Genomic DNA, 461373 nt, shown 5'->3' with positions numbered 1-461373 from the left:
CCCGCATATCCAGATGCTCCGACAACACTTGCCTTCATTTCATCCCCTCCGTTTCAGTCCCGAAAAGTTTTTATAATTATACATCCTTTATGTATAATTTTTCAAGTATTATTTCAAAAAAATTTGCCGGTCTTACAGTCATTCAAAAAATGATCTGTAAAACCGGCAAAAATCATCGTTTTGCATTCATATCTCTGCGGTGCAGAACGCGTGCGCCCTTCGTATCAAGTCGCAGGTGTAGGGGACGCGCCTCAATTTCATGGGTACGGAAGGCCTCCTGCATGGCCGCTGCAACCGCCTCCGTACACTTGCGGTGTTCAGGAACAAAAGCAATTAGGCATGGACCTGCACCACTGAGCGCTGCACCATAAGCCCCCGCTTTTTTTGCTGCGGCAAAGACATCAAACATCCCCGGGATCAGCGAAGCGCGATAGTTCTGGTGAAGCGCATCGGTAAACGCATTTTTGAGATGCTTCTCCGAGCCGCGTGCGAGAGCCGCAACCATCATCGCCGCATGGCTGATATTGAACACGGCATCTCTCATCGACACTTCGGTGGGCAGCACCTCCCGCGCGGATTTCGTCGAGAGATAGAAGTCCGGAACCATAACGACAAAGCGCATGAAAATACGCGGCAAAAACGAAAAGCACTCCACATGACCGTTTGTCACCGTATTGACGGTAAATCCACCGTAGATGGCAGGCGCAACATTGTCGGGATGCCCCTCAATATCCGTCGCAAGCTGCAGCAGATCGTCACGGTGAAACGGGGTGCCCACAAGCGCATTTGCCGCCGTAAGCCCCGCAACGATTGCTGTCGCACTGCTGCCAAGCCCCCGTGAAAGAGGGATACGGTTACTCATCCGAATCCGTGCGCCCCGAAACTCATCCAAACGACCCGCACGCTGCAGAAGATACTGTATCGACTTCCAGACAATATTGCGCTCATCCGAGGGGATATATGCCGCACCTTCACCGCGTGCGGAAATGTGCAGCCCGGGCTTGTGCGTGAGCGTCAGCGTCATCTCGTTGTAGAGCGTGCAGGCAATCCCGAGCGCATCAAAACCGGGACCGAGGTTCGCACTCGTTGCGGGAACACGAACGCGCACAGACGGCTCACTCATAACCGATCCTCCTGTCCATCCGCGACACGGATCAGGCTTCTCACCTCGTGCACAACGGGAAGTGCCTTGAGTGCCTCGACAGCTGAAGAAGCTGCTGCATGTGTTACAACGTGGGTCACGGCAACGATCTCCGCATTGCCCTCCTCCGTCCAACGCGCCTGGATCACCGACTTAAGACTGACCCCCGCTCGTCCGAACGTCGTCGCGATCTCTCCAAGAACTCCCGATTCATCGGCGACAACAAGACGCAGGTAGTAAGAGGATTTCGTTTTTTCCACAGGGCAGAGTTTCTTCCGCTCCCCGACCTTGTACTTCATCCGCCCCGTCGTACCGGAGACAATATCACGCGCAATCTCGATAATGTCCGCAACAACCGCCGACGCGGTCGGCAGAGAACCTGCACCACGCCCGTAGAACATCGCGTCGCCGAGCACGTTGCCGCGTACAAAGATCGCATTGAACACGCCATTCACCGAGGCGAGCGGATGCGTCTTCGGCAGAAATACGGGATGTACGCGGACATCAATCCCCTCCTCCGTATTGCGCCCGACCGCAAGGAGTTTGATGACATAGCCGAGATTCAGCCCGTATTCAATGTCGTCCTCAGTAATATGTGAGATTCCTTCCACGGAAACATCCTCAAATCCAATGACTGTATCAAAGGCGAGCGAGGCGAGGATTGCCGCCTTGCGTGCCGCATCGAGCCCATCCACATCCGCCGATGGATTTGCCTCGGCATAGCCCTTTTCCTGCGCACGACGCAGAACGGCATCATAGCTGATATGCTTTTCCGTCATCTTCGTCAGCATATAGTTCGTCGTCCCGTTGACAACGCCCATGATCTCCGTGATGCTGTTCGCCGTTAGGCATTCCTTGAGCGGTTTTATGATCGGGATACCGCCGCCGACACTCGCCTCATAGAGGAAATCCACACCGCTTGCATCTGCTGCTGCATAGAGTTCGGAGAGATGCTCGGCGATAACATCCTTGTTTGCCGTAACGACGTGCTTGCCCGCTGCCATTGCACGCATCATATAGTCCTTCGCAGGAGTAAGCCCCCCCATGACCTCGACGACAACAGAGATCTCCGCATCATTCAGAATTTCGTCAAAGTTGTCTGTCAGCGGAATCCCCTCGGCTTCCGGACGATGTTTTTTCGCATCGCGCACGAGAATCTTCTTGATCTCAATGCGTGCACCACAGCGCTCCGTAATCGTATCCGCATTCATCGAGAGTGTATGTACTACCCCCGAGCCGACCGTTCCTGCGCCTAGGAGTGCAATTTTGATTGTATTCACTCATATCCTCCTGTCAAGCCTGCCCGACCACTTCGAGCCGTTCCACGCCATCGACCACATCCACCTTTTCCAGAAGTGTCTGCAATCCATCGCGCAGCTTTGTCGTTTCAAGGGAGATATTAACTGTCGCTGCGCCGCGTGCGGGAAGCCCTTGATTGATCGTCATGACGTTCCCGCCCTCCTCGGCAATGACCTGAAGAACAGACTGCAGCGTGCCGCTCCGATGACGGAGCAGAATGGAAAGTGTGACAATCTTATCACGCGTCGCCTCAAAGAACGAATATACATAATCCTTGTACTTGTAATAGGCGCTGCGGCTGAGATTTGCCTTGACAACAGCCTCGTTTACCGTACGCACTTCTCCACTGTGAAGGAGTTCCTTTGCTAGGATCGTCTTTTTGATCGCCTTTGGCAGAATCTCCTCACGAACGAGATAGACACCCGTCATATCAATTTTCATAAATGATTCCTCCGATGGATGGAAAGACTTTTATAACAGTCTGAGTATACCATACCCAAGCAAAATCAACAAATAAAATACGTACTAAACCTTATTCTCTGTCCCATTCATCAGTCGCTTGATGTTCTCACGGTGGCGAACAATGACGAGGAAAGCCGCAATCACCGTAAACACAATGTACTCCATTGGATAGGAAAAGAACGCAGCAAGAACGGGGGTAAGAAACCCCGCCACTACCGAGCCGAGCGAGACATAGCGCGTTATATAGACAATCGTAAACCAGAGGACAAAGACTACTATGGTCACATTCCCCATCAGCATCGTCAGAACACCGAGCGAAGTGGCAACGCCTTTTCCCCCATGAAAACGCAGGAAAATCGAGAAGCTGTGCCCAATGATCGCAAGCAGCCCCCCAACGACCGCAGCAAGCGGTGTGCCGACGAGAGAAAGCCCCAGTAAAACACCTGCCTGTCCCTTGAGGCTGTCCGCAACAAAAACGATAATTCCGGGAACTTTCCCGAGCGTCCGCCACGCATTCGTCGCACCGATGTTATGGCTTCCGTGCTCCCGCAGATCCGTATGCCAGAAGAGTTTTCCAAGAATCAGTCCGCTCGGAACGGATCCGACCAGATAAGCAAGAACACATGTCAGAAGATAGTCTGCCATCACTCTTCCTCCTTGCGGGCACGCACGACAAGGCGGAGCGGTGTCCCCTCAAAGCCAAAGCTCTCGCGCAGGCGGTTCTCAATGAAGCGAAGATAGGAAAAGTGCATAAGTTCGGGATCGTTCACAAATATGATGAACGTCGGCGGGGTGATTCCCACCTGCGTGACAAAGAGAATCTTGAGCTGCTTCCCTTTCTTTGTCGGCGGCGGATTGACCGAGACCGCATCACGAATCAGCTCGTTAAGCACGCTCGTCTTGATGCGCATGGACTGCTGCTCCGCAACGTATTTGACAAGCTCTGTCACGCGCTCGACACGCTGCCCTGTGAGCGCCGATGTGTAGAGCACAGGCGCATATTGAAGAAAGCCCAATTTTTTGCGCAGATCATCCGTGAAACGCAGCGTCGATTTATCGTTCTTCGCGGGGAAGATATCCCACTTGTTCACAACAATGATAACGCCCTTGCCGGATTCGTGGACATAGCCCGCGATCTTTGTATCCTGCTCCAGAATGCCCTCGGCAGCGTTGATGACCATGAGAACGACGCCTGCGCGGTCAATGGCACGCAGGGAGCGCATCACGCTGTACCGCTCCACGGGCAGGCTGATCTTCCCCTTGCGGCGCATCCCCGCTGTATCGATGAGAAGATACTTTGCTCCATCCCGCATAAAGTGTGTATCAATTGCGTCACGGGTCGTCCCGGGTACATCGCTGACAATGACGCGCTCCTCGCCGAGCAGACGATTCACGAGTGAGGATTTACCGACGTTCGGCCGTCCGACCACGGCGATCGCAATCTCATCGGGCTCTATATTCTCCTCTGCCTCTTTGGGAAATACTGCAACAACAGCATCCAGAAGGTCGCCAAGATTCATCGCATTGGATGCTGAAATGGGAATCGGATCACCAAGACCGAGCGAATAGAAATCGTAGATCAACGCCTCGCGCTCGAAGCTGTCAATTTTGTTAACAGCAAGAATCACTGGTTTTTTCGTACGCCGCAGAATACGCCCGACCTCTTCATCGGAGGCGGTCAGCCCCGCACGTCCATCGACGAGGAAGAGAATGACATCCGCCTCCTCCATCGCGAGTTCCGCCTGACTGCGCATCGAGCGGAGGATATGGTCGCTCTCGTCGAACTCGATGCCGCCTGTATCAATAATCGTAAATTCATGATTTAGCCATTCCGCGTCCATATAGATGCGGTCACGTGTCACGCCGGGCATATCATCGACAATCGACACGCGTTTCTTTCCAATCTGATTGAACAGGGTCGATTTACCGACATTCGGTCGCCCGACCACTGCCACAATTGGTTTACTCATCGTTTTTCACTCCTCTCATGAATCCTTCAACGTACAGCGGCAGGTTTTGTATACCCCGCATTGCTCTGCCACGTATAACCTCCGGTTGGGCGTTCACGATGATAGCCGCTCCATGCAGCAAGTGCCTCACGATAATCGCGCCCTGTCGCCACCGGCTCAATGCGGAATTTAGGGAACTCCCGACGCATGGTATCAAGAGAAATATCATCCAAAAAGACATCCTCCCCCTCGCGCAGGGAGGATGCAGGAATCAGAACGCCATCCACACAATGAGGAAGGTTACGAAGTGCTGTCGCTATATCGCCTCCCGTGAGAAGCCCGGATACATTGACTGTTGCTCCAAAATGTTCATTGATGACGGGCAGGACATGAATACGCTGCTCATCGGGATCAAGCTCACGCGCCAACCGTTCCATTACAGGCGCAACTGCCGTACCGCTAATGACTGCAAGTCTGGAATCGCAGTCTACCGTGTTTGTGAATTCACCTGCAGCCGTCCATTCTTCAATGAAATTACGTGTCAGTCCGATCCCGTTGTCGAGCTGGGGAAAGCCATCGTACATTTCGGCGGGCGGAACCTCACGTCCTGCAAGGAAGTAGAACTCATCGCCAAGATAGATGAACGTGCGCCCCTCTTCCGCACGCATCCGATCCTGCCACTGCTCTACCTGCTCGATCACACGCGCAGCTCCGACTCGGTCGAATTGAATAAGGGGAAAGGGGTCTGTGCGGTATTTTGTCAGCCCCACCGGCACGATTGCAAGTGAGAGCGCATGAGGACGACGTGCCGTAATATCGCGGATCGTACGTTCCAGTTCTTCCCCATCGTTCAACCCATAACAGAGCACCACCTGCGTATGATAATCCGCTCCTGCCCTCTCCAGCTTCGCCAACTGTCCGAGGATATCCGCTGCCCCCCTGCAGCGCAGGATCTCAGCACGCAGTACGGGATTTGTACACTGCACGGACACGTAGAGCGGCGAGAGATGATAACGTTCGATCCGTGAAAAATCCGTCGCCCCCATATTTGTAAGCGTTACAAAATTTCCATAGAGGAAGGAAAGGCGATAGTCGTCATCCTTGACCGATAGACTGTGGCGCATATCCGGCGCAATCATATCGACAAAACAAAAATAACAGTGATTCGCACAGGAACGTATCCCATCAAAAACGGCTCGCTCAAACTCCACGCCGAAGTCCTCGTCGTAGTACTTATCAAAGGCGATGAGTTCCTGCTCTCCATCCTCATGTTCAACAAGCAGCTCAATTTCCTCGTCTGCCATCGCAAAACTGAAGTCGATAATATCACGCAATGGCATATTGTTGACCGCGAGAATCTTATCCCCCGGTACAAGCTCCAATTCCTCGGCAATACTCCCTGGAAGGACACGCAAAATAATTCCAGGATATGTTTTCGCCATTATCCCCCTCCTTTCTTCATGAAAAAGGAGTGATATACATCACTCCTTTTTTTCATATAGAATTATTTGTATCCGCACTTACTTCAGCCAGTCCGGATGCGCCTCGACCTAACCTTCGGGATGTTCACTCGCCTCAGCCTGTTCCGACTGATGTTCGTCCACATATTTCTTGACCTCAGCCGCATCCGCATCGCGCTTCGCCTTGGTGATCGAAAGCGAAATACGCTTGCGCTTCGTGTCGATGCGAAGCACCTTGACACGTACGACATCCCCCGTATGAACTGCCTCATCCGCACGCTCAATACGCTTTTCGGCAAGCTCACCCATCGGGATAAGACCATCAAACCCCGGCTCGATCTCCATGAACGCACCGAAGTCCGTCAACTTGATGATCTTGCCCTCGATGAGGTCTCCCTCAGCATACTGTTCTGCTTTCTCGATCCAAGGATCCGGAAGGGTATCCTTGACCGAAAGAGAAATACGCTTTGCATCGCGGTCAACATTCTTGACAAAAACATCAAGTTCCTGACCGACCTCAAGCACCTCCGACGGATGCTTCACACGATGCCATGCGAGATCGGAGATATGTGCCAGACCATCCACGCCGCCAATATCAATGAATGCACCATAATCGACCAGACGCTTGACTGTGCCGCGCACAATCTGCTCCGGCTCAATCGCCGAGAACACAGCTTCTTCCTTCTCCGCACGATCACGCTCAAGGAGCTTGCGGCGTGAGAGCACAAGGCGACGCTTCTGGACATCGATCTCAATGATCTCCGCCTCTACCGTCTTATCCACATAGACCGCGAGATCCTTCACAAAGTGAAGTTCCATCTGGGAGGCCGGGATAAATCCGCGCAGCCCCATGACGTAAGCAACGAGACCACCCTTGACCTCTTTTGCAATCTTCGCCTCGACGGTTTCACCCTTCTCGCGGATCTCCTCGATAACCTTCCATGCCGCCATCTTGTCTGCCTCAACCTTGGACAAGCTGCCGCCATTATCACCGCCAAGCGACTTGATGTAGACCTCGATCTCATCGCCGACCTTCACAACATCGCGTGCATCGTCCGGCGCAGGAACGGCAAGATCCCTCTTAGAAACAGGAATTTCCTGCTTGTAGCCAATATCAACATACGCTTCATCACGGGATACCTGAACGACAACCCCTGTGACAACCGTACGCTCCTGGATATCAGGCATATCTTCCTGTTCCAAAAGTTCCTTCATGCTCTGTTCTGACACTGTTTATAAACCTCCTTGATAATCCAGTCCGGCGTAGAAGCCCCGGCTGTAATACCAATTTTATTAACACCCTTCATCCAGTCGTCCTGCAGCTCCGCTACAGTCTCGATGTGGTATGTTTTACACTTAGTGGCACAGATCTGTGCAAGACGCGATGTATTTGCACTGTTCTTTCCGCCTATGACGAGCATCATATCCACCTTTTCGGCAAGCTCCAATGCTGCTGTCTGGCGCAAATCCGTCGCCGTACATATGGTACGCAGAATCTTGATCTCACGCGACTTTTCCAAAAGGCGGGACACAATGCGCTGAAATCGTTCGGCTGAGAACGTCGTCTGCGAAACAATTCCAAGTTTTCCGATGCGCGGAAGTTTCTCCGCCTCCGCCTCCGTTTCGATAATATAAGCACCACGCGCCGTCCATTCGAAGATACTCTTGACCTCCGGATGGTTTTTTTCACCGATAATGACGACCGTATAACCTTCCTCGGATAACAGTTTTGCCGAAAGCTGTGCCTTCTTGACGTGCGGACAAGTCGCATCCACGAGTTCTAAACCGCGTGATTCTGCATCCTCATACACCTTGGGTCCCACCCCATGCGAGCGGATGATGACAAGACCATCCTTCATCTCATCGAGTGACCCGACAGTGCCAACGCCCTCATTCTTCAAGCGCTCCACCATCTGCGGATTATGAATGATCGGTCCGAGCGTACTGGACGTACCATTCGGCGAGGCATTTTCTCTGGCGATTTCGATGGCGCGTTTCACACCATAACAGAACCCCAGATGTTCAGCTAAAATAACCTCCATAGACCTCACCACGTTGTGTAATGATTCTCAATGAATCTGCACATACATAATCCATCCACACAATCTGAGTAACAGTATAACACGCGAATCCTTCACACGCAAATAAAATTTTTCTCTTTCTCACATATATCAACCGCTGACAATGTGTTTTGCTGCAAACAGCGTAAAAAGACCGAGTACAATGCTCAAAACGATGTAGAGAACTGCGACCGTGTACCGCCCCTCCTCAAGAAGGGTAAACGTCTCAAGTGAGAATGTGGAGAATGTTGTAAATCCGCCACATACGCCCGTCTGTAAAAAGAGCACAAGACGCGGGTCAAGGTTTCCATGCTTTCCAATGATGCCGACAATCAAACCGATGGAAAAGCAGCCGATGATGTTGACCACAAAGGTGCCAAGCGGGAATCCACTGACAAATTTTGGGACTGCCTGCCCGAGGAGATAGCGGCAGACCGCACCAAACGCACCGCCCAACCCGACAGCAAGCAGATTCACAGCACATTCTCCGCGCACAGATGAGATGTATCATTCATCAATGTCACAACGGCAAAGCCGTCATCCTCGAAGCGGATCTTATTGACCGCTGTATTGAGCTGGGATATATGCCATATCGAACGAATCGGCATGACAAGAATATCGGCAAGCAGGATTCGGATGGATGCTCCATGTGAGACAATGACAACACGTTTTCCTCGCTGCTGTTCTGCAATTGCACGTACGCGCCCTGCCACACGTTTTTGAAAATCCGGAAATGGTTCGCTGTCCGGAATTTCAACGCGTTCGGGATCGTTGTAAAAGCGTTTCATTGCATTGGGACTCTCTGCATTAACATCACTGAATGTCCGCCCCTCCCATGCGCCAAAATGAAGCTCACGCAACAACGGGTCGGGCGTTATGGACAATCCGAACCGCGCAGCAAGCGGCGCTGCAGTATCCATTGCACGTATGAGATCACTCGCATAGATCGCATCCACATGATCGAGCATGAGATTCCGCCCAAGAGCCTCTGCCTGTGCACGTCCCATCTCCGAAAGCGGCACATCCGAATGTCCCTGAAAGCGTCCCGTTTGATTCCACTCCGTCTCCCCGTGACGAATAATAACAATTTCTGTCATAGTCCCCTTCCCTTTCCTTGCTTTATGGTTTGATCTCGCAAATAACACCGCCTGAAATTAGGCGTACCGTCTGCATATAATGATAGGTTGCCCCAAATTCCGCTGCGAGGTTCGAAGTCTGCCGTGCCACATCATCCGCACTGAGATCCGATGCCCAAAGCGCACCGACCACAGTTCCACTGTGTGCCACAAGTGTTCCAAGAGCTCCCTGCCTCTGTGCAGCAGTAACAAATTCCTCCAACTTCGGTTTTTCCAAATGTACCTGATTGAGACGTGCACTTTCCGTCGCCGCCTGACCGAGCAGGATTTCCCTCCGATCCCCGTCCGTTCGGAAGGCATGATCTACGGTATTCAGCAGCTGCCGGTACACCGCATCCTGATTGTCGCTGTTTCCCTTACTTTGATAGTATGCAATCGTATCAACGGTTCCGCCCACGTCGAAAATGGAGACGGCAAGAAGCGGCACATTGAAATACTGTCCAAAGAGTTCCCCCGTCGTATGGCTGACATGCGAAAGCCCCGCAAATGCAATGCCATCGCTCGGCTCAATGGCAATGGCAATATCCATGAGTTCACGCCCTGTGAGTTCCCGTCCAAAGGCACGCGCCGTAGCATAGGAAACGGCTGCAATGTCGGCACTGGAAGACGCCATGCCCTTCCCCTGCGGAATCTGAGAATCCAGACGAATGCCGAATGGCAGTGTTTCCTTCCCGATATGGGAGAGTGTTCGCTTCACAGCCTCTTCCGCCTTCGCTCCCAGCTCGTGCATCCCCGTAAACGCATCCGAAACCGTCGCCACGGCATACATACTGATCGGTGCGGTCACAAGAAACGGTGTCCCGTCGAGGACACCTTCCACGAGCTCGCCGCAGGACGCCGGTGCTTTTGCAATTATCTCCATAAAATCCCCCAGAAAAGTCCCCACACATTCGGATGTGTGGATGCAAGTGAAAATACTGCGAGCACAAGCGTCTCCGTAAGCACGGTCACAGCACCGTATACATCCCCTGTCACGCCGCCGAGTGTCTTTGTCATTGTACGACAGAAAAGGAATGCAAAGAGAACGCCGAGCACAAGTGCGACCGATGCAAGCAGCCCGCACGGCAATACAAGTACGGCTGTTGTAACGGCGGCAATCGCAACGGTCTTACGATCCGCCATATCTGCAAACGTCTTCCCCATCCCATCCGCACGCGCATAGGGAAAACGTGCGACCGCGAGCACCATCGCAAACCTTCCAATGATCGGCATGACGAAGAGCGCGGGCAGGAGGAGAAATGGGTGCATATCGAGAAGCAGTGCGAACTGGAGAAACATCAAGAGGACAAAGGAGACAACGCCGAACGAGCCAACGCGGCTGTCCTTCATGATCTCAAGCTTGCGCTCGCGTTCACGTCCCGAGAACACGCCGTCCGCCGTATCCATAAAACCATCTGCATGAAGCCCGCCCGTCAATAAGATGGGTAGGATCAGCAACAGCACCGCATTCAGTGTCCGCATTCCAAAGGCAGTACCGACAATGTAGGTAAGAACACACGCAGCAAGCGCGTAGCAGCTCCCAAGGACAAGCCCGACCAACGGAAAAAAACGCGTACTGCGTCCGAAATCCTCCGCCGTCCACGCCGTCTGCCGCACAATATGAATCCGTGTGAGAAATTGAAGCCCGACCAGAAAAGAGTTCATGAAACGCCTCTATAATAGAGAGAAAACAGATAGTAAAAGAGCAGAAAAAGTACCGTCACCGTATACATCAGACGAATCGCTCCAAGGATGTGTTTCGCCGAAATTTCCATATGGGCATCGCCCATATAGGCACGGAAATGCCGCTCCCCAAAATAATAGTTCACACCGCCAAGGCGGATGTGCAGAGCGCCTGCAACGGGAGCCTCTGCATAACCTCCGTTCGGGCTCGGATGCCCCGCCGCATCGCGCACGAGGATGTTCAGAGCATTGCGCCCGTCGTAGCCGAGAAGAAACGCTGCCATCACAAAGAGCATCCCAGTGATGCGTGCAGGAACGAAGTTCAGCACATCGTCCACACGTGCCGCCATGCGCCCAAAGTAGAGGTAGCGTTCATTCTTGTAGCCGAGCATGGAGTCCATCGTATTCGCCGCACGGTAGAGTACAGCGAGCGGTGCACCGCCGAATGCAAAGAAGAAAAGGGGAGCAATCACACCGTCCACCGTATTCTCCGCCACCGTTTCAATCGCCGCACGCGCTGCGTCCGCCTCATTGAGTTGCGCCGTATCGCGCCCGACAATGTAGCCGACGTGCTCCCGCGCCGCCGCAAGATCTCCCTTTACCAGCAGCGCATGGATGTCCTGCCCCGCCTTTGCGAGCATACGCGGCGAAATACAGAAGTAGAGCAGGATCACGCTGACAAGATCCGCCCCCCACGCTACAGGTAGTTCGCGAGCCGCAAGCAGCAAGCCCTCTGCAAATGCGTAAGCGATGCAAAGAACAAGAAGTGTGAGAAATGCTCCCATCGCAAATTTCCGCTGATTACTTCCTGTTGTGGGATAAAGCAGTCGATCCAACCATCCGATCAGCCGACCAAGCACCGCAACCGGATGCCAACGCGACTGTGGATCGCCGAGCACGGTATCGAGAAAGAACGCCGCCATGGCGATGAGCGAGGCAGGGATCATCGAGTGCCCTCCACAATCGCCCGCAGCTTCTCCATGTCAAGGCTTGCACGCACCGTTTCCGCAAGGCGGTTGTAGGCACGTTCCTTCTCCTCACGATAGCGGTACTGCACAGGCATTTCCGACCAGCCGCGCCGCACGCGCAATCGGTTCAGCAGACTGCGCCGAAAATCGTCGTCGTCGAAGATGCCGTGAATGTATGTGCCAATGACAAGCCCGTCTGCCGAAACCGCACCGTCGGACACAACTCCATCCGCTTGAATGATATGAAACGGACGAAGAGTCTTCTCCAAGAAATCCGTCTGCCCCATATGAATCTCATAGCCAAGCAGATTTTTCCCGGAAATACGAGCCCCAAGAAAATTAAACTCAGCGGATGCTGTGACCTGACGCAGACGCTTCTGCGCCGCAAACGTCGTCTCGCTCGGCAGGTAGCCAAATCCCACCGTTTCGTCGTGCTCCGACTCCGTATGCAGCGGGTCACGCACCACCCTGCCGAGCATCTGATAGCCGCCGCAGATACCAAAGAGCGGCGTCCCTGCCGTCACACGCGCCCGAATCGCCGTTTCAAGCCCCGTTTCGCGGATGTAGAGCAGATCCTCCGTTGTATTCTTCGAACCGGGCAGAAGGATAAGATCGGGCGAGCCAAGTTCATCCGGGTTTGTGACATAGTAAAGAGCAACATCCGGCTCACCTGCAAGCGCATCAAAATCCGTAAAATTCGAGAGCTTCGGCGTGCGGATCACGGCAATTTTCAGTTGATCGCCATGCGCGGAAGCATCCCCGTAACGCTTCTCATCCAGAGATACGGAATCCTCCTCGTCGATGCCGAGCTGCTCAATATGCGGTACAACACCGAGCACCGGCTTTCCCGTCTTTTCCTCAAGGAAGTCAAGTGCAGGTGTCAGCAGTGTCACGTCTCCACGGAATTTATTGATGACAAGCCCCTTGATGAGAGCGCGTTCCTCCTCATCGAGCAGTTCGAGTGTTCCCACGAGAGAGGCAAGTGCTCCCCCACGGTCAATGTCCGCGATGAGGAGGACGGGTGCCTGCAGATGCTTTGCCACGCGCATATTCACAATGTCATTTGCCTTGAGGTTGATCTCGGCGGGGCTGCCCGCCCCCTCGATCACGAGCAGGTCATACTCCTCTTGAAGGCGGTCAAGAGCCTCCTCAACCGCCCCCCACGCCTTGAGTGAGTAGCCCTTATGGTATTCACGTGCACTCATGTTTCCGACCGGTTCGCCCATAATGACGACCTGTGACTGGGAGTTTCCCGTCGGTTTCAGAAGCACAGGGTTCATATCGACCATGGGGGCAAGCCCTGCGGCCTCCGCCTGTGCGACCTGCGCGCGCCCCATTTCACGTCCGTCAAGCGTGACGTAGGAGTTCAGTGCCATATTCTGTGCTTTGAACGGAACAACACGCCGCCCCTCCTGTCGAAAGATGCGGCAAAGTGCCGTCGTGAGTATGCTCTTTCCCACATGGGAGCTCGTCCCCATCAGCATGATGCTCTTTGCCATCAGATCACCTCCGCAAGTTTCTTGATATTCACGGGAATCCCGCAGGTGACGAGATAGACCTCTGCCGCACTCCGCGCAATCTGTTGATTTGCAAGCCCTGCCATATCTCGATAGAGCCGCCCGAGGCGATGCTCCGGCACGATGCCCGCCCCCACCTCATTGGTCACGAAGATCGTGGTTGCATCGACCTCCTCAGCCGCCTGAACGAGCGCATGAATCCGCTCCTCCACATGGAGTGCAAAAGAATCTCGTTCCTGCTCCTCCTCGGAATATTGGAGCATATCGTTGCTCAGGAACATTGTAATACAGTCGAAGAGAATCACGCCATGCTCCGCTCCTGCGGCACGAATGGCATTCTCTGTATCAAACGGAGCCTCATAGGTCGCCCAGCCCGAAGGACGGCGTGCCTGATGAAGATCGACGCGTTGGCGCATCTCCTCATCGTAGACTTGAGCGGTCGCAATGTAGGCAACCTGCGCCCCATGCGTTGCGGCACAATGTGTGGCGTATTGCTCGGCAAATGCAGATTTGCCCGAGCGCACACCGCCCGTGACCAAAACTATCTGTCCCATCCGCGACACGCCTCCACAAAGTGCTTCGCAGCCGTCTGCGCACCCGCGAAATGCAGATGCAGATAGCTGCCAAGTGCGTTCTTATAGATACAGCCCGCTGCATACTGCGCCCCATTGCGCAGCTTCGTGAAGCGAAATGGACGCACGATCTCAGCTGTCACATCCGTCTCCTCGACGGAGAAGTGGAACTCATGCCCATGCAGAAGAAGCCCTGCAGTGCCGAGCACGGTATCTGCTTTCTGCGCAGCCTCTACATAGCCGACCATCTGCAGTTTCTCCGTCATGCGTGCACGTACGGGAAAGATCCCCGCCATCTCATGTTCGGCACCCGTAAAATCAGCAAGGAACTCCATCAGATACATATAGCCGCCGCACTCTGCATAGATGGGCATTCCCGCCTCAGCCGCTCGACGGATAGAGGTGCGCATGGAGGCGTTTGCAGAAAGCTCTCCCGCAAACATCTCGGGGAAGCCCCCACCGATGATGATGCCGTTCACGTCGGGCAGTATTTCATCATGCAAAGGGCTGAACTCTACAATCTCCGCACCGTGCATCTCAAGTTCTGCAAGACTTGCCGCATAGTAAAACGAGAACGCCTCGTCGCGTGCCACACCGATGCGTACGGGATCGGATTTCTCCACACGCCTGCCCTCTGCAATCGTCAGGGGCCCAACACTGCGGGAAAGTTCCAGAATGCCGGTGAGATCCAGCCCTTCCTCCACGCGTTCTCCAACGGCGCGAACGGTCGCCGCTGCGGCGTGCTCCTCTACGGGAGTCAGTCCGAGATGCCGCTCGGGAAGAGCCAGCGCAGCATCGCGCCGCAACGCGCCATAGACAGGAAGATCAATGCCAGCCATTGCCTCGCGAATCATCTCCTCATGCGTCTCACTGCCAAGACGGTTGAGGAGAATACCCGCGAGATTCACTGCACCGTCATATTCGCGGAAACCGAGAGCCGTCGCCGCCGCAGATGCGCCGACCGACTTTGCGTCGATGACGAGGAGCACGGGTGCACCCAGTGCCTTTGCAATCGCAGCGGTCGAGCTGATGCCGTGCCGCCCGCCGTCGTAGAGCCCCATAACCCCCTCGATGACGGCGATGTCCGCGCCCGCACACTCACGTGCAAAGATCTCCGTCAGTCGCTCCTCAGGAACGAGCCACGTATCCAGATTATGCCCTGTCCGACCGCCTGCCAGCTGGTGATAGCCGAGGTCAATGTAGTCCGGTCCCACCTTGAACGACTGCACGCAAAGACCACGCGTGCGCAGAGCCGCAAGAAGTCCTGTCACAAGCGTTGTCTTGCCGCCGCCCGACTGCGTCGCCGCAATGACAATGCGCGGAATATTCCACTGCATGAGTTTTCTCCTTAGGGACGCGTGTTGTCAATGGTATACATGAGCGCATTGATCGCCGCCGCCGCAATCGGACTGCCGCCCTTCGTCCCCTCAACCGTGATGTACGGGACAATGCCGTTCTCTGCAAGCTCCGCCTTGGACTCCGCCGCACCCACGAATCCAACGGGAATCCCCACGATGCACGCGGGACGAATCCCCTCCTCGCGCACAAGGCGAAGCACCTCGAAAAGTGCCGTGGGCGCATTGCCGATGGCGACAATACTGCCGTCGAGATCCTTGCCGAATCGGCGCATGGCGACCATCGAACGCGTAATTCCAAGCTCCTTTGCCTGAGCGGCAACATCGGGATCAGCAACCAGACAATGTACCTCGCCGCCAAACGATGCGAGCTTTTTCTTGTTGATGCCCGTACGCACCATTTCAACATCCGTGTAGATGTGAGCGCCCGCCTTCAGAGCCTCAATGGCACGATCAATCGCCTCGGGATGCACACGCGTGATCGGCGCATAGCCGACATCACCGGAGGCATGAATCAAACGCGAATAGAGCTTCGTTGCACGCTCATCCAGATGCAGTCCCTCCAGATGGGGGGCAATCAGCTCCATGCTGCGGCTTTCAATCGCCATTGGTTCCTTGATAAAGTCCATAAAAAACTCCGATTTCTACGATCCCATCACCGAATCGACAAAATGTTTTACTTCCTCAAAACTGTGTGCCATACGCGGGTAATCGAGCACAGGGCGATCAATCACAACGACAGGCAGTCCCAAATCTTCCGCCGCTTGAAACTTGGCATCCGTGCCGCCAATGGTTCCACTGTTCTTCGTGACAATGACGTCCGCCTTGTACTTCTCATACATAGTTCGGTTGAGTTCGCGCGAAAACGGCCCCTGCATTGCAATGATCTGCGCCGGTGCCAGACCAAGCCCCTCACAGAGGGCAATCACATCTGCCGTCGGCAGGACACGCGCAATCAGCGTACAGTCTGCAAGCGGCTTCGCCTTCACAAAGCGTTCCAGATTGCGGCTGCCCGTCGTTAGAAATACATTTTTCCCAAAACGTGCCGCAGTCTCTGCCGCCTCCTCGTAGGAGTGTACAAGATGCACATTCTCATATGAAATATCCGTCAGATCGCGTTCAAAACGGATGTAGGGAATTCCCTCGGCCGCACATGCGGTCATGGCGTTGCGTGAAACATTGACCGCATAGGGATGGGTTGCGTCCACAAAGACGCGAATGCCGTACTCTTTAAAAAAGGTTCGCAGGCCCTCCTCATCGAGCGGCGTATCATTCACGACCAGACGTCCACTGCCTTTTTCCCGCTGCTCCATGAGAAGCTGTTGTCCGTACGAGCTGACCACTGATGCCGCGACATCATAGCCCACCGCACAAAGGCGGCGTACGATTTCGCGCCCGTCCTGCGTTCCCGCCGCCGTGAATATCACAGCCCCGGTTCCCGTTTCTGATAGCCGCGCGGCGTAATCATCCAGTTGCCCACCTGACGCGTCTTTGAGTTACCGATGATGACAAGCGAGAACATGTTTATGTCCTCGTTTGTAAATTTCCCAAGCGTTGAGATCTGCACAGCCTCATTTGTGCGGCTCGCTCCCGTCACAATACCGACCGGAGTCTCTGGAGTGCGGTGGCGCAAGAAAATATCCTGCACTGCATTGATCTGCCCCACACGTTTATTGCTGCGCGGATTGTAGAGTGCCGTGACAAAATCCCCCTGTGCCGCCAGCTCCGCACGTTCCTGAATGATCTCCCACGGCGTGAGCAGATCGGAGAGACTGATAACGACAAAATCGTGCATAATGGGCGCACCGAGAAGTCCTGCCGCCGCACTCATCGCAGAAACCCCGGGAATGACCCCGCCGAACTCAGGTTTCTCCTTCTCATCCATCTTTACAAGCAGTTCGAGAACAAGCCCCGCCATTCCGTAGATACCGGCATCGCCGCTCGATATGACGACGACCGTCTCTCCCTCCGACGCAGCCTTGAGTGCCGCGCGACAGCGATCAATCTCCTGTGTCATGCCTGTATCGAGCACCTTTTTCCCGTCGACCAATTCCGCGATCAGCTCCACATAGCGCTTATAGCCGACCACCGTCGTCGCCTCTTCGATCGTGCGCCGCGCACGGTAGGTCATATCATCCAGACTGCCGGGACCAATGCCCACAACACTTATTTTTCCCATAGGAGTGCCACCGTCACTTTCCCAAATGTTGTTTTGCCGAGCGCCATGCGCCCGCCTGCTTCTCCGGCGGCGCAGAGTGCCGCCGCCTCGGATACGTTGCCGACACCAATCGTCTGTCGGACAAAATCGGACTCCATGAGCCCGTATCGTTCAATCATCGCCGCCAATCTCTCCTTCGGGTAGAAATGAATCTCCCGCCCGAGGGTCGCAGCCGCCGCAAGAAGCCCCTGCTCCTCGCGCTTGACCGTCGTACTCGCGAAAAGATCAATCATTGACGGTTCACGCCCGATCATACCGCACGCCTCCGTCAGCGCACGCAGGATCTTCGCCTCGGACACACCTGCACGGCAGCCGACCCCCGCAATCAATCGGCGCGGCACAAGGTACAGTGTGCGCGGCTCAGATTCACTCGGAACATCTTCTGCCCTCGTGATGATAACACGGTATTCATCCGCCCCCACGGGGGGTATTTCTCCACGAAAGAGACGTGCCTGTATCTCCTCTGCACGCAGCTGCGCCTCATAGAACGCAGCATGAGGGAGGTTGCTCGCAATATAATACGCGATTTCCTTCCTCTCAAGCAGAGCCGTATTGAGCACCTGTATCGCGGACTTGGGTACGGGGCGCAGGGCAAGACGCGCGGCAATCGCATCCGGGGCAAACACGCCTGTCACATCCGTCGCCGTCGTGATGACGGGATCAGCCCCCACCGCCGCACAGAACTTGCGTGTGAGTTCGTTCGCACCGCCGATATGCCCCGAGAGGAGACTGATGCCGTGCCGTCCTGCCTCGTCAAAGACAAGTACGGCGGGGTCATACAGCTTACTCTCCACATACGGCGCGAGCATACGCACGACAATCCCCGTCGCCATCACGCATATCAGGGCGTCATAGCGCGAAAATGCCGTCTTTATGACATCTGCAAGACGCGAAAAGTATACTACATCATATTCTGACGGAATATGGCCGTGCAGACGCTCGGGCAGATGAATTGTCCCGCCGCCCTCGACCGCGTCTGCGAGGCGACGTGCAAGCTGCACCCCGCTCTCTGTCAGTGCAAAGAGCGCTGTTCTCACGACTTCGCTTCCCGGAACATGTGCGAAAACTCGGGCGCATAAAGCCGTGAGAGATCATACTCCGTATTGAGGCAGTCTCCAACCACAATCATCGCTGTGCGGTCAACCTCCTCTGACTTCACTTGTTCCGCAATCGACTTGAGCGTACCGCGCAGAATCTTCTGCTCCGGCCACGTCGCACGCTGGACAATGGCAATCGGCGTAGTATCCTCATAGCCGCCTGCGATGAGCTCCGCCACAACCTCCTCAATCATCGCAATTGAGAGGAAGATGCACATGGTCGCGTGATGTGCGGCGAGACTGCGCAGCTTCTCACGCTCCGGGACGGGTGTCCGCCCCTCGTTGCGCGTGATGATGACCGTCTGTGAGATGCCCGGCAGGGTGTACTCCTGCCGGAGTGCCGCCGCCGTCCCGAGGAAGGAACTGACCCCCGGCACAACATCGTAGTCAAATCCGCGCTTCTCCCATGCATCCATCTGCTCCTGAATCGCACCATAAATTGCGGGATCGCCCGTATGCAGACGGACGGTCATCTTGCCGTCCGCCTCTGCACGTGTGATGACCTCCACAACCTCGTCGAGGGTCATATGCGCCGAGTTGTGAATCTCCGCCCCCGCCTTGCACATATCGAGGAGAGCAGGATTGACAAGCGAACCGGCATAGATGATGACATCCGCCTCGGAGAGATAGCGTGCCCCCTTCACCGTAATGAGTTCGGGATCACCGGGACCTGCGCCGACAATATGGATCATGTAGATTCCTCACTTTCTCTGAGCTGTGATAATATAGATGGGGTTGAGTGCCTTTGCCATATCGTATGGACCGACACGCTCCAACCGGCTGATCTGTACCTGTATCGCTTCGTATGTATAGCTGTCTGCGTGTGCATGAAAATAATCCAGACAGGCGGCGACCGTCTGCACCGTGATCGCATTCGTCACGATACGCCCGTGAGAACGCAGACGCTCTCCGATAATATCCAGAATGTCCGAGAGTTTTCGCCCGCTGCCGCCAATCAAAGCCACATCAAGTTCAGGAAGCCCCTCCAGTGCCGCAGGGGCGGCCCCCTCGACGACGGTAATATTCTCCACCCCGAAATGTCTTGCGTTCTCCGCAATCAGACCAATGCCCTCGGGATTCTTCTCAATCGCATACACATGCCCCGCAGGAGCAAGTCGCGCCGCCTCGATCGAAAGCGATCCGGTGCCCGCACCGACATCATAGACGACGGAATCGCGCTCGATCTGTGCCTTGGCGAGTGTGAGGATGCGAATCTCCTCCTTCGTCATGGGTACCTTGCCGCGTACAAACGCCTCGTCCTTTATTCCAAGATTCATACATTCTCCTCATGTGCGCAGACAATAATAACACCGTGACCGATGCCTGTACCAGCCTTTGCCGCACCCAATGTCATCTCAATAATTTCCTCATCTTCATACGAAAGCCGCGTACACACGTACATACGGTCATTCTCCCGCCAACCACAGGAAAGCAGACGTGTGGCAATCGTCTGTGAATTGTTGCGCCCATCCGTCAGCATCCCGAGCACAGCCTCGGGTGCACGAAAGAGTTCCGTCTCCATGGGCTCCCGCCCGTGAAAGCTGAGGAGGCGTGCCGAGTGCCACGGCAGAGCCATCCGTGCGAACGCGAGCTGCAACGAGCTGATGCCGGGCACAACATCGATCTGCCCGATGGGAAACGTACGGCGCAGAGCGTCAAGCAAAGAGTAGTAACCGGGGTCGCCAGAGACCATGACCACCACATCATCCTCTGCAAGAGACTCCCGAATAAAGGAAAGCACCGAAGGAATATCCGCACCGATGGCGCACTCCCGCGCTCCGCTGCGTGAATAATCTGCAAGTGCACGTCGTCCCCCGACAAGAATACGGGCATTGTCAATTATTTTCTGTGCTTTTGGCAACAGATAGGCAGAATCTCCCGGGCCTATTCCAACAACGATGATTTTATGCGTCACTTCTCAAGTCTCCATCCGTATGCACGGGCGAAGCAACGCGCCCGTGCATCTGTACCGAGAATATCCCCCGCAAAGTTCACCATCAGCGCACCGACCTGAACCCTGCCGAAGAGATAGCGTTCTGCGCGAATATGGACGCGCTCTGCAATCACGGCACAGACCTGCTCCATCAGACCTGCAGCGGAGATGATCTCCATCGCATCCTCCGTCGTATTCGCTGCAAGAACGGCACGCACAGCATCCTGCGCCAGCCCCTCTGCCGCAGCATAAGCGGCAAGCGTTTCAAGGCGTGCATCTGCAATGCGGTTGTGCGTGTGAAACACCCCCGCCGCCATTTTCACAAGTTTCCCCGTATGACCGAGGATGAGGATTTTCTCCGCCCCACGCTCTGCGGCACGATCCAACATAAACCCGATGAAATTGCTCGTCTCGATCAGTGCTGTCTGCGGTACACCAAGCGAACGTGCGATTTTCTCCCCGATCTTTCCGGGTACGAATACGAGCACCGGCTCGCCCGCCGCAAGTGCCACATCGATCTGTGGCACAAGGGAATCCTTGAACGCCTCCTCCGACATCGGACGGAGGACTCCCGTCGTCCCGATCACGGAGATTCCACCCTCGATGCCAAGTACGGGGTTCAAGGTTTTCTTCGCCAGTTCCACGCCTGCGGGAATGGCGATCGTCACGCGTGCACCTGTATCGGTACGCCCCGTCATCTCCTCAATGACGTTGCGAATCAACTTTCGTGGGCCTTCATTGATCGACGGCTCACCGACGGGGAGACTCATGCCGCGCTTCGTCACCGTACCGACACCCTCGCCCGCACAGAACTCAATACCTGCCTCATCGCGCAGCGCGACCGTGGTGAACACGGAGGCACCGTTCGTGATGTCGGGATCATCCCCCGAAAACTTCACCACCTCGGCTCGAATCCCCTCTGTCGTCTCCGTGACAGACTTCACCGGAATCGTCAGAGGCGTTCCGTCGAGCGCAATCAGGTCAACCGTACTCCAATCCGCCCCCGCCATAAAGAGAAACGCAGCTTTGACTCCCGCCGCCGCACACGCGCCCGTCGTGTAGCCACTGCGTAAATTCTTTGCCATAATCACCTCTCAAATGACAGAAAAACAAAATTATTATATCATTGTTCCGGGCAAATGAAAAGAGAGCACCATCCTTTTCGCACAGTGCTCTGTGTAGGATTACAATAGATATGTTACACAAGTAAATAAAAAGAGAAAGCCCATTTGTGTTATGCTCTATCTAGCAAAACAAACCACACACAAAGGAGGCTTTCTCATGAAAAGCATAACACAGGACATCAAGTATTATCAAGCGATTCTTTCCTATGCAGATCAGCATGGCGTCACAAAGGCTGCCATTAAGTACCGCACTTATCGCCAGTTCATCTATCGACTGCGTAATCGCTACGATGGTACACCCAAATCCCTCGCACCAAAGTCGCGACGCCCCCATCATCACCCCAACGAACACTCCGATCAAGAGATTGCCCTCATTCGGCGGATGCGCAAACGTCGTCCCAATACGGGTCTTGTCCGCTTCTGGGTGCGCCTGCGTAAAAAGGGGTATACACGCTCCATTGCCGGTCTTTACCGCTGCATGAAACGTCTGGGGCTTAAAACAAGCAAGCCCAAGAAACCTGTATATCAGCCAAAACCATATCAGCAGGCAACCTTCCCCGGAGAAAAAGTTCAGATTGATGTCAAAGTCGTTCCCTCCGCCTGCATTGTCGGACAGGCAAAAGAGCAGGGCGAGAAGATGTACCAATACACAGCGATTGACGAATGTACACGCTTTCGCTTTATTGCGGCATTTAAGGAGCAATCAACATATTCATCCATGCTTTTCCTGCAGCAGCTCATCCGTCGTTTCCCGTTCAAGATACATAAAGTACAGACAGATAACGGGGCGGAGTTTACCAAGCGTTTCCAAGCGGCGGATGAAGAAAATCTGACGCTGTTTGAAAAGGAGTTAAAGCGTCTTGGCATTGCACACCAGAAGATTCGCCCCTATACGCCGAGGCATAACGGTAAGGTAGAGCGTTCCCACCGAAAGGACAACGAGGAGTTTTACGCCACGCATACGTTTTACTCGTTTGAGGATTTCAAGGTGCAGCTTGCACGGAGAAACAGGGAGTATAACAATTTTCCGATGCGTCCCCTCGGATGGAAGTCTCCTCGTGAGACTCTTTCTCTGCTTCTCTCTTGTGTAACATATGATTGACAAACCTACAGCACCATCCTTTTCGCACAGTGCTCCCACAAAAGGTCTTTCAAATATGGCGATAGAGGCCGATGACCTTGCCGAGGATTCGGACATCCGTCTCGTAGAACGGCTCCATCGAGTCGTTTTCCGGCTGGAGGCGAATGCAGTTCTTCTCACGGAAGAAACGCTTCACCGTTGCCGACTCACCGTCAACAAGCGCGACAACAATCTCACCATTGTTCGCTGTCGGCTGCTGCCGCACGAGCACAAAGTCTCCGTCGAATATCCCGACGTTAATCATGCTGTCGCCCTGAATGCGCAGCATGAACACATCCTCTGCCGTGCCAATAAGTCCGCGCGGAAAGGAGAATACTTCCTCCACATTCTGCTCCGCAAGGATCGGCTCTCCCGCCGTCACCGTCCCGACGAGCGGCACCGGGATCGTACGTCCCCACGGATTCTCCCCCATGATGTCGATGGCGCGCGGCTTTGTCGCATCTCGACGGATTGCCCCGTTTTCCTCAAGCATGGAAAGATAACGATGCACGGTTGAACTGGACTTCAGTCCGACCGCCGACCCAATCTCACGCACCGAGGGCGGATAGCCCTTTTCGACGAGAAAGTCCTTGATATACTGCAAAATTTCGGATTGACGCCGTGTGGAGATTCTGGTTTTCTTCACGGTAATACCCCCTGACAGGTTTTCGTACACACATAGCCGCTTTTATCATAGCATATATACGTTCTAAAAAAAAGAGGGTTTTTTTAAAAACTTCAATTTGTATCAAATTTCTGTTCTGCGTCGTGCAGAATACTGTCACGGCGCCACTTTGACGCGCTGAAATAATCGTACACCGCCTGTCGATCCCCTGCTTCCACGGCAGTAATAACTTCACCGAGAATCGCCTGCAGCTGGCGCATGGAGTCCGCGATCGACCTCCCATTCGTCATGCAGATGTCCGCCCACATATCCGCATTGGACGAAGCAATGCGCGTCGTATCCTTGAACCCTCCGCCGATGAGCTTTAGACACGAGTCCAGATCATCACCGCTCCGGTTGAGCAGTGTGACGAGCGCTGCTGCCGCCAGATGGGGAACGTGGCTGATAACTGCTGCACAGCGGTCATGCTGTGCAAGGTCGAGCGTGGTAAATTTCGCACCTGTGAGCCTTAAAATCGCCATCAGACGATCCTTCACCGCCTGCGGTATCTGCGGATCATCAATGATGACATACGCCTTGTGGACAAAGAGATCCTTTGTCGCTGCCTCGACCCCGCTCTTTTCGCGTCCCGTCATCGGATGCCCGGGTACATAATACACATACGGAGGCAGTATTTCATGCAGTGCATCGTAAACATAGCCCTTTGTACTGCCCGCGTCGGTCAGGATTGCACCATCTTTCAGATAGGGAAGGATTTTTTTCACCATCGGTACGATCTGCAAAACAGGCGGGCTGAGATAAACAATATCCGCAGCTCCGACCACCGTCGCAAGATCAGACGAGGCGCAGTCCACCGCACCACATTCCATCGCTGCACGCATGGACTTCTCGGAGCGGCAGAGTCCCGTGATATAGATCTCCTCACCGAGCGCATCCTTCAAACAAAGTCCGAGCGAGCCGCCGATGAGCCCGACACCGATGATGGCGAGCTTCGTTCCGCTCATACGCGCCGACCGACTGCGGGTGCAATCTGACGTACCTCATCCATCAGCTGCTCGAAATTACGCGGAACAAGACTCTGATCTCCATCCGAAAGAGCGCACTCCGGATGGCAATGAACCTCGATGATGAGACCATCCGCCCCGACGGCAACGGAGGCGCGCGCCAGCGGGCGCACCATCTGCCAACGCCCCGTTCCGTGACTGGGGTCGGCAATGACGGGGAAATGCGTGAGCTCCTTGAGTGCCGCAACGGCATTGAGATCCATCGTATTGCGCGTGTAGGTTTCATACGTACGGATGCCGCGCTCACAGAAGATGATGTTCTCGTTCCCACCCGAGGCAATGTATTCGGCTGCATTCAGCCACTCGCTGATCGTCGCTGAGAGTCCACGCTTAAAAAGAATGGGCATCTTCGTTTTGCCGAGTGCCTTGAGCATTTGGAAGTTCTGCATATTGCGTGCACCAACCTGAAGAAGATCGGCATACTCCGACACAACCTCAATATCATCCTTGTCAACGATCTCGGTAACGACGCGCAGCCCCGTCTTATCTCCGACATCGCGGAGAATTTTCAGCCCCTCAAGCCCGAGCCCCTGAAAGTCATACGGGCTCGTACGCGGCTTAAACGCACCGCCGCGCAGAAACTCTGCCCCCGCAGCCTTGACCTTGACCGCAACCTCATAGAGTTGGTCGTAACTCTCGACCGAGCATGGCCCCGCCATAACAGCAAGCTGCTCACCCCCGATAGGAAAGCCTGCCACATCCACAATCGTATCCGCCGGATGGAAATCACGGCTGACCAGCTTATACTTCTCCGTAATGCGAACTGTTTTTTCAACACCATCCATCATATTCATCTCGAGCCCCGCAATGAGCTTTTTATCTCCGATCACCCCGATGATGAAACGATCTTCACCTTGGGACAAATGTGTGCGAAGTCCCGCCTGCTCTATCTTCGCCGTGACATGATCGATATTTTCCTGTGTCGCTCTCGAATTCATCACAACAATCATAATGCCCCTCCATCATACCTTTACCATAGCGATCTCATCACAGTTCGGATACTTCGGACAGTCGATGCACTCTTTCCACACCTTCTGCGGCAGTTCCTCTCGACTGATGCGGATAAAACCGAGTTTGCGAAAAAATTCCGGCTTGTAGGTGAGCGTGAACACCTTCTCTATCCCGAGTGCGTCTCCCTCTGTGAGCAGATACCCGACAATCTCCGCACCGATGCCCTGCCGCGTACGCGCAGGAGCAATCGCCATCATGCGTACCTCGGCGAGCCGATCCCACATGATATGCAGTGCGCCGACACCGACAACAGTCCCGTCATCCTCTGCAACAATCATGTCACGCAAATTTTCATAGAGAGTGTTGCGCGAACGTGGGAGCATCTCCCCCCGTGCGGCATAGATATGCACGAGCCCATATATGGACTCGACATCGCCAAACCGCGCCTTTCGGTAAATCATGCTCTCACGCCCCTTTCATCGGGATTTTATGCGGCACTGCTCGGACAAACTTGAGCGAGCGGACATTCGCTGCAGAGCGGTTTGCGTGCCTTGCAGAGCTGTCGTCCATGCAGGATCAGCCAGTGATGTGCGTCGCTCCAATCCGTGCGCGGGATTGCCTTTTGCAGCCCTTTCTCCACCTCAAGCGGGGTCTTGCCGACCGCAAGGCGCAAACGGTTCGCCACGCGGAACACATGGGTATCAACCGCAATCGCAGGCGCATGAAACGCAACGCTCATCACGACATTCGCCGTCTTGCGCCCGACCCCGGGGAGTTTTTGCAGTGCCTCGAAATCGGCGGGAACCTCCCCGCTGTATTCCTGTAAGAGGATATGGCAGATCTCCAGAATATGCTTTGCCTTCATACGAAAGAATCCACAGTCATGAATCGCCGTTTCGAGCTTCACCTGCCCAAGTGCGGCAATCGCCTCCGGCGTATTCGCATATTGAAACAGCCGTCCCGTTACCACATTCACGCGCACATCCGTACACTGTGCCGACAAAATCACCGCAATCAGCAGCTCGAACGGTGTCTTGAACGTGAGGGCGGGCTTTGCATTCGGATAGAGTTCCTTCAGGATACGCAGCTGCTCCGCCTTAATGGCTTTCGTTACTCTCATATCAGTTCGTCAGCGACCGCGTCGGCGCAGGAATTCGCCCACCGCGTGCAATGAACGCCGCCGAGCTGAATCCGCTGCGCACGGGTACAATCGGCGAATAACCAAGGAGACCGCCGAACGATACGCCCTCGCCGACCTTCTTGCCCGGTACAGGGATCACACGCACCGCCGTCGTCTTATTGTTCACCATGCCGATGGCCGCCTCGTCCGCGATGATGGCAGAGATCGTTGCCGCAGACGTATCGCCCTCAATCGCGATCATATCGAGACCGACCGAGCAGACACAAGTCATCGCCTCAAGTTTCTCAATCGAAAGGCTGCCGCGCTCTACCGCATCAATCATGCCCTCATCCTCGCTCACAGGAATGAATGCACCCGAGAGCCCTCCGACATGGGAGCTCGCCATCAGGCCGCCCTTCTTCACCGCGTCATTGAGGAGTGCGAGCGCAGCCGTCGTCCCCGGCGCACCGCACGCCTCCAACCCCATCTCCTCAAGAATACGTGCCACACTGTCGCCGACCTCCGAAGTCGGCGCAAGCGAGAGATCAATAATGCCGAACGGCACGCCCAGACGGCGCGACGCCTCGCGTGCGACGAGCTGTCCCACACGCGTAATCTTGAACGCCGTACGCTTGATCGTCTCGGCGATCTCGGTGAAATCCGCGCCCTTGAGATCCTCAAGCGCGTGCTTCACAACACCGGGTCCGCTGACCCCCACATTGATAACGCGGTCGCCCTCGGCAACCCCGTGAAACGCCCCTGCCATAAAGGGATTGTCTCCCGGTGCGTTGCAAAACACAACGATCTTTGCACAGCCGATTGCCTCCTGCTCACGCGTCAGTTCCGCCGTACGCTTGATCACCTCCCCCATCTCGCGCACCGCATCCATATTGATGCCCGCTTTGGTCGAGCCAATGTTCACCGACGAACAGACAATATCCGTCGCTGCCATTGCCTGAGGAATTGAGTTGATAAGCACACGATCGCCGTGCGTCATCCCCTTTTCAACGAGCGCGGAAAAACCGCCGATGAAGTTGACCCCGACCGCCTTTGCCGCACGATCAAGCGCCTCCGCCACGGGCACAAACGAATCCGTTTGACACGCGTCCGCCGCAATCGCAATCGGCGTAACGGAGATACGCTTGTTGATGATGGGGATGCCATACTCCCTCTCGATATCCTCGCCCGTGCGAACGAGATACTCTGCCGAGCGTGTGATCTTCTCATACACATTCTGGCAGAACTTGTCAATGTTCGGATGCGCACAGTCACGCAGAGAAATGCCCATCGTGATCGTACGCACATCCAGGCGGTTCTCCGTAATCATCCGATTGGTTTCACGGATGTCGTCAAATGTAATCACTCTGCCGCTCCTCGCTCAAATACTGTGCATAACCTGAAAAATCTCCTGATGCTGGAGTTTGATCTCCAGACCGCGCTCCTCGCCCTTCTTACGCAAGAGTTCCTGCAAATCCTTCAAGCGGATCTCCGCATCGTCCGGCATCTCGGCAATCATGACCATGTTGAAGAACCCATCCATGATATTCTGATTCACATTCATGATATTCACGCGCTGCTCCGCGAGAATTCCGCTCACCATCGCCACAATACCGACTTGATCTCGTCCGACAATCGTCACAACCAGCTTCATCGCCGTCACTCCTCACAGAAAATATGTACTCCCCCAACGCAAATTGAGATAGAGATATACACTAAGTTATAGCAGAGAACATCAAAATATGCAAGGAGGCGATACAGCAATTCAGAAAGGTAGATTGTAAAATCAAGAGATTATTTTCATAGCACAAAACTACATGTTTTGAAGACATACTGCAGATCTATGCTCATCTATATCCGCAGGAGCGAGATATGATCATTGACACCATCGAAAGCGATCCTGCAACAAAATAAGGGGTCAAACGGGGATCACGAAAAATAAATAAGCGCAGGGAACCTTAATATGTAAGGATCTCTGCGCTATTTTCGTTTATTCGAGTTCGATCGTTGCCGGCGGCTTTCCTGTACAGTCATAGAGGACGCGGTTAACACCATGTACCTCGTTGACAATGCGCGTGGTCACCTTTGACAGGACTTCCCACGGGAGCTGTGCTGCCTCTGCGGTCATGAAGTCACTGGTTTCAACGGCACGCAGGACAACGGCATAGTCATAGGTGCGTCCATCGCCCATGACACCGACGGAGCGCATATTGGTAAGCGCAGCAAAATACTGCCCGAGATTTTTTTGGATGCCCGCCTTCGCAATCTCCTCACGGTAGATGGCATCCGCGTCCTGCACAATCTGAACCTTCTCTGCCGTCACCTCGCCAATGATGCGGATGCCAAGACCGGGTCCCGGGAACGGTTGCCGGTCGACGAGATAGTCCGGAATGCCCAGCTCACGCCCGGCTGCACGCACCTCGTCCTTAAAGAGCAGACGGAGCGGCTCGACAATCTCCTTAAAATCTACATGGTTGGGTAGTCCACCGACGTTGTGGTGCGATTTGATGACCGCAGATTTACCAAGTCCGCTCTCAATGACATCGGGGTAGATCGTTCCCTGCACAAGGAAGTCCACTGCACCGATCTCATGTGCAGCCTCCTCGAATACGCGGATAAATTCCTCACCGATGATCTTGCGCTTTGCCTCCGGCTCGGTTACCCCCTTGAGCTTTGCATAGAAACGATCACGCGCATTGATGCGGATGAAGTTGACATCGTAGGTGCCGGATGTTCCGAAAACGGCTTCGACCTCATCCCCCTCATTCTTGCGCAGGAGTCCGTGATCGACAAAGACGCAGGTGAGCTGGCTGCCAATTGCCTTGGAGAGCAGGACTGCTGCAACGGAGGAGTCAACGCCGCCTGAGAGCGCACAGAGTGCACGCCCCGTACCGATCTTTTCACGCAGTTCCTCAATGGTTTTCTGTACGAAGGAATCCATGCGCCATGTACCCGTGCATTTGCAGACGTGATAGACAAAATTTCTCAGGATCTCAGTTCCATGCTCCGTGTGCATGACCTCGGGATGGAACTGCACAGCATAAAGCCCTTGACGCGGATTCTCCATCGCCGCAATCGGACAGACGGGAGTGTCTGCCGTTGTATGGAAGCCTGCGGGAAGCTCGCTGATATAGTCCGTGTGGCTCATCCAGCAGATGTTTTTGGCCGGAATCCCGTCAAACAGACGGGACGCTTTGTCCGTGATGTCGACTTCTGTCCGCCCGTATTCACTCGTGGGAGCAGTTTCAACGCGCCCGCCGCAGAGATGTGCCATCAGCTGGGCGCCGTAACAGATGCCGAGGACAGGAATCCCCAGTGCAAAGAGTTCTTTCGGTGCCGTTATGGCTTCCGCCCCGTAGACGCTGTTCGGACCGCCTGTCAGAATGATGCCGCGCGGTGCGAGTTCCCGAATGCGATCCAAGGACAACGTATGAGGATGTACCTCGCAATAGACGTGGTTTTCCCGTACGCGGCGTGCAATGAGCTGATTGTACTGTCCACCAAAATCCAGTACCAAAATCATTTCCGAGGTCTCGGGTCTGTTCATCATGGATATCCCTTTCTCTCTAATCTTCTGCATTTTCCGTAAAATTTCGCACGGCTGCGTGTGATACATCGACGGAAAACCCCTTCTGATAGAGATTTGCCATCATCTTTTGATACTTGTCTGTTGGCTTGAACTTCATTGCAAGCACGCGCTCGGCGGCGGCTGTTTCCCGCTCGTAGGTATCCTCGGGGACAACGCTCCATACAAGGTCGTGATCGAAGCCGCGCTGCATGAGTTTCGCACAGATCTGACGAACGGAATTCCGACTTTCGTTGTAGAGATACATAAACTGCTGCGTGCAGAGATCCGTATCGTCAAGATAGTGACGCTCGATGAGACGCGCGATGGCAGCATCGATCTCCTCTGCGGGAAAGCCCTTGCGCGTGAGTTTTTCGCGCAGCTTCTGTTCGCTGTGCGCCTGCCGCGCAAGGTAGTCGACCGCCGTTATCAGTGCAGTCTTGTCCGTCGCCTTTCGGGAACGCTTCGCCCCTGTATCACTCATTCCTCCGTCTCCGGCATTGCCTCTTCCTCCGGGAGATCAGTTGTTTCTTGATCTGCGTCTGCAGCGGCTTTTTTTGACCCGCCCTTCTTCTTCGGGGTTACCCCTTCGACAAGAATTTTTGTGCGGATCTTTTCTTCAATCTCGGCAATGAGTTCCGGTTTTTCCTCCAAGGTCGCCTTTGCGTTTTCCTTTCCTTGACCAAGCCGCGTCCCCTCATAGGCATACCATGCACCGCTTTTGTTTACGATGTCCAGATCGACACCCATGTCGATGATGCTGCCCAGACGTGAAACTCCCTCACCATATATGATGTCAAATTCCGCTGTCTTAAAGGGCGGTGCGACCTTATTCTTGACAATCTTCGCGCGCGTACGGTTTCCGAGGGACTCCGTTCCCTGTTTGATGGAATCGGCGCGACGTACATCAATACGCACAGAGGAGTAGAACTTCAGTGCACGACCGCCTGTTGTCGTCTCCGGATTGCCGTAGGTGACACCGATCTTTTCGCGCAGCTGGTTGATAAAGACGGCAACGGTGCGGGTTTTGCTGATGATGCCCGTGAGTTTGCGCATCGCCTGGCTCATCAGACGCGCTTGGAGACCGACGACGGACGATCCCATGTCGCCCTCGATCTCCGACTTTGGAACGAGTGCCGCCACAGAATCCACCACGATAATATCTATGGCACCACTGTGCACGAGCGCATCTACGATCTCAAGTGCCTGTTCACCTGTATCGGGCTGGGAAATCAGGAGATCATCGGTGTTTACCCCAAGTTTGCGTGCATACTCCGGATCAAGCGCGTGTTCCGCGTCGATAAATGCAGCAAGTCCCCCTGCCTTTTGTGCCTCGGCAATCATGTGCAAAGTAACAGTTGTCTTTCCTGAGGATTCCGGCCCATATACCTCGATAATCCTTCCGCGTGGAATACCGCCAACGCCAAGGGCAATGTCGAGCGGGAGAATCCCCGTCGAGATGACCTCGATGTTCATGTTTGCCTTGGCTTCGCCAAGGCGCATGATTGCCCCCTTTCCATGATTTTTCTCAATCTGCTTGAGCGCGTTTTCCAGTGCCTCTTCGCGTGTCATGGGTTTATCGCGTTTGCTGTCTTTTTTTTCCTTCTCCGCCATATCATCCGCTCCTTTGATGATTTATTTTCTTTTCAATTATACGAAAATCCCCGCACTTTTGTCAAAAGGAATGTGCGGGGATTTTAACATAAGAGAAACATTTACTTCAAAAGTGAGCGAACAATTTCATTGACGAGTTTTCCGTCGGCACGCCCTTTGACACGCGGCATGAGCACGCCCATGACCTTGCCCATATCCTTTGCTGTCGTTGCGCCGACCTCGGAAACCGCTGCCTCTACAATTCGCCTCACCTCATCGGCGCTGAGCTGTTCGGGGAGATACGGCATCAGAATCGCGATTTCTGCCTGCGTTTTCTCTACGAGATCAGCACGGTTCCCACGTTCGAATTCCTCAATGGAGTCCCGCCGCATCTTCACTTCCTTGGTAATAACACCGATGATTTCATCATCGCTCAGTGTCTTCTTCCCGTCGATCTCAGCCTGACGAACGGCACCGCGCACCAAACGGATCACAGAGAGACGCTCTTTCTCTCCGTGCTTCATGGCCTCCTTCATATCCGCAGTCAGTTTTTCCATCAATGACATAGGTTTTCATCCTTTCATACAGACATAATACAGACATAATACAGACATAAATAGAAAAACATCCGTGGCACAGCGTCCACGGATGCCTCTTTGCAATCAGCCCCTGTATTTGCGTTTACGCGCTGCCTCAGACTTCTTCTTGCGGCGTACGCTCGGTTTCTCGTAATGTTCACGCTTACGAACTTCGGCAAGCGTGCCGGCCTTCTGTGACATACGCTTAAAGCGGCGGAGAGCACTATCGATCGACTCATTTTTGCCGACCTTGATTTCATTTGCCATGCATTTCCCCTCCCTCCACGCGCGGAGTAATGTTGCACCGATAAATGATGCAAACACATTATACCCCATGGGGATAATCCATGTCAATCGTGTTATGAAAATTTCACAAGACAGAGGATGATATAATCATCTATTCTCTTGAACACTTATTTATACATAGTATGCAACGATAAAAAAATTTTATATTTTATATTGACATTATCTCTCAGTGTGCGTTATTATTTTATCCGTGAAATTTCACCTAATTCACACAACGTTCAGCTGTATTAAGGAGATCTGATACCCATGCGTACAACAACAAAGATTCTATCTCTCCTGCTCCTTGTCCTTTCCGTTGCCCTTGTCGGCTGCGGCACTACAGACAAGGCTGCAGAAAAGAAAACGGCAGAGCCGTTCCGTATTGTGACCTCGTTCTATCCCATGTATGTTGCGACCATCAACATCACGGATGGTGTGGACGGCGTCGAGGTGTACAATATGACGAAGCCGCAGACGGGCTGCCTACATGACTATCAGCTCATGACGGAGGATATGAAAACGCTCGAAAAGGCGGATGCCTTCGTTATCAATGGAGCCGGTATGGAGGACTTCATGGACAAGGTGACGGAGCAGCAGAAAAAGCTGAAAGTCATTGATGCCTCACGCGGTATTGCATTGATTCACGATGAGGAGGGTGACAACCCCCATGTTTGGCTGAGTGTTACGGACGCGATCACGCAGGTACGCAACATTGCCGACCAACTCAAGGAGGCAGATCCTTCTCATGCGGCACAGTATGAAAAAAATGCTGCGGCATACATCGAAAAACTCACAGCACTCAAGACAGAGATGCACGCAGCACTTGACAATGTACCACATAAGGACGTTGTCACATTCCATGAGGCATTCCCCTACTTTGCAAAGGAGTTCCATCTGAATATCATCGGTGTAGTGGAACGTGAGCCGGGAACGGAGCCGACCCCGACGGAACTGCAGGAAACCATCGAGCAGGTCAATTCCCTCCCCTCGAAGGTTCTCTTTACCGAACCGCAGTACTCCCCTGCTGCTGCTGAGACCATCGCTCGTGAAACGGGCGCTAAGATTTATACACTCGATCCCGTTGTGACCGGCGAGGCAACCCCTGCGGCGAAGAATGCCTATATCGACACAATGAAAAATAATATGAAGACTTTGCAGGAAGCACTCAAGTAAATTCTTCCCATGTAAAAGCCGTCCACGGCAAAACGCTGTGGACGGCTTTTGAAGTGCAAGTAAGTGAGGAACGGTTTGTCTATGATGGCGCGCCTTTGCTTTTTCGCCGTGCGCGAAAAAAACGCTTGATGAGCTCTGAACACTCTTCTGCCAATACGCCGGAACGCATTTCGGGCTGATGGTTCAGCGCAGGGCATTCCGTGATGTTAAAGAGTGACTCGCAGGCTCCCGCCTTTGTATCCGTACTTCCATAGACCACGCGGCTAATGCGGCTCATGACAATTGCGCCGGCACACATTGGACATGGCTCGATCGTCACATAGAGGGTCATCCCCGTGAGCCGCCAACGTCCGAGACGCTGACAGGCACGCCGGATCGCAATCAGTTCGGCATGTGCTGTTGCATCATGTTGTGTTTCACGCAGATTGTATCCACCGGCAATGACCTCTCCGGAATCGTTCAAAATGACGGCTCCAATCGGAACTTCACCAAGTACATAGGCACGTTCCGCCTCCGCGAGAGCCAACCGCATTCCATGCACATCATCCGGCATGAGGCAGCTTACCCTTCACCACTGAAATATCAGCTTTTCCCTGATAAAAAAGGGACTGTGTCGGGCGGCCAACCTCAAGATGATATGCTCTGTCATGGGATGCAGTGTGTTCGTTCTGCTGATTTTTTTTCTTTTCCATTTCATCGTTGAAAATGGATGCAAAGGACTCGTCCTGTTCCCGCTCCTCAAAACCTTTTTTCCGCTCGAACAACTCATCGTTGTTGAACCTGAGACGCTTTATGCGCATAACTCGCTCAATACGTTCCACCATTGCTGACACCTCCCATAGTATTGACACACTATTCTCTCTTATACTCTTTATATCGTTTTCTTTGAAAGGAACTTAAGGGAAGACTGAAAAGCCTCTGAGGGAAAGTATTCAGAGGCTTTTCAGCGTTTCCTCCTATAATTTCCGTAATGTTGAGGAATTGCTGATAAAACAGCCCCTCGGATTGGCACAGATTTTTCGTCCGAACAGGGAGGCGAACTTGACGCATATCCAAAGTATGCGAAGGATTTGCAGGCATTGAGCGGACAAGAGGTGCGCCAAGATGATGGTTCTGTATTGATCCGTACTTCCTTAAATGTCCCTATTGTGAATATTTTGGGCAAAGGAGATGTGAACCATGATTCGCTATGGAAAACGAATGACAGGGCTTGTGCTGGGGGCTGCTCTCATCGGCAGTGTGGCAGAGGCTTCTGTGCCGCAGGAGGCGCTCGTCGTCGGCGGCATCGAATACGGTGCATCTGACTCCTATGTCCGCAGTGTCTATGGGGCACCGCGCGAGGTGGAGACGAAATACAACCCCGCGTATGCCGACGGGCAGGCAATTGAATGGGAATACGGCAATGATTTCGACATTCTCTTTGTAGATGGAACTGTTCGTCAGGTTGAGGTCGGCAAGCCAAACGGCATGAAAACGGCAGCAAACATTACAGTCGGTACGGACGTAAATACTTTAATTGCAGCGTATGGACAGCCGGATGCCATACACGACGATAAATACATTTACTTTGTGGATGGAGATTCGTCGATTGGATTTACCTTTGAAATAGCAGGAAGTCATGTCAAGGAGATCAAAATGGGCATAATCCACTAGCCAACAACATATCCACTGTTAGAAAAACAACAGCGGAATCTTGTTGGCAGATGATGTGAAAGCTGCTTCCGAGGGAGAGAGAACCTTTGAATATGCGGATGTGTGCCGCCTTTGTTGGGATTGCGGTCATTGCCGGTGCTGCAGTGAGTGTCACTGTGGATATGTATCGCTCTGCGGGGACAACACCGCAGAGCACAGATGTTGGAAAGAGAATCACCATTGCACGGGATTCTGTAGAAAAGACACTTTCTGCAGATGATGCAGCGAGACGTGAGGCGGGGCTGCTGCGGCAGCACCGTGCAGAGGAGCAGAAGTCTGCCGTACGCATCGCCCGTGAGGCATTGCTGCTGGCTGATATTGCCTACGGTGCCACTGAGGCCGATGTACGTGCACGCTACGGTACTCCTTTTGAGATGGAGTCGGAGCATTCCATGCGTTATGCGGGAAAAGAAGTTGTCAAATATGAGTATACGGACAACTTGTCATTGGACTTTGTTGACGGGCTCGTCCGTCTTGTCAAAATTTCTGAGCACAGTGCTCTCGCATCGGGCAAGGGGGTTCGCATCGGAACACCTGTTGAGGAACTGCGTCGTGTCTATGGTGAGCCGAGCATGGTCTACGGCGAGGACTATATCTACTTCTCCGAGGAGGATCCAACCATCGGTTTTGCCTTCGAAATAAAGCATGGACAGGTAGAAGAAATCAGGATGGGCGATTTGGGTCTCTGATGATTTTGAGCATCATCAAAACGTGTGAGGGAACATGATGTTCAGATCGCTCTATATTCCCATGGCAGTGCTGCGTATCAGTGCTTCTTCAAACACCAATATCAAAAAGCTGTACGAAGAATACCTTCGTACAGCTTTTTTCTTTTCCCTATTGCACCGCTTTGCGGCTTCTCTCCCCCACATGCGGAGAAAAATGGTTATCGGGGTGACAGGAAAGAACGCTTCACGCCTTGCCTGCGAGTTTCTTGTAGTTGTTATAGCGCGTCTCGGCATCCTTCTGCGTCTTCTCGAAGAGCGCTTCCGCTACCTCGGGGAAGTTGCTCTTGAGACTGATGTAGCGGTTCTCGCCGAGCAGGAATTCCCGGAACTTCGAAAAGTCCGGCTCCTTGGAGTCGAGCGTGAACGGATTCTTGCCCGCCTCGATGAGCTGCGGATTGTAGCGATAGTTCGCCCAGTAACCGCACGCGACGGCGAGTTTGCCCTCAAGCTGGGCACAGCCCATGCCCTTGCGGATACCATGGTTGATACACGGCGAGTAGGCAATGATAAGGGACGGTCCCGGATATGCCTCCGCCTCGCTGATCGCCTTCAAGACCTGATTCTGGTCAGAGCCCATGTCGATCTGCGCAACGTAGACGTAGCCGTAGGACATCGCCATCATGCCGAGATCCTTCTTCTTCGTCTTCTTGCCCGTTGCGGCAAACTCGGCAATTGCCGCCGCAGGGGTTGACTTCGATGCCTGTCCGCCCGTATTCGAGTAGACCTCGGTATCAAAGACCATGATGTTGACATCTTCACCCGACGCAAGGACATGATCGACACCGCCGTAGCCGATGTCATACGCCCAGCCGTCGCCGCCGAACACCCACTGCGAACGCTTGACGAAGTAATCGTTGTCCTTATAGATGCGGCAGAGGAGTTCGTCCGTTCCTTTCTCCTTTTCGAGCAGCTCACGCAGGAGGTCGGCACGGTCACGCGTACCCTCGCCGCTGTCGCGCTTTTCGAGCCAGAGCTGCATCGCTGCCTGAAGCTCGGCAGACCCCTTCTTTTCCTCGATTGCCTGTGTCACCGCAGCAGCGATGGACTCCCGCACTGCCTTCGTACCAAGCAGCATACCAAGACCGTACTCAGCATTATCCTCAAACAGAGAGTTCGCCCATGCGGGACCGTAGCCCTTCGGGTTTTTCGTGTATGGGATGGCAGGTGCGCTCGCGCCCCAGATGGAGGAGCAGCCCGTCGCATTGGCGATCATCATGCGGTCGCCAAAGAGCTGCGTGACGAGCTTCGCATATGGGGTTTCGCCGCAGCCTGCGCACGCGCCCGAGAACTCAAAGAGCGGCTGCTCGAACTGCGAGCCGATGACCGTCGTCTTCTTCATCGGGACGTTCTTGACCGAAACTTTCTCCGTGTCTACGCCATAGTCAAAATACTTCTGCGCATCGCGGAGGTTGTCGTCGAGCAGGGTCATATCGAGAGCCTTGCCAGGGCAGACCTGCGCACAGTTTCCGCAGCCGAGACAGTCGAGCGTCGAGACGGCAATCGTGAGGTTCATCCCCTTCGCCGGACGCGACTTCACGGACTGCATTCCCTCAGGTGCCGCCGCAAGCTCCTCATCCGTCGTCAACACAGGACGGATCGTTGCGTGGGGGCAGACAAAGGAGCACTGATTGCACTGGATACACTTCTCCGGACGCCATACGGGAACAGAGATCGCCGTTCCGCGCTTCTCGAACGCCGTACCGCCGACGGGGAATGTGCCGTCCTCCATACTGAGAATTTCAGAGATCTTGAGCTTGTCGCCCTCCTGACGGTTCATGACGTTCTGGATCTTCGTAATGAATTCCGGTGTCTTTGCGTTGACCGGCACTTCCTCATCGACAGCATCCTTCCACTCAGCGGGAACATTCACGCGATGGAGGGCTTCGATCCCCTTGTCAATCGCACCGTTGTTCATGTTGACGACCTTTTCGCCCTTGCTGCCGTAGGATGTGACGACCGCATCCTTGAGGTACTTGACCGCATCGTCGATGGGAATAATGTTCGCGAGCTTGAAGAAGCCCGACTGCATGACCATGTTAAAGCGTCCGCCAAGTCCGAGGTCACGCGCAATCTGCACCGCATTGACCGTGTAGAACTCAATCTCGTTCTGTGCAATGTAGCGTTTCATGGATGCAGGGAGATGCGTCGAGAGCTCCTCGTCCGTCCAGAACGTGTTGAGAAGGAACTTGCCGCCCTTCTTAAGACCTGCGAGCAGATCATACTGACGGACATAGGACTGCTGCGAGCAGGAGATGAAGTCCGCCTTGTTGATGAGATACGGGCTGATGATGGGCGACTTGCCGAAGCGCAGGTGGCTCATCGTGATACCGCCCGACTTCTTCGAGTCATAGGCAAAGTACGCCTGTGCGTACATATCCGTCTTATCGCCAATGATCTTGATCGCGCTCTTGTTCGCGCCGACCGTGCCGTCCGAGCCGAGCCCCCAGAACTTGCACGCCGTCGTCCCCGGCTTCGTGAGGTTGACATCACCGTGGATCGGCGTGAGGCTGCAATGAGTGACATCATCGACAATGCCGAGCGTAAAGCCGTGCATCGGCTCGTCCTTCTTCAGCTCCTCGTAGACCGCAAAGACCTGATCCGGCGTAGTGTCCTTGCCGCCGAGACCGTAGCGACCGCCGACAATGACGGGGGTCATCCCCGAGCTGTAGTATGCCGCCTTGACATCGAGGTAAAGCGGCTCGCCGAGCGCTCCCGGCTCCTTCGTGCGGTCGAGAACAGCGACCTTCTGCACCGTCTTCGGAAGATACTTGAAGAAATGTTCGATGGAGAACGGACGATAGAGGTGAACGGAGAGCAGACCTACCTTTTCGCCCTGCGCATTGAGGTATTCGGCAACCTCCTCCGCCGTCTGGCAGATCGAACCCATCGCGATGATGATGCGATCCGCATCGGGTGCGCCGTAGTAGTCAAAGAGATGATGCTCGCGCCCCGTGATCTTCGCCATCTCAGCCATAGCCTCTTCGACAAGCTCCGGAATGGCATCGTAGTAGCGGTTGACCGCCTCGCGCCCTTGGAAGTAGATGTCGGGGTTCTGCGCCGTACCGCGCACTGCCGGATGATCCGGGTTGAGCGCACGGCGGCGGAATGCGTTGACCGCATCCCAGTCGAGAATCTTCGCGAGATCGGCATAGTCCACAACCTCGATCTTCTGAATCTCATGCGAAGTACGGAAGCCGTCAAAGAAATTGATGAACGGAATGCGCCCCTTAATCGCAACGAGATGCGCTACCGCAGCGAGATCCATGACCTCCTGTACGCTCGACTCTGCGAGCATGGCGACACCCGTCTGGCGCGCCGCCATGACATCCTGATGATCGCCGAAGATATTCAGCGAGGATGCCGCAATTGCGCGTGCGCTGACATGGAACACGCCCGGCAGAAGTTCACCCGCGATCTTATACATATTCGGAATCATGAGCAGAAGTCCCTGCGATGCCGTATAGGTCGTCGTGAGAGCTCCCGCCTGAAGTGAACCGTGCACCGCTCCTGCAGCGCCTGCCTCCGACTGCATTTCGATGAGGCGTACCTTCTGTCCGAAGATATTCTTCATTCCCTTTGCAGCAAGGCTGTCGACGTGCTCCGCCATCGGCGAGGACGGTGTGATCGGATAGATCGCCGCCACGTCCGTGAAGGCATAGGAGATATAGCCCGCAGCAGTGTTACCGTCCATTGTCTTCATTTTCTTGGCCATGTTACTGCTCCCCTCTCAATGGAAATGCGTCTGCATCCCAAAAATATTAAAATATAACCACATGAGCAAAGAATTTGTCCCCTCGTGATTCTTTGATAAAAAGAATCAAAAAGAATATCTATGGAGGAATACCGATTCAATACTTTCTGTTTATTATACAACGTAACATAGGGGTTGTAAACAGGATAGGTCTTCTCAGTGGTCTAAAAGCCGGTGTTTTCTCATTGTTTTTTATGATAAAAATATCTAATCATCCTATCAAAAAACGAGCCGCACGCTAGCAGCTCGTTCGTCCCAAAAGGGGGTGTTCCGTTGGCCTGAGGTCACGCACCCGTATGAGATGAAGTGCATCGGCGAGCTCGACGTCATGGCGGCAGCTGCCCTCCTCGTACACATAGACGGGCGGGTCGGCACCAATCTCACTCGCGGGCATATAGACATACTCATCCGTATTTCGGTCACCAAAGATGATGCCGCGCAAGAGCTGCGCTTCGCGTATCAAAACATATCCCTCCGCCAGAGCATATAGACCACGGTCGTAGACACACAGGCTGCGATGATGACCACGCGCATAAAGCCGAGCGGATCACCTTCATACGGCACAGGCACATTCATGCCGAAGAAACTTGAAATCACTGTTGGAATCGCAAGGATAATCGTGATTGCCGTCAGGAATTTCATCACGAGGTTCAGATTGTTCGAAACAATCGAGGAGAAGGTATCCGCGAGCCGTGCAAGGATCGTGCTGTACATCTCCACCATCTCACGTGCCTGCTTGTTCTCGATGATGACATCCTCAAGGAGATCCTCATCCTCCTCGTACATTTTGAAGATATGATGCATTGAGGTATTCGTCCGCAGCCGCATTAGCCGATCGAGAACCGCACCGTTCGAACGCAGTGCGGCATTGAAGTACGTCAAACCCTTTTGCAGCTGCAAAAGGCGCAGGATCTCGCTGTTTTTCATATCGTGGCGCAGACGATCCTCGATCTCCTCGGAGAGCTTGCTGATCTGGCGCAGGTAACGCAGATAGAACACGTCCGACTTATAGAGGATCTGAAAGAGGAAGCGCGTCCGCTTGTACGTGCGGAAGAGCTTCGCCGTGCGCTCGTTAAACTCCGCCATGACCGGCGTTTCCTCAAGGCAGACCGTGATGATGTGCTCATCCGTAAGGATGATCGCGAGAGGCAGCGTGTCGTAACTGTCCTCACCGCGATAGACAGGGACGTTCGTCAGGATCATGACCGAGTCGTCCTCGACATCCGTATGCGACCGTTCCTCATCGTCGAGCGCGGAACGCAGGAAGTCGGGATCGACCTCGGTCAGCGTACTCACGACCTTCAGCTCGTACGGGGTCGGGTTGACAATGTTGATCCACGCCCCCTTCGTGAGCGTCTTGAGGGACAGCTCCTGCAAAGGGCCGGATTCCATGGATTTATAGATTTGCAGCAAGGGATGGCACTCCTTTCCGTGCGCCCTCCCCTATCCGGACAATGTGTCGAAACAAAGAGAGGACGCGATACATAAGTGAGGATCGGGCTGCAAAGGTGTATCGTCCATGCTCTTCACTTCCTTTCAAAATATCTCCCGTAAAATGACCGAATGAATTGTAACGCATAATGTGCTGCTTGTCCAGAGCCACAGAAAAAAATCATACATTAAAGCGGAAATTCACCACATCGCCGTCGCGCATGACATAATCCTTTCCCTCAAGGCGCACCAACCCCTTGTCCCGCGCTGCTGCAACGCTGCCGAGGGCGACGAGATCATCGTAGTTCACAATCTCGGCACGGATGAAGCCGCGCTCAAAGTCCGTGTGAATTTTCCCCGCAGCCTTCGGCGCCGTCGTCCCGCGCGTAATCGTCCATGCACGGCACTCATCCTCGCCCGCTGTAAGGAAGGTCTGCAGCCCGAGCAGGGCAAACGCCCCATGGATGAGCCGATCAAGCCCACTCTCGGACAGACCCAAATCTTCAAGGAATACCGCAGCTTCCTCCGCATCGAGCTCCGCGATCTCCTCCTCAAGCCGCGCCGAAACCGTCACCACCTGTGCCCCCGTGCGTGCGGCATACTCCTTGACCGTCTGCACGTGCGGATTCTCCGCATCCGCCGTTGCCGCCTCATCCTCACCGACATTCGCGATGTAGAGAATCGGCTTGCGCGTGAGGAGGTTCAAATCACGCAGCATCACCTGCTCCTCATCCGAGAGTTCCACCTCACGCGCGGGTTTTCCCGCGTCAAGTGCAGATTTCAGACGTTCAAGCGCAGCGTGTTCCGCCTTTGCGTCCTTGCTGCCCGATTTGAGCAGCTTCGTCACCTTCACCATACGCTTATCGACTGCCTCAAGATCGGCAAGACAGAGCTCCGTCTCGATGATGTCGATGTCGCGCAGCGGATCGACCGCGCCCTCGACGTGCGTGATGTCCGTGCTCTCAAAGCAGCGGACAACATGCGCCACGGCATCCACCTGCCGGATGTGCTCCAGGAATTTATTGCCGAGCCCCTCGCCCTTCGACGCTCCCTTTACCAGCCCGGCGATGTCCACAAAGCGGACACTTGCCGGCGTTGTTTTTTTCGAATGGTAGAGATCGGTCAACACCTTGAGACGCACATCCGGCACCGCCACCACACCCACATTCGGCTCAATCGTACAGAATGGATAGTTCGCCGCCTCTGCACCCGCCTTCGTAATCGCATTAAAAAGCGTACTTTTGCCCACATTCGGCAAACCAACGATTCCAACCTCAAGATTGCTCACAATGATTACCTCTTTCACAGACTGAAGTCACGCGATATTCCTTCGATAAAACAGCTGCACTCGTTATGTTATAGCAAAAAAAAGGGAGAAGGTCAATCATTGTGCGCCGCTCGCGGCAGGAGAAGCATATATCTTTTCTTATGAGCATACCTGCAAATGTCACAAATGCTACTTCCATTTTTGAAATCTTGTGTTATAATTTGAAGCAATTAGGGGAATTCCCCCTTTATTGTCAATTATCTTCATCATATAGGAGGTCTATCATGGCAATTACAAAAGATATGAGCATCGTCGAGATCGTTCAGACGTATCCTGACACCGTCGAGGTTCTGATGAATGCGGGCATGGGCTGCCTCGGCTGCGCGGCATCGCATTTTGAGAACATCGAGCAAGGAGCGTTGGCACACGGCATCGACATCGACGCTCTGATCGAAGCACTCAACGCAACGATCGGCGAGAAATCTGCTGCGGCGCAGTAATACAGACATACACAGCAAAAGCTCCTCTTCCACGTGAAGAGGAGCTTTTGCTTGCGCTCAATACTAAACACATTACGGAACAAGATCTCTCTTGTCCCACCATATAACTGCCGATCTCGTCGCAACCGTGCACATTCCATTCTTCGCTTCTGCCTGTACTTCATCACGAATTCTTTGCATCACCTGTGGTGTTATATCCCCTTCGTACTGCTCAAAGGCGATTGAGCGATACTGTGCCTCGTCCTCCACAGAGCGCTCGCAGCGATAGTCAATCACGCGGACATTGGCAAAGCGCCCTTGAGCCACAAGCATATTGTAAAGGATTTGAAACTCTTCCACATCACCACAGCTCGACGCTCTCGGATTCTTTTTGTCCGGGATTTCCGCCACAATTGCACAATAACGGTTGGAATATGACTCCATCTGTAAGATCAGCGGCCATACATCCTCGTACATCCAAAAGACAAGCGAAACCGTTACGAGATCGAAGGCATCATTCAACGCACTATCCGACGGAAAGTCTTGCAGCATTTTCTCGATCACAGCATAGTTCCCGATCCCTGCTTCATCGGCATTCTCTCTGAGAAGTGCTGCCATTTCCCGCGAGGGCTCGATAGCCGTGACAAATTTCACGTGCTTTGCAAAGGGAACCACAAACGACCCCGGTCCCGCCCCAATGTCCAGCACCGTGGTATCTGCATTCAAAACAGACTGTAGCGCCGCATAAACCCGCTTTCCATAGTCATAGTCATTGCTCTTGCGCATCGCAGAAAAATCCCTGGCACGCTTGTCCCAGTAATCCACTTGAGGATTTGCACGTATGCGCTGTATGCGTGCATGAAACTTCTCCTGCCAGAGCCCATTCCAAAAAGAAAATTCACTTCCTTGAACATCTCCCATGTAAACATCTCCCTTGGGGAATCACAGATATATTCCTCAAATCTCAATGATGCCGTTCCACCGTAAATCGCGCGAGCGCAATCGGCTCCTTCGGCTGAATGCGCGCCTTCTCACGTGCAATGGCAATCTGATCCTCTGCTGTATCAATGCCTGCGAGATCGGGCAGCAGCAGCCCCCGCCGCTGATCCGTCAGGCTCTTGACAATCACGCCATAAATCTTCGGATCGAGTTGTGCCGCCGATTCAATCGGCTCCGGCACACTCAGCACGTCCACGGAGTAGACGAGACGGTTCAGCTCCCCCTCCTCAATCGGTTCAAAACGCCCGTCATGCACTGCTGCCGAGACAGCGTTGTAAAAGATCTCCTCTCCAAGCGTTTTCTGAGCGGGCGCAAACGTTCCGATGCAGCCGCGCAGCTTGCCGTATTTCTTGATGGATACAAACGCGCCCGCACGCCGCTCCATCAGCACACGTGGCAAGTCGCTCGGCATCACCGCAAATCGGTGTGTCCGCACAAAATGCTCGATGCTCATGCGTGCAAGCCGTACATAATCGTCCTCCGCCGCACGCAGTTCGGCAATCGCCCGATCCTCCGCACGCACGAGCTGCGCTGCGAAGTCATTCGCCTCGTTCCGCCCTGTCACGGTAAAGGAAGCAACGGCATACCCCACACCAAATGGAGCTTCGTAGCTGTGCAGAACTGCATCCATCGCCGCACGGTCGAGCGCACCCGCGAGCACCCACAGCCCATTCAATCCGCAGTGACCCGCCGCTTCGGCAAAACTGCCCGGAATCTGCAAGAGCGAGAGGAAATCCCCTGTTTTTAGAAACGCTGTGCAGAGCTCGTCAAACTCCGCGCCCTCGGGCGCAAACCCATTTGCTCCGCCCTCCGTCAGACGATGTGAGAGATCGCCGCTCGCAATGCAGACAGTGCGCCGTCCAAGCTGCTCCGCCGTCGCCGCAATCAACTGCCCGAGCAAGGCATGTGTATGCGCAGGTAACCCCGCGATACCGATGCGGACAAATTTGGTCGGCGCATCTCCCAGATATTCACTCAAAAAGAAGAGCGGTATCATCGTCCCGTGGTCAAGCGACGGATGCTTCTCCCCGAGTGTTCCCGCCGGAAGCTCCTTCTCCCCCGCAAAAGCAGAGAGGACACGCACAAAATCCTCGTCATACGGAATGTCGACGGAGATCTCGGGATGCCCGAACGCGGCAAAGTTTCCCTCCGCTCCCGCGCCCGGTGAGATGTGAAAGAAATCATCGTATGCCGTCGCGTGCGGGCTGATGATGACGACGGTATCGGGACGCAGCGCCGCCGCCGCGCGCATCACCTCATGATATGCCCGAACAGTCGCAGCGATCTCCCGCTCCCGTCCCGCGCCAATCGCAGGGATGATGAGCGGCGGATGCGGTACGGCATAGGCGGCAAGGATGGACATTACGATCACTCCCCATAGAAAAAAAGCCGACTGCAAAACAGTCGGTTAATGGAACTGCACCAAATGTGCAAAAGAAATACGAAGCTGGTGCGGATGAAGGGGGTCGAACCCATACGCCTTGCGGCACCGGATCCTAAGTCCGGCGCGTCTGCCAGTTCCGCCACATCCGCATATGCAGGAAACGCTGATAAACTCAGCAAACGTATTCTATCATGACCGTGCGGGGCTGTCAATCCGTGCGTTTGACCACGAGAGCACAGCCGCACGCATCTCCTCCACATCCAAAACACCATAAGCAAAGCCTCGACGCACAAGCTCCGTCGGGAGAAATTCATCGTATTTGTCAAAGATCGGCACCTCATCGGGATAGAGGAGTTCCATCGGATCAAATTCCTCAGCCGCTTCCTCCGCGAGAATGCAAAAGAACTCCGAGGGCATAACTCTCATCGTAAACTGTATAAAGTACGGACGCATCGACTCAAACCCACGCAGTCCGAGCCGTGTCCCGCAGCGAATCCGCAGGAACCGTTCAAGAGCAAGAAACGCATAGCTGCCGAGCCACGGCAGGAGTGCGTACATCTCGCCGCCGAGCGGGATGAGCACATCCTCCGCTGCACGCGAATGTCGCGCCGTATCACGCGCCTGCGAAAGACGCGCTATGGCGTTTTTCAACAGATATGGCGGAATCAGCTCCTCGCGCAAGACCTGCCGCATCCGCTCAAGGATGCGCGTGTGGATGTCGCCGGGACACTCACCGAAATAGGCGGGCACATTCCCCCGCACCATCTCGCAGTAGACGAGATGTCGCTTGCGGTCAACCTCAAGCACGCGCCAGACGTGCCCTGCGATCGCGATCTTCTCCCCAACGGGCGGCGGCGTGACAATCGTTCCAATCTCCTGTGACTCACTGCGAACAGTGTACTCCTCGTTCTCCTGAAAGACACCATAAAAACGGTAGGACTGTACAACGCGCTCCCCCGAAAGTCCCACGATCAGCCCGCCGCGCTCCGTCTGCTGCAAATGTTCCTGTGCAATCAGATGCCGCAGGAGCGTGCGGTAATCCTCCTGCGTGATGCGATGAAAGATATGCAGGGAGAGCACGCGATCCGCGAGCGCACGCGGGGAGAGCTCCCCACAGGATGCCGCGACGCTCATCGTCTGATGATAGAGCAGACTGAACGGCAGACGATCCAAACGCGGCGGCTCGACCCAACGCTCCTCAAGGTAAAGCTGGATGAGAGCAATCCCCTGTAAGAGTTTCCATGGAATCGTTGCGGGCAGGAGCGCACGCGCCTCGCACTGCTCCTCGCGCACAACGAAGTGCATCTCCTGCGGTTGTCCACGCCGCCCCGTGCGCCCCATGCGCTGAAGAAAGGACGAAACCGTCCACGGTGCATCGATTTGAAAGGCGCGCTCAAGCCGTCCGATGTCAATACCGAGTTCGAGGGTTGCCGTCGTACACGTTGTAAAGAGGCTGTCCTCATCCTTCATACGCGCCTCCGCCGTTTCGCGGAACGCAGCGGAGAGATTGCCGTGATGGATGAGAAAGCGATCCGGCTCATGCTGTTTCTCACAGTAAGCACGCAGAGTTGTCGTTACCGCCTCGCACTCCTCACGCGAGTTCACAAAGACGAGACACTTCTTTCCACGCGTATGGGCAAAGATATAACCAAGCCCGGGATCGGCGGCCTCGGGCGGGGTATCCGTCGGTGCGCCGAGAACATCCGTCACAACGATGTCCTCGCGCCCCTCCCCCGCCTGTGTGTCACGCACATAGAAGTGTTCGAGCGAAAGCCGCCATTTATTCCCCCGTGCCTCGATCTGCGGAACAAACGTCTCGCGACCCGTCCCCGCCGCAAGGAAGTCCCCCGCACGCCGCGCATCGCCAATGGTCGCCGACAGTCCAATACGACGCGGCTGCACGCCCGCGATGCGTGAGAGGCGTTCGATCAGGCAGAGTGTCTGCCCGCCGCGGTCGCCGCGCAAGAGTGAATGCAGCTCGTCGATCACAACAAAGCGCAGGTCGCCGAAGAGCTTCGAGATCGCCGCATGGCGATGTAGGAGCAGTGCTTCCAGCGACTCGGGTATGATTTGCAGAATGCCCGACGGATGCTTCATCAGCCGTGCCTTATGCGTCTGCCCGACATCCCCATGCCAGTGCCATACGGGAATATCCGCCCTGCGGCAAAGATCCGTCAGACGCTCGAACTGATCGTTGATGAGTGCCTTGAGAGGGCCGATATAGATACATCCGACAGAGCTCGGCGGATTCTCGTGAAAAAGTGTGATGATCGGAAAAAACGCCGCCTCCGTCTTGCCCGCCGCCGTGGATGCCGTGAGCAGCACATGACCGTCCGTTCCGAAGATCGCATCCGCCGCCGCGATCTGGATGCCGCGCAGATGCTTCCACTCCTGCGCATAGATATAGTCACGTACAAAGGGCGCATAGCGGTCGAACACGTTCACAACTCGAACTCCGCAAACTGTGCACTGATTTCCGCGCCCTCCACCTCATTCTGCGCATAGGAAAACGCATCCGAACCAAGCAGATCGGCAAGTTTCAATGCAGGATTTTGGTAGATAATATCGAGCACCTGAATGAAGTCGCGGATCACCTCGCGCGGCGTGATATGCGTGTCCGCACCGATGCGCCCAAACTCGATGCGGATAAAGTCCGCAAGATCCTCCTGCGTCACAATCTGCACGTAGTCGTAGAGCCCCGCGTGGATGGCGGCAAGTTTTTCGATGAGGACGAGCATTTCCTCATGCGTGAGCGGAGAGAGCCGTATCACAGGCGAGAGCAGGTCGCGATGCTCCCCTGCAAAGCGTCCCTCGGCAAGCCGTGAGCGCAGTGCCTCATAGCTGTATACCCCACGCCGCGTATCCTCCATGCACGCGGGCGTGCCGCAGAGGATCATGCCGAGGTACTGCGCGCGCCCCTGCATCGCATCGTTATACATCGTGAGAATCTTCTCGTAGTTGTACTGGCGCGTGACCGCGTGCGGAATCTTGTAGATGTTCACGAGTTCGTCGATGAGGATGAGCATTCCCGCATAGCCCGCTTGCCGCAGGAATGCGGCAAAGAGTTTCAGATACTCATACCAGTCGTCGTCCGTGATGATGATGTTCACACCGAGATCGTGCCGCGCCTCGGTCTTCGTCGTATACTCCCCGCGAAACCAGCGTGCAACCTGCGCCCGCTTCTCATCGTCGCCGTCCCGATAGGCATGATAGTAGAGCGTCAGAAGCCGCGTAAAGTCAAACCCGTGCACGAGATCGTTCAGCCCATAGATGATCGCCGCGATACGGCGATCAACAGCAGCGGAAAAATCGGGGTGCTCGGGGGCGATACCATCCTCCGTCACGATTTCCTGCTGTACGCGGCTGATCCAGCGGTCGAGGATGAGCGTGAGCGCCCCGCCCTCGGGCATCGTCTTCGTCGCCATATTGCGGATGAGCTCACGGTACGTCGCGAGCCCCTGCCCGCGCGTTCCCTGCAAGCGGCGTTCGGGCGAGAGGTCGGCATCCACCACGACGAAATTCTTTGCCATAACATAGCTGCGGATCGTCTGCAAGAGAAAGCTCTTGCCGCTGCCGTAGCGCCCAACGATAAAGCGGAAGGAAGCCCCGCCGCCCTCGATCATCTCCACATCCGAGAGCAGTGCCTCGATCTCGCTGCGCCGCCCGACCGTGATGTATGGGAGACCGATGCGCGGCACAACGCCGCCCTTGAGTGCATTCACGAGTGTTTGAGCAATGCGGCGCGGAATTTTCTTCGGTTCATTCACAGCCATGCAGATACCTCTCTATTAGTTCGTTCTGATAGTCGGAAACGATGGCGGGTGGGTCGCCCTCGATCACCGTATCCGCAAAATCATCGTACAGTTTTTCATTGATCCCATCGACGAGCACGGAGAGCATCAGCCCCTCTGTGCGCACCCACGAGAGATCGCCATCACCAAGAAGTGCGCGGAGCAGCCGAAGCTCCACCGCATCCAGACCATTGATAGCCCCTGCCCCCTCTGTCGTCACAGAATCGACGGGCAGCGTATCCTCAGAGGATGACGGAGGAACGACAGGCGAAGGCTCACAAACGGACATCATCGGAGGCTCTTCCTCCTCCACGATCAGCCGCTCCTGCGTCACATCGGCATCCGCACGAATGCGCGCCAGCTGTGAAAAGTCGAGCCGGACACGCCGCGCCTCTGCCGCCCTCTGCTCCGCAAGAAAGTCGGTGATCTCCTCATCAATTATTTTTGCCTGCCATTTTTTCAGCTTTGGCGGCTGAATCGCCGTGATTCCAAAATGTGCACGCAGCCCTGCATCCACACCGCGCAAAAACACACCCAAACGCTGTGCCGCACGCGCGGGACGCTCATACGAGTGCAGCGTCCAGTATCCGCTCACGCATTCATAGCGGCGCAGAGGATGCACCTCATAGACGCGATCCGGTTCCTCCTTGGGCGGCTGAAATACTGCAGAGGAAAAGAGGCGGACGGGCGCAGTCTGCTCCACGGCAATCAAATCGTCAAAGAAACTGATCTGACGATGCTTCTCATAGTACGCCGCAACGCGATCCAGCACGCGGAGCGCGACTGTATTCACCTCTGCCGTATGAGCACGGTATAGCTTCGAGCGTTCCAGACGATAGGAGGAGAGAACGCAGACTGCCGCCATCGTCTCCTCTGTTGTATGCTCCGTGCGATGAAGCACCGTACAGATTGCATCGTCCTGTTCCCGATACGAGAGGGCATTCCCACGCCATGTAATCAGCTTTGGATCAAGCCCATAGTAAATAACGAAATCAGCTTCCCAATGCACAATATAATGACAGATCTGTAGGTCAAGCGCGCGATATGCCTCACAGAAGGAATGCAGCTTCTCATAGCCGTCCTGTGCGTCCCTGCACCCGATGAGATGCAGCAGCTCATACACGTAGAGAGACGCATAGGACATCCCCCGCTTCTCTACTCTTCCCTTCCGCACCGCCGTTCGCCATGTGAAGTAGCCGCGCAGCTGTGCATCCGAGAGCGAATCGTATGTCGGGAAATACTGATTCACTGTGCCGTTGTAAGCGTAGTCGTCCTCATAGTTCACCATCAGACGCGCCTGTTTCAGAAAGAGTTCCGCCCGCGACTGCCAATAATCGCGTGTCGTCGTGACAAGCGAACGCATTGCGCACAGGAGCTTCGGCATTGGCGGCTTGGGCGTAGGTACGGGCGTAGGGATCGCTTCATCGCGATAGATCATCCGCAGCGCACGCTGTACCGCTCCCAGTTTTTTTCCACCCATCACACACCTCCGTCCGTCTGTTCGATTCCTCCTCCCTATTTTACTACGAATCTGAAAAATAGCAAGAAAATACGCCTCCCGCCGGGCAGCAGGAGACGTGTTTTCGATAGAGAGAAAGAAATGTAGGGAATGTATGTGAATTCTGCGGAAGGGAAGACCGCAAAATGCGCACCGAAAGTCAGAGAAGATGAAAGCACATCTGCATTCTTAGTATCTCTTGCTTTCATGGATAATATAACGGAATCGACTTAGAACGCATTGTGAAGGGCGTTAATGTTCGATTAGCTTAACAGTAAACTGTCATTTGCAAGCTCGCTGCCCGCCGCCTGTTCAAACATCGAAAGAAGGTCACGCGTCGTGAGCCCTTGTTTTTTCTCTTGCGGCACGTCAAAGAGAATACGCCCCTCGTGCAGCATGATGAGGCGGTTGCCGTAGCGCAGCGCGTCCTTCATGTTATGGGTGATCATGAGGGTTGTGAGTTGATCCTCCGAAACAATCTGCTGCGTGAGCTCAAGCACCTTCGCCGCTGTCTTCGGGTCGAGTGCCGCCGTGTGCTCATCAAGCAGCAGTAAATTTGGCTTTACGAGTGTCGCCATAAGAAGGGTCAGTGCCTGCCGCTGTCCGCCCGAAAGCAGTCCGACGCGCGAGAAGAGGCGATCCTCAAGCCCAAGTTTCAGACGTGCAAGCTTCTCGCGGAACACGTCGCGCATCTCATCCGTCGAACCCCATCGCAGCGTCGGTATCTGCCCGCGTCGTGCCGCAATCGCAAGATTCTCCTCGATCATCATACGCGCTGCCGTCCCCATCATCGGATCTTGAAAGACACGACCGATAAATTTCGCACGACGGTGCTCCGGCCACTTTGTAATGTCCTCGCCCGCAATCGAGATCTTGCCCGCGTCCACAGAGATTGCGCCCGCAATCGCGTTCATCAGCGTGGACTTGCCTGCACCGTTGCCGCCGATCACGGTGACGAAATCGCCCGGTTTTAGGTGAAGTGTAATACCCGAAAGAGCCTTCTTCTCCGTGATCGTCCCCGGATTAAATGTTTTCTTAATATCCTCGATATGCAGCATCACTCCGCCCCCTTCTTCATCGCATGGTATTTCGACTGGATGAGGGGCAGCGAGAGTGCAATCGCGACAAGAATCGCTGTGAAGAGCTTGAGATCATTCGGCGGCATACCAAGCTGCAGAACAATCGCAATAACCGCACGATAGACAATCGAGCCGAGGACAACGGAGATCAGCCAGTTCTTGAAGCTGCGCGTGCCAAAAAGCACTTCACCAATGATAACGGATGCGAGCCCGATGACGATCGTGCCCGTTCCCATACCGACATCGGCAAATCCGTTGCTCTGTGCCACGAGTGCGCCGCAGATCGCAACCATCCCATTCGAGAGAAGCAGTCCGAGAACGATCATCACATCTGTATTGACACCGTTCGCACGGATCATATGCGGATTCGCCCCCGTCGCACGGATCGCTGTCCCCAACTCTGTTCCGAAGAACCAATATGTCAGCAGAACCGCAAGTACAACGACAACCGTCCCAATGAGGAGAATGTTCGCCGCCGTATCGAGATGCCAGATATTCCACTCAGTAAACAGTGTTTCCTGCTGCAGGAGCGGCAGATTTGCCTTGCCCATCACACGCAGATTGATGGAGTAAAGCCCGATCATCGTCAAAATGCCCGCGAGCAATGCGGGGATCTTGAGCTTCGTACAGAAGAATCCCGTGACAACGCCCGCGATGCACCCCGCCGCACACGCGGCGAGAATCGCCGTCAGCGGCGTATAGCCCGCCACAAGCATAGAGGCGGCAACAGCAGCCCCCAGCGGAAAACTCCCCTCAACCGTCAGATCGGCAATATCCAAAACACGATAAGTCAGATAGACGCCAAGCGCATAGAGTCCCCATAGGACACCCTGCGCCGTCGTCGCAATGACGAGATCCATAACGTCACTCCCTCATATCAGTAAAAAAGCGGACACGCCGCGTGCCCGCTCCGCTGTGTGTGTCTTACTTACGGCACAATCGTCGCGCCGCTCAGTACATCGGCAGGAATCGTCAGACCGATTTTCTCTGCATTCTTCTTATTGATGACAACCACGAGATCGTGCGCGGTCTCAATCTTCATCTCCGACGGCTTTGCCTTCCCCGCAAGAATATCCGCCGCCATATGACCCGTCTGGACGCCGAGCTTGTAGTAGTCAATCCCCTTGGTCGCGAGAGCTCCGGCGGTAACGCCGCCGACATAGCCGCAGATCACACCTTTGCCCGCAGGATCGGTAACGCTCGTAAGCGTCGGCATCGCCGATGCAATCACATTGTCCGTCGGCTCATAGAATACATCCACATCGTTGATGATGCTTTGCGCCGCCTGCTGAATATCGTTGACCGTCGAGATCGTCGCGACACGCACCGTCAATCCCTTCGACTCGGCATATTCCTTCATCGCCTTGACCTGAATCTCGGAGTTGACCTCACTGGACGAGTAAATCGTGCCAATGGTCTTTGCGTTTGGATAGAGTTTCATAAGGAGGTCGATCTGCTCGGCAATCGGCGTGAGGTCACTTGTCCCCGTGACATTTCCGCCCGGCGCATCGTTCGACTTTACAACCTTCGCACTCACATAGTCCGTCACCGCCGTACCAACAACGGGGATCTCCTTCGTCGCATTTGCCGCCGACTGCACCGCAGGAGTTGCAATCGCGCAGATGAGATCCACCTTGTCGCTGATGAAACGCTGGACAATATTCTGGAGATTTGACTGATCCGCCTGCGCGTTCTGGCGATCAATCGTGAGGTTCTTGCCCTCCTCGTAGCCGCGTTCCTTGAGTCCGTCCACGAACCCGCGATTCGCGTCATCGAGCGAGCTGTGCTCCACGAGCTGGACAATGCCGACTTTGTAGGTCTTGTCCCCCTTCGCCGTCTGCTCTCCGCATCCTGCCGACACCAGAATCCCGAGGGCAGCGATGCCGAGCGCAGCGCATTTTGCGAGTTTTTTCATCCGCATCGAATCCCCACCTTTTCTATATTAGTCCACCAGAGTGGCATCCTTCAGCACATCCTCCGGAATCGTAAGTCCCAGCTTCTCCGCGCTCCCCTTACTGATGATGAGCGAGAGATCGCGTGCCGTCTCAATCGGCATATCCGCAGGTTTCTTCTTTCCCTCAAGGATGTCCGCCGCCATGTCGCCCGTCTGCACGCCGAGCTTGTAGTAGTCGATGCCGTAGGTCGCGAGACATCCACCCGTCACCATGAACGGCTCGGCACAGATCACCGCCTTGCCTGCCGCATCCGTCACGCCGACGAGCGTCGGGATCGAGGAGGAAATGACATTGTCCGTCGGCTCATAGAACACGTCCACATCCCCCACAAGGCTCTGTGCCGCCTGTGGAATATCGTTGACCGTTGAAACCGTCGCTGCACGTACCTTGAGCCCCTTCGACTCGGCATACTCCTTCATCGCCTTGATCTGGATCTCGGAGTTGATCTCGCTTGAGGAGTAGATCGTGCCGATGGTCTTTGCATTCGGATAGAGCTTGATGAGCAGGTCAATCTGTTCCTTGATCGGGTTGAGGTCGCTCGTCCCCGTGATGTTTGCACCCGGCTTCTCGTTTGTCTGCGCGAGCTTCGCACTCACATAGTCCGTAATCGCCGTGCCGACGATGGGGATCTCCTTCGTCGCATTCGCCACAGTCTGCGCCGCAGGGGTCGCAATGGCACAGATGAGATCCACCTTGTCGCTGACGAAACGCTGTGCAATGTTCTGGAGGTTCGACTGATCCGCCTGTGCATTCTGGCGGTCAATCGTGAGGTTCTTGCCCTCCTCGTAGCCGCGCGCCTTGAGTCCGTCCACGAACCCGCGATTCGCCGCATCGAGAGCATTGTGCTCGACCAGCTGGACAATGCCGATCTTATACGACTTCTCACCGCTCGCCTTCTGATCGCCGCCGCAGCCCGCCATCATACCGAGCCCAAGCACTGCGATGCCAAGAGCGAGTGCTTTCACTGCCGTTGTCATCCGCATCGAATTCCCACCTTTTCTATCGTTCTAATTTTGCAATACTTTTCTATTATACATGGCGCGTCGAAAAAAAGCTAGTAGCCGCACGACGAAAAATGACAAAGGACTGCTCCGAGAAGCAAAAACTTCCCCAAGCAGTCCCCCATGTTATGACGTTTGTCCTTCATTCAACACATCTTCAAGCGTATGCCATGCAAGCACCGCGCATTTCACGCGCGCGGGCATGTTCGAGATATTCTTGAGCGCGATGGCTTCATCCAGCTCCGCAAGAGCACTGTCATCCGTCACCTCGCGCTTGATCATCGCAGTGAAGAGCTGCGCAAGCCTGTGCGCCTCCTCGACCGTCTTGCCGCGCATGAGGTCGATCATGATGTCCGTGCTTGCCTGCGAAATCGCACAGCCGACACCTGTAAAGCCGCCGTCCTTGATGATGCCGTCCGCAATCTCAAGCTCAAGCGTGATCTCATCGCCGCAGCTTGGGTTGTGTCCACGCTCACGCACCGTTGCGGAGGCGAGTGCGCCCTTGTTCTCGGGCGAGCGGCTGTGCTCGCCAATGACCTCCGTATAGAGATCGCTGATCGCCGCTCCCTCAGTCGCCATAGCCGAGCACCCCCCGTACATTTTTCAGTGCCTCAATGAACCGGTCGATGTCCTCGTGCGTGTTGTAGAGGTAGAAACTCGCACGGCAGGTTGCATTCTGCCCGAGATAGCGCATCAGTGGCTGCGCACAGTGATGCCCCGCACGGATCGCAACACCGTAGCTGTCGAGAATCGACGCAACGTCATGCGGGTGTACGTCCTTCACGTTGAACGTGATAATGCCCGTCTTGTTGCCCTGTGTACTGTCACAGCCGTAGAGCTCCACAAAGGGCAATTCGCGCAGCTTCGGCAGCGCGTAGGAAATGAGATCGCGCTCGATCGTTTCGATGCGGTCAAATCCAACCTTTTCAAGATAATCAATCGCAGCGATCAGCCCCGATGCACCGCTGACATTCTGCGTTCCCGCCTCGAACTTCGCCGGCAGTTCTGCGAATGTTGTTTCCTGCTCGCCAACATAGTCGATCATATCGCCGCCAAAGAGGAACGGCGGCATCGCGTCGAGGATGTCATACTTCCCGTAGAGCACGCCGATGCCCATTGGGGAGAGCATCTTATGCCCCGAGAATGCGAAGAAATCCGCGTCCATCGCCTGTACATCCACCGCGATATGCGGAACGCTCTGCGATCCGTCTACGACGATCACCGCCCCGACTGTATGAGCGCGGTCGGCAATCGTACGCACATCGTTGACAAGCCCGAGCACGTTCGACACATGGGTCACAGCGACGATTTTCGTCTTTTCCGTAATCTGTTCCGCAATATCCTCTGCCGATAGGTTGCCGTCCTCCGCAAGATAGATGTACTTGAGCGTCGCCCCGCGCGCCTTTGCAACGAACTGCCACGGAACAATATTGCTATGATGCTCCAAGATCGTGATAACAATCTCATCGCCCTCGCGGATATTCGCACGCCCATAGCTGTATGCGACGAGATTCAGCGCCTCCGTCGCGTTCTTCGTAAAGACGATCTCCTCGGGGCGTGCCGCGCCGATGAATTTCTGCGTCCGCACACGCGCCGTTTCGTAGATGTCCGTTGCCTTCACCGACAGCTCGTATGCGCCCCGATGCGGATTCGCGTTGCAGTAGGTGCAGTAGTCGGCGACCGCCTTGATGACCGCCTCCGGCTTCTGCGTCGTCGCACCGTTGTCGAGGTAGACAATGGGGCGACCGTTCATCTTCGTCTGCAGGATCGGGAAATCCCGCAAATACTCATTATTCCTGCGTTCCACCCAAAAGTCTCCTCTCAAGGTAGCTGCCGATCTCCGTGCGCAGTTCATCACTCTCAATACGCATCAATACCGGCTCAAAGGACGCTTCAACCATCAACTGCTGCGCCGCACGCTCGTCAAGCCCTCGGCTCATCAGATAGAAGAGTTTGTCCTCGTCCATCCGCCCGATACTGACTGCGTGATGCCCGTCCACATCACCCTCATGTGAGAGCATGAGCGGAACGCTGCGGTTGCGTGCATGGGGCGAGAGGATCATGACCTCCTCGTCCTCCTTGCCGACCGAGCCACGCGCCCCCTGAATGAAGTCCAGTGTCCCGCGGAACGTCTTGACACTATGATCCAACAGAGCACCGCGCACCTGCATATTCGCATCCGTACGGCGGCCTTCCTGACGGATGATATAGTTGAGGTCGATCTTGCGCTCCTCATCCCCAAAGTACAGCCCCCAGACATCCGCGCGCGCCTCATCGCCCACGAGCGTCACGCGCAGTTCCGATGCCGTATGTGCCGCCCCCACCTCGACAAGCGTACAGGAGAACAGACCCCCACGCGCTACGTTTGCGTGAATGCGGCTCGCCGCAGGCGCGTCCGTCGGTACAAACTGGATGTAGGCGAGCGATAACTCTGCTCCCTCGGCGACATCCACATAGATCTCCTGCGCCCCATTTTCGCGCAGCTCCACAATATGTTTTGAACGCTCTCCCGCAGCGACGGAGAGCCTGATTTCATCTTTGGTATCCGCAAGCCCCGCAGGCACGGGGAGATCATTGACCCCGAGCCAACGCCATGTCGGCATGGGGATACGGCTGAATACATCCTGCATTGCCATCACCCCATCGTTCCTTCCAATTCAATATTGACCAAGTTGTTCATCTCAACCGCATACTCAAGCGGCAGTTCTTTCGCAATCGGCTCGACAAAGCCGCGCACAATCATCGCACGCGCCTCCTCCTCGTCGATCCCGCGACTCATCAGATAGAAAATCGCCTCGTCGCTGATCCGCCCGATCTTCGCCTCATGCCCGATGTCCACCGCATCGCACGCGACATCCATCACGGGCAGCGTATCACTGCGCGACTCCGAGTCCAACATGAGCGACTCGCAGTTGACCGAGCACTTTGCCCCCACTGCACGCGGCGTCACCTTGACCCCGCTGCGGTAGATCGCGACACCGCCCGACTTCGAGATCGAGCGCGTACTGATATTCGCCGACGTATGCGGCGCGTCAAAGATCACCGTCGCGCCCGTGTCCAGCTCCTGCCCCTTCGAGGCAAACGTAATCCCCGTGAACTCACAGGTCGCATTCTCACCGTGCAGAATGCTCGTCGGGTAGAGCATGGAGACGTGGGAACCGAACGAGCCGGAGACCCACTCGACCGCGCCGTCCTTCTCCACCTTCACACGCTTCGTATTGAGATTCATCATATTGCGCGACCAGTTCTCAATCGTCGAGTAGCGCAGCCGCGCCCCCTCCTTGACGAACAGCTCGACACAGCCCGCATGGAGGTTCGTCACATTGTATTTCGGCGCAGAGCACCCCTCAATGAAATGCAGGCTCGCACCCTTCTCCACGATGATGAGCGTATGCTCAAACTGTCCTGCCCCCGCCGCATTCAGACGGAAGTAGGACTGCAATGGAATGTCCACCTTGATCCCCTCGGGCACGTAGACGAACGAGCCGCCCGACCAGACTGCACCGTGCAGCGCGGCAAACTTATGCGCCTTCGGCGGCACAAGCGTCATGAAATACTGCTGCACAATGTCACCGTATTCCTGAAGCGCCGTCTCCATATCCGTATACACAACGCCCTGAGCCACGAGCGACTCTTGAATCGAGTGGTAGACCACCTCGGAGTCATACTGTGCGCCGACGCCCGCGAGCGACGTTTTCTCCGCCTCGGGAATGCCCAAACGGTCGAACGTATCCTTGATGTCCTCGGGCACCTCGTTCCAGTCCCCGACCATCTTCGCATCGGGGCGCACATAGGTCACGATCTCATCCATATTCAGCTCGGAGAGATCAGGCCCCCATGCAGGCATCGGCATCGCGTGGTAAACATCCAATGATTTCAGACGAAAATCGAGCATCCACTTCGGATCATTCTTCTTTACCGAAATGTCACAGATAATCTCCTCCGTCAGACCCGACTGCGACTTATACGCCGAGCGATCCTCATTCGTAATATCGTAGATCGTCCGCTCGATGTCGGCGACCTGCGTCTTTTTCTTCGGTACGAAATCCCCCATTCGGCTCACCCCACTTGCCCCTGCGACGCAAGGATATTGGCAAAGCCTTCCTTGTTGATCTGCTGAATAATCTCTGCACCGCCCTCACGCACAATTTTCCCCTGCGCGACGACGTGCACACGATCCACCTTCAGCTTGTCGAGGATACGCGCGTTATGTGTAATGATGAGACAGGAATTCTCCGCTGTATGGAATTTTGACACACCCTCGGACACAATCTGTACAGCATCCACATCGAGCCCCGAATCGGTCTCGTCAAGCAGTGCCAACTTCGGCTGAAGCATGAGCAGCTGCAAGACCTCACTGCGCTTCTTCTCGCCGCCCGAAAAGCCAACGTTCAGATAACGCTGTGCATAGCTCGGGTCGATCTTCAGCTCTGCCATCATTTCGCTCAGTTCCTTGCGGAACGGCATGAGCTTCACCTTTTCGCCCGTCATCATCTGACGTGCCGTGCGGATCATATTCTCCACCGTGATGCCGGGGATCTCCTCGGGGGTCTGGAACGCGAGGAACAGCCCGCGCCGTGCGCGCTCGAACGCACGCAGCCCGCCGATGTCCTCCCCCTCAAGCACGAGGCTGCCCCCCGTCATCTCATACTTCGGATGCCCCATGATGACATTCATCAGCGTCGACTTGCCGGAACCGTTCGGACCGAGGATCACGTGCACCTCACCCTTGCGAACGGTGAGATCAAGTCCCTTGAGAATCTCCTTGCCCTCCACGCCCGCGTGAAGATCCTTTATTTGCAGCAATACATCTGCCATAGCAAACTCTCCTTAAATACTCGTGTTTTAATCCTTACAAAAATACTCGGGATTGCATTTTCATCATTGTATGTGCTTTCATATAAAAAGTCAATAACTTAAGACACGATCTATAAACAAAATAAATAATTGAGATTGTTTTTCATAAAAAGGAGGGACGATTGGTCGCCGGCTATTATGCCGTAAACGAAAAGCCTCCCCTGTCGCTGCAGGGGAGGGGAACCGCGCCAGCGGTGGAAGGGACGCCTGTGACTAATACAAATCTCTCACATAATGGCGTTCCTTAACTCAATTCCTTAAAATGCTTCTTCAAAATCCTCTTTCCGATATAGACGCCGATAAAGCCACCCATGAACGCAATCCCCATGCCCGCCGCGAGAAATACACCCGTACTGTGCTCGACAAAGTGCTGAATCGTCTGCATATCCATCCCCATCTCCTGCCACCGTTGGATATTCTGCTCAAGGAAGAACAGCATCGGGATCGCTCCGCCAAACACATAGGATGCCTGTATCAATCCATAGCCCGCTGCGAGTATAGGAATCCGCTGACCGAGCGCACGCACCGCGAGATCCACCGCGAGTGCGACCGCCGTCACCGAGCCGACAAACGGCACATACATCATCCCCGAGAATCCCGCAAAGAGCGCCGTACTGATCGCCGCAAACAGCGTGATTGCGCCGAACTTCGGGATCTTCTTCACCACAAAGAGGAACACCGTACCGAGCAGCACGCCGATGAGCGCAGGACTCAGCGCGTGCATCGCGGGCGAGAGCAGCACCGTCAGCGCACCGATGCCGAGCACGAGCACGCCGTACAGCGCCGAGAGTATACCGATCAGGACAAAGTCGCTGATTTTCCAAGCATTCATTATGTTTTTCCTCCAAATATCTACCCGATACGCTCACGGAACAGTCGCTCAAGCACAGCTGCATCGCGCAGTTCAAAGTCCTCCGCAATGCGCCCGTCCTCAAGCAAAATGACGCGATTGCATGAGTGCATGATAAACTCGTAATCGTGCGTAATGATAACGGCGGCGTTCTCCATCCCCGTGAATGCGTCGATCAGTGTGCAGACCGTCCGCATATTGGCATAGTCCAGTCCACTCGTCGGCTCGTCGAAGATGCCGATACGCTTGTGCAGGAGACAGGCGGCGGCAATCACAAGCCGCTGCTTCTGCCCCATCGACAGCCGCATCGGGTGCTCGTCGATCAGCGGCAGCAGACGGAACGCATCGAGCACCGTGCGAATCCGCGCATCAATGTCCTCCGCACCTTCGTTGCCAAGCAGGAGATCATTGTATAGGCTTGAGCCGAAGATCTGAAAATCCACATTCTGCATCACATAGCTGACCGCCGTATAGCGTTTGGGGACGGCGAGCGGTGTTCCGCCGACACGGACACAGCCGCCGCGTTCCTTCAGCAGCCCGCAGATCACCTTTGCAAGCGTACTCTTGCCGCAGCCGTTACGCCCGAGGAGTGCGATGCGGTCGCCCGCGCGCATGGAGAACGTGACATCGCGCAAGACATCCTGCCCGCGCACATAGCCAAACGAAATATGATCGAGTGACAGCAGCTCTGCACCGCCCATTGCAGGAGCAGCGTGCTCACACGCCGCACGCGTATGGAAAAGCTCGAAGCCGCGTATGCCGAACGCGTTCAATGCCTTGTTGTCAAGCACGTCCATCTCCGCACCGCAATAGCGGCGCACAATCGTCCCCTGCTCCATAATGATGAGTTGGTCGCATACGCCGTGCAGATAGTAGAGGCGGTGCTCCGCCACCACGATGGTATATCCTCGCTCCTTCAGTTCCTCAATCGTACGGCGAAGAAGCGCGATCGATGAATAGTCCAGATTTGCCGACGGCTCGTCCAGCAGCAGAATCTTGCACTCCAGCATCAGTGCCGAGCCAATCGCAATCTTCTGCTTCTCCCCGCCCGACAGCTCCGAGAACTTCCGTCCAAGAAAGCGCTCAAGCGAAAGTGTTTCCACCACCGAGCGCAGCCGACGCTCGATCTCATAGTGCGGTACACCGAAGTTTTCACAGCCAAACACGAGGTCGGACAGCACATCGAGCGTAAAGAACTGATTGTCGGGATTCTGGAACACCGTCGCTGCAATCCGTGAAATATCTCCGATGCGGAGGTTCTGCACATCCTGTCCGGCGAGGAGAACCTGCCCCTCCGCCGTACCCTCGTAAAACTGCGGGCAGAGACCGTTGATGCAGCGCAGGAGCGTTGACTTCCCGCAGCCGCTCTCCCCCGCAATCACAAGCACCTCGCCCGCCCCTGCCGTGCAGGAGTTCCCGCCGATGCTACGCTGCGCTCTGTCCTGATATTGAAAGCCTACATTCAGTAACTCAATCATAGCGCACGCCCTCAAACAACAGTAAGACAGAGCGCAAAGGCAAACGGCGCAAGGAAGATCATCGCCCAATCCTTGCCACCCATGCGGACATCGAAATAGGACGTGCGCGTCCCACTGTATTCATAGCCCTTGACGAGTGCCGCGCCCGAGAACTCCTCCGTGATCTTCTCACTGCGGAACAGCATCGGCACAACGAAATACTCGATTGCCTTCATCGGATGACGCACGACGTAGCCGAGCGAGACGGGAATCCCCTTGAGACGCATGGCATCCACAATCACGCGAAAATCGTCCTTCAGCGCAGGCAGATAGCGGATCATCACCACAATGCTGAGGACGATGCCCCGATGAAGATGCAGACGCGAGAGTGCCGTCGTGATCTCCGCGATATTCGTGCTCTTCTTGAGCGCAATGCCGAGCACGACGAACGGATAGATGCGCAGTGCGATAAAGGCAATCAGCTGCGGCACGAAAATCAATCCGCGCGGCAAATCCGTGCCGCGCAGCAGCTCCGCCCCATATTGGAGCACAAGCAGCACGAGAAAGCCGAGGATAAACTTCACCGTCTGCGCCGCCCTGCCAACCGTTGCAAAGACAAGAATCGAGAGTAGAAAGGACAGAATCAACACCTCCTGCCGCCCTGAAGAGATCAGAACGCACATGAGCAGCAGATTCAAATATAACATCGTCCGAAAATCGAACGGCTTTGATGATATTGTCAGTATGGTCACCTTCCTATTTTTGTCCGTGAATAATAAAACAAGATCGTTCATAAACGACCTCATTTTATCAGTATTCTTCTTCAATAGCAACTATGATTTTCATTTTGAGTAAAAGAAAAAGCCCGTGAATCATCACGAGCTTATCTTTTGCGGCAACTACCTACTCTCCCACGTCGTTTCCAACGAAGTACCCTCGGCCTTTGAACGCTTAACTACTGTGTTCGGAATGGGAACAGGTGGTACCGTTCAGGCATCATCACCGCATACTTGAGTGCTTGTCCACTCAAAACTTCACAGAAGAAACTGTAAGCAAATTGTATTGATAGGCTTGTACCTCTTCGCACTTACGTTATTGTAATGTGTTGAGCGCGGTCAACGTCATCCAATCACACGTCGCTCTCGCTCGTGTTCTTGGGACGTTTTCGCGTACGACCTGTTACCCGTTCAGCTTCATCCTACGGATTCGCTTCTCGGACAGGTCAGTAAGTCAAGCCCTCGACCGATTAGTGCTGGTCAGCTCCACACATTGCTGTGCTTCCACACCCAGCCTATCTACCTCGTCTTCTTCAAGGGGTCTTACTTCCTTTTAGGAATGAGATACTTCATCTCGGGACGGGCTTCACGCTTAGATGCTTTCAGCGTTTATCCCTTCCGGACGCAGCTACCCGGCCGTGCCCTTGGCAGGACAACCGGTACACCGTTGGTCCGTCCACTCCGGTCCTCTCGTACTAGGAGCAGCCTCCCTCATGTATCTTGCGCCCGCGATGGATATGGACCGAACTGTCTCACGACGTTCTGAACCCAGCTCACGTACCACTTTAATGGGCGAACAGCCCAACCCTTGGGACCTGCTTCAGCCCCAGGATGTGATGAGCCGACATCGAGGTGCCAAACCTCCCCGTCGATATGGACTCTTGGGAGAGATTAGCCTGTTATCCCCAGGGTAGCTTTTATCCGTTGAGCGATGGCAATTCCACTCTCTTTCCACCGGATCACTAAGCCCTACTTTCGTACCTGCTCGACCCGTCAGTCTCGCAGTCAAGCTCCCTTCTGCCTTTATGCTCTTCGCGCGATTTCTGTCCGCGCTGAGGGAACCTTTGGACGCCTCCGTTGCTCTTTCGGAGGCGACCGCCCCAGTCAAACTGCCCGCCTGGTACTGTCCCGAACACTGTTAATGTTCCGGTTAGATCCTTAGCATATAAAGGCCGGTATCCCAACGGTGACTCCTTCTACTCTAGCGAGTAGATCTCCCAGTCTCCCGGCTATCCTGTACGTTATATGCCAAAGACCAATGCCAAGCTGCAGTAAAGCTCCATGGGGTCTTTCTGTCCAGTCGCGGGTAACCTGCATCTTCACAGGTATTTCAATTTCACCGGGTCCCTCGTTGAGACAGTGCCCAAATCGTTACGCCTTTCGTGCGGGTCGGAACTTACCCGACAAGGAATTTCGCTACCTTAGGACCGTTATAGTTACGGCCGCCGTTTACAGGGGCTTCAGTTCGCTGCTTCATCTCAAGGACTAACAACTCTCCTTAACCTTCCTGCACCGGGCAGGCGTCAGCACCTATACTTCAGCTTGCGCTTTCGCAGGCACCTGTGTTTGTGGTAAACAGTCGCTTGGGCCTCTTTTCTGCCGCCGCCCAAAGCTCCGAGAGCAAGTCTCTTCACCTCAAGCGGCCATCCTTTTCCCGAAGTTACGGATGCATTTTGCCGAGTTCCTTAACGAGGGTTTTCCCGCGCACCTTAGGATTCTCTCCCCGCCTACCTGTGTCGGTTTTGGTACGGGCGGACGTCTTCTCGTTAGAAGCTTTTCTTGGCAGTGTAGTGCAGCTGAATTCAGATTGACCGTAGTCTTTCCTATCTATCGGTTCTCGGCCTTATGATACGGGGATTTGCCTCCATATCAGCCTACCGCCTTCGACGCGCCCAACCATTCGCGCGCTCAGCTTCCTTCCTGCGTCACTCCATCCTCAAACGAAGACGCCCGGTACTGGAATTTTCGCCAGTTGTCCATCGCCTATGCTTTTCGCCTCGGCTTAGGTCCCGACTTACCCCGGGACGACGAGCGTTGCCCGGGATACCTTAGGCTTTCGGTGGACAGGATTCTCACCTGTCGTTTCGCTACTCATACCGGCATTCTCACTTCTTATCCGTCCAGCAGTCCTTCCGGTCTGCCTTCGTCCAGATAAGAACGCTCCCCTACCCATCGTACCTAGTACGATGCCGCGGCTTCGGTTCTGTGCTTTAGCCCCGGATATTTTCGGCGCAGGGCCTCTCGACCAGTGAGCTATTACGCACTCTTTTAATGGTGGCTGCTTCTGAGCCAACATCCTGGTTGTTTTCGAAGTCCTACATCCTTCTCCACTTAGCACAGCATTTGGGACCTTAGCCGGCGGTCTGGGCTGTTTCCCTCTTAAATACGGGTCTTATCACTCGCATTCTGACTCCCAGGCTGCCCATATGAGCCATTCGTAGTTTGACTGGGGTCGGTAGGCTTTACGCCCCCTTGCCCGATCAGTGCTCTACCGTCTCTATGGTGATTCGCCTGAGGCTAGCCCTAAAGCTATTTCGGGGAGAACCAGCTATCTCCACGTTCGATTGGCATTTCACCCCTATACACATCTCATCCCAACGTTTTTCAACACGCACGGGTTCGGTCCTCCACTCATTTTTACCTGAGCTTCAACCTGGACATGTATAGATCACTGTGGTTTCGGGTCTGATCCATGCTACTGCTCGCCCTCTTAAGACTCGCTTTCGCTTCGGCTCCGCGTCTCCCGCTTAACCTCGCAGCATAAATCAACTCGCCGGTTCATTCTTCAATAGGCACGCCGTCGCACATGTAAAGTGCTCCGACTGTTTGTAGACATACGGTTTCAGGTTCTATTGCACTCCCCTCCCGGGGTTCTTTTCACCTTTCCCTCACGGTACTTTTCGCTATCGGTCGTTTTGATGTATTTAGCCTTGGATGGTGGTCCACCCTGCTTCCCACCGGGTTCCTCGTGCCCTGTGGTACTCTGGATTCCTGCCCGCTTTTCACTCTTTCGTGTACGAGGGTCTCACTCTCTTTGCCGCACCTTCCCAGATGCTTCCACTAAAGTGTCCGGTTTGTTGCAGGTCCGCAACCCCAAGAAACCGAAGTCTCTTGGTTTGGGCTCCTCCCGTTTCGCTCGCCGCTACTCAGGGAATCTCGGTGCTCCACTCATGAATACTCTGGCGCATCTGCTTGTCTGATTCCTCAGCTGCTTTGTCATCGTCGCTTGCCATAGCCACCGCTATGACGCGCTCCTCTTCCTCGCATCTGAGAAAATCATCCTGCGCATCTGCAATCCAGCTTATTCATGAGCGAAACACAGTTGATTTCTTTTCCTCCGACTACTTAGATGTTTCAGTTCATCGGGTGTTTTCTCCTTATCTCGTAGATAAGGTGACAAGACGTTACTCTTGCCGGGTTGCCCCATTCGGAAATCCATGAGTCAAGGCTTACTTGCAGCTCGTCATGGCTTATCGCAGCTTATCGCGTCCTTCTTCGTTTCAAAACGCCTAGGCATCCGCCGTATGCCCTTGTTCGCTTGACTTAACGTCTCACGACTTCAAGGTATTTTCGCTTTATCCTAATTTGCTATTCGGAAGCACTGATTCATTCAGCCCTCCATCTTGGGCATCTTTTCCGCTCTGCCGTTGTCGACAAATCCTCCACATAGCTCTGCTATGCGTCCGGTTTGTCTCCGCGGCAGACCATAAAATCTGCGCCAAGCTGAATGACTTCATTTCATCAGCGATTCCTCGGGAAAATCTATTCTGTTACTTTCTACCTTGCGGTAGAAGACCTCAGTGAGGAAAACTTTATGCATGAGTACACAAAGTCTCCCTTGTTTTAGATTTTCTTGTTTCTTCTGTGCAGTTTTCAGTGAACAAAAGGACTACCGCAGAGATATTCATCTCTTCGATGCGCCCTCAAAACTAGACAATGCAAAACTAAGCCTGATGACCGACCTAAGATTGTGAACCGTTGGTTCATCCTAATCCTTAGAAAGGAGGTGATCCAGCCGCACCTTCCGATACGGCTACCTTGTTACGACTTCACCCCAGTCACCTTCCCCACCTTAGACGGCTGCGCCGGCTTCGGGTGTGAACGACTTCCGTGGTGTGACGGGCGGTGTGTACAAGACCCGGGAACGTATTCACCGCAGTATGCTGACCTGCGATTACTAGCGATTCCGACTTCATGCAGGCGAGTTGCAGCCTGCAATCCGAACTGGGAAACGGTTTTTGAGGTTCGCTTGCCCTCGCGGGTTCGCTGCTCTCTGTCCGTTCCATTGTAGTACGTGTGTAGCCCAGACCATAAGGGGCATGATGACTTGACGTCATCCCCGCCTTCCTCCGCGTTCTCCGCGGCAGTCTCCTTTGAGTGCCCACCATAACGTGATGGCAACAAAGAACAGGGGTTGCGCTCGTTGCGGGACTTAACCCAACATCTCACGACACGAGCTGACGACAGCCATGCACCACCTGTTTTCCTGTCTCCGAAGAGAGGATGCTATCTCTAGCACTTTCAGTCAATGTCAAGGCCTGGTAAGGTTCTTCGCGTTGCTTCGAATTAAACCACATACTCCACCGCTTGTGCGGGTCCCCGTCAATTCCTTTGAGTTTCAGTCTTGCGACCGTACTCCCCAGGCGGGATACTTATTGCGTTAACTCCGGCACGGTAGGGGTCGATACCTCCCACACCTAGTATCCATCGTTTACGGCCAGGACTACCGGGGTATCTAATCCCGTTCGCTCCCCTGGCTTTCGAGCCTCAGCGTCAGTTGCAGTCCAGAAAGCCGCCTTCGCCACTGGTGTTCCTCCCAATATCTACGCATTTCACCGCTACACTGGGAATTCCGCTTTCCTCTCCTGTACTCAAGACATATAGTTTCTTTCCCATCACGGGGTTGAGCCCCGAACTTTTAAGAAAGACTTATATGCCCGCCTGCGCTCCCTTTACGCCCAATGATTCCGGACAACGCTCGCCACCTACGTATTACCGCGGCTGCTGGCACGTAGTTAGCCGTGGCTTCCTCGACAGGTACCGTCATTGCAAGAGTTTATTCACCTCTGGCACGTTCGTCCCCGTCAACAGAGCTTTACGATCCGAAGACCTTCTTCACTCACGCGGCGTTGCTCCGTCAGGCTTGCGCCCATTGCGGAAGATTCCCCACTGCTGCCTCCCGTAGGAGTCTGGGCCGTGTCTCAGTCCCAATGTGGCCGTTCATCCTCTCAGACCGGCTACTGATCGTCGCCTTGGTGAGCCGTTACCTCACCAACCAGCTAATCAGACGCAGACCCATCGACAGGTGATAGCATAAAAAGAGGCCATCTTTCACGGAAGAGAGATGCCTCTCCTCCGCTTCATTCGGTATTAGCATTCCTTTCGGAATGTTGTCCCCATCCTGTCGGCAGGTTGTCTACGTGTTACTCACCCGTTTGCCACTAGATTCTCTAAAAGCAAGCTTTAAGATCATCCCGTTCGACTTGCATGTGTTAAGCACGCCGCCAGCGTTCGTCCTGAGCCAGGATCAAACTCTCCGCTAATGTGAAGAGCCTGTTGGCTCAAAATGTCATTCTTGTAAAAGAATTGTTGTTTCGTTGACCGAAGGTGTTTCCACCTTCACAACGATGTTGCATCTGGCTTGTTGGATTCGAAAATCCAACTGTTTTGCATTGTGTAGTTTTCAGGGTACATCCTGCGCCGCTGTTGGTTTCATCGGCTTTCGCCGCTCTTCGTTTGCCGCATCGGCGCGACTGTCATAATATAACACAGGTGATTGACCTTCGTCAACCCCCTTTTTTATCTTTTTTGCTTTTCGTCAAAAATAACGTGTGATATAATTATTTTACCACATAAATACGACAAAGGAAATATTGCCATGCATGAATACAAGCACACTCTCATCCTCCCAAACCTCCATGCAACGCTGCCATGCGTACCGTCGCAGGAGATTATCTGCATTGGCGGAGGACGAACACCGGCAAAAGATTGGCTGACACAGTTCGTTCAGCAATCCGAAAAGGGCAGTACCGATCGCCCCATCTTGGCGATTGACCGGGGTGTAAATATCTGTCATGCACTAAAGCTTCCACCCGTCCATCTGATCGGCGATGGGGACAGCGCAAGCAGCAAGGCATGGACGTGGGCAGAAGAACGCGGTACACATGTACATGCCTTCCCACCAGAAAAGGATTTTACGGACACGGAGCTTGCGCTTCAAATTGCCGCAGAGCAGTATGCCCACCCACTCGCCATTTTGACGGCAGCATTTGGCGGGCGGCTCGACCATCTCATGAGTACCGCCTCTGTCGCCGCACACGCCCCCATCCCCTGCGTACTTGTGGACGAGCGCGAAACACTTTTCTATCTCCATGCGGGCGAATCGCTGACGGTGACGTGCGACGCTTCTCCGCATACCATATCGCTCCTCCCCTTTACGGAGAAATGTACGGGCGTAACAACGCGTGGTCTGTATTGGGAACTGCGGGATGCGTGCATCACAAATCGTGCATCACTTGCAATCAGCAACGTGCTCGCACACGAAAACACAAAAAACACGTTTACCGTCTCCATCAAGAACGGCGTTCTCGGCGTTTATCTCTGCCATAAAGAATAAAGGAAGTTTTCATTGAATATCAATATCCCACAATCCTATTTCAGCAAACTCATGCGCGCCGTCGTGGAGTTCGAACTGATCGAGCAGGGCGACCGCATCTTGATCGGTGTATCGGGCGGCAAGGACAGCATTTTTCTCACCTACGCCCTCGCCATCCTGCGCGAACGTCTGAAAAGAGATTTTACCATCGCGGCATTCACCGTCAATCCGCACTTTGACGATCCGTTTGATACCGATGCGATTGCAGCATTCTGCAAGCAGCTTAATGTCCCCTACGAGGTTGTGGATGTCGATATCGCAGGCGCGATTGCGGAGCAGGACGACAAAAGCCCCTGCTTTACCTGCGCGTTCTTTCGGCGCGGCGCAGTCAACCGCTATGCCGCAGCACACCATATGAATAAGGTCGCCTACGCGCATCACCATGACGATGCCGTGGAGACCTTTCTCATGAGTCTATTCTACTCGGGGCAGTTGAACACGTTCCGTCCCAAAACCTATCTCGATAAGACGGACATTACCGTCATCCGCCCCCTCGTCTACTTCCGCGAGCAGGAAATCATCGACGCGATCCAATACCACGGCTTCACGCCGATCCCCTCGCCCTGCCCCCACAACGGCAACACCACACGCCAGACCGTCAAAGAACTGATTGAAACGCTCGGCAGGGATAATCCGAACCTCTACAAACACCTCGCCGCAGGGATGCGTGAGGGTGCACTCGGCGAGCTTTGGCCCGCAAGCAAGACGCGCAAGGAGATGGAGCGCACCTACCGCACCTTTATGGCAAAGGGGAATCGGTAGAATAGATTGTAGACATATTCGATTATATGCGTAGATGGGATTGATTTTCACCTGTAAGGCAAGAATTTTCAAGTCGTGACATATGTTTTTATGTGTGAAGGTTGAGTCATTCGATATTCAGTCCAACATCAGAGCGCAACTGGATTGCCTCTGCAATATGTGCTGGCGTGATAACGGGACTTTGCCCGAGATCGGCAATCGTCCGTGCTACCTTGATGATGCGGTCGTGAGAACGCGCCGATAGGTTGATGCGGTGAAATGCCGCCTCAAGCAACCCCTCAGCCTCCTGCTCAAGCCGACAATATTTCTTTATCATGCTGTGATTCATCTGTGCATTACAAAAGAGGCCGTGTCTCTGCAATCGCTCGCGCTGAATGATGCGAGCTGCCACAACACGCTGACGAATGGATTCAGAGGATTCCGCCTTACGCGTAGCATGAAGATCCGCATAGGTTACACGCGACACACGGATATGAAGATCGATACGGTCAAGCAACGGTCCTGATAATTTTCGTGTATATCGCTTGATCTCGCCCGCAGAACACTCACATATATGATCCTTATCTCCGTGAAATCCACAGGGGCACGGATTCATCGCGGCTACCAAAATGATACTAGAGGGAAAGGTCAGTGTTGCGTTCGCACGCGACACGGTAATCTGACGATCCTCGATCGGCTCGCGCAGCACCTCAAGTGTCTTCTTGCTGAACTCCGGCAGCTCATCCAGAAAGAGCACGCCGTGATGGGCAAGCGTCACCTCCCCCGGACGCGGGATACTGCCTCCGCCGATCATCGCCACCGTCGAGGACGTATGATGCGGACTGCGAAAGGGGCGCGTCGTCACAAGCCCCGTATCCTTGCCGAGCAGCCCCGAGATGCTGTAAATCTTTGTGATCTCGATGGCTTCTTCCTTCGTCAGCTCCGGCAGAATCGAAGGCATCCGACGTGCCAGCATCGTCTTGCCAGAACCGGGCACGCCGACCATGAGGACATTATGCCCTCCTGCCGCTGCAATCTCAAGCGCACGTTTCGCCTGATACTGCCCCTGCACATCCGCAAAGTCATCGGTGAAAGCGGCGTCTTTTTGTGTTTCGATATGATTTGGTGTGGCAGGAGTCAGCGTCTCCGTGCCTGTCAGATGACGCACAAGCTGCGCCAGATTCTCAACCGCATAGACCTTCAGTCCGTCAATGAGGAGTGCCTCATCTGCATTGGAGGGAGCAACGTAGAATTCCGTCAGACCGTGCTCACGCGCCGTAATCGCCATCGGAAGGATGCCGCTGATCGGACGGCAGTTTCCATCGAGAGAGAGTTCCGCCGAAAAGAGTGCATTCTGCACCGCCGCCTCCGGAACCATGCCGTAGGAAGCAAGGAGTCCGACGGCTATCGGCAGATCAAGCCCCGAGCTGTCCTTTCGCACATCGGCGGGCGCAAGATTCACCGTCACCCGTTCCTGCCGCAACTGAATGCCGGAGTTACGAATCGCCGTCCGTACCCGCTCCTTCGACTCCTTCACCGACGTATCGGGAAGCCCCACCAGCTCAAAGCCCGGCAGCCCGGGCGATACATCCACCTCAACGTCGATAATCCGTCCGTCTATCCCGAGGGTCGTCGCACCATAAGTCTTTGCAAACAACGGCCTTCCCTCCTATTGTAGTCTCGTATTTTTCTTCACGATCTCTGGACTCCGTCCTCAGATACAGTTCACTCCCCTTTGTTCTCCTTTGTTGCCGAGACTTCAGGAAAGAAGTGCACCTCTACACGGTTCTTTGCTTTGTCTGAAATCCATTTGGTCAAGCGAGCACGCGACGCTTCGTCCATATCCGATTGCAGATATATGAACGCAATTTGCGTTTCACTCAGAGCAGCCGATTTATCCCCAGTGCCGGCAGGTGCGCGTACACTCCCGACGGCGATGCGGGAGATTTGCGGAAATACGATGTGTGCCTCTCGATTCCAGTCCAATATGTAGGTTCCCTGCTTCTCGCTTTCCTCGCGGGCAGACTTGAGTGCAGTCACGGTCTGCTGCTCCTGCACAGAGGGGATGGCACTTTTCCTAACCTCGCTGAGTCTCTGATCGATCATTGCCTCCATCTCTTCGCGATCTTCCGCAGAAAAAACCTCTAGCCGGAACGCTCTGAGATGTGCCTTTTCATGCAGTTTCTCCGTCAATCCCGTCAAATCATCCTCCGATATTCCCGTGATCGTAAACACCGTCAATGTTTTCTTCTGGCTGTCCAAGGTATAAGAGATCGCAAGGTGAGGCAGTGCTTTGAAATTCTCCTCGATATAGATCTTCGCCTGCTCGTTCTCCAGATTTTCCTGCACGCTTTGATACGCAAAGAAACAGCTGGGCAGCGTGACAAGTATGGCAACGGCCATCAGATAGCGTTTCTGTCTTGAGAATTCCACGGAGTTCCGCTCTATCTTGGAGGGAATGTCTATGATTTTCAAGACGATGAATGCCGTCAGACAGATAAAGAAGCTGTTGATAAAGAACAGGTAGAGTGCGCCCACAGTGTACGCCATAACGCCCGTGGCAATGCCATATCCTGCGGTGCAGAGAGGAGGCATAAGAGCTGTCGCAATCGCAACACCGGGGATGACATTCCCGCCCTCTTTGCGTGTTACGCCGATGATTCCTGCCAATCCGCCAAAGACAGCAATCAAAACGTCCCAGATGGTCGGCGATGTCCGTGCAAGCAGTTCGGACGAGGGGGCATCGATCGGTGTGAGGGAAAAATAAAGCGTCGATGTGGCAACCGAAATGACGACTTGGGCGAGCAGGCTTCCTGCGCTGGAACGGATGTATGTGCTGTCATAACGGGCAAGCCCATAGCCAATGCCAAGGATCGACCCCATCAGCGGGGAGATCAGCATCGCGCCAATGATGACCGCCGTGCTGTTCATATTGAGCCCGATGGAGGCGATAAAGATCGCCAGCATCAGGACACTGAGATTCGTCCCCCGAAATCGCACGCCGGCATTGATCCGCTCTGTAATCTCCTGTATTGACGCAATGTCGCCATGCAAGTCAAAAAAATCGTTTAGCTTATTCCAAATCAAACAATCCCTCTCCTTCGGTCTCTATATTAGGATATTGGCCATTTATAGAAATAATACCACGATTTTACGAGTATCTTCGACTCCTTCACCGACGTATCGGGAAGCCCCACCAGTTCAAAGCCCGGCGGCCCGGGCGACACATCCACCTCAACGTCGATAATCCGTCCATCAATCCCGAGGGTCGTCGCACCATAAGTCTTTGCAAACAACGGCCTTCCCTCCTACGTTTCAAATATAAGAAAATTATAACACAAGAGAGGGGAAGATGCCTAATGATTCTTTGCAAAAGAAAAGAGATTCCAAACGCTGGGTAGGGCGAATGGAATCTGTGTTGTGTGTGGGAGCATCACCAATCTCAAGTCGTTCAACCTGTATGTCCAGAGGCATTTTTGTTTTTTACGGCACACTGCTCTTCGCCCCTGTAAAAATGCAATTTTTCTGCACAGAAGCCGATGTGGATGTAGGCATCAATAGAAATATGAGGCTGATTATCGCGAAGACAATTCCACCGAACATGATCGCTGCCATACCGTATGTGGCAATGATCGCGCCGCCGAACATCGCCCCCGCCATTGTTCCGGCATTCGTTGCCGTCAAAAAGAGTCCATTTGCGAATGTCGGTGCGTCGAGTGCAGCGCGTGTGATCCAGAACTGATTCATATTTGCGTTGACACCGCCGACAAGTCCCCAGAGAAGGATATGCTATTCTTCATTTGTGGTTGTCAGGACACTTCTAGTTTAGCATAGGAGGCGCATCCCTTTTCTATAAGAATTTTTTCTCTACCCCCAGTTGAACTTGGGGGTTTATCATGCCTATTCGGCGACCACATATGAAAAACATCGAGCTATGTTATATAATAGCCCGATGTTTCTTAGAAGCATGATAAAATGAGATTAGCAAACGATACTGAACTTATCAACGCTTCCTTTATTCTAGTGCAATCCTCACAGACACGCCGACCTCGTCCGCTACAGCACGCAGCTGCATCCAATAAGTCTCAGAGATACGCTCATCCCCTGCAATCGGATAGGGGATGCCGAGGCGCTGATACTTTCCCTTGCCGAGGGTATGGTAGGGCAGGATGTCCACGCGTTCGACCGCATCTCCGAGTTTTTTCACAAACGCCATGCGCTTTTGCACATCGGCGAGATCATCGTTGTACCCCGGCACAATCACCATGCGGATGATGAGACGCTGCCCCTTTGCCGCAAGTTTTTCAAGATTTGCAAGGATGCGTGCGTTGCCCCTGCCCGTGCACGCCCGATGAAGTTCCCCATCGAACGCCTTGACATCGTAGAGCACATACGCCATGTGATCGGAGAGGCGGTCAAGCGTCTCCCACGGAACATCGCCCGCCGTGTCAAGCGCGGAGGATATGCCCATCGCCGCGAGACGCGCCGCCGTATCCGCCACAAAGTCCGCCTGCAGCGCTGCCTCTCCGCCGGAGAAGGTGATGCCGCCGCCCGACTCCTCATAAAAGGTGCGGTCACGCGCAAGCCATGCTGCGAGCTGTGCGCTGTCCCACTCCTCCCCGACCTCCTGCGTGCGCTCCTCGCCGCCGAGCGTGAAATGCATCGTCTTCTTCCCCGGCAGCATTAGCTCGGGATTCGAGCACCACTTACAGCGCAGATTGCAATTCACGCAGAACACCGTCGTACGGATGCCGGGACCGTCCTTTGTGGAGTAGCCCTGCAGAAACCCGACGAGACCTTTCACACTCACCACTCGTTCTCCGTACGCGCAATGATGGCATCCTGCGTCTCTGGCATGAGCGAAACAAACTGCGCGCAGTAGCCCGCCACACGCACGATGAGATCCGTGTACTGCTCGGGATTCTTCTGCGCGTCGCGCAGCGTCGTGGAGTCAATGACGTTGAACTGATTGTGATAGATGCCCATGCGCTGACTCGCGCGCAGGAATCCCACGAATTTTTGCAGATTCTCCTCACCCGCGAGCGTGCCCGGTGCAAAGCGCATGTTGAGCAGCTGTCCCGCCGCAACCTTCCAGTTCGGCAATTTCGACACGGAGCGGATGACGGCCGTCGGGCCGTTCACATCCGTCCCCTGCGTCGGCGAGCATCCCTCGTTGAGCGGCGAGCGTGCCATACGCCCGTCCGGCGTCGCCCCCACGTCCAGACCGTTTGGCACATAGGATGTGATATTGCTCGTGGACATTGTATAGCAGCTGACCTCGGGGCCTCTGCCCGTCCGATCGGTCTTATATGCGGGCAGGAGTTCCAGATAAGACTCGAAGATGTCGCGCACGATACCGTCCACCTCGTCCTCATCGTTGCCAAACTTCGGCGCGGACTTGACAAGATCGTGGACACGCTTGCCCTCCTCTCCCATCCAGTTGACCTCCATCGCGTGTTTCAGTTCGTCCCATGTCAGCTTTTTCTCGTCAAAGATCAGCTTCTTGATCGCCTCGAACGAGTTGCCGAGCACGGCGGGACCGATGTTCGACTGCGAGATCACGTCGTACTGACAGCCGCCGTTCTTGAGCAGCTTGCCGACCTCCATGCAGTTGTCGATAAAGCAGGAGGCAAACGGGTCGGCATCGTACACGGCGAGCGCCTTGTCGCAGATCACATCGCATTCGACGGCGATGTCCGAGTAGAATTTCAGCAGCTTCTTCCATGCCGCCCACATCTCATCATAGGACTTGTACGTGATGTCCTTACCGGGCTGCCCGTTCACACTCATCATCTGGATGCCGCTGTCGGGATCGGTGCCGTTGTAGATGACAAGCTCCAAAATCTTGCCCCAGTTGACGTAGGTCATGCCCGTCGCACGGTGTCCGTATTTGCCGGGCACGCCCGTCTCCACGCAGCCGATCGCGCAGTAGTCGAGCGCATCCTCGCGTTTGATGCCGAGGCTCTCCAGCCCGCGCACTGCCGCGTCGTCGTTGAACATGGACGGCATACCGCAGCCCGTGCGGATGAGACGCCCCGCGAGGCGCAGCAGACTCTCGGGCGTGTCGGCGTTGTAGCGCATGGAGAAGTTCGGCTCCGCCATCGCCGTGAGGTTCATCGCCTCGATGCAGAGCGCGGACAGTTCGTTCGAGCCGTCCGTACCGTCGGGGCGGTAGCCGCCGACCATGAGGTTCGAGTAGAGCGGATGGCCCTGCGAGAAGCGCGTGTGCCCGTAGGGGCGCACCTTGTTGTTGCCGCTGTTCATGAGGAACATATGGGTCGTGATCTCAAGCGCCTTTTCCACCGACAAAATCCCATGGTCGATATCGTGCCGATAGAGATCGTACATATATTGGTCGAAGCGACCGTAGCAGAAGGAATGCCCGTTGCTCTCGATCATCTGGAGCATGTGCACGAGGTAGACCGTCTCGCAGCCCTCCCAGTAGCTCTGCGCGGGGCGCTCCATCAGCGTCTCTGCCATCTCGCCCATCGCCAGCAGTTCCTCACGCCGCTTCGGATTCTGCTCCTTCTCCGCCAGTTCCCGTGCGAGCGCGGCATAGCGTTTGATAAAGTCAAGTGCCCCTTCGAGCGCGATCACGACCGCCTCATAGAAGACGCGGTTCTCCTCGGTAAGCCCCGCCCCTTTTAACTTTTCCTTTGCCTCCTCGCTGATGGCGCGGAAGCCCTTTTCGAGAATCAGCTCGTGCTTCGGGACAATGTGCCCGTCGCCCGACATGGAGATGCCGCCACGATGGATGACCTTCTGCTTTTCCGCCATGCGGACGCTCTCCGTTGTCGTCCGCTGTACCTCGTCCTCGTGCGTGTGCCCGTGCCAGTACGGCGCGATGCGGCGGATATCCTCCTTGACCTCCTCTGTGATGTAGAACACGTCGCCCGAACGCTTGTCGAACTCGTCGAGTTCCTTCACCACCCAGTCAATAGAAAACTCGGGGAAAATCGGTGCGGCAAAGTTGCGGCTTGCCTGATTGCCGAAGATCAGGCTGTCCTCCTCGATGTAGATTGTCATGTGGCGCAGGGTATGCGCGAACGCCTTCGCCTTGCGGATCGTATAATCCTCGCCCTCGGTCTCACGGAACGACTCCGTATAGAGCACGGCGCGCTCGCTACAGATGCTCGCGCGGCGCTCCTGCATATAGTTGTGAAAGCGCTCGATGCGCTCCATGTCGATGTCGTCCGTCTGCGGGACAAATTCCAAAAACTTCATGGTCAGCCCTCCATTCAACGCGCAGCATAACACTCTAACTCATTGTGCAGCACTTCATCTGCCGCCGCCACATCGACAGGGATGTCAACATGTGGAATAAATCCGCAGCCCTTCGGTCCATACCCGTTCTCATCATCACGGAGACGGCGAATCTCCCCCATCAACAGGGAGTAAAAGCGCTCGCGCGGCCAAAGTCCCTTGATCTGTTCGGTAAATTCCAACTCCGCATTCATCTGCGGCACAAACGGGGCATAGCTGATCAGTATATCCCCTTTCGTGACAAGATCTGCCATAGATACATAGCTGCGATACTGCATCGTCGGATCCTGCAGGAGAATCATCACCTGATGAGGAATGCCATACTCCCTCAGTATACGGAGTGCATTCCGCCCATTCTCCGAGCAGTTGCGAGAGGCGTTCTCCACGAGGATATCCTGCTCCGGAATATCAAACTTCTTACGCGCAATTTCTGCATAGATATCCGCCTCTGCACCAGACAGATCACAGGCGCGGTATTCCGGCATTGCCTTCATCTTGTCCTTTAAGATCTGCGTGGAATGCCCGACTCCTCCAGCAAACAAGATCTTTTTGCATATGCCGGAGAGATAGGCTCTGCACGCAGCCTCCGCCACCTCCGGCAAATCGTTGCCAAACGCAAGCAAAACATCGGCTTGTCCTGCTCCACAATGTACCTCCAAGCTCTCAGGCGTCAGTTCCTCGATCTGTCGCAGTGCCAGAAAACAACTGATCGTATTGATGGCATCCTCCAGCTTCATCTATTACCTCCATTTATTTTATATGTATCATACATTTGTTATGTATAATTTACACTAATAAGGAACTTCTGTCAATAGTGAAATACACTCATGTCTCTAAGGATCTGAGATCGAGCGAATCAAAACCATCCAGCAGGGATTTCACGCGAGCGGCAATCACTGCGCAGCCTCCCTCCGAGCGACTTTCTATGTTGAGCGGCATGTTCGGATCGTGGAGCGACATGCGCAGGAGTGCCCATCCCTCGGCGAAGACGAGACGGACGCCCTCATAGGACGGCTCTGCGATGGAGATACCCGCCGCCCGCGCGCGCTCACCGAATGCGGAAAGCACCTTGTCCCCGTAGACGCGGTACGCCTCCTGCCCGACGATGCGCAAACGGTATTCGCGGCTCTCTGCAGGCTGCCCGAGGCGCGCAATGCGCGATGCGAGGGGATGTCCCTCCTTTCGCCCCAGTGCTGCGGCGATCAGCAGGCGGACGGCGAGGTACGCCCCGTCGTCGAGATAGTAGTTCTCGCGCAGCGCGCCGTGCCCCGAAGTCTCGATCGCGAGCGGTGAACTGATGCCCTCTCTGTTCAGGCGGATGCACTCGTTGATGACGTTCTTATAGCCACGCATATAGCGGTGGTGCTTCAGCCCCAGTTTCTGCTCCAAGAACACGCTCAGCTCGTCCGACGTGACGGAATCCGTCACAATCGTACTGCCAGGATACTCCTCCGCAAGAATCGATGCCATCATCGCAATCAGGCTGTTGCGGCTGATTTCCTCCCCATTGGCGAGGACGGCACCCATGCGGTCGACATCCGTATCAAAGATAAGTCCGAGATCTGCCTTGCTCGCAAGAACGGCATTTCGTAGGGACTCCATTGCCGTCTTGTCCTCCGGATTCGGCATATGGTTTGGGAACATCCCGTCGGGTTCGAGGAACTGACTGCCTTCCGTATTTGCCCCCAGTGGTTTCAATATGCGATTGACAAAGAATCCACCATCCCCGTTGCCCGCATCCACAACGACGTGCATTCCACGCAGAGGCTTTCCTCCACGCGGGAAACTGAGTTTCGTGCAGATCAGTCCGCGTAGATGTAGGGCATAGCGCGCGATCAGGTCATATTCCACAACCCCCGTGATGTCTGCTGTGCCCTCCTCAATCGTCGCTGCCATCTCAAGAATCGCATGGATGTCCTCGTGTTCCAATCCACCACTCGCCGTAAAGAACTTCATACCGTTCCGATTGTAGGGCAGATGACTCGCCGTCAGCATAACGGCACCGTCGGCAGCGGTCTCCGGAAAGATGATGGACATAAACATTGCCGGTGTCGAGGCAAGCCCACAGTCGAGCACTGCCGCGCCCTTTGCCCGCAGCCCTTTCACTGCTGCCTCCATCAGCATGGGGGCTGAGATGCGTGCATCATGCCCGATTGTGATCTTCAACTCGCCGGGCTTCTTGCCGCTGCGCCGCGCAAGAAACTCCACAAACGCACCCGCGATGCGGTTTACAGCTTCGACAGTAAGCGTTACCGGCTCGTCCGCAACACCCTCGACGGCAACACCGCGCACGTCGCTGCCATTCGCAAGCTTCATGATTGCATCCTTTGTCAGCATGGTAATTCTCCTTTGTGTTCGTTTACGAAAAGAAGCTGTCACATCGCCATGCAACAGCTTCGTCCAATACATTATGCCAGCAGCCCAATTGCATAGCCGATAATGCCGATCGCGAAGAGTCCGACAATGATGAGCAGCGGATTCACGCTCTTCTTGAGCAGATACATGCAGGCGAACGTCATGAGGAGCGGAACCATGCTCGGCATGAGGCTGTCGAGAATTGTCTGCACTGTCGTAACGACAAGTTCGCCCTGACTGTTCGTGTACTCCGAGAGAACAAGCGGCATATTGACGCTCGTCCACTTTGCGACAAGTGCCCCCATGACGAGGAGTCCGAGGACGGATGAACCCTCCGTGAGGTAGCGCATCTTGTTCCCGCCGACCTCTTCCACGAGCTCCGTCCCCTTCGCGTAGCCATACATGACGCCGTACCAGTGCGTCAAGAGACGCAGCACATTGAACGCGACGAAGAAGAGGATCGGTCCGATGATGCTGCCCGTCAGTGCAATTCCTGCACCAAGGGCGGCGAGAACGGGACGCAGCGTCCCCCAGAAGATCGGGTCCCCAACGCCCGCCAAGGGGCCAATAAGACCGACCTTGACACCCGAGAGCGTCTGCGGACTGATCGCCGCACCGTTCGCACGCTTTTCCTCCATCGCCGCAATGATGCCCATGATGGAGGCGGCAAGAAACGGCTGTGTATTGAAGAACTCGAGGTGACGTTTCAGTGCCGCCTTGAGTTCATCGCCCTGATAGAGCTTCTTGAGCGCGGGGATCAGCGAAACGCAGAATCCCATCGCCTGCATACGCTCGAAATTATAGGACGCGAGCAGGAAATTGGAGCGGATAAAGATCCAGACGAGCTCTCTCTTGGTCAGTTGCTTTTCCATGGCATTCCCTCCTCACATGAGATCCGAATCATCGATGTCATCCACTGCTTTGCTGCTCGTTCTGCCCGCGCCCGCCACACTCAGCTCGACCTCGAGGCTGCGGATGTGGAAGTAGGCGCAGATGAGACCAATCGCACCGAATGCGACGAGGTTCATCGGCGTGAAGACGGCGAGTAGGAAACCGAGGAAGAAGTATGGCATGAGGGACTTCGCATCCATCATGTTGATGACCATGGCGTATCCGACGACGACAATGAAACCACCCGAGACCTGGAGTCCACGTGTGACAACCTCGGGAATGGAGTTCAGCATCGCGCTGACCGTATCCGTCCCCGCGATAATTGCGACAAGACCTGCGGGTACGGCAACGCGGAGTGCCTGCAGGAGAAGTCCGCCGATGTGGCACATCTCAATGCCGAAGGTGCTGCCCTCCGCTGCGTATTTGTCCGCAAGATGTTGGAAAAAGACCGTGATCGTGCGGACGAAGATCGTAAGCACCTGCCCTGCCGCAGCGAGCGGAACGGCAAGCGCGATGCCCGCACCGATGCTCTGATGCCCGAGGATGACGAGGATGGTCGCGACCACCGAGGCAAGTGCCGAATCCGGTGCCATCGCCGCCCCGACGTTCATCCAACCGAGTGCGATCATTTCAAGCGTACCGCCAAGTATAATTCCGGTTGTGACATCGCCGAGCACAAGTCCGACTAATGTGCAGGCGACGAGAGGACGATGGAACTGCGCCTCGTCGAGCACACTCCCCATGCCGGCGATTGCCGCTACGAGAAGGAGCAGTGTAAATTCCATAGTGGATAACATAATGCTGAATCACGCTTCCTTTCTAAAATTACGTTCAACACAAACAATCAGACAAGTCCCTTGGCGCGCAGTGCCGTCATGAGATCCCCCTTCGTATCGCTTGCGAGCTTGCGAATCTCGACCTCCACGCCCATCTCCACAAGCTCGAGCAGCGCCTTGACATCCTGCGGACTCACGGAGACCGCACTGGAGATCATTGTGTCGCCCTCCTGATAGCACTTTCCTCCGAGGTTCACGGACGTGAACGGAATACCGCCCTTTATCGCGCGCACGACATCCGTCGGATTTGTGAACAGGAAAAGAGTCTTGAAGCTGTCATACTTTGGGTTCTTGTACGCCTCGATCGCCTTGTCCACAGGCACGACATACCCCTTCAGCCCCGGAGGTACGACCTGCAGCAGGAGCTTTTTGCGCATCTCATCCTTGGCGACCTCGTCGCTGCAGCACATAATGCGGTTGCAGCCTGTGACCTTCGACCATACAGTTGCGATCTGCCCATGAATGAGCCGATCGTCAATACGGCAAAATGCAATTTCCACGTTGTTTGTCTCCTTTCATTTGCCTGATGACACAAATATCAGCACATGTTACCTTACTTCCTTTTCACCTCCTTATTATGTTTTATATGTATCATACATTTGCTTTGTTTAATATATTATTTTCTATTTCTCTTGTCAATCTATTTTTTTATTTTTCACAATAAAATTTCCCTTGCAGTTTTTCGATGAATAGATATAGTTGTATTATACAAATATGCAGAAGGACGGTAGGCAATGGAAAAAGAGGATTTCACGAGCGCGATCAATATGCAGCTCTCGTCGAGCATTCCGATCTACGAGCAGCTGGCGAACTTCATCCGGCTCAAGGTGCGCACAAACATTTTCAAACCAGGGGACAAGATGATCCCCGAGAACGATCTGTGCGATCTGCTCGGCATCAGTCGAACAACGGTGCGGCAGGCGATGGAGCTGCTTGTGGACGAGGGGCTGATCATCCGCTATCGGCGCAAGGGCTCATTCATTGCGGAGCCGAAAATGAAGCGTCCGATCAACAACCTCTATAATTTCAGTGCGAATATGCGCGAACTGCATGCCGTTCCCTCCTCCCTCATTCTGAATCAGGAGATTACGGCGGCGGACGCACGGCTTGTGGAAATATTGCAGCTGCCCTCCTCGAATCCCGAGATCTTTCAGCTCGATCGTTTGCGCTGTGCAGACGGCAAGCCCGTCCTCATCGAGCGCACGACAATCCCCTACTATCTCTGTCCCGGCATCGAGCAGCACGACTTCACAATGACCTCCCTCTATCAGGTGCTCAGTCAGAACTATGCGCTGAACCTCTATCACGCAACGGAAACGATTGCCGCCGTCCTTCTGCGCGAGGACGAAGCGAAGCTGCTGCGCTGCCGTGCGCGCGATGCAGGCTACAAGATCACTCGCATCTCCCACCTCGACACAGGCTTTGTCTACGAGTACACACACTCCATCACGCGCGCGGATATGTGCGAGTTTCAGATGGAGCTCTACCGCACCGTGCCGGGCAAGGCGAATATTCCAGATAACATCCAACGTAATATCACATTGTAATCCCCATATAAATCAAGGATTTTCTTGGCTCATTCAAGTCTGAATATAATACAAAAATATCATTACATAGCAAAAGCGCAGGAAATCGATTTCCTGCGCTTTCCTGCCTAAGGATATAACAGCATTTTCTCTGCCTATGGAGTATTCTCAGAGATCGTCGTCCTTATCCACTTCCATTTTCGAGACGTGGAAGCCTTGAATTCCGTTTTTGCCCGCCTCGCAAGCCTGCTCCATAAGTGCGAGAATGTCATATTTCCCGCTAACGCACTGGGTACTGACCATCTCGATGAGCATGGGCAGATTGACCCCTGTGACGATGCCGTACGCCTCGTTCTCCGCTACAAGACGACATGCGGCGTTATAGGGACTACCACCGAAGAGATCGTTGAGGAAGAGCAAACCATCCGTACAATCAAGCTCTGCAATAGCCGCCTCGTATTTTTTTACCACATCGTCCAGTCCCTCACCCGGCACAAGCGTCACAGATTGTACGTTCTTCTGTTCACCGCAGATCATCTCACAAGATTTCAGAATCTCTTCGGCAAAGATTCCATGAGTTCCTACAATAATTCCAAACATCCCAGATACTCCTTTCTTTTACAGATGTCCACAGTTCGCTCGATAGTTCTTCGCAATAACGTCCTTCATGACGCGTGCAACATTCTCCACCGTGAATCCGTATTTCCTGAAAAGCACATCGGCGGGTGCAGAGGCACCGAAGCCCTCCATCGTGACCGCAGCACCGTCAAGTCCGACATATCTGCCCCAGCCGAGGCCCGATGCTGCCTCTACGGCGACACGCGCCCGCACGGCACGCGGCAGAACACGCTCGCGATAGTCTTCATTCTGTGCCGAAAAGAGCTCCATGCAGGGCATGGAGACGACGCGCACATGCACGCCCTCGGCGGCAAGTGCTTCCTGCGCCGCGACGGCGAGGCTGACCTCCGAGCCGGAGGCGATCAGGATGCCCTGCATTTCCCCCGCTGCCTCGGAGACAACATAACCTCCTCGCAGTGCTTCCTTGCTTGAGCCCCTGAGCTGCGGCAAATTCTGGCGCGTGAGCACGAGTGCGGTCGGTGTCTCGGTGCTCGTCACGGCAAGATACCATCCTGCGGCAGTCTCTATCGCATCCGCCGGACGGAAGACGTTGATGTTCGGCTGCGCGCGCAGCATCGCCAGCTGTTCGATTGGCTCATGGGTCGGGCCGTCCTCGCCGACGCCGATACTGTCATGCGTGAGCACATAGGTCACGGGAATCCGCATAAGCGAGGCAAGGCGCGCCATCGGCTTGATGTAGTCGCTGAACACGAAGAACGTGCCGATGTAGGAACGCAGCCCTCCGTGGAGCGTAATGCCGTTTGCAATCGCCGCCATCGCAAGCTCGCGCACGCCAAAATGAACGTTGCGCCCTGCATAGTTTTTCTTGCTGAAGTCCCCCAAGCCCTTCATCTCCGTCTTGTTCGACGGGGCGAGATCGGCACTGCCGCCGAAAAGCTGCGGCAGGATGTCCTTCAGGCGGTTGAGCATCGTCCCCGAGATGGCACGCGTTGCCTGCGGCTCCTCTCCATGTGCCCAAAAGTCCGCATTTTCCATAAGTGCCGCCGCGTCCACGGGCGCGCGATAGCTGTCCCAGTGCCGCCGCGCCTCGGGAAACGCAGTGCTATATGCGTCAAATAGTTCGTTCCATGCAGCCTCGTCCGCTGCTGCCGCGCGCGCAGCCTCCTCATAATGACGATAGATTTCATCGGGGACATAGAAACTCTCCTCGAGCTTCTGCCATCCGAGCCGTTCCTTGAGTGCCTTGACGTTCTCCACGCCGAGCGGCTCTCCATGTGCACTTGCCTTGCCCTGCTTCGCGGGGCAGCCGTAGCCGATCTCCGTATGAATCGTAATGAAGGACGGACGCATCTTGTCCGCCTTTGCCGCCTCAATCGCCCTACCAATGGCAGCGAGGTCGTTGCCGTCAGGCACGTCGAGTGTCTGGAAACCGAACGCCGCCATGCGCTCCGCGACATTCTCCGTAAAGGCGATGTCTGTGCTCCCCTCGATGGAAATGCGGTTGCTGTCATAGAGCACAATGAGCTTCGATAGCCCAAGCGTGCCTGCAAGCGAAAACGCCTCGGAGGAGATGCCCTCCATCAGGCAGCCGTCGCCGCCGAGGACAAAGGTATAATGATCGACAATGTTGTAGTTCGGCTGATTCAAGATTGCTGCAAGATGCGCCTCCGCCATCGCCATGCCGACCGCCATCGCCATACCCGCGCCCAAGGGCCCCGTCGTCGCCTCGACACCGACCGTATGCCCATACTCGGGATGCCCCGACGTCAGCGAGCCGTCCTGTCGGAACGATTTCAGATCGTCCATGGTCAACCCGTAACCGAAGAGGTGGAGCAGCGCATAGAGCATGGAAGAGCCATGCCCGCCCGAGAGGATGAAGCGATCGCGGTTCGCCCACTGCGGATTTTTTGCATTGTGCTTCATGTGGTGCGCCCAAAGTTCGTATGCCATCGGCGCACACCCGAGCGGCAGCCCGGGATGCCCGGAGTTTGCCTTTTGTACGGCATCCGCCGCAAGCACACGAAGCGCATTCACGCATTTTGTATCCATCGAATCCAATTCCTTTTCCCCCTTTGCATAAAAAGAGAGGAGACGCAGCATGAGCCACATTCTCCTCCCCTCAATTCGTTATGGAATCGCTGATAAAATGAAGTCTGTCAGATTGGTGCAGATTTTTTGTCCTGTCAAGGAGACAAACCGGATGCATAGCAAGGGCTATGTGGAGGATTTGTCGACGATGGCAGGGCGAAAAAGATGTGCCAAGATGGCAGTACTGAATTTATCAGTGCTTCCTATGTACTTACTTTTTCAGAACGTCCGGCGTGGAGCGATAGCCGACGCCCATACGATCGATGCCCATGTCGATGAGCTTGAAGAAGTGCTCCTGCGTGCGGATGCAGCCCGAGCCCTTGACCTTGATCTTCCCCTCACCCGCGTCCATCATGATCTGAACGACCTCGGGTGTTGCACCGACGCACTCACCGCCCGTGTAGAAGCCCGTGGAGGACTTGATGTAGTCCGCGCCCGCCGCGACGGCGCACTTCGTACCGTCGATAATCTGCTGCTTTGTGAGCGAGTCGGTCTCGATGATGACCTTGACCTCGGTGCCGTACTTGTGGCAGACATCGACGACCGCCTTGATGTCCGCCGTCACGTAGTCGAGGTTGCCGCTGCGAAGCTGACCGTAGTTCGCAACAATGTCGAGATCCATAATCTTGTACTTGCTGCAGTACTCCTCCGCCTGCTTCGCCTTGGACTCCGTCGTGGAGAGCCCGAAGGGGAAGTCGCAGACGACGCAGATGCCGGTGTCCGTACCCTCGACCATCTTCGAAACGAGTTCGAGCGATGCGGGGTTGATGCAGATCGTCGCACAGCCGAAGTCGATTCCCTCCTGCGTGTACTTCTTGATCTCCTCCTGCGTGAACTCCGGCTTCAGGACAGACTGGTCAATGTAGCGTGCCAGTTCCTTCGCGGTCATCTCTGCAGCTTTCTTCGTCTGTTTCATAATACATCGTCTCCTTTTTGTTTTATATGTATCATACATTTGATGTGTTTAATATAATGCAAAAGGCACACGATGTCAATAGTTTTTTTGAAAAAATATGGTACTACTTAAGGAATCACTGATAAAATGAAGTTTGTCACATCTGTCTGGTATGGATATTCCCACTCATATTGTTATGCAGTTTCACTATGGAGATTGGGATAAAACTTATACATTATTCTCCAATTGCAATCTCAATCCCACCCTTAAAAACAACAACCAACGTACCGTCCTCCTTCACTACAATGTGATCGAGTAGCCCGCCCCATAACGCCTCATCGAACTCAATCTGCTCCCCGTTGATGCCACATAGCGTATGAATCATGCCCTCCAAGATATTTCTCTTGCTCTCCCTCTCGGCAAGTTGCTCGTCCAACTTCTCCAAAGCCCCCTGCTTGTCCAGATAGCGTGCGCGAATCTCGTTTTCCTGTTTCAGATACACCGCCTGATCCTGTGCCACCCGCGCATTCTCACGAATCAGCGTTTCAAGACGTTCTGCCAAAACGCCGAGTTCCTGCTCTACTCTATTATGTTCCTCCACCAACTCTCCCGTTTGGCAAACGCCGTCAATCAGAGATCGCAGTTCTGCAATCACGTTCTCTTTGACTTCCACCAAGGAATTCAGAGCCTTGACGAAAATTTGCTTGATCTCATCCTCTGTCAGATGCCGTGTGCTGCACGGCTTGCCCTTGTGGGCATATTTCTTGTTGCAGCGGTAGATGACTCTGCGGTACTTGTCCGTGGAGTGCCATACCTTCGCCCCGTACCAACCTCCGCAGCATCCGCATTTGATTTTGTTCGCGAAGATGCTCACACCGCTGTGCTTGCCATTCTGCTCTCTACGTTTTATCTCCGACTGGACGAAATCAAATAAGTCCGGCGGGATAATTGTTTGCCTTGCTGTTGAGCCGTGCGATGGAATCCGAGACGGTCTTTCCTGCCGTGTCGAAATCCAGCTGCAGCTGTGCGATGTTGAGACCGATGTCGAGATAGAGTTCATCAATCTTCTGTCCGCGCTTTGCCACTCTATCTCCCTCCCTACATCACGTCATCAATAAATCGCTCGGATTGCTGCTGCTCACAAAAAGCGGTCACAACAAGCTGATCGAGCAGAAACCCAATCTCGTGTCCGTCGATTTCCTGCATTGTCCACCCATAAGCGGACTGCAGTCGCTCGTAGTAGCGCAGTAAGTTCTGGTACGGAGAAAGAACTACGCCTCTTTCTCCGTCTCCCCGTTTGGGAGGTTCACCAGTTTGGAGAAGGTCAGCGACTGAATCCAACGGAAAAGGGAGCGCGTCAACGGTACGATGTCCGCAACATCGACATTCTCTTCCACAGATTCCCGCGTCACTTCCTCCCGTCCGAATCCGAGAACGATCAGACGAACGTGCGCGTCCAGAAAATCTTCAAGGCTCAGACCTTCTTTGTCGGCATCAAAAAAGGCAAGGAACTCGCGCCACACCTTCATCTTCGGAGGATGCGGCGTGATCTCCCTGCCCGCAATATGCAACGTTGGTGTTTCCATCATGTCCTCCCTCAGACCTGCTCGTACCACTTCGAGCCTGTCTCTGCGGCAAAGCCCGCCGCCTCCTCATCTGCCTTGGCGTAGGACAGCCCGTCCGAGAGACGGTAGATTGCCTTTGCCGTAAGCGTCGGCGTGTCGAACTGAATGCTCTCCTGCTTCGAGTTGCCGGATTCCGAGGGTTCCGTGAATTGGACTTTGTAGAACTTGGTGAACCTCTTCTTCCCATTGCGCTTGTCCGACTGGAAGAGGACGGCGAAATACGGTGCGACATCGTCCTTGCCCGCCTTCATCACGCCGTTCTCTATACTGTGTCCCAAAAGATACGCGACATACTCAAGCGGCAAAGCAGCAGTATCAAAGGTCAGATCGTAGGATGCGGTATTGGATGCCGTATCCACGGACTGTCCGTCGGCGAAAAGCTCCGCCTGATTCGTCTGCGGCTTGATGTCCACCTTGCGGAGCAGCTTCCCAAGCGGAATCGGAGTCTCGTAGGTTGCTACCCCTCCTGCCACATCGGTGAGCATCTTGGCGATATGAAGTTTCTGGATGTTGATGAACTGCCCGCTCGTAAGATTCCCTGCGGGCTTTGCTGCCGGTGTTGGACTTGGCATTTTATTCTCCCTCCATTGCTGTTCTGTAATCTGTGATTTCAACGAATATATCTTTCTCGACAAACTCCTGCGTCTGTGCACGGACAAAGCCGAGCGGCAGGAGCGCACTTTTTACGGCTTTATGAATCTCTCGAAACCGTCCATCCTTCGTCAGAATATGGATACGCACCGTGATTCGGCGTTCCAGTTCCGTGCCGTCTGCCGATAGTGCGGGAACATCCGAAATGACGGAATAGACGATGATAGGATATGTTCCCGCGTCAGGGCTGCGCCCGTGGTAGATGCCCTTCTTCCCGTGAGCGAGAAGCTGCGTCAGCTCCTTTGAGCGCACAAGTGCCTGATACACGATCTTGGCAGCACTCATTTCCCCCTCCTCCGAATTGCAGTCCGCACGGCATCGACGATGGCAGAACGAATGCCGTCTTTCTTGGCATCGAGCGCGGGATAGAGAAACGGGCGGTTGATCCTCGGGCTGAACTCAACGAGTACGCCATAGAATACGCCATCCTGTGACTCTGCATCTGCCGCGATGCGCCAAACAGAGCCGTCCTTTCGGCGCAGACGCTTATGGATAGAGTCGCGAAGCGCACCTTTGACCACACGCTTATCTGTTCCCGTATAGACGGGACAGCGGTTCTTTGCCTCTGCGACCACATCGTCCGCACCATGTGCGAGTGCTTCCTTTGCCGCAGCCGTCGCCTCTGCACCAAGCTCCGAGAAGATCTTCTCGGCAGAGACAAAACCTCGGTATCTAGCCATCTTCCACCAACTCCCTGCATTCCAGAACAAGCCACCGTTTCTTTCCGCCAAGCGGGTACGGCGGCGCAATCAGTGTGAGCGTTTTGTCACCCCAACGGATACGATCCGTCACTCGGACATCTGTGCGGTAGCGGATGACAATGCGGTAATCTACCTCCTGTACCTTTTCGGCGTACCCGTCGGAGATTTTTGCGGCAAAGGGCAAAACGAGCGCCCACGCTTTACCGACTTCCTGCACAGATGATGAGAGGATATTTCCCTCATCGTCCGTATCCGTCACGGGACGCAGGACAGAAATGCGATGACGCAGTTCGCTCATGGACGCGTCCATCTAAAAGCCCTCCTTCCGCACACCGAAGAGAAGCGACCGCAGTGTCAGCGCAAGCCCTCGATGATCCGCTTCTTCCCGGTGTTCATAGAGATAGGACACGGCGTAGAGTATTGCGACACGCACGATTGCTTGGTCTTCAACCTCCGAAAGATCCTTGACACGCAGTAATGCAGTGCAAATCTGTTCTGCTGTCTCCGTAAAGTGCGTGAGGAGATCATCCTCCTCATCCCCGTCAATCCGCAGATATTGCCTCACTGCTGCAAGCGGCACAAGCATAAAACCACCTCCCCTCTCTGCCGCAGATTTCATCAGCCCTTCATCTTGAGTGTCTGCACGGCTTCCTCAAGAACGAGCTTTCCGTCTACCCGCTCCTTCATGACATAGCCGACCATGCCGTTGTCCGCGAACAGCTCCTTGAGTTCCTGTAGGGCGCGGGTACCACGATCTCCGATGTTGTAGTAGGAGTAGTCGCCGAACGCAATGACGGTCTTGCCCGCCGCGACAGCGGGCATATATGCCGAGGAGTACACGGGATAGCCGAGCAGACGGTCAGGCTCACCCATCTGATACGACGGCTGCCAGAAATACGCGCCGTTGGCATCCTTGAGTTTGCGGATGCTTGCAAGTGTCTGGTCGTTGACGATGAACGCTGCATTCTTGCGGTAGGGACGTTTGAGGCTGTAAACGAGCGTTACGAGTTCATCCGCCTTGAGGTCTGCCGCCGCCGTGGTGACGGATGTCTTTGCCGAGATGAGAAGCCCCTTCGGCTTGTGCGTTCCGTCGCCGCTCAGGAATGCGTCCTCCTCTGCGTTGCCGAGTGCCTTACCGAACTGCTCGATAAGGTAATTCTCAAGGTTGAAGGCATTGTCATAGAGAAGTTCCTCCGTGACTTTGACCGCGACGTGCAGCTTGTGCGCGTCGAGGACGATCTGGTCAAACGTCGCCTCGCCAAAGGTGAGCTGCGCCCCCTCCTCAATCCACGATGCCGCAGGCTTTGTGGCGGCAATGTTGATCTTGTGCTCCCCGCTCGTGGTGATTACCGTCGCAAGCGGACGCAGGACATTCTCTTCGCTGAGCACGTCGATCAGACGCTGATCGTATTCCTCGGGAACGAGGTAGCCGCCGTTTGCATCCACGCCTTCCTGCAGGACGTTCTCCACCTGACGGAAATTCGTGCGGAGTGCCTTGAGCATTGCCGAGCGATAGCCTTCACTTGCACGTCCTGTCTTTTCTGCATTGAGCGCAGCCCCCGGCATATTGGTAATCGCTGCCGTCACGGGCTTTGCGAGCTGCGCGTCGAGAATCGCCTGACGCTCCATGCGCTCGATATCCTTGCCGAGTGCAAGCACCTCATTCTCCATCTGCTCGTACGCTTTGGCATCTTCGGCTGTGAGATGCCCGTCCTTTTCGTGAGAATCCAGAAACTGCTTTGCCTGTTCCCACATTTCTGCACGCTTCTCGCGCATTGCCATGATCTTATCCATGATCTTTTTCCCTCCGTTAGTGTGAAATAGAAAAGAGCCGTCTTTTGAGCGGCTCTGCATCGACATTGTGTGTTCCCTGCCCGAATTTCGAGAGCAGGGAGTTCGTGACGGCGGCACGGGAGAAGATCAGCCCGTCTGCCGCATCGGTCACAGGACGCTGAACGTCTGCATAGAGAACGGAATCCGCAAATCCAAGCTCCACCGCCTTCTTTGCGTTCATCCATGTCTCGGCATCCATCAGCCGTGAAATCTTCGCACGGGACAGCCCCGTCTTGATCTCGTAGGCGTTGATGATACTCTCCTTGATTTCGGAGAGGAACGTGATCGTCCGCTCCATCTCGTGCGTATCTCCGATGGAAACAGTCATCGGATTATGGATCATAATGGTGGCCACGGGTGACATCTCAACCGTTGATCCTGCCATAGCGACAACGGATGCAGCAGAAGCCGCAATCCCGTCAATTTTGACATTGACGTTTCCCTTATACTCCATGAGCATATTGTAGATCTGTGCCGCCGCATAGCAGTCACCGCCTGGTGAGTTGATCCAGAGGTCAACATCTCCCTCGGCGGCATTCAGTTCAGAGCGAAAGATTGCAGGTGTGACTTCATCGCCCCACCACGTCTCATCCGAAATCTCACCGTCCAGAAGCAAGACACGCTTCTCTCCCTCGTTCCGTACCCAGTTCCAAAATTTACGTTTCATCACTTACTCCCTTCTGCCTTCCGGCAAACAGCCCTGCGTCCCTCAGTTTTGTCATATTCCCGTTGATGAGGTACAAATCACCACCCTCGGTAGATTCAATCGGATTCATGTCCTCAAGACTTCGGATGTCGTTCGCCGACAGCCATCCGTTCTGCCGACCAATGGCATATCCCTCCATACGGCTCTTGTAATCCCCGCGCAGCAGCCCGTCCACGTTGAAGCGGATGAAATAAGCCTTCCGCTCCTTCTCTGTCAGAAATGCTTTCTGCAGCGACTGCTCCCATCGCATTACCCATGGATTCAAAGTGTATTTGACGAACTCCAAGGACTGTTGCTCGATGTTCGAAAACGAGGATTTCTCCAAATCCCCGACCATATGCGGCGGCACACGGTAGAGCCGTGCAATCTCGTCGATCTGGAACTTTCGTGTCTCAAGGAACTGCGCCTCCTCGGGCGGTATGGCAATCTGCTGATACTTTACACCTTCCTCGAGGACGGCGATCCTGCCCGTGTTCATCGTACCACCGTAGACAGCGTGCCAGCTCTCACGGAGCTTCGACGGGTCTTTGAGGACACCGGGATGCTCCAAGACACCACCCGGACGTGCACCGTTTTTGAAGAACGCCGCGCCATATTCTTCCGTCGCAAGAGCAATGCCGATGGCGTTCTTCGCCATGGCGATAGGTGAATATCCCACAAGTCCGTCAAATCCAAGCCCCGGAATATGCAGCACATCCTCACGGCGCAAACGAATCTGTCCCTTGTCCGCAAAGTTCGGATTCTCCTCCGTGCTTCTCGTGTAGGTGTAGTAAAGCTCACCCGTGCGGCTGTCACGGCTGACTTCCATCTTGTCCGGGAGGAGCGGATAGAGTCCGAGAACCTTACCCCTGCCATCGCGCAAAATTTGTGCGTAGGCATTCCCCCACAAAAGAAGGTGACTCATCATTGTTTCGCGAAATATAAAGGAGGTCATCTCGGGATTCGGCGCATCGTGAAGCAGGAAATACAGCGGATGCTCCGGCACGCGCTCTTTGCCTTGCCCTTGGTAGGCGTAGACATGGAGCGGCAGCCCTGCGATTGATTCGGCAAGAATACGGACACAGGCATAGACCGCCGTTGTCTGCATTGCCGTTCGCTCGTTGACCGCCTTACCCGCTGCCGTCTGCCCAAACAAAAAGGACAAGCCACCAAGATGATTCTGGGGCTTGTCCCGCGAACGGAAGATTTTGCTAAATAGATTCATAGCATCATACTCCTTAGATGTTTATCTCTTTATATTAAAGAGAACCTATTTTTAATGAGGTGATTACTGTGGGAACAAAAGCGCAACATTATGTTTGGCGTGGATATTTAAAACGCTGGGATCAAAAAAATGACAGTAACGGTAGAATATTCGTCTATCGGAAAAAACCTATAGGAACACAACCGCAATTGCCAGATAAGCCAGTACTCCTAGCAAATGTCGGGTTCGAAAAGTATTACTATGACATAACGGGATTCACCCAAGAAGATGTATCACTTCTTACACAATTCATCGACCATATGGAAAAAGACATGCCCGTGAAAATGACACTAAATCCAAATATTTTCTCAGATGCCAACTCTAAACGCGATTTTGTTGAAACTATTATGTGCAATTATGAAGATATTGATAATGAAAATAAGTTTCTTGACTCTATTGTTAGGAATGAGGTATCTTTTTATCAAGATAGTGTCATGCAAATTGCAATGAATACAATGCTCGATGAAATAAAGTTTAGAATTATTGCAGGAGAAGGCCAAAAGAGTGATGATGACTTAATGGATATATGCCTTAATGCTATGATACACGGGGATAACATTGATCTCAAGCATGAATTTCACAGGTTCTTTTTTATGCAATACTTACGTTCTCCTGTAAGGATAGAGGCGCAGAAGAAAGGTTTTGAGAAATTCAAAGCTGATAATCTAGATAAAATGGGAAATAAAAACACGAATTTTCATGCTAACCTTGTAACAATTTTTTTTGCTGAGAAAATGGCACTTAACGTATCACGTAATTGGCATACTTGGATTGAACGCATAGAAAACCGAACAAGCACTCCTTTTGTTACATCTGATACTCCGCTGATAAACTTAACAGGTAGAGATTTAAAGGATAAATCTGAGTTTTACTATCCTTTATCACCATTTGTAGCAATGAAACTATGTATAGCCCATAAGCATGGATGTTCTAAAGGAAACTCAAACACAAATATTATAATCGCTGACACGGATAAAATAGATTCTTTTAACCAACAAATCGTAGATCACTGTAAAAATGAAGTTTTTTCAAATCGCAGAGATATTCTCGAACAAATTTCGAATAAGTGCCGTGATATCTAGAAAAATATATGTTGCCTGTCTCTCATGTTTTCATAATCCGAAACGATTCGCAGGCTTGTCCCGTGATCGAGAAAATTTGCTGAAAAAGTTCATAAACATCATCTCACTACTTAGAACACCCACACACCACGATTTTCATACACCGATTCCGACGTATCATTCCCGCAACGGATCGCACGGTCGAGCGCCATGATGAGCGCGATCACGCCGTCAATCCGCTCGGTGGACTTCTCCTTATCCGCCTTGATGTTCCCCGCAGGGTCGGTGCGAATGAAGATGTTGTCTGCCATCCAGCGCATGACGGGATGCCCGCCGTGCGCTATTTTCTTTTCCAGAGTCAGCTTCATCAACTCCTTGGTTGGTGGACTCATATCCTTGAAGCCCTGCCCGAACGGAACAACGGTAAAGCCCATCCCTTCGAGATTCTGCACCATCTGAACCGCGCCCCATCGGTCAAAGGCAATCTCGCGGATGTTGTACTTCTCACCAAGCCGCTCGATGAACGCCTCGATAAATCCGTAATGCACCACATTTCCCTCGGTGGTCATAAGGAATCCCTGCCTCTCCCACACGTCATACGACACATGGTCACGCCGTACACGCAGGTCAATATTCTCCTCGGGAATCCAGAAGTACGGAAGCACGGCAAACGGCTCATCCTCCTCGATTGGTGGGAATACGAGTACGAATGCCGTAATATCCATCGTCGAGGAAAGATCAAGTCCTCCATAGCAGACGCGCCCCTCTAATTCTTCTGCATCCACGGGCATGGAGCACGCATCCCACTTGTCCATTGGCATCCACCGTACGGACTGCTTCACCCACTGATTCAGGCGAAGCTGACGAAAGCTGTTCTCCTCGGCGGGATTCTGCCGTGCGGAATCGCACGCCGCCTGTACCTTGTCGATGCCGACCGTGATGCCGAGGGACGGATTCGACCGTTTCCATACCTCGGGGTCTGTCCAGTCCTCATCTTCCTTCGCTCCGTAGATGACAGGATAGAAGGTCGAATCAATCTTTCTCCCTTCCAGAATGTCTTTTGCCTTCTGATGCGTCTCGTAGCAGATGGACTGTGTATCTGTCCCCGCCGTAGTGATGAGAAAGTAAAGCGGCTGCATTCGCGCATCGCCCGAGCCTTTTGTCATAACGTCAAAGAGTTTGCGATTCGGCTGCGTGTGAAGCTCATCAAATACAACACCGTGAATGTTGAAGCCGTGCTTTGAATACGCCTCTGCCGAAAGCACCTGATAGAAGCTGTTTGTCGGCAGATACACCATCCGCTTCTGGGAGGCAAGGATCTTCACCCGCTTGCTGAGTGCGGGACACATCCGCACCATATCTGCTGCGACCTCGAACACGATGCTCGCTTGCTGACGGTCGGCGGCGCAGCCGTAGACCTCGGCGCGTTCCTCTCCATCGCCGCAACAAAGGAGGAGTGCAACGGCGGCGGCAAGTTCACTGTTATGGGTTGGGACGAAGGATTCCCCTACCAGATAACAATGGCTTTTGCTGTCCACTTGAATGCACTGCATGGGGACGCGCTCTTTGAGTGGCACGATGTCTGCCAGATAATGAAAACAGGAGCGAGCAACGGGCAGGTTTCTTTCCTCGATCTGCAGCGTCTTTGCCGCAGGGATACGGATAATGGAACGGTGTGCCTCTTTATCGTTGTCCGCATACCGCGCCCGATGCTTCACGGTTCGGCGATAAATCTCACCCGTTGTCCAAAGGACGGATCGTGGCTCTCCGATGATGTAATCCACATTCCAGAGATGCCGCTCCCCTGCCACGATGGATGAACCGTCGCGGAAGGTCAGCCGATAGGCTTGCTCCGTATCGTCCACATCGCTCTTGGCGACAACACGGCAGGGCTGTCCGTTTTCATCAAAAACGGTATCTCCGACGCGAATATCGCCCATCATGGTAAATCCACTCGGGGTAGGAATTTTCGTATCGAGTGCAAGCTGTTTTCCCTGTTTCTTGGGAATCTCCACATACGCCGTATTGAACTGCCGATAACCGTTCGGCTTCAATATTCCGAAAAGGTCTCGGATAATGCGCTCCTGCCAGTCGATCAGCTCGAAGGGCTTTCCTGCCCACGTTCCCTTTGTATGGCACAGACACTCAATAAATCCCACGGCATAATCCGCAGCGGCTTTGTCATAGTGTGCGTCCTCTGCCATAAACTTCGTCGGTGTGTAGTCCGTCAGTTTCCGCAAGCAATCACCCCCATCAAAAAAGCCGCTCAATAGCGGCAATACGAGAAGCAGCCCCGAAGGGCTGTTTTGTTGTTTGGCATAGCTTAGATGCGCTTCATGCACCAAGCCATCGCGTGTCCGCCGTCCTCGAAAAGCTCCGTGGCGGCTTCGACGAGGTTCAGGCGGCATTCGATGTCTGCGAAGCCCGTCTCCTCCGGCGTTTCGACCATCTCGTAGACGGCTGCGTGGAAGCCCCAACACTCCATCCCGACCACAAGGATCTGCTCGCCGTAGCGAAGGATTGCGCCGCTCGTCCCGAACCGCATTTCATCGAGGTGCTCCATCGTGGTGGTCTGCGGCCATCTTGCTTCTGCGTTTCTCATTTTGTGTTCCTCGCTTTCTGTGTGTAGGTTGTCCCCTTTGTCATTTACATATTTGCTCTAAACGAGGAATATAGCAAGTCGTATTTCGGATAAACTACACTTATTTTTCGAGAGAAACACAGCCCCGAAAGGCTGTGCGGAATCGCTGAGATCGTAGGCTATTTTTCACCCGTGAGTATAAACCGCACATACGCCGCACGGTCTTCCTCGATGAAGCAGACCAGTTCGTAGAATCCCATCTCAAATGCCATGCACTGAACACCGGGAACGTCAAACATATTCACTCGCCCCGAATCGCGGATGTCCATGATCTGTGCGAAAACCTTCTCGTTCATGATCTGCCGCCTTTCTGCACGATGCGGAAGGAATCCACGCCTGGGATCAGGCTGAGTGACGATCCTGTCTCCCATCGGACAAGAAGCTGCCCCGCGTCATCAACGCCCAGAACCTCGCCCCTCGTTCCCATCGGTGGGGCTTGCGGATCATCCATTCCGAGGAGTTCCACCTTTGCCCCGTGCGGGTACCGCTTACGAAGTGCGGCGATCTGTTCCTTACTCGGAAACCGCATGATCCTCAGCCTCCTTCCGATGTCCGCTCTTGAACGCGCTGCTGCCGATGAGGTTCTGCAGGAGAATCTTACGCGACTGCTTGTAGGCGCTCCCGATCATGCCGAGGCGCAGGAGGAAGCAGCGGAATGCGTATTTCTCGTTGTCCACAATCTTCTCCTTTGCCGTAACGCGCTTTTGCGCTCGTGCCATCAGGCAGAGTTTACTGATGAACTCAGCGTATGCCTTTGCCGTCTCGTCGGTGATCGTGCCGTGCAGCCATGCGAAGGTGATGCGGTCATCGGTCAGCGTGTAGGTTGCCTCCCGAATGTCGAAGGCGTGGCGAATGAGCCGCCCTTTGCTCAGAAGGAGTGCGTCGAGATTGTTCAGTGCAGTTTCCGAAAAGAGGCTGCGCGGGAGACTGATGGAAAGGCTGTCCTCGCCGGATTCCGCGACGGCTTCCTCAGTCAGAGCAACTTCTTCCACCGTCGATTCTTTCAGGATCGGCTTGTCTTCCCCTGTGTCCCCACAGGAAGCCTCATTCTCCCCGTCCTCGGACGTGAAGCCCGCCTCACGCAGTGCCGTGCGCACACGCGCAACAGTCGCTTCGTCTGCGTCATCGTCGAAGCAAAGGATGCCGTCCTTCGTGATCTCGAATGCGCCGACCTTGTAGGAAAAGCTCGGTGCGCCGCAGTAGGCGGGCTTGATGTCCAGCACCTTGCCGACGATCCCGACCATCGCCTTGCGCTCTTCCTTCTGGATGTTGTAATTGACCTTCATTTTGAAAACCTCCTTTATGAACTTTGGTCATTACATTCATCACTCTAGCCGGGATAATTAGCAAGCAAATTGTGTTGTATACACCCATAGCCTCAGTGAGATAAACCACAGCGTGTCATCATTTCACAGAATGTGGAGCGGCCATACGCTCAAGCATCTTGCCCGTCATCCAGATCGCCCCGTCAATGACAAGCGGCAGGAAGATGCGGTCGCGGAATCTGCACCATCCCGTCTCCTTCTCGGCGCTCTCACGAAGTGCCGCCGTATACGCCGCCGATACTTCACGCGCCGCAGGAAGCCCCTTCTCATGCAGCCAGAGGACGGTCGCTTCCTTTGCCTCCGTCCGCACGAAATCTCCCACATGATTCTTCAGTTCGTTTTGAATGTGTTCCAGTTTCATCTTCAACACGCTCCTTCATAGTCCGTTCCCCCACGCGCAATGGCGCGGGCAAATTCATCCTGCTGCGACCGCAGAAGCTCTGCGTCACTCGCATGGTCAATAAACGCAAGTTCCACGAGCGCGGCAACCGCATCCGTGTTGCTCAGGACATACAAGCCGTTGACACCATGCTTTGCAGATTTGATTCCACGATCCACAGTTCCGAGTGCATCCACAATCTGATTCTGGATGCACTGTGCCAGCTTCTCCCCTTCGCCGCTGCCGTAGTAATGCCAGACCTCCGTCCCGTTCGCGCTGCCGTTACAGGCGTTGCAGTGGATGGAGATAAACACATCGGTATCCGCAGAGTTGGAAGCTGAGACAACTTCATGCAGACTGTCGGATTGGAGACTCCCAACGACTTCTACACCTGCGGCGGTAAGGTAGCCCGCAAGAAGATCAGTGACGTTCTTCGCCACATCACATTCCCGCAACCCATATCCGCACGCGCCGGGGTCTGGATTCCCATCTGGGCATGACCTGCGTTTAGAAAAACTTTCATTGTGATACCTCCTCTACTCTCGGAACGTCCGCATACGGAATGCGCTCACCATCACGTTCCAAAAACACATCTTCGGTATTGCCATCCTTACTCTGGATGTAGCGTTCGACCGCCACATCCACAAACTTCGGCTCAAGCTCCACGCTGTAGCAGATGCGTCCCAACTGGTCGCAAGCGATGAGCGTTGATGCCGAGCCGAGGAAGCCGTCAAGAACGATACCGTTCGTCTGCGTACACTGTTTGACAAGGTAGGCGATGAGCGGCACGGGCTTCGAGGATAGATGTCCGCAGCCGTCCTTCTTCGAGTCTTTGATGCGGTCGAAAGCAAAGACGGTGGTCTGCTTCTGATCGCCATACCATCTGTGCCGTCCATCCTTCCTCCATCCCCAGATGATCGGCTCGTGAATGTACTTCCAATCCGTCCGTGTAAGAACGAGACGATCTTTCTTCCACACCAGACCTGCGCCAACTTTAAAGCCCGCATCCTCATAAGCGTCATGAAAGATGCGGGCTTTTGCCGTTGCGTAGAAAACGTAGATGGAGGCGTCTGTCGCCATTGCCGAGTGGAAGGCGGTAAAGGCAGATTTGAGGAACTCGTAGGCGTCCTTGTCATTCAGATCATCGTTCTTGATCTTCCCGGAGGAACTTTCCAGAGCCACAAAATACGGCGGGTCCGTACAGACAAGGTTGACTTTCTCACTGCCGAGCAGCCGCTCGTATGTCTCCGGGAGAGTGGAATCTCCGCAGATAACACGGTGCTTGCCGAGATGCCAGACATCCCCTGTTTTGGCGACGCTGGGTTTTGCGAGTTCCGCATCCACGTCGAAGTCGTCTTCCTGCGCTTCGCCGTCATCCGGAGAGAGCAGGTCTGCAATTTCCGCTTCGTCGAAGCCCATGAGCGAGATGTCGAAGTCCATGCCTTGCAGGGCTTCCATCTCAACGCGCAGCATATCTTCATCCCATCCTGCGTCGAGTGCGAAACGGTTGTCCGCGAGGATGTACGCTTTCTTCTGCGCCTCCGTCAGATGATCGACGAATACGCATGGAACTTGCTCGATGTTCTCTGCCCGCGCAGCCATAACGCGCCCGTGTCCTGCGAGGATGCCGTAGTCCTTGTCGATAATGACGGGACTGACGAATCCAAACTCACGCAGACTGCCGCGCAGCTTGTTGATCTGCTCAGTCGAATGCGTCCGTGCATTGTTGGCATACGGGACGAGCTTGCTGATCGGAACGAGCTTCATCTCCGATGTTGTTTTGTTCAAATGACTTCCCCCTTACTTCCTCGAGCGCAGCAACTGCTCCATCCGATCTTCCTGCGGAGAGCCGACGAATGTGGTGGTGCAGTTCTGCTTTACGATGTCGAATATCTCATACCAGAGCAGATTGGACTGCTTCTGAAACGCCTGCCCCATCTGGACGAAGGGGCTTGCAATCGCACCGCCTGTGGTTGGATGCTTGCCGATGAGCCCGTATTGACTCATTGCCTCCTCGCACTGGATGAAGCGGGCAAATGCCTGCGCGTAGCTTTCAATGAGACGAGGATTCACGAGACGCTCACAGCCGCGCTCTTTCAGCCACAGCCAAGTCTCGCGGAAAATCTCATCCGCACCGAGCGGCTTGCCGTTCCTCTGACGTGCCGACAGGAACTCGCTCGGCGTTGGCATCTCCTCGCCGTAGAGATCGGCGGCATCCACAAGGTCTGTGCCGTCCAGTTCTGTCATGGGGAACTCCATGATGTGCGCCGTTCGCCCGCCCGCAATCCTATCTGCCAGTGGTTCGGGCTTATCTCCCGCGCGGATGCGCCGTCCTCCACGATTTGTTCCGTCACGCGCCATCTTCTCGCCCCCTCCCCGGTCAAGGATTGGCGCGGTTTTAGAGATTTGACCGCCCCTAGGGAGCAAGAACGTATTGCATTTGCTTCACTTTCGCGTTACAATAATCAAAAGGAGGTTATCCATCATGTCCAAGACTGCAACAATTAATATGCGCATTGAGCCGACAATCAAAGCGCAAGCTGAAACCGTTTTTTCTAGTTTCGGTATCTCCGTGACCGACGCCATCAACATCTTTCTGCACGCATCCATCATGGAGGGCGGCTTTCCCTTCCAACCGAAACAGCCCCGTTATAACAGGGAAACGCTTCTTGCCATGCAGGAAGCACGCGACATCATGGATGGCAAAATTGAGCCGAAGCGTTATCCGTCGCTGTCCGCACTGATGGATGATCTGGATGCGGAGGACGCTCATGCTTGATCTCGTCACCACCACGCAGTTCCGCAAGGATTTAAAGAAGCTGCGTAAACGTGGAGCAGATATGCAAAAGCTGGATAATGTCCTGCAAATGCTCTGCGCGGAAAAACAACTCCCCGAAAGGTATCGGGATCATGCTCTGGTTGGCGATTACATTGGTTTTCGTGAATGCCACATCATGCCGGACTGGTTACTTGTGTACGCCATCGACAAAGGGAAACTGATTCTGACCGCTTCTCGCATGGGCTCGCATAGCGATCTCTTCTAGCCGATTCATTGAAGTCAGCTTTTTATTTTGGTACTTTCCGTTGATGAATCCGCTCATGACACGATACGCAGAGTGACATCAAATTGTCTTCATCATGTGTGCCGCCCTCCGAAATCGGTCGGATGTGATGCACAAGCGTTGCGCGAACGTATCTCCCCCGCTCTTTGCATTTCTCGCAGAGTGGATGCCCTGCCAAGTGACGGTCACGAATCCTGCGCCATGCGCTGCCATATCTCGCGTGCTGATCATACCCGCGCGTGAAGTGGTCATAGTGCCGCTGCATCATTTTCTCGTGCTCCTCACAGTAGCAGCTTTTTCGGTCTGTAAGGTTCGGACATCCCATCATGCGGCAGGGACGTTTTGGTTTTCTCGGCATCACGTTTCTCCATCAAAAAAGCCCTCACGGAGAATTGCTTCTCCGAGAAGGCTGATTCCATATCCTATTTTTGCTGAGTCTAGCATATCACTGTCAAGGTAGTGACATCAAGACGACATCGACTGCCATTTAGTGACATTTAGTGACATCGGAGAAATATTTTTCAGTCCAACGCCATGCAGACGGTAGATTTGACGAAGACCAAGTTTCATCTCCGTCGCAATCTCTGCCCACGAGCGGTAACCCATATAACGGAGATACAGGACACGCCGTGCCTCTTTGTCCTCCACCTGCTGTATCGTTTCGTAGATTTCGGAGCGCAGATCGACAAGCCGATCAATCTCAGCGTCGATCTTCTCTTCACGCTCGATGATTTTTGCAATGGTGTCGGAAAGCTGGGACGTGTTCCTCGTTGCATTGCTCGGCATTCCCGTAATGACGGCAGTAGTCTTTTCTGCCATGCTGCGGAGAACAGCGACCTCCTCCAACATACTCTGGATTTCATTGTCAATGTTCCGTGCCTGACTGAGATATTCCTTTGCCGTCACACAAATTCCCCCTCTAACTGTTGGAGAAGCCACTCTCCGTTTATACTCGTCAACTGACCAAACCATGCGGAATGAAAGAACCGCTCCGTCTCAGAACGCATCGCTGTCGCCGCAACATTCTCTGCCGCCTTGCGAAGAACCGTCCGCGCCCAGCGATAATCCTTTGCCGCCTGTTCGATGATTGCATTGGCAAGAACCTCACAATTCATCATGGGATGTCACCTCCAGATTTGCTTTGACGGCATCAATCAGAGCCGTCTGGGTCTTGTCCTTTCGTTCAAGTGTCTGCATAACATTCTCATCCATCGTCCCTGCCGTAATGATGTGGTGGATAACCACAGTGCCCGTCTGTCCCTGCCGATAGAGACGCGCATTGGTCTGTTGGTAGAGTTCCAAACTCCATGTAAGACCGAACCAGATGAGCGTCGAACCGCCGAACTGAAGATTGAGTCCATGTCCCGCACTCGCGGGATGAATCACGGCAATCGGGATTTTACCCATATTCCAGTCCGCAATATCTGCACTCGACCGAATCTCTCGAACTGGCAATCTGTCCTTGATTCGCTCAAGGTCATGTCGATACCAGTACGCAACGAGTACGGGCTTTCCGTTCGCACTCTCGACAAGATCTTCGAGTGCATCCAGTTTGCGGTCATGCAGGTGGACGGATTTTCCGCCCTCCGTATAGACGGCTCCGTTTGCCATCTGGAGGAGTTTCCCGGAAAGTGCCGCCGCACTGACAGCATCAATCTCCGCAGGACCAAGGGAAACCACCATGTCCCGCTTCATCTGGTCATAGAGTTCCCGCTCATGCTCATCCATAGCGACACGCAAGCTATTCGAGATGAGCTGCGGCATTTTGAGATAATCCTTGGAACGCATGGAAATCGTAATGTCCTCAATCCGGCGGTAGATTTCATCCTCCGCGCCCTCACGGGGCTTGTAACTGAATACCATCTGCTGATTCCGTTTGCCGACGGTGTTCCCGTCAGCCCCACAATCCGCTTGACCGAGGGACGCAGCTTCAAGAGTGCACGGAACCTTTTTGCCTGATGAGATTTGAACGATGAGAGTTCATCAATGACGATCATATCAAAATCCATTGCTACACCGCTTTCTTCGATGAGCCACTTTACATTTTCCCGATTGATAATATACACATCCGCATGCTGCATGAGTGCCGCCGTCCGTTCCCTCGGTGTTCCCATAGCCACAGAGGCGCGGATGTTTTTCGTATGCTCCCACTTTATGATCTCCGACGGCCACGTGTCCCGCGCCACACGCAGCGGAGCGATAACGAGTACCTTGCTGATCTCAAAGAAGTCGTGCAGGAGTTCTTCGATTGCCGTAAGAGTGACGACGGTCTTGCCAAGCCCACAATCCAAGAAAATCGCGGCTTCCTTGTGCTGAAGGATAAACTCTTTGGCGTATGTCTGGTAGAAATGCGGTTCATAGCGCATTGATAATTCCTCCGATCTCTTCTTTCCCATCAACCACATAGACCTTGAATCCGAGCGCACGCAGCTGCTCGATGCGCCGCACCTGCAATGGACACGTTTTCCTGCCCGGAGCCTTGAGTTCCATAAAGCACATCTTGCCGCCCGGCATGAGCACAAGCCGGTCCGGTACACCTGCATATCCCGGAGAGATGAACTTCAGTGCAAGCCCGCCGTGCGATTTTATGACCATTGTGGTGTATCTTTCCAAATCACGCTCTCGCATTGATATTCCTCGCTTTCAGGGCATGAAGTGATGGTAGTGATGGTTGCCGCCTATATCTTTATATATATATATATAAATATTTTTATCTTTTCTTTCTTCCTAAGTTTTCTTTTTTCCCTATATATAAAAGATAAAAGAACTGTCACTACTATCACTCATGTTCCGTAATCCCAATAATGACAAGGGTTTGAGCCGGTGACAGTTCTTTGTTTTTACTGTCACGGAACGCTCACTACTGTCACAAAAAATCTTCTTCCGGTCCGTTGTAGAGCACTGTGTATTCGCGGACAGCATCCTCATTCAGAATCAGATCCTTATACACACTGCCGTAGCTTCGACGTATGGTCATTGAACTGAAATCCGTCTTGTAATACCGAGCCAGTGTGGTTCTGAACTCCCGTGCGGTCTTTGCGAAGCCGTTGTTGTTGTCCCTGCACCATGCCTGATAGATGCGGTAGACCTTGCCCGTTGTGACCTCGCTGCATTTTGCTCCCTCGGGACGTTTCATCATGCACTCTGCGTGGAACGCAAGCACGGAGTTGTTCTCGACCATATATTCCTCTCTTGCCGACAGAACCGACTGCGGCTCCGTAAAGCGATAGCCGTTTTGGATAACTGCACGCAGCGCATGGACAGCTTTGCGGACGATCCCGTCGCGCTCGGCATAGAGCTTTTCTCCGAGAAGCCTGTCCTGCTTTTCAAGCGGGATGGCATTCTTGCAATGTACCTGTATGATACGGTCATGCACCCACTGCCCATCATCGCCGCCGAATCTTGGCAGCTGATTCATGCAGAACCAGAACAGTCCGTTGAAAGTGAACTCGAATCCGTTCTGCCCCTTGAACTCCGCGAAGATGCTGTCTCCGCCCGTGCATTTCTTGAATGTCTTGAGTTCATCCACAGTGATGAAGCTCATATCCGAGCTGCCAGCAAGCCGCATCCCGTAGATCAGCCCCGTCCCGAATCGTGCCTCGATCTCACGAAGATCAATGCCGACATAGTTCCCCCTGCCAAGCAGCTGCTCCACCAGACATTTGAGGCGGGATTTTCCCGTATCCCCTGCTCCGTACATAAAGAGAGCCTTCTTCATACGCCAGCCTTTGACGTTGGACAGACACGCACCGATGAATTCAAGCAGCAGTCGCTCAATCTCGATTTCCCCATCCGTGAGTGTCTGCATGAATGCGTCGAACACGGGTGTTGCAATCTCCTCACGAGTCCATTCGCATGGGATTTGTATGGTGGATAAGAGATCGGGGCTGTGCTCGGTCAGTTCCATTGTAGAGAGATGCAGAATCCCGTTCTGAAAGTTGATGATGTCCTCGTCGGCATTGAGGTCGGAATCCTTGATGTAGTCCAGATCCGTTGTGAGGATGCGGAACGTCTCGTCTACTTTACGCATCTCAATCATCTCGGGATCGTAGGCGGCGATGCAGTTCTTGATAAGTCCTTTGAGCATATCGTCGGCGTAGAGACGGTACACACCGCCCTCGTAGACGTAGCGCAGCACGCCGTGCCGTGCACTGTCCCGAACGAAGATGTAGCTTAGATGCTGCCGAATGTAATCTGCAAGAGCAGGGCAACTGATCACCGGCTGTCCTTTGGTGTTGAAGTGAATGAAATCCGGGTGATCCATTACCGATGCATGGAACACGCCGTGACAGGCTTCCACGCCGACGCGAATGGTCGCTGCCTTGTAGTCCTCGCGCTCCCACTTCCGGCGGTAAAGCGCGGACCGACGAAAGACGGCATCAATCAGAGCTGCATCGTCACCCGTCCGAAAGGCAATCAGGGCACAGAGGGCGGCATCCGCTTCCGAGGCACTGCCATACTCCGAGATGTCGCCACGGTCAAAGAGCCGTGCAAACTTCCCACCGTTCTTCGCTTTTCGCAAAGAACAAACGATGTCGAATACGGCGCGGTCGCCATCCTCGTTCGGACGATAGTTCACGGGCTGTTTGCGCAGCATATCCTTTCTGAGTGTGGTAAGTACGGCTTCCGTCCCATTGTTAAGAGGCGCATCATGGAACACATCGCCCGTGAATACCGCAAAACGGTTGGTCAGTCCTCCGACGTAAAGTTCCATTTTGTTGTGCGGATTTTTGACGTAGAATTTCGGGTCAAGTTTTTCCTTACCGTCCTTGTCCTTTATTTTCGGGATGCGGTCATAATCACAGCAGCCATAGATGTGGATGCCGTTTCCGCTGACGGATTTCTCGGCATAGGTGTCGTGTCTGCGGATCTGCAGCTGCACCATCGCATCTGCTTCGTCCCTGTGGTCAATGTCCAAGAAGTACATTCCCTTTGGGATAATGAAGCCGACACCCCCGTAGGACAATGCCTCTGCCGCACATTGAGCTTCCTCGAACGTCACCCATGTTGCCCGGAACGCATGATTCGATCCCGTGATACCGCCATCTGCGGCACAGGGTTTCTTCGTTCGATTGCCGTTCTGCATGGCATAGTTCCAGCAGATCCAGATTTTCTGCGCTTTGAGTTCGTCGATGGTCATCCCCATACGACCTCCTCGCACTTCGTGTTGTAGTAGCGCACCGGAATGCAGAGTGATCTTGCCTTTGCAATCTCCATCTGCATACCTTCGGTAATTTCCGTGCCAAACGCCCAGAGTTCCTTGCACTGACGCAGGAGGACAAAATTCATACGGATGGCAAGTTCGCGATCCTGCACCTCAGAGATGAACTGAGGAAACAGAAGATGCGGAGCCAGAGGGATGCATCCGCGCCGCACGGCAAAGCGGCAATACTCCCGCGCCCGCATGACATTGACGCGCGGATTGTTGTGATATGCCGAACAGATGTAGATGATTGGCAAAGTAGCGTTCAGCTCCTTCTCAAGGCTTCGCATCGCTTCTCCCGCTGTCGGGTCTGGATAGTGAGATTCGTTGAAGTGTTGCATAGATTTTCTCCTTTTCAATCACGGGGAAATCACATCCCCTTTTCATAAGAGTGCAGACAGAAAAAGGGGAAGTGGTCACCGTTTCTTTAAAAATTTTTCAATCAAATTTATTTTGACAAATATTCATGGTTCAAAATCCTTCATAGATGTTTGCAGGAAAACTTGTTTGTGCACGCGAATATTAAAACGAATAAAGGAGGAGACAGATGGTACGACCGATTGTCAAAGATGCCATGTTTCTGGGACAGCCATCGGAGGAAGCTGTGAAATCCGATCTTTCCATTGGAAACGATCTGCTCGACACACTCAAAGCCCACGTCGGACATTGCGTCGGACTTGCTGCCAACATGATCGGAGAGAAGAAACGCATCATCGCTGTATGCGTTGGAAAATCTCATCTTGTTATGCTGAATCCGGAGATTGTAAAATCCTCCTCGGAGCAATATGAAGCAGAGGAAGGATGTCTGTCTCTCCCCGGACAGCGGAAAACCATGCGGCATGAATGGGTTGAAGTCGTATACCGTGATATAAAGTTCCGCAAGCAGAAAAACAAGTTCTCGGACTTTACGGCGCAGATCATTCAACATGAGATTGACCACTGCAACGGTATTCTGATATGAGAATTTTGGGGATTTTAGGCTCTATTTGTTTGCGTGAGCATAAACAATGTCTTACATATCAAGCGATGCCAATTGACGGGATAGAGACCAAATATCTCTAAAAAAGAATATATGCACAGGAAAAATAAGCTCTTTGTCCAAAAAGATGCAGGAGGGATACTACTATGAAATATTTGTTTCGTATTTCGTCCGTATTGGCACTATTCGTCTTTTCCCTTTGGGGTACTGTATATGCTCAGGAAACCACCTTTCTTACGCCCGGAAAAGCCACCTTCCTTTACATGAACACCAAGGAAGTCAACGCCTCTTATGACAACGAATCCTTAAAGTTTGTGACACTGAATAGTGGGGTTCTCAAACTAATGAGTCGTGACGGGCGACATGACTATATGTCCTTTACCGGCTACGACGGTACAAATGCGGGTATCGGATACGCGGTGCGCGAAATTTACACAACGAATCCCAGTATGAAGTTTTTTGAGATCATCGCAGACCGAGGAGCTCATGCCAAAAACTGTGGATACTGGATTGTTGGAAAAAGAGACGGTAACTGGGTTTGCTTTGTCTCCATTGATAGTCTCACACAGATGGGATATACCTCAGGAGACTGGCATCAAATACGAACCTCCATCAACGAGGACGGAAGCGGCAGATTCTTGCTCACAAATCAGCACGAGTACATGCCGCCGGGAGCCCAGTTCCAGTATCAACGAAAATTTGCTGTGGATTTACGGCTGCAGCTCTTTTGGGATCAAAATGCACGATGGTTTGGCATTCGTAAGCTCTAGCATGAATCAGGCAGACTGCAACATTCGCAGTCTGCCTGATTTATTTAGTCCTTCCGATAGAACTCACACGCATACCCATCCGCCTTGAGCGGCAGCCCCTTCGCCCACGGTGGATTCTCTGCCATGATGGAGCATATCTCTTCGACGGAGGAGACTCCATGCGGCACTTCGAGCACGATTTCGTCATGGACGTGCATCACGATGTCAAAGCCCCTGTTCCGCAGCTGTTTCATTGCGAAGACGAGCAGATCACAAGCTGTTGCCTGTGTGATATTTTCAACAAGTTTCCCGCCGAAGGTTTCAATCCTCTCCCACTTCTTTGTCATACCAAGACCTTCATAGGTGACGGATTCCCTTCCGAATCGATTCTCTCCGATGCGTGGCTTTGCATACGCAAGTTCTCTGCCGCTCGGCAATCGTATAAACAAAACGCCGCTTTTATATGTACAGCAGACACCGTGCGTTTCTATTTCAATATGCTGCTTCACACAGGTCTTGACGGCACGATCCACATCCCACCAGAATTGCACGATATGTGGATTCGATACACGCCACAAATCTACAAGCGGTTGAAGCTCCTCCTCCTTCATGCCGGACTCGACCGCGCCCATCGCAATAAGAGCGCCAACGGAGCCGCCGTATCCACAACTCAAAACCGCCTGTTTCCCTTTCTGGCGCAGATCTCCATTCTCGCCATGCTTTTCGACCTTGCAATGAAACATACGCGATGCCGTTTCGCAGTAAATATCTCCGTTCTTTTGAAACACATCAAGTACCCACCGCTCCCCCGCAAGCCATGCGAGAACTCTTGCTTCGATGGCAGAGTAGTCGGCAACAATGAAGCGGCAGCCGGACTGTGGTACAAACGAGGTGCGGATAAGCTGAGAGAGCACATCCGAGGTACTGTCATAGAGCATATCCAGAAGGTCGAAGTTACCGTCTTTGACAAGTGTGCGAACCGCCTTCAGCTGCGTGAGATGGTTTTGGGGCAAATTCTGTAATTGAATGAGTCGCCCTGCGAAGCGTCCCGTTCTGTTTGCACCGTAAAACTGGAACAATCCACGCGCACGGTGATCCGCTCCCGTGACCGCTTCCATTGCCATATATTTCTTGATACTCGTCTTTGCAAGCCGCTGCCGAAGTTCCAATACCTCCCGCACGTCTCCCACGGCTGTTTTGAGCATTTTGCTCACTTCACTTTTTGCAAGAGATTCCACAAAAAGTCCCTTCCCGTGCAGCCAGTCCATAAGCTGCAGCGGAGAGTTCGGATTCTCAAGACCAGTGAGATTCTGCGCCCGCTCAAGACAAATTACCTTGCTGCGCTCATCGCAACGAATCGCCTGTGAGACAAATGTGGTATCTACCGAAATTCCACGGTCATTGATTTCTTGGTCGATGACGTAGTTCTCCCACTCGCTCTCCGATACGGGAAATTTCTTCAATCGTGCTTGAATTTCCATCTCCGTTTCCACATCTCGTTTGTTGTATTCCTTGAATAGCTCCCATTTTTCGGGAGCATCCGCAGGAAGATTGCGCGTCCTGCCCCCGTTGCTCTTGGATGCCTTGCACGGAACGCAGAAATACCGTATGAGGTCTTTCCCCTCCTCCAACTTCTGCCGATCAAGACGCAGCACCGTACCAACCTCTTTCAGAGAGAGCGGCAGTCCGAGCGTTGCCGCCCAGATCATGGAGCAACACCATGCGTTCGGTTTTAGGTGAATGCCTAGATGCCGTGAAAGGCATACACGCTCAAACATGGCGTTGAACGCCCATTTTGTGACAGTCTCATCCGTTAGTGCCGCAAGAATCTCTTTCGGGATCTCTTCCCCATTCTCCAGATCCACAACCTGCACTTCTCCTCCATCCACAAAATATCCGAACAGCAGGATTTCAAAATCCTCTGCCTCCGCATATTTATATACGCCCGCCTTTGCAAGTGGGACGCTTGAAAATGTCTCAATATCGATACTGATGGACTTCATATCTCTTCTCCCATAAAAACAGGCAGCGGCTTGCACCGCCGCCCATTCCTGTAAATTCCGATGGATCAGCTGAGGAAATCCTCGTCATCCTCATCGAGACTCTTAAAGTCCGATGCTGCCGTTGTGCGCCCGCCGAGCGGTTCGCCGTCCGCAACTTTCTGGATGTTTCCGAGACCGCAAGCAATGCCTTTGTTCCCATTGTTGTTGAACGCATAGAGCGTAATGCTCACATGGGCATAGCAGCCGGAGTAGACCTCGTCACGATCCAGAATCGGCTGTACCTTGGAGTCGACAATCTGCGGAGCTGTCCGTGAATTTGCGTTGATGAAGTAGGCATCCTTGTAGTTCTCGTCATCGGGACGCTCGACATCGCCATCGCGCAGTGGCAGCTTGATCGCTCCCTTGTTCGGTTTCTTCCCGCCGAATTTGCCGATGCCCGCTTCGATAGCGGCATCCACTGCTGCATTGATATCCTTGACGGTTTTGGTATCCGACTTGGGAATGATGAGGCTGACGGAGTATTTCTCCTCGCCCCCGTTGATGGATACCGGCTCCCACACATGTGCATAGGAGAGACGAACCTTGCCCGTGATAACCTTCGTGTTCTTGTTCTTCATTGCCATTTTAGTTTTCCTCCGTAATAGTTTTGAATTCGGACCGGACATTACCTGTGTGAATCGCCGGACGCTTGTCCGAAAGCGGAACGAGCGTCGGCTTGCCGGGCGGTTTTTCAATAAGACTGCCAATCGTTTTTGCAAATACTTCTTTACCCATTACTTTCTCCATTTCTGTCAGTGGGATGAGCTTCGTATTGAAGATGTCCGTATAACCTGCCGCTTTCGCCGCCCTTGCAACGGCATCTTCATCTTTGTACTTTCGGACGGAGCGGCCTTCCACCACTTTGAAGCCTTTCCAAGCCTTACCATGATTGATGGCAGCGTCCGTTGCGTAGACGAGGATTGCATTTGCCCACTTGATTAGATCAGGAATCTCACCGAGAACCTCCTCGATCTCCTCGTCCGTAATGAGCGGCGGGAGGCTGAACTCCTCCCGCGCAAGGCGAAGTTTCTCCTCCGCACGCGCTCTGCAGCGGACAGCGGCACGGCAGAATGTACACCATTCTCCCGCACAGAACGCGCCCTCACCCGCATAAGCGAGACGTGCTTTCTCCACAAGATCATCCCTAGCCCAACGGAGGAGGTCTTCTTTTGTGAGTGACCATGTGCACACATTTTCCCTGCGGGGCTGGAAAATGCTCATGGAGATTGTCTGGATGTCGTAGATCCCGTCAAGAAGATCCAGTGCACCAAGCGCGTAGAGCATCATCTGCGGATTGTGCTCTGCCTCCACAATCACGCCCATGCCATACTTGAAGTCAATGACATGGAGCATATCCCCGCCGACAATGATGCAGTCCGCCGTCCCGAATGCTTCCGGAACGTGGCGTGTGAGATCGAGCCGCTGCTCGACCAGTACCATCGGGGACGGGATTTCTCCCATCTGCTCCTGCACGAACGAAACATACGCATCGGAGCAGCGGTCCATCTCATCATCCTCGAAATCCGAGTGTGGTCTCTTACTGCGCAGTTTTAGAAACTTGCGGAGCTTGTGCTCACAGAGCGCATGCGCCGCTGTCCCTTCAGCGGCGGCTTCGCTCGACGAAGATGGAAACTCGCGCTCAAGGCAAGCAGACGGCGGACAGCGTATCCACCGATGCGCCGCTGACGGTGAGAGCAGCGCGTGCGCCCCCATCAGAGTGCCTCCGCTTCCCGGAGAAGAGCAACGAAGGCATCGGGCGAGATGTCGCTCAGACGCTCCGCTCCATACTTTGTGATAAGATCCTTGACCGCCTCGCGTTTTCCCTCCGTACTCTTACGGACGAGAACAATACGGACATCTTCGAGCCGCACACCTTCGTCTGGTTTTTCAATCTGCGGGATTGCGGCTTCAAGTGCATCTGCTGCCTCACGGAGCATTTTGGAGATTTCGTTCACATGAATCATGTTCATTAATCCCTTTCATAAACAGAGTTTCTTTCGGCAGTTTGGCAATCTGTCTGATTACCGAATGACAACAGTGAGTTTCAACTCACATTCTGCTTTCCCCCTTTCACTAAAGTGCAGACAGAATGTGGTCGTTTGGTCACCTTGTTTCAAAATATTTTTTGAAAATCTCAGATGTTTGTTTTCAGCACCACCTTTCAGCTGATTCCGTTTCTCGGAATTGACGGCAATCTGTCTGATCTCCGGAAGACCAACGGTGAGTTTTACCTCACAGTTCTCTTTCCCCCTTTCACTAGAGTGCAGACAGAATGCGGCTTAATGGTCACCGTATTTTCAAGTTTTTTTCGGAGCATCACGAAAAGTTTTTCTTTTCTCTTGTGGATAGCCGTCTTTGATCTCCCACCCATAATTCTTGCAATCTCACGCTCCGATACAGCTTGACCAATCAATTTAAGGAGGAGCTGATCCATCGGAGCAAGTTTGTTGACTTCAGTGATGAGCGCCTCAATCAGCAGCCTCTTTATGCAAGTAGTCTCCAGCGGCTCTGAAATGAATATTTCTTCTTTCACAACACCAACCCACGATTCTCGGTACACAGGATGTGTACAACTCTCGCAGTTGTGGTCGCACATATTCTTGCGATTCTTGTATATGCACGAATACTTTGCTCGACATTCTTGCTGTTGTTCACGTAATACTGAACGTTTATAGAACGTGAAGACCTCGTATGTAGCCAAGACTTTCACGGCCTGTACCCTACGATTACCGATCCGACACCACTCAACTTCATTGCGGGAAATACCATAATCACGAATTGTCTCAGCAGTGACTTCCATTAAAATAAATTCTTTCATCGTCGTATCCTTTCTGACAAGACAAGGTCAGCGGGATACAACGAAGGCCGATGCACTTGACGTACACCGGCCGCAATTACCTAAAAATGGACATAGCGGTAAACGGTGGGACATCGAAGTGCCGTATTCATTGCATTTTTTTGCAATGGGGTCTTCGTATGTTCCCGCCGCCTTTAATGGCCATCTCAAGGCTTTGAGACTTTAAACTGAATCACTTGATATAAGAATTTACGACCTCATTATTCTCCCCTCCTCAAAAAGACTTCCCCTCTCCTAGCTTAATTACAATTGAAGGCCGCTAGTTTTTGACAAATAAAAAACCGCCGGAGTTATCCATTTAGCCTTATGGCTGAATCAGATAACTCCGGCGGTTAGCTCCACGTTATTTACGGGGCATGTTGCGGTAGCTTCATGTTTCGTGGTTTCAATTTATTCACTTGGTAAACGACATCTTCCCAAAGAATTTTGACATACCGATTTGTTTTCTGATCCTTGCGAACCAGATAAATTTGCTCATCCTCTTCAAGGATTGCATCGCAGAAGCGTGGAGGATTGGCACAGTCGCTGCATAGGCTACGAATTTGTATCTTCATACACAAGGAACCTCCTCAAAATGGGATATCATCTGCGTCAAATACCGGTGGATCATCTTCCAAGTCATTCTTCATAAATGCATCAATGACGTATCGTATGTTCTTGTCAATTTTTGGATGCCTCATATTCTCACTGACGGTTGTATATAAGCCATCAATAAGGCGAGAAATCGTAGCTTCTCCCTTATTATCGCAAAGGAACTGAGGTTCTTCTCTCAACGGAGTCATCCAAACTTCTATGGCGAAGGTATCAGAATCTGAAAGAGATGAATATGTTTTACAAATATTCATCAGATGTAAAAGTGTACCATTCTTCATTCGTAAGGAATAACAATCCCTATATACCGCCGTGCGACAATCAAAGTTATGTGATGCGAATACTACCTGAGTAACATCTCCAATCGAGCCATCATAATCATTTGACGCATCGTATGTACGCAATTTGAATAATGGGTGCCCGGTATTACCATATTGATCTTCCTGCAGTCGATTTAATTCCTCTTTCGATTCCCGTACCCAGTTAAGACTATCTGATACAGTGTCACTATTTAGCTTGCCCAAAAACGACATAAGATACTTCTCGGTCGGCGTAGCGTTTGTCAAATCTGCCCGCAGTAAAGTGTCGACATTGATCTGCAACAACTCTGCGATCTTCATTACAAACTCGACCCCCGGCTTTGACTTTTCGTCCTTGCTGGCACGAGAAATATATCCGGCACTAACTCCTGCACTGTTCTCAATCTCACCTATTTTTAGATCATGCTTCTTTATCAAATAGGAGATATTGTCAAAAAACAAAGTTCTATCGAAATCTGTTGGCATTTTTGTCACCTCTTTCAATTGTGATCTCATTTTATCAGATATTTATGTACTCGTCAACCATTTTTATTGATTTTATATTTTCATCAACATCCTTTGTTGCATGATTAACTCTACAACATTTTCTATATTATCACCTAAGATGCTCCTATAAGTAATATCCCTACTCATATTCATTAAAAATCTGATGTCATGTCAATAAAGTTTAAAATTTCTCCCCATAATATTCGAATATAATCCGATTTGTATTTCATTCTGATCATTTTTATCCTATAAAGGATCCGCTCCCGTGTCATCAAGACATGACATGAGAGCGGCTGACTATGTAGAACTCCTCTTTTGAGATGATGATAAGGCTATACTAAAAATGACAAAAATCAATATGCAGGAGCTAAGGCTGTAAATGTCGAATACTTCTAATGCGTAATGTGAAAATTCATTAATAGTTGTTGATGTTAACTGAAAGGAACGATCATAAATGATTTATACATTGGATGATTTTATTCGTGAATATAATAAAATTTGCAATATGGGATGGATTCGAACCCACCGATCTGGGCCTACCGGAATCGGAAAAACCTTAGAAGATCTCCTTGAAATTCAGGAAAATAACATCGATGGTCCAGACTTCGGTGACTATGAACTTAAGTCGTGCCGTCTTGGATCTAATAGCATGCTTACTATCTTCACAAAAACACCTCAACCCCGAGGAGCAATTAATACTTTGCGAATGACATTTGGATATTCAAGTGATGCATATAGTAACAAGGAAAAGGTTCTCCATGCAACGCTATCTGCAGCTGGATTTACCTCAATCGCAAACACAGGGCATAGTCTTAAAATCTCCTGCGACCCAACCCAAATATCAATTATAGATGAAATCGAAACAGAATATGCGTACTGGACAAGAAAGGACTTGAAAACGGCTTTCGAAAAGAAGTATAAGAATAAGTTTATTTATGCTAAGGCACAAGCACAAGGTTCCGGGAAAGATGAAGAGTTTAAGTTTGTAGAGGCATATGAGGTCTCTGGGTTTAACTATGACTCTTTTGTTACTTTGCTTGAGCAAGGAAAAATATACGTAGATCTAAGAATAGGTCAATATCACGGCGGTCAAAAAGACGGACAAACTCATGATCATGGAACGGCGTTCCGAATCAAAGAAAATGATCATTCTCTGTTATTTAAAAACAACAACAGAATCGTATAAAAATAGTCAGTATTCTCCCCTTTTGCATAGACCAATGCGGCCTCCTTGGCAGGGGATCGTATCATTAAGTGATTGATTTATGATTTGCTGAGTCCATAAAACTCAGTATTAAACCTGACATAATATTATAGCCCTCTTGTTTCGTTCTTGAATTTACGACAAGAGGGCTTTTTCTCTTCCCATTATCTCAATTAGAGTCCAGTATGCCAAAACGACAAGGAGATAGTCGTTATTCTTTTCGAAGGATAACAATATGCTCCTTGGTCATAGTCGTATTGGTCTTCCCTGTTTCGTTCGTGGGCGAATTTCGAGAAGGCATAATTTTGTTTGGTATATTTCTGTTTATTATATAAATAGGTACTAGACCGTACTGTGAAGCTAGCTCTGTAATGATAACCTCTGTTTCCAGCAATTCATTTTTTACAGTACGATTGCCTACTACCCAAAACTGATAGCCACCGGATTTAGTTTTCACTGCAACGCTCTTTATCGAAGCATCTAAATCTTTATAAAAGCTGTATACATCACCGGCTCGTTCAATATCGAGGTCTTTTATTTTTGAGAGAGATGCTCGCAGTGTTTCACTTTGAAGTGAAAACTCAAAACCATTTCGATACTTATTTCCCCCCATCAATGTTTTATCTAACCCCATAATCTCTTTCTCAGAAAGATTATGTAGGTTTATCCATTGTAGCGAGAGCCGACTATACTCACCATATGCAACAGTAGTTCTACTATCACCGTATGGAGGAGAGGTTATTACTAAGTCAAATGAATTATCAGGAACATCTTCTAAAGTACAAGTATTGTTACTGTAAATTGTTGTTTTCGGTACAACTGCATTTTTGTCTAAAGCATCGCAAAAATCTTTCATTTTTTCTACATTGCGTAAGAGAATAGAGGAAAACTCGGTATAAGCATCCGGTTTGAACGTTAGCACTTTTGGAGCTGGCATCCTGAACATTTTAAATTCACCATTGCGGCGATTTGATACAAGACGTATGGATTCACTCATAGCGACAAACATAAAGTCTCTAATGTCAAAATCAGCGACTCTATGGATTTCCGATTTGATAATTGCCAGCTCTAAAATAACACGCGGTCTAAACCAATATCCAATATTTTTGAAGTCGGGGATTTGGATATCCAGTTTATTTATATTACAAAATTCAAGCAGTAATGATGGCGCATCGTCAGCCCATCCCTTTTTTGCCGAAATATCAAGCTCAAGAGTTTCAGAAATGTATGTATCGACTTTTTCTAAGGCCTCTTTGTTAGCGCATAGCCTATTATGTACATTTTCCAATAGTAATTCACACGATCTCTTTAGCTTTGGATAATCTAACCTAGTCGTTTTGACCTTACAAAGGAGCAATGCAAATGGATTTATATCATTACCAGCAACTAGATCCATACCACTTAGCATTCCTTCAACGAGTACAGTTCCCGAACCAGCAAAAGGATCAAATATAGATTTTACGGGTTGAATATTACGTACTATTTTTATGATATTTCTACTGATCGGACTAACCATCATAGCAGGATAGTTATGAATGCCATGTGTGTATGTTTTTGTGTCTTCTTCCTTGAAATCCCAATAGTTAGTAGGAAGTGTTCGAAGGACTTCAATTAGTTGCATGTCCTGTGATGTAAGCATAGGAACCGCCTTCATTTGATTGTCATCTGATTTTACAGCGGAACAGTGGTCACCTTTATGGGTTTTAACTTCCACAGTACAAATAGTATCATTGTGCCAACCACCGTGAGGAATAAGTAATATTCTTTCTATCTCAAAACCATATTTGTACCCTATTCCACCACTGTTCCATCCAAATGTAATAACTTTTCCTCCAAGCTTAACTATACGAGAAATCGCTCTTTTATGATTTCCCCAAAAAGAAGCTTTGGTTGTATCCCATGTGACATTGTACCCGACACTATTATAACATTCACTGACTTGACGCGGAGAATATGGAGGATCATAAAGAACACCATCAACAGACTCGGAATCAAACATATTGAGAAAATCCAAGGCATCCATATGATAATCTGTATCATATTCTTTGCTTAGATCATTGGTGATACTTGCTATCTTATTTTGATTGGCAAAAGGGTCTACCCACATTTTTGTCAAGTCAACTTCTTCAGACAACAGTTTTTTTATAGGCGTCATTTCAAAGGTATTCTTATTGGGCATAGACCATATTCGTTCAATTCGTATATTATGAGTATCATTCACCTTTTTCATTTATTATCCTCTGTGGTCACTTCATCCACTTTTAGTACAAGACAGGAGTTTTTTTTATCAAAAAATATATTGAATTTTGACTTCCCTTTTTCAACATTTAAATTTGATAATATGCTCTTTGGCATTCTAATACGCATATCCTGTTGAAGAATATATGTATCCAAATAAATAAGATTATGATCCATAAGAATTTACCTCCAGACTGTTTTTAGTCTGATAATAGCACAATACTAGTCTATCGTCAAATTAGTTAGCATACACATTTCCATAATGTAGACGATCTCGTCCCTTATGAACTTATACATTCTATACTCCCTTCACTGTTTTTACAAAAAAAGAGGGGAATTCGTACATTTATGACGAATTCCCCCGGGTAACGTTTAAATTCTCCTCATCAACTGAATCTATCGAAACCACCTCTAAATCCACACGCTCTTATGGAGTATTCAAATATGCTATTGCGACCATTTGCATCATCAAAACTATTTAAACACCATATTACATTTCTACTCAATGATTTCACTATCTCCTGCACATATATCAGGTCAGCTTTTCCATATGAAAAACCGTAAGAATATATCTTTTCAACAGGAACTTTGCCAAGCAGCTCAAAAAAACTATGATGGGTTTTCAATGCTTTCTGCACGTTTTTTTTAAGCGCCCTGTCAATATCAGAAAGATTATACTCCGTTCCAATATTTTCTTGCTCATATTTTTCGTAAAGCGAATCATCTTCTCCATGACCAAATATGAACTCTTCTCCAATTTTTCCATGAATATGACATACTTTACTTATATTGTAAACCTTCTCCAACGTGAGTGTATAATTCATGGAAAGGAAGATATCTTTATTGTGATCAATTAGCTCTTGAAATTTTTTTCTAGGCTTTACATCATCAATTTCTACTTGGTTTATCCACTCTGTAAAGAATCGATTTATAAAAGGAACAATCTCCACTATTGACTTTGATAATGACTCATTGTTCCATGCAGTCTTTAAAAGATTCTCTTCCCCATCTCTATCCATGACCATTTCAGAGAAACAATCACCATAATTCTGCCCATATAAAGAGTTCTCGAACTTGCTCCATTCTATGTCATCATTATTCGCATCAAAAACATTAAACCAAAAATCTGCTATATCACTATAATCATAGGTATGCTCCCAATTAATCGTTGGTATATCATATACTTCATGTTTTGTTGGATCATATTGCTCCTGTAGATATTCACGAAAATCTCTATAGGAGCTTTTTATACCATGTGATAAATCAAATCCGTTCCCTATAATAAATAGATTACTCATTTTCTCTCCATACCACGGATGTCGCAACTTCACATAAGAAATCAAGCGACCTCCTGCATACCACCACATTGTATCGTTATCGACGTTACGTCGTTCATTAAGGCTACGAGAATGATACTAGAGGGAAAGGTCAGCGCTGTGTTCACACGCGACACGGTAATCTGGCGATCCTCAATCGGCTCACCCAGCATCTCAAGCGTCTTCTTACTAGGATCTGTCACCAATCCATAGAGAAACAAAATCACTGCACCGATCATCGATCCAATAACAAAGATACCTGCGATGTAGCTCATACCATTCGCCTCCCATTCATATCATCCACTGCAATTTCATCATAGCAATTGATGTGGACAGATTATGGGTAAGATGATGTTGTTTTCGCTGTATATGTACGAGATTATTTATTATATCTCCTGTAATTTATTATCAATTTAATTTTCAATAATTATACCATGAAAATATTAATCAATCGACTTGTTTCTCACATATTTTTACATACCGTATAGCAAAAGGCATGGACGCAATTCGTCCATGCCTTATCGAGATGTTCAAAAATGCGGGATCATGGACATATTCCTTGAGTCCTTAACATCTCCCCCGCTCAGTTTCTACTACTCTTACTTTTTTTGAGATGCTCGGCAATCTGCGCCGACCATGTCGGAGGTATGCCCGCACCTTTGGCAAACGAGGAGATCATTGTCCCGAGCGACGCGAAGTTCTCGCGCACGCCCGCCGCATCACAGGCGAACGTGGCGGCATTCTCGGCGGGGATGCCGACGTCTCCTGCGACCTGCACCGCGTCGATGTTCGTACCGAGGAAAACGAATTCCCAGCCCGCCTCCTTTTCCTGCTGCTGTACCAACGCCCGCACGCTGTCAGGCATCCAGTAGTACTGGTTCGCGCGCTCGATCTCTGCGTTGTCCGTTACAATAATGAACATCGTACGCACGGGACGCTCCTCGGGGTGCGCCTCCCGGTACACGAGCTGAGCCATGTGAATGCTGGCGCCGATGGAATCGAACAGCCCCCCTCTGCCGCGCGAGCTGTCCTGCTCTACGAAATCTTCGGGATGTTCACGTCTATACTGTCTCGTAAGGGTAAGGAGACGCGTAAAGCAGCCCTGTTCGATGAGCGCGGAATCCTCGGTAATCGGCACGCGGGTATTATGGTCAATGCAATGGGTGATCTTTTTATGGTCGATGCAGCCGGCGATCTCTTTCCAGAGCCAAACAAGGATATCCGACCTCTCCTGCCTGAGCCGCGCGATCATATCGTTGAATCCGTCAATCATATCGGACTCAAACGCCGCCATCGGCCCGCTCAACTCCAACAGGAATACGAGTTCCGTCATTGCCCCGCTGCCGTCCACATCGAAATACCCTCTCCGGCTGTCCGTCTGCCCGTTGGTCTTTACCTCTGCCATGATGATCTCCTCTCTGTACACGGTTGATCTCTCCTAGGGATGTCCTAATAAAACAGCACCTCAGATTGGATGACAATGCCGAATTTATCAGTGCTTTCGTAAGTATAGTGAACAGCATGGACAGAAATAGTCTATGTCAAACATATCTCCCACTCGGACGCGCCTGCCTCCGCGATTGATACCGTCGCGCGCCATCTTCTCGCCTCCATTCCTTTAATCCCCCGTTTGAACCGACGTTTTCCACGAACTCCATGGGAATTGGGCGGGCTTTCGCGAGTGCCATATTCAACCGGATTAGCTTTTGGTTTACCTCGTTGAAAATGACATCCTAACCGGACGCATAGCCAAAGCTATGTGGAGGATCGAGGGCAAAGTGCGGGCAAAAAAGATGCGTCAAGATGGCGTGGCTGAATTTATCAATGCCTCCTTAATTTTTACAACAACGTCAGCAACCCCCGATGCACCTCATCCCCGATGCGTGTCTCCGTAATGCGGCAGTCGATGTCATAGAACCGACAGAGGTTCTCCTCACTGAGCAGGCTTTCTGTCGGCCCAAAGAGCTGCTCCCCGCGCCGCATGAGCAGGCTCTTGTCCGAGATCTTGAGCGCGTTCTCGGGTGAATGCGTGTTCATGACAATGGTCATGTTCTGCTCTAGTGACAACTTCTTCAGCAGACGCAGGACAATCATCTGGTTATGAAAGTCCAGATGTGCCTCCGGCTCGTCGAGGATCATCAGTTTTGGCTCGACCGCGAGCGCACGGGCGATGTAGACCATCTGCAGCTGTCCGCCGCTTAGCTCGGTCGCGGCACGCTCCGCAAGCGGCAGGACACCGACCAGATCGAGCAGCTCCGCAACACGCGCACGGTCTGCCGCCGCAGGTGTCCGAAAGAGTCCGATGCGCCGCGCACGCCCCATCATAACCATCTCAAAGACGGTGTAGGGAAAGGCAGGTGCATGGCTCTGCGGCACATAGCCGATCACATCGCTGACCGCAGCAGGGTCGGGACGCTGCCCGTCCACCAGACACTCCCCGCGTGTCCACGGCAAGATGCCGAGCAAACAGCGCAGGAACGTCGTCTTGCCGATGCCATTGCGCCCAAGAATGGTAAGAACCTCACCCGCCGCGAGGGAGAAGGAGAGATCGGAGAACAGTTCATTTCTGCCGTCGTAGGAAAAGGCGGCATTCTTCACCGTAATCATGACCAATCCCCCTGTTTCTCCCGCGTACGCTTCAGCAGGAAGGCAAAAAACGGCGCGCCGAGGAGTGCCGTGAGAATGCCGATGGGCAGCTCTGCCGCAAGGAGACTCCGTGCGCAAATATCGACGAGCGCGAGGAAGATCGCCCCCGTGAAGCACGCCGCAGGCAGGAGCCGTGCATGATCGACGCCGACCATGCGGCGGCACATGTGCGGGATGACGAGCCCGACCCATCCGACAATGCCGCAGGCCGTCACCGAGAGTGCCGTGAGAATCGTCGCCGCGACAATGGCAATGTTGCGGATGCGTGCGGGATTCACCCCGAGGCTGCGTGCCTCCTCCTCGCCAAGTGAGAGAATATTGATCCGCCAGCGGATTGCAAGCAGCAACGCCCCTGCGGCAATCATCGGCAGTCCGACGATCTGGATTTTATCAAAGTCCGCCTTGCCAAGGCTGCCCATGAGCCAGTAAGTAATGGCGGGCAGTTTGTCATAGGGATCCGCGACATATTTCACGAGCGAGATGAGCGCGGAGAAGATCGACGAGATGATGATGCCCGAGAGCACGAGCGACATCATCGAGACAGAGCCACGGCTGCGCGAGAAGTAGTACGCGAGCCCGACACTCACCATACCGCAGACGAAGGCGATCGCCGATGTTCCCGTTCCCGTCCCCCAGAGGAGGATGCCCAGTACGGCACCGAACCCTGCACCGCTTGAGACACCGAGCACGTCGGGGCTGACAAGCGGATTGCGGAAAATGCCCTGGTAGACTGCACCCGAGAGCGAAAGCCCCGCGCCGACGAGCATAGCGAGGATCGTCCGCGGCAGGCGCAGCTCCAGAACGACAGTCGATGCCATATCCGTACCCGCATTGCCTCCGGCCGCACGCATAAGAATGTCACAGACGGCCGCCGGTTCGACTGCAAAACGTCCTGCCACAAGCGAAAGGAAGAATACAGCGATGAGCAGCACCGTCATGATCGTCCAGAGAGCTGCATTGTTTTGTTTCATAGGGCAGCTCACTCGTGCAGAATCATCTTGAGATCAGCATCCGTCAGCGTGTATGAGAAGAATTTCTCATAGAAGCCGCGCAGATCATCCGTCAGACGGTAGTCATTAAAAACATCCGGATGCAGTTTCTGCGCGATCCACTTGATCATCAGCGGCGTCTCGACGCAGGGCGCATCCCAGCGGTAGAGCCCGACGGGGGCTTTCCACACGCGCCCCTCACGAACGGCGGCAATATTGCTCCAGTTCTGGCCTTCGAGCTTGTTTTCGAACAGATCGCTTGGCTGAACCTGCGAGAAATTGCTGACGATCACGACATCGGGATTCCACGCGGCGACCTGCTCCATCGTGACATTGACCCATGTTCCGTCGACTTCCTTCGCCGCATTCGCGCCGCCTGCCGTCTCAATCATCATGGTATTGACGGCGTTGCCGCCCGCAACCTTGAGATTCTCATCGTATAAATAAAGGACCTTCGGCTTTGGTTTGTCCGCGAGTGCCGCCTTTTTCCCGTCGAAATAGGCCATTGTGTCCTTTTGGAACTCAATGATTTCCTCGGCACGGTCCTCTTTGCCGAGCACTTTTCCGATGACGCGGATGCCGTTCTGCAAGTCCTCCATCGTGCCGTATTTCAACGCGATGGTCGGAACCTTAAGCGCCTCCAGCTGTTTGATTTCCTCCTCTTGATAATTCCAAACGACGATGGCGCTCGGGTTCAACTTGCCGAGCTCTTCCATGTGAATGGAAAAATCCTGCCCGACAAAATCCGTCGAAGCTCCTGCCAGTTCGGGCGCCAACGTCTTCAGCATGGACTTCTCATAAGACGCCTTTGCCGAGGGATGCATCCCCGCGATGCGCTGCCCCGTGCCGTCTACCGCGTAGACAATGGACGCCCACGGGATCGGCACGACAGCGATGCTCTTGACCTCTCCCGGCAAATGCACCTCGCGTCCGGTCGTATCCGTCACAACCCGCTCCGCCTTGGGCGCGGCTGCCTCTTGTGATCCGCATCCTGCAAGCACAGCGCAGAGGAGCATCAGCGCCCCAAGAAAAGCGAATGACAAACGATGTTTCATGATCATCCTCCGAATCCGAATAAATTAGAATACGGAACCGCGCCCCGCAGGCATATTCGCCTCAGGAACGATCCCATCTGTATCTTCTGTGCTGCGCCGTCAGAGATCAAACGTCGCGGAGAGCATGAACGTCCGCGGCATCGAGAGGAGGAGCTTGCTCCCCTGTCCCGGCTGCAGAATCCAGTAGCTGCGGTCGAATACGTTGTAGATGGACGCCTGCAGAGACACGGGCGTCGTTCCGATCTTCGTCCGATAGTTCGCAAAGAGATCAAATACTGCCGATGACGGTACGGAGAGTTCGCGGCGGCCGGTGCCGATGATCGTACCGCGCGAAACGTAGTTCAGACGCCCCGTAATGCTCCAGTCCGCATTTGGCATATACTCAAGCCCGACAACGGTGCTCCACGGCGCCGAGCTGTCCGTCGGCAGGCCGTCGTTTGCGCCTCCTTGCGTCCGCTGCTGACGCGCATGGAGGTACTGAATCCCGCCGAATACGTTCCACTTCGGCGCGGCGGCGCCCGTAACGCTGAGTTCAAGACCGCGGTAGCGGTTCTCGCCGTCGAGACGGTAGAACGGCAGTGCCGGGTTGGAGGGGTTCGGAACATCAATGTAGTTCGGCTGGTTCATATCGAAATAAGCAAGCGCAGCGTACATACTGCCGAACTTATACTTTACACCCAGTTCCTTCTGGGTCACCTTGACTGCCTCTGCAATCTCTCCCTCGTTGGCATAGCCGCTGCCGACCACCTCCCCGCGCGTCGTGGCTTTTGCATACGCACCGTAGACCGAGAGTCGGTCCGTCGGCGCATAGGTCACGCCGAATGTCGGCGCATACTGCGTATCCTTCGTCTCGCCGGCTGCAGCAGCGCCACGGTAGTTGCCATGGCGGCGCGTCACGGCAGCGAGCAGATTCCACTTCCCGATCTTTACATTGTCCATCAGGTTGATGCTCGTATCCATCTCCTGATACTGGAACTTCTGGCCGAGGCTGCCGGAGATGTCGTAGTTGTAGATCGACGGCTTATAGATGATGCCGGAGTATATATTACCTGTCACATGAGCATTTTTAGCATCTCTCCGCGTATTGTTGTACTGCACGCGCCACGAACGATCCACGGCGAGCGTCACGTCATGCTCCGCCGCCCCTGTCTTGAACTTGTGGTTCACACCGACCTGCCCGTAGCGGCTCTTGAGATAGAAATACTGCGACCAGACGCGATTGTCGCGCAGATTGCCGTCGCCGTCGATCGTGATCTGCGCCCAGTAGATGAAGCGGCGATTCGTCATGTCGTTCGTGCCTACGTTCAGGAACCACTTCGTATGCGGATTGATCTTCTGCTCGTGGTTGAGCGTGATCTGATAGCCGTCCCAGTCGCTGTGCATGAGGTTCGGATCATCGTAGCTGCGGCTCGCATCGGGTGCGCCCGGCACCTGCCGGGCGGAGGGCTGGATCTTAAAGCGCCGCTCCGTTCCGCGCAGACGATCCTTGTAGTATCCGCCGAAGAAGTTCGTCGTGCTCTTCGGCGTCTCGCGGCTGACATCGACAAAGAGGTTCGTCTTTTGTCGTCCCGCACCGCTCACGGCAAAATTTCCCTCGCTGTGCTCACCGTAGACACGCACACCAAACGTCCCGTCGCCGAGCCCGCTGCGGTTCACGTCGATATAGCCGCCATAGTGTCCATATCCGCCCATCGTCTGCCGATAGCGTGTGAAGTCCCCCTTCTCCGGCCGTTTCGTATAGAGATACACGGAGACCGGCTGTCCGCCGTCGGGCCCGTTGTAGGACTGCACCGAGCCGGAAAGCGTTGCCGCAGGACCGACCATGACATCTGCGCGGCCGATGGTATTCGTCACGGGACCGGACGCCATGATGAAGAAGCCCGGCACATTGTTGAGATACATTGCCGAACCGTTCGCAAGCATCCCACGCGCGGAGAAGTCCGTCTTGATGAGCGAGGTGCCCACGCGCAGCGACGGCACATTCGCGAGAACCTGATTCACGTCGCCCGACGGCGCAGCAAACGTATCGAAATTCTTCGTTGTGAGGCTCTGTGCCGTATACGGCACCTGCATCACGTCCTGATCGCCCATCAAACCAAAATTCGTCTGCTCTGCCTGGAATCCGCCGGGCAGACTTCTGCGCACCGGAGTATCTGCGGGATGACGCACTCCGGTCACCGTTACCTCGGGCAGATCATAGGTATCCATCTCCTCTGCCGCCTCTGTCTGCAGACGCTCCTCGGCAGCAGCCGTGTTCACCATACCTGTGCCCGTCAGACATGCGAGGAGCAGAGCAAGTTTCTTCTTCCGTGTCATTTGCAACCATCCTTTGTATCGAAAGTATCAATTGACGAAAAGATTATCATAGTCTACGATTAAGTACAATCGAATAGATTCAAAACAATACTTCAATATTTTTGAAGTATCATCCTTTCAAAAATGCGTCCAGAACCGCAGCGAAGTCCGCGCCAAGCACGCCGCTCCTCTCGCCTGCGGCATCTCTGCCCGAGAGAAGACCCGACGGCAGCGGAACGATGCGCTTCTCCCCCATCGCAGACAGCAGCGCAGGATCGGCAACAACTGCATCCGCCGCATCCCATGTGGACTGCAACTCTGCAGCCGTACGAAAGACGAGCACGTCGGCTCCGGCTGCCGCCTGTCGGTACAGTGCCGCCGTCTCCTCGTCCCACGCATAGGCCGCACAGCGGATATTGCAAAATCCATACGCACGGAGCAGATGATCGGTGGCGGTGGCAACAATCGGGTCGGCGATGATGAGGATCTTGTCCGCACGCACATCCCCCGCTGTCGGCTCCACACACGCCCCCTCTATGGGCAAGCCAAGCACTGCAGCGATCTCAGCCTGCCAGGCAGTCCTGCCAGCATCCCCGAACGGCAGGCTGCGGACAACGGGCACATCGTATTCCCAGTGCAGCCATGCCGCCGCAGACACGCCGGCAGCAGATACCAACCAGACCAACGCGGGGCGTTCGATCAGTGCGTCGCGCCCTGCAATGCGCACATCGCAGCCGTACGCGGAGAGAAAAGCAGTCGGAGCATCCAGCTGCGCCATATCGCCGAACAACAACGGGCTGTACCCGAGGATGAGAACCGTCCGCCCCGACTCCCGCCACCCATTGGCCGCCTCCTGCACAAGACGAAGCGACGCCGCTGCAGCACCGTGCACGGCATCATGAAAGCCATCCGTCGGCGATGCACACGCGCGGCAGCCCTGCTCCTCCGCAGCTTGCAGAACCGGCGCGGCCTCCATCGCCATGAACGCAGGCACCGGCGAGCTGAGAAGATGCACCGTGCGGTACGTTCCCTCTGCCGCAAGCATACCGGTCTCTGCGGCAGCGGTCTCCTCCATACCGAAGATGTAGTCCTCCGCCTGTGGGATGAGCGCATAGACATCGCTACGCTCCGGCATGAGATCCATGCGTGCAAGTGCATTGCGGCAGCCCGACGGCGTGACAAGGATATGTGCCGCGCCCTCTTCCCGCAGGAAATCCGACACGCCCGCCGTATCGCTCATCGGCGGCGGCAGCGGTGCCGATGCCGTGACCGCCCCATCCTCCGGCGGCAACGCGGCGAGAAGCTCCTCTGCAGTCTTGTGCCGAATGCCGTCCGCCTTTGCCAACGGCCCACGGAAGAAACAGCGCACAATGCAACCCGTCTCCGCAGAGAGCGTATGCTCAATGTCTGCAAAGTCCGGACGCGTAAGGATATCGAGACAGGAGAGGTAGATAACGACCACTTGTGCACCAGGCAGGTGTGCAGCATCCCGCACCGCATCCCGAATGATCTCCTCCGCCGTTCCGAGCACGTAGTCCTCCTCCCGCACGGCGGCATAGCGAAACCGCCCGAGTGTACCGATCCATAGCGCTCGCTGGTAAATGGAACGAAAACAGATGAGCGCACCCGTCGCAACGATAACGAGATCGCGTCGCGCCCACAGGCGGTCGAGACTCGTGTCAAAGTCCTGAATTTCCTCAGCGGCAATCGGCTGCATTAGCTCCCTCCTCATCACGAAGCAATTTCTTCCCGCTCGGTCGTCCGCTCTCCTCCCCGAGGATTTCAAGGAAAAGATTCATTGCGGGACTGCACCATTTATTCCGGTGAATCCCGTAGTATGACGTGACGATCAGCGGATCCGACAATGCCACAGCCATCCGACCTAGCCCGATGCGTTCCCGCACCGCATAATCCGGCAGCAGGGCAATCCCCATATCATTCTCAACCATGTTGATGATGGTCTGCGTACTCCGCAGCTCAATCATATTCGTAAACGAGATCGCTTGTTTTCGAAAGTAGTCGTCCGCTATCTTCCGAATCTCACCCGGATGCGGCATCGTGATCAGCGGCATCTCATCGATCTCCATCGCCTGCTCTCGAAAGTCCGGACACCATGCGGCTGTACTGACTGCGGTGTAGAAATGCACAGGGCTCTCCTCGAACTCCCAGAACACAAGACTCTCCTCGTCTCTTTCTTGAATCGTATACGCGAAACCGACATCGAGCTGTCCGTCGTTGAGAGCCGCAACGACATCGCGGCTCGTGAGCGAGCGCAGACGCAAATCGACGCGTGGTGCGTGCGCATGCAGACGTTTGAGCAAGGGAGGCAGACGGAAGCAGAGCAGCGACTCCGGCGCACCGACCGTGAGTGTTCCCTGATAGGCGGCAATGCCGTATTGAAAGTTCTTGATCTTGTTCGCCGCCGCAAGCACCTCGTCCACATACGGAATCAGTGCCTCGCCTGCCTTTGTCAGAACCATACGCCGCCCACTTTTCTCAAAAAGCGGTACCCCCGTCAGCTTTTCCAGCTATGCAATGTGGAACGTGATCGTCGACGGCGTGTAGCTGAGGAGGCGCGCCGCCTTTGTAAAACTCCCCGTGCGCACAATTGTCCGGAACGTCGTGAATATCTTTAGTTCCATCCGTATCTATCCTCATCGGTAAGTATGAAACACTCAAAATCAGTCATTCGTAATTGATCAGTGTTTCCTTAGTTTACCACTTATTTCGCCTACCTTGGCTTCTCCTGACAGCCGTGTCCTCAAAGCAAAAATACTCCGGGTGATGGCGGGACTGCGTGTACTCAAACTGTATGCCCTCGGCATTGTACATTCTCCCACTGACCACGGCCAGGCAGTTGTAGTCCCCCATTTCCAGCCAGTGCAAATCCAAATCGGCAGCATACTCCACCGTCATGCGGCGGCGGCTGGTGACGATGACCATGCCCAGATCATTTTCTATGTAGTCATAGATGGAGCGGGAAGCAATTTCCGGGGTGAGATGGGGCACTGCCTCACGCAGAAACAGATTGATATCCAGAATCAGGGCTTTTCCATCCAGATAGCGGATGCGGCGTACATCATAGATGTCGCTGCCCAAGGGAAGCCCTGTTTTTTTTGAAGTTTTTTCATCCACAACGTCCTCGGCGAAATGAATGACGCGGGTAACCGCCTGAAAGTGATTGCGGGCAGCGGCTTCACGGAAGGATTCAATGCCGCCGATCATAAACTCGTTTTGCTCCGTCGGCTGATATATCACCCGCATCCGCCGCCCCTGTCCAGCCTGGATATAGCCCTGCTCGATGAGACGAGCCAGAGCGCGGCGCAGCGTGGCGCGGGAGCAGCCATACGCCTCCGTCAGTTCGTTCTCAGAGGGAAACACCGCTTCGGCGGGATAGATGTTTTCCTCTATTTTTTTTTTCAAGTCCTTGTAGATAATCTCAAACTTTGCCGCCGGCATTCCACTCATCCTTTCTTGTCTATACAGCCTAGTATAAATAATACAAGCGAAAAGGTAAAGCATGAATCAGCAATTTCTATGATGAAAAATTTTATTCAAAACATTGCTTCCTATCTTTACTTGTATAGACAAGCATGTTATTTTATATTCACAAATCTTGTATAGACAAGTTTGCGAGGCAACAGGAGGAGACACATCATGGGGAAGTACACGGAGGATTCCAGAGAGCTTCTGGAACTGGTGGGCGGCAAGGACAACATTGTTGCCGTCTCTCACTGCATGACGCGGATGCGCTTTGTTCTTGGCGACCCTAAGAAGGCCGATGTCAAGCGCATCGAGGCCATGAAAGCAGTAAAGGGCAGCTTTACACAGGCAGGGCAGTTTCAGGTCATCATCGGGAACACGGTCGCGGAGTTCTACAAGGACTTCATGGACGTGGCCGGAATCGAGGGCGTGTCCAAGGATGCCGTGAAGCAAGCGGCGCAGCGGAACCAGAACATCTTGCAGCGGGCTGCGGCCATCGCCGCAGAGATTTTCGCACCGCTCATTCCCGCGATCATCACCGGGGGACTTATCCTCGGTTTCCGCAACTGCATCGATCAGCTTTACCTGTTTGAGAACGGAACCAAGACCTTGGTGGAGCTGAGCCAATTCTGGGCGGGCATGGATCACTTTCTCTGGCTCATCGGCGAGGCGGTATTTCATGTGGGCATACCCGTCGGCATCTGCTGGTCGGTGGTGCGAAAGATGGGCGGCACCCCCATCCTTGGCATCATTCTCGGTCTGACCCTTGTATCAGGGCAGCTGTTGAACGCTTACGCCGTAGCGACGACGCCCATAGACAAGATTCCTCACTGGGATTTCGGGTACTTCACGGTGGACATGATTGGCTATCAGGCGCAGGTGCTTCCGGCGATCTTGGCGGCCTTGACCTTGGTTTATTTGGAACGCTTCTTCAAGCGCCTCGTGCCCTCGGTGGTGCAGATGATTGTGGTTCCCTTCTGCAGTCTGGTGCTGGCAGTATGCGCGGCGCATTTCGTCCTGGGGCTTATTGGTTGGGTAGTTGGTTCGGCGATTTCCAGCGTCGTGTTCAGCGGCATCACCGGCTCCTTCCGCGAGGTGTTCGGCGCCGTCTTCGGCTTCATCTATGCGCCGCTCGTTATCACCGGTCTGCATCACATGACCAACGCCATTGACTTGCAGCTGATCGCCGACTATCACGGCACTATGCTTTGGCCGATGATCGCGCTATCCAACATCGCCCAAGGCAGTGCCGTACTGGGCATGATGTACCTGCAGCGGGGCAATGCCTCCGCACAGGAAGTCAATGTCCCCGCATGGGTTTCCTGCTATCTGGGTGTAACGGAGCCGGCGATGTTCGGTGTCAACCTCAAGTACTTCTTCCCCTTCATCTGCGGCATGACCGGCTCGGCCTGCGCCGCTGTCCTCTGCGTCTCCACGGGCACCACGGCCAACGCCATCGGTGTGGGCGGCATCCCCGGCATTCTCTCCATGCAGCCCCAGACCATGCCCACGTTTGCAATGGCTATGATGGTCGCCATCGCAGTCCCCTTTGTTCTGACGGTTATTGTGGGCAAAAAGAAGGGAATCGACAAGCAGGCACAGCCCGAAGCAGCAGAAGCTGCCGCTACAGAGGAGAACGTGACAGAAAACGCAATGGAAAGCGAGCATGACTTCACGGCGTTCCTGGACGGGGAGGTAATTTCTCTCAAAGAAGTGGGCGACGGCGTTTTCTCAGAAGGCATTGTCGGCGAGGGGCTGGCGATCCGCCCCATCAGCGAAACGCTCTGCGCCCCGGTCTCCGGCAAAATTACGATGCTGATGGAGGATTCCCGCCATGCGGTGGGCATGACGCTCTCGAACGGCGTGGAGATTCTGCTCCATGTGGGCATTGATACGGTAGATATGCAGGGCGACGGCTTCTCCTATCTCGTGCATACGGGGGACGAAGTCAAGGCCGGAACGCCGCTGCTCACCTTCAGCCGTGAGAAAATCAAGGCTGCGGGGCACCCCGATGTGACCATCTGTGTCATCACCAACAAAAACGGTGTGGAGACCTTTTCCTTCCACACGGGTATGATCGGTAAAACCGGCGAAACGGTGATCGCATCATTTTGAGTAGACAAAAAGCAGGGGCATCGTCAAACACATGACGATGCCCCCTGCCTCTGATGTATGGGGAGGAAAACACGATGGCAGACTTCAAGAACAAAGTAGTTTATCAGATTTACCCGAAGTCCTTCAAGGACTCCAACGGGGACGGTATGGGGGATCTGCGGGGCGTTGCCGAAAAGTTGGATTATTTAGCGGATATGGGCGTGGATTACCTTTGGCTTACCCCATTTTTCGTCTCGCCGCAGAAAGACAACGGTTATGATGTAGCGGATTACCTGGACATCGACCCTCACTTCGGCACCATGGCGGATTTTGATGCACTGGTGCAGGCCGCCGATGCCAAGGGGCTTAAAATCATGCTGGACATGGTGCTGTGCCACACGTCCGACCAGCACGCGTGGTTTCAGCGGGCGCTGTCCGGCGATAAAAAATACCAACGCTACTATATCCTGCGTGACGGCCGCAACAAAAAAAGTGCGGACGATCCGGGCGAGCCGCCGACCAATTGGCAGTGCGCTTTCGGCGGCAGCGCGTGGCAGAGGAAGCCGCGCCTACGCAAATGGTATCTGCATTTGCACGATGTAAGTCAGCCGGATTTGGATTGGACGAATCCCCGCGTGCGGGAAGAACTCGCCAATGTGGTGCGGTTTTGGAAGGCGCGGGGCGTGGCCGGATTCCGCTTTGATGTCATCAACCTCATCGCCAAACCGGAGGTTTTTGCAGATGATACCAAGGGACTGGGACGGCGGCTTTTTGCCGACGGGCCGCATATCCACGAATATCTGCGCGAACTTGTGCAAAATGCCGGCATTGACGATATGATGACCGTTGGTGAGATGGCGTCCACGGATCTGGAAAACTGTATCCACTACACCCGCCCTGCCAATCACGAGCTGTCCATGGCGTTCAACTTTCATCACCTGAAGGTAGATTACAAGGACGGTGACAAATGGGCGTTGATGGAGCCGGACATGGCTCAGCTCAAACAGCTCTTCTCTGCATGGCAGACAGGCATGGCCGAGGCGGGCGGCTGGAATGCGCTCTTTTGGTGCAACCATGACCAGCCCCGCATCGTCTCGCGCATGGGAGATGAGGAAACGTACCGCGTGGAATCTGCCAAAATGCTCGCGGCCTGCATTCACCTGATGCGCGGCACGCCCTACATTTATCAAGGGGAAGAACTGGGCATGACCAATGCGGGCTATACCTCCATCGAAGATTATCGGGACGTGGAAAGCCTGAACTGTTATCGCACCCTTTTGGAGCAGGGCGTAGCGGAGGCGGATGCCTTGAAGATTCTGGCCGCCCGCTCCCGTGACAATGGACGCACTCCGATGCAGTGGTCTGCCCGGCAATACGCAGGCTTTTCCACGAAAAAGCCATGGATTCCTCTGGCGAAAAACTATCCCTCGATCAATGTGGAAGCGGCGCAAAAGGACGAAAATTCCATTCTGGCGTTTTATAAGCTCCTGATCAAATTGCGCCATGAAATGCCCATCATTGCGGAGGGGGATATTCGATTCATCGAGGAGGACAATCCCGACGTGATCGCCTATGAGCGCACATGGCAAGGGGAGCGACTGACGGTGTTCTGCAATTTCCGCCCCACGTCCGTTCGCCTGCGCTATGCTTCCCTGCAAGACTTTGCAGACGCGCAAAAACTCCTCGGCAACTACCCCGATGTGGAGGAATATCTCAGGCCGTATGAAGTTTTAGCCTTTTATCGCCAGATGTGAGTCCTGATCCAATACTTCACCATAGCCACCGTCATTCCTGTCATCGTTTCATCATTGTTTCCATCATGTCAATAAACTTCAGCGGGATAGTTAGTATGATTGACAAACCTATACAACTCCTCATCCTTTTTCATCTATGGGCTTGACTTTTTATTTGCAGGCTTACGAAATCAAGCACCGTAGATCCCTTTCTGAAAAGACACAATCGTACAAATTCGGCGAGAATTACTTCTTTCATCTTATTGGAACAATGTCCTTGTAAGAATCTATGGATTCATGTTATCATCAATTTGCTTTGATCATTTTCATGTAGGGATATTGTTTCAAGGAGGATGACGTAGATGAGAAAGAAAGACCTTGCCCGAAAGATCACGAGTTGGATCACGCTTGGTGTCTTTTCGATGCAGCCCATACTCACCTTTGCCGCAGAAATCCTCCCGGACACCTCCGCTCCGATCTCCCAGCAGCCGCTTGTGATGGAGACGGCGAGCGGTCATCCTCTCGTACAGATCGCGCCCCCGTCTGCAGGCGGCGTGTCAATGAATCTCTATACGTTCTTTAACGTACCCGAACGTGGTGCGATCCTCAACAACAGCTACAATCTCTCCAATACGGAGCTTGCAGGGTATGTGCAGGGAAATCCGAACCTCATGGGCGGTACTGCACGTATCATCGTCAATGAAGTCACAAGTGCAAATCCATCCGAACTGCGCGGCTTTTTAGAGGTCGCAGGTGACAGAGCCGGTGTCGTTATTGCCAATCCGAACGGGATTTTGGCAGATGGTGCCGGCTTTTTGAATACGGCAAGAGTAACGCTTGCCACAGGACGCACTGCGATGGACGCCGCAGGAAACCTCGCCGCACTGCGCATCGACGACGACAAAGTCGTCATTACAGGAAAGGGTCTCAATGCAAAGGGCGTAGAGTCTGCCGAGCTCTATGCACGCGCCATCGAAATCAACGCGGGACTTTGGGCAGAACACGCAAAGATAGTCACAGGTGCGAACACCATCGGCTATACGGATGGAGAAATCTCACCCATCATTGCGGACAGCAACATGCCCTCCTATGCCCTCGACCTTTCGGCAATCGGCGGTATGTATGCGAATCGGATCGCACTGATTGGAACAGAAAAAGGCCTCGGTGTCAATCTCGAAGGTCAGATTACGAGCACACAGGCGACCTCCCTCGATGTGAACGGGAACCTCAAGACCTCCGGCAATCTCTATTCGGATGGCACAACATCCATCCACGCAAAAGAATCAGCAAACAGCGGAACGATATACAGTGCTAAAGATACTTCCATATCTGCAACAGCAATTAAAAATGACGGAAAGATCATCAGCGGTGCAAATACTGCGCTCCAAGCGGATACGATCATCAACCGTGGAACACTCGGGAGCAGCATCGCCTCCTCCGGTGCGGCAAATGCAAACGGCGTGTTGACAATCGACGCAAAAACTCTTGTCAACGCTGACGCAAATATCCTCAGTGGAAACGACATCTCCATTACGGCAGACAATATTCATACCCAAAATGGTACGATTGCAGGAAACGGAGATATTTCAGTTGCGGCAGCGCAGCATCTGGATATTGAAAAGGCAACCTTGCAGAGCGGCAGGAACTTCTCTATACAGGCAGATTCGATGCCGCTTACGGGGAATATTTCCAGCGGCAAAGATTTATCCGTTACGCTGAATAGCGATCTGACAAACACGTCCGCTTCGGATTCCTTTGGAAATCTCCATGCGGACGGCAACCTCACGGCGAAGATCAATGGCGCAGTATTCAATAGAAGGAACCTCTCAGCAGATAACACCTTGCATCTCACCGCAGCTGGAAATCTTGTCCAAGTCAAAGGCGGTAGCATCTCCGGGAAAAACCTAAGTATTACGTCAGCAAACCTCTCCAACCAAGGACTCATTCAGGCAGATGAATCAGCCGAAATCAAAACAGCACAGCTGAAAAACGATGCTACAGGCAAAATCTACGGCGATACGGTTTCCATCCAAGCAAAGCATATCGTAAACGAGAAGAACGCGCCCCTTGAATCCCGCCTTGCCGATGAGATGGCTGTCTTAAAGCAAAAAGCAGACCAACTGGAGGCGGCACACAGCGTCGATGTGACAAGATTTACCTCATGGGGCGAGGTGAATGCGTATAAAGCAAACATCCATAACGCTGAACTCGCCTATGATGCACAACGATCCGTGGTAGACGGAATCAAAGCAGAGCTGGAGCAGCTTCCTTCGGGTGTCATTGCTGCGAGAAAAGATCTCTCTGTCACCGCAGATACCATTCGCAATTCAGGGAGCGCCCACCTTTATGCAGGGCAGGATATGGATCTTGCTGCCACGGAGGGACTGACGAATCGCGGCGCACGCATCGAGACGCAGGGCAGCATTCGTATTACTGCACCTGTGACAAAGAATGAGAATGCTGCGTTTTCTACGAAACGTGTCATTACCGAAACAAGAAACAATCCCACAAAACTTCGGATTGACGAAGACCGTCACACCGAAATAGGTCAGGCATTTCCCGAGTGGGAGTTCCGCGAGATCAACAGCGGATACGGTGCATACCACAGTAATGTCGCTCCAAAAGCGATTCTGGAGCCTGCTGAATACAAACCGCTGGAACAGATTTCAGAGGAAGAACGTGCCGCCGGCGAGAAGCCCATTCCCGAGGAACTGATCGGCACCATGACTCCGACTTATGCCTACGACGATCCGATCTTCAAGCAGTTCGGCATCACCTCCATGAATACGGAACGGCCGGCAGCAGATGATCCCGCGCGTGCTGCATGGGACACGCAATACAAAGGAATCCTCGCACAGCTCAACGAAAAGATCACGGCATATAATGCAGAGGCAACGAAGTATAATCAAAAAATTGGAACAGCGGCAGGGCAGAAGATCATTCACTTCAGCGTCATCCGCAGTCATTCGCTCATCTCAAAGGAAAGCGTTACCTCCACCCTGCCCGGCAGCATTCTAGCAGGTGGCAATATCCTCCTAAACAGTGCTGTAGAGAATGATGACAGTAATATTGTTGCGGGGCGTACCTTGCAGGCCCTCGGCACTGTCAAAGAAGATGCCGCGAAACAGCAGGAACTTACTGTTACCTTTGGAACGACGCAGGCCAGTTATACCGAAAGAAGGAACTGGCTCCATAAAGGAAAAGTACGGAAATATCACGGCGTAGTCTTCATGAAGCCCGAAATTGCAAAAAGCAAGGCATCCCCCATCGGTATTCAGACCTATGAGGGCGGAAGCGCCGTCCCCGTCGATCGGACAGATATTACAAACGCACAGAGAGAGCGCGTGCAAAATGCCCTCTCCCCCTTCGGACTTGCTCCCTCCGATACAGCACAGACAGCTGATGACGAACAGGTCGAACATCTCTTTGTCAGTTCCCTTTATCGCGTGCACCCGGAATCCACGGCAAATTATCTCGTGGAGACTGATCCTGCCTTTACCAACAAGAGAAACTTCCTCTCCTCCGACTATATGTACCGGCAGATGAAGTGGGATCAGGATAAGGTTCCCAAACGCATCGGCGATGGCTTCTACGAACAGCAGCTTCTCGCAGACCAAATCCTAAAACAAACAGGCAAACACCATCTTGATGGCTATACCGATGATGAAACTGCATTCAAGGCACTCATGGATGCGGGTATTTCCTATGCCAAGGAAATGAACATCGCCCCCGGTGTCACGCTCTCCAAAGAGCAGGTCGCATCTCTCACCTCGGATATGGTCTGGCTCGAAGAGCGCGATGTCTATGTAAACGGCAAAAAGGAACGCGCCGTCTATCCTGTTCTCTACACCAAGAACACGAACGGTCTGAGGCTCACGGCGGGCGGCAGTCTCATCTCCGCAAAGAACATCGCCATCGAGACCAAGGACGCGCTCAAGAATGCGGGTACGCTCTACGGCGAGAATATCCTTGCCCATGCGGGAGACATCGAAAACACGGGACTGATTCGCGGACAGAAGATCGGACTGAAGTCTGAGCGGGATATCCGTGTGCAGGGTTCTGTCATCGGTGATAAAGCCGTTGTCCTTGAAGCAAAAAACAATATTGATGTAAGCAGCACAACCGAGCATCTTGCCCATCAGGATGTTCTGAATACGACCGCCGGGATCGCCGTCAAGGGCGCTGAGGGCGTTCTTGCCCTCAGCGCAGGGAAGAATGCCGCACTTGCAGGAGCGACGCTTGCGGCACTCGGCAAAAACGGCAGTATCCTTCTCTCTGCAGGTGAAAACATCTCGCTGGATACCAAAAAACTCCAAAGCGATAAGGATATGACAGCAGATGCCGCAAACTATCTTCGTACCAAGCGCGGTACGGAACTTGGCACAGAAATTCGAGCAGACGCGAACATCTCGATTGCTGCAGGAAACGACCTCACAGCACGCGCGGCGGAGATTTCAAGCAAGAACGGTGCGACTTCCCTCTCCGCAGGAAACGATATATCTCTCACAGCAGGACGAGAGATATCCGAGGATCACTACGGTATTCGGTACAAAGAAAGCGGACTGATCTCTTCCAAGACCACAACCATCCGCATTGACACGGAGTCAGATATTGCGCATACGACGAATATCACAGGGCAGAACGTCAACATCGCGGCAAAACGTGACGCAACCTTTGCGGCGGCGAATATTGCTGCGGACAGCGATGTGAACATCGCCGCCGGACGGAATTTCTCTGCCCTCTCGGCAGAGAACTATGCGCATACGGAAAACTACAAAGATGTCAAGAAGTCCGGCATCTTCGGTTCGGGCGGTGGACTCGGCTTCACCATCGGAACACAGCAAACAAAGACCACACGTGACAGCGATGCCATTACCCAGCAGGGGACGAATATCGCGGCACTTGGTGGAAACGTCTCCATCTCTGCCGGAGAGAACGCACATATCTCATCGAGTGCAATCCTCGCGGACAAAGATGCAACAGTCACAGCGAAGGATGTCCGTATTGACGGTAAGGACAACATTTATCGCGAGAGCATCACACAGGAGAGCAAGACGACAGGGCTTACTGTCAGTTTCAGCCACGGACTCCTTGATCTCGGACAATCTCTCTATGCACCGATCAGCCACATCGGCGAGGTGCAGGACGACCGACTCAAAGCTGTATATGCCTACCAGACGGGGCGGATGATTCACGATGCGTTCAAGAAAAATCCGCTGACAAACGCAACATTCTCCCTCGACATCAGCTTTGGGACAAGCAAATCCTACAGCCGCATGGAGAGCACAACGCGCGAATACGCAGGAAGCCGTATCGCGTCGGGCGGAAATACAAACGTCACTGCGGGTGAGCGTGACCTGACCGTCACGGGTAGTGCCATCACAGGACGTGATGTATCTCTTACGGCAAAGGGGAACGTGCGCCTTGAAGCGGGCGAGAATACAAGCATCACCACAACGGAGAACAAATTCAGCTCCGCAAGCATCGGCGCATCCTTTACCCCGCAGGGACTCTCGAATATCAGCGTCAATGCAAACAAAGCCAATGGCAACAGCAAAGAATTGCTCACCGCTTACTCTCCTACCCTCGTTGTCGCAGAGAACACTCTCAGCCTCACCTCGGGCAAGGATATGGACATCATTGGGAGCAAGGCACAGGGAGAGAAGATCACCGCAAAAGTCGGCGGGAATCTGAGTATTGAAACCTTGCAGGAGAAGGAAACCTATGAGGAGCAAAATTCTTCTACCGGCTTTGGCTTCTCGTGGGGCGTGAAGGCAAAAGAGAAAGCGTCTTCAGCTGAGTCCACAGATCAGGCAAATACTGCCTCCACGGAATCCGCAACGAATACGACGAGTGGCAGCGACAATACAGCCCCCTCCACCGGGAGAAAATTCTCCGCGCCCACCATTGGTGGATCGCGGAACAATGGAACGGTCGACTCCCACTACCGCAGTGCACGCGATCAGGCAGGATTCTTCGCGGGGGGCGGCGGCTTTGACATCTACGCCCGAGAGAATACCGATCTCAAGGGTGGACTCATCGCAAGTGAGGCAAGTGCTGACAAAAACAAACTTTCAACAGGCACATTCTCTTTCAGCGATCTCCATAATGAGGCGGACTACAGAGCAAAAGACACGGGCTCTTCTGCGCAGATAAAACCGACGCTTGTCCAAATAAAAGAAAAGAATCCTGACGAAAGCGAAAACAAGACACTGAAGGTAGTGCAGGCATTGCACCCCACGCCTTCAATTCCCACCGTAGTACAAGGAAGTGCAAACAGCACGACAAAATCTGCTGTCGCACCGGGAACCATCGACATCCGCGAGAATCCGACACAGGACATCTCTGCCCTCAGCAGAGATACTGCAAACACCCTCAACGAGCTCGGCAGAATCTTTGACAAGAAGAGCGTCGAGGAACAGAAAGAACTCGTCAATGTCTTCCGTGAAGAAGCATTCCGTCTCCTGCACGATCTTCCCGACGATGGCAGCGGACGTAAAGTTATCCTTCATGCCTTCGTCGGAGGACTCATCAGCCAGTTCGCAGGAGCGGGCTTTGCTTCGGGTGCAGCAGGTGCCGGTCTCAACGAAGCACTGATTAACAATTTGAAAGGGCTTGATCCTGCCCTTGCCCAAGCAATCAGCGCTCTTATTGGCGCAGCTGCAGCAAAAATAGTCAATGGAGATGCAACAGCAGGAGCAACGGCGGCAGCAAGTGGGACGAAGCATAATTTCTTTGGGGGTGCCGCAGCCGGTTCTATAACCCCGCAGATCATGGCAGCATTAACAGGGTATGTGATCGTAGTTTATGCAGGTGTGCAATATATCCAAAATACTGCCACAAACGAGATTGTAGCGCAACTGCAACAGGACGGAAATTGGTTGTTGAATAACGTGGATTCTACTCTTGAGTCCATTTTTAAAGAGCACAACATACCTTATTCTCAACCACAGACACTAAATGGTCCGCATTACTATATCACACCACCAATAACAGTGACTCCGCCAGATCATGAGCACTTCCCCTTTGATCTCTCTCCCAATATTCTGGATCTTAAATACAAGCCCTATACCAATCCCTTGTTCGACTTTAAGGAGCAATGGAGTAGCCAAGATTTCTCTGATGGTAACAGGTTCTTTTCGAAAGGATTTGAAAAAGAGAAAGCAGATAAAGCCTATCCTCCTGCCAATGAGCATTCATCTACCAACAATCCTAAAGATTTCGAGAGAACCGGCAAGCCAAATTCATCTATAGACCGTGTAGATGAAAAAGGCCGAATCATCACAAGGCGTTGGTATGATGGAAATGGTCGTGCAAAAAAAGATGTAGATTTTACAGATCATGGAAATCCTAAAACACATCCCGAAGTTCCTCATGAACACACATGGGAATGGGATAAAAATGGTAATGCGAGCAGAAAATAGGTGAGAACTTTGAATCATATAAAAAAAATAAGTTTCATCATTCCAAATGAATGGGGACAATATTTATATCGTATACTTTCCCCCATAAAGGATATCGTCGATGGTACATGGGAGGTTTATGGTACATGGGAAGTTGTTGATCTTCAGGCATGGAAAAATATAAACGGTGAAATGGTTGATTTATTTGATTCCGATTATTTTTCAAACCAAGATTTTTTCTCATTGCTCGAGTCATGTATGTATTATATAGTATCAGGTATATTCAGCTTAAAATCTTCCATCGAAAACAAAAAGGATAATCTGAATACACCTTATTTAGAAGTCATTGTAACAGATAGTGTATATGTAGATATTTCTTCTGTTGATGACAAGATAATATCTGCCTTGTATACGAATGCAGTAAACCAAGGATTTGAAAATATTGAAATGGATGGATAATTCCATCATCCTTGAAGATTAATTTTAACCGTCCCTTACTCTGTTATTCCCTATCAAAATATAGCAAAGGGAAATCTTAAGGCGGTTTCTCCCTGTTCCACATGAGGTGACTCCACTTGAAAACACTCAAACGCCCCTCTTTACTACTCCTCATCCCCCTCCTCTCCTTCTCTGCTCCTCCTGCTATCGCTGCCCCTGCACAGCAGGAACAGCTCGATCAGTCGCGAGCGCAGGAGGCAGAGCGGCAGAATCGTCTCGGTGAGGAGCGTATGGAGGCGATTGTTCCACCTCCCCCGTCTGTTGATCTTCCCGCAGATGAGAGCGTTCGACTCCACATCTCTCAGATCACGATTGAGAACCAAGTGGAGCGATTCCGCTTCCTCGAACTCCAACATTGTTTTCTGCAATTGGCGGATTTGCCGCCACTGAATCGGGACCAGCCTCGATATTCACTGCTTCAGCAGCTGCTATTACAGGTAGCGTCGCAGGAGATATTGCAAAGTATGAATTGAGAAAAATCCTTCTAAAAGATGGACAGGCAAAATAGTTCTATCAATGCCATATATCATTTTAGGAAGGGCAATGCAAATGTTGGAAAAAATGAATGCATCTACAAATCTTGGATTATATATATACATAATTGGAAGTATTATTATCATAGGAGGAGCATTATGGAACTATAAATCAACAGGGTCTTTTTGGTCCCCCCGTGTGAAGCAAGCTTACTTTCGTTTTTTCTTAATAGGAAAATTACCATGGATTATAATGTGTTGCCTATTTCTACTAGGCAGTGCTTATACAAGTGCTTATACAGAAGAATTGTTGGTAGCTGTCCTTTATTGTACTGGAATTACAGCAATTTTACTAAGAAAATATGTTTTGGTTTTTTTACAAGAATTAGATAAAATGCCAAACTATCCTCGTTCAGAATATCAGTTACAAGTTTTCAACGAAATAAAAGATCATAAGATATTATATTTCGCTATCACAATCTATTTTTTTATAATGGGAACACTCGCACTATTTGCTTGCATTAAATAAGCAAAATATTCTTTGGAAAGTAGGCGATTCTACTTGATGCAACTCAACCGCCCCTCTTTACTACTCCTCATCCACCTCCTCTCTTTCTCTGCTCCCCTAGCTACCGCCGCTCCTGCACAGCAGGAACAGCTCGACCAGTCACGAGCGCAGGAGACAGAGCGGCAGGAGCGTCTCGGCGAGGAGCGTGTGGAGACGATTGTCGCCCCTTCCACTTCTGCTGATCTTCCCGCAGATGAGAGCGTCCGATTCCACATCTCTCAGATCACGATTGAGAACCAAGTGGAGCGATTCCGCTTCCTCGAACGCATCGCTCGCCCCTACAAGGATAAGGAACTGTCGCTCAGCGACATCAACAAGTTCATCAATGCGATGATCTTGGACAGTCGCTCTCTGCACCGATCAGCCACATCGGCGAGGTGCAGGATGACCGACTCAAAGCCATATACGCATGGCAGACGGGGCGGATGATTCACGATGCGTTCAAGAAGGGGAATCCGCTGACAAACGCGACATTCTCCCTCGACATCAGCTTTGGGACAAACAAATCTTACAGCCGTATGGAGAGCACAACCCACGAATACGCAGGAAGCCGCATCGCGTCGGGTGGAAATACAAACGTCACTGCGGGTGAGCGTGACCTGACCGTCACGGGTAGTGCCATCACAGGACGTGATGTATCTCTTACGGCAAAGGGGAACGTGCGCCTTGAAGCGGGCGAGAATACAAGCGTTACAACAACCGAGAACAAATTCAGTTCGGCAAACATCGGTGCATCCTTTACGCCGCAGGGACTGTCGAATATCAGCGTCAATGCGAACAAAGGTAACGGCAACAGCAAAGAGAATCTTACCGCCTACTCCCCTACCCTCGTTGTCGCAGAGAACACTCTCAGCCTCACCTCGGGCAAGGATATGGACATCATCGGGAGCAAGGCACAGGGCGAGAAGATCACCGCAAAGGTTGGCGGGAATCTGAACATCGAAACCTTGCAGGAGAAGGAAATCTATGAGGAGCAGAATAAATCTGCGGACTTCGGAGTCTCTTGGAGCATGAATCCAGTGACGCAACGCCTTTCCAAACCGACCTTTGGCAGGGATTGGAGCAAAGGAACCATCGACTCCGACTACCGCAGCGCACGCGATCAGGCAGGATTCTTCGCAGGAAGCAAAGGCTTTGACATCTACGTCAAAAAGAATACCGACCTCAAGGGCGGACTCATCGCAAGTGAGGCAAGTTCCGACAAAAACAAACTTTCCACAGGGACATTCTCTTTTAGCGACCTCCATAATGAGGCGGAGTACAGAGCAAAAGACACAGGCTCTTCTTCGCAGATAAAACCGACACTTGTCCAAACAAAAAAGGAAGATCCTGAAGGAAACAAAGAAAAAAATCTGAAGGTAGTGCAGGCATTGCACTCCACTCCTTCGATTCCCATCGTAGTACAGGGAAGTGCAGCCAGCACCACAAAAGCTGCCGTCGCACCGGGAACCATCAACATCCGTGAGAATCCGACACAGGACATCTCTGCCCTCAGCAGAAATACTGCAAACGCACTCAACGAACTTGGTCGTATCTTTGACAAGAAGAGTGTCGAGGAACAAAAGGAACTCGTAAACGTCTTCCGTGAAGAGGCGTTCCGCCTCCTACACAATCTTCCCGACGATGGCAGCGGACGTAAAGTTTTGCTTCATTCCATTGTCGGCGGACTCATCAGCCAGTTCGCAGGAGCGGGCTTTGCTTCGGGTGCAGCAGGTGCAGGTCTCAACGAAGCACTGATTAACAATCTGAAAGGTCTTGACCCTACTATTGCCCAGATAGCTAGTGGAGTCCTTGGCGCAGCTGCCGCAAAAATAGTCAATGGAGATGCAACAGCAGGAGCAATTTCGGCGGCGAGTGGGACGAAGTGGAATAGTTTGCTTACAGAAAGTGATTTTGTAAGAGAATGTATTCGAGATGATGATTTAGTAAAAAACCTACCAGAGGGAACGTGTAATCTTATTGCGGTTTCTGGAGGAGATGCAGTTTCTCTCAGTGGAATGGTTATGGTGTTTAATGTTGAAGGCACTCCGGTTTATTCTTCTTATAATATAGAGGGTGGGGTTTCAGCCTTTGTTGGAGCCTATACCATGGGACGGGGATATCTAGAAGACCCACAAGGAAATATTGTTACAGATCCAGAGATATTAAAGGAACAACTAACGGGTTTTTCAATGGGATGGTCTGCAGGTTTTGGTTTAAAACATGGACGATCCACTAACGTCAATGGATATTCCTTTATATACAATGCTGTATCCTCTACTCCTACGATAAGTTTATCAGCTGGCTACATTTTCTACGAAGGTAATCAGAAGGATTTCTAATCATGAAAAAAACACATATTTTATTTATCATATGTAGTATAGCAATTGTTGGAGGTGTATTACTTTCAATACATGAGAACTTTGAAAATAAATCTGATAATTGGAATATTTTCACAAAAGTATTCCAATCAATAAATTTTCCTCCACAAGAGGATATTATTCACTCAGAAATTTTAGATGTCGTCGGTAAGCCATTTCGTATCAAACTTGAGTACACTTCTACGAAATCATTTGATGAGGATTTGGAGTCTTATAAGGATATATTATATAAGCATGGCTTTCAAAGCCACTCGAATGAACGAGGACATTTCTCTACATCAGATGGATTATGTCATTTTTATTTGAGTGAATCGAAAACTGGAACACATAAAATGATTCTTTCAAATGGAGCTTGGTAAATTTATGAAGATACTCAAATACTTAGGAGTTCTTGTTTTTATATCGGTGTGGGTCTATGGATATTTTTATTACCCTTTACATACAAGTAATACATCTTCAAACAATGATTTACAGCTGATTTATGCTTTGCATGATATAAAAGAGATGCAAACACTGGATATCCTCAATATAAAAAGAGAAGAATACATTGGTGGTATGAGAAAGTTTCAGATTTATGCCAAAGGAGATATCGAAAGCGTATTTAATAAACAGACTATGGAGCAGGGAGGTTGGCACAATATAGAAACAAACAGAAATAACATTACAGCACATAAAAAAGATTACCGTATAGAAGTAGAAAAAAACACAAATAAATGTATTATTACGATTATCATCGAAGATGATACACTATAATATACATATTTTATATCTGTAAAGTAGGTGACTCCACTTGAAAACACTCAACCGCCCCTCTTTACTACTCCTCATCCCCATCCTCTCCCTCTCTGCTGCCCCGACTATCGCCGCTCCTGCCCAGCAGGAGCAGCTCGATCAGTCACGGGCGCAGGAGGCAGAGCGTCAGGAGCGGCTCGGTGAGGAGCGCGTGGAGACAATTGTCGCCCCTCCCCCGTCTGCTGATCTTCCCGCAGATGAAAGCGTCCGATTCCACATCTCTCAGATCACGATTGAGAACCAAGTGGAGCGATTCCGCTTCCTCGAACGCATCGCTCGCCCCTACAAGGATAAGGAGCTGTCTCTCAGCGACATCAACAAGCTCATCAATGCGATGAATCAGTCCCTCATGTCTCGTGGTTTCTCCACGAGCCGTATTGTTGTGCCGGAACAGAATCTCTCATCTGGAGAACTTCATCTCGTTCTTCAGATCGGCTACATCAACACTGTTCGTTTCGCAGAGGGCAGTGATGCACTCTACTGGAAAAATCTCTTTCCCTTCCACGAGGAAGATATCCTCAACGTACGCGACATCGAGCAGGGCATCGAACAGGCGAAGCGTCTCCCCTCACAGGATATTTCCGTTCAGCTCCTCCCCTCGGATCAGCCACAGAGGACAGATGTAGTGCTCACGGTAAAACGTGGGAAGAATTTCTACGGTACAATCTCGGTGGATGATTCGGGTCTTGAAGATACGGGAAAGCTCCAATGGTATACGTCCATCGGCATCGATCAGCCCTTTCACAAGAACGATATGCTCCGTATCGGCATGAATCTCGACGGCGCACAGGACGGCTACGAAAAAGGAACGCGCGGGCATAATATCAGCTATACCTATCCCTATGGGCGGCATACGTTCTCGTTTTCCTATCAGCGTTCCAAATATCATCAGACGGTAGAGAGTATTCCCTATAATTTCATCAGCGCGAGAGATTCCAATATTTCTACACTGTCATGGGACTATGTAGTTCATCGCTCGGCTGCGATGAAGACGAGCATGGATATTCGTCTGCGGAAACGGAACTCACACAGTTTCTTGAACGATGTTGAGCTGCCCATTCAGGCAATGCACCAGACCTCGATGGAGGTTGGTTTTGCTGAGAGGCTCTATCTACAGCGCAATACGCTCTATTTCCGTCTTGCCCACCGGTTTGGTCTTGGGTGGATGGGGGCGCAGGAAGAAAAGGCTTTTGCCGATGCGCCAAAGACACTCTATCGAATGTGGCTGCTCGATGTGGACTTTGTGCATCCATTTGAGTTCAGTCATCGCCCCGCAACATTTACGACATCCTTTCACGGACAGTATACGATGGATGGGATGCGGCTCTATGGTGTAGATATGATCAGCATGGGCAATCGCTATACGGTGCGCGGATTCGATGGCGAGGTCACACTGATGGGAACGAACGGATGGTATCTGCGGAACGAGTTCGCGACGCGATTCCCAAAACAAAAGGCAGAACTCTACCTCGGGTTTGATGTCGGTGCGGTCTACGGGTACGGAGCCGATCTCTATAACGGACATACGATGATGGGGGCAGCTGTTGGTGTTCGTGGATCGATTGATACCGTCTCCTATGATATCTTTGCGGCGATGCCCATAAGAAAACCCGAGGGATTCCACACATCGGATGTGACGAGCGGATTCTCCCTCGGGGTGAAGTTCTAACTATATTAAAAAAGAGGGGCATAGCCCTTCTTTTTTTATCACACTATAACTTTTTGTAGTATTATCTCGATTGGGAGCTCGCCCCTCCCGTTTCCAACTGTTTTAGAAACCATCACCCCTTATTCCCAGAAGATGTGAGAAACCCTAAAACATCAGCACCTTCATAGAGGTTAACTACCCCCCTCCCCTGTACACTTGCAAGCAATTCATCAGCATTGCGAAACATAGGTGAATTATTTGCTGACGGCGAATTGGCATAATTGGTGTTAGCTGGTTGATTGTTAATAGGCTGATTATTTGCATTACCTTGTGATTCCATAAAGATTCCCCTTTCAAAAAACTACACATATCAAAAGACTCGATAAGTCAAACATAAGTGAAAAAAGATATACCACACCACTAAACAGCAAACTGAAAAAATCAAGCCGTTAGACGCATCTCCAAAGCCTTGAGATGTAGGATTACAATAGATATGTTACACAAGTAAATAAAAAGAGAAAGCCTTTTTGTGTTATGCTCTATCTACCCAAACAAATCACACACAAAGGAGGCTTCCTCATGAAAAGCATAACACAGGACATCAAGTATTATCAAGCGATTCTTTCCTATGCCGATCAGCATAGCGTCACAAAGGCTGCCATTAAGTACCGCACCTATCGCCAGTTCATCTATCGACTGCGTAATCGCTACGATGGTACACCCGAATCCCTCGCACCAAAGTCGCGACGCCCCCATCATCACCCCAACGAACACTCCGATCAAGAGATTGCCCTCATTCGTCGGATGCGCAAACGTCGTCCCAATACGGGTCGAAACAGGGAGTATAACAATTTTCCGATGCGTCCCTTAGGCTGGAAGTCTCCTCGTGAGACTTTTTCTCTGCTTCTCTCTTGTGTAACATATGATTGACAAACCTACAGCGTGGCTGAATTTATCAGTGCTTCCTTTAGCAACAAAAAACCCGAGATATTCCACACACCGAATGCATCCGGCGTCTTTCTCTCGGGCAAAACATTGATCTCTTATGCCCCTGTTGACCCTGCCAATCGTTCAACTTCTTCCCGGGACAACTGTGTTGCGTCAGCAATCTGGGAAAGTGTGAGTTTCCCCAAAGCAATTAAAGCCGCCGCCGTCCGACGAGCCGATTCGACACGTCCCTCCATACGTCCCTCTTCCAATTTCCTCTCGCCGAATTTTTCCATCAGTTCGCACATAGTGTGTACCCCCTCTGCTTCTGCCTTAAAGTAATCCGCTCTTTGGGCAAGTTCCTTATAATTCATCTTTCGGGGATTCTCACAGAAGAAATCCTGCATCAATCGCCCGAGCGGCGTATCATCACGATTCGCGCCGTTGACGTAGAGGATATGTGCTCCATCATCAAACGGTCGCTGAAGCTCTTGGATGATTCGCTCCACATGGTACAGAGGGCAGCCAGCTCCGTAGATGTCATTTTCCGTGATGAAAATCACCCATGTTTCTGGCAGTTTGGAAAAATCCTCTCCTTTTGCCAATTCTCGCGCGTCCATCATGCTGCTGTTGTATCGCGCCCGACGCGGGATCGCTCCTTCGTTGGCACGCTGCACCTCGCAGTCGTAGAGCTTTCCCTCGCTGTCCTCCGCCAATACATCAAAACGCACGCCGCGACCATAGAGATTGTCCGCACTCTGCTGCGTGACGACATGCTTGACAACGAGATCGTCGCGTCCGAAGAAGATACGCAGCAGGAGCTGCATTCCCTCGACGTAGTTGTCAAAACATACGTTGAAAAACGTATCGTCGATCAGACGAAGTTTCTGAATCAGTACACCATATTCCGCAGGAATGTCCTTCTTGATTGTCCTCACCGCGCCCATAGCCTCCTCATTTCCTTCTATTCTCATAGTAGGCACTGCGGTGAAGATTGTCAAGACTGAAAAGTTCGATGATACTCGAAAGGGGGTCAAAATCCGGGAAGAACGATGTCCGACCCTCTAATGAAATTTCGTACCGTTTTTTCGTGTCCCGCGAAGCGCCTGTCCTTACTTTGATGAAAGGAAGCCCTGAGAGTCTATGTATCAGCGATTCCCTATGCTTCGAATGCATTCCTGATCTGATGTACGGTCCAACTGTCACCGGCCGCATATACCTCAAGCACATCAAAACGACAGACAGCATCCTCCCTATGCTGTGCGCGTAAATACCAATATGCCGTCTGTATAATCTTCTGCCTCTTTTTGTAATTCACTGCCTCGGCAGGCGTCCCATAGCGCACACTGCTACGTGTCTTCACTTCGATAAAAACAAGCGTACCGTGATCCTCCGCAATGAGGTCGATCTCGCCGTTCTTCGTGCGATAATTCCGCATGAGAATGCGACAGCCCTGCCGCTGCAAATATTCGGCGGCGCAGGACTCCCCCCGATCACCGAGCTTTTTGTTATTCATGACGGTCTACGCTCCCCCGCATGGCGATCAATCCGATAGACATGCGCGAGTACCTCTGCGATCGTGCGATAGAGCTCGGGGGGGATTTCACGATCAATCTCAAGCGCCATCAGCATATTGACGAGGGACTTGTTCTGATAGACAGGAATACCGTTCTTTCGTGCCTCCGCCAAAATACGGTCGGCCACATAGGAACGTCCCTTTGCCGTAACACGCGGCGCTTTATCGTTCTTGACATCGTATTTGATCGCGACGGCACGCGCTTCCTGTTGCGTCTCCCCATCTCCGACGAGTGAAGTATCCTTATCCCATTGCTGCGCCATCTCTCACCCGTCCTTGTGTGTTCATAGTATCCAGTATCATACCGTTCCTGCGCTTTTCACGTCAATGCAGGATTCAAATTTTTGCGGTCATCAGTTGGTAAAGAAACGACGCTCCCCGATTGCGCCAATCTGGATTCCCTCGATGACAAGCGCCGTTCCGTCTGCCGACTCCCGTATCTCGTCGAGCGCATGACGGAACTCCCATGCAGCATCCGCGTCTGAGAAGTAGAGCCGCATATCAACATGGTTTTCCTCATAGATACGGTTGATCAGCTCCACCGTACCGATGTTGTCCGTGAGTACACAGATCCGCAACCAAGTTTCTTTCTTAACGAGGTTCGTTTCCTCGTCTCTGTGCGCCTCATCATAGACATGAATGTAGGCAGGATATTCGGATGCGCCCATAAAAAGCGGCATGACAAAGTTCATGGATCGCTGTCCCGGCTGCGGCGCAAAATTCTCCCCCTCCAATGCATTTCGCATCGTGAGAGCAAGTGAGGCAACATCTCTGCCCGCTCGTTTGTATTGCTCTGCTGTCATCCTGCGTGTCTTGACAATATCTGCCATCTGCATAAACGCCCATAGGCGCGGAAGATCCGGCATCTGTTGCTCAAACGCCGCCTGACGTACCGTCCCCGGAATGTTCTGCTGGGTCAGTCGGATAAGCTCCTGAAGTTGTTTTGCATCCCCTTCGCTCAATGTCTGACCACGTCCGCTGACAAAGTTTTGCAGCAGCAGCGTCTCTTTGGGGCTCAAATTCTCGTTCTGCAGCAGGGTTTGCGCAAGGTTTCGCAGGACGTTCATTGTCTGCGGTGTGTTCTCCAGCGTCTGCGTAAAGTAGCGTGGAATCGCACTCTGTATCTCGGAGGACTTCATCTGTACCGTACTTTGCGTCGACGTATGTGGCGCAGGGGGCAGTTCCGCTTCACTCCCCCCCTGCGTACGTACGGATTGTGCAGTTGTCGCTCCCTGCGGATTCGACTTCGTCGTCTGCGCCTGCACATGGGGCTGCATTCGTGCACCCGCCTCGGGGGCAGGTCTGTTTTCCGCAGGAATCTGCTGTTCCGCCTGTCGCTGCATCGGTGTCGTCGCGTCCTTTGCAATCTGCGCCGTATTTTTCGTATTTCCTGTCGAAGGCGCAGGACTTTGTCCGCGTTCGGAGGATTGTGTGACCTGAGGGAGTTCGTCTGCCGGAAAATTTCGAACTTCTACTTTCTCGTTGAAGGAGGATGATGTTCCCTGCGCAGCAGAAGGATTCGATGGCACAGGAACTTCTCGTATGTTTCCCGTATTTCCCTGCGACATCGTTTCTGTCTGTCGAAGCGGCACTGCCGTGTTGTCCTTTTCCGCTGCGGCTGCTGCCGATGGAGATATTTGCGTACGCGACATCTGTTGCTCAGACGCGGCCTCCTCGGATATGGAAGTCATTGTGTTTGGCGCAGGAGAAGAACCTCCCGTCTCCTGCGCTCCTGCCGGATTCTGGGGAACGGGCTGAACCGTTCCACCCGGTCGAAACTGTTGGGCGGCAGTATTTTCCATGCCATGCGGCAGCTGTTGGGAAACGCTTCCCTCGTCACGCGGCATCATGAGCTGAACCAGCTGATTTAGAAAGGTGAGCGATGTTGTCCCCCTGCCGCCAAAGGGTGATGTTTGTGCATTTCCTTGTGGGTTCAAATCCGCGAGAAAGGTTTGCAATTCTTTCGGCAGGAGTTCCGGATTCCCCGTATCGAGAAGCTGAAAAGCCGCCTTTGTCAGCATAATCGGCTCGAACGTTCCACCGGCTTCCTTTGCAAGTGCCGTTTTTAGTCCGGTGAGGAGCGCCGCGAGATCATCACTCACCTGCGGCATACTGCCTGTTTCCGCCATCGTCCCGAGCTGATTGAGCATACGGGAAAGCGTTGTCAGCTGATCGGTCGAAAAGCGTTGACTGGCAGCGGTACTCCCCAGTCCCTGACCGAGTGTCGTCTCAAGGGAAAAGGACTGCCGTATCATATTTTGAATGACTTCCTTGAGTTCCTGCGGCATCTGCTGAACATTGGACTGCTGACGGTCGCTGACCTTCGAGAGGACATCCGCCATATGATCGATGGCAGTTTCAATGGAGACATTCGTACGCTGACTGAATGCGGTGGACGAATCGCCCCCATCTCCACGACTTTGCACACTCTCGGTCATTCTTCCCTGCGACATCTGCGATGTGGCAGGAATGACGGGAGATGCTGTTGTTGTATTTGCTTCCATCGACACGGTATTCACAGCCTTTTCTGTTACATATTGTTCAGCATGGAGCGGATCGGCTCAAAGGATTTTCGGTGGAGAGGACATACACCGTATGCTCGGATCGCCTCGATATGTTCACGCGTCCCATACCCCTTATGCTTTGCAAAGCCATAGTGCGGGTATTCTGTATCGTATTGTTCCATCAAATGATCGCGCGTCACCTTTGCCAAAATCGACGCCGCAGCAATCGACGCTGACTTTGCATCTCCCTTGATGATGGACTGCGACGGCATGGAAAGTTTCGGCAGCTCCACCGCATCGATGAAAACCTCCTCCGGTGCAGGAGAAAGGACGGCGATTGCCTCGTACATCCCCATTCGCGTTGCCTGTAGAATGTTCATGCGATCAATCATTTCCGCATCAATGAGCGCAACATGATAGGAAACGGCAATATCAACAATCTGTGCAAAGAGTTCTTCGCGCACGGCAACGGACAGCTTCTTCGAATCATTGATACGCGGAAGATGCGCCTCCTGCGGCAAGATGACAGCGGCAACGGCCACAGGCCCCGCAAGGGGGCCGCGCCCCGCCTCATCCACTCCCGCAACAAGCGTACGCCCCGCCGCAACGGCGGCACGCTCATATGCGTACATGGTATGCAGACGTTTCTGCTCCTGCTGTGCTCGCTCGTAACGACGCAGGATAGTCTGCACGGACTTTCTTGTGTCGCTTCGACAGAATTCGATCCATTCCTCCGACACATCACCTTGAAGAAACAAGTTCTCTATTTCTTTTATCGTCAAATTTGCCATTTCCTTTACCGCGCATCCTCTATCAAGGAAATAGATGGCGGAGAGTCAAGCATTACACGCCCAAGCCGTCCGCTGCGGAAATCCGTCAGTACGATCTGCTGCGCCTTTTCCTCGTCAATCCTGCCGCCCGCACGGAGACAGCCGCGCTTGCGTCCGATTGCCGCAAGCAGCTCTGCACCATTTGACAGTTCACCCTCCAGTCGATAGCGCTCCTTGAGGTCAGAGGGATACTTCGTGCGAAGTGTGTCGAGAAGGAGAAGCACAACACTTGCCACATCGTATACATTGTCATTGATTGCCCCCGTATACGCCAGATGAAGAGCCGTCTGCCGATCCTCGAACTTCGGCCAGAGAATCCCCGGCATATCGAGCAGTTCCAACTGCGTGCCGATGCGAATCCACTGTTTCGCACGCGTCACACCGGGGCGATTCTCCACCTTCGTCTTACTTCCACCCGACAGTCGATTGATAAGCGAGGACTTTCCCACATTCGGAATGCCGAGAATCATGCAGCGTGCTGCCCGCGCTTTTGCTCCATGCTGAACGAGCTTGTCCGTTTTCGGCTTCGCACATTGCACAATCGCCTGTACGAGTTCCTTGACACCGCGCCCCTTCACTGCATCCACGGGAACTGCCGTAATGCCTTGCGCGGCAAAACACTTCACCCACACGCGCATCGCTGCCTCATCCGCAAGATCAGCCTTGTTCAGCACAATAACGCGCGGTTTATCACCGACAATCTCCCGCAGCACAGGATTCGCCGAACTCAGCGGAATCCGCGCATCAAGCAGCTCAATGACTACATCTACTAGCTTCAGATTCTCCCGAACCAGCCGCTCCGCCTTGCGCATGTGCCCCGGATACCACTGGAGGCTTGGGATGTCGATTATGTTGTCACTATCCATCATTATGTATATTCTCCCCACACATTGATTTTACCGGATTTCTTCATTGTATGCAGATGAATCAAACAAGAAAATCATAATTCGTCATTATGAATAATATATCATATTTCAGGGGAATGAGCTACAAATTCAGCCTTCGCAGAATCGACATTCTGTTCTTTGAATACCTCAGTCGTTATGGCTGTCGATAGAAAAGTGATTCCAAACTGTAGTCCCCCAAAAGTTAGACATAAAAAACCTCCTCTGCACGCATTCGTCAGAGAAGGCTTTTTTATGTCTATTCGTTTTAGTCCCGTCCGAGTTTGTCACGCAGGATGACATCATGTGCGCCGCCCTCGACGATGCTGGTCGAGGAAACGAGGGTGAGCTTCGCCTTGTCGCGGAACTCGGGGAGGCTGAGTGCGCCGCAGTTGCACATGGTGGAACGGATCTTGGAGAGGGTTGTCTCGACGTTCTCCTTGAGCGGACCCGCATACGGTACGTAGGAGTCCACGCCCTCCTCGAAGGACAGCTTCTTGCTGCCGCCAAGGTCGTAACGCTGCCAGTTGCGTGCGCGGTTCGAACCCTCGCCCCAGTACTCCTTGTAGTACGTACCGTTCACCATGACGCGATCCGTCGGACTCTCGTCAAAGCGCGAGAAGTAGCGTCCGAGCATGAGAAAGTCTGCGCCCATCGCGAGCGCGAGCGTCATGTGGTAGTCGTAGACGATACCGCCGTCGGAGCAGATGGGGATGTAGATGCCCGTTTCCTTGAAATACTTGTCGCGCTCAGCACATACGTCGATGAGCGCGGTCGCCTGTCCGCGTCCAATGCCCTTCGTCTCGCGCGTGATGCAGATCGATCCGCCGCCGATGCCAACCTTGATGAAGTCTGCGCCCGCATTCGCGAGAAAACGGAAGCCCTCGCCATCGACGATGTTGCCCGCGCCGACTTTGACCGTGTCGCCGTACTTCTCGCGGATGTGCTGAATGGTCATCCGCTGCCACTCGGAAAATCCCTCGGAGGAGTCGATGCAGAGGACATCTACGCCTGCTGCAAGGAGTGCGGGAACTCGTTCGGCATAGTCTCGCGTGTTGATGCCCGCGCCGACGATGTAACTCTTGTTGTCGTCGGTCAGCTCAAGCTCGTTCTCCTTGTTGTCGGTGTAGTCCTTGCGGAACACCATGTAGCGGAGGCGCTGGTTCTTGTCGATGAGCGGGAGCATATTCAGCTTTCGCTCCCAGATGAGATCGTTCGCCTGCGTGAGGGTTGTAGAGTCCGCATCTGCCCAGACGAGTTTTTCAAACGGTGTCATAAAGGTTGCGACCTTCGTATCGAGCGACATCCGCGAGACACGGTAGTCACGGCTCGTGACGATGCCGACGAGTTTGCCGTTCGGCGATCCATCCTCTGTGACCGCCATGGTAGAGTGTCCCGTCTTTGCGAGGAGGTCGAGCACACCACCAAGCGTCGTGTCAGGGCTGATATTGGAGTCGCTGCTGACAAATCCGGACTTGTAGTTCTTCACACGAGAAACCATAGCCGCCTCTTCCTCGATGGACTGCGAGCCATAGATGAAGGAAACGCCGCCCTGTTTGGCAAGGGCAATCGCCATCGTATCGTTCGAAACTGCCTGCATGATCGCAGAGGTCATCGGAATGTTCATGGTGAGTGCCGGCTCTTCATCACGACGATATTTGACCAGTGGGGTACGCAGCGAGACGTTCGCAGGGAAACACTCCGCCGAGGAGTAGCCGGGAATGAGCAGATACTCTCCGAATGTGTGCGATGGCTCGGTATAATAATGCGCCAAGGGAACCCTTCCTTTCTGTGTCCGTTCCAAAATTATTGCTGTCTAATATACGCGCTTCCACGGAAGCTGTCAACCCATGCACAGGCAATAAATCACCACGCAGGAAAAATCCTGCATCTGTCAAAAAATCCCTAAGAGCATCGCATTCACTCTTAGGGAAATCATCTGCTATGGTGCCGAAGGCCGGGGTCGAACCGGCACGTTGTCGCCAACGGCAGATTTTGAGTCTGCTGCGTCTGCCAATTCCGCCACTTCGGCATGGGAAAACTTGCTGTGTATTATAGCATCTCCGCAGCAGGTTTGTCAAACATCACACAAGCTCTTTCTCAAGGCGGCGAATGAGATCCATATCCGCCTCGAACCACGGCACGCTGTAGAGATCGGCGCGTCCGAGCCAACGCCCCGCCGAGTGCACGGAGAGCTGCGGCTCGCCCGCAATGTGACGGCATACGTAAAGACGCATATTCATGTGGTACTCGGGGTAGTCGTGATCGACAATGCCGAGCAGACGCTCCACAGCAATCTCGATCCCCAGTTCCTCGCGAATCTCACGCACGAGTGCAGCCTCGTCCGTTTCGCCCGCCTCCACTTTGCCGCCCGCGAACTCCCATGTACCCGCGTACGCGCCATAGCCGCGACACGCACCGAATACCTTACCGTCACGCAGAATCGCCCCCGCGACAACATCGATATGTTTTCTCTCGCTCATACATCCCCTATTCTTTCTCGCTCTTGGTCGCACGCAGGAAAAGCTGCGTGAGCTGCTTACGTGCATCTTTCCCATGGGCTACAATCTCGTAGACCGTCGCGGAGATGGGCAGATCGACACCGTACTCCTTCGAGAGTGCCATAAGCGCCTCCGCCGTATACACGCCCTCGGCAATCTTGTGAAAGTCCCCTGCCGTACCGCGTACAACAGCCTCGCCATAGCGGCGGTTGTTGCTGTGCGGGGAAAACAGCGTCGCCTCATAGTCGCCGAGGTGAGATAGCCCGTAGATGGTCTCACCGTCGCCGCCCATCGCCCGCACGAGCCGCACAAGCTCACGCGTGCCGCGTGCCATGAGCGCGCCCTTGAGGCTGCCGTAGTCGAGCCCGTCGAGCATCCCCGCAGCGAGCCCGACGACGTTCTTCGCCGCCGCACCGACCTCCGTACCGAGCAGATCCTCGCCGTAGTAGAAGCGGATGAGCGGACTGCCGAGCACATCCACGAGAACGCGCAGAGCCTCCCTGTCCTCGCCCGCGAGCACCATACAGTTCGGAATCCCGCGCACGAAGTCCTGCACGTGCCCCGGACCGACCCATACAACAGGCTTGATCCCCTCGCCAAGTTCCTCATGTACCACCGTGGTAAGACGCTTTCCCGTTCCGATCTCGATTCCCTTCATGCAGAGGATCACCGTTTTTGCTGCAAGTTCCTCCCCCAGTCCCTGCGCACGCAGATCGCAGAGAAAGGAGCGCAGCGCCTGCGCATGAATGGAGATCGTGACGATCTCTGCTGTCCGAACTGCCTCCGCGAGATCATCGGTCAGGCGGATCTCCTCGGGCAGTGTCAGGAATTCGTTCGTCCGTGTTTCACACAGCTCGGTAAGATGTGCCGATCCTGCACGCCCCCAAAGCGTGACCGTATGTCCGACGCGGTGCGCGTACCACGCGTGAAAACTTCCCCAACGTCCACAGCCAAGAACAGATACTCTCATGATGATACCTCCACGCGAATATGGAGCAGATCACGGACGACCGCCCCCGCCATAATCAGCCCTGCAACAGACGGCACAAAGGAAATACTTGCGGGGATGCTGCTGCGCCCTGCATCGGACCGCGCCTCCCCCATCTCGGATTTGCGCGGACGCTCGCGCGAGCAGACGACCTTAAGACGCGGAACACCGTGTTCCTTCAGTTTTTTTCGCAAAATACGCGCAAGCGGATCGCCCTTCGTGCGATAGATGTCCATGACCTCAAAAAGTGTCGGATCGAGCTTATTCGCCGCGCCCATGCTCGCAATCAGTGGAATGCCGCGCCGATGGCACTGCACAGCGATGTCGATCTTTGCGGTCACTGTATCTACGGCATCAAGAGCGTAGTCACAGCACTCGGAAAAGAAACGCTCCGCCTCCTCGGGTCGGTAGAATGCGCGGATCACACGAACCTCGCAGGAGGGATTGATCGAATGGATGCGCTGCGCCATGGTCTCCGCCTTCGGTGCGCCGACGGTCTCCGTCAACGCATGGATCTGCCGATTGATGTTCGTCACGTCGATCACATCGTGGTCAACGAGCGTCATCCTGCCAACCCCCGCACGCGCCAGTGCCTCCGCCGCGTACGAGCCGACCCCGCCAACGCCGAAAACCACAACAGATACGGCGGCAAGGCGCTCCACCGCCGCCCTGCCAAGCAGCATCTCTGTCCGTGCAAAACGTCGATCACGCATAGGATTCTCCCCGATCCGCTGCACCTAAAAGAGCTGCAACGGGGCATACACCTCCGCAGCAGCTCCTTTCCCACAAAGTTATTGAATCCTTACTTGACCACAAGCACAGGACACTTGGACTGCTCCACGACATACTGACTGACGCTGCCGAGCAGAACGCCCTTCACAACGCCAAGACCACGGCTCCCCATGACAATGAGGTCAATGTCATTCGTCTCCGCAAAGTCGAGAACGACCACCGCAGGAGAGCCTGTGTCCGAGAACGATTCCTTTGCGATGCCTGCCGGCACCATCTCAAGCGCTCGGTCGAGGATGACATTCCCCGCCTTTGTCACGGAGTCGAGAATCGCATCCGAGAGCACGGCGTTGATCGCGAGCTGGTTGATGTTTGCGACATAGAGAAAGTTCAACTTTGCCCCACAGATCTCTGCAAGCATCACAGCCTTTTCAATCGCACGGTCAGCTCCCTCCGAGCCATCCACCGGTACCAAAATATTCTTAATCATGGCAGTTCCTCCTCACTTTACAGAACATGAACCATTATAAATGCGGCGATGCACCGCCTGCAACCATGACACTGCAGTGCGCGTGCTCCAAGACGGTCTGCGTGACGCTCCCGAGCAGGAAGCCGCTCACGCGCGAGAGTTTGCGCCCGCCGATGACAACGAGTTCGATGCGTTCCTCGGTGATAAAGCGCAGGATCTCATCCGCCGGCGTCCCCGCGCGATGCACACATTCAGACCGAACTGCATCGGGCAGAAGGCTCTGTGCGTCGGAAAAGATCTCGTATGCCTCGTCTGCTGCCGGACGAACAATGCTCTCCGGCAGCCACGATACATCGCCCTCGTCCGTACTCTCGTCAAACGGAGACACATAGAGGAAATACACGGTCGCGTGCAGAACGCTTGCGAGTATCCCCGTCAGTCGGACGGCATACCGGGACTGTGTAGATCCATCCACAGGTACGAGAATGTGCGTATATTTCAGATGTTCCTCCATCACGCACCTCCCCCGCCTTGTTTGTTTTATTTATTCGCGAAATTCTGTCAAACTCCTTCTTTATTCCGACGATTATTCGATCCGATGAAAAAAAATTGACGTGCCTCATCGAAAATGATAGACTGACTCTACATATAATATAAGATGGGAGAATGAATGATGGGAGAAGAACAAACCGTACAGACAGATGCGGAAGTCGCTCAGTCCACACGGATTTCGGATATTTATGCCGCAGCAAAACGACTGGAAGGGATCGTACGCAAGACGCCGCTGATCTACAGCGAGTTCTTCTCCGACATCTCCGACAACGACACCTATCTGAAACTTGAAAATCTCCAGACGACGGGTGCATTCAAGCTGCGCGGCGCATACAACCGCATCTCGATGCTTACGGAGGAGGAAAAGGCACGCGGGGTCATCACCGCCTCGGCAGGCAACCACGCGCAGGGTGTCGCCTACGCCTCGCAAAAGCTCGGCGTGAACGCCGTGATCTGTATGCCCGCGACGACGCCGATCCTCAAGGTCGAGGCAACGCGTGCGCTCGGCGCGACGGTCATTCTCCATGGCAACGGATTCGACGATGCCTACGCGCACAGTCTTAAACTGCAAAAGGAAAAGGGCTATGTCTACATCCATCCGTTCAATGACCGCGATGTGATCGTCGGACAGGGTACAATCGCCCTTGAGGTGATCGACGCACTGAAGGATGTGGACGTGATCCTCGTCCCCATTGGCGGAGGCGGGCTTGTATCGGGCATTGCCCTCGGCGCGAAGCTCGTCAACCCGCAGGTAAAGGTGATCGGCGTTGAGCCGGAAAATGCAGCGTGCATGAAGGCGGCACTCTCCTGTGGACGTACGATCACGCTGCCCTCCGCCGATACGGTCGCAGACGGCTGTGCCGTGCGTACGGCGGGCAAGCTCACACTCGAATTCTGTCGTCTCCATCTCGACGAGATCATCACCGTTTCGGAGATGGAGATCATGAGTGCGCTGCTCTCACTCATCGAGAAGCACAAGCTCATCGCCGAGGGCGCCGGTGTCCTCTCGCTCGCAGCCCTTGGCAAGCTGCGCATGAAAAACAAGAAGGTCGCCGTCCTCGTCAGCGGCGGCAACATCGACATCTCCACGATTTCCGCGCTCATCTCGAAGGCGCTCATCTCGCGCGGCAGAGTGTTCCGCTTCTCCGTGCAGCTCCCCGACAAGCCCGGTCAGCTTCTCACCGTCGCGCAGATCCTCACCGAACAGGATGCGAACGTCATCCGCCTCGACCACGATCAGACGATGGTGACAGACAGCTTCCAGAAGGTGCAGCTCACCGTCACCGTCGAGGCACACGGGCAGGAACATATCGACTGTATTGTTGCCGCACTTGCATCGAACGGATTTGAGATCAACAAGATTTACTGATGAAAGGAAAGGATATTGCAAAGCATGACTTCCGCTCCGGTGAAATGTATCGACCAGGACACGGCGCAGCATCTCGCTGACCTCTTTAAAACCCTCGGTGATCCGACCCGCATCAAGATTCTCTCCCTTCTTGCGGCAGCGGAGGAGCTGCGTGTCTATGACATCGCAGACGGTCTCGATATGGGACAGTCTGCCATCTCCCACCAGCTGCGCGTCCTGCGCACCGCCCGCCTCGTCAAGTTCCGCCGCGACGGCAAGGAGGTACTCTACTCGATCGACGACGATCATGTTCTAAAACTCCTCAGTCAGGGTCTTGAGCATGTGCAGCACACATAAAGCGAAAGGATGTTGTTTCATGAAACGCCGCCTCTTCCTCTGTACCGGTATCGCGCTTATGCTTGCCGCAAGTACGGCGTTCGCCTCCCCCACCCTGCGCGAGGGTTCGCAGGGGCATGAGGTACTCGTCCTCCAACAGGCACTTCAAAACGCGGGCTACCGGATAAGGTCTGCGGACGGGGTCTTTGGCAAAGAGACAGAACGTGCCGTCGCCGAGTTCCAGCGCGACAACAAGATCAAAATTACGGGTGTCGTCAATAACGCAACGTGGCGTGCGCTCAAGGATCTCCCTGCCAAGCGCACAGAGCGTATTGCACCGCTGCCGTCCGCCGAAAGAACGTTGCCGCTTGCCCCAAATGGCAAGCCCATCCTGCCCGCAGGCAAGGTATCCGATCTCATCAAGACAGCAAAATCCTACATGGGTACGCCGTATGTATTTGGCGGTGCAACGCCGAAGGGCTTCGACTGCTCCGGCTACCTCCAATACGTTTTTCAGAAACACGGCATCACAATCCCGCGCACGGCCGACGAGCAGTACAAGCTCGGACTTCGGACAAAGAGTACAAAGGAACTCGTACCCGGAGATCTCGTATTTTTTGAAACCTATGAAAAGGGCGCGTCCCACTGCGGCATCTACCTCGGCAAGGGCGAGTTCATCCATGCCTCCACGAGCAAGGGCGTACGTGTCGACGCACTCACGAACGACTACTGGAAGCCTCGCTTTCTCGGCGGCAAGCATATTGTAAAGTAAACGGGAGCCAAAGGAAGGGTCGGGTTCATATGAAACAGCTTTTTTTCCGCCTCGCTGTCGTTGTTCTCCTTGTTTCTGCTGCAGCTTCGACAACGGTATGTGCAGAGGAGCAGCAGACAGATCCCTATCATGTAGACTGGAAAGAACCGCAGACACGCCGCATTGAAGTCCAACGTCCTCCAACCATGGAAACATGGGGCGTTGTAAAGCAAGGCAATGTGCAAACGAAATTTCTGCGCTCCATCCCCTATTTATATAGTTCCTATGAACTGCACGAAATCCATAAGGATGGCAACGTCGAGTATCTTTTCCATGTGCAGAGCGAGTGCGGCAGCGACGGAACAGTGCCGCGCCTCACCATCGGCACGAAAGAGGACACGGCATTTGAATTGACGGCTGTCCCTGCAGCGGAGATCAAAACCATCCCATCCAAGGACTATACCGACTATTGGTATCGCGCCGGCGATCTCTCCCGTTGGACAGCACTTGAAGAAGCGGCGAAGAAAGGGAAGGTAAACGCATACTTCTATCATTCCCCGAACGGCAAGGCAAGCCGTGATGAGATCTCTCCTCTCGTAAAACGTATTCCGCGTTGGCTCACACTTCCCATCGAGGAATGCAATGCGTACGGACCAAAGTACAGCGTCTTCTATCCGGGGATGCCGGCAAAGGAGCTGCGCGATGCCATCGCCTATCGCTCCAACGCGCATTATGACAGCGGACGCGCCAAAACGTCAAATAAATACGTCTTTTCCGATGTGGGAAACCTCCCCTCATTCGCCTTGCATCCGCCCCTATCCATAGCAGAGGTACACTATGTGACATTCCGCGAAGAACCTGCGGGAACATGGGTGAATTGGGACTACTGGGAGCCCATGTCGAGCGGCATTCACCCGCTCGACACGATTGGATACATCACGCAGGCAGTCTACGCGGATCTCTATCCGACAAAGTATTACGGCTTTACACTGAGAGGACACGCTGAGAAACAAAAATGGATCATTGACACCGTCGATACGAAGCGGCATCCGGAACTCGCGTCAGTTACACCGGGCGATGTCATCAAATCCCTCAATGGGATTCCGGTCGACGGCTATCCGAAATACGTTGCTGAATACCTCATGTTCTACAGCGACCTTGGTGATTTGAACCTCGTACTTGAAAACAAAGAGTCAGGACTCTATGAGGTTACCGTATGCTCTTTGATCCATCTGCCGCTGCCGGCGATTGACTATGCGGCAGAGAACGAAAAGTCAAAGCTCCGCTATACGAAAAAATCAATCACGGAGTTCCGGCCGGACGGAGCCGTCCCCTTTGAGATCTTTGATCCTCTCGGGAATCCCGCCGCTCATATAGAATCTCCGCGGACGGATTGGATTCTCGAACATTTTCATGCACAGAGACCGCACACTATGCCGCTCGGCAAATATTTTGCCGCAGCCGCCCCGCAATATTGACTTTTCCCGCTGCGCTCATTATAATAGTGCGGTATCGGGATGTAGCGCAGTTTGGTAGCGCATCTGGTTTGGGACCAGAGGGTCGCAGGTTCGAATCCTGTCATCCCGACCATTGCACCTGTAGCTCAGTTGGATAGAGCAACGGCCTTCTAAGCCGTGGGTCGAGGGTTCGAATCCCCCCAGGCGCACCATTGAGATTCACCGTATCGCAGCACGCGGTACGGTTTTTTGTTGCTGTGACACCGTTTCACGCAGCAAAAAACGGACATGAGATTTTGTTCTCATGTCCGCAGTTCGTCGCTATGGTGGAGACAAGGGGGATCGAACCCCTGACCTCTTGCATGCCATGCAAGCGCTCTCCCAGCTGAGCTATGCCCCCGCGCTTTTCGCGCTGACAGGGAACAGTATAGCGAAAAGAACATATATTGTCAAGGATGAATTTTCCCGATGGGCATTGTATTGCGTGCTTCCTTCATCCCTCGGCGTTTCGTTTCTCATACGCGCCGCTCAGGATGTCCGCCCACCACGTTTCGTGCTCCTGATACCATGAAATTGTCGCTTGAATGCCATCGTCAAACTTCGTAGCGGGCTTCCATCCGAGCTCACGTCCGATCTTCGTCGGGTCAATCGCATAGCGGCGGTCATGCCCCTTGCGGTCGGTGACGTAAGAGATCTGCTCCTCCCCCTTGCCGAGAGCACGCAGTATTGTTCGCACGACCTCGATATTTGAACGCTCGTTATGCCCGCCGACGTTGTAGACCTCGCCCTCACGCCCGCGCCGCAGAATCGCATCAATCGCGGCACAGTGATCCTCGACGTGCAGCCAGTCGCGCACGTTCAGACCGTCGCCGTAGACGGGCAGTTTCTCCCCCTTCATCGCGCGGATGAGCATGAGCGGGATGAGTTTCTCGGGGAACTGATATGCACCGTAGTTGTTTGAGCACCGCGAAATGGTCACAGGTACGCCATAGGTACGTGCATACGCCTGTACGATGAGATCGGCGGATGCCTTCGACGAGGAGTACGGGCTCGACGCATGGAGCGGCGTTTCCTCCGTAAAGAGGAGATCGGGGCGATCCAACGGAAGATCACCATAGACCTCGTCCGTTGATACCTGATGATAACGACGAATGCCGTACTTGCGGCACGCGTCGAGCAGCACGCTCGTCCCAATCACATTTGTTTGCAGAAAAATTTCCGGATGTTCAATCGAACGGTCGACATGGGACTCCGCCGCAAAGTTCACGACAATGTCCGGCTGCTCACGCTCAAAGAGCGCATAGACCGCCGCACGGTCGGCAATGTCGCCGCGCACAAACGAAAACTGCGGATGCTCCTGTGCCGCGTCGAGCGTCGCCAGATTCCCCGCATAGGTCAGTGCATCGTAACAGATAATGTGATCCTCGGGATGTTCGCGCAGTTCGTAGTAGACAAAATTTGCACCGATGAATCCCGCACCACCCGTGGCAATAATCTTCATGATCTCTGCTCCTTTTCTGTGTTCCTTGAAAAGATTCGACATCTCCTCAAATTTTCCTTTATTTACATTCTACAAACATTCGTGCTATACTATATGAAAGGAGGTGTGCGTATGAAGCTGACGGAACGAACATATATTGCCATCGATCTCAAGGCATTCTATGCCTCGGTTGAGTGTATCGAGCGCGGGCTGAATCCGCTGACAGCACATCTCGTTGTCGCGGATGAGAGCCGTACGAGCAAGACGATCTGCCTTGCCGTCTCCCCCGCACTCAAGGCACACGGCATTGGCGGCCGTCCGCGCCTCTTTGAGGTCATCCGCGCCGTACAGCAGGCAAATGCGCGGCGCAAATATCATGCTCCGCAGCGCGTACTCACAGGTGAAACGACGGATGCCAAGGAGCTTGCGGCAAATCCCGCGCTCGGCATTGCCTACCACATCGCACCGCCGCGTATGGCGCTCTATAGGGACTACAGTATGCGGATCTACGAAATCTATCTGCGTCATATTTCCCCCGAGGACATCCACATCTACTCCATCGACGAGGTTTTCATCGACGCAACAAGCTATCTCTATACGGGAAATATCTCGGCACATGACTTTGCGATGCGGCTCATCCGTGAGGTGCTGCGTGAGACGGGCATCACGGCAACGGCGGGCATTGGGACGAATCTTTACCTTGCAAAGGTTGCAATGGACATCGTAGCAAAGCATATGAAGCCGGATGCGAACGGCGTGCGTATCGCGCAACTGGACGAGATGAGCTACCGCAGACACCTCTGGACACATCGCCCCCTCACGGATTTCTGGCGCGTTGGCAGAGGGTACGCAAAAAGACTGGAGGAGAACGGTCTCTACACGATGGGCGATGTCGCACGCTGCTCGCTCGGTCAGCCAAACGCGAGGCACAATGAGGATCTGCTCTATCGTCTGTTCGGCGTGCAGGCGGAGCTGCTGATCGACCATGCGTGGGGCTATGAGCCGGCGCGCATGGAGGACATCAAAAACTATCGTCCGAAGTCACGCAGCACGCATAGGGGACAGGTGCTCCAACATCCCTATACGGCGCAAAAAGCCCGCCTCATCGTCTGGGAAATGGCGGACGCCCTCTCCATCGAGCTTGCCGAAAAGCGACTTACGAGTGACCGTCTTGAGCTCACGATCGGCTACGACATTGAGTGCCTGACCCGCCCAGAGATCCGTGCGCTCTACCACGGACGCATCCGTACAGACCGCTATGGGAGACGCGTCCCATGGCCGTCGCATGGCAGCGCCCGCATCACGCGCGATGCGGGGACAAATGCGATCATGAAGGCGCTGACCGATCTTTTCGACGAGATCGTCCACCCGGCACTCCTGATTCGCCGCCTCACGATCTCCGCACAACACCTGATGACGGAAGCGCAACGTGCCTCTACCGCCGAGCAGATGAGCCTGTTCCGTGCGGAGGAAATGACACAGTACGTTCCATCTCCTGCCGAAAAAGCGGCACAGGCGAAAGAAAAAGCACTGCAGGAGGCAATCATCGCCATCAAGAAAGCCTATGGGAAAAATGCCATCCTGCGCGGGGCGAATTTTTTCGACGGGGCAACGGCGCGTCTGCGCAACGCACAGATCGGCGGACACAAGGCATAAAACGGAGGAAACACATTTTGCAGCACAGCATCAATGACTATGCGGACATCATCAACCTGCCGCGCCCTGTCTCAAAGACGCATCCCCCCATGTCCCTGCGCGACCGCGCGGGACAGTTCGCCCCGTTCTCCGCACTCACGGGACTGCACGCCGCCGCCGACCGCGTAGAACAGGAAAAGGCCGCACAACACAAAGAATATGGTTCGCCCGACTATAGTGCTTGACAAAATGGGAAAAGATCATTACAATGTAACACACGTCGGGATGTGGCTCAGCTTGGTAGAGCGCATCGTTCGGGACGATGAGGCCGCAGGTTCGAATCCTGTCATCCCGACCATTTCATAGCAACAACGCCGGAACCCTCTGGGTCGCCGGCATTTTTCTTTTACTGAGGGATGTATATGGAAAAAGAACGCACGCGCTGCGCATGGGTAAAATGCGACGACCCCATCTATGTGAAATATCACGATGAGGAGTGGGGCGTTCCGCTCCATGACGACCACGCACTCTACGAGCTCTTCATCCTTGAAACATTTCAGGCAGGACTTTCATGGGCGACGATCCTGCACAAGCGCGAAAATTTTCGCCGCGCCTACGAGGGTTTCATTCCCGCGCGCGTCGCTGCGTTCGATGCGGCAAAGATCGAAGAACTGATGCAGGATACGGGGATTGTCCGCAACCGCCGCAAGATCGAGGCAAGCATTGTGAACAGCCGCGTCTTTCTTGAGATCGTGAAGGAATTTGGCTCATTCGACCGCTATATCTGGGGCTTTACGAATGGGAAACCTGTACGCGAAAGCTGCGAACTGCGCACAACCTCGCCGCTCTCGGATGCGGTGTCGAAGGATCTCAAGAAACGCGGTATGAAGTTCGTCGGCTCGACCTGCATCTACTCGACACTGCAGGCGATTGGTGTGCTTGCGGCACATACGGACGACTGCGATTGGAGCAGGAAATGTTTCATCCCATAAACCATAAAAAAAAATTCCCCATAAAGGGGAATTTTTTTATGGTTACATATAGTCATCTGCCGTGCGTGTCTTTGCCTTCTTGCGAATCCCAAGCATATGCGAAATGCGGTCAACAATGACATAGAACACGGGGATGAGGAAGATACCGAGGGCGGTCGCGAAGAGCATTCCGCCGACGACGGCAACCCCCATGCCGTTACGCGCCGCAGCACCTGCCCCCGATGCCATGCACAGAGGCAAGCAGCCGATGATGAACGCGAACGATGTCATGAGGATCGGACGAAGGCGCAGCCCCGCCGCCTGGATTGCCGCCTTCAGCGGATCCATGCCGCGATCGACGCGGATCTTTGCGAACTCGACAATCAGGATTGCATTCTTTGCCGCAAGACCGATGACCATGATGACACCGATCTGCATATAGACGCTGTTCTGATAGCCCGAAGCAGGAATGCCGATCATCCCAAAGATGGTCGCAAGGAAGTATTCGGCAAACAGTGCGCCGAAGATTCCCGTCGGTACGGTAAAGAGAACAGCGAACGGTACGCTCCAACTCTCATAGAGTGCTGCAAGGCAGAGGAATACAAAGACAAGACAGAGGGCAAGCACCTGCATCGTCGAATCCGCCGACTTCTGCTCCTCTCGGCTCTGCCCCGACCACTCGATGCTGAATCCGGAGCCTGCGTGCTTCTGGACAATCTCGGTAATGGCTTTCATCGCCTCACCCGAACTGTAGCCTGTCCCCGCACTGCCTTGAATCTGGATGGATCGTGCACCGTTGAAACGGCTGATCTGCGTCGGTCCCGTTGTGAGCTTCGGCTTCAAGAGAGTATCCAAGGGAACCATGCCGCCCGACGAATTTCGGACAAAGACGAACTTCGCCGCCTCCGCCTGCGTACGATAGGTAACATCCGACTGCAGGACAACCTTGTAGGTACGTCCAAAGCGGTTGAAGTCATTCACCTCATAGCCGCCGAAGTTGACCTGCAGCGCCGTGAATACATCCGAGAGCTGAACGCCGAGATTTTTAACCTTTTCGCGGTCGATCTCATATTCATAGCTCGGCGCGTTGATCTTAAACGTCGAGCGCACGCCCCGCAGCTCTGGGCGCGTATTCGCCTCGGCAAGAATCGCATTCACAATGTCGTTGAGCTCGGTGTCGGAATGTCCGCTCATGTCCTGCAGCTGGAGCGACCATCCACCGACGTTGCCGAGACCCGGAAGGGCAGGTGGATTGATGGCAACGACCAGTGCCTCAGGTGCTTCCATCGCACCGACACGGAACATTGTCCCGACGGCAGCGGCAACGGATTCGGCAAGACCTGCACGTTGCGACCAGTCTTTCATGCCAACGAACACAACGGCACCGTTGGAGTTTGCACCGCCCGCGAGGATATCGAAGCCGTTGATGGACATAACGGCACTCTGCCCCTTAATCTCGCGTTGTGCCGCCTGCTGGATCTTGTCCACGGTCTTCTGTGTCTGGTTCGTAGACGTACCCGGCGGCAGCTGAATCGCGATCATCATGTAGCCCTGATCTTCCTCAGGGACGAATGTGGTCGGCAGATTCCGATAGATGATCGCCGTGAGCCCGCAGACAATAAGAAGGAAGATAACGGCAATTTTCGATTTGCGGATAAACTTCGTGACGATGCCGACATATCCCTTGCGCGTCACATCGAACCAGTTGTTGAATCGGTCAAAGAAACGGTCGAGTACGCTCTTTGTCCCATGCTCCTTCTTTGGCTTCAGCATCAGCGCACAGAGTGCCGGCGTCAGCGACAGCGCGACGAAGGCGGAAATCGCCATTGAGATTGCGATCGTTAGCGCAAACTGCTTGTAGAGCACGCCCATCATGCCGCCGAGGAAGGCAACGGGGACAAAGACCGCCGCAAGCACAAACGCAATCGCAACGACAGGACCCTGCACCTCGGACATCGCCCGTTCCGTCGCATCAATCGGCGTGAGTCCGCTCTCCATGTGGTGCTCGACATTCTCAATGACGACGATTGCATCGTCGACAACAAGACCGATTGCAAGCACCATCGCAAAGAGCGTCAGCGTATTGATGGAGAAATCGAGCAGGACGAACGCGCCGAATGTACCGATGAGGGAAACGGGTACGGCGAGCAGTGGGATGAGCGTCGCGCGCCAACTCTGCAAAAAGAGGAAGATGACAAGCACGACGAGCAGCAGTGCTTCAACGAAGGTATGCACAACCTCCTTGATGGAGGCATTGATGTAGTCCGTACTGTCAAAGACCGACTTCATCTTGAGACCGGGCGGAAAGTTTTTCTCTGCGTCCGCCAGAATCTTGCGCACCTCAGCAAGCGTAATCATCGCATTTGCGTCGGAGGTCAGCTGGATGCCGAAACCAACGGCGGGATAACCGTTAAATTTCGCAACGATACTGTTGCTCCGCTGCCCCGTCTCAATGCGTGCAACATCCTTCAGGCGGATGAAAGAACCGTCCTTGCCCGAGGCGATGATGACATTGCCGAATTCCTCGGGGGTCGTAAGTCGCCCCTGAACCTTGCCTGTGAACTGCTTCTCCTGCCCGTTCTCGGTCGGCATACCGCCGACCGTGCCGGCAGGAGCCTGCACATTCTGCTCATTGATCGCCTTTGTAATATCCGCAACCGTCAGCCCGAGTTCGGCGAGGCGGTCGGGATTCATCCAGACGCGCATCGCATAGTCCGCGCCGAACACCTGTACTTCACCTACACCGCTCACACGCTTGATCGCATCGAGGAAGTAGAGCGTTGCATAGTTCTTCATGAAGGCACGGTCATAGGTACCGTCCTCGGAGTAGAGCGAAACGAAGTACGCCATCTGTCCCGAGGATTTGCGCGTCGTAACGCCCGCCGCCTGCACGGAGGACGGCAGACCGGCATTCGCACCCGCTGCATTGTTCTGCACCTTGACGGCATCCATATCGCCGTCCGTTCCGACATCGAAGGTGACCGAGAGACTGTAACGCCCCGTATCGTCGGAGGTGGAACTCATGTAGTCCATCCCCTGCGTACCGTTGATCTGCTCCTCGATGACCTGCGCCACCGTTTCATTGACAACGGCAGCGCTTGCGCCCGTATAGTTCGCCGACACCGCAACCGTCGGCGGCGAGATCTGCGGATACTGCGCGATCGGCAGTGAGAGCCCCGCGATCGTACCGATGATGACGATCATCACCGCAATGACAATCGCGAAGATCGGTCGATGGATGAAAAATTTTGCCAAAGGGTCTCCTCCTTACTTCGCGGGCGTAACTGCGCTCGCATTAAAGTTAGAGGAATCTCCCTCAAGCGAGAATCCCATCTCATCTGCCGTCACCATCGTCACGGCAAGATCACCACCCTCCTGAAGCGTCGTGAGTCCTTCGACTACAACGATGTCGGAGGAATCGAGCCCATCCTTGACGACATAGTAGCTGCCAATCTTGTCTCCGAGTGTAATCGTACGTGCAACCGCCTTGTTGTCAGAGCCTACGAGCATGACAAACGACTTGCCGAGGAGCTGCTGAACGGCACGCTCCGGAACGAGCACGGCATTTGGAATCACGTCACCAATGAGGCTGACGCGTGCGAACATCCCGGGCAGAAGCAGCCCGTCCGGGTTGTCAAAGAGCGCCTTGACCGTCAGCGTCCCCGTCTGTGCCGCAAGAGCGCGGTCAGAGGTAACAATGTGACCGATGATCGGATACTTCGAACCGTTCGAAAGCGTCAGCTCCACGATAGTCGCACCAATGCCGCCCGTCTTTGCCGCTTGTTCCACGAGATCCAGATACTCGTTCTCTGAGAGGCTGAACTGTGCAAAGATCGGATTCGATGTCCCCATGGAAACGAGCGTCGTCGTACCCGCCGAGACGAACGTCCCCATCGCCACATCGTCCACGGAGAGCTGCCCCGACATAGGCGCATAGATCACAGTATCATCGAGGTTCTCCTGTGCCTGACGCACGAGTGCCGCATTCGCCGCAACCGCCGCCTCGTAGGCATTCACCTGCGCCTGCTGCGTGGAGAGCGTCTGCTCGGACACCGCCGCGCTCGCATAGAGCTGCTGATAGCGGGCGAGATCCGTCCGTGCATTCCCCAGTGTCGCCTCCGACTGTGCAAGGACAGCCTGTGCCTGGAGGAGCGCACTTTCGTACTGACGGGAGTCGATGCGGTAGAGGGGCTGCCCCGCCACAACAGACTGACCGCCCACAATGTATTTTTCCACAATACTGCCGGACACACGGGACTGGATCTTCACCTCGTCCGTGCCCATGATCTGCCCCGCATAAACGTGCGTGAGCGGCGTGTCCTGACGCAGGACATTCATTGCCTTGACCGTCGTCGGACGTGCGCCCCCCGCCTTCTTATCTGCGCCGCAGCCGGACAGAAGCGTACCAAGCGCGAAGATCGCGGCGACCAGAATACCAAGACCTTTTCGGTTCTCAAACAAACAAAAAACCTCCTCTTTTTCCCATTCCCCACATAAAAATGCCGATAAGCGCCTTTATGAAAGAAGGGCAGGCATCCCATCGGAACCCCCTGCCATAGCAAATTCATATTATCGGAGCACGAAAAAAAAGTCAAGGAATGTTCTTCCCTTCAAGGTGAAGTTTAACTGAACTCTAAGAGATTACAAATTCGTCCCGCTCTTGATCCGGCTCAGCGCAGCGGCAGCCGCATGCTGTTCCGCCTCCTTCTTGCTGCGCCCCGTCCCCTCCCCCATGTGCTTCCCATCAATGCGGACAAGAGTTGTGAAGCGCTTGTCATGGTCAGGACCCGATTCGCCGATCAGTTCATAGGAAATGCTCGCATGACGTTTCTGCTGGATATATTCCTGCAAGGTCGTCTTGTAATCCCGCGCGACGTGTGACCGCTGCACAAGCTGAACCTCGGCGGAGAGCTGCCGCGCAACATAGTCCCGCGCCGTCTCCCATCCGCCGTCCAAATAGACCGCACCGATCACTGCCTCGAACGCATTCTCAAGGTTGTTCTGCCTCTGAGCGCCGCCTGCCATAAGTTCTCCGCGCCCAAGCAGAAGATAGCTGCCAAGATCGAGCTTCCGTGCAAGCCTTGCAAGCGTATCGCTTTGCACAAGACTTGCACGCATCTTCGTGAGTTCTCCCTCGGTACAGTCCGGAAAATGCGCATACAAATACGTGCTGGAGGCAAGCTCCAGCACGGCATCGCCCAAAAATTCGAGGCGTTCGTTATGAGGTATGACCGCCTTCGCCTCATTCGTATAGGAGGAATGTGTCAGTGCCTCATCCAACAAAGAGAGATTGCGAAAGGAAACATCCATTTGTACAGAAAGGCGCACAAGAGCTGTGCGCCTTTCTTCCGTTATTTTATGTGCCATCGGATTACTTCTGATACTTCTTGACGACGAGGCAGGCATTGTGTCCGCCAAAGCCAAAGGAATTGGAAATCGCCGCACGAACAGTCTTGGAACGCGCAGCATTCGGCACATAGTCAAGATCGAGCCCTTCGTCCGGCGTCTCATAGTTGATCGTCGGAGGAAGCATATCGTTCTCGACCGCAAGTACCGATGCAATCAGCTCGACACTGCCGGCAGCCCCGAGCAGATGCCCCGTCATCGACTTGATCGAGGAAACGGCGACATCCTTCGCCGCCTCGCCCCAGACCGTCTTGATTGCCTCCGTCTCACAGAGATCATTCATATGGGTGGATGTGCCATGTGCGTTGATATAGTCCACATCCTCCGGCTTCAGCCCTGCATCATTGAGTGCAAGCTGCATACACTTCGCCTGATACGCACCATGCGGAGCCGGGCTCGTAATATGGTAGCCATCCGAGTTCGAACCGTAACCGATCAGTTCCGCATAGATATGCGCACCGCGTTCTTCAGCGTGCTCAAGGGTCTCAAGCACGACAAGCCCCGCACCCTCGCCCATGACGAAGCCCGAACGGTTTTTGTCAAAGGGGCGGGAGGCATGCGCGGGATCATCGTTATGATCCGTGCAGAGCGCCTTCATCGCCGCAAAACCTGCGCTCGCCGCCTCGGAGATGCTTGCCTCCGTACCGCCCGCGAGCATGATGTCCGCCTCGCCGTGCTGCATCACGCGATAGGCATCGCCAATGCAGTTCGAGCCGGTCGCACACGCTGTCACCACGCAGGACACAGGACCGTGCAGACCGTAGTTGATTGCAACCTGCCCCGCCGCCATATTGGCAATCATCATCGGAATGAAGAAGGGACTGACGCGCTCAGGGCCCTTGTCGAAAAGACGCTCGTATGTGCTGTGCATCGTTTCGATGCCGCCGATCCCGGCACCGACATAGGCACCGATACGGTCATGGTTCTCATTGTCAAGATCAATCCCCGCATCCCTGAGCGCCATACCCGCCGACACAACAGCAAACTGCGCATAGCGATCCATGCGCTTTGCCTCTTTCTTGTCGATGTATCCGTCGATGCTGAAATCCTTGACCTCGCCGGCGATCTGCGCGGCGTAGCGCGTCGCATCAAAGCGCGTGATCCGCCCGATGCCGTTCTTGCCGGCAAGGAGTGCCTCCCAAAACGCATCCTTGCCAATGCCGATCGGCGTGATCGGGCCAACCCCCGTAACGACAATCCTCTTCTTCAAACCAACCGACTCCTTTCCTGGAGCTTGCACCCTAGTTCGCTTCCTCAAGCTGCTGTTTCAGCTCCTCAAATATCTCATGAACCGTCAAAATCCGATCAATGCGCGGCATAAATTCACCTGTAAAGACAAGCCCGGTCTCAAGATCTCCCTGCTGTGCACGCGAAAGTGCACGGATGATGCAGAAGTGGTGGTCACACTGCTTGAGGCAGCGGTCACACACCTTGGGTCGTACAGGTCCATCCATGATCCGCGCAGAAAACGGCGTACGCACAGCACGCCCCGGCAGTCCCACAGGGCTGTGGATGAGGACAATATCATCCTTTTTCGCCTTCAAATAGTACTGCTTGAGCGACGGTGCCGCATTGGATTCCACACACGCAGCAAAACGCGAACCGAGCTGTACGCCGTCCGCGCCCATCTTGTGAAGATCTGCAATATCCTGTCCCGTCAGAACGCCGCCGGCCGCGAAGATCGGAATCTTTACCGCCGCACGGACATCGGAAATGATATTTCGCACGGACTGATCCGTGCCGAGATGTCCGCCCGCCTCTTTGCCCTCGACCACGACAGCCGCCGCACCGAGTTTCTCGGAGATCTTTGCCAGCTTTGCCGTGGAGACAATCGGCACGATCGGCGTGCCGGATTCCTTACCAAGCTGAAACATATCGCGGGAGAAGCCCGCACCTGCGACAACGAGATCAATGCCCTCGTCAATCGCGATTTTAACGGCATCTGCAAAATCACTTGCAGCAACCATCTCATTGATGCCGATAATCCCATGGGGAGAAAGTGAGCGAGCAAGTCGGATCTCATAGCGCAGTTCCTGCGGCTTCATGCCGGACGCTGCAATCAGTCCGATCCCGCCCTCATTTGCAGCGGCAGCTGCGAGCCGCGCCGTCGTAAGGCGGATCGCCATACCGCCCTGAATGATGGGGATGGCGGCAATTTTGTTACCGATCCTCACCTCGGGTAGTCTCATATAAGCCCTCCAATCGGGAGAGTATGCTTCACAGCAGCACAGCGTTCATCAAACGCCAATCTCTCCGCAAGAAGTTTTGACTCCCCCCTCCAACCATTGCTCTCAAATATCCCGCCGGCCGGAAGGCGGATGTATCACAGCAGGGCGTTCATCAGCCCTGATTGTATGCAAATTTAATGATGTCTTTTGAGAAAAATCCCGTGCGCCTGAGCTGTCACGGGATTTCTCTAAAAGACCGTTTGTGTGCACAGTTGCGGTCAAATGCCGCTGCGACTTACTTGTTCTGATCGATGTAGTTGACGACATCCTGAACCGTCTTAATTTTCTCAGCAGCCTCGTCGGGGATTTCTACATTGAATTCCTCCTCGAAAGCCATAATGAGTTCAACGATGTCGAGCGAATCCGCGCCAAGATCGTCAATGAAGGTGGACTCGAGAGTGACTTCATCAGCCTCCGAGCCAAGCTGCTCGACGACGATGTCGCGAACCTTGTCAAACGTTGCCATGCGTGTTCACCTCCTTTAATAGATGTTGTTATATGCTACATAACCATACCGCCGTCAACATTCAGCGTCTGGCCAGTAATGTACGATGCTGCATCACTTACGAGAAAGAGAACAGCATCGGCAACATTCTCCGGTTTTCCGAGTGCCCCAAGGGGGATGCCCGCCACGATTTTCTCACGAATCGAATCCTTGAGAACCGCCGTCATGTCGGTGTCAATAAAACCGGGAGCAACGACGTTGACCGTAATCCCGCGCGGCGCAAACTCCTTTGCCGCAGCCTTTGAGAAGCCGATTACGCCCGCCTTTGCGGCGGCGTAGTTCGTCTGCCCCACGTTGCCGATCTCGCCGACTACGGAGGAGAGATTCACAATGCGCCCACTGCGCTGCTTCGTCATAAACTTTGCAGCCGCCTTGGTACACGCATAAATCCCCCTCAGATTCGTTCCGATCACTGCGTCGAAATCCTCATCCTTCATACGGAGAAGCAGCGTATCGCGCGTAATCCCCGCATTGTTGACGAGGATGTCGAGCCCGTCGAGCTGCTCATGCACACGCGTGACCATCTCGGCAGCGAGCACACTGTCTGAAACATCTGCCTGTACGAGCATCGCCGTACCGCCCTGCTCCTCGATGAGCGCCTTGACTTCCTCTGCGGCAGCCTGATTGCCCGCATAGTTGACGGCAACCTTCGCTCCCTCCTGTGCAAGCCGAAGGGCAATCGCACGACCAATGCCGCGTGATCCGCCCGTAACAAGAGCAACTTTTCCCTCAAGAAGCATAAGTTTCCTCCTTAATCGCACCGAATTCATTTAATCATTACTTCTTTAATGTGTCAAGCGTTTTTTGCAGGGATTCCACATTCTCAACGTTCAGGTTCTTCAAGGCCTTGTCGATGCGCTTGTTGAAGCCCGCGAGTGTCTTGCCCGGACCACACTCGACATAGATGTCCGCACCGAAGTCGCGCATGGTATTCACACAGGCAATCCAGCGCACAGGATGATCCGCCTGAGCGACAAGGTTCGCCTTGATCTCCGCCGCCGTCTGCTGAATGCCGCCCGTATAGTTCGAAACGACAGGGAACGCCGCATCATGCAGCTGCACCTTGTCCAGCTCCGCCGCGAGTTTCTTTGCCGCCGGCTCCATCAGCGTCGAGTGGAACGGTGCCGAAACGGGCAGAATGACCGCCTTCTTCGCCCCCTTTGCCTGCAAGTCCGCAACCGCCTTCTCCACACCCTTTGCCGTACCGGCGATGACGGTCTGTCCCGGGCAGTTGAAGTTCACCGCCTGAACCGCACCCACTGCACTCGCCTCGGCGCACACGGAGATAATCGTCTCATCATCAAGACCGATGATCGCAGCCATTGCGCCCTCGCCCACAGGAACAGCTTCCTGCATATAGGCACCGCGCTTGTGTACGAGCAGAACGGCATCCCGGAAGGAGAGTACGCCCGCCGCAACAAGCGCGGCATACTCTCCGAGGCTGTGCCCCGCCGCGATCTCAGGTACAACGCCCTCACTGCGCAGGATCTCAGAGGCAATGACTGCGACCGTGAGAATCGCGGGCTGTGTATGCTCGGTCAGCTGCAGCCGGTCGGCAGGTCCCTCAAAGCAGAGCTTGCTGATGGAGTAGCCGAGTGCCTCATCCGCCTCGGCAAAACGTTTTTTTGCGAGATCATAGGCATCGAAGAAATCCTTGCCCATGCCGACAACTTGCGCTCCCTGTCCCGGGAACAAAAATGCGAGTTTTCCCATAGCTGAACTCCTTACTCACAGGTCTTGCGTGCTGCGTCAAACGCGCCCGGAAGTCCACCCACAATATCCGCGATGATCTGCGCGACCGGCTTGATGTCCGAAAGCATTCCGGAGATCTCACCGATCATGACCGAGCCGTTTTCGACATCGCCCTCGTGCGTTGCACGGTGCAGACTGCCGACACCAAGCTGTTCGAGCTCCTCATTCGATGCGCCCGCAGCCTCCATCTCCTCATACTTGCGGGAGAGTTTGTTCTGCAGAACGCGCGCGGGATGTCCGAGCGAACGCCCCGTGACAACCGTCGAGCGATCCTTTGCCTTGAGAACGGCGTTTTTGTAGTTCGGATGTGCAATGCACTCCTCGCTCATGACAAAGCGTGAGCCCATCTGGATCGCCTGCGCACCGAGCGCAAACGCCGCCGCCATACCGCGTGCATCACCGATGCCACCCGCACCGATGACGGGTACGTCCACGGCATCCACCACCTGCGGCAGAAGAGCCATCGTTGTGATCTCGCCAATGTGACCGCCGGACTCCGTGCCCTCGGCGATCACGGCATCCACGCCCGTGCGCACGAGGCGGCGTGCGAGTGCCACCGATGCAACGACAGGGATCACCTTCGAGCCGATCTCCTTGAGCGCCGGCACATACTCGCCGGGATTGCCCGCCCCCGTCGTAATGACGGGAACGCGTTCCTCAAGAACAACCTGCATGACCTCCTTGACAAAGGGGCTCATGAGCATGACGTTCACACCGAACGGTTTATCCGTCCACCCCTTGACCTTATGGATCTCGCTTCTGAGCGCGTCAGGCGGCATATGACCCGCACCGATCAGACCAAGACCCCCGGCATTGGAAACGGCAGAGGCAAGTTCCGCTGTGCCAATCCATGCCATGCCACCTTGGAAGATCGGATACCTGATGCCAAGCATCTGACAGATTGGATTGTGTTCAAACATTAATCCTTTTCCTCCTTCGCCCATTTCATAATACACGATGCCCACGTAAGTCCCGCGCCGAACCCTGCCAGGGCAATGTTGTCTCCCTTTTTGAACTGCTGCGCGTGCGCCGCCTCCGCGAGGGCGACAGGGATGGATGCGGCAGACATATTGCCGTAACGATGAATATTTATAATAACCTTGTCCATCGGCATGTGAAGCCTTTTGGCTGCCGCCTGGATAATACGGATATTCGCCTGATGCGGGACGAGATAGTCCAACTCCTCCCGCTGCATTCCCGCACGTTCGAGAGAAGTCTCCACGGTGCGTCCCATGACCTTCGTCGCAAATCGGAACACCGCCTTGCCGTCCATGTGAACGTAGTTGAGTCGTTTTTCTATCGTCTCCGGTGTCACAGGACAAAGACTACCACTCGACGGAATGTCGAGGACATCGCCGCCCGCCCCGTCACTGCCGAGGTCAAAGGAGCGTATGCCATAGCCCTCCTCGACCGCTCCGAATACAGCAGCTCCTGCGCCGTCGCCGAAGAGAATGCAGGTATTGCGATCCTGCCAGTCCACGACCTTGGACAGGGTCTCACCGCCGATCACGAGAACATGGCGGTAAACGCCTCTCTCAATGAACTGTGTCGCAATGGAGGAGGCATAGACAAAGCCGGAACACGCAGCTGAGAGATCGAACGCCGCCGCATGTTTTGCTCCGAGGCGATCCTGCAGCACGCACGCCGTCGCGGGGATGATGCGGTCGGACGTGAGCGTCGCCATGATGATGAGATCCAGATCGGCGGCATCCACGTCCGCATCTGCAAGAGCCATCTCCGCCGCATGCTGCGCGAGCACGGAAACCGGTTCCCCCTCGGCAGCAATCCGCCGCTCATGAATGCCCGTGCGCTCAACAATCCACGCATCATTCGTCTGAACCATTTTCTCAAGGTCGAAATTCGTCAGCACCCGCTCCGGAACACAGTAGCCTGTTCCGAGGATGCCTGCACTGATCTTAGGCACGATCCGAATCCCCCTTCTTTGCCAGAGCATCACGAATCTGATCCAGCACTTTTCCATTCACATAGTCCACGGTCACGCCAATCGCACTTGCAACGGACTTGGCGTCCGACGATCCGTGACCGATCACACAGCAGCCGTTCACGCCGAGGAGCGGCGCACCGCCGTACTCCCTGACATCGAGCCGTTTGCCGAGGCGGCGCAGTGTCGGCATGAGAAGCAATGCCCCCAGCTTTGCCATCAGCCCCGCCCCGCGAATCTCCTCGCGGATGAGACCCAAAATTGTTTTCGCAAGCCCCTCCGCAAATTTTAACACAACATTGCCGACAAATCCATCACAAATCACAACATCGAAGTTTCCCTTTGGCACATCGCGACCCTCGGCATTGCCACAGAAATTAATATTGTGTTCCGCCTTGAGCAGCGGATAGGTTTCCTTCGCCTGTTCATTCCCCTTCGTTTCCTCCTCACCGATATTGAGAAGTCCGACGCGCGGGCGTTCGATGCCGAATACATGCTGTGCATAGAGCGAGCCCATGACAGCACTCTGCACGAGATGCTCGGGTCTGGAATCCACATTCGCGCCCGAGTCGAGCATGAGCGTCACACCATCGGGGGTCGGCATCGGTGTCGCAATCGCAGGACGACCGACACCGCGAATGCGATGCAGGATCAGTTGTGCCGCCGCAACCGCTGCCCCCGTCGAGCCGGCGGAGAACACCGCATCACAGCTGCCCTCCCTCACGAGGCGTGTCGCAACAACGATGGAGGAATCCTTTTTCGTACGCACCGCCTCGGCAGGATGCTCATTCATCCCGATTACCTCGGAGGCATGTACAACGGAGATGCGCAGAGCCGCAGCGTCCTCACCGTGAAGCTCCGCACGAATCTGCTTCTCGTCACCGATCAGCACAATCTCACAGTCATATTTCTTTGCGGCAGCCACCGCTCCCTGCACGATCTCCCTCGGTGCAAAGTCTCCACCCATTGCGTCAATCGCTATACGCATCCTGCACTCCCTTCCTCCATGCCGATCCCTCACCGCTGGAGGGATACCACAATAAATTTGGCGCGAAAAACCTCTTTGTCCTCGCGATAGGTCTTAACCCAGACAAAAATCTTATTGCCGCGAACCTTGACAATCTCCGCATATGCGATGACCGTATCCCCCTTCTTGATCGGGGTCTTGTATTTTACATTCGCAATCCCCGTCATGGCGACGGGTGCATCAATGATCGCAAGTGCCAGGGAGTTTGCCTGTGAGAACAATGCCGTACCGCGCGCAATCTCCGAATCCGCAAAGATGAGATCATCCGTGACCCGGAGCGCCGATGTCCCACGCACCCCCAGTTCGAGCGAGAGGAGATCACCGATCACCTCGGTGTGTGGAATCGCGCGCACCTTCTCACGTGCGTTCTCCGCGAGGCTGCGCACGCGTGCACGCAGTTCCGGAATGCCGAGCTCCGTACGGTCAAGCCGCACCGTCTGTACACTCACAGCAAGTTTTTTTGCCAGTGCCTCATCCGTCAAAAACGGTTCTTTCCGTACTGCCTTGACAAGTATTTCCTGCCGCCGCCGCTTCTTCTCCGTCATCGCCCCGCCCCTCTCCCGAATTTATGCAGAACACCACACATAAACCCGTTATTTTTTAGCACCTGCTGCTATCAATCTGAGCGAATTATACTAGGTACTAAAAAAAAATGCAAGAGAAAAGAGTAAAAAATAAAAGAGCTGCTGCAAAAAGTCCACAGACTTCTTGCAACAGCTCCGTATGGTTCTCATTCAGCCGCCTCGGCCACAGGCTTTCCGTCATAGAAACCGCACTCCATGCACACGTGATGCGGGAGCTTCGGCTCATGACACTGCGGGCACGACACATAATGCGGCGCTTCGAGCTTCCAGTTTGCACGGCGACGGTCACGGCGTGCTTTCGATGTTTTTCTCTTTGGTACTGCCACTTTGGATACACCTCCTTAATCGTTTTTGAACAGGCTTTCTAAAGCCGCCAGTCGGGGATCGGGAACGAATGCATCGCAGTCGCACATCCCCTCATTCAGGTTCTGCCCGCAGATCGGACAGAGCCCCTTGCAGTCAGACTTACACAGCTCACGCAGCGGCTCAGCCACAAGGAGGGTGTCACGTACGAGATCGTCCAGTACGATGGACTCGCCATCATAGAGTACCGCCTCATCCGTTTCTCCCGGAGTCTTCGCATAGTCCTCAGAAAAATCAAGCGCAATCTGCCGCTCCCCCTCCGCGAGGCAGCGGTCACAAATAAAGCTGCGGCATGTGCCGACCGTCCCCACAACGCGCAGAGACGATCCTGTGTTCATCACCGAGCCGTTCACACGAATCTCTCCGCGAAAATGCTCTGCACACTCCCCCAGATCAAGGGAGTCCGATGAAATCACAAAGGAAAATGCACGGCTCTCACCAAGCGGGAACGCAGTTCCCGAAACGTCCAGCTTCATCATAACGCATGACCTTTCACATTATAGCGACGGTTTTCGGCGTTGTCAAGGAGCGTTTTTCACGAAAATGCTCAGAGCTCCGACACATCCTCCTGCGGGGCATTCATCTGCGCCTTTGCCGTACGCAGGACATTCATCGCCTGATTCAGCCCCATCTCCGCCTGCTGCACCCCCTTGAACGTACTGCCAACGTGGGCGATCAGCTGCTCAAACACCTGATTGGCATAGGCATCGGCATCGCTCTGAAGGCGCGCCGCCCCCGCCTGTGCCTGCTCCATGATCTCGCGTGCCTGATCCTGCGACTGCTGCATAATCACACGCGCACGCTCCTTTGCCTGAATGACAATCTCGCTGTCCTCAAGCATCTGATTGGCACGTGACTGTGCCGCATCAACAATATCCTTCGCTTCCTCACGCGCACGCCCGATGATATTGTCCTGCTCCTGCATAATCTCTGCCGCGCGGTTCAGCTCCTTCGGGAGATCCATGCGCAGCTCCTCCACGAGATGCACAATCTCATCGTCATTCACCAGAGCCTTGTCGCTGAACGGGAGGTGCGATGCGTCCGCAACCAGATCTTCCAACTTTTTCAGCGTATCAATTACTGCCATAAAACTATCTCCTTTACCTGCACAGCCTCGGGAAACTATTCCAGAGGGGGCTTTTTTCCATACAGCTTCAATATTGCCCGCTCGACCGCCGGCGGAACAATCCCCTGCACCGGTCCGCGGAAGCGAATCAGCTCACGCACCCCCGAGGAACTGACAAAGGTCAGATCGGGGCGCGTCAGCAAAAATATCGTATCACTTTCCGGCATGAGGTGGCGAATCATCGCCGCATGATTCTCCTCATACTCGAAATCCTTCACCGAACGCAGACCGCGCACCACAACCCGAGCATTCTGCTGCTTCATATAGTCTGTCAGGAGTCCCGAGAACACATCCACGCGTGCATTCGACACATGGGCGGTCGCCTCCCGCAGGAAGCGGACGCGCTCATCCAGAGGAAAACAACCATCCTTCCGGATGTTGTGAAAAATGCAGACAACGAGTTCATCGAACATCGATGCCGCACGCTCCACAATATCAATATGCCCCGTCGTCACGGGGTCAAAACTGCCCGCAAAAACCGCGCGTCTCATTCCCGCACCTCCTCCGCATAAAAGCAAATGCGTGCCGCGCCATAACGCCGTTCGCGCACGAGCGACAGTCTGCCACTGCGCTCAATAAGCGGCTCATCCGCCCCCTGCTCCAGCACAAGCAGCCCGCCGGCATCCGGCAGAGCACCCTCGTTCACGGCAGCAAGCACGCGTGTATTGTCGCCGCACGCATACGGCGGATCGGCAAAGATCAGGTCGAACCTGCGTCCCTCACGTGAAAGAGCCGCCGTCTGCCCGTAGACATCGCCGCGTCGAATCTCCGCACGTTCCTCCATCTTCGTCCGGCGGACATTTTCCTGCAAAACAGTATACGTTGCATGATCCACGAGCACGGCACTCTCTGCACCGCGCGAAAGTGCCTCCAGCGCAAGTGCCCCCGTCCCCGCAAAGAGATCGAGCACACGCGCATCATAAACACGCGCGCCAAGCATACTAAAAAGAGCCTCCCGCGTGCGGTCAGCCGTCGGACGCGTCCCCTCCCCCACAGGGGATTTCAGACGCGTGCCACGCGCACTGCCCGTAATGATCCGCATCGCATTCCTCCCGCTACTTACCATAGGCTTTCCTATTTTACCACAATTCGCATTCGCATTTCAACAGGTCGATATTCTCAGTTGAGCAATGCGCACAAAAAAGGAGCGACTGCCCCCTTGGACAGCCGCCGCAAAAACCGCATAAAGAACGCCCACTTAGTCCTCAAAGAGCCATGAGATCACGCTTCCCACCGCACACGCAGCGCCAAGCCCGATGGCAACCGGTGCCGCCGCAACAACGAGTGCGCCTCCTGTTGTCGCGGCAAGAGCTCCACCGATACTTGTCGCTGCCGCAGCCGAGATCACTGTCCCCGCAGCACCCGCCGCGATACTGCCGGCAGCACCGGAAGCAGCTCCCGTAATACCGCCCTTGACACCCGCGCCCGCAACATCCATTGCCGCATCACCAACCGACTTCCTGCCATCAAGCACATCGGAGATGGATGACACCGCCTCGATCCCTGCACCGAACGCAGCACCGGCGACACCTCCCGCCCTTGCGGCAGTGCCGAGCGCTGTCATCGTGGGCATCCTGCCAAGTGCCTTATCCGCAATCCGGCTCGTCGTCCCCGAGGAGATTCCAGACGAGCGGATCTTCTGCGTCACTTTTCCGGTCTTCGCAAGTGCCTCCGTGACCTTTGCCGCCGTCTCCTCCGTCCCGTAGACCGCCGTCCGACTGTACTTTCCCTTCACAATCTGGCGTACCGTCTTCGCAACACCGGACGTGCTCACCGTATCCTTGAGCTGCGCATGACCGATCACACGTCCCTGCGCATTCCGGACAATGACATCCCGCATCTGCGCCGTTGCGGACTTTGTGAGGCTGGCATGATCCCCTCTCAAAAAATGCGTCGGGTCGATGTTGAACTTATCACAAAACATAATCTCATGCGCAATCCCTTTGAGCTGCGGATTTGCACCCGCCCGCGCAAGCGCACGCGCCCCCACGCTCGCCTCGTAAACCTCGTTCGCCATACTGCCCATCATGTTCCTTGCCTGCTGATTCTGATCCGTCATAATCACGCACTCCCTTCGCATACATCGACATCCTTATCCTGCGGCGCAGCGTCCTGCGCCACGCCGCCTACACCCACGAACCTGCGCACTCAGTCGTCAAACAGCTTGGAAACAAAGCTCCCTGCCGCGACCGCCGCACCGATCCCCGCGACGAGGGGAGCGGTCGACACCAGCACAGGCCCTCCCACCGTCATCAGGATCGGCACGCCAACCGACCCAATCACAGCCCTGGCAGCCCCCGCTGCCACGCCACCTGCCACAACCGAACCAACAACCTTCTCTGCTGCACTCTTATCCGTCATAATGAATCGCTCCCTTCGCATACATCGACATCCTTATCCTGCGGCTCTGTGCCCTGCACCTCGCCGCTCGCACAAATAATATAACACGACCGAGCGCCATGAAAATACAAAAAATCCTGCACCTTTTTATCTGCGACCATTTTTTAGAAATTCGCACAGCAAAAAGCCGGAGCGATACAACTCGTTCCGGCTTTGCCTACAACGCATAAATAACTCAAAAAGCTTTTTGCACCCTCTGTGCGAACGCCTCCACATACCCATCAATCAATGCGCGCGGCGTCTTTCCCTCATATTCTTGATAGGGCTTCTCCATATACGCCTCGTATCGTCCGTACCAAATAGAACGCGCCTCATCCAACAGACGGCAGCCGTCCTTCTTCGTTGTCTCGAAATCATCGGGCTTCAGGCTCCCCTTACGCAGAAGAGATAACACAAAGCGATCCACCAGAGACGCACGAAACGGCTCCATCAGATCAAAGACGAGACTCGTGCGCCGCCCATCCGTTGCATGAAAGAATCCGATGCGCACATCCATCCCATGCCCGATGAGTGCAAGCCGTACCTCCCGTTCCAAAAACGCATAGCCGTAGTTGAGGAGCGCATTGACAGGATCACGCGCAGGACGCTCGCCACGCCCACGGAACAACCACCGTTTGACATCGAGCAGAGCAGGAAATGCCGCAAAATACGCACGTGCGCACGTCCCCTCCATCCCGCGCAGAGCATCGGCCGTATCCGCACGGTCAATCTTCGCACGCATTGGCTTTAGGATATGGAGTGCCTTCGCAATACGTACATCGTCAACCGTTTTTTCATACGTCTTAAGCAGACGATACTGCCCACGGAGCTTTTCCGCAACAATCTCTTTGGAAAGCACAAGTCCTTTTTCCGTATCCTCTGCGTATGCAAGCTGGTATCGAAGCATCCGAAGCGTAATATTTTCTCCCGCCAGCTGCCCAACGACATTGGAACGCCCATCCACGAAGAAAATCGGTACAGCTTCCTCCATACACGCAAAAAGAGCCGGGATCGTCGCCCCTGCCGATGCACCCACCACAACGGATGTAACCATACGCAGAGGCACACGGGCAACGAGATCACCGTCCTTCTCAACAACCAGCCGCCCTCCCTCCTTGCGTACAGAACTTCCCGGAGAAAGAAGATAGAGGACGGACATAGCTATACCCCCTTAGACGAGAAGGAAGGAGATATCCTCCTCCAACGGCTTTCCGTGCATCCATATACTTTTTTCGCACGCCTTGCAAACGGGAACGATGAGGAGAAGAGGACGCTCCGCCTCCTGCGTGAGACGCAGAAGTTCCTTCTGCATGGCACGAACCTCGGCAGTCGAAAAGTTGCCGGAAAACACACTGAACTGGATGCGCAGAGCCCGCGCCTCAAGATACTTCACAACACGGGCGCGAATCGCATCCTCCTTGATGTCGTAGCAAATAATGTATTTCATAGAAAATCACCGCACGCGGCAATTTGCCGGTGCAATTCTCTACACGCTGCGCAACCGCTCGGCGGATCAGGCGTTTCAATGCCGCACGCGGCAATTTGCTGGTGCAATAGCCCGGTGTTGTGGAAAACGTTTCCGTTACTGTGTTTCAATGCCGCACGCGGCAATTTGCTGGTGCAATTGCTGATGCAATCGAGGGTGAGACTCATATCAAGTCGTTTCAATGCCGCACGCGGCAATTTACTGGTGCAATAGCCGCAGCAGCAGGAAGAGAGTTCTTGGTTCAAGTTTCAATGCCGCACGCGGCAATTTACTGGTGCAATAGCACACGTAAAGGTTTTCCCGTTCACCAACGATGACGTTTCAATGCCGCACGCGGCAATTTACTGGTGCAATCGCGCACAGTCAGAACTATCGCCCGCTTCCTCGCAGTTTCAATGCCGCACGCGGCAATTTACTGGTGCAATCTCCCAGTGGTGTGGCTCCGGCATTATTTGTTGGGTTTCAATGCCGCACGCGGCAATTTGCTGGTGCAATCTCACTCGCCGCGCGCATCGCAGGAACGCACATGAGGTTTCAATGCCGCACGCGGCAATTTGCTGGTGCAATACGAGGCCAAGATGTCGACGCTGGAGTACTGGCGTGTTTCAATGCCGCACGCGGCAATTTGCTGGTGCAATGAACATTCTCATCGGTGTCGCAGGTGTTGCTATCGGTGTTTCAATGCCGCACGCGGCAATTTGCTGGTGCAATGACAGATTTGGTTCTGGGATGACCCGACTTACGGGAAGTTTCAATGCCGCACGCGGCAATTTACTGGTGCAATAAAGGTGAACCGTGGCAGCTATCCGTATGTCCGTGAGTTTCAATGCCGCATGCGGCAATTTACTGGTGCAATGAGGAGGACTTCTGAACAACCTGCGCGGGGGCAGATGTTTCAATGCCGCACGCGGCAATTTTCTGGTGCAATAGAACCGGTTATATTCATTCTTGACACAACCTGCGTTTCAATGCCGCACGCGGCAATTTTCTGGTGCAATGTGGAGGACTGGGATCCCAACGATTGATTTCAGCGGGTTTCAATGCCGCACGCGGCAATTTTCTGGTGCAATTCACACTACATTCACCAATACACATACCAACACATGGTTTCAATGCCGCACGCGGCAATTTTCTGGTGCAATATCGTCACGCGCTTCCCGCGCCCCATATGGGGCGAAACGGTGTTTTGGAAAGTCATGGATTTTTTCGTCATACTCTGCCCACGCAAGAAAAACATACGCTTCAAAATCATGACGTAAATCCTTGTTTCCCGTTCTGTGACGCAGTTTGCACCAATTTGGAAAGTGCCAACGACAGAATACAGTTTTGCCGCTCTATCGCCGCACTTTCCATTTTCCCTGCACCATGAATCAAGCATATCAAAAATCATATATATTTTCAAGAAAATTCACGGCTTTTTCTTCCCCACCTCCAATGCCGTTGGCAGAATCCACCGCTTTTGAAACGGTTTCCTCTTGTCTTGAATGCTCATCTGTTCGATTTCTTCTTTCCAACCGCGAATCTCGGTGTTGTTCCAGTCAAGCATATGCCGAAGCTCCTCAATGGATTTATCATAGTTGATTTCACGGTCTTTCACATAGTTGTCAAAAGCAGTGATGAGCTTCTGTATTTTTGCATTGTCTGCCGTGCTCTCTGCACGATTCCATTCCCCCATTTCATCAAAGACATTCAGATAGGATGCCTTCATATCCATGAGAACAAGGCTTGACGTAATCTCTATACTGCCAAGTCCGAGGGATTTGCCCTTTCCAATCTTGCAGCAAAGATGGTCGCCGTTGATTCGCAGGGTCTTGAGCAGTGCGCCGAGTTCATCCTCGGACAGCCGTTCAAATCGAATGTTGGCGAAAAACTTCGTTCCCTTCTTCACGGGCTGAATCTTATGCGCTGTTTGATCGTTTGCTTCATGTTGATCCTTGTTGCGCCAGTCAGCACAATCCCTTTGATGCCAGTAGAGTTTATAGCCGCGAATGGGAGCATCAGAGTCCCAACCGACAGGCTTTTTTGCTCCATGTTTCTGTTCCAGATAGAGCTGAACGGCGGTCGGCTTCGGTGAACTGAGGATCTTTGGAAAGCCGGGCTTATCCATCTGTATCTGCTCCTTAGGCAGGGCATCCGTAAAGGCAAGACGACTTGCCCAGAGTTCTTTGCACCCAAACACGGCATCTGCATAATCAATGGAATTCGCGTTTTCTTGCTCTACATGGTCGCTAACACGTTTTTCACATTTTTCTTTCATTACGCGCACCGTGATCGCATCCTGATAGTCCTCGCCCGCACGCATTGCGCCACAGGTGACGATCTTGAAGAGGTTCTTTATCATGCCGCGCAGCGAGCTGCCGGGGATCATCGGCACACCCGTCGGCGAAAAAAACAATTCGAGGTCTTTATCCTCCGCTGTACCGACGCCCGTACCAATAAAGACGGGTGTCTTTGTTTCAATCGTCAGTTCGATGCGCCCACTAAACTGTCCCTTTTCAAGGACATGTGTACGGTAGTTCAGTGTGCGCTCCTCATCGGTCACGGCATTTCCGTTCATCGGCGAGGCGAGCACCGTCTTTGGCAGGGATACGAAGTTATACGGTGCTGTCGCGATCTCATTTTCCTTGCCCATCATATACCTCCATATCTGCCGATTCGATTGCGTAATAGCGATGGTCGATATAGCCCGCCTGTCCTGTTTCTTTGTGAAAGCCGATGTAGCTGCGCGTCACAAGCCCGACAAAGTGGGGTTTCCCTCCGACGATGGGCAGCCGCAGTTTCAGCTTGCGCGACGTGTCGCGCAGGGTCATCCATTCGGTTTTCTTCTCCTTTTCCTGATCCTTATCGCCCCAGCTTCCCCAAAATCGCGCAATGGTATCGACATACGCTGTCTTATCCCCCGCCTCGTCCGTACGAAGGCGTCCGATGAGCCGCTCATCCTCACATCGCAGATACAGCTCTCCCTGTTCATTGAAGATGCGAAGTTCGATAAGGAGCTCCATCCGCAACGGCGCATGAACGGGAAAGGAGAACGCACGTCCATCCCATGTACCAAAACGAACTGCGTTCATCTGCCAGAGGACGACTGTTGCTTGCTGTACGCCACGCAGTTGATCGCAGAGAGCTTCCTCGGATGCAGGAATGTCAATCGCTTCTGTCTTACTGCACCCCTCGCGAATCCGGCAAAACCGCTTTTCCTTTTCCGTGCTCATGCCTCCACCTCCTTCGTCTGTATCTGATGCAATGCCGCCACATAGTTCTGCAAGATCTGCATCGTCCCCTCATGAAAGGGCTGTTCCTGCGCCAGTTCATAGCACTGTCCCCGGTCATGGATGACAGCACGCAGCCCCTCAAGGGTGCCGCGCCCGATGGATTTCTCCCCGCCGATCGCTATGCGTCCGAGCCAGAGATCCTTGAGCAGGAGGACACACAGCCCCGCCTCCCAATCACGAGCCTGATGCACGCCGAAACGTAGTGTAACAGGACGCCCTCCTTCCGTTTTCCGCCATACCGGCTCGGTCGAAAAGAGTGCTGATTTTATTGTCCCACCTGTAAATCGGTCGATACGGTTGCGTGTCTGCGGATGAGCCTCGGCATCGATGATCGTTTCTTCAACGACGAAGCGGCTGCGCACGGCAGTTGTACCCATGAGACGGTCGATGAGCTCTGTCGCCACGGTCTGATCTTTCCCCAATGCGTGCAGGATGTATGCTGCACGATGGCGCAGAACCCCCTTGAGGCTCGTTCCGGGGATGATGTATTCACCGTCGGACTTCTTCATCGTCGCAGCGACATCTTTGTCGTCATCCTTGTCCCGAACAATGAGCGATCCCGTGAGAACAAAATCCGCCTCGATCATAAAGTCCTCTGCGGCATATCGTGGATGCTCCGCCTCCAAAAAATCACTTTCGTCCCAGTGCATGACCGCCGGTTTACGTTCAGGCGAAAGCCATGCGGCAACATCATCAGAATTGCTGAAGTCGTAGCAGTCAATATCAATCTGTGTCATATGAACACGCCCGAACCCCTTTGTTGTGAGCGCGCCAACATGAAATCCACTGCACAGCAGTCTGCAAAGATGACGCAGTTCCTGCGTCAGTTCCTCTTGCTGCTCCGCATGGATCTGACGCAAAACAATCTCAGCATAAAAAACCCCTTTTGCGCCCTTCTCCACGACTTCGTAGTCATATTTATAGCCTTTGATTGCTGTTCCCGTGACCGCATCAATGCTGACGCCGTCGCGCACGCCAATCTTTGCATTCGCAAGAAGGACATCGTAGAGAAGAACAGCACTTTGCTGTGGGTTCTCTTCGTCAATCGTTCCAAAGAGCAGATTACGCACGTTATCGTCCTTGACCGCACTGCGCAGAACGCCCGCGAGTGACGTGCCCGGGATGAACGGCACACCGTCTCTGTTTTGAAGCACATGGATGTCGAGACCGCCGCGTTCATTTGACGACGCGCCCTCGGCGATGAGGAGCGGCGCATCCAGTTGAAGGATGCCCTTTACGGTGATACGGCCGCGAATCGCCGCCTTATTCTCCTTCTGACACATGAGCGCATCTCCCTTCGTCCGTATCCTTTGTCCTCTTTCGCGCATAGCGGAAGAATGTGTGCCAGTAGGCATGATAAACTTCCTCCGCGCGTAGGAGCTTAGTAATCTCCATGCCGATCTCATCGGCAGCCTTCGCCAAATCAGAATCCGGCTTCATCGTCTCCGCTGCTTTGGCATAATACGGCATGGTTGTGATCTCTGCTCCCACAGTGAAATATGTACGAAGGGATCGCTCACCAATTTTGATGTTTTCTACCGGTGTATCCTTTTTGTAGTCTGCGACACTGCCTTCCATGCGTGTTTTTACACCGCTCGGGCGCGAACCGAGATCCTGTTCCAGACGTGCAAATTGATGCGGTGTACACGCTTCGCAGGATCGCATCGCCCCCTTCGCATCCTCATCTGCGATGAGTTTCACCTGTTCGATGATGTGCGCAATCAGGATCTTTTGTGCGAGTGTCTTTGCCTCATCACCAATAGGCCCCCGCCCTGTGCGCGTCATCTCCCATGGCGTTCCCCAACGAAGTGTGTCGGCAGTCCAGATCCGCAGCTGACCGAATCCCTCTGCGCGGCGGCGTCCGACGCCGCGCAGACAAAGCTCATTGAGCACCGCAGTTGCGTCCTGCCAGCCTCCCTCCTTCGCGACGGCAAAGACCGTCCCCGCCGCAAGAGCAGTTTCGCGCGGACGCCGCAGACCCCATACACCGACGAAGTTATCAATCTCCTCCGTCTTGGCAAAAATTTTGCCGTATGCAGCGTTCAAGCGTTCTGTAATTTCCGTCAGCATGGAGGCGACATCTCCCGGCGTACCGCCATGTGGGATGAATGGGGTTTCCATACGGAGGTATACAGTATTTCCTGATGGAGCGGCTATCCTCTGCACAGGCTGCGGCTCACCAAGCGTTACCTCACACAGACCATACTGCGTATATTTCGACCGTCCGACATAGCAGGAAAAAGTGCGCTCTTCTATGTGTTCGAGGAGCGCATTGAGGAACTGCAGCGATCCATAGATGTACCCGAGGAAATCCTGCCCCGCCGCGATCGCCTCATAGTTGTAGACGTCGCCGCTTTTCCCCGCAAGCCGTGCCGTACCGCCTTCGCTCTTCAAATCGGTGCGGCTCATATGAAAGCCGATGCTCTTTCGTACATCTACCGAACGAATCTCCCCTTCGGCAATCACAGCAAAGCCCTTCACCCCCTTGAAATTCGGTTCAGGATCTGCTTGCAGAAGGTCTTTGATGCACGTACCGTCCTTGCTCCGTTGGAGGGAAAAGGGCAGGATCATCGCCCGTGTATCGTTCCGAGGATCGTACGGATAGGCATGAACAAAGCGCAGATCGCCAAAAAAGAGTTTCCTGAACGTTTCATCTTCATGGGCATCATCGTCCAATTTCCGTTTCCCGATGAATTGCCGTGCAAGAATCCCGCGCAGCACCGAGCCGCTGAAAAACTCCTGTGTCGCCGTCAGATCCGACGCATCTCCCGTACACGGGAGGATGACGGGTGTCTTTGTGTGAATCCGAACTTGTATCTCCATCATCAGGCTTTTCCTCCTCTCCTTCTGATTTTGGACAGTGCCTCCTCCACAAGAGGTACAAGGACATCCTTGCCGTTCTGCGTAAGCGTACACGCGATCTGTCCAAATCCACGCGTGCGTTTGCCGCCACACTGCGAAAGGTTACGCACGGCAAGCGCAAGTGTCCTGAGGCAATCCTTGTCCCCGCCAAGAATCCGAATCTCGCCCACGAACGTAAGTCCCGCATCAAGCACGCGCATATTGCGCAGCGAGTTTTCCTGTGCAACACCGGTTTCCGGGTTGATCGCCGTTTGATAACGCACGCTCGCATACTGATCAAGGACGTATGCAGGGCGGAACACGGAAGGGAAGTTCTTTTGCAAATACAACAGATCCACGTGGAGCACATCATAGTTTTCAAGATACAGATTGGAAATAACAAGCTGCTGTACGCCGCCTCTCCCGCGCTGAAAGAGGGTATCGAGTTTTTCCTTAGCAATGAGGCATCCCCCCGCCATCTCCGAAACCTCAAGCCCACTCTCATAGAGCAGCCCCTTGAGCCGCTTCGCGGGGAAATACGGAAGCCCGACATCATCCTGCACAACATCGGCATCGACATGGATGTCCGCACCTCCCGAACCAAGATGAAGCGGAGAAAGGATCTTAACGTGAACATAAAGTGGAGCGGTCGGTTTGATCTCCGCGCTCGAAGCCTTATCTCCATATCGGAGCATCGGTGTTTTCACAGGAACACGTGCGGATTTTGCTTTTTCGATACGTGCCGCTTTTTCTTTTTCTTCCCGTTTTTGTTTTACCGCTGCAAGGCGCGCCTCCTGTGTCTGCTGTTTTTTCGCATTTCGCCGCTCAGCGGCATTTTGTTTTTTCTTCATATGCACACCTCCTCATCCTCTATGATATAATCCATCAGCTCAACCGCATCCATATAGGGCGTTCGCTTATCCTTCCCCCAAAGGTCTTTCTCGTAATCACGCCACGCCTCCGGAGATGGAATACGCATCCCGAGATAGCCGATCTGTGCAAGGAACTGCCGCTGCTCATGTGCACTGTAGATGAGGACACGGCGCAGTTCCTTGACCTTGTTGTTCGGGAGTTTCCGCATCCCTCGTACTCCTGCAAGGAGTGCTGCAAGGCTCTCCATCTCTCCCGCATCCGCATCGACACGGTAAGGACCGAAATGCAGATCACCGCATACACCGGTGTATTCCTGCGCGCGGAACTGCGCGAGTGTCGATGCCCGATCTCCGTGCAGGATGGCAAAGTCAAGCCAGCAGGACGCCTCTTTGCTCTCACGCATACGCTTCTTCGCCGCTGCGCAGAGTTCCTCCGCCATCTGATACCCGCGAAAAAAGGGGTATGATGTATTCATGATCGTGATGCCGGCGCAGCTGTCAATGGGGGTACGGCCTTCCGTATCGTCATGCACCAAATGGCGCATCACAAAACTCGCAAACTCCACCGCGACCTTAGCAGCACAGACGAAGGTCATATCGTCGCCGCCCAGAACGAGGGGACGGATGGGAAGCAGCGTGCGCTTCTTCTGATCTTCGCCAAGTGCAAGGATTCCATTATAACGCTCAATATGTGCCACAATATTCTGTACCAGTGCAGCAAAGGCGGCAATGGTCGTGTCACGGATCGCAAGCGAGCGTTGGATGCGCGTGGTCAATGTTTTACATTCTTGGAATTTTTTCCCCATGTTGTTGCCGTCGATGTGGACGACAGCAATGTCATTCTTCGGCGTTTGCTGTCCGAGATGATCGAACTTCATCGGGAAAGCATAGTTCTTCCTAAAGTTCTCCCGCTCTTTTGTCGGAAGGAAAGATTGCAATTTCTCCATCAGTGCGGTCTGCACCGCTGCCGGTTTTCCATCCTGCGGCATTGCCACGCGCAGTTTCTCCGCGACTTCCCACGCGTAGAACCGCCCGTTCGGCGCCTTCTCATCTCTCATCCTCACGTTTGCCGGAACACTCGCCACATCGTCAGATGCTTTGTCACCGTTCGGCTCTTTTTCGTCCCTCATCCATACGTTCGCAGTCTCCCCGCTCTCACCGCACACGAGTGTCAGCCCCGTGTAGGGAACGTTCACAGTGGGAATCACCGTGTTCTGGAAGTTCTTTAGCTTGTGAACAAGGCGCGTCAGATCATTGGGCGCATCGGAATGATCCGATGCGCCGGCATAGCTGCCGTCTGCCCGAAGCGTCATCGTACCAATCGCCGCTCCCGTGCGCAGTCCGGGGGCTTTTTCGAGAAGTTTCTTGGTGAATGCAGACACAATAGAACGAAGTGTCTCGTACACCGTCTCCGTCCGAAACAGAAGGAGTGCGTTGCCGCCGCCGATGTAGCCCACGCGCGCCGCTGTCCGCATATCCGTCCAATCAATCATCTCCGGCTGCTCCCACGAGCTATCATCGAGCGCATCCGCACCCAGCTCCCCACGAACGGTCGGCAGCAGTACATCATCAAAGACGCGATCGACGAGATGAGATGCGCCGATGTTCGCCTTGAGCCGATTGCTCGAAAAGATATACTTTTGAATGGAGCGTGTGTCAAAGAGTATTGCCTGATATGTATATGTCCTGTCTTCCACTGCACAGCCTCCTCAATCTCATCAATATAGAATACACTATATTTCGACAGTTCTAATCTTTTTCCCTCTTTCTTCTATCATCTTACACGAATTCTACCGTAAAAAGTGCAATTTTCCCTGCACCTTTCCTATGAAAATACGATTTGCGTCTCCCCGAAGCCTTGCGCAGTCAGCCGCCCCGTCCCGCAAAAGGGCGCAAACTGCGCGAGCAGCAGGATAATCTCCCGTTCCTCCGCAGAGAGGCGATCCATGCGGAACGTGAAATCCCCCATAAATCCCGGTACTGTTTTCTGCGCGCTCTGCCGAATCTGAAGTCCTGCACCCCTCCATTCGAGCTGCGTTAGCTTTGCGGCGACCCCACGCACATAGGCTTTGTCCAGAACAGAGGGAAGCCTCTGCCACGTCCACTTATCCGCGAGGGAGGCGAAGATGAGTTCGGGACGCGGAACGGCACAGTCAGCATTATCCACGCGAAAGACCGTCGGCGACCGGAAGGAAATGCGAAACTGTGTAACCTCCTCCATCGAGAGAGCCGCCGCGATCAGTTCCTCCACCTCGACGCATCCTGTGTCCTCCTGCCCGTTGGCAAGGACCTCCTCGACGGTAAAGACGAGTTTCCCTACTGCAAGCTGTGTTCCACACGGGATGTGAAGGAATGCGAAAAGCACATCCTCATCGAGCGCGGTCAAACGCAGCAGCAGCTTCTCCCCCGCAGCATAGTGCGACTCATTCAGCTCTCGTGCCTGCGGGACTGCACCGAAACTTTTCCCCACACGCCGCAGCATCCCGACGGTAAAGGGTTTTACCCTGCGTTCATGAAGATCGCCCGCGAGCAGGGCATTGTATGCGGCAATGCAGCGAAAGAGCGCACCGTGGAGCAGCTTGCCCGGAAACATGGAGTAATGACCGCCCCGCTCCACGCGCAGACGCAGAACCAAAACACCTAACATATTTTCCTCCTATGACAAGGGTTATAACGGAATATGACGAAATTATACGGCATAAGAGTATAGATGAATAGAGAGGGATGAGGTTATGGATGCTCTCAAACAATTCTTTGAGCGTACGGTAAAAGACGCAAAAAGGGATGAGTTCTTCAAAGGCACCTATGAAACACGCCGTCGTTTTTTTCGTCTCGCCTCCTATGGATGCTATTCCAGAAAAGATTTGCTGCGCCTCCTGCTCCGTCAGATACGCACCTATCAATATTTCGTGACGTTTTGTGAAGCTATCTTTCCAAAGGATCGCTATCAGCCAACACAGTACAAACGCAATCGCAGACCGGCATTTCGCGGTGACTCTTATCACGGAAACGAAAACTTTCTCGCAGATACCTATCGCTTGAAAGGCTTGACGCAGCCGGAAGTCTTTTTCTTCATCCACCTCCTCCGTGTGCTTGGTACACGCCACGACAATGATGCCATCTACACTGCTGTGCCACATCTCGACAACAAGCTGCTCAACAACGACATCAACAACGACTCCAAATACCCGAGCTCCGCTTACGCTATGTATAGTTTGGAACAAAAAGGGCTGGAGGAACGTAAGATTCATACCTACCTCCGAAAACTTTCCGCCTACGGACTCGTGCAGATAGATGACAAAAAGAAACCGCTCCTCTATGCGCTCGCAAGCGATCCATTCGCCGATTTGTCCGCAGATGAAGCGAAGTCGCTGCTCTTTGCCGTCGATTATTTTAAGAACAGCGCCTTTTTGAACGTTCCGGGCTATTTTCTCGCAGATACCCTTCGTTGTAAATTCAACATCAATAAAAACAGGTGTCAGCCCTTTCATTTTATCAATCTCGATATTCGCCGCATCCTCGACGATGATGTTGTCTATCAGATACTCCTCGCTATTGCCCGCGGCAAATATTTACACCTCGTTTGGCATCGCAAAGAAAACGAAGGCTTCACGAACATCGAACTCACAGATGTGCATCCACTCGAAATACGGGAAGATGAGCAGGGAGATGGAAGGCGTCAGCTCATTGCAATTTTCACATATAAGTCGGACAAACCATCCCGTCACCTTCTGCGGATTGAGGAGATCAGTGATCTCCGCCTCATCGATCCTCCCTCCTCTACGCCATCTTATCGAAAGGAAAGATTTCGGAAAACAGACATACATCTCCGTTTCCTCTTTCACACAGCAGACGAAAAGCACATCGTCATGCAGCGTTTGCGTGCCGAGCTCCCAAAAATCATTGTCCATGAGGATGCAGATGATTCTGTGCTCTGCTCCTTGTTCTGCCGCGACCCCAAAAAATATCTCCCTCTCCTCCGTACATTTCTGCCATATATCGAAATCTTGCCAAGTACGAAAACGCATCTGCATACGGATATGCGCTGCGGCATTGAGCAAACGCTTCAGCTCTACGACGGACATCCAAATATAATTGACACAGAAGCAGAATCCGAAGAACCTCAAGAGCCCACTGATGCCAATAATAAGCAGAAATCAAAATCCTCCATGGACACACTCTTCCAAGAAGTTCATGCAGGTACATATCGCTGGCTGATTGACCGGCACAATCGTCTATGTGACATGGCAAAACGTGAGCAAGAAATGCCTACCATGCAGAAGTTATTACGTGACGCGCCATACTACAGAATTGAGCATGAACACCTATTTTGTCAATATATCATGGCGGCATTTCATTTTGAAATAACTGCTGCAGCGTCGGATAAAATCAAAGAAAATGCCGCCCATAAGCTGACACCCAAAGATCTCATCGTTGTTCCACCGAAGAACAAAATCCCTATTCTTCCGACGACGCTCGAACGCCGCTGGCTGAAAACCTGCCTACTCACGCAAGAAGCCGATCTCTTCCTGTCAAAAGAACTAAAGGAAAAACTGCTTTCTGCACTCGTCAATATCGCCCCCTTTGACCTCTCGTGTTGGAAACGTCAGCCGATTTGGCATCCGCTCGATCAACGCCCCTCAGAAATTCATACGGCGTTGACGACCGTAATATACGCACTCCGAACGCATCAAGGAATCTCCTTCCAAAAGAAGAACTACATTCCGCTGTTTCTTCGGCAAAACGCCTCCAACGGCATATACAGTCTCCTGCTCTGGGATGCACAAACGCATGAACCGCATATTGTTTCAGAGAAGCAGCTCCCTCTCTGCATCCCAACAACGATGCCATATGAAGCCTTTCAAGCGGCACGGCAGGCATGGCAGGCATATCTGTCGAAAAACGGTCGCACCACGGATGATAAGAAGAGCAATTTTGTCACGATTGCCTTTCATGATTCGCGTAATGCACGTGAACGAACATACACGCTGTTCTCAGCCTTTGACAAAAAGGCGTTCATTGAGCAGGATGGAAGCTATCATCTCACCGTTTATTTCTGCACGTTTGAACAAGAAGATGTGCTGCGCCGCATTCTCTCGCTCGGTCCGTATGCCCGCGTCCTCGAACCGACATCTATCCGCGACGAGATCGTGCGCCGCCTCCGCAAGGCACAGGAACTCTACCAAAGAGAATACGGCGCCCCTCCGCAGGAATTGGATCAATAGGTGCGGAAGCGTCGAAATGCAAAGCGTGACTCGCGTATCGTTTCTCCGTTTTCATCGACGCGCTCATGCACAAGGCGCTCACTGCACGCAGAGAGGGTTGGGATTCCTGCCTCCTTCAAGATGCTGACAAGGGCAAAAGTATAACTGAACTCGCCCTGCACAAGCACCGCTGAAGGGCGATATGCAAGGATCATGCGTGCATTCTCCTCCGCAAGGCGACGCACTTCCTCCTCCCCCCCATCGGCGGGAATTAAGGGAAACGGCCAATCAATAATCTTTCGATCTTTTCCTACGGCGCGTCTCTGCCCTTCCTCCCAACGCGAGGAGGGGTGATTTGTGTGGTTGATAAACGCATTTCGTTCCACCGGTTTTTTCGCGCAAACAGTCTCGATTTCATCAAGTGCTACGCTCATCTGCTTTTCCAATTCGGCAGCGTCAAATCGTCTTGTTTTGTTGCCGGCATGGCTCGTATGGTTCCGCTCATCCTTGATGTCAAAATACCGTGTGAGGATACTGCGTGCCTTTTCCGGATTCCACGAACAGAGTCGCCCCTCGTTCATTCTGACTGCTCCACGCATCCGTTCTACACTAAGATAAAACCTTGCCTGACCAACTTTTTCCTCCATGAATTTGATGATCGTTCCCGCAAGCTCGTGGTCGTCTTTTGTAAAAATATCCTCTTTTAGATCATTTTTACTTACTTTTTTATCTGCAACCCATGTTTGAACGTAGTCAAGATATTTTTTCATCTCTGCTCTTACCGGTGAAATCTCTCCCGCCTGCGCTCTGCACATCGTATGAATGGAAAAGAGAATTTTGCCCAATTCCGCTGCATTGCTTAAGCGTATTTCATCGAATTCAAGCAACGGCTTTTCAAGCAGCTTGTGAATGTCTTGCTTCTCTACATGGTGCGGCTCCGTCAGAAGGTTTTGCAGAAATTCTCCAAACCGCTCCTTCCATACCTGTTTTCCTCGGTTCAGCATCGTGTCCTGCGTGTCTTTCTGTTGTCCTACATATCGGCGTTGCTCCGGATAGACATTGACAAGATAGAAAGCTTCCGTCCGCTTCATCGAATCCTTCTTTTGCTCGTTGGAAAAATCTGTTTGATAAGCGGGTTGAATCCACAAAAATTCTGATTTGACCAAGGACTCCGGCACACGTTCGGTAAAGAGTGTCATCGCCTGCTGAAGGAGATTATGAGAAATGCACCATCGGATGAGTGCGATGTCGTCGAGTTTCTCCTTCAGAATCGGCGCATAGTCCTCCTGAATGCGCCCAAGCATCTGACGCATGAGGTCGTCGTTCTGCTTTGCCGCCGATGATACATCGGAGGGAGAGATCTCCGGAAAATCATGAATGGCATCTCGAAGGACTGTAATCGCCTCACTCAAATCACCGTAATGGCAGAGCTTCAATTCCTCTGCAAACTTCTGCATGGCATTGAGGAGTGTATCCAGATGGGTGCTGCGCTCCCGCTTCTCAAAGAACTTGTTCAGCACGGTCACTTCCCCATGACGGACGAATTCTTCCGCTCCCGCAACGAGATCAAAGAATGAGTACAAGGGATTGACTTCCTCCACCCGATTCTTTTGTGGGTCATTTCGATTGAAATTCGAGTAGAGAACTTTACCAATCTCGATGCGCTCATATTGGAGGAGACGCATGAGTGCAACGAGAATCATAGAGGCGTTGCGCATTCCGCCCGTACAGTCAACATGGAGAACAATCTCTGCCGCAGGGTCATCTTCTCGGACGCTCTTCGCATAGGCGCGTACGCGGGAGGCAACGCGGATAAGTGCGTTCATATTTTCTTCAATGGGCTCATCCTCATCAAAATCAATATGTTCGACAATGTCCCTAACCCTGACATCTTCAATCTCCTCTGTATCCGCTATAAGCTCAGAAATGCGGTGCAAGAAATACTTATAATGCGTCCATGTTCTCTCCTGCTCATCTTTGTAGTCTATGTAGCGAGAAGTCCGCTTGCCTTCCAAATCCTGTTCTTTCACAAGACAAGTAATATTTCCAGCAACTTTGTTCGTCCGCACGAGAAAGAGCCGCGACAACTTATCCACAGGCTCATTCGATCCGTATAGCAAATAGCGGACAGCGGATTCATTCGTTGTATGACATTCTTTTTGGTCTCCTATGTTCTGATACTCTGCGACAGAAATTTTTTCGTCTTTGGTTTTGACATCGCTCAAAAAGCAAAGCATAATATCCTTCCGCACGTTACATTGCTCCCTTCTGTATCCTGTCCGTAGCCGCAGCAAGTGCCGTAAGTGCATCGTCGAGCAGCACTCCGATTTCCCTGCGCGATACATTTTCCGCGATTGCATGATTCATCAGATTTCGCCGCTCTCGCAGGTAAAAGTGTGTACGCAAGCAGTCAAACATGAGACTCTTTCCGCAATCCGTCCGCACGACCTCCACCTTTTCGAGCAGTTGCTGCCATGTATCCTGCCATGCCGCCCACCGTGCTTCACTGCTGTTGGGGTCGCCCTGCTGAAATGTACACTTTTCAAGCCCCAGTTGAAGAACAATCGGATCGTTCTTTTTCTTGCGCTCCTGAATGGCATTCCAGTAAAGGTTCGGACTGATGATGAAGTTCTGCATCCACCCGGGGTGCATCCGATCCACCGCCGACCTCGCACAGGAACGGAGCATGGGCAGAGGATAGACGATTTTGCGCCGGATGAAGCAGACGGGCAGCCACTCCGTCGCAAAGGTCATCGCCTGTTGGAGGAGCCCCTTCTCTGCACACCAGCGGATGATGACCTCATAGCGTTCCGTCTCGTCGTCCGCCACCGCAAGCAATGCACCATCCCCCTCTGTGATCGTATCTATGATCTGCATGAACATACGGTCATCCACCGTACGTTCTTCTTCGGGCATCTCCAAGAATGCCGCAAGTGCCTCACTTAATCCGTCTAACGCGTGTGGCACATTTCCCGTCTGACAGATCTGAATCACATCGGAAAACGTGTGCATTGCGCCGAGTACGTCCTTGAGCGCACTGCCAATGGGTTTTGCCGCTCGACCTGTCGCTGCGTCATAGCCGAAATATTCCTCGATGGTTCGAGAAATACCGTAGGAGACGAATGCATCCGCACCCGCAACCAACTTATAAACATCACCAGCGGCACGCACGTCAAAGATGCGGTTCTCCTGCGAAAGGGTATGAAAATCCGCATAGAGCATCTTCTCAATCTGCATACCGTCATATTGCAGGAATTGCAGAACCGAGGTCATCATCATGTTGACATAACGCGCCCCGCCTGTAATATCCGCATAGATGTGACAGTCTCCCCATGCAGCGAAGCCGCCGGCATCTGCCTTGATGCGTTCTGTAAGGGATGCAACATGACCCTCAATATCCTCAATGAGAGCGTCCTCACGATAGCGGAGCAGGATCGGGATGAATATGGCTTCCGTGAGTGCAGGACGCAGCCGCTTCATACGGGTACACCAAAAATCGAACGGGCTCGGATAAATACGCCGCGCCTCATTCTCAATCACCAAAAGATCACTATTCTCGCCGCCCATTGCTCTTGAGATGCACTGCGGCGTAACGAGGCAATAGACGCGATCCAACTGCTCCCCATCCCGTGCAAGCAGGTCGACCACATTGGCAAGCGGGGCTTCGTTCGTCTGGAAGCCGGGGAACGGCTCTGTCCCCACCTCCAGAATAAACGGGTTCTCTGTCACACAGGCGAAACGCAGCCCCGTCGCTGCATCCACGCCCTTCCCCATATGTACCGGACTGAAAAAATTGATGGCAATGTTCTGTCTCATGAAAACACACACCTCCTAAGCTATCTCTTATTTTACCGAATATACACATCATCTGCAAGAATGATCGGAGGGAAGAACGCTCCTCATCCGACCTGTTCATACCGGCTTGCATAGAGTTCCTCATCGAATGCGTAGCGGGAAAACACCGTCCGAAATTCCTCACGAAGCAGACTGCCGACGGTCTTGTAGTGATCCTCTGCGTTGTCGATGAGAGAACCACGGTTGTCGATGATGATGTAGGAACGCGCAAGGGAGCTTTCGGGAACACTCTCCCCCTGCATACGGGCGTTGCTGCGCAGGAAGTTCTGAAACGTCTCCTCGTCGATTTCGAGGCTCTTGTTCGTGCGCTGCCCGTCGTCGAAACGCTTCATCTTGAGGAACTTCCATCGGGCAATCGGAAGTTCCCGTTCCAGATGTGTGAGCTTCTCCCCGGCGTTTAGGTTCGTGACGACCGTGTTCAGCTTGATGATAAGATCGGGGTTTTCCGTTTTTGCCACAGACAAGAGCCGCGCCAGCTTCTCCTTCGTCAACACATTGTCGCCTGCATCGCAGCAGCCAAGTTTTTGAAGTGTTTCCGGTACGATGCTGTCTACAGAAATCCCAAGCGTCGTGATTTTACGAAAGAAGTCCTGCGGCAAGTTTTTCCGATCGAGCAGCAGCGAGCCGTTCGAGATCACGGAGAGCTGGAATCCCTGCCCGTAGGCATAGTCGACGATCTCCGCAAAATCCTTGTGCAGTACCGGCTCACCGCCCGCAAAGTTGATCTTCGTCACCATACCGCTCCGCTTCAGATTATCGATCACGCGCTTCCAATCGGAGATTCCCATATCATTCTTGTTCTCGAAGTGCGCGAAGCAGTACCGGCATTTGAAATTGCACCGCTCGGTAATGTGCAGATTGACCTTCAAGTGATTCATCGTCGTCATAGGTCATCCCTCCATCCGTTGTGCTCACTGCCTTATCCATGTCCACATTCTAGCAGTCATAGCGCATGAAAAGATGCAATTTTCCCTGCACCTTTTCGCGCAGGAATCAATTCGACAGCAAACACGGGATTGCAGAACACAGCAGTATCCAGTAAAATACTTCCAGTTGAAATGAATGCACCAAAAGGGAGGAGGGAACGCATGAGGCAGAATTTCGGGATGGTCGCCGCTTTTCTTATGCTCTCCCTCCTCCTCTTTCACGTTGTATTTCATCCGAGCGATACGGGACAGTGGCGCACGCTGCACGCTGCGATGGATAACAGCACCGAGGGGCAACGACCGCTCCTCCTTGTGCCGCTCGACTCGCGCCCGCCGTGCCGAGAGTTTGTCGTAAACGGCGGGAAGATCATCGGGTGCACGATTGTAACGCCGCCCACAGAGTATATGGACTATTACTCGAAACCCGGTGAAACGGAGGAAATGCGCCGCTGGCTCGCGGAGCATATGGGAAATGCCGACGCCGTCATTCTCTCGATCGATCAGCTGCTCTCGGGCGGGCTGCTCGCGGCGCGTGAGGCACATATTTCTCATGCCGACATCGACGCGCTTGCCGCATATCTGCGCGCACTGCACACGGCGCACCCGAATGTCCCCCTGCACGCATTCTACATCCTGCCGCGTGCGATTCCGCAGGATGGGATCGAGGGTTGGCGTGAGCGGCGTTCCCTACTCGCCTACGCGCGTCTACTCGGACGTGCGGGAGCGGGACTGCCCGTCGATGAGAACGAGATGGAGCGGCTGCGCGGAGAGTTCCCACCCGACGATCTGGAAAAATATCTCGCACACTTCGACGAGAGCACGGCACTCGCCTCCATGCTCATCGAGCTCACGGAGGAGGGTGTACTCACGCGCCTCATCCTCGGACAGGACGACGGAGAGGAGTATTCCGTCGGCAATCTGAAAAAAATGGAGCTCGCCGCACTGCTGACACAAAAAAACATCGCCCAAGAGCGGGCGATGATTGTGCACGGTGCGGATGAAATCGCGCTCACCATGCTCGCACGCATGGCGGTCGATGATCTGTGTGCGCACGGCGGCGCAGCTCCGCGCATCGCCCTGCGCTATGCGCGGGCGGATATGGCAGATATGATTTTCCCGTTTATGGCGGTCTCGAACGATGTAACGGCACGCGAAAAGATTGCAATGCTCGGCGCATCGCTTGCAGAGGATGGTGGACGCAGCGATCTGACGCTCGTTCTCTCGGCGGGCGACAATGCGATGGACACACTCGGCACACGCGCCCCCGCCGCAGCCGCCGTCAAGAATATGCTCGCGGCAGGGACAAATGTCGCGCTCGTCGATCTCGCGCGGCACTTCCGCGCAGAGGAGACGCTGCTCCCGATTCTGGTGGAAAAGAATGTGCCTGTAAATGCGCTCACGGCGTATGCAGGATGGAACACGGCGAGCAACGCCATCGGTACGGCACTCGCAGAGGCTGTCCTCTATCACTGCGCCATGCAGAAAGCCCCCAATAAGGAGGAGCGTGAGCGCAGCACATATGCAAATCTCGCATTTCTCACGGGACGCATCGCAGAGGACGAGTTTTATCTAAAGGAAACAATCGACCGCGTGAACGATACGCTCCGCACAGCGGGCTATCGGAACACCGCAGACCTCGACCTCACGCGCAACTGGCGCTGGGCAAACGACCTGCTCACAAACGACCTCAACCGCCGCATCCGCAGCTATGAATCCACCGCCGCATTTCGCGCCCCGTTCATACAGAACGATATGCGTCTGCGTGTTATGCAAAGCAATATCACAGCATACTACCCATGGCCGCGCACGTTCGAGATACGCCTTGAGGCGCAGCCGTACACCGAAATATCGCCGTAACACAAAGACCGAAGCCGCAGTGACTTCGGTCTTTTCATATACGTACTCACTCCGCCGCAAGTCCGAATCGCGTGATTCCCTCCTTGCGGAACTTATCCAGCAGCTCCATAACACCGCTGTAGTTCAGATCCCCATCCGCGCGAACGACGACGGCAAAACGCGGGTTCTTCTGACTCTCGGCACGCGCACGGCGCAGGAGGGTCGCTTCGTCGATCTGCTTGTCCTCAAGCCAGAGCGAGCCGTCCTTGCGTACGGTGACGAGATAGGTGACGTTCAGCTGGGTCTGTGCCGTCTGTGCCTTCGGCAGATTCACATCCACGGTCTTTAGGTTTACCATGTAGAGCGTACTCATGATGAAGAACACGAGCAGGAAAAACATGATGTCGATCATAGGGATAATCATGACCTCAGGTTTTTCAAACGCCCTTCTGTCGCGCAGTCTCATGCCTCATCACCTTCCGCCGTTTCTCCGGTATGCAGAGAGGTTTCGAGCACGCCCTTGACCCCCGCCGCACGCGCCAGTTCTACACGGTTGCTCTCGGCGGCGGAAAAACACATCTCCATATCCGTGACAATATTCTCGATGCGCTGGGAAAAATATGCGTGTACCGCGAGGGCGATGATCGCGACGCACAATCCCATCGCTGTTGCAATCAGAGCCTCGCCGACACCGCCCGTAATGGCACTCGGCTCGCCCGCCTCGATGTTGAACACGCTGAACGTCGAGATCATGCCGCTGATCGTACCGAGGAGTCCGAGCAGCGGTGCCATTGTGACAATAACGCTCAGATAGTACATACGGTTGCGCAGCTTCGAGAGCGCGATGCCCGACTGGATCTCCATGTAGGAGGACATCTTGCGCGAGTTCTTGCTGTTCTTTGTAACCGCACTGAACAGGATGTCCGCAATCGCGCCGCGATGCGTATCCGTCAGCGTGACAGCATCCTGATATCTGCCGTTAGCGATATGCAGCATAAACTCATGTGCAAATGCACGCCCCGCATCCATGCGCCCGAAGTAGAACGCACGCTCAATGCCGATGAATACAACAAAGATCGACGCTGCAAGCAGGAAGTACATGACCAGTCCGCCCTGCTGAAAAAAATTCATCCCCTGTGCAAGAAAGCCCATTGTGTAACCGTTCCTTCCCTTCTGTAAGAATCACCCGCGCCATCCATCATAAACGAATTTATTCTACTATATATTTTTATTCACGTCAACGATAACAAATATCATTATTTTTATTACTCTTAGGGAATCTCTTGCAGACCACGTAAAAAAATACTATAATGAAAGCCGTTCTTTCGACGAATGGAGGTTATGGATTGAAGCTACCCCTCTTGCACGGCTTCTGGCAGCTGTTCAAAGGATATTGGAGTTCCCCCGAAAAATGGAAGGCGCGCGGTCTGCTCGCGGCGGTCATTGCACTGAATCTCATCATGGTGTACCTGCTCGTGCGGATCAACGACTGGTACCGTGTGTTCTACGACGCGCTGCAGGCGTATGACTGGGCATCATTCTGGCCGCTCATCGGTGAGTTCACGGGACTCGCGTTCATCTATATTGTCATTGCAGTCTACGCTGTTTATCTGCGGCAAATGCTTACGATCAACTGGCGCACATGGATGACGGAGCAGTATCTCGCACGCTGGATGCACGGACAGGTCTACTACCGTCTGCAGGTACTGCGCAGCGATACGGACAACCCTGACCAGCGCATCAGCGAGGACATCAACCAGTTCGTCAGCCTGACGCTGACGCTCCTCGTCGGCATCCTCAAGCAGCTGACGACGCTCGGGGCATTTGCCGTCGTACTCTGGAATCTCTCGGGTGCAGTTACCGTCCCCATCGGCGGTACAGAGTTCACAGTCTACGGCTATATGTTCTGGCTGTCCCTCCTCTACTCGGGACTGGGGACGTATTTCGTCCACATCGTCGGAAAGAAGCTCATCCGTCTGAACTTCGATCAGCAGCGCTATGAGGCGGACTTTCGTTTCAGCATGATGCGCGTGCGCGAAAACAGCGAGAGCATCGCATTTTACCGCGGTGAGATGGCGGAAGGGGTCGGGTTCAAGGAGCGGTTCGCAAACGTCATCAAGAATTACTGGGGGCTCATGCGCCGTACGAAGCTGCTGAACTTCTACGTCAACGGCTACGGTCAGCTCGCGATCATCTTTCCGCTCATCATGGCAGCGCCGCGCTACTACGCGGGCGAAATGGCACTCGGTGGACTCATGCAGACCATCTCGGCATTCGGACGCGTGCAGGACGCACTCTCCTTCTTCGTCGAGTCCTACAGCTCCATCGCGGAACTTGCCGCTGTGATTCAGCGACTGACGGGATTTACGCAGCACATCGAGGAATCTGCACGCGTCACGAGTGATATTGTGCGGAGCGAGGGAGCAAACGACGCCCTCATACTACAGGATCTCTCCATCGATCTTCCGGACGGCACACCGCTCCTCACGTCATGCACACTGCATCTTGTGCGCGGCAGTCATGTGCTCGTGACAGGCGCATCGGGTGCAGGAAAGAGCACCCTGCTCCGTGCACTCGCGGGGATTTGGCCGTACGGCAAGGGTACGATCGCACTGCCGCAGGGGGCAAAGCGCCTCTTTCTCCCCCAACGCCCCTATCTCGTCCTCGGTTCGCTGCGCCGCGCACTCTCCTATCCGCGTACGGCAGCGGCATCCGATGCGGAAATCGCACGTATTTTGAAGCTGGTCGGCATGGATCATTTTGCTGCACGTCTCGACGATGTGGACGACTGGAGCCGCATCCTCTCACTTGGTGAACAGCAGCGGCTTGCCTTTGCACGCATCCTGCTCATCCGCCCCGACTGGATCTTCCTCGACGAGGCGACATCCGCCCTCGACGAGGCACGCGAGCACGCGCTCTATGCGCTGCTGCATCAGGAACTCCCCAACGCAAGCATCATCAGCGTCGGGCATCGCTCGACACTTTTTGCCCTTCATGACGCGGAGCTCCATCTCAGTAACCAAACGTATTCCTATCAGGAGATCCCACATGACTCGTAGAGAATTTTTACGCCGTCTGGCACTCGTCGGCATCGGTGCTGCCGTCTTTCCCTTCTTCCCTGCCGCAGCAGAGGCATCATGGTACATTCCATCGGTGCTGCCCGGTGTCACCGTTCGTCCGACACATTTGAAATTCGGATCGCTCGAAAACCGCTTTGTGACAGACTGTATCGTCGTTCATCATGTCGGCATGGCAACGGATGACGATGTCGCGGCAGAAACAGTGCATACATGGCATCTGAATCAAGGATGGGCGGGCATCGGCTATCATTTCATCATCCGCAAGGACGGCACAATCGAGGAGGGACGGCCGCTCGGCACGGTCGGTGCCCATGTCTACGGAGAGAACCGTCATACGGTCGGCATCAACCTCGCCGGCAACTTCGAGATCGGTACTCCGACAGAGGCGCAGAAAGCCTCGGCGGCACGCCTCATCGCATCACTCTGCACTGTCTACCAACTCGATCCCGTATGGCAGTCCACTGTAAAGGGGCATCGCGACCTGAATGCGACCGCCTGCCCCGGTCGGTATCTCTACACGCAGCTGCCGGAGATCGTTCGGCAGGCACGCGTCTGCTACAGCTCCGAGGAACTGCAGACGGAACGTCTGCGCATTGCGCAGCGCGAACGTGAGGAACGTGAAGCACAGCGTGCACGCATTCGCCGGCAGATGGATGAGTCACAGCGCAGAAACGGAATGGAACGCCCCGCGCACCCGACACCAAGCACGCCGAACCCGCCCGTACATCCATCACCGGAAAAGCCCGCTCTGAAACCAAACAAGCGCCCGGATCTGCCGAAACCAAATCCACGCCCTGCACAGCGGCGTATTGCAACATAGCACGCATCCACGGAGGTGATAACCTTGGGATTCCACTACCGCTGGTTTGACCGCAATGGGGAAAAAGTCGACGAGATGGGCATTCCTCTCACGCGTGCGCAGATTGACGAGCGTGAACATGCAGCCCCGCCAAAACGCATCTTTTCACGCGGAGAGCAGACCGGCATTGTGCTCGCCGCACTGATCTTCGCCTTCGGCTGGATAGAGGGGGATCTCTCCCTCGTTTTCTTTTGTCTATCCTTTTTAATTTTTGAAGTTCGAAAGATTGTCGAGCGCTATTCCCGTCGCTATGGCAAAAGCATCGCAAACGCAATGCAGGGCTTCAGCATTGCACTGATTCTCGGTGCGCTCACGCTGGTTCTCACCACCTAGGAGGTTCATTGTCATGAAGCAGCAAATGGGCATGGGTATCTTGAAAATCGGTGCAGCGCTTGCGATCGTCCTGCTCTTTGTTATCATACACGTACTCGCGCCGGAATTCCTGCCCGAGCTCTTTACGCTGCTCGCGAGCGGCGACATTCCGAACACGGTCGAGTACATCCGCTCGTTCGGCGAGTGGGCGATCGTCTTTGCTTTCCTTCTCACCCTTTTCACAAATGCGCTTGGCTTCCCGCCCGCCGTCATCTTCTCGACGGCAAACGTCATCCTTTTCGGCATCGTGCCCGGCATCGTCCTCTCCTGCGTCGCAGAGACCGTCGGCGTAACGGTCGCATTCGTCCTTATGCGCTTCTACTTCCGCGATGCCGCAGAGAAAGCGATTGCCAAAAGCCCCTTCCTCGCGAAGGTCGACCAGTACAGCGGCAGCAAGGGATTTATCATCATGCTGATCGGACGCATGGTCCCCTACCTCCCCTCTGCCATTATGAATGCCGTTGGCGCACTCTCCTCCATCCGCTTCCGCGACTATGTGCTCGCCTCGCTCGTCGGCAAATTCCCCTCGACGGGCATCGAGGCGATCATCGGACATGACATCATCATGCAGCAGGAGGACAATACACGCCTCATCGCCGTCGTCATCGTCGCCGGCATCCTCATCTACACTGCCATCCGATATGAGAAAAATCTGATGCGCACCGAAGCTGTTACGCAGAACATGGAGAAAAAAGAATGACGCGCCGCTCGTTTTTGCAGACCGCCATAAGCAGCATTCTGACGATGGGGCTCGGCGGGCTCTTTGTGCCGCACGCTGCTGCCGGCGCAAAGGATATACGTCATCTGCGCCAGATCGTCACGGCACAGCCCGCAAAAACGCGCATGATCCAGTGGGACAGCCCGCAGCAGCTCGAAAATGTACGCATCGAGCAGCGTGACAGCCAAGGACGTATAGATCGCCGGACTCCCGCCTATACCTACCTCTCCATGGATGACGAGGTACAGTTCATCTATCGCTGTGAGATTCCTGCCGCCACAGGCAGTGCCTATCGTGTCGTGCACGCAACGGGCGCAACGGAGTGGATTCCCCTCCTGCCCATCCATGAAAACGGACAGACGCGTGTCCTGTTCTTTTCGGACAGTCAATGCGGCGAGAGTTACGACGTATGGGGCGCGACCTATCAGACGGCGTGGGCGCGTCATCCGGATGCCGACTGTGCCGCCATTGTCGGTGATCTCACGGACAACGGAGAGTCCGCATGGCACTGGCGTGCATTCTTCGAGGCGATGGAGGGTGCAAATTCCCCGCTCGCGCGTCATATGCACGCCCCCGTCCTCGGCAACCACGAATACTACGGACTGAACTGGACTGCCGTTCCGCCCGTGCGCTATCTGAAAACCTTTGCACTCCCCGACAACGGCAGCCGCGCATTTCGCGGACGCTACTACTCCTTTGATCTTGATGCAGTGCATATCATCGTCCTTGATACGCAATTCCTCGAAGCTGAGGAATACGGCGAAAAGTTAAAGACGGAGCAGATGGATTGGCTGAACCGCGACGCAAAGGAAAGCACCGCCGTGTGGAAGGTCGTCCTTATGCACAAGGACATTCTCTCATACGGCGAGTATCAGCCCGACCAGCAAACAAATGATGGCATCAGCGACGTGGGGCAGATGTTCTTGGACACATTCGACACACTCGGCATCGACCTCGTTATCTCGGGTCACGTCCACGCCTACCGTCGCCGCTGCATCCGTGCGCGGCAGACAGATGCACGCGGCACGCTCTATCTCCTCGCGGGACCTGCGGGAAATCAGTACTTTGACGTTCGCGCAGAAAGCTATGATATTGCCGCAGGACCAAATCCGACACCATCGAATTATCTCTACATGGAAGCAGATGAGCATAGACTTCACATACAATGTGAAATGACAGACGGACGGCTGTTGGACGAGATTACAATGCACAAATAAAAGAGGCGATTGAACGAAACAGAAGGTTTCGTCCAATCGCCTCTTTTGGTATTGCTGTACCTTGTCGGTACGACACCGATTTACTCCGCTGTGAACGGAAGAAGCGCAATATTACGCGCGCGCTTGATCGCAAGCGTCACCTGACGCTGATGCTTCGCGCAGTTGCCGGAAATGCGGCGCGGCAGGATCTTGCCGCGCTCCGTCGTGAAGCGGCGCAGCTTTGCTGCGTCCTTGTAGTCGATGTGATCCACCTTGTCCACGCAGAACGAGCAGACCTTACGACGAGGCTTGCGGCCTCGATCTCGTTTCATCATTTCGCTGTCCCTCCTTATTACGGGATGTACTGAGCGTCACCCGCTCAGAATGGAATGTCGTCGTCAGGAATCACGGGACCCATCATATCCGGTGCGCCGCCCGCTGCGGGTGCTGCACTGCGCCCCGTCGGCGCGTCATAGCCGCCCGAGGAGCTGCCGGCATTCTTGGAATCAAGAAACTCCACATTGTCCGCCACAACATCCGTCGCGTACTTGCGCTGTCCGTCGCTGCCGTCATAACTGCGCACCTGAATGCGCCCCTCGACACCAATGCGGCGCCCCTTCGTCAGATTGTTTCCGCAGATCTCGGCAAGCTTTTCCCAACAGGTAACGGGAATGAAGTCCGCCGTCTGCTGGCCTTCCTGCTGCGCAGCCCGCGAGAACCGCCGATCCACCGCAATCGTGAAGCGGCAGAACGCCTTTCCGCTCTGTGTGTAGCGAATCTCCGGATCGCGCGTAAGGCGACCGATCAATATGACTCTGTTCATCGGTTTCTCTCTCCTGGATGGATTCCCGTCCGTCGATTACTCCTCGACACCGTCCGCACGGACGATCATGTGCTTCAAAAGCTCGTCCGTGATCTTCATCACGCGGTCGCACTCGGCGACGCAGGCGGGCTCTGCATTGACGTACAGCAGAACGTAGTATCCTTCACTGTTGTCCTTGATCTCATAGGCGAGGCGCTTCTTGCCCCAGCGATCCTCTTTCTCGATCTTACCGCCGTTTGCCTGAATGAGCTTTGTGAACTTCTCGATGACGGCGTTTGTCGCTTCTTCCTCCATCGGCTTCACAATAAATATGACTTCGTACAATCTCACGAAATCACCTCCTCTTCGGTCTGTGACCGCCCCCCTAAGAGCGGCAGAGTTAATTTGATGCGAACGCGCACGAAAGACGCACACGCTCACGCGACAGGGCATAGTATATCACGTTTGAAGGATGCGTGCAAGGGGTTTCGTGGGATTCGAACGAATGAATTTACGCATCGAGCGCCCTGCGCATATCAGCGATGAGCTGAATGCCGCCGTCGATGTCGCCGTTGATGATCTGTTTCACCACAGCACTGCCGACGATGACACCGTCCGCCTGCTTTCCCGCGTGTGCCGCCGCCGCAGGCGTTCCGATGCCGAAGCCGATGGCAAGCGGTACGTCCGTATAGCGGCGTGCCGCCTTGCAGACAGAGCCAATGATAGAGTAGTCGATCTCCTTGACACCCGTGACACCGTAGTTCGAAATGCAGTAAATGAAGCCGCGCGCGTCCTTGCACGTCTCAGCCATACGCTCCTCGGTCGTGCCCGGCGTGATGAACTCCGTCAGGGTAAAGTCATGCGCGGCGCAGATCCGCCGCAGATCCGCCGACTCCTCGTGCGGTACGTCGGGAAAGATCACGCCATCCATGCCCGCCGCCTTGAAGTCCGCAACGAACTTCTCGAAGCCGTAGTGGAGCACCATGTTGATGTAGCCCATCCCGATGAGCGGAATCTCGGAGTACCTGCGAATCTCCTTGACGAGTTCAAGTGCCTTTGCCATCGTCATGCCGTTCCGGAGGGCGATGACGCTCGCCTCCTGAATGACAGGGCCATCCGCCATCGGGTCGGAGAAGGGAAGTCCAAGCTCGATCACATCCGCTCCCGCCGCCTCGGCACGGCGCACGATGTCCACGGTCGCCTCTGCACTCGGGCATCCCGCCGTCACATAGATGTACAGCCCTGTGCGGCCGTCTGCGCGGAGCTTCGCGAGTTTTTCATCCAGCCGCTTGCTCATGCGATCTCCTCCCCCAGTTCCTTTGCAACCATCTGCACGTCCTTGTCGCCGCGTCCCGAGAGACAGACGACAACATTCTCACCCGCCTTCGTCTCGGGCATGAGTTTTTCGAGATACGCAAGCGCGTGCGAACTCTCAAGCGCGGGGATGATGCCCTCGATGCGCGAAAGTCTCTGAAATGCCGCAAGAGCCTCTTGATCCGTCACGGAAACGTAGGTGACAATGCCCTGATCCTTGAAATAGGAATGCTCCGGACCGACGCCGGGGTAGTCCAGTCCCGCCGAGATGCTGTACGCCTCAACGACCTGCCCGTCCGCATCCTGCAGGAGGTAGCTGTATGCACCGTGGAGAATGCCGGGCGTACCTGCGCCGCTGAGGGTCTTTGCATTGTCCCCGTCCGCGTCACCGCGTCCGCCGCCCTCGACGCAGAACTTCCTGACATCCGCGTCGTTACGAAAATCATAGAACGTTCCCATCGCGTTGCTGCCGCCACCGATGCACGCGACGAGGTAGTCGGGCTTTGCACCGAACCGCTCCTTTGCCTGTGCACGAATCTCCTCGCCGATGACCTTCTGGAAGTCACGCACCATCTCGGGATAGGGGTGTGGACCGACCACCGAACCGATGACGTAGTAGGTATCCGTGATGTTCGTCGCCCAGTAGCGGATCGCCTCGCTCGTCGCATCCTTGAGCGTACCCGTGCCGCTCGACACGGGGATGACCGTCGCTCCCAGCAGACGCATACGGAACACATTGAGCCGCTGACGCTCCACGTCCACCGCCCCCATAAAGATGTGGCACTCCATGCCGAAGAGCGCTGCGACCGTCGCCGTCGCAACGCCGTGCTGCCCCGCGCCCGTCTCCGCGACAATGCGCTTCTTGCCCATGCGCTGCGCGAGGAGCGCCTGTCCGAGCGCATTGTTGATCTTGTGTGCGCCCGTGTGGAGGAGATCCTCGCGTTTCAGATAGATGTTCGCCTTGCCGTAGTGCCTTGTCAGACGCTCGGCAAAGTAGAGGTTCGTCGGGCGGCCCGCATAGTCACGGAGATAGCTGCGAAACTCCGTGAGGAAGTCCTCATCCGCGCGGTATTTCAGATATGCTTCTTCCAGCTCATTCAACGCAGGCATCGCGATTTCGGGCACGTACTGCCCGCCGTAGTCGCCAAATCTTCCCTTCTTACCCATATATATCATTGCTCCTTTATATGCGCCAATTCTCCTGCAAATGCGCCCACATCTGCCGCCCGCACAAGCCCCTCGCCCACGAGCACCCCCTTGCAGCCCGCCTCATAGACGCGCAGGGCATCCGTACGCGTGAATATGCCGCTCTCGCTGATGAGCGTGCGATCCATGTCCGCATATGGCAGGAGGTCAAGCGTCGTCTGAACGCTCGTCTCGAACGTCACGAGGTTGCGGTTGTTGATGCCGATGAACTCCGCAGGGGTTTCCTGTGCAATCGCAAGATCGGCGCGGTCATGCACCTCCACGAGAGCATCCATGCCAAGACTCCATGTGAGGTAGAGCAGTTCTTTCAGCTGCGCGGGCGAGAGAATACGCACGATGAGAAGAACGGCATCCGCGCCGAGTGCACGTGCCTCGTAGACCTGATACGGGTCGATGATAAAGTCCTTACGCAAGAGAGGCGTATCCACACGCGCACGCACCGCCGCGAAGTCCTCATTGCTTCCGAGGAAATGCGGATCGGTATGCACGGAGAGCACCGCTGCACCCGTCGACACGTAAATTTCGGCCAGCTCTGTGACACTGTGACTTGTTGTCAACCGCCCCTTTGCGGGCGACTGCAGTTTGCACTCTGCGATCAGTCCCCAGCCACGCCATCGGAAGTGCTCCGCCATGCGGAACGTACCGCATGGGAGATTTTCTTTCAGTTCGTCGAGCGGGCGACGTTTCTTTGCGTCCGCTACGATTCTGCGCTTCTTTTCGACAATTTCGGCTAATATATCGCGCACACTGCACCTCCTTCGGCATCTCTATAAGGCCTGTGCCTTTCGGCGTATTTCCTCATTCTAGTGGAGGACAGCGCATTTGTCAAATATAACGGACGAAGGAGAACATATGACTTGTGCAGCTCCTAAGCGAACCCTAACGGAACTTTCGTGCCACTTCCATAAAGGCTCTGATTTTCGCCGCAGACTTCACGCCGTCCTCCTCAAGCCCCCCCGATACGTCCACGCCAAACGGCTGGAAAATTGCGGCGGCTTCGCCGACATTTTCCGTCGTAATGCCGCCCGCAATCAGCACCGGTTTCGTCACACGCGCAATCTCCCGCGCCGCCTCCTGCCAGTGGAACACCGTCCCCGTGCCGCCCGCCGCACCCGCAACGTAGCTGTCCACAAGGATCATCTCGGCGGGATAGGCATTCGCCTCCTCCACCGAGAAATCATCGCCATAGCGGTACGCCTTGATCACAGGACGCTCCGACTGCCGTGCCATCGCCGCCGTCTCATGCCCATGCAGCTGCACATAGTCCAGACCCACGAGCTCTGCAATCGCATTCACGTCCGACATCAATGCATCCACAAAGACACCGACCGTCTTTACGTGACGCAGTGCGCGCGCAATCTCCCGCGCTGTTTCGGGAGCGACATAGCGCCGACTGTTTTCTGCAAAGATAAAGCCAATATAGTCCGCACCCGCTTCTTCCACCACACGCGCTGCCGCAACCGCCCTCATCCCGCACATCTTCACACGCATCCGATCCCTCCGTTCATATCGTTTCATGTTAGATGGAGACTTGTATTTTGTCAAATAAAAAAGGAATCTGTACCCGTCCGAATACAGATTCCTTAGTACTGACAGCGATCCCCTGCAACCCCTCTCACGAGAACGAGAACGAACGGTTCACACGGCATGCGACCGGCTCATCGTAGATGTTGCGCGCCGGCTCAAAGCTGTAGGTATACGCCGCCGTAATCGCCGCCTGATCGAGTTCCTCGTGCCCCGAGGAGCTTGTAACATCGACGCTCTGCACGCCGCCATTTGCCCCGACCACAATGGCAAGCCCGACCGTACCCGTGATGCCCTTGCGCTCAAGCTCCTTGGGATAGGCGGGTTCAGAGCCCGAGAGCAGCCGTGGCGGGACACTCGGGCGCTGCGCCGCTGCAGCATCGCGTCCCGTACTCTCGCCGGATCCGCTCCCCACATTCTCCGAAGGCGCAGCACTCGGCTTCTCGCTCCTCCCCTCGGCGGTGCTCGGTGCTGTACTCGGATGAGTTGCGGCAGTCTGCGGCGTTTCCTTCGGCTGTTCCTGCTGTTCCTGCGGTTCTTGCTGCCGCTCTTCCTTCGGCGGCTCGAACGGAATATCGTCGATGCTCGGCATCGGCGGTGCCGCTTCAGCCGCAGCCGGCTCGGGCGCGCTCTCCGGCGCAGACGCATCGTAGATCTCAACGTCGATCGGACGCTTCTCCGTCTCCGTCGTCATTGAGAACAAACCCATCGCCGCAGCCACTGCGAGAATACAAAAATGAATCCCGAACGACGCCCCCCACGACAGGTACTTTTCCCTCATTGTAACATCCAAATTTTCACCCCCTGAAACGGTCGTCTTCGCATTATGAAAACAACTATCATTTTTAACTTTCATATAATAGCATAAAGTAATGGCGTTGCCTAGAGGGAAATGTAAAAATGGTGGACTGCAGCACGATGTTCAACATCGAAATCATGAAACAGTTCCACCATTACGATCCTTCTTAGGAAATTCCAGTTAGTTCAATACGATCTTACTGTAATCTGCCGTCCACAGCAGATAGTTGTCCACCGCCTTGAGCAGCGTCAGACGATTTTTCTTGATGCGCTCATCCTTGTCCATAACCATAACCGCATCAAAGAACGCGTCGATGGCCTTCGCAAGAGTATGCTCCGCCGCAAGTGGATCCTCAGCCTCGGCACGTACCGCAACAACGTTCTCGTATGCGGCGAGCAGTGCTCCCTCCTCCTGCGCTGTAAAGAGCGCTGCATCCACTGTCCCGATCTCTGCCGCGCGTGCAATATTGCCGACGCGAACGAAAGCCTGCACGAGTGCCTCCGCTCTGTCCGATGCAAGCAGACGCTCCACATAGGCGGCGCGCACGGGCACGTCCGCAACGCAGTCCACGTCCGTAAGCACAGCTTCCTGCACATCGTAGCGCACACCGCGCTCCGTGAGGACGTTCTTGAGGCGCAGACGAATAAAGTCTGCAACATCTGTCTGCATCTTGTCCCGAGCCACATCATTCAATTCATATAGGTCACACGCCTCCTCGACGAGATCGCCGAGGAGCAGCCCACTCTTCCGCTCAATCAGCATGAGTACGAGCCCGAGTGCCTGACGGCGCAGAGCAAACGGATCCTGCGATCCGGTCGGAATCTTGCCGCGACTAAATGTGCCGACGATGTTGTCGATCTTGTCCGCAACGCTGAGTGCGAAGCCGAGATCGCTCTTCGGCAGTTCGTCACCCGCGAAGCGCGGCATATACTGCTCGTCAATCGCGCACGCGACAGCGAGCTTTTCACCGTCCAACAACGCATACTCGCGTCCCATGATGCCCTGCAGTTCCGTGAACTCTGTCACCATGCCCGTCACGAGATCTGCCTTCGACAGTTCTGCCGCACGTTGTGCGTCCACTGCCATCATCTCGTATGCCGCATCATCGTCCGCAAGATCCTCGACAATTGCTGTGACAAGCCCCATCAAACGCTCCGTCTTTTCGTACATCGAACCAAGCCCCTGCTGAAAAACAACGGTTTTGAGCTTTTCGCGGTGCTCGGCAAGCGACTTCTTGCGATCCTCATCAAAGAAGAACTGCGCATCGGCAAGGCGTGCACGCAGAACGCGCTCGTTGCCGTGCGCAACCACATCGAGATACTCTTTCCCGCCGTTGCGCACGGTGATGAATACCGGCAGGAGACTGCCGTCCTCTGCCTTCACAGGGAAATAGCGCTGATGGTCGCGCATGGGCGTGATGACCGCCTCGGCGGGCAGTGCAAGATATTTCTCCTCGAACGATCCGCTGAGTGCGGTCGGGTACTCGACAAGATAAAGGACTTCCTCAAGGAGATCCGGTGTGATCTCCGCCGTCCCGCTGCATTCCTTCGCAACGGCGGCGATCTGCTCCGTTATCATCGCACGCCGACGCTCTTGGTCAACGATGATGTACGCCTTTTCACACGCCGCCTCATAGTCTGCGGGCGACGCGATGACAAAATCCTGAGGGGCAAGTGTACGGTGTCCGCGTGATGTATTCCCGCTCGTGACATTTGCAAGCGTAAAGGGTACAACCTCCGTCCCGTAGAGCGCGACAATCCAGCGGATCGGGCGAATGAAACGGAAGTCCAGATCCCCCCAACGCATACTGTTCGGCAGCGGAATTGCGCGGATGAGCTCGGGCAAGAGTTCCGTGAGCAGCTGCGCCGTCTCCGCCCCCTTCTCATGAACGGAGGCGTAGACATAGCCGTCCCGTTGAATGAGCGCGGATGGCTCGATGCCCTGTCCGCGTGCAAAGCCTGCCCCCGCCTTTGTCGGATTCCCCTCCGCGTCAAAGGCAATGGCGACCGAGGGACCGCGCGTCTCCGTACGGACATCCTCCTGCCGCTCCGCAAGCCCCGTCACAAGGAGCGCCGTGCGGCGCGGCGTACCAATCGTGCGCAGGTTCTCATAGGCGAAACGACGCTCCGCCAACATATTCGATGCCAGACGTTTCAAATCGTCAAGGAGGTGCGGCATAACGTGTGCGGGTACTTCCTCCGTCCCGATTTCAAGCAGCAGATCCTTACTCATGCCTTTCCCTCCTTCTTCAGCATCGGATAGCCGAGCGCCTTGCGCTGTTCGAGATACGCCTCCGCACAGAGACGTGCGAGCTTGCGAACGCGCCCGATGAACGCCGTGCGCTGTGAAACGCTGATCGCGCCGCGTGCATCGAGCAGGTTGAACGTATGCGAACATTTCAGCACATAGTCATGCGCAGGATGCACATGACCCGCGCCGATGACGCGCACCGCCTCCGCCTCGTATTTATCGAAAAGATCAAAGAGCAGCGCCTCATCCGAGAGATCAAAGGCATACGTCGACTGCTCGAACTCATTCTGATGGAACACATCTCCATACGTCACATCATCCGTCCACGCGATGTCATAGACGTTCTCCACGCCTTGAATATACATGGCAAGGCGCTCAAGGCCGTAGGTGATCTCGACGGAGACCGGCTTTACATCCTGACTGCCGACCTGTTGGAAATACGTGAACTGCGTGATCTCCATGCCGTCGAGCCAGACCTCCCAGCCGAGTCCCCACGCGCCGAGCGTCGGCGACTCCCAGTTGTCCTCGACAAAGCGGATGTCATGCTCGGCGGCACGAATCCCGAGACGCGCAAGGCTCTCAAGGTAGAGCTCCTGAATATTGTCCGGCGAGGGCTTCATGATAACTTGGAACTGGTGGTGCTGATAGAGACGGTTCGGATTATCCCCATAGCGCCCGTCCGCAGGGCGGCGCGACGGCTCCACATAGGCAACGTTCCACGGCTCGGGTCCAAGCACGCGCAGGAACGTCCACGGGCTCATCGTGCCCGCGCCCTTCTCCACGTCATACGGTTGTGCGAGAATACATCCCTGCCCCGACCAGAACTCCTGCAATGCGAGGATGACCTCCTGGAATTTCATGCAAACAACTCCTTCATCAAAAAAACCGCGTCACTCTATAGAATACGCGGTTTTTGGAAAATGGCAAGCACCTACTTAAAATTATCCTGCAAACTCTGCAAGATCTTTATCTGACGGTCATTCACCTGCTTTTCCCACTTGTCACCGTACGCCGTAGGATCATCCCCCGGCAGGAGAGAACAGAGAATAATGAGGATAATAAAGACGGCAACCGCAGTACCGATGATCTTGCGCTGGTAGGAAGCGCGGCGCCGCCGTACGCGGTCAAGCCGGCGTTCCAGCTCCTGCCGTCTGCGCACCCGTATGGGTTCGCTCGGAGGCGTATTCCCATGTGATTTCTTTGGCATAATGCCCCCTCCTCTCTCTGCCGCATCCGGCTTCAGAAGAGACTCTGCTCCTCATAGACCGGTTCGTTCATCTTTTGGTAGCAGTAGAGCGTCGCAAGCGTATCTGCAAGTGCTCCGTGTGCCTCGGTCGTCCCCCAGTCATAGCGATAGTAGTCCGCACACTCCGTCAGCTTCCACCAACGGTAGCCGCCGCGCCGTGCATCGGGCACCTTGCGAAACTCTGAGAACGCCTGCATGACATCGTGGCGGTTCGGATTCGTAATGCGTATGCCGGACTGCGCCAAAAGACGAATATCAAACGCGATGTTGTAGCCGACAAGCAATGTATCAGCTGCATTGAACAGCCGCTCAAGCTCCGCCTGATGGGCGCGAATCGGTGCACAGTCCGCGACCATCGCCGGCGAGATCCGATTGATCTTCTCCGCCTCCGGCCATGCACTCTTGCGTACGGGTGCATACATCCCGTCCACGAGCGTCTTGCCTGTGCCGTCTACAACGGCAAGTGTCAGCACCTCATCATCACTGCGAAAACCAGTCGTCTCAGTATCAAAGACCAGAATTTTTCCTAGCATGAAAGTCCTTCCTTTTCTAGTCATTTTCTCCTAAATTGATATGGCTTTCGTTATAAATATTATATCGCATGGCATATCATCTGTCAAGAAATCGCCTATATTCTGCCGATTCTGTACGGAAAAGATACGCGCAATTTCCTGTTGCAAAAGATTTGGAATTAAGCTAGAATACTTCTATAAATATAGTTCCCATTTATAGAAAGAAACTATAAGTCGTATAAATGATCCTATCGCCGAAAGGAGCAATTCATGAACGCTATCAAAATTCGGGACGGCATCTACTGGGTCGGAGCAATTGACTGGTCGATGCGCAGCTTTCACGGCTATGATACGCAGCGCGGTTCCACCTACAACGCCTATCTCATCATCGATGACAAGATCACGCTCATCGATACGGTGAAACACGGCTTCGAGGAGGAAATGCTTTCACGGATCTCCTCCGTCATTGATCCGTCGAAAATCGACTACATCATCTCGAACCATGTCGAACCGGATCACTCGTTCGGCGTCCCGCTCATCTCCTCCCTCGCACCAAATGCGAAGATCATCACGAGTGCGCCGAACGGGCTCAAGGGTCTGCGTGCCTACTACGGGGAACTGCCCTATGACACGGTCAAGGCGGGCGATACCCTCTCCATCGGCAAACGCACACTCGCATTCGTCCCAACACCAATGCTTCATTGGCCGGACAGCATGGTGACGTACTGCCCCGAGGAAAAGATCCTTTTCTCGAATGATGCGTTCGGTCAACATCTCGCCTCCGGCAACCGCTATGACGATGACAATGACCTCTCTGTCGTCATCCAGGAAGCAAAGAAATACTACGCGAACATCCTCTTCCTGTATGCGAAGCAGGCACAGACCGCGCTCAAGGAAGTCCACAAGCTCGATATCGAGATGATTGCCACGGGGCACGGCATCATCTGGCGTTCGCACATCCCCGAGATTATCGACCTCTACAACAAGTGGTCGCTCGGCGAAACGGAGGATCGCGCGGTCATTGTCTTTGACAGTATGTGGCACTCCACGGAGAAAATGGCGCACACCATCGCCGAAGCATTCATCGACAAGGGCTTCTCCGTCGGCTACTATGACATCCAGAAGAACACGCACGCCGACATCATGACAGACGTGCTCACGAGCCGCTATCTCGCCGTCGGCTCCCCGACGCTCAACAATCAGATGCTCCCCACCATTGCCGGCTTCCTCTGCTATATGAAGGGACTTGCGCCGAAGGGACGCAAGGCGTTTGCGTTCGGCTCTTACGGCTGGGGCGGACAGAGCATCCAACAGATCGAGGACGAGCTCAAGGCAGGCGGCTGTGAGATCGTCATGGACAAGGTGCGTATGCTCTACGTCCCCTCCGCCGAGCAGCTCGCAGGACTGCGCGACCAGATTTTGGCACTGTAGGACAGCATAGAAAATCCCGAAGGATTCACAAGTCCTTCGGGATTTTTTTGCAGCAGTACTTATTTCTCTGTAAAGTACCATCAATGCTATACTTTTACCAATAGTAGCACATTTTAGAAGGTCATATAATGAAGGACACAAAAGACAAGCGGTTAAACATTCGTATTGATAAAGAATTCAAGAATGAGATTGAAAAGGCAGCAGATGAAGCAGGTTTAACTTTATCAGCTCTAACGATGATGTTATTAAAGAAATGGTTGAGAGAGCAGCAGAAAGACACAAAATAAAGACAACAAAAAGCCCTACACGCTGCAACGATCTGCATTGTGTAGGGCTTTTATAATTATTGTGTAGCTTTAACGGGTTGCTTGTTGTATCATTTCGACGAAAGAAGCGTTTAGAAAGTAGTCGTGAGGCTTTTTTGTTATATCTATCAAACGAAGTACAACATTTTGTGTAGGAGTGTTAAAAACATTGTAGAGTTTAGGCGCGTCTGAAGGTGTGGTGAAAAAATAATCTGTTACATATTCTAAGCCACGCTCCTGTTTATGAGAGAATGTATAATTTAGTGTTTGTACATCTGTTATTATTTGTGCACTAGAAAGATTTCGTGTTATATATTCTTTGTTATGTTGATTCGCATTATTGGGTTGCATGATTTCGATACAAGAAGCAACTACAGAATCATTTTCATCATATAAAAAGTTAATAGCGATTGAAAGAGATTCAAACACAAACGTCTTTCCTGTATCTGTTATCAAAAATATGTGATCTATAGCCGCTTTCGTTAAAATTCCCCCTCTATAGTATTCTTTGTATTGCGGGAAATTTGGAGTTTGTTCATAGCAAAACGCATTAGAAAATAGGGACATCCAAAGCAACAGGCACAAAACACCAATACGCCTAATCATCCTTCACATCTCCTTTAGCTATTTTCACACAATACTAACATTTTTGACAAGTATATCATACCTCTGCCGCTCTGCATAGTCCCAAAAGCACGCTATTTAATCCCTTCTTTAATTCTATTCGTCGATAGTTTCTAGCAGTTCTAGGGCTATTTATAGTTGTTTCAGAGTGTGTTATGATGTTCTTTGTTGGTATGATGTAGATTTTTGAATATGTGGTATTCCAAATCTTTCTAATCAAGATGGAAAGCCGATGGCAAAAGCGACTGTTCAGAATCTACGAGGCAGATTGTCTGCTGTGTTTAACTTTGCTGTTTCTAAGGGGATCATAGCAATATCTCCTATGAAGCACACAAAGCTACGCCCAAAACCATCAAACAGAATCAACACTTTGGCAATCCCATCCGAGGAACAAATGAAGGAGTTATTGCTCACTGCAAAAGAATATGACAAACACAACACAGGGACATCTTTGCTGCTCTATCCCCTATTCTTACTTGCTGTATCCACAGGAATGCGTATAGGTGAGATTCTTGACTTGGATCGCATAAAAGACATAAATGTGGAGAAGCATACTGTTAGTATCAACTCGCAGCTGACGCGCTTCGGAAGTGATTATCCCTTAAAGACACAATCATCCTATCGGGTCATATATGTACAGCCTGATGTCTTGGACACCGTGTTGGAGCTTGTACCTCCTTCGGAAAAGACAACAAAGCTATGGGCAATCCATGACAGACAAGTGACAAGTATGGCGGCTGGAATGCAGGTGCATAAGTTTTTGTCTAAAAGCACTGTAGTCCCTAAAGGCTTCACCTTCCACGGGTTCAGACACTATCATGCTACATATCTGTTGCTCAATGGGATCAATGTGAAGGAAGTTTCTAAAAGACTGGGGCACAGTAGCATAAGCACTACACTTGAACTGTATGCCCATTGGATTCCAGAGATGGATGAATCCGCTGCCAACACCATCGGGAAAGGCTTTATTTTTTAGTGCTTGTCAAGTGCTAATAGAGTGCTTATATAAGCATTTTAGCCCTTATATCCATAAATATAAAAGGCCTTGAAAATCTAGCTATCTCTTAGAGCTACAAGGTTTTCAAGGTCTTTTATATGCATGGATCATTCTGTAAAGTACAACATTGAGGTTTTCTTCCACTCTCTCTTGGTGTAGAGCATTCGACGATCCTCTACACCGGTGGCGGCGGCGAGTTCGGCGGCGATGTTCTCGCACTCTTCGCGGCTATATCCGTGGATCATCGTATAGAGATTGTACTGCCAGTCGTCCTCGCGGTTGCGGTCATAGCAATGCGAGACGCGTGGATGTTCCGCCATCCGTTTTGCGACCTCATCCACACGCACATCAGGTACATCCCAAACACAGAGACAGTTCGCGGTAAAGCCAACCTCGCGATGACGCAGAACCGCTCCCATCTTTCGGATCTTCTTCTCCGCGCGCATGGATGAAATACGTGCAAGGAGTTCCTCCTCTGCAATCCCGATCTCTGCGGCAAGTGCCTTGTACGGCTCCGAAACGAGAGGAAAATCCCCCTGTAGCAGGCGGACGATCCTCCGATCAAGTTCGCTGATTTCTTTTTCTTCTGTCATAGATTGACCTTCCCTGTCCGCTCAGTTCAACTTGAACTGCACGTTGATTTTATAGCGCTTATTTGCCTTGAGGCTCATATACCCTTCCACGCCCGGCAGTGCTGCAATATCGGCGAGAATTTTCTCCTCCGCATGACGCGACGGTGTCAGCAGCGTGAACCAGAGGTTGTAGTCGCCCTCTCGCTCGTAGTTGTGGGTCGCCCCCGCATAGCGGTTGACCGCCTGTGCCACATCCACGAGATGCTTCTCCGTGACACGCAGGGCAATCAGCGTACCGTGGTAGCCGAGCTGCTCCGAGTTGAAAAACGTACCGATGCGCCTGAGGTATCCCTCGCGTTTCAGATCGTCCAAACGACTGAGAACGTGTTCCTCCGTCGTTTCAAGCATCTCGCCCAAGCGTGCAAACGGCCGCGAACACACCGGCAGGTTGCCCTGCAGGAGGTTCAGCAGCCGCTTGTCAAAATCCGTAAGTGCAGTCATTGCAAAGCTCCCTCACAATACACATGGAAATCCTCTGCACCCGCAGATTTCCGCCTTGCTCAGGGGCTATGAACACAGCGCATTTGCCTGTCCGCATCATCGGGTACAGAAAGATGAACCGAATTCATTTCTTTCTGTCCCTATTCTACCAAATATTCCTTCATCACGTCAAGTAATTCTGAACGCCCTTCATTTTTCGGGGAAGCGTAAGGGAGTATCGTGAGTTCGGACACGCCGAGCGCCTTCTGCATCGCTGCGATCTGCGTGCGGCGTGCATTCCTTCCGATCTTGTCCGCCTTCGTGGCGATGACGAGCACAGGGATGTCATGCTCGACGAGCCAGTCGAACATACGGCGGTCGGACTCCATCGGCGTGTGCCGAATGTCGAGCAGCAGACAGACAAAACGCAGTTCCTCGGCGTGCAAAAAATATTCCTCGATAAACTTTGCCCAGACCTTTCTGCTCTCGCGCGAGGTCTTGGCGTACCCGTAGCCCGGCAGGTCAACAAGGTGAACAGGGTGACGCGCCTCCCCCCCATCAATTTTTAGAAGCAGTTCATAGAAATTGATGGTCTGTGTTTTGCCCGGCTTCGAGGATACGCGTGCGAGTTGGCGAATGCGCGTGAGGGAGTTGATGAGCGAGGATTTTCCGACGTTCGAGCGTCCGATGAAGGCGACGGCGGGACGGCATTCCTCGGGATACTGATCACGCCGTACAGCGGAGGCGAGATAGGTCGCCTTGGTGATTACAACCGGTTCAATCACACGCATCCCTCCTAATTATAGAGCGCAACCCGCAGCACTTCGTCCATGTGGGCGACGGGTACAAATTCGAGCGAGGAGCGTACGGCATCGGGGAGATCCTCAATATCGCGCTCGTTTTCCTGCGGCAGGACAATGGTCTTGACCCCTTCGCGGTAGGCTGCGAGGGTCTTTTCCTTGAGTCCGCCGATGGGCAGGACGTTTCCGCGCAGGGTGATCTCCCCCGTCATGGCGACATCGGAGCGCACTTTGCGCCCTGTGAGTGCAGAGATCATCGCGGTCGCCATTGTGATGCCCGCCGATGGTCCGTCCTTCGGAATCGCCCCCTCGGGCAGGTGGATGTGAATGTCATCCTTTTCATAGAAGTCTTCGGCAAGATGAAATGCGTCCGCACGGCTGCGTACGTAGGAGAGCGCCGCCTGCGCCGACTCCTGCATGACCTCGCCAAGCTGCCCCGTGAGGATGAGCTTGCCCTTGCCGCGCAGAATGTTGACCTCCGTGCGCAGCACATCGCCGCCGACCTCCGTCCACGCCAGTCCCGTGACCACACCGACGAGCGGTTTCTTCTCCTGCTTTGTCGCATGGTATTTCGGACGTTCAAGGAAGTCCGAAAGATTCGCTTTGGTCACGGAAATGGGTGGCTGCTCATCGGAGACGATGCGACGCGCCGCCTTGCGGCAGAGCCGTCCGATCACGCGCTCAAGTTCACGCACACCCGCCTCACGCGTATAGGAGCGGATAATCTCAGGCCAGACACTTGCACTGATACGGATGTCCTTCGCCTTCAGCCCGTTCTGCGTGCGCTGACGCGGCAGAAGGTGACGGCGTGCGATCTCGATCTTTTCGAGTTCGGTGTAGCTTGAGAGGTTCAGAATCTCCATGCGGTCACGCAGAGGCGCGGGGATCTTCGCGGGATTATTCGCGGTTACAATCCAGAACACATGTGAGAGGTCAAACGGCAGCTCGACGAAGTGATCGCTAAACGTGCAGTTCTGCGCGGGATCAAGGACTTCCAGCAACGCCGCCGACGGATCGCCGTGGAAATCCATTGCGATTTTGTCGACCTCGTCCAGCAAAAACACAGGATTTTTCGTTCCCGCACGGCGAATCCCTTCGAGGATGCGCCCCGGCATTGCACCAACGTAGGTGCGGCGATGTCCGCGGATCTCCGCTTCGTCGCGAATGCCGCCGAGTGAGATGCGGATGAACTTGCGTCCCATCGCGCGTGCAATCGACACGCCGAGTGAGGTCTTTCCGACACCGGGTGCACCCACAAGACAGAGGATGGGTGCACTCTGCTCGGGAGCAAGCCGCCGTACGGCGAGGTAGTCGAGAATCCGCTCCTTGATCTTCTCAAGGCCATAGTGATCGTGTTCAAGCACCGCCTGTGCCGCCGTCAGATCGACGTGCTCCTCCGTCATCTCGTTCCATGGGAGTTCGATGAGCGTGTCCAGATAGTTGCGTATGACACCGACCTCAGCACTCATCGCGTGGCTCATGTCGAGGCGATGAATCTCGCGCTCAATGGTCTCGCGCACGGCATCCGGGAATTCCTTTGCCGCCAGTGCCTCACGGTAGCGATCCACCTCCGCCGCCTTGTCCGCATCATCGCCAAGCTCCTTGCGGATCACCTTGATCTGCTCACGCAGATAGAAGTCCCGCTGTACCTTGTCCATCTGTTTGCGTACACGGCGGTTGATCTCACTCTCGATCCCCATGATGTCGAGTTCATGTACGAGTGCCTGATAGAGGCGTTCGAGACGCGCACGCACGTCGATTGCGGCAAGGAGTTCCTGCCGCACCTCATGCTTCAAACTCAGATGACTTGCGATGATGTCCGCCAGTCGTCCCATGTCCTCCATGATGGAGATGGAAACAAGTGCCTCGGGGGGGATCTTGTGTGAGAGCTTCACCCACTCCTCGAACTTGCTTGTGACACCGTGTACCAGTGCCTCCATATCCTTCGTCTCAGGCTCATCCAGAGGCTCGTCCATGGCAAGCACATCCGCTTCGGCATAGGTTTCTCCCTCACGGATGGCAAGGATTTCTGCACGTTTCTGCCCGTCCACGAGGATGCGCAAAACGCCTTCAGGCATGCGCAGAAACTGTCGAATTTCTGCGACAGCACCGACGTCGTAGAGATCGGCTGCAGTTGGATCGTCGCACTCCGGGTCGCGCTGCGCCACGACAAGAATACGGCTGTCGCCCGCAATGGCACTCTCAATGGCGGCAACAGAGCGGTCGCGCCCGACATCGAGATTGACCATCATGTGCGGATAGACCACAAGCCCGCGCAGCGGGAGCAGTGGGAGCGTTTCTTTCTCGGACATCATATTTCCTTCCGTCTATGGGGAACCATCCCCTAATGAAAAGGAGCGCCGCAGCGCTCCTCAGGTGTCTATCGTGTTAGTTCGCGGCTGCCATCTTTGCCGTACCCGTACCGTCAATCGTCAGGATGGGATCGCTGTGGTTCGCGATGACATCCTTCGTAACCTGACACGCCGTTACGCCCTGAATCGACGGGACTTCGTACATGACGTTGCGCATAATGCTCTCGATGATGGAACGCAGTCCACGCGCACCTGTCTTATGTGTGAGAGCTTCCTTCGCGATGAGATGCAGCGCCTCGTCCTCGAAGGTGAGCCGCACACCGTCAAGTTCCAAGAGTTTCTGGAACTGCTTCACGAGCGCATTCTTCGGCTCGGTCAGAATCTGCACGAGTGCAGCCTCGTCCAGTGAGTTCAGTGTCACGACGACGGGCAGACGTCCGATGAACTCGGGAATCAGACCGTTCTTCATCAGATCTTCGGGAATCACCTTGCTGAGGGATTCACCGACAGATACGCGTTTTTTCGAGCGTACCTGCGCCCCGAATCCCATCTGCTTTTTCCCGAGACGGGATTCGATGATCTCCTCGATCCCGTCAAATGCACCGCCGCAGATAAAGAGAATGTTCGTTGTATCAATCTGCAGGAGTTCCTGCTGGGGATGCTTGCGCCCCCCCTGCGGCGGCACAGATGCCGTCGTTCCCTCAAGGATCTTGAGCAGTGCCTGTTGGACCCCCTCACCCGAAACATCGCGCGTGATGGATGGATTCTCCGACTTACGCGCGATCTTGTCGATCTCGTCGATATAGATGATGCCGCGCTGCGCCTTCTCAATGTCGTAGTCCGCCGCTTGGATCAGCTTGAGCAGGATGTTCTCGACATCCTCACCGACGTAGCCCGCCTCCGTGAGTGAGGTTGCATCCGCAATCGCGAACGGGACGTTCAGAATACGCGCGAGCGTCTGTGCGAGCAGAGTCTTGCCGCTGCCTGTAGGACCGATCATGAGAATGTTGGATTTTCGAAGTTCCACATCCTCATTTTTTCCCTGTCCCACATTGATGCGCTTGTAGTGATTGTAAACGGCGACGGACAGGGACTTCTTCGCCTCGTCCTGCCCAATGACATACTGATCGAGAATGTGACGAATTTCCTTCGGTTTCGGAACATCCTTGAGCCCGACTTCAGCATCATCACTGAACTCCTCTGCTATGATTTCATTACAGAGCTCGATACATTCGTCGCAGATATAGACACCGGGACCCGCCACGAGCTTTCGCACCTGCTCCTGCGTCTTGCCGCAGAACGAGCATTTGAGCTGTCCCTTGTCTTCCTCTCCAAATTTCATCGCGTCACACCCCCTCAGCCTTTGCTTTCTGCGGGCGCGACCTTGGGACGGATGACAACCTCGTCGATCAGCCCATATGCCTTTGCTTCCTCCGCCGACATGAAATTGTCGCGCTCCGTGTCAACGTTGATCTTCTCGGGATCCTGCCCCGTATGATGCGCGAGAATATTGTTGCCGACCTCACGCAGACGCAGGATCTCCTTCGCCTGGATCTGGATGTCAGTCGACTGTCCCTGCGCCCCGCCAAGCGGCTGATGGATCATGATGCGTGCGTGCGGCAATGCGCAGCGTTTCCCGGCAGCCCCCGCCGTCAGCAGAATGGAGCCCATGCTCGCTGCCTGTCCGATGCAGATCGTCGAAACATCCGGTTTGATGTACTGCATCGTGTCGTAGATGGCAAGCCCCGCCGTTACGACACCGCCCGGACTATTGATGTAGAGGTGGATATCCTTGTCCGGATCCTCGGACTCAAGGAAGAGCAGCTGCGCCACAACGACGTTCGCTACGCTGTCGTCAATCGGCCCACCCAGAAAGATGATGCGTTCCTTGAGCAGACGGGAGTAGATGTCATAGGCACGCTCCCCACGGCTCGAGTTCTCCACCACCATCGGTACATAGTAACTCATATATTCCTCCCCACAGGGGATGCATTATGCCGTGATGTTGTCCACGATGAACTGCGCCGTCTTCTTGCGCAGAACCGTCGCGGCAAGGTCACTGACACGTCCCTGCTCCTTAATAATCTTTTGGACCTGCTTCGGTGTCGCACCGTAGGACAGTGCCATCGCATAGACTTCCTGATCGAGATCCCTTCCCTCGACCTTGATCCCCTCAGCCTTTGCGACCTCCTCAAGCATGAGATCCGTGCGGACGTTCTTCTCCGCCGTCTCTCGGTACTCGTCGCGGATGCGTGCCATATCGAGACCCGCGTACTGGAGATACTGCTCAAGACTCATTCCCTGCTGCTCAAGACGCATCGCCATCTCCTGGATCATCGCCGTGATGCGGTTTTCGACCATGACCGGCGGAATCTCCATCGTGCAGTTCTCCGTCGCCATGTCGATCGCCTTCGTACGACGGTCGGTCTCCGCCTGACGCTCCGCTCCCGCCTGAAGGTTCTTGCGGATGTCCTCGCGGAGTTCTGCGAGTGTTTCAAACTTGCTCGCCTTCTTCGCAAACTCGTCGTTCAACTCGGGCAACTCACGCGACTTGATGCTGCGCACCGTGCATTTGAACATGGCCGGCTTGCCCTTGAGATTCTCCGCATGGTACTCCTCGGGGAACGTGACGTTCACCTCGCGCTCCTCGCCAATCTTCGCGCCGATGAGCTGATCCTCAAAGCCCGGGATAAAGCTGCCCGAGCCGATCTGGAGCGGGTAGTCCTCGCCCTTGCCGCCCTCGAACGCCGTTCCGTCGACAAAGCCCTCGAAATCAAGCGTGATGAAATCGTCCTTCTTGACCTCGGCATCCGCAGGTGCGTCCACGAGCGTTCCCTGATGCTGACGCATCCCCTCGATCTGACGGTCGATGTCCTCCTCGGACACAGTGACCTCGGGTTTTTCTACCGTCAGCCCCTTGTACTGACCGAGCGTTACCTCGGGACGCTGTGTGAACTTCGCCGTAAAGACAACATCCTTGCCCTCCTCAAGGGTCACGATGTCGATCTCGGGGCGCGTCACAGGCTCCATGTTCTGCTCCGTCAGAGCATCCTCGAACGCACGTTGGGCAACGCCCTCAAATGCTTCCTGCAAAATTGCATCCTTGCCGACGAAGTTCTCGACAATCCTGCGCGGTGCCTTGCCCTTGCGGAAGCCGGGGATGTTCACACGTCCCGCAATGCGCTTGGACGCACCATCCGTCGCCTTCTCAAGTTTCTCCTGTTCGACTTCAATCGTCAGAGTGACCTCACGGTTATCCCCATGCTCTGCCGTAACCTTCATTGTATGAAACAACCTCCTGCTATTTTCCTATGGAAACAACGTATCTACGCGCTTCCCGATATGCGGACATGCAAAGAGCATAGCGCCCGCGATTCTATCTGTATCGTATCATAAAAACACCAAAATGACAAGCAAGGGATTCGCTGTGTCAATGGAGCAGCTCCGTCATGCGCGTGAGCGGCTCGGAGAGATCCATGTGCCCCGACAGTGTCTCCACGGACGCGCCCTCAATGAGGATCTGTACCTTCTGCACCTCGGGGAAATCCGTGAGCGTGTTCACAATCGAGCCGACGAGCATTTCCTCTCCCGTCGAGCCGCCGCTGAAATTCTGCTCCAATTCTTTCGAGAAGTCCGCCGTTGCAACACCGTTCTTCACTGTGACACTGCGCAGCTTCGCCTTCTTCGGGATGACGGTCGTCTGCCCCTTCTCCTTCGTCCCCGTGAGGAGGGACTTCAGTGCAGCCGTATACTTGTCGTCCTTCTCGATGTTCACTGTACGAGTGACGGCGATGAGCCCTGTCCCGTCGTTTCTCGGATAGTAGACATTCACCTGCATCTCCTTCGGTGTCAGTGCCGCAGGTTTTTCCTTCTCCTGCGTCTGCTCCGTCTGCACGGTACTGTCCTTCTGCGCCGGCTTCTGCGCATCCCCGCAGCCCGCCGCAAGTGCGAGCATCGCTGCGGCTGCGAGTACGGCAGCGATGGATGTCATACGTTTCATTTGTATCAACACTTTGTGTCCGCTCCCCTCTATTCAAAATATCGCTCGATCGCACGGACGAGTGCCTGTGCCAGCTTCTCCTGATAGCCGGCGTTCGCCAACAGGTCCTCCTCGTGCGGATTTGAGAGAAAACCGAGCTCCACGAGGGAGGCAGGGATTTCGGTGTGGCGCAGAACGTAGAACTTCGCGTATTTGACCCCGCGATTGTAGAGGCCGCCCGCCGCCGCGAGTTCCTCGTTGAGGAGCGTCGCAAAATACTCATCCGCATCCGTCTTGGGGTAGTAGTACGTTTCCATTCCATGCGCATCGGGATTCGTAAACGAGTTGCAGTGTACCGAGAGGAAGAGCTCCGCCTCGGGGTGCTCCAAACTGACATCCACGCGTGCCTGCAGTTCCCCCGATGACGTATCGCCTGCGTAGGAAACGTCGGTATCCTCCGTCCGCGTCATGATGGCGTGTGCGCCCGCTGCCTGCAGCAATGCCTCCGTGCGTTTGGACACTGCAAGGGCAACCACCTTTTCGGGCAGTCCGGTGTATCCGATCGCCCCCGAATCGCTGCCCCCGTGCCCCGGATCGATGACCACCGTATGACCGCGTGCGGGACTTGGCTTCAACCGTGGTGCGATGATGTCAATGACAAGATATTCCTTCACCTTGCCGTGTGCCTCGGCAGGCATCGTGTAGACACGATAGGCATCCTCGTACGTCAGATCCGACGCCGCTGCAATGCGGAGTGCTGCACCGCGTTTCCCCTCCGATGTCACGGAAACGGATGTCGCAAGCTCTCCGCGCGGCGTATATATCTGCGGGAACTTTTTATCAAGTTTCACATTTTCAAGTGCGAGACTCAGCACATTCTCCTCTTGTGTCTGTGCAGCGAGTGCATCGGATACCCCTGCACGGTTCACACCGATCTGAATGCGGACGGCGGCACGGCCGTCAATCTCTGCCGCATGACTTTCCATGCTCAGGAGACGGAACGTCTTTCCCTTTGCCTCGCCCGTACCGCTCATAAAAAGCGTGCAAAAACAGACAAAAAGCGCTGCCACAGCGAGCAGCGTCCTTGTCCACCGATGTTGGTTTGACTGCATCAATACCAATAACACCTCCACTTCCCTACTTCAACAGTTCCAGTGCCTCTGCCTCAGCAGCCTCCGTAGCCGCTGCGTCGCGCTCCATGGAGATCGTCAGATAGTCCCCCTCGGAAACATCCACAGGAAGAAACGTCTTCGGGAAGTTCACCTTTTCCATCGCATCACCGAGCAGAAGCACGGCGTATTTTCCTTCAAATCGGTCAAGATATGCAGAAATCATTGTTTCTCCCCCCGTTCAGGTACAATCTTGTAGGTCTTTCCGTCACTCGTCACCGTGATCGTCCCGTTCTCTGCTGTCACATAAATCGGGATATTCAGTGCATGGTACTTCTTCATGGTCTCCTTGTGCGGATGTCCGTAGTCATTGTTCACCCCACAGGAGATGAGCGCCGCCTCGGGCTGAACCGCACGCAGGAAGTCCGCCGAAGAGGATGTCTTGCTGCCATGATGCCCGGATTTCAGAATCGTGCTCTTCACATTGGCACTATCCGCTGCAAGGATGGCCTGCTCCTCCTTCTTCTCCGCATCGCCCGTGAGCATCATGGAGAAATCGCCAAAGACCAACCGTCCGACCACGGACTCGTTGTTCGGGTCATGCTTGTACCCCTTGACATTTCCCTCCTTGACCAGCTGCGCCGAGGGGCCAAGCACCTCGAACACCGCGCCGCCGCCGAGATCGACACGGTCGCCCGCGACGAGCCCCTTGCGCTCGATCTTCTTCTCCTTGAGCTTTTTCACATAGCCGAGGTAGAGCTTCGAGGTCGAGGGCATTCCGTTGTCGTAGACCATGCCGACGGGATACTCGTTGAGCAGGACATCCATGCCGCCGATGTGATCGGCGTGCGGGTGCGTGAGGATGATTGTGTCAATTTTCTTGACATCCGCCTTTTTCAACTCCGCACGCAGCTTGTCGCGCTCGTCCACATCACTCGTATCGACGAGCACCGTCTTCTCCCCCGTCTGGATGAGAATGGAGTCGCCCTGCCCGATGTTCAGCACCTTAACGGTGATCTCCCCCTGCGTCGCCTGTTTGGGGGCATCGGAGGCAGGTGCAGCCGTGCAGCCCGCGAAAAACTGTGCTGCGAGGAGCACTGCTCCCGCAAGGACGGATGCCATCCATCGTTTCATTTGCAAGCCCCTCCCCGCGCGTTACGAACGCAGCGCCAGATTGATGAGAAACGCGATCGAGACCAAATACATGATCCAGCTGACCTTCTTATACTGCCCCGCGAAGAGCTTCATAATGGTATAGCTGATGAAGCCGAACGCAAAGCCGTTCGCAATGCTCGACGTGAGCGGCATCATGATGATTGTGAGGAATGCAGGAAGTGCATTCGTAAAATCCGAGAAGTCGATCTTGCCGACCTCGGACATGAGCAGTGCGCCGACAAGGATGAGCGCGGGAGCTGTCGCAAAGGCGGGTACAAGCCCGATGAGCGGGGTAAAGAAGAGCGCAGCGAGAAAGAGCACGCCCGCAGCAAGAGCCGTCAGTCCTGTACGCCCGCCGGCAGCAATACCCGCCGCACTCTCGATGTAGGACGTAACCGTGGACGTACCAAATACGGCGGACACCATCGTCCCGACCGCGTCCGTCGTCAGTGCCTTGTCGATGTTTTCGATATGCCCGTCAGGTTTCACCATCTTCGCCTTCGTCGTAAGGCCGATGAGCGTCCCCATATTATCGAAGAGCTCCACTACCGTGAACGTAAAGATGATCGAAACAAGGCCGTAGTTCCATGCACCCGCGAGATCGAGTTGGCCGAACGTCCCGCCCATGTGCGGCAGCGACGTGCTGACAATATCGCCGAACCCCTGCGGCGCGGGCGTCATGCCAAGCACCATCGCAAGCACCGTCGTGACAAAGATGCCGATGAGGATCGAGCCGTGGACATTGCGTGCCATGAGTGCCGCCGTAAAGAGCAGACCGAACAGCGAGAGCAGCGTCGTCGGTGCGGTCACATGACCGAGCGAAACATACGTCGCGGAGTTCTCGACAATCAGCCCGGTGCCCTTGAGCCCAATGAATGCAATAAAAAGCCCGATACCGACGCTGATTGCGAGTTTCAGATCGCGCGGCACGGCGTTGATGATCGCCTGCCGAATCCCGCCGACTGTCAGAATGAGGAAGAGCACACCGGAGAAGAACACCGCACCGAGTGCAACCGTCCAGTGCAGTCCGAGCACACCACAGACATAGTAGGCAAAGAATGCATTGAGCCCCATGCCGGGCGCGAGTGCGACGGGATAGTTCGCAAAGACGCCCATCGCCATCGAGGCGAGTGCCGCAATCCAGATCGTCGAGGCAATCGCCGCATCCTTCGGAATCCCCGCATCGGCAAGAATGTTCGGGTTGACGAAGAGAATGTACGCCATTGCGATAAAGGTCGTCAGCCCCGCAATGAGTTCCGTGCGGACGGACGAGCCCTTCTCCCGTATCTTGAAATACCGCTCAATAAAGGACGGCGGCGTGCCCTGCATCTCCATGTAAACATCTCCTTAAAAACAAAAAAAGCCCGATAAGGCTTAGAACAAAAATGGCGGAGTGGGAGAGATTCGAACTCTCGCAGCGGTTACCCACTCTAACGATTTAGCAAACCGTCCTCTTCAGCCTCTTGAGTACCACTCCATATTCTTTTTTCGCTTCATCAACGACATGGGATATATTAACAGAACATATCGAAGTTGTCAAGAAAAAAATGAAGGGGCTGCCTTCCGTGCCCCTTCATCGTATTGCGCAGACGTAATCGTTCCCACGTCAATACCCTTGCCTCACTTGTCCTCCTTCTTCTCTCCTTTGAGCCATTCATCGAGAAGCTCATCATACAGACGGAGATGGCGCTTGATGATCGCAAAGCTCTCCTCATCTACAACGCCGGCGCTGTCATGTGCAACCTCCTTCATCCATTTTTGACCTTCTTCCAGAACGCCGCGATAGCCGAGCTTTTGAATTTTTTCGGTCATCTCATCATAGCTGAGGTAATCTTTTTCACCGCGCAAAGCCAACGAAAGATCCGACATGAACGACTGCATCTCCGAATGAGACAAGCCTTTGACGGCTTCATACCAAGCACGCTGCTGCTCGACCGGAGCGTCATGCGGTGGAAAATATGCAACGTGATCGGCATCATAACGCAGACCGCTGAAATACCACCGATACTCCTCGTCGGGAATACCGAGAGGATTCCCGACCTTCGGCTCTTTCTCCGCCGCCTTCTTCGTCTGCTCGGACTGAACCGATGAAAGCACCGACGCAAAGTCGCCCGCATTATGTTTCTTTACACCTTGCGTCTGATTCATCCGTCCAAGAACATCCGCTGACGTTTGCTCGATTCTCATGATCCTCTTCCTTTCATTTTCATATAACAAGTTATATTTTTCCTCTATTTAAATATATCGTTTTTCAAAAAAATTAACTTTACAATTTTATGCGGCCTAAGTACTTTCTGGATGAACACATCTTATAACAATCAGTAATAGAAAATATAAAAAACCTACATAGAATTTTTCTTTTCCTTCATTGAATATTATCCTTTCTACAGATATAATAAAATACCAGAAAGGAATAATCGAATGGAACTTGCACAATTAAAATACTTTCAAGTTATGGCAAACATCCGCCACTTTACACGCGCAGCGCGGATGCTGGATGTGACGCAGCCCGCACTCAGCCGCTCAATGGCAAAACTGGAAAAGGATCTTGAGATCCCCCTCTTCAAGCGTCACGATGGAGAAATCGAGCTGACATCGGAGGGAGAACGGCTTCTGCGCCGCGTAGACCGCATTCTGCGCGAGGTGGACAGCGCACGCGAGGAGGCGAACAGCGCACACGCAGAGGTTTCCACCGAGTTCAGGCTCTCGTTCATCCACTCGCTTGGCAGCTATGTCCTGCCACATATTCTGCAGGACTTTCGCGCGAGTTTCCCCGACATCCGTGTACAACTGAATCAGCAGGACTCGTCCACACTGGCACAGCAGGTTGCGGCAGGGGAAACGGATCTCTGTCTCTGCTCCACCATCCCAACGACGGAATACAGCGCGTGGGTCTATCTCTGGTCAGAGGAACTCTTCGTCACCGTGCCGCTCGGGCATCCGTTTGCCGACCGCGAGCAAATCAATCTACGTGAGCTTGAGGATGAACCGCTGATCGCGATGAAGAGCAGCTACAGTCTGCGCATCCTCGTCGATCAATTCTTCGACCTCGCGGGCATTCATCCCGAAATCACGTTCGAAGGCGACGATGTATCGACCATCTCGGGGTTGGTCGCTGCGGGGCTCGGTGTGAGCCTCCTGCCAAAACTCGCCGGGGTCGAGCATCCGGAGCTGCGCTACATCCCCGTTTCGTTCCCAATCTGCAAGCGTGCCGTCGGTGTCGCATGGAACACACAGCGTCAACTGCCACCGGCGGCAATCTGCTTTCAGCAGTTCCTGATCCGTCGCTTCGACGATACAAACACCCCTAATGCATCATTTGAGTAACAGAACAGACTTCATTTTATCAACGATTTCTAAAAAAGCGACCCGCGAAGGAATATGTCTTCGCAGGTCGCTTTTTACTCACGGTTTCGGCTTCTCTGCCTGAAGGCGGCCGACACGCACGATGTCGGATACCTGAACCTGATGTGTCTTACCGTTCACGTCAGCAATGACGCTCGGCTGACCGTCGGTGATGCTCACACCGATGATCTTGCCCTCATAGCTCTGCGTCTTCACCGTTCCATCGCTGTTCTTGAGCGGCTTTTTATCCGCACCCAGAACCACGCTGTTCCACTGGACGGGCTGTCCGATCATATTGCTCAACTGTCCGATGAGGACGGAGGAGTTGATATTGTCGACGATCTTCGACACGTTCTCAAGTCCCTTGGAAACGTTGGTCATCTGCTCAAGCGCGGAGAACTGCGCGAGCTGCGAGAGATACTGGCTGTTGTCCTGCGGATCGAGCGGATCCTGATAGCGCATCTGTGTGACGAGCAACTTCAGGAAAGCATCCTTTCCGAGCGTATCGTTCTTCTTATCCTTCGCTTTTGCCTGATTCTGTGCCGCTTCGTACTCAGAGAGCTTCTGCGTAACACCACCGGTTGTAATGGTATTGAGCGGGTTTGAACTTGCCACGATATTTCCTCCTCGCTATACGCGATAGTCTACGCCATCTGCGCCGACACTGCCGCCCATCTCCTCCGCTGTGATCGGCGCTAGTCCGTCTATCTCATCAAGATAGTCGTCGGCATCACCGCGCGTGTAACGTTGTGTCTCGCTGCGGTGGCTGCTCTGCTGCTGCCACGCTTCCTGTCCCTGCCCCTGCGGCATCTGACCATCCGTGAGACCTGCGTACACACCGACGCGGTCGACCTTGATCCCTTGGTTGGTCAGTTCCTGTCGAAGCTGGACAAGGGAGTTCTCTATGACGTTCCGCACATGGGCATTGTCACTATGGAAGGAAGCCTGCACCGCGCCATCCGACCCGACAGCGACACGCAGGGTCAGCTCACCGAGATGTTCGGGCTTGAGCCGAATGACCATCTGCGTGTCCGTGAGCGTGCGCAAAAGGCGCGCCTGCTCGACGATCTGACGCGGGATCTCATAGTCCGGCTGCGGACGCTGTGCCTCCTGCGTCTGTACGGGAGCATTGACATCCTGCATGGGAAGCGGATTCGCTCCCGTCTGTGCAGCGATGGGCTGTGCGGGCTGCGGCATCGTTTCTGCCAAGCGCGTCGGAATCTCAAAGACCGTGTCCGATGCCATGCGCACATCCTGCTGCCCGCTTGCCAGTGACTGCTCCTCTTGTGCACTGCTCTGCTGCCCCGTCGTATCGCCCTGCATCGTATCATGACGCATCGTACGCTGTGCAAGGACGGTGAGCGGATTTGCGGCAGTCTCCTCACCGATCAGATTCTCTCCAACGAGATCCACGGCAGATTTTCCCTGCGCAGCGGCAGAAGCCGTCTCCGCCTGTGCCCGCAAAAGCGGCGCGGCAACGATGTCCGCCGCCATTGACTTCACAGGGGACTGCTGCATCTCCACAGGTGCGACCATCTCCTCAAAACGCGCAGAAGCGCCGGATGACGCAGGATTGCGCGGTATCAGATCGTCCATTGCAGAGGACTGCTCCGACAAAGGCGCGACAGCATCCTCTGTCGCCGCATCGACAGAGGGCATCTGCACCTCAGTCGATGCAGCCGAAGCCGCCAGTGCTGCACGCAGCTGTGCGGGAGGTACGGCATCCAGTGCCGCCAGACGCGGAACTTGGGACGATGTGGGAGCAGACTGCAGGGAGGTACGTGACACCGCTGACACAGACTCCTGCACGGTCGTAAGCTCTTCTGCACTGACCGACTGCGTCGGAGGATTTCCTTCCAGTGCAAGAAGGAGATTACGGCTCTTCACCCCCTCCTCCGGCATCTGCTGCAGGAGATTCTGCACGGCAGTTTGCAGCTTTTTGTCACCGAGCTGTTCCGCCGTCAAATCATAACGCTCAAGGATCTCTGTGAGCGCAGCATCCAGCCCCTCATTCACATTTACATCCACGCTTGTTCGATCCGTGTTTACAAGCGCCGCCAATGCCGCCACAGCAGAAGCATCGGCCGTGGGATCATCCACGGATAAGGTTTTTTTGGCGTCGATCCCTGTTTTCTGATCGACCATTTTCGGCATTTCTGCCGTCACATCCTGTGTGTCCGGCGACGGTACGGTGCTTCCCGTCTGAGGCACCTTCGTCTGTGCCGTTTTTACAGGAGCTTCACGCATCTCGGTCTTTGACGCGTCTGCACCCATTCCCTTTTGCAGTGCGCCAAATGTATCGCTGAACGAATTCTTCCCTGAGGCTGTTTGCGCACGATTCCCCGCGGTCTCGGTGCGCCCCTTCGGTGCTCCTGCCCCCGCAGAGATCCCATCGGCTGTCGATACAGCCATGAGATTACTTGCATTCATCTACACATCACCTCTTCTACTCTTTTATCGAAACAAATACGTCCCCTCTTAAATATTTTTTGGCATGGCACATTTCAGCGCATCGCCGATGCTCTCTGCACCAAAGATTGCCATATCATCAAATTTCCCCTGCAGCTGGCGATAGTTCTTCATGGGCAGGAGGGCTGCCTTGAAACCGAGCCGCCGCGCCTCGGCGACGCGTAACTCCGCCTGGGATACGGCACGCACTTCGCCCGAAAGTCCAACCTCGCCGCAGACGACCATATGTGGGCGCGGCAGACGATTCGCAAAGCTGGATGCCATTGCAACGCTGAGTGCCAGATCGGCGGCAGGTTCGTCGAGACGGATGCCCCCCGCCACCTTGACATAAACATCCGCCGCACCGATGGGCAGCTTCACGCGCTTTTCGAGCACGGCAAGAAGCAGTTGGATACGCTTCACATCCACAGAGTCCGCAGTCCTGCGTGGCGGCTGGTACGGGGTTGGCGCAACAAGTGCCTGCACCTCGACGAGCAGAGGACGCGTCCCCTCCACGGTCGGCACGATGATCGAGCCGCTCTCCATCGCACGCTCCGAGAGAAAGAGTTTCGAGGCATCGGGAACATCGACCAATCCGACATCGCGCATCTCAAAGAGCCCGAGCTCGTTCGTGCTGCCAAAGCGATTCTTCACGGCACGCAGCACGCGGTACTCGGCGTTGCGCTCGCCCTCGAAGTAGAGCACCGTATCGACAATGTGCTCAAGAACACGCGGTCCTGCGAGGCTGCCTTCCTTTGTCACATGCCCGATGACGAATACGGCGATACCAGCTGTCTTTGCCACACGCATCAGTTCCATTGCACACTCGCGCACCTGCGAGACACTGCCGGGTGCGCTCTCAATGTCGGGGCGGTACATGGTCTGAATGGAGTCGATGATGAAAAGTGCGGGCTGCTCGCGCTCCACATGGGCACAGATCGCATCGAGGTTCGTCTCGCTGACGACGAGCAGATCATCCGCAATCGCGTGCAGACGATCCGCGCGCATACGGATCTGGCGTGCGCTCTCCTCTCCCGTCACATAGAGAACGCGCTTTCCTGCGCGCGCAATATCTGCCGAGATGCGCAGCGTCAGACTCGACTTGCCAACCCCCGGGTCGCCCACGATAAGCACCATCGAGCCGGGAATCACACCGCCGCCGAGCACGCGATCGAGTTCGCCCGATCCCGTCGAAAAGCGCGGCAGATCCTCAACGGCGATGCTGCCGATGGACTGCGGCGGCTCGGATTGAATCGTTCCGATCCCACGTTGTTCCTCTACGGAGGGCGTTATGATTTCCTCCACAAGGGAGTTCCACGCCCCGCAGCCCGGACATTTCCCCATCCACTTGAACGTGTCATAACCGCAATTTTGACAGACATACGCAGTTTTTTTCTTCTTTGCCATAGAATCTCCTAACAAAAGAAAAGGGACTGCGGTTTACAGCCCCTTCCGTTTCCGATATGTCAGCACACGAAATACCGCACGCACAAGCCAGTACAGTGACCAGCCCAGATTGAGGAGGAAATCCCCCGCACGCCCCGTGCGGGACGGCGGTGCAAGCACATTGCGCTGTGCCTCAGGTTTCATGATAGGATGCCTGCTTCTCTCCCTTTACGCGCTTATTGCGGCTTGTGTCCTTTTTTACAAAGTCCAGTCCATCGCCCGCCTTGCGCACGGAGATGACATCGCCCGCCGTAAAATCACGCGCGAGGATACGCTCTGCAAGTTCGTCCTCAATGTTCTTCTGTATCGCGCGGCGCAGCGGACGTGCGCCAAATTTCACATCCGTCCCCTTCGAGATGAGCACACGCTTCGCCGACGGGCAGATCTCGATATTGATCTCCTGCTCGGCAAGGCGTGCCTTTACATCACGCAAGAGAATATCCACGATCTTCGTCAGCTCCGGCGTGCCGAGGGCGTTGAATACAATCATATCGTCCACGCGGTTCAGAAATTCGGGACGGAAAATCTTCCGCACCTCCTCCAGAACCTGTTTCTTCACGCGTTCCTCGTCTGTATCCTTCGTCTGCAGACCGACCGTGAAGCCGATCGTCCCCGTTGTGGAACGCAGATGATTTGCCCCTGCGTTCGATGTCATAATGATGATCGTGTTGCGGAAATCCGTCACCGTTCCCTGCCCGTCCGTAAGCCGCCCATCTTCGAGCACCTGCAGCAGCATATGGAAAACATCAGGATGTGCCTTTTCCACTTCATCAAAGAGGACGATGGAAAACGGCTTTTTGCGCACGGCATCCGTGAGCTGACCGCCCTCCTCGTAGCCGACATAGCCCGGAGGCGCACCGACAAGTCGCGCCGTCGTATGCTTTTCCATGTATTCGGACATATCGAAGCGGATGATCGCATCCTCCGTTCCAAACACGGATTCCGCGAGCGCACGCGCAAGCTCCGTCTTGCCCACCCCCGTCGAGCCGAGAAAGAGGAACGAGCCGATCGGGCGACGCGGATCCTTCACGCCCGCACGCGCACGGCGCACCGCCTTGGACACTGCGCGTACCGCCTCGTCCTGACCGATCACGCGCCGGCTGATCTGCTTTTCAAGAGCAAGCAGACGGTCGGACTCCTTGGCAGCGATGCGTTGGACGGGAATGCCCGTCCACTGTGCCACAACATCCGCGATGTCGTTCTCAGAAACCAGAACCTCCGCCCGCTGCTCCTCTCCAAGGCGCGATGCCTCAAGGTGCGCACGCAGTTCCTGCTCACGGTCGCGCAGACGCGCCGCCGCCTCATAGTCCTGCCCGCTGATCGCGGCATCCTTCTGCTTCACCGTCTCTGCAATCTCTGTGCGCAGCCCCATGAGCTGATCGGTATTGCCCACACTCTTCATACGCACGCGCGATGCCGCCTCGTCCATGAGGTCAATCGCCTTGTCCGGGAGACAGCGATCCGTGATGTAACGCTTGGCGAGGCGTACCGCTGCACGAATGGCGGAATCCTCAATGTGCGCATGGTGAAACTCCTCGTATTTGCTGCGCAGACCAAAGAGAATTTTCTCCGCATTCTCCTCGTTCGGCTCATCCACCAGAACCGTCTGAAAGCGACGTGCCAATGCAGAGTCCTTTGCAAAGTGCTTTTTATACTCGCTGAGTGTCGTCGCGCCGATGATCTGCATCTCCCCACGCGCAAGGGCAGGCTTTAGGATGTTCGCCGCATCCAGCGACCCCTCCGCACCGCCCGCGCGGATGAGCGTATGGATCTCGTCGATGAAAAGAATGATGTTCTTCGCCTTGATGACATCATCCACCACATTTTTGAGCCGCTCCTCGAACTCACCGCGATATTTCGTCCCTGCAACGAGTGCCGTCATCGAGAGTGTGACGACACGTTTATCCTCAAGCAGGAACGGTACCTCCCCGTCTGCGATGCGTTGGGCAAGCCCCTCCGCGACCGCAGTCTTGCCAACCCCCGCCTCTCCGAGGAGGAGGGGATTGTTCTTGGTACGACGTGCGAGGATCTGGATCACGCGATCAATCTCCCCCGCACGCCCGATCACGGGATCGAGCCCTCCCGTACGGGCGACATCGACCAGATCACGCCCGTACTTCTTGAGCGAAGCGGGAAGCCCCTTGACGCCTCCCCGTTTCGTTTTTTGACGTGCAGACTTCTCCTTTGATTCCTCCTCTGCCTCGCTCATGCATTCAAGCACCGCACGCTGCAGCTCCTCGATGTCGACATCCAGTTCCTCAAGCGAATGGACGGCACCGCCCTCCGCCTCGGTAAGCAAACTGAGCAGGATGTGCTCTGTCGTCACAAAGGAACGCTCCTCACGTGCCGTATCAATCGCCCCCTGCATGACGCGCTGCGCACGTCGTGTATAGTACGGAGCATCCTCGGCGGGGTGCAGGACATCTTGAAACCCGTCCGCACTGCGAACAATACGTTCCACGCTGTCATAATCTACACCAAATTTTTCCATAACCTCCGCCGAGATCGTCTCGCGCATATGCAAAATACCCAGCAGAAGCTGGCCCGTACCGATGTATCCCTTTCCACGTCGCTGTGCGATGTACTGTGAAAATTCCACGGCTTTGATTGCCGCCTGTGTGAAGTATTGACGGTAGTTCAAGCTGTCCCCCTCCTCATCCCTGTATTCTGTATTTTTGTAAGATCGTACGCACACGTGCAGCGCGTACGGCACTAATTTCCCCCGCAGACAGATTCTCATTTTCTGCCACATATTTGAGATAGTTATCCCGTGCTGCGACGAGGATCTCTGCATAGGCATCCGGTGCCACCTCTTTGATGACCCCCCGGTCGATACCATAGCGCACGCGTGAAACAAGCGTGAAAAGCTCCTGCTCCGTCAGCGCGCGCGCGTAGGACAAAATGCCAAACGCACGCCAAATGCCATCCTCGACGCCATCCTTCCCAAAGCAGGAAAGTGCCTTGCGGGCACGACGCTCATGTGCGACAATCTCCCCCACAGTCGTCTGCAAATTCTCGATCATCTCCGCCTCGGAATAACCGAGGGTGAACTGATTGGAAATCTTATAGAGATGTGCGCCCTCGCCAAGCCCCTCAAGCGGGTGCACAGAAAGTCCGATCTGTGGGGAAGTGTTGACAATATTCTCGATGTTGCGCGTATAGACAAGCCCCGGCAAATGAAGAATGACCGAGGCACGCAGCCCCGTCCCGAGATTCGTCGGATACGCCGTCAGATAGCCCATCGTTTCATCAAAGGCAAGATCCAGCCGCGCCTCGATGTAGTCATCCACCCGTGATGCCATATCAAACGCCGCCGTGAGCGACAGCCCCGGTGTCATCGACTGGATGCGCAGATGATCGTCCTCATTGACGAGAATACTGATACGCGTATCCCGGCTGATATATGCCATGCGGTGCGGCAGCATCTCAGCAAACTTTTCACTGACAAGACGTTTTTCGATCAGCACACCGCGCTGCAGTGCCGTGAGCTGGTCAAGTGCAATACGGTCAATCGGCTGTCCAAGCTCCGTACCGAGATCTGCAAGAGCCACATCGATACACTGCCGGATCTCTGCCAGCTGACCGAGATCGGCACGTCCCGGGAACGGAAGTCCGACGAGATTGCGTGCCAGACGCACACGACTGGCGAGCACAACATCGCTGTCCGCCCCCTCTGCACCAAACCATGAGAGCCGACTGCTCTGAAGGAGCGCATTAACTGCCATAGGACTCCTCCTCCATCCGACGCTCCAGACTGCGAATCTGATCGCGGTACTCTGCCGCCTTCTCATACTCCTCGCGTGCCACCGCCTCCTTCAGACGGGTGCGCAGCTGCTCCGCCTCCTGACGGAGCATGATCGAGTTCCCCGAGCGGCGCGGAATCTTGCCCCGATGGACACTGGATCCATGGATGCGCCGCAGAAGCGGCGTCAGCTCATGATGGAACGTTTCATAACAGACCGAGCAGCCAATCTGCCCTGTCTGCTGGAAATCCTGAAATTTCATGCCGCAGTTTGGGCATGTGATACGCGGTGCGTTTTCTTCTGCGGCAGGCTCCTGCTTGTTGCTGCCAAAAATTCCTTTAAGGAAATCCTCTGCCGATACATTTTCCTGCTGCGCACGCAGAATCGACGCCCCATACCGAGCCGCACAACTCATACATATATTCTTCTCACTCCGCCCCCCCGGACCAATCTGCACAATGTGCACAATCGCATCGTTGCGGCCGCATTCCTCACAGATCATTGCATTTCCTTCCATCGCATATTGCGTGATTGTTCATTTCTATGTATATATCGACGAACTATCTGAAATTCTCCAGTGTCGATATCATCGTCTTGAGCATCTGAACACGTTCCTTTGCAGCGAGTGTCTCCGAGTGGAAGAGACCTGTCACCATCTGCATGAGAAGTGCCGCCTCACGTGTCTCCACCATCCCATGCTGAGCGAGATAACGCACCATCGACTGCACCGTCTCCATATCCGTGTTCTCGTCAATTTTCGACATCATATCCCGATAGACGAGGTCATGCAGCGGCACCTGCACAATGCGGATAAAGCCACCAAGACCACGTCGCGACTCCACCACAAAGCCCCGATCCTGCGTAAAACGCGTGGCGAGCACATAGCTGATCTGCGACGGTGCACATGAAATCTCATCCGCAATCTCTGTCCGCCGCAGCTCCACCTGACCGTCCTGCCGCGAAGCCAGCTGACGGAGAATGTAGGACTCAATCATATCGGCAATGTTGCTCATCATATCACCTTCTCCGATTCGTTAATTGTGCTTTTTTCTATTATATTTGTTTTTTTGACTTTTAGCAAGTGCTAATTATGACACTTTATGAAAAGTTTCACTCGTCCTTACAGCCGCAAGGCTGAAGGAAAATATCACCTACTCTTTTATTTTATCCGATTATAGCAGTTTATGGCGGTGAATCATGGTTTTTGTAGGCAAACGGTAGACAAATGGTAGACAAAAAGATGAGGGATGACGCAAGCTGCGCCGTCCCTCAATCCATTTTTGTAGACAAATTTTATCATTTTGAAATGTATACAAAAATAAGCCCCAAAGCCGAAGCTCCAGGATGAATTACCACTCTATGATATTGTATGTGACGGTCGCACCCTTATATCGCCCGCCGTCAAAATGTGCCAATGCCTCAAATCGCCCTTGCTCGTAGCCAATCGACATGAGTGCCTTGCCGTCGATGACGGATGCGCCCGCCTTGATGCGGTGGTCTTTTCGGAGGTTGATCTTATACACGTCAACTTTTTGCTTTTCAGTTGGCAACTGCTTGCCATCCTTATCCTTCGTGATCGGTGTGACGACGGTGCGGTCAGACTTCTCCCGTGCCGCCCTCGGTAGTGTCGGGTCGTCCTCCCGTATCTGCCGCTCAACGACCTGCGCCGCCCGCTCTACCGTTGGCGCACTCACATAGTACGTCGTTGTCGGCGCACGCTGTCCTGCCTGTGCCTCCGCAAGCCGCTGTTGCAGGGCATTCGCATTGGCACGGGAAATATCGAGCTGCGCCCGCAGTACCGCCGCATCCTGCGTCTGCTCCTGTGTCATGACAGCGGGTTTTTCCTGTGTTGCCGCATGACCTGCATAGTGCCCAAGCACATAGGCAAAACCGAAGATCACGATGACCACGGTCAAAAGGAGTGCGATTATATGCGCTTGCTTCTTTCGTTTCTCTTCGTCCACCATAGCCCTCCTCACTGCTCAGCGTAAAAATTCGCCTTTCCGACAACCGTATCCATCTCGGCAAAGAGATTCTCACCGGGGCACGCGGTCGGCATGAGCTCCCTGTGCCCTATGATGTGGTCGCGGTCAATCGGCAGCCCGTAGTCGGTACAGAGGTTCGCGAGCAGCATAGCAAGGCTCTCGATCTGTGCATCCGTCGGCTCCGCCTCCTCGAAGTTCCCGCACACATGAATCCCGATGGTGTGACTGTTGTGTCCGTAGGCGTGCGCTCCCACTGTCCAGTGCGGACGAGCGACCTCCACAGTTCCATCCTTGCGGATGACGTAGTGGTAGCCGATGCACGTCCACCCCTGCCCTTTGTGACTTGCGTCAATCTCCGCCGCCGAGAGGTCGTCATCCACCGCGTTGCCTGTGTGGTGGATGACGATCTGGTCGGTCACGCGCCGTGCGGTGAGCCGGTTATGGTCGATCTCCAGATAGGTCTCTACGATTGGAATGCGCTCCATGTCATTTTTCTCCTTTCTCATTGGGGCTCTCGCCCGTACTCTTTCCAATGCCGCCTTTGCGGCGTGCCATTTCAACGAGTGCCCCCGCCTCGTCAATCCCCGCGTTCTGCATATTCTCAAGGATTGAAATGAACTCGGTGAGTGAGAGATACCCGATGACAAGTGTCGCGGCAAATGCGGGCGCGTGTGTTTTTCATTTTGTTTGCCCTAGTCCTTTCTCCATGCTATGATTGACGTATCTCGCTCTTTACTTCCAGAAAGGATGACCTCTCATGGGAAAACGGAAACGTACGCCTAAAATTACTGCCTACATTTTTATGAGCCAATGCGACTGGCAAATGATTCTTGACGCCTTATATTTCTACGACACTGAAATCTACGAGTTTGATATTCCTGTCCCAGATCATGGCGTACGCTCTGCGGTTGCGTCCGCTGTTTCAAAATTGAAAAATTCTCCCTTCCCGGATGAAGATAATGCAGTCTCTCCTCTCACAAGAACAGAAATCATCGCAGCATATTACGCCATGCAGTATATTCAAACCGAACTTGACGCTGGGGATCTCGAACTTGACTACCTGCCGGAATCACTGCATGACCTTACTTCTTTCGATTCCTTGAAGTCGCGCCTTGCGGCACATCTTTCGGAACTCGGCATCGTATGGATTTGACACCCTATCAACATAATATAGAGGGTTCACCTCCATAACCTCCTCCAGTTCTTTGGATGAAACTCTCGTAATGAGGCGAACTCTGCGCTCTCCACCTGCCAGAGGCAACTCCTTCATCTCCTCACCTCCTCGCCCGCTCATGCGGGCTGTTTTTCTTTGCCGCCATCGGCGGCAGTCACGTCTGAAAGTTCCCGCTTAAACAAATAAGACAAATCAAACTGTCGAAACATATATTCCTTGATGATAAACGCTTCTTCAACGGTAAAAGCCCCACCGTCCAATTTGTTTGCAACGGTATTTCGATGAACATTCAGTAAACGTGACATTTGCTCTATAGTTACATTATGCGCCGTCATCTGAGCTTTCAAATTTTTATACACGATCCTTCCCCCCTTTTTTATTCGTTTGAATATCTCTATGCTCTTATTATATTCTTTTGAATAATTTTGTCAACAATTTTTTATTCATCTGCATATTTTTTTGTTGACATTTTTGCTTTATTTGCTTATAGTTAAATCAACCTTATTGAAAGGAGTGGGTTTATGGGAATTGGAAACATCCTGTCTGCCTTGATAGATAAGAGAGGAACAAACGTCAACAAATTAGCACAAGAAGCATCTGTCCCGCCCCAAACGTTGTATAGCATGATTCGACGTGACAGCATGAAAGTTGATATTGAGGTACTCATTCGCGTTTGCCATGTTTTAGGTGTTCCTGTCGAATACATATATAACAAGTACAAGGGCAAGGATTCTTCTTCCTATTTCCTCTTTTCCGATCATGAGGTTAACTTGATAACCAAATACCGCGCACTAGACGATGCTGGACGTGAGCTTGTAGACAGCATGATTGACAAGCTGCACGAGCAGCATTTGAGCAAATCCACCAAGTCGTGGGACGAAACTACCGCCTCCTAATCCAATCAAAAAAACCGCCCGATGAGGACGGCTGATAAGAAAAATAACGCCCATAGGGCAACAGCGTGGATGGATCAGTCATGAAATATGAATACCATAAAGCCTATGATGAGGCTGCAAAGGTTGCCGCAAAAATGGCATAAAAAAGACCGCTCCTAGGGCGGCTCGTATTTTTGGAGGTCTGATAATGGATGTTATAGATTTCTTCTCTGAGGAGAGTGTTGATTTACATAACACGCCGGAGCAATTACAACGTCAAGATCGTTTGACAGAACTCAGGGTTATTCAGATTGATCGTGTAGCTGGAACTGGGTTAGTTTATTCCGGTTCAAGGGACTCCGGACATTCTTATGAAACTAGCCTAACGAAATGCAAATGCGTCGATTTTCGTCAGCGACGTTTACCTTGCAAGCATATCTATAGGTTGGCGGCTGAGTTGGGCGTATATCGTTCCATCTCACTGAAGCGCTCGACTGAGTTGATGGCTGATTTTTCCAAAGGCTATGCTGATGGGTGGGCGTTCGTTGTGCGTCCTTGTAATTTCCCATCTCTTGACATTGTATATTCTCTTATCGCCATGAGGCGGGATGGTGTTATTGTTAAAACTACTAAGAATGGAAAGGAGGTCACCGTCAAGGAGAATGTGCTGACGCAGGGCGAAGTGTATAATTTCTCACTCGGTCAAGTCTTTTATTCCGATCCGATTGCGTACGAGGTTCAATGGGGCGATGCTCTGAAAGTTCTGCGCTGCTCTTTACAGATTGATGATGCGTCCCCTTCCTCTGTTGACGTTGAAGTTTCATTCGGTGAAGTCCCCGTCCCGCCAAGTGAAAAACGCCCTCCTCGAAACGGAATCATTCGCCGTTTCTTTCCCTCTTACGGAGATGTTCGATTCTCTCTATATCGTCCCAACGAGGCGCATGATCGCGTCGAAAAGAAGCGGGCTTTTACTTGCCGACAGGATGAATTTCTTCGTCTGCTCATGACTGGGAAGTTCACCGATAAATCCGGCGACACTCACATTATCCTGACAAAATAAAAAAGACCGCCCGCGCTGACAACGCAAACGGTCTTACATGGGCAAGCGATACTGACAATATCGCCGCCCGCCGAAACACCATGAAGATGCTCCGTATGTGCAAATTCATTATAGCACCTTCATGACGTATTTTCCATACGCAAAAATGGCATAAAAAAAGACCGCCCATAGGCGGTAGGAAGGAATGATGATGGACTATAAAGACCCGAACAATCGAGTTCATCTCATAAGACTGCGTTCGCAGACGCTGCGCCGATACTATCATTATATCCATGACCAACTGAGATCCAACTACAAAAAAGCCGCCATCTTTATCTTGTGGCTCGGTAAATATCTTTCCTATCAGCTGAATGAGCAGCGTTTTCGCCCGAACTATAACATCAACTATCGGCGCGGTCAGGTGATTCTCGTCGATTTCGGTTATCGTATCGGCAGTGAGCTTGGCGGGGCGCATTATGCGGTTGTGATGGATGTACGGAGTTCAAAGCATAACAATCAACTGACGGTTGTCCCTCTGCGCAGCAACAAGGGAAAAGATACGCGCTATCTCTCCATCTACACGGTCAATATCGGGACAGAGGTCAAGGATATTCTCAACCGACATAACCACACCACTGCCGATATGTACGATGAGACGATTGCTGATGTCGGACAGATGTGTACGATCAGCAAAATGCGAATCATTACGCCAACAAAGGCAAGGGATTATTTGGCAGGTGAATGTTTATCCGCTTCTGCAATGACCTCCATACAGGATAAAATTCAGTTGTTGTTCTTTGAAAATTGACAAAGTGGTTTATACGGGTTATAATGCAGATACAAAGCGGTCATGAGCCGCAACATCTGATTCATGCTCCACGAGAGCATAAGAAATGACCCGTATGGCGTTATCGTCATACGGGTCATTTGTTTCATCGTTTTTCTTGCCGGAGTCCTTCCCGTACGAGATTTTTAGGAGGATTGTATATGCTGAAAAAAATCGCCCTCGCAACTGTCGCGGCTATGGCTCTGTCCATCGCCACGCCCACGCTTGCATCAGATTACCTCGCAAACACAAAGTCGGGCAAGTTCCACTATGCGGATTGCCGTACGATCAAACACCCCGATGCGCCGCACTTTGTTCACTACGGTTCGCGTGATGAGGCTATTGCCGACGGTTATGAACCCTGTGGTGTTTGTGAGCCGTGACCGAACTGCCTCACATCCGACACGGTTAAACTGGTCGATTTCGACGAGGTTAAAAATGCAATTTGCCAACGTCGGCAAAATGCAAACAAAAGCCGCTCGGTGCTACCAACACCGAGCGGCAGACATGACGCGAATCATGCCCTATTGCACTTACATACTACCATGATTCGCCTCCTTTGTAAACACAAGGAGGTTTTATTTATGTCCAAGATACGCATACGCAAGCGTGGAAATACATTCTCGTACAGTTTCGAGATTGGAAGAAACCCACGCCGCATGAAGGAGAAAGGAGGCTATGTCAACGAAAAGGATGCACGAGAGGCAGGTATCAAAGCCTATGCCGACTGGAAAAGCGGCAATATTGGTATCACGTCGGAGCGCGTGAAGCTGCGTGACTATCTCACCGCATGGCTTGAAAATGTCATGCAGGCGAATCTCAAGCGCAGCACCTATAGCTCATACGAGAGCACCGCCCGCGCACGCATTCTCCCCTACCTTGGTGATCTGAATGTGCAGGACATCCGACCGCGCAATGTGGATGTATGGCTGCGTGAACTCGCAAAGAAGGGCTACGCCTATAAGACGATTCACCTTGCAAAGGCGATTCTCTCTATGGCGATGAAGTACGCCGTCTATCCTGCTGAGCTTATCTCAGCGAATCCGGCAACGGGGATCTCTATCCCAAAGAGCGCCCCGCGTAAGGTCAGGATGCGTACGGTGATCTCCTCGGAGCAGTTCGCCGCCATCCCGCCAACCTGCAAATACTACGGCGCGCTCAAGATTCTGTATCACACGGGGATGCGAATCAGCGAGGTGTTCGGTCTCACATGGGACGATATTAACCTTTCGACGGGGGAAATCTCCATTGAGCGTCAACTTCTCTACACCAGCTATTTTGAGACACCAAAAACGGATACGAGTGAGCGCACCTTCTATGCGGATTCTGTTCTTCTCGCCTATCTGCGCACGCTCAAGTCAGTACAGGCGGCGGATGAGATGCGTCTCGGTGAGGCGTATCAGCTCGCCTACGAGGATACACGGGACAGGCGCAGCCTTGTTCTTCTGCCGAAGAAGCTGCCTCCGCCTGCAGGTTATATCCGCCGCACACTTGTCTGTCTCAAACCGAACGGCGTGCCCTATCGCTACGATCACATCAAGCGAATCTTGCAGCCGCTCCATCTGAATTCACACAGCTTCCGCCATACCCACGCAACCCGTCTCATCGAAGCCGGCGCGAAGCCCGTTGATGTCGCAGCGCGTCTCGGTCATGCGGATGCAACCATTACGCAGAATCTCTATGCGCATGATACAGACAATATGAAGAGAGAGACTGCGCGTATCTTCGACGGCATTGTAGGCAAGTGATACGGTAGACAAACGGTAGACAAATCCATAAATGCAGTTCTGTAAGCCCTTGTATCTCAAGGGTTCAAGGGCTTTCGTTCTGTTTTATTTGTTTTTTTGACTTTTAGCAAGTGCTAATTATAAAGCTTTGAGGAAATCGAAGCTGACGTAGCCGCCTATCGTGCCGAACTCATCGCAGAAAAAGAGGCTGCGTCAGCCTCCTCCTCTGGAAACGCCGCCGCAAAAATGGCATAAAAAAGTTGCCATCGTAGGCGGTTGGATCTATTTACACGTACTTTCTACGTGTAGTATTATGTAGGAGGAATCCTTATGCCGAGAAAAGTGCGTGATCTTTTATGCATCATCAAAGCAGATGGTTGGAAACTCGTTGCGCAAAGAGGTTCACATCGCCAATTCAAGCATCCGACAAAACCGGGACGCGTCACGATCTCGGGACATCGTGAGAGTGATGATGTTTCCCCCGACATAGAGAAATCCATTTTGACGCAAGCAGGATTACTTGACCGTTAAGGAGGTATATACAATGGCACATCTTCCCGATAGCTATACCTACCCCGCTATTCTGCAAAAGACAAACGGACATTACGGTGTGTACTTCCCCGACCTGCCCGGCTGCATTGCAACAGGAGCGACCGCAGACGAAGCCTTTGCCGCCGCAAAAGAGGGGCTTGCTCTGCATCTCTGGGGAATCGAGCAGGACGGCGAGACCATCCCGCAGCCCAGCGCATTTGACACACTTTCAACGAAGCAGGGCGATGTTCTCTGTCTCCTTGATGCGAATATGTTTTCCATGCGCGCCGAGATGAACAACCGCCCCGTGAAAAAGACGCTGACAATCCCGTGGTATCTCAACGAACTTGCCGAGCGTCAGCGGCTCAATTTCTCACAGATTCTGCAAACTGCATTGCGCGAGAGGCTTTCTGTCCAGTCTTGATGTGCACCACTTTCTCTCGGATGGTTGGAGGGCATAAAAAGCCGCCATCGTAGGCGGTAGGAAGGAAGCGGTATGGACATATTCGACTTTGACCGTGCAAAAGATACCGCCATACTGAAAACGATTCAAGAGCGATGTTCCACGCATAACCTCCAATGGACGAATCACATACTTCTGCGTCTCTTTCAACGCGGCGTATCCATCGACGATGTGACGCACGCGCTTGAAACGGGCGAAATTATCGAGCGTTATCCCGAAGACTATCCACATCCAAGCTATCTGATCTTCGGCGTGACGGTAAAGAATGCATGGCTTCATGTTGTTTGCGGCATCGGCATCGATGCTCTTCATCTCATCACCGCCTATTATCCGGATCCCGAACGTTGGGAATCCGACGGAAAGACACAAAAGGAGAAAACACAGTGAACTGCTTTATGTGCAAAGGATCGCTTGAGGAGAAAAAAACCACGTTCATGGTTGACCTCGGAGATCACATCATTATCATCAAGGACGTTCCTTCCTACGTCTGCTCCCAGTGTGGGGATACCACCTATAGCGATGAGGTTGCCCGTGTGCTTGAACAGATTGTCGAATCCCTACGCCACGCTCCGACGGAAATGTCTGTTGTGAACTATGAGCATCGCCCTGCTGGATAACACACGCCGAAAAAGGCTGCATGAACATCCTCCTCTATCGCTGCCGCAAAAATGGCATAAAAAGCCGCCATCGTAGGCGGAAACATATCACTTGCATATCATCGGGGACTTGTGATATAATGTGCTTGGCAAACGAAGCGATCATAATTGACACACGAAAAGCCCCCAAGATTCCAGCTTGGGGGCTTTTCTGTTCCCATATTGCAGGCAGGGTTTAACACCTAGGCTTGTTGCCTTTTTCTCATCCGTCAAGCCATTTGCAGAGATAGTGGCAGACTATCCCCGCCAAAACGGAGAGCATAAACGAATCGATCATTCTTGACACACCTCCTTCCCGTGCCGGTATGGAGGAGGCAACGCATCCAGTATACCATAGTTCAGATCATTCCGCTATACGGTCTAACCGCCTCGCATCCGACACGGTTAAACCGGTCGATTTCGACGTGGTTGGAAATGCAATTTGTATCAAAGAAACCGGTGTTTGTTTTTGTAGGTTTGTCAATCATATGTTACACAAGAGAGAAGCAGAGAAAGAGTCTCACGAGGAGACTTCCATCCGAGGGGACGCATCGGAAAATTGTTATACTCCCTGTTTCTCCGTGCAAGCTGCACCTTGAAATCCTCAAACGAGTAAAACGTATGCGTGGCGTAAAACTCCTCGTTGTCCTTTCGGTGGGAACGCTCTACCTTACCGTTATGCCTCGGTGTATAGGGGCGAATCTTCTGGTGTGCAATGCCAAGACGCTTTAACTCCTTTTCAAACAGCGTTAGATTTTCTTCATCCGCCGCTTGGAAACGCTTGGTAAACTCCGCCCCGTTATCTGTCTGTACTTTATGTATCTTGAACGGGAAACGACGGATGAGCTGCTGCAGGAAAAGCATGGATGAATATGTTGATTGCTCCTTAAATGCCGCAATAAAGCGAAAGCGTGTACATTCGTCAATCGCTGTGTATTGGTACATCTTCTCGCCCTGCTCTTTTGCCTGTCCGACAATGCAGGCGGAGGGAACGACTTTGACATCAATCTGAACTTTTTCTCCGGGGAAGGTTGCCTGCTGATATGGTTTTGGCTGATATACAGGTTTCTTGGGCTTGCTTGTTTTAAGCCCCAGACGTTTCATGCAGCGGTAAAGACCGGCAATGGAGCGTGTATACCCCTTTTTACGCAGGCGCACCCAGAAGCGGACAAGACCCGTATTGGGACGACGTTTGCGCATCCGCCGAATGAGGGCAATCTCTTGATCGGAGTGTTCGTTGGGGTGATGATGGGGGCGTCGCGACTTTGGTGCGAGGGATTTGGGTGTACCATCGTAGCGATTACGCAGTCGATAGATGAACTGGCGATAAGTGCGGTACTTAATGGCAGCCTTTGTGACGCCATGCTGATCTGCATAGGAAAGAATCGCTTGATAATACTTGATGTCCTGTGTTATGCTTTTCATGAGAAAGCCTCCTTTGTGTGTGGTTTGTTTTGCTAGATAGAGCATAACACAAATGGGCTTTCTCTTTTTATTTACTTGTGTAACATATCTATTGTAATCCTACACTTCTAAACCCTTGAAATTAAAGGAGCTCTTTCTAAATCACTTATTTTGTGATAGAATAAAAATGTTTTGGGATGTTTCGGGAGGGTGTGCATGGACGGTGAGAAGAACGGTATGATTGCCTCCCTTGGGACTGCGTTCGTACTGGTCACGGGTACGTCTATGGCACTCATTCTGACGGCATTGCTGCTCACACGCGTGGGAATGCCGTTCGCTGCGGCATACACGGTGACGGTTCTTGCGTGCATATGCGGGACGCTGGCTGTTTCGCGTGCCGGAAGAACACGCATCGCGTTCCCCTCCCCCGCCATTGTCAGTTGGCTGGTTTGTGAGGAGATCATCGCGCATGGTTTTTCCTGGCAGGAAATTCTTGGGATCGCGGCGGCAGTCTCCTGCGCGGGGGCGCTGCTTGCACGCACAAGATACCTCCACAGCTTGACGAGTGCATTGCCGCCGATACTCCGTACGGGACTCGTCCTGGGTCTTGGACTCACGATGCTTCAGACAGCAGCACTCTATGCACGCGTGCTGCTTCCCTCGCCGTGGGCACTCACGATGAGCGGCACGCTCAGCGATCCACTCACCTATTTCACACTCATGGGCATTCTGCTTGTGCTTCTGTTGCATGAGCGGATGCCGCGTGCAGCTCTTCCGCTCGGGATCATACTGATCGGTGTACTCACATGGGTGGAGGGATTCTGGGAGATTCCGAGTGCACCGTTTCTCATCCCGGATCTTGAAGGGACGGCTTTCGCTCTCATGGTTGTACCATCTGACCTGTGTGCGGCTGTAACACTCGGGGGAACGCTGCTGATCGCCCTTTCCGCTGAGAGCATGGCTGTGCTCATGGTAAAAAATGACGATGCGGCGCACCTGTCGCTGGCGCGGCTCTTTACCGTGAGCGGCTGCATGAGCCTGCTCGGTGCATTCCCACTGACAATTGCGCCAATCTCTGCCTCCATTGAGACGGAATACGAGGCGCACCACAAGGAGGGTATACCGCTCACAGCGGTACTCTTTGCACTGCTCCTGGCATTTCTCCTGCCCTGCGCTATACTGATGCAGGCACTTGCAGATTTTCCTGCCATGTCTGCGGTCGCCCTCGCTGTCATGGGGCTGCTGCTCTTGATGCGCGGGATGCAGATGCTGAAATGTACCACGAACTTTACGTTGCGTGAAGGTGCCGTCGTTGCCGCATTTGTCCTCACGGCATATGATATTAAAACAGGGCTTACACTTGCACTTTTTCTCTGGACGCTGCTCACGACCGTGCGCGGAGAAAAAGTACCGCGTATGACAGGCGCACTGACGGCATTCTTTTCTCTTTTTTTTCTGCTCAAATGGATTTTATGATATGGGAGGTTTCTCTTTTGCGAAAGGACAAGGTTTTGCGCGGCACGCTTGCCGCAGCCCTCTCGGGGCTTTTCATTCTGACGACGGCACAGGCGGGTGCACGTCATGCGTACGCTCCCGACACGAATACAAAGATACGCACAGAGCACGGATCGACGGAGATGGGAAATACTGATTTCCGTGCGCGCATCGACAAACTTATGAGGGAAGCAAAAGCGGCGGAAACGGAGCAGAACCGCCCCCATGAACCACTGTTCAGCGTTCCAAAGACACTTTCGGAGTACGACACTGCCATCATCGGTACGCCGCTCGCAAGTCAGGAGCAGTGTGTCAACTATCTCCTCAGTGTGAATCCCCACCCTGCGATCTCGGTCACGCCGCGCGAACTTGTTTCCTACTACTACGAGGAGGGTGCACGCGAGGGCATCCGCCCCGATGTCGCGTTTGCACAGGCACTCAAGGAAACCGGATTCTTCCGCTACGGCGGAACGGTGACCCCCGATCAGAACAACTACTGCGGACTCGGCACAACAAGTGCGACGGTCAAGGGCGCATACTTTGCCACCTCACAGATCGGCGTGCGTGCGCACATCCAGCACCTGCTCGCCTATGCGTCGACACGCCGACCCGTGCAGCCCGTCGTCGACCCCAGATACAATCTCGTCCGCACGGTCTACGGCACGAATACACTTGGAAACTGGCAGGATCTCAACGGACGCTGGGCAGTTCCCGGCGACTCGTACGGTCAGAGCATCCTGTCGATGTTCCGCGCAATCCTGCGCAACTAGGGAAGGAGAACGGAAAGCATGATTACGGTCAACAATCTGAGCCTGCAATTCGGCAAGCGCGTCCTCTACAAGGATGTCAACTTGAAATTTACCCCCGGCAACTGTTACGGCATCATCGGTGCAAACGGCGCGGGTAAGTCCACCTTCCTCAAACTGCTCTCGGGCGACATCGAACCGACGGGCGGTATCGTCGACATCACGCCCGGCGAACGCCTCGCCGTTCTCAAGCAGGATCACTATGCCTATGACGAGGTCGAGGTGCTGCGTACGGTCATCATGGGGCATCCGCGCCTCGTGGAGATCATGGACGAAAAGGATGCACTCTACGAGAAGGCGGACTTCTCCGACGAGGACGGTATGCGCGCCTCGGAGCTTGAGGCAGAGTTTGCCGAACTCGACGGATGGAACGCAGAAACGGAGGCGGCCCAGCTGCTGAGCGGGCTTGGCATCCCCGACGCAAAGCATACGCTCAAGATGAACGAGCTATCTCCCTCGGAGAAGGTGCGCGTCCTGCTCGCACAGGCACTCTTTGGCTCGCCCGACATTCTGCTCCTCGACGAGCCGACGAACCATCTCGATGTGTCCTCGATCAACTGGCTTGAGAACTTCCTCGCGGACTTCCCGAACACGGTCATTGTTGTGTCACATGACCGTCACTTCCTCAATCAGGTCTGCACCTACATCTGCGATGTGGACTTCGGCAAGATCTCCCTCTTCGCCGGCAACTACGACTTCTGGTATCAGTCCAGTCAGCTGGCACTCCAGATGGCAAAGGACGCGAACAAAAAGAAAGAGGAAAAGATCAAGGAGCTCCAGACCTTCATCCAGCGGTTCTCGGCAAATGCCTCGAAGTCCCGTCAGGCGACTTCACGCAAAAAGCTCCTTGAGCGCATTACCCTCGACGACATCAAGCCCTCCACGCGCCGCTATCCCTACATCGCCTTTACCCCCGACCGCGAGGCAGGCGATCAGCTCCTCACGGTGGAAGGTCTCTCAAAGGAGGTCGACGGTCGTCAGCTCTTCAAGAATGTCAGCTTTACCCTCAAAAAGGGAGACAAGGTCGCCTTTGTAGGACCGAACGGCGCGGCAAAGACCATGCTGTTCAAAATCCTCATGGGTGAGGAAGAAGCCGATGAAGGCACGTTCAAATGGGGTGTGACGACGACACAAACCTACCTTCCCTCGGACAACAACGCGTATTTCGATGATGTCAAACTGAATCTCGTCGACTGGCTGCGCCAGTATTCGAAGGATCCGGACGAAACATTTGTGCGCGGTTTTCTCGGGCGTATGCTCTTTTCGGGCGAGGAAAGTCAAAAGCGTGCCGAGGTGCTCTCCGGCGGCGAGCGCGTGCGCTGTATGCTCTCACGCATGATGCTCTCAGGCGCGAACGTCCTCGTCTTTGACGAGCCGACCGACCACCTCGACCTCGAATCCATCACCGCTCTCAACAATGGACTGATGTCGTTCAGCGGTACGATCCTCTTTGCCTCGCGTGACCACGAGTTCACGCAGACGGTCGCGAACCGCATCATCGAGATTACCCCCGTCGGCGTCGTTGACCGCATCTCGACCTACGATGAATTCCTCAGCAACGAGACCGTGAAGCAGCAGCTTGCGGAGAAGTACAAAGCGGCGGAGTGATTCCTTAAGGAATCGCTGATAAAATGAAGTCCGTCAGATTGGCATAGATTTTTCGTCCGAACAAGAAGGCAAACCGGACGCATAGCAAGGGCTATGTGGAGGATTTGCCGACACAGTGCGAGCAAAAAAGATACGTCAAGATGGCGGCGCTGAATTTATCAGTGCTTCCTTAATACAGGAAACAGATCGGAAACATGCCGTATGTTGCTCCTAAGCGAACCCTAGTGAAGTAAGTGAGTAAAGTGCGCGGTACGCTCCGTCGGATTTCTTTCGTTCAAGCGAAGCGCGTTTAAGAAGTCCGACGGTATTTAAGCGTACAAGCGCACGATCACTTACGCAACGAGGCGTTCGCGTGGAGCACATCGGCATAAATTCTAAACTGAGAGGGTGAGATCATGCTTGGCACACTCTTACAGGGCACGGAGAACAAAAACGCCGCCCTGCGTCTGCGCGAGATGGTGACCGTTCTACGCCGTCATGACATTGTACACGGTCTGACCCCCGTAAAACTGCGTGCCATCTTCGAGGATCTTGGTCCCACCTTTGTCAAATTCGGGCAGATCATGAGTATGCGCCCCGACTTTCTTCCGACGGAGTACTGCGATGAACTCATGAAGCTCCAAACGGGTGCACGCCCCCTCCCCTTCCCCGTCATCCTCTCCATCGTCGAGCAGGAATACGAACGCGAATGGAACAAGGTCTTTCGCTCGATTGACAGCACACCGCTCGGCTCTGCGAGCATCGCACAGGCGCATCGTGCGCGTCTGGCAAACGGCGAGGATGTCGTCATCAAGGTGCAGCGTCCCGGCATCCACGAGATTATGCGCATGGATCTCACCCTCATGAAGCGTGCCGCGACCATCATTCGGCTGGTCAGCCGCGATGATGTTGTGGATTTTCGGACGCTGATGGATGAGATGTGGAACATCGCAAAGCAGGAGATGGACTTTCTCATCGAGGCAGGTCACATTGAGGAGTTCGCGCATTTGAACCGCGACAATCCTTTCATCTCCTGTCCGCGCGTCCTGCGCGATCTCTCCACACAGCACATTCTAGTGATGGAGTACATCGACGGCATCCCCCTCGATCAGACCGATGCCCTGCACGCAGCTGGCATCAATGTCACGCAGATCGGTCGGAGACTCGGCGAGAACTACGCCAAACAGATCATCGAGGACGGATTCTTCCACGGCGACCCGCATCCCGGCAACATCCGCGTGCGCAACGGGACGATTGTCTGGCTCGATCTCGGCATGATGGGTCGTCTCAGCAACCGCGACCGTACGGCACTGCGCCGTGCAATCCTCGCTCTTGCGACGCACGATACATTTGAGATGAAGGCTGCAGTCCTTGCCCTTGGCATCGTACGGGGACGCATCAACCACGCACAGCTCTATCAGGACATTGACGTAATGATGGAGCAGTACGGCACTCTTGATTTCACGGACGTACACATGGGCGTGCTGACGAATCAGATCCTCGGCATCCTGCGCGTGCACAACATCGGTTGTCCGAGCGGACTTGCCATGTTTGCACGCGGTGTCATGACCGTGGAGATCGTCATGCGCCGCTGCGCTCCCGAGGTCAGCTTCCTTGAGATCTTTGCACGCAGCCTCTCACTCAGCATCGTACAGGGAATGACATGGCGCGAGGGACTTGCAAAAGCACGGCAGGAAGGCATCATGCTCCTGCGCAAATCCGCCCGGATTCCCGAGCAGCTCGCCGATCTCCTCAAGATGACGATGAGCGGACAGGCAAAGCTCAACATCGATCTCACCGGATCGGAGGAGCCCGTTCAGCGTCTTGACAAGATGATCAACAAACTCATCATTGCCCTTCTCTGCGCTGCACTTCTCATTGCATCGAGTACGATTTGTACGACGGATATGAAGCCGCAGATCGGCGGCATTCCGTTCCTCGGTATCCTCGGCTATCTCATCGCATTTATTTTAAGCCTTCGGCTCATCTGGGACATTCACAAGGGAGTGTAGAGTATGCGCGGTATACGCGGCGCCATCACAGTCAGGCGCAATGAAAAGGAAGAAATCTGGCGGGCGGCACAGGAACTGATCACCGAGCTCCTCCATGCAAATTCCATTACCGCCGGAGACATTGGCGCGGCGATTTTCAGCGCGACCGAGGAACTGACGGCAGCATTTCCGACGGCAGGCGTGCGTCGGCTCCCCGGTTTCGATCTCGTTCCGCTCTTTGACGCACGTCAATGCGCCATCGAGGACAGTCTGCCGTCCTGCATTCGCGTCCTTCTCCTCGTCAATACGGATGCGGCACAGGCGGACATTCATCACGTCTATCTGCGGGAGGCGGCAAAACTCCGCCCCGATCTGGAAAGCTGAACGCAATAAAAAAGCACCGTTGATACGGTGCTTTTTTATTGTATATGACAGGAAGGACGTTCATTCAGCGCTGACGCATCCATGCAGGAATATCGATGATGTCCGTCCCCGACGTTCCGGTGTTCGGCTCGACGACATTCATACGACGATTGTTTGCCGCACTGCCGAGGTTCGGCGGTACGATTGCGGCGGCAGGACGTGCCTGCGGCTGCGACTGACCGGGCTGCGCTGCCGCGGTCTTGGAGGCGGAAACACTGCTCATCCCCGGCATGGAGATCCAGTCCGCACTTAGCCCTGTATCCGTACTGCCGGCTGCACCGCTCTCCGAGAGGCCGAAGCCCGTCGCTACGACGGTGACACGCACACTGTCCTCAAGATTTTCATCAACGGCAACACCCCAGATGATATTCGGCTGACTGACGTTCGTTGCGTTCATAATCATGCTGGAGAGCCAATCCGAAGCCTCGCCGACTTCAAGCATACTGAGCGTCTTTGCACCCGTAAAGTTCATAATGACGGAGGTCGCCCCCTCGATGCTCGTCTCAAGCAACGGTGACTCGATTGCCGCCTTTGCCGCCGCAACGGACGCACCTTCGCCGCGCGCCTCGCCGATGCCCATGATCGCCGCACCGCCATTCGACATCGTCGTCTTGACATCCGCAAAGTCGAGGTTGATAACCCCCTGATTTGTAATGAGGTCGGTGATGCCCTTGACCCCCTGCCAGAGGACATTATCAACCTTGCTGAACGCCTCGGTGACCGGCGTGCTCTTGTCGATGATCTTCATGAGGCGGTCGTTTGGAATCGTGATGATGGTGTCGACATGCTGCTGCAGATTCGAAATGCCGGACTCCGCGTTGCGCGCACGCGCCATCCCTTCATAGGAAAAAGGCCGCGTTACAACCGCAACGGTGAGTGCGCCGAGCTCGCGTGCACACTCCGCGACAACGGGAGCTGCGCCCGTCCCCGTGCCGCCACCCATGCCGGCAGTGATAAAGACCATGTCTGCGCCGCGCAGTGCCTCTACAATCTTCTCACGGCTCTCCGTCGCAGCCGCCTCCCCGATCTCGGGACGTGCACCCGCTCCGAGCCCGCGCGTACGCTTTTCACCGATCTGAATGCGCATTGCAGCCTTCGACTGCAGAAGTGCCTGTGCATCTGTATTGATTGCAACAAACTCGACCCCCTGCAAGCCGGAGTCGATCATATTATTTACCGCGTTACCGCCGCCGCCGCCCACACCGACAACGATGATCTTTGCGAGTTCCTCAAAGTTATCATCCATTTCGAACACAGCTTCAGCCTCCATATCGTGTCTGTATCATGCTGATCTATTAAAAAACAATAATTATCCTCGCATATTTTACCATGAAAATCAATATATTTCCATAGCAGACAGAGTTTTTTCGATAAATTTATTGTGCGCCGTCACGGTAGTCCTTGAGCAGATAGCGGCGCAGGATCGCAAGGTTTTTGAAAATACGGAAGCCAAATGCGAGCAGCGCAACGTAGTAGAGGTCGATACCGAGACGGTCGCCGATAAAGACGAGCGCCGCCGCAAGCAGTGTATTCGAGAAGAAGCCCGTGACAAAAACGTGCTTGTCAAAGCGTTCCGCCACAGCCGCCCGAAGGCCGCCGAACGCCGCATCCAGTGCGGCGACGAGTGCGACAGAAAAGAGCTTCGTGTAGGCAAGCGGGATAACGATCGGACTGTTATATCCAATGACAAGACCGATGATCAAACTGACCATGACGATGTAGATCATTTGCTTCCCTCCTCGCGTTCTTCCGTCTCACGTGCATAGCTCTGACGGATGCTCCCGCGATAGGGCGGAATGTAGACATCATCACTGGCCGTTATATCGAGCTGGATGCCCCAGACACTTAGCGTCTCAACGACACCACCGCGCATTCGCAGGGAGTTCTCAAGCGACTTTTTGTCACCGATGGCACGCACCTCGAACGGTGCGGAGGAGCGCACATTGTTCACGGAGAGCGTCGGTCCTGCACAGCGGATCTCGGAGATGCCCGTGAGACGCTGACCGTTGACGGAGATCGCCTCCGCTCCCGCTGCACGCAGTTCGTTGATGACGCGCAGGAGATCGTCATCATGAATGACGTAGAGGTTTGGATTCTCGCCCGCCTTGACAGGTTTTGCACTGTCGTCCATGCGCACGATCACCCCTTCCCCCTCAAGAGGCACAAGTGCGGCACGGTAGCGCAGCAGCTCCTGATCCTGCACATTTCCCTTGTCCGCAGCTGCTGCCTGCATTTTGCGCAGTTCCTCACCGAGCTCGTCGCGTTCATGCTCCGTCTGGAGCAGACGGTCGGAAATCTCCTCAATGCGCTGCTGCGAAAGACTTCCCTTTCCATCCCGTGCCGTCCGGAACTGCACGGCGATCATAAAGCCGATGAGGATACAGACGAGGGCGATAAGCCACCCGCCCTGCCAAAATTGTTTCATTTATTTCCCTTCTGTGATCTTATCCGCGAGTTTAATGAACGGTGCATCATAGCTGAAATCGACATACTCCACCGTATGACGCGTCGTCTTTTGATCCTGCAAAAAATCCTGGGTCAGCCCCGCCTTTTCGGGAATGTGTTCGAGCTGCCCGAGACGAATCGGCAGAGCCGACTTGGTATAGGCGACAACGGCAGACGGCACGGTGATATTGACCTCGGAGATCTGCCCGATGTCCGCCGGATCAATCTTGGCAAGAAACGCAATCACATATGTGATCTGCGCATTGTTGTTGTCATCCCCGATGTAGAGATCCCGCAGCCGCACCCCTGTAATGATCGGAATATCCGCCCCCTTGAGCGACCGATAGCTCGCGATAACCTTGCCCTGTCGGTCAAAATCCAGATAACCGTAGTCGCAGGCGACCGTCGCCACAGGAACGCGCTCAACAATCTCCATCTCGATCTTGTTCGGCAGCTGCCGCCGCACAACGGCAGACTCAATACGCAGATCATGAAGGAGATTCGTCGTCATGGTATCCGTCTGCAGCTCAAAGAGCCGTGCACCGTACCGAATGCGTGCGATCTCGCAAAGCTCAGCCTCGTCCAAATGCACGTTGCCGTGCACGACGAGTTGCTGAAAGGTGAAGAGCGGCGAGTAGATGAGGGCGGCGATTACAGCAGCAGCACCAAGGAGATAGAATGCCCCCCTCAGAATGCGGCGTGAACTCATCGGGGGTACCCTGCCATCGCCAGGATTTTCTCACAGAGCTCGGGGAACTCGATGCCGATCGCACGCGCGGCATCGGGCACCAGAGATGTCGCCGTCATGCCGGGCACGGAATTGACCTCGATCGCATACGGCTGCCCATCTTCGCTCAGCATGACATCCAGACGCGCCACCCCGGCGCAGCCACACGCACGGAACGCACGCACGGCGAGCTCCTGCACGGCAGCCGTGCACTCCGGTGAAAGCTGTGCCGGCACGATGTGCGCCGATGCGCCCGGGGTATACTTGCTCGCGTAGTCGTAGCGTCCCGAGGTCGTTGTGATCTCGATGACGGGCAGTGCCTGTGCATCCGACGATGTACCCCAAACAACAACAGTAAGCTCGCGCCCACGGATAAACTCCTCGATGAGCACCTCGCTGCCGTAGGAGAATGCCTCGTCGATTGCGCGCTGCAAATCCTCCTCCCGTGTCACGATGTAGACACCGATGCTCGACCCCTGCTCGGGTGCTTTGACAACAACAGGAAGATCAAACTCGGCACGCACACGCTCTGTCATACGCGCGTCCCGCTCTCCCGCATGGAGACAGAGGAAACGCGGTGTTCTGATCCCCTCTGCACGGAAGATGCGCTTTGCCGACAGCTTGTCCATGGTAAGTGCCGCTGCACGGACACCCGAACCCGTGTAGGGGATGCCAAGCATATCGAGCGTCCCCTGCAGAATACCGTCCTCACCGTACTTCCCATGCAGTGCGTTGAACACGATCGCGGGATTCAGCTTTTGAATCTCCTCGGCAAACGTCGTTGGTACGAGCTCCATGCCGATGGCTGGATAGTCCTTCGCCCGCAGTGCCTCAAGGATTGCAGCCCCCGAGCGGCGAGAAACTTCCGCTTCGGTGGATGTGCCGCCCATAACAACGACAATCGGCCGCTCCCCTGCGCCTGCCGTCCCATTTTTCAGCTGCTCCACAAGCGTTTCCCCAACCTCCAGGATGTTGCCCGCCCCCATGGTGATGACGAGATCGCCCGCACGGACATGCTGTGCAAGATAGCGTTCGAGGTCGGCACGCTCCGGCAGATAGACCGCATCCTGTCCCGTCTGCTTTGCGACCTCCTCCATCAGCGTCTCGCCGCTGACGCCCGGGATCGGAGCCTCACCCGCCGCATAGACATCGGTAAGGATGAGCAGGTCAGCGGCGGCAAAACATCCGCCGAACTCCGTACGCAGGAGGTTCGTGCGCGAGTAGCGGTGCGGCTGGAACACACAGATGAGCCGCGCGGGATTTGTCGCACGCGCCGCCGTGAGCGTCACGGCGATCTCCGTCGGGTGGTGGGCATAGTCGTCCACGACCCAGACGCCACGCTCCTTGCCCTTCGTCTGGAAGCGGCGTTTCGCCCCGTGGAAGCCCGCAAGCGCGTCCTGTATCTGTGCAAAGCCGACGTTCGCAAGGCGTGCGACGGCGATGCACGCAAGCGCATTGAGGACGTTGTGCCGCCCGGGGATGTTGAGCGAGATACGCCCCAGCTCCGCGCCGCGCTCGAATACGGTGAAGGAGATGATTGATCCGTGCGTCTCGATGTCTGCTGCACGATAGTCCGCCTCCTGATCGATGGCATAGGAGATCACGCGCCGTTTCGTCTCTGCCGCAAGCGTTCGCAAAATTTCATTTTCAAAGCAGAGAACTGCCGTCCCGTCCTCATCCACCTGATTGATGAAGGTGCGGAATGCCTCGATGATCTTCTCCATTGTGCCGTAGTGATCCATGTGATCGTCCTCGACGTTCGTCACCACAGCGACGTGGGGGCGCAGCTTTAGGAAAGAGCCGTCGCTCTCATCCGCCTCGGAAACGAGATAGCGACTCGTGCCGAGCTTTGCATTCGTGCCGAGGTCAGGCACCTCGCCGCCGACAATGATGGTCGGAGACACACCCACGCGGTCGAGCGTCACGCCGATCATGGAAGTGGTCGTCGTCTTGCCGTGCGAACCCGCGACCGCGATGCCGTCATACGCGTTGACGAGCGCGGCGTTGATGTCCGAACGGTGCAGCTTCGGAATGCGCAGATCCCACGCTGCGATCACCTCGGGATTGTCATAGGGAATCGCCGTGGATACAACAATCGCATCTGCACCGCGCACATTCTCCGCACGCTGTCCGTCCGTCCATACGCGTGCGCCGAGACGCACAAGCTCCTCGATGATCGGCGATGTCCCCTGATCGGAGCCGGACACCTTGTAGCCGAGCAGGAGGAGAATCTTTGCGAGCGGGCTCATCCCTGCGCCGCCGATACCGACAAAATGTATGTTGTGAATCCCCTTCAAATCCTTGAGCAACGCTCTCACCCTTCTTTACAAATCCGCAGCGCAAGCGCTGCAATTTCCTCTGCCGCCTCGGGTTTTCCAAGACTCCTCATCGCCGCCGCCATATCCGCGCGACGTGCATCGTCCGCAAGCATCCTCCGTAGTGCCTCTCTGAGCACATCTCCGCTCAGGTCACGGTTGAGGATGACCTCTGCCGCGCCCGCCGCCTCCATCGCACGCGCATTCTTCTCCTGATGGTTCTCCGCTGCGTACGGATAGGGAATGAGGATCGCGGGCACCCCCCGTGCCGCAAGCTCCGCAAGCCCCGTTGCGCCCGCGCGAAAGACGGCGACATCCGCCATCGCCATAGCCTCGGGCATATTGTAGAGATACGGCAGGACACGCAGATGCGGATGCTCCTCAAGTCGTACACCCGCCCTGCGAATGCGTGCGAGCGTGTCCCCATGCTCGTCCGCCCCCGTCACATGGAGGTACTGCACTTCCTGCTGCTCTGCCGCGTGCGCGATGACCTCGACCATCGCACGGTTGATCGAACGCGCCCCACGGCTGCCGCCCGAAACGAGCACCGTCTTTTTCAGCGGATCGAAACCAAACGCCCTTGCTCCCTCCGCACGCGTCGCTGTCAGCACCTCGGGGCGGATCGGATTGCCGGTCACATACGTCTTTTCCTTCGGAAATACACGCTGCGCATCCTCCATGCCCACGGCGATTGCCGTCGCAAATTTTGCGAGGATGCGGTTCGTCACACCCGCAAAGACATTCTGCTCCTGTACGAGGGTCGGCACGCCCGCAAGGCTCGCCGCAAGCAGGATCGGTCCCGCGACATAGCCACCCGTCCCGATGGCGACATCGGGACGGAATCCGTGTACAATACCGCGTGCACGCGCAACCGCACGCAGAGCACGCCACGCACGTCCGACATTTTCAAGCGACAGTTTTCGCTGAAATCCTGCGAGATCCATCGCGATGAAGTCAATGCCCTCACGCGGCACAATATCCGCCTCAAGTCCGTTTTTTCCACCGACATAGAGGATGCGTACGGACGGCTCGCGCCGCTGAATCGCACGGATGATCGTGAGCGCGGGATAGATGTGTCCGCCCGTCCCGCCGCCAGATACGATGATGTTCATAGTTCGTTCACGATCCTCTTGAAGTCGCGCCCGCGCTCCTCGTAGCCACCGTACATATCAAAACTCGCACACGCGGGCGAGAGCAGGACGGTCTGCGGCACTGCGGCAATGTCATGCGCGATCCGCACCGCTTCCTCCATATGATAGCCCGCACGATGAATGTGCTCCGCTGCAATCCCGGCTTTCAATGCCGCCGCCGCGAACCGTTCCGCTGCGTCCCCGACAAGGATCAGCTCGTCCACGCGCGCGTATACGAGTGCCATAAACTCCGTGAGATCGGTCAGCTTGTCGTCGCCGCCCGCAATCAGGATGATATGTCCGACGAACGCCTCAAGTGCCTTGATCGCCGAGTCCGTATTCGTCGCCTTCGAGTCGTTGTAATATCTGACACCGTCCACGGTGCGCACAAACTCGATACGGTGCTCCACACTCTTGAACGCGCGCAGCACGGGACGCATCTCGGCGGGCGTCACGCCAGCGAGAAATGCCATCGCCGCCGCCGCGAGCGCGTTCTCGATGTTGTGTCCGCCCGGAATGCCGAGTTCATCCGTCCGAATCAGCACGTGTTCCGCACCGTCCCAGCGGATGACGATCATGCCGTCCGCACGCACGGTCGCCCCCTCCGTCAGTTCCTCACGGCGGCTGAAGAAGCATACTTTGCCCTTTGCACGCTCCGCCATACCGCGCGTATGCGGGTCGTCATAGTTCAGCACGAGGAAGTCGGCCGCCGTCTGCGCGGCAAAGAGCTTTTCCTTCATCGCCTGATAGACCTCCATCGAGCCGTGACGGACGATGTGGTCGGGGGTTACGTTCAACTCAGCGACGATATGCGCGTGAAAATGCGTAGTCGCCTCCATCTGATAGCTTGAGATCTCCGCCGCGATTGCGCCGTCCGCAGGAGTTTCCTGAGCCACGTCGATCAGTGGAACGCCAATATTGCCGCCGACACCGACCGCAGGAAAATGTGCGCGCAGGAGTTCCCCGAGCAAGGTCGTTGTCGTAGTCTTGCCGTTCGTCCCCGTGATGGCATAGATGGGCGCAGACGCAATCTCACCCGCAAGCTCCACCTCTGTCGTGACACGGATGCCACGCTCTCGCGCTGCGCAAACGAGCGGGATGCGCTCGGGCACGGCGGGCGAAAGGACGATGAGATCCGTACCGTCCAGAAGTTCTTCCCTTTGTGCACCAAAGACGCAGGAAATTCCCTGCGCCCGTAAAGCCTCAATATGCTGCTGCGTTACCGCATCTTTTTCCGCGTCCGCCTCATCCTTCGCATCCGAGAGCGTCACGCGCGCGCCCGCCGCCGCAAGGTATTTTGCCGCCGCGAAACCGCTGATGCCCGCCCCGATGACGAGCGCAGACTGATTGTGATAGGACAATTCCCCGTGTCCTCCTTATATATGATGTATAAAAAATGGATTCATGCGATACTCCAAAGCAAACCCTAGTGGAGCAAGCGAGTAAAGTGTGCGTTTCGCCCCCTGCGGATTTCTTTCGTTCAAGCGCAGCGCGTTTAAGAAGTCCGCAGGTATTTAGGCGAATAAGCACACGATCGCTTGTGTAACGAGGTGTTTGCGTAGAGTACGCAGGTGTATTCTTTCACGAAAGCAGCACCACAATCCATGCGAGGAGTGCCCCCGCCGCGCCGACTGCCCAGAACGTATAGACCACGCGCGTCTCACTCCATCCGCCAAGTTCGAAGTGGTGATGAATCGGGCTCATGCGAAAGATGCGCTTGCCACGCGTCTGGAACGAAACGACCTGCAAAATCACGGACAGTGCCTCGCAGAAGAATACGAATCCCACGATGGGCAGCAGCAGCTCCGTGTGCGAGAGAATCGCCACACCCGCGAGTGCGCCGCCGAGTGCAAGCGAGCCCGTGTCCCCCATAAAAATGCGTGCCGGATGATGATTATACCACAAAAAACCGATACATGCACCAATTATCGCCGTGGAAAACGCCATCAGCCCGCTGTCCGTGCCGTACATCAGCACCGCATAGAAAAGTGCCGCCACGGCGACCGTTCCCGAGGCGAGCCCGTCGAGCCCATCCGTCAGATTGACGGCGTTCGACGTACCGACAAGCACAAAGATGACAAGCACATAGTAGAGGATGCCGATGTCGATCCGCTCCCCCATGAGCGGTATCCACACGCTCGTATCGTGGGCGAGCATCGTACTCCCGATGAAGATCGTAACAAAGGCGATGATGAGCTGCCCGAGCAGCTTCTGATAGGCACGCAGCCCGAGATTGCGCTTCTTGACCACCTTGATGTAGTCGTCCGCAAAGCCGAGCAGGAAATGCCCGAGGAAGATGAAGAGCGCGAGCAGCGTCGTCACCGTGAGCGGCGCAAAGAGCAACGTCGCCGCTGTCACGGCGAGCACGATCATCACACCGCCCATCGTCGGCGTTCCACTCTTTGCCTGGTGGCTCGCGGGACCCTCCGCACGGATGCTCTGTCCGTATTTCAGACGGTGCAGCATGGGGAGAAAGTAGACCCCGCTAAAGAGAACCATCGCCAGTGCCGTCACAAAGGTCAGCAGAATGCGCAGCTGCGGCGATAGAAGGTCTAAGAGATGTTCCATCAGTACCCCGCTTCCTCACCCGTCAGGAGGGCAATGACCGCTTCCATTTTCATGCCACGCGACCCCTTGAAAAGAACCGTGTCCCCGTCCCTGAGAAGCGTGCGCAGATGCTCCGCCGCCGCCTCATGTGTCTCAGCGTGACGGCAGACGGGACAGCCCGCCGCCTCTGCCGCCGTATGCATCCATCGGGACTGCGCTCCATAGGTCACGAGTGCCGCAAAACCGAGCTCCGCCGCGCGGCGGCCAATCCTGCGGTGCGCCTCCTCGGCAGCATCGCCGAGCTCTAACATATCACCGAGCACGGCAATTTTGCGTCCCTCATAGAGATTTGCCGTCGTCTCAAGTGCCGCCGCCATCGACGACGGGCTTGCATTGTAGGCATCGTTGATGAATGTCCATGCGCCGACCTCATGCACCTCATAGCGCATCTTGGTCACCGCGAGCCGCCGCAGCCCCGTCTGCATCTCCTGCGGCGTATAGCCGAGGACGAAGCCCGCCGCGAGCGCCGCGAGCGCATTGCTGACATTGTGCCGTCCCACAAGTGGAATGCTGTAGTCGTGCCGCTCGTTGTTCCACGTCACCATGAACTGTGAACCGTCCGATGTCAGACGCAGTGCCTCGCCACGCACGTCGGCGTCTGCGCCGATGCCGTAGGTCAGGACGCGCACACCATCCGCCGCAAGGGAGCGCATCGCCACAACGCGCGCATCGTCCGCATTGAGGATGACCGTCCCGCCCGCAGGAATCGCCTGCACGAGCTCCGCCTTTGCCTTTGCAATGTTTTCGATCGAGCCGAGCAGCTCCATGTGCACCTCGCACACATTCGTCACAATGCCGATTGAGGGAGCGGCAACGGGTGCGAGTGCAGCGATCTGCCCCAACCCGCGCATACCGATCTCCACAACGGCGGCAACGTCCCCACCCGTCATGCCGAGCAGGGTCAGCGGCAGCCCGACCTCATTGTTGTAGTTCGCCGCCGTACGGCAGACCGTACCGCGTGCCGAGAGCACCGCCGCCGTCAGATCCTTCGTCGTCGTCTTGCCGTTCGAGCCCGTGATTGCGACGACGGGAACGCCGAATTTCATGCGCCACGCGTGTGCGATTGCCTGATACGCGGCGAGGGTGTCGGACACCGTAAGAACTGCGCCCTTTGCATTCTTCAGAAACTTTTCCACCGACTTGGAAAGCGGCGCACCGACCAGAACCGCCGACGCTCCTTTTTGGAGCGCATCTGCCGCAAACTCCGCACCGTCGAAGTTCTCCCCGCGCAGGGCGATGAAGAGGTCTCCCGTCTCGATTTTCCGCGTATCCGTCGTGATCTTGGGGATGGCATCATTGCCGCGCAGCTTCCCGCTGTGCACCTTGGCATTGGTCGCTACCAGCACATCGTTCCATGTCAGTTCCATATCACAGCCCCCTGATTGCTTCGCGTGCCGTCTCGCGGTCATCGAAATGAATCGTCTTGTCCTTCAGAATCTGGTAGTTCTCATGCCCTTTGCCGAGAATGACGACCGTGTCCCCTGCCCGCGCCGTCCCGACTGCGTGAAAAATCGCCGTACGGCGATCCACCAGCTTTTCATACGGCTTCGTACCGATCACGGGCAGAACACCCGTCTCCACCTCATCCAAAATCGCCGCCGGATCCTCCGTGCGTGGATTGTCCGAGGTCAGAATGGCAATGTCCGCCAGCTCCGCCGCCATGCGCCCCATGATGGGACGCTTCGTCCGATCGCGATCGCCGCCGCACCCGAACACGGCGATGATGCGCCCCGCCGTAACTGCACGCGCCGTACGCAGAACATTCTCCATACCGTCCGGCGTATGTGCATAGTCCACGATAACCGAGAACGGCTGCCCTTCGCGCACAAGCTCAAAGCGTCCCGGTACGCCCGTGAACACGGTGAGTGCTTCCGCAATATCCGCCGCAGGCACATGCTCGGCAAGAGCCGCCGCCGTCGCCGCGAGCACGTTATAGACATTGAACAGCCCCGTAATGCCGATGTGGAGGCGAGGAAGTTCAGCTCCATGATGCACAAGGGTCAGCTCCATGCCATCCTGCGCCAAATGAACGCCCTTTGCCATCAGATCGGCATCGTGTTCCACGCCGTAGGAAATAACAGGGCAGTGCGTGTGTGCACGCATAATTTCACTTGCCGCGTCGTCTGCGTTGAGCACCGCAGTCTTTCCCGCCTTTGCCCCCTGCGCAGACACATACTCAAAAAGCCGTGCCTTTGCCCGCGCATAGTTCTCCATCGTCTTGTGATAGTCGAGGTGATCCTGCGTCAGATTCGTGAACACCGCCGTGTCGAACTCAATGCCAGCGACACGTCCCTGATCGAGCGCGTGCGAGGAAACCTCCATCACCACCGCATCCATCCCGCGCGTACGCATCTCGTCGAGCAGCTGCTGCATGACAATGACATCGGGGGTCGTGTTCGCCGTCGGGAACACCTCGTCCTCCATCATGACCTGTATCGTCCCGATGAGCCCCACGCGTTTCCCCGCATGGCGCAGAACCGCACGCAGGAGATAGCTCGTCGTCGTCTTTCCGTTCGTCCCCGTAATCCCAATGACGCGCATCGCACGCGCGGGATAGTCATAGAAATACGGCACAATGACATCCAGAGCCTCTTGGAGATTCGCCACATGGAGAACGGTGATGCCATCGGGGACATCCACCGTCTCCCGCTCCGTCAAAATGGCGCGAGCTCCCGCCCGCGCCGCATTCGGTATAAAGCTGTGCGCGTCCACATGAGCACCGCTGATGCAGACAAAGAGCGCCCCCTCCTGCACGCGGCGCGAGTCCCGCTCAATGCTCGTAATCTCGGCATCGTCGCCCGAAATCCGTGCATCCTTCAGGAGCGCGGCAAGCTCTGACAACCGCTTCATCATGCGCCATCATTCCCCTTCATGCGAAAAATACATATTCTGCGGCACCTGCATATGCAGCTGATCCACAGCAATCGCCTCGATACGCGCGGGCGATTTCAGCTGTGCAATCTCGATCTTGAGCCGCTCGTTTTCCTGCTCCAGTTGATCGGCATTCTGCTGCGTTTCGAGCAAGGTATAGCCGTTCTTTGCACCGATGCCGCCAAGCAGTGTCACCACCATCGCTCCGAGCGCAATGAGGAAGAAAATGGCACGCAGACAGTTCCTGAGATTCGTGTTGACCTCGCGCCGGATCAGCGGTTCTTTGGGGATTTCCGCAGGTGGTGCGGGCACTGACGCCTCCTCGTATTCGTAGGGATACAGTTTACGTGCCGGCATACGCCCTCACCTCCTTGGTCTCTGCTTCCTTATAGTTTCTCTGCGACGCGCAGTTTTGCACTCCGCGCCCGTGGGTTTGCCGCGCATTCTGCGGCACTTGCCGCACGTGCCTTGCCAATCAGGCGCACCTCAGGCGTATGCCCGCAGATGCAGACGGGCGTGTGCGGCGGACAGATACAGCCGCGTGCCGCTTCCTGCATCGCCCTTTTGACAATGCGATCCTCAAGCGAGTGAAACGTGATAACCGCGAGCCGCCCGCCCGTACGGAGTGCGTGCACCGCATCTCTGAGCGCATCTGAAAGAATCGTCAACTCCTCATTGACCTCAATACGGATTGCCTGAAAGACGCGCTTGGCGGGATGTCCCCCCCTCGCACGCACCTGCTTCGGTACGGCACGGTCAATAACGGCGACAAGCTGCCCTGTCGTCTCAATGGGACGGGACTTTCGTTCCTCTTCAATGAATGCGGCAATGCGTTTTGCCCAACGTTCCTCCCCATAGGTATAGAAGATCTCCGTCAGTTCCTCTGCCGTATATGTATTGACAACAGTATAGGCGCTTCGCGCGGCACGCTGATCCATGCGCATATCAAGCGGTGCATCCTGCATATAGGAAAATCCGCGCTCCGCCGTGTCGATCTGTGGTGACGAGATGCCAAGATCAAAGAGTACGCCGTCCACCTGTGAAACACCTGCCGCTGCGAGAATATCGGGCAGATGGCGGAAGTTGTCGCGTACAAGCGACATCTGACACACTGCATCTGCAAGGCGTTCGCGCGCAGCCGCAATCGCAATTTCGTCCTGATCGATGCCGATCAGACGCCCTTTGGGAGAAAGCCGTGCCGCAATTTGCCCCGCATGACCTGCTCCGCCAAGCGTACAGTCCACATAGATTCCATCGGGACGAACGGCGAGGGCTTCGATCGTTTCCTCAGGCAAAACACTGATATGATGAAAGTCGCTCATATCGTAATCCCGTAGCCCGCGAGCTGCGTCGAGATCTCCGTGATGTTCGGATCGACCTCACCCGCATAGCGCAGCCACTTCTCCTTATCCCAAACCTCGATGCGTGCATCCGCGCCCGTGAGGATGACATCCTGCTTCAGCCCGATGTTCGCATAGGCACGCAGATTCGCGGGAACGAGAAAACGCCCCTGCTTGTCACATTCGAGCGTACGTGCTCCTGCGATGAAAAAACGGGCAAACGCACGGGCATTCGGATCGGCGATCGAGAGCGTGCGCAGCTTTGCCGCGAACTCATCCCACGCCGCCTGAGGAAACAAAAAAAGACTGCCGTCCAGTCCCTTCGTGATGATGAAGGAAACACCGAGTTCCTGCCGAAAATCCGCAGGCAGGATGACGCGACCCTTGGCATCAATGCTGTGGGTGTACTCCCCCATAAACATCCTGCCGCACCACCCTTCGATACTCCATCACCACAACGTGGCACTTAGCGCCACATTTCACCACTTTTACTAACAGTTATAACAAAAACGCCCTTCTTTTTCAAGAAAACAGACATTCCCTTTTCCTTGCATACAATCTCTAAAACAGCCCGTACCCCGCGTCATAAAAGGCTGTGTACGGAACACTCGCCCTTGTCCAAAAATACAAAAAAGGACTTAGTTCCTACTAGGTGTTAGTCAGGTGTGGTGTCCCAATTATAGAAAACATTGGCGCGCCCAATTACGGCGCAGGATTGCAGTATTTTCAACGAGATTCGCCAACAAAGAATATCTGAGTATTTTTCAGTGGTTTTTGTAGGTATGGTAGACAAATTGTAGACAAAAACAGAGGGGACAGCGTAACGTGCGCCGTCCCCTCTGTTCATTTACTCTCTCACCACTCAGCGACGTTATACATCACTGTCGCGCCCTTGTAGCGCCCGCCGTCGAAATGTGCAAGTGCCTCAAATCGTCCTTGCTCGTAGCCGACGGTCATCAGAGCCTTGCCGTCAATGACGGACGCACCCGCCTTGATTCGGTGGTCTTTTCGGAGGTTGATCTTGTAGATGTCAACTTTTTGCTTCTCAGTTGGCAATTGCTTGCCATCCTTGTACTGTGTAATCGGTGTGACAACGGTGCGGTCAGACTTCTCCCGTGCCGCCCTCGGTAGTGTCGGGTCGTCCTCCCGTATCTGCCGCTCAACGACCTGCGCCGCCCGCTCGACGGTTGGCGCACTCACATAGTACGTCGTTGTCGGCGCACGCTGCGCTGACTGTACCTCCGTGAGACGCTGTTGCAGGGCATTCGCATTGGCATGGGAAATATCGAGCTGCGCCCGCAGTGCCTTAACGTCCTGCGTCTGCTCCTGTGTCATGACAGCGGGCTTTTCCGTCGCCGTCTGCTCCTCTGCGGAGTTCCGCCCGACGGCATAGGCGATGCCGATGAGCAGGAAGCACAGAATCACCAGCAAGGGGGCTTTGTATTGGAGTATTACTTCTTTCATTTTTACACACCATCCTTTGTAACAAAAAAGCAGCCCTAGAGCTGCCCAAAAAGGTATCTACTTCTCAGTTTCCCTAAATCTGCATAGCCGTACAAAATCCTTAGGCGTATTCATGTGGTACTTTGATTTACAAAAATAGAAACGCAAACATCTGAACACCTTCCAAATAAATACCCACGTTGATATTGAAAACACTACAAGGAATCCTCCTTGAATCCACACGGCGGGTACTCCGAAATAGTCATGAAAATCAGAAGTGCATAAAGAAAGCAATATAGATATAGACAAACCTAAATTACTAACAATTCCTGTTTTGTTTTCTATGACCTTCTCAAAATCTCTGGCATATAATGTAAGGCGGTCTTCCGGAATTATAATAATATTTTGTTGGGTATTCTTAAAATAAGTAAACTCAGAAGGTTGACCTGAAAAGTGCCCCATCACTTTGGGAACTGTTAACTCCGCTTCCGCGTTCGCAAAAAAAACTTGTTCCGGGACATTCTTATTCATGACCTTTCTCCGCCTTTTCCAACTCTTCCATCACCCCCAATATACCTATTGCATGTAGGCTCAAGTAACCACAACGACTGCAAACGACAGCGGCGGATGGTATCGTACTCCCGCCCAGTATAAAATTACTAAGACCGGTTTGTATTGGTGGAACAATCAGCCCATCAGCCAGTATAAACCGATTGTTACCGCACCTAGGACAGGGGAGCATTGCCCCTCTTTCCTCCAACGTTTTCTGTATTTTAAGTTTAATTTCTTCAGGAAGCTTATCGTGAGGTATGTTTGGCGTAAAATTGTCCATGGTATCTCTCCTTACGATGATTGATCTACGAACAAATTCTATCGTCCTTTTAATAATTAGTAAAGTCTTCTGGAGCATTTTATTTTCCCCCGTTATAAAATAGAGAACCACAAACCTCCACAAGCAATTAGTCTGCGGCTCTCTATCCGTATCTGTCTTACCCTGTTTGTTCCAACATCGTATGTTCCTCCTCACTGGTTGGCATAGAAGTTCGCCTTTCCGACAACCGTATCCATCTCGGCAAAGAGATTCTCACCGGGGCACGCGGTCGCCATCAGCTCACGATGCCCGACGATGTGGTCGCGGTCAATCGGCAGCCCGTAGTCGGTACAGAGGTTCGCGAGCAGCATGGCAAGGCTCTCGATCTGTGCATCCGTCGGCTCTGCCTCCTCGAAGTTCCCGCACACATGAATCCCGATGGTGTGACTGTTGTGTCCGTAGGCGTGCGCTCCCACTGTCCAGTGCGGTCTGCCCTGCTCCACCGTGCCGTCCTTACGGATGACGTAGTGGTAGCCGATGCACGTCCACCCCTGCCCCTTGTGACTTGCGTCAATCTCTGCCGCCGAGAGGTCGTCATCCACCGCGTTGCCTGTGTGGTGGATGACGATCTGGTCGGTCACGCGCCGCGCGGTGAGCCGGTTGTGGTCGATCTCCAGATAGGTCTCTACGATGGGAATGCGCTCCATGTTATTTTTCTCCTTTCTCATTGGGGCTCTCGCCCGTACTCTTTCCAATGCCGCCTTTGCGGCGTGCCATTTCAACGAGTGCCCCCGCCTCGTCAATCCCCGCGTTCTGCATATTCTCAAGGATTGAAATGAACTCGGTGAGTGAGAGATACCCGATGACAAGTGTCGCGGCAAATGCGGGCGCGTGTGCCTTCACCAGAATAAAATCCAACGTCAACGCCGCCGCGACGACACCAATATAGGTGAGGATCTTCGGCACAAATGCTCTGCCTTTTCGTGCGCCCCTCGTAATACTCGAGGGTGTAAACGCGCAGGAATGAAGCGAGCTCCTCGTGCGCATCGTCCATCCAGAATGGCAGAATCTCCTCGGGGGCGAATCGCCGAAAGCGCAGCTCGTTATCCGCAAAGTACGGATAGAGATACCCAACGCCTGTATTGAGGCAGTCCTCGCCGATCTGCTTCAGCGTGCGGCGAAATCCCTGATTGAACACAGGCTTTAGCTGTGCGCCGAATGCCTCGTCCTCCGACTTTACCTCAAAGGGCTTCGCAAGCAGATAGCTTGCCTTTTGATTGACGAGCTTGCCATACTGGTTGTCGATGATGATATTATTCGGCAGATTCCGCACCGTGGTTTTCTTGCCTCCGTCGCCGATCGCGCTGCGGGTCTTGTAGAGTACATCGTGCTCACCGCGCGCATACGCCTGCCCGATCATCATCTGACGGCGTTTTTCGGATGCCAGCCACGCAGCCGTCTCAACCTCGATAAATTCATCCTCGGTCATGATGGATTCCGCACCACGACGAATAATAAACCGCACCACGTCCATAAAGGACATTGCCCCACCTCCTTACTCAAAACTATACAGATCACCCGCGCCGATCTTCTCGGCAATGCCTGTTGTCGCATCGGGCGCGTCATCGTGCTTGTTCTTGCCCTCGCGCTGATACCGCGTCATGGCGTCATAGTACTCCGGCCAACGGTCGCGCCAGTTGGTCGGGAAATAGATGTGCTCCATCACCCATGTCGCATTGGAAAGGATCCGTGCCGCCTTATTGCGCGACTGATGAAACGGGCGGATGACGGTCTTATTGCTGCCGAACGTCTCACGCAGATGCCTCTCCACCGAACGCGCAAACCCGCGCCCGCCGGAGTTGGATTCGATATCCGCGATATTGACGCCGTTTTTGTGGAGCATCTGCGCTGCCAACGGCTCTGTCTCCTCCATCGGGGCTTTCGTGTAGAGCACGTCGAGCACATACGCCTCTTTGGCGTAGACACCATAGACAATAGTGCACAGGTAATCCTCGCCCGTGTCCGCCGTGTCGATATACGCCTTGATCGATGTGAAAAGCGGATGCCCACTACCGTCACGCGGCACATCATCGTAGGTCTTAAACGTGCTGTAGAGCCGCCCCTTGATGTCGATCGGCTCCTGCTGATAGTTCGCAGAGGCAATATCCGCGCCCATCGCTCGCACTTTGTCCTCGTAGGACTTACGCGAGAGAATTTCATCGCAGAGCATCGTCCCGTCGTCCTGCAGTGCCTTCATGGAGATGTGCCGGATGCGACGGTCGGCGAAATGTCTGAGTACATTGCCCGCGAGGTCATCCGATGCCCAGCGTGTCATAATGACAATGATCTTGCCGCCCTCCTCGAGACGCGAGAGCATCGTATTCGTGAACCAATCCCAATGCTTTTCTTTGACCGTCTCGTTATATGCCTCCTCCGCGTTCTTGATGAGGTCGTCGATGATCATGAGCGAGCAGCCGAAACCCGTCGCTGTGCCCGTCGGAGAGGTCGCGAGGTAGCTGTTATACCCTCCTGCTAGGCTCCACAGGTTCATCGCCGCATCGCCCGCCTTGATCGTGACACCGGGGAAGATGTCGCTGTAGACGATGCGCTAGGTATCCGCCTTGATCTCTTGGATGCTGTTACGCACGTTCTTCGAGAACACCGTCGAGAGCGTTTCGTTATACGATCCTGTCATGATCTTCTCTTTCGGGTTACGTCCGAGGATCCACTCCACGAACAGCCCCGCCGTGCGGCTCTTGCCGTGACGCGGCGGCTCGTTGATGACAAGTACCTCATCCTCGCCCTCGTAGAACGCCTGCAGCGCATCACAGAGCTCACGAAGATAGTCGCGTTCTGGCTTGTAGAAGTCCGGCGCGCGCAGACAGCAATAAAAAAAGAACTCGCGCCGCGCAAGTTCCAGTTTTGCTTGAAGAATCAGCCTGCTATCCACTGTCGATCACGTTCCGCAGCTCCTCGGTCGAAAGCCCTGCAAATGGATTATCAACGGTCGCCTTGACCTCGAGTTTGTCGTTAAACATACCGATATGGCTCCCCAGAAGCTCAAGGGCCTTGATCTTGTCGCAGAGTTTGACCTCGATACCGTTCGCGCCCTGCTTGATTCCTGAAATCGCAGCACGCTGCTCGGGCGATAGCTCTGCCGTGTTTTTGAGCGTGACCGTCTGATACGAGACCTCGGTGCCGTCGTCTTTTTCGATCATCCGCGTCTCAACCCGCGCATAGTCCGTCGCATCCGCAAAGGCAATCCGTGCAAGCTCCCTGACAACACGATCCTGTGATATCTCCGTTCGCCTTTGGAGGTCTTTCTGACGACGCGAAATTTCACGCTGAATGTTATCTTTTGTCAACAACCTGCCCGCAATACTTCTTGCCGAGCGTTCACTGTTTCAGCTCCCGCTCGGCGTCGCGGACACGCCAGAGATACGCCCGCACCTGTTTTATGTCAGTCAATTCGCATCTCCTCCAAGTCCCGCAGACGATACTTCCTCAACTCTGCCCACAGAGCCTTGTTCTCCTCCCTGAGCGCATCAATCTCCTCGGGATCGTAGTTCTGATCCTCCTCCCTCTCCATTACGCGCGCCATCATGCAGCGCATACTCGCGTTGATGATGTGGCTGTCACTCCGATCGCCGGCAAGCCACATCGAGAGATGGCGCATTGCCCGTACTGCGTGTTCTTCTGCAGGGATACCCCGCCACGTTTCGCCCGGATGCTTCTTTGCGCCTGCAGTCAGCCCGGTTGCCACCTCGTCAAGCCATCCGTTTTCGGCTCTGCCTTCTTTGCACGAGACTTCCGTTTTGCAGGCTTCTTCTCCTCCGCTGTGGGCTCTGCTTTCTTCTCCTCCTTCGGAGGTGTCAGCGCCGTCTCAAGCGCGATCGCGACATTGCACGCACGCCGCATATCGGCGACGTAGCTGCGCAGGTGATCCACATCCTCGGCGGATGCCGTACCCGTCTGCCCCTCTGCATCCGACCGTGCGATCAGCTCGTCGAGTTCCTTCAGCACACCGAGCTGCCGGTCCATCTGTGATTTAATCATTTGTAAGTCCTCCTAGTCTTTCTTGTAGTAGTCCGTGATGTAGCCGTCGGCGGTCAAAATCAGTCCCTTTGCCCATCCGATTGGCTCTCCCATAATGCGGCATACGTCCGTCAGGTCACACGCATCGGCGGGACACTCGATCACAACCTCATCGTGGATGTGCATCACGATCCGATATCCCGCCGCCTCAAGCCGCGTCATGGCAACGGCGAGACAGTCACGCGCGATTGCCTGGACGATGTTCTCGACGAGTTTGCCGCCGTAGGTGCGCAGACGTGCCCACTTGCCCGTAGTCTGCTCCGCTCCTTCGTAGGTAATCCCCTCACGGTTAAACGCGGGCTCGATCTCAGTCATCGGTCGCACATAGGCAAGCCTGCGTCCCGACGGAAGCCGAAGGAACAGGATGCCCTTACGGGTTGAGAACGCGACACCGTGATGCAGTGTCACCGCCCTGCGCTCACGGACTGCCTCGAGGGCGGCCGCATCCACGTCATACCAGAGTTGCTTGATGTGCGGGCTCGCCCTGCGCCAGCTGTCAACGATCTTCAGCAGCTCCTCATCGCTCAGTCCGAGCTTATCCGCGCCCATCGCTTTGAGTGCGCCGATACTGCCTTGATACCCAAGGGCGAGCTCTGCGATCTTGCCTTTCTGCCGCAGATGCCCATTGATGCCGTGCTTTTCGACGGGCACCCCGAACATCTTGGATGCCGATGCACAGTAGATGTCTCCGCCCTCGGCAAAGACCTCCATGCGCCATTTTTCCCCGGCGAGCCACGCGATCACACGCGCCTCAATCGCGGAGAAATCCGCAACTACGAAGCGGCAGCCCTTATGCGGAACAAATGCGGTACGGATGAGCTGTGACAAAACGTCAAGCGGATGGTCATAGATCATCTCAAGAGCGTCCGCGTCACCACTGCGAAGGAGTGCCCGCGCATCGTCAAGCTCTGTCATCGAGTTGCGCGGCAGGTTCTGCACCTGCACGAGCCGCCCCGCCCAGCGCCCCGTCCGATTCGCGCCGTAGAACTGGAGCAGTCCGTGCGCGCGGCCATCGTCGCAGCGTGCCCGCTGCATCGCCTCGTACTTTTTGACGGAGGTCTTGGACATGAGCTGTTTGAGTCGCAGCATCTCTTTGACTGCGGGCTTTTGTGCCCGTTTGATCACATCCGGCAGAACATCTTTGGCGAGGGACTCCGGGGCGAAGCCCTCTTCCCTATAAATCCAACGTCGAAGCTGTTCGCCGCTCGCGGGATTCGGCAGCCCCGTAAGTTCTGCCGCCTGTGCGATAACGCGCCCTTTGAAGTCCGCGTCAAACGCAATCGCCTCGGACACAAGCTGCGCATCGATGCGGACACCGCGATCGTTGATACGTTGATCGAGCTCCCAAAGCCGCTTTTCGCGGTCACTCAGCGAATAGCTCGCGAAGCGTTTACGGATCTCCCGCTCTGCTACAACGTCGCGCACGCAGTACTCCTTGAACAGCGCCCATTTCTCCGGCGCGTGCTCCGGTAGATTCCTTTCGCGACCACCGTTGATCTTTGTCGGTTTGCATGGCTTGCAGAAATACGTGATGAGCTGTTTGCCAACGCTCATTTTTGCCTTATCGTCTGCAAGGCGCAGTGCCTTTGATACGCCCTCAAGCCCTCCTGGAAGCCCCAGCGTCAGGGCGTGTACCATCGTGCATGACCAGCCGACGGGGTCGAGGAACTGAAACGGCACGTCAGGGCTACGGCGGTGCAGGAAATGACTGAGCACCGTGCGTTCGAACTGCGCGTTATAAGCGCATTTCATGACCTCGTTATCCGTGAGTGCTGCGAGAACGTCCGCAGGGAGCTCTTCGCCCGCTGTGAAGTCTACGATCTGCACGGGTGCATCGTCCCACGCATACGCGAAGAGCATCACCTCACAGTTCTCGGCGTATTTGTACCCTCCGACCTTCTTAATGTCGAGATCGCTGTAGGTCTCTATGTCAATGGATAGTATCATCTGAATACCTCTAAGAGCCCGTACGGATATTCCGCACGGGCTCCGCTCTATCGATCAGCTGAGAAAATCGTCGTCATCGTCGCTGCCGAGATCCTCGAAGTCCTCGTCGGCAGAGCGTTCGCCTGTCAGGTGATCGCCGTCGCGCACCTTCTGGATGTTGCCGAGCCCGCATCCGATGCCGACATTGCCCTGCGTGTTGAACGCGAAGAACGTGACGCTGACGTTGGCGTAGCACCCAGAGTACACCTCCGAGCGATCCATAACTGGCTCAACACGGCGATCGACGATCTTAGGCGGGTGGTCCGCGCTTGCGTTGGCGTTGAGGAAATAGCATCCGGCGTATGCATCATCGTCCGGACGATCTTCATCACCATCACGCAGTGGGAGCTTGAGGTTCTTCGGGACGACGCCGTTCTTATTGGCGAGCTTTGGGAAATCAGCAGCTTTTTCGCGGCTTCAACTTGGGTCAGCCCTCTACTTTCACGCAATTTTACGAGATATTCTCTCACACTATCACCTCCATATATCCCGTTTTGTGATATAAAGTATATCTCAATATGCGATATTAGTCAATATGGGATTTTATTTTTCTTGACTTTATCGCTATTTGTGATATTATGAAGAAAAATCATCCTACGAAAGGCGGATGCCCTATGAAAATAAAGCAGCTTAGACAGATGCTCGGGCTTAATCAAATTGATTTTGCAAAAGAACTCGGCATCCCCCAAAATACGCTAAGCAACTATGAGCGTGAACGGCGTGAGCCTCCAATTCCTTTATTGAGAGAGATGGCATCTAAGTACAGAGTGACAACAGACTATCTCACAGATTCCGACCTCATTGCCGATGACAGAATAGCGAGCGCACTAGGTGACGAACGTCGATGGGCAGGTCTAACACTTGGTGAGTTATCGAAAGAAACAAAAATCCCCGAGAAAGATCTCGAGGACTATGAGGCTGGGATAGAGCCCATTAATTTCTTTCTTTTGAGAAAACTTTGTAACTACTACGACAAGTCAATCTATCAATTTTATCTAGACCACGATATGTACGACGAGGAAATCCCCGAAATATTCGGAGATGATGTCGATAAATATGAGGAGTTCAAAAAAGCACGCGACGAAGACGCCATGCAAGAGAATCTCCGTGCCCCCTACACAGAATCCTACCTATATCAATACGTCCCTTATGGAGTTTCCGCTGGTGCTTTGGAGGAAGTAGAGGCAATAGCAGAACTCCCCCTCGTTTCCGTTCCAGACCTGATGCTCGGACGATACGCACGTAATCCGAATATCATACTCATGCCTGTCAATGGCGAGAGCATGAATAACGTGATCGAGGATGGTGCAATCATTGCGGTGTTAAAAAACAGTGATTCTTCCTCCGTAACAGACGGTGATATTGTTGTCATCCAGAATTGTGGAGAATACTCTGTGAAACGCTTTTTCAATGACAGGATACACGAAGAATACGTCTTTCGACCGGACAGTAGCGATCCTTCCTTTCGGGATATTGTATTTAGCTATGATAATTGCGATGATCTTCGCCTGATCGGTAAGGTCGTTATGTATAATGTGACGTTGTAGGGAGGCATCTGTATGGAGTTTTCGAAATGGTTCGATTCGCGTGCGAGCGAGGCTCAACTGGAAGTTAAGTTCTCTAAGGAGGCTCAGAAATCCCTTAATCCACTGGATCGAGTTACAAAACAACGAATCAGAGAAGGCATTAACGGGCTGCTGCAGCACCCTCCCAAGGGCGATATAAAGCTAATGCAGGGGCAGTTTACGGGAGTGTATCGTTTACGTATTGGAAAATATCGTATCATTTACGAAATCGTATCAGACACCCTTCGTATTCTCGATATCGGTTCTCGTGGTGATATCTACAAATAAGGAGGCTATGACATGACGGCTAACGAACAAGAGATGCTGCGTCTCTATAATTTCCTGCCGGAAGTCGATCAGGACTTCGCTCTCGCGTTTATGAAGAAACTTGTTCTTGCATGGGATCCTGATTTCACGAAGCTCACGCCAATGGAGCGCGCGGATTTGGAGAGTGCCCGCGCTGACTTTGAGAACGACAGAGCAGTGCTCATGGAAGATATTAACTGGGATTGACGCATCAGAAATAAAAAAAACCGCCCACCGTGCGCCAACACGGTGAGCGGTGAAGCAAGCAATCCCCGAGGAGATATGCCCGCACTCTCAAGCGAAAGTATATCACACCTTCGGGGATTATTCCACATATGATTTCCGGAGGTGTATTATTATGGCGAAAAAAGCAACGATCCGCACGCGAAAACGCGGCAGCACCTACTCCTACTCCTTTGACGCGGGAAAGAACCCGACCACAGGCAAACGCCGCGCCATCGAGAAGGGCGGCTATGCGACGGAGCAGGAGGCGTATGACGCAGGTGTTGCCGCATACGCAGACTGGAAGTCCGGCAACATCGGCATCACAAGCGAGCGGGTGAGGCTGCGCGACTATCTCACCGCATGGCTTGAAAATGTCATGCGCCCGAATGTGACACGCGGAACCTATCACAACTATAGCTCTGTGATCCGCGTACGGATCATCCCGCTCCTCGGCGATCTCCACGTGCAGGATATCCGCCCCCGCGATGTCGACACCTGGATGAAAAGGCTTGCCAAACGCGGGCTTTCCAAAAGATCACTTTCCCTTTCCAAGTCTATTTTATCCCTTGCACTCAAATACGCGGTCTATCCGGCAGAGCTCATCCTCAGCAACCCGTGCACCGATATCCGTGTCCCCCGATCAGCACCTGCGAAAATTGTAGAACGTACCATCATCACGGGGGAACAGTTCCATGCGCTCATGGAAAAGTTCCCACGCGGACACAAGTACCATATACCATTGATTCTTGCATATCACACGGGCGCACGCATCGGTGAAGTACTCGGGCTTATGTGGGACGATGTCGATATGCAGAACCAAAGAATCTACATCCGTCGCCAGCTCGCAACTGTCGGCGCAAAGAGGCAGTGCTATTTCGCTGATCCGAAGACCCGAACAAGCACACGCGAGATTTATATGGATGAGATCCTGATGACAGAGCTCACCCATTGGAAGCGGGTGCAAACAGAGAACGAGCTTCGTTTTGGCAATGCCTACCAGCGTGTCTATGAAACCGCCGAGCGCAGTCTTTATACCGCGCCGAAAATAGAAACCCCGCCGACAGGTTTTCATCTTTGCCCGCTCGTCTGTACGGACAAGTTCGGACTACCGATCTATTATATGGCTCTGCACGGGCGGCTGCGTTCCTTGGGGCTGAACTCACACAGCTTTCGCCATACGCACGCAACCAAACTCATTGAGGCGGGGGCAAACCCTATCGATGTTGCCGCCCGGCTCGGTCATGCGGATGTCTCCATTACCCAGAACCTCTACGCGCATGATACTGAAGAGATGCAGCGTGCAACCGCCGCTCTCTTCGCGCAGATTGTAGACAAGTAATTCCGTAGACAAACGGTAGACAAATCGGCACGCACAGGAGCGCAAAGCCCGTCATTTCAAGGGAGAGGACTTCACAGTCAAAAAAGGACTTAGTTCCTACCCGACAGATACGACCGCCATTTTATGCAATGAATACAAAAAGCTGCTGCACAAAGCAGAAAAACTTCGTGCAGCAGCCCAATAGACGATGCTCAATACCGCCGTAGAAACTCGCGTCCAAAGACGGTGACGGTGTAGTAGAAACCGATGAGGAACGGGAGGTATTCGGCGAGAAGCCGCCAACAGACGGCGACGATGCCGACCGTCCCCGCGGGAACAGTCGCGGCGAAGAGGAGGACAAAACCGCCCTCGGCAATGCCGGAGCCACCCGGCGTCGGACTGAAGTAGAGGAGCATATTGAGGAAGATCATACGCCCCATGACGGTGTACCAGTCCGCATCGGTCACGCCGAGCCCGAGCAGGAGGCACGGAACGACGGCGTAGATACAGAGGAGGTTCATCCCCGACTCGGCAAAGACGACGAGCATCTGACGCGGCGCACCGAGGAGCAGCGAGATTGCGCTCTTTGTATCGCGGTAGAGCCCAAAGAGCTGATGCCGCTTCTTGTCCCGCAGACGGCGTGCGATCCAGACGACGATGTAGTCGAGGAAGCCGCGCCGCGCCCCCACAACGATGAATACAATCCCAAGAAATGCCGCAAGTGTCACTGCCATCAAAATATCGTTCGATACACCGGGGACGATGCCCTCGTCATGCAGAAAGATGAAGGGCATACAGAGTGCAAGGAAAAAGATCGAGAGCAGCGTCCGCACGATGACGAGCACCGCCGCCTTTCCCGTAGGTACGCCCGCATGGCGCAGAAACATGACCTGTGCGACCGCGCCGCCCGTTGCGCCCGGCGTGAGAAGTGCGAGAAAATAATTGCCGAAGATCACCTGTACCGCTTGGTACAAGGTGATTTTTTCATTGGAGATTTTGACGAGGTGCATGAGGCGGCTGCCGTCGAAAAACATCCCAAGCCCGACGGCGATGAGTGCCAAGAGGAGCGACCACGAATGAAAACGCGTCAGGTTATGGAGCGTATTGATGTCCACCGTCGTATAGATGACGGCGGAGGAGATGCCCACCACGAGCACAAAAAGAAGGAGAAAGCGCCGCGCAAATTTACTCATGCTCTACGCTCTCCCCTTTCTCGAACGTTACAAATTTCTCAGGTATGTGTACTCCACGCAAACGCTTAGTTACGCAAACGGTCGGGCACTTATCTGCCAAAATACCTGCGGACTTCTTAAACGCGCTTCGCTTGAACGAAAGAAATCCGCAGGGGGCAGAACGTGCCCTTTTCCCGCTTGCTCCACTAGGGTTTGCTTTGGAGTACAACATGACTTCAATTCTGCTTCAGATACTCTTCATGCGCTGCAAAGGCATTGTGACTGTGAATGGACTCCTCATTTTCACATTCGAGCGAGAAGTATGCAAGCCCCGGCAGTGCACGCAGGGCGAGTACGGTGTCGCGCAGAATGTCCTCGACGAATTTCGGATTCTCATACGCTGCCTCGGTGACGTACTTCTCATCCGCACGCTTTAAGAGCGGATAGATGGGCGCAGAGCCCTGCCGCTCCAAGAGTGCCGCCAGATCCTCGATATAGATGCAGGGCACGCCCTCATGATAACGGAGCCGCACGCGTGCCACAGAACGCTGATTGTGTGCTCCGTACGCAGAGATCTCCTTGCTGCACGGACAGAGCGAGGTGAACGGCATGGAGAGCCCCAACTCAAACTGCATCGATTCTCCACGCCGCTTGCGCCCCGTAAAGGAGGCATCGAGGTCGAGCAGCGATGTACGTCCGCTGACGGGTGCTTTTTTTTTGAGAAAATAGGTGAACGCAAGCGAAACCTCGGCCGCCTCGGCGTGAAGACGATCCAGTGCCTCCGTGAGCATCGCGTCCATCTCCTCCTCGGCGAGCGGTTTCTCGCTCCACGGCAGGAGGATTTCGAGGAAGCGGCTCATGTGCGTCCCCTTGAACTCCATCGGCAGGGACACGGTGAATGCAATGCGTGCGAGCACCTGCTGATAGCCGCCTGTCTGCTTTTTGATGAGGAAGGGCAGACGCACTTCCTTGACACCGACGCGCTGAATGGCAATACCGCGACTGTCCTCGCGGCTCTGTACATCCAACATCATCGCACTCCTGCCGCATACGGGATCGGGTCGCGCCGCCCCGCCTCGGCAAAGCCGCGCAAACGCAGGACGCAGCTGTCGCAGACACCGCACGCCTCCGCTCCGCCGCGATAGCAGCTCGTCGTCAGCTCATACGGCGCACCGAGCTTCGTCCCCAGTTTGACAATCTCTCCCTTTGAGAGATGCTGAAGCGGCGTCTCGATGACGATGCGCCGTCCGCGCTCGGTAGCGGCTGCCGTCGCAGCATCCGCCGCCGCCTGAAATGCGGCGATGAATTCGGGACGGCAGTCGGGATAACCAGAGTAGTCGACGGAGTTCACACCGATGTAGAGATGTACCGCCCCTACACGCTCCGCATAGCCCAGAGCATAGCTCAGAAAGATGAGGTTGCGGGCGGGTACGTATGTCACAGGGATCTCCGTGCGATCCGGATCGCCCTCCGGTACATCAATCGAAAGATCGGTCACAGCAGAGCCGCCGACCGCATCCATATTTGTCTCGATGATAAGATGCTCCGCCGCGTGAAAATGTTCCGCGATCCGCTTCGCGCACTCCACCTCACGATCATAGCGTTGGTGATAGTCGAAGCTGATCGGATAGAGCTCATAGCCCGCTGCATGGGCGACCGCCATGCAGGTACAGCTGTCAAGCCCTCCCGAGAGCAGAATTACCGCTTTTTCCCCCATGTTTTCCCTCTCATCCGCGCAGCGATGCGATGGCGGCAGGTACATCCGCCGCACCATAGATATACGAACCTGCAACGAGCACGTTCGCACCCGCCGAGCGCACGGACTCCGCTGTCTCTGCATTGATGCCGCCGTCGACCTCGATGTCAACATCCAGTTCGTTGTCCATAACCGTATGATAGAGCGCGTGAATCTTGCCGAGCATGTTCTCAATGAACTTCTGCCCGCCAAAACCGGGGTTAACCGTCATGAGAAGCACCATATCCACATCGTCGATCAGCTCCTCAAGGGTATAGATCGACGTGCCGGGATTGAGCGCAATGCCCGCCTTGCAGCCCGCCGCCTTAATCTGTTGAATAACGCGGTGCGCGTGGCGCGTCGCCTCGACATGGAACGTAATGATGTCCGCGCCCGCCTTGGCGAACGGCTCGATGTGTGTTTCGGGGTGTTCCACCATAAGATGTACGTCAAAGACCGCCTTGGAAACCTTGCGCAGACTCTCCACGACGCACGGTCCGAGCGTAATGTTCGGCACAAACATCCCATCCATTACATCAATGTGGATGTACTCCGCACCCGCTTCCTCCACGCGGCGCACATCCGCGCCGAGGTTCGCAAAATCCGCCGAGAGGATGGACGGCGCGATGATGGTCGGGCGCTCGATGTGAATGTGCTCTTCTTCCATCATTTCATCTTCGTGTTCATGTTCGTGTGCCATTGGGATTCTCCTATTTCCTTTTTGATTTCAGTTCCGCGAGCAGTGCGATGTAAGCATCGTACCGCATTCGTGAAAGTTCTGCCGCCTCCACCGCCGCCTTGACGGCGCAGTCCGGCTCATGGCTGTGGCTGCACGGTGCGAAGCGGCAGCCCGTATAATGGGAAAACTCCGGAAAACACTGCGCCAAATCCTCGGGCATGAGCTCCGTAAGTTCCTGTTGCGTAAATCCGGGCGTATCGACGACGTACCCCCCAGCAAACGGAAGCAGCTCCGCACGCCGCGTCGTGTGCCGCCCGCGCCCGATCTTCTCGCTGACCGCACCTGTAGCAAGCGCCAGCGTCGGATGAATCGCGTTGAGCAGCGAGGACTTCCCTGCGCCCGACGGTCCCGCGAGCACAGTGATCTCACCCGCGAGGCGCGCACGCAGTTCGTCCAGTCCCGCCCCCTGTTCCGCCGATACACGCAGGACGGGATAGCCCGCCGCCTCGTATTCCGCAAGGAACGCCGCAGGATCCCCCGTACAAAGATCCATCTTATTCACACAGAGGATGATTTTTTTCACCCCCGAGAGCTCTGCGAGCACGAGGAAGCGGCTCACAACAAGCGGATGCGGGTCGGGCGATGCCGCTGCAACGGTAATGACGATCTGCGTGAGATTCGCCACACGCGGACGCCGCAGGAGATTCGTGCGAGCCTCGATGCGTTCGATTACCCCCTCCTCTGAGGATATACGCTCCAAGGCAACGAGGTCACCGGGGACAAGCCCCATGTCGCTGCGCCCCTTCTTGACCCTGCCGCGCAGCTGACAGAGGATGACCGCATCCTCTGCCGCGACGTGGAGCACATTGTTGTAGACCTTCAGGATGCGTCCGCGCTCTGCCACCATGCACTCCCTACTCTGTCTTTTCCGTCTGGATACGCCGACCGGCGGGATCTTTGTCGTTTTTCTTTGGCTCGCTGTTCTTCGCCCCTTCCTTTGAGGGAGAAGCTGCCTTGCTGCCGCTCGAAACGACAACCTGTACCGCCGTCCCGCTGTCGACCTCCGTACCCGCTGCAGGGGACTGGCTGACAACCGTTCCTGCCGCCTGTGTGCTTGCCTCCTCGGATGTACCGCCAACCTTCAGACCACTGCCCTCGATCATCGTATGCGCCCGATCCGCCGGCACGCCCTTCACATTGGGAACCGTGATCTTCTTGATCTTCTGTCCCTTGCTGACGGTGATGTCCACCGACTGCCCCTTTGTGATGCGCGTGCCGCTGCGCGGATCCTGCGAGATGACCGTGCCGCTGTCTTCGTCGGAGAACGTCTCATAGGACGAGCCGAGGCGCAGCCCCATCTGCTGTAGTTTTTTGAGCGCATCCTCCTGTTTCAGCCCACGCAGATTCGGCATCTCAAGCTCCTCGCCGCCCTTGCTGACATAGATGGTGATTGTACGTTCTTCCTTGACCTTCGTACCCGCCTCCGGTGTCTGTGAAACGACGATGCCCACAGGTACGGATGCGTCATAGGTTTCCGCAACCGTCACGCGCAGATGCTGATCCTCCAGAATCTGACGTGCGAGCGTGAGCTGCTTGCCCGTCACATCCGGCACGGCAATCTCCACGGAACTCCAAAACTTGCCGAAACTCAGGAAGAATCCCGTAAAGAAACCGAGCATGAGGATAAGGACAAGACCAAACTTGAATTTCCTCGTGCGAAAGAAGGACTTTTCCTCTGCCTCGTTCTCTTCTTCCTCCGCCTCGGCGATGGCACCGATCTCCTGCGCCTCCACGGGGGAAAGTACACGCGTCGCATCGGGATCGAACGTGTGCATCGCAGCCGTATCGCCGCGCATCATCTGCTCCGTACGCGTGATGTCCTGTACGAGCAGACGGCTGTCGGGACGCAGTGCGGGCTCTTTTGCCATCATGCGCGTCACAAGAGCCTCTACAACGGGTGGTATGCTCGGAACGATCGAGCGCACGGACTGCGGCTCCTCCTCAAGGTGCTTGCGTGCGATGCTCACCGCCGTATTTCCGTCGAACGGAATCCGCCCCGTCAGCATCTCGTAGAGCACAACACCGAGCGAGTAGACATCTGACTTCGGCGTGATGATCGTCCCGCGTGCCTGCTCAGGCGAAAAGTAATGCACCGAGCCCATGATGTTGTCGTTGTACGTCATGGTGGACTCCGTGACTGCGCGCGCAATGCCGAAGTCCGCGACCTTCACATTGCCGTCGGGCATGACGAGGATGTTGTGCGGCTTGATGTCGCAGTGCACGAGGTTGTTCGCGTGTGCCTGTGCGAGCGCACCCGCAATCTGACGCGCGATGTGCAGTGCTTGTGCGGGAGGCACAGGTCCCTCATCCTTGATCCGTTCCTTCAGCGTGCGCCCCGGAACGTACTCCATGACAATGTAGTGCCGCCCCTCTGCGACGCCGACATCGAATACATTGACGATATTCGGATGTGTAATGCGTGCTGCCGCCTTCGCCTCACGCTGAAAACGTGCGATGAACTCCGTGTCATTCTCATACTGCCGGTGGAGAATCTTGACGGCGACGGTACGCTCCAAGAGCCGATCCTTCGCCCGATAGACATCCGCCATGCCGCCGCTGCCCACCAGCGTCTCCAGCGCGTAGCGTCCATCCAAGACACGCTCAACCATGTTCGTTCCTCCTAACGCCTCTGCCACTGCCGAAGCCTCTATCTCAGAAAGGGTATCCTGCGGCAACTTCAACGCAGCCCTTCAAAATATTGCTGTATTACTGTGTGTGCAATCCCTGCCGCAGTATGCCCGCCAAAGCCGCCCTCCTCCACGAGAATTGCCATGACGATCTTGCGCCCGCCGCGCTCCGCCGAACCGATGAACCACGCGTGATCCGTGCCGCTCGCGTTCTCCGCCGTCCCTGTCTTGCCCGTAACGCGCACGCCCGTGACATCTGCCGCCGTCCCCGTCCCTTCCGCGACGACATCCGCCATATAACCGTCGATGATCGCCGCACGCTCCGCCGTTGTCGCCGTCCTCCAGACAGCAGGACTTGCTCCATAGAGGGACGTGCCCCCTGTCGTCAGCACGGCATCCACAAGATACGGCTGCATGACTTTCCCGCCGTTTGCAAACGCATCCGCAAGAAGCATCATTTGCAGGGGTGTCACGAGGAGCTCCCCCTGCCCGATACCAAGCTGCGCCGTCTCGCCGTCGCTGAGCATCTTCATGTTGGGTATATGCGCCGCCGCCATCGGAATCTCGGGAGCGGCAAGTTCCGCCCCGATACCGAACCGTTCAAACGCGGACGAGAGCCCGCTCGTACCGAGACGCAAAGCCAGCGTCGCAAAGGTGACATTGCAGGACTCACGCAGCGCATCCGCAAGACGCAGCTTCCCATGTACCTCACCATGGCTTTCATGCAGCACATAGTCCGTACCAATGGCAAGTTCCCCCGTGCAGGTGAACACTTCGTCGGGATTTGTCACTCCCGCCTCAAGTGCGGCATCCGCAATCAGCGTCTTGAATGTCGACCCCGGCGGATAGAGCCCCTGCGCTGCACGGTTCAGCAGAGGACTGTCTGCGCGTGCCGTGAGTTCATCCCACTGCCCTTCCGCCGAGGCGGGGTCAAAGGATGGCTTGCTCACCATTGCACGCAGAGCTCCCGTCTCGGCATCCATGACGACGACCGCGCCGCGATGTGCCCCAAGCGCATTCCACGCCGCCTCGGAAAGCTCCGCGTCGACGGTCAGCCGCACATCGTAGCCCACATCCGCACGCAGGAGATTGCGCAGAGGCCCCATGTGTGCAACATCCGTTGTAATGCCGCTGAGCGCCGAACCCGCAACCTGCTCCACGCCCGTCGCGCCATAGCGTTCCGTCTGATAGCCCGTCACAGGTGCAAGGATGCGCCCATACGGATAGGATCGCACATGATCGGCCGCGCTCTCCGCAAGCACGCGCCCCGCACAGTCAAGGATGCGTCCGCGCACAATGCCCTGCTCCGTGAGTGCCGTCCTCGTATTGAGCGGGTGCGCAGCAAGCTCGTCGCCATCCCAAACGCTCAGCTTTGCAAGGTAGAGAATCTGAATGCCGATCAGTGCAAGCAGAAACAATGCCGCGACAGCGATGTGTTTTCGGATGTTACGATCTGCCATCCGCCGCCTCCTTGACTTCCTTTGACAGTGCCGTCAAGATGCCGACAAGAACGAAGCTCGCCGCCATCGAGCTGCCGCCGTAGCTGATGAAGGGCAGCGTAATGCCCGTGAGCGGCAGGAGTTTTGTCACGCCCGCCGTGATGATGAACGCCTGCAGGAGAATACTCGCAGCACAGCCCGCCGCCAGCAGTGACTCCTCCACACGCGGCAACCCCATCGCAATGCGGCTGCCCCGCCAAAAGATCAGCGCATAAACCATAAGTACGAGAACCGCACCGATCAGCCCGAACTCCTCGGCAATCGCAGAAAAGATGAAATCCGTATGCACCTCGGGAATGAGCAGCGGATGCCCCTCGGCAAAGCCCGTCCCCCAGATGCCGCCCGAGCCAATGGCAAAGAGGGACTGTACGACCTGATAGGACATCCCGTTCGGGTCTGCCCACGGATGCAGCCAGATGTCAAAGCGCACGCGAACGTGTCCGAACAGTGCGTAGCTGAGAGCCGCAGCAGCAAGGATAAACAGACCGGCAAGAAAAACGTAGGATTTGCGCCCCGTCCCCATATAGGTCATGAGCACCGCCATTCCGAAGAAGAGCAGTGCTGAACCGAGGTCATGCGCGATGATAAACATGAGCACGGCGAGCCCCCAGAGCGCGATAAGCGGCGCGATAAAACGCACAGGCGGCAGATGAAGAAAGAGGAAACGGCGTGCGGGGAGCGTCAGCACGGCATGATGGTCGGCGAGATACGCCGCGAGGAAGAAGATGAGCAGAATCTTGCCAAACTCCGAGGGCTGCACAGAAAACGAACCGAATGCAATCCAGTTCTTGTTGCCGCCGATGCTCACGCCAAAGATCAGAGGGAGCAGGAGGACAAGCGTGGTCAGAAGTCCAAGCACATACGGATAGTCGAGCATACGGCGCAGGCGATTCCAAAAGAGCACAACGATGCACCAGAGGACGATGCCGACGCACGCCCAGCGCAGCTGCGCTGTGAAAAGCGCGGGTTTCAGCCGCGCCATCTCAAGAAGTCCGACAGCGAGAAGCACATAGGCAAGTGCGAGCAGAACACAGTCCAATCGGCACCGCGCCGCAATCCCATAGCTTGCCGCCCCCGCACAGATGAGGAGTGCAAGCCACGGCAGACATGCGAGCTGTACGTGCCAGTCAAACACCCACCCCGGCGTACCTGCCCCCTGTTTCAGAAGCAGAACGCCGAGTGCACAGAGGAGAATCCCAACGGGCGCAATTTTCAATCCGCCGGTCATGGCATTTCATACGCGAGGGCGATTACCGTGATATTGTCACTGCCGCCCCCCGCAAGGGCACGCTCCGCCATGCGCTCCGCAACCCCCGTAAAGTCGCCGCCGAGGAGTGACGCAAGTTCCCCGTCCTCCACCATATTCGTCAGACCGTCCGTCGCGAGGAGCAAACGATCTCTCGACTCAAGCGGAAAGGAGTCCCCGTCCACATGGAGGTACTCCTCAACACCGACAGCGCGCAAGAGCAGATTTTTGCGCGGATGGTGCTGCGCCTCCGCCTCGCTGAGCTGTCCGCGTGCGACGAGCTCCTCCACATAGGAGTGGTCGCGCGATACCTGACGAAATGTACCGTGCCGCAGGAGATAGAGGCGGCTGTCACCGACGTGCGCATAGTATGCCATCCCCGCACCCTCGTCGATGTGGAGCACCGTCGCCGTCGAGCCCATCCCCTCATACGAGGAATTGTCCGCAGCAGCACGAATCACCTGTGCATTCGCACGCAGGATGGCGCTTTGGAGGCTCGCCGTATCCAACGCTCCCCCCTCGTTTGCCATATCGTGCACGGCGGCAACCACCATACGGCTCGCCACCTCCCCCGCCGCATGACCGCCGAGCCCGTCAGCGACAACATAGACGGAGGGAGAGAATACGCCGTAGCTGTCCTCGTTCGATGTCCGCACGCGCCCAATATCCGACGCACTCGAAACCTCTATCATGTGCTTACCTCTCAAAACGCAGAAGAACGGCGCCGATCCGCAGGACATCACCCGTACGCAGATACGCCCGCCCCGTCAGAACCCCATCATTCAGATAGGTATGATTGCGGCTGCCAAGATCCTCCGCAATATACACACCATCCCTCTGATAGATGGAAACATGGTGATGGGATACAAAATTATCCGAAAGTACAATATCATTGTCCGCACTGCGCCCGATGGAGATCCCATGTCCCACAGGAAACCGCTGCCCCGAAAGCCCCTCGCCCGCAATGGCGACAAGAGATGCCGCTCCGGCAGACGGCTGCGGCGGACGCGCCGCCTCCTTGAGATCCGTGCGCAGCGTGGAAAACATCGTTCGTCCGAGCCGAACAACAACATAGGCGAGCCAGAGCAGCGCCCCGTATTCGAGCAGCACACGCAGAATTTTAAGTACAAATGCCGGCATCAGAGCACCCCGTAGCGCAGTGCTGTCGTACCGAGGCGGATCTCATCACCGTCACGCAGACGCTGCGACGTGATGCGGACACCGTTCACAAATGTGCCGTTGCGGCTCTCGGCATCATAGATCACATGGCGGTGCTGCTCGTACGCGATCCACGCGTGGACGCGCGAGACATTCGTATCCGTCAGGATAAACTCGCTCTGCGGCATACGCCCCATGTAGATTTTTCGTTCGGCGAGACGCATGGAGATACCTTCATCCGCACCGCTCAGCACCGTGATCGTCGCAATCTCATGCTCGGGCGGCAGGTTCAGGCAGCGCGGATCGGTAAATGCAGGCCGTTCAAGCACAATGGTCTGTGCCATCGTATCATGAGAAACCTCCGCTCCCTGCACGGGGACACACTGCTGCTGCATCCGTGCCGCAAGATGATAGGAGCCTGCACGCAGCCCCTCATCGAGGGTGAAACAGATGCACAGCTTCCCCTCCATTGTGAGATCCGCACGAATGATGTATTTCTTGAGTGCCACAGCGAGTTCATCCGCCACGCGGTGCGAGCAGAGACGCTGATAGTCCTCCGTGCCAAGCGAGATGAGATAGGAGTTCGCCAGACCCTTCCCCGCGCCCTGCTTCTTTGCCTCCTTCTCAAGCCCCTTGATGAGTTCGACAGGCTCAAGATGACTGCTGAACTTACGGTTGAAAAAACCTTCGATATGATCTCCCAGAAAAGATTCCACGCGATCCATCATCGTGCAATACTCTCCTTTGGTTATAAAGGAAGCACTGATAAATTCAGCACCGCCGTCTTAGCACATCTTTTTCGCCCTGTCTGTGTCGACAAATCCTCCACATAGTCTATGCTATGCGTCCGGTTTGTCTCCTTGACAGGACAAAAAATCTGCACCAATCCGACGGACTTCATTTTATCAGCGATTCCTAAACTAAATCGTTTTCGCGAACTTCTATATCATACCATAAAAGTACAATTTTTTATAGTCCCGCTTCCATCAGACGGTTGCGCAGCTGTCCGCACGCCGCCTGTATGTCCGTCCCCATCTCGCGCCGCAGCGTCACCGTGATGTGCCGCTCCTCAAGAACCTTTTGAAAGCGTCGGATCGCCTCTTTGCACGGGCGAAAGAGATTCCGCTCGGCAACGGGATTGATGGGGATGAGGTTCACGCTTGCAAGCTGTCCACGCAGGAGTTTTGCAAGCTGCTCCGCCTCACGCACGCCGTCATTCAGATCACGGATCAGAATGTACTCGTAGGTGACGCGCCGCTTCGTCCGCTGTGCATACAACCGCGCCGCACACAGCAGATCGGTAAGCGGATACATACGGTTGACGGGCATGATCTCAGAGCGCAGTGCATCCGTCGGCGCGTGTAGGGAAATCGAGAGCGAGATGGGGATGCCCTCCTCCGCCAGCCGCTCGATGCCGGGCACAATCCCCGAGGTCGAGAGCGTCACGCTGCGATAGCTGAGTCCGATCGTATATTCTTCGTGCAGCAGACGCAATGCCGCGATCACATGATCGTAATTCTCAAGCGGTTCGCCCGAGCCCATGACGACAATCGTATCGACACGCGCCCCCTCCTGCCGCAGGAAGTCAGCCATCCCGAGCACCTGCGCCGCGATCTCCCCCGCCGTCAGATTGCGCTGCAGCCCATGTAGTGTAGAGGCACAGAACGCACAGCCCATGCGGCAGCCCGCCTGCGTCGAGACACACACGCTGTTCCCGTACGGATGACGCATCAGCACCGTTTCCGCCGTCTGCCCGTCGGCGAACTCATAGAGCAGCTTGATCGTCGCACCGTCGGCGGAATGGAGACGCGAGATGACCTTCGGGCGTTCGATGGAGAACTGTTCCGCAAGCTGCGCACGCAGGGGCTTGGACAAATTATCCATCGCATGAAAAGAAACCGCACCGCGCTGATACATCCATCGGATGATCTGATCCGCGCGGAAACGGGGAATGTCATGCTCTTTGAGGGCTGCGGCAAGCTGTTCCTTTGTCCATCCAAAGATATTCATAGGCGCCTCATACGCGCGATAAAAAAGCCATCGGGACCGTCCGCCTCCGGCATGATCTGAACCATGCGCTCCGCCGTTTTCTGCACGGGAAGGAACCGCCCCGTTTCCTCAAGTGCAAAATCTGTATGTGTCTCCAGAAAGGCGTTGACAACAGCGGCATTCTCACACTCCTCCATCGTACACGTGCTGTAAACCAGTACCCCGCCCTTCTTTACCGTCTGTGCGGCACTTTCGAGAATGGCGTGCTGAAGCGATGGCAGTGTCTTTGCATCCCGTGCGCTTTTCTTCCAACGTGCATCGGGTTTGCGTCTGAGAACCCCAAGCCCCGAGCACGGCGCATCGACGAGCACACGATCCGCCTGCCCCGCATACACCGCACCGATCTCGCACGCGTCGCTCAGATGTGCCTCGATGATGGAGATGCCGAGCCGTTTCGCATTGCGCTCGATGCGGCGAATCTTCTCCTCGTAGATGTCGAACGCGAGGATCCGTCCGCGGTTCTCCATGCGCTGCGCGATGTGGGTCGTCTTGCCGCCGGGGGCGGCACAGGCATCGATCACCGTCATGCCCGGCTCTGCGCCGAGTATATGCGCGACGAGCATCGAACTCTCGTCCTGCACCTGTGCCAATCCCTCACGCAGAGCCGCGAGTTCATCGAGTGCGCCATGTGCGTCGAGCACAATGCCGTCCGGCACCCATGCGGAGGCACGCACCTGCGCTCCCGCCGCCGCAAGCTGTTCCATCAGCGCGTCGCGGTTCGTACGCAGCGTGTTCACGCGCATGGAGAGCGGTGCACTCGTATTGTTGCAGCGGCAGAGTTCCTCTGTCCGCTCGTATCCATAGGTACGAATCCATCGTTCCACCATCCACTGCGGATGCCATGTTCTGAGCGCAAGGGAACGTGCGTCCCGTCCATCGGGGAATGCCGCACGCTCCGGCTCTCTGAGTGCTGCGCGGAGAACGCCGTTGACGAAGGACTCCGCCCCCCTGCGTCCATGTTTTTTCGCAAGCTCCACCGCCGTATTGCACGCGGCAGAGGGCGGCACGCGATCCATGCAGAAGATCTGATAGAAGCCGAGCCGCAGGAGTTCACGGATGGCAGGCTGTGCCTTGCGGAGGTCGGCGACATAGCGCCCGATCATATAGTCAAGCGATGCCCCCGCCTTGGTCACGCCGTAAACGAGTTCGGTCAGAAAACGGCGGTCGCGCTCCGACAGCTGCACCTCGCGCAGCGTTTCCACAAGTACGACATTCGCGTACGCGCCCGCGACGTGCACCTTTTGGAGCACCTGCATCGCAAGGTCCCGCACGCGGTCGATTTTTTCCTCACGGTACTTCTGCATTATGCGCCCTTCCTCGTATCGCCCAATGCCGGCTCAATGATCTCCTCCAACTGGCGGCGCACCTCGTTCATATCCACGCTCGTATTGTAGCACGGCCCATTGGGACGGATGTTCAGCACGCCGACGGCCGGCAGAGGGAAAACGTCCTGTATCCCACTCATCAGATCGCGCTCGCACGCAATCGCAAGCACCGCCTTCGGGCGCATATTGTAGATGATCTGGCGGGCAAGCGTACCTCCTGTCGCCACGAAAAAGTGAAAGCCCATCTCGTCGGCGAGTGCGACGAGGTCGCCGATGTTGCAGCCGCCGCACCGCTTGCAGTTGTTCGGGTCGCGCGTCACCTTGTGCGGGCAGCTTGCAAGCTGCAGGCAATGCGGCGTGACGACAAGCAGACGGTTCGCGGGCACACGGATGTGCATACGGTGAAAGAGCAGATTGCTCACGGCGATAAACGATCCCTCAAGCCTGCGCCGCTTCACACCAAAGACAGCACCGAGGCGTACGGCTGCGGGAAAGAGCAGATTGATGAGTTCGTAGGTCTGTCGCTTCATCCACGGGAGGTACGGAAGCCCTGCAACCGCCAACACCATATTGAAAATACCAAAAAACGAAATGAGAACAAGGAGCATCAGTGCTCCCCCAAGCGCCCACGGCAGAGCCGGCTGAATCCGCGCAAGCCCCGGTACGCCAATGTACCAGATCCCAAAGAGGAGCATCGCCGTAAGCCACGTCACGAGGAGCAGCATACCGATGAAAAGTCGCTTTTTCGGGCGCGACGGGAGGGCGATGGTTTTTTTCTCGCCCGCCGTCTTGCCGTTCACCATCAAGGTCTGCACACTCATGGCGAAAACCTTGCACCGACGGGAAGCGTATACCCGTTCAAAAAGGCTTTTGCGTCCATCATCTTCTTGCCGGGGGCTTGAATTTCCATGATCTGTACCACAGTGCCATCCCCCGCAGCAACCAAAAGGCCGGCTACAGCGGATGCGCGGACAATCGTTCCGGCAGGATAGGGCTTCGCCTTTTCTTCTGAGGAAGGAATTATCTTCCCAATTTTATAGACTATGCCATCAAGATTCGTCTGCGCGTATGGGGTCGGATTCAAACCGCGCACAAGCGCATCAATATCCTCTGCTTTTTTTGTCCAATCGATCACTGCCGTCTCACGTGTAATGCGCGCGGCATAGCAGGATGCGCCCGTCTGCGGCGTGCGCACGAGCGTCCCCGCTGCAAGCTGTGCCAATGTCTCAACGAGAAGGTCTGCCCCCGTCTCCATCAGCGCGTCATGAAGCTGCCCGTACGTGGTATCCGCATGAATCGGCACTTCTCTCCACAGGAGCATATCGCCCGTATCAAGCCCCGCATCCATCTGCATCGTCGTAATCCCCGTCACCGTTTCGCCCGCCATGATCGCGTGCTGAATCGGCGCAGCACCGCGATACTTCGGCAAGAGCGAGGCGTGTACGTTAATACAGCCACGCACGGGAATATCGAGCACCTCCTGCGAGAGGATCTGACCGAACGCTACCACAACCGCCACATCCGGATTCAGCTCCCGCAGCTGCGCGACAAATGCCGCATCACGCGCACGCTCGGGCTGAAGCACGGGAATATCGTGCTCCACTGCCCACATCTTGACGGGCGACGGGCTGAGTTTCCTGCCGCGCCCGCGTGGGCGGTCGGGCTGCGTGACGGCGGCAACGACCTCCGCGAGATCGGGTCGCGCCGCAATCGCCGCGAGTGTCGGGACGGCGAAATCCGGCGTCCCCATAAAGACGACACGCATCCTCGTCACTCCTTTTCTTCCGCCTTGCGTAGGCTCACCGCAATGTCGATAAAGAGTCTGCCGTCGAGATGGTCGCACTCGTGCTGAATACAGCGCGCCAAAAGCCCCTCCGCCGTCAGAGTCCGCCGGCGGCTGCGCCGATCCGTATACGCCACCGTCACCCGCTCCGCACGCTCCACATCACCGTAGACCTGCGGTACGGAAAGACAGCCCTCCGAATCCACCACAGAGCCTTCGCGCATCGTAATGACGGGGTTGATGAGTTCGAGCAGCCCATGCTCGTCCTGCACGTCGATCACCACAATGCGCAGGGATTTCCCCACCTGCGGCGCGGCAAGCCCCACCCCGTCGGCGGAGTACATCGTCTCCGCCATATCGTCGAGCAGCTGCCGATGCCGCTTTGTAAGCCGCTCAATCGGTTCTGCCACCTGCTTCAGAACGGGATCGCCCGCCTTTTTGATTTCCAGTATCGCCATAGATTTTCCCTTACTCTGCATTATAGTTGTAAATTGTAGATTCGCACAGCATTGTCATAGAACACCGCATTCCAATACTCCTCGGGGATGAGCAGCTTTGTGAACGCGATGTAGTCATCAAAATTCGCAAGCGGCCAATCCGTCCCGAACATCAGACGGTCATAGGCATTGAGATAAGCGAGCCAGCCGTGCAGCTGCTCGATGTAGAACTTCTTGCGCGTACAGAATAACGCAAAATCCTGAATTTTACCCGCAAGCATCCCCGAGAGATCGGCACTCACATTCGGATTCTTCTCCATCACAGCGACGGCGTCCGTGAAATACGGTTCACCCAAATGACACATGACGAAATGCACATCACGGAACTTCGTCGCCGCCTCATCCATCACATTCGGGTGCGCGTATTTCAGCAGTGCCTTCTCCGTCGCCGTCAGCCCAGTGTGTACGGCGACGGACTTCTGGTACTGCGCGGCGAGTTCGTAGACAGGCGCAAGCATATCGTCATAGATATAGAAATAATGATAACCCGGATAGAGCTTGACGCCGACGCACCGTTCCTTTTTTAGATGTTGTTCGAGTGCGGGCAAGAGCTTTTCGATGCGCCCCTGCGCGATCTCCGTCACACCGTCGCCGCCAATGCCGACGCAATAGTGAAAAATATCGGGATAGTTCGGATTCGTTTCCTCCACAGGCAGATTGCCCATGATGATGGCGTGGACGATGCCGGACGCACGGAAGTCACGGCGCAGCGCCTCCTCCGTATTCTCGTGTCCCGCCGTCCGTGCCGCCGTATCAAAATACTCCCCTCTGCCAAAGTGCAGATGAGCGTCAATGATCTTCATATATATTCGCTTTCTTATAGTAACTACGTATCACTTTCTGTTTAGTTTACCATATCCGTCAATAGTTTTTCGTGATAAATGAAACAATGTTTCACAGCAAATCCATCATTCGGTGGGTCTGCGGGATAATGCGGACATCGGAAATGTGACGCAGGGCGATGCGTTGGAGTTCGAGGAGGCGTGCGGGCGTGGGCGCAGTACAGCCGCCGTAGGGCGTGACGGGTTGGAGGATGAGAAGTGTCTCGGGTGCGATCGCGGCGACAAGACGCGCCGCATACTCCACATCCTCTGCGCACGTCTGTGCCGCGACAACAACCTTCACATAGACATCCACGGCGCGTGCAGCTTCGAGAAATCGTGCGTGCGCATCCCAGACAGGCGCGGACAGGACATCGGGAAGTTTCAGATCCATGCTGATGTGCGAAATGCAGTCAATGCACTCCGCGAGTGCCTTATCGAGCGTTCCATTTGTTTCAAGGAAAATGGGCAGGTCGATATGCGCGGCAAGTTCCTTGATAAACGGCACATGAAGCAGCGGCTCACCGCCCGTGATACTGAGCGAGTGGTGCGGGACATCGCCCGCAAGATGCGCGACAATCTCCGCCACCTGCTGTGCGGAAAGCGGATTTTCGTATGAAACGAGTTCGTGCGTCCCCGCCTGCTCCTCAACCATGCAGACGGGATGCCGTCCGATCTCATTCTCCGTATCGCAGTAGGTACAGTTGAGATTGCACCCCTCAAGGCGCACAAACACCTGCCGGCAGCCGACGTATTTCCCCTCGCCCTGTATGGAGGAGAAGATCTCGATGATGTTCTCGCCCATATCAATCCTTCGTATAGGTGACGGAGGACTTCGGCGACTCCCAGACGGTCAGCGCAGTCAGCTCCGCAGGGGATGCCTGCACCTCCGCACACGCCGCAAGCCGTTCGTAGATAATGCGCGCCAGATTTTCCGCCGTGGGGTTTACCCCCTCGTTGAACGGGGGGAAGTCGTTCAGATAGTAGTGGTCGAAGCCGTCCAATATTTCGGCAAGCGCTTTTCTTGCAATCTTGAAGTCGATCAGCATACCGAGCTCATCGAGCCGCGTGCCCTGAAATGTCGCCTCGACCACCCAGTTGTGTCCGTGCAGGCGGTCGCATTTGCCGGGATAGTTCACGACGCGGTGCGCCGCCTCGAATGCGCCTTCGACGCGTAATGTATACATAGTGTTCTCCTTTTATGGAAAAGGCTGCCGCACTTATGCAGCAGCCTTTTGTTATTTCACGTCGCTCATGACCTCGTCCATGCTCATGGCGCGTGTATGCTTCGTATGGCTCCACTCGTGCTCGTTGCGGTGGATGAATCCGAGGAAGATGATCGGAATCCACGAGTAGATGAACACGGGATAGAGCAGCAGATAGAACCATGCCTTCAGCTTTGCACGCACCTTGATGAGGATGATCATGGGCAGGACGTACTGCCCGATCATGATGGCGGTCATGAGCTGCGACGGCAGGAACTTGTAGATGCTCGTGTAAAACGGCGGGAAGGCAAGCTGCACATAGCTGATGATGATAAAAAACGTAGAGATCATCAGAAAATGCGGCTGAAGCAGATAGATGCAGCCGTCCCAGATGCGGATGTCGCGCCGCTTCCATCCCTCGCGGAGCATCGTCGGGATGAAGCGGTGCGCCACGTCAAACTGCCCCTGTGCCCAGCGGCGGCGCTGATTCCACGCCTGTTTGAACGTCAGCGGTTTCTCATCGTAAACAATGGCATCGTGCGCCCACGTCGTCTTAATCCCCTCCGCGAGCAGCTTCATCGTGAACTCCATGTCCTCCGTAAGACAGGTCGCACGCCAACCGTGCCGTTTCAACACGTCTGTCGTAATGCACATGCCCGTGCCGCCGAGACACGCCGAAAGCCCGATGTTCGTCTTGGCGAGATGGGAGATGTGGTCAATGACCCAGAACGCGATGGCAAATGTACCCGCAACCCATGTATCATAGGGATTTTTCGCATCGAGAAAGCCCTGAATGACCTTATCCCCCTTGAGGAGGCGGTTGTTCATCTCCTTGAGAAAGTTCGGATGAACGAGGTTGTCCGCGTCGAAGATCGCAATCGCGTCATATTCCCTATCCATCTCGAAGAGGCGTTCAAACATCCACTCAAGTGCAAAGCCCTTGCTCTTCTTCGTCGGATGCGTGCGCTCACAGACAATCGCCCCCGCATCTCCCGCGATCTGTGCCGTTTCGTCCGTACAGTTGTCTGCAATGACAAATATATCATACAGTTCCTCGGGGTAGTCGAGGCGTTTCAGATTCTCGATCAGCTGCCCAATGACCGCCGCCTCGTTGTGCGCGGCGACCACGACGGCAAATGTCTTTTCGGGGGTCAGGATCTTTTTCTCCCTGCGCCGCCAAAGACAGCAGAAGCCGATGCAGAAGAAATAGAGGGTAAAGAGCAAAATGATGATCTGCATGGGCACCATAACAATGTCAAAGACATGTGTCGGCAGATGGGACGAGACAAGTTGAATGAACTCAGTCATGCGGCTTCAGCCTTCCTTTGCACCCGCCATAAAGGCAATTGTGTGATTGACAATCCCAAAGAGCGCATAGGTCGCGAAGATCCCCGCAAAGACGGCGGGAAGCGGTGCCGCGCTGCCAACGTACAGAATCCCAACAAAAACTGCAAGTGCAAAGAGCTTCGACGCCGTATAGATTTTCTCCCCACCGCCCTTGAAGTCGGGATAGTGTACATGACTGACCATCAGATACGCCGTCAGTGCAACAACGACGGGATAGGCAAGCCCAAATGCCGTCGGATTGATACCGAGTTCGAGGAACAGCCACGTCGACATGGCGATGAGATTGCCGCCCGCCGGAATCGCAAGCCCCATAAAGTAACCGTGTACCACGCCCGCATTCACGTTGAAGCGCGTGAGCCGCCACATCCCGCAGACCGCAAAGAAGATCGTCACAAGAGCGCCGAGAGCACCATAGTTGTGCAGGGCGAGCGACCACGCGAGAAGCGCGGGGGCAACGCCGAACGAGCCGAGGTCACAGAGGGAATCCATCTCCTTGCCGAACTCGCTCGACACGCCGAACGCGCGGGCAATACGCCCGTCCAGTCCATCCGCGATGAGCGCACAGAAAATAAAGAGCGCGCCCCAGTCGAGATGTCCCTCCACCGTCGCGAGGATGGAGCACATACCAAAGACAAGATTCATCGCCGTACACAGATTCGGCAGAAACCGTCTGTAATTCATTTGCTTTCAAGCCTCCCCAGAACGGTTTTGCCGCCCTGCACCTTTTCGCCCTTTTTCACTAAGATCGCTGCACGCTCGGGCATAACGATCTCAAGGCACGAGCCAAAACGAATCATGCCGTAGATGTCCCCCTGCCGCAGCTGATCATCGAGCGTCACCCACGAAACGATGCGGCGTGCGAGTATGCCCGCGATCTGCTTCACCGTAATGCGCAGATCCCCGCGATCAATACCGATCAAGTGGTGTTCGTTCTCAAAGCCGACCTCGTCCTTATATGCGGGCTGAAATCGTCCACAGTAGTATCTCTGCAGCTTGATCTCCCCATTGATGGGACTGCGGTTGACGTGTACGTTGAACACCGACATAAAGATGACGATCTTGTTGCACCGCTCGCCCACGAAGTCGTCCATCCCGACGGGCGAAATCTCCGTGACCGTTCCGTCTGCGGGGGAGAGAATGTGGTTCACGTCCTGCACGATCTCACGCGCAGGACTGCGGAAGAAATATGCAAAGTAGCACGCGAGCACGACAAACGGAATCGCCGCGTACGGATGTGCAAAGAATCCGAGAATAACAGCCAAAATAAGCGCCGCGCCGATAAACTTATAGCCCTCGCTTACAATGACCATGCGCATCCGCCTCCTTATAAAAACTCTGAGGATTTTCATGTTTCATATTGTACTCCACGCAACCACCTCGTTACGCAAGCGGTCGTACACTTATCTGCCTAAATACCTGCGGACTTCTTAAACGCGCTTCGCTTGAACGAAAGAAATCCGCAGGGGGCAGAACGTGTACTTTTCCCGCTTGCTTCACTAGGGTTTGCTTTGGAGTACAATCCTGCACATTATGCTTCTCCAATTATAATGGAAAGCCTATTCTTTGTCCACAGATACGGCTTTTATTTTCGCGAGGCGTGTACCTTCCACACGAATTTCGGCAGTGCAAGCAATCGCCCCGCACGCTTCGGCTGAAGCATCCCGCGAAAGAGCCATTCGAGTTTTGCCTTCTGCATCCAGTGCGGCGCGCGCTTCATCACGCCCGCCATCACGTCGAGTGTCCCGCCGACACCAATCGCAACGGGCACGCCGAGCTCCGCCAGATGCGCGGCGATCCACTTCTCCTGTTTTGGCACGCCGAGCGCGACAAGCAGGAGATCCGGTTTTGCCGCACGAATCGCCGCAATGATCGCCGCATTGTCCTCCGGTTTGAAGAAGCCATTACGCACACCGACGATCTCAATGCCGGGGTACAGGTGCTCCGCCTTTGCCTTCGCCTTCTCCGCAACGCCGGGCGCAGAGCCGAAGAAGTAGACGCGCCGCCCCTCGGCAGGTGCGCCGCGCATCAGTTCCTGTGCGAGGTCATAACCCGCAACGCGCTCGGGCATCGCGAACCCCAGATGGCGTGCCGCCCAGACCGTCCCCGCACCGTCCGGCACAACAAGTGCCGCCGCATTGAGAACTGTACAGAGTTCCTTGTCATGCGTCGCACGCATGATCATCTCCGCGTTCGCCGTGGCGATCATCACATTCGCACGCGCGTCCATATAGGAGCGCACGGCGGCAACCGCCTCCGCCATCGTGACCGCATCGACCTCGACACCTAAAATATTAACCCGCTTAGCCAAGGAACACTTCCTCCTGCATCGTGAAAAGAGAGCGCCATACCGACGCCCTCCTGTTTTCAATTCTTACTGCGCGGCATTTTCCGTCTTTTTCTTCGGTACAGCCGTGCGGATGTAGAGTTCGCGCAGCTGCTTCTCGTCAACCGGCGACGGTGCTTCGCACATGACATCCGATGCGCTCTGCGTCTTGGGGAACGGAATGACATCGCGGATACTGCGGCGCTTCGCCATAATCATGACGAGGCGATCCAGACCGAACGCAAGTCCGCCATGCGGCGGCGTGCCGTACTCGAACGCATTCATCATAAAGCCGAAGCGCTCACGCGCCTCCTCGGGCGCAAAGCCCAGCGTCTCAAAGACCTGCTCCTGCAGATCGCTGCGGTAAATACGCAGACTGCCGCCGCCGATCTCAACGCCGTTCAGCACCATGTCATAGGCGTTCGCCTTGACGCGTCCCGGGTCGGTCGCGAGCAATGGAATGTCCTCGTCGCGCGGCGCGGTGAACGGATGGTGCATAGCCTTGTAACGCTTCTCCTCCGCACTGTACTCGAACATCGGGAAGTCCACGACCCAGAGGAAGGACAATGCGTCGGGGTCAATCAGCCCCCGCCGGCGACCCATTTCAAGGCGCAGTTCGCCGAGTGCCTGTGCCACGACAGCGGGCTGATCGGCGACGACGAGCAGGAGATCGCCCGTCTTTGCCCCGACGGCGTTCTTGATCGTTTCGAACGTCTCATCCGAATAGAACTTCTTGAAGGGCGACTTTACGCCCTCCTCCGTGTACTGAATCCACGCGAGCCCCTTCGCCCCGTACCCCTGCACGTAGGAAACAAGTCCGTCCAGTTCGCGGCGCGGAATGTTCGCGTAACCCTCAACGTTGATGACCTTGACGCGGCCGCCCGCCTCCATGACGGCATTGAACACCTTGAACTCCGAGCCACCGACGTAGTCCGTGATGTCCTGCAATTCCATACCGAAGCGCAGATCGGGCTTGTCCGAGCCGAAACGCTCCATCGCCTCGTCCCACGACATCCGGCGCAGCGGAGTGTCAACCTTCACGCCCATACTCTTCTCGAAGAGATCCTTCACCATCTCCTCCATCAGCGTGAGAATGGAGTCCTGATCCATGAAGGACATCTCAATATCAAGCTGCGTGAACTCGGGCTGACGGTCGGCACGCAGATCCTCATCGCGGAAGCAGCGCACAATCTGGAAATACTTCTCAAAGCCAGAAACCATGAGGAGCTGCTTGAAGATCTGCGGCGACTGCGGCAGCGCGTAGAACTCGCCCGCATTGAGGCGGCTCGGCACAAGGAAGTCGCGTGCGCCCTCGGGCGTGCTCTTGCAGAGCATCGGTGTCTCGATCTCAAGGAAGCCGTTCCGGTCAAAGAAGTCGCGCATGATCTTCGTCACACGATGGCGCAGCATGATATTCTCCTGCATCTCGGGACGGCGCAGATCGAGATAGCGATAGCGCAGACGGATCATCTCGTCCACGTCGATGCCGTCCTGAATGTAGAACGGCGGGGTCTTTGCCTTGTTCAAAATCCGCAGCTCGCTGACGACGATCTCGATCTCACCCGTCGCCATATTCGGATTCACCGTCTCCGCACTGCGCGCACGCACCGTGCCGCGCACACAGATGACAAACTCCGAGCGCAGCATCTCCGCCTCGTGGAACGTGCCCTCTGCCATCGCCGCCTCGTCAAAGACGATCTGCACAAAGCCCGAGCGATCGCGCATATCGACAAAGATCAGCCCGCCGTGGTCGCGGCGGCGCGACACCCAGCCGCACAGCGTTACCTCCCCGCCGACCTGCTCCTTGCGGAGCGTACCGCAGTCATGTGTCCGTTTGAGTCCCTGCATCGTTTCCATCTCAGCCCTTCACCTCAGAAATCAATCGTTTTACCATATCGTCAAGAGAATATGTCTCCTGCGTGCTCTCCATCATATCCCGCACAACTGCCTCATGCCTCGCGAGTTCATCCTCGCCGAGAATAACGGCATAGCGTGCACCGGACTTGTTCGCCTGTTTCATCTGCGCCTTCATGCTGCGCCCCGCATAGTCCATCAGAGTACATACACCGCCCTGCCGCAGATCGTGCAGCAGCGGGAACGCAGCCGCTGCCGCAGTCTCCCCGAGCGCGATGAGAAAGACATCCGCCGCAGGGGGAGGCTCCGGCAGGAGATGCTGCTGCTCCAGTGCGAGCAGCACGCGCTCCAATCCCGCCGCAAATCCGACCGCAGGCGTCGGACTGCCGCCGAGCTCCTCGACAAGCCCGTCATAGCGACCGCCGCCCGCAACAGCACTCTGCGCACCGAGCGGCGGATAGGCGATCTCAAACGCCGTCCGCGTGTAATAGTCCAAACCGCGCACGAGACGTGGATCAAGCTCGTACGTCACACCCGCATTCGTCAGATGCGCCTGTACCGCCTCAAAATGTGTGGAGCACTCCGCGCACAGGCAGTCCGTAATCGCAGGTGCGCCCGCCATAAACGGCTTGTCTGCGTCCGCCTTGCAGTCGAGAATCCGCAGAGGGCTTCGCGTGTAGCGATCCTGACAATCGCCGCAGAGCGCGGGCAAATGCTCCTTGAAATACGCCTGCAAACGCTCCCGATAGACGGGGCGGCAGTTCGGACAGCCGACGGAGTTCAGCTTGAGCGTCAGCCCCTTTAGACCAAGTGTCGTGAGGAAATCGTACGCGAGCAGAATCGCCTCGGCATCCACGGCAGGACTCTCTCCGCCGATTGCCTCCACACCGAACTGGTGAAACTCGCGCATACGCCCCGCCTGCGGGCGGTCATAGCGAAACATCGAGCCGATGTAAAAGAGCTTCTGCAGCCCCCCATCCGCATAGAGTTTGTTCTGCAGATAGGCGCGCACGGCGGATGCCGTATTCTCCGGGCGCAGTGTCAGACTGCGGTCGCCGCGGTCGGTAAAGGTATACATCTCCTTGTCCACGACATCCGTACCGTCGCCGATCCCACGCTGAAACAGCTCCGTGTGCTCAAAGACCGGCGTACGGATCTCGTGGTAGCCATAGCGGGCGCAGAGATCGCGGATGACGTTCTCCACATGTGTCCACGCACCCACCGTATCGGGCAGTATGTCCTTTGTTCCCCGTGGCGCATTCGTCAGCATCAGGGCGTTTCCTCCTCGTACTCCGCACGCAGGAGCGCACGGCGTTTTTCCATATAGATGTCAATATCGCGCAGATAGGTCACGAGATCCTTTGCGTTGAACACCGCGTGCATACGACCGCTGCGGATGCCGAGCACCTTTGTCGTAGCGGCGCCGCCGATGCCGATGATCGTCTGCTGCTCCTCCATGATCTGAATGTTGTAGATGCTCTCGGCACCTGCGCGGGCATAGCCGACATTCTCAAGATCGCCGCTCATATAGCCCTGCCGATAGAGATAGTACGGGCGGTAACCCGCTGCCTCCACAGCACGTACGGCGACCTCACTCATGCGCAGGGTCTCCGCATCCGAGGGCAGCGCGACGTGCTCCGTCTCCATCCTGCGCCTGAGATTCGAGCCGCGCTTGAGGGCAAGTGCATGAACCGTGATGTCATCGGGCGCAAGTGCCGTCACCGCCGCCATCGTCCGTGCCACATCCGCCGCCGTTTCCCCCGGCAGTCCCAGAATCACATCCATATTGATGTGTACATCGAATGCCGCGCGGATCTCATGCACCATACGCACAACATCATCGGGTGTGTGATTCCGCCCGATGCGCTCCAGCGTCTTTGCCTGCATCGACTGCGGATTGACACTCACGCGCGTCACCGCGTGCTCTTTCATCGCTGCAATCTTCTCCGCGCTCATACTGTCGGGGCGACCTGCCTCTACCGTGAACTCCGCAACCGTTGACCCATAAAAGGCATTATATACCATTTTGAGCATTTCGGCAAAAAAATCATGCGGCAAACTGGTCGGCGTGCCGCCGCCGATGTAAATACTCTCGACCGTCAGCCCGAGTGACCGCACATCCTCTGCCGCCGCGGCAAGGTCACGCGCAAGCACATCCATAAAGGTGCGCAGCTTCTTCTCCGACGGGAGCAGATTCGACGGAAAGGAGCAGTAGAGGCAGCGCGAGAGGCAGAACGGAATACCGACATAGATGCTCACCGTTCGCGCATCGCTGTGCGCGAGAAACGGCAGCTGACGGACGGCAACATCCGTGATGAGCCGTGCCTTACCCGCGCTGCAATCGTAGTCCTCGCTGAGACGCGCAACGATTTCCTCGGGGATCATCCCCGCACGCAGCCAGCGGTGGACAATCTTCGTCGGACGCACCCCGTGGAGAATGCCCCACGGCGCAGGTGCCAAAGCGAAACGCGTGCGAAAGAATGCGTAGACATTTCGCTTGATGCCGCGATGTACAGCAGCACGCGGCATTTCGTCCGCCTTGCCGTCTGCGGAAAATACGAATTTCTCACACGCACCGTCATTGGCAAAGAGGAATACCTCTGTCATGACAGAAGGCGGCTCACAGCCCGACTGCCGATTCACCACCGACAGCTGGGCGTAATCCGCCTCCCCTGTCCGCCCGACGATCTCCACCTTGAAGAGCGTCAATACCTCGCGGACGATTTTGACAATGACCTCGGCGCTGCTGTTAATTGTGAGCGACCGGATTTTCACGCCTTTTTCTGCTGCTCCTGACATTTCTTACAGATCCCGAAGAACTTCGCCTGATGGTTCTCCACCTTGAAGCCCGTTTTCTTAAAGATGTCCTCTTCGAGATGGTCGAGCATATCCTCCTCGAACTCCGAGATCTCCTTGCACTCCGTGCAGATGAGATGATGATGAAAATGCTGATTCGGATCAATCGGGTTCAGCTCGTAGGAGTACGAACCCTTATTGCGCTTGTCAAATTCCTTGCCGAATTCGATCTTCTGCAGAATTCCGAGCGACACGAGAATCTCAAGGCTGCGGTACACGGTCGCAAGGCCGATCTCCGACTCTGTGCCGCGCAGGATGTCATAGATCTTCTCCGCGCTCAGATGCTCGCTCGGATGATCGAGGATCACCTGCAGGACGATCTGCCGCTGCGGTGTCATCTTGCGCTGCGTTGCCTGCAGACGTTTTTTCAGATCCTCCATTGTGTAGGTCTCTGCCATATTTTTCCCTCCATGTGTTATTGCAGGATAACTCTCCAATATATAATCACAATCAATGAGAATAGTATAGCACAGTGTACATCTTTTTTCTATAGAGATGAAAAACTAATTGAGAATGTTCATGGCGGTATCGTGCGGGCTATGCCTTTTCCTGCGAAATGCGGCGCAGCGTTTCCATCATCAGCTTCGCCTCCGGCACAATCGTCGCAACCTCGACGCGCTCATCCGGTGTATGGATGCCCGTCGATGTCACACCGATGGACACCATGTCGAGGTCCGGATTCTTCGCTGCGTGCCAGCTTGTTTCAAGCCCCGCATGGATGCTCTCAACCGTCATTTGCACACCATCGTTGTGTGCAGCATAGACCTCGCCCATGATCTGCGCGAGACGGCTCTCCGCACGCTCACGCCATGCGGGCGACTGTGCACCCACCGCGAGATTAAAATTCGTGAGCTCTGCCATCGTTCGCGCCATCGCAGCGATTTCATCCAGACGCTCATTCACCGAAGAACGCGGGAAGAACTGAACACATACCTCGTTTTCATCCATATGGAGAACGCCGAGATTTGCCGAGGTCTCGACCTTGTCCGCATGAAGGTGCGACATATCGTACACCCCCGTACGAAGGAGTGTGAGCAGGGCGATGAGGTCGTGCTGCTCCTCCGCACCGACCACGCGCCCTGTATGCGCCACCGTCTTGAACGCGAACTTCATCGCAGGATCGACCGTACCGTAGAGCGCATGGAAACGCTTTTCTTCCTCCACAAGCACGTTCACGATTTCACGCTCGACGATGCCCGTTCGGATAACCGCCTCTGCCGTCGGAGGGATCGCATTGCGCGCCGTGCCGCCCGTGAACGTGACAAGCTCAATTTTTCCGTGCTCCTCAAGAGCCTGCAAGGCAAGCGCGAGTGTCCGGATCGCGTTGCCGCGTCCGTCACCGATGCGCTCGCCCGAGTGCCCGCCGAGAAGTCCCTCCACGGAGATGTGGTAGGCGGGCAGCTCCGACACCCTGCGCGAGAGCGTGCGTGAAAAGTCGAGGTTGACACTGCCCGCACTGCCAACGGTCATGATATGATAATCCTCGGAGTCGCAGTTGATGAGAAAACGTGCATCCTTCAAATGGTCGGCAGAGAGATGACGCGCCCCCGACATCCCCTGCTCCTCATCCACCGTAATGATCGCACGCAGTGCTCCATGTTCTTCCGCGTACTGCATCGCCGTCAAAATCTCCGCAACACCGATGCCGTCGTCGCCCCCGAGACTCGTCCCATCCGCCGTCAGAGCTTTCTCCGTGCGCACGAGTTTGATCGGGTCGGTCAGCGGATCGTATGCAACTCCCGGCCTTGCGACGCAGACCATGTCCATATGTCCCTGCAGGATCGTGCGCGGCGCAGCCTCGCAGCCCTTTGTCGCAGGGAGTTCCGCGATAATGTTCAGAAACTCATCCTGCGTCACCTTGCAGCCGATCTCCCCGAAGCGCTTCTTCAGATAGTCGCTGACGGCTTTCTCATGCCCCGACGGGCGTGGGATGTGCGTCAGCGCCTCAAATTCTGAAATAACCGTCTCCAATAATTTTGCATCGTCTATCATCATATTCCTCCTGACTATATCACGCTCTTTATTCTACCACATATGAAGAGAAGCCGCCATACAAGATGTATGACGACTTCCATTTTATCTGTATACGATTTACTTCTTCGCCGCTTCGACCGCCTTTGCAACGGCTTCGTTAAACTGGTCATAACTGACGGTTGCGCCCGCGATGGCATCGACCTTCGCGAGATCCTTCTTTGACTCAAGCTGGCTTGCATACGAGCCGATCGCCTTGTAGGCGTTCTGCGCCTTTTTGCGCACGCCCTCGGGCTTGTCCGCGCCGTAGTTCTCGTCCTTCACCTTGCCGTCCTTGTCAAAGCCCGTATGAACGACCTTGGTAATCGCTCCGCCTGCAATCGTCAGTTCGACGTGTGAATGCCCGAGCTGCGGATGCTCTGCGCTGTCTGCGGAAAACGTTCCGTCCTTCGCGCCCGTCAGATCAATCGACACCGCCTGTGCGGCAGGCTTCGCATCGTTTTTCGGTGCTTCCTTTTTCTCATCGCCGCAGCCCGTGAGCATCACACCAACTGAGAAAAGTACAGCTATTCCCAATACGCTTTTCTTCATCATTCCGCCGTCCTTTCACGCATATGCCCATGTTCGATGATGACGCAGCGCTGCGCCTCCTCGCCGACCTCGGCGGAGTGGGTCACGGTGAGGATCGTATGTCCCTCATCGTGCAGCTCATGGAAGATCTTCATGACGAGCTTCTGGTTCTTCTCGTCGAGGTTGCCCGTCGGCTCATCCGCAAGGATGAGGACGGGATAGTTGATGAGGGCGCGCGCGATACAGACGCGCTGCTGCTCACCGCCCGAGAGCTGACTGGGCAGGTGGCTCGCACGGTCGGCAAGTCCGACACGCTCCAACGCCGCCATCGCTTCGTCACGATCGGGCATACTGTGGTAATACTGGGCGACCATGATGTTTTCAACCGCCGTAAGGTACGGGATCATGTGGAACTGCTGAAAGACAATGCCGATCTTGTCACGGCGGTAGCGCGTCAGTTCCTCCGGCGTCGCATCGGTCAGCACATCGCCGTCGAGGATAACCTCGCCGCTCGTCGCGCTGTCCATACAGCCGATGATGTTCATGAGCGTGGACTTTCCCGAGCCGGAGGGACCCATAACGGCGAGCCATTCGCCTTTTTCCACCTTCAGATTGACATCGTCCAGAGCGAGCACCTTCTCGTTGTACGCCTTGGAGACGTGCCGCAGTTCAAGCAAACTCATTGCTTTTTCCTCCTAACTCATTCGCCGCGCAGGATGATTGCGGGATCAACATTCGTTGCAATACGTACCGGCAGAAGCGACGCAAGCCCCGTGACAAAGATGGACATGACGAGTGCAACGACGACGATGGTCGCCGAGAACTCAATCCCACGCCCGAATACGTTGACACTGACACTCTGTGCAAAGAGATAGCCGAAGCCCGAGCCGAGCACGCCGCCGAGCGCACCGAGGAGGCACCCCTCGCCGAAAAACTCCGCGACAATGTGACGGTTGTCCGCGCCGAGCGCCTTCTTCAGACCGATTTCACGGCGACGTTCCGTCACAATCGCCATCATCGTCGTCGAAACACAGATGAGCGTCAGGACGAGGACAACGACGGTGACGATGAGCACGAGCGCTTGAAGTTTCCCGAGCACCGTCCCCTCCGACTGCGCAATCTGCTTGACGAGCTGGGGCTGAACCCCGGGTACATCCGTGCGTATCTTTTCCTCGGCACGTGCCAGCTCATCCTGCCCCGCAACGACGGAAACCTGCGCGAGGCTCAACTCACCGGGACGCCCCTTCATACTCTGCATCTCGGGCAGCGAAACAAAGACGAAGTTCTCTTCGTTCCCACCCGTGCGGACAATGCCGGACACACGGTAGTCACTCACAATCGTCCCCTCACCGCCCGAAACGGTAATCGTATCGCCGGGATTCACACGCAGCTTTGCCGCGAACTCCGCTCCGAGCAGGATCTCCTTCTCCCCCGGTGTCGGCCAGTCCCCACGGATCTGCCAATAGGGGCTGACCTCCTGCAGCACGGCGAAGTCCGTGCCGCCCGCCATCACCGTCTGATGGTTGATGAGGAGCGTATCATACAAAAATGGAGTGATGCCGACGATCTCATAGCCCGCGAGGGATTTGCGTACGGCGGCAATCGAATCCTCCTGAATCATCCCCTTATCCGTACCCGGCAGGATGAGAAGGTTCGCACCGTAGGCACGGAACGCCCGCCCCATCTGTTCGGGGACTTCCTTGTAGACCGTAATCATGCCCGAGATGATCGTCGCGCCGATGGCGACAGCGAGAAGCGCGATTGCCATGCGCGCACGCCGCCGCAGCAGGGAGTTCGCGACCATGATAAAGAACATTTTATATCGATTCATCATTCATCACCTGCCATAGAGAACCTCTGCCGGCTGCAGCGACAGAAGCATACGGATCGCGGGCACGCTCCCGATCACGAGCACGAGCGACATGAGCACGGCGATGATCGGGATAACATACGGATTCACCGCAATGCCCGAGCCAAAGACATTCTCGCCGATCAGCTGGGCAAAGCCAAGCCCCACGACATAACCGAGGATGCCGCCCATAATCCCGGCGATAAAGATCTCTGCCAGAACGGAGAGCACGACCGCAATATTGGTTGCGCCAAGCGCCTTCAAAAGTCCGAGTTCGCGGCTGCGCTCCATGATGTTCGCGCTGATGAGGTTGCTGACACCAAGGCTGGACGAAAGCAGCGAGAGCACCGTGATGAGCAGCATCAGCAGCTGTGTCTTGTCGAGGATCTTGCCCTCGGATTCGGCAATCTGACGGACGGGATGTGCCGCCGCGTTCTGCATAACCTCCTCAATCTGATAGGCAATCGAACCGACGTACGAAGTGCAGTACCAGATGTCATACTCCGACTGCGAGAGCGATTTCGGGTTCTCCGCCGCCTTGCGGGCGAGATCGTTCTCCGGCGTCGTCATCGCACTGACCTCGACCTGATCGATCTTACCCGCTGCATTTGCAAGACTCTGAGCGAGCTGGAGCGAACCGACAATCTGATTCTCCTCGTCGCCGCCGCCCGAAAGGATGCCCGTGACTGTCAGTGTGCCATCCGTGCCGTCCGGCTTTTTGTAGGAGAGCGTACTGCCCGCCGAAACGCCGAGCTTCTGCGCGAGCTTCGTGCCGACGAGCACCTCGTCCGCCTTTGTATCATCCGCCCAGTCACCGTCAACGTGCCACCACGACTTCATGAACTTCACACCCGTGGTGTACACCTCATCCGTCGGCAGCGTGAGGGTATGCTCGAACCACGTGCCAAAGAACGGAACCGTCCCGCCGTCCCCGAGCGTGACGTTCGTCGTCAGCGAGGGGGCGAATGCGACGATGTTGTTCGTCCAGAAAATCGTCTTGATGTTGCCGAGATCCGCTTCATCCAAATATTCACGATGCGTACTCGTCGTCGTTTCCACGCCGTAGAGATCCTTGAGCACCATCGAGTTGCGCGGCGTAACCGTGATATTTGCGCCGAACGCCTTCAGCTCCTGATTGACCTTCTCGCCGATGTCGAACATGACATTCAGCATGGCGGTCGCGAGCGAGACCCCGAGCGCAACCGTCAGTGCGATGAGGATGAACCTCCCGCGCTGGCGGATGAGCGCCCCTTTTACCATTTGCCAAAACATGGCTTTCCTCCTCTCATACCGCCATCAGCGGAAATGCACCTGTGCCGCTTCGAGCGTATCCGCCGAAATCTGCACCGCACCGCCTGCCACGCGATACTCCACGGGAATCGGATTGCATCCGCCGGGGAGGCCGATCGTCGCCTTGTTCATGACAACGTCACAAAGACGACAGACGATCTGTCCGTCGCGTTCGAAATAGCCCGTCGCACCGCAGATTTCACACGCGTCCAGCCCGACACCGAACGCGGAGCCGCCCTTTTGAACAACGATCACACGCACCTCCGTCCCGCTCGATGAGCGGAACGCATAGCGGTGGAGATGCCCGTCCGAAACCTCCTCCAGTGGGATCTGCACAAGCCCGTTCTCCGCCTTGATGGCGACCGCAGGAGCAAGTACGTCCTTCTTGTTCGCATACCAACCGCCCGCACTTGAGACGAGAATCGTCAGCACGAGCATCGCGAGAAGCCCCGTCCCCCAACGCTTGCGCCGAATCGCACGCGAGACGATCTGACGGTACTGCGCGGGATTTGCCCCGATGGGGCGCTCCGGACGCGGCTGCAAAAAGAGCGTGACAGGAACAAGGATCGAAACGAAATAGATGGCATAGATCACCATGTTCTGATGGTCGATAAAGGGCGCCATGATGGAGATGAGCGCCTGTGCACCGAACACCTGCCGTGCCATCATGACCGTCATGACAAAGATGATCTGCTGAATCGCCGTCGCGATGACTTGCACGGTAAAGACGAATACAAGCCGCCCGTGGTTGAGTGCCGCCGCCGCCTTGTACGCGAGGTACCCGGAGAGGAAGCCAAAGAAGATGCCGGCGACAAACCCAAGTATTTTAACGAAGAACACAAGCGTAAAATACTCGCCCATCGCCACCTGTACCGTACCGACGGGAATCAGCCAGAGTTCGAGTCCGTGATAGAGAAAGAGCCCCAGTGTCAGCGCCCCGACCGCAATGCGGAACACGCGCTCCTCCCCCGCCGTCCATACGCGATGGAGGCTGCGCAGGAGAATGATGCACAGAACAAGTGCCGCCGCAAGATCGAGGATGATCGCCATGCTCTCGAAGATCTCTCGATTGACCGCCGAACGTGTACCGACGCGAACCGCCGTCATGAAGATCGAGAGGAAGAACCCCCATTTCAGAACGCGCGTAAAGGTATGGCGAATGCTTTGATTCGGCAGGGGCAGAATAATTGCAAGCAAAATGCCAAGCGGCACGGCGAGCTTGATGCTCTCCTCAAGTGCCGGTACGAGCTCTTGTAGAAACGCCTGTAACATTGTAATAACCCTTTCCTACTAGAAAAGCCGCCATCCCCGCAGGACGGCAGCTGTTCTATGTTCGGCAGGACAGCGGCGAACACGGAAGAACCGTGTCGCTGCTGCCCGTGAGCAACGGAAATTACCACTTACGCGGAACGTAGTCGAACACCCAGTGCATCTTGACCGGCTCGGTCCAGAAACGCCCCGGAACGCCCGTCTCGGGATCGGTGTGGAGCATATAGTTCTGGCGTACGGGGCTGTCGATCGAGAAGTCGCAGTCATACGTGCCTGCGCCGAGCATCTTGACATTCGCGCCGTAGTGCGGGCCGTCGTCCGCGCTCATCGGCATGAACACGCCCTCGATGCTCTCGCCCGTCTCACGCTTCGTGAACTTGTAGTGCACCGTCAGATAGGGAATCCACTCGCCGACACCGAAGCCGCACTCGTTGCCCTCGGTTGCATGGATATCCGTCTCAATGTGAATATCCGCCTGATCCGCAGGAAGGCTCATGCCGCCATCCATCGTAACCGGCTGGAAGTATACGAGTGCAACCTTGAAGTGGTTCGTCGAATCCTCGATCTCGTCACCGATCGGGAACTCCTCGAACGCAGCTTCGCTGACATTCGCATTGATCGCGAACGTGGAGAATGCGACAGCGCCGATAGCAAGCGCCTTCTTGAGCAAACTGAGACCGGATTTCTTCATGGGATAATCCTCCTTAAAATGATGAAACACTGCTCCCTCTTGCGAGGAACTACAACTTAGGAATCGCTGATAAAATGAAGTCCGTCAGATTGGCGTAGATTTTTTCGTCCGAACAAGGAGGCAAACCGGACGCATAGCCAAAGCTATGTGGAGGATTTGCCGACACAGTGCGGGCAAAAAAGATGCGTCAAGATGGCGGTGCTGAATTTATCAGTGCTTCCCTTACGACTCTGCCGCAGCAGAGCGCTTTCTATATGATACCGCTGCGACAGCCGCGAGAATCAGCAAAAGCTGCGGCACAACGGTTTCATAGGTGGGATAAAGGCCGAGCAAATCAATGCTCGGAACAGGGATACTCTCAATGACCGAGGTGGAGATCACATCCGCCTCCTGCAATTCCTTGAGCCCGCCGCCAAGGAATGTAACCGCGAGCGCAAACATGAACGCGCTCGTCACCTTGAAGAACGGACCGATCGGGATGCGCAGTGCGCCGCGCTGCATGAGGAAGAAGAGCAGGGCAAGCGCCGCACACGCAGCGACAAAGCCGCCCCAGATCATATCGACATCACCGATGGCGTTGTTGAAGAGTGCCTGATAGAAGAGAATGACCTCCGCCCCCTCGCGGTAGACAGCGAGGAATACCGCAAAGCCGAGCGCGCGGGATTTGCCCGTCGAGAGCGTCAGCTTCACCTGACTGTCGATGTAGGACTTCCACGCCTTTGCATTCGACTTGCCGCCCATCCATGCGGATGTACCGAGAAGGACGAGTACGGCAAAGAGTGCGGTACAGCCCTCAATGATCTCACGCCCCGATCCCGTCGTCGACGAGTTGTCGAGCACGGCGACGAAGAGATATGCCGAGATAAAGCTCGCCACGATGCCGGCAATCCCCCAGTTGTAGACAATGGAGATTTCCTTCTCGTGCCCGGCGCGTCCGAGATAGGCGATGATGCCGACAAGCACGAGGATCGCTTCAACGCCCTCACGCAGAAGGATGAGGAACGCCTGCAGGAACATTCCCCAGCCGCCCGACTCGACCCCCTTGGTTTCAAGGGTCGTCACTTCCGTCTGAACCATATCGAGGAGTTTTTTCCCCTCAGCTTCCACCTCGGACTGCGGCGCACCCGAGCGGATCGCCTTTTTCAGTGTGTAGAACTGGTACTCCGTGAGGTTCGCACTCTTCGAGGAGATCCCGCTGCGCACCGCACTCTCAAGACCATCCTTTTCGTAGATGCCGTAGTAAATATCGTTGACGGCATCCTTCGCCCCCTCGGCGTTGCCCGTCCGGTAGATCTCATAGACCTGATCCAGCTGGACACCGATGCGGTCATGAATCTGCTGCCATGTCTGCGCAGCGTCCGTAGTTGCCGCCGGCAGGAGCAGAAAAAGTGCCGTGATAAATACAAAGAGTTTTCTCATGGGATTGTTCGTCCCCTCCCCTTTCCGCGCACACTATTTGATCTTGCGTGCGGGCTTCATGTTGAAATAAACAGGACACTGCATATCGGATTCCATCGCCTGTCCGTTGCGATCCTTCGCGGGCTCAAATTTCCATTGTTTCTCGACAATACGCCGCGCCATACGGTCATAGAGTGTGTTCCCCGAGGAAATTTGAATCTTCGTCCACATGACCTTGCCGTCCGTGCCGATATGCGCCGAAACAGCGATGCGCCCCTTGAACTCAATGACACCATAGGGCGGCTGCTCTGCGTGGAGAATTTTGCCCGGCATACCGATCTGCTTGCCGGTACCCGAGCTGAGCACCTTCGGGGCTTCCTTCTCGGGGGGTTCCTCGACTTCCTTCAGGATCTCTGTAATGGCTTCCTCGGGTACCTCCGCCTCGACCACGGCAGGTTCTTCTTCCTCCTGCTCAGGTTCGGGCGGCGGGGGCGGGGGCGGCGGAGGTTCCTCCTCCTGCTGCTCCTCCTCCGGCATCCCCAAGTCCTCCGCGAGTTCGACCCACTCCATCGGCTCCTCCTGCGGAGGTGTTTCAAGAGCCTTGAACACATGAGGGATGAGCACCATGAGGAAAAGCCACGCAACAATGTGGAAGAAGAACGCGAGGACAAAGGCGAGCCGCCAATGTGTCTGATAGTGCACTCAGACCCCTCCCGTCTCCGTCGCGATGGATACGTGGCGTGTCCCCGCCTCTTTCAGTGCGTCAAAGACGGCGACAACATACTGATAGTCCGCCTTCTTGTCACCGCGCACAACGAACACCGTATCGGGATCATCCTCAAGCTGTGTCTTGACCCGCGCCGTGAGTTCCCGCGTCGGTTCTTCGTCACGGTCAAAGAGGATCTTGCCCTCCTCCGTCACCGTGATGGAGACGATGTGCGGGCGTGTATCCTGCTTTGCGCTCGTCGCCTGCGGGAGATTGACCTGCACCGTGCTCGCGTTCACCATATACATCGTACTGAGCATAAAGAATACGAGCAGAAAGAGCATGATATCGATCATCGGGATAATCATGACGAGCGGTTCGCGCACCTCATGAAAATTACGACGCATGAGAACGACCTCCATCGTTTGCGGCAAAGCCGGCGAGCAGGGTATTCATCGTCTTTTCGAGCAGCGTCAGCATCGTATCCATACGCTGTGCGAAGTAGGTGTGTACAATGAGTGCAAAGATCGCGACGAGAAGTCCCGTCGCTGTTGCAATCAGCGCCTCTCCGATGCCGCCCGTAATCGCCATGGGCTGCCCCGCCTGCAGGTTGAACACGCTGAACGACTGGATCATGCCCGAGATCGTGCCGAGAAGCCCAAGGAGCGGCGCAAGCGTGACAATCGTCGAGAGATAGTTCAGACGCGCACGCAGGAGCATTGCCGCCTCGCCGTAGACCGCCTCGATGGTCATGGGAACATCCTCCCCCGCCGCACGCGCATCAACCGCACTCTGTATGAGATGGGCAACCATGTTGTCCTTCCCCTTTACAGCGGGTGCCACTTCATCCAGCTTCTTCTTGCGGAGCGCGGCGGCGACATCCGCCTCAAGGGCGCGCGCCCCCTGCGATGCACGGCGATAGAGCAAAAAGCGGTCAATCGCAATCGCTGCCACCGTGAGTGAGCACAGGAGCAGCAGATACATTACAGGTCCGCCTTTTTCAAAGAGTTCAGCACTGGTCAAAAAGAACACCTTCCTTGTCAAACGCGCAGTCAGCACGTAAAAACTCAATAGTTAAAGTGTACCATTGATAATGATACGCTTTTCAGAACGTAAATCGGTTCTAAGTATAGCTCCGTAAAGACCGATTGTCAATATGTCTTTTTAATGAAGTTATTATTAACGAACTTCATTCATGTATTTATTTGTAGGTTTTTGCCAACTTTTGAAACCGGGGCAGCGCACGTTCGATCATCGCCGTACGCACACAGTATGCCGCGCGAAAATAGCCGGGACAGCCGAAGTCCGCGCCCGGTACGAGGAGCAGGTCGAACTCCCGCGCACGTGTACAGAATGCGGCATCATCCTCCTCAAGAGCCTTCGGAAAGAGATAGAACGCCCCCTGCGGACGCATACAGTCAAACCCTGCCGCCGACAATCCTTCATAGAGGAGATTTGCGTTATGTGCGTATGTGCTCAGATCGGCAGCCTTTCCCGCACACCGCGCAATGACAAGCTGCCAGAGCGAAGGTGCATTGACGTGCGTAAGGACACGCGCCGCCCCCGCAATCGCACCGTAGACACGCGCAAAATCCACAGCAGTATCCGGCACGACAATGTATCCGATGCGCTCGCCCGGCAGGGAAAAGGACTTGCTGTAGGAGTAGCAGACGATCGTGTTCTCGTAGATGAGAGGAATACACGGTACGGTCAGTCCATCGTAGACGATCTCGCGGTACGGCTCATCCGCAATGATAAAGATCGGATGCCCGAACTCCACTTCCTTTGCACGTAAAAGCTCTGCAAGCCGCCGAATGGTCTCCGCACTGTAGACTGCGCCGCTCGGATTGTTCGGCGAGTTGATCACAACGGCTTTCGTGTGCGGCGTGATTGCCGCTTCGAGTGCCGTGAAGTCGATCTGAAAATCATCCGTCTTTGCAGGCACAACGACGAGCCTCCCCCCGCACGCCTCGACAAAAACGCGGTACTCTGGGAAAAACGGTGCAATCGTGATGAACTCATCGCCCGCCTCCGTCAGTGCCTTGAACACGATTGTCACGGATGCCGCCGCCCCCGCCGTGAGGAAGAGATTTTTCCCTGCGACTTCCAGTCCGAATCTCTTTTTGAGGTCGGCGGCAAGGATCTCGCGCACCTGCGGCTTGCCGGGGGCGATTGTATAACCGTGCACCTCCATCGGGTCGCTGTGCGTCAGAATGTCCACCGCCGCATCCCGAATGAAATCGGGCGTCGGTACGTTCGGATTGCCGAGGCTGAAGTCAAAGACATTCTCCGCGCCGACCTCCGCCGCACGTTTCTGTCCGTATTCAAAAATCGTGCGGATCGTGGATTTTTTCGTACCAAGCTCATACATCTGCGCCGAAACCATAGAGCGCTCCTTTCCAAAAAAACACCCCTGCCGCCAAACGACGGCAAGGGCATTTCTTCAAATCTTCCTCACGCATTCCGCAGAAACACGTCATAGCCCTTCTTCATCTCGTAGATGTCAGCCTTGCTCGTGACTTCCCACGGCGCGTGCATACTCATGACAGCAACACCGTTGTCGATCACGTCCATGCCGTAGCGTGCCATGATGTAGGCGATCGTCCCGCCGCCGCCGAGATCAACGCGCCCGAGTTCCGCAAGCTGATAGCTGACGTTGTTCTCGTCCATCATGCGGCGCAGCTCGCCGAGGTATTCCGCACGCGCATCGCTCGATCCGGACTTACCGCGTGCGCCCGTGAACTTGTTGAACACCATGCCGCGCCCGAGGTAGGCGACATTCTTCTTCTCAAACGCATCCGCATAGAGCCCATCGTACGCGCTTGAGACGTCCGACGAGAGCATTTTCGAATGTGCGAGGGTGCGGCGCAGGGCAATCTCCGTATACTGCCCGCAAGCGGAGAGCACCTCCGCAACCATATTCTCAAAGAACCGTGACTGCATCCCTGTCGCACCGACGCTGCCGATCTCCTCCTTGTCTACGAGCAGACAGCACGCCGTACGCTTCGGTGCGACCGTCTCAAGCATGGAGCACAGCGCCGTGTAGGAGCAGACGCGGTCGTCCTGCCCGTAGCCGAGCACCATGCTGCGGTCAAAGCCAAGCTCGCGTGCACGTCCCGCCGGAACGAGCGTCAGCTCCGCCGAGTTGAAGTCCTCCTCGGCGATGTCATAGTGCTCCTTGAGCAGAGCGAGAATCCCATCCTTTACAGATTCCTTGTCGTCTTTTTTCAGCGCGTAGCCGCCGATGAGCACATCCAGCTTCTCGCCCTCGATGACCTTCGCCGCCTTTTTCTCAAGCTGCTCCTGCGAGAGATGGACGAGCAGATCCGTCACGCAGAACACGGGATCGTCCGCCTTCTCACCGAGTGCGATCTCCACCACCGTGCCATCCTTCTTTACGACAACACCATGCAAAGCGAGCGGGATCGTCACCCACTGGTACTTCTTGATGCCGCCGTAGTAGTGCGTGTCGAAATATGCCAGACCATTGTCCTCATACAGCGGGTTCTGCTTCACATCAAGGCGGCAGGTGTCGATGTGCGCACCGAGGATGTTCATGCCATGCTCCATCGGCTCCGTCCCGATGTGAAAGAGCACGATTGCCTTCTTCATGTTGACGGCGTAGACCTTGTCCCCCGCCTTCAGCGTGCCGCCCTTTGCAACGACATCCGCAAGGTCGCGGTAGCCCGCCACCTGCGCCAGACGCACCGCCTCCGTCACGCTCTCGCGCTCCGTCTTGCAGTCCGAGAGGAAATCAATGTAGCCGTACGCGAGTGCATCGACTGCCGCACGCTCCGCCTCCGTGTATTTCGACCAGACCGATGCCTTCTTATCGTCACTCATAATAGTTCCTTTCATACATGTATGATTTCTTGTGAGATGTCCTACGCGAACACTTAGTTACGCAAGCGGTCGCGCCCTTGTACGCTTAAATACCGGCGGACTTCTTAAACGCGCTTCGCTTGAACGAAAGAAATCCGCCGGGGCGTACCGTGCGCTTCCTCCGCTTGCTCCACTATGGTTCGCTTAAGGACATCATCACAACAACGCTCCATATCATATATCCCATGCGGTATGCAAAATCCCTGCAAACTCCTCACGCGATGCCGCGCGATTGAACCGCTCGCGCAGCTCCGCGCTGCCTTTCAGCCCGCGCGTGTACCACGCCGCGTGTTTTCGCATCTCGCGGATGCCGATGTACTCGCCTTTATACCCGACGAGGAGATCCAGATGCCGCAGGATCACCCGCGCACGCTCCGCAAGGGTCGGCGGGGGCAGTTCCGCCCCCGTGTGCAGCCAGTGGATGAGCTGCGGAAAAATCCACGGATTCCCCTGCGCTCCGCGCCCGATCATCACCGCATCCGCGCCCGTGATGTCGAGCGCACGCGCGAGATCAGAGGGGCGTCGAATGTCACCGCTCACAATCACGGGGATATGCACAGCGCGTTTGACCTCTCCAATCGCCGCATAGTCCGCATTGCCGCTGTAGAACTGCTCGCGCGTCCGCCCGTGTACGGCGACCGCGTCCACGCCGACCGCCTCCGCCATCCGCGCAATCTCCACGGCGTTGCGCGAGGAATCGTCCCATCCGAGCCGCATTTTCACCGTAAACGGCAGCTTCGTCGCGCGGCGAATCGCGGTCAATATTACCTCCGCCTTTTTCGGCTCGCGCATGAGCGCCGAGCCCTCGCCGTTCTTCACAACCTTCGGCGCGGGACAGCCCATGTTGAAATCCAGAATGTCCGCCGTGCCGATCTCCTCGACGTAGGCGGCAGCCTCCGCCGCCATCGCCGCCGACTTTGCGAAGATCTGCATTGCAATCGGACGCTCTCCCGCCTCCGTCTTGAGCATCTTCATCGTATGCTCATTCCGGTAGTGGATGCCCTGACTGCTCACCATCTCCGCGAACGCGAGCGGACAGCCCATATCGTGCGCGATCACACGATATGCCGTATCCGTCACCCCCGCCATGGGCGCAAGAAAGACAGGATCGTTGAACGTGAACGCGCCAATCTTCATGGGCTTCATCATCGCGGTCACGGTTGATTCCGCTCGTAGAGAACGCGCAGCCCCGTGAGCGTCAGGAAGTGATCGACCTTGTCAATCGTCTGCGATTCCTTTGCCACCATGCGGGCAAAGCCACCCGTCGCGACCACCTTCATCTCCATCGCAAGCTCCGCCTTGATGCGACGCACAATTTCATCGATCTGTCCGACGAAGCCGTAGATGATGCCCGCCTGCATCCCCTGAATCGTGCTGCGGCAGACGACCGTCTTGGGCGGCACAAGTTCGATGCGCGGCAGCTGCGCCGCACGCTGAAAGAGCGCCTCCGCACTCAACCCAAGCCCGGGCGCAATCACGCCGCCGAGGAAGTCCCCGTTCTCCGCCACGATGTCGAACGTCGTCGCCGTCCCGATGTCAATGACGATAAGCGGCCCGCCAAACTGCTCGTGCGCACCGATGACATTCACAATACGGTCGGCACCGATGGCACGCGGGTTCTCATAGTTCAGGCGTATCCCCGTCCGTATGCCGGGACCGACGATCAGCGGGCGGATGCGGAAATACCGTTCACACATCTTGCGCAGTGGCACGACGAGCGGCGGCACAACCGACGATATAATGATCGCCTTGATGTCCGACATCTGAATGCCCTGATAACGAAACAGCTCGTTGAACAGAATGCCGTATTCGTCGCCTGTCTTCTGTCGATCCGTCGAGATGCGCCAATGCCGCAGGAGCTTTCGCCCCTCGTACGCGCCCATGACGATGTTGCTGTTGCCAATGTCCAATACTAGCAGCAAGTTCTTTCCTCCGTACTATTTCTTCGGGCGGATGGACACATCCCCCGCCAACACACGTCGTTGTCCCGCTTCTGTTTCGATGAGGAGAGCTCCCTCTGCATCGATATCCAACGCGACGCCCTCGAACTCCTCGCCGGCGGGAGCAATCACGCGCACCGTCTGTCCAAGCGTCACTGCATATTCCCGCCACGCCGCCAAGACGGGCGCAAAGCCATCGTGCTCCGCCTGTGCATAGAGATCATCGAGCGCACGCAGGAGTTCCTGCAAAAACGCCACGCGTGGCAGCGGCTCTCCTTTCATCTGCATCAGCGAAGTCGCAATCGAACGCAGCTCGGCGGGGAAATCCTCGGGCGCAATGTTCACATTGATGCCAATGCCGATCACAACGTAGTTCACGCGATCCATCTCCGCGCTCATCTCCGTGAGGATGCCGACCAGCTTGCGTCCGTCGTGCAAGATGTCGTTCGGCCACTTGATCGCCGCACGCAGTCCAAATTTTTCCATCGCACGCGCCACCGCAACCGCCGCCATCAGCGTACACTTCGGCGCATCCTGCGGCAGGAACGTCGGACGCAGCAGGATGCTCACCCAGATGCCCTTGCCGGGCGGCGAGAAAAACGCACGCTCCATGCGCCCGCGTCCTGTTCCCTGACTGTCGGCGACCACCACCGTCCCGTCCTCCGCCCCCGCACGCGCGAGATCCTTGAGGACGAGATTCGTCGAGTTCACGGTATCATAGCAGATCACCTTTCGCCCGATGAGCCGTGTCGCGAGTCCCTGCGTGATCTCCGTTTCGATCAAACGATCCGGTGCGCCCTGCAGCACATATCCGCTGCGCGGTGCGCTTGCTATATCATAACCCGCCTCGCGCAGCGCCGCAATCTTCTTCCACACCGCCGCACGCGTCACACCGAGACGCTGCGCCATCTTTTCCCCCGAGATATAGCCGCCCGCCGTGCGCAGCAGCTCCAACACATCGCTGCTCATATACACCACCCAATCAAAAAGCCGTTATCCGCCCCATTATAACGCAGATAACGGCTTCCCGCCACAAAAATATACAGAAAGAGGAATCCGCCTACGCACGGCGCGCCAACACGAAGTATTGATAGGCGTCCAGATCATCCGCACAGACGGGAACCGTCTTTAGGGACAAAAGCTCCGTTCGGAACGCCTCGATAAAGTCGGGGATCGAGACCACGTGCCACCGTAAATCCTCAATCACATATCCCGCTCCCTGAAAGAGCTCGATAATTTCATGCTTGGTAAAGAAACGCAGATGCGTGCGGTCAAGCAGCCCGAGATCCTGATATGACCAGAACCCTCTGACTACATCAAATATATTTCTGATGTTCGACACATTCGGAATACTCGCTACGAGCATACCGCCCGGGGCAAGCAGCTCCCGCATATTTCGCACCGATGTCCACGGGTCAACCAGATGCTCGATCACATCCGCCATGACGATATAGTCGAAGCGTTCCGAAATCTCCGCAGGATCGAGATTCTCCACATTCATCGAAAGGATCGTCGCATAGGGAGCCGCAATCGCTGCCGCGTTCTCGTTCAGCTCCACGCCGTACAGCTTTGCCGTCCGGTTCTGCGCCCCGATCTCACGCAGCGTCATCCCGCAGGCACAGCCGATCTCAAGCACGCGCAGCCCCTCGCGCGACAGATCCATCAGTGACAGGAGATCGCGCCGCACATAAAACGAGTAGTCCAAGGAAACGCCCCATTTCGCATGGAAAGCGCGGCGTTCCTCCCGCCTCCGCTCCTCGTATGCCGCCTGGTCCTGCACAATGACCATCTCGGCATGGTGCACATATACTTTCGGCAGGAACGCAGCGCCATACCCCGCCCGCGTCATGCGAATCGTATAGTCATAGGAGGCGATTGCAGGGATCACATAGCGCTCGTCGAGAACCCCCGCCGCATCCACAGCATCGCGCCGCACCATCAGCGCATAGAGTTCCGCAACGACAAGCGGCTCCTTCACATCCGGTACCGCGTCACGAATCGCCTCCGCGACGGATACAAAATCCTCCCACGAATGATACTCCTGCGCGGGGCTGCACTGCCCGTACGCATCTGTGCGTACAGCCACAGCACTCACCAGCCCCAGCGACGTATCCTCGATCAGCGCGTCGAGCATATCCTCCGCCGCAAACGGCGCGAGCATCGTATCCGCATGGAGAAAGAGCAGCACCTCACCGGCAGCGGCGCGAATCCCCATGTTCACCGCATGGGAAAAGCCGCCGTGTTCCTCCCTGCGGAGAATACGAACATCATCCCCCACAGAGGGAACGGCGACACAGTCCGCCGATCCGTCATCGACGACGATCAGCTCATACGGCAGACGCACCGTGCTGCGTATCGCCCAAACACATTTCCTGAGCTGTTCGTGCATATTGTAAACCGGGATGATGATACTCAGTTTCGCCATATTTATTCTCCAAGCACTGATGAAACCACCGATCTACCAGAGTTTCCACGGCGCACGCCCTGCTTCCCAGCGCCCTTCCAGACGGGTCTTATCCCGCTGCGTGTCCATGCACTGCCAGAACCCCGTATGCTTGTATGCGTGAAGCCCGCCGCTCCGCGCGATCGTTTCAAGCGGCTCCGTCTCAAAGACGCAGTCATCGTCGTCGCGCAGATAGTCAAACACCGCCGGCTCAACCACCATAAAGCCGCCGTTGATCCAGCCGCCGTCCTCCTTTGCCTTTTCAACGAAACGGCTAACCTCATTGGTCGAGGATTCGATATCCAGCACGCCGAACCTGCCGCCCGGCTGAATCGCCGTCATCGTAACGAGCGCCTGCCCCTTTTTCGCCTCGTGTGCCGCAATGAGCGCATACAGATCGACATCGCTCACACCGTCGCCATAGGTCAGCATGAACGGCTCGTCACCGATGTACTTTTGAATCCGCTTGATGCGGCAGCCCGTCTGGGCATTGAGCCCCGTATCGACGAGCGTCACCTTCCACGGCTCCGAGACATTGTTGTGCACCGTCATGCTGTTCCCCTGCGTGAAGTCAAAGGTGACATCCGAGGTGTGCAGGTAGTAGTCGGCAAAATACTCCTTGACCATATAGCCCTTGTAGCCGAGACAGATCACAAATTCATGAAACCCATAGTGCGAATAGATCTTCATGATGTGCCAGAGAATCGGCTTGCCGCCGATCTCGATCATGGGTTTCGGCCGGAGTGCCGACTCCTCGCTGATCCGCGTGCCAAGTCCGCCCGCCAAAATAACAACCTTCATACGTCTGCTCCCTTCGACATAGACTGCTTCACATAATGATGACCCATTTCCCCCGGCATCCCTACATCAATTTCTTATGTTTTCGCTCCCATCCCGACAAAATCCTGCCACCGCGCCACGGACGAGCAGCGTTGAACTGTGGGGTATGATGCCTATTCGGCAACCAAGAAAAGGCTCTGCCGCGTTCTCTCTCCTGCGGCAGAACCTTCATCTTGTTCTCCTATTTATTCCACTGGGTTACGTTGAATTTCGGCTCGGTCGTCGGAACGGGCGCGGGGCGTTCCTCAGCGGCACGCTCCGCCTCCGCACTCGTCTGCGTGGCATCGTCGATAACGACATCAACGGGGATCGGCAGAGGCTTTCCCGTATCATCGGACTTGTTCTCGTCTTTGTTCTTGTCCGTGATCGTGCCCTTCGTCATGAGTTCCTCCAACTCGGCTGCGTTCAGCGTCTCACGTTCCAACAGTGCCTGTGCAATGAGGTCGAGCTTGTCGCGGTTCTCCGTGATAATGACGCGGCACGCCTCGTATGCCTCCTCGATGTGGCGGCGCACCTCGCGGTCGATCTCGCCCGCAACTTCCTCGGAGTAGTTGCGCTCGCGATTAAAGTCACGCCCGAGGAACACCTGATGATTTTCCTCGCCGTAGGCGATGGGACCGACCGCCTCACTCATGCCGTACTGCATAATCATGCTGCGGATGATCTTCGTCGCCTGCTGTATGTCGCTCGATGCGCCCGTACTGATCTCGCCGAGCACGACCTCCTCGGCGACGCGTCCGCCGAGTGCGACCTTGATGCGGTCAATCAGCTCCGAACGCGTGCGGTAGGAACGATCCTCCTTCGGCAGGGACAGCATATAGCCGCCCGCGCGCCCACGCGGAATGATCGTGACCTTGTGCACGGGGTCGGCGTGCTTGAGCATAAGTCCGACGAGGGTATGACCACCCTCGTGGTACGCCGTGAGACGCTTCTCCTCGTCCGTCATGACGTGGGATTTGCGTTCAGGGCCTGCCAGCACGCGCTCGATGGCTTCCTCCGTCTCCGCCATATAGATTTTCTTCTTGTTGCGGCGGGCGGCGAGAAGCGCCGCCTCATTCACGAGGTTGCTCAGATCCGCGCCCGTAAAGCCCGGGGTGCGGCGTGCGAGCACGTCGAGATTGACATCGTCTGCAATCGGCTTGCCCTTCGTATGCACCTTCAGGATTGCCTCGCGTCCGCGCACATCGGGTTTATCCACAACGATCTGACGGTCGAAGCGGCCGGGGCGCAAAAGTGCGGGGTCAAGGACATCGGGGCGGTTCGTCGCTGCAATGATGATAATGCCCTCGTTGGAGGCGAAGCCGTCCATCTCGACGAGCAGCTGATTGAGCGTCTGCTCGCGCTCGTCATGCCCGCCGCCGAGACCTGCGCCGCGCTGGCGGCCGACGGCATCAATTTCATCAATAAACACAATGCACGGCGCGGATTTCTTCGCCTGCTCGAACAGGTCGCGCACACGCGAAGCACCGACGCCGACGAACATCTCGACAAAGTCGGAGCCGCTGATGGTGAAGAACTGTACGCCCGCCTCACCGGCAACCGCCTTTGCGAGGAGCGTCTTACCCGTACCCGGAGGACCAAAGAGGAGCACCCCCTTCGGGATGCGTGCGCCGAGTTCGTTGAATTTATCCGGGGTCTTGAGGAACTCTACGACCTCCTCAAGCTCCTGCTTTGCCTCATCCGCGCCCGCGACATCGGCGAACGTCACCTTTTTCTTGTCGCTCACCATTAGGCGCACGCGGGATTTGCCGAAGTTCATCATGCGCCCGCCGCCCATCTGAGACTGCTGCATGATAAAGAACCAAAAGCCGATGAGAATCGCAATCGGGATCAGCGATGTGAGCATCGTCTGCCACCATGGCGGCTCGGGCGGATTTTCCGCCGCAATGCTGATCCCCTTGTCCGCGAGACGCTTGTAAAGGTCTTGATCGCTGTTCGGCGCATCCGGCGCAATGGTCGTGAAGTCCGTCCCATCCGTGAGCGTACCGCGGATATTATTCTGAACGAGGACGACCTTGTCCACCTCGCCGTCCTTCACCTTCGCATTAAAATCGCTGTAGCTGAGCACCGTCGCCTGTGGTGTCTGGTGACTGCCCGACATATAGTCGGCGACCGTCCACACGACGAAGAACATGAGCGCATAAAACGCAAGATTTCTAAGGATTGATTGATTCAACTCTTCCCTCCCGTTTATTCGTACACAGAACGCTTGAGCACCCCGATGTAGGGCAGGTTCCGATATTTTTCCGCATAGTCCAGACCATAGCCCACGAGGAATTCATCCTCCACCTCGTGTCCGAGATAGTCGATCTCCACAGGCACGACACGGCGCGAGGGCTTCGACAGGAGTGCACAGATCTTGATGCTCTTGGGTTTGCGTGCCTGCAGCATCTGTTTCAAATAGTGCATCGTCGTTCCCGAGTCAATAATATCCTCGATGAGGATGATGTGTTTCCCCTCAATCGAAAAATCGAGATCCTTGAGGATCTTGACCTGCCCGCTCGACACCGTCGCCTCACCATAGCTGGATACAATCATGAAGTCAAAGGCGACAGGGTGAGCGATGGCACGCACGAGATCCGTGAAAAAGATCGCAGCCCCCTTGAGAATGCCGACACAGTAGACGGTCTCGGACGCATCCTTGTAATCCCGCGCAATCTCTGCGCCGAGTTCCTGTACGCGCGTCCGAATCTCATCCGCCGAGAAACAAATGCGCTCAATATCCTCACTCATCATTGGCTATCGTCTCCTTCATCATATGCAATGCGCACCACAGGCTCGCCCGGGATCGTCACGGGTGCAAGCACGCTGCGCCGCCCGCCCGCAATCCAGAAGATCTCCGATGTCCCCGCGATGGCGAGAAGGGGCAGCGTGTCCCGCTCCTCGCGCGGAATCTTATCGTCGATCAGAATATCCTTGAGTTTCCTGCGCCCGACAGGAAGCCGCATATAGTCCCCCGCCCGCCGCGTCCGCAGCACGAGCGCGGAAAGTGCGGCAGGGTCGGCATAGACCGCCGTCCGTTCCTGTGCTCTGCGCCAATCGTCCGCCGTCATGCGGGACAGTCGGCGCAGATGAAACTCCATGCCCTGAAAATTTATTATAGCATATTCACGGCTTAAAGGAAGTAAAATTTCTTCATTTTCCAAAGGGACTTTCATCGGAGATAATTGCATCAATGTCAGTACACCATAACGTGCAGCGGCATACCATCCGCGCTGCATCTCGACGCGTACCGCATGATCCGCCGAAACAAGAGCACGCAGGCGCTCCTCGTGGAGATAGGAAAAATCCTGTGCCGTCCCTGTCGTACGCATCCAGAAAAGGCGCAGAACGCGCCGCTGCATCGCAGCATGGAGAGTACGCAGTACGGCTAGGGAGAGGCCGCCGGGACACGCGGCGCATCCATAGGCATCCTCCGCAAGATGCGTGAGCAGATCCTCCTCCTCCGCCGCAAGTCCGCTGAGCCGTGTGAGTGCATCGCGCGCCGCAGGATTGTAGGTATGTGCCAGATACGGCAGGAGTTCGTGCCGCACGCGGTTGCGCCGTGTATCCAGCGTGTCATTCGTCGCATCATGGCGCGGCGTGAGCCCCCGCTCCGCCGCATATCGCGCAAGCTGCACACGCGTCACCGCAAGGAACGGCCGCAGATGCAGCCCGTCCCATTCCCGCATCCCCACAAGCCCCGCAGGGCCTGTCCCGCGTAGGATACGCAGAAGCACCGTCTCCGCGAGATCGTCCGCATGATGCGCGAGTACAACGGCATCGCATCCGCGCTCTGCACGAACACGGTGCAGGAAGTCGTAGCGGCAGATGCGTGCCGCCGTTTCAATCGAGTGTCCATGTGCGCGTGCATAGGCGGGCACATCCCCCGTGCCGAGGACGAACGGAATCCCCCGCGCGGCACAAAATTCAGCGACAAAGCGGGCATCCGCACGTGCTTCCGCTCCGCGAATCCCATGTTCATAGTGGGCACAGACGAGCTGCGCACCGTCTGCCGCACGCAGGAAATCCAAAACGTCCAAAAGCACAAGTGAATCCGTACCGCCGGAACAGGCGACGAGAAGTGTGCGCTGCGGACACAAAAGGTCATGTGCCCGCAGTACACGCGCTGTATGTTTTTGTAAATTCATCCTTCGATACAAAAAGGGCACTCCGCATGGAGTGCCCTTTTTCTCCTCACATACTGCATTCCGCCGCAAAGCGGCGCACACAGTTCATCGACATCAGCACGTCCCTGTCATCAGCCGCGACGCGAGCCGCGTCCGCCCCGCTTGGAGTCCGTCTTGCGGCGCAGGTCAGTCAGACGTTCGTCACTGTCCTTCAGAAAGCGCGACAGCTTGTCCTCAAAGGAAGGAGACCCCGGCTGCCGCGCGGCGGCAGTCCTGCGCATATCACGCGGAGGGCGCGGCGGACGCGCAGGAGCGGCAGACGGCTGCGCCGACACCGCAGATTTTTCCTGCAACGCCTTGATGGAAAGACCGATCTTTCCGCGCTCATCCACAGTGAGCACCTTGACCTTGACGGTATCACGCTCCCTGAGGAAATCATGCACATCGTTTACATAGACATCCGCAACCTCCGAGATGTGGATGAGCCCCGTCTTTCCCTCCGGAAGCTCGACAAAAGCGCCAAAATTGGTGATGCCCGTTACGACGCCCTCTACTACACTGCCAACTTCGATGGCCAATACAACTCTTCCCTTCAACTACAAACCGTCGGGGCAGCCCCCGTATGCATTACACGCTCATTATACAGGGCAGAGATACGCTGTGTCAAGAAATTCTCAGTTACCGCCCGTACGCTTTCCGGGGGCATAGGGAAGTTCTCCCGCCCCCGTCATGCCGAGTTCCTCTCGTGCGAGTTTCTCGATGTAGGGCAGCTCACCGAGCCGATCTTTCTCCGCACGCAGACGGTCATTCTCCGCCTGTGCTGCCGCAAGCCGCTGCGCCGCAATCACTTGATCCTCGTGTACATGGGAGAGGTAGAAGCCCTGTGAGACGATCATCGAGCCGAAATAACCCAGAACCAGCAATACGGTGATGATAAACCAACGCGGCCTCCTAGGCGTTCTTCTCTGTGCCATATACAGTCCCTCTCTCCCTTGTCAGGTACTCCATCAACATCGCGGCCACGCGCTGCGCCGCATCTGCACACGCACAGTCACGCGCCGCACAGCGCATCTCCGTCAGCCGATGCGCCAGGATCTCCTCCACTGCTGCGGACATGGACTCCCCCGGGTGCAGCCACACAGCCGCACCGCGCCGCGTCGCATAGATCGCATTCTCCGTCTCAGGCCCCGGGATCGGATCGTGCAGCAGGAGCGGCAGTCCCGCCGCAAATGCCTCGCTGAGCGTCAGTCCTCCCGGCTTTGTGATGAGAAGGTCTGCCGCGCACATCAGCGCCGGAATCGCATCCGTATAGGGAAAGACGTGAATATCGTGCCGTGACGTTTCTGCCAAACGACGCGCGTGCATCTCAAGTGCAGCATTGTGTCCCGCTGCGACGAGGATGGAAAGTCGCCGCTCCACCGTCGCAAGTGCCGCGAGTGTCCGATCAATGCCGCCGAGACCAAGCCCGCCGCCCATGAGGAGGAGGGTCGGCAGCTCCTCCGAAAGCCCGACCATCTCCCGCGCCGTTTGCCGTGTCAGTCCTTCATCCGCGCACGTGATCGGAATGCCCGCCGCGTGCACCGTCTGCGGCGCAAACCCGCGCACCGCCATCTCCCGCGCCATGGATTCCGTCGCAACGAAATAGGCATCCACACCGCGCACGAGCCACATCGCGTGCAGGGCATAATCCGTCATGAGCACCGCAAGGGAATAGGATGCACCGTGCCGCGTACGCCAAAGAGCCGCCGCCCCCTCGGGAAATGGATGCGTCGCAATGACGAGATCGGGGGCATATGCCTTGATGATCCGTCCCATGGTGCGCACCATCACCTGCGCGAATGCGCCGCGCACAATCCCGCCGCTCGCCCTTTTCCCCGCAATGCGGAAAAATACGTCGTAGAGATCGGGCACGAAGCGCAGCATCATGAGGTAGATCCGCTTCATGAGGTAGTGCACGGCGGAAACTTCCCGCGCCATAAAGTCCACCACATCCACCTGTATCATACCTGCCTGCGGATGCGCCGCAAGTGCCGCGCGGATCGCCTCTGCCGCACGCATATGCCCGGAGCCGATGGATGCCGTCAAAATGAGAATACGGGCACGCTCCATGCGCCACCTCCTCACACAGTTATGACTATTTTATCACAATTTTGAGCGGTGAACAAAAGATTTTTTACGCCGTCAGTCCCCCATCGACACAGTAGACGCTCCCCGTCACCCACGATGCAGCGGACGAGGCGAGAAAGGCAATCACAGACGCTGCCTCTGCGGGCGTACCGATGCGTCCCATCGGATAGTGTGCCGCCATCGCCCGCAGCTGTTCCTCGCGTGGCAGATGCGGCGTAAACTGCCGCTCGGTCAGCGGAGTCAGCACATCGGCGGGAGCGACGGCGTTCACGCGCACGCTGTCGCAGGCGAGTTCAAGCGCGAGCGAACGGGTAAAGGCGATGACTGCCCCCTTTGTCGCCGCGTACGCCGCACAGAAATAATTTCCATGCAGCCCCGCATCCGAGGCGACGTTGACAATATTGCCGTGCGACACGCGCAAATGCGACAGTGCCGCCTGTGTCAGATAAAACGTCCCCTTGACATTCGTCGCGATCAGCTCCTCAAGCAGATCCTCCGTGAGATCGTCAAGAGCTCCCTCCCGATAGAGCCCCGCAGAGTTAATCAGAATGTCGATTGCCCCGTATGCACGTATCGTCTCCTGCGCCGCACGCGCACAGTCCGCACGCAGACGCACATCCCCCTGCACAAAGCGAGCCCGCTCTCCTGCCACAAGTTCTCCCAATGCTCGCACGCCGCGCTCCGCGCCCCGCCCCATGAGGACGACACGCGCCCCGCCCGCAAGAAAGAGTGCTGCCGCAGCCCGTCCGATGCCCGACGTACCGCCTGAGATCAGTGCTGTTTTTCCTGCAAATGCCCCGTCGGAAAAAATTTTCGTTTCCATATCTCCCACCGCGAAACGAAAAAACCGGACTCCCTACAGGAAGTCCGGTCGTCGTACAAAATCAGTTCACACCGTTCACAGAATCCTTCAGAGCCTTGCCAGCCTTGAACACAGGCGACTTCGATGCCGGAATGTCGATCTCCTCGCCCGACTGCGGGTTGCGCCCCTTGCGCGCCTTGCGCCCCTTCACCTCAAATGTGCCGAAACCGATCAGCTGAATCTTGTCGCCCTCGGCAAGCGCGCTCTTGATCGTCTCAAAAATTGCGTTGACCGCCTTTTCTGCGTCCTTCTTCGTCAGACTTGCCTGCTCTGCTACGTTTGCGACCAATTCCTGCTTGTTCAAAGTAGCATCCTCCTTTAGATCATTTCATTTTTTCAGCGACCACACGGGTCGCACTGTCATGAGAGAATTTAACAGAATTACCTAGAAAAATCAAGGGGAAAATCGAAAAAAAGCGTTTTTTTTCCCTAAAACGACGGGTTTTTTTAGGTACTTTCCCAATATGAAGGGGTATATGGAATGAAAAGAGAGGTCAGATGGTCAATGTCATCCTGCCAATCCAATTCAAAGAGAGGGATACGGCGCACACTCTGATCGGGGAGCGCGAGATGATGCAGATAGATGACCTCCTGCGTATCGGGGAACTGCTCCATCAGAAGGATCTTGAGCTCTGAGGCAAGCTCACGCGAATAGAGCTGTGTGATGATGAGATCCTGCGCGGGCGGTGCTGCGACCGCCTCCTCATCCATGGCATCCACAATCGAGAGTCCGTGTACGGGATCGAGCCCCACTGCCGCAAAAATGATCTCCAAAAAGCTCATCGCGGGCAGGATCTCAAGCGGCATCCCCGCCTCTATTGCGCGTTCGCGCAGCAGCTGTACCGTACGTTCGGCAACAAAGGGACTGCCGGGAACGAGGTAGAGCACATCGCTCTCCCGTACGCGTGTCAAGAGATCGTCAACGATGCGCTCATAGAGCAGGTCAAAATCATCCGCTTCCTCGTAGAACGCATCGTACGTCTCATACGAGATCTCCGCCGCATCCAGAGCCTCCACCGTCGGGTGAATCCGTGTGCGCAGGAGAATGTGCTCCGCCGCCTCGATCCGCGCCCATGTCTCTCGCGTGATGAACCCCGCATCGCCCGGCCCAAGCCCCGCCACAGTCAGTTTATAGTCAGCCATTTGTCACTCTCCACTCACCATCTTTACAATTTCAAGCGCCGTGTCCAAGATCTCCCCGCGCTCCTTCGGCAAAAGTCGGATGCGGTAGCCATCCCCCTCGGGCAGAGGTCCGACGCGCCGTCCATAGGCACGATCCAGACGCATGAGCGCCGGCAGCGGCAACTTCCCGCCCTCGGGCAGCACGAGTTCCAACGCGTCCCCCTTTGCCGCAACGCTGCGTGCGCCAAATGTGCGCGCATAGTTCTTGATGCGTGCAATGTCAAGGAGCGCGAGCACGGGCTTTGTCGGTTCGCCGAAGCGGTCGATCAGCTCGTCGAGCAGCGCATCCAGATCCTCGTTCGTCCGCACAGCGGCGATCTTCTGGTAGATCTCGATCTTGTGCATCGCATCGTCGATGTAGCCGCCGTCGATATATGCCTCCACAGGCAGATCAATGACCGTCTCGACGGGCGGCGGCGCAGGTGCCTCCCCCTTTTTGCGTGCCACGGCTTCTTCGAGCAGCTTCACATACATCTCGAAGCCGACCCCTGCGATATGTCCGTGCTGCTGTGCACCGAGGAGGCTGCCCGCGCCGCGGATCTCAAGGTCGCGCATGGCGATCTTAAATCCCGAGCCGAGCCGGGCGAACTCCTTCATCGCCTGAAGGCGTTTCTCCGCCGTTTCACTGAGCACCTTGTCGCGGCGGTAGGTGAAATAGGCGAATGCCATCGTTGCCGAACGCCCCACGCGCCCGCGCATCTGATAGAGCTGCGAGAGGCCGAAGCGGTCGGCATCGTAGATAATGATCGTATTCGCATTCGCAACGTCAATGCCGTTCTCGATGATGCTCGTTGCGAGCAGGATGTCATAATGCCCCTCGTAGAAGTCCATCATGACCTGCTCCAATATATCCTCGTTCATCTGTCCATGTGCCGAGGCAATCCGCGCCTCGGGGACGAGGCGGAGCAAATGCTCGCGCATACGGTCAATGCTCTCCACGCGGTTGTAGATGAAATAGATCTGCCCGCCCCGCGCAAGTTCACGCTCAATCGCGCCGCGCATCATCGCATCGCTGCTCTCCACGACATAGGACTGCACGGGCAGACGCTCGGCAGGTGCGGTTTCAATGATGCTCATATCGCGTGCCCCTGCCAGCGACATATGCAGCGTGCGCGGGATCGGTGTCGCCGAGAGCGTCAGCACATCGACCCCCGCCGCAAATTCCTTGATCTTTTCTTTCTGCGTGACACCAAAACGCTGTTCCTCATCCACGATCAGAAGCCCGAGCTTTTGGAACCGCACACGCTTTCGGTTGAGAATGGCGTGTGTACCGATGAGGATGTCCACGCGCCCCCGCTCCACATCGCGCAGCGTCGCCGCCTGCTCCCGCAACGAACGAAAACGGCAGACCACATCCACCTTCGGCGCAAAGTCTGCAAACCGTGCGGCAAAGGTCTGGTAGTGCTGCTGGGCAAGCACGGTCGTCGGCACGAGCACAGCAACCTGATAACCGTCCATCGCCGCCTTGAATGCCGCCCGCACAGCGACCTCCGTCTTGCCGAAGCCAACGTCGCCGCAGAGCAGGCGATCCATGGGCTTGTCGCTCTCCATATCACGCTTGATCTCAGCAATGGCGCGCAGCTGATCCTCCGTTTCCTCGTAGGGAAACGCCTCCTCAAACTCGCGCTGCATGGCGTCGTCGGGCGTAAAGGCGTGCCCCCGCGCAAGCTGCCGCGCGGCATAGAGCTCAAGCAGATGATCGGCGATGTCCTCCACAGACTTCTGCGCCTTCGCACGCGCACGCGCCCAGTCTGCCGTCCCCATGCGGTGCAGACGCGGCGCAGCCCCCTCCGCGCCGATGTATTTCTGCAAAAGCCCGACCTGATCCGTCGGCACAAAGAGCTTGTCGTCCCCACCGTACAGGATGCGCAGATAGTCGCGATGAACCCCTGCCACCTCAAGCGTATCCACGCCGAGATACTTCCCGATGCCATGTGATACATGAACAACGTAGTCACCCGGCGCAATCTCACGAAAGTGCCGGATGCGTTCCCCCGCAGACGGCGCTCGGCGCAGCTTTGCCTTATGCCGCCCAAAGATATCCTGCTCTGTGAGTACAGCAACGTGCGCACTGCTCAGTTCAAATCCCGCACGCAGCGCCCCCGATGTAACGAGCACTGCTTTTTTTGCCGCCGCGCCCTCCTTGCGCACCGCAACAGCCGGAATCTTCCATCCCGTCAGCATATCGCGCACGAGATTCGCCCGCTCCACGCCGCCCGCGAGAATAAGTACCTGCGTCCCATCCGCAAGATAGCGGCGCAGCTCACTCTCAAGCAGGGCAAATTGACGCTGAAATGCCGTCATTGGCACCATTTCAAAGCCGATCAGCGCAGTGGGGGTACAGGAGGGAAAGGAACGGCTCATGAGCGCGGCAAAGACTTCATGCCCTGCCGCTCCCGCTGCAGCGAGATCCTCCCATGAGAACAGACGGGCCGCACGCACCTCATCCTCTTGTACGGCATCCGCAAGTGCCGAAATAAGACGGGACGGCTCGTCAAAGAGCGTCACCCCCGCCGTCCCGAGATACGTCAAAAAGCACGCCTCCCCCTCGTCGTCCGCTGCACGCAGCGGCATGACGGAAGCCGTGCCAATATTCTTGATGGAGCGTTTGGTCAGAGGATCGTACTCGCGCATGGAGTCGATCTCCGTATCGAAGAACTCCACGCGAATCGGAGAGAGCGCATTGATGGGGAAGATGTCGACAATCCCGCCGCGCACGCTGAAATGCCCTGCGTGCTCCACCTCTGCGGCGTGCTCGTAGCCCAGCGCTGCAAGGCGTTCGAGTAGCGTCTCGCGCGGAAGTTTCTCCCCGAGGCGCAAAGAGAGTGCCGCCCGCGAAAACTCCGCCGTACTCAGCCCCTTCTGCGCCGCCGCCCCGATGTCCGCAAGCACAATGATCGGCTCATGGCGCAGCAGGCGTGCGAGAATGTTCATGCGCTGTGCCGAGCGTTCGAGCCCCTTCGCTGCGCCGGGCGCGGCAAAGTCCATGCGATCCAGTTCCGGCAGCTCGTAGACATCCGCCTCCGGCAGAAGTGCCGCCAGATCCTCCTGCCATCCGCGCAGCGCCTCGCGCCCGCTCGTCACAATGGCGAGCGGGCGCGGATGTTCGTCATAGGCTGCTGCAATAGCGGCGTGTTTCATCGAACCGGCAAAGCCATGCGCCAGAATCTGCTGCGGCGCAGCCCCGAGTGCCTCTGCCAGCTGACGCACGGCACAATCCGCACGCAGCACGGAAAAAAATGTATTCATTTGGGAACAACAGCAAGTGCTGCACGCACAAAGCCCGCAAAGAGCGGATGCGGATGATTCGGACGCGACTTGAGTTCCGGATGGAACTGCGAGGCGACAAACCACGGGTGATCCGCGATCTCCACGACCTCGACGAGGCGGTTGTCCGGGCTCGTTCCGGCAATGACCATCCCCTTCTCCTCAAGCTGTGCGCGGAATGCGTTGTTGAACTCGAAACGATGGCGGTGACGTTCACTGATCTCGCCCGCACCGTATTCCTCACGCGAACGCGAGCCGTCTGCAAGGACGCAGGGATAGGCACCGAGGCGCATCGTGCCGCCCTTCTCCTCGACATCCTGCTGATCTTCCATCAGTGCAATGACAGGGTACGGTGTCTCGGGCACAAACTCCGTGCTGTGCGCGTTTGTCAGCCCCGCAACATGGCGTGCAAACTCGATAACGGCGCACTGCATTCCGAGGCAGAGCCCGAGGAACGGAATCTGATGCTCGCGCGCGTATTGGATGGCGCGGATCTTCCCCTCGACGCCGCGGTCGCCGAATCCGCCCGGCACGAGGACGCCCTTGCAGCCGGCAAAGAGCTCATCGAGATCCGCATTTGGATCTTCCAGTTCCTCCGCATTGATCCATGTGATTTTCACCTGCACATCGTTTTCGATGCCCCCATGATGAAGCGCCTCCGTCACCGACATATAGGCATCGGGCAGTGCGACATATTTGCCGACAACGGCGATCTTCACCTTTTTCGCGGGATGGTTGATCTTAAAGACCATCTTCTCCCACGCCTCCATGTTGGACGGGTCAAAGTCCATCTCCATCTTTTCGAGAACAATGCGATCCAGCCCCTCCTGCTGCATCATCAGGGGAACTTCGTAGATCGTCGGTGCCGTGCGGTTCTCAATGACTGCATCCGCATCCACATCGCAGAACAGTGCGATTTTCTCCTTCATCTCACGCGGGATCGGCTGCTCCGTGCGACAGACGAGAATATCCGGCTGAATGCCGATGGCGCGGAGCTCCTTGACGCTGTGCTGCGTCGGCTTCGTCTTGAGCTCCCCCGCCGCCCCGATGTAGGGGAGCAGTGTCACATGGATGTAGAGTGCGTCGTTCTTGCCGACTTCCTTCTTGACCTGGCGAATCGCCTCCATGAACGGCAGACTCTCGATGTCGCCGACCGTGCCGCCGATCTCCGTGATGACCACATCGGCGTTATCCGCCTTTGCCACATCGTAGACACGCTGCTTGATCTCGTTCGTGATATGCGGGATCACCTGTACCGTCGAGCCGAGGTAGTCGCCGTGACGCTCCTTGTTGAGCACCGACCAGTAGACCTTGCCGCTCGTGATATTCGAGCGTTTCGTGAGATTGATGTCGATGAAACGTTCGTAGTGTCCGAGGTCGAGATCTGTTTCCGCGCCGTCGTCGGTCACAAACACCTCCCCATGCTGATAGGGACTCATCGTGCCGGGGTCAATGTTGATGTAGGGATCGAATTTCTGAATCGTGACCTTCAACCCACGATTTTTGAGCAGGCGGCCGAGCGACGCCGCTGTTATGCCCTTTCCGAGCGATGAAACCACGCCGCCCGTGACGAAAATATACTTTGCCATGTCGTTCCTCCGCACATCCCTGTTTCAGTTCTGGATACTCTCAAGTTTCTTTTTGCGTGCCGCTTCCTTCGTGAGGGCATTCTTTGCCGTCCCTCCCGAGGAACGGGACGAGGAACGCTTGACCTCGGGCGGCACCCACTCCGTCAGCCCCCACCGGCTCTCCCCCTCATAGTGGAAGCGGCTGTCCATGTTCATCATCGTATAGATCTCGGAGATTGCCATCGCGAGCGACTGGACGGGCTTGTGCTTCGTCTCAATGACCTCGGTGATCAGTTCCTTGTAGTGCATCGGCTCTTTCTTCTGCGTGAGAATGTAGTGGGCGACATCGACTTCCGACATATGTTCAAAATCCATGAATACGCTCCTTTCAAGCTGCGGTTACATCTTCTCCGGTGCCGATACGCCGAGCACGCCGAGGCTGTGGCGGATCACGCGCCCCGTCGCCATGACGAGGGCGAGGCGCGCTCCCGCAAGCGGCGCTTCCTGCCCGACGATGCGGCATTTGTTGTAGAACGAGTGGAACGCGCCCGCCAGTTCATGACTGTAGCGTGCGATGCGCTGCGGGGCAAAATCCGCAGCGGCACGCGCAATCTCCTCGGGGTAGGACGCAATCTTCTTGATGAGCTGGGTTTCCGTTTCATCCGTCAGCAGCTCCAATTCGCGTCCATCCTTCACCGCAATCCCCGCCTCATCCGCCTGACGGAAAATGCTCGAAATACGGGCGTGCGCATACTGGATATAGTAGACGGGGTTCTCATTTGATTTCTTCTTGGCAAGATCGAGATCGAAGTCGAGCTGACTGTCCAGGGAGCGCATGAGGAAGAAGTATCGGGCGGCATCCACACCGACCTCCTCCATCAGCTCGCGCAGCGTGACCGTCTCCCCCGTGCGCTTGCTCAGTTTCACGAGTGCGCCGTCACGATAGAGACTCACCATCTGGAGGAGCAGCACTGTCAGATGCTCCGGATTGTGTCCGAGTGCCGCCATCGCCGCCTTGACACGCGCCACATAGCCGTGGTGATCCGCCCCCCAGATGTTGATGAGCCGTCCGTAGCCGCGCCTGTACTTGTCGTCATGGTAGGCGATGTCTGCCGCAAGGTAGGTCGGCACGCCGTTATCGCGGAAGATCACGCGATCCTTGTCGTCGCCGTAGTCCGTCGAGCGCAGCCAGACCGCACCATCCTGCTCGTACGCCTTGCCGCGTTCGAGCAGCACATCCACCACGCGCCGCACGGCATCGGGATGGAGCGTACGCTCGCTGTACCAGCGGTCAAAGGTCACACCGAAGTCCGCCAAATCCTCCTCAAGTGCCGCCAGTTTCTCGCGATAGGCGACATCCTGAAACAATTTCAGGCGCTCATCCTCGGGAAGTGCAAGATACTTGTCCCCCTCGCGGTCAATGATGCGCTGCGCCGTCTCCACAATGTCCGCCCCATGATAGCCGTTATCGGGAAAGTCCACCTCCTTGCCGAGGAGTCCCAGATAGCGTGCATTGACCGACACGGCAAGGAGATTCATCTGATTCCCCGCATCGTTGACGTAATACTCACTGTCCACCGCATAGCCCGCCGTGCGCAGGAGATTTACGAGTGCCGAGCCGACTGCCGCACCGCGCCCGTGCCCGACGTGGAGAGGTCCCGTCGGATTCGCGCTGACGTACTCCACCTGTATGCGAGGTGCATCATTCGGCGGCAGTGTACCATACGCCTCACCTGCGGCAAGAACGGCACGCAGCGTATCGGCGATCACAGACTTTTTGAGGTAGAGATTGAGGAATCCAGGACCTGCAACCTCCGCATGATCGAGCCAGTCTCCGGTCAGATGCTCCTTGATCGCTGCCGCAATCTTCTGCGGCGGCCGACGAAAGACGCGTGCCGACTGCATCGCAAAATTCGTCGCAAAATCGCCAAGCTCCTTTTCCGGCGGTTCTTCGAGAAGAATCGAGGGCAGCGCACCGCCCTCCGGCAGCTCCCCTGCCGCCACAGCCGCATCCACGGCACGGATGAGCGCCTGCTCTATCTGCTGTTTGATATCCACCTTGACTGATTCTCCTTTACACCGGCTCGATTCGTATGTCGAGCGTGTTGTCACTCTGGCGCACGCCATCCACATAGAGCGTATAGAAAATATACGCCTCCTCCGTTCCATCCGGGAGCGCGCGTATGCGCAGACGGCGCGTCACAGTCTTGAGGAAGAACGTTCCATAGGGTGTACGGTAGTTGCTCGTGCGTTCCTCACCTGCGGCAAAGTGCTGTGTGTAACGCACAACGCCGCGCCGCTGCAGCATGATCCCTGCCTCACCGAGCCGCAGAACGGAGGGTACGACCGCCCCCTCGATGAGCTCCGTATCATCATAGCTCACATAACGGCTCTCTCCACGCAAAAAACGCCGTCCGGTAACGGACAGCGCAATGCGGCTCTCCTCGCCTGCAGCATCCACCTGTCTCCCATCGAGAAAGACACGTACCTGCTCCGCACCCTTCATCGAATCGCCCTCCGATAAAAAGTGTTCTGCATAGCCATTCCTAATTCTGGTCAACGGCGATCGCCAGATCCACCAACTGACCGCTCAGATTCATCTCCACAACGAGATACTGCCCATCGCTGATCTTGACCTCGAAATCCCTGCCCACTGTCAGCGACGGCGTCGATATATCGACATCCAGACCAAGCCCCGTGATATTCGTCGCCGTATGAGCCGTCAGCATATTGCTGAGTTCCGAGATTGCGCTCTGCGCCATCTCGTCAAACGTCTCAACCGGCATCCCCATCATCATCTGGGAGGCGATGAACCGCGCCGTATCCTCGCTCATATTGTAGACGACATTCCCACGGATCTGCTTCGTGAAGCCGACCAGCATCGACACGCCGAGACTCTTGACCCGACTGGATGCGGCATAGAGCTTCGTCCGTGTCGGTTCGGGGAATCCCAGCATCGGCATCACGGTCGTAAAGGCATCCACAAAAGGATTGATCAGTTTTGCATCCATTGACTACTCTCCCTCTGCAAAGCCCACATTCATCTGCACCATTCCGATCGGCAGCCGTATGCTGATACAAAATGTCGTCATGCGGGGGCTGACAATATGCACCTTTGCCCCATGAATCGTCCCCGGTGGTGTCAGGCGCAGTTCCTTTCCCTCAAGTACGTTGTTGATCTTGGAAACGGCACGACCTGCAATGATATTTGCAGCTTCCTCCACAGCATCCACCGCTTCATCATCAGCAAGCTCCTCCACGGTCGCACGCCCAAGCATATGCATCGCAAACAGCTTGATCACTGCCTCATCCACATAGAAGATCACACGACCCGTCGTAAATCCTGTAATACCGATGATGACTGCCGCACCGCTCACATCAAGAGAGCGTGACTCATACGGCTCGATCTCCGCCGGTCCCTCCATGCCGAGCAGCCCCAAAAGTCCCTGCTGCAGCCCACGCGCAAACGGTTTGGCATAGAGTTCACGGAAAACCGACTCCTGACTTGCCGCTGCCTGGGCAATCAAATGGAACGTATCCACCAAATCGGACTTCGGCACCGGCTTTTGGAGGAATGCACGAATCCCGATGGCCTTTCCCTGCGTAATAAGGTTCAAATCCTTCATTGCGCTGATCATCAGAATCCGCGCCTCCGGATCGACACCCAGAATGCGCTTGCTGCACTCCAGACCATTCGCATCCGGCAAATTCATATCCATCGTCACCAGATCCGGATGGAGTTCCGCATAAAGTCGAAGAGCTTCCGCCGCATCCGCCGCCATGCCGCAGACCTCAAAATCCGTATCCCTTAGATTATCGGCAATCATAACACGGCTGATCTTGGAGTCATCCACGATCAACACACGTAATTTCCCCATATAACTTCACCCTCTTTTACGGATCATCTCATGTATTCCTTATTATACACGAAACGCGGCCGTTCGTCACATATTTTTTGGTAAAACTTCAATCCAATATCCATCCGGATCTTCGACAAAGTAAATTCCCATCTCCGCATTCTCATAACAGATCACGCCCATCGCGGCGTGCTTTTCGCGTGCCGCTGCGTAATCCTCCGTATAGAGTGCAAGATGGAACTCCTTCTCCCCGAGGTTATACGGCTCTGTGCGCCCATGCAGATACGTCAGTTCCAGTTCAAAATCCGTCACACCGTCCGAAAGATAGACGAGCGTGAATCCCTCCGCCTCCATGCGCCGCTTCTCGTAAAAACCAAACGCCTTCTCATAAAACGCCATACTGCGTCCCAAGTCCAGCACATTAAAATTGACATGGGTAAACGTAAACGACATCTTAATCCTCCCGTATAAAACCTATTGTATGGGGAAAGAACTTCCTGTGCAGTAACAAATGCAACGACGAACTACGACCGATCCACGCGGTCGAAGAGTGCCGTCACCTCCGGCGCAGGCTCTCTATCCAGCTTGCTCACGACACAGATCGCAAGAAGTCCGAACAGGAAGCCCGGTACGATCTCATAGAGACCGAAGAGTGCAAACTGCTTCCAGAGGAGCACCGTCACGCCGCCCGTCACAATCCCCGCGAGCACGCCGCGCTCCGTTGTGCGCCGCCAGAACAGACACATGAGAAGCGCAGGACCGAACGCAGCACCAAAGCCCGCCCATGCGTACGCCACCATATCGAGGATGAAGTTGTCGGGGCTCATCCCGAGATAGATCGCCGCCGCCGCGATCAGGAGCACGGAAAGACGGCTCACCCAGACAAGTTCCACCTGCTGTGCGCGCGGACGAAAGCTGCGCCGATAGATGTCCTGCGCGAATGCCGATGCCGCAACGAGCAGCTGTGCAGATGCAGTGCTCATAATCGCGGCAAGCACCGCCGCGAGAATCACCCCTGCAATGATCGGCGGAAAGAGTTCTCCTGCCATCGCGAGGAATACCGTCTCTGCCGCCGTCCCCGTAAGCGGTGCCTTCAGATAAACCGCACCGACCATACCGACGAGGATGGCAGCGGACAGAGAGATCACAACCCAAGCCATTGCAATCCGTGTCGCCTGCGGCAGCTCCTCGGCGTGACGAATCGCCATAAAGCGTACAAGAATATGCGGCTGCCCGAAATAGCCGATGCCCCACGCCATGAGCGAGACAAACTCGATAAACCCCAAGGTAGATCCGTCCACCTTCATCAGCGGCGAAAAGAATGACGCGTGTTCCGTATAAATCAGATCGGCGGTCGCCGTAAAGCCGCCAAGCATGATCGCCGCCCCCACAGGCACAACCAGAATGGCGAAAAACATCATCACGCCCTGAATGAAGTCCGTGCGCGACACGGCGAGAAAGCCGCCGACGAGCGTATAGAACACCACCACCGCCGCGCCCGCGAGGAGCGCCGTCAGATACGGCAGATGAAAGATCGTCTCAAAGAGCCGTCCCGCTGCCACAAAGCCCGAGGACGTATAGAGGATAAAAAAGATCAAAATGAAGATCGCAGGCACAATGCGCAGAGCACCGGATTGTGCAAAAAAACGGTTTTCAAAGAAATCCGGCAGCGTCAGCGAATTGTTCGCCAGCTCCGTATAGACGCGCAGACGCGCCGCGATGAACTGCCAGTTCGCCCATGTACCGAGGGCAAGACCGAGCGCAATCCAGCTCGCATTGAGCCCCGCAACATAGGCAAATCCCGGCAGCCCCATAAGCATCCACCCCGACATATCCGACGCCTCGGCACTCATCGACGTGACCCACGCGCCGAGTTTCCGGTTGCCGAGAAAGTAGTCGCTCATATTGCGTGTCCGCCGATAGTAATAGACGCCGACCCCCATCATCATGAGCATATAGACAATGAAAATAATGCTGATTTCAATTTGCTCCGCCAAAAACAAGTCCCCTCACACAAAATGATATGCTGTACATTATACGGGATTTTTTTCCGAAAAGCAAAAGCATTTCGGTAAAGTACGTATACGGCATGAAAAAACCCCGCATATGCGGGGCTGCTCTCCTAAAAAATTCAGTGTCATTCCTGCTGCTCAAACAGCGTCTTGTCTACGCCGCAGAGCGGACATACGAAGTCCTCCGGCAGATCCTCGAACGCCACACCGGCGGCGAGATCATAGTCCGCATCGCCAACCGCCTCGTCATAAACCCAGCCGCAAACTGTACAAACCCATGTCTTCACGGGAAGCCCTCCTTTAATATAATACACAGATGTATTGGGCAGTCTGACTTAAGTGCAAATTACTACTCAATAACGATTATTATATTACAACATTTTTATTTGTTTGGCTAGATCTTCGGAGAAAGATTTCTATAGATTTTTCCTATGTCGATATTCCGTTGGCTTAACCCCCATGTGCTTCTGAAAAATTTTACTGAAATAGCGCGTATCCTGATAGCCGCACGCTGCGGCAACGGCGTAAATCTTTTCATCACTCTCGCGCAACAGCTGCCCCGCACGGCGCAGACGGCAATCCGTCAGATACGCACTGAACGAGGTTCCGCAGCGCGCAAAGAGCTTGTGCAGATAGCTGACACTAAGCCCCAGCTCATCGGCAACCTCGCGCACGGTAAGCGGCTCCGCCATATGCTCCTCCATGTGCCGCACCGCATGAAGCAGATAGCCGCGCACCGGCTCCTCCTCCGGCAGATCAAGATGAACGCGGTCCGTCTCTGCCGCCCCACGCTTACGCAGATGGAATCGGCGCTCCGCAATGTGCTCTGCCGCAAGACGCACAGCAGAGGTGAGCTCCTCATCATCGAGCGGCTTTAGGAGATAGGCACATACGCCGAGCGAAATTGCCTGCTGCGCGTACTCGAACTCACTGTATCCCGAAAGGATAATGTACTCTGCATCCAGTTCCTCACGCAAACGCGTGATCACATCCAGCCCCGAGAGCCCCGGCATCTTAATATCCACGATGAGCACATCGGGACGATATTTGCGCGCCAGCAGGATCCCCTCCATGCCGCTCCCCGCCGCACCGACTACCTCGGCATCAAAGTCTTCCCATGGTGTCAGACGCATAATCCCCTGTCGCTGCAGGGGTTCATCGTCAATAATCAGCACTTTAATCATAATGAGGAGCCTCCTCCATGCGCCTTAGCCGCAATATTACCTCCGTCCCCTTCCCCTCCGCAGCGTGCAGGGTGATCCCGCAGTCCTCATCCCCGTTCAGTACGGCACGCATATGCACATTGTAAATCCCGAAGTGATTGTCGTCACGCCGTGTCAGCACTTCCTGCTGCCGTGCAGGCGACATTCCCTGTCCATTGTCCTTCACATGAAAGATGAGATAGCCGTTTTCACGGCACCCCGTGATTGCGATGCGGCCGCCGCTTTCTGTCATCTCGATGCCGTGCCGGATCGCGTTCTCAACGAGCGGCTGCAGAATCAGCTTCGGCACATAGCAGCCATACGCCCCCGTCTCCACACGCATCGTAACTTTGAGCCGTCCCTCGAAGCGCCGCTGCTGAATCTTCAAATAGGTGCGGAGAAAACTCAGCTCCTCCGCCACCGTCACAAACTCCTTCATACTCACCGAGGCACGCAGCAGCTTCCCGAGCTGCACGGCAATATCCGCCGCCCCCTCGCTGTCGCCGAGCTTCGCACTCCACTTGATGAGATTCAGCGTATTGTACATGAAATGGGGCTTTATCATCTCCGTCAGAGATTTCACCTGTGCCACGCGCAGCCGCCGCTCGCGCTCCCTGTTCTCCGCAAGCAGCGTGCGGATGTGTTCGATCAGACTGTTGAACGTAAGCGCAAGCTCCCCGATCTCATCGCTGCGCCGAACGTCCACCTGCACGGAAAAATCGTCACAGCTGCGCACACGCCGCATTGCTGTCGCAAGCGTATGCAGCGGCCGCCAGAGATGGCGGCTCAGCCGACAGGCAAGATATGCCGTTATACACAGCGCTACCGCATCCACCATGAGGATCAGGCGAAAGAGGTAATCCAGCGGTGCCGAGTCCAGCCGCTGACGCAGGTGAACCGCAAACCCTGTCGTCGTCGAAGAAAACGCATAATCACGGAAAACAGACTCCGTCGTCTCCGCCTCCTCAGAGGACGCAAAGACAGAGGAAAATCCCTCACGATGATGATCGAGCATATCCATCATGACATAGTTATAGCGATCCGTCAGGATGATCTGTCCCTCATTTCCGTCCTGCACGCGCTGAATGAGCGGGACAAGAGCCTCACGCCGCACATCAATAACGGCAAAGCCGAGCAGTTCATCCTCCCGGCGTATCGCGTGCGCCATCGAAAAGACCGTTTCCCGTCGATCGGCTTCATAGCGGTCTGCCGAGGCGAGCACCCAGTCCTGACTCTGAACCGCCTGACCGAGAAGTCCCCAATGCAGATGATCCGGCAGACGATAGTCCCGCGGCAAATCATCCGTTGCGATCACCTGACTGCCATCTGCAGAGAGCAGATAGATCGCCGCCTCACCCGATCGACCCGCAAGAATCGCATAGAGATCCCCATAGATATGTTCCACATTCGAACGTGTACCACACAGGAACTCGATGGTCTCCCCCCGCACGAGGAGCGGACTTATCAGACGCTGATAGTTTCCGACGAGATTGTCGATCTCACGTGAGATCCGCTGCACCTCGGCACGCCCCCCCTTTGCCTGTGTGTTCTCGTAGACACGATCCGCCGCATAGAGAATCATCGCAGAGGCAAGGAGAAGCGGAAACAACCCTCCCACGAGGAGGTAGGCAAGCAGCCGTTTTTGATAGCTGATCCGATCCCATCTCATACAAGGTTCATCTCCTCTCCTCCCATGCACTGCACAGTGGAACAACGAGGAAAACAAACGTCTTCCGTAATGTTCAGACTATAAAGAAAGAATACGTATAAATTTCGTTTCTGTCAAGCAAAATTATCAGTAAAAATATAAATTTACAGGCAAAGTATTTATAAACAAAGGAAAAACCGTCACACAGAGTGACGGTCTTGGAAGGGGAAAATATGGGAATGGGGGGATGGGGGGGAAATGGGGATTTATTTGATAACCGCTGCGCGCCATTTACTCAGGAACTCGTCCCTGAAGGACACGGCACGCCGGGTATCAAACCGTGTGTAACGAATCTCCGAAAGAGGACGAAGATTCGGGGGTGCCGAAATATCGGCACGTGTCGAACGCCGTTCATAATCGCCGAGACGTTCATGAACTTGACGACTCATCAAAAAATTTAGAAATTTTTTCGCATGATCCGGATGCGGTGCATTCTTGATGATTCCAACAGCACTTGAGGATACAGCTGTCCCCTCCTCGGGGTAGACAATCTTCATATGCGCACCGGAGGCAATGTATTTGAGCACAGGCTCCTCGAACGTCGCTGTAACCGCATACGTTCCGTCAGCGAGCGCCTTGATCTGCTCCGCCGAACTGCCGAGGATGCGTCCGTCAACCTGTGCCGCCAGTTGCCCAATGACGGCAGAATCGCCGCCCATGGCATCCACCATCGTCAAGAGCACGGCATAGGAGGACGTGGATTTCGCAGGATCTGCGAGAGCAATGCGCCCGCAAAACCTCGGTGCGAGGAGATCCCGCCACCCTTTCGGCGCATCCGCCTCGCTCACCAGATCGGTATTGTAGGCGATGACATAGGGATCCTTGACCATGTTGTAAAACGCATTGTTCCTGCGCACATACTCCGGAAGGATTGCATATTTCTCGGGAGACTCATAGGGCTCCAGATAGGACTCAAGTAAAACATAGGAATCCTCGGAGCCGCCCCAGATAACATCACCATGCGGGTGCTCCTGCTCCGTGCGGACACGTGCCATGAGCTGCCCCGAACTGCCGCTGACAAGCTGCACCTGAATCCCTGTCTGCTCCTGAAACTCTTTGGCGAGGGGAGCCGTCCAGTCGTCCGTATTACAGTTGTACACGACAACGATATTTTCGTCCGTCCGGATGGTCTGTGCCGTATCGCCGCAGGCTGCAAGCATAAGACTCATGGTCAGAAGAAGCGTCGCACCCCATATCTGCATACGCTGAAAGATGATCATCGTGCGACACCTCCTCAACGAGATGTCATCAATTTCAAATCTTTTTGATAATTATAAAATAACCGCAGCAGCAGTGCAACTGTACAGTTCGTCATTTTTGGGGGAGAATCCTATCTTAATGTGTCGCAAGCATAGCAAACGTATGCGAGAACGGCAGGAACAGGATTCTTATTCCCCACGCATTTCCCGTTGTGCCTCGAAGAAATGATAGACCGCTTCTGCCGCAGGACGGTTCATCCCGGGGGCGGCGGCGAGTTCATCAACGGATGCCGCCTTGATCTTATCCAGTGTGCCGAAGTGCATTCGGAGGCTCTGCCGCCGCTTCGGGCCGACGCCGACAATGTGATCGAGGACAGAAACAAGGTTGCGCTTGCCGCGCAGTTTTCGATGGAAGGTGATCGCAAAGCGGTGTGCTTCATCGCGAATGCGCTGAATGAGATAGAGTGATTGACTGCGGCGCGGCAGTTCGACCGGCTCTGGGTTCCCCTCGGTAAAGACGAGCTCGAACTGCTTTGCAAGTCCGACCACGGGGACGTTCTTATGCCCCGCCTCACTTCGGATGATCTCAAGTGCGGAGGAAAGCTGTCCCTTGCCGCCGTCGATGATGATGAGATCGGGCAGTTCCTCCTCGGGCAGTCCCACATAACGCCGCATCGTCACCTCGCGCATGGAGAGGAAGTCGTCGGGTTTCCCCTCCGCGCTCTTGATCTTGAAGCGGCGATAGTCCGACTTCTTCGGCATACCGCCCTCGAACACGACCATGGAGGCGACGGTCTCCTGCCCCTGATTGTGTGAGATGTCGAAACACTCCATGCGGTGCGGCGGTTTCTTCAGCCCGAGATAACGTCCGAGCTCCGCGACCGCACCGAGTGTCTGCTCGTCCGCAAGGCTGCGCCGCGTTTCCTCGTCTGCGAGGAATTTCTCCGCATTGCCCGTCGCCATCATGACGAGATCGTGCTTCGTCCCGCGTTGCGGCGTGAGAAGGGCAACCTTTCCCCCTCCCTTTTTTTCCGCTAGAAAGCGTTCGATAACCCCCTGCCCCGCCGCGTCAATCATCTGCGGCAGCAGCACCTCGCGCGGCACAAACGTCGCCTGATTGTAATACTGTTCGAGAAACGCACGCAGGATGTCCGCATCGCTTTCCTCCTCGCTCCCGCGCAGGAGAAAATGCTCGCGTCCGATCATTTTTCCGCTGCGAATGAAGAAGATCTGCACGCAGACCCCCGCCGCCGAGCGGGCCATACCGACGGCATCCTGATCGCCCGCCCCCGTAACGATGTTCTGCCGCTCCGCCGCCTTGCGTACAGCACTGAGCTGATCTCTGAGGCGCGCCGCCGTCTCGAAGTGATAGGCTTCTGCTGCAAGATTCATGCGGTGCTCCAGCTCGCGCTCCACATCGTCCGTCCGCCCCTCCAAAAAGAGCAGGACGGCACGGATCATCGCGCGGTAGTCCTCCGCCGCCACCTTCCCCACACAGGGCGCGAGACAGCGCTTGATGTGGTACTCAAGGCAGGGGCGGTCGGGCATCGTCCGGCACGTGCGCAGAGGAAAAAGGCGCTTGAGGAGCTTCAAGCTGTCCCGCAGCGCCGTCACATTCGTATAGGGGCCGAAGTAGCGCGCCCCGTCACGCAGCACGCGCCGTGTGATGAATACGCGCGGATATTCCTCCTGCACCGTCACTTTTACATAGGGGTAACTCTTATCGTCCTTCAGCCGGATGTTATAGCGCGGACGATGTTTTTTGATCAGATTTGCTTCCAGAATCAAGGATTCAACTTCGTTCGCGGTCATGATGGTCTCAAAATCCGCGATGTGTGAAACCATCGCACGCACCTTCGGCGCCTGATTCCGGCTGCTCTGAAAATACTGCCGCACGCGGTTCTTGAGGACGATTGCCTTGCCCACGTAGATGATCTTTCCGTGCGCGTCCTTCATGATGTAGACACCGGGGGAGTCCGGCAGCAGTTTCAGTTTTTCGGCAACAAGATCTGTCACGTCTCAGTGTCCCGCCTTCATCCGATTGATTGCACTGAACAGAGCGAGGATGGACGAGGTGATAATATCGGTGTCCAATCCTGCGCCCCAGTAGACCTTGCCGTCCTCGCCTGTGATGCTGATGTAGGAGATGGCGCGCGAGGTCTGCCCGATCTCAAGCGCGTGCTCACTGTACGTCAAATTCGAATAAGAAAGTCCGAGATTCGCCTGCATTGCGTTCGAAATTGCATCCAAACGTCCGTTGCCGCGTGCCTCGTACATACGGTCCTCACCGTCCACCTTGAGATGAACATCGCCCATACGCGTGCCGTCCGGCTGCTTTTTCAAGTGGAAGTCTGTAAGCTCGAACGGGAATACGACATTGACATAGGTGTCCGTGAACACCTTGTAGATCTCGTCCGGCAGGAGTTCTTTGTGTCCGCTGTCGGACACGGACTTCACGCGGTAGCTGAGATCCTCGCGCATCTTCTTCGGCATACTGATGCCATACTGCTGCTCCATGATGTAGCCGACACCGCCCCTGCCCGACTGACTGTTGATGCGGATGACATCACCGTCGTACGTGCGCCCGATGTCCTTCGGGTCGATGTAGAGGTACGGCAGCGACCAGTGCTTCGGCTTGTTCTCGTCCCAGTGCTTCATCCCCTTGGCGATGGCATCCTGATGCGAGCCGGAGAACGCGGCAAAGACGAGTGAGCCCGCGTACGGCTGGCGCGGGTTGACCTGCATCCGCGTCACCTGCTCGTAGACCTCGACGAGATGCGGGAGATTGGAGAAGTCGAGCTTGGGATCCACGCCGAGCGCGAACATATTCATCGCGACGGTGATGATGTCCACATTGCCCGTACGTTCCCCATTGCCGAACAGTGTCCCCTCGACGCGATCCGCACCGGCGAGAAGCCCCATCTCCGCATCCGCCACGCCGCAGCCGCGGTCATTGTGCGGGTGGAGCGAGAGTACGACGCTGTCGCGATAGTTCAGCCGTTCGTTGACATAGGCAATCTGCATACCGTAGACGTGCGGCATCGACATCTGCACCGTGGAGGGCAGGTTGATGATCGCCTTGCGGTCGGGAGTCGGCTGCCAGACATCGAGAACGGCGTTGCAGACCTCAAGCGCATACTCCGGCTCCGTGCCCGTAAAACTCTCGGGCGAGTACTCGAAGCGGTAGTTCGCTCCCGCCTCATCCGTCAGCTGTTTGAGCAGCTTCGCGCCATCCACGGCGATCTGGAGAATCTCTTCCTTCGAGCGTGCAAAAACCTGCTCGCGCTGTGCTGCAGACGTGGGGTTGTAAACGTGTACAATCGCATTCTTCACACCGCGCAGCGCATCGAATGTCTTGCGGATGATGTGCTCACGCGCCTGTGTCAGTACCTGCACGGTCACATCGTCGGGGATGAGATTGTCCTCGACAAGGCGGCGCAGGAACTCATACTCCGTCTCCGACGCGGCGGGGAAGCCGACCTCGATCTCCTTGAAGCCCACGCGTACGAGGAGATCGAAAAACACGAGTTTCTCATCGAGGCTCATCGGAATGATGAGCGCCTGATTGCCGTCGCGCAGATCGACCGAGCACCAGATCGGCGCCTTGTCGGGCGCATCCTTGCGCAGCCAGTCCAGACGGATCTCGGGCGGCATATAGTATCCCTTGGTGTACTTCGTGTGGTTCATGATCGTTCCCCCCGCATTGTAGTGTTGCTTCCAGATAAACAAGAACGTCCTTCGCCGCTTGTGTGGGGCGAAGGACGAGCCTACATTACCTAGCGTTGTGCTATCTTACCATATTCACGGGCAGTTTGCAAATATTGACAGTGACATATCCGCTGTTCCAGCCATGCGTGCTCCACACAAACGCCTCGTTACACAAGTGATCGCGTGGGACATCACCCAAGACACAGCGTCGCATTAAACTTCTCAATCAGCTTCTCGGGCTTGTAGGATTCCTTCGCCTTGCGCAGCCCCTCGATCCCCATATCCTCCTCGCGGTTGATGTAGGTCAGATGGCTCCATGCGTGCTCCACAAAGCCCTGATTGATCGCGGGATATGCGCCGCGCAGCTCAGGATCTGCCTTTTCGACGTGAATGACCGCCGTATCCGTGTTCAGCTGCTCGCCGAAGGTAAAGGCGACGACGCGCCCCCCGAGGAGGATCGCGCCTCCCTTCAGCCCGAAGTCCGCGAAGTTGTTCAGCACCTCAAGGATCGCCGTGCGCTCATAGCCGATGAACGGATCGACCGTCCCGTCCTCCTGCTTGTGCTGCTTGTACCAGCTGTTCAGCTCAAGTTTGCACAGCGTTACGATCTCATCCGTAATCGATACAAACGCCGCATCGGGGTGGTCCTTGCGGAATGCGTTCAGATGGTTCTTCTTCGAGTGCAGCTTGCGCCCCGCGAGTGTGATGAGCTTTTCCGAAAGATATACATAGTCGTAGTTGTCGCGGTCGGCGACCACCTCGAAGTGTGCACAGTCGCAGCTGCGCAGGAAATCCGCATAGCCGCGTTCCATATCATAGATGTGAAAGGGCTGCTCGATCTCCTCAAAGTATGCGAGCAGCTTCTTCGTCGCTGCGGGGTACAGCGCGGGATCGCAGAACGGCTGCAGCGCCGACACACGCGCTTTCCACTCGCTCACCACATAGAGGACGTTATCTTCCTCCGCGATGTGAACGTGGAACGGCTCGCGCCACATATAGAGATTCGTAAAGTTAAAATGCGAATTTTCATAGTAATTCGCACGAAAATAACGATCAAGCAGGGGCTTGTCTTCCTTTGTCAAGGCATGAAATTCGATGAGTCTCACCTTCCCTTTGGGTTTTCCTAAAAAGTTCTTCCAACGGGTTCATTATAACAAAGCCGTCAAGCCCCGCGGATCATATTTTGCTGAGAATCAGCTCCGCCTGCCCCGTGAGCGAACACTCCCCCAGTCCCGCCGGCAAAAAGACGCTCTCTCCCTTGCGCAGCGGAAGCGAATCCGCATTGGTGCGCAGTGTCAACTTGCCGGAGAGCAGTGTCAGACATTGGAAGGAGTCGTCCCCCACCGGAAGTACACACGCGCCATCGACCGCAAGATGATAGACGGTAAAGCAGTCGCATGAGGCGAGGAGATGCGCCTGTGCGCCCACACAGATCCCGACTTCTGTGCCGATGGCGGTATACTGCGCGGCAGGCGCAAGGCAGGTCACATCGAGCGCCTTTTCAATATGGAGGTCGCGCGGCTTGCCATCCGTACCGATACGCCCGTAGTCATAGACACGGTACGTCGTATTCGAGTTCTGTTGGATCTCGCAGATGAGAATTCCCTTGCCGATCGCGTGGAGTGTGCCCGCAGGGATAAAAAACACATCCCCCTTCTGCACGGGCACGTGCCGCACAACATCCAGCAGGGTATTGTCCTCGATGCGACGGCGAAATTCCGCCTTTGTGATCTCATGTTGAAAACCGTAAAGCAGTTCCGCCCCCGACGCTGCGTCCATGACGTACCACATCTCCGTCTTGCCGTACTCCCCCTCGACACGCCGAGCATAGTCGTCGTCGGGGTGTACCTGCACGGAAAGATTGTCATGTGCATCAATCAGCTTGATGAGCAGCGGGAAATAGGGAAATTTCGCCGCCTTCGTTCCAAGTACCCCCACTCCTTTCGCTGCGATCCAGTCCGCGAGCGTCTGCCCCGCCGCCGCGCCGTTGCCGATCACGCTCATGCCATCCTTATGACAGGCGAGTTCCCAGCTCTCGGCAATTTTCGTCAGCTGCGTCTCTTTTCCATATTCGTCTCTCAGACGCGTTCCGCCCCAGAGATAGTCCTTGAGCGGTGCGATGAGTTTCATCGGGTACATATTTGTCACTTCCTTATCCACATGAATTCATAGGTCTATCTTACCGAATCGCATTCAAAACTGCAAGGGTTGTCGACAACCCGCACAAAACGTCATTGTCCCCCGCTTCATACTGTGGTATCATAAGGTACGCCTAATGCAGGTGACACATCTGAAACGGAGTGATATTATGTCCCAAAAAACAATGGATACCACGGAGCGGCCGCCGCTCCTCACAACCATCCCCCTCTCCTTGCAGCATCTCTTTGCCATGTTCGGCTCAACGGTGCTCGTGCCGATCCTCTTTCACGTCAACCCCGCGACCGTGCTGCTCTTCAACGGCATCGGCACACTGTTCTATCTCATCCTCTGCAAGGGGAAGATTCCCGCATATCTCGGCTCAAGTTTTGCCTTTCTCTCCCCCGTCTTTCTCGTACTCTCCGAGTACAGCTACGAAGCGGCACTCGGCGGCTTCATCATCGTCGGCATCGTTTTCTGTGCGGTCAGCTTCATCGTGCACACGATCGGAACGAGCTGGATCGACGTGATCTTTCCGCCCGCCTCGATGGGCGCGATTGTCGCCGTCATCGGGCTGGAACTGATGCCGACGGCGGCAGGCATGGCGGGGCTGACGGGCGAAAATACGGATGCCACCGTGATCTTCGTTTCGATTGCGACACTTGCCATCACGATCTTTGCATCCATGGCATTCCGTGGCTTTCTCTCCATCATCCCGATTCTCATCGGTGTGGTCGCGGGCTACATCATCGCATTCTGTGCGGGTATCGTCGATCTCTCGCACGTTGAGAGTGCGCCGTGGTTTGCAATCCCGACCATCTATACGCCGGAGTTCGACCTGCGTGCCATCCTCATCATCCTGCCCGCCTCCATCGTTGTCGTCGTGGAGCACATCGGCCATCTCATCGTGACGGGCAACATCGTCGGCCGCAACCTCGCGAAGGATCCGGGGCTCGACCGCTCCCTCCTCGGCAACGGTGTTTCGACGATCTTCTCCGGCTTCTTTGGCTCAACGCCGAATACGACGTACGGGGAAAACATCGGTGTCCTTGCCATCACAAAGGTCTACTCCACATGGGTCATCGGCGGTGCCGCCATCTTTGCCATCCTGCTCTCCTGTCTCGGCAAGCTCGCCGCACTCATCCAGAGCATCCCCGTCCCCGTCATGGGCGGTGTCTCCATGCTCCTCTTCGGCGTGATTGCAGCCTCGGGCATCCGCATCCTCGTCGAGGCAAAGGTGGACTACAACAACCCGATGAATCTCCTCCTGACCTCCATCGTCATGGGTGTCGGCGTATCGACGGCGAGCCTTACCATCGGCACGGTCACGCTGCGCGGCATGGCACTCGCGACGGTCATTGCCATCATCCTCTCCATCTCCTTCCGCATCATCCTTGCCCTGCGCCGTTCGGAGCAAACGCGCAGCGAATGACGGAGCATATCATAACGCTGCCTGAGGGCGAGGAATGTCCCGCAAAGGCATATCTCATGCGCGTGTGCGGGATTTCGTCGGGACTGTGGAAACGCATCAAACACAGCGGCACATTCGCCGTAAACGGCACGCCTGCCATCGCCGCACGCACCATGCTGCACGCAGGAGACGTTGTTTCCTATGAACTTCCCATCGTTTCCTCTGTCACGCCCGAGCAGCTGTCGCTTGCAATTGTCTACGAGGACGCGGATCTTCTCATCATCGACAAGCCTGCGGGGCAGCTTGTCCATCCGACGACAAAGGAAGCACGCGGGACTGTCGCCAATGCTGTGCTTGGTCTTTATGAGGAACGCGGCATACGGCTTGACTTTCATCCGTGCCACCGCCTCGACCGCAATACAACGGGACTGCTGCTCATCGCAAAGCATCCCGAGATACAGTATCAAATCGCAAAACAGGATACGCCTACACGGGAGTATCTTGCCCTGATTGAGGGGATGCTCATACCAACGGAGGGCACAATCGACGCGCCCATTGCGCGCGCCCTGCCGAGCATCATCCTGCGCTGCGTCACGCCCGACGGAAAGCCCGCGCGCACGCATTATTGGACAGAGCAGACGAACGCACGGCATTCCCTCCTGCGTCTGCGCCTTGAGACGGGACGCACCCATCAAATCCGCGTCCACCTCGCCCATCTGGGGCATCCCCTGCTCGGAGACGACCTCTACGGCGGCAGCACAGAGTTGATCGCGCGTCACGCCCTCCACTCTGCACGCCTCACCCTCGTACATCCACGCACAGGTGAACGGCTCTCTGTAGCGTCCCCCCTGCCGAATGATATGGCGCGCATCCTATCACTGTAAGCATAGAAAAGCCCCGCAGACGGAATTACCATCTGCGGGGCTTTTTGTCGTTCAGCGATTCCTTACTTGCTTGCGCCGAACCACTTCTGATAGATCTTGTCGTATTCGCCGTTGTCGTGCAGCTTCTTGAGCGCCTCGTTGATCTTCTTCTGAAGGTCAGCGTTGTCCTTCGCCATCGCAATGCCGTAGTCCTCGGCGGAGAGTTTGTCCTGGAGGGACTTCACACCAACCGCCTGCGTCTGGTTGATATAGTAGTCGTTGACGGGACGATCGTTGACCACGGCATCCACACCGCGTGCCTTGAGCTCCATGAAGCAGTCCGCAGGCGTATTCAGCTCCGCGACGGTAACGCCCTCCATCTCCTTGACCATGTTCGCACTCGTCGTGCCGATCTGGACGGCGACCTTGTGACCCTTGAGATCCTTGAAGGTCTTGATCGACTCCTCATCGCTGCGCACAACCATCGTCAGCCCCGACTGATAGTACGGATCGGAGAAGTTCACCTTCTGCTTACGCTCATCGTTGATCGTCATGCCGCTGATGATGACGTCGATGTTCTTCGCCTGCAGCGCGGGGATCAGTCCATCAAAGCCAATGTTCTGGATCTCCGCCTCGCTGCCCATCTCCTTGGCAACGGCACGGATGAGATCCATGTCAAACCCCTGATAGTCCTTCTGCCCCTCATCTTGGAACTCGAACGGTGCAAAATCCACCGCAGCGCCCACGCGCAGCACCTTGGAATCCTGTTTCGCCTGATCGCCGCCGCAGCCGACAAGCGCGAGACTCACGAGAGCGCCGGTCAGGACAAGTGCCAATTTTTTCAACTTCATGGGGAACCCTCCTCATATACTAAAAACAAGGGAGGGACACTGCTCATGATATGCAGCAATCCCTCCCCATAAGGAAACGAGCCGTTTCCTCAAACGCCATTAGAAACGTGCTGCGCGCTTCGCATTGAAGCAGTCGCGGCAGTAGACCGGACGATCCGTCTTCGGCTCGAACGGGACTTCCGTATCCTTGCCGCACTCGGCGCAGACCACATGGAACATCTGACGCTCGCCGCTGTTCTCATCACGACCGCGGCGACGCTTGTCACGGCAGTCACGGCAGCGTGCCGGCTCGTTCTCAAAGCCCTTCTCTGCATAGAACTCCTGCTCACCGGCCGTGAACACGAAGTTGTTGCCGCATTCCTTGCATACGAGTGTCTTGTCTTCAAATGCCATTCTTCCACAATCTCCCTTGAAAAATATAGTTAGTCTCTCCATCCGCCAAACTGGGAAAGCGTCCACTAAGATTATGGTACGGGCAAAGCCTGATTACATAAACAAGGCTTCACTCGTTCATTGAACGACTATCAGGTCTTGAGGAACGGATTTCAACGCTCTGTATTATACAGATGTTTTTCATAAAGTGCAAGCATTTTTTCTATGCCTCAAAAGATTGGTCAAAACAGGCTCTCCTGCACGTCCAACCAACTCTCCTGCCGCGCCGTGTGGACGCGGTCGCCCGCCTCCGCATGACCGATGAGGAAGGGCGATGCGGGATCGTGGCGGCGGCGATTCTTCTGCACCCGTATAAAGTGTGTATTCGCATAGCAATAGCGACAGAGATGCGGACAGCTGTCGTACGCGCCAATGTCCGCGCCGAGATAGCAGTCACACTCCTTGCGCTGCCGCTGATATTTGGGGAAACGCATACGCCGCCCGAGAGCGCGCTCGTAGATGCGCGGTGTCATACAGCCGCCCGTATCTGCACCGAATGCGGCGAGTGCATCCCCGTCGCCGCACGGGTAGGCAGTCATACCATACGTCTTTGCCGTCTCTACAATGTACGCGCCGAGTTCCAACCGTTCCGCGTACGTAACATCACGCCCCTCGGGGAAATTGCGCCGCGTCTTGGCATAGCGCATGAGAAAGCTGATAACGACCATCTCCGTCGCACCTGCAAGCATCTCTGCCATCATGGAGAATTGCTGCCGATGCCAGTCCATCGTATGCTGTTCGTCGAGGATGATGGGGTCGTAACGCCAACCGATGCATTGCCTGCCGACCATCTCCGAAAGCCGGCGAAAGGCGCGCGCGACCTCCTGCCATGGCGGCACATTCGGCTCAATGTCCCTCCCATAGGGGGTGATGGTAACGTACCAGAACTGCCCGAATGGAGAAAGAAGATCCATATGCGGGAGCATGGGCGCAGGGTTCTTTGTGCAGAAGGCAATCAGATCCACAACCTGCGGATCGAGGAGATAGCGTGTGACCTGCTCCTTGTCGTAGGGATTTCGGACACAGACCTCACCCGCGTGCAGACGGTTCACGAACCACGGCGCGTAGAACGCAGGGATGTCCGTGCGCATCCCCGTGTGCAGGATCATCGTACTCCCCCCTTTTTTTCATAGAATAGCACAGCCGCACGTAAAAATAAATCCCCGACCATCGCAGTGATCGGGGATATGACATGACACGCTTCAGAGATAGCGAATGCAGACGTAGATGTTCGAGATGATGATGGTAAACGTCATGATCGGAAGTGCAATCTTCATAAAGCCGATGAAGGAGATCGGCCGGCCGCGCTGCGCCGACATGGACGCAACAACGACGTTTGCACTTGCACCGATGAGCGTCCCGTTGCCGCCGAGGCACGCGCCGAGCGCGAGCGACCACCAGAGCGGATCAAGGTTCGTGAGCCCCATCTGCCCCATATCCTGAATGAGCGGGATAAGAGTTGCAACAAACGGGATGTTGTCGATGAAGGCGGACGCGAACGCGCTCATCCAGAGGATGAGGATCGCCGTCGCCTCGACATTGCCGCCCGTCGCCTTGATCGCCTCGGCGGCGAGCATACGGATCACGCCCGTCTCGACGAGCGCACCGACGAGAATGAAGAGTCCGCCGAAGAAGAAGATCGCGGGCCACTCGATCTTCGAGAGCACCTTGACAATCGCCCCTTCGTCGCGCGTCGCCGTGAGCAGGAGCAGAAGTCCCGCGCCCGAGAGCGCCACCGTCGCAGACTCAAGCCCGAGACTGCCGTGCAGGACAAAGAGTGTGATCGTCAGGAAGATAACGGTGAGACATTTGCGCAGCAGCGCATGATCCGTGATTTGTGCGGCAGCGGGCAGGCGCATGATCTTCTCCTGCAGCTCCGGCTGGGTGTGAAGCCCCTTGCGGTAAAGGCCAATAAGTATGAATTGCACCAAGATAAAGATAATTATAGAGATGACTGTCAAATTTTCCACAAACGCCATGAAGTCCAGTCCGACGGCGCTGCCGATCATGATGTTGGGAGGATCGCCGATGAGGGTCGCCGTACCGCCGATGTTCGAGGAAAGGATCTGCGAGATGAGGTAGGGCATGACATCAACTTTGAGCTGGGATGTGATGCTGAAGGTAATCGGCACAGTCAGAAGAACCGTTGTGACATTGTCAAGGAGCGCCGAGCAGACCATCGTGATGGTCGAGAGCACGACGAGGAGTGCGACCGGCCGCGCCTTGACCTTCTGCGCCGCCCATATCGCAAGGAAGTTGAAGAGCCCCGTCTCACTCGTGATGTTGACAATAATCATCATCCCCATGAGAAGCCCCAACGTGTTAAAGTCAATGTGGTGGACAGCAGTCTCCTGCCCGATAATCCCAAAGAGTATCATAAGCATTGCGCCAAACAACCCGACGATGGTGCGGTGCACCTTTTCGGAGATGATGAGCGCATATGCGATGACGAAGATGACAATCGCCACAATCGTTGCATTTTCCATCATTTCACATCCTTCTTCTCATTTCGAGAAAATCCACATCACGTCGCCGTGATAATCACCTGCCGGCCTCTGCGCTGAATCTTGAGTCGATAGTGCTGCACACCTTCCTGTGCCAGCGTGAGTTTCAACTCCATCAGTGCTCTGCCGAGCTCGTCCGCCTGCGCGGAGGAAAGCCCCGCACGGGCAAGGTCGGCGGGAGGAACGCGCTCTGCCTGCTGACGTGCGCGCTCCTCTTCCTGCCGCTCCTTCTTCAGCAGAACCTCGGCAAGCGTTTCCTCCTCCTCGAAGCCCTGCATCATATCCTTGTCAGATCGGTTCTTCGGTATCTTTGCCACGGCAAACCTCCTTATACCGTCCGCATCGGACGGCGCACAGCATGAACGGGAAAGGACTATTTCATCTTGCTCCACGAGTCCTTGAGTCCGACCACGCGATTGAACACAATATGATCCGGCGTGGTGTCCGGGTCAACCACAAAGTAACCGACGCGCAGGAACTGATAATGTGTACCTGCCGCCGTAAGGCGGACGCTCGGCTCAACCTTGGCATCCGTCAAAATTTCGAGCGAGTGCGGATTCAGCGTGTCAATGAAATCCTCCGGCTCCTCCTCACCCTCAGGCATATCGCGAAGCAGGCTCTCGTAGAGGCGCACCTCCGCCGTAAGCGCATACTCCGCCGCAACCCACTGAATCGTCCCCTTCACCTTGCGATTCGCAGCAGCGCCGCCGCTCCGCGTCTCGGGGTCGTAGGTGCAGCGGAGTTCTGTAATTTCCCCCGCCGCATCCTTTATGACTTCCTCACATTTGATGATGTAGGCGTGCTTGAGGCGCACCTCGCCGCCCGGCTTCAGACGGAAGAATTTCTTCGGTGCATCCTCCATAAAGTCCTCGCGGTCGATATAGAGTTCCCGTCCGAACGGTACATAACGCTGTCCGCCGTGCGTGGGACTGCTGTCGGCGAGCAGGTACTCCGTCTCCCCCTCGGGATAGTTGGTAAGGACGAGCTTCAGCGGACGCAGCACCGCCATGATGCGCGGCGCATTCCGGTTCAGCTCATCGCGTACGCTGTGTTCGAGCATGGCACTGTCCACCGTGCTGTTGCTCTTGGCGACACCGATCTCCTCGCAGAATGCACGTACGGCTGCGGGCGGATAGCCGCGGCGGCGCATCCCGGAGATGGTCGGCATACGCGGATCGTCCCAACCGCGCACATGTCCCTCCTCGACGAGCCGGCGCAGCTTGCGCTTGCTCGTAATCGCGCCCGATAGGTTGAGCCGCGCGAACTCGATCTGACGCGGACGCTCCCCCGCAGGAAAGCCGAGAGCCTCAAGCAGCCAGTCATAAAACGGACGGTGCTCCTCGAACTCAAGCGTGCAAAGCGAATGCGTGATGCCCTCGATCGCGTCCGAGATCGGATGCGCGAAGTCGTACATCGGATAGATGCACCACTGATCCCCTGTCCGGTGGTGCGGGACGTGCGCAATGCGATAGATGACCGTGTCGCGCATCACGAGATTCGGCGATGCCATATCGATCTTCGCACGCAGGACACACGCGCCGTCGGGGAATTCGCCCGCACGCATCCGCGTAAAGAGATCGAGGTTTTCCTCCACCGAACGATTGCGGTACGGGCTTTCCACCCCCGCCTCGGTCAGTGTGCCGCGATGCGCACGAATCTCATCCGCCGAGAGATCGTCCACATAGGCGAGCCCTTTCTTTATAAGTTCGACTGCATATTCATACATCTGCGCGAAGTAGTCCGACGCATAGAAGCGGCGATCCCCCCACGAGAAGCCGAGCCAACGAATGTCCTCCTGAATGGAGTCCACGTACTCGACATCCTCCTTCGTCGGGTTCGTATCGTCAAAACGCAGATTGCACAGCCCGCTGTAGTCCTCGGCAACGCCAAAGTTGAGGCAGATGGACTTTGCGTGTCCGACGTGCAGATAACCGTTCGGCTCGGGCGGGAAGCGCGTATGAATCCCCTCCGCGTGCCGTCCTGCCCGCAGATCCTCGTCGATGATATTTCGGATAAAATTCGATGTCTTTACGTCCGCCATGTCCCTCATCCTCTATCCGTACAATTCCAATGTGTCTTCCTGTGCGCATCGCCGTTCGATGTAGGCACGCATACGCGCAACGCCCTCGGCAATGCCCTCCTGTTTGGGAATACTCTCCGTGAACGCCTCCACATAGCCGCGCGCCACGATACGGCGCAGTGTCCATGCAAAGTTGATGTCGTAAATCCATAGAAGCCGTACAATCTTGCGGTCTCCGTGGGTACGCAGACGGTAGTAGTCCGCCTGTCCTCCCGCCGCAAAATCCGCGATGAAGTCAGGACTGACCTCCTGTGCCGCATCCGACGGCACGAAGTTCGGTGCCTTTTCCGCTCCATCGGCTGTGAGAAATGGCAGCAGTACGCGGTAGATGTCGAGTTTGTCCGCGTCACGGATCAGCTTTGCAAAAAAAAGCTTGCGCCGATCCTCCGTCGGTGCGATTTCCTTCTTGTTGTGGTACCGGATCGCAAAGCATACGGCATCGGCATCCGACGGACTGAGGCGCTTTAGAAAATCGCCCTCGTTCAGCACATGTAAGCCGAGGTCGGCATGATCCTCCGAAACGGCATCGTTGAACGTCCGATAGACGGCATACTGCCGAAAGCGTCCCACATCGTGAAAGAGTCCGATGATCTCGGCGAGTGCCGTATCGTGTGCCGTACATCCGAGATACTTGGCAAGCGCACGTGCATTCGCCGTGACATAGCCCGTATGAATCTCCTTGAGGTGGATCCCGCGCATAACATCGGAATCGTCCGTGCGGAAGGAACGCATATAGCCGTTCATCCACGTATGCATTTCATGCAAAAGCGCGTCCATCTGCGTACCTCCTTTCACACAGGATGATTTCGATCAATCCTGTACGGCGCGAATATAGGCATCGTCAAAATCCGTCGCAATGAGTGTTGCCTGTACCCTGCCCTTCATCCCCGGCTGAACGACGAGCCCCACAATCACATTGACCTCGGGGTGGGCGCTCTTGCGGATGTAGTGTACCGCCTCATCGACATCGCGCAGACTCATCGAGGGTGCGCCGGTGAGATTGAGCACGATGCCGCGTGCGCCCGTTGCATCACGGTCAATCAGAGGGCTCTCGATCGCCTGACGCACCGCCTTCTGCGGCGTTTCGTCCACACCGATGGCGAGAAGCGCGTCACTCGACGCGCTCTGGTGAAAGATCGTCGTCACATCGGCAAAATCGACGTTGATGACCCCCGTTGTGAGAATCAGCTCCGCCACGCAGCTGACGATCTGCTGCAACACCTCATCCGCAAGGGCAAACGCCTCGATGAAGGACAGATTTCGATTCGGCGCGATCTTCAAGAGGTTGTCGTTGCGTATCGTAATGAGCGCATCCGTATGTCCCTGCATGAGGGCAATCCCCGCCTGTGCCGTCTGCATCTTGCGTGCCATCTCAAAGCGAAAGGGGGTCGTCACCACACCGATCGACAAAATTTCCATATCGCGGGCAATTTCAGCAACGACAGGAGCAGCCCCGGTTCCGAGTCCTCCGCCCATCGTCGCGGCAATAATCACGAGATCCGTACCTTCGAGCAGGCTGCGGATCGCCCGTTCCTCGGAGCGTGCCGCCTCCTCACCAAGCTCAACCCGACCGCCCGTACCGCGTCCGTTCGTCAGTTTCTCCCCAATGGGGAGAACCGCAATCCCCTGCTTGTGCAGCGTATTCAGCTGGCGCAGATCGGAATTGATGCCGATGAGTGCGATGTCCAAATCATTTTTTTCACGTACGCAGCGCACAATATTATTTCCGCCGCCGCCCACGCCGATCACCTTGATCGTGATTTTCGGTTTGATTATTTCAGCTGCCGGCATATACATACCCCTATCGAAGTACCGATCACATCAATCTTCTCTGCAGTGCTGCACGTTTTTCCCCGTGCACCCCCGCAGCTGCGCCATAAGAGCCCCGCCCAGCAGCAGCACACAGCCCAGAATCTGTACCGCGTTCATCATCTCACCGAGAACAATCCACCCTGCCACAGCGGCAAAGATCGCCTCCGTCGACATCAGAATCGCCGCCTGTGTCGGCTCCACATACGCCTGTCCAAGAATCTGGCAGGTGTAGGCAACGCCGCAGGAGAGAACCCCCGCATAGACAATCGGCACAACGGCATTCCAAAGATCCATCCATACGAACGTCTCATAGACGGCGGCAAGTGCCGCACTGCCGACAGTGCAGACAATCATCTGCATCCAGCAGAGTTCAATGGCATCCACCGTCCGTGCAAAGCGGTCGATGAGGAGAATCTGCGCCATCCAAAAGAAGGAGCAGATGAGGACGAGCAGATCGCCCGTGTTGATTGTCGTCTCCCCATGTGCGGAGAGAAAGTAGACACCTGCAAAGGCGAGCACTGCACCGCCCCACTGCACGGCGCGGACGCGATGTCCGAGCAGAACGGCGGCGAGCGGCACAAGCACGATGTAGAGCGTCGTGATAAACGCCGTCTTGCCTGCCGTCGTATAGAGCAGCGCCACCTGCTGCAGCGTCACACCAACGAACATGGCAAGCCCGACGGGAAGCCCCGCACGAAAGCCCGAGCGGAACGTCCCCACACGCCTGTCGGCAGCACGCTTTCTACGGTAGGCGTACCAGAGCGCCCCCATAAACAGCGTGCCGAGCGCAAACCGTGCAGCGGCATAGGTATATGGTCCAAGCCCATCCATCCCAAGAATCTGCGCGACAAACGTTGTCCCCCAGAAAAACGATGCCGCAAGCAGCATGAGCGTTCCCCGCAGCTGCATGGATCAGAGCACCTTCGACAGGAAGCTGCGCGTACGCTCCTCCTGCGGATGCTCAAACACCTCGCGCGGCGGTCCGGACTCGATGATGCGCCCCTCGTCCACAAAGAGCAGACGATCCCCCACCTCTCGGGCAAAGCCCATCTCATGCGTGACAATGACCATCGTCATTCCCTCTGCGGCAAGCGCACGCATGACATCAAGCACCTCGCCGACCATCTCGGGATCAAGTGCCGAGGTCGGCTCATCAAAGAGCATGACCTTCGGCCGCATGGCAAGCGCACGTGCAATCGCCACGCGCTGCTGCTGACCGCCCGAGAGGTTGTCGGGGTACGCCTCTGCCTTTTCCGCAAGACCGACACGTCCGAGCAGTTCCCGTGCCGTCTTTTCCGCCGCCGCACGGGCAATATGTTTGACCTTCATCGGTGCGAGCATGATATTTTCGAGCACCGTCATATGAGGAAAGAGGTTGAACCGCTGGAACACCATGCCGACCTCTTCACGCACCTTGTTGATATTCGCCTCGCTTGAGAGCGTGATGCCGTCCACGACAACTTCGCCCGCCGTCGGTTCTTCGAGATGGTTCATGCAGCGCAGGAGTGTACTCTTACCGGAACCGGAAGGACCGATAATAACGACGACCTCTTTCTCTGCAATGGAGAGATCAATCCCCTTCAGCACCTCATCCGAACCAAATGACTTGCGCAGACCCTTAATCTCAATCATGAACGCGATACCTCCGCTCCAGATATGCGACAAAACGCGAGATCGTCAGCGTCATCACAAGATAGATGACCGCAACGCTCATCCAGATTTCAAACGACCCATAGGTTTTGGCAATGATGAGCTGCCCGCGCCGCGTCAGCTCCTCAAAGCCGATGACCGAGACGAGAGACGAATCCTTGAGCATCGCAATGAACTCATTGCCAAGCGGCGGGATAACGCGCTTGAACGCCTGCGGCACGATGATGTAGCGCATGGTTTGCAGCCACGTCATACCGAGCGAGCGTCCCGCCTCCATCTGCCCGTCGTCGACGGACTGGATGCCCGCGCGAAAGATCTCCGCCACATATGCACCCGAGTTGATGCCGCACGCCGAGATCGCCGCAATGAACGGATCTATACGCTGCCCCGTGATGACGGGCAGCGCAAAATAAAAGAGAAAGATCTGCACGAGCAGCGGCGTCCCACGAAAGAACTCCACATAGACCTCCGCGAGCATACGCAGGACGCGCAGATTCGAAATGCGTGCCACGCCCACAATCAGCCCGATCACAAAGCCGATCGCCGTTGAGAGTACCGTGATCTGGATCGTAACCCCCGCGCCGACGAGCAGCAACGGAAAGGAGTTGACGACAAGATTCATATCAAAATTCATAAGCCCATCCATTCTCCCCTATATTCCTGCATAAATAGCCGTTCTTCATATTATATTTCAATCACAGAGTGGTGTCAATAAATTCAGGCTCTTTGTCGAAATCGAATTATAACCTCTGCGAAAAAACACCCCACAAGCCGGTTATGAGCACCGGCTCATGGGGTGCAGACGTACTCCGCTTACAGTTTTTTGGACAACGCCTCGATGTTGTCCGACATCGCCTTTGCCTCCTCAACGGATGCGCTGATCTCCTTCATGCTCGCCGCCTGACTTTCGATCAGATTGTTGATCGACTTGATACGGTCGCTGATGTGATTCACCGCCTTCTCCATCGAGCCGAGTGCATCGAGGATCTTGCTTGCGGCATCACGGCTGCTGTCGGCGAGTTTTCCGACCTCCTCCGCCACAACAGAGAAACCGCGCCCCGCCTCACCCGCGCGCGCCGCCTCGATGGAGGCATTCAGAGAGAGAAGGTTCGTCTGCTTCGAGATCGTCATAACGAGCTCGGACATCTTGAGCGTATTCTCCGTCTGACCATGTGTATCCTCCGCCGCCTTCGTGATCTCCTCCTGTACGTTCGAAATCTCCATTGTGCGCTCCATCGTCTGGCTCACGCTCGCCGTGATCGTGTCAATGGATGCGTACAGGCTGCTGAGCATCGTCTCCAACTCGCCGTAGAATTTCTCCTTGCGCTTCGTGTTTTGCTCGATTTCCTCCTGCTTCTTCTTCTCTGCATCAATATCAACAAATACACCGATAATCTCCTCGGGGTGTCCGCTCCTGTCGCGCACGACATTGCCGGAGGCGTGATACCAACGGTAGCTGCCGTCATGCACCTTCAGTCGGTAATCCACATTGTACCGCGCGTGTCCGCTGAGATCCCGAATGCAGGCATTGAAGGAGGAAAACGTCCCCTCCACATCATCCGGATGCAGACGCGAGCTCCACGACTCAATCGTATTCGGGAAATCCGCCTCTCCGCGGAAACCGACCATGCGGCGGAACTCATCCGACCAGATCGCATAGGCGATGCTGAAATCCGGATTGATCTTCATGTACCACATCCCCGAGTTGACCGCCTCGTTGACCGTGCGCAGACGGAAACGCTGATATTCCAGCTCCTCGTTCACGCAGTCGATCAGTGCGTTCACCTCTGCGGCATACGGCTCACCGCCGTGCAGCTTCGTAAAGAGCTCGTTCTTCTCGTGTCCCGCAACGAGCCCTTGAATCACCCCCGCGAGATCCTGCGGTCCTGCTGCACTGCCCATATTCTTTCCAATCATTGCCGTCCCTCCAAAAAACTCCCGCAATTAGGTTTATTGTACCACATTCACTCATATATGCAAGCAGTAGCTGAGGATTCTTTGCATTGTCATTGAGCTTTTCATCAAAAAAGACAGCCGCGTGACTTGCGCGCAGCTGTCCTTTTATCAGAGATGCTTTTACAAAACGCCGAGCGCACGCTTCTGTGTACGAATCTTCTGCTCCCAATCCGTACGCGAACGCTGCAAAAACTCGTGCACGAGATAGTCCGGCTGCACGGCATCAAGGATCCGACGCGCCGCCTCTGTCCGAAACGGCTCATGCCGATCCACGCGCATGACATAGTCCATCGCCGCCTGCCAGTCCAAAGGATCGCACGCACCTGCATGGCAGCGCATCATCTCACGTACATACGAACCGGAAAGCGATTGGTGCAGGTGCAGTCCATAGACGTACTTCCCCACCGCGCCGAGATTGCGGTAGATTTTCGTCACATACGCTGCGCCGTCCGCTTCGCTCCGCAGATCGAAATTCGTGTTCATCAGATGCCCCGTATCGAGCATGAAGCCCACAGCGGAATAATTGACCTCCTCCAAGAGCATGGCAGCAAGACGCGGCTGACAAAAGGTCAGCCCCGGCCACCAGAGGTTTTCAAAGAGAAGTTTGCAACCCTCAGGGATTTCGCACACGATTTCATTCACGAGTTCGATGGTCGCGCGAATGACATCCTCATCCGTCGCGGCAAATGCGCGCGTATACATCTCGGATGTGCGATTGTGCGCGACGTGCAGGACGAGATACTGCGGCCGACATTCTGCCGCCCGCCGCAGGTTCTCCTTCCACCGTTCCACCCAGTCTGCGACATCCAAAGAACCATAGTAGGCGCGAACATTCTCCTCGCTGCCGAACTCCTCGATGAGAGCCGTGCGGTCGCCGCGCCAAAAGTCCAGCCACGTCGGCCAGAACAGGAGATGTACCCCCTTGATATATGCAAGAGGGTACATCGCGGAATCCCACGGCGCGCAAAGCATGAACTCGATGCCGTCCAACTCATGTACGCGCAGGATCGTCGGAAGTGTGTCGGCTCTGTTTTGAAGCAGATTCTCCACATCACAGTCCGCATTGGATAGATTCGTTAATTCAAGCATAGATGCCCTGCTTTTACAAGAAATGAAATATCGGTATGTCCTCACCGTATTCTAACGCTTTTTCACCGCTTGTAAAGAAAGGGTGGGCATATCCGATCAGAAGCGATAGCTGTAGCTCAGGAGATAGTTGATCGGGGCACAATAGTAGCGCGCACCGCTATGCATTGTCGTGTCATTGCGGTCAAGCAGGTTGTCGATGCGCAGACTGATCTCACTGTGCTCATCCGGAGTGTAACTCGTATTCCATGTGGTGAGCAGATATGGTTTTGTCGGAGACGAGTGCGCACTTGACGGAGAAACAACGCGGGCAGCAAGATAGGAGGCGGTGAACGACGACGTCCATTTATCTTTCTGATAGGCAATACCGCCTGTGAGCTGAATCTTGCCAAAGGTACGATCCCAGCCGTATGTGTTATTACTGCTCCTCGTCTCCGGATTCTGCCATGTCACGCCCCAGTGATAGCTGAACCCATGCGCTCCGCGGATCTCATCGGCAAGCTCAATGCCGATATTGCGGAAGTCCTCATTTTTATACTGATATTCTGCTCTCTTTTCCACCCACTTCGGCGAGATGTAGTCTTTGATCCGCATCTGGAAAATCGCTGCCTTCCATGTATGCGCGTGATGATTTTTCTTCCAACCGAACTCGTAGTTGATCCCGGTCTGCGGTTTCAAGTTCGGCGACGGAACACTCTGCTTTGTGTTACCGTACATCTGACCAAAGGTTGGCATGAGGAAGGACTGACTGACGTTCAGATAAATGCTGCTGTCACGGTCGAGCTTGTGCAGCCACTGCGCCGAGGCACTGAGATTGCTGTAGTTCTGCCCCCGTGCAGCACCCGTCGTCCACGTCTCGCGCAGACCAAGAATCCCCGTATTGCGCGTATCAAAGCGCTGCTCCCACTGTCCGAACAGCCCCCAGTTGTTTCGCATATAGCGTTCCGGCGATTTCGTATTGTGTGCCGGCAGTATCGCATAGACCTCGTGTTCCAGATCAAAGCCTGCAATCGCAGTGGAGTTTTCACCAACGTGCCATGTGTGCTGAACATCCATGCCGTAGGTGGTGTTCTTTTCACGTGTATTGTACCAGTCGGTCGGCGTTCTTTTGCCAAGGGAAGAAATATACGTCGGTCCAATGGACTCCGTTGTCCCTGTATTGAAGTAAAGACTTCCCTTCCAGTCGCGATCCTTATAATTCAGTTGTGACACATACTGCTTTGTCGTATATTTACGTGAATTGTATGCCTCACCGACACGAAGCCCCGCCTTGCTGACATCGACCCGTGTGATCGTACGGTTGTATTTCACCTCGGATTCATAGTAGTTCAAAAGGAAATCGAGGTGCGGGTTCAATTGATAGGTAAATCCTGCGCTTTCCTTTTTTATATCGCGTACATCTGTACGGGTTTCTCCTTCGAACTGCACGACCTTATGCTTATCTTTTGCGAGCACATCCGTATAGCTGATCCCATCCCTGCGCCCAAACTTATCGAAGTTATAGTAAACCCCAAACTTCTCATCTCCGACACTGGCGCCATAGCTGCGCTGCCCGTAGTTGCCGAAGCCTGTATGAACCTCATTGGTCGTCTTTTTCTTCGTAATGATGTTGACGACACCGCTCATCGCCTCGCTGCCATAGAGAACGGATCCGTTTCCCTTGACGATCTCAATGCGCTCGATGCTGCTTGCAGGAATGGCATCGAGGTTATACTTGCCGCGCCACGAGATCGGATTGCCATTCATGAGTACAAGTGCGCCGTTCTTCATGCCGCGCATATTGAGTTCATTCGTCATTGTTCCCATGGAGGCTCCGTTGGGTCCGAAGGCTTTATAGGTAAAGCCGTTGATCTTCGCGAGGACATCCGAGACATTTGCCGCACCGCTCTCCTCGATCTCCTTCGCCGTGATGACCGTCGTCGCAGCAGGCACATCGACATCCCGCTTCTGCGAGCGCGTCGCCGTCACGACGACCTCGCCGAGAGAGTATGTCGGCATCAGCTCATCGACCATTTCTCCCGTATGCGCCGTCTCCGCCGCATAGACCTGTCCCGTCATCGCAGAAAGCGCAACCGCTGCTGCAAGAAATTTCTTGTTCCACATCTTCATTGTCATACCTCCAAAAAAATCAATTCAACTGAAAGCGGAAGGTCTTTTTCCAGACACCCCGCCGCCCATTGTCCCCGGGATTAAACTGAAACCGCCAGCCGGCAGCGACCGCCGCTCGATCCATCGCACGATAGCCCGATGAGGACGCGACATCGACTGCCTCCACGGAGCCGTCTGCTGCAACAAGGATCTTGATCGTAACCACGCCTTCGACATCGTCGTCGATGAGCTCCTGCGGATACTCCGGTCGTGCCTCGGCACGCAGACTCGCCTCCACGCGTTCCTGCGGCGGTGCAGGAGCAGCGCCAAGCTCCGCAGCCCCGTCGCTGTCTCCCGTACTCGTCCCGCTGCCCGTTCCGGCAGAGGCGGAGCCGGATGGATTTCCGCTTTGACCTCCACGCGCTCCCGCTGCTTCCGTCTGCACGGTAGGTGCAGCACTCTGTACCGTATGCGGCGTATGTTGCTGTGGGTTTGTCTGCCGCTCCTGCACCGCCTCAGGCACAATATTTTTATCCTCCACAACGATGTCATCCACCGTCGCCACAGGAGCCGCAGCCGGTGCAGAATCCCCTGCGGCACTGCTTCCCACATCACTCCCCGCATCGTAGAGCACAACATCGATGGGCGGTCCTGCGCCTGTCGGGTTTGCGACGGAGAACAGCCCAATCGCCGCCGCAGTCAAAAAGAGTATGAGATGCAGCAGCAGAGAAGCCCCAAGTGCTTTACGCTCGCCGTCACGCTCCATCACACGCTCGTCCATGTCACACCGCCGTCTTCATATGTCTGCGCAGCAGATACAGGAAATAGGGCGTGCCGATAAACGCCGTCATAATACCGACGCGGATCTCCATCCCGTGCAGCAGGATGCGCCCCAACGAATCGCAGAGCACGAGGAACACCGCCCCCGCAAGGAGACTTGCGGGCAGCAGACGGCGATGATCGGGACCGATGAGGAGACGCACCATATGCGGCACGACAAGCCCCACAAAGCCGATATTGCCGCTGATGCAGACACCTGCCGCCGTTGTGAGCGAGGCGAGCACGAGAAAGAGCAGACGGAACGCCGTCACAGGCATCCCCGCTGCACGCGCCTCCACCTCACCGAACGCGAGCAAATTGAGATGACGTGCAAGCAGTACCATGACCGACACGCCGATGCCGATCGGGCCGATGCCGAGCAGGACGTGATCCCAGCGGCGATAATCCAATCCGCCGATCGTCCAGAAGAGATACTGCTGCATCTTCTGCTCGTTCATCACCGTGAGGATCGCCGCCGTACACGCCGCGAGGAACATCCCCACGACAACCCCCGAGAGCAGAAGTGTCATGACCGGAATCCGCCCGCGCCGCATCGACAGCGACACGGTCAGCCCCACCGCGAGGATGGCGCCCGTAAAGGCAAAGACAGGCAGCGTGAGCACGCTTCCCGCCGTCGCGCCGATGCCGATGGCAAGCACCGCTCCAACGGAGGCGCCGCTCGACACGCCGATGATACCGGGGTCGGCGAGCGGATTGCTGAAGATGCCCTGCAAAACGGCTCCCGAGGCACCGAGACCCGCCCCAACCATCATGCCGACAAGCGTGCGCGGAAGTCGGATGTGCCAGAGCACCGCCTCCTGCTCCGGTGTCACAACAACATCCGTAAAGAAAGGAAGCCCTGTCGCGTGGGCAAAGGAGGCGACAACCGCCTCCATCGGAATGTCATACTGACCCGAGCTCATGGACAGAAGAAACGCAAAGAGGAGTGCTCCAACGAGAGCAGACAGAAAGAGCTGTGTTCGATGCTGTCCGAAACTCATGCTTTCACCGCCCTTTCATCCGCACGGCCGAGAATGACAGAGAGGAGCTGCTCCTTTCCCGCTGCGGCCGTCTCTGCCTCTGTAAAGACCTCTGCGTGATGCGTCAGCGGGTTCTCAACAACCCGCACGGGAGCACCGTATGCCTGCGACAGGAGTTCATCCGTCAGGACATCTCTTGGTGCGCCGTCAGCGAGCAGTTTTCCATGTCCGACGAGGAGCAGCCGCGAGCAGAACCGCGCGGCAAGGCTCAGTTCGTGCGCGACAAGCAGGACGGTCTTGCCCGCTGCACAGAGTTCACGGCAGAAGCGGAAGATCTCCTCCTGATAGATGATGTCGAGCCCCGTCGCAGGCTCGTCAAGAAAGAGCACTGGTGTCTGCTGCGCGAGCACCTTCGCGAGCAGGACGCGCTGCCGCTGTCCGCCCGACATGGCGTGCAGGGGCTTATCGGCAAGCTCCGACACGCCCGTATACGCCATACACGCCTCGGCAATCGCCAGATCGTCCGCCTTTTCCCGGCTCCACCACGAGAGATATGGATAGCGCCCCGCAAGTACGACATCACGCGCGGTATACGCAAAGGTCATCGCAACGTGCTGCTGCAGATATGCCACGCGGCGCGCAAACTCCTTTGCAGCAAGCGCATTGACATCGTCCCCCATCAGCGCGACCGTCCCGGACAAGATGGGAAGAATGCCGCGCAGCGTCTTGAGCAGTGTGCTCTTGCCCGCACCGTTCGGACCGATCACACCGACGATCTCCCCTGTCCCCACGGTAAACGACACATCGTCGAGAATGACCTTGCCATGATACCCCGCATAGATGTGTTCTGCGCGAATCATCTCATCCAAACAAAAGCCCCCTTCCATACCGTTATTTCACCGCCGAGAGGTGTTCATCCTCCCCCTGCTTGAACGCATCACCGTAAACGCGGTATGCGATCTCCTGCACGCCGAAGACAAAGTCCTGCGAACAGTTGTAGATATAGCCCTCAAACGGCTCGGCGAACGCCTTGCTGCGGATCGCCTTCATCGTCTGCAAAGACGGATCCCCCAGATAATCCCTGCGGAACGCATCGACATCGTATTTCCCGCGATCGTTGTACGTCGGCAAAAAGAGGATGTCGGGATCGATCTGAACAAGCTGCTCCTTCGTCATGACCTGAAAGTCACGAATCCCAAGCTCCGCGCGGCCGTTGATGACCCCTGCATAGCGGCACGCCTCGTCAAAGCTGCTGCCAAGTCCGCCATAGCCGCCCATGAGCGAGATGAGGACGACACGCTTGCGCTCTGCCTGTGGGATCTTCTCCACCTTCGCCTCAATTTCCGCGAGCTTTTCATCCATCATCGCGAGGAGTTTCTGCCCGCGCTCCGGCTCTCCCGCTGCGGCAGCGAGCAGTGTGACGGTCTCGCGAATCTCCGCGAGATTCGACGCCCCCTTGCAGACGATGACCTTCAGTCCCGCCTCACGCAGCGAGGGCACGATGGTGAGATCGCCCCAGTCCGGCACAACGACGAGATCGGGCTGCAGTGCCATGATCTCCTCCACCGACGGATTGCCGATGCGCTGCGGAATCCCCTTGACGAGAGCCGTCACATTGGAGCTGACGGGATCGTCGAGCAGAGTGTTGACCGCCACGATGCGCTGCTGTTCGACCAGCCCCAGCATCGTTTCATCCGTACTCATTGAGAGTGTGACAATGCGCTGCGGCGGTGCAGGGAAGTCAACCACCGTTCCCTCGATGTCCGTAACCGTATATGCCGCAGGCTTCTCCTCAACCGCCTTTGGTATGCTGCATGACGTGAGCAAGACACACAACATACAGAGGAGAACCACAGGGAGCTTTTTCCTTAACAACATCTCTCTTCCTTTCCGATGTTTGTACGGCTTCCTCTATGAAAGAGAGAGCTTTCGCCGCAAGATATTTCCGTTCCAGAGCTGCTCCTCGATATAACGCGCACCGCGCAGCCCCATAAAGGAGCTCTCTGTCAAATGCAGTGCATCCTGCACGGGATAGGCAACGGCAAGATACTGCGCCCCCTTCGGATCGATATGCGCCGACTCATTGCTGCTGCCGAGCAGCAGCCCGCCCTCCATCGCAGAGAGCACCTGCTGCATCCGCACGGCATCCGTCTCGCCGAGGATCTCATCGGCAATCGCAGCCTCGCATACCTCCTCAGCCTCTGCTGCAACGGCGAGGTGGCACACATCCGCCCACTCCGTTCGAAGAGCCTGTGCAAGCCCCCACGCAACGGAGCGCGGGGCGCGAATGAATGCAGTGTCATAGCGGAGCTCCCCCCAGAGGCTCTTGCACTCATTGATGCGCAGAAAGTCCTCGCGTGTGACGCGCCCGATCTCCTCCTCCGCAGCATCACCACAGGGAGTGGGCAGTGCGCGTCCGATCTCCGCGAGCCACCTTCGCGTTCCCGTGCGCCCGTATGGGGGAAGCGGCGCAATATAGGGCATACCGCAGATGCTTTCAAGCAAGCGGGCGCTCTTCGCACCCAATTCATCATGCACCACGATATTGAGTGCCGCACGCGTCAGATCTCCCAGCTCCGCAGCGGACATATCACAGCCGAGGACAGCATTCACCACATACCCCGCCATCTCAAGCAGACGGACAAGCTCGTGCGCATCATTCTCGCCGTTGTAGTAGGCACTCGTCATGCCGATCAGATTGACCGCATTCGCCTTTGGTATCTGACGCGTTGGGGGAAATGCCTGAAGTGTGGTGCGCGCCGCCTTGTCCCATCCGTCCGCAAAGCTGCCAATCAGTCCACTGCTGTCGAGCACAACGATCGGGCAGCGGATCCCTGCCCCGCGTGCAATCGCCTCGACATCGTCACCGATCAGACCCGCCGCACAGCTGCTGACGATGGCAAGCAGCGCGGGCGGCTGCTCCACATAGGGGGCAAGTACCTCGTGCAGATATGCCTCTGCACCAAATACGATTGCATCATTGTCGAGCTGCGTGCAGATCATGCGATGCGAGATCGTCGGCTGACTGTGTTCGATGTGGCGCATCGCAAAGAAATAGCACCAGAGAGGTCCGTTGACGACGATCACCGCATCCTTGATGCCCGCGAAAAACGCAGATGCACCGGCGAGCGCACAGGTGTCCGTACACATACAGACATCATCGAAGGATGCTTCGCGCTCACCCATAGATCAGACCTCCCCTGCTCTCATGACGGTGCAGTATCAGCCTCATATCGTTCAGCAGCTGACACTCCATCGACCAGCCGACCGAGGGCAGCAGCGCAAGGAAGATCTGACGCAGCTTCGCGTCCACCAACTCATGCGTAGTTAGGACGAAATCTGCTGCGTGCAGTACGTTCTCCGCAGCGACATCTCCCTCATAATGGATGGGGACATCCGTCCGTCGGCGCAGCTCCTCCTCCATCACAGCACGCCGCTCCGGGAGAAAGGAATCTAGCAGAACGATCCCCGTCAGAAGAACACCTGCCTTCTTCAGCAGACGCAGAATTATTTCCGGTTGAAACCACGTAAGATCGCGTCCAATCGCAAGAGCGCATCTGCGCCCCGCCAGATCAGCACGCACCTTCTCCACCGTGACGGCAAAGGCGGCCTCCTCTGCCGCAATGGCGCGTTCTGCCGCCTCCTCACGGTGGCAGAGCTGACCGACGCGCCGCAGCCAGCGAATCGTCTCCTCCGCACCAACCGCATAGACATCGGCAAGGTACGGCGTTCCGAACCGCGCATGAATATGTTCCGCCAGTTCCGCAAGCTGCATCTGCTTCTCATCATCCGCCCGCCGTCCGAGCAGAATGATGAGCTCTGCCTCCGGCACCGCCTGCATCTCATCGAGTGCGAGATAGGACGGGAAATGTGCGGTCACGCGCAAATCGAGAAGAGAGAGCAGCCGCCGCAGTTCCTTCACATATGCCCCGTGCATACCGCCGCAGTCGCCGAGGAGTGCAACGGTTCCCGCTTTGCGCTCCGCCGGCTGCATAAAGCAGTCGATGAGTGCGCGCGCAGTGTCAAGATAGCCCGCATAGTATTCCCCATCGAGAAAACCGTGCGCAGATACCGCCATGACGGGCAGTCCAAGCTCATCCTCCATCTCCGCAGCGATTGCCTTTGTATCATCGCCGATCACGCCGCTGACACAGGAATTTGCGATGAACACCGCCTGCGGATGGTATTTCTGCACAGCAAAGCGCACACATTCGCGCAGACGATCCTCCCCGCCGAAGATTGCCTCACGCTCCCCGAGCCCACTCGTCAAGAGAGGAACGGGAGAAAGACGCACGGATGTCCCTGCTGCCGTCAGCCGATGAAAGCTGCTCACATCCATCCCATGTGCGATGTGTGCGCACGGGCGCGGGCTGTGAAAGACGACGAGCGCCCCCCGTACGAACGACAGCGCACGCCAGACCCCCGGCATACTGCAACTGCAGTTCGTCCGACGCACGCCGACGCGCCTTACCTCAATCCCCATAGCGCTCCACCAGTTCTTCGAGTTCCTCGAAGTCCATCGGGGTCGGTACCGTCAGCATCTCATTCGTATCAATCGCACGCGCAAGCCCTACGTAATGCTGTGCCTGTTCCGATGTCGGCGCGTAGGCGATGAGCGTCTGCCGATGAATCTCCGCCTCGTGCACGGCACGCGAGCGCGGGATATAGGTGATGAGCTGTGTGCCGAGACGCGCGGCAAACGCCGTGAGAAGTTCGCGCTCGTTCCGCACGTCCCGCCCGTTGCCGATGATGCCGCCGAGCTTCACCGCCCCGCGTGCGGCAAAGCGGCACACGCCCTTTGCAATATTGTTTGCCGCATAGAGCGACATGAGTTCACCCGAGGACACAATATAGACTTCCTCGGCATATCCCTCGCGTATGGGAACGGCAAAGCCGCCGCAGACCACATCGCCGAGGACATCGTAGAGTACCACGTCCAGATCGTCAAAGGCATGGAGCGCCTTCAGACGCTCCAGTGCGACGATGATCCCGCGCCCCGCACAGCCGACCCCCGGATCGGGGCCGCCCGCCTCGATGCAGCGAATGCCGCTGAACCCCTCGTGGACGAGATCGGCAAGTGTGAGCGACACGCCCTTCTTCTCACGCTCAAGGTCGAGAATCGTGGACGGGGCAATACGCCCGAGCAGGAGACGGGTCGAATCATTCTTCGGATCACAGCCGATCTGACAGACGCGCCGCCCCATCTGTGCAAATGCGGCGGATACATTCGCGGCGGTCGTGGACTTGCCGATACCGCCCTTGCCGTAGAACGCAATTTTTTTCATAAACTCTCCTCATTCCACGGCAGTGAGGAACTCGTGGCGCGACTGCTTGAAGTCGTCGCCATAGAGAATCCACGCCGTCTCTTGAATCCCGTACACAATGTCCTGTGAGAGATTGTAAACATAACGCGCCCACGGGTGACCGATCTGCCGCTCCCGCACGGCGGTCATCTGCGCAAGCGAGGGATCATCAAGATACTGCCTCCCGTAGTTCTCCTCGTTGGTCGCGCCGTCCTCATAGCTGGGGAAAAAGAGATAGTCCGGATTCGCCGCAACGAGCTGTTCCTTCGTCATCTCCTGCCCCATGCGGTTCCCCGCAGCCGCCTTTGCATTGATCGCATCCGTACAGCGACAGAGTTCGTCAAAGGTGCAGCCCGCGCCGCCGTAGTTCACCATGATGGAGATGAGTGCGATGCTCTTATGCTTTTTCTCTTCGGGTACCGCTGCCACCTTGACGCGAATCTCCGCGAGTTTTTCCTCCATCATGCCGATGAGTTTTTCCCCGCGCTCCACTTCGCCGACCGCCGCGGCAAAGAGACGTATATTGTCGTGAATATCCGCGATGGTCGATGCAGATTTGCAGACGATGACGGGCACGTTCAGCTCACGGATGGCGTCGATGTTCTCGCGCGGCATCCACGGCGTCACAACGACGAGGTCGGGCCGCAGCGACGCGACCTGCTCAACGGACGGACTGCGCCCAATGACGGTCGGTATGCGCTCGCGCACCCATGGAATATTGCTGTGCTCCGTATCCGCCAGTGCGTCATTGATCGCCGCCATGCGCTCCGGCTCCACAAGACCGAGCATCAGTTCATCCGTTCCGGCACTGACGGTCAAGATGCGCTCGGGTTTGTGCGCAAATGTGACGACGGTTCCCTCCACATCGGTCACTTGATAGCCGCCCGCCGGATCTTTGGACAGATCGACGCAGCCGCCGATCAACAGCGCGGCAAAAAGCACCGTGAGAACAGCGCATACACGCATATGACTTCTCATCGTTCGCCCTCCGCACGTTCTTCGAGATCGCCCTCAATGGAGAGGTAGAGACTGCGCAGCTCCGCAAGCGTTTCCTTCGATGCGTTCCACAGTCCGCGCTGCTGCGCCTCAAGCAGTGTCTCCGCCATGCGGTGAAGTGCCCACGGGTTGACCTCATGCATCCACTCCTGCATCCCTGCGTCAAGCACGTATTTGCGTGCGTAGCCCTCGTACATCCAGTCCTTCATTATAGCACTCGTCGCATCCCATTGATAACTGTGCGCGAGATAGTTGGCGAGATCGGAGGCACCCTTGTAACCATGCTTTTTCATACCCTCGATAAACTTCGGATTCATCGCCTCCCCGCGAAAGAGACGCGCCGCCTCCTCCGCCACGCTGCGCACAGCGATGCGCTGCCGGTCGCTCGAATCACCCGTATAGGAGCGGGGTGCTTTGCCCGTCAGCGCCCGCACGGTCGCAATCATGCCGCCGTGGTAGGCGTTGTAGTCGTCCGAGCTGAACATGTGCGTCTCGCGCGTATCCTCGTTCTTGACCGTGACATCAAGCCCCGCCATACGCCGCTGAAAGACTTCGGGATCATAGCCGCGTGCCATTCCATCGCCGCCGTATGCCGTCCCCGAGAACCGCGTATAAACGGCGGCAAGATCATCCAGTGTCTCCCACTCCTTCGATTCGAGCAGATCGCCAACGCCTGCGCCGTACGCCCCCGGCGGATCGCCAAAGATGCGCACGGAGGCGCGTTCCCATGCGCTCTCCCGCGTCTCGCCCTGTTCCTCAAGCCATGCGGTATCAGAGAGGATATGCTTTCGCACATAGTTCTCCGCATCCCTCTCGTCGAGGTCGCGCACCATGCGCACCGCCTCATCCACCCAATGCACGGCATTCGGAACAGCATCGCGAAAGAGCCCGCTGATACGTGTCGTCACATCGATGCGCGGACGCTGCAATTCTGCAATCGGGATAATCGCAAGTCCCGAGACGCGCTGCGAGGGCCGCCGCCACACAGGCCGCACCCCCATGAGATAGAAAAGCTCGGCAATGCACTGCCCGTGACTGCGCATATTCGATCCTGCCCAGAAGACGATGCCGACCGCCTCGGGGTAGCGCCCCTCGTCGCTGATGTACTGCTGGATGAGCGCGTCCCCCAGTTGTTTTCCATATTCCCACGCGGCGGGCGTCGGCAGACAACGCGGGTCAAGACCATAGAAATTGCGCCCCGTCGGCAGTACATCAACGCCGTTCGTTGTCGGCGCACCCGCAGGGCTTGGCTCGATGTAACGCCCCATAAGAGCACGCAGCGTCTCCGTAATCTCCCCCGCCGTGCGGCGCAGGCGCGGCACCATATCCTCCACAATCTCGTGCAGGGCATGAAGAAATGCTATGCGCTCCTCGGCAGAGGATGCGGCAATAACAGGGAGCATCATCGCCCGCTCGACCGCCTCCAGTGCATAGTCATGCGCTGCGAGGAAGGAGATGAGCGCACGCATCTCCGCCTCGACCGCATCCAGTTTCCGCCCATAGGTCATGCCGTCCGCCGTCATGCGCTCGCTGTGCGTGAGCAGCTCCTCATAGTCATAGCCGAACTGCGCCGCGATCAGACGAAGGAGCGATTTTTCCCCGCCGTGCTCCATGCGCATGAGCGCACACAGGAAATCAACCATCCCATCGCCCTCGGGGGCACGGCCGAGGATGTGCAGCCCCGTACGAATCTGCATATTCTTGAGGTCGGTCACATAGTTGTGCAGGGCATCAGCATAGTCATCGAAATCTTCACCTTCGACAATTTCCCCCTCGAAATGACAGGCGGCAGCCTTCTCGCGGACAAGTATCTGCGCCGCCTCGATATTCTCCGGCTGCGCTGCGCGAAAATGGACGTATTCATCAAGAGCCTGTTCCAGTTCCTCCATCTCCTCAAACGCCCCCGCCAGTTCCATCGGCGGCGAGAGATGACTGATGAGGCACGCCGCACCACGCCGCTTTGCCTGAATCCCCTCCCCAACAATCGTGATCCAGTAGGGATAGATGTCCGGAAGATCGCCCAGAGATACATCCGGATAGCAGGTGCTTGATAGAGCCGTGCCCTTTCCCGGCAGCCATTCGAGCGAGCCGTGCGTCCCAATGTGGATGACCGCATCCGCCTTCCATGCATCGCGCAGCCAATGATAGTAGCCGATGTAGTGATGCGTGGGGGCTACATCCGGCGCGTGCAGGAGTTTGCCGGGATCCTCACCGAAGCCGCGCGGCGGCTGCACCGTGATGAACAGATTCCCGTTGAGCGTCCCCGGGATGAGCAGTTTCCCGTCGTAGTTGAACACATCGCCGGGCGCATCGCCCCAGTCTCGCGCGAGCTGCGTGCGCACCTGCTCAGGCAGCTCCGTGAAAAAAGCGCCGTACTGCTCCGCCGTCAGATGTCCGTCTGCCGCCGCTGCCTGCTCCGCACTCATGAAACGTCGATCATTTGTCGCATGATCCGTCAACAGCGTCATAAATGCCTTGCTGCTCTCGGGAATCTCATCCACGACATAGCCCGCCGCACGCATTGCCTTCAGCAGTCGGAGCACGCTCTCGGGCGAGTCCAGTCCCGCCGCACTGCCGATATTTGCGTTCGACGGCGGGTAGTTGTGGAACACGATCGCAATTTTCTTCTCTGCGTTCGGCTTATGCCGCAATGCCGCCCATTTCCGCGCCTTACGTGCAATCCGCTCCATGCGCTCATCCAGTGCCGCATAGCTGACCTCGCCACGCTCATCACGCACCTTTGCCGCGATCGGAACGGCATGGATCACACCGTCGAACTCCGGCATGGCGACGCTCATCGAGACCTCCATCGGGTCAAGCCCCGCCGGCGACTGCTCCCACTCCTCCTTTGACGCGAGCACCGTATATGCCTCCAGAACCGGCACACCGAGCGCATAGAGATCCTTGATACGCGTGCCGCCCGCCTTGATGGAGAACTTCATCGTGCTAATGATGACATCGACAAAGGGCTGTCCGTCCCTGCAAAAATATGTGCGAATCGCATCCATCAGCGTCGGTGAGGCTACGCGCTCGTCGCGGTAGGAGTTGGAAAACACGGCGATGGCGTTCATCCCCTCCCGCTCAATCGCATGGATGAGCGCCGCATGATAGGTGAAATCGCCCGTAATCCACTCCGAGCGATAGAAGATTACGCCGACCGTCGGACGGCCATCCTCGTAATGAGCAGCGAGATAGCCCGCAATATCTTCGGGTTTTCCCTGCCATCTCGGATGATAGACACCGTTCCACGCAAGCGGACGCGGCGGCGCTGCTGTGCAGGCAAGCCCACCAAACTCCCTGCCAAGCCAGAGAAAGAGATTGCGCATATTCTCCTCGCCGTCGTAGCGAAAATACGCCCATGCCGTCTGAATCTGTTTCTCCGAAAAGCCGTACGTCACCTTGTCATGATCGGCGTTGTCCACAACGATCAGATGGGGACTCCGATGCTTCTGCAAGCTGCGCGATGCCTTCTGCAAAAAAACATTGTCCAGTCCCGTCCCCATCCAGAGAAAGAGATGGAGATCCGCCGCCACACGCATTTCCTCCCAGCTGTCCATGGCGCTGACGGAACATACGCATACCTCGGGCTCCTCCATGGATGCAGCGCAACGGTGCGCAAGCACACGGACGCGCAAGATATTCGTATAGACTGTAATCTTCATCTGCTTCCATACTCCCGATTCTGCATCCTGCGGGATGCACGGACAATCTCAAGCACGCCCTCCGCCGAGAGCCGTTCCAATGTATAATACTGCGCCGCCATCCGACGCGCAAGTTCGGGCGCAATACCGACGCGCGGAACAGAACGCTCCGTATCGAGGACAAGGGGAAATGCCGCAGTTTCCGCGATCTCCTCCGCCGCATGGAGTGCATGCTGCATCCCAACGTCTCCCTCTTTGGTATTTGTGCGTCCGTCTGTGACGAGGACAAGCACCGTCTTCTCGCTGCCCTTGCGCTCCAGTTCACGCAGTGTCCGATGTGCATGGGCGAGCCCCTCGGCAAGCGGTGTCCGCCCGCCCGTCGGCAGATCGCGCAAGAGCTTTTCCGCCAGCTCCACGCTGCGCGTCATCGGCAGCAGCGTTTCCGCACGATCCCGCCGAAAGGCAATCAGGCCAACACAGTCACGCTTTTGGTATGCCTCCCGCAGGAGGGCAAGGATAACCCCCTTCACCATCCGCATACGTTCGCGTGCACCCATCGACCCGCTCGCATCGACGAGGAACAGAATGTGCGCCGCCGATCGCTTCGCACGCACCCAAACGCGCACATCCTCGGGACGGATCACAACCGCCTGACTGCCCTGACGCATACGCTGATGGGGTGCGGCTGCACGCAGCGTGGCAGAGAGTGCGAGATCGGGGCGAACACCCGCCTGCGGCAATCCCGTGCGCATACAGCGGCCATCCGCCGTATGCGTCTGAACAATGTCACGCCTGCCGCTCTTTCCGCCCTGCGCACGCATCGTCATGGAGAGAAGCGAGAGCCGTGCCATAATATTTTCGAGCGGCGCGGCAACGCGATCCTCGTCCTTCGCACACGGCTCCTCCGCCTCCGATGGAGGCGGATCATCTGCTCCGTCCTGTGGTTCGTTTTCCTGCGTGTGCTCCTGAGGAGGTTGTGCGTCTCCATCGTCCTGCGTGGGAGAGGGGTTCTGCATCTCACCGGTAAGAGCATCCCTCTCCCGCTCCGGCACATTCCCGTCACTCGGAGGCGGCAGCGGCTGCTGTTCCTGCGGTCGGCTCATCCGATGCACGAGGACGAACGCCGCCGCCTCCTCCACGTCTGCGGGCATAACGAACGATCTGCCCGCAAGTGCTGCAAGCGCACGCGCCGCCTCGATGAGATAGATCTCCGCACGGTTGCCGACACAGTGCGCACGCGCAGCACAGGCAGCTGCAAAGTGGAAAATGGCTGACGGTGCTTCTACATCCGGCAGCAGCACACGCGCACGGCGAATTGTCGCAGCGAATGCGGTTTCCTGCGCCTCGTATGCCGTACGAAATGCCGCAGGATTGCGCTCGTAGGCGAGCACACGCGTAACGATCTCCCTGCGCTGCACGCGATCGGTCATATCCTCCATCGACACAAACAGACCAAAGGCATCCAACAGCGCGGAACGAAGCGTTCCCTCGGCGGGATCCATCGTACCGACAGGTGTATAGGAAACCTCCTCGTTGAACGACAGCCCGTCCCGCTCAAGACGAAAGAAACCGTCTCCCGCGCATTTCAGCACAGCGATCAGAATATCCTCCCGCAGGAGATTGACCTCGTCCATATAGAGGATGGTATCGTGCGCACGATGCAGCAGCCCGTACCGCAGCTGCCGCTCCCCTTTTTGGAGTGCCGCCTCCATATCGATGGTGCCAAAGACCATGTCCTCCGATGCGCCAAGCGGCAGCTCAACCACGCGTCCCGTCACCGTAAAAGGCGCAGCCGCACGGACAAGAAGGGACTTTGCCGTACCGCGCGTACCGGAGATCAGAAGCGCACCCGCACGCGGGTTCACCAGTGCAATCGCAAGCGCACGTCGTACCTGCTCCTGTCCGACAATGGCAGTCAGCGGATAACGCGGAGCATTCAATTTCTTTCCTCCGAAAAGCTATTTATGCGCTTTCTCCCAAGAGCGCATCCACCGCGCTCCAGTCAACCGGCCCCTCCTCAAAGGGACGACGGCGCATACGGTGCGCGAGAACAAGCCGGCTCACGCGCTGCAAATCCTCCGCCGTGACAGTATTTCGCCCGGCAAGTGCCGCGTGCGCAATCCCCGCTTTGATGAGCGTAATGTCGGCACGATGCCCGTCAACCCCGAGGGTCAGCGAGATCTGCGCCGCGTAGTCAAGAACGGCATCCGGCACCGTCACATGGGGAACACGTGCACGTGCCTCAAGAATCTGCGTGCGCAGGTGCTCCTGCTCTGCCGCATACAGTTCCGCAAAGGCTTCGGAGTCGCGCTCGTAGGCAATCCGCCGACGGATGACCTCGACGCGCATCTTTTCCTCACGTTCACCCACAACGGTCACAGAGAGCGCGAAGCGATCGAGAAGCTGCGGACGGATGTCCCCCTCCTCCGGATTCATCGTCCCGACGAGAACAAAACACGCCGGATGCGCATAAGAGATCCCCTCGCGCTCGACCGTATTTACCCCCATCGCCGCAGAGTCGAGCAGAATATCAACGATATGATCCTCCAGCAGATTGATCTCATCCACATAGAGGATGTTGCGGTTCGCCGCTGCAAGGATACCGGGTTCAAACTCCTTGCGCCCACAGTGAATCGCCATCTCCATGTCAAGTGTCCCGACGACGCGATCCTCCGTCGCGCTGACGGGCAGCTCCACCACGCGCATGGGGATCTTCTCCGTGGGAAGCAAAGCGTTCTCCTGCTGCTTGCTGCGACAGGCATCGCAGTAGAGTTCGGGAGACGCAGGATCACAGTGACAAGCACAGCCGCGCACTGCGTCCAAATCCGGCAGGAGTGCGGCGGCGGCGCGGACGGCGGTGGATTTCGCCGTCCCCTTCTCCCCCTTGATGAGCACACCTCCGAGTGACGGCATCACAATACTGAGGAGAAGCGCCGTCTTCATCTCCTCCTGTCCAACGATAGCAGCAAAGGGGTATGTCACCCTCTTTTTCATTCCGATTTCCTTTCTGGAAAAAAGCACTGACTGACAGTGCGCATACCACGTCCAACCAGTGCTTCCTCAATCCTATCCTCGGTTAGAAACTCTGCTCGACACCGATCATGAAGTTGCGTCCGGGTGCCGTCCACCACTGTTCGGCTGCGCCCCACCATGAAGCACGTGCGTTGGACTTCTCAGCATAGAATTGGTTAAACAGATTGTTCACCTTGAGATAAACCTTCGTTGCATCGGCGACCCGATAGTTCATCGCGAGATCGACGACCCAGTAGTTATCCGTAGGAAGGAATTTGCCAATCGCATCGGACGGCCCTTCAAGCCCTACCATCCCGCGTGCAAGCAGAGAGGAATCAAAGTCGCGGTTGCGATAATCTACACCGATGTTCCACCAGATTGGTGCAGATTTTGTCCGTGCTTCCTATACACCTGCTGCCTTTATCGCCGCACGTTTCAACGCACACTCAGCATCGGATGCGGCAGAATACTCCTGCCCCGCCCTGCGTGCATAGCACGCGCCGCCGCAGGCCGAAAAATCCGCACACGCCCGACAAAACGCCATGGCACCCTGCATCTCATGCGCCAGTTCCTCCTGCCGCCGAACGTCGATGCCGTGCTCCACATCGCCGAGCAGAAAGCGCGCATCGCCGACAAAGGAGGAGCACGCATAGATGCGCCCCGCAGCGTCAATGTGCGCTCCTGCCCCGTTCATCGCGTAACAGTGGGAAAATCCGCTGTCCGAGCGTTCGGCAAGCCCCCTCCCCTGCTCCTCCTGTGCAATCACGATGCGGTATCCGTGCAGCCGTCCAAGGTGTTCGTTCCGCACAAAAACCTCCGCCATCGCCTGTGCCATCTCCTCCTCGCGTGCAGGGCGAACAGCGGTGCCGCGCCCCTGTGTGCGCAGGAGGTCAAAGCCGATACGCCGCACATTACCGAGGTAGTATGCCATCTCGATGAGCCCTGAGAGCCTCCCGACATTCTCCGCCGTGACAACACACGTCAGACCGACCGCGATGCCGCGTCGACCGAGGCACTGGATTCCCGTGATCACATCCATCGACGAGCCGCGCCCATCAGGGTAGCAGCGGTACACATCGTGAACATCGGGTCTGCCGTCGAGGCTGATACCGATGCCGATGTCCGCATGGTGCAGAAAGTCTGCCATCCCCTCGGTCAGCAATGTGCCATTGGTCTGCAAATCCATCCGCGCCCGTATCCGATTGGTACAGATATAGTCCGCAATCCGACGCAGCAGAGGAAATGCCAGCAGCGGCTCGCCGCCCGAGAACTGAAGGATGAAGGGCGTGCCGCCCGCCGCCGCAAGGTCGATGGCACGATGCGCCGTCTCCCATGTCATCATATGAGGATCCTGCGCGGATGCGTAGCAGTAGCGACACGCAAGGTTACAGTTCCCCGTGAGACTCAGCACCAACATCCGCAGCGGCATCGCAGTCTCCTTTACTTCACATCCGCAAAGCGCTCGGGATAGACCGCACGCGCCAGTTCATAGACACACTCGATCACATTCTGCCCCGCACTGTAACGATAGGTATCGGACACGGTGCAGAGATGGTACTACCGCTTTCACCTTTTGTTTTCATCCCCTCCCTACACCGTCACCATGTTCATATTTTTAGCATAAGAACAAGTAAAAAGCCCCTCCTGCAAAAGCAGAAGAGGGCTTAATTTGTACACAATAGAAGGGTCTGAATCCCCATCCCCATCACTCGCAGGTCAAACGGCGATTGTCAATCAGGCAGTTCTCCTGACTCCAGTTCATCGCTCACCTGCGCCTTCCCGAGGATTATCCTCAGTGACATTCCATGAAATACCGTCGGCATTTCTATGCAGGCTGCTCACTGTTACAGTGGCGGAACCGCTCCGGCTTCATTGGAAATAGTTTCCTTACCGGATTCTCTATTAAACATTCGTACCTGATCCAATGCTATAAAGTTTTTCAATACTTCGATAAAGATAACATTGAATGAAGGGCTTGTCAATATATCAAAAAGATATTTTGCGAATCATCTCAATAGACTTCTCTCCTGCCCTATTTATTTCTCCAGCAGATAGAGATACTCCCCGTATCCTTCGCGTTCCATATCCTCCTTCGGAACAAAGCGCAGGGAGGCGCTGTTGATGCAGTAGCGCAGTCCCCCCGTTGCCGCAGGACCATCATCAAAGACGTGCCCCAGATGTGCGCCGCTGCCCGCCGCCGTTACCTCGGTACGCACCATCCCATAGGAGCGATCCTCATGCTCGGCGATGAGCGCACGGTCAATCGGGCGCGAGAATGCGGGCCAGCCACAGCCGGAATCGTATTTGTCTGTAGAGATAAAGAGCGGCTCGCCCGTCGTGATGTCACAGTAAATTCCTTCGCGGAATTCGTGATCGTATTCGTTTCGGAAGGCGGGTTCGGTCGCCTTTTGCTGCGTGACGGCGTACTGAATCCCCGTCAACCGTTCTTTGAGTTCGGCATCCGAAGGCTTTTCATAGGTGCGCTGCACCGCCCCCTCCTCCGCTCTCGCAGCATTTTCTGCGGCGGCGCGTTTTTCCCGCATCTTTGCAATGAGCGCGGGTGAGATATGACAGTAGCCGTTCGGGTGCTTGACAAGATATTCCTGATGCGCTTCCTCCGCACGGTAGAAGTTCACAATCGGTTCCACCTCAATCGCGACGGGCTTGCCGATGTGCTTTTGCAGGGCGTCGAGGGATGCTTGGATCACGCGCACATCATCGCTCTCACCGCCGTCTGTATGCGGCACATAGTAGATGCCCGAGCGGTACTGCCGACCGATGTCGTTGCCCTGCCGATCCACCGCCGTCGGGTCGATGGAGTCGTAAAACACCGTAAGGATCTGATCAAGGCTGACCTTGCGCGGATCATAGACGACATGAACGGTCTCCGCATGGCCGCTCCCGCTGCACACCTCGCGATAGGAGGGATGTGATGTCGCCCCGTTTGCATAGCCGCTCTCCGCCGAGACGACACCGTACACGAGGTCAATATACAGCTCCGTCCCCCAGAAACAGCCGCCCGCGAGATAGATTTCCTTCTGACCGTCCACCGGACTGTTCTTCTGCACGATTTCATGCGGCATCTCCGCCGAACTCACAGCGGGCGCACCGCAGCCGCCGAGACAGGCAATTAGGCCAAGCGCACAGATATTACGCAGGAATGAAATTTTCATGATAAATACCTTTCTGTTATATTCAAAGTCACGCCTCTATCTCCTCTGCCGGCGGCAGCTGCCACGCAATCGGAGTCTCGCCCGCCGCGATGAGAAAATCATTGACGCGCGAGAAAGGACGGCTGCCGAAGAAGCCGCGATGTGCCGAGAGCGGGCTCGGGTGCGGCGACTCGACAATGAGATGGCGCGGATTCGTGATAAGGCTGCGCTTCTTCCGTGCGGGACTTCCCCAGAGGATAAAGGCGAGTGGACGCTCACGTGCGCCGAGCAGCTGAATGATGTGGTCGGTGAACCGCTCCCAACCGTGCCCCGCATGGGATGCCGCCGCATGGGCACGCACGGTCAGCACCGTATTGAGGAGGAGCACGCCCTGCCTTGCCCACGGGATCAGACAGCCGTGTGCGGGCGGCACGATGCCGAGATCGTCCTGCATCTCCTTGTAGATATTGAGCAGGGACGGCGGCGGATCAATGCCGACCTGCACGGAGAACGAGAGCCCGTGCGCCTGTCCGTCGCCGTGGTACGGATCCTGTCCGAGAATGACGACCTTCGTATCCGCAAAGCTCGTGTAGTGCAATGCGTTAAAGATCGAATACATATCGGGATAGATGCGTTTTGTGCGATACTCCTCGATGAGGAATGTGCGCAGCTCGCGGTAATAAGGCTGTGCCATCTCGTCCGCGAGGAGCTCCTGCCAGTCGTTCTTAAAAATTTCCTTTGCCATGCTGCACTCTCTCGTAAATTTCAAAAATACAATCTTCTCCGCGCCGCAACTCTGTCCGAGCAAGGCCATCGAGCGGCGGCAGAAATACATCCGCCGCATATGTGCCTGAAAGCCGCGTTATGTAGGCGCGATGAACATAGGGCAGAAGGAGACGATAGCACGCCGCACCGCCGATGACAAAGATGGGGCGTGGTGCATCCTGCGTCAGCACGCCGAGCAGAGCCCACAGCTCCGCAAGGTCATGCACAATAGGAAAGTCATCCCCGCGCTCCATCGTCCGCGAGAGCACGATGTTCTCACGCCCCGCGAGCGGGCGGCGCTCGGGCAGACTCTCCATCGTGCGCCGCCCCATGACGAGAATCCCGCCCATCGTCGTGCGGCGGAAATGTGCCATATCCTCAGCGCAGTGCGTGAGCAGCTGCCCGTTTCGCCCAATCCCCCCCGCCTCGTCACAGGCGGCAATGAGTTCGAACGGGTACGGTGCGGAGAGCTCGGGGGCACGCGCAATGCCCGCCGTATCGACTGCAACAAGCCACGCCGCAATGCTCTTACCGTTCACCATCAGATCAGGCGCAATCTCCGCAAGCGGCACGAGCACAAACGCACGCGCCGTGAGATAGAGATGCGGCAGGGTCAGCTCCCCACCCGCATACGCCACCCCCTCGATATGCAGAATGTCGAGGTCAATCGTCCGTGCGCCCCAGTGCTCGTGACGCACGCGTCCGAGTTCCTGCTCAATGCGTTGGAGTGCGCCGAGCAGTTCGTGCGGCGTTCCGTCAAACGAAATCTGCGCCGCCGCATTGAGGAAGGGCGGCTGATCGGTCTTTCCCCACGGCGGCGTTTCGTAGAAATGCGACACCTGCCCCATGCGCACCGGCGGAAGTTCCGCCATCCGCCGCAGAGCCGCACGCATCGTCTCCCCGCGTGCGCCGAGATTCGCCCCAAGACCGATATACGCCGTCAGCATATGAGATCTTTCCGACGGCGCAGGATGGAGACACCGACATCCGAGAAGATACCGTCGATGGGTGCGGCCGGCTTGTGTACAGTAACACGCACGAGGCGAAGCACATCGAAATCCCGCAGAAGATCGTCCGCTATCTCCTCCGCAATCGCCTCAATGAGATATTTTCGGGTGACCGTCAAAACTGTGGACACAACATCATAGACCTTGGCATAGTTCACCGTATCGTCAAGATCGTCGCTCTCCCCCGCCGCACGCAGAGAAAGTCCGAGTTCCACATCCACCTCAAAGAGCTGCGGCACTTCCCGCTCATGCGGCAGTACACCGTGACACGCCATAAAGCGCATCCCGCGCAGAAAAATTCGATCCATACCTACGCTCCCAAAATCGCGTCCGTCATGCGGCACATCCGCACAATCGGCTTCACATCATGCACACGCACAATCGACGCACCGCGCTCAATGCCCATGACGCACACCGCCCCCGTCGCCTCCATGCGCTTCGTGACGGGCAGATCAAGTGCCGCCCCGATAAAACTCTTGCGGCTCGCTCCGAGGAGCATCGGATACGCCTCCCCCTCGTAGGAAATGAGTTCATCCATGCGCCTGAGAACGTGCATATTCTGCTCCGCCGTCTTGCCGAAGCCGATGCCGGGATCGAGGATGAGGTTCGTACGCGCAAGCCCCGCCGCATCTGCCGTTGCAAACGAGCGCGCAAAGAACGCACGCATTTCCGCAATGATGTCCCCGCTGTATACCGTCCCGTGCTGATTGTGCATGACGACGACAGGCACATCCGCCTCTGCGGCGACACGCGCCATCGCTCCCTGCTCCTCTGCGTATTGCAGTCCCCAAATATCGTTCAGGATATGTGCGCCCGCCCGAAGTGCCGCACGCGCCGTCTGGGCCTTGAATGTATCCACAGAAACAGGAACGGGACATTCCTTCAAAATCTCCGTGAGAAACGGCAGAAGCCGCTCCATTTCCTCTGCCGCGCTCATCGGCACAAAGCCGGGACGGCTCGACTCCGCACCGATGTCGATGATGTCCGCACCATCCCGCACCATCTCATCCATATGCCGCAGGGCATCGTCACGCGTATTCCATTTGCCCCCGTCCGAAAACGAGTCCGGCGTCACATTCAGAATCCCCATGACAAGCGTACGTCTGCCGAGCGTCAGTTCCTTGCCGTCAGGGAAGCGATATATTCTCTTCGCCATTGTTCCTCTCTCCAAGCATCTGCCACGCCTGCAATTCCATCGTTTTGTCCGAACGAAATATCCCCCTGCTCGCCGAGGTCGTCGTATGCGTCCCATACGCTCGTGCGCCGCGCATCGTCATGCAGAGTTGCCGCGCGTCGAGCACAACGAGTACGCCCTCCGCCCCGAGCCCCTGCTCGATCTCCCGCGCAATGTCCTCCGTCAGCCGCTCCTGCAGCTGCGGACGCTGTGCCATACGCGCAACGAGCCGCGCAAAAACGCCAAAGCCCGCCACGCGCCCCGCGTGCGGACGATAGACGATATGTGCCGTCCCGAAGAACGGAAGCAGATGATGCTCACAGACAGAGTGAAAGGAAATGGCACGAACGGCGATGAGCCCGTCCGTCTTCTCCGTCAGCACATCCGCCCAGAGATCCTCCGTATCCGTGTGCAGTCCCGCAAAGAGCTCTGCATAGAGCGCAGCCGCACGCGCAGGGGTTTCCTCCATTCCCTGCGCCGCGAGATCAACACCGACCGCCGTGAGAAATTCGCGCATGGCACATTCTGCACGTGCGAGATCGACTTTATCCTCTGTCACCGCACTCCGTCCTTTCCATATCAAAAAACGCCCCCTCGCTGCACTGCATAAAAAGAGAGCGTCTGATTGAATTACTTCAACAAGCCATGAGCTCTGAGAGCCGCATCGAGCTGCGCCGCATGAGCTGGCTCCATCTCCGAGAGAGGCATACGCAGGGGACCCGTAGCATAGCCGAGACGGCGCATCGCCGTCTTGACGGGAATCGGGTTGACCTCACAAAAGAGCGCCGCGATGAGATCGGCATATGCGATCTGGAGACGCGCAGCCTCCGCCGTATTGCCGTCAAAATAGTGCCGACATATATCGTGCGTCGCCTGCGGCGCAACATTCGAGAGCACGGAGATCACGCCAAGACCGCCGATCGAGAGAATGGGGACGATCTGATCATCGTTTCCGGAGTAAACCGCGAGCTCGTCGCCGACCGCCGACCGCAGACGCAGGATCGCCGAAAGATCGCCGCTCGCCTCCTTGACCGCAGCAATGCGCGGATGCTTGGCGAGAACCGCATACGTCTCCGTCTTGATGCTCACCCCCGTCCGCGAAGGCACATTGTAGAGAATCGCAGGAATGTTCACGCTGTCCGCGATCTTCGTATAGTGCGCGATGAGCCCGTTCTGCGTGCACTTGTTGTAATACGGGGTCACGAGGAGGAGCGCATCTGCTCCGACCTTCTCCGCATACTTCGACAGCTCAACCGCGTAGGCGGTTTCGTTCGAACCGGTTCCCGCCACGACGGGAATGCGCCCCTTCACCTGTGCCACGGCAAAGCGGATTGCCTCACGGTGCTCCGCGTCCGACATCGTCGCGGACTCGCCCGTCGTACCCGTAATGATGATGGCATCCGTGCCGCCCGCAATCTGATCCTCGATGATCCGTCCGAGTTCGGGATAATTTACGCCTGTTTCCGTAAACGGCGTGATAATGGCGACGCCGGCACCACGGAAAATTGTCTTTTTCATGGCAGTTCCCCCTTCAAGTTCATCTGCCGCTATTATCCCACGCGCGGCACGAAAAGTCAAAAATTTTCCTCACGTTCGCAGCGCGGGGCGAATTGCGCCGAAAAGTGCCTCATTCGCGCGAATCTTCTCCTCGCCGCCGAGCACGCAGCGCACATTTTCACGCATTGCCGCCTCAATCATCGGCGCAAGCGCACGTACATCCTCCTGACGTGCCGTGAGAATCTCCGCGCGTGCCTTCCGGCGATCCTCCCATGTGATGCCGCGCAGGTAGAACGTCGCCGCAATATCGCCCTTCATCTGCGGGGTCAGCGGCGCATCCACACTGCTCATTGTCCCGATGATGAACTTGTCCATCTCACGGTCGGACACATCGAACGAGCGCACATAGTCCGCCGTTTCATCGAGCACCGTAAGCGTCTCCGCGAGGTTCGGGTCGCGGTAGGAGGAAAAGATCATGAAGCCGTTGCGGTTGAACTGCGTCATCGCACCGTATGCGCCCCCCTGCACGCGGATGCGCGTCCAGAAATAGTCATAGCGGAGCAGCGTTTCAAGCACACGCAGAACGCCCGTGTATTCGTACCCCAGCTTGATAAAGTTCGCGCCCTTCGCCACATACTGCACGCGGCTCTGCGTCATAAGCCCCTCATTTCGCGCGGCAATCTCCCATGTATACGACGCAGCGGGGAAGGTTTCGGACGAGAGCTTCTGCCGGAACGCTGTAAGCTGTGCCGCTACTTCATCGTAATCCGCAGCAGGTGCGGTAACGCTCACCATCAGAGCGTTTGCATTGAAAATCTGCGGCAAAATACGTGCAAACGCCTCCTGCATCTCCGCATGACGCGCCGCAAAGTCCTCCTTGAACGTGCGCAGGAAGTCGTGGAACGGCAGCCCGCCCACCTCCGCATAGCGTCCCGAAGGGGTCAGATACGCCGCGATGCGCGCGGCGACCACCTGATTTGCCGCGCGTTGGAGCGAGAGCTCCATGCCCGTCTTTTCCTCGTCGATCAGCTCCCGCACACGCTTTGCGCCCGAAAAATCGCTCTCCGTCATAATCTCCGCAAGGAGATCGAAAAGACGCGGCAGATTCTCACGCAGCACCTTCGCACGCAGCTTGAAGCGAGGGAGCAGGGAGTCCGGCTCACCCGCACGCGTATAGGCGACAATGTCCGCGCCGAAGCCGCCCGTGTAAAGACTGCGCAGCATCGCAAGCTCCGCATAGCTGTGCCGTGCGGTATCGACCGCGCCGAACATCTCGGCGAGAAGATACGCATACGGCAGATCCGCCTGTGCGACCGCCGCCATTGGGAAGTAAAAATTCAGATAGACAATGCCGTTCGTCTCAAGATCGGAGTACAGAACCTGCGTCCCCGCGCAGTCACGCACCGCAAGCGGCAGACGCTCCGCATCCGCACGGATGTCCGAGCGTGCAAGAATCGGAATCGACGCAAGCGCATCCTCCGAGTCCGCCTCCTCCTGCGCCGCCTTCAGTGCCGCGCAGGAATCGAGTACCTTCGCGATCTCAGCGGTGCTCATCGCCGCCTTTTTCTCCGCGAGCATCTTTTCCTGCGCCGCCGCACGCTCCTGTCCGAGCGTCCGGCTCGGCGCGAGCGTCACGAGAGCCTCATGCGGATTCTCAAGGAAGGATGTGCGGATCACCTGCTCGAAGTAGCCCTTTCCCAGACCATCCTTCAGCTCCGCGAGCACATCCTCATAGCGCAGATAGTCGGCGGGTGCGCCATCGTAGAGCCACGTCTTCATCATGCGGATGCCGTAGATGAGCCCCTTTGGCGAGGAGCCAAAGTCCGACTCGCGCAGACGGAACTCAAGCGTATTGAGCGATGCCTGTACAAGCGTGTGATCCAGTCCCCCGTCCGCGAGTTTTCGCAGCGTGTCCTTGACGATCCGCACGAATTCATCCGCACGCGCCGTCTCCGACTTGCTCACGATGATGCTGAACAGCGGCTGCAGGATGTCACTCTCATAGTTCGAGTCCACGTCACGCCCCAGCCCTGCGTCGATGAGTGCCTGACGCAGCGGTGCGCCCTGCATCCTGAGAAGCGCATGATCGAGAATCTGGAGCGCCATCACGCGCCTCTGGTCGGACGTGTCACCGATGACCCAGTTCAGCGAGAGGAAGCTGTTCTCCTCCAGCGGCTCCTCCGTCCCGACGGGGTAGAAATGTGCCGCCTTGACCTGCCCCGCGAACGCCTGTTGACGGTCGATGCGCGAGGGCACGGGAATCCGCTCGAAATGCGAGAGGTACGCACGATCGAGGTACGCAAGTTTTTCCTCGATGTCCATATCCCCGTACAGATAGATATAGCTGTTCGACGGATGGTAGTACCGTGCATGGAAATCGAGAAACATCTCCTGTGTAAGTGAAGGAATCGCGTCGGGATCGCCGCCCGACTCGCAGCCATACGTCGTATCGGGGTAGAGCGCCGCCATGATGCGGCTGCCAAGGAGATCATCGGGCGCCGAGAGTGCACCCTTCATCTCGTTGTAGACCACGCCACTGTAACGGAGCGGAGCATCCACATCGTCAAGTTCGTAGTGCCACCCCTCCTGCATGAGCACCTGCGGGTTCGTGCGCATGGATGGATAGAACACTGCGTCGAGGTACACGTCCATCAGATTTTGAAAATCGCGTGCGTTGCGGCTTGCCACAGGGTACATCGTCTTGTCTGGGAACGTCATCGCGTTGAGGAACGTATTGAGCGAGCCCTTCACAAGCTCCACGAACGGCTCCTTGAGGGGATACTTGCGCGACCCGCAGAGCACGGAGTGCTCCACGATATGCGCCACGCCCGTATCATCCACAGGTGGCGTGCGGAAACTGATCGAGAACACCTTGTTGTCGTCCGTCGTTTCGAGAAAGAAGAGCCGTGCGCCCGTCTTCTCATGGACAAACGTATGCCCCCGCCCGTCCGCCTCCGCAATCTCCTCCGAGCGAACGAGGCGAAAGCCGTGGATGATGTCATCTATCTTCATGTAAAATATCCTCCTTTGTCATTCCTGCCATTATAGCACAGAGAAGCATTTTCGCAAAACAAAAGAGCTGTTATACGAAGAATCTCACTTCGTACATCAGCTCTTCATTTGCTCAAATCAGTTTACCAGACCTTGCCGACCATGAACCACAGGCGGTTCTTCGCCTTGGCGGCTTCGCTTGCGTCCTCGGGGAGGCCGATGCGCCGCGCCCAGTCAAGACGCACGAAGTAGTCGCCGGGGCGGCTGTAGGAGATGCCCACGCCATAGCCCTTGAGTATCTCGCTGCCCCCGATGCCATCGTTGGCATACTGCACCTGTCCCATGTCGAAATAGGTGCTCAGTGTCAGGTTCGGTACGTTCGTCCGATAGGACAGTTCGAGATTCGTCAGATAGCCGTTATCGCCCGATACCTCCCCCTGTGGGTAGGCACGCACGCCGCTTGCACCACCGAGATAGATCTCCTCGGAGCTGTCGAGGTTCGTGCCGGCTTTCTGCACCTGCGCCTTAAAGTTCAGATTGAAGCAGTCGCTGAGTGTTCGCTGCACGTTGAGGTTCGCGACGGCTTTCGTAAAGCCGCCCTCCGTGCCTGCACGCTTCATCTGGATGCGTGCCCAGTCCGAGTCCGCACTGAGCCGTCCGGCGTAGGCGGTAATGTCATAGGTGAGGATGGTGCGGACATAGCGGTCTTCGCCCTTGAGACCGAGGCGGAAGGTGCTGCTGTGCTTCTCCAGTTCCATGCCGACCGCCTTGTACTCATCCTTGAGTCTGCGCCGGTCCCAGCCGTAGGAGACGGCGAGCGAGCTTTTGGACGTGCGCCAGAGCGGCGTCGTGCCGAAGATGCTCAAGGTGTCCGCCGTGCCTTCAGCGCCGAGACGGCGGAAGGCTCCCGAAAGCTCGTAGTCCATGCGGCTGACGCCGAGTCCCAGCACGGTGCCGTCAGCGCCGACGGGGTGACTGTAGCTGATACTGTAGTTGTGCAGATCCTTGTTGGAGAGGGTGACACCGAGATTCAGGCGGTCGCCGCTCTTCGTGAGGTTTTCAAAGGTGCCCTGCAAGCCGAAGCGGTAGCGGCCCGAGGTTTCGCTGCCGTAGTTCTCGCTGTAGAGGACGTAGCTTTGCCGCTTGCCGTCCTTGGCGCGGATCGTGAGATCGCTCGTGCCGAAGGCTGCGCCCGGCGAGAGAACGCCCGCCGCTTCGATGCCGCCGAGGGCGGCGATGTTGTAGAGCGCGGTTTCCAAGGGCTTCCCTTCGATGGGTGCGCCTTCTTTGAGCGCATGGGCGAGCCGCTTGATTTTCGCGTCGCTGATGGCGGCGCTGTTTTCGATCTTGATCTTGCCGTAGCGTCCCGCGAGGATGCGGATGGAGAGTGTACCGTCCGCATTCGACTGCGACGGCAGGTAGGCGGCGGCTGCGGGATAGCCGTGACTGCGTGCGTAGTTGGTGAGTTCTGCCAGAAGCGCATTGATGTCGGCTTCGGAGATGGCGCGACGAAGGTACGGCGCAGTCCGCTCATCGAGGGCGGCAGCGGCGAGCTGCGTGCCGTCCTGTTCGACTTCGATGTGCGAGAGGCGGAAGGATGCCGCCGCGCTCCCGCCGTCTGCATGGTTCGGCAGACGGCTTTCGAGGGCGTTTTCCTGCGCCTTTTCGGGCAGATTCGCGTCAGATTGCGGCAGGTTCGTCGCGGCGAGCGCCGTGCCCGGCAGGAGGAGCGCCGCCGCAAGCGGCAGCGCAAGTCTGAGGCGCGGGCGTTTTGCTTTTATTTTCATGGGAAGGACTCCTTTTTGCAGAGTTTTTGCGAACAAGTACGTTCCTACGCCATCAGAGGTGCAGCCCCTGAATTTCAAGACCGTTCCCCGCATCGAAGCGGTAGAGGCCGAGCGTCAAGGCACGAACGGGACGTGGCGTGCCGAAGAGGTAGACGATGCGGCTGTAGCCGTCGTCAAAGACGGGTTTCGCGTCCTGTACGAGCGAGGCGAAGATGCCGCCCGAGACGGGCATGGCGGTGACCGTAAAGGCTCGCGCGTTGCCCGCCGCCTGACGGATGCGGTAGTTGCCGAGGAGGCCTTCGGCGATGCTGCCGATTCTGCCCGTGACGGCGTAGCTACCAAGCGTATTCGTGTCGGCAACCGTGCTCGTGAAGACGAGGCTGTCCGTGCCAAAGACGCTCGCATCCTCGCCGGCGGCGAATCCTTCCGCACGCCCCGTAAAGGCGGGCAGAGCCTCGCCCTGCGTGACGGACTTCTCGTCTGCCGTCAGCGTGAGGTCGCGGTGCGTGATCGTGCCCGTGCCCGTGTGCGCCGTCGCCGCGAGGCGATAGTTGCCCGAGCCTTCGCCCGTAAGCGTCAAATCGCTGAAGTTTACGGCTTTCGTGCCGACGTTCTTATCTGCAAAGGTTCCTGTCCCTGTGATGGCGATACCGTCCCCCTCTCCTGCGACGAAGTTTGTCAGCGTGTAGTGATCGCCCTTGCTGAGTGCCGTGATGGCGTTCGTCGTGCCGTCATATACCTTGGTGACGGGCGCGGTTGTAAAGGTGACGCCGAGCGTCCTCTGGTCGATCGTGCCCGTACCCGTGAGCGCGGTCTTATTCAGTCGGTAGTTGCCCGCGCCCGTGCCCGTGAGCGTGAGTCCGTCGAACGCAACCGCCTTATCTGCGCCCGCGTTCTTGTCCGCGTACTGTCCGCGTACCGTTTCGTCGAGCGTGATGCCTGCGCCCTCGCCCGCGACAAAGTTCGTCAGCGTGTAGTTCGTGCCCTTCGAGAGCGTCTGCGTGACGTTTGCATCGCCGTCATACGTCTTGTCGAAGTGTACGCCCGAGGCGAGGTCGACATTCAGCTCCTTCGGTGTGATCTTTCCTGCGCCAGCGATGGTCATGGTGGGAGCGAGGGTGTAGTTCCCTGCGCCCGTGCCGGTGAGGGTGATGCCGGTGAAGTCGACGTCCTGCATGGCATCGCCCGCCTGTGCGTCCTTCGTCTGATATGCTCCGTGCGCCAATGTGGTGTCGATGGAGACGACGGTGTCGTCCTCGCCCTCGATGACGCCCGTGAGGGTGTAGTTGACGCCGCGCTGCAAGGTCTGCGTGACGTTTGTATTGCCGTCGTAGACTTTAGTGAAGTATGCGCCCGCCACCTTTTCCATGGTCAGGGCTTTCGGCGCGATCGTGCCCCCACCCGTGAGGGTCGCCGTGGTGAGCGTGTAGTTGCCCGCGTCGGCGCCCGTCAGCGTCAGTCCCGTGAAGGTCACGGGCTTGCCCGTGCCCGCGTTCTTGTCGGCATAGCTGCCCGTGCCCGTAAGCGTGAGCGCATCGCCCGCGATACTGCCCATCAGCAGATAGTTCGTGCCCGGAGCCAATGACTGTGTGACGTTTGCATTTCCGTCGTACGTCTTGTCGAAGGAGCCGACAAGTCCTGCCGCCAGCGGCTTCGGCGTGATGGTGCCGACGGTGGTCACCGGGGTGATGGTGTAGTTCTCCGCGCCGGAGCCGGTGAGCGTCCTGCCGCTGAACGTGACGACCTTGTCGACGCCGACGTTCTTGTCGGCGTATTTTCCCGCGCCCACATCGAGGATGATACCCGTCCCCTCGCTGCCGACGAAGCCATCGAGGGTGTAGTCTGTGTCGCGCACGAGCGGATGCGTGACGTTGGCGTTGCCGTCGTAGACCTTGTCGAGGTGTACGCCGCTGATGAGGGCGAAGGTGAGGGCTTTCGGCGTGATGACGCCCGCGTTTGCAATCGTCATGGTCGGGGCGATGGTATAGTTGCCCGCGCCCGAACCCGTCAACGTAATGCCGGTGAAGCTGACGTTCTGCTTTGTGCCGTCGGCTTGGGCATTCTTCGTCTGGTACGCGCCGACTGCGGATGTGGTGTCGATGGAGACGATATCCTCCTCGCCCGTGACGACGTTCGTGACGACGCCCGTGAGCTTGTAGTTGACATCACGCTGCAGAGTCTGCGTGACGGCGGTCGTGCCGTCGTAGGTCTTCGTGAACTCCGTGCCCGCGACCTGCTCCATCGTCAGGGTTTTCGGAGTGATCTTCCCGATGGCGTTGAAATTCAGCATGTCCATATAGTAGTTGTCCTTGGCAGACCCCGCCAGATGCATGTCTTGGAAGCTCACCGGCCTGTCTCCCCCGGCATTGTTGCCGTTTTGATACAGGGAGAAGTTGTAGGTGATGTCAAGGTCGTTTTCGTCTCCCGCCACGACACCGAGGATCTTATAGTCCGCGCCTCTGACCGCCTTTCGCGTGACATCGAACGTGCCGTCATACTCCTTGTCGAAGCGCACGCCCGGCAGAACCTGCACCTCTACTCTTTTCTGGCTGATTTTGCCGAGGTTCGACGTAAATGAGGACGTCGCGAGGCGATAGTTCTTCTCTGCGTTTACGCCGTTCACGTCATACAGACTGAGGTTGCTGAACGTAACGGTCTTCCGCTCCCCCGCGTTCTTGTCCGCGTACGCCCCCTTGCCGACGTGCACATCGAGCTGCTCCCCTGAGACAACGCCCTCCAGGTCGTAGTGCCGCCCCCTGATGGGGGTATAGGAGGTATCCGCCGTACCGTCATACTCTTTTTGAATTTGGAAGGTGGAATCATAGTAGAGGTAAGAGATGTCATTCTCCTTGATGGTGATGTCCTTCGGACGGATGACACCCGCGTTCGTGAGGGTCTTACTCCCCGCAATCGTATAGTTCCCCGCGCCCGAACCCGTCAGCGTCAGACCCGTGAAGGTGACGTTCTGCTTCGCGCCGTCGGCTTGGGCATTCTTCGTCGCGTAGGTGCCGCTTGCACCAGCAGCCAGCGAGACGACATCCGCGCCCTCGCCCACGACGACACCCGTAAGCGTGTAGTTGACATCTCTCTGCAGGGCTTCGGCGACAGTCTTCGTACCGTCGTATTCCTTTGTGAACGCCGCGCCCGCGACCTTCTCCATCGTCAGCGGCTTCTTCGTGATCTCGCCCGCACTGGAATAGGTGAGCGTGTCGCCCGCGAGCCTGTAGTTCTTCGCATCCGCCCCCGTCAGCGACAGCCCCGTGAAGGTCACGGCCTTGCCCGTGCCCGCGTTCTTGTCGGCGTAGATGCCTTCGGTGACGGTGAGTCCCACGCTGTCGCCCGCGACAAGCCCCGTCAGCGTGTAGTGCGTCAGCTCAGGGTACTGCTTGACGTCCGTCGTGCCGTCGTAGACCTTGGTAAAGTTCGGGCTGCCCGCAGCGGCAGCCGTCAGCGCCTTCGGGCGGATGACATATCGACCGACGATGTCATAGCCGAGCTGGTCGCCGTAGACCTCGTAGTCGCCCGCGTTCTTCCCGGGGGCCGACAGGAAGACGTGCGGGTTACCTGTCCCGGGCGTGCCGTCGTAGACCTTGCCGACGGTCTTCGCGCCCTGCATCAGCCCCGTCAACAGCGGCATCGTAAGCCCCTCGTAGATGCGCCACGGCATCTCCGTGCCGCCCTTCCTCGCGACGATCTGACGCCCCTCTTCGTTTTCCCAATAGAGAAAGTGAGAAAAGTAGTCCTTCATCTCCGCCAGGCTATGCTCCCCTCCTACCCCGTTGTCATGGAAAATGCCCCCGTTTACATTTTCGCCGATCGCCTGCGTGCCGTCGTGAAAGTTCACCCAATCCAAATTTCTGAAGGGCGTCTTCGAGCCGTGTTGAATATCCAGCTGTCCCGCCACATAGCCGCCGGCTGCGTCGGCGTAGACCTTATTCGCATTGTAGGCGTTCGTAATGTAGCCGTGTTGGGTGATACGTCCGACGAGTCCGCCGACGATATTCTTCCCTCGAATCTCGCCGGTATTGTAGACATTCTCCAGCCTGTTCTCGTCCTTCTGAAAGTAGCCTACGATGCCGCCGACCATGTTCTTGCCACGAACAGCCCCCTCATTTGCCGCACTTTGGATGGTTCCAAAATTGAGCCCCCCCACAATGCCGCCGACCTTGTCCGAGACGCCGAATTCCCCGACCACACCTCCGTTATATACATTGTCCATCCGAACGTGCCTGGGAATTTGCCCGTACGTCGATTTCTCCCCTTCCATCGCGCCTGCGATGCCGCCGACCAGCTTCGTTCCCTTGACCTCATTGAAGTTCCGAATATTTCTCAGCGCGCCGCCCCCAAAGTGGCCTACGATGCCGCCGACCACTTTATCTCCCCGTATGCTTCCGCCCTCAAGGGTGAGATTGCCAATATACGCATCTTGGTCTATTCCAATCGTCATTGTCTCGAACAGCCCGACCTTATACCCCGTCGGGCGATTGATATAGAGGTTTTTGATCGTATGACCGGCGCCGTCGAACTTGGTATGAAAATTCCTGAGCGGTTTGAATCCCTTGCCGTCGTTCCAGAGGTTCGTCCGCGTCACACCCGCGTCGATATCGTTTTTCAGCATATACGAGCCCTTCAAGTTCGCGTCGATATGCTGGAGGTCGTAGACATTGCGCACCAGCATAAAATCATAATTCGCGTGGTTCGCGCCGCTCAGGTTCTGTACGACCCAGTGGCGTGCCGTCGCGGAGCGGCTAAGGCCCGTCGGATCGGTTGACGCATATTCATGGACAGAATGATATACACTCACGCCGTTCTCGTTAAACGCGATGTTGCTCTTGTTGTCGACCTCATAGCCAATCACTGGCGTCTTTTTGCTCTTGATCGTGACCGCGCTCCCTGTGAGCGGCGTTTCGAATGCGTCTGTCACGTTATCCGTATCGAGGACGGTGACGTTTTTCCCCTCGATGTAGAGGCTGTTCGCCTTGACCGTGCCGAGATTCAGCACATCGCCATACTGTCCTTTGCCGCAGAGAGGGTTGTCCCCCCCCCCCGGAAGACAGATGTATCGACATCTATACTCAGTGCCGTCGACAGGTAAAGTGCGCCCGTATTGACCTGCGCGCTCTCGGCAAAGAGGATGCCGTGCGGGTTCACGAGGTAGACATTATTGCCGCCCTCGATCGTGCCGTAGATGCGCGACATCGCCTCGCTCGTGACGAAGTTCAGATAGTCCTTCGCCTGTGCGCCGCTGTCAAAGCGCACCTTCTCCCCCGCGTCGATGGAGAAGTCCTCCCACCGGAGGATGTTGTTCAGTGTCTTGCCATTGATGTCCATGACAGTGCCGCTCTGCGTGATCGTCGCCTCCGCCGCATTCGCCGCCGCATTCGCCCCCTCCACGGGCAGCGCATACGCCGGCGATGCCGCAAACGGCGCGGCGAGCGCCCCCGCAAAGAGCGCATAGGCGATGGCGAGCCGCAAGTGTTTGCCTGCTGCTTGTTTCATGATGTTCTACCTCCTTGTTCCCGAGGAAGCGCAGACACGCTGCATCCACGCTCCCTCCGTCCTGCGTCCCTTTCCAAAGAAACGAACGCCATTCACCGCACAGTGTCCAGAAATGAACACTTGTGCATGCATTCTCCTGTCACTATTTTACTAAAGATTCACGAACTTGTATAGCTGTCATTTACTACAGGTTCTAAAGTCCCAGAAAACGCTGAAAACGGCAGTTTTCCGGGACTTTAGCTCTAAATATTCTCGAAATATTGCACAATTCCAGAGCTTTTTCCTGCATCTTTGAGATCATTAATGTTGGAAATTTTAGGAATCGCTGATAAAATGAAGTCCGTCAGATTGGCGTAGATTTTTTCGTCCGAACAAGGAGGCAAACCGGACGCATAGCAGGGGCTATGTGGAGGATTTGTCGACACAGTGCGGGCAAAAAAGATGCGTCAAGATGGCGGTGCTGAATTTATCAGTGCTTCCTTTAGCAACAAAAAAACCCGAGAGATTCCACACACCGAATGTGACCGGTGGCTTTCTCTCGGGCAAAAAATCATACTACTCAACAGCCGCGTCTTGCAGTGCCAGAATCTCCGTGCGAGTCAAGCCGCTCGACTGCTCAATCACCTCAATGGGAACATTCAGCGTAAACAGAGAACGCACCATATCGAGCATCCTGCGCTGTCCCTCAGCGCGTCCTTCAGCGCGTCCCTCAGCACGACCCTCAAGGCGTCCCTCCATACGTCCCTCTTCCAATTTCCTCTCGCCGAATTTTTCCATCAGTTCGCACATGGTATCTTCACCCATCCATACTACTCAACAGCCGCGTCTTGCAGTGCCAGAATCTCCGTGCGCGTCAAGCCGCTCGACTGCTCGATCACCTCAATGGGAACATTCAGCGTAAACAGAGAACGCACCATATCGAGCATTCCCTCACGGTGTCCTTCAATGCGACCTAGCTCACGTCCCTCCATACGTCCCTCAGCGCGTCCCTCGGCACGTCCCTCAAGGCGTCCCTCCATACGTCCCTCTTCCAATTTCCTCTCGCCGAATTTTTCCATCAGTTCGCACATGGTATGTACCCCCTCTGCTTCTGCCTTAAAGTAATCCGCTCTTTGGGCAAGTTCCTTATAATTCATCTTTTGGGGATTCTCACAAAAGAAATCCTGCATCAATCGCCCAAGCGGCGTATCATCGCGTTTTGCGCCATTGACATAAAGAATATGCGCACCATCATCAAACGGTCGCTGAAGCTCCTCTATGATTCGCTCCACATGGTACAGAGGGAATCCCTCTCCATAGATGTCGTTTTCCGTGATGAAGATCACCCATGTTTCGGGCAGTTTGGAAAAATCCTCTCCTTTTGCCAATTCTCGCGCGTCCATCATGCTGCTGTTATAACGTGCCCGACGAGGAACCGCTCCTTCGTTGGCACGCTGCACCTCGCAGTCGTAGAGCTTTCCCTCGCTGTCCTCCGCCAATACATCAAAACGCACGCCGCGGCCATAGAGGTTGTCCGTGCTCTGCTGTGTGACGACATGTTTGACAACAAGATCATCGCGTCCGAAGAAGATACGCAGCAGGAGCTGCATTCCCTCGACATAGTTGTCAAAACATACGTTGAAAAACGTATCGTCGATCAGACGAAGTTTCTGAATCAGTTCCGCATATTCCGCAGGAACATCTTTCTTCAGCATTCTCACGGGATCACTCTCTCCTCACCTTGTCCTACTATCATAGTATGCTCTACCGCGAATATTGTCAAGGCTGATTCTTCCTATCGATGGCGTCCTCATCCACATACCATCGATCGACTTCGGCAGTTTTCTCATTTTTCGAGCGGCACGTTACTTCAAAGGCTTGACATCAGACCGGCGGGAACGCCTTTGCAGGGTACATCTCATGTGCTGCCGCATCATAGCGTCCGATGCCGAGAAAAACGCCCTCGGCATACACGCGATAGACCCCCTCGGCAAGCTCCACGCGCCGCTCCGAGGTTGAGAGCCCGCTGTAGAATGCCCGCACGCGCTGCGGGTCGAGTTCGTACACAGGCAGATCGAGCGCGGTATCGGGTGCACGAAGTGCATCCGCCCCTGCTTCTGCGAGTTCTTCGAGCGTATACGAATCATCAAGCGTGAACCCGCCGACGCGTGTGCGCAGGAGGAAGCGCATGGTCGCGGGAAGCCCCATCGTCGCACCGATGTCCGTGCAGAGCGAGCGGATATACGTCCCCTTCGCGCAGTCCACATCGAGGAGAATCCGTGCGCGTGCTGCATCCACGCGCAGGAGTTCCAGTCGATCAATGCGAACCGTGCGCGCCTTTATCTCCACCGCCGCTCCCTGCCGCGCGAGGTCATAGGCACGCTGTCCGCTGACCTTGATCGCAGAGTAGGCGGGCGGCAGCTGTTCGATCTCTCCGACAAATTGGCCGAGCACACGCCGCAGCTCCTCCTCCGAGGGAAGCATGGGATTCTCCACGCTCTCAACCACTTCACCGTACACATCCCCCGTGTCCGTCGCGTAGCCGAACGCGATCTCCGCACGATAGGACTTGTCCGCGCCCTCCATATACTCCACGAGGCGCGCGGCACGTCCGAGCGCAACGGGCAGGATTCCCGCCGCCGCAGGGTCGAGCGTCCCCGCATGACCGACGCGTTTTTGCTTAAAAATACGCCGCACAATGTCAATGACATCGTGCGACGAAAGCCCCGTCGGTTTCAATACATTGATGAATCCGTCCACGTCTTAACGGTTCAGCTCCTCCCCAATCGCCGCGAGGATGGTTTTCTTCGCCTCGTCAAAAGAGCCGTGCAGTGTGCAGCCCGCCGCGCGGATGTGCCCGCCGCCGCCGAATCCCTGCGCGATGCGCGAGACATTCGTGCCCTTTGAGCGCATACTCACGCGGTAGGTGTCCGGCTCAAGCCACTTCATGAAAAAGACCACCTGCGTTCCCTCGATCACGCGCAGTTTGTCGAGGATCCCCTCCGTTGTTGTAACATCCTTTGCCCGCTCCTCGTCGATAAAGACCGCCGCAACCCTGCCGTCATAAAACATCTCAAGGTTTCGGATTGCACGCACCTGTGCCATGACCTCATCGTAGGATTTCATCTCCATCGCCACCGCGATGATATTCGGCTTCACACCGATCTCGATGAGGTCTGCCGCCGCACGCATCGTGTGCGGCGTGGTGTTCGAGAAGCGGAAAAAGCCCGTATCGGTCGCTATCCCCGTATAGAAACAGGTCGCGGCATCGAGTGAGAAACCGCCGTCCATCGCACGAATCAGATCGTACATAATCTCGCAGGTCGCAGCATCGTCCGGATTCAGATAGAGGTACTCCGCCTCCTCGTCGTTCGTCACATGATGGTCGATGTTCAGCACGCGCACGGCATCGACGGCATCGAGCACCGCGCCCGTGCGTTTCAGCTCCACATCGCAGACGATCAGAAGGTCGGCGGTATAGCGTGCCCCCTCGGCGGGACGCGCGATCTGCTCCACCCCCGGCAAAACGCCGAAGATGCGGGGAATCTCATCGTCGATCAATACGCGTGCATCCTTGCCCTGTTCTCTCAGATAGTGCATCAGCCCGAGCGTCGAGCCGACGGAGTCCCCGTCGGGACGGATGTGCGAGGTGAGGATGACGGTTTGTGCGTCGGCGACCATTCTCGCCGCTTCCTCCAATGTGATCTTCATTCGTTCTCCTCCTTTTCCCCCGCAGGTTTGTCCTCGTGAATCTCGTTCAGCAACCGCTGAATGTGGTCGCTGTAGTTGAGCGATGTGTCGAGCGCAAAGCTGATCTCGGGCGTAAAACGCAGACGGATGCGTCTGCCGATCTCACGGCGCACAAAGCCGAGCGAGCTTTCCAGCCCATGCAGCGTATCGCGTGCCTTCTTCTCGTCGCCCATGACGCTGACGTAGATCTTCGCCTCGCGCAGATCTTCCGTGCACGCAACGGATGTGACCGTCACAAAGCCGATGCGCGGATCTTTGAGTTCATTAAAAATGATGTCGCTGATTTCCTGCTTCATCAGTTCCTGTAGTTTTTCAACGCGAACCTTTGCCAAGGTGCGCCTCCCTTCCTGTATACAAATCGGCACAGTCCTCTGCGCAATCATGCGTCAAAGGACTGCGCCTCTGTTTTCCATGTTATTCGGCGTTTTCTTTTTCTTCCGCCGCAGCGGCTGCTGCAGCTGCCTGCGCCTCGCGTTTCTGCTCCGCCGCCTTGTTCGCCTCGGCGATGGAGGTCTCGATCTCCTCCATCGTATATGCCTCGATGATGTCCCCCTCCGTAAAATCGCGGAAGTCAACGATGGAGATGCCGCACTCGTAGCCGGCGGCGACCTCCTTCACCTCATCCTTGAAACGGCGCAGAGAGTCGATCTCCCCGTCGAACAGTTCAACGTTATCACGCAGGATGCGGATTTTCGAGTTGTTGTGGATCTTGCCCTCAAGGACGTACGAGCCGGCGACGAGAGCCTTCGAGAAGCGCATGACCTGACGAATCTCGACGCGTCCCTGAATGACTTCCCTGTATTTCGGCTTCAGCATCCCGCTCATCGCGTCCTTGACATCGTTCAGCGCATCGTAAATGACACGGTACGTGCGGATGTCCACATCTTCCGTATCCGCAAGGCGGCGTGCGTTTGCATCCGGACGGACGTTGAACGCGATGACGATCGCTTTCGATGCCGTCGCAAGCATGATGTCGGACTCGCTGACTGCGCCGACACCCGAGTGAACGATGCTCACGCGTACTTCGTCGTTCTTGTTCAGCCCAAGCAGTGCCGAGTTCAGAGCCTCGACCGAGCCCTGCACATCCGCCTTGACAACGATGTTGAGATCCTTGATGTCGCCCTGCTGGATCTGCTGGAAGAGCGCATCCAGAGAAACGCTCTTCGACTTGATGAGGTCGCGGCGCTGGTTGCCGAGGCGTGCCTCCGCGATGGAGCGCGCCTGTTTCTCATCGACGGCGGCGAGGATGTCGCCCGCCGACGGAACGTCGTTCAGCCCCAAAATCTCGACCGGCATGGAGGGTCCCGCCTTCTTCACGTTGTCTCCGCGGTCATTGATCATCGCGCGGACATGACCGTATGCCGTGCCGACGACGATGGAGTCGCCGATGCGCAGCGTACCGCTCTGGACGAGCACCGTCGCAACCGAGCCGCGCCCTTTGTCGAGCTTTGCCTCGATGATGACACCGCGTGCCTCGCGGTTCGGGTTCGCCTTCAGTTCCTCGACCTCGGCGACGAGCAGGATGTTCTCAAGCAGATCGTCGATGCCGATGCGCTGCTTCGCGGAGACGGGCACCATGATGGTATCGCCGCCGTATTCCTCAGCGACGAGCCCGTACTCCATGAGCTCCTGTTTCACGCGGTCGGGGTTCGCGCCCGGCTTGTCGATCTTGTTGATGGCAATGATGATGGGTACACCCGCCGACTTCGCATGGTCGATTGCCTCGACCGTCTGCGGCATGACACCGTCGTCCGCCGCGACGACAAGGATCGCAACATCCGTGATCTGTGCGCCGCGTGCACGCATTGCCGTGAATGCCTCATGTCCCGGTGTATCGAGGAATACGATTTTCTTGCCCTGGCAAATGACCTGATACGCGCCGATGTGCTGCGTGATGCCGCCCGCCTCGTGCGTGCTGACGGAGGTGTTGCGGATCGCATCGAGCAGTGATGTCTTGCCGTGATCGACGTGTCCCATAACGGTGACGACCGGCGGGCGATCCTTGAGCGTCTTTGGATCGTCCTCGATCTCCGGAATCAGTGTCGGATCGACATCCGGCGGCAGTTCCTCCGTCGTCACGCCGAACTCCGCTGCGACGAGGGATGCCGTATCGTAGTCGATCTCCTGGTTGATGCTCGCCATGACGCCCATGAGCATGAGCTTCTTGATGATGTCCGCCGCCGTATAGCTCATCTTGGACGCAAGATCCTTGACCGCGATCATCTCGGGCAGCTTGATGTGCTTCGGACGTGCGATCTCCGCCTTCTGTACCGGAGCGGGATCTGCTGTACGGCCTTTGCGTCCCTTGCGTGCGCTGCCGCGTCCACGCTCCGACTGTCGCAGATCCGTACGCTCCTCGCGGTCGCGGCGTGCTCCCCCACGATTGTTGCGGCTGCGGTCATTGCCTGCGGCATTGCCGTCGCTGCCGCGTCCGCCGCCGCGCCGACGACTGTCGCTGCGCCCCTCGGTCGGGGGCGGCGGTGGGATTGCCGCACCTGCGGCGGGACGTGCCCCACCGCGCCCACCTGCGGGACGCTGCGAACGGTTTCCGCTGCCGCCGGACGGGCGCGGACGCTCCTGCGCTGCCGCACGTGTCTTGGCGGGTGCCTGACGCACGATCACGATGCCGGGTGTCTTCGTACGCGCACGCAGCACATTCTTTTCCTCTGCAGCAGGTGTCGCGGGTGCTGCAGAGGAGCGTGGCGCAGGCTGTTCCGCCTTTGGCTTCGCGGGCGCAGCCGGCTTTGCGGCAGGTTCCGATGCGGGACGCTTTTCCTTTTTTGCCGGACGCTCGGCTGCCTTCGGAGCGGGGGATTTGCTCTGCAGGGACTCCTTGCGCACGGGTTTCGCTGTGCGGCCGAGCTCAGCCCGCACCGCTGCACGTTCTTCCTCACCGACTGCGCTGAACAGGTTCTTAACCTTGTAGTTTTTGCTCTTTAGAATATCAATAATGGTATTTTTGTCCGTCTTGAATTCCTTCGCCAAATCGGTGATTCTGTATTTCGATTCTGACATCAATCCACCCCCGTCGGTATATCCTGCAAATAGGCGCTGAGCCTGTCCGCAAATCCTCTATCTATGAGTACAGCAACCGCACGATACTCCTTGCCGAGACAGTGCCCGAGCTGCTGCATGGTCAGTAGTTCCGCCGCCGGCACATTCTGCTGCGCCGCCATGCGGATAAATTTCGTCTTGGTCTCCTCCGAGGCATCTGCCGCAAGCAGAAGGAATGTCCCCTGCTTCCGCTTCAGTGCCTCCTCCACCACGAACGCACCGGACAAGATGCGCCGCGCACGCGCCGCCATGCTGAGAAGGTTCCGCGTGCGTTTTTCCATTTCTGCGTTCATGCGCCGCCCTCCTCACGTCGAACAATTTCCTCCAACGCATCGTAGACGGCAGGGGAAACCCGCCCCTTGAACGACCACGCAAGACCTCTGTGTCTGCGTGCCAGTTGGAGACATTCGGAGGAGGGGCAGAGATACGCGCCGCGCCCCGGGCTCTTGCCCGTCGGATCATATGCGACCGCCCCATCGGAGCCGCGTACGATGCGCAGCATCTCGCCCTTTGGATGCAGCTGACGGCAGCCGACGCACAGCCGCTCGGGCTGTTTCGTCTCTGCCATTATGCCTCCTCTGCGTTCGGTTCGGCTTCGGGAGGTATCTCCGCCGCCGCTTCCGCAGCCATCAGTTCCTGCGCCTGTGACTCGCTCTTGATGTCGATCTTCCATCCCGTCAGCTTCGCCGCAAGGCGGGCGTTCTGCCCCTCCTTGCCGATGGCGAGCGAGAGCTGGTAGTCCGGCACGATGACGCGCGAAACCTTCTCCGCCTCGTTCACCGCAACTGAGATCACCTTCGCGGGATTCAGTGAGTTTGCGATGTAGGTCGCCGGATCGTCACTCCACTTCACAATGTCGATCTTCTCCCCCGCGAGCTCGTCAACAACCGCCTGCACACGCATATAGTGCGGACCGACACACGCGCCGATCGGATCGACACGCTCCTCCGAGGAGTACACCGCGACCTTCGAGCGGCTGCCCGCCTCACGCGCGATGGACTTGATCTCGACCACTCCCTCCTGCATCTCCGGCACCTGCAGCTCAAAGAGTTTTTTGAGCAGCCCCGGGTGCGTGCGTGAGAGGACGATCTGCGGGCCGCGTGCCGTGCGCTTCACCTCGATGATGTAGGCGCGCAGCGTATCGCCGTAGCTATACTCCTCCGTCGGCAGCTGCTCCGTCGCCATGAGCACCGCCTCGGCGCGACCGATGTCAACGAACACGTTGCGCCCCTCAACGCGTTGGACAATGCCCGTCACAAGATCCGACGAGCGGCTGCTGTACTCCTCGTAGACAATGCCGCGCTCGGCTTCGCGCAGTCGCTGCATGACGACCTGCTTTGCCGTCTGCGCTGCAATGCGTCCAAAATTCGCGGGGGTCATCTCGATCTCGACCACATCTCCGACCGCATAATCCGGGCTTATGGCACGCGCCTGTGCGAGGGAGATTTCTGTAATATCGCTCTCCGTCTCCTCGACGACCGTCTTGATGGCAAAGACGTGAAACGCTCCCGTTTCACGCGACAGAGCGATACGGACATTCTGCGCCGAGCTGAAGTTGCGCCGATATGCCGAGATCAGCGCCGCCTCGATGGTTTCGAAGAGCATTTCCTCGTCGATCCCCTTTTCGTACGCGAGCTCCTTCAGCGTCTGAAGGAATTCCTTTCCGCCGTTCTTCTCCTTTGTGCTTTTTCTTGCCAAAACCCAAATCCTCCCTAAAAGTCGATATGCAGCCGGATCTGTGAGACCTGCTCCATGGGAATCTCGATCCCCTCGTCCAAGGTCAGTATCTTTCCGTCGCAGGCCGTGAGTGTACCCGTCCACTGCTTCGTTCCGTCAAAGGGCGCATAGAGCGTCACATCGACCTGCTTGCCGCGCTCACGCGCAAAGTCGCGCGGCTTCTTCAGCACGCGATCCAGCCCCGGCGACGAAACCTCCAAGATATAGGCATCGGAGATGAAGTCCTCACGGTCAAGAACCTCCTCCAAACGCTCGCTGAGACACCGGCAGTCGTCAATATCGATGCCGCCCGTCTTGTCGATGTAGACGCGCAAATAATAGTCGCGTTCGCGCACATACTCGACATCGACCAGCTCCAACTCCGGCGCATCCGCGAGGAGTTTTCGCACAATCTCCTCGACGCGCTCCTCGATCTTTGCGCTCATGCTCTCCCTCTTCTCATACGCAATGAAAGAGTGGGCTTCCACCCACTCTTTCCTAAACTTAAATGAATTTCTTGGAGTATATCACAGGATAGGACTTTTGTAAAGCCCTATCCTGTGTTTTTTTGCGCTATCTCCCGTATAACCGCCGCACGAGCCACGACATGATACGTCCACGTCCGACGAGGCTGACGATCGCACCAAGCACGAGGATGCCGGCAATAACCATAACGATTGCGGGCAATGCAACAAAGATAAAGAGCGCGAGCAGTGTCCCGACGACCGCCGCCCAGAGAAGGCTCGTAAGGAATGAGCTGCGTGGTGCTGCTCCGCCGATGCGGATATAGCGCACGGAAGATCCGCGTCCTCCGCCGCCGGACGAATTGCCATACGGCGTCTGTCCCTCGCCCGTATGCGGCGCGCTGCCGCTCTCGTCCACCGTAACGCCCTGATACGCGGCAGTCTCCTCACGGCTCATCGGCCGTACACGTCCCTCCTGTTCCATAGGGGTGCCTCCTCTCTAAAAATTCGCCTTTCCGTGCACAACGCTGTAGAGCATTTTCACAAAGCCCTCCTCCCCAAGATAGCGGGGGTCAAACGTGACACATCCCAATGTCTCACGCATACGGTCAAGCGCTGCACATACGTTTCTCTTGTTCGATCCGACCACATGATAGAGTTCTGTGATCGACGAGAGGTCGATATTGTTGATCTCGGCAAAGAGGAAGATCGTCGCGGTCAGTGCCTCCGCCGTGCGCGCACGCTTGAGATCGGACTGCGCGTAGTCGAGAAAGAGCTCGCACATGAGCACCTGCGCATAACGGCTGAAGCCGATCTTCTCCGCAATGATCTGAAGCGCCCCCAGCTCCTCGCCGCAGGAGCGTGGCGCAATCGTCCGATCAAGCGGCTCGGACAGCGTGTGACGCGGCAGCACATCGAGCTGCGCGAGCGTCGAGAGCACATGAATCGTATGGCGCACAAGCGCCGCCTCCCGCGCAAGAAAATCATCCATCGTCCCCTCGGGCGCCTGCATACGAAAGAGCTTAAACTCGCGCTGCAGGGTGTCCCTGATCCGCTTTTGCAGACGCTTGCTCGCGGGAATCGCCGTGATATAGTTGAGCATCATCAGCCCATCATCACAGATATGTCCGAACAGGATGCTCTTGCTGAGCGTCCCCGGAATATCGGGATGCGGCAGGACGACCTCCTCATCGCGCAGGATGTCACGGCAGACGATGTGATCGTCGTACTCCTCCGTTACGGCGAGCACGGCAAACCGCGCCGCAAGCAGATCGTGGATGATCTCGCGGTCATCGTAGCTGAGATTGTCCCACTCCATCTCGCTGTAGCGGGAGATCGGAGTTTCATCCGTGCGGATCAGATGATAGTCAAAGAAAAAGTAGTCCCAGAACCGCAGCCAGAAGGTCTCCTTTTCCTCCTCCGACGCGTGCTCATACTCCTCCATATCGTAGAGATCGCCCGTGTAGATCATCGCGGCGCGACCGATGTCGAGCTGATACTCCGACGTACGGTAGTATTCACCGATGCGGTGCAGGAGATCGTTGAGCCGGATGTTCAGCTCCTCCATCTCAATGCGCTCATCCTCCTCGATGTCCTCGATCGTCAGTCCCTCGATTTCCTCCCAATCCACACGCTCGGGCAGACGAAACCGCCCCGTGATATAGAACATCTCAAGATCCGCGTCAAGCTCACCGAGATCGATGTCATAGTCGCCCGTATCGTCGAGGAAGGTCAGAAAGGTGCGCATCCGCGCAAAATAGTCCTCCGCATGACGTTTCAGCGGACGGCGGTTGATATGCGCATCGGCATAGCGGAAAAAGAGTGCCAGATAGTCAATGCGGATAAAGAGGCGTGCGAGCGAGTCGTCCCGTCGCTGAATGACCGTGAGAAAATCCTCGATGCAGTACCAATCCGCGCAGAGATTCTCACTGCTCCGCCCGCGCCACGCCGCCGCACGAAGATAGCGTTCAACCAGTGTGCGTGCGACAAAGATATTCGCACGCCCGTTCTGCGAGTAAAAACGCTTGACTAACGTGTAGACATTTTCCATGAGCCCTCCTGCCATCAAGCGTCTTTCAAAATACAAAATCCAGTATCGCTTATCGTAACAAATGTCTGAACCAATGTCAATGCAGAAAAAGGCTGTTGCATGAGGACAAAACGCCCACATGCAACAGCCCCCTGTCTTATGTAAAGAGATCCTTGAACTTCTCCGTAAAACTCTTCTGCTCCGGATTCACCGCATCGCCGCTGAGCGCGGCAAACTCCTTGAGAAGATCCTTCTGCTTCGAGGAGAGCTTTTGCGGTGTCGTGACCTTGACGCGGACGTGCTCGTCGCCGCGCCCCGTACCGCGCAGGTTCGGAATGCCCTTGCCCTTGATGCGCAGGACGGTTCCCGTCTGAATGCCCGCCGGCACCTTGAGATCAACCGCGCCGTCAAGGGTCGGTACTTGTACCGTATCGCCGAGCGATGCCTGTACGAACGTAATCGGAATCTCGATGAGAACATCGTTGCCGCGCCGCTGAAAGAGCTTATGCGGACGGATGAAGATGTAGACGTAGAGATCGCCGCTCGCGCCGCCGCGCACCCCTGCCTCGCCGCCGCCCGAAACGCGGACGCGCTGTCCGTCGTCCACGCCGCGCGGGATGTTGACCTTGATCGTCCTTGTGATGCGCTTGCGCCCCGAACCGTGGCAGTCGCCGCACGGATTCTTGATGATCTTGCCCGTGCCGTTGCACCGGCTGCACGTGCGCGAGGTCATCATACTGCCGAACATCGTCCGCTGCATGACTTGCTCCTGCCCCGTGCCGTGGCAAGTCGAACACGTCTCCGCGCTCGATCCCTTTGCCGCGCCCGAGCCGCCGCAGGTCGGGCAATTCTCCTCACGCGGGATGGAGAGCTCGACCTCCTTGCCGAACGCCGCCTCCTCGAACGAGATCTCAAGGTCGTAACGCAGATCGGCGCCGCGCTCGGGTCCCTGCCGGCGTGCGCGGCGACCGCCGCCCATACCGAACATATCGAAGATGTCGTTCATATCGAAGCTGCCGAAGCCGCCCGCCCCACCGAAGGGATTCCCTCCGGCAGAACCGCCGCGCCGCGGGTCAAAGGCATCGTGGCCGAACTGGTCGTACGCTGCCTTCTTCTGCGGATCCTTCAGCACATCGTACGCCTCGTTGACCTCCTTGAATTTCTCCTCGGCAGTCTTGGGGTCGTCACGGTTGAGGTCGGGGTGGTACTTGCGTGCGAGTTTCTTGTATGCCTTTTTGATTTCGTCGTCCGAGGCGCCCTTTTGGACGCCCAGGACTTCGTAGTAATCGCGTTTCTCGCTCACGATACCACCTTACTTCTTATCGTCCTTGACTTCGGTGAACTCCGCGTCAACAACGTTGTCGTCCTGCGGCGCGTTCTGCGCGTTTGCTCCCGCATCCGCGCCCGGCGCAGCACCTGCCGCGCCCGTCGCCTGCTGTGCCTGCTGATATGCCGCAGCGGAGAGCTCGTAGAGCGGCTGGCGTGCCTCCTCGGTCGCCGCCTTGATCGCCTCGATGTCCGAGCCCTTGAGGGCTTCCTTCAGCTTGTCGATGGCAGTCTGCGTCTTCTGGACGAGCGCCTGATCCGCATTCGCGCCGAGATCCTTGATCGCCTTCTCCGCCTGATAGACGAGACTGTCGCCCGCATTGCGTGCGTCAACGGCTTCCCGCTGCTTCTTGTCCTCGGCGGCGTGTGCCTCTGCTTCCTTGACCATGCGCTCGATGTCGTCCTTGCTCATGCCGCTGTCGGACTGGATCGTAATCTTCTGCTCCTTGCCCGTACCGAGATCCTTTGCCGACACGTTGACGATGCCGTTCGCGTCGATGTCGAACTTGACCTCGATCTGGGGTACGCCGCGCGGTGCGGGCGGGATGTCCGTGAGCTGGAATCTGCCGAGCGTCTTGTTGCCTGCCGCCATCTCACGCTCGCCCTGCAGGACGTGGATCTCAACGCCCGGCTGATTGTCCGCCGCCGTGGAGAACACCTGACTCTTCGAGGTCGGGATGGTGGTGTTGCGGTCGATGATCTTCGTGCAGACACCGCCAAGGGTCTCGATGCCGAGCGAGAGCGGGGTGACATCGAGGAGCAGCACGTCCTTGACCTCGCCGACGAGCACGCCGCCCTGGATCGCCGCGCCGATGGACACGCACTCATCGGGGTTCACACCCTTCGAGGGCTCCTTGCCGAGGATCTTGCGAATTGCCTCCTGCACGGCAGGAATACGGGACGAACCGCCAACGAGGATGATCTTGTCGATGTCGCTGCCCGAAAGCCCTGCATCCTCCATCGCCTTGCGCGTCGGAATCATTGTGCGCTCCACGAGATCCGCCGTCAGCTCGTCAAACTTCGCACGCGAGAGCGTGAGGTCGAGATGCTTCGGTCCCGTCGCATCCGCCGTGATGAACGGCAGGTTGATGTTCGTCTGGCTCATGCTCGAAAGCTCGATCTTCGCCTTCTCCGCCGCCTCGATAAGACGCTGTGCGCTCATCTTGTCCTGCGAGAGGTCGATGCCGTTCTCCTTCTTGAACTCCTCAACCATCCAGTCCATGACCTTCTTATCGAAGTCGTCGCCGCCGAGTACCGTGTCGCCGTTCGTCGCCTTGACCTCGAACACGCCTTCGCTGAGTTCGAGGATGGACACGTCGAACGTGCCGCCGCCGAGGTCAAAGACGAGCACCGTTTCGTCCTGATCCTTGTCGAGGCCGTAGGCGAGCGCCGCTGCCGTCGGCTCGTTGATGATGCGCAACACCTCAAGCCCTGCGATCTTGCCCGCATCCTTCGTCGCCTGACGCTGGCTGTCGTTGAAGTACGCAGGGACGGTGATAACCGCCTGCGTGACGGTCTCGCCAAGGTATGCCTCCGCATCGCTCTTGAGCTTCTGCAGGATCATCGCGGAGATCTCGGGCGGCGTGTAGTTCTTGCCGTCGATGGTCACATGATAGTTGCCCTCGCCCATGTGACGCTTGATGGACGAGATCGTGCGGTCGGGATTCGAAACTGCCTGATTCTTCGCAAGCCGCCCGACAAGGCGCTGCCCGTCCTTTGTAAAGCCCACGACGGACGGCGTAATACGGCTGCCCTCGGGGTTCGTGATAACCGTCGGTTCGCCGCCCTCCATCACGGAAACAACGGAGTTTGTCGTTCCAAGATCGATACCAATTACTTTAGCCATTTTATATTCCTCCAAAATCTTATATAGATGTTATTCTCTTAGTTACCGGCTACCTGCACCATGGCGGGACGGATGACCCTGCCCTTTGCCTGATAGCCCTTCTGTAATACCTGTGTGATCGTGCCGTCCTCCACATCGGAGTTCTCCACACGCATGACTGCCTGATGCACATTCGGGTCGAAGAGCCGCCCCTCTGCCTCGATGTGCTCAAGCCCGTGCTTCTCCATGACCTCGCGCAGCTGCGTGAAGATCATCTCCACGCCCTTTTGGAATGCCGCGCCGTCCGACTGCTCGACCGCCATCGCCCGCTCGAAGTTATCGAGCAGCGGCAGAAGATCCGTGAGCAGGTTCTGCGTGATGACGGCGGCAAGTTCCTCCTTCTCCTTCGCCGTACGGCGGCGGAAGTTCTCAAAATCCGCCTGAAGCCGAAGGATGCGGTCGTTCTTTTCCTTCACCTCCGCTTCGAGTGCGGCGGTCTTGTCCTCCTCAGTGGGAACATCCTCCACGGTCACATCGGCGGGAGCGTTCTCCGTGTCCGTTACTTCCTCCACGGGCTGCTCCTCTGCGGTCAGCTCTTCCTTTTCCTGCAAGCCGTTCACCTCTCCTACCATTTCAGCTGATAGATCATCTCTGTCAGATTTGTGTTCACATAGTCCAGGATACGCATTGACTTCGCGTACTCCATGCGCGTCGGACCGAGCACGGCAATCGTCCCGAGCAGCCTACCGTCGACATGGTACGTCGCCGTGATAAAACTGCTGTCCCAGAACGTGCTGCTCTTGTTCTCGCGCCCGATGGTGACCTCAAGCCCCTCGCCCGCGTGCGTGTGCAGGATGTCCTTGACGAGATCCTCACGCTCAAGGACGAGCAGCATCGCGCGGACGCGATCGAGATCCTGAAACTCGGGATTGCCCAGAAGCTGCGCCGTCCCGCCGAGGTAGAGACGATCCTCCGACCGCCCCTCAAGCGCACGGTGCATGACCTCCACGGCAGCAACGAAAATGGATTCGTCGCCGATGGCATCGCGCACACGGCGCATATCCGTCTTTGTCACATCGCTGAGCGCCTTGCCCGAGAGCGTCGTATTGACCGCCCCCGCCATGCGCTGAAAGTCCGCGAATGTCGCACCGTCCGGAATCTCGACGATGCGGTTCTCCACGAAGCCCGCGTCCGTCATGAGCACGGCAATCGCGTGCCGCATATCGAGAGGCAGAAACTGCAACATACGGAATGTGGACTGTGCCGCCTGCGGTGCAAGCACAAGTGAAACATTATGCGTCACATCCGCAATCAGCCGCGCCGTCTCCTGAAACACCTCGTCGAGCCGCCGCACGCGCCTGTTGTACCAGTCGTGAATCTTCTTTTTCTCGGCGTCCGTCACAGGCGCGACGGGTTGAAGCCCGTCGACGTAGTACCGATAGCCCTTCGACGACGGAATGCGTCCGGCGGATGTATGTGGATGTTCGAGATAACCGAGCATCTCGAGATCCGCCATCTCGTTCCGAATGGTGGCCGGGCTGATGCCGAGATTGTATTTCTTTGCAAGGGTGCGCGACCCGACCGGCTCCGCCGATGCGATATAGTCATCGACGACCGCCCACAGGATCTGACTCTTGCGTGCGTCCAGATCGTCCGACATTCACCCCTCTCCTCTCCTTTCAATGCGTTTCAATCGCTGTTAGCACTCTATAAAACTGAGTGCTAATCAAAATCTATACTGAATATACACGGGAAAAAGCAAAAAGTCAAGAGCAAAATGACAAAAAGTCAAAATGATTTTAGAAAAAGAGGCTGCTGCACGAGTTTTTCCTTCGTACAGCAGCCTCCTATCGTTTTATGCTCCTTCCGTCTGTCCGTCAAGTACCTTAAAGATGTAGACGGCACGGATCTCCACGGGCGTTACGCCGAGATCCTCGATCGACGTGAGAAGCCCCGAGGCGAGCACAGCACGCTCCGCCTTGCGATCCTTGCTTGTGATGATTGTCAGCGCCGCATCGTTCTTCGGATAGAGCGTTACAATCCCATTGCCAAACGTCACTTCAAAAGAACCGTTCTGCGTCTGATAGAGGAAGCTGAGTGTCTGCTCCGACGTATTGCGGATTTCCTTCGGGTCGGGGATGTCAACCTTCTTCGAGGCGGGCTTGATCGCCAGTTTCTCCGGCGCGTAGTTGATCGTATAGATGCCGTCGAGGTCACGCGAACCGCCGTCCGTAAAGAGCACGGGAATTGCCTCTGCCGTATTGTTCGGCACCTCTTCCGGGCGTACGCCGTAGACGCCGCGCGTCCTGCCGAGGTCGAAGCCAAACGAGCCGTCCTTGTGCTCAACAAACGCATAGGACTCGGACGCACCGGAGGATGTAACAACAACGCGGTTCGTCCATGTGGTCTGCGCCATGTCCTGCGGCACATTGACGGTCACACCGTCGGCGAAAGTTGTATCCTGCGGCGTTCCCGTCGAGGGTACACCTCCTGTTACGGAGTTTCCGGCAGTTCCGCTGCCCGCTCCGCCGTCGACGGAGGTGCTGACACCGGTACCACTTCCTGCGTTCCCGCCGGTATTCGCGCTGTCGGCAGAGCCTGAGCTCCGTCCCGTACCCGAGCCGTCGATGCCGCCCGTACTCCGATTCGCACCGGAGCCGCCGGCCGCACTGCTTCCTGCACTACCGCCCACAGACGAGCTGCCGACGCCGCCCGTGCTCCGATTCATACCGGAGCCGCCAACCGCACTGCTTCCTGCACTGCCGCCCACAGACGAGCCGCCGATGCCGCCCGTGCTCCGATTCGCACCGGAGCCGCCGGCCGCACTGCTTCCTGCACTGCCGCCCACAGACGAGCCGCCGATGCCGCTCGTGCTCCGATTCATACCGGAGCCGCCGATCCCCGGCACAGTTCCGGGAATTCCCGTATGTCTGCCCGTAAGCCCTGCCACAATCTGCGCTGCGGAGGAGATCCCCGTCGTCACAACTCTGCCCTCAGGCGTCCCCATATCAAAGCCGCGCATCTGTATCGTGAGATTCCCGGGCGCATAGCGGAAGCGATAGTTCGCAATCGCCGAAGCGCCCGTATATCCGGCGGCGACGGAAGCGGGATCGACGTGGATCACACCTGTATATGTGCCGCCCGGTGTCGTTACCGTCATCCCGGGAGCATAATTGGCACGAATCCCGGTAACTGCATCGCCCGCGAGAAGCCCGCGCCACGAGGATCGGTCTCCGCGCTCAATCGTATATGCCGTCACGACGGGATTCGGCGCACCGTAGTCACGCGTAACATTTCCTGCCGTCACAAGAACCTCGCGCGGCGTGATGGCAAAATTGCCGTCTGCATAGTGGATGTTGTAGTTCGCATCCGTGCCGTGCGAGAACTGTGCGGCGGAGGGACGCGTCCAAAGTCCGCCCGTCCCCGCATCCGTCATGACCGTCGCCGTCGGGTCGATGGTCTCCGTAATGGAGGAAACTGCATCGCCGTTCACAAGTCCCGTCGTCGCATCTGCCGCACGCACGTTGAGACGGTTCGTCCCGTTCACATACTGTGCCGTCGCGTTATCCGCACCGTACGCGCGCGTCTTGTCGCCGCCCTTGATATAGAGGTCGCGCTTCGTGACAGCAAAGCCGCCATCCGCATAGCTGATGTTGTAGTTCGATGCCTTGCCCGTGCCGAAGCGTGCGTTCGTGATCGAGGTTTTCAGCCCTGCCGTGCCGACATTCGTCGTACGCACTGCATTCGTGAACTCCGTGACATCGGCGACCGTATCGCCGTTCACAAGCCCCGTCGTCGCGGTCGCGGCATCGGCGCGGAACTTTGTCGTACCGCCCGTATAGGTCGCGGTGCTGTTCTCCGTGCCGTAGATACGCGTCTTGTCGCCCGCATGGAGCGTCAGATCGCGTTTCGTAATGGCAAAGCTGCCATCGTCATAGGTGATATCGTAGTTGTTTGCGTTGCCCGTGCCGAATACGGCATTTGCAATCTGCGTCTTGAGCCCCGCCGTGCCCGCGTCCGTCGTGACGGTCGCACGCGGGTCGATGGTCTCCGTGACACTCGAAATACTGTCACCATTGACAAGATTGCCCGCTTTGAGACGGAAAATCCCCGTACCGTTCACATAGTTTGCGGTACTGTTCGCCGTGCCGTAGATGCGGCTCTTGTCGCCTGCGGCAAGGGTCAGCGATCGCTTTGTGATGGCAAAATTGCCGTTTGCATAGTGAATGTTGTAGTTCGCATCCGTGCCGTGCGAGAACTGTGCCGCGCTTGCCTTTGTCCAAAGCCCCGCTGTCCCCGCATCCGTCGTGACCGTTGCCGTGGGATCAATCGTCTCCGTAATGGAGGAGACTGCATCGCCGTTCACAAGTCCCGTCGTCGCATCTGCCGCACGCACATTGAGACGGCTCGTGCCGTTGACGTAGTGTGCCGTTTCGTTGGCGTCGCCGTAGACACGCGACTTGTCGCCCGCCGTGATATAGAGGTCGCGCTTCTTGACGGCAAAGCCGCCGTCCGCATAGCTGATGTTGTAGTTCGACGCCTTGCCCGTGCCAAATGTCGCATTGGTAATCTGCGTCTTGAGCCCCGCTGTGCCTGCGTTCGTCGTAACAAGGGCATCCGTCGATTCCTCAACGTCGGCGACCGTATCGCCGTTCACCAGTCCCGTCGTCGCGGTCGCGGCATCGGCGCGGAACTTCGTCGTGCCGCCCGTATAGGTCGCGGTGCTGTTCTCCGTGCCGTAGATGCGCGTCTTGTCGCCCGCATGGAGCGTCAGATCGCGTTTCGTAATGGCAAAGCTGCCATCGTCATAGGTTATATCGTAGTTGTTTGCGTTGCCCGTACCAAAGACAGCACCCACAATCTGCGTCTTGAGCCCCGCCGTGCCCGCGTCCGTCGTGACGGTCGCACGCGAATCAATCGTCTCCGTGACACTCGAAATACTGTCGCCGTTGACGAGATTGCCCGCCTTGAGACGGAAAAGCCCCGTACCGTTCACATAGTTCGCGGTGCTGTTCGCCGTGCCGTAGATACGGCTCTTGTCGCCTGCGGCGAGGGTCAGCGGTCGCTGCTTGATATGGAAATGCCCGTCAACATAATTGATGTCATAGTTCGCCGCCGTCCCCGATGAGAAGTGCGGGTTGGTCGCCTTTATCCAAAGCCCCGTGGTTCCCGCATTCGTCGTAACGGTCGCAGCCGAATCAATCGTCTCCGTCACATCGTCGATGGCATCGCCGTTCACAAGTCCGCTCGTCGCGGTTGCCTGTCCGACGTTGACCTTGCCCGTGTTGTTAATATACCCCGCCGTTGCATTGGCATCACCGTAGACGCGCGACTTGTCACCCGCCGTGATCGTGAGTGGACGCTTCTTGATCGTAAGCGTGCCCGTACTCGACGTGATGTTATAGTCTGTCGCGAGACTGCGGCTGCCGGGTGCGAGTGCCGCACCGCTGAGGGTCATCGTGTACGAGCCGACCCCTGTGCGCTCCGTGACAGGATTGCCGCCGTCGGTCGCCGTCGCCGCATACTGTGCGAAGCTGTCGCCCGAGATGAGGGTGCCTGTATGCGTCGTGCCCGAGGTCATCGTGACCGCATCGTTCGGCGCACCGTAGATGCGTTCGCCCGACGGTGCGGTGAAGTGAATGTCAATGGGCCTCACGGTGAGCTTGCCCGGAACATACTTGAACTTGTAGTTCGTCGCGGAAAGCGTGCTGTTTTTTAGGTCAACACTGTACTCGCCCGCATGGACTGCGCCCTGCGCATAGCCCGTCGTCTTGGTCACGTCCGCAATCGGGGTATAGGAAACAGACCCCGAGAGCAGTCCCGGTGTTGTCGCCGTCTCTCCTTCCGCGAAGTTATCGAAGATGACGCCGTTCGTACCTGTGTAGCTGTGCGCCGTGCCGTCATAGTTCACGGTCGAGGTTTTGCCTCTGACCGTGACCGTGCGCGGAACAATGCGGTAGTCGATCTCGATTTTGTAGTTGAGGGCGTTGTACTCCTTCCCTGTAGAATCCTTCTTCGTATTGTCAAAGGTGATTTTCTCAGAGGCGTTCGCCGATTCCGACCCGTAGGTAGGCGTACCCGCACGTCTGGTGACATCGGTCATCGCATTCGTCACCGTGCCATCCGCCGTATGGATGTCGGCATTGACATTCGTCGTCTTCGATATACCGAAGTGATGCGTTCCCGAATCCTTCACATGGTCGCGCAGGAAATCGACTTCCGCCTTGTCAAGCGCACGGCGCTTCTCGTTGCCGTCGTCCTGAATATAGAATCCTGCCGTCGCGTTAAAAAATTTGCTGTTGTCGTCGCCGTAGGCACGTGTCGAGTAGAACTTGAGCGTCGGCTGGTACTTGTAGTACATGGCATTCTTGCCCGCAGGTGGTTGGGGTTTGTGCGGGTCGTCATAGTCCATGCCGTATTTGCGGAACTCGAAGACAAGTCCGTTGATCTCGTTCTCAACGGAGTCCTCCGTATGCACGACATAGCGATGACCGGGCGCGGTTCGGATGGCATCTGCGCCCCTCTTGTTCTTGAACGAACCGCCCCTAGCCTCGATGACGACGTCGGATGTACCCGTGCCGACGATCTGCCCGCCCGAGGCGATGGTCACGTCGCCGCCGCCCGAGTTCTTGATATTGATGGGCGTTGTCTTTCCTGTGACCTTGCCCGAAATCGTTGTCCCCTTTGCCGTCTCGATATGGACGCCGTGCTCCGACGTGACGTTGCCGATTTTCTGAATCTCGTTCGGACCGGTGAGATTGACAGAGTTCGCCTGAACGTCCAGAACGGGGACACTCTTCATAACGCCCGTCGAGGTCACGTCGTGCTTCGTCTTGATTTCGAGCCCGTTCGACAGCGTATCGGGAATCGTTACATTGCCGACGCTGATATTGCCTGCATTGTCGCCGCCGATACGGATTTTCTTGAACTTCGAGCCGGGCTTGTTCTTCAAAAGACCGTTTTCGCCGAAGACATTCTCCCCCAACACAAGCCCCGTCGGCGCACCGCCCGAGCCGGGCGTGCCGAAGGAGATCTCCTTATCCGGCGTATAGGTATCAAAGGACACCTCGCCGTTGCCCGAAATATCACTGTTCTCCGTATTGAGTGTATCCGCCTGAATGGCGACATTGCCGTGCGTACCGCCCGTCGTACTGTCCGCATTGATATGTGCATTCTTGAGGTTGACCTCACGGCTGGCGACGGTGTAGTCCCTGCCGTTTGTATGGATGGTTCCTTCGACATCGACCCCACCCGAGCCGCTCGTAATCGCCTGCTGAATGTTGACCGTAAACGGCATGTCGATCGTACCGCTCTGGTAGAGCCGTCCGCCGCCCCCACGGTCGCCGATGTTGATGATCTCGTACTCCCAGAACGTGCGGTCAACGTCGCTGAAGTAGCGCTTGAGCAGGGAGAGCTTGTCCGCTTCGTTCACACTGCCGCCGAGCTTGATGTCCCGATTATGCGAGAGCGGCAGGATGTTGAGTGCTTTCTTGCCCTTCATCTTGCCGTTTAGCTCCATGTTGTCGGTCTTGAGTGTGAGGTCGCCCATGCCTGTATTGACCTCGCTGCCCGCCGCAGTTTTCAATTCCTTCGACGCAAGATTGAGACTGTTGTTGTTCGTATTGATTTTTGCCGAGCCGTCGAGATTCATCTTGCCGCTCGTTTCGCCCGAGCGGATCGTCGTCGGATCGAGGAAGTTCAGCGTGCCGCCGACATTCACATCGCCCGATACATCTTTCCTGCCGAGATAGATGTGCTCAAAGCCATCCTTGATCTTGTTCCCGCCGAAAAGATCTGCACCAAGCGTCAGTCCCGTCCCCGTCTTGCCGACGTTGAGCGCCGTACCCGCTGTCGCCTGCTCCAGTTCGAGCGCCCCCTTGCCCTCGACTGCCGCATCAAAGGTCATCTTGTCCGCAGCGAGCTTGATGTTGCCGTTTGCCGTTGTTCCGCCGGATGTAATAGAACCGGCCTTGACCCCCGAGATGGTGCGCGAGAGAACGGACGCACCCGCAGGTGTCGTGACCGTGCCAATCTTCAATTTGTCCGACTTTACACTGACTGCATAGGCGTCTGCCGCAAGTGTGCCGATTGCATTGTCCTTGTCGAGCGCGATATTGCCGCCGAGGAGCGCGAGGTTCGACGCTGTAACCTTGCCCGCCGTCTGACTCGCCGATGTGTTGGCGTTGACGGTCAGCGTCTTATCGTCTGCCAGCGTCAGATCGCCCGTAAAGTTGATATTGTTCGCTTGGAGCGTCGCGTCCTGCTTGAGATTGGAACCCGCGACATTGATCGTGCTCTGCTTGTCCTGATCGAGCCGGCCGATGCTGTAATGCGAGAAGTTCGGTCCGAATACATTCGTAAACTTATCATTCGTCAACTGAAGGTCGCCCGCTGCGCCGTCGCCAAGGCCGATGGTTTTCGAGCCGTTGTAGGTGCTGATGCCAAGCGTTCCCGTACCCGTGACGGACGGCGTAGTGTTCGTATCAGACGGGTGGTCTTTGTGTGCCACGAGATTCGTGATATTGTTCGTATAGAGATTCAGCGCACTGCCCGCGCCAATGTTCATCACACCCGCACCGCCCGAGTTCTCGATGGCACCTGTTGTCAGCGTCACCTTCCAGTTCGGACCGACATTCAGCCCGCCCGCACCAATGACGGTCTTGCCCGTCTCTGCCGTCTTGACAACGACGCGGTTGTTCGCCGTCAGCCCGTCGATGGTGACTGTATTACTGCGGTTGTCGCCGAGGACAAGCTCCGAGAACTCGTTGCCGAAGAGCTTGCCGTTGAGCTGGTCGCTCGTGATGTGAAGTCCTGCGCCCGACGCAGAATTATTGTTGAGCGTTAAGTTGCCATTCGTTTTGCGCGTGATGACAAGTCCGCTCTTGCCGACGATGTTCGTCGTATTGTCGTCCGCCGTGGGCGTGACGATCTCATCCGTATGCACACGCAGAGCACCGACGGTATCGTCCCCTGAGTTAAGCTGTGCCTCCTTGTCGAGCTGGAGCTTGTTGCCCGTCACATCGACCCAGACGGGCGTGGAGCCGGGAGCGACCTGCACCTTGGCCTTCTCGTTCAGTACGACGTCGCCGTTTCTTGCATTGAGTGTCGCCTGTGCATAGTTGCCCTCGACCATCAGCTTGGCATTCTTCTCCAGATGGATATTGCCGCCCGTCTGGATATTGATCTCTGCGCCTGTTTCCTTACTTGTTCCGCCCGAGCCTTTCACATGGACAGTCATACCCTCTTTCACGGTGAAGCCGCCCGTGATGACGGAGGCCGGATCATGATCTGCCTTGGACGTATCTGCGCCGATCTTGAGCTTCGTACCCACACCCTCGATGGTGAGATTGCCGCGCACCTCGACGCCCTCCTTGCCCGCTGCATTGATGGACTTCTTGACCGAACCGCCGTAGAAGTAGACATGCTTCTCACCTGCGACATCAAAACCCTTGAAGCCGGTCAAGGTGTCATTGATCGTACGGTAGGCGATGCGAAAATCCGATGCGCCTGCATCGGAGGCATTGTCGCTGATGACAATGTTCTGTGTCGAATCTGCGCCCTTTGTCGTGATCTTGCCGTCCTTATCGCCCTTGACCTTGCCAAGGCCGAGGTCGATGCCGCCCGAGAGGTCAAGCGTGAGATTCTTGACGGCGAGCGTATCCGCCGCCGTCGGCAGAGTCGCCGCGTGCGCCTTGATCTTCATGTCGGACTTGCCGTCCGCGCCCGCCTTCGTTTCGCCCGTCAGTTTGACATCGCCTGTTGTCTCGATGTCCGAGGGTTTCTTGAACGTCGCGCCATTGATGTTTATATTACCGCTCTGCCCATTGCCGCCGATCTTGATGTTGTCGTACTTCGCATTGTCGATGTTCCAGTCGTTCGAACCTTTGCCGACGTTGATCGCCTGCGTATTGTCCGCCTTTTCGAGCGTGAGCGTCTTGCCGACATCCATCTTGTTTCCAAGGTTCATATCGTCGGCGACGAGCGTTGCATTTTCCTTCGTCTTAATCTTCTCCGCGACGTTGAGCTTCTTGCCCGCATCGAGTTTGATATGCGTGGACTTCGCCTCGATGCCCTCGACGTTTTTCGGGGGATCGACGTTGCGGTTCTCAATCATGGCGACGTTCATATCCTTCTTGTTCGTCAGTGTGAGCGACCCCGTATCCGTGAGATCGGCGGCGATATTCTCGATCTCGTTGCGCTGAGAGTCGATCTTCATATCACCTTTACCGAGGAGCAGAAGTTTTCCGATCTTGAACCCTGCCGTCGTCGTCTGTGTCAGGCCGGTACCATGCAGCGCAAGGGTATTCGCCGTCCCGCCATGCACCGTTCCCGTAAGGGAGAGCGCCCCATTCGTCAGGATGCTCGTATACTGCGGCAGAGCCGAGATCTCGCCGATGGTCGCCGTCCCCGCATTGTCCTTCGCGCCGATGGCGACATTGGAGAAGTCTCCTGCCGCGAGTTTTCCGATGCTCGCATTGGAAAGGAAGGTGCTCGCACCACCAACATCGAAGTTGCCTGCCGTCTTTTTCTGCACGGCAAAGACGCCCGTTCCGGAGAACGTGCCATTCTCTAGCTGCACTTCATCCGCGACGATCTTCGTCTTGCCTGACCCTGCGGCAAGCGATGAACCCGCGTCAAAGTTCACCGTATTTCCCGTAAGCGATATATCCTTGTTGTTCGTGTTCGTGACAGCCCCCTTGACCTTGATCGTGTCATGGGAGACGACGGAGAGCGGCGCGTTGACAGGGGTCGCACCGATCTCGATATTGCCCGTATCTGCGTTGCCAAGCTGCACCGCTCCCGTGCCGGAGTCAATAAAGTCAAGGCTTGCCAGTGCAATGTTTGCGGCGGGAAATCCGGACACGGCGACGGACATCGTCGTTCCCGCGCTCTTTGTCTCGATCGTAACCGCGCCGTTTGCACTCGAAAGAACGCCGATTTCTCCCGGAGGAAGTGACAGCTTATCCGTCTTGACATTGATTTTCCCACCGGTGGTCTTTACCTTTGCTCCCGCACCGATGTTGACGATATTCGCCTCAAAGGAGGTGTCCGCCGTTCCGGTTGAGTTGACCTTGGCGTTCGCATCGAGCGCGAGCGTGCCGCTCGCCTTGAGCTTCATCGCGCCCGCGCCATTCATCATGCCGTGTGTGCCAATCGTGAGATTGCCCGCCGTCACCTCGATGTCAGCACCGCCTGCCGCAGTCACCAGCCCCGTTTCACCGCCAACGGTCAGATTGCCACCGTTCCGGAAGGTCAGCCCCTCTGCCTTGCCATCGAGTTTGCCAATGGCATTCGTTCCCGTGAGACTGACCTCGGCGGCTGCCGCATCGAGGGCAAGCGTGTCCGCCGTAATGACACCCGCGCCCGTAATATTGTGCTTCGAGCCGAGCGTCAGCGCATGACCCGTAGCGACTTTGACTGCGTCGCTGACCGCGTCACTGACCGTCAGCGTGCCCGCACCCGAATCGATGGCGAGATCGTTGTCCGCCGTTACGCCGCTTGCCGTGATATTCGCCTTTTGCGCTGCGTCACCGACGATGTTCTTATGGAAATCCTTGATCTTGCCCGTGCTCGAAAAGGTATCGCCCGCGAGGTCAAGCCCGCCCGATCCCGTGCCAAAGTTGATGGTCTTGCCATCCGAGAGCGTCCAGACCTTTGCCGAACCGCTCGGATCGTTATCGCCCGTAATCGTCCCCGCGAGGTCAAGAGAATCCGTGCGCAGTTCGACACTTCGCGTTGTAATGGTTGAGCCGCCGTCGATGGAGATGCCCTTGCCGCCGCCCGTGGATTTGCCGGCGAGCGTGACCTTGCCCGTCCCCGCCGTAATCGTCGTGCCGGAGAGCGAGACACCTGCCTTATTCGCCGTCGTACTGCCCGCGAGTTCGACATTGCCGCCCGCCGTACCGCCTGCGTCCGTCGTATTGATGACTGCATGGTTGAGCGTAATGCCTGCCTCATCACTCTGCGAGTTGGCGAAGCCAACGCCGTTTTCGACAAGACCGCCGCCGATTTTGACGTTGCCGCCGAGGGTTTTGATGCTTTTCCCGTTTGCGACGCTGACACTGCCGCCCGCCGTCTTGTTCGTATCGGATGTGATGTCAACGTTCAGCTTGCCCGATGTCGAAGTGATGTCGTCGTTGATGTTGATGCTGCCCGTCGCCTTGAGCGAGAGCGTCGCATCGCCGCCTGCCGTCTTCGTGATGGCCTTCGATACGGTGATGGAGTTGTCGTCCGTTGCCGTGAGGTAGTTCGCCGTCTGGATGCTGACGGACGTGCCGTTATTCAGCGTATCGGTGACCGTCTGCACATCCGCCATCGAGTTGCCAAGGAGCGGATCACCCGCCAGACGCTCCTTGACCTCAATATCCTCGGGGTCGATCAGCCATTCGCCGCCCTTGCCCGCTTCGGACGAGGCGTTGACGCTTCCCGTGATCTGCACCTTCGCCCCCGAGGTCTCGACTGCGCCGCCCGCGCCCGTGCCTTTGCCGCGTGCCGTGATCTCGCCCGCGAACTTGGTCATGCCGTCCGACCAGACGGCGACCGTGCCGCCCGCATTTCCTGCCTCCGTTGCGTCCGCACGCACAGCCGCACCGCGCTCGATCGTGACATTCTGCGCGTGCGCGAGGTCGCCCGTCCCCTGCCAGCCGCCGCCGATCTCGACCGTGCCGGCTTTCGCGCCGCTCACGTCCGTTACGCTGCCCGCCGCCAGACGCACATCGTTTGCCGTCATGCGCACACTGCCCGCCGCCCCGTCAAGGCTCGCGGCACGCACGATGCCCTCCTGATTGACCGCCGAGCGCGTCAGTGCGTCGCCCGTCGCTGCGGACATGAAAACGAGGCCTCCGTCTGCCTCGACGAGACCTTTGTTCGTGACCGCCTGTTCCATTGCCGCCTGTGTCGGGACGACCGAAACCTTGCCGTCGCCGTTAAAGTCGAGCGACACCGCTTCGCCCGCCGCGAGTACCGCCGCACCCTTACGCGCAACAATAACGCCCTCGTTCACGACATTCTTGCCGAGGAGTGCGACCGTTCCCTCATTTTTCGCAATGAGAGAGGCGCGGTTGATGATTTTCCCATCCGTCGGCGTACCGACAAAGGCGTATTTGCCCGCCATAAAGTCCGCATTCGTAATGTTCATCGTGGACGCAAGAATAGACCCCGCATTCACCTGTGCGCCGGGCGCGAAGAGCACGCCCGCAGGATTGACGAGGAACACGCGCCCGTTCGCCGAGAGCGTGCCGAAAATCTCCGACGGATTCCCGCCAAGCACACGGTTCAGCAATGCCGCCTGTGCGTTTGGCTGATAGATGTTCACACGTTCGTTCGCCGCAATATTGAACGTGTTCCAGTTGATAACGGCATTCTGCGTTGACTGGCGGATCGCCATCTCTGTCTGCGATGCGGCAATATCTGCCGCACCTGCCGCGACCTGCCCGCCCTGCGGGAGCGCATATGCGTGCTGCACGCCGCCCATCATCAGAACGCCTGCCGCCAGAGCTCCGACGCTGCCGCGCAGACTGCGGCGCATCTCACTGCGGCGCTGTTTTCTCATCATGCTCATGATATTTCCCCTTCGTTCAAGCACGTTCGGCGACTGCCGAAGAATCCCCATCGGTCAAAATTTCTTTTCCGCTTAGAAGAATTTATAAAGCTGAAACCAAAAACGTCCGCTGCGATCCGTGTCCGAAACCGCCGCTTCTTTGCCGAGCTTCCACGCATAATATGCGCGCAGCACCCAGTTGTCCTGATTGCTCCAATTCACGCCCACCCCCGTACCGTAGAGGCTACGCCCCGCAGGTCCGCGGTAGCCTAAAAGTCCGTTGTGATAGAGGGTTACATGTCCCCCATCGAGGAATGCGATCAGCTGCCAGACGTTCTCATCCCCCTCGCGCGTCGGCAGGTTCCAACGCAACTCCGAGGACCAGCGCCATCCGTCGTCCCCCGATGCCTCACCGACGGGATAGGCACGCACCCCGTTCGGGCCGCCGAGTGACATTTTCTCCGACGCGTCGAGATTTTTCGATGCCCACTGACGATTGTAGGTCAGATAGAGAGAAACGCGTTCACTCATATGCTGCAGACGCGTAAGTTCGAGATTCCACTTGCCAAAATGACCTGCCGTTTTCGCCGTCGCCACATCATAGCTGCGCTGAATCCCATCGTCAATCGAAAGATCCCCGTGCGTATAGGCGAGAGAGAACGTATTGCGCCCGCCCGTCCAGAACCGATCCAGATTGTCGCCGTTCACGCCGAACACCCAGTTGCGTGCGCTCTTGGGGTTGCTGTACGCCATACTCTTTGCCTCATCGTTGAGGCTCTTCATATCATAGCGGATACTGCCGTAGAGGTTCACATTGCGGCTGCGCCGAAAATTGTGCTGCCAGTTGAAGCTCAGTGTCTGTGCCGTCCCCGTATAGTCGAGTGCGGCGAACGCACCGCCGAGCGTGTAATGTGAACGCGCATAGCTCACGCCGACGCGTTCCCCCTGCTTTGCAATCGGTGTCGAGTAGGAGGCCGAGCCCGACCACATCCCGCCGTTTGACATAATACCGCCGATCGAGAACAGATCGCCCTCGCGGAAAGGACTTGCATAGTTGACGAACGCACTGTACTGATAGCGTCCCGTATAACGGTATCCACCGTTGTCAACACCGACATAGCCCCATGTACGATGTCCCTTGTTCTTGACATTGACGACGAGATCCGTCGTCCCCTGCCGACTGCCCGCCTTCAGCTGTGTATTGACCTCCACACGGGACAGATCGTTCGTCAGCCAGACGCCGCGATTGAGCGTATGCTTTTCCACCCGCTGTCCTGCCGCAATCGCCATCTCTCGCCGAATCGCGGCATCTGTCAGATAGGACTCGTTGTTCACAATGATCCGGTCGTAACGCCCCGGCACAATCGTAAAATCGACGACACCATCCTTGAAGTTCTGCGGGGCAAGGTAGGCAAACGCCACAAAATACCCCTTTGAACGCAGATACTTCGTAATCTCCTCCGCCTGTGCCTCAAGTTCTGCGAGCGTCGCGTCCTGATGCCGATGCGGTGCAAGCACATCCGCAAGCTCCTCCGCTGTCACGGGGTTCTCCCCCGAGAACGTATAGCGCATGACACGGACGCTTTTCTCTCCGTTCGGTCGTTCCGCCGCAGACACAAGGGACGCACACGCAGAAAACGCAATACAGGAAACAAGAAAGAAGCGCGCCGTATGTCTGCCGACACGCCGCACGCCTGTACGATTCGCTCTCTTATATTTTTTCATCCGTGCCTGTTCCTCCATGCATCTGATTTACGTTCCTATCTCAATGCTATTATCGTTTATTTTGTCTTTTATTTTAACATATATGCGACTTTATTCCTAGACTTTTATGTTCGCATTGCAATCTCTTTTCCACGTTCTTTGGATATGCCACAAAACTGCTGCACAAGTACCTCGGAAATTTCATAAGCAATTACCAGAGGCAATAACATCCCCCCCTTTGCACCATCCAACGATGGACTAAATTTTTTTAATAAAACAACACGTGATTATCAAACAAAGCATACCATGTAAAAAAATAAATAGCAAGACAACAAAAAACCGCCTCCCCATAATAGGAAAGCGGTTCCGGTAAATCACCGATTCAATGCCATCTCGCCGGAATTACTTCAGCTCAACCGTTGCGCCGGCCTCTTCGAGCTTCTTCTTGAGCTCCTCAGCCTCAGCCTTGGCGATGTTCTCCTTGACCGGCTTCGGTGCGCCGTCAACGAGCTCCTTCGCTTCCTTCAGACCGAGCCCCGTCGCCTCACGGACAGCCTTGATGACGTTGATCTTCTTGTCGCCTGCAGCTGCGAGAACGACCGTGAACTCCGTCTTCTCCTCCTCAGCAGCGGCAGGAGCTGCGCCGCCGACAGCAGCAACAGCAACCGGCGCAGCAGCGCTGACACCAAACTTCTCCTCCATCGCCTTGACGAGCTCGGAAAGTTCGAGAACGGTCATGTTCTCAATGGCTTCCAGAATCTGATCCTTGTTCATGATATACCTCCAAAATAATGTAATTTCTCTCTGTATGTTTTATGCGGACGCCTTCTGCGCACGCACTGCATCAAGCACATAGACGGCATTGCGGATAACGCCTTGGAGCACATTGACCGTGTTCGTGATCGGCGCATTCATGCTGCCCATGAGCTTTGCGATAAGCTCTTCGCGCGACGGGAGCGACGCAAGCGCCTGCACCTCATTCGCCTCGATGACCTTGCCCTCGACGGTACCGACCTTGACGGACAGAACGCCCTTGTCGTCCAGCTTGTTCTTCTTGATGTAGCCACAGATGACCTTCGCCGGAGCGACCGCATCCTCTGCTGAGAATGCAAATGCCGTCGTGCCCTCAAGATGCGGGTCAAGTCCCTCCAGTCCGAGCGCGTCGGCTGCGCGGCGCACCATCGTATTCTTTACGACGTGATAGGTAACGCCCGCAGCGCGCAGCTCGCGGCGCAGCTCCGTATCCTGTGCGACCGTAAGACCTTTGTACGTCGTAAAGACCGCGCCCTTCGCCGAGGAGAGCTGCTCTTTCAGCTTCTCGACGATGACTTCTTTCTTATGATCTGCCATGTAATCATTTCCCTCCTCTCTTGTCGCCGTTCATCTTGGCACGTCCTTCCGTTCTTGCCGCGTCGGAACATCCTCCACGCAGGACTTAACTGCGCGTCCGGTGTTCCTCCTTGCTCGAACAAAAATCCGCACCAATCCGGACGGCTCTTATTCTTTCGAATGAAAAATCTCCGGCTGCTACACTGCCGGAGATGAATGTTCTAATTCACGTCCGGCCTCGGCAGGCGACAAAAGTCGTTAGATGCTCGCGCAAACCTGCTGTCTACAGCCCGGGGAAATTCCGTACGCTCTTAGCTTCTTAGCTGAGCGCAACGGGGACGGCAGGACCCATCGTCGCCACAACCGTGATGGAGCGGATGTACTGCCCCTTTGCCGCTGCCGGCTTCACACGGATGAGCGTGTCGATGACTGCCTGATAGTTCTCGCGGAGCTTCTCCGCGTCGAACGACGCCTTGCCAATGGGGACATGGACGTTGCCCGCCTTGTCCGTGCGGTACTCCACCTGTCCTGCCTTGATCTCGCCAATCGCCTTCTTGAGATCCATCGTGACCGTGCCGAGCTTCGGGTTCGGCATGAGTCCGCGGGGACCAAGCACCTTACCGAGACGGCCGACCGTACCCATCATGTCGGGCGTTGCGACGGCGACATCGAAGTCGAGCCAGCCGCCCTGGATCTTCTGCACGATCTCATCCGAGCCGACGAAGTCCGCACCTGCGGCCTCTGCTTCTGCGACCTTTTCGCCCTTGGCGAAAACGAGAACGCGCTGGGTCTTGCCCGTGCCGTTCGGCAGGACAAGCGCGCCGCGCACCTGCTGATCCGCATACTTCGGATCAACGCCGAGGCGCACGTGCAGTTCGATGGTCTCGTCGAATTTGGCGGTCGCCGTCTTCTTCACGAGCTCCATCGCCTCCTGCGAAGCGTAGAGCTTGCCGCTCTCGATGAGCTTCGCAGCGTCTTGGTATTTCTTACCAAACTTTGCCATGAATAACTCCCTTCGTGGTATAACGGGCGTACGCCCTTCCACTTCATCACAGGCGTTAGTCTGTGATCTCAATTCCCATGCTGCGGGCAGTCCCCTCAATCATGGATGTCGCCGCCTCGATCGACGCAGCGTTCAGATCCGGCATCTTGGACTCGGCGATCTCACGCGCCTTCGCGCGCGGGAGCTTCGCAACCTTCGTCTTGTTCGGCTCGCCCGATGCCTTTTCGATGCCCGCCGCCTTCTTCAGCAGAACTGCCGCCGGAGGGGTCTTCGTGATAAAGGTAAAGGAGCGATCCTCAAAAACCGTAATCTCAACCGGAATGATGAGCCCCGCCTGCTTTGCCGTGCGCTCGTTGAAGTCCTTGACGAACGCCATGATATTCACGCCCGCCTGACCGAGTGCAGGTCCAACCGGAGGAGCCGGTGTCGCCTTGCCCGCAGGAACCTGCAGTTTTACGACACGCGCAACCTTCTTTGCCATCGACACATCACCTCCTTTCAATGTATATGTGTTCCCATCAGATCAATTCGACCTGATCCATCTCGACATCAAGGGGGGTTCCCTCCACATCCACCTGGACGCGAAGCCCTGCCGCGTCGATGGATGTAACCTTGCCCGCATAGTCCTCGAATGCGCCCGAGGCAATGCGCACGGTATCCCCGACGTTCACCTTCGTACGGCGCTTCGGCGCACCGACAGAACCCGAGAGAATGCGCTCCGCCTCCTCCGCCGTCAGCGGGATGGGGTGTTTCTCCGAGCCGACAAAGCCCGTGACTCCCGTTGTATTGCGCACAACGTACCAAGAGTGTTCATCGACGATCATATCGACGAGGACGTAGCCCGGGAACACCTTGCGCGGGACGACCTTTTCCTTGCCGTCCTTCATCTCGATCTCGTTCTCCACAGGGACAACGACGTTGAAGATCATGTCGCTCATGCTCGCCGAGTGCATGAGGCGTTCGAGATTCGCCTTGACTTTGTTCTCATAGCCCGAATAGGTGTGGATGACATACCAAGCCCGGTGGGGGTTTGCCTGTCTGAGATAGAGTTCTTCCTTATCCGCCATGTCCCTCTCCCGGTCTAGTAATGCAGTATGACCTGAAATACACGGGCAAAAATGGTGTCACAGATCCAGATCAATGCGCAGACGACGACGATCGCGATGCCGACAACGCCCGTATAGGTAACGAGTTCCTTCTTCGTGGACCACGAAACCTTCTTCATCTCTGCGACAACTTCCCGCAGGAATTTGACTATTTTTCCCATGACAAAGGACGCTTACTTTGTTTCTTTATGCGGCGTGTGCTTACGGCAGAACTTGCAGTATTTGCTGAACTCCAGACGATCCGGATTGTTCTTCTTGTTCTTGTTCGTGCGATAGTTGCGGCTATGGCACTCCGTGCACTCAAGCGTAATGTTGTTGCGCATGAATATCAACTCTCCTCGTTATCTGTTATGAAATCACTCTTACCAATTTATCACACTTGGAAAACGCTGTCAATGTACACGGCAGATTTTCTCAAGAAAGCACCGAAGCGCCAAAAAGCATAAAAGAACCCCCAAAACGGGGGTAAAAGCCAAAATGGTGGCGGCACAGAGATTTGAACTCCGGACACTGCGGGTATGAACCGCATGCTCTAGCCAACTGAGCTATGCCGCCGTTATATGGAGCTGATGACCAGGATTGAACTGGTGACCTTATCCTTACCAAGGATACGCTCTGCCGACTGAGCTACACCAGCGACGGGACTTGGTTGCGGGGACAGGACTTGAACCTGTGACCTTCGGGTTATGAGCCCGACGAGCTACCGACTGCTCCACCCCGCGATGAAAGTGGTGGGCAGGGATGGATTCGAACCATCGTAATCCGAAGATGACAGATTTACAGTCTGTTGCCTTTAACCACTCGGCCACCTACCCATGAAAGCTATGAAATTGGTTGCGGGGACAGGACTTGAACCTGTGACCTTCGGGTTATGAGCCCGACGAGCTACCGACTGCTCCACCCCGCGATATTAACGTTCGCGCTGTGCGCTAACAAGATGGTATTATACGGCAAAGTGAGAGCCGCGTCAAGTGCCAAAAGAAAAAATGGAGCAGAAAATTTCTGCTCCATCATTTTCCCGCTCTTGTGTTACTCCGCAGCGTCGCCGTCAAAGAGATAGGCGTAACGCTCCTTGAACTCCTCGTGCGTCATGCGGTAGGCGTTCGCAAGCCCCGGATCTTCAAGATCCCCCTTTTCGAGGCGCATCATGAAGCCGCGCGCAATCCGATAGTGGACGGACTGGATGTTGACCTTGCGCACCTTCGTCTTGCCCGTCTCGGGGTCGCGGATCTCATCAAAACGCATCGGTACCGCCTGATTGTCCTGAATCGTAATAATTGCCCCCGAGTCGCCGCTCATCAGGAACTTGACGGCAGAATATCCGAGCGAACGGCAGTAGTCGATGTCGTACGCAATCGGTGCTGTGCATCGCAGCTCGTAGCCGATCTCCTTGTCGATGACAGTGATCGTGATGCCGAGCTTCTTCGTTTCGGCGAGCACTGCCTGCTTGAGAATTTCGCCGAAGTCCAGCTCGCTGTAGCGGATGTGTCCGTGCTCGTCCGTGACGACGCTGCCGAGCTTTGCAAAGTCCTCCTCGGCAATCTTCTCAATGACCCCCTCGGCGATAACGGCGACGCCGTAGTTGCGTCCCGTGAGGTATCGCTTGACGATCGAGCCCGTGATAACGTCAACGACCTGCTGCAGGGGGATCTTGTCCTGTGCGAACTCCTCGGGGATGATCGTGATCGCCGCCCCCGCGCTGCGTCCCATGCCGAGTGCGAGATGTCCCGCCGTGCGCCCCATGGCAATGGTAAAGTACCAGCGGTTGTTCGTCGTGCTCGCGTCCTCCATGAGATTCTCGATCTCCATCGTGCCGAACGCACGCGCCGTCTCGAAACCGAACGTCGGAACCCCCTCGGGCAGCGGCAGATCGTTGTCGATGGTCTTCGGGACGTGAACGACGTTGATCGTGCGCCCCATCTTGCGTGCATACTCGGAGACCGCCATCGAGCTGAATGCCGTATCGTCGCCGCCGATGGTGACGACGTGTGTCACGCCGAGTTCCGTGAGCGTTTCGACAACCGTGCGCAGATCGGATTCCTTCTTCGTCGGGTTGAAGCGCGACATTTTGAGGATGCAGCCGCCCGTCAGGTGGATGCGGCTGATATTTGCCGGCTCAAGGCGCACGTAGTTCTTCTCACCGCGTGCGAGCCGCGAGAAGCCATCATAGATGCCGAGCACGTCCCAGCCGTGCCGCGTCGCTTCGCTCACAACGGCGGAGATGACGCTGTTGATGCCCGGCGCAGGGCCGCCCCCGCAGATGATCGCAATGACCTTCTTAATCCCAATCATGAATATGCCTCCTTGTTGAAATTATCTGTACTTTATATAGATTCGACGAAATGAATTGTTTTCCTGCTGTGTGAAAACTTTTGATTCAGCGGCGTTTCCGACTGCGCCGCCCAATATTCGTCACGGTCTTGCCCGCCTTCCTGCCGCGCGATTTCGGCTTGGCGCATTTCGCTGCCGTCCGTTTCCGCTCCCCTTTTCGCGCGGCGATCTGCCCGCGCTCCTCGGCGGGATGGGGTTGGCGCGGCTTTTTCTTGACGGCATCACGCCGCAGCCGTTCCTTGAGCGCCGCCTCCATCTTGCGCAGCTTCTCATGCTGATGCGCGGCGACGAGGGTAAATGCCTTCCCCTTTGCTCCCGCGCGTCCCGTACGTCCGATGCGGTGGATGTAGTCGGTAACGGTCGGCGGCAGATCGTAGTTGTAGACATGGGTCACGCCCTCGATGTCAAGCCCGCGTGCGGCGATGTCCGTCGCGCACAGGATCTGCAGCTTCGCCGCACGGAACTGCCGCAAGACGAAGGTGCGCTGCGTCTGCGTGAGATCACCGCTGAGTGCGTCAACGAGGTAGCCGCGATGTGCCAGTTCCATCATGAGCGCACGCGTGCGTTCCTTCGTCGCACAGAACACCATCGCAAGATACGGTGCTTCCTCGTTGATGGAGGCACAGAGACGGTCGATCTTCTCCCCCTCGCGCACGGAAAGGACAATCTGCTCAATATTGTCGAGCGTCGTCCGTTCTCCTTCCATATGGATGCGTACAGGATTCGTCATAAAGTTCTTTGTAAGCTGCACGATACGTGCGGGCATGGTCGCCGAGAATAGCGCAAGCTGATAATCCTGTGCCGTCTGCGCGAGCAGTGCCTCCACATCCTCGATAAAGCCCATCTTGAGCATTTCGTCCGCCTCGTCAAGCACGATCTTGTTCACGCTGCCGAGTGCGAGCGTTCCGCGCCGCACGTGATCGAGCAGCCGTCCCGGCGTGCCGATGATGAGCTGCGGATGGCGGCGCAGCTTTTCCTTCTGCCGCTCCATATCCGCACCGCCATAGATCGCGATGGTGCCGATGCCAAGCGCCGTCCCGAGCGGTTCGGCAACGTGTGCGATCTGGACGGCAAGCTCGCGCGTCGGTGCGACGACAAGCGCCTGTGCCACTGCTCCCTGCGGTTTGATCTTCGCAAGCAGCGGCAGGAGGAACGCGAGCGTCTTGCCCGTTCCCGTCTGCGCCTGTGCGATCACATCCCGCCCCGCACGCATGGGCGGGATCGCCTGTTCCTGCACGGGGGTCGGCTCCATAATGCCCTGCTTTTTGAGCAGCGCACACAGCATCTCCGATACACCAAGCTGATCGAAATGTGTCATGATGAAAGTACCTCTGCGCCCGTCTCCGTGATGAGGATCGTCTTTTCCCACTGCGCGGAGAGCGTATGATCCTTCGTCCGCACCGTCCAGCCGTCCTTTGCATCCACCGTCACATCGTAGTCGCCCGCGTTGATCATCGGCTCGACCGTGAACACCATGCCCGGCACCATGAGCATCCCCGTCCCCGCCTCGCCTACGTGCGGAACGAACGGCTCCATGTGAAAGCCCTTGCCGACGCCGTGTCCGCCAAGTGCCGTGACGACAGAGTAGCCGTTCGCGTGCGCCCAGTCGCCGCACGCCGCGCTCACATCTCCGAGGAAATGCCATGGACGCGCCGCCGCAATGCCGCGCTCCATGCACTCCCGCGTCACCTGTACAAGCCGCTCCGCCGCCGCCGGCACCTTGCCGACGAGATACATCCGCGAGGCATCCGCATAGTAGCCGCCGAGAATGACCGTCGAATCGACATTCACGATGTCGCCCTCCTTCAGCACATCCTTCTGCGACGGGATGCCATGGCAGACCACATTGTTGATCGAGGTGCAGATACTCTTGGGGAATCCCTCAAACCCGAGACACGCGGGAATCCCGCCGCGCTCCACAATGTAGTCGTGTGCCGCGCGATCCAGTGTCTCCGTATCCACACCGGGACGCACGAGCGTCTCCATGAGATCAAGCACACCGTCGTTGATGACCGCAGCTTTTCGGATTCCCTCAATATCTGCCGCATTGTTGATGATCTTGCGCGGCGGGCGCACCTGTCCTCTCAGCACATCGTAGCGGATGGATGCGACACGCTCGTCAAAGTCCGCGTGACACTTCTTGTACTTTTTTCCGCTGCCGCACCAACACAGTTCATTTCGATTCATTCTTTCTCCCTTTCTGTGGCAACTATACCTCTGCATTATAGCCCCAATCTGTGTTTTTATCAAAGTTTTTTCACTGCATACTGCGGAATCACGAATGCTTGACATGCGGCAGTCAATCGGCTACACTTGTCAAGTCGGTACGATTGGAGTGCTGATAGATCCGATACTTCCCCTCATTCTAAAAAGAAGGTAATCCATTTTGAAACTCTCGCGCAAATCCCTGTTGTCAGCCCTGCTTGTTCTCCCTCTGCTGCTCCTCCTGGTCGGTGTCGTTCTCATGCATTCATCCCCGGGAGTTCCCGTCCTCAACTATCATCAAGTGGAGCAGAAGAACGGCAACCCGCTCACACTCTGGCCCGACCAGTTTGAGGCGCAGATGGCATATCTCGCGGAGGAGGGCTATACACCGATCACGATCGACGAGATGATGGATGCCCTTGAGAACGGCGCGCCGCTGCCCGAAAAGCCCGTCATCATCACCTTTGACGACGGCTATGCGGACAACTACGAATACGCCTACCCCATCCTTAAAAAATACGGATTCAAGGCGACCATCTTCCTCATCTACGATTTTACAAACGCCTATCCGAACTATCTGACGTGGGAACAAATCGACGAGATGAAACAATCGGGGCTGATCCGCTTCGAAAGCCACACAATGACGCACGCCAACCTTGCAGAACTGGACTCTGCGGATGAGCTGCGCCACGAGATTGCAGACTCCCATGACCTCCTCTCGGAAAAAATCGGCTATGATATGCACTACATCGCCTATCCCGGCGGACGTGTCAATCCGGAAATCGAGGAGATTACCCGCGCAGCGGGATACCGCGGCGGCTTCACCGTCCACTACGGGCTCTCCACCCCCACCGAGGGGCGTTATCAGATGGATCGCATCCCCATATTCGGCGCAAATATGCACACCCTCACGCGCTTTAAGCTGCGCCTTGCCTTTGCTCCGCTCATCGCCCCGCTTGAGGATCTGCGTCTTACACTGCGTTCCTGCGGACTGGACAGACTTGCCAACGCACTGCTGATCCCTTGACATTTTTTGTGAAAAATCTGTAAAAGAACTGGGACAGCACGTAAAAAATATGCTATAATCTTCGTATTGGTTATTGTATTTTAAGGAGGGCTTTTCATGGATTTTGAAGCACTGGTCAAGGCGAAATTTGATGAAGCATATGCAGCATCCGATCATCCGAAGAAATTCTTCCTCACGGAGAATGGACGCGGTGTCGTTGACGGCGGCGAAATGTACAATGCGCTGCTCCGCGACGTACTTGATGTCGTCCAGAAGGCGATGGTCGGCATTCTGAAGGACAGCCATCACACTCGTTGAAAATAAATCATGAAAAACCGTCGTTTCCTCGGATTCGACGGTTTTTTGTATACAAAATATTTTTCTTTGCATCCGATGGAGATTATGATAATATAAGCAAACCATAGATATGATGATTGTTGTTCTCTGTTATCATAATTTTTCAAATAGATAATTGTTTGTATCTGTTCCAAGGGGAGGATGTATTATGTTTTTTTCATCACGAAAGGATTCCGCGAAACAGCCATCCACGGCCTCCACGCAGGGAGAGAAAAAGGCGGTGGAGAACTATCTGCGGACTCTTCTCGACGGGGAGCTGACCCAACAGCCGCCCGTGCTCAAAGATCCCGCGCTGCAGACCATTGCACACCTCATCGAACAGTTCGCACAGCAGCGGCGTGAGACGCTGACAGGACTGTCGCTGGAGATCAACCGATCCGTCTACGATATTATACGCGCCTCCGCGCAGCTGAACGAGCTGGCACGTGAGAACCGCATCGTGGAGACGAATGTCAAAGAGCTGCTCGATGCGGTCGGCTCAATGACCGAGGACATCGTTCACCTCGCCGAGGCGACATCGGAGACGGCGGATCAGACCGGACGCGGCAGGGAGGCAATGGATCTCACACAGACGGGCATCCGAATCGTCGCGCGTGAGACGGAGACGGCACAGACCGGACTTACAAACATGACGCAGGATGTCCATACGCTGCACGAGCGTACGGCGAGCATCGACAACCTCGTCGTCACCGTCAACGGCATCGCCGAGCAGACGAACCTGCTCGCACTCAACGCCTCCATCGAGGCGGCACGCGCCGGTGAGCACGGACGCGGATTCGCCGTCGTTGCGGACGAGGTGCGAAAACTCGCGGAGCAGTCCAAGAACTCCGTCGACGAGATTCGCGACCAGCTGACGAAGATCCGCACGGGTGTCGAACAGATCACGGGCGAGTTCCAGCACATGGACGACTCCTTCCGCGCCAACGTGGATGCCGTGGAACAGGCATCCGACGAGACGGGCAAGCTCACCTCTGTCTTTGATGCGATCAACAAAACCATCGCCGATCTGGCACCGCTCGCACAGCGCCAGTCCGCCGCGTTCGAGGAGATGAACGCCACCCTCCAGTCCACCACCGGGGACGTCGTACGCATGACGGACGGCTCCAAGACGTGCAATCACGATATGTATGATTCGATTCGCAAAATCAACGCCGTACGCATGAAGATCGGCGGTCTGAAACTCGGCTTCGGACCAAAGGAAATGATCGAATTCGCCAAGACCGACCACATGGTCTGGGGCATACGGATTCACCAGCTCATGTGGGGCAATGTCGAGCTGAACGCCGCCGATGTCGAGAACCATGCACTGTGCCGCCTCGGAAAATGGTACTTCGCCGAGGGCAAGGAGAAATACGGACATATGCCCGAGTTCGAGACACTCGGCATCGTGCACGAACAGTTCCACAAACTCTGCGCTGCCACGATCCGTGCATACGATGACAAACATATGCAGGAGGTCGAACGGAACCTGCCCGAGATCGACCGTCTATCCGAGGAGGTACTCTCCATCCTCGACAAAATCAAGAGCAGGATCTGAGTATACGCACACGAACGGGGCTGCTGTACGAAGCAAAAAAACTTCGTACAGCAGCCCCGTTTTATGTGTTAGATGCGGTCATGCGGCAGCTGTGCTGCAATCAGCCGCCGTGTGAAGGGGTGTGACGCCTCCTTCAGTGCAGTGGACGGCAGGTCTTCGACGATTTCACCGTGCTCCATGACAAGAACTTGTGTCGTCATTTTCTGCACAACAGCAAGATCGTGTGTGACAAAAAGACCTGTAAATCCATACTCAGAATGCAGTTCGCGAATAAAGTCCAGAAGAGCCGCCTGCGTAACCACATCCAATGCACTGGTCGGCTCGTCGAACAGCAGCAACTTGGGCCGAACAAAGAGAGCGCGAACCATCACAGCCCGCTGAAGCTGCCCGCCGCTGAGCTGGTGCGGCAGACGCTCTGCCGCATCGGCCGGCAGATGTGCGCGCCCCAACATCATACGCAGTGTGCTGCGTTCCTCCTCGTCTGTGACAAGACCGAAACGGCGCAGCGGCTCAAGCATGAACTGTCCAATGGTCATACGCGGGCTGAATGCCTCAAGCGGATTTTGAAAGATCAGTTGGAGATGTCGGTAGACATCGCGCCGCCATCCGCTCCGCCCCGCTGTCAGCGTCTGTCCCAAAAAGGAAATGCAGCCGTCTGACGGCGTTTCGAGCCCCGCAATCATCTGGAGCAGCGTCGACTTTCCGCAGCCGCTGGCACCGACGATTCCGGTAATTTCCCCCGCATACAGGTCAAAGGACACGCCCCTGACTGCCTCGACAACGCGCGTTCCCTCACGATAGGTTTTCTTCAGATTCTGAACACGAAGAACATATTCTTTCATACGCCCCCCGATCCTCACGTCAAATACGGAACTGCGTCCAACAAGACCTTCGTATAGGCCTGCGACGGTCGGTGCAGGACATCCCCCACCCCACCATGCTCGACAATACTGCCGCTCTGCATGATGTAGATGGTATCCGCTGCATAGGCAGCGGCATCCATGTTGTGTGTCACAAAGACGATGGAACAGCCCTGCTCCGTTGACATCCCCTTTAGTCGGTCGAGCAGACTGCGGCTCGCAATGACATCGAGTGCGCTCGTCGGCTCATCGACCAGGAGGAGTTTCGGCGCGAGCGAGAGTGTCATTGCCGTGGCAGCACGCTGACGCATACCGCCGCTGAGCTGGAACGGATACGCCTCCATGAGCTTTTCGGGATCCTCCAGATTCTCACGGCGCAGAGCGGCAATCGCGGTCTCCCGCCAACTGCGTCCCGCGCCGTGCGCCTTCAGATAGTCGGAGAACTGTGCGCCGATGCGGCGTATGGGATTCAGATAGGCACCGGGATCCTGAAAAAGAACGGCGATGTCCCGCCCCATGAGGTTGCTGCGCACATGCGCGGCAGCACCGAGCAGTTCCGTCCCACAAAAGGAGATCTCGCCGCCGTCGATGATGCCGCCGTCCGGCAGAATGCCGATGACGGCACGCAGCAGCGTTGATTTCCCGCAGCCGCTCTCCCCCACGACAGCCACAATCTCACCGCGCCCGACCGTCATCGTCACATCATGCAGCACACAATGCGTACCGATGCGCAGGGTCAGCCGCGAAATCGAAAGCAGGGACACCGACTTACTTCCCGCCAATCGTCAGATCCTTCGTAATGAGGTAGTAGTCGATCGGGTGCATATAGACGCCCGACACCTTGCTTGTCGCAACGACCTGATTCGCCACGCTGAAAAGGAAAAGGCTCGGCGTATCCTGCAACACGAGATCCTCGATCTTCCCCGCAATCGCAAGGCGTTCCTTCACATCCGCCGCGTCTCCCATACGGCTGAGCAGGCTGTCAACCTCGGGATTGCTGTAACGACCGACGTTTTCCTCGCTGGTCGAACGCAGCGTCTGATCGATGTACCAGAATGGATCGTTCGTACCGAGCGTGATCCAGTTGCTCTCCGTCAGATCGAAGTCACGCTTCGTCTTGGATTCCTCGGAGTTCTGGATGCGGCGAATCGTCGCCTTGATGCCCGCTTGTTTCAGCTGGTTCTGCAGAGCCTCGTAGATCTCCGTCTTGCTGCCCCACACATTGACCGTCAGTTCAAGTTCCTTGCCGTCCTTTGTCACATAGCCGTCCGCATTCTTCGCCGTATATCCCGCTGCGGCAAGTTCCTCTGCCGCCTTCGTGAGATCCATATGCTGACGCAGCGACTCCTGATAGGCGGGACCCAGATGCGGCGGGAACAACGCACCCGCCACAGCCGTACCGTTGCCCTCGATCTTGACAAGATCGTCATAGTTCACCGCATAGCTGAGTGCGCGGCGCAGATGCACATCGGCGAGTGCCCGCTCGAAATTCATGCGGAACATATAGACACGAACGCCCGTAACCTCGTGGATTTTGTATTTGTCATTCTCGAACAGGCTGCGGCTCGCGCCATTGCAGCGCTGAATGAGATCCAGATCGCCCGACTGCAGTGCCATCGCGCGCTTGTTGTCGTCCTCGATATTCTTGACCGTAAGCGTGTCAAGCCCCGGCGTACCGTCCCAATAGTGCTCGTTCTTCTTGAGCTGAATCTCCTCGTTCTTCTTGAAGCCGACGATCTGATAGGGTCCCGTCAGCACAGGTGCGGAATCCGCCTTCGTGAGATCCGCCTTCGTGTTGATGATGACAAAGGCGGGCTCCGTCAGCGCAGCAATCAGAGCACCGTACGGCTCGGTCGTTTCAATGATAAGATTCTGCCCGTCCACCTTGATCTCCTTGATCTTCGAGGATTTCTGCGAGCGCGGGCTCTCCTTCAGCGTACGTTCGAGCGAAGCCTTGACAAGCTCCGGTGTCATTGCCTCTCCATCTTGGAACTTCACATTCTCACGGATGTGAAAGCGCCATGTCGTCGGATTGACTGCCTCCCATTTGTCCGCAAGCTGCGGCGTAAACTCCATCTTGTCCGAAACCGTCACGAGTGTCTCGCCCGCGCCGATGCGCGTGACCGTCCACCCGTCCCACTCGTGCGCGGGATCGACGGACTCACCGAACCAATATAGGGCGGCATTCAGATGCTTGCCCGCAGCCTCCTGTTTCTCCGACCCACAGCCCGCCATCAGCCCCATCACCAGAAGCATAAGGCTCGTGAGCACATACAATTTTTTCATAGGTTTCTCCTTCCTTTTCCAACGACTACGACAAAATACGATTCCCCGCCATACGCATCACCCCCCGGACGGATCCATCACATCGCGCAGAATATCCCCCATATAGTTAAACAGAAAGATCGTCACAAAGATCGCCGCCCCGGGGTAGATCATAAGCTGCGGCGCGGTCTGCAAATAGTCGCGTGCGCCCATGAGCATCGCCCCCCATTCCGGATAGGGCAGAGGTACGCCGATGCCGATGAGGGAAAAGCCCGCAACCGTGAGCAGGATCTCTCCGATATTTTGAAAGATGAGTACCAAAAGGCGTGGCAGGATGTTCGGCAGGAGATAGGAGGACAGTGCGCCCAAAATTCCTGCCCCACTGAACACCGCATACCGTGCATAGGGCTTCTCCCGCTCCGACTGCACGAGCGTGCGGGCGACACGCGCATACTCCGCCCAATGCGTGAACGACAGCGCGAGGATGAGATTCGGAATGCTCGGCCCCAATATGCCAATCAGTGCAATCGAAACGACAAGGGACGGCATTCCGAGAAAAAAATCCAAGAGCGCCGTCACAACTCTGTCCGCAGATCCCCGCAGAAATCCCGTAAGCATCCCCACTGCTATTCCAAAAATTGCGGTAATCGCAACGATGAGCAGGGAGACCGCAAGGCTGATCTGCCCGCCATACAGGATACGCGAGAATATATCGCGCCCAAGCTGATCCGTACCGAAAAGATGCGCCGCCGTATTGCCCGCCAGACGCATCGTCAGATCCTGCTCATAGGGATTGCAGGGCGCAACATAGGGCGCGAATACGGCAAGCAGCACCCACGCAATGAGCAGTACACCGATGACGGCAAAATCCCGTCTGCGCAGCAGTCTGCTCCACAGGTATGTCATAGCTGACGCGCCCCCCCTTCCTGCATACGGCGCGGGTCAAGGAAAAGACAGAGAAAATCGGCAATGAAGTTCATCACGACGAAGATCCCCGCCCCCCAGAGCACATACGCCTGCATCAGTTGATAGTCTCGCGCCAGAATCGCCGTCGTCATCAGCTGTCCCATGCCACGCCAGCCAAAGATGGTCTCAATCACGGCGGAACCGCCGAGGATGTTTCCAAGCGTGATCCCGATCATGGGGACAAGTCCCGTCAAGGCATTCGGCATGATATAACGCCATAGGACAATGCGTTTGGGGAGTCCGAGCGCCTGTGCCCCCATGACATAGTTTTTCCCGCCCTCCTCAAGCAGTGCATTGCGCAGTCTGCGGATGTAGAGTCCCGCAATCCAGACGGCAAGAGATACTGCAGGCAGAACCATGCTGCGCAGGCCGTCGGTCGCCGTCACAGGAACGAGCCGCAGATGAACGGAAAACAGCAGGATCAACAAAAGACCGACCCAGAAGGTCGGCAAAGAAATCCCAAGAAATGATACGATCCGTACCGCATGATCTGCCCACTTCCCATGCCGGTAAAACGCAAGCAGCCCGAGCGGAAACACAATCACCGCAGCAAACAGGACAGAAAGCCCCGCCAGTTCCAGTGTTCGCGGCAACGCATCACGCACCAGATCCGCAACGGGAACGCCATAGGCAATCGAGTAGCCGAGATCACCCGAGAGAATACCGCGCAGCCAGTGCACATATTGAACGATGAGCGGCTGATCGAGCCCCAGCTCCGCGCGGAACTCCGCAACGAGCTGCGGATCGGCGGGAACGCCCATCATGACAAAGTGTAAGGCGACCGGATCGACCGGCGAGAGCTGCATCAGCAGAAATGTCCCGCCGGTCATGACGAGCAATACAACGAGCATACTGCACAATCGCCGCAAGATGATTCCGGTCATATTGTCATATGCCTCCGTAGTGGAACGGCTCAAGTTCCCAGAGCACGCCCGACAGTTGCTTCATGTCCACGTCGGAAAAGACGCGCAGCGTCGGCTGAATGTTCTTCTCGGGGAAGATGGCGATGGTCGCCGCCTCCTCGCCGTGCTGGAAGAATGCTTCCACCGCGCCGTGGTCAACGTACACCCGCATGGAGAGCGTATCCTCGGCATACAGCTTAAAGACGCGTTTGCCGCGCCCGCCGAGCTTCATGCCCGTGCGGTCGATGGTCATGACCTGCTCCAGACGATTGTAGCGGAACACGAGCTTTTCCAGTCCAAAGACAAGTTCAACGGAAACCGTATGCGCCTCCCCCATCGTCAGATCGAGGATGAACTCTGTGAGATCGTAGAGGGTCGCGGAGAACTCACTCTCCCCCTCCGCCTCAAGCACGCGCTCGGTCTCACGGTGACGCAGCGCCTTCAGCTCACGCGCCGGCTCGGAGAAGATATGCCCCTGCCGCAGCGTCAGCACACGCGGGAGCGTCAGGCTGTGCATCCATCCCTCCTCCCGCGTCGGGTAATCCTCCTCGCGGTCGGGCATTCCCATCCAACCGATGAGGATGTGCCGCCCCTCGTGCGTGACAATCTGCGGCGCATAGAAGTCAAAGCCGTGATCGAGCTCCTTGAACCGCCCGTGCATCAGCATCTCCATCGCATCCATCGAGGCGTGTCCCGCAATGTAGCCCGCCTGATAGACGTTCTGGCGGTCGTAGGCGCGCGCCTCCACGCCCTGCGGGCAGAAGACGAGCACATCGTAGTCGCCGAACGAAAGGAGGTTCGGACACTCCCACATATAGCCAAAGTCCTTCAGCTGTGTGCGGAGTTCGCCCAGACATTCCCAACGGATCGGTGCCTCACGGTAGACGAGCACGCAGCCGCGCTCGTCCTGTGTCTGCGCACCGATGATGAGATGGCGTACACCGCGCCATGTAAAGAGATAGGGGTCACGGAAATGCGCCGTAAAGCCCGCGGGCGGGCCGTCGATAATGATCTCTTCCTTTTTGACCGCACCCGCCGCCTTCGTGAACGTGCCGAACCGCTGCACAGAGCTGCGGTTGCCCTGCGCATCCTTTGCATTGCAGGTATAGAGAACGCGCAGATGCCCGTCCTCCTCCGTGCCGCAGCCCGAGTAGCAGCCGTCCTTGTCGTGCTCGTCCGTCGGCCACAGCGCGAGCTGCGGGATCGTGTATGTGCAGAAATCCCGTGTCTTCGTATGCGCCCATGATTTATTTTTATGGACGCAGCCGAACGGGTTCCACTGGAAGAAAATATGATATGCGCCGTTATGGTAGGTCATTCCGTTCGGATCGTTGATGAGACCGAACGGCATCTCCAGATGAAAGCGGTTGTGCCAACGGTGCGTGAAGGGGAATCCCTCCGCAAGCCGCGCGTCGATTGCCCGCTTGTCAAAGTTCTCCACAGTGCTCACTCCTCGGGACGGAAGAAGGTGAAGGTCAGACCGAACGCCACGCCGAAGCCAACCGCGTTGACAAGAATGTATTCGGCGAGGTGGTCAAGGTAGAGCAGCGTGCCCGGCAGAACCGTGATGCCCATGCCCGTGCCCGCGAGATGCAGGAAGCCCGCAATCGCGCCCGCGCACGCACCGCCGACGAGGCCGTAGATGAACGGCTTCATGAAGCGCAGGTTGATACCGAAGATCGCCGGCTCTGTGATGCCAAGGAACGCAGGAACAGCCGAGGAGATGTAGAGCGCACGCTTCTTTGCGTCGTGCGTACGCGCCGCGACAGCGACCGCAGCACCGCCCTGCGCGACGATCGCGCCTGTGATGATCGCGTTGAACGGGTCAAGCCCCGTCGATGCGAGCAGCTGTACCTCAAGCGCGTTAAAGACATGATGCACGCCAAACACAACGATGACCTGATGCACGCCGCCGACGATAAAGCCGCCGATGCCGTACGGGAGCTCCAGGAAGGCACGCACTGCACCGAAAATGCCGATCTCAAGCGTGTGCATGATGGGTCCGATGATGAGCAGACCGAGCAGCATCGAAACGAACAGCGTCAAGAACGGTGTCACGATGAGGTCGATGATGTCGGGCACAAAGGTCTTGAACCACTTTTGCAGACGCGCGGCAAAGATGCCGAGCACGAGTGCGGGCAGCACCGACCCCTGATAACCGACGACGGGGATCGGAATACCTAGAATATCCATCGAGAGCGGTACGGCATCGCCCGCCGCAATCGCATACGCATTCGGCAGCTGCGGCGCAACGAGCATCAGACCGAGCACGATGCCGATGACGGGCGTGCCGCCGAAGCGGTTCATCGTCGACCAGCAGACGAGTGCGGGCAGGAACGCAAACGCCGTGTCCGTGAGGATCTGGCTCATGCGGAGCAGATTGTCGCTCATCTCGATGCCGAGACTCTGCGCCGCGCCGCGCAGCCCCATGAAAAGACCGGTGGCGACCAGCACGGGGATGATCGGAACGAACACGTCGCCGAGCGTGCGCGAAACCTTTTGCAGCGGCGTCATCTGATCGTACGCCTCCTGCTTGCTGTTCACCGCACCCACGAGATTCGTGCCCGCGACAAATGCGTCGAACACCTTGTCGACAAAGCCCGTACCGAGGATGATCTGGTACTGTGCAGCGGCGAAGAACTGCCCCTTGACCCCGTCGATGTTCTCGATTGCCTTCTCGTCGATGATCGACTTGTCGTTGACGATGAGACGCAGACGCGTCGCACAGTGCTCGGCACTGCGGACATTGCCCGCGCCGCCGACATACTTCCAAATCAGCTTTGCGACGCGCTCCTCCTTCGGCAGATTCGGATCAATATCATCCTCCGCCGGGGCCGCTGCCGCAGGTGTTTCCTCGGCAGGCTCATCACCGCCCGAGGAGATCTCTGCGCCATCCAGTGCAAACGTGATCTTCCCGTAGTCCGCCGCGTTCGTCACAAGCACGGGGGTCGTCGTTTCATACCCCTCCGCACGGATGGCGGCGGGATCGAACTCAAGCAGCAGCTGCCCGCGCTTCACTGTATCCCCCTGTGCAACGTGTGCCGTGAAATGCTTGCCCTCAAGCTTTACCGTGTCCACGCCGACGTGGATGAGGAGATCCACTCCGTCCGCCGAATGAATGCCGATGGCGTGCTTTGAGCCAAAGAGCACCGTGACCTCGCCATCCACCGGCGAGACGACGCGCCCCTCCGGGTCGGCAATCGCTGCGCCGCGCCCCATCGCACCGCTTGCGAATGCCGGATCTGTCACCTCAGAGAGCGGGATGAGCCGTCCTTTGAGCGGACTGTCCAAACGAATGTCCTGCATATCAAATCCCCCCTATAAAATTGTCCACTCGGAATCCCCCGTTAAGGAAGTGCCGATGCATTCAGCTGTTCCGCCGGATTCCTTGGCAAAAGTGTACTAATTTCTATTTCACTTGTCAATGCACCCCCCACGAACACACGAAAAGATTTACAATGGGAAGTGCTTGTGGTAGAATGATTTTAAGAAATCATTGGGAAATTCGGAGCATGATCCGGGGAGGCATTACCATGAGTGTAAAATATGAAGTTAACGTGACCGCCATCGGCAAGCTGGCACGCAAGTTCCTTGAGAGCAACAGCAGCGTCATCCTGCTCGACGAGGGCGCACATCCGAACCTCGCCGAAATGGTCATCGAGCATACGCCGGGAGATCTGACGGCGGACATTGCTGCGGGGGACACGCTCACAATCGGAAAGCAGAAATACAAGGTTGTGCGCGTCGGAGAGAATGCAAACGATACGATCCGTGAGAGCGGTCACTGCACGCTCATCTTCAATGCGAAGGGTTCCATGCCGGGGCAGATCGAGGTGGAGGGTACGGCAGTTCCCTCGCTGATGCAGGGAGCAAAAATCTCCTTCACCGGAAAATAAGAACCTCGTCACCATACAAAAGTCAGCCTCACATCATGCTACGAAGCTGGCTTTTTATGTATTTTGCTGCGTTTTTCGATCAAAGCGACATACGAAAGGGCTTTTCATGAAAAAAATAGCAGTGGTGCTCTTTGTGCTTCTCACCTTCCTTTCCCTCGGCTGTGGAGATACTGCCGAGAACAACAGTGTGGACAGACATGAGGAGGCTTCGGCACTCGATCTCAGTCGTCCTGTTCACCCTCCTGAGGCGTTTGCAGGAAAGCGCATCCTCGTCGCATTTTTCTCACGCACGGGGGAAAATTACGAGGTGGGCTTCATCGACAAGGGAAACACCCATATTGTCGCGGAACAGATTGCAGAGATTACAAAGGCGGATCGACTGTTCGAGATCAAAACAGTCACCCCCTACCCTGCCGACTATCAGGAGATGACACGGGT

At 55.5% G+C, this 461373-nt stretch carries 444 protein-coding genes, 12 tRNA genes, 3 rRNA genes, 8 pseudogenes and 1 riboswitch (2 of these 468 only partly in view); of the genes and pseudogenes, 75 read left to right on the top strand and 392 right to left on the bottom strand.

The window, feature by feature from the left end; translation table 11 throughout:
- The 25 genes from argC to cbiD all read right to left on the bottom strand — a co-directional run.
- A protein-coding gene (gene argC, locus QU667_RS05280; RefSeq protein WP_304988261.1) for an N-acetyl-gamma-glutamyl-phosphate reductase crosses the window boundary here: on the bottom strand, positions 1-38 show its 5' end (the start). Its footprint begins 997 nt before the window's first position; the window shows 38 of its 1035 coding nt (coding positions 1-38); the start codon lies at positions 36-38; the stop codon falls past the left edge of the window.
- Positions 39-172: 134 nt separating this feature from the next.
- On the bottom strand, positions 173-1123 hold the full coding sequence (gene thrB / locus QU667_RS05275) for a homoserine kinase (RefSeq protein ID WP_304988260.1): 951 nt from the start codon (positions 1121-1123) through the stop codon (positions 173-175).
- The gene (locus QU667_RS05270; protein WP_304988259.1) at positions 1120-2421 is read right to left on the bottom strand and encodes a homoserine dehydrogenase; all 1302 of its coding nucleotides are present in this window, start codon (positions 2419-2421) and stop codon (positions 1120-1122) included. Before QU667_RS05270 ends, thrB begins: the two co-directional genes overlap by 4 nt.
- A gap of 13 nt (positions 2422-2434) precedes the next feature.
- The gene (locus QU667_RS05265) at positions 2435-2881 is read right to left on the bottom strand and encodes an ACT domain-containing protein (RefSeq protein WP_304988258.1); all 447 of its coding nucleotides are present in this window, start codon (positions 2879-2881) and stop codon (positions 2435-2437) included.
- Between the two features lie 84 nt (positions 2882-2965).
- Entirely contained in the window at positions 2966-3547 is a 582-nt protein-coding gene (plsY, locus tag QU667_RS05260; protein WP_304988257.1) for a glycerol-3-phosphate 1-O-acyltransferase PlsY, read from the bottom strand.
- Positions 3547-4872, bottom strand: a complete 1326-nt coding sequence (der, locus tag QU667_RS05255) for a ribosome biogenesis GTPase Der (protein ID WP_304988256.1) — start codon at positions 4870-4872, stop codon at positions 3547-3549. The genes plsY and der overlap by 1 nt, the downstream gene beginning before the upstream one ends.
- Before the next feature lie 26 nt (positions 4873-4898).
- Positions 4899-6293 (bottom strand): DUF512 domain-containing protein, encoded by a 1395-nt coding sequence (locus tag QU667_RS05250; protein WP_304988255.1) that lies wholly within the window; start codon positions 6291-6293, stop codon positions 4899-4901.
- Between the two features lie 108 nt (positions 6294-6401).
- Positions 6402-7526, bottom strand: a complete 1125-nt coding sequence (gene rpsA, locus QU667_RS05245; RefSeq protein ID WP_304988413.1) for a 30S ribosomal protein S1 — start codon at positions 7524-7526, stop codon at positions 6402-6404.
- Positions 7523-8353 carry a 4-hydroxy-3-methylbut-2-enyl diphosphate reductase gene (gene ispH / locus QU667_RS05240; RefSeq protein ID WP_304988254.1) on the bottom strand — a complete coding sequence of 277 codons (831 nt, stop codon included), beginning with the start codon at positions 8351-8353 and terminating at the stop codon, positions 7523-7525. The genes rpsA and ispH overlap by 4 nt, the downstream gene beginning before the upstream one ends.
- 129 nt (positions 8354-8482) lie before the next feature.
- The gene (crcB, locus tag QU667_RS05235) at positions 8483-8848 is read right to left on the bottom strand and encodes a fluoride efflux transporter CrcB (RefSeq protein WP_304988253.1); all 366 of its coding nucleotides are present in this window, start codon (positions 8846-8848) and stop codon (positions 8483-8485) included.
- A complete protein-coding gene (locus QU667_RS05230; RefSeq protein ID WP_304988252.1) occupies positions 8845-9468 on the bottom strand; it encodes a histidine phosphatase family protein in 624 nt (207 codons plus the stop codon). The genes crcB and QU667_RS05230 overlap by 4 nt, the downstream gene beginning before the upstream one ends.
- A gap of 22 nt (positions 9469-9490) precedes the next feature.
- Positions 9491-10369 (bottom strand): GHMP family kinase ATP-binding protein, encoded by an 879-nt coding sequence (locus QU667_RS05225; RefSeq protein ID WP_304988251.1) that lies wholly within the window; start codon positions 10367-10369, stop codon positions 9491-9493.
- Entirely contained in the window at positions 10360-11151 is a 792-nt protein-coding gene (gene cobS / locus QU667_RS05220) for an adenosylcobinamide-GDP ribazoletransferase (RefSeq protein ID WP_304988250.1), read from the bottom strand. The genes QU667_RS05225 and cobS overlap by 10 nt, the downstream gene beginning before the upstream one ends.
- Positions 11148-12116: an adenosylcobinamide-phosphate synthase CbiB gene (cbiB, locus tag QU667_RS05215; protein WP_304988249.1), complete on the bottom strand. Its 969-nt coding sequence runs from the start codon at positions 12114-12116 to the stop codon at positions 11148-11150. The genes cobS and cbiB overlap by 4 nt, the downstream gene beginning before the upstream one ends.
- Positions 12113-13636, bottom strand: coding sequence for a cobyric acid synthase (locus tag QU667_RS05210; protein ID WP_304988248.1), 1524 nt, complete (start codon positions 13634-13636; stop codon positions 12113-12115). The genes cbiB and QU667_RS05210 overlap by 4 nt, the downstream gene beginning before the upstream one ends.
- Complete coding sequence (gene cobU / locus QU667_RS05205; protein ID WP_304988247.1) at positions 13636-14208, bottom strand: bifunctional adenosylcobinamide kinase/adenosylcobinamide-phosphate guanylyltransferase; 573 nt, start codon at positions 14206-14208, stop codon at positions 13636-13638. The genes QU667_RS05210 and cobU overlap by 1 nt, the downstream gene beginning before the upstream one ends.
- Complete coding sequence (locus QU667_RS05200) at positions 14196-15563, bottom strand: cobyrinic acid a,c-diamide synthase CobB (protein WP_304988246.1); 1368 nt, start codon at positions 15561-15563, stop codon at positions 14196-14198. Before QU667_RS05200 ends, cobU begins: the two co-directional genes overlap by 13 nt.
- A gap of 11 nt (positions 15564-15574) precedes the next feature.
- A complete protein-coding gene (locus QU667_RS05195; RefSeq protein WP_304988245.1) occupies positions 15575-16210 on the bottom strand; it encodes a precorrin-8X methylmutase in 636 nt (211 codons plus the stop codon).
- Positions 16211-16225: 15 nt separating this feature from the next.
- Positions 16226-17008, bottom strand: coding sequence for a precorrin-6A reductase (cobK, locus tag QU667_RS05190; protein WP_304988244.1), 783 nt, complete (start codon positions 17006-17008; stop codon positions 16226-16228).
- Positions 17005-17760, bottom strand: coding sequence for a precorrin-3B C(17)-methyltransferase (gene cobJ, locus QU667_RS05185; RefSeq protein ID WP_304988243.1), 756 nt, complete (start codon positions 17758-17760; stop codon positions 17005-17007). Before cobJ ends, cobK begins: the two co-directional genes overlap by 4 nt.
- Positions 17748-18836 (bottom strand): cobalt-precorrin 5A hydrolase, encoded by a 1089-nt coding sequence (locus tag QU667_RS05180; protein WP_304988242.1) that lies wholly within the window; start codon positions 18834-18836, stop codon positions 17748-17750. The genes cobJ and QU667_RS05180 overlap by 13 nt, the downstream gene beginning before the upstream one ends.
- On the bottom strand, positions 18833-19588 hold the full coding sequence (gene cobM, locus QU667_RS05175; RefSeq protein WP_304988241.1) for a precorrin-4 C(11)-methyltransferase: 756 nt from the start codon (positions 19586-19588) through the stop codon (positions 18833-18835). The genes QU667_RS05180 and cobM overlap by 4 nt, the downstream gene beginning before the upstream one ends.
- A 9-nt stretch (positions 19589-19597) precedes the next feature.
- On the bottom strand, positions 19598-20173 hold the full coding sequence (cbiT, locus tag QU667_RS05170; protein ID WP_304988240.1) for a precorrin-6Y C5,15-methyltransferase (decarboxylating) subunit CbiT: 576 nt from the start codon (positions 20171-20173) through the stop codon (positions 19598-19600).
- Entirely contained in the window at positions 20170-20811 is a 642-nt protein-coding gene (gene cbiE / locus QU667_RS05165; RefSeq protein WP_304988239.1) for a precorrin-6y C5,15-methyltransferase (decarboxylating) subunit CbiE, read from the bottom strand. Before cbiE ends, cbiT begins: the two co-directional genes overlap by 4 nt.
- The gene (gene cbiD, locus QU667_RS05160) at positions 20808-21914 is read right to left on the bottom strand and encodes a cobalt-precorrin-5B (C(1))-methyltransferase CbiD (RefSeq protein WP_304988238.1); all 1107 of its coding nucleotides are present in this window, start codon (positions 21912-21914) and stop codon (positions 20808-20810) included. The genes cbiE and cbiD overlap by 4 nt, the downstream gene beginning before the upstream one ends.
- Positions 21915-22110: 196 nt before the next feature.
- Here cbiD and QU667_RS05155 point away from each other — a divergent pair, with 196 nt between their 5' ends.
- Positions 22111-23055 carry a DDE-type integrase/transposase/recombinase gene (locus QU667_RS05155; protein WP_304988024.1) on the top strand — a complete coding sequence of 315 codons (945 nt, stop codon included), beginning with the start codon at positions 22111-22113 and terminating at the stop codon, positions 23053-23055.
- 49 nt (positions 23056-23104) lie between these two features.
- On the opposite strand, the gene lexA is transcribed toward QU667_RS05155, so the two are convergent.
- The 12 genes from lexA to rpsU form a co-directional block, all read right to left on the bottom strand.
- Positions 23105-23719: a transcriptional repressor LexA gene (gene lexA, locus QU667_RS05150; RefSeq protein ID WP_304988237.1), complete on the bottom strand. Its 615-nt coding sequence runs from the start codon at positions 23717-23719 to the stop codon at positions 23105-23107.
- 92 nt (positions 23720-23811) lie between these two features.
- Positions 23812-24702, bottom strand: a complete 891-nt coding sequence (locus QU667_RS05145) for a prephenate dehydrogenase (RefSeq protein ID WP_304988236.1) — start codon at positions 24700-24702, stop codon at positions 23812-23814.
- Positions 24699-25712, bottom strand: coding sequence for a 3-deoxy-7-phosphoheptulonate synthase (aroF, locus tag QU667_RS05140; RefSeq protein WP_304988235.1), 1014 nt, complete (start codon positions 25710-25712; stop codon positions 24699-24701). The genes QU667_RS05145 and aroF overlap by 4 nt, the downstream gene beginning before the upstream one ends.
- Before the next feature lie 12 nt (positions 25713-25724).
- Positions 25725-26174: an N-acetyltransferase gene (locus QU667_RS05135; RefSeq protein ID WP_304988234.1), complete on the bottom strand. Its 450-nt coding sequence runs from the start codon at positions 26172-26174 to the stop codon at positions 25725-25727.
- 26 nt (positions 26175-26200) lie between these two features.
- Positions 26201-26833 (bottom strand): endonuclease III, encoded by a 633-nt coding sequence (nth, locus tag QU667_RS05130; protein WP_304988233.1) that lies wholly within the window; start codon positions 26831-26833, stop codon positions 26201-26203.
- Position 26834: 1 nt separating this feature from the next.
- Positions 26835-28196, bottom strand: a complete 1362-nt coding sequence (locus QU667_RS05125; RefSeq protein ID WP_304988232.1) for a PFL family protein — start codon at positions 28194-28196, stop codon at positions 26835-26837.
- A gap of 15 nt (positions 28197-28211) precedes the next feature.
- Complete coding sequence (locus QU667_RS05120; RefSeq protein ID WP_009656698.1) at positions 28212-28484, bottom strand: ACT domain-containing protein; 273 nt, start codon at positions 28482-28484, stop codon at positions 28212-28214.
- A 336-nt stretch (positions 28485-28820) separates the two neighbouring features.
- Positions 28821-30380, bottom strand: a complete 1560-nt coding sequence (gene guaA, locus QU667_RS05115) for a glutamine-hydrolyzing GMP synthase (RefSeq protein WP_304988231.1) — start codon at positions 30378-30380, stop codon at positions 28821-28823.
- A gap of 16 nt (positions 30381-30396) precedes the next feature.
- Complete coding sequence (locus QU667_RS05110) at positions 30397-30879, bottom strand: regulatory protein RecX (protein ID WP_304988230.1); 483 nt, start codon at positions 30877-30879, stop codon at positions 30397-30399.
- Positions 30876-32009 carry a recombinase RecA gene (recA, locus tag QU667_RS05105; RefSeq protein ID WP_304988229.1) on the bottom strand — a complete coding sequence of 378 codons (1134 nt, stop codon included), beginning with the start codon at positions 32007-32009 and terminating at the stop codon, positions 30876-30878. The genes QU667_RS05110 and recA overlap by 4 nt, the downstream gene beginning before the upstream one ends.
- Positions 32010-32110: 101 nt before the next feature.
- Positions 32111-32554, bottom strand: coding sequence for a GatB/YqeY domain-containing protein (locus tag QU667_RS05100; RefSeq protein ID WP_304988228.1), 444 nt, complete (start codon positions 32552-32554; stop codon positions 32111-32113).
- 96 nt (positions 32555-32650) lie between these two features.
- Positions 32651-32833 carry a 30S ribosomal protein S21 gene (rpsU, locus tag QU667_RS05095; protein ID WP_005841552.1) on the bottom strand — a complete coding sequence of 61 codons (183 nt, stop codon included), beginning with the start codon at positions 32831-32833 and terminating at the stop codon, positions 32651-32653.
- Between the two features lie 285 nt (positions 32834-33118).
- Between rpsU and QU667_RS05090 the strand changes: the two genes are divergently transcribed.
- Complete coding sequence (locus QU667_RS05090) at positions 33119-34024, top strand: metal ABC transporter substrate-binding protein (RefSeq protein ID WP_304988227.1); 906 nt, start codon at positions 33119-33121, stop codon at positions 34022-34024.
- Between the two features lie 79 nt (positions 34025-34103).
- On the opposite strand, the gene tadA is transcribed toward QU667_RS05090, so the two are convergent.
- On the bottom strand, positions 34104-34577 hold the full coding sequence (tadA, locus tag QU667_RS05085; RefSeq protein ID WP_304988226.1) for a tRNA adenosine(34) deaminase TadA: 474 nt from the start codon (positions 34575-34577) through the stop codon (positions 34104-34106).
- Positions 34567-34848 carry a hypothetical protein gene (locus QU667_RS05080; RefSeq protein ID WP_304988225.1) on the bottom strand — a complete coding sequence of 94 codons (282 nt, stop codon included), beginning with the start codon at positions 34846-34848 and terminating at the stop codon, positions 34567-34569. Before QU667_RS05080 ends, tadA begins: the two co-directional genes overlap by 11 nt.
- A 355-nt stretch (positions 34849-35203) precedes the next feature.
- On the opposite strand from QU667_RS05080, the gene QU667_RS05075 reads away from it, so the two are divergent.
- Both QU667_RS05075 and QU667_RS05070 read left to right on the top strand, forming a co-directional pair.
- Positions 35204-35677, top strand: coding sequence for a hypothetical protein (locus tag QU667_RS05075; protein ID WP_304988224.1), 474 nt, complete (start codon positions 35204-35206; stop codon positions 35675-35677).
- Between the two features lie 92 nt (positions 35678-35769).
- The gene (locus tag QU667_RS05070; RefSeq protein ID WP_304988412.1) at positions 35770-36405 is read left to right on the top strand and encodes a hypothetical protein; all 636 of its coding nucleotides are present in this window, start codon (positions 35770-35772) and stop codon (positions 36403-36405) included.
- Between the two features lie 223 nt (positions 36406-36628).
- On the opposite strand, the gene nifJ is transcribed toward QU667_RS05070, so the two are convergent.
- The 4 genes from nifJ to ychF all read right to left on the bottom strand — a co-directional run bounded on the left by nifJ (position 36629) and on the right by ychF (position 42914).
- Positions 36629-40156 carry a pyruvate:ferredoxin (flavodoxin) oxidoreductase gene (gene nifJ, locus QU667_RS05065; protein ID WP_304988223.1) on the bottom strand — a complete coding sequence of 1176 codons (3528 nt, stop codon included), beginning with the start codon at positions 40154-40156 and terminating at the stop codon, positions 36629-36631.
- Between the two features lie 277 nt (positions 40157-40433).
- Complete coding sequence (locus QU667_RS05060) at positions 40434-40658, bottom strand: hypothetical protein (protein WP_304988221.1); 225 nt, start codon at positions 40656-40658, stop codon at positions 40434-40436.
- Positions 40655-41608, bottom strand: coding sequence for a magnesium transporter CorA family protein (locus QU667_RS05055; protein WP_304988220.1), 954 nt, complete (start codon positions 41606-41608; stop codon positions 40655-40657). Before QU667_RS05055 ends, QU667_RS05060 begins: the two co-directional genes overlap by 4 nt.
- A gap of 199 nt (positions 41609-41807) precedes the next feature.
- Positions 41808-42914, bottom strand: a complete 1107-nt coding sequence (gene ychF, locus QU667_RS05050; protein WP_304988411.1) for a redox-regulated ATPase YchF — start codon at positions 42912-42914, stop codon at positions 41808-41810.
- Positions 42915-43177: 263 nt separating this feature from the next.
- On the opposite strand from ychF, the gene QU667_RS05045 reads away from it, so the two are divergent.
- Positions 43178-43393, top strand: coding sequence for a DUF1858 domain-containing protein (locus QU667_RS05045; protein WP_304988219.1), 216 nt, complete (start codon positions 43178-43180; stop codon positions 43391-43393).
- Between the two features lie 72 nt (positions 43394-43465).
- Here QU667_RS05045 and QU667_RS05040 read toward each other — a convergent pair whose 3' ends face one another.
- From QU667_RS05040 to QU667_RS04940, 21 genes are all read right to left on the bottom strand, one after another.
- Positions 43466-44293, bottom strand: a complete 828-nt coding sequence (locus tag QU667_RS05040) for a class I SAM-dependent methyltransferase (RefSeq protein ID WP_304988218.1) — start codon at positions 44291-44293, stop codon at positions 43466-43468.
- Positions 44294-44336: 43 nt separating this feature from the next.
- A complete protein-coding gene (gene amrA / locus QU667_RS05035; protein ID WP_304988217.1) occupies positions 44337-45734 on the bottom strand; it encodes an AmmeMemoRadiSam system protein A in 1398 nt (465 codons plus the stop codon).
- An 85-nt stretch (positions 45735-45819) separates the two neighbouring features.
- Positions 45820-45904: transfer RNA gene (locus tag QU667_RS05030), tRNA-Leu, on the bottom strand.
- 40 nt (positions 45905-45944) lie between these two features.
- A complete protein-coding gene (locus QU667_RS05025) occupies positions 45945-48200 on the bottom strand; it encodes a DEAD/DEAH box helicase (protein WP_304988216.1) in 2256 nt (751 codons plus the stop codon).
- Positions 48197-49528: an ATP-binding protein gene (locus QU667_RS05020; protein ID WP_304988215.1), complete on the bottom strand. Its 1332-nt coding sequence runs from the start codon at positions 49526-49528 to the stop codon at positions 48197-48199. The genes QU667_RS05025 and QU667_RS05020 overlap by 4 nt, the downstream gene beginning before the upstream one ends.
- Positions 49515-51026 carry a TerB N-terminal domain-containing protein gene (locus QU667_RS05015; RefSeq protein ID WP_304988214.1) on the bottom strand — a complete coding sequence of 504 codons (1512 nt, stop codon included), beginning with the start codon at positions 51024-51026 and terminating at the stop codon, positions 49515-49517. The genes QU667_RS05020 and QU667_RS05015 overlap by 14 nt, the downstream gene beginning before the upstream one ends.
- 281 nt (positions 51027-51307) lie before the next feature.
- On the bottom strand, positions 51308-52102 hold the full coding sequence (locus QU667_RS05010) for an ABC transporter ATP-binding protein (RefSeq protein WP_304988213.1): 795 nt from the start codon (positions 52100-52102) through the stop codon (positions 51308-51310).
- The gene (locus tag QU667_RS05005; RefSeq protein ID WP_304988212.1) at positions 52102-52983 is read right to left on the bottom strand and encodes an ABC transporter permease; all 882 of its coding nucleotides are present in this window, start codon (positions 52981-52983) and stop codon (positions 52102-52104) included. Before QU667_RS05005 ends, QU667_RS05010 begins: the two co-directional genes overlap by 1 nt.
- Before the next feature lie 68 nt (positions 52984-53051).
- The gene (locus tag QU667_RS05000) at positions 53052-54044 is read right to left on the bottom strand and encodes an ABC transporter substrate-binding protein (protein ID WP_304988211.1); all 993 of its coding nucleotides are present in this window, start codon (positions 54042-54044) and stop codon (positions 53052-53054) included.
- 21 nt (positions 54045-54065) lie between these two features.
- Positions 54066-55061: an ABC transporter substrate-binding protein gene (locus QU667_RS04995; RefSeq protein ID WP_304988210.1), complete on the bottom strand. Its 996-nt coding sequence runs from the start codon at positions 55059-55061 to the stop codon at positions 54066-54068.
- 144 nt (positions 55062-55205) lie between these two features.
- Positions 55206-55658, bottom strand: a complete 453-nt coding sequence (gene sufU / locus QU667_RS04990; protein ID WP_304988209.1) for a Fe-S cluster assembly sulfur transfer protein SufU — start codon at positions 55656-55658, stop codon at positions 55206-55208.
- A complete protein-coding gene (locus QU667_RS04985; protein ID WP_304988410.1) occupies positions 55648-56832 on the bottom strand; it encodes a cysteine desulfurase in 1185 nt (394 codons plus the stop codon). Before QU667_RS04985 ends, sufU begins: the two co-directional genes overlap by 11 nt.
- 37 nt (positions 56833-56869) lie before the next feature.
- Positions 56870-57715 carry a SufB/SufD family protein gene (locus tag QU667_RS04980; protein WP_304988208.1) on the bottom strand — a complete coding sequence of 282 codons (846 nt, stop codon included), beginning with the start codon at positions 57713-57715 and terminating at the stop codon, positions 56870-56872.
- Entirely contained in the window at positions 57715-59133 is a 1419-nt protein-coding gene (gene sufB, locus QU667_RS04975) for a Fe-S cluster assembly protein SufB (protein ID WP_304988409.1), read from the bottom strand. Before sufB ends, QU667_RS04980 begins: the two co-directional genes overlap by 1 nt.
- Positions 59134-59138: 5 nt before the next feature.
- Positions 59139-59897: a Fe-S cluster assembly ATPase SufC gene (gene sufC, locus QU667_RS04970; RefSeq protein WP_304988207.1), complete on the bottom strand. Its 759-nt coding sequence runs from the start codon at positions 59895-59897 to the stop codon at positions 59139-59141.
- 283 nt (positions 59898-60180) lie between these two features.
- Complete coding sequence (locus QU667_RS04965) at positions 60181-60768, bottom strand: MptD family putative ECF transporter S component (RefSeq protein WP_304988206.1); 588 nt, start codon at positions 60766-60768, stop codon at positions 60181-60183.
- 20 nt (positions 60769-60788) lie between these two features.
- Entirely contained in the window at positions 60789-62264 is a 1476-nt protein-coding gene (locus QU667_RS04960; RefSeq protein WP_304988204.1) for an ABC transporter ATP-binding protein, read from the bottom strand.
- An 11-nt stretch (positions 62265-62275) separates the two neighbouring features.
- Positions 62276-62950 carry an energy-coupling factor transporter transmembrane component T gene (locus QU667_RS04955; RefSeq protein WP_304988203.1) on the bottom strand — a complete coding sequence of 225 codons (675 nt, stop codon included), beginning with the start codon at positions 62948-62950 and terminating at the stop codon, positions 62276-62278.
- A gap of 183 nt (positions 62951-63133) precedes the next feature.
- A 5S ribosomal RNA gene (gene rrf, locus QU667_RS04950) occupies positions 63134-63250 on the bottom strand.
- Positions 63251-63469: 219 nt separating this feature from the next.
- Positions 63470-66563 (bottom strand): 23S ribosomal RNA (locus QU667_RS04945).
- Between the two features lie 455 nt (positions 66564-67018).
- Positions 67019-68562 (bottom strand): 16S ribosomal RNA (locus QU667_RS04940).
- Together the 16S, 23S and 5S rRNA genes form the textbook arrangement of a ribosomal RNA operon.
- A 335-nt stretch (positions 68563-68897) precedes the next feature.
- Between QU667_RS04940 and QU667_RS04935 the strand changes: the two genes are divergently transcribed.
- Together QU667_RS04935 and QU667_RS04930 are read left to right on the top strand one after the other, a co-directional pair.
- The gene (locus QU667_RS04935; protein ID WP_304988202.1) at positions 68898-69635 is read left to right on the top strand and encodes a thiamine diphosphokinase; all 738 of its coding nucleotides are present in this window, start codon (positions 68898-68900) and stop codon (positions 69633-69635) included.
- 12 nt (positions 69636-69647) lie between these two features.
- On the top strand, positions 69648-70436 hold the full coding sequence (locus tag QU667_RS04930) for a tRNA 2-thiocytidine biosynthesis TtcA family protein (RefSeq protein WP_304988201.1): 789 nt from the start codon (positions 69648-69650) through the stop codon (positions 70434-70436).
- Positions 70437-70542: 106 nt separating this feature from the next.
- Here QU667_RS04930 and QU667_RS04925 read toward each other — a convergent pair whose 3' ends face one another.
- The 3 genes and pseudogenes from QU667_RS04925 to QU667_RS04915 all read right to left on the bottom strand — a co-directional run.
- A complete protein-coding gene (locus tag QU667_RS04925; protein WP_304988200.1) occupies positions 70543-72072 on the bottom strand; it encodes a YifB family Mg chelatase-like AAA ATPase in 1530 nt (509 codons plus the stop codon).
- Between the two features lie 68 nt (positions 72073-72140).
- Entirely contained in the window at positions 72141-73502 is a 1362-nt protein-coding gene (locus QU667_RS04920) for a DUF389 domain-containing protein (protein ID WP_304988199.1), read from the bottom strand.
- 59 nt (positions 73503-73561) lie between these two features.
- Positions 73562-73711, bottom strand: a pseudogene (locus tag QU667_RS04915) (magnesium chelatase domain-containing protein); the annotation flags it as partial.
- A gap of 269 nt (positions 73712-73980) precedes the next feature.
- Between QU667_RS04915 and QU667_RS04910 the strand changes: the two are divergent.
- Positions 73981-74157, top strand: coding sequence for a hypothetical protein (locus tag QU667_RS04910; RefSeq protein WP_304988197.1), 177 nt, complete (start codon positions 73981-73983; stop codon positions 74155-74157).
- 273 nt (positions 74158-74430) lie between these two features.
- Here QU667_RS04910 and QU667_RS04905 read toward each other — a convergent pair whose 3' ends face one another.
- The 7 genes from QU667_RS04905 to QU667_RS04875 all read right to left on the bottom strand — a co-directional run bounded on the left by QU667_RS04905 (position 74431) and on the right by QU667_RS04875 (position 82260).
- Positions 74431-75225 carry a radical SAM protein gene (locus QU667_RS04905; RefSeq protein ID WP_304988196.1) on the bottom strand — a complete coding sequence of 265 codons (795 nt, stop codon included), beginning with the start codon at positions 75223-75225 and terminating at the stop codon, positions 74431-74433.
- Positions 75222-77639 (bottom strand): glycyl radical protein, encoded by a 2418-nt coding sequence (locus QU667_RS04900; protein ID WP_304988195.1) that lies wholly within the window; start codon positions 77637-77639, stop codon positions 75222-75224. Before QU667_RS04900 ends, QU667_RS04905 begins: the two co-directional genes overlap by 4 nt.
- Positions 77640-77653: 14 nt before the next feature.
- A complete protein-coding gene (locus tag QU667_RS04895; protein WP_304988194.1) occupies positions 77654-78415 on the bottom strand; it encodes a YdcF family protein in 762 nt (253 codons plus the stop codon).
- Positions 78416-78503: 88 nt separating this feature from the next.
- Positions 78504-80015 carry a phosphohexomutase domain-containing protein gene (locus QU667_RS04890; RefSeq protein WP_304988193.1) on the bottom strand — a complete coding sequence of 504 codons (1512 nt, stop codon included), beginning with the start codon at positions 80013-80015 and terminating at the stop codon, positions 78504-78506.
- Positions 80016-80086: 71 nt separating this feature from the next.
- Entirely contained in the window at positions 80087-80905 is an 819-nt protein-coding gene (manZ, locus tag QU667_RS04885; protein WP_304988192.1) for a PTS mannose transporter subunit IID, read from the bottom strand.
- A gap of 12 nt (positions 80906-80917) precedes the next feature.
- Positions 80918-81709 carry a PTS mannose/fructose/sorbose transporter subunit IIC gene (locus QU667_RS04880; protein ID WP_304988191.1) on the bottom strand — a complete coding sequence of 264 codons (792 nt, stop codon included), beginning with the start codon at positions 81707-81709 and terminating at the stop codon, positions 80918-80920.
- A gap of 59 nt (positions 81710-81768) precedes the next feature.
- Positions 81769-82260 carry a PTS sugar transporter subunit IIB gene (locus tag QU667_RS04875; RefSeq protein ID WP_304988190.1) on the bottom strand — a complete coding sequence of 164 codons (492 nt, stop codon included), beginning with the start codon at positions 82258-82260 and terminating at the stop codon, positions 81769-81771.
- A gap of 234 nt (positions 82261-82494) precedes the next feature.
- Between QU667_RS04875 and QU667_RS04870 the strand changes: the two genes are divergently transcribed.
- Positions 82495-83307, top strand: coding sequence for a GntR family transcriptional regulator (locus QU667_RS04870; protein ID WP_304988189.1), 813 nt, complete (start codon positions 82495-82497; stop codon positions 83305-83307).
- Positions 83308-83454: 147 nt separating this feature from the next.
- Here QU667_RS04870 and QU667_RS04865 read toward each other — a convergent pair whose 3' ends face one another.
- From QU667_RS04865 to QU667_RS04800, 14 genes and pseudogenes are all read right to left on the bottom strand, one after another.
- Positions 83455-83886 (bottom strand): PTS sugar transporter subunit IIA, encoded by a 432-nt coding sequence (locus tag QU667_RS04865; protein ID WP_304988188.1) that lies wholly within the window; start codon positions 83884-83886, stop codon positions 83455-83457.
- 18 nt (positions 83887-83904) lie between these two features.
- Entirely contained in the window at positions 83905-85923 is a 2019-nt protein-coding gene (gene tkt, locus QU667_RS04860; protein WP_425541854.1) for a transketolase, read from the bottom strand.
- Positions 85924-86164: 241 nt separating this feature from the next.
- Complete coding sequence (deoC, locus tag QU667_RS04855; RefSeq protein WP_304988187.1) at positions 86165-86869, bottom strand: deoxyribose-phosphate aldolase; 705 nt, start codon at positions 86867-86869, stop codon at positions 86165-86167.
- A gap of 214 nt (positions 86870-87083) precedes the next feature.
- Positions 87084-87800, bottom strand: a pseudogene (locus QU667_RS04850) (recombinase zinc ribbon domain-containing protein); the annotation flags it as partial.
- On the bottom strand, positions 87775-87933 hold the full coding sequence (locus QU667_RS04845; protein WP_304988186.1) for a hypothetical protein: 159 nt from the start codon (positions 87931-87933) through the stop codon (positions 87775-87777). The gene QU667_RS04845 and the pseudogene QU667_RS04850, both read right to left, overlap by 26 nt.
- Before the next feature lie 186 nt (positions 87934-88119).
- The gene (locus QU667_RS04840) at positions 88120-88434 is read right to left on the bottom strand and encodes a hypothetical protein (RefSeq protein ID WP_273079690.1); all 315 of its coding nucleotides are present in this window, start codon (positions 88432-88434) and stop codon (positions 88120-88122) included.
- Positions 88435-88445: 11 nt separating this feature from the next.
- On the bottom strand, positions 88446-89045 hold the full coding sequence (locus QU667_RS04835) for a major tail protein (RefSeq protein ID WP_304988185.1): 600 nt from the start codon (positions 89043-89045) through the stop codon (positions 88446-88448).
- Between the two features lies 1 nt (position 89046).
- Positions 89047-89409: a tail completion protein gp17 gene (gene gp17 / locus QU667_RS04830; protein WP_304988184.1), complete on the bottom strand. Its 363-nt coding sequence runs from the start codon at positions 89407-89409 to the stop codon at positions 89047-89049.
- The gene (locus tag QU667_RS04825) at positions 89406-89804 is read right to left on the bottom strand and encodes an HK97 gp10 family phage protein (protein WP_304988183.1); all 399 of its coding nucleotides are present in this window, start codon (positions 89802-89804) and stop codon (positions 89406-89408) included. Before QU667_RS04825 ends, gp17 begins: the two co-directional genes overlap by 4 nt.
- Positions 89797-90135 carry a phage head closure protein gene (locus QU667_RS04820; protein WP_304988182.1) on the bottom strand — a complete coding sequence of 113 codons (339 nt, stop codon included), beginning with the start codon at positions 90133-90135 and terminating at the stop codon, positions 89797-89799. The genes QU667_RS04825 and QU667_RS04820 overlap by 8 nt, the downstream gene beginning before the upstream one ends.
- The gene (locus tag QU667_RS04815; RefSeq protein WP_304988181.1) at positions 90136-90411 is read right to left on the bottom strand and encodes a head-tail connector protein; all 276 of its coding nucleotides are present in this window, start codon (positions 90409-90411) and stop codon (positions 90136-90138) included. It lies immediately after the preceding gene.
- A 32-nt stretch (positions 90412-90443) separates the two neighbouring features.
- Positions 90444-91619: a phage major capsid protein gene (locus QU667_RS04810; RefSeq protein WP_304988180.1), complete on the bottom strand. Its 1176-nt coding sequence runs from the start codon at positions 91617-91619 to the stop codon at positions 90444-90446.
- A 16-nt stretch (positions 91620-91635) separates the two neighbouring features.
- Positions 91636-92325, bottom strand: coding sequence for a head maturation protease, ClpP-related (locus QU667_RS04805; protein WP_304988179.1), 690 nt, complete (start codon positions 92323-92325; stop codon positions 91636-91638).
- Entirely contained in the window at positions 92315-93568 is a 1254-nt protein-coding gene (locus QU667_RS04800; protein ID WP_304988178.1) for a phage portal protein, read from the bottom strand. Before QU667_RS04800 ends, QU667_RS04805 begins: the two co-directional genes overlap by 11 nt.
- 68 nt (positions 93569-93636) lie before the next feature.
- Here QU667_RS04800 and QU667_RS04795 point away from each other — a divergent pair, with 68 nt between their 5' ends.
- A complete protein-coding gene (locus QU667_RS04795; RefSeq protein WP_304988176.1) occupies positions 93637-94689 on the top strand; it encodes a DUF4238 domain-containing protein in 1053 nt (350 codons plus the stop codon).
- Between the two features lie 110 nt (positions 94690-94799).
- Here QU667_RS04795 and QU667_RS04790 read toward each other — a convergent pair whose 3' ends face one another.
- The 9 genes and pseudogenes from QU667_RS04790 to QU667_RS04750 form a co-directional block, all read right to left on the bottom strand.
- Positions 94800-96908: a terminase TerL endonuclease subunit gene (locus QU667_RS04790; protein WP_304988175.1), complete on the bottom strand. Its 2109-nt coding sequence runs from the start codon at positions 96906-96908 to the stop codon at positions 94800-94802.
- 83 nt (positions 96909-96991) lie between these two features.
- The gene (locus QU667_RS04785; RefSeq protein WP_304988174.1) at positions 96992-97270 is read right to left on the bottom strand and encodes an Nmad4 family putative nucleotide modification protein; all 279 of its coding nucleotides are present in this window, start codon (positions 97268-97270) and stop codon (positions 96992-96994) included.
- 158 nt (positions 97271-97428) lie between these two features.
- Positions 97429-97605 carry a DUF5049 domain-containing protein gene (locus QU667_RS04780; RefSeq protein WP_304988173.1) on the bottom strand — a complete coding sequence of 59 codons (177 nt, stop codon included), beginning with the start codon at positions 97603-97605 and terminating at the stop codon, positions 97429-97431.
- The gene (locus QU667_RS04775) at positions 97602-97838 is read right to left on the bottom strand and encodes a DUF4314 domain-containing protein (RefSeq protein ID WP_304988172.1); all 237 of its coding nucleotides are present in this window, start codon (positions 97836-97838) and stop codon (positions 97602-97604) included. The genes QU667_RS04780 and QU667_RS04775 overlap by 4 nt, the downstream gene beginning before the upstream one ends.
- A complete protein-coding gene (locus QU667_RS04770; protein ID WP_304988171.1) occupies positions 97822-98595 on the bottom strand; it encodes a virulence protein in 774 nt (257 codons plus the stop codon). Before QU667_RS04770 ends, QU667_RS04775 begins: the two co-directional genes overlap by 17 nt.
- A gap of 118 nt (positions 98596-98713) precedes the next feature.
- On the bottom strand, positions 98714-98995 hold the full coding sequence (locus QU667_RS04765) for a prevent-host-death protein (RefSeq protein ID WP_304988170.1): 282 nt from the start codon (positions 98993-98995) through the stop codon (positions 98714-98716).
- A 2-nt stretch (positions 98996-98997) separates the two neighbouring features.
- Positions 98998-99536: pseudogene (locus QU667_RS04760) on the bottom strand (N-acetylmuramoyl-L-alanine amidase family protein).
- Positions 99533-100801: a site-specific DNA-methyltransferase gene (locus tag QU667_RS04755; RefSeq protein WP_304988169.1), complete on the bottom strand. Its 1269-nt coding sequence runs from the start codon at positions 100799-100801 to the stop codon at positions 99533-99535. Before QU667_RS04755 ends, QU667_RS04760 begins: the two are co-directional and overlap by 4 nt.
- A 12-nt stretch (positions 100802-100813) precedes the next feature.
- Positions 100814-101374, bottom strand: a complete 561-nt coding sequence (locus tag QU667_RS04750) for a P27 family phage terminase small subunit (protein ID WP_304988168.1) — start codon at positions 101372-101374, stop codon at positions 100814-100816.
- Between the two features lie 124 nt (positions 101375-101498).
- Between QU667_RS04750 and QU667_RS04745 the strand changes: the two genes are divergently transcribed.
- Together QU667_RS04745 and QU667_RS04740 are read left to right on the top strand one after the other, a co-directional pair.
- Positions 101499-101792, top strand: a complete 294-nt coding sequence (locus QU667_RS04745) for a type II toxin-antitoxin system RelB/DinJ family antitoxin (protein WP_006696279.1) — start codon at positions 101499-101501, stop codon at positions 101790-101792.
- Complete coding sequence (locus QU667_RS04740; RefSeq protein ID WP_304988166.1) at positions 101785-102057, top strand: type II toxin-antitoxin system RelE/ParE family toxin; 273 nt, start codon at positions 101785-101787, stop codon at positions 102055-102057. Before QU667_RS04745 ends, QU667_RS04740 begins: the two co-directional genes overlap by 8 nt.
- 22 nt (positions 102058-102079) lie before the next feature.
- Here QU667_RS04740 and QU667_RS04735 read toward each other — a convergent pair whose 3' ends face one another.
- The 7 genes and pseudogenes from QU667_RS04735 to QU667_RS04705 form a co-directional block, all read right to left on the bottom strand.
- Positions 102080-102433, bottom strand: coding sequence for an HNH endonuclease (locus tag QU667_RS04735; protein ID WP_304988165.1), 354 nt, complete (start codon positions 102431-102433; stop codon positions 102080-102082).
- 107 nt (positions 102434-102540) lie between these two features.
- On the bottom strand, positions 102541-102981 hold the full coding sequence (locus QU667_RS04730) for a hypothetical protein (protein ID WP_304988164.1): 441 nt from the start codon (positions 102979-102981) through the stop codon (positions 102541-102543).
- Complete coding sequence (locus QU667_RS04725; RefSeq protein WP_304988407.1) at positions 102978-103190, bottom strand: hypothetical protein; 213 nt, start codon at positions 103188-103190, stop codon at positions 102978-102980. Before QU667_RS04725 ends, QU667_RS04730 begins: the two co-directional genes overlap by 4 nt.
- A pseudogene (locus QU667_RS04720) lies at positions 103180-104441 on the bottom strand (SNF2-related protein). The gene QU667_RS04725 and the pseudogene QU667_RS04720 overlap by 11 nt, the downstream one beginning before the upstream one ends.
- Positions 104431-104703, bottom strand: a complete 273-nt coding sequence (locus QU667_RS04715) for a PDDEXK family nuclease (protein WP_304988163.1) — start codon at positions 104701-104703, stop codon at positions 104431-104433. Before QU667_RS04715 ends, QU667_RS04720 begins: the two are co-directional and overlap by 11 nt.
- A 238-nt stretch (positions 104704-104941) precedes the next feature.
- Positions 104942-107221, bottom strand: a complete 2280-nt coding sequence (locus QU667_RS04710; RefSeq protein ID WP_304988162.1) for a DNA primase family protein — start codon at positions 107219-107221, stop codon at positions 104942-104944.
- Positions 107212-107619, bottom strand: coding sequence for a DUF7768 domain-containing protein (locus QU667_RS04705; RefSeq protein WP_304988161.1), 408 nt, complete (start codon positions 107617-107619; stop codon positions 107212-107214). The genes QU667_RS04710 and QU667_RS04705 overlap by 10 nt, the downstream gene beginning before the upstream one ends.
- A 206-nt stretch (positions 107620-107825) precedes the next feature.
- Here QU667_RS04705 and QU667_RS04700 point away from each other — a divergent pair, with 206 nt between their 5' ends.
- Positions 107826-108239 carry a peptide deformylase gene (locus QU667_RS04700; protein ID WP_304988160.1) on the top strand — a complete coding sequence of 138 codons (414 nt, stop codon included), beginning with the start codon at positions 107826-107828 and terminating at the stop codon, positions 108237-108239.
- Positions 108240-108403: 164 nt separating this feature from the next.
- Entirely contained in the window at positions 108404-109027 is a 624-nt protein-coding gene (locus QU667_RS04695) for a hypothetical protein (protein WP_304988159.1), read from the top strand.
- 44 nt (positions 109028-109071) lie between these two features.
- On the opposite strand, the gene QU667_RS04690 is transcribed toward QU667_RS04695, so the two are convergent.
- From QU667_RS04690 to QU667_RS04660, 7 genes are all read right to left on the bottom strand, one after another.
- Positions 109072-111009, bottom strand: coding sequence for a DNA polymerase (locus QU667_RS04690; protein WP_304988158.1), 1938 nt, complete (start codon positions 111007-111009; stop codon positions 109072-109074).
- A gap of 65 nt (positions 111010-111074) precedes the next feature.
- Complete coding sequence (locus QU667_RS04685; protein ID WP_304988157.1) at positions 111075-111632, bottom strand: DUF2815 family protein; 558 nt, start codon at positions 111630-111632, stop codon at positions 111075-111077.
- 1 nt (position 111633) lies between these two features.
- Positions 111634-112761, bottom strand: a complete 1128-nt coding sequence (locus tag QU667_RS04680) for a DUF2800 domain-containing protein (protein ID WP_343749027.1) — start codon at positions 112759-112761, stop codon at positions 111634-111636.
- Positions 112761-113012, bottom strand: a complete 252-nt coding sequence (locus QU667_RS04675; protein WP_304988156.1) for a hypothetical protein — start codon at positions 113010-113012, stop codon at positions 112761-112763. The genes QU667_RS04680 and QU667_RS04675 overlap by 1 nt, the downstream gene beginning before the upstream one ends.
- Before the next feature lie 263 nt (positions 113013-113275).
- Positions 113276-113866 carry a hypothetical protein gene (locus QU667_RS04670; RefSeq protein ID WP_304988155.1) on the bottom strand — a complete coding sequence of 197 codons (591 nt, stop codon included), beginning with the start codon at positions 113864-113866 and terminating at the stop codon, positions 113276-113278.
- A 386-nt stretch (positions 113867-114252) separates the two neighbouring features.
- Complete coding sequence (locus tag QU667_RS04665) at positions 114253-114459, bottom strand: hypothetical protein (RefSeq protein WP_037349552.1); 207 nt, start codon at positions 114457-114459, stop codon at positions 114253-114255.
- A gap of 15 nt (positions 114460-114474) precedes the next feature.
- Positions 114475-115299, bottom strand: a complete 825-nt coding sequence (locus QU667_RS04660) for a helix-turn-helix domain-containing protein (protein ID WP_304988154.1) — start codon at positions 115297-115299, stop codon at positions 114475-114477.
- A 457-nt stretch (positions 115300-115756) separates the two neighbouring features.
- On the opposite strand from QU667_RS04660, the gene QU667_RS04655 reads away from it, so the two are divergent.
- The gene (locus QU667_RS04655) at positions 115757-116488 is read left to right on the top strand and encodes an MvaI/BcnI family restriction endonuclease (protein ID WP_304988153.1); all 732 of its coding nucleotides are present in this window, start codon (positions 115757-115759) and stop codon (positions 116486-116488) included.
- Positions 116489-116717: 229 nt separating this feature from the next.
- Here QU667_RS04655 and QU667_RS04650 read toward each other — a convergent pair whose 3' ends face one another.
- The 13 genes and pseudogenes from QU667_RS04650 to QU667_RS04590 form a co-directional block, all read right to left on the bottom strand.
- Positions 116718-118736, bottom strand: coding sequence for a class I SAM-dependent methyltransferase (locus QU667_RS04650; protein ID WP_304988152.1), 2019 nt, complete (start codon positions 118734-118736; stop codon positions 116718-116720).
- Entirely contained in the window at positions 118733-118921 is a 189-nt protein-coding gene (locus QU667_RS04645; protein ID WP_037349554.1) for a hypothetical protein, read from the bottom strand. The genes QU667_RS04650 and QU667_RS04645 overlap by 4 nt, the downstream gene beginning before the upstream one ends.
- Positions 118922-119130: 209 nt before the next feature.
- Entirely contained in the window at positions 119131-120087 is a 957-nt protein-coding gene (locus QU667_RS04640; protein WP_304988151.1) for a bacteriophage abortive infection AbiH family protein, read from the bottom strand.
- Positions 120084-120284: pseudogene (locus QU667_RS04635) on the bottom strand (ATP-binding protein); the annotation flags it as partial. The pseudogene QU667_RS04635 and the gene QU667_RS04640, both read right to left, overlap by 4 nt.
- A gap of 359 nt (positions 120285-120643) precedes the next feature.
- A complete protein-coding gene (locus QU667_RS04630; protein WP_304988150.1) occupies positions 120644-121465 on the bottom strand; it encodes a hypothetical protein in 822 nt (273 codons plus the stop codon).
- A 434-nt stretch (positions 121466-121899) separates the two neighbouring features.
- Positions 121900-122667, bottom strand: coding sequence for an ABC transporter ATP-binding protein (locus QU667_RS04625; RefSeq protein ID WP_304988149.1), 768 nt, complete (start codon positions 122665-122667; stop codon positions 121900-121902).
- The gene (locus QU667_RS04620) at positions 122664-123677 is read right to left on the bottom strand and encodes a FecCD family ABC transporter permease (RefSeq protein WP_304988148.1); all 1014 of its coding nucleotides are present in this window, start codon (positions 123675-123677) and stop codon (positions 122664-122666) included. Before QU667_RS04620 ends, QU667_RS04625 begins: the two co-directional genes overlap by 4 nt.
- A gap of 8 nt (positions 123678-123685) precedes the next feature.
- Positions 123686-124750 (bottom strand): ABC transporter substrate-binding protein, encoded by a 1065-nt coding sequence (locus tag QU667_RS04615; protein ID WP_304988147.1) that lies wholly within the window; start codon positions 124748-124750, stop codon positions 123686-123688.
- 99 nt (positions 124751-124849) lie between these two features.
- Positions 124850-127066: a TonB-dependent receptor gene (locus QU667_RS04610; RefSeq protein WP_304988146.1), complete on the bottom strand. Its 2217-nt coding sequence runs from the start codon at positions 127064-127066 to the stop codon at positions 124850-124852.
- A gap of 109 nt (positions 127067-127175) precedes the next feature.
- Positions 127176-128762: a hypothetical protein gene (locus QU667_RS04605; protein ID WP_425541849.1), complete on the bottom strand. Its 1587-nt coding sequence runs from the start codon at positions 128760-128762 to the stop codon at positions 127176-127178.
- The gene (locus QU667_RS04600) at positions 128743-129525 is read right to left on the bottom strand and encodes a LysR family transcriptional regulator substrate-binding protein (RefSeq protein ID WP_304988144.1); all 783 of its coding nucleotides are present in this window, start codon (positions 129523-129525) and stop codon (positions 128743-128745) included. Before QU667_RS04600 ends, QU667_RS04605 begins: the two co-directional genes overlap by 20 nt.
- 48 nt (positions 129526-129573) lie before the next feature.
- Positions 129574-129687 (bottom strand): LysR family transcriptional regulator, encoded by a 114-nt coding sequence (locus QU667_RS04595; RefSeq protein ID WP_273698234.1) that lies wholly within the window; start codon positions 129685-129687, stop codon positions 129574-129576.
- A gap of 73 nt (positions 129688-129760) precedes the next feature.
- On the bottom strand, positions 129761-130504 hold the full coding sequence (locus QU667_RS04590; protein WP_304988143.1) for a UTRA domain-containing protein: 744 nt from the start codon (positions 130502-130504) through the stop codon (positions 129761-129763).
- Between the two features lie 198 nt (positions 130505-130702).
- On the opposite strand from QU667_RS04590, the gene treP reads away from it, so the two are divergent.
- From treP to QU667_RS04570, 4 genes are all read left to right on the top strand, one after another.
- Positions 130703-132643, top strand: coding sequence for a PTS system trehalose-specific EIIBC component (gene treP / locus QU667_RS04585; protein ID WP_304988142.1), 1941 nt, complete (start codon positions 130703-130705; stop codon positions 132641-132643).
- 74 nt (positions 132644-132717) lie between these two features.
- On the top strand, positions 132718-134376 hold the full coding sequence (treC, locus tag QU667_RS04580; protein ID WP_304988141.1) for an alpha,alpha-phosphotrehalase: 1659 nt from the start codon (positions 132718-132720) through the stop codon (positions 134374-134376).
- A gap of 341 nt (positions 134377-134717) precedes the next feature.
- The gene (locus QU667_RS04575; RefSeq protein WP_304988140.1) at positions 134718-141779 is read left to right on the top strand and encodes a hemagglutinin repeat-containing protein; all 7062 of its coding nucleotides are present in this window, start codon (positions 134718-134720) and stop codon (positions 141777-141779) included.
- A complete protein-coding gene (locus tag QU667_RS04570) occupies positions 141780-142217 on the top strand; it encodes a DUF2691 family protein (protein WP_425541847.1) in 438 nt (145 codons plus the stop codon). It abuts the gene before it with no gap.
- 143 nt (positions 142218-142360) lie between these two features.
- On the opposite strand, the gene QU667_RS04565 is transcribed toward QU667_RS04570, so the two are convergent.
- Positions 142361-142579 carry a hypothetical protein gene (locus tag QU667_RS04565; protein WP_304988138.1) on the bottom strand — a complete coding sequence of 73 codons (219 nt, stop codon included), beginning with the start codon at positions 142577-142579 and terminating at the stop codon, positions 142361-142363.
- 226 nt (positions 142580-142805) lie between these two features.
- Between QU667_RS04565 and QU667_RS04560 the strand changes: the two genes are divergently transcribed.
- The 6 genes from QU667_RS04560 to QU667_RS04535 are packed head-to-tail and all read left to right on the top strand — an operon-like array spanning position 142806 to position 148118.
- Positions 142806-143258, top strand: coding sequence for a hypothetical protein (locus tag QU667_RS04560; RefSeq protein WP_304988137.1), 453 nt, complete (start codon positions 142806-142808; stop codon positions 143256-143258).
- A 33-nt stretch (positions 143259-143291) separates the two neighbouring features.
- Positions 143292-143726: a hypothetical protein gene (locus QU667_RS04555; RefSeq protein ID WP_304988136.1), complete on the top strand. Its 435-nt coding sequence runs from the start codon at positions 143292-143294 to the stop codon at positions 143724-143726.
- On the top strand, positions 143723-145618 hold the full coding sequence (locus QU667_RS04550; RefSeq protein WP_304988135.1) for a hemagglutinin repeat-containing protein: 1896 nt from the start codon (positions 143723-143725) through the stop codon (positions 145616-145618). The genes QU667_RS04555 and QU667_RS04550 overlap by 4 nt, the downstream gene beginning before the upstream one ends.
- A 2-nt stretch (positions 145619-145620) precedes the next feature.
- On the top strand, positions 145621-146016 hold the full coding sequence (locus QU667_RS04545; RefSeq protein WP_304988134.1) for a hypothetical protein: 396 nt from the start codon (positions 145621-145623) through the stop codon (positions 146014-146016).
- Positions 146017-146020: 4 nt separating this feature from the next.
- Positions 146021-146410 carry a hypothetical protein gene (locus QU667_RS04540; RefSeq protein ID WP_304988133.1) on the top strand — a complete coding sequence of 130 codons (390 nt, stop codon included), beginning with the start codon at positions 146021-146023 and terminating at the stop codon, positions 146408-146410.
- Between the two features lie 37 nt (positions 146411-146447).
- A complete protein-coding gene (locus QU667_RS04535; RefSeq protein WP_304988132.1) occupies positions 146448-148118 on the top strand; it encodes a ShlB/FhaC/HecB family hemolysin secretion/activation protein in 1671 nt (556 codons plus the stop codon).
- Between the two features lie 112 nt (positions 148119-148230).
- On the opposite strand, the gene QU667_RS04530 is transcribed toward QU667_RS04535, so the two are convergent.
- Positions 148231-148437 carry a hypothetical protein gene (locus QU667_RS04530; RefSeq protein ID WP_304988131.1) on the bottom strand — a complete coding sequence of 69 codons (207 nt, stop codon included), beginning with the start codon at positions 148435-148437 and terminating at the stop codon, positions 148231-148233.
- A gap of 239 nt (positions 148438-148676) precedes the next feature.
- On the opposite strand from QU667_RS04530, the gene QU667_RS04525 reads away from it, so the two are divergent.
- Positions 148677-149027 (top strand): helix-turn-helix domain-containing protein, encoded by a 351-nt coding sequence (locus tag QU667_RS04525; RefSeq protein ID WP_304988130.1) that lies wholly within the window; start codon positions 148677-148679, stop codon positions 149025-149027.
- Between the two features lie 113 nt (positions 149028-149140).
- Here the strand turns inward: QU667_RS04525 and QU667_RS04520 are convergent, their stop codons facing one another.
- From QU667_RS04520 to QU667_RS04460, 13 genes are all read right to left on the bottom strand, one after another.
- Positions 149141-149962, bottom strand: a complete 822-nt coding sequence (locus QU667_RS04520; protein ID WP_304988405.1) for a PD-(D/E)XK nuclease family transposase — start codon at positions 149960-149962, stop codon at positions 149141-149143.
- 221 nt (positions 149963-150183) lie between these two features.
- The gene (locus QU667_RS04515; protein ID WP_304988129.1) at positions 150184-150540 is read right to left on the bottom strand and encodes a YraN family protein; all 357 of its coding nucleotides are present in this window, start codon (positions 150538-150540) and stop codon (positions 150184-150186) included.
- Positions 150537-150863, bottom strand: coding sequence for an EscU/YscU/HrcU family type III secretion system export apparatus switch protein (locus QU667_RS04510; protein WP_304988128.1), 327 nt, complete (start codon positions 150861-150863; stop codon positions 150537-150539). The genes QU667_RS04515 and QU667_RS04510 overlap by 4 nt, the downstream gene beginning before the upstream one ends.
- A 90-nt stretch (positions 150864-150953) precedes the next feature.
- The gene (locus tag QU667_RS04505) at positions 150954-153104 is read right to left on the bottom strand and encodes a hypothetical protein (RefSeq protein WP_304988404.1); all 2151 of its coding nucleotides are present in this window, start codon (positions 153102-153104) and stop codon (positions 150954-150956) included.
- A 26-nt stretch (positions 153105-153130) separates the two neighbouring features.
- On the bottom strand, positions 153131-153895 hold the full coding sequence (gene rnhB, locus QU667_RS04500; protein ID WP_304988127.1) for a ribonuclease HII: 765 nt from the start codon (positions 153893-153895) through the stop codon (positions 153131-153133).
- A 5-nt stretch (positions 153896-153900) separates the two neighbouring features.
- Positions 153901-154803 (bottom strand): ribosome biogenesis GTPase YlqF, encoded by a 903-nt coding sequence (gene ylqF, locus QU667_RS04495; protein WP_304988126.1) that lies wholly within the window; start codon positions 154801-154803, stop codon positions 153901-153903.
- 283 nt (positions 154804-155086) lie between these two features.
- Positions 155087-156592, bottom strand: coding sequence for an IMP dehydrogenase (locus tag QU667_RS04490; RefSeq protein WP_304988125.1), 1506 nt, complete (start codon positions 156590-156592; stop codon positions 155087-155089).
- A gap of 171 nt (positions 156593-156763) precedes the next feature.
- A tRNA-Leu gene (locus QU667_RS04485) sits at positions 156764-156850 on the bottom strand.
- 52 nt (positions 156851-156902) lie between these two features.
- Entirely contained in the window at positions 156903-157301 is a 399-nt protein-coding gene (locus QU667_RS04480; RefSeq protein WP_304988124.1) for a (deoxy)nucleoside triphosphate pyrophosphohydrolase, read from the bottom strand.
- Between the two features lie 7 nt (positions 157302-157308).
- Positions 157309-158289 carry an NAD(P)H-dependent glycerol-3-phosphate dehydrogenase gene (locus tag QU667_RS04475; RefSeq protein ID WP_304988123.1) on the bottom strand — a complete coding sequence of 327 codons (981 nt, stop codon included), beginning with the start codon at positions 158287-158289 and terminating at the stop codon, positions 157309-157311.
- Complete coding sequence (locus QU667_RS04470; protein ID WP_304988122.1) at positions 158286-159020, bottom strand: tRNA threonylcarbamoyladenosine dehydratase; 735 nt, start codon at positions 159018-159020, stop codon at positions 158286-158288. Before QU667_RS04470 ends, QU667_RS04475 begins: the two co-directional genes overlap by 4 nt.
- 89 nt (positions 159021-159109) lie before the next feature.
- A complete protein-coding gene (locus QU667_RS04465) occupies positions 159110-159526 on the bottom strand; it encodes a universal stress protein (RefSeq protein WP_304988121.1) in 417 nt (138 codons plus the stop codon).
- 34 nt (positions 159527-159560) lie between these two features.
- A complete protein-coding gene (locus QU667_RS04460) occupies positions 159561-160019 on the bottom strand; it encodes a universal stress protein (RefSeq protein WP_304988120.1) in 459 nt (152 codons plus the stop codon).
- Between the two features lie 159 nt (positions 160020-160178).
- Here QU667_RS04460 and ilvA point away from each other — a divergent pair, with 159 nt between their 5' ends.
- The 6 genes from ilvA to QU667_RS04430 all read left to right on the top strand — a co-directional run bounded on the left by ilvA (position 160179) and on the right by QU667_RS04430 (position 164161).
- Positions 160179-161426, top strand: coding sequence for a threonine ammonia-lyase (gene ilvA / locus QU667_RS04455; protein WP_304988119.1), 1248 nt, complete (start codon positions 160179-160181; stop codon positions 161424-161426).
- Positions 161427-161450: 24 nt separating this feature from the next.
- Positions 161451-161762: an ArsR/SmtB family transcription factor gene (locus QU667_RS04450; protein ID WP_304988118.1), complete on the top strand. Its 312-nt coding sequence runs from the start codon at positions 161451-161453 to the stop codon at positions 161760-161762.
- A 19-nt stretch (positions 161763-161781) separates the two neighbouring features.
- Complete coding sequence (locus QU667_RS04445) at positions 161782-162513, top strand: C40 family peptidase (protein ID WP_304988117.1); 732 nt, start codon at positions 161782-161784, stop codon at positions 162511-162513.
- Positions 162514-162542: 29 nt separating this feature from the next.
- Positions 162543-163970 (top strand): PDZ domain-containing protein, encoded by a 1428-nt coding sequence (locus QU667_RS04440; protein WP_304988116.1) that lies wholly within the window; start codon positions 162543-162545, stop codon positions 163968-163970.
- 35 nt (positions 163971-164005) lie between these two features.
- Positions 164006-164082 (top strand) — tRNA-Pro (locus QU667_RS04435).
- 2 nt (positions 164083-164084) lie between these two features.
- Positions 164085-164161, top strand: a tRNA-Arg gene (locus QU667_RS04430).
- 112 nt (positions 164162-164273) lie between these two features.
- Here the strand turns inward: QU667_RS04430 and QU667_RS04425 are convergent.
- Both QU667_RS04425 and rfbB read right to left on the bottom strand, forming a co-directional pair.
- A tRNA-Ala gene (locus QU667_RS04425) sits at positions 164274-164349 on the bottom strand.
- Between the two features lie 93 nt (positions 164350-164442).
- Positions 164443-165450, bottom strand: coding sequence for a dTDP-glucose 4,6-dehydratase (gene rfbB, locus QU667_RS04420; protein ID WP_304988115.1), 1008 nt, complete (start codon positions 165448-165450; stop codon positions 164443-164445).
- 117 nt (positions 165451-165567) lie between these two features.
- On the opposite strand from rfbB, the gene QU667_RS04415 reads away from it, so the two are divergent.
- The 4 genes from QU667_RS04415 to QU667_RS04400 all read left to right on the top strand — a co-directional run bounded on the left by QU667_RS04415 (position 165568) and on the right by QU667_RS04400 (position 168056).
- Entirely contained in the window at positions 165568-167085 is a 1518-nt protein-coding gene (locus QU667_RS04415; protein WP_425541853.1) for a Y-family DNA polymerase, read from the top strand.
- 17 nt (positions 167086-167102) lie between these two features.
- Positions 167103-167309 carry a hypothetical protein gene (locus QU667_RS04410; RefSeq protein ID WP_304988113.1) on the top strand — a complete coding sequence of 69 codons (207 nt, stop codon included), beginning with the start codon at positions 167103-167105 and terminating at the stop codon, positions 167307-167309.
- Positions 167310-167345: 36 nt separating this feature from the next.
- A tRNA-Pro gene (locus QU667_RS04405) sits at positions 167346-167422 on the top strand.
- A gap of 64 nt (positions 167423-167486) precedes the next feature.
- Positions 167487-168056 (top strand): DNA-3-methyladenine glycosylase I, encoded by a 570-nt coding sequence (locus tag QU667_RS04400; protein WP_304988112.1) that lies wholly within the window; start codon positions 167487-167489, stop codon positions 168054-168056.
- Positions 168057-168098: 42 nt separating this feature from the next.
- On the opposite strand, the gene QU667_RS04395 is transcribed toward QU667_RS04400, so the two are convergent.
- The 30 genes from QU667_RS04395 to QU667_RS04255 all read right to left on the bottom strand — a co-directional run bounded on the left by QU667_RS04395 (position 168099) and on the right by QU667_RS04255 (position 197729).
- Complete coding sequence (locus tag QU667_RS04395; RefSeq protein WP_304988111.1) at positions 168099-171290, bottom strand: efflux RND transporter permease subunit; 3192 nt, start codon at positions 171288-171290, stop codon at positions 168099-168101.
- 12 nt (positions 171291-171302) lie between these two features.
- On the bottom strand, positions 171303-172454 hold the full coding sequence (locus QU667_RS04390; protein ID WP_425541852.1) for an efflux RND transporter periplasmic adaptor subunit: 1152 nt from the start codon (positions 172452-172454) through the stop codon (positions 171303-171305).
- 222 nt (positions 172455-172676) lie between these two features.
- The gene (gene rnc, locus QU667_RS04385; RefSeq protein WP_304988109.1) at positions 172677-173402 is read right to left on the bottom strand and encodes a ribonuclease III; all 726 of its coding nucleotides are present in this window, start codon (positions 173400-173402) and stop codon (positions 172677-172679) included.
- Positions 173403-173406: 4 nt separating this feature from the next.
- Complete coding sequence (fabF, locus tag QU667_RS04380; protein ID WP_304988108.1) at positions 173407-174651, bottom strand: beta-ketoacyl-ACP synthase II; 1245 nt, start codon at positions 174649-174651, stop codon at positions 173407-173409.
- A gap of 31 nt (positions 174652-174682) precedes the next feature.
- A complete protein-coding gene (locus QU667_RS04375) occupies positions 174683-175630 on the bottom strand; it encodes an NAD(P)H-dependent flavin oxidoreductase (RefSeq protein ID WP_304988107.1) in 948 nt (315 codons plus the stop codon).
- A gap of 274 nt (positions 175631-175904) precedes the next feature.
- Positions 175905-176135, bottom strand: coding sequence for an acyl carrier protein (locus tag QU667_RS04370; RefSeq protein WP_006689543.1), 231 nt, complete (start codon positions 176133-176135; stop codon positions 175905-175907).
- A 35-nt stretch (positions 176136-176170) separates the two neighbouring features.
- Positions 176171-176914, bottom strand: coding sequence for a 3-oxoacyl-[acyl-carrier-protein] reductase (gene fabG / locus QU667_RS04365; RefSeq protein WP_304988106.1), 744 nt, complete (start codon positions 176912-176914; stop codon positions 176171-176173).
- Between the two features lie 37 nt (positions 176915-176951).
- On the bottom strand, positions 176952-177887 hold the full coding sequence (gene fabD / locus QU667_RS04360) for an ACP S-malonyltransferase (RefSeq protein ID WP_304988105.1): 936 nt from the start codon (positions 177885-177887) through the stop codon (positions 176952-176954).
- Positions 177888-177898: 11 nt separating this feature from the next.
- Positions 177899-178846 (bottom strand): enoyl-[acyl-carrier-protein] reductase FabK, encoded by a 948-nt coding sequence (gene fabK / locus QU667_RS04355; protein ID WP_304988104.1) that lies wholly within the window; start codon positions 178844-178846, stop codon positions 177899-177901.
- Positions 178846-179850 carry a beta-ketoacyl-ACP synthase III gene (locus tag QU667_RS04350; RefSeq protein ID WP_304988103.1) on the bottom strand — a complete coding sequence of 335 codons (1005 nt, stop codon included), beginning with the start codon at positions 179848-179850 and terminating at the stop codon, positions 178846-178848. Before QU667_RS04350 ends, fabK begins: the two co-directional genes overlap by 1 nt.
- Positions 179843-180856, bottom strand: coding sequence for a phosphate acyltransferase PlsX (plsX, locus tag QU667_RS04345; RefSeq protein WP_304988102.1), 1014 nt, complete (start codon positions 180854-180856; stop codon positions 179843-179845). Before plsX ends, QU667_RS04350 begins: the two co-directional genes overlap by 8 nt.
- Positions 180857-180885: 29 nt before the next feature.
- Positions 180886-181440, bottom strand: coding sequence for a transcription factor FapR (fapR, locus tag QU667_RS04340; protein ID WP_304988101.1), 555 nt, complete (start codon positions 181438-181440; stop codon positions 180886-180888).
- Positions 181441-181625: 185 nt separating this feature from the next.
- The gene (gene rpmF / locus QU667_RS04335) at positions 181626-181805 is read right to left on the bottom strand and encodes a 50S ribosomal protein L32 (RefSeq protein WP_304988100.1); all 180 of its coding nucleotides are present in this window, start codon (positions 181803-181805) and stop codon (positions 181626-181628) included.
- A gap of 15 nt (positions 181806-181820) precedes the next feature.
- Positions 181821-182321 carry a YceD family protein gene (locus QU667_RS04330; RefSeq protein ID WP_304988099.1) on the bottom strand — a complete coding sequence of 167 codons (501 nt, stop codon included), beginning with the start codon at positions 182319-182321 and terminating at the stop codon, positions 181821-181823.
- Between the two features lie 68 nt (positions 182322-182389).
- Entirely contained in the window at positions 182390-182929 is a 540-nt protein-coding gene (locus tag QU667_RS04325) for an ATPase (RefSeq protein ID WP_304988098.1), read from the bottom strand.
- 35 nt (positions 182930-182964) lie between these two features.
- Positions 182965-183459, bottom strand: coding sequence for a pantetheine-phosphate adenylyltransferase (gene coaD / locus QU667_RS04320; protein ID WP_304988097.1), 495 nt, complete (start codon positions 183457-183459; stop codon positions 182965-182967).
- On the bottom strand, positions 183456-184010 hold the full coding sequence (gene rsmD / locus QU667_RS04315; protein ID WP_304988096.1) for a 16S rRNA (guanine(966)-N(2))-methyltransferase RsmD: 555 nt from the start codon (positions 184008-184010) through the stop codon (positions 183456-183458). Before rsmD ends, coaD begins: the two co-directional genes overlap by 4 nt.
- Before the next feature lie 156 nt (positions 184011-184166).
- Positions 184167-185027 carry a hypothetical protein gene (locus QU667_RS04310; protein ID WP_304988095.1) on the bottom strand — a complete coding sequence of 287 codons (861 nt, stop codon included), beginning with the start codon at positions 185025-185027 and terminating at the stop codon, positions 184167-184169.
- An 89-nt stretch (positions 185028-185116) separates the two neighbouring features.
- Entirely contained in the window at positions 185117-185329 is a 213-nt protein-coding gene (locus QU667_RS04305) for a hypothetical protein (RefSeq protein WP_304988094.1), read from the bottom strand.
- A gap of 214 nt (positions 185330-185543) precedes the next feature.
- A complete protein-coding gene (gene cas1, locus QU667_RS04300) occupies positions 185544-186506 on the bottom strand; it encodes a CRISPR-associated endonuclease Cas1 (protein WP_304988093.1) in 963 nt (320 codons plus the stop codon).
- 12 nt (positions 186507-186518) lie between these two features.
- Positions 186519-186794: a CRISPR-associated endonuclease Cas2 gene (gene cas2, locus QU667_RS04295; RefSeq protein WP_304988092.1), complete on the bottom strand. Its 276-nt coding sequence runs from the start codon at positions 186792-186794 to the stop codon at positions 186519-186521.
- 1120 nt (positions 186795-187914) lie between these two features.
- Positions 187915-188223, bottom strand: a complete 309-nt coding sequence (locus tag QU667_RS11620) for a hypothetical protein (RefSeq protein WP_425541845.1) — start codon at positions 188221-188223, stop codon at positions 187915-187917.
- Between the two features lie 18 nt (positions 188224-188241).
- Positions 188242-189465, bottom strand: a complete 1224-nt coding sequence (locus QU667_RS04290; protein WP_304988091.1) for a TIGR03986 family type III CRISPR-associated RAMP protein — start codon at positions 189463-189465, stop codon at positions 188242-188244.
- Entirely contained in the window at positions 189449-190045 is a 597-nt protein-coding gene (gene csx19 / locus QU667_RS04285; RefSeq protein WP_304988090.1) for a type III-D CRISPR-associated protein Csx19, read from the bottom strand. The genes QU667_RS04290 and csx19 overlap by 17 nt, the downstream gene beginning before the upstream one ends.
- Positions 190042-191388 carry an RAMP superfamily CRISPR-associated protein gene (locus QU667_RS04280; protein ID WP_304988089.1) on the bottom strand — a complete coding sequence of 449 codons (1347 nt, stop codon included), beginning with the start codon at positions 191386-191388 and terminating at the stop codon, positions 190042-190044. The genes csx19 and QU667_RS04280 overlap by 4 nt, the downstream gene beginning before the upstream one ends.
- Entirely contained in the window at positions 191369-192931 is a 1563-nt protein-coding gene (locus QU667_RS04275; protein WP_304988088.1) for a hypothetical protein, read from the bottom strand. Before QU667_RS04275 ends, QU667_RS04280 begins: the two co-directional genes overlap by 20 nt.
- Positions 192931-193797 (bottom strand): RAMP superfamily CRISPR-associated protein, encoded by an 867-nt coding sequence (locus QU667_RS04270; RefSeq protein ID WP_304988087.1) that lies wholly within the window; start codon positions 193795-193797, stop codon positions 192931-192933. The genes QU667_RS04275 and QU667_RS04270 overlap by 1 nt, the downstream gene beginning before the upstream one ends.
- Positions 193794-195515, bottom strand: a complete 1722-nt coding sequence (locus tag QU667_RS04265; RefSeq protein ID WP_304988086.1) for a Cas10/Cmr2 second palm domain-containing protein — start codon at positions 195513-195515, stop codon at positions 193794-193796. The genes QU667_RS04270 and QU667_RS04265 overlap by 4 nt, the downstream gene beginning before the upstream one ends.
- A 128-nt stretch (positions 195516-195643) precedes the next feature.
- Positions 195644-196465, bottom strand: a complete 822-nt coding sequence (gene cas6 / locus QU667_RS04260) for a CRISPR system precrRNA processing endoribonuclease RAMP protein Cas6 (protein ID WP_304988085.1) — start codon at positions 196463-196465, stop codon at positions 195644-195646.
- A gap of 925 nt (positions 196466-197390) precedes the next feature.
- Positions 197391-197729, bottom strand: coding sequence for a hypothetical protein (locus QU667_RS04255; RefSeq protein WP_304988084.1), 339 nt, complete (start codon positions 197727-197729; stop codon positions 197391-197393).
- A 129-nt stretch (positions 197730-197858) separates the two neighbouring features.
- Here QU667_RS04255 and QU667_RS04250 point away from each other — a divergent pair, with 129 nt between their 5' ends.
- A complete protein-coding gene (locus tag QU667_RS04250) occupies positions 197859-199043 on the top strand; it encodes a WYL domain-containing protein (protein WP_304988083.1) in 1185 nt (394 codons plus the stop codon).
- Here the strand turns inward: QU667_RS04250 and QU667_RS04245 are convergent.
- The 3 genes from QU667_RS04245 to QU667_RS04235 form a co-directional block, all read right to left on the bottom strand.
- The gene (locus tag QU667_RS04245) at positions 199037-200848 is read right to left on the bottom strand and encodes a CRISPR-associated protein (RefSeq protein ID WP_425541844.1); all 1812 of its coding nucleotides are present in this window, start codon (positions 200846-200848) and stop codon (positions 199037-199039) included. The genes QU667_RS04250 and QU667_RS04245 overlap by 7 nt on opposite strands.
- A gap of 427 nt (positions 200849-201275) precedes the next feature.
- Complete coding sequence (locus tag QU667_RS04240; protein WP_304988082.1) at positions 201276-202838, bottom strand: TM1812 family CRISPR-associated protein; 1563 nt, start codon at positions 202836-202838, stop codon at positions 201276-201278.
- Between the two features lie 83 nt (positions 202839-202921).
- A complete protein-coding gene (locus QU667_RS04235) occupies positions 202922-203764 on the bottom strand; it encodes a viperin family antiviral radical SAM protein (protein ID WP_304988081.1) in 843 nt (280 codons plus the stop codon).
- A gap of 201 nt (positions 203765-203965) precedes the next feature.
- Between QU667_RS04235 and QU667_RS04230 the strand changes: the two genes are divergently transcribed.
- Positions 203966-205660: a DUF4127 family protein gene (locus QU667_RS04230; protein ID WP_304988080.1), complete on the top strand. Its 1695-nt coding sequence runs from the start codon at positions 203966-203968 to the stop codon at positions 205658-205660.
- Positions 205661-205706: 46 nt separating this feature from the next.
- Here the strand turns inward: QU667_RS04230 and QU667_RS04225 are convergent, their stop codons facing one another.
- Positions 205707-206105: an ExbD/TolR family protein gene (locus tag QU667_RS04225; protein WP_304988079.1), complete on the bottom strand. Its 399-nt coding sequence runs from the start codon at positions 206103-206105 to the stop codon at positions 205707-205709.
- On the bottom strand, positions 206102-206791 hold the full coding sequence (locus tag QU667_RS04220; RefSeq protein WP_304988078.1) for a MotA/TolQ/ExbB proton channel family protein: 690 nt from the start codon (positions 206789-206791) through the stop codon (positions 206102-206104). The genes QU667_RS04225 and QU667_RS04220 overlap by 4 nt, the downstream gene beginning before the upstream one ends.
- A gap of 194 nt (positions 206792-206985) precedes the next feature.
- Here QU667_RS04220 and QU667_RS04215 point away from each other — a divergent pair, with 194 nt between their 5' ends.
- The 5 genes from QU667_RS04215 to QU667_RS04195 are packed head-to-tail and all read left to right on the top strand — an operon-like array spanning position 206986 to position 211885.
- Positions 206986-208698 carry an ABC transporter ATP-binding protein/permease gene (locus tag QU667_RS04215; protein ID WP_304988077.1) on the top strand — a complete coding sequence of 571 codons (1713 nt, stop codon included), beginning with the start codon at positions 206986-206988 and terminating at the stop codon, positions 208696-208698.
- Entirely contained in the window at positions 208688-209539 is an 852-nt protein-coding gene (locus tag QU667_RS04210; RefSeq protein WP_304988076.1) for a peptidoglycan recognition protein family protein, read from the top strand. Before QU667_RS04215 ends, QU667_RS04210 begins: the two co-directional genes overlap by 11 nt.
- Positions 209540-209563: 24 nt before the next feature.
- Positions 209564-209911, top strand: coding sequence for a hypothetical protein (locus QU667_RS04205; protein ID WP_304988075.1), 348 nt, complete (start codon positions 209564-209566; stop codon positions 209909-209911).
- Between the two features lie 13 nt (positions 209912-209924).
- The gene (locus tag QU667_RS04200; RefSeq protein ID WP_304988074.1) at positions 209925-210650 is read left to right on the top strand and encodes a TVP38/TMEM64 family protein; all 726 of its coding nucleotides are present in this window, start codon (positions 209925-209927) and stop codon (positions 210648-210650) included.
- Positions 210647-211885 carry a metallophosphoesterase family protein gene (locus tag QU667_RS04195; RefSeq protein WP_304988073.1) on the top strand — a complete coding sequence of 413 codons (1239 nt, stop codon included), beginning with the start codon at positions 210647-210649 and terminating at the stop codon, positions 211883-211885. Before QU667_RS04200 ends, QU667_RS04195 begins: the two co-directional genes overlap by 4 nt.
- Positions 211886-211965: 80 nt before the next feature.
- Here the strand turns inward: QU667_RS04195 and rpsR are convergent, their stop codons facing one another.
- The 12 genes from rpsR to QU667_RS04135 all read right to left on the bottom strand — a co-directional run bounded on the left by rpsR (position 211966) and on the right by QU667_RS04135 (position 221538).
- A complete protein-coding gene (gene rpsR, locus QU667_RS04190; protein WP_006306231.1) occupies positions 211966-212199 on the bottom strand; it encodes a 30S ribosomal protein S18 in 234 nt (77 codons plus the stop codon).
- Positions 212200-212243: 44 nt separating this feature from the next.
- On the bottom strand, positions 212244-212687 hold the full coding sequence (locus QU667_RS04185; protein WP_304988072.1) for a single-stranded DNA-binding protein: 444 nt from the start codon (positions 212685-212687) through the stop codon (positions 212244-212246).
- A gap of 36 nt (positions 212688-212723) precedes the next feature.
- A complete protein-coding gene (gene rpsF, locus QU667_RS04180; RefSeq protein WP_040394679.1) occupies positions 212724-213017 on the bottom strand; it encodes a 30S ribosomal protein S6 in 294 nt (97 codons plus the stop codon).
- 160 nt (positions 213018-213177) lie between these two features.
- Positions 213178-213963, bottom strand: coding sequence for a tryptophan synthase subunit alpha (trpA, locus tag QU667_RS04175; protein ID WP_304988071.1), 786 nt, complete (start codon positions 213961-213963; stop codon positions 213178-213180).
- Entirely contained in the window at positions 213960-215147 is a 1188-nt protein-coding gene (gene trpB / locus QU667_RS04170; RefSeq protein WP_304988070.1) for a tryptophan synthase subunit beta, read from the bottom strand. The genes trpA and trpB overlap by 4 nt, the downstream gene beginning before the upstream one ends.
- Positions 215148-215152: 5 nt before the next feature.
- Positions 215153-215932, bottom strand: a complete 780-nt coding sequence (gene trpC, locus QU667_RS04165; RefSeq protein ID WP_304988069.1) for an indole-3-glycerol phosphate synthase TrpC — start codon at positions 215930-215932, stop codon at positions 215153-215155.
- 133 nt (positions 215933-216065) lie between these two features.
- On the bottom strand, positions 216066-216677 hold the full coding sequence (locus tag QU667_RS04160) for a phosphoribosylanthranilate isomerase (RefSeq protein WP_304988402.1): 612 nt from the start codon (positions 216675-216677) through the stop codon (positions 216066-216068).
- 124 nt (positions 216678-216801) lie between these two features.
- A complete protein-coding gene (locus QU667_RS04155; RefSeq protein WP_304988068.1) occupies positions 216802-217503 on the bottom strand; it encodes an energy transducer TonB in 702 nt (233 codons plus the stop codon).
- Between the two features lie 186 nt (positions 217504-217689).
- Positions 217690-219741, bottom strand: coding sequence for a glycine--tRNA ligase subunit beta (gene glyS / locus QU667_RS04150; protein WP_304988066.1), 2052 nt, complete (start codon positions 219739-219741; stop codon positions 217690-217692).
- Entirely contained in the window at positions 219738-220619 is an 882-nt protein-coding gene (gene glyQ / locus QU667_RS04145; RefSeq protein WP_304988065.1) for a glycine--tRNA ligase subunit alpha, read from the bottom strand. Before glyQ ends, glyS begins: the two co-directional genes overlap by 4 nt.
- A 71-nt stretch (positions 220620-220690) precedes the next feature.
- The gene (locus QU667_RS04140; protein WP_304988064.1) at positions 220691-220966 is read right to left on the bottom strand and encodes a hypothetical protein; all 276 of its coding nucleotides are present in this window, start codon (positions 220964-220966) and stop codon (positions 220691-220693) included.
- Positions 220967-220998: 32 nt separating this feature from the next.
- On the bottom strand, positions 220999-221538 hold the full coding sequence (locus QU667_RS04135; RefSeq protein WP_304988063.1) for a 3'-5' exonuclease: 540 nt from the start codon (positions 221536-221538) through the stop codon (positions 220999-221001).
- Between the two features lie 249 nt (positions 221539-221787).
- Between QU667_RS04135 and QU667_RS04130 the strand changes: the two genes are divergently transcribed.
- Both QU667_RS04130 and QU667_RS04125 read left to right on the top strand, forming a co-directional pair.
- A complete protein-coding gene (locus tag QU667_RS04130; RefSeq protein WP_304988062.1) occupies positions 221788-222948 on the top strand; it encodes an FprA family A-type flavoprotein in 1161 nt (386 codons plus the stop codon).
- Between the two features lie 128 nt (positions 222949-223076).
- Positions 223077-223235 (top strand): type II toxin-antitoxin system RelB/DinJ family antitoxin, encoded by a 159-nt coding sequence (locus QU667_RS04125; protein WP_304988061.1) that lies wholly within the window; start codon positions 223077-223079, stop codon positions 223233-223235.
- Positions 223236-223304: 69 nt separating this feature from the next.
- Here the strand turns inward: QU667_RS04125 and QU667_RS04120 are convergent, their stop codons facing one another.
- Positions 223305-223859: a hypothetical protein gene (locus tag QU667_RS04120; RefSeq protein ID WP_304988060.1), complete on the bottom strand. Its 555-nt coding sequence runs from the start codon at positions 223857-223859 to the stop codon at positions 223305-223307.
- Positions 223860-224109: 250 nt separating this feature from the next.
- On the opposite strand from QU667_RS04120, the gene QU667_RS04115 reads away from it, so the two are divergent.
- Positions 224110-224853, top strand: coding sequence for a tyrosine-type recombinase/integrase (locus QU667_RS04115; protein ID WP_304988059.1), 744 nt, complete (start codon positions 224110-224112; stop codon positions 224851-224853).
- 128 nt (positions 224854-224981) lie between these two features.
- On the opposite strand, the gene ahbB is transcribed toward QU667_RS04115, so the two are convergent.
- From ahbB to QU667_RS04045, 14 genes are all read right to left on the bottom strand, one after another.
- Positions 224982-225467, bottom strand: a complete 486-nt coding sequence (ahbB, locus tag QU667_RS04110; RefSeq protein WP_304988058.1) for a siroheme decarboxylase subunit beta — start codon at positions 225465-225467, stop codon at positions 224982-224984.
- A gap of 21 nt (positions 225468-225488) precedes the next feature.
- Complete coding sequence (ahbA, locus tag QU667_RS04105) at positions 225489-225947, bottom strand: siroheme decarboxylase subunit alpha (RefSeq protein WP_304988057.1); 459 nt, start codon at positions 225945-225947, stop codon at positions 225489-225491.
- Positions 225948-226087: 140 nt separating this feature from the next.
- Positions 226088-226711 carry a ribosome biogenesis GTP-binding protein YihA/YsxC gene (gene yihA, locus QU667_RS04100; RefSeq protein WP_304988056.1) on the bottom strand — a complete coding sequence of 208 codons (624 nt, stop codon included), beginning with the start codon at positions 226709-226711 and terminating at the stop codon, positions 226088-226090.
- Between the two features lie 11 nt (positions 226712-226722).
- Positions 226723-229038 carry an endopeptidase La gene (gene lon / locus QU667_RS04095; protein ID WP_304988055.1) on the bottom strand — a complete coding sequence of 772 codons (2316 nt, stop codon included), beginning with the start codon at positions 229036-229038 and terminating at the stop codon, positions 226723-226725.
- Positions 229039-229114: 76 nt separating this feature from the next.
- Positions 229115-230380 carry an ATP-dependent Clp protease ATP-binding subunit ClpX gene (gene clpX, locus QU667_RS04090; protein WP_304988054.1) on the bottom strand — a complete coding sequence of 422 codons (1266 nt, stop codon included), beginning with the start codon at positions 230378-230380 and terminating at the stop codon, positions 229115-229117.
- Positions 230381-230394: 14 nt separating this feature from the next.
- Positions 230395-231006, bottom strand: coding sequence for an ATP-dependent Clp endopeptidase proteolytic subunit ClpP (clpP, locus tag QU667_RS04085; protein WP_304988053.1), 612 nt, complete (start codon positions 231004-231006; stop codon positions 230395-230397).
- Positions 231007-231030: 24 nt separating this feature from the next.
- On the bottom strand, positions 231031-232320 hold the full coding sequence (gene tig / locus QU667_RS04080) for a trigger factor (RefSeq protein ID WP_304988052.1): 1290 nt from the start codon (positions 232318-232320) through the stop codon (positions 231031-231033).
- Positions 232321-232468: 148 nt separating this feature from the next.
- Positions 232469-233038, bottom strand: coding sequence for a GerMN domain-containing protein (locus tag QU667_RS04075; RefSeq protein WP_304988051.1), 570 nt, complete (start codon positions 233036-233038; stop codon positions 232469-232471).
- 29 nt (positions 233039-233067) lie between these two features.
- The gene (locus tag QU667_RS04070) at positions 233068-234129 is read right to left on the bottom strand and encodes an N-acetylmuramoyl-L-alanine amidase family protein (protein ID WP_304988050.1); all 1062 of its coding nucleotides are present in this window, start codon (positions 234127-234129) and stop codon (positions 233068-233070) included.
- Positions 234130-234154: 25 nt separating this feature from the next.
- On the bottom strand, positions 234155-234352 hold the full coding sequence (locus QU667_RS04065) for a DUF3006 domain-containing protein (protein ID WP_304988049.1): 198 nt from the start codon (positions 234350-234352) through the stop codon (positions 234155-234157).
- Positions 234349-235260 (bottom strand): ComEC/Rec2 family competence protein, encoded by a 912-nt coding sequence (locus QU667_RS04060; protein ID WP_304988048.1) that lies wholly within the window; start codon positions 235258-235260, stop codon positions 234349-234351. The genes QU667_RS04065 and QU667_RS04060 overlap by 4 nt, the downstream gene beginning before the upstream one ends.
- Positions 235261-235281: 21 nt before the next feature.
- Positions 235282-236616 (bottom strand): NCS2 family permease, encoded by a 1335-nt coding sequence (locus QU667_RS04055; RefSeq protein WP_304988047.1) that lies wholly within the window; start codon positions 236614-236616, stop codon positions 235282-235284.
- Positions 236617-236667: 51 nt separating this feature from the next.
- Positions 236668-236758 (bottom strand) — tRNA-Ser (locus tag QU667_RS04050).
- A 143-nt stretch (positions 236759-236901) separates the two neighbouring features.
- A complete protein-coding gene (locus QU667_RS04045; protein ID WP_304988046.1) occupies positions 236902-237468 on the bottom strand; it encodes a hypothetical protein in 567 nt (188 codons plus the stop codon).
- Positions 237469-237702: 234 nt separating this feature from the next.
- Between QU667_RS04045 and QU667_RS04040 the strand changes: the two genes are divergently transcribed.
- Positions 237703-238608 carry a LysR family transcriptional regulator gene (locus QU667_RS04040; RefSeq protein WP_304988045.1) on the top strand — a complete coding sequence of 302 codons (906 nt, stop codon included), beginning with the start codon at positions 237703-237705 and terminating at the stop codon, positions 238606-238608.
- Between the two features lie 78 nt (positions 238609-238686).
- Here QU667_RS04040 and QU667_RS04035 read toward each other — a convergent pair whose 3' ends face one another.
- The 10 genes from QU667_RS04035 to QU667_RS03990 form a co-directional block, all read right to left on the bottom strand.
- Positions 238687-239241 (bottom strand): flagellar hook assembly protein FlgD, encoded by a 555-nt coding sequence (locus tag QU667_RS04035; RefSeq protein WP_304988044.1) that lies wholly within the window; start codon positions 239239-239241, stop codon positions 238687-238689.
- A gap of 15 nt (positions 239242-239256) precedes the next feature.
- Positions 239257-241056 (bottom strand): flagellar hook-length control protein FliK, encoded by a 1800-nt coding sequence (locus QU667_RS04030; protein ID WP_304988043.1) that lies wholly within the window; start codon positions 241054-241056, stop codon positions 239257-239259.
- Between the two features lie 48 nt (positions 241057-241104).
- Complete coding sequence (radA, locus tag QU667_RS04025; RefSeq protein ID WP_304988042.1) at positions 241105-242481, bottom strand: DNA repair protein RadA; 1377 nt, start codon at positions 242479-242481, stop codon at positions 241105-241107.
- Between the two features lie 33 nt (positions 242482-242514).
- A complete protein-coding gene (locus tag QU667_RS04020) occupies positions 242515-242664 on the bottom strand; it encodes a hypothetical protein (protein ID WP_304988041.1) in 150 nt (49 codons plus the stop codon).
- Positions 242654-245161 (bottom strand): ATP-dependent Clp protease ATP-binding subunit, encoded by a 2508-nt coding sequence (locus QU667_RS04015; protein ID WP_304988040.1) that lies wholly within the window; start codon positions 245159-245161, stop codon positions 242654-242656. The genes QU667_RS04020 and QU667_RS04015 overlap by 11 nt, the downstream gene beginning before the upstream one ends.
- Positions 245162-245174: 13 nt before the next feature.
- A complete protein-coding gene (locus tag QU667_RS04010) occupies positions 245175-246245 on the bottom strand; it encodes an ATP--guanido phosphotransferase (protein ID WP_304988039.1) in 1071 nt (356 codons plus the stop codon).
- Entirely contained in the window at positions 246235-246765 is a 531-nt protein-coding gene (locus QU667_RS04005) for a UvrB/UvrC motif-containing protein (RefSeq protein ID WP_304988038.1), read from the bottom strand. The genes QU667_RS04010 and QU667_RS04005 overlap by 11 nt, the downstream gene beginning before the upstream one ends.
- Positions 246766-246823: 58 nt before the next feature.
- The gene (locus QU667_RS04000) at positions 246824-247276 is read right to left on the bottom strand and encodes a CtsR family transcriptional regulator (RefSeq protein WP_304988037.1); all 453 of its coding nucleotides are present in this window, start codon (positions 247274-247276) and stop codon (positions 246824-246826) included.
- Positions 247277-247612: 336 nt separating this feature from the next.
- Positions 247613-248167 (bottom strand): glycoprotease, encoded by a 555-nt coding sequence (locus QU667_RS03995; RefSeq protein WP_425541851.1) that lies wholly within the window; start codon positions 248165-248167, stop codon positions 247613-247615.
- 71 nt (positions 248168-248238) lie between these two features.
- On the bottom strand, positions 248239-248733 hold the full coding sequence (locus QU667_RS03990) for a peptidoglycan recognition protein family protein (protein WP_304988401.1): 495 nt from the start codon (positions 248731-248733) through the stop codon (positions 248239-248241).
- 272 nt (positions 248734-249005) lie between these two features.
- Here QU667_RS03990 and QU667_RS03985 point away from each other — a divergent pair, with 272 nt between their 5' ends.
- Complete coding sequence (locus QU667_RS03985; protein ID WP_304988035.1) at positions 249006-249401, top strand: hypothetical protein; 396 nt, start codon at positions 249006-249008, stop codon at positions 249399-249401.
- 137 nt (positions 249402-249538) lie between these two features.
- Here the strand turns inward: QU667_RS03985 and QU667_RS03980 are convergent, their stop codons facing one another.
- Entirely contained in the window at positions 249539-249781 is a 243-nt protein-coding gene (locus QU667_RS03980; protein WP_304988034.1) for a hypothetical protein, read from the bottom strand.
- Positions 249782-249943: 162 nt separating this feature from the next.
- On the opposite strand from QU667_RS03980, the gene QU667_RS03975 reads away from it, so the two are divergent.
- The 9 genes from QU667_RS03975 to QU667_RS03935 all read left to right on the top strand — a co-directional run bounded on the left by QU667_RS03975 (position 249944) and on the right by QU667_RS03935 (position 255500).
- Positions 249944-250318, top strand: coding sequence for a helix-turn-helix domain-containing protein (locus tag QU667_RS03975; protein WP_304988033.1), 375 nt, complete (start codon positions 249944-249946; stop codon positions 250316-250318).
- A gap of 187 nt (positions 250319-250505) precedes the next feature.
- Positions 250506-251357: a hypothetical protein gene (locus QU667_RS03970; RefSeq protein WP_304988032.1), complete on the top strand. Its 852-nt coding sequence runs from the start codon at positions 250506-250508 to the stop codon at positions 251355-251357.
- Positions 251358-251541: 184 nt separating this feature from the next.
- A complete protein-coding gene (locus tag QU667_RS03965; RefSeq protein ID WP_304988031.1) occupies positions 251542-252144 on the top strand; it encodes a type II toxin-antitoxin system PemK/MazF family toxin in 603 nt (200 codons plus the stop codon).
- Positions 252145-252323: 179 nt separating this feature from the next.
- A complete protein-coding gene (locus tag QU667_RS03960) occupies positions 252324-252545 on the top strand; it encodes a nuclease (protein WP_304988030.1) in 222 nt (73 codons plus the stop codon).
- 201 nt (positions 252546-252746) lie between these two features.
- Positions 252747-253910: a tyrosine-type recombinase/integrase gene (locus QU667_RS03955; protein WP_304988029.1), complete on the top strand. Its 1164-nt coding sequence runs from the start codon at positions 252747-252749 to the stop codon at positions 253908-253910.
- Positions 253911-254219: 309 nt separating this feature from the next.
- Complete coding sequence (locus QU667_RS03950; protein ID WP_304988028.1) at positions 254220-254420, top strand: type II toxin-antitoxin system HicA family toxin; 201 nt, start codon at positions 254220-254222, stop codon at positions 254418-254420.
- Positions 254421-254433: 13 nt separating this feature from the next.
- Positions 254434-254844: a type II toxin-antitoxin system HicB family antitoxin gene (locus QU667_RS03945; RefSeq protein WP_304988027.1), complete on the top strand. Its 411-nt coding sequence runs from the start codon at positions 254434-254436 to the stop codon at positions 254842-254844.
- Between the two features lie 72 nt (positions 254845-254916).
- On the top strand, positions 254917-255270 hold the full coding sequence (locus QU667_RS03940; protein ID WP_304988026.1) for a DUF4258 domain-containing protein: 354 nt from the start codon (positions 254917-254919) through the stop codon (positions 255268-255270).
- Positions 255267-255500: a type II toxin-antitoxin system MqsA family antitoxin gene (locus QU667_RS03935; protein ID WP_304988025.1), complete on the top strand. Its 234-nt coding sequence runs from the start codon at positions 255267-255269 to the stop codon at positions 255498-255500. Before QU667_RS03940 ends, QU667_RS03935 begins: the two co-directional genes overlap by 4 nt.
- A gap of 498 nt (positions 255501-255998) precedes the next feature.
- Here QU667_RS03935 and QU667_RS03930 read toward each other — a convergent pair whose 3' ends face one another.
- A complete protein-coding gene (locus QU667_RS03930) occupies positions 255999-256943 on the bottom strand; it encodes a DDE-type integrase/transposase/recombinase (protein ID WP_304988024.1) in 945 nt (314 codons plus the stop codon).
- Positions 256944-257138: 195 nt separating this feature from the next.
- Between QU667_RS03930 and QU667_RS03925 the strand changes: the two genes are divergently transcribed.
- The 6 genes from QU667_RS03925 to aroH all read left to right on the top strand — a co-directional run bounded on the left by QU667_RS03925 (position 257139) and on the right by aroH (position 263184).
- On the top strand, positions 257139-258398 hold the full coding sequence (locus QU667_RS03925; RefSeq protein ID WP_304988023.1) for a nitrate reductase: 1260 nt from the start codon (positions 257139-257141) through the stop codon (positions 258396-258398).
- 17 nt (positions 258399-258415) lie between these two features.
- Complete coding sequence (locus QU667_RS03920) at positions 258416-259186, top strand: glucosaminidase domain-containing protein (protein ID WP_304988022.1); 771 nt, start codon at positions 258416-258418, stop codon at positions 259184-259186.
- An 18-nt stretch (positions 259187-259204) separates the two neighbouring features.
- On the top strand, positions 259205-260830 hold the full coding sequence (locus QU667_RS03915) for an ABC-F family ATP-binding cassette domain-containing protein (protein WP_304988021.1): 1626 nt from the start codon (positions 259205-259207) through the stop codon (positions 260828-260830).
- Positions 260831-260877: 47 nt separating this feature from the next.
- Positions 260878-261003 carry a secretion protein HlyD gene (locus QU667_RS03910; RefSeq protein WP_304988400.1) on the top strand — a complete coding sequence of 42 codons (126 nt, stop codon included), beginning with the start codon at positions 260878-260880 and terminating at the stop codon, positions 261001-261003.
- Positions 261004-261225: 222 nt separating this feature from the next.
- Complete coding sequence (locus QU667_RS03905) at positions 261226-262821, top strand: ABC1 kinase family protein (RefSeq protein WP_304988020.1); 1596 nt, start codon at positions 261226-261228, stop codon at positions 262819-262821.
- Positions 262822-262824: 3 nt separating this feature from the next.
- A complete protein-coding gene (aroH, locus tag QU667_RS03900) occupies positions 262825-263184 on the top strand; it encodes a chorismate mutase (protein ID WP_304988019.1) in 360 nt (119 codons plus the stop codon).
- 64 nt (positions 263185-263248) lie between these two features.
- Here aroH and ftsZ read toward each other — a convergent pair whose 3' ends face one another.
- The 26 genes from ftsZ to QU667_RS03770 form a co-directional block, all read right to left on the bottom strand.
- Positions 263249-264493, bottom strand: a complete 1245-nt coding sequence (gene ftsZ / locus QU667_RS03895) for a cell division protein FtsZ (protein WP_304988018.1) — start codon at positions 264491-264493, stop codon at positions 263249-263251.
- A gap of 106 nt (positions 264494-264599) precedes the next feature.
- Complete coding sequence (locus QU667_RS03890) at positions 264600-264950, bottom strand: small basic family protein (RefSeq protein ID WP_304988017.1); 351 nt, start codon at positions 264948-264950, stop codon at positions 264600-264602.
- Positions 264947-265648 (bottom strand): DUF881 domain-containing protein, encoded by a 702-nt coding sequence (locus QU667_RS03885; protein WP_304988016.1) that lies wholly within the window; start codon positions 265646-265648, stop codon positions 264947-264949. The genes QU667_RS03890 and QU667_RS03885 overlap by 4 nt, the downstream gene beginning before the upstream one ends.
- On the bottom strand, positions 265649-266377 hold the full coding sequence (locus tag QU667_RS03880; protein WP_304988015.1) for a cell division protein FtsQ/DivIB: 729 nt from the start codon (positions 266375-266377) through the stop codon (positions 265649-265651).
- Entirely contained in the window at positions 266374-268704 is a 2331-nt protein-coding gene (gene murC, locus QU667_RS03875) for a UDP-N-acetylmuramate--L-alanine ligase (protein ID WP_304988014.1), read from the bottom strand. The genes QU667_RS03880 and murC overlap by 4 nt, the downstream gene beginning before the upstream one ends.
- A gap of 5 nt (positions 268705-268709) precedes the next feature.
- Positions 268710-269822 carry an undecaprenyldiphospho-muramoylpentapeptide beta-N-acetylglucosaminyltransferase gene (gene murG, locus QU667_RS03870; RefSeq protein WP_304988013.1) on the bottom strand — a complete coding sequence of 371 codons (1113 nt, stop codon included), beginning with the start codon at positions 269820-269822 and terminating at the stop codon, positions 268710-268712.
- Positions 269819-271201 (bottom strand): UDP-N-acetylmuramoyl-L-alanine--D-glutamate ligase, encoded by a 1383-nt coding sequence (murD, locus tag QU667_RS03865; protein ID WP_304988012.1) that lies wholly within the window; start codon positions 271199-271201, stop codon positions 269819-269821. Before murD ends, murG begins: the two co-directional genes overlap by 4 nt.
- Before the next feature lie 220 nt (positions 271202-271421).
- Complete coding sequence (gene mraY / locus QU667_RS03860; protein ID WP_304988011.1) at positions 271422-272408, bottom strand: phospho-N-acetylmuramoyl-pentapeptide-transferase; 987 nt, start codon at positions 272406-272408, stop codon at positions 271422-271424.
- Positions 272408-273814 (bottom strand): UDP-N-acetylmuramoyl-tripeptide--D-alanyl-D-alanine ligase, encoded by a 1407-nt coding sequence (locus QU667_RS03855; RefSeq protein ID WP_304988010.1) that lies wholly within the window; start codon positions 273812-273814, stop codon positions 272408-272410. Before QU667_RS03855 ends, mraY begins: the two co-directional genes overlap by 1 nt.
- Before the next feature lies 1 nt (position 273815).
- Positions 273816-275300, bottom strand: a complete 1485-nt coding sequence (locus tag QU667_RS03850) for a UDP-N-acetylmuramoyl-L-alanyl-D-glutamate--2,6-diaminopimelate ligase (RefSeq protein ID WP_304988009.1) — start codon at positions 275298-275300, stop codon at positions 273816-273818.
- Between the two features lie 6 nt (positions 275301-275306).
- Positions 275307-275675: a cell division protein FtsL gene (locus QU667_RS03845; RefSeq protein ID WP_304988008.1), complete on the bottom strand. Its 369-nt coding sequence runs from the start codon at positions 275673-275675 to the stop codon at positions 275307-275309.
- Between the two features lie 29 nt (positions 275676-275704).
- A complete protein-coding gene (gene rsmH, locus QU667_RS03840; RefSeq protein WP_304988007.1) occupies positions 275705-276640 on the bottom strand; it encodes a 16S rRNA (cytosine(1402)-N(4))-methyltransferase RsmH in 936 nt (311 codons plus the stop codon).
- Complete coding sequence (gene mraZ, locus QU667_RS03835) at positions 276637-277080, bottom strand: division/cell wall cluster transcriptional repressor MraZ (RefSeq protein ID WP_006692737.1); 444 nt, start codon at positions 277078-277080, stop codon at positions 276637-276639. Before mraZ ends, rsmH begins: the two co-directional genes overlap by 4 nt.
- Positions 277081-277513: 433 nt before the next feature.
- Positions 277514-278122 (bottom strand): glycoprotease, encoded by a 609-nt coding sequence (locus QU667_RS03830; RefSeq protein WP_304988006.1) that lies wholly within the window; start codon positions 278120-278122, stop codon positions 277514-277516.
- Positions 278123-278179: 57 nt separating this feature from the next.
- Positions 278180-278632, bottom strand: coding sequence for a hypothetical protein (locus QU667_RS03825; RefSeq protein WP_304988005.1), 453 nt, complete (start codon positions 278630-278632; stop codon positions 278180-278182).
- Positions 278625-279044: a hypothetical protein gene (locus QU667_RS03820; protein WP_304988004.1), complete on the bottom strand. Its 420-nt coding sequence runs from the start codon at positions 279042-279044 to the stop codon at positions 278625-278627. Before QU667_RS03820 ends, QU667_RS03825 begins: the two co-directional genes overlap by 8 nt.
- Before the next feature lie 80 nt (positions 279045-279124).
- Positions 279125-279619, bottom strand: coding sequence for a peptidoglycan recognition protein family protein (locus tag QU667_RS03815; RefSeq protein WP_304988399.1), 495 nt, complete (start codon positions 279617-279619; stop codon positions 279125-279127).
- A gap of 1 nt (position 279620) precedes the next feature.
- Positions 279621-279836 (bottom strand): hypothetical protein, encoded by a 216-nt coding sequence (locus QU667_RS03810; protein WP_304988002.1) that lies wholly within the window; start codon positions 279834-279836, stop codon positions 279621-279623.
- A complete protein-coding gene (locus QU667_RS03805; protein ID WP_304988001.1) occupies positions 279736-280455 on the bottom strand; it encodes a phage portal protein in 720 nt (239 codons plus the stop codon). Before QU667_RS03805 ends, QU667_RS03810 begins: the two co-directional genes overlap by 101 nt.
- A gap of 12 nt (positions 280456-280467) precedes the next feature.
- Entirely contained in the window at positions 280468-281463 is a 996-nt protein-coding gene (gene terL / locus QU667_RS03800; protein WP_304988000.1) for a phage terminase large subunit, read from the bottom strand.
- Between the two features lie 57 nt (positions 281464-281520).
- Positions 281521-281862, bottom strand: a complete 342-nt coding sequence (locus QU667_RS03795) for a hypothetical protein (protein WP_304987999.1) — start codon at positions 281860-281862, stop codon at positions 281521-281523.
- On the bottom strand, positions 281855-282277 hold the full coding sequence (locus QU667_RS03790; RefSeq protein WP_304987998.1) for a terminase small subunit: 423 nt from the start codon (positions 282275-282277) through the stop codon (positions 281855-281857). Before QU667_RS03790 ends, QU667_RS03795 begins: the two co-directional genes overlap by 8 nt.
- A gap of 95 nt (positions 282278-282372) precedes the next feature.
- Positions 282373-282675, bottom strand: a complete 303-nt coding sequence (locus QU667_RS03785; RefSeq protein ID WP_304987997.1) for a dATP/dGTP diphosphohydrolase domain-containing protein — start codon at positions 282673-282675, stop codon at positions 282373-282375.
- Positions 282660-282968, bottom strand: a complete 309-nt coding sequence (locus QU667_RS03780; protein WP_304987996.1) for a hypothetical protein — start codon at positions 282966-282968, stop codon at positions 282660-282662. The genes QU667_RS03785 and QU667_RS03780 overlap by 16 nt, the downstream gene beginning before the upstream one ends.
- A gap of 12 nt (positions 282969-282980) precedes the next feature.
- Positions 282981-284954, bottom strand: a complete 1974-nt coding sequence (locus tag QU667_RS03775; protein ID WP_304987995.1) for a DNA polymerase — start codon at positions 284952-284954, stop codon at positions 282981-282983.
- A 54-nt stretch (positions 284955-285008) separates the two neighbouring features.
- Positions 285009-285335 (bottom strand): ssDNA-binding protein, encoded by a 327-nt coding sequence (locus QU667_RS03770; RefSeq protein ID WP_439653979.1) that lies wholly within the window; start codon positions 285333-285335, stop codon positions 285009-285011.
- 272 nt (positions 285336-285607) lie between these two features.
- Here QU667_RS03770 and QU667_RS03765 point away from each other — a divergent pair, with 272 nt between their 5' ends.
- From QU667_RS03765 to QU667_RS03750, 4 genes are all read left to right on the top strand, one after another.
- Positions 285608-286540 carry a helix-turn-helix domain-containing protein gene (locus QU667_RS03765; protein ID WP_304987994.1) on the top strand — a complete coding sequence of 311 codons (933 nt, stop codon included), beginning with the start codon at positions 285608-285610 and terminating at the stop codon, positions 286538-286540.
- A gap of 12 nt (positions 286541-286552) precedes the next feature.
- Positions 286553-286846 carry a type II toxin-antitoxin system RelE family toxin gene (locus QU667_RS03760; protein ID WP_304987993.1) on the top strand — a complete coding sequence of 98 codons (294 nt, stop codon included), beginning with the start codon at positions 286553-286555 and terminating at the stop codon, positions 286844-286846.
- Positions 286847-286858: 12 nt separating this feature from the next.
- Positions 286859-287071: a hypothetical protein gene (locus QU667_RS03755; RefSeq protein WP_304987992.1), complete on the top strand. Its 213-nt coding sequence runs from the start codon at positions 286859-286861 to the stop codon at positions 287069-287071.
- Between the two features lie 151 nt (positions 287072-287222).
- Positions 287223-288428, top strand: a complete 1206-nt coding sequence (locus QU667_RS03750; RefSeq protein ID WP_304987990.1) for a site-specific integrase — start codon at positions 287223-287225, stop codon at positions 288426-288428.
- A 191-nt stretch (positions 288429-288619) separates the two neighbouring features.
- Here QU667_RS03750 and QU667_RS03745 read toward each other — a convergent pair whose 3' ends face one another.
- The 72 genes from QU667_RS03745 to QU667_RS03385 all read right to left on the bottom strand — a co-directional run bounded on the left by QU667_RS03745 (position 288620) and on the right by QU667_RS03385 (position 362423).
- A complete protein-coding gene (locus QU667_RS03745; RefSeq protein WP_304987989.1) occupies positions 288620-289600 on the bottom strand; it encodes a lysylphosphatidylglycerol synthase transmembrane domain-containing protein in 981 nt (326 codons plus the stop codon).
- Between the two features lie 215 nt (positions 289601-289815).
- Positions 289816-290610 (bottom strand): GTP cyclohydrolase FolE2, encoded by a 795-nt coding sequence (folE2, locus tag QU667_RS03740; RefSeq protein ID WP_304987988.1) that lies wholly within the window; start codon positions 290608-290610, stop codon positions 289816-289818.
- Entirely contained in the window at positions 290610-291296 is a 687-nt protein-coding gene (queC, locus tag QU667_RS03735; protein WP_304987987.1) for a 7-cyano-7-deazaguanine synthase QueC, read from the bottom strand. Before queC ends, folE2 begins: the two co-directional genes overlap by 1 nt.
- A 10-nt stretch (positions 291297-291306) precedes the next feature.
- On the bottom strand, positions 291307-292014 hold the full coding sequence (rpe, locus tag QU667_RS03730; RefSeq protein ID WP_304987986.1) for a ribulose-phosphate 3-epimerase: 708 nt from the start codon (positions 292012-292014) through the stop codon (positions 291307-291309).
- 10 nt (positions 292015-292024) lie between these two features.
- On the bottom strand, positions 292025-292900 hold the full coding sequence (rsgA, locus tag QU667_RS03725) for a ribosome small subunit-dependent GTPase A (RefSeq protein WP_304987985.1): 876 nt from the start codon (positions 292898-292900) through the stop codon (positions 292025-292027).
- A 7-nt stretch (positions 292901-292907) separates the two neighbouring features.
- Positions 292908-294662, bottom strand: coding sequence for a Stk1 family PASTA domain-containing Ser/Thr kinase (pknB, locus tag QU667_RS03720; protein WP_304987984.1), 1755 nt, complete (start codon positions 294660-294662; stop codon positions 292908-292910).
- 68 nt (positions 294663-294730) lie between these two features.
- Positions 294731-296140, bottom strand: a complete 1410-nt coding sequence (locus QU667_RS03715) for a peptidoglycan D,D-transpeptidase FtsI family protein (protein WP_304987983.1) — start codon at positions 296138-296140, stop codon at positions 294731-294733.
- On the bottom strand, positions 296127-297407 hold the full coding sequence (locus tag QU667_RS03710) for an FtsW/RodA/SpoVE family cell cycle protein (protein ID WP_304987982.1): 1281 nt from the start codon (positions 297405-297407) through the stop codon (positions 296127-296129). Before QU667_RS03710 ends, QU667_RS03715 begins: the two co-directional genes overlap by 14 nt.
- On the bottom strand, positions 297404-298117 hold the full coding sequence (locus QU667_RS03705) for a Stp1/IreP family PP2C-type Ser/Thr phosphatase (protein WP_304987981.1): 714 nt from the start codon (positions 298115-298117) through the stop codon (positions 297404-297406). Before QU667_RS03705 ends, QU667_RS03710 begins: the two co-directional genes overlap by 4 nt.
- 4 nt (positions 298118-298121) lie before the next feature.
- Positions 298122-298565 (bottom strand): FHA domain-containing protein, encoded by a 444-nt coding sequence (locus QU667_RS03700; protein WP_304987980.1) that lies wholly within the window; start codon positions 298563-298565, stop codon positions 298122-298124.
- Positions 298565-299311, bottom strand: a complete 747-nt coding sequence (locus tag QU667_RS03695) for an FhaA domain-containing protein (RefSeq protein WP_304987979.1) — start codon at positions 299309-299311, stop codon at positions 298565-298567. The genes QU667_RS03700 and QU667_RS03695 overlap by 1 nt, the downstream gene beginning before the upstream one ends.
- Positions 299312-299331: 20 nt before the next feature.
- A complete protein-coding gene (locus QU667_RS03690; protein ID WP_304987978.1) occupies positions 299332-299484 on the bottom strand; it encodes a secretion protein HlyD in 153 nt (50 codons plus the stop codon).
- Positions 299485-299552: 68 nt separating this feature from the next.
- Complete coding sequence (rlmN, locus tag QU667_RS03685) at positions 299553-300593, bottom strand: dual-specificity RNA methyltransferase RlmN (protein WP_304987977.1); 1041 nt, start codon at positions 300591-300593, stop codon at positions 299553-299555.
- Entirely contained in the window at positions 300590-301936 is a 1347-nt protein-coding gene (rsmB, locus tag QU667_RS03680) for a 16S rRNA (cytosine(967)-C(5))-methyltransferase RsmB (RefSeq protein WP_304987976.1), read from the bottom strand. The genes rlmN and rsmB overlap by 4 nt, the downstream gene beginning before the upstream one ends.
- Positions 301936-302778: a DUF116 domain-containing protein gene (locus QU667_RS03675; RefSeq protein WP_304987975.1), complete on the bottom strand. Its 843-nt coding sequence runs from the start codon at positions 302776-302778 to the stop codon at positions 301936-301938. Before QU667_RS03675 ends, rsmB begins: the two co-directional genes overlap by 1 nt.
- On the bottom strand, positions 302775-303722 hold the full coding sequence (gene fmt / locus QU667_RS03670; protein ID WP_304987974.1) for a methionyl-tRNA formyltransferase: 948 nt from the start codon (positions 303720-303722) through the stop codon (positions 302775-302777). The genes QU667_RS03675 and fmt overlap by 4 nt, the downstream gene beginning before the upstream one ends.
- A 5-nt stretch (positions 303723-303727) precedes the next feature.
- Positions 303728-304198 carry a peptide deformylase gene (gene def, locus QU667_RS03665; RefSeq protein ID WP_304987973.1) on the bottom strand — a complete coding sequence of 157 codons (471 nt, stop codon included), beginning with the start codon at positions 304196-304198 and terminating at the stop codon, positions 303728-303730.
- A 20-nt stretch (positions 304199-304218) separates the two neighbouring features.
- The gene (locus QU667_RS03660) at positions 304219-305040 is read right to left on the bottom strand and encodes an amidohydrolase family protein (protein ID WP_304987972.1); all 822 of its coding nucleotides are present in this window, start codon (positions 305038-305040) and stop codon (positions 304219-304221) included.
- Positions 305041-305131: 91 nt separating this feature from the next.
- Positions 305132-305863, bottom strand: coding sequence for a 7-carboxy-7-deazaguanine synthase QueE (locus QU667_RS03655; RefSeq protein WP_304987971.1), 732 nt, complete (start codon positions 305861-305863; stop codon positions 305132-305134).
- Between the two features lies 1 nt (position 305864).
- Positions 305865-306245: a 6-carboxytetrahydropterin synthase QueD gene (gene queD / locus QU667_RS03650; protein WP_304987970.1), complete on the bottom strand. Its 381-nt coding sequence runs from the start codon at positions 306243-306245 to the stop codon at positions 305865-305867.
- Between the two features lie 51 nt (positions 306246-306296).
- Positions 306297-307571: a glycosyltransferase family 2 protein gene (locus QU667_RS03645; protein WP_304987969.1), complete on the bottom strand. Its 1275-nt coding sequence runs from the start codon at positions 307569-307571 to the stop codon at positions 306297-306299.
- 6 nt (positions 307572-307577) lie between these two features.
- Positions 307578-308291, bottom strand: coding sequence for a CDP-diacylglycerol--serine O-phosphatidyltransferase (pssA, locus tag QU667_RS03640; RefSeq protein WP_304987968.1), 714 nt, complete (start codon positions 308289-308291; stop codon positions 307578-307580).
- Positions 308288-308920, bottom strand: coding sequence for a phosphatidylserine decarboxylase (locus QU667_RS03635; protein WP_304987967.1), 633 nt, complete (start codon positions 308918-308920; stop codon positions 308288-308290). The genes pssA and QU667_RS03635 overlap by 4 nt, the downstream gene beginning before the upstream one ends.
- Before the next feature lie 272 nt (positions 308921-309192).
- Positions 309193-309918: a WecB/TagA/CpsF family glycosyltransferase gene (locus tag QU667_RS03630; RefSeq protein ID WP_304987966.1), complete on the bottom strand. Its 726-nt coding sequence runs from the start codon at positions 309916-309918 to the stop codon at positions 309193-309195.
- Positions 309919-309981: 63 nt separating this feature from the next.
- Positions 309982-311790, bottom strand: coding sequence for an aspartate--tRNA ligase (gene aspS / locus QU667_RS03625; protein ID WP_304987965.1), 1809 nt, complete (start codon positions 311788-311790; stop codon positions 309982-309984).
- Between the two features lies 1 nt (position 311791).
- Positions 311792-313057, bottom strand: a complete 1266-nt coding sequence (hisS, locus tag QU667_RS03620; RefSeq protein WP_304987964.1) for a histidine--tRNA ligase — start codon at positions 313055-313057, stop codon at positions 311792-311794.
- Positions 313057-314562 (bottom strand): coproporphyrinogen dehydrogenase HemZ, encoded by a 1506-nt coding sequence (gene hemZ / locus QU667_RS03615; protein ID WP_304987963.1) that lies wholly within the window; start codon positions 314560-314562, stop codon positions 313057-313059. Before hemZ ends, hisS begins: the two co-directional genes overlap by 1 nt.
- On the bottom strand, positions 314559-315041 hold the full coding sequence (locus QU667_RS03610) for a Fur family transcriptional regulator (RefSeq protein ID WP_304987962.1): 483 nt from the start codon (positions 315039-315041) through the stop codon (positions 314559-314561). Before QU667_RS03610 ends, hemZ begins: the two co-directional genes overlap by 4 nt.
- A gap of 139 nt (positions 315042-315180) precedes the next feature.
- On the bottom strand, positions 315181-316635 hold the full coding sequence (gene pepD / locus QU667_RS03605; RefSeq protein WP_304987961.1) for a beta-Ala-His dipeptidase: 1455 nt from the start codon (positions 316633-316635) through the stop codon (positions 315181-315183).
- A gap of 99 nt (positions 316636-316734) precedes the next feature.
- Positions 316735-317205, bottom strand: coding sequence for an FMN-binding protein (locus tag QU667_RS03600; RefSeq protein ID WP_304987960.1), 471 nt, complete (start codon positions 317203-317205; stop codon positions 316735-316737).
- A complete protein-coding gene (locus tag QU667_RS03595) occupies positions 317205-317867 on the bottom strand; it encodes an ABC transporter ATP-binding protein (RefSeq protein WP_304987959.1) in 663 nt (220 codons plus the stop codon). Before QU667_RS03595 ends, QU667_RS03600 begins: the two co-directional genes overlap by 1 nt.
- 17 nt (positions 317868-317884) lie before the next feature.
- A complete protein-coding gene (locus tag QU667_RS03590; protein WP_304987958.1) occupies positions 317885-319018 on the bottom strand; it encodes an ABC transporter permease in 1134 nt (377 codons plus the stop codon).
- A gap of 3 nt (positions 319019-319021) precedes the next feature.
- Complete coding sequence (locus QU667_RS03585) at positions 319022-320305, bottom strand: ABC transporter permease (RefSeq protein ID WP_304987957.1); 1284 nt, start codon at positions 320303-320305, stop codon at positions 319022-319024.
- Positions 320306-320329: 24 nt separating this feature from the next.
- Positions 320330-321595, bottom strand: a complete 1266-nt coding sequence (locus QU667_RS03580) for a DUF2318 domain-containing protein (RefSeq protein WP_304987956.1) — start codon at positions 321593-321595, stop codon at positions 320330-320332.
- Positions 321596-321716: 121 nt separating this feature from the next.
- The gene (locus QU667_RS03575; protein ID WP_304987955.1) at positions 321717-322283 is read right to left on the bottom strand and encodes an iron transporter; all 567 of its coding nucleotides are present in this window, start codon (positions 322281-322283) and stop codon (positions 321717-321719) included.
- 222 nt (positions 322284-322505) lie between these two features.
- Positions 322506-323702 carry an FTR1 family iron permease gene (locus QU667_RS03565; RefSeq protein ID WP_304987954.1) on the bottom strand — a complete coding sequence of 399 codons (1197 nt, stop codon included), beginning with the start codon at positions 323700-323702 and terminating at the stop codon, positions 322506-322508.
- Between the two features lie 33 nt (positions 323703-323735).
- On the bottom strand, positions 323736-324383 hold the full coding sequence (locus tag QU667_RS03560; RefSeq protein ID WP_304987953.1) for a TonB family protein: 648 nt from the start codon (positions 324381-324383) through the stop codon (positions 323736-323738).
- Entirely contained in the window at positions 324384-324794 is a 411-nt protein-coding gene (locus tag QU667_RS03555; protein ID WP_304987952.1) for an ExbD/TolR family protein, read from the bottom strand. It abuts the gene before it with no gap.
- Positions 324784-325371: a MotA/TolQ/ExbB proton channel family protein gene (locus QU667_RS03550; RefSeq protein ID WP_304988398.1), complete on the bottom strand. Its 588-nt coding sequence runs from the start codon at positions 325369-325371 to the stop codon at positions 324784-324786. The genes QU667_RS03555 and QU667_RS03550 overlap by 11 nt, the downstream gene beginning before the upstream one ends.
- Before the next feature lie 217 nt (positions 325372-325588).
- Positions 325589-326773 (bottom strand): pyridoxal phosphate-dependent aminotransferase, encoded by a 1185-nt coding sequence (locus QU667_RS03545; protein WP_304987951.1) that lies wholly within the window; start codon positions 326771-326773, stop codon positions 325589-325591.
- 68 nt (positions 326774-326841) lie between these two features.
- A complete protein-coding gene (locus QU667_RS03540; RefSeq protein ID WP_304987950.1) occupies positions 326842-328230 on the bottom strand; it encodes an aminopeptidase in 1389 nt (462 codons plus the stop codon).
- A gap of 213 nt (positions 328231-328443) precedes the next feature.
- Positions 328444-329415 (bottom strand): tRNA dihydrouridine synthase DusB, encoded by a 972-nt coding sequence (gene dusB / locus QU667_RS03535; protein WP_304988396.1) that lies wholly within the window; start codon positions 329413-329415, stop codon positions 328444-328446.
- Positions 329416-329423: 8 nt separating this feature from the next.
- Positions 329424-330191 (bottom strand): type III pantothenate kinase, encoded by a 768-nt coding sequence (locus tag QU667_RS03530; protein ID WP_304987948.1) that lies wholly within the window; start codon positions 330189-330191, stop codon positions 329424-329426.
- 15 nt (positions 330192-330206) lie between these two features.
- On the bottom strand, positions 330207-331178 hold the full coding sequence (locus QU667_RS03525) for a biotin--[acetyl-CoA-carboxylase] ligase (RefSeq protein WP_304987947.1): 972 nt from the start codon (positions 331176-331178) through the stop codon (positions 330207-330209).
- Positions 331179-331269: 91 nt separating this feature from the next.
- Positions 331270-332634, bottom strand: a complete 1365-nt coding sequence (locus QU667_RS03520) for a bifunctional glycosyltransferase/class I SAM-dependent methyltransferase (protein WP_304987946.1) — start codon at positions 332632-332634, stop codon at positions 331270-331272.
- Between the two features lie 33 nt (positions 332635-332667).
- On the bottom strand, positions 332668-333453 hold the full coding sequence (rfbF, locus tag QU667_RS03515) for a glucose-1-phosphate cytidylyltransferase (RefSeq protein ID WP_304987945.1): 786 nt from the start codon (positions 333451-333453) through the stop codon (positions 332668-332670).
- Positions 333454-333673: 220 nt separating this feature from the next.
- Positions 333674-335668 carry an ATP-dependent zinc metalloprotease FtsH gene (gene ftsH, locus QU667_RS03510; protein ID WP_304987944.1) on the bottom strand — a complete coding sequence of 665 codons (1995 nt, stop codon included), beginning with the start codon at positions 335666-335668 and terminating at the stop codon, positions 333674-333676.
- Positions 335669-335682: 14 nt separating this feature from the next.
- Complete coding sequence (gene hpt, locus QU667_RS03505; protein WP_304987943.1) at positions 335683-336228, bottom strand: hypoxanthine phosphoribosyltransferase; 546 nt, start codon at positions 336226-336228, stop codon at positions 335683-335685.
- Positions 336225-337622 (bottom strand): tRNA lysidine(34) synthetase TilS, encoded by a 1398-nt coding sequence (gene tilS, locus QU667_RS03500; RefSeq protein WP_304987942.1) that lies wholly within the window; start codon positions 337620-337622, stop codon positions 336225-336227. The genes hpt and tilS overlap by 4 nt, the downstream gene beginning before the upstream one ends.
- Before the next feature lie 110 nt (positions 337623-337732).
- Complete coding sequence (locus QU667_RS03495; protein WP_304987941.1) at positions 337733-338179, bottom strand: S1 domain-containing RNA-binding protein; 447 nt, start codon at positions 338177-338179, stop codon at positions 337733-337735.
- A gap of 96 nt (positions 338180-338275) precedes the next feature.
- The gene (locus tag QU667_RS03490) at positions 338276-338575 is read right to left on the bottom strand and encodes an FtsB family cell division protein (protein WP_304987940.1); all 300 of its coding nucleotides are present in this window, start codon (positions 338573-338575) and stop codon (positions 338276-338278) included.
- A complete protein-coding gene (locus QU667_RS03485) occupies positions 338553-339710 on the bottom strand; it encodes an MGDG synthase family glycosyltransferase (RefSeq protein ID WP_304987939.1) in 1158 nt (385 codons plus the stop codon). The genes QU667_RS03490 and QU667_RS03485 overlap by 23 nt, the downstream gene beginning before the upstream one ends.
- A gap of 64 nt (positions 339711-339774) precedes the next feature.
- Positions 339775-340551, bottom strand: coding sequence for an SDR family NAD(P)-dependent oxidoreductase (locus tag QU667_RS03480; RefSeq protein WP_304987938.1), 777 nt, complete (start codon positions 340549-340551; stop codon positions 339775-339777).
- A gap of 61 nt (positions 340552-340612) precedes the next feature.
- Complete coding sequence (hbs, locus tag QU667_RS03475) at positions 340613-340894, bottom strand: non-specific DNA-binding protein Hbs (RefSeq protein WP_304987937.1); 282 nt, start codon at positions 340892-340894, stop codon at positions 340613-340615.
- A gap of 143 nt (positions 340895-341037) precedes the next feature.
- A complete protein-coding gene (locus QU667_RS03470) occupies positions 341038-341733 on the bottom strand; it encodes an SAM-dependent methyltransferase (protein ID WP_304987936.1) in 696 nt (231 codons plus the stop codon).
- A 3-nt stretch (positions 341734-341736) separates the two neighbouring features.
- Positions 341737-345021, bottom strand: coding sequence for a transcription-repair coupling factor (gene mfd / locus QU667_RS03465; protein WP_304987935.1), 3285 nt, complete (start codon positions 345019-345021; stop codon positions 341737-341739).
- Complete coding sequence (pyrG, locus tag QU667_RS03460; RefSeq protein ID WP_304987934.1) at positions 345018-346628, bottom strand: CTP synthase; 1611 nt, start codon at positions 346626-346628, stop codon at positions 345018-345020. The genes mfd and pyrG overlap by 4 nt, the downstream gene beginning before the upstream one ends.
- Positions 346629-346652: 24 nt before the next feature.
- Positions 346653-346982 (bottom strand): DNA-directed RNA polymerase subunit delta, encoded by a 330-nt coding sequence (rpoE, locus tag QU667_RS03455; RefSeq protein WP_304987933.1) that lies wholly within the window; start codon positions 346980-346982, stop codon positions 346653-346655.
- 24 nt (positions 346983-347006) lie between these two features.
- Positions 347007-348665, bottom strand: a complete 1659-nt coding sequence (gene argS / locus QU667_RS03450; protein WP_304987932.1) for an arginine--tRNA ligase — start codon at positions 348663-348665, stop codon at positions 347007-347009.
- Positions 348666-348681: 16 nt separating this feature from the next.
- Positions 348682-349113, bottom strand: coding sequence for a YwiB family protein (locus QU667_RS03445; RefSeq protein WP_304987931.1), 432 nt, complete (start codon positions 349111-349113; stop codon positions 348682-348684).
- A 40-nt stretch (positions 349114-349153) separates the two neighbouring features.
- Positions 349154-349618 carry a chemotaxis protein CheX gene (locus QU667_RS03440; protein ID WP_304987930.1) on the bottom strand — a complete coding sequence of 155 codons (465 nt, stop codon included), beginning with the start codon at positions 349616-349618 and terminating at the stop codon, positions 349154-349156.
- A 3-nt stretch (positions 349619-349621) separates the two neighbouring features.
- Entirely contained in the window at positions 349622-350485 is an 864-nt protein-coding gene (locus QU667_RS03435; RefSeq protein ID WP_304987929.1) for a response regulator, read from the bottom strand.
- 66 nt (positions 350486-350551) lie between these two features.
- On the bottom strand, positions 350552-350917 hold the full coding sequence (locus tag QU667_RS03430; RefSeq protein ID WP_304987928.1) for a VOC family protein: 366 nt from the start codon (positions 350915-350917) through the stop codon (positions 350552-350554).
- Between the two features lie 71 nt (positions 350918-350988).
- Positions 350989-352461, bottom strand: coding sequence for a sodium/proline symporter PutP (gene putP, locus QU667_RS03425; protein WP_304987927.1), 1473 nt, complete (start codon positions 352459-352461; stop codon positions 350989-350991).
- Positions 352462-352601: 140 nt separating this feature from the next.
- A complete protein-coding gene (locus tag QU667_RS03420) occupies positions 352602-352763 on the bottom strand; it encodes a rubredoxin (protein WP_304987926.1) in 162 nt (53 codons plus the stop codon).
- Between the two features lie 129 nt (positions 352764-352892).
- Positions 352893-353660 (bottom strand): response regulator transcription factor, encoded by a 768-nt coding sequence (locus QU667_RS03415; RefSeq protein WP_304987925.1) that lies wholly within the window; start codon positions 353658-353660, stop codon positions 352893-352895.
- Complete coding sequence (locus QU667_RS03410; RefSeq protein ID WP_304987924.1) at positions 353653-355347, bottom strand: sensor histidine kinase; 1695 nt, start codon at positions 355345-355347, stop codon at positions 353653-353655. Before QU667_RS03410 ends, QU667_RS03415 begins: the two co-directional genes overlap by 8 nt.
- Positions 355348-355592: 245 nt before the next feature.
- The gene (locus QU667_RS03405; protein ID WP_304987923.1) at positions 355593-356606 is read right to left on the bottom strand and encodes an ABC transporter substrate-binding protein; all 1014 of its coding nucleotides are present in this window, start codon (positions 356604-356606) and stop codon (positions 355593-355595) included.
- 168 nt (positions 356607-356774) lie between these two features.
- Positions 356775-358601: an excinuclease ABC subunit UvrC gene (uvrC, locus tag QU667_RS03400; RefSeq protein ID WP_304987922.1), complete on the bottom strand. Its 1827-nt coding sequence runs from the start codon at positions 358599-358601 to the stop codon at positions 356775-356777.
- A gap of 3 nt (positions 358602-358604) precedes the next feature.
- Positions 358605-360272, bottom strand: a complete 1668-nt coding sequence (locus QU667_RS03395) for a 2-isopropylmalate synthase (protein ID WP_304987921.1) — start codon at positions 360270-360272, stop codon at positions 358605-358607.
- A 212-nt stretch (positions 360273-360484) separates the two neighbouring features.
- Positions 360485-361399, bottom strand: a complete 915-nt coding sequence (locus QU667_RS03390; protein WP_304987920.1) for a DUF2156 domain-containing protein — start codon at positions 361397-361399, stop codon at positions 360485-360487.
- A 70-nt stretch (positions 361400-361469) separates the two neighbouring features.
- Positions 361470-362423 (bottom strand): type I phosphomannose isomerase catalytic subunit, encoded by a 954-nt coding sequence (locus QU667_RS03385; RefSeq protein WP_304988395.1) that lies wholly within the window; start codon positions 362421-362423, stop codon positions 361470-361472.
- Positions 362424-362601: 178 nt separating this feature from the next.
- Here QU667_RS03385 and uraA point away from each other — a divergent pair, with 178 nt between their 5' ends.
- Both uraA and QU667_RS03375 read left to right on the top strand, forming a co-directional pair.
- Positions 362602-363861 (top strand): uracil permease, encoded by a 1260-nt coding sequence (uraA, locus tag QU667_RS03380; RefSeq protein ID WP_304987919.1) that lies wholly within the window; start codon positions 362602-362604, stop codon positions 363859-363861.
- Complete coding sequence (locus QU667_RS03375; RefSeq protein ID WP_304987918.1) at positions 363858-364724, top strand: RluA family pseudouridine synthase; 867 nt, start codon at positions 363858-363860, stop codon at positions 364722-364724. The genes uraA and QU667_RS03375 overlap by 4 nt, the downstream gene beginning before the upstream one ends.
- Positions 364725-364786: 62 nt before the next feature.
- Here QU667_RS03375 and QU667_RS03370 read toward each other — a convergent pair whose 3' ends face one another.
- The 39 genes and pseudogenes from QU667_RS03370 to QU667_RS03180 all read right to left on the bottom strand — a co-directional run bounded on the left by QU667_RS03370 (position 364787) and on the right by QU667_RS03180 (position 411785).
- Positions 364787-365554 carry a basic amino acid ABC transporter substrate-binding protein gene (locus QU667_RS03370; RefSeq protein ID WP_304987917.1) on the bottom strand — a complete coding sequence of 256 codons (768 nt, stop codon included), beginning with the start codon at positions 365552-365554 and terminating at the stop codon, positions 364787-364789.
- Positions 365555-365653: 99 nt separating this feature from the next.
- On the bottom strand, positions 365654-365947 hold the full coding sequence (locus tag QU667_RS03365) for a zinc-ribbon domain containing protein (RefSeq protein WP_304987916.1): 294 nt from the start codon (positions 365945-365947) through the stop codon (positions 365654-365656).
- Between the two features lie 221 nt (positions 365948-366168).
- Positions 366169-367095 carry a DUF1848 domain-containing protein gene (locus QU667_RS03360; protein WP_304987915.1) on the bottom strand — a complete coding sequence of 309 codons (927 nt, stop codon included), beginning with the start codon at positions 367093-367095 and terminating at the stop codon, positions 366169-366171.
- 93 nt (positions 367096-367188) lie between these two features.
- Entirely contained in the window at positions 367189-368475 is a 1287-nt protein-coding gene (locus QU667_RS03355) for an ArsB/NhaD family transporter (protein WP_304987914.1), read from the bottom strand.
- A 35-nt stretch (positions 368476-368510) separates the two neighbouring features.
- Positions 368511-368807 (bottom strand): hypothetical protein, encoded by a 297-nt coding sequence (locus QU667_RS03350; protein ID WP_304987913.1) that lies wholly within the window; start codon positions 368805-368807, stop codon positions 368511-368513.
- A gap of 56 nt (positions 368808-368863) precedes the next feature.
- Positions 368864-370531 carry a glutamine--tRNA ligase/YqeY domain fusion protein gene (locus QU667_RS03345; protein ID WP_304987912.1) on the bottom strand — a complete coding sequence of 556 codons (1668 nt, stop codon included), beginning with the start codon at positions 370529-370531 and terminating at the stop codon, positions 368864-368866.
- A 12-nt stretch (positions 370532-370543) separates the two neighbouring features.
- A complete protein-coding gene (locus QU667_RS03340) occupies positions 370544-371347 on the bottom strand; it encodes an HD domain-containing protein (protein WP_304987911.1) in 804 nt (267 codons plus the stop codon).
- Between the two features lie 33 nt (positions 371348-371380).
- A complete protein-coding gene (locus QU667_RS03335; RefSeq protein ID WP_304987910.1) occupies positions 371381-372361 on the bottom strand; it encodes a cell division protein FtsZ in 981 nt (326 codons plus the stop codon).
- Positions 372362-372391: 30 nt separating this feature from the next.
- Complete coding sequence (locus QU667_RS03330) at positions 372392-373291, bottom strand: DMT family transporter (protein WP_304987909.1); 900 nt, start codon at positions 373289-373291, stop codon at positions 372392-372394.
- Between the two features lie 3 nt (positions 373292-373294).
- Positions 373295-374014 (bottom strand): amino acid ABC transporter ATP-binding protein, encoded by a 720-nt coding sequence (locus QU667_RS03325; RefSeq protein ID WP_304987908.1) that lies wholly within the window; start codon positions 374012-374014, stop codon positions 373295-373297.
- Positions 374007-374666 carry an amino acid ABC transporter permease gene (locus QU667_RS03320; protein ID WP_304987907.1) on the bottom strand — a complete coding sequence of 220 codons (660 nt, stop codon included), beginning with the start codon at positions 374664-374666 and terminating at the stop codon, positions 374007-374009. Before QU667_RS03320 ends, QU667_RS03325 begins: the two co-directional genes overlap by 8 nt.
- Positions 374667-374845: 179 nt before the next feature.
- Positions 374846-375949, bottom strand: a complete 1104-nt coding sequence (locus QU667_RS03315; protein WP_304987906.1) for a methyl-accepting chemotaxis protein — start codon at positions 375947-375949, stop codon at positions 374846-374848.
- Positions 375950-376108: 159 nt separating this feature from the next.
- Positions 376109-377077 (bottom strand): TIM barrel protein, encoded by a 969-nt coding sequence (locus QU667_RS03310; protein WP_304987905.1) that lies wholly within the window; start codon positions 377075-377077, stop codon positions 376109-376111.
- A gap of 96 nt (positions 377078-377173) precedes the next feature.
- Entirely contained in the window at positions 377174-379189 is a 2016-nt protein-coding gene (locus QU667_RS03305) for a TonB-dependent receptor plug domain-containing protein (RefSeq protein WP_304987904.1), read from the bottom strand.
- A gap of 13 nt (positions 379190-379202) precedes the next feature.
- The gene (locus QU667_RS03300; protein ID WP_304987903.1) at positions 379203-379943 is read right to left on the bottom strand and encodes an energy transducer TonB; all 741 of its coding nucleotides are present in this window, start codon (positions 379941-379943) and stop codon (positions 379203-379205) included.
- A 1-nt stretch (position 379944) separates the two neighbouring features.
- Positions 379945-380982 carry a FecCD family ABC transporter permease gene (locus tag QU667_RS03295; protein ID WP_304987902.1) on the bottom strand — a complete coding sequence of 346 codons (1038 nt, stop codon included), beginning with the start codon at positions 380980-380982 and terminating at the stop codon, positions 379945-379947.
- Positions 380979-381821: an ABC transporter ATP-binding protein gene (locus QU667_RS03290; RefSeq protein ID WP_304988394.1), complete on the bottom strand. Its 843-nt coding sequence runs from the start codon at positions 381819-381821 to the stop codon at positions 380979-380981. Before QU667_RS03290 ends, QU667_RS03295 begins: the two co-directional genes overlap by 4 nt.
- A 31-nt stretch (positions 381822-381852) precedes the next feature.
- The gene (locus tag QU667_RS03285; protein ID WP_304987901.1) at positions 381853-382839 is read right to left on the bottom strand and encodes an ABC transporter substrate-binding protein; all 987 of its coding nucleotides are present in this window, start codon (positions 382837-382839) and stop codon (positions 381853-381855) included.
- Between the two features lie 33 nt (positions 382840-382872).
- Positions 382873-384147, bottom strand: coding sequence for a nitrogenase component 1 (locus QU667_RS03280; RefSeq protein WP_304987900.1), 1275 nt, complete (start codon positions 384145-384147; stop codon positions 382873-382875).
- Positions 384140-385444, bottom strand: a complete 1305-nt coding sequence (locus QU667_RS03275) for a nitrogenase component 1 (protein ID WP_304987899.1) — start codon at positions 385442-385444, stop codon at positions 384140-384142. Before QU667_RS03275 ends, QU667_RS03280 begins: the two co-directional genes overlap by 8 nt.
- Positions 385434-386246 carry a nucleotide-binding protein gene (locus QU667_RS03270; protein ID WP_304987898.1) on the bottom strand — a complete coding sequence of 271 codons (813 nt, stop codon included), beginning with the start codon at positions 386244-386246 and terminating at the stop codon, positions 385434-385436. The genes QU667_RS03275 and QU667_RS03270 overlap by 11 nt, the downstream gene beginning before the upstream one ends.
- A 9-nt stretch (positions 386247-386255) precedes the next feature.
- On the bottom strand, positions 386256-387242 hold the full coding sequence (locus QU667_RS03265; protein WP_304987897.1) for an ABC transporter substrate-binding protein: 987 nt from the start codon (positions 387240-387242) through the stop codon (positions 386256-386258).
- Positions 387239-390922: a cobaltochelatase subunit CobN gene (gene cobN / locus QU667_RS03260; protein ID WP_304987896.1), complete on the bottom strand. Its 3684-nt coding sequence runs from the start codon at positions 390920-390922 to the stop codon at positions 387239-387241. Before cobN ends, QU667_RS03265 begins: the two co-directional genes overlap by 4 nt.
- Positions 390919-392841, bottom strand: a complete 1923-nt coding sequence (locus QU667_RS03255) for a VWA domain-containing protein (RefSeq protein ID WP_304987895.1) — start codon at positions 392839-392841, stop codon at positions 390919-390921. Before QU667_RS03255 ends, cobN begins: the two co-directional genes overlap by 4 nt.
- 22 nt (positions 392842-392863) lie before the next feature.
- Positions 392864-393895, bottom strand: a complete 1032-nt coding sequence (locus QU667_RS03250; protein ID WP_304987894.1) for a magnesium chelatase ATPase subunit I — start codon at positions 393893-393895, stop codon at positions 392864-392866.
- A gap of 82 nt (positions 393896-393977) precedes the next feature.
- Positions 393978-394286, bottom strand: a pseudogene (locus tag QU667_RS03245) (TonB-dependent receptor plug domain-containing protein); the annotation flags it as partial.
- A 30-nt stretch (positions 394287-394316) separates the two neighbouring features.
- On the bottom strand, positions 394317-395342 hold the full coding sequence (locus QU667_RS03240; protein WP_304987893.1) for a radical SAM/SPASM domain-containing protein: 1026 nt from the start codon (positions 395340-395342) through the stop codon (positions 394317-394319).
- Between the two features lie 11 nt (positions 395343-395353).
- A pseudogene (locus tag QU667_RS03235) lies at positions 395354-395467 on the bottom strand (ABC transporter substrate-binding protein); the annotation flags it as partial.
- A gap of 166 nt (positions 395468-395633) precedes the next feature.
- A riboswitch (cobalamin riboswitch) is annotated at positions 395634-395848 on the bottom strand.
- A gap of 101 nt (positions 395849-395949) precedes the next feature.
- Entirely contained in the window at positions 395950-397086 is a 1137-nt protein-coding gene (msrB, locus tag QU667_RS03230; RefSeq protein ID WP_304987892.1) for a peptide-methionine (R)-S-oxide reductase MsrB, read from the bottom strand.
- Positions 397087-397114: 28 nt separating this feature from the next.
- Positions 397115-397810, bottom strand: coding sequence for a uracil-DNA glycosylase (locus tag QU667_RS03225; protein WP_304987891.1), 696 nt, complete (start codon positions 397808-397810; stop codon positions 397115-397117).
- Entirely contained in the window at positions 397791-398777 is a 987-nt protein-coding gene (gene folK, locus QU667_RS03220) for a 2-amino-4-hydroxy-6-hydroxymethyldihydropteridine diphosphokinase (protein WP_304987890.1), read from the bottom strand. Before folK ends, QU667_RS03225 begins: the two co-directional genes overlap by 20 nt.
- Complete coding sequence (gene folB / locus QU667_RS03215) at positions 398771-399145, bottom strand: dihydroneopterin aldolase (protein ID WP_304987889.1); 375 nt, start codon at positions 399143-399145, stop codon at positions 398771-398773. Before folB ends, folK begins: the two co-directional genes overlap by 7 nt.
- A 2-nt stretch (positions 399146-399147) precedes the next feature.
- The gene (folP, locus tag QU667_RS03210) at positions 399148-399993 is read right to left on the bottom strand and encodes a dihydropteroate synthase (protein ID WP_304987888.1); all 846 of its coding nucleotides are present in this window, start codon (positions 399991-399993) and stop codon (positions 399148-399150) included.
- A complete protein-coding gene (gene folE / locus QU667_RS03205; protein WP_304988392.1) occupies positions 399965-400528 on the bottom strand; it encodes a GTP cyclohydrolase I in 564 nt (187 codons plus the stop codon). The genes folP and folE overlap by 29 nt, the downstream gene beginning before the upstream one ends.
- Positions 400529-400641: 113 nt before the next feature.
- Positions 400642-401529: a 4-hydroxy-tetrahydrodipicolinate synthase gene (gene dapA, locus QU667_RS03200; protein ID WP_304987887.1), complete on the bottom strand. Its 888-nt coding sequence runs from the start codon at positions 401527-401529 to the stop codon at positions 400642-400644.
- A gap of 69 nt (positions 401530-401598) precedes the next feature.
- Positions 401599-404520: an insulinase family protein gene (locus QU667_RS03195; RefSeq protein ID WP_304987886.1), complete on the bottom strand. Its 2922-nt coding sequence runs from the start codon at positions 404518-404520 to the stop codon at positions 401599-401601.
- 122 nt (positions 404521-404642) lie between these two features.
- Positions 404643-406286 (bottom strand): ShlB/FhaC/HecB family hemolysin secretion/activation protein, encoded by a 1644-nt coding sequence (locus QU667_RS03190; protein ID WP_304987885.1) that lies wholly within the window; start codon positions 406284-406286, stop codon positions 404643-404645.
- 52 nt (positions 406287-406338) lie between these two features.
- On the bottom strand, positions 406339-411288 hold the full coding sequence (locus tag QU667_RS03185; protein WP_304987884.1) for a YDG domain-containing protein: 4950 nt from the start codon (positions 411286-411288) through the stop codon (positions 406339-406341).
- Positions 411282-411785 (bottom strand): two-partner secretion domain-containing protein, encoded by a 504-nt coding sequence (locus tag QU667_RS03180; protein WP_304987883.1) that lies wholly within the window; start codon positions 411783-411785, stop codon positions 411282-411284. Before QU667_RS03180 ends, QU667_RS03185 begins: the two co-directional genes overlap by 7 nt.
- 333 nt (positions 411786-412118) lie before the next feature.
- Here QU667_RS03180 and QU667_RS03175 point away from each other — a divergent pair.
- Positions 412119-412266: pseudogene (locus tag QU667_RS03175) on the top strand (secretion protein HlyD); the annotation flags it as partial.
- 74 nt (positions 412267-412340) lie between these two features.
- On the opposite strand, the gene QU667_RS03170 reads toward QU667_RS03175, so the two are convergent.
- The 33 genes from QU667_RS03170 to map all read right to left on the bottom strand — a co-directional run bounded on the left by QU667_RS03170 (position 412341) and on the right by map (position 449128).
- Positions 412341-412589, bottom strand: a complete 249-nt coding sequence (locus QU667_RS03170) for an RpnC/YadD family protein (protein ID WP_304987882.1) — start codon at positions 412587-412589, stop codon at positions 412341-412343.
- A 5-nt stretch (positions 412590-412594) separates the two neighbouring features.
- Positions 412595-413485: an Rpn family recombination-promoting nuclease/putative transposase gene (locus tag QU667_RS03165; RefSeq protein ID WP_304987881.1), complete on the bottom strand. Its 891-nt coding sequence runs from the start codon at positions 413483-413485 to the stop codon at positions 412595-412597.
- Positions 413486-413648: 163 nt separating this feature from the next.
- Entirely contained in the window at positions 413649-414524 is an 876-nt protein-coding gene (gene truB, locus QU667_RS03160) for a tRNA pseudouridine(55) synthase TruB (protein ID WP_304987880.1), read from the bottom strand.
- Positions 414525-414527: 3 nt separating this feature from the next.
- Positions 414528-415475: a DHH family phosphoesterase gene (locus QU667_RS03155; RefSeq protein WP_304987879.1), complete on the bottom strand. Its 948-nt coding sequence runs from the start codon at positions 415473-415475 to the stop codon at positions 414528-414530.
- Positions 415472-415846, bottom strand: coding sequence for a 30S ribosome-binding factor RbfA (rbfA, locus tag QU667_RS03150; RefSeq protein ID WP_304987878.1), 375 nt, complete (start codon positions 415844-415846; stop codon positions 415472-415474). Before rbfA ends, QU667_RS03155 begins: the two co-directional genes overlap by 4 nt.
- An 82-nt stretch (positions 415847-415928) precedes the next feature.
- The gene (gene infB / locus QU667_RS03145) at positions 415929-418529 is read right to left on the bottom strand and encodes a translation initiation factor IF-2 (RefSeq protein ID WP_304987877.1); all 2601 of its coding nucleotides are present in this window, start codon (positions 418527-418529) and stop codon (positions 415929-415931) included.
- Positions 418529-418861, bottom strand: coding sequence for a L7Ae/L30e/S12e/Gadd45 family ribosomal protein (locus QU667_RS03140; protein ID WP_304987876.1), 333 nt, complete (start codon positions 418859-418861; stop codon positions 418529-418531). Before QU667_RS03140 ends, infB begins: the two co-directional genes overlap by 1 nt.
- Positions 418858-419136 (bottom strand): RNase P modulator RnpM, encoded by a 279-nt coding sequence (rnpM, locus tag QU667_RS03135; protein ID WP_304987875.1) that lies wholly within the window; start codon positions 419134-419136, stop codon positions 418858-418860. The genes QU667_RS03140 and rnpM overlap by 4 nt, the downstream gene beginning before the upstream one ends.
- Positions 419136-420266, bottom strand: a complete 1131-nt coding sequence (nusA, locus tag QU667_RS03130; protein ID WP_304987874.1) for a transcription termination factor NusA — start codon at positions 420264-420266, stop codon at positions 419136-419138. The genes rnpM and nusA overlap by 1 nt, the downstream gene beginning before the upstream one ends.
- Positions 420267-420280: 14 nt before the next feature.
- Positions 420281-420730 carry a ribosome maturation factor RimP gene (rimP, locus tag QU667_RS03125; RefSeq protein ID WP_304987873.1) on the bottom strand — a complete coding sequence of 150 codons (450 nt, stop codon included), beginning with the start codon at positions 420728-420730 and terminating at the stop codon, positions 420281-420283.
- 127 nt (positions 420731-420857) lie between these two features.
- Positions 420858-421232, bottom strand: coding sequence for a peptidase M48 (locus QU667_RS03120; RefSeq protein WP_304987872.1), 375 nt, complete (start codon positions 421230-421232; stop codon positions 420858-420860).
- A 15-nt stretch (positions 421233-421247) separates the two neighbouring features.
- Complete coding sequence (locus QU667_RS03115) at positions 421248-422798, bottom strand: hypothetical protein (RefSeq protein WP_304987871.1); 1551 nt, start codon at positions 422796-422798, stop codon at positions 421248-421250.
- A 136-nt stretch (positions 422799-422934) separates the two neighbouring features.
- Positions 422935-424080, bottom strand: a complete 1146-nt coding sequence (gene dnaJ / locus QU667_RS03110) for a molecular chaperone DnaJ (protein ID WP_304987870.1) — start codon at positions 424078-424080, stop codon at positions 422935-422937.
- Between the two features lie 9 nt (positions 424081-424089).
- The gene (dnaK, locus tag QU667_RS03105) at positions 424090-425949 is read right to left on the bottom strand and encodes a molecular chaperone DnaK (protein WP_304987869.1); all 1860 of its coding nucleotides are present in this window, start codon (positions 425947-425949) and stop codon (positions 424090-424092) included.
- 38 nt (positions 425950-425987) lie between these two features.
- Positions 425988-426560 (bottom strand): nucleotide exchange factor GrpE, encoded by a 573-nt coding sequence (gene grpE, locus QU667_RS03100; protein WP_304987868.1) that lies wholly within the window; start codon positions 426558-426560, stop codon positions 425988-425990.
- Positions 426554-427588, bottom strand: coding sequence for a heat-inducible transcriptional repressor HrcA (gene hrcA / locus QU667_RS03095; protein WP_304987867.1), 1035 nt, complete (start codon positions 427586-427588; stop codon positions 426554-426556). The genes grpE and hrcA overlap by 7 nt, the downstream gene beginning before the upstream one ends.
- A 195-nt stretch (positions 427589-427783) precedes the next feature.
- Positions 427784-439489: an MBG domain-containing protein gene (locus tag QU667_RS03090; protein WP_304987866.1), complete on the bottom strand. Its 11706-nt coding sequence runs from the start codon at positions 439487-439489 to the stop codon at positions 427784-427786.
- Between the two features lie 72 nt (positions 439490-439561).
- Positions 439562-441193 (bottom strand): ShlB/FhaC/HecB family hemolysin secretion/activation protein, encoded by a 1632-nt coding sequence (locus QU667_RS03085; protein WP_304987865.1) that lies wholly within the window; start codon positions 441191-441193, stop codon positions 439562-439564.
- Between the two features lie 381 nt (positions 441194-441574).
- The gene (gene rplL / locus QU667_RS03080) at positions 441575-441946 is read right to left on the bottom strand and encodes a 50S ribosomal protein L7/L12 (protein WP_304987864.1); all 372 of its coding nucleotides are present in this window, start codon (positions 441944-441946) and stop codon (positions 441575-441577) included.
- Between the two features lie 39 nt (positions 441947-441985).
- Entirely contained in the window at positions 441986-442522 is a 537-nt protein-coding gene (rplJ, locus tag QU667_RS03075; protein WP_304987863.1) for a 50S ribosomal protein L10, read from the bottom strand.
- A gap of 298 nt (positions 442523-442820) precedes the next feature.
- Positions 442821-443504 (bottom strand): 50S ribosomal protein L1, encoded by a 684-nt coding sequence (gene rplA, locus QU667_RS03070; RefSeq protein WP_304987862.1) that lies wholly within the window; start codon positions 443502-443504, stop codon positions 442821-442823.
- A 55-nt stretch (positions 443505-443559) separates the two neighbouring features.
- A complete protein-coding gene (gene rplK / locus QU667_RS03065) occupies positions 443560-443985 on the bottom strand; it encodes a 50S ribosomal protein L11 (protein ID WP_006690943.1) in 426 nt (141 codons plus the stop codon).
- 37 nt (positions 443986-444022) lie between these two features.
- On the bottom strand, positions 444023-444571 hold the full coding sequence (nusG, locus tag QU667_RS03060) for a transcription termination/antitermination protein NusG (protein ID WP_304987861.1): 549 nt from the start codon (positions 444569-444571) through the stop codon (positions 444023-444025).
- Between the two features lie 14 nt (positions 444572-444585).
- The gene (gene secE, locus QU667_RS03055) at positions 444586-444771 is read right to left on the bottom strand and encodes a preprotein translocase subunit SecE (RefSeq protein WP_006307106.1); all 186 of its coding nucleotides are present in this window, start codon (positions 444769-444771) and stop codon (positions 444586-444588) included.
- A 12-nt stretch (positions 444772-444783) separates the two neighbouring features.
- Entirely contained in the window at positions 444784-444933 is a 150-nt protein-coding gene (gene rpmG / locus QU667_RS03050; RefSeq protein WP_006307107.1) for a 50S ribosomal protein L33, read from the bottom strand.
- Positions 444934-445088: 155 nt separating this feature from the next.
- Positions 445089-445165 (bottom strand) — tRNA-Met (locus QU667_RS03045).
- A gap of 6 nt (positions 445166-445171) precedes the next feature.
- Positions 445172-445247 (bottom strand) — tRNA-Thr (locus QU667_RS03040).
- Positions 445248-445256: 9 nt separating this feature from the next.
- Positions 445257-445332: transfer RNA gene (locus QU667_RS03035), tRNA-Met, on the bottom strand.
- 7 nt (positions 445333-445339) lie between these two features.
- Positions 445340-445425, bottom strand: a tRNA-Tyr gene (locus tag QU667_RS03030).
- Between the two features lie 16 nt (positions 445426-445441).
- Positions 445442-445517: transfer RNA gene (locus QU667_RS03025), tRNA-Met, on the bottom strand.
- 122 nt (positions 445518-445639) lie between these two features.
- Complete coding sequence (gene pfp, locus QU667_RS03020) at positions 445640-446902, bottom strand: diphosphate--fructose-6-phosphate 1-phosphotransferase (RefSeq protein WP_304987860.1); 1263 nt, start codon at positions 446900-446902, stop codon at positions 445640-445642.
- A gap of 85 nt (positions 446903-446987) precedes the next feature.
- Positions 446988-448259: a DEAD/DEAH box helicase gene (locus QU667_RS03015; RefSeq protein WP_304987859.1), complete on the bottom strand. Its 1272-nt coding sequence runs from the start codon at positions 448257-448259 to the stop codon at positions 446988-446990.
- Entirely contained in the window at positions 448256-449128 is an 873-nt protein-coding gene (gene map / locus QU667_RS03010) for a type I methionyl aminopeptidase (protein WP_304987858.1), read from the bottom strand. The genes QU667_RS03015 and map overlap by 4 nt, the downstream gene beginning before the upstream one ends.
- Before the next feature lie 199 nt (positions 449129-449327).
- Here map and QU667_RS03005 point away from each other — a divergent pair, with 199 nt between their 5' ends.
- The 3 genes from QU667_RS03005 to QU667_RS02995 all read left to right on the top strand — a co-directional run bounded on the left by QU667_RS03005 (position 449328) and on the right by QU667_RS02995 (position 452046).
- Entirely contained in the window at positions 449328-450173 is an 846-nt protein-coding gene (locus QU667_RS03005; RefSeq protein WP_304987857.1) for a polysaccharide deacetylase family protein, read from the top strand.
- Positions 450174-450269: 96 nt separating this feature from the next.
- A complete protein-coding gene (locus tag QU667_RS03000) occupies positions 450270-450470 on the top strand; it encodes a hypothetical protein (RefSeq protein WP_304987856.1) in 201 nt (66 codons plus the stop codon).
- Positions 450471-450657: 187 nt separating this feature from the next.
- Complete coding sequence (locus QU667_RS02995; RefSeq protein WP_304987855.1) at positions 450658-452046, top strand: methyl-accepting chemotaxis protein; 1389 nt, start codon at positions 450658-450660, stop codon at positions 452044-452046.
- 68 nt (positions 452047-452114) lie between these two features.
- Here the strand turns inward: QU667_RS02995 and QU667_RS02990 are convergent, their stop codons facing one another.
- The 7 genes from QU667_RS02990 to QU667_RS02960 are packed head-to-tail and all read right to left on the bottom strand — an operon-like array spanning position 452115 to position 460345.
- Positions 452115-452888: an ABC transporter ATP-binding protein gene (locus QU667_RS02990; RefSeq protein ID WP_304987854.1), complete on the bottom strand. Its 774-nt coding sequence runs from the start codon at positions 452886-452888 to the stop codon at positions 452115-452117.
- 14 nt (positions 452889-452902) lie between these two features.
- Positions 452903-453688: an ATP-binding cassette domain-containing protein gene (locus QU667_RS02985; protein ID WP_304987853.1), complete on the bottom strand. Its 786-nt coding sequence runs from the start codon at positions 453686-453688 to the stop codon at positions 452903-452905.
- Entirely contained in the window at positions 453675-455192 is a 1518-nt protein-coding gene (locus tag QU667_RS02980; RefSeq protein WP_304987852.1) for an ABC transporter substrate-binding protein, read from the bottom strand. The genes QU667_RS02985 and QU667_RS02980 overlap by 14 nt, the downstream gene beginning before the upstream one ends.
- A gap of 57 nt (positions 455193-455249) precedes the next feature.
- A complete protein-coding gene (locus tag QU667_RS02975) occupies positions 455250-456077 on the bottom strand; it encodes an ABC transporter permease (RefSeq protein ID WP_304987851.1) in 828 nt (275 codons plus the stop codon).
- A complete protein-coding gene (locus tag QU667_RS02970) occupies positions 456074-456988 on the bottom strand; it encodes an ABC transporter permease (RefSeq protein ID WP_304987850.1) in 915 nt (304 codons plus the stop codon). The genes QU667_RS02975 and QU667_RS02970 overlap by 4 nt, the downstream gene beginning before the upstream one ends.
- A gap of 37 nt (positions 456989-457025) precedes the next feature.
- On the bottom strand, positions 457026-458480 hold the full coding sequence (locus tag QU667_RS02965; protein WP_304987849.1) for a glycoside hydrolase family 32 protein: 1455 nt from the start codon (positions 458478-458480) through the stop codon (positions 457026-457028).
- A 5-nt stretch (positions 458481-458485) separates the two neighbouring features.
- Positions 458486-460345 (bottom strand): glucose PTS transporter subunit IIA, encoded by a 1860-nt coding sequence (locus QU667_RS02960; protein ID WP_304987848.1) that lies wholly within the window; start codon positions 460343-460345, stop codon positions 458486-458488.
- A 227-nt stretch (positions 460346-460572) separates the two neighbouring features.
- On the opposite strand from QU667_RS02960, the gene QU667_RS02955 reads away from it, so the two are divergent.
- Together QU667_RS02955 and QU667_RS02950 are read left to right on the top strand one after the other, a co-directional pair.
- A complete protein-coding gene (locus QU667_RS02955; protein ID WP_304987847.1) occupies positions 460573-460935 on the top strand; it encodes a PTS glucitol/sorbitol transporter subunit IIA in 363 nt (120 codons plus the stop codon).
- A 106-nt stretch (positions 460936-461041) separates the two neighbouring features.
- Positions 461042-461373 carry the 5' end (the start) of a flavodoxin gene (locus QU667_RS02950; RefSeq protein WP_304987846.1) on the top strand. 349 nt of this gene lie beyond the right edge of the window, so 332 of the gene's 681 nt are visible here — the first part of the coding sequence; the start codon lies at positions 461042-461044; its stop codon lies beyond the right edge, outside the window.

It is taken from the genome of Selenomonas dianae (assembly GCF_030644225.1).
Classification (GTDB): domain Bacteria; phylum Bacillota; class Negativicutes; order Selenomonadales; family Selenomonadaceae; genus Centipeda; species Centipeda dianae.
The sequence above is the reverse complement of the archived record's forward strand: the minus strand, read 5'-3'. Positions and strand labels throughout refer to the sequence as shown.

Coding starts and splice junctions, on each gene's coding strand:
- thrB (WP_304988260.1), bottom strand. CDS start 1,123: ATGAGTGAGCCGTCTGTGCGCGTTCGTGTTCCCGCAACGAGTGCGAAC.
- QU667_RS05265 (WP_304988258.1), bottom strand. CDS start 2,881: ATGAAAATTGATATGACGGGTGTCTATCTCGTTCGTGAGGAGATTCTG.
- plsY (WP_304988257.1), bottom strand. CDS start 3,547: ATGGCAGACTATCTTCTGACATGTGTTCTTGCTTATCTGGTCGGATCC.
- der (WP_304988256.1), bottom strand. CDS start 4,872: ATGAGTAAACCAATTGTGGCAGTGGTCGGGCGACCGAATGTCGGTAAA.
- QU667_RS05250 (WP_304988255.1), bottom strand. CDS start 6,293: ATGGCGAAAACATATCCTGGAATTATTTTGCGTGTCCTTCCAGGGAGT.
- rpsA (WP_304988413.1), bottom strand. CDS start 7,526: ATGAAGGAACTTTTGGAACAGGAAGATATGCCTGATATCCAGGAGCGT.
- ispH (WP_304988254.1), bottom strand. CDS start 8,353: ATGGAGGTTATTTTAGCTGAACATCTGGGGTTCTGTTATGGTGTGAAA.
- QU667_RS05230 (WP_304988252.1), bottom strand. CDS start 9,468: ATGACAGAAATTGTTATTATTCGTCACGGGGAGACGGAGTGGAATCAA.
- QU667_RS05225 (WP_304988251.1), bottom strand. CDS start 10,369: ATGGAGATAATTGCAAAAGCACCGGCGTCCTGCGGCGAGCTCGTGGAA.
- cobS (WP_304988250.1), bottom strand. CDS start 11,151: ATGAACTCTTTTCTGGTCGGGCTTCAATTTCTCACACGGATTCATATT.
- cbiB (WP_304988249.1), bottom strand. CDS start 12,116: ATGATCCCTGCCTCGCTCATCGCCATGGCGGCGTTCTTTCTCGATACC.
- QU667_RS05210 (WP_304988248.1), bottom strand. CDS start 13,636: ATGGCAAAGAGCATCATGCTGATGGGGACGAGCTCCCATGTGGGAAAG.
- cobU (WP_304988247.1), bottom strand. CDS start 14,208: ATGGGACAGATAGTTTTGGTCACGGGCGGTGTGCGCTCGGGCAAATCT.
- QU667_RS05200 (WP_304988246.1), bottom strand. CDS start 15,563: ATGCAGTGGAATATTCCGCGCATTGTCATTGCGGCGACGCAGTCGGGC.
- QU667_RS05195 (WP_304988245.1), bottom strand. CDS start 16,210: ATGGACTTTATCAAGGAACCAATGGCGATTGAAAGCCGCAGCATGGAG.
- cobJ (WP_304988243.1), bottom strand. CDS start 17,760: ATGGGAAAAATAAGTGTTGTGGGCATTGGTCCCGGCAGTCTGGATGAT.
- cobM (WP_304988241.1), bottom strand. CDS start 19,588: ATGATCCATATTGTCGGCGCAGGTCCCGGTGATCCCGAACTCATTACG.
- cbiT (WP_304988240.1), bottom strand. CDS start 20,173: ATGAATCTTGGAATAAAGGACGAGGCGTTTGTACGCGGCAAGGTACCC.
- cbiD (WP_304988238.1), bottom strand. CDS start 21,914: ATGGCAAAGAATTTACGCAGTGGCTACACGACGGGCGCGTGTGCGGCG.
- QU667_RS05155 (WP_304988024.1), top strand. CDS start 22,111: ATGAAAAGCATAACACAGGACATCAAGTATTATCAAGCGATTCTTTCC.
- QU667_RS05145 (WP_304988236.1), bottom strand. CDS start 24,702: ATGAGCGGAACGAAGCTCGCCATCATCGGTGTCGGGCTCATCGGCGGC.
- aroF (WP_304988235.1), bottom strand. CDS start 25,712: ATGATTGTTGTGATGAATTCGAGAGCGACACAGGAAAATATCGATCAT.
- QU667_RS05135 (WP_304988234.1), bottom strand. CDS start 26,174: ATGATTTACCGAAAGGCGCGGTTTGGCGATGTCGAGTCCATATATGGG.
- nth (WP_304988233.1), bottom strand. CDS start 26,833: ATGAGAGTAACGAAAGCCATTAAGGCGGAGCAGCTGCGTATCCTGAAG.
- QU667_RS05120 (WP_009656698.1), bottom strand. CDS start 28,484: ATGAAGCTGGTTGTGACGATTGTCGGACGAGATCAAGTCGGTATTGTG.
- guaA (WP_304988231.1), bottom strand. CDS start 30,380: ATGATGAACAGACCCGAGACCTCGGAAATGATTTTGGTACTGGATTTT.
- QU667_RS05110 (WP_304988230.1), bottom strand. CDS start 30,879: ATGAGTGATACAGGGGCGAAGCGTTCCCGAAAGGCGACGGACAAGACT.
- recA (WP_304988229.1), bottom strand. CDS start 32,009: ATGGCGGAGAAGGAAAAAAAAGACAGCAAACGCGATAAACCCATGACA.
- QU667_RS05100 (WP_304988228.1), bottom strand. CDS start 32,554: ATGTCATTGATGGAAAAACTGACTGCGGATATGAAGGAGGCCATGAAG.
- rpsU (WP_005841552.1), bottom strand. CDS start 32,833: ATGGCAAATGAAATCAAGGTCGGCAAAAATGAGTCGATCGATAGTGCT.
- QU667_RS05090 (WP_304988227.1), top strand. CDS start 33,119: ATGCGTACAACAACAAAGATTCTATCTCTCCTGCTCCTTGTCCTTTCC.
- tadA (WP_304988226.1), bottom strand. CDS start 34,577: ATGCCGGATGATGTGCATGGAATGCGGTTGGCTCTCGCGGAGGCGGAA.
- QU667_RS05080 (WP_304988225.1), bottom strand. CDS start 34,848: ATGGTGGAACGTATTGAGCGAGTTATGCGCATAAAGCGTCTCAGGTTC.
- QU667_RS05075 (WP_304988224.1), top strand. CDS start 35,204: ATGATTCGCTATGGAAAACGAATGACAGGGCTTGTGCTGGGGGCTGCT.
- QU667_RS05070 (WP_304988412.1), top strand. CDS start 35,770: ATGCGGATGTGTGCCGCCTTTGTTGGGATTGCGGTCATTGCCGGTGCT.
- nifJ (WP_304988223.1), bottom strand. CDS start 40,156: ATGGCCAAGAAAATGAAGACAATGGACGGTAACACTGCTGCGGGCTAT.
- QU667_RS05045 (WP_304988219.1), top strand. CDS start 43,178: ATGGCAATTACAAAAGATATGAGCATCGTCGAGATCGTTCAGACGTAT.
- QU667_RS05040 (WP_304988218.1), bottom strand. CDS start 44,293: ATGGGAGATGTTCAAGGAAGTGAATTTTCTTTTTGGAATGGGCTCTGG.
- amrA (WP_304988217.1), bottom strand. CDS start 45,734: ATGTCCATCCTTGCCGCCTATGCCGTACCGCATCCGCCGCTCATCATC.
- QU667_RS05020 (WP_304988215.1), bottom strand. CDS start 49,528: ATGGCTGTGAATGAACCGAAGAAAATTCCGCGCCGCATTGCTCAAACA.
- QU667_RS05015 (WP_304988214.1), bottom strand. CDS start 51,026: ATGGGTGGAAAAAAACTGGGAGCGGTACAGCGTGCGCTGCGGATGATC.
- QU667_RS05010 (WP_304988213.1), bottom strand. CDS start 52,102: ATGCTGCATATCGAGGATATTAAGAAAACATTTAATCCGGGGACGATC.
- QU667_RS05005 (WP_304988212.1), bottom strand. CDS start 52,983: ATGGATCTCGTCATTGCGACGACGGCGCAGGGTGTCCTATGGGGACTC.
- QU667_RS05000 (WP_304988211.1), bottom strand. CDS start 54,044: ATGCGGATGAAAAAACTCGCAAAATGCGCTGCGCTCGGCATCGCTGCC.
- QU667_RS04995 (WP_304988210.1), bottom strand. CDS start 55,061: ATGCGGATGACAACGGCAGTGAAAGCACTCGCTCTTGGCATCGCAGTG.
- sufU (WP_304988209.1), bottom strand. CDS start 55,658: ATGGCGACTGAGGGAGCGGCGATCAGCGATCTCTATACGGAGGTCATT.
- QU667_RS04985 (WP_304988410.1), bottom strand. CDS start 56,832: ATGAACGGTCGCCCCATTGTCTACCTCGACAACGGTGCGACGACGCAG.
- QU667_RS04980 (WP_304988208.1), bottom strand. CDS start 57,715: ATGGCAATGCAGGATGTATTCAGCCGTATCCCCATGCCGACATGGCGT.
- sufB (WP_304988409.1), bottom strand. CDS start 59,133: ATGGGGGATTTCGTACCGAAGAAAAAGACGCAGGTCGCCGACATCGAG.
- sufC (WP_304988207.1), bottom strand. CDS start 59,897: ATGGCAGATGTATTGCTGCAAATAAAGGATCTTCACGCGGGCGTGGAG.
- QU667_RS04965 (WP_304988206.1), bottom strand. CDS start 60,768: ATGAATGCTTGGAAAATCAGCGACTTTGTCCTGATCGGTATACTCTCG.
- QU667_RS04960 (WP_304988204.1), bottom strand. CDS start 62,264: ATGATTGAGTTACTGAATGTAGGCTTTCAATATCAGGACAGAGCGCAG.
- QU667_RS04955 (WP_304988203.1), bottom strand. CDS start 62,950: ATGTTATATTTGAATCTGCTGCTCATGTGCGTTCTGATCTCTTCAGGG.
- QU667_RS04935 (WP_304988202.1), top strand. CDS start 68,898: ATGCATGAATACAAGCACACTCTCATCCTCCCAAACCTCCATGCAACG.
- QU667_RS04910 (WP_304988197.1), top strand. CDS start 73,981: ATGAGGCTGATTATCGCGAAGACAATTCCACCGAACATGATCGCTGCC.
- QU667_RS04900 (WP_304988195.1), bottom strand. CDS start 77,639: ATGAAGTTTTTGGAATTTGTCCCGCAGACGGACGACATCGACATGGAG.
- QU667_RS04895 (WP_304988194.1), bottom strand. CDS start 78,415: ATGAAGCTGGAGGATGCCATCAATACGATCAGTTGTTTTCTGGCACTG.
- QU667_RS04890 (WP_304988193.1), bottom strand. CDS start 80,015: ATGCTGACAAAGGATGCAATCATGAAGCTTGCGAATGGCAGCGACGTG.
- manZ (WP_304988192.1), bottom strand. CDS start 80,905: ATGGAAAAGCAACTGACCAAGAGAGAGCTCGTCTGGATCTTTATCCGC.
- QU667_RS04880 (WP_304988191.1), bottom strand. CDS start 81,709: ATGGAATTTACACTGCTCCTTCTCGTAGCGGCAATCGCCGGCATGGGG.
- QU667_RS04870 (WP_304988189.1), top strand. CDS start 82,495: ATGGAAAAAGAGGATTTCACGAGCGCGATCAATATGCAGCTCTCGTCG.
- QU667_RS04865 (WP_304988188.1), bottom strand. CDS start 83,886: ATGTTTGGAATTATTGTAGGAACTCATGGAATCTTTGCCGAAGAGATT.
- deoC (WP_304988187.1), bottom strand. CDS start 86,869: ATGAAACAGACGAAGAAAGCTGCAGAGATGACCGCGAAGGAACTGGCA.
- QU667_RS04840 (WP_273079690.1), bottom strand. CDS start 88,434: ATGGAAACACCAACGTTGCATATTGCGGGCAGGGAGATCACGCCGCAT.
- QU667_RS04835 (WP_304988185.1), bottom strand. CDS start 89,045: ATGCCAAGTCCAACACCGGCAGCAAAGCCCGCAGGGAATCTTACGAGC.
- gp17 (WP_304988184.1), bottom strand. CDS start 89,409: ATGAGTGCTGCCAAGATCGTGTATCAGGCACTTGTGCGCTCAAAGGAG.
- QU667_RS04825 (WP_304988183.1), bottom strand. CDS start 89,804: ATGGCTAGATACCGAGGTTTTGTCTCTGCCGAGAAGATCTTCTCGGAG.
- QU667_RS04820 (WP_304988182.1), bottom strand. CDS start 90,135: ATGGACGCGTCCATGAGCGAACTGCGTCATCGCATTTCTGTCCTGCGT.
- QU667_RS04815 (WP_304988181.1), bottom strand. CDS start 90,411: ATGCTTGTGCCGCTTGCAGCAGTGAGGCAATATCTGCGGATTGACGGG.
- QU667_RS04810 (WP_304988180.1), bottom strand. CDS start 91,619: ATGGATAAGATCATGGCAATGCGCGAGAAGCGTGCAGAAATGTGGGAA.
- QU667_RS04805 (WP_304988179.1), bottom strand. CDS start 92,325: ATGAAACGTAAATTTTGGAACTGGGTACGGAACGAGGGAGAGAAGCGT.
- QU667_RS04800 (WP_304988178.1), bottom strand. CDS start 93,568: ATGAATCTATTTAGCAAAATCTTCCGTTCGCGGGACAAGCCCCAGAAT.
- QU667_RS04785 (WP_304988174.1), bottom strand. CDS start 97,270: ATGAGAAACGCAGAAGCAAGATGGCCGCAGACCACCACGATGGAGCAC.
- QU667_RS04780 (WP_304988173.1), bottom strand. CDS start 97,605: ATGAACGAGAAGGTTTTCGCACAGATCATGGACATCCGCGATTCGGGG.
- QU667_RS04775 (WP_304988172.1), bottom strand. CDS start 97,838: ATGCGGTTTCCGAGTAAGGAACAGATCGCCGCACTTCGTAAGCGGTAC.
- QU667_RS04770 (WP_304988171.1), bottom strand. CDS start 98,595: ATGAAGGTCAATTACAACATCCAGAAGGAAGAGCGCAAGGCGATGGTC.
- QU667_RS04765 (WP_304988170.1), bottom strand. CDS start 98,995: ATGAAACTGGAACACATTCAAAACGAACTGAAGAATCATGTGGGAGAT.
- QU667_RS04750 (WP_304988168.1), bottom strand. CDS start 101,374: ATGGCGCGTGACGGAACAAATCGTGGAGGACGGCGCATCCGCGCGGGA.
- QU667_RS04745 (WP_006696279.1), top strand. CDS start 101,499: ATGTCCAAGACTGCAACAATTAATATGCGCATTGAGCCGACAATCAAA.
- QU667_RS04740 (WP_304988166.1), top strand. CDS start 101,785: ATGCTTGATCTCGTCACCACCACGCAGTTCCGCAAGGATTTAAAGAAG.
- QU667_RS04735 (WP_304988165.1), bottom strand. CDS start 102,433: ATGCCGAGAAAACCAAAACGTCCCTGCCGCATGATGGGATGTCCGAAC.
- QU667_RS04725 (WP_304988407.1), bottom strand. CDS start 103,190: ATGAATTGTGAGGTTCTTGCCAATGCAATCATCGAACAGGCGGCAAAG.
- QU667_RS04715 (WP_304988163.1), bottom strand. CDS start 104,703: ATGCGAGAGCGTGATTTGGAAAGATACACCACAATGGTCATAAAATCG.
- QU667_RS04710 (WP_304988162.1), bottom strand. CDS start 107,221: ATGGGGATGACCATCGACGAACTCAAAGCGCAGAAAATCTGGATCTGC.
- QU667_RS04705 (WP_304988161.1), bottom strand. CDS start 107,619: ATGCAACACTTCAACGAATCTCACTATCCAGACCCGACAGCGGGAGAA.
- QU667_RS04700 (WP_304988160.1), top strand. CDS start 107,826: ATGGTACGACCGATTGTCAAAGATGCCATGTTTCTGGGACAGCCATCG.
- QU667_RS04695 (WP_304988159.1), top strand. CDS start 108,404: ATGAAATATTTGTTTCGTATTTCGTCCGTATTGGCACTATTCGTCTTT.
- QU667_RS04690 (WP_304988158.1), bottom strand. CDS start 111,009: ATGAAGTCCATCAGTATCGATATTGAGACATTTTCAAGCGTCCCACTT.
- QU667_RS04685 (WP_304988157.1), bottom strand. CDS start 111,632: ATGGCAATGAAGAACAAGAACACGAAGGTTATCACGGGCAAGGTTCGT.
- QU667_RS04680 (WP_343749027.1), bottom strand. CDS start 112,761: ATGGGGGCGCACGCGCTGCTCTCACCGTCAGCGGCGCATCGGTGGATA.
- QU667_RS04675 (WP_304988156.1), bottom strand. CDS start 113,012: ATGATTCATGTGAACGAAATCTCCAAAATGCTCCGTGAGGCAGCAGAT.
- QU667_RS04670 (WP_304988155.1), bottom strand. CDS start 113,866: ATGAAAGAATTTATTTTAATGGAAGTCACTGCTGAGACAATTCGTGAT.
- QU667_RS04665 (WP_037349552.1), bottom strand. CDS start 114,459: ATGAAGATACAAATTCGTAGCCTATGCAGCGACTGTGCCAATCCTCCA.
- QU667_RS04655 (WP_304988153.1), top strand. CDS start 115,757: ATGATTTATACATTGGATGATTTTATTCGTGAATATAATAAAATTTGC.
- QU667_RS04650 (WP_304988152.1), bottom strand. CDS start 118,736: ATGAAAAAGGTGAATGATACTCATAATATACGAATTGAACGAATATGG.
- QU667_RS04645 (WP_037349554.1), bottom strand. CDS start 118,921: ATGGATCATAATCTTATTTATTTGGATACATATATTCTTCAACAGGAT.
- QU667_RS04630 (WP_304988150.1), bottom strand. CDS start 121,465: ATGGCAGAGGTAAAGACCAACGGGCAGACGGACAGCCGGAGAGGGTAT.
- QU667_RS04625 (WP_304988149.1), bottom strand. CDS start 122,667: ATGATTACGGTGAAGAATGCCGCCTTTTCCTACGACGGCAGAAATGAA.
- QU667_RS04620 (WP_304988148.1), bottom strand. CDS start 123,677: ATGAAACAAAACAATGCAGCTCTCTGGACGATCATGACGGTGCTGCTC.
- QU667_RS04615 (WP_304988147.1), bottom strand. CDS start 124,750: ATGAAACATCGTTTGTCATTCGCTTTTCTTGGGGCGCTGATGCTCCTC.
- QU667_RS04610 (WP_304988146.1), bottom strand. CDS start 127,066: ATGACACGGAAGAAGAAACTTGCTCTGCTCCTCGCATGTCTGACGGGC.
- QU667_RS04605 (WP_425541849.1), bottom strand. CDS start 128,762: ATGCAGCCGATTGCCGCTGAGGAAATTCAGGACTTTGACACGAGTCTC.
- QU667_RS04600 (WP_304988144.1), bottom strand. CDS start 129,525: ATGGTTCTGACAAAGGCAGGCGAGGCACTGATTCCGTATGTGGACGAG.
- QU667_RS04595 (WP_273698234.1), bottom strand. CDS start 129,687: ATGGAACTAAAGATATTCACGACGTTCCGGACAATTGTGCGCACGGGG.
- QU667_RS04590 (WP_304988143.1), bottom strand. CDS start 130,504: ATGCCGGCGGCAAAGTTTGAGATTATCTACAAGGACTTGAAAAAAAAA.
- treP (WP_304988142.1), top strand. CDS start 130,703: ATGGGGAAGTACACGGAGGATTCCAGAGAGCTTCTGGAACTGGTGGGC.
- treC (WP_304988141.1), top strand. CDS start 132,718: ATGGCAGACTTCAAGAACAAAGTAGTTTATCAGATTTACCCGAAGTCC.
- QU667_RS04575 (WP_304988140.1), top strand. CDS start 134,718: ATGAGAAAGAAAGACCTTGCCCGAAAGATCACGAGTTGGATCACGCTT.
- QU667_RS04560 (WP_304988137.1), top strand. CDS start 142,806: ATGTTGGAAAAAATGAATGCATCTACAAATCTTGGATTATATATATAC.
- QU667_RS04550 (WP_304988135.1), top strand. CDS start 143,723: ATGATTCACGATGCGTTCAAGAAGGGGAATCCGCTGACAAACGCGACA.
- QU667_RS04545 (WP_304988134.1), top strand. CDS start 145,621: ATGAAAAAAACACATATTTTATTTATCATATGTAGTATAGCAATTGTT.
- QU667_RS04540 (WP_304988133.1), top strand. CDS start 146,021: ATGAAGATACTCAAATACTTAGGAGTTCTTGTTTTTATATCGGTGTGG.
- QU667_RS04530 (WP_304988131.1), bottom strand. CDS start 148,437: ATGGAATCACAAGGTAATGCAAATAATCAGCCTATTAACAATCAACCA.
- QU667_RS04525 (WP_304988130.1), top strand. CDS start 148,677: ATGAAAAGCATAACACAGGACATCAAGTATTATCAAGCGATTCTTTCC.
- QU667_RS04515 (WP_304988129.1), bottom strand. CDS start 150,540: ATGAATAACAAAAAGCTCGGTGATCGGGGGGAGTCCTGCGCCGCCGAA.
- QU667_RS04510 (WP_304988128.1), bottom strand. CDS start 150,863: ATGGCGCAGCAATGGGATAAGGATACTTCACTCGTCGGAGATGGGGAG.
- QU667_RS04505 (WP_304988404.1), bottom strand. CDS start 153,104: ATGGAAGCAAATACAACAACAGCATCTCCCGTCATTCCTGCCACATCG.
- rnhB (WP_304988127.1), bottom strand. CDS start 153,895: ATGGCAAATTTGACGATAAAAGAAATAGAGAACTTGTTTCTTCAAGGT.
- ylqF (WP_304988126.1), bottom strand. CDS start 154,803: ATGATGGATAGTGACAACATAATCGACATCCCAAGCCTCCAGTGGTAT.
- QU667_RS04480 (WP_304988124.1), bottom strand. CDS start 157,301: ATGAGCGAGAGAAAACATATCGATGTTGTCGCGGGGGCGATTCTGCGT.
- QU667_RS04475 (WP_304988123.1), bottom strand. CDS start 158,289: ATGAGAGTATCTGTTCTTGGCTGTGGACGTTGGGGAAGTTTTCACGCG.
- QU667_RS04470 (WP_304988122.1), bottom strand. CDS start 159,020: ATGCGTGATCGACGTTTTGCACGGACAGAGATGCTGCTTGGCAGGGCG.
- QU667_RS04465 (WP_304988121.1), bottom strand. CDS start 159,526: ATGATTAAGAATATTTTGGTACCGGTGGATGGCTCGGAGGGAGCTGAC.
- QU667_RS04460 (WP_304988120.1), bottom strand. CDS start 160,019: ATGGAGGAACATCTGAAATATACGCACATTCTCGTACCTGTGGATGGA.
- ilvA (WP_304988119.1), top strand. CDS start 160,179: ATGGGAGAAGAACAAACCGTACAGACAGATGCGGAAGTCGCTCAGTCC.
- QU667_RS04450 (WP_304988118.1), top strand. CDS start 161,451: ATGACTTCCGCTCCGGTGAAATGTATCGACCAGGACACGGCGCAGCAT.
- QU667_RS04445 (WP_304988117.1), top strand. CDS start 161,782: ATGAAACGCCGCCTCTTCCTCTGTACCGGTATCGCGCTTATGCTTGCC.
- QU667_RS04440 (WP_304988116.1), top strand. CDS start 162,543: ATGAAACAGCTTTTTTTCCGCCTCGCTGTCGTTGTTCTCCTTGTTTCT.
- rfbB (WP_304988115.1), bottom strand. CDS start 165,450: ATGAAGATTATTGCCACGGGTGGTGCGGGATTCATCGGTGCAAATTTT.
- QU667_RS04400 (WP_304988112.1), top strand. CDS start 167,487: ATGGAAAAAGAACGCACGCGCTGCGCATGGGTAAAATGCGACGACCCC.
- rnc (WP_304988109.1), bottom strand. CDS start 173,402: ATGGCACATAAAATAACGGAAGAAAGGCGCACAGCTCTTGTGCGCCTT.
- QU667_RS04375 (WP_304988107.1), bottom strand. CDS start 175,630: ATGAGACTACCCGAGGTGAGGATCGGTAACAAAATTGCCGCCATCCCC.
- QU667_RS04370 (WP_006689543.1), bottom strand. CDS start 176,135: ATGGCAACGTTTGACAAGGTTCGCGACATCGTCGTCGAGCAGCTTGGC.
- fabG (WP_304988106.1), bottom strand. CDS start 176,914: ATGCTTCTTGAGGGAAAAGTTGCTCTTGTTACGGGCGGATCACGCGGC.
- fabD (WP_304988105.1), bottom strand. CDS start 177,887: ATGGGAAAACTCGCATTTTTGTTCCCGGGACAGGGAGCGCAAGTTGTC.
- fabK (WP_304988104.1), bottom strand. CDS start 178,846: ATGTTTGAACACAATCCAATCTGTCAGATGCTTGGCATCAGGTATCCG.
- plsX (WP_304988102.1), bottom strand. CDS start 180,856: ATGCGTATAGCGATTGACGCAATGGGTGGAGACTTTGCACCGAGGGAG.
- fapR (WP_304988101.1), bottom strand. CDS start 181,440: ATGACGGAGAAGAAGCGGCGGCGGCAGGAAATACTTGTCAAGGCAGTA.
- QU667_RS04330 (WP_304988099.1), bottom strand. CDS start 182,321: ATGATGAAGCTGGACGTTTCGGGAACTGCGTTCCCGCTTGGTGAGAGC.
- QU667_RS04325 (WP_304988098.1), bottom strand. CDS start 182,929: ATGGCAGTAATTGATACGCTGAAAAAGTTGGAAGATCTGGTTGCGGAC.
- coaD (WP_304988097.1), bottom strand. CDS start 183,459: ATGAGACGCGCGGTTTTTGCGGGCAGTTTTGACCCCGTGACGACGGGG.
- rsmD (WP_304988096.1), bottom strand. CDS start 184,010: ATGCGGATCATTACGGGCAGTGCGCGTGGCACGCGTCTGAAATCCCCT.
- QU667_RS04310 (WP_304988095.1), bottom strand. CDS start 185,027: ATGACGGATCAGAATCAGCAGGCAAGGAACATGATGGGCAGTATGGCG.
- QU667_RS04305 (WP_304988094.1), bottom strand. CDS start 185,329: ATGACGGATAAGAGTGCAGCAGAGAAGGTTGTTGGTTCGGTTGTGGCA.
- cas1 (WP_304988093.1), bottom strand. CDS start 186,506: ATGTCCGTCCTCTATCTTCTTTCTCCGGGAAGTTCTGTACGCAAGGAG.
- cas2 (WP_304988092.1), bottom strand. CDS start 186,794: ATGAAATACATTATTTGCTACGACATCAAGGAGGATGCGATTCGCGCC.
- QU667_RS11620 (WP_425541845.1), bottom strand. CDS start 188,223: ATGATTTTTGATATGCTTGATTCATGGTGCAGGGAAAATGGAAAGTGC.
- QU667_RS04290 (WP_304988091.1), bottom strand. CDS start 189,465: ATGGGCAAGGAAAATGAGATCGCGACAGCACCGTATAACTTCGTATCC.
- csx19 (WP_304988090.1), bottom strand. CDS start 190,045: ATGAGCACGGAAAAGGAAAAGCGGTTTTGCCGGATTCGCGAGGGGTGC.
- QU667_RS04280 (WP_304988089.1), bottom strand. CDS start 191,388: ATGTGTCAGAAGGAGAATAAGGCGGCGATTCGCGGCCGTATCACCGTA.
- QU667_RS04275 (WP_304988088.1), bottom strand. CDS start 192,931: ATGATGGAGATACAAGTTCGGATTCACACAAAGACACCCGTCATCCTC.
- QU667_RS04270 (WP_304988087.1), bottom strand. CDS start 193,797: ATGAAGAAAAAACAAAATGCCGCTGAGCGGCGAAATGCGAAAAAACAG.
- cas6 (WP_304988085.1), bottom strand. CDS start 196,465: ATGTTAGGTGTTTTGGTTCTGCGTCTGCGCGTGGAGCGGGGCGGTCAT.
- QU667_RS04255 (WP_304988084.1), bottom strand. CDS start 197,729: ATGGACAATGATTTTTGGGAGCTCGGCACGCAAACGCTGCATGACGAT.
- QU667_RS04250 (WP_304988083.1), top strand. CDS start 197,859: ATGCGCTGCGGCATTGAGCAAACGCTTCAGCTCTACGACGGACATCCA.
- QU667_RS04245 (WP_425541844.1), bottom strand. CDS start 200,848: ATGAACGCACTTATCCGCGTTGCCTCCCGCGTACGCGCCTATGCGAAG.
- QU667_RS04240 (WP_304988082.1), bottom strand. CDS start 202,838: ATGAGACAGAACATTGCCATCAATTTTTTCAGTCCGGTACATATGGGG.
- QU667_RS04235 (WP_304988081.1), bottom strand. CDS start 203,764: ATGACGACGATGAATCACTTGAAGGTCAATCTGCACATTACCGAGCGG.
- QU667_RS04230 (WP_304988080.1), top strand. CDS start 203,966: ATGAGGCAGAATTTCGGGATGGTCGCCGCTTTTCTTATGCTCTCCCTC.
- QU667_RS04225 (WP_304988079.1), bottom strand. CDS start 206,105: ATGAGACTGCGCGACAGAAGGGCGTTTGAAAAACCTGAGGTCATGATT.
- QU667_RS04220 (WP_304988078.1), bottom strand. CDS start 206,791: ATGGGCTTTCTTGCACAGGGGATGAATTTTTTTCAGCAGGGCGGACTG.
- QU667_RS04210 (WP_304988076.1), top strand. CDS start 208,688: ATGACTCGTAGAGAATTTTTACGCCGTCTGGCACTCGTCGGCATCGGT.
- QU667_RS04200 (WP_304988074.1), top strand. CDS start 209,925: ATGAAGCAGCAAATGGGCATGGGTATCTTGAAAATCGGTGCAGCGCTT.
- QU667_RS04195 (WP_304988073.1), top strand. CDS start 210,647: ATGACGCGCCGCTCGTTTTTGCAGACCGCCATAAGCAGCATTCTGACG.
- rpsR (WP_006306231.1), bottom strand. CDS start 212,199: ATGATGAAACGAGATCGAGGCCGCAAGCCTCGTCGTAAGGTCTGCTCG.
- QU667_RS04185 (WP_304988072.1), bottom strand. CDS start 212,687: ATGAACAGAGTCATATTGATCGGTCGCCTTACGCGCGATCCGGAGATT.
- trpA (WP_304988071.1), bottom strand. CDS start 213,963: ATGAGCAAGCGGCTGGATGAAAAACTCGCGAAGCTCCGCGCAGACGGC.
- trpB (WP_304988070.1), bottom strand. CDS start 215,147: ATGGGTAAGAAGGGAAGATTTGGCGACTACGGCGGGCAGTACGTGCCC.
- QU667_RS04160 (WP_304988402.1), bottom strand. CDS start 216,677: ATGCGTGTGAAGATGTGCGGGATGAGGGCGGTTGCGGCAGCGCGTGTG.
- glyS (WP_304988066.1), bottom strand. CDS start 219,741: ATGAGTAAGGATCTGCTGCTTGAAATCGGGACGGAGGAAGTACCCGCA.
- glyQ (WP_304988065.1), bottom strand. CDS start 220,619: ATGAAATTCCAGGAGGTCATCCTCGCATTGCAGGAGTTCTGGTCGGGG.
- QU667_RS04140 (WP_304988064.1), bottom strand. CDS start 220,966: ATGCCAAAGAAATCACATGGGAATACGCCTCCGAGCGAACCCATACGG.
- QU667_RS04135 (WP_304988063.1), bottom strand. CDS start 221,538: ATGCTAGGAAAAATTCTGGTCTTTGATACTGAGACGACTGGTTTTCGC.
- QU667_RS04130 (WP_304988062.1), top strand. CDS start 221,788: ATGAACGCTATCAAAATTCGGGACGGCATCTACTGGGTCGGAGCAATT.
- QU667_RS04125 (WP_304988061.1), top strand. CDS start 223,077: ATGAAGGACACAAAAGACAAGCGGTTAAACATTCGTATTGATAAAGAA.
- QU667_RS04120 (WP_304988060.1), bottom strand. CDS start 223,859: ATGATTAGGCGTATTGGTGTTTTGTGCCTGTTGCTTTGGATGTCCCTA.
- QU667_RS04115 (WP_304988059.1), top strand. CDS start 224,110: ATGGCAAAAGCGACTGTTCAGAATCTACGAGGCAGATTGTCTGCTGTG.
- ahbB (WP_304988058.1), bottom strand. CDS start 225,467: ATGACAGAAGAAAAAGAAATCAGCGAACTTGATCGGAGGATCGTCCGC.
- ahbA (WP_304988057.1), bottom strand. CDS start 225,947: ATGACTGCACTTACGGATTTTGACAAGCGGCTGCTGAACCTCCTGCAG.
- lon (WP_304988055.1), bottom strand. CDS start 229,038: ATGTCCGAGAAAGAAACGCTCCCACTGCTCCCGCTGCGCGGGCTTGTG.
- clpX (WP_304988054.1), bottom strand. CDS start 230,380: ATGAAATTTGGAGAGGAAGACAAGGGACAGCTCAAATGCTCGTTCTGC.
- clpP (WP_304988053.1), bottom strand. CDS start 231,006: ATGAGTTACTATGTACCGATGGTGGTGGAGAACTCGAGCCGTGGGGAG.
- tig (WP_304988052.1), bottom strand. CDS start 232,320: ATGAAGGTTACGGCAGAGCATGGGGATAACCGTGAGGTCACTCTGACG.
- QU667_RS04075 (WP_304988051.1), bottom strand. CDS start 233,038: ATGAAACGTATGACATCCATCGCTGCCGTACTCGCAGCCGCAGCGATG.
- QU667_RS04070 (WP_304988050.1), bottom strand. CDS start 234,129: ATGCAGTCAAACCAACATCGGTGGACAAGGACGCTGCTCGCTGTGGCA.
- QU667_RS04065 (WP_304988049.1), bottom strand. CDS start 234,352: ATGATTTCTGCATATCTTGACCGATTTGAAGGAAAATACGCCGTGCTT.
- QU667_RS04060 (WP_304988048.1), bottom strand. CDS start 235,260: ATGAAACGATGGATGGCATCCGTCCTTGCGGGAGCAGTGCTCCTCGCA.
- QU667_RS04055 (WP_304988047.1), bottom strand. CDS start 236,616: ATGGAGATGCAGGGCACGCCGCCGTCCTTTATTGAGCGGTATTTCAAG.
- QU667_RS04045 (WP_304988046.1), bottom strand. CDS start 237,468: ATGAGAATCGAGCAAACGTCAGCGGATGTTCTTGGACGGATGAATCAG.
- QU667_RS04040 (WP_304988045.1), top strand. CDS start 237,703: ATGGAACTTGCACAATTAAAATACTTTCAAGTTATGGCAAACATCCGC.
- QU667_RS04030 (WP_304988043.1), bottom strand. CDS start 241,056: ATGAATGCAAGTAATCTCATGGCTGTATCGACAGCCGATGGGATCTCT.
- radA (WP_304988042.1), bottom strand. CDS start 242,481: ATGGCAAAGAAGAAAAAAACTGCGTATGTCTGTCAAAATTGCGGTTAT.
- QU667_RS04020 (WP_304988041.1), bottom strand. CDS start 242,664: ATGAAACCTGAGGCACAGCGCAATGTGCTTGCACCGCCGTCCCGCACG.
- QU667_RS04010 (WP_304988039.1), bottom strand. CDS start 246,245: ATGGCAGTTAATGCGCTCCTTCAGAGCAGTCGGCTCTCATGGTTTGGT.
- QU667_RS04005 (WP_304988038.1), bottom strand. CDS start 246,765: ATGATCTGTGAGGAATGCGGCCGCAACGATGCGATTGTGCACATTGTG.
- QU667_RS04000 (WP_304988037.1), bottom strand. CDS start 247,276: ATGAGCAACATTGCCGATATGATTGAGTCCTACATTCTCCGTCAGCTG.
- QU667_RS03990 (WP_304988401.1), bottom strand. CDS start 248,733: ATGGAGCGCATTCCAATCGTAGAGACCTATCTGGAGATCGACCATAAC.
- QU667_RS03985 (WP_304988035.1), top strand. CDS start 249,006: ATGGGAAAACGGAAACGTACGCCTAAAATTACTGCCTACATTTTTATG.
- QU667_RS03975 (WP_304988033.1), top strand. CDS start 249,944: ATGGGAATTGGAAACATCCTGTCTGCCTTGATAGATAAGAGAGGAACA.
- QU667_RS03970 (WP_304988032.1), top strand. CDS start 250,506: ATGGATGTTATAGATTTCTTCTCTGAGGAGAGTGTTGATTTACATAAC.
- QU667_RS03965 (WP_304988031.1), top strand. CDS start 251,542: ATGATGATGGACTATAAAGACCCGAACAATCGAGTTCATCTCATAAGA.
- QU667_RS03960 (WP_304988030.1), top strand. CDS start 252,324: ATGCTGAAAAAAATCGCCCTCGCAACTGTCGCGGCTATGGCTCTGTCC.
- QU667_RS03955 (WP_304988029.1), top strand. CDS start 252,747: ATGTCCAAGATACGCATACGCAAGCGTGGAAATACATTCTCGTACAGT.
- QU667_RS03950 (WP_304988028.1), top strand. CDS start 254,220: ATGCCGAGAAAAGTGCGTGATCTTTTATGCATCATCAAAGCAGATGGT.
- QU667_RS03945 (WP_304988027.1), top strand. CDS start 254,434: ATGGCACATCTTCCCGATAGCTATACCTACCCCGCTATTCTGCAAAAG.
- QU667_RS03940 (WP_304988026.1), top strand. CDS start 254,917: ATGGACATATTCGACTTTGACCGTGCAAAAGATACCGCCATACTGAAA.
- QU667_RS03930 (WP_304988024.1), bottom strand. CDS start 256,943: ATGAAAAGCATAACACAGGACATCAAGTATTATCAAGCGATTCTTTCC.
- QU667_RS03925 (WP_304988023.1), top strand. CDS start 257,139: ATGGACGGTGAGAAGAACGGTATGATTGCCTCCCTTGGGACTGCGTTC.
- QU667_RS03915 (WP_304988021.1), top strand. CDS start 259,205: ATGATTACGGTCAACAATCTGAGCCTGCAATTCGGCAAGCGCGTCCTC.
- QU667_RS03905 (WP_304988020.1), top strand. CDS start 261,226: ATGCTTGGCACACTCTTACAGGGCACGGAGAACAAAAACGCCGCCCTG.
- aroH (WP_304988019.1), top strand. CDS start 262,825: ATGCGCGGTATACGCGGCGCCATCACAGTCAGGCGCAATGAAAAGGAA.
- ftsZ (WP_304988018.1), bottom strand. CDS start 264,493: ATGGAGGCTGAAGCTGTGTTCGAAATGGATGATAACTTTGAGGAACTC.
- QU667_RS03890 (WP_304988017.1), bottom strand. CDS start 264,950: ATGATCTACATCGTCATGGTCAGTTTGATCATCGGTCTTGTCATTGGA.
- QU667_RS03885 (WP_304988016.1), bottom strand. CDS start 265,648: ATGAAACAATTTTGGCAGGGCGGGTGGCTTATCGCCCTCGTCTGTATC.
- QU667_RS03880 (WP_304988015.1), bottom strand. CDS start 266,377: ATGAGTTCACGCCGCATTCTGAGGGGGGCATTCTATCTCCTTGGTGCT.
- murG (WP_304988013.1), bottom strand. CDS start 269,822: ATGAACATCATCGTATCTGGCGGCGGGACGGGCGGACACATCTATCCC.
- mraY (WP_304988011.1), bottom strand. CDS start 272,408: ATGGAACATCTCTTAGACCTTCTATCGCCGCAGCTGCGCATTCTGCTG.
- QU667_RS03855 (WP_304988010.1), bottom strand. CDS start 273,814: ATGGAACTGACATGGAACGATGTGCTGGTAGCGACCAATGCCAAGGTG.
- QU667_RS03850 (WP_304988009.1), bottom strand. CDS start 275,300: ATGATGAAGCGGTTGTCAGAGCTTGCCGCGCTCCTGAAGGATGCACGG.
- QU667_RS03845 (WP_304988008.1), bottom strand. CDS start 275,675: ATGCCGGCACGTAAACTGTATCCCTACGAATACGAGGAGGCGTCAGTG.
- rsmH (WP_304988007.1), bottom strand. CDS start 276,640: ATGAGCGACTTTCATCATATCAGTGTTTTGCCTGAGGAAACGATCGAA.
- mraZ (WP_006692737.1), bottom strand. CDS start 277,080: ATGTTTATGGGGGAGTACACCCACAGCATTGATGCCAAGGGTCGCGTC.
- QU667_RS03830 (WP_304988006.1), bottom strand. CDS start 278,122: ATGAAAGAAGTAATACTCCAATACAAAGCCCCCTTGCTGGTGATTCTG.
- QU667_RS03825 (WP_304988005.1), bottom strand. CDS start 278,632: ATGAATAAGAATGTCCCGGAACAAGTTTTTTTTGCGAACGCGGAAGCG.
- QU667_RS03815 (WP_304988399.1), bottom strand. CDS start 279,619: ATGGAGCGCATTCCCATCGTAGAGACCTATCTGGAGATCGACCACAAC.
- QU667_RS03805 (WP_304988001.1), bottom strand. CDS start 280,455: ATGTCCTTTATGGACGTGGTGCGGTTTATTATTCGTCGTGGTGCGGAA.
- terL (WP_304988000.1), bottom strand. CDS start 281,463: ATGAACCTGTGGAGCCTAGCAGGAGGGTATAACAGCTACCTCGCGACC.
- QU667_RS03780 (WP_304987996.1), bottom strand. CDS start 282,968: ATGATTAAATCACAGATGGACCGGCAGCTCGGTGTGCTGAAGGAACTC.
- QU667_RS03775 (WP_304987995.1), bottom strand. CDS start 284,954: ATGATACTATCCATTGACATAGAGACCTACAGCGATCTCGACATTAAG.
- QU667_RS03765 (WP_304987994.1), top strand. CDS start 285,608: ATGAAAATAAAGCAGCTTAGACAGATGCTCGGGCTTAATCAAATTGAT.
- QU667_RS03760 (WP_304987993.1), top strand. CDS start 286,553: ATGGAGTTTTCGAAATGGTTCGATTCGCGTGCGAGCGAGGCTCAACTG.
- QU667_RS03755 (WP_304987992.1), top strand. CDS start 286,859: ATGACGGCTAACGAACAAGAGATGCTGCGTCTCTATAATTTCCTGCCG.
- QU667_RS03750 (WP_304987990.1), top strand. CDS start 287,223: ATGGCGAAAAAAGCAACGATCCGCACGCGAAAACGCGGCAGCACCTAC.
- QU667_RS03745 (WP_304987989.1), bottom strand. CDS start 289,600: ATGAGTAAATTTGCGCGGCGCTTTCTCCTTCTTTTTGTGCTCGTGGTG.
- folE2 (WP_304987988.1), bottom strand. CDS start 290,610: ATGTTGGATGTACAGAGCCGCGAGGACAGTCGCGGTATTGCCATTCAG.
- queC (WP_304987987.1), bottom strand. CDS start 291,296: ATGGGGGAAAAAGCGGTAATTCTGCTCTCGGGAGGGCTTGACAGCTGT.
- rpe (WP_304987986.1), bottom strand. CDS start 292,014: ATGGCACACGAACATGAACACGAAGATGAAATGATGGAAGAAGAGCAC.
- rsgA (WP_304987985.1), bottom strand. CDS start 292,900: ATGGTGGCAGAGCGCGGACGCATCCTGAAGGTCTACAACAATGTGCTC.
- pknB (WP_304987984.1), bottom strand. CDS start 294,662: ATGGTTGAGCGTGTCTTGGATGGACGCTACGCGCTGGAGACGCTGGTG.
- QU667_RS03715 (WP_304987983.1), bottom strand. CDS start 296,140: ATGGCAGATCGTAACATCCGAAAACACATCGCTGTCGCGGCATTGTTT.
- QU667_RS03710 (WP_304987982.1), bottom strand. CDS start 297,407: ATGACCGGCGGATTGAAAATTGCGCCCGTTGGGATTCTCCTCTGTGCA.
- QU667_RS03705 (WP_304987981.1), bottom strand. CDS start 298,117: ATGATAGAGGTTTCGAGTGCGTCGGATATTGGGCGCGTGCGGACATCG.
- QU667_RS03700 (WP_304987980.1), bottom strand. CDS start 298,565: ATGCCGGCATTTGTACTTAAAATTCTGCGTGTGCTGCTCGAATACGGG.
- QU667_RS03695 (WP_304987979.1), bottom strand. CDS start 299,311: ATGATGGATCGCGTGGAATCTTTTCTGGGAGATCATATCGAAGGTTTT.
- QU667_RS03690 (WP_304987978.1), bottom strand. CDS start 299,484: ATGAAGTCCGTCGGATTGGTGCAGATTTTTTGTCCTGTCAAGGAGACA.
- rlmN (WP_304987977.1), bottom strand. CDS start 300,593: ATGAATATCTTTGGATGGACAAAGGAACAGCTTGCCGCAGCCCTCAAA.
- rsmB (WP_304987976.1), bottom strand. CDS start 301,936: ATGCAGAAGTACCGTGAGGAAAAAATCGACCGCGTGCGGGACCTTGCG.
- QU667_RS03675 (WP_304987975.1), bottom strand. CDS start 302,778: ATGAGTGTGCAGACCTTGATGGTGAACGGCAAGACGGCGGGCGAGAAA.
- fmt (WP_304987974.1), bottom strand. CDS start 303,722: ATGCGTGTCGTCTTTATGGGGACGCCGGATTTCGCCGTCCCGACACTC.
- def (WP_304987973.1), bottom strand. CDS start 304,198: ATGGCGATACTGGAAATCAAAAAGGCGGGCGATCCCGTTCTGAAGCAG.
- QU667_RS03660 (WP_304987972.1), bottom strand. CDS start 305,040: ATGAAGATCATTGACGCTCATCTGCACTTTGGCAGAGGGGAGTATTTT.
- QU667_RS03655 (WP_304987971.1), bottom strand. CDS start 305,863: ATGGGCGAGAACATCATCGAGATCTTCTCCTCCATACAGGGCGAGGGG.
- queD (WP_304987970.1), bottom strand. CDS start 306,245: ATGTATACATTACGCGTCGAAGGCGCATTCGAGGCGGCGCACCGCGTC.
- QU667_RS03645 (WP_304987969.1), bottom strand. CDS start 307,571: ATGACTGAGTTCATTCAACTTGTCTCGTCCCATCTGCCGACACATGTC.
- pssA (WP_304987968.1), bottom strand. CDS start 308,291: ATGAATTACAGACGGTTTCTGCCGAATCTGTGTACGGCGATGAATCTT.
- QU667_RS03635 (WP_304987967.1), bottom strand. CDS start 308,920: ATGGTCATTGTAAGCGAGGGCTATAAGTTTATCGGCGCGGCGCTTATT.
- aspS (WP_304987965.1), bottom strand. CDS start 311,790: ATGGAAACGATGCAGGGACTCAAACGGACACATGACTGCGGTACGCTC.
- hisS (WP_304987964.1), bottom strand. CDS start 313,057: ATGCTGACGAATGCGCCACGGGGAACAAAGGACATACTGCCCGATACG.
- QU667_RS03610 (WP_304987962.1), bottom strand. CDS start 315,041: ATGGCAGAGACCTACACAATGGAGGATCTGAAAAAACGTCTGCAGGCA.
- pepD (WP_304987961.1), bottom strand. CDS start 316,635: ATGATAGACGATGCAAAATTATTGGAGACGGTTATTTCAGAATTTGAG.
- QU667_RS03600 (WP_304987960.1), bottom strand. CDS start 317,205: ATGAAGAAAAGCGTATTGGGAATAGCTGTACTTTTCTCAGTTGGTGTG.
- QU667_RS03595 (WP_304987959.1), bottom strand. CDS start 317,867: ATGAGTTTGCTTGAACTGCGGCACGTCTCCAAGGCGTACAACGAGAAG.
- QU667_RS03590 (WP_304987958.1), bottom strand. CDS start 319,018: ATGATGAATCGATATAAAATGTTCTTTATCATGGTCGCGAACTCCCTG.
- QU667_RS03585 (WP_304987957.1), bottom strand. CDS start 320,305: ATGTTTTGGCAAATGGTAAAAGGGGCGCTCATCCGCCAGCGCGGGAGG.
- QU667_RS03580 (WP_304987956.1), bottom strand. CDS start 321,595: ATGTTACAGGCGTTTCTACAAGAGCTCGTACCGGCACTTGAGGAGAGC.
- QU667_RS03575 (WP_304987955.1), bottom strand. CDS start 322,283: ATGAAGAAATCCGGTCTCAGTTTGCTCAAGAAGGCGCTTGCTATCGGC.
- QU667_RS03565 (WP_304987954.1), bottom strand. CDS start 323,702: ATGAGAAAACTCTTTGTATTTATCACGGCACTTTTTCTGCTCCTGCCG.
- QU667_RS03555 (WP_304987952.1), bottom strand. CDS start 324,794: ATGCGTCGTAATTTTCATGAGGTGCGCGAACCGCTCGTCATGATTATC.
- QU667_RS03550 (WP_304988398.1), bottom strand. CDS start 325,371: ATGTATCTGCTGCTCCTGTGCTCACTCACGGTGGCAGCGATTGCGATT.
- QU667_RS03545 (WP_304987951.1), bottom strand. CDS start 326,773: ATGGTTTCGGCGCAGATGTATGAGCTTGGTACGAAAAAATCCACGATC.
- QU667_RS03540 (WP_304987950.1), bottom strand. CDS start 328,230: ATGAGTGACGATAAGAAGGCATCGGTCTGGTCGAAATACACGGAGGCG.
- dusB (WP_304988396.1), bottom strand. CDS start 329,415: ATGAAGCCCATGAAGATTGGCGCGTTCACGTTCAACGATCCTGTCTTT.
- QU667_RS03525 (WP_304987947.1), bottom strand. CDS start 331,178: ATGAGCAGCGATGTGTTGGAGCTGCTGCGCACGGCGGGCGGCTATATC.
- QU667_RS03520 (WP_304987946.1), bottom strand. CDS start 332,634: ATGGCGAAACTGAGTATCATCATCCCGGTTTACAATATGCACGAACAG.
- rfbF (WP_304987945.1), bottom strand. CDS start 333,453: ATGAAGGTTGTTATTTTGGCGGGCGGACTTGGCACGCGGATCAGCGAG.
- hpt (WP_304987943.1), bottom strand. CDS start 336,228: ATGATGAGTGAGGATATTGAGCGCATTTGTTTCTCGGCGGATGAGATT.
- tilS (WP_304987942.1), bottom strand. CDS start 337,622: ATGAATTTACAAAAACATACAGCGCGTGTACTGCGGGCACATGACCTT.
- QU667_RS03490 (WP_304987940.1), bottom strand. CDS start 338,575: ATGGCACAGAGAAGAACGCCTAGGAGGCCGCGTTGGTTTATCATCACC.
- QU667_RS03485 (WP_304987939.1), bottom strand. CDS start 339,710: ATGGAGCGTGCCCGTATTCTCATTTTGACGGCATCCATCGGCTCCGGG.
- QU667_RS03480 (WP_304987938.1), bottom strand. CDS start 340,551: ATGGAAACGAAAATTTTTTCCGACGGGGCATTTGCAGGAAAAACAGCA.
- QU667_RS03470 (WP_304987936.1), bottom strand. CDS start 341,733: ATGGCTGACTATAAACTGACTGTGGCGGGGCTTGGGCCGGGCGATGCG.
- mfd (WP_304987935.1), bottom strand. CDS start 345,021: ATGAATACATTTTTTTCCGTGCTGCGTGCGGATTGTGCCGTGCGTCAG.
- pyrG (WP_304987934.1), bottom strand. CDS start 346,628: ATGGCAAAGTATATTTTCGTCACGGGCGGCGTGGTTTCATCGCTCGGA.
- rpoE (WP_304987933.1), bottom strand. CDS start 346,982: ATGGATTTTGAACATATGTCGGAAGTCGATGTCGCCCACTACATTCTC.
- QU667_RS03445 (WP_304987931.1), bottom strand. CDS start 349,113: ATGAAGGGTGCGGAGCAGGTACGTGTCTTTCTCGATGGGAGACAGGTG.
- QU667_RS03440 (WP_304987930.1), bottom strand. CDS start 349,618: ATGGATGCAAAACTGATCAATCCTTTTGTGGATGCCTTTACGACCGTG.
- QU667_RS03435 (WP_304987929.1), bottom strand. CDS start 350,485: ATGGGGAAATTACGTGTGTTGATCGTGGATGACTCCAAGATCAGCCGT.
- QU667_RS03430 (WP_304987928.1), bottom strand. CDS start 350,917: ATGTCGTTTACGTTTACCCATGTCAATTTTAATGTGCTGGACTTGGGA.
- QU667_RS03415 (WP_304987925.1), bottom strand. CDS start 353,660: ATGATTAAAGTGCTGATTATTGACGATGAACCCCTGCAGCGACAGGGG.
- QU667_RS03410 (WP_304987924.1), bottom strand. CDS start 355,347: ATGAGATGGGATCGGATCAGCTATCAAAAACGGCTGCTTGCCTACCTC.
- QU667_RS03405 (WP_304987923.1), bottom strand. CDS start 356,606: ATGATCATCTTTCAGCGTATGCAGATATGGGGTGCGACGCTTCTTCTG.
- QU667_RS03395 (WP_304987921.1), bottom strand. CDS start 360,272: ATGAACCACACGAAGTACACCAAGGGATACTATATGCCGCCCGAGATC.
- QU667_RS03385 (WP_304988395.1), bottom strand. CDS start 362,423: ATGAAACTCATCGCACCGCTCAAGGACTATCTCTGGGGCGGAACGCGT.
- uraA (WP_304987919.1), top strand. CDS start 362,602: ATGTCCCAAAAAACAATGGATACCACGGAGCGGCCGCCGCTCCTCACA.
- QU667_RS03375 (WP_304987918.1), top strand. CDS start 363,858: ATGACGGAGCATATCATAACGCTGCCTGAGGGCGAGGAATGTCCCGCA.
- QU667_RS03370 (WP_304987917.1), bottom strand. CDS start 365,554: ATGAAGTTGAAAAAATTGGCACTTGTCCTGACCGGCGCTCTCGTGAGT.
- QU667_RS03365 (WP_304987916.1), bottom strand. CDS start 365,947: ATGGCATTTGAAGACAAGACACTCGTATGCAAGGAATGCGGCAACAAC.
- QU667_RS03360 (WP_304987915.1), bottom strand. CDS start 367,095: ATGATCCTGCACACGGGGATGCGCACGGACATCCCTGCGTTCTACGCG.
- QU667_RS03355 (WP_304987914.1), bottom strand. CDS start 368,475: ATGATGGAAAATGCAACGATTGTGGCGATTGTCATCTTCGTCATCGCA.
- QU667_RS03345 (WP_304987912.1), bottom strand. CDS start 370,531: ATGGCGGACGTAAAGACATCGAATTTTATCCGAAATATCATCGACGAG.
- QU667_RS03340 (WP_304987911.1), bottom strand. CDS start 371,347: ATGGACGCGCTTTTGCATGAAATGCATACGTGGATGAACGGCTATATG.
- QU667_RS03335 (WP_304987910.1), bottom strand. CDS start 372,361: ATGCCGGCAGCTGAAATAATCAAACCGAAAATCACGATCAAGGTGATC.
- QU667_RS03330 (WP_304987909.1), bottom strand. CDS start 373,291: ATGCAGCTGCGGGGAACGCTCATGCTGCTTGCGGCATCGTTTTTCTGG.
- QU667_RS03325 (WP_304987908.1), bottom strand. CDS start 374,014: ATGATTGAGATTAAGGGTCTGCGCAAGTCATTTGGTTCGGATGAGGTG.
- QU667_RS03320 (WP_304987907.1), bottom strand. CDS start 374,666: ATGAATTTTGATATGAATCTTGTCGTCAACTCCTTTCCGTTGCTGCTC.
- QU667_RS03315 (WP_304987906.1), bottom strand. CDS start 375,949: ATGATTGGAAAGAATATGGGCAGTGCAGCAGGACCGCAGGATCTCGCG.
- QU667_RS03310 (WP_304987905.1), bottom strand. CDS start 377,077: ATGCTTGAATTAACGAATCTATCCAATGCGGACTGTGATGTGGAGAAT.
- QU667_RS03305 (WP_304987904.1), bottom strand. CDS start 379,189: ATGACAATGAAGATGTGGAACAAGAAATTTCTTGCAGCAGCGGTTGCG.
- QU667_RS03300 (WP_304987903.1), bottom strand. CDS start 379,943: ATGGACGAGCGTGTGATGGAGCGTGACGGCGAGCGTAAAGCACTTGGG.
- QU667_RS03295 (WP_304987902.1), bottom strand. CDS start 380,982: ATGAGTTTCGGACAGCATCGAACACAGCTCTTTCTGTCTGCTCTCGTT.
- QU667_RS03290 (WP_304988394.1), bottom strand. CDS start 381,821: ATGATTCGCGCAGAACACATCTATGCGGGGTATCATGGCAAGGTCATT.
- QU667_RS03285 (WP_304987901.1), bottom strand. CDS start 382,839: ATGTTGTTAAGGAAAAAGCTCCCTGTGGTTCTCCTCTGTATGTTGTGT.
- QU667_RS03280 (WP_304987900.1), bottom strand. CDS start 384,147: ATGGGTGAGCGCGAAGCATCCTTCGATGATGTCTGTATGTGTACGGAC.
- QU667_RS03275 (WP_304987899.1), bottom strand. CDS start 385,444: ATGGGGATTGAGGTAAGGCGCGTCGGCGTGCGTCGGACGAACTGCAGT.
- QU667_RS03270 (WP_304987898.1), bottom strand. CDS start 386,246: ATGAAAAAAATTGCGTTCTACGGCAAGGGCGGTATCGGCAAGTCCACG.
- QU667_RS03265 (WP_304987897.1), bottom strand. CDS start 387,242: ATGAGAAGTCATATGCGTGTATGCGCTGTTCTCACGGTGCTTTTTGCC.
- cobN (WP_304987896.1), bottom strand. CDS start 390,922: ATGAAGATTACAGTCTATACGAATATCTTGCGCGTCCGTGTGCTTGCG.
- QU667_RS03250 (WP_304987894.1), bottom strand. CDS start 393,895: ATGAAAAAGAGGGTGACATACCCCTTTGCTGCTATCGTTGGACAGGAG.
- QU667_RS03240 (WP_304987893.1), bottom strand. CDS start 395,342: ATGCCGCTGCGGATGTTGGTGCTGAGTCTCACGGGGAACTGTAACCTT.
- msrB (WP_304987892.1), bottom strand. CDS start 397,086: ATGAAAATTTCATTCCTGCGTAATATCTGTGCGCTTGGCCTAATTGCC.
- QU667_RS03225 (WP_304987891.1), bottom strand. CDS start 397,810: ATGGCAAAGGAAATTTTTAAGAACGACTGGCAGGAGCTCCTCGCGGAC.
- folK (WP_304987890.1), bottom strand. CDS start 398,777: ATGCTGACGGCGTATATCGGTCTTGGGGCGAATCTCGGCGCACGCGGG.
- folB (WP_304987889.1), bottom strand. CDS start 399,145: ATGGATCGAATTTTTCTGCGCGGGATGCGCTTTATGGCGTGTCACGGT.
- folP (WP_304987888.1), bottom strand. CDS start 399,993: ATGGCGAAGAGAATATATCGCTTCCCTGACGGCAAGGAACTGACGCTC.
- folE (WP_304988392.1), bottom strand. CDS start 400,528: ATGCGCGAATTTCTCACGGCGGTCGGTGTTGATCTCGCGGCGCAGGGA.
- dapA (WP_304987887.1), bottom strand. CDS start 401,529: ATGAAAAAGACAATTTTCCGTGGTGCCGGCGTCGCCATTATCACGCCG.
- QU667_RS03195 (WP_304987886.1), bottom strand. CDS start 404,520: ATGAAGATAGATGACATCATCCACGGCTTTCGCCTCGTTCGCTCGGAG.
- QU667_RS03190 (WP_304987885.1), bottom strand. CDS start 406,286: ATGAAAATAAAAGCAAAACGCCCGCGCCTCAGACTTGCGCTGCCGCTT.
- QU667_RS03180 (WP_304987883.1), bottom strand. CDS start 411,785: ATGAAACAAGCAGCAGGCAAACACTTGCGGCTCGCCATCGCCTATGCG.
- QU667_RS03170 (WP_304987882.1), bottom strand. CDS start 412,589: ATGGGTGAAGATACCATGTGCGAACTGATGGAAAAATTCGGCGAGAGG.
- QU667_RS03155 (WP_304987879.1), bottom strand. CDS start 415,475: ATGAAGATCACATTGGAGGAAGCGGCGAGAATGGTCGCCGACGCACAA.
- infB (WP_304987877.1), bottom strand. CDS start 418,529: ATGTCAGAATCGAAATACAGAATCACCGATTTGGCGAAGGAATTCAAG.
- QU667_RS03140 (WP_304987876.1), bottom strand. CDS start 418,861: ATGAACGCAGAAATGGAAAAACGCACGCGGAACCTTCTCAGCATGGCG.
- rnpM (WP_304987875.1), bottom strand. CDS start 419,136: ATGGCAGAGACGAAACAGCCCGAGCGGCTGTGCGTCGGCTGCCGTCAG.
- rimP (WP_304987873.1), bottom strand. CDS start 420,730: ATGAGCGCAAAGATCGAGGAGCGCGTCGAGGAGATTGTGCGAAAACTC.
- QU667_RS03120 (WP_304987872.1), bottom strand. CDS start 421,232: ATGGAACAGGAGGGACGTGTACGGCCGATGAGCCGTGAGGAGACTGCC.
- QU667_RS03115 (WP_304987871.1), bottom strand. CDS start 422,798: ATGGAAAATGTCTACACGTTAGTCAAGCGTTTTTACTCGCAGAACGGG.
- dnaK (WP_304987869.1), bottom strand. CDS start 425,949: ATGGCTAAAGTAATTGGTATCGATCTTGGAACGACAAACTCCGTTGTT.
- grpE (WP_304987868.1), bottom strand. CDS start 426,560: ATGGTAGGAGAGGTGAACGGCTTGCAGGAAAAGGAAGAGCTGACCGCA.
- hrcA (WP_304987867.1), bottom strand. CDS start 427,588: ATGTCGGACGATCTGGACGCACGCAAGAGTCAGATCCTGTGGGCGGTC.
- QU667_RS03090 (WP_304987866.1), bottom strand. CDS start 439,489: ATGAGCATGATGAGAAAACAGCGCCGCAGTGAGATGCGCCGCAGTCTG.
- QU667_RS03085 (WP_304987865.1), bottom strand. CDS start 441,193: ATGAAAAAATATAAGAGAGCGAATCGTACAGGCGTGCGGCGTGTCGGC.
- rplL (WP_304987864.1), bottom strand. CDS start 441,946: ATGAACAAGGATCAGATTCTGGAAGCCATTGAGAACATGACCGTTCTC.
- rplJ (WP_304987863.1), bottom strand. CDS start 442,522: ATGGCAGATCATAAGAAAGAAGTCATCGTCGAGAAGCTGAAAGAGCAG.
- rplA (WP_304987862.1), bottom strand. CDS start 443,504: ATGGCAAAGTTTGGTAAGAAATACCAAGACGCTGCGAAGCTCATCGAG.
- rplK (WP_006690943.1), bottom strand. CDS start 443,985: ATGGCAAAGAAGGTTGCGCGTGTCGTAAAACTGCAGGTTCCTGCGGGC.
- nusG (WP_304987861.1), bottom strand. CDS start 444,571: ATGGCGGATAAGGAAGAACTCTATCTCAGACAGGCAAACCCCCACCGG.
- secE (WP_006307106.1), bottom strand. CDS start 444,771: ATGGGAAAAATAGTCAAATTCCTGCGGGAAGTTGTCGCAGAGATGAAG.
- rpmG (WP_006307107.1), bottom strand. CDS start 444,933: ATGCGCAACAACATTACGCTTGAGTGCACGGAGTGCCATAGCCGCAAC.
- pfp (WP_304987860.1), bottom strand. CDS start 446,902: ATGATTGGGATTAAGAAGGTCATTGCGATCATCTGCGGGGGCGGCCCT.
- QU667_RS03015 (WP_304987859.1), bottom strand. CDS start 448,259: ATGACACATTTCGATCAGCTTGGTGTATCGGAGATGCTGTGTGCGCTG.
- map (WP_304987858.1), bottom strand. CDS start 449,128: ATGAATCGAAATGAACTGTGTTGGTGCGGCAGCGGAAAAAAGTACAAG.
- QU667_RS03000 (WP_304987856.1), top strand. CDS start 450,270: ATGGATTTTGAAGCACTGGTCAAGGCGAAATTTGATGAAGCATATGCA.
- QU667_RS02995 (WP_304987855.1), top strand. CDS start 450,658: ATGTTTTTTTCATCACGAAAGGATTCCGCGAAACAGCCATCCACGGCC.
- QU667_RS02990 (WP_304987854.1), bottom strand. CDS start 452,888: ATGAAAGAATATGTTCTTCGTGTTCAGAATCTGAAGAAAACCTATCGT.
- QU667_RS02980 (WP_304987852.1), bottom strand. CDS start 455,192: ATGAAAAAATTGTATGTGCTCACGAGCCTTATGCTTCTGGTGATGGGG.
- QU667_RS02975 (WP_304987851.1), bottom strand. CDS start 456,077: ATGACATACCTGTGGAGCAGACTGCTGCGCAGACGGGATTTTGCCGTC.
- QU667_RS02970 (WP_304987850.1), bottom strand. CDS start 456,988: ATGCTCGTTGTATTGCTCGTCATGACCGGCGGGACATTTCTGCTGATG.
- QU667_RS02960 (WP_304987848.1), bottom strand. CDS start 460,345: ATGCAGGACATTCGTTTGGACAGTCCGCTCAAAGGACGGCTCATCCCG.
- QU667_RS02955 (WP_304987847.1), top strand. CDS start 460,573: ATGAGTGTAAAATATGAAGTTAACGTGACCGCCATCGGCAAGCTGGCA.